We start from the raw sequence: 452,659 nt of genomic DNA on the forward strand, positions 1-452,659 counted from the left end.
GAGCCTCATGCCCGCGGTCAAGCGCAAGCTCGTCGCCTTCAGCGCCTACGAGGCGTACATGGACTGGTTCGTCTCGGAGGTCGTGAGCGAGGACCCGCAGGCCCTCGTGACCCTCGTCAGCGGGGAGTAGCGCTCCCGCGCCACGTGTCGGTGGCGGCACGTACGGTGAGGGCATGCGTCCAGTCACCGACCTGCAGCGGACCGTGGCACCTTTCGAGGTCGTCTCGGAGTTCTCCCCGTCAGGCGACCAGCCGACCGCGATCGCGGACCTCACCCAGCGCCTGCGCGCCGGCGAGAAGGACGTGGTCCTGCTCGGCGCCACCGGGACGGGCAAGTCGGCCACGACGGCGTGGCTGATCGAGCAGGTGCAGCGCCCCACCCTGGTGATGGCGCCCAACAAGACCCTCGCGGCGCAGCTGGCCACGGAGTTCCGGGAGCTGCTGCCCAACAACGCGGTCGAGTACTTCGTGTCGTACTACGACTACTACCAGCCCGAGGCGTACATCGCGCAGACGGACACCTACATCGAGAAGGACTCGTCCATCAACGACGAGGTCGAGCGGCTGCGGCACTCGGCGACCAGCTCGCTGCTCACGCGTCGGGACGTGGTGGTGGTCGCGTCGGTGTCGTGCATCTACGGCCTCGGCACCCCGCAGGAGTACGTCGACCGCATGGTCACCCTCAGCGTGGGCGACCAGCTCGACCGCGACCAGCTGTTGCGCCGCTTCGTGCAGATGCAGTACACCCGCAACGACATGGCGTTCACGCGCGGGACGTTCCGCGTGCGGGGGGACACCGTCGAGATCATCCCGATGTACGAGGAGCTCGCCATCCGGATCGAGTTCTTCGGGGACGAGATCGAGGCGATCGCGACGCTGCACCCGCTGACCGGCGACGTGGTCCGGAGCGAGCAGCAGATGCACATCTTCCCGGCCACGCACTACGTCGCCGGCCCCGAGCGCATGGAGCGCGCCATCGGGGGGATCGAGGCCGAGCTCGAGAGCCGGCTCGCCGAGCTCGAGCGCCAGAACAAGCTGCTGGAGGCGCAGCGGCTGCGCATGCGGACCACGTACGACATCGAGATGATGCGCCAGATCGGGTCGTGCTCGGGGATCGAGAACTACTCGCGCCACATCGACGGGCGCGCGGCGGGCTCGGCCCCCAACACGCTCATCGACTACTTCCCCGAGGACTTCCTGCTCGTCATCGACGAGTCGCACGTCACGGTCCCGCAGATCGGCGCGATGTTCGAGGGCGACATGTCGCGCAAGCGCGCGCTCGTGGACCACGGCTTCCGGCTCCCGAGCGCCACCGACAACCGCCCCCTGCGGTGGGAGGAGTTCGTCGAGCGGATCGGCCAGACCGTCTACCTGTCGGCCACGCCCGGCGACTACGAGCTGTCCATGGCGGACGGGGTGGTCGAGCAGATCATCCGTCCCACCGGGCTCGTGGACCCCGAGGTCATCATCAAGCCGACCAAGGGCCAGATCGACGACCTGCTCGGCGAGATCAACGAGCGGGTCGCGAAGGACGAGCGCGTCCTGGTCACCACGCTGACCAAGAAGATGGCCGAGGACCTCACCGACTACTTCCTGGAGAAGGGTGTGCGCGTGCGCTACCTGCACTCCGAGGTCGACACCCTCCGCCGGGTGGAGCTCCTGCGCGAGCTGCGCATGGGCGAGTACGACGTGCTGGTCGGCATCAACCTGCTGCGTGAGGGCCTCGACCTGCCCGAGGTGTCGCTCGTGGCCATCCTCGACGCCGACAAGGAGGGCTTCCTGCGCTCCGGGAAGTCGCTGATCCAGACGATCGGGCGCGCGGCCCGTAACGTCTCCGGCCAGGTGCACATGTACGCCGACAAGGTGACGCCCGCCATGGCCCTCGCGATCGAGGAGACCGACCGCCGGCGCGAGAAGCAGATCGCGTACAACCTCGAGAACGGCATCGACCCCACGCCGCTGCGCAAGAAGATCGGCGACATCACCGACCTGCTCGCACGCGAGGACGCGGACACCGCCGAGCTGCTGGGAGGCGCCGGCCGTCAGGCCAGCCGCGGCAAGGCGCCGGTCCCGGGCTTCGGCTCCAAGGGCGCGCCGCGCGACGAGCGCACGCGCCTGACCGGCGCGGCGGCCGGTGAGCTCGCGGGCCTCATCCAGGACCTGACCGACCAGATGCACGCCGCGGCCGGTGAGCTGCAGTTCGAGCTCGCAGCCCGGCTCCGCGACGAGATCTCGGGGATGAAGAAGGAGCTCCGGCAGATGCAGGCCGCGACGGCCTGACGCTGCGGGAGCGCAGGAAGCGACGTGCGGGCGGCGGCGTCCCGCCGTGAGCCGCCGCGATGGACCACGAGCCAGTCCCGCGACGAAAGGTGAGACATGATGGGCGTCCCGATCCAGGTCACGTTCGATGCAGCGCACCCCCCGACGCTGGGGGCGTTCTGGGCCCAGGCGCTCGGGTACGTCGAGGACGCGCCACCGCCGGGCTTCGCCACCTGGGAGGAGGCGCTCGACGCCATGGGCGTGCCGCTCGACCAGCGTGACTCCGCCTACGCCGTGGTGGACCCCGACGGTGTGGGGCCGCGGCTGTGGTTCCAGAAGGTGCCCGAGGCGAAGAGCGCCAAGAATCGCGTGCACCTCGACGTGAACGCTGCCGCGGCGCTCCCGCGCGAGGAGCGCCCCGCGGCCGTCCGGGTGCGGGCCGCCGAGCTCGAGGCCCTCGGTGCGACGAGGGTGCGCGAGATGGAGGAGAACGGCGGGTTCTGGATCGTCATGCTCGACCCCGAGGGCAACGAGTTCTGCGTCCAGTAGGCCGCCGATCCGCGACACGCCCGAGTACGCGACACGCGGGGACCAGCGACAGCGGGCGATTCGTCACGTAGGGTCTGGCGTGTTGAAGGGGAGTACCCCACAAGTGAACGTTCCGTCAGCACGGGTCTCAACGGCGAGGTCCCGGAACGTTCGGCCGGCGACATGTCGCACGGTGGGGGAGACCTTCGGTACCGATGCATGTCTCGATACCGGAGGTTCACATGGATATCCCTACCTGGGTGTGGCTCGTCACCGCTGCTGGCGTGCTCGCGCTGGTGCTGTTCGACTTCTTCGCGCACGTCCGCACGCCGCACGCCCCGAGCTTCTCGGAGTCGGTGAAGTGGTCGACGTTCTACATCGTCCTGGCGCTCGTGTTCGGCGTCGTGGTCGGCGTGGTGTGGGGCTGGGGGAGCGGGACGGAGTACTTCGCCGGGTACGTGACCGAGAAGTCGCTGTCGGTGGACAACCTGTTCGTCTTCCTCATCATCATGACGAAGTTCGCTGTCCCGCGAGAGTTCCAGCAGAAGGTGCTGCTGGTCGGCGTCGCGATCGCGCTCGTGCTGCGGACCGTGTTCATCCTGGCCGGCGCCGCCGCGATCGAGCAGTTCTCCTGGGCGTTCTACCTGTTCGGCGCGTTCCTGGTCTACACGGCGGTCAAGCTGGCGCGTGAGTCGGGCGGGCACGACGACGAGCCGGAGGAGAAGGTGGGCGACGGCGCGGCCGTCCGGATGCTCAAGCGCTTCGTGCCGACGACCACGGAGTACCACGGGGACCGGCTCACGACGAAGATCGACGGCAAGCGCTTCCTCACGCCGATGCTCCTGGTCATGGTGGCGATCGGGTCGACCGACATCCTCTTCGCGCTCGACTCGATCCCGGCGATCTTCGGCCTGACGTCGGAGGCGTACATCGTGTTCACGGCCAACGCCTTCGCGCTGCTGGGCCTGCGCCAGCTCTACTTCCTGATCGGCGGCCTGCTCGAGCGCCTCGTCTACCTGTCGCAGGGCCTTGCGGTGATCCTGGGCTTCATCGGCGTGAAGCTGATGCTGCACGCCCTGCACGTCAACGAGCTGCCGTTCGTGAACGGCGGCGAGCCGGTGACGTGGGTGCCCGAGATCCCCATCTGGCTCTCGTTGACGGTCATCCTCGGCACCCTGGCGGTGGCCACCGTCGCGAGCCTGGCGAAGACCCGCCGGGACCGGGTCCTGGTCGAGAGCTGACCCGGCCGAGGGGCGTCGCCCGCCGTCCGACGCGCGACGTCCCTCAGGCGGCTTGCGTCGGGCGGCCGGCGTCCGTCAGGCGGGCGGCGCCCAGGGCCCGCGCACCACGGTCCACTCGCGCACCTCGACGCCCGCGATGATGCCCTCGCGGGCGAAGGGGTCGCCGGCCAGGGCGGTGTCGAGCGCCGCGGTGTCCTCGACACGGAACACCAGGAGCGCCTCCGGCTCGCCGTCGGCGAACGGGCCGGACGCGAGCAGCGTGCCCTCGTCCTCCAGGACGCGCAGGTAGTCGCGGTGCTCGGGTCGGACGCGGTCGCGGACGTCGGCCCGCTCGTCGTAGGTGTAACGCACGGCATAGATCGTCATACGGGCATCCTGCCGCACGGGCCCGGCGGCGGGGGGCACGGGGTGGCACAGTGGCGTGGTGACCACCATCCCGGCCCTCCCGCTGCGCGACGGCACCACCATCCCGGCACTGGGCCTGGGCGTCTACAAGGTCGACGACGCGACGGCTGAGCCCGCGGTCGCGACGGCGATCGACGCGGGCTACCGCCTGATCGACACCGCGACGCTCTACCGCAACGAGCGCGGCGTCGGCCGGGCGCTGCGGGCAGCACCCGTTCCCCGCGACGCCGTCTACCTGACGACGAAGCTGTGGAACGACGCGCACGGCCGGCCGGCGGCGCGGCGCGCCTTCGACGAGTCGGTCGAGCGCCTGGGGGGTCCGCCGGACCTGTACCTGATCCACTGGCCGTGCCCGGCGCGGGGGCTGTACGCCGAGACGTGGCGTGCGCTGCTCGAGCTGCGCGACGAGGGGCGCGTCCGCTCGGTCGGGGTGTCCAACTTCCAGCGCGACCACCTCGAGACGATCATCGCCGACTCGGGCGAGGTGCCGGTGCTCAACCAGATCGAGCTGCACCCGTACCTCCAGCAGCGCGAGCTACGGGCGGTCCACGCTGACCTCGGCATCGTCACGCAGGCATGGTCTCCGCTGGGGCGTGGCGCCGTCCTTGCGGACCCGACCATCGGGCAGATCGCCGCGGAGCACGGCGTGACACCGGCGCATGTGATCCTGCGCTGGCACCTCGACCTCGGCATCGCGGTGATCCCGAAGTCCGTCACGCCCGAGCGCATCCGCGCCAACCTCGACGTCTTCGCCCTCACGCTGACCGAGCGCGACCACGACCGGATCGCCGGCCTCGACCGCGGGGCGCGGTCTGGCTCCCACCCCGACGAGGTGAACTGACATGCCCCGTATCCTGCGCACACTGCTGACCGACGAGCTCCTCACGCGGATCCACGACCGCGCGGCGGCCCACGACCGGGACAACACGTTCCCGCACGACGACCTGCGCGAGCTGGCCGACGCCGGGTACCTGCGCGCGTTCGTCCCCGCCGACCTCGGAGGAGCGGGGCTCACGCTCGAGGAGGTGTCGCGGGAGCAGGCGCGGCTGGCGACGGCAGCGCCCGCCACCGCGCTGGCGGTCAACATGCACCTCGTTGTGACCGGGCTCGCCGCGCTGCTCGTCGGGCGCGGTGACGACACGACGGCCTTCATCCTGCGCGACGCCGCAGCGGGCGAGGTGTTCGCGTTCGGCAACTCCGAGGCCGGCAACGACCTCGTGATGTTCGGCTCCCGCACGCGGGCCGAGCGGCAGGCCGACGGCGGCTACCGGTTCTCCGGGACGAAGATCTTCACGTCCCTCTCGCCCGTGTGGACGCGCCTGGCGACGTTCGGGCTCGACGAGGAGCACCCCGACGGACCGCGCCTGGTGCACGGCGTCGTCGGCCGCGACGGCACGACCACGAAGGACGACTGGGACACCCTGGGCATGCGCGCGACGCAGTCGGCGACCACGGTGCTGGACGGCGCCCGCGCCGAGCCGGAGCACGTATACCGGTCGTTGCCGCCGGGGCCGAGCGGCGACTCGTTCGTGTTCGCGCTGTTCGCCACCTTCGAGGTGCTGCTCGCCGCCGTGTACACGGGCATCGGCCGGCGCGCGCTCGAGCTGGGAGCCGAGGCGACGCGTCGTCGCACGTCGTTCAAGTACGACGGCCGCCCGTACTCCCAGGACCCCGACATCCGGTGGAAGGTGGCCGAGGCGGCGCTCGCGCAGGACGGCGCCGAGCTCCAGGTGTTCGCCCTCGCGCGGGACGTGGACGAGCAGGCGGATCACGGGGCGCGGTGGTTCGCGCAGCTCGTCGGTCTGAAGGTCCGCGCCACCGAGACCGCGAGGACGGTGGTCGACCTCGCCCTGCGGGTGTCGGGCGGCGGGGCGTACTTCACGGGCAGCGAGCTCACGCGGCTCTACCGCGACGTGCTCGCGGGGATCTACCACCCGTCGGACGACGAGTCCGCGCACGGCACCGTGGCGACGTCGATCCTGGGGCCGCTGGAGGAGTGAGGCATTCCCGCGGGTGGCCACTGACGGGGCATGGCCGGCCTTACCAGCCGCGTGCACGCCATTCGTCGAGCGACGGTCGTTCCGCCCCGAGCGTCGTGTCGAGGCCGTGACCGGGATACACCCAGGTGCGATCGTCGAAGACAGCGAACACGCGTGAGGTCACGTCATCGATGAGTTGTGCGAAGTGGTCGGCGTTGCCGCGGGTGGCGCCCACACCGCCGGGGAAGAGCGAGTCACCGGTGAAGAGGTGCACGCGCCCGGGTACGGCCTCGGGCCCGGTGGCGTGCGCGGGCTCGGTGTAGGCGAGCGCGATGGAGCCGGGCGTGTGCCCGCGGAGCTCGATCACGTCGAGCGTCACGTGACCGAAGGTCACGACGTCGCCGTGCCGCAACCGCGTGCCGACGGGCACGTCGGTCGAGGCCTCGACGGCGTCGGCGTCGGCCGCCCCCACGGCGACCGTGGCCCCGGTCACGGCGACCAGCGACCGCAGTGCGCGCGTGTGGTCGGGGTGACGATGAGTGGTGACAACCACATCCAGGCGACCGGCGCCGGAGCCCTCGCGGACCAGCTCGACGAGTCCCTCCGCCTCGTCGGCGGCGTCGACGAGCAGCTGGGCGCCGTCGTGCCGGCAGGTCAGCAGGTAGGCGTTGTTCTCCATCGGACCGACCGCGAGCTTGCGGATCTCGACGTGGTCGAGCACGCGCAGATCGCTGCCTCCGCCCACGCGCACGTCACCGGTGTAGCTCATCGACCCTGCATCCTGCGGGCGTGGTCGTGGCTGTGCACGGCGCGGACGAGCGCGAGGTGCGACAGCGCCTGGGGCATGTTGCCGGCCATCCGCCGGCCGGCGGGGTCGTACTGCTCCGCGAGCAGGCCGACGTCGTTGGCAAGGGGGATCAGGATGTCGAGCACCTCCTCGGCGCCGTCGACGTCGCCCGTCCGTGCGAGGGCGTCGGCCAGCCAGAACGAGCACGCGAGAAAGGCGTGCTCGTCGCCGGCCACACCGTCGTCGGTCTCGGCGACCGGGTACCGGCGCAGCAGACCGGGGGCGATCTCGAGGTCCCTGCGGATGCGGGCGACCGTGGAGAGCAGCCGGGGGTCGTCCGAGGGCAGGAAGCCCACGGCGGCCATCGCCAGCAGGGACGCGTCGACGTGGGTGGCGCCGTAGGCCTGGACGAACGTCCCGGCGGCCTCGTCCCAGCCGTGCGCGAGCACGTCGGCGTGGATCGCGTCGCGCTCGCGCCGCCACTCGTCGAGGGGCCCGTCCAGTCCGTGCTTCTCGATGCCCTGGACCGCTCGATCGAGCGCCGCCCACGCCATGACCTTGGAGTGCGTGAAGTGCTGCGGGTCGCCCCGGACCTCCCAGATGCCGCGGTCCGGTTCACGCCAGTGGCCGACGAGGTCGTCGACGAGGTGGCGTTGCAGGCTCCACGAGTCGGCCGTGTCGGTCAGGCCGCAGTCGCGGGCGAGCGCCAGGGCGCACATCACCTCGCCCAGCACGTCGTTCTGCACCTGCCCGACGGCGGCGTTGCCGATCCGCACGGGCCGCGAGCCGGCATAGCCGGGCAGGTGGCCCAGCTCGCGCTCGGGGAGGTCGCGGCCGCCGCCGACCCGGTACATGATCTGCAGGTCGGCCGGGTCGCCCGCCACGGCCCGCAGCAGCCAGTCCCGCCACTCCGTCGCCTCGTCCCGGTAGCCGTGCTCGAGCAGCGCCTCGAGCGTCATCGCGGCGTCGCGCAACCAGCAGTACCGGTAGTCCCAGTTGCGGCTCCCGCCGAAGTCCTCGGGCAGCGAGGTCGTCGGGGCGGCGACGATGCCACCCGTCTCGATGTCGGTGAGCAGGCGCAGGACGAGCAGGGAGCGCACGGCGGCCTCCCGGTACGAGCCCTGGTACTCGCTCGAGCGCGCCCACAGGCCCCACGCGATGCGCGTCGCGTCGATCCGGTCCGGGATGGTGAGCCGCGGCGGCACCGGCACCCACGACGGGATCCACGTGAGGGCGAGCTCGGCCGACTCGCCGGCCTGCAGCGTGAAGGTGTCCTCGTGGTGGTGGTCCGACGGCCGGGGGAGCCGGTCACCGCGCAGCAGCAGCGCGTCGGGGCCCGCGATCGCGCGCAGCGCCACGTCGCGGTCCCCGTCGGTCACGTGGTTGATCCACGGCTCGATGTCGCCGTAGCCGAACCGGACGGTCCACACGTGCTGCACCTCGACCCGGCCCTCGGTGCACTCGATGCGCCGCACCAGGTCGGCGCGCCCGTCTCCCAGCGGCATGGTCTCCAGGACCACCGCGGTGCCCGTGGGCGAGCGGTAGGTGGTCTCGAGCACGAACGAGTCTTCGAGGTAGCGCCGGCTTACATCGGTGGCGTCCGGCACGGTCAAGAGCCAGCGGCCGTGCTCGGGCGTGCCCAGCAGCGCGGCGAAGCAGGCGGCGGAGTCGAACCCCGGCAGGCACAGCCAGTCGACCGAACCGCGCAGCGAGACGAGGGCGGCGGTGCGGCCGTCTCCGAGGACGGCATAGTCGGCGATCGGGGTGGCGGCGGGCGGGCTCTGCTCGGGCGGGGGCGTCGGCTCTGCTGGCATGGGCTCTCAGCATCGCGTGCCCGCGGTCGAGCGGCAACGGCGGTGCGCCGTGAGCGGAACCACGTCGAACAACTGTGCGACTGTCAGTGGTGGAACGTACACTCGCTGGCGTGAATGACCGTCTGGTGGTGCAGGGCGCCCGCGAGCACAATCTCCGCAATGTGGATCTCGATCTTCCGCGCGACAAGCTCATCGTGTTCACGGGGCTGTCGGGCTCCGGCAAGTCGTCCCTGGCGTTCGACACGATCTTCGCCGAGGGGCAGCGCCGCTACGTCGAGTCGCTGTCGGCGTACGCGCGCCAGTTCCTGGGTCAGATGGACAAGCCCGACGTCGACTTCATCGAGGGCCTGTCGCCGGCCGTGTCGATCGACCAGAAGTCGACGAACCGCAACCCGCGGTCGACGGTGGGCACCATCACCGAGGTGTACGACTACCTCCGCCTGCTCTTCGCCCGCGCCGGCACGCAGCACTGCCCCGTGTGCGGCGAGCGCGTCACCGCGCAGACCCCGCAGCAGATCGTCGACCGCCTGCTCGAGCTGCCCGAGGGCACCAAGTACCAGGTGCTCGCCCCCGTCGTCCGCGGACGCAAGGGCGAGTACGCGGACCTCTTCGCCGAGCTGCAGACCAAGGGCTTCGCGCGCGCGCGCGTCGACGGTGAGGTCATCCAGCTCACCGCGCCGCCCACGCTGGAGAAGAAGCTCAAGCACGACATCGAGGTCGTCGTCGACCGCCTCGTCGCGCGCGAGGGCGTGCAGCGGCGGCTCACCGACTCCGTCGAGACGGCGCTCAACCTGGCCGGCGGGCTGCTGGTCGTCGAGCTGGTCGACGCGGACATCGACGACCCGGCGCGCGAGCGGCGCTTCTCCGAGCACCGCGCCTGTCCCAACGACCACGTGCTGACGCTCGACGAGATCGAGCCGCGCACGTTCTCCTTCAACGCGCCGTACGGCGCCTGCCCCGAATGCACGGGCATCGGCTCGCGTCTCGAGGTCGACCCTGACCTGGTCATCCCGGACGACGAGCTCTCGCTCGAGGACGGCGCGGTCGCGCCGTGGTCGCAGACCTCGAGCGAGTACTTCCAGCGAGTGCTCTCCGCGCTCGCCCAGGAGATGGGCTTCTCGACGAGCGTTCCGTGGCGAGCGCTGCCGCAGCGCGCGAAGGACGCCGTGCTCTACGGCCAGAACCACGAGGTCAAGGTCCGCTACAAGAACCGCTGGGGTCGCGAGCGGCAGTACTCGACGGGCTTCGAGGGCGTCATGACGTTCCTCGAGCGGCGCCACAACGAGACGGACTCGGACTGGAGCAAGGAGAAGTACGAGGCCTACATGCGCGAGGTTCCGTGCCCGGTCTGCGAGGGTGCGCGGCTCAAGCCCGAGGTGCTCGCCGTGCGCGTGGGCGGTCGCTCGATCGCCGACGTCTGCCAGCTGCCGATCCGCGAGGCGCGCGAGTTCCTCGACGCGCTCGAGCTCGGCGAGCGTGAGCGTGCGATCGCCGCCCAGGTGCTCAAGGAGATCCAGGCGCGCCTCGGGTTCCTGCTCGACGTCGGGCTGGACTACCTGTCCCTCATGCGGCCCGCGGCGACGCTGTCGGGCGGCGAGGCGCAGCGCATCCGGCTCGCGACGCAGATCGGCTCCGGCCTGGTGGGTGTCCTCTACGTGCTCGACGAGCCGTCGATCGGGCTGCACCAGCGCGACAACCGGAGACTGATCGACACCCTGACGCGCTTGCGCGACCTGGGCAACACGCTCATCGTCGTCGAGCACGACGAGGACACCATCCGCACCGCCGACTGGATCGTCGACATCGGCCCCGGCGCGGGCGAGCACGGCGGGCACGTCGTGCACTCGGGCGACCTGCCGGGTCTGCTGTCGTCCGCCGAGTCCGTCACGGGCGCCTACCTGTCCGGCCGTCGGTCCATCCCGATGCCGGGGCAGCGCCGGCCCGTCGACAAGAAGCGCCAGCTCACGGTGGTCGGCGCCCACGAGCACAACCTGCGGGGGATCGACGTCTCGTTCCCGCTCGGCACGCTCACCGCGGTCACGGGCGTCTCGGGCTCGGGCAAGTCGACGCTGGTCAACGCGATCCTCTACACGGTGCTCGCCAACGAGCTCAACGGGGCGCGGCAGGTGGCCGGCCGGCACAAGCGGGTCACCGGCCTCGACCACCTGGACAAGGTCGTGCACGTGGATCAGGGCCCGATCGGGCGCACGCCGCGCTCCAACCCGGCCACGTACACGGGCGTGTGGGACCACGTGCGCCGACTTTTCGCGGAGACGACCGAGGCCAAGGTGCGTGGCTACACGCCCGGCCGGTTCTCGTTCAACGTCAAGGGCGGGCGCTGCGAGGCGTGCTCGGGTGACGGCACGCTGAAGATCGAGATGAACTTCCTGCCGGACGTCTACGTGCCCTGCGAGGTCTGCCACGGCGCGCGCTACAACCGCGAGACGCTCGAGGTGCACTTCAAGGGCAAGACCGTCGCCGACGTGCTCGCGATGCCGATCGAGGAGGCCGCGGAGTTCTTCGCGGCCGTGCCGGCCATCAGCCGCCACCTCAAGACGCTCACCGACGTCGGGCTCGGCTACGTCCGCCTCGGCCAGCCGGCGCCGACGCTGTCGGGCGGTGAGGCGCAGCGCGTCAAGCTGGCGGCGGAGCTCCAGCGGCGCTCGACGGGCCGCACCATCTACGTCCTCGACGAGCCCACCACGGGTCTGCACTTCGAGGACATCCGCAAGTTGCTGGGCGTGCTGCAGTCCCTGGTCGACAAGGGCAACTCGGTGATCGTGATCGAGCACAACCTCGACGTGATCAAGAACGCCGACTGGGTCATCGACATGGGTCCCGAGGGTGGTTCCGGGGGCGGGATGGTGATCGCCGAGGGCACTCCCGAGCACGTCGCGTCGGTGCCGGCCAGCCACACGGGCCGCTTCCTGGCAGAGGTGCTGGAGCCGGAGGGCGAGCGGGTCTCGGCCTGACGGCCGCGGCGGTGCACCCGCTCCCGCGATGCCCGTCGGGAGGAGCCGCTGGCGCGCCTCAACGCGGGTCCTGCGGACGCAGTGTCCCCGGAACTCGGGGGACGCCGTCTGCGCCCGTCAGCCGGCGAGCTCCTGTGCGACCCGCACGGGGGCCGGCTCATGGCGAACGGGGAAGTTCACCGACCGGGCGATGAAGCAGTGCTCGTGCGCCCGCTGGTGGAGCTCGGCGAGCGTGGCGTCGTCGAACGGGGCGCCCTCGCGGTCCACCGTGCCCGTGGCGATGGTCACGCGCGGCCGCAGCACGACGTCGGTGAACTGCCCGTGCCCGGCGGCCTCGACCCGCATGGTGCCCTTGGCCGAGTCCTCGTAGCCGACCACCGTGACGCCGGCCGTGGCGGCGACGTGCAGGAACCAGAGCATGTGGCACTGGGCGAGCGCCGCGACCAGCAGCTCCTCGGGGGAGTAGCGGTCGGGATCGCCGCGGAACGCCGGGTCGGAGGACCCGAGCAGCGGCGGCTTGGTGCCGATCTGCACCTCGTGATCGCGGCTGTAGGACGTGTAGGTGGCGGTGCCGCGCGATCCGGCTCCGGTCCACGTGATGTCGGCGGAGTACGTGTGCAGGGGACCCATCGCCCCACGCTAGCCGTCAGGCGGTGTCGGCGCCGCGAACTAGGCTCGATGTCATGGCACACCCGTCCACCTATCGCCCGGCGCCGGGTGAGATCCCGGACTCGCCCGGTGTGTACCGCTTCCGCGACGAGCACGGCCGGGTCGTCTACGTCGGCAAGGCCAAGAGCCTGCGGCAGCGCCTCAACAGCTACTTCCAGGACCCGGCGAACCTGCACCCGCGCACGTACACCATGGTCACGACGGCTGCGGCGGTCGAGTGGACCGTCGTTCCCACCGAGGTGGCGGCACTCGCGCTCGAGTACTCCTGGATCAAGGAGTTCGACCCGCGGTTCAACGTCAAGTACCGCGACGACAAGTCCTACCCGTACCTCGCCGTCACCATGGCAGACCAGTTCCCCCGGGTGCAGGTGATGCGCGGGGCCAAGCGCAAGGGCACGCGCTACTTCGGCCCGTACGCCCACGCGTGGGCGATCCGCGAGACCGTCGACCTGCTGCTGCGCGTGTTCCCCGTGCGCACCTGCTCGTCGGGTGTGTTCAAGCGCGCCGCGCAGCAGGGCCGCCCCTGCCTGCTCGGGTACATCGACAAGTGCTCGGCGCCCTGCGTGGGGCGCATCTCGCCGGAGGACCACCAGGCGCTCGCGCAGGACTTCTGCGACTTCATGGCCGGCGACGCGGCCCGGTTCACCAAGCGGCTCACCGCTCGCATGAAGGAGGCAGCGGCCGAGCTCGACTACGAGCGGGCGGCGCGCCTCCGGGACGACATCGCGACGCTCGAGCGCGCGACCGAGCGCAATGCGGTGGTGCTCGCGGACGGCACGGACGCCGACATCTTCGCGCTGTCGGGCGACGAGCTCGAGGCTGCCGTGCAGGTCTTCCACGTGCGCGACGGCCGCATCCGTGGCCAGCGCGGATGGGTCGTGGAGAAGGTCGAGGACCTCGACGACGCCGAGCTCGTCGAGCACCTGCTGCAGCAGGTCTACGGCTCGGAGACCGACGGCGGCGGCGCGAACGTGCCTCGCGAGGTGCTGGTTCCGGTGCTCCCGCCCGACGTCGAGCAGGTGCAGGCCTGGCTGACCGGGCTGCGCGGCTCGCGCGTGCAGGTGCGGGTGCCGCAGCGCGGCGACAAGCGCGAGCTCGCCGCGACCGTCCGGAAGAACGCCGAGCACGCGCTCATGCTGCACCGCACCCGACGGGCGGGGGACCTCACCACCCGCAGCCAGGCGCTCCAGGAGATCCAGGAGGCGCTCAACCTGCCGTCCGCGCCGCTGCGCATCGAGTGCTACGACGTCTCGCACAACCAGGGGACGTACCAGTCGGCGTCGATGGTCGTGTTCGAGGACGGCCTGGCGCGCAAGAGCGAGTACCGCTCGTTCATCATCCGCGGCCCCGAGGGGCAGGGCGCCCGGGACGACACGGCCGCCATGCACGAGGTCATCACGCGCCGGTTCCGGCGGTACCTCAGCGACCGCGCGGAGGCGCGGGACCTCGAGCTGGGTGCCGACGACTGGTCCGACGACGACGGCCGCCCTCGCTCGGGCCCCATCGACGAGCGCACCGGCAAGCCGACCCGCTTCGCCTACCCGCCCAACCTCGTGGTGGTCGACGGCGGTCCGCCCCAGGTCGCGGCGGCCGCCGCGGCGTTGGCCGAGCTCGGCATCGACGACGTCGCGCTGTGCGGTCTGGCCAAGCGGCTCGAGGAGGTGTGGGTGCCCGGCGACGACTACCCCGTGATCCTGCAGCGCAGCTCGGAGGGGCTCTACCTGCTCCAACGCGTGCGCGACGAGGCCCACCGGTTCGCCATCAACGCCCACCGCAACAGGCGGAGCAAGGGCATGACGGCGTCGGTGCTCGACGACGTGCCGGGCCTGGGCCCCGCACGCCAGGCCGCGCTGCTGCGGTACTTCGGATCGGTGAAGCGGCTCAAGGCCGCCTCGGTCGAGGAGATCGCGACCGTGCCGGGCATGGGCGAGCGCACCGCGGCGGCGGTCGTCGCCGCCCTTGCCGGCTCCGCGCCCGGCCCCGAGGCAGCGGACGTGGAGTCGGTGGGCACGGAGTCGGCGGTGGCGGCACCGGCCGGGGATGCGCCCGCGGGCGCCGCCGCGTCGGACGGTGACCGTCCGGTGAACTCCTCGTCCCCGGGGGACGTCGGCGCAGGCACGGCGGCTCCGGCTGGCATGCTGGACGCATGACTGACGAGCCGTCGCCGATCACGGTCCCGCAGGGCATCCCGGCGCTCGACGCCGAGACCGAGGCGCCGCGCCTGCACCCGGCTCAGGTGCTGATCATCACCGGCATGTCCGGAGCGGGCCGCTCCCGGGCCGCGGCGGTGCTCGAGGACCTCGACTGGTACGTGGTCGACAACCTCCCGGCCCAGATGCTCACGCACCTCGTGGGCATGCTGACGACAGGCCCCCACGAGACGCGTGCGCAGCGCGTCGCGGCCGTCATCGACGTGCGCGGCCGCGGCTTCTTCCGCGACCTGGCCCAGGTGCTCGGTGGACTCCGCGAGGCGGGGCTCGAGTACGGGATCCTGTTCCTCGACGCCTCGGACGAGGTCCTGGTGCGGCGCTTCGAGCAGGTGCGCAGGCCTCACCCGCTGCAGGGCAACGGGCGCATCCTCGACGGCATCGCCGAGGAGCGCGCGGTCCTCGCGGACATCCGCGAGCGGGCCGACACCGTCATCGACACCTCGGAGCTCAACGTCCATGACCTCGCGCGCGAGGTCCGCGCGGCGGTGGCGGGGGACACCGAGGACGTGCTGCGCATCAACGTGCTGTCCTTCGGCTTCAAGTACGGCATCCCGCTGGATGCCGACCACGTGGTCGACATGCGCTTCCTGGCCAACCCGTACTGGATCACCGAGCTGAGGCACCTGACGGGCCGGGACGCTCCCGTGCGCGACTACGTGCTGGGACTGCCGGGGGCGACCACGTTCATCGAGCGGTACGTGGACGCGCTCGAGCCGGTGCTCGCCGGCTACCTCAACGAGGAGAAGCGGTACGTGACCATCGCGGTCGGGTGCACCGGCGGCAAGCACCGCAGCGTCGCGGTCAGCGAGGCGATCGGCGCCCGGCTGCGGGCCGCCGGGCACCGCGTCACGGTCGCCGCCCGCGATCTCGGCAAGGAATGAGGGCGACCCCGGCGACGGGCCGGACGAGCGGAGGCGGTCCCGCGTTCGTCGCCCTCGGTGGCGGGCACGGCCTGTCCGCGAGCCTGTCGGCGCTGCGCCTCATGAGCGACCGCATCACGGCCGTCGTGACGGTGGCCGACGACGGCGGCTCGTCGGGGCGGCTGCGCGACGAGCTGGGCGTGCTGCCTCCGGGGGACCTGCGGATGGCGCTGGCCGCGTTGTGCGACGACTCCGACTGGGGCCGGACCTGGCGCGACGTGCTCCAGCACCGCTTCTCCTCCGCGGGAGACCTGGACCGGCACGCCGTCGGCAACCTGCTCATCGTGGCGCTGTGGGAGCTGCTGGGGGATCCCGTGGGCGGCTTGGACTGGGTCGGGCGGCTGCTCGGTGCACGGGGCCGGGTGCTGCCGATGGCCGACGTGCCGCTGTCGATCGAGGCCGACGTGCGCCGCGAGGACGGCTCGGTCGTGGTCGTCCGGGGGCAGACGTCGGTCGCGCAGACGGCCGACCTGATCGAGCAGGTGCGGCTGGTGCCCGCCGATCCACCCGCCTGCGCCGAGGCGGTGGCAGCGATCGATGCCGCCGACTGGGTGGTTCTGGGTCCGGGCTCCTGGTACACCTCCGTGCTGCCGCACCTGCTGGTGCCCGAGCTGCGCGCGGCGCTCGGCCGCACCTCGGCCAAGACCATCGTCACGCTCAACCTCGAGCCCGAGGAGCACGGCGAGACCGCGGGGATGAGGGCAGAGGATCACCTCGAGGTGCTGCACGCCCACGCCCCTGACCTGAGCATCCACGCCGTGGTGGCCGATCCGGGGGCGGTCGAGGACATCGAGACGCTGGCCGACTGGTGCCACGCGCGCGGCGCCCGGCTCCTGCTGCGGCAGGTCAGCCGCGGTGACGGATCCGCGCAGCACGACCCGCTGCGGCTCGCTGCCGCGTTCCGTGACGTGGTCGAGTCCACCTGGGGTGACGTCGGTCGTCGGCGCCCCTGACCGTCCCCAGTGCGACGGTCGTGATGGCAGGATGACGCCCATGGCGTTGACGGCACAGGTGAAGGACGAGCTCGCGCGTCTGAAGGTGGACAAGACGTCAGCACGCAAGGCGGAGGTCTCCGCGACCCTGAGGTTCGCCGGCGGTCTGCACATCATCTCGGGGCGCATCGTGGTCGAGGCCGAGCTCGACACGGCCATCGCGGCGCGGCGGCTCCGGCAGGCGATCTTCGAGGTCTACGGGCACGAGAGCGAGATCGTCGTCGTCTCCGGCGGCGGGCTGCGCCGCGGCAGCCACTACGTGGTGCGGGTGGTCAAGGACGGCGAGTCGCTCGCTCGCCAGACCGGCCTGCTCGACAACCGTGGGCGGCCTGTCCGTGGCCTGCCGCCCCAGGTGGTGTCCGGCGGGGTGGGGGAGGCCGAGGCCGCCTGGCGCGGCGCGTTCCTCGCGCACGGCTCGCTCACCGAGCCGGGGCGCTCGTCGTCGCTCGAGGTCACATGCCCGGGCCCCGAGGCCGCGCTCGCGCTCGTCGGCGCCGCACGCCGGATGGGCATCGCCACCAAGGCGCGCGAGGTGCGCGGCGTCGACCGCGTCGTCATCCGCGACGGCGACGCGATCAGCGCCATGCTGACCCGGCTGGGCGCCCACGACACCACGCTGGTGTGGGAGGAGCGCCGCGTGCGGCGCGAGGTGCGCGGCACCGCCAACCGGCTGGCCAACTTCGACGACGCCAACCTCCGGCGCTCCGCGCGCGCCGCCGTGGCGGCGGGCGCGCGCGTCGAGCGCGCGTTCGAGATCCTGGCCGACGAGCTCCCCGAGCACCTGCGCGAGGCGGGGGAGCTGCGCCTCGCGCACAAGGAGGCCTCGCTCGAGGAGCTGGGCAAGCTCGCCGACCCGCCGCTGACCAAGGACGCGGTCGCGGGCCGGATCCGTCGCCTGCTCGCCACCGCGGACAAGCGAGCCGCGGAGCTGGGCATCCCGGACACCGAGGCCGGGCTCAGCCCCGACCTGCTTGACCTCTGACGGACGAGCGCTTGCCCGCGGTGTCCCACCCACCGGACGGAGTGCCCGTGTAGGACCTCCGGTCCGCAGTGGTGTGGGTCACGGGTATAGGCTTGAGCCATCCGATCGCAACGAGACTGTCACGTGCTGGGCATGCCCCGGTGCGGGTGCAGGGTCGCTCGATCGGGACGCACACCGGCGTGCGAGTTCCCACCAACCATTGTGTGCGCCGACCTCGTCGGCGCTGCCGAGGAGGGCAAGTGACCATCAAGGTCGGCATCAACGGCTTCGGCCGCATCGGGCGCAACTTCTACCGTGCCATCGTGGCCTCGGGCGCTGACATCGAGATCGTCGGGGTCAACGACCTGACGGACAACAAGACGCTGGCGCACCTGCTCAAGTACGACACGGTCCTGGGCCGTTTCCCGCTGAGCGTGAGCTTCGACGACGAGAACATCATCGTCGACGGCAAGAAGATCCGTGCCCTCGAGGAGCGCAACCCGGCCGACCTGCCCTGGGCCGAGCTGGGCGCTGACATCGTCATCGAGTCGACCGGCTTCTTCACCGACGCCACCAAGGCCAAGGCGCACATCGAAGCCGGCGCCAAGAAGGTCATCATCTCGGCTCCCGCCAAGAACGAGGACGGCACGTTCGTCGTCGGCGTGAACCACGAGCAGTACGACGCAGCGACGCAGCACATCATCTCGAACGCGTCCTGCACCACGAACTGCCTGGCCCCCGTCGCCAAGGCCCTCAACGACGCCATCGGCATCGAGAAGGGCCTGATGACGACGATCCACGCGTACACGGGCGACCAGAACCTGCAGGACGGCCCCCACAAGGACCTCCGCCGCGCCCGCGCCGCCGCGCAGAACATCGTCCCGACCTCGACCGGCGCCGCCAAGGCCGTCGCGCTCGTGCTCCCGGAGCTCAAGGGCAAGCTCGACGGCTTCGCGCTGCGCGTGCCGACGATCACCGGTTCGGCCACCGACCTGACCTTCACCGCCTCGCGCGAGGTCACGGTCGAGGAGGTCAACGCCGCGGTCAAGGCCGCCTCGGAGGGCCCGCTCAAGGGCATCCTCGAGTACGTCGAGGACGAGATCGTGTCGAGCGACATCGTCACCAACCCGCACCAGAGCATCTTCGACTCCAAGCTCACCAAGGTGAGCGGCGACCTCGTCAAGATCATCGCCTGGTACGACAACGAGTGGGGCTACTCGAACAGCCTCGTCGCGCTGACCAAGTACGTGGGCGACCGTCTCTGACCTTCGCCTGATCAAGCACGGATATGCGTCCGCGTGCGCCCCGGCCACCGGCCCCGGCGCACGCGGACGCTGTCGTGTGAGCCCTCTTCGTCAGCTCGAGAACACCGGTAGGAGACCATGAAGACCATCGAGGACCTCGGCGACCTGCGCGGCAAGCGCGTGCTCGTCCGCTCCGACTTCAACGTGCCGCTGGACGGCACCACCATCACCGACGACGGCCGCGTCCGTGCGGCGCTGCCGACGCTGCAGGCTCTGCTCGCCGCCGGCGCCCGCGTCGTCGTGACCGCCCACCTCGGCCGTCCGAAGGGCGCGCCCGAGGACAAGTACTCGCTCGCGCCCGTCGCCGCGCGCCTGGGCGAGCTGCTGGGCCAGGACGTCGCGCTCGCGAAGGACACCGTCGGCGAGTCCGCCAAGGCCACCGTCGCCGCGCTGCAGGACGGCCAGATCGCCCTGCTCGAGAACATCCGGTTCGACCCGCGCGAGACGAGCAAGGACGACGCGGAGCGCGCGTCGCTCGCGGCGGACCTCGCCGAGCTCGCGGACGTCTTCGTCTCGGACGGGTTCGGTGTCGTGCACCGCAAGCAGGCGTCGGTCTACGACGCCGCGCTCGTGCTGCCCCACGCGGTCGGCAAGCTGGTGCTCAACGAGGTCGAGTCGCTGAAGAAGGCGACCGAGAACCCCGAGCGGCCGTACGTCGTGGTGCTGGGTGGCTCCAAGGTGTCCGACAAGCTGGGTGTCATCGCCAACCTGCTGACGAAGGCCGACCGCCTCGTCATCGGCGGCGGCATGCTGTTCACGTTCCTGGCCGCCAAGGGGTACTCGGTCGGCAACTCGCTGCTCGAGGCCGACCAGATCGAGACGGTCAAGGGCTACCTCGCGCAGGCGGAGGAGGCCGGCGTCGAGATCGTGCTGCCGGTCGACATCACGGTCGCCGACGAGTTCAAGGCCGACTCGCCCGCCTCCGTGGTGGCCGCGGACGCGATCCCCGACGGCAAGATCGGCCTCGACATCGGCCCCGAGTCGGCGCAGCTCTTCGCGAGCAAGATCACCGACGCCAAGACCGTCGTCTGGAACGGCCCCGCCGGCGTCTTCGAGTTCGACGCGTTCGCGGGCGGGACCAAGGCCGTCGCGCAGGCGCTCATCGACGCCGGCGCGAACGGTGGCTTCACCATCGTCGGCGGGGGCGACTCGGCAGCAGCCGTGCGCATCCTCGGTTTCGACGAGGCCAAGTTCGGCCACATCTCCACCGGCGGCGGCGCCAGCCTGGAGTTCCTCGAGGGCAAGACCCTGCCCGGCATCGCAGTTCTGGAGGACTGAACGTGAGCACCCGTACCCCGCTGATGGCGGGCAACTGGAAGATGAACCTGGATCACCAGCAGGCGATCCAGACCCTGCAGAAGCTGGCCTGGACGCTCAAGGACGCGAAGCACGACTTCTCGGCCGTCGAGGTCGCGGTGCTGCCGCCGTTCACGGACCTGCGCAGCGTGCAGACCCTCGTGGACGCCGACAAGCTCGAGATCGTCTACGGCGCGCAGGACGTGTCGGCGTTCACCTCGGGCGCGTACACGGGTGAGATCTCGCCCGTGTTCCTGGCCAAGCTGGGCGTCACGTACGTCGCGATCGGTCACTCCGAGCGCCGCGAGCACCACAACGAGTCGGACAGGCTGGTCAACGCGAAGATCAAGTCCGCGCTGGGCGCCGGCGTGATCCCGATCCTGTGCGTCGGCGAGGACATCGACACGCGCCGCGCGGCCGCGCACGTGCAGCACACGCTGCTCCAGCTGGAGGGCGCGCTCGAGGACATCTCGGCCGAGCAGGCCAAGACCATCGTCGTCGCCTACGAGCCCGTCTGGGCCATCGGCACCGGCGAGACCGCGACCCCGGAGGACGCGCAGGAGATGGCCGAGGCCATCCGCGGGCGGCTCGCCGAGCTGTACGACCGGGACACCGCCGACGCGGTCCGTGTCCTGTACGGCGGCTCGGTGAAGTCCTCGAACGTCGCGTCGATCATGGCGAAGCCGGACGTGGACGGCGCGCTGGTGGGCGGAGCGAGCCTCGACCCCGAGGAGTTCGCCAAGATCGCGCGCTACCAGTCGCACGCCGTGGGTCTCTGACCGACGAGCAGCGTCCGGCGCGGTCCGGCGTCACCCGAAGTGGGGGCGCCGGACCCGCCGGTGGTGGACGATGTGGATTCTTTGCCCTCTCGTCGCCTACCCTGAACCCGCTCCACCACATGCAGGGCCCTGCAACGCCGAAGCAAACGTCGCCGTCCCGTCGGACCGGTGACACCCGCACCAGTGAGGAACTGACCCGCCGTGACCGCCTTGAAGATCTCGCTGCAGGTGCTCCTGGTGCTGACCAGCCTGCTGCTCATCCCGCTCGTCCTGCTGCACAAGGGCAAGGGCGGCGGCCTCTCGGACATGTTCGGCGGTGGCATCTCCAGCAGCGCCGGCAGCTCGGGCGTCGCTGAGCGCAACCTCAACCGCATCACGGTCGGCACCGCGCTGGCCTGGGGCGCGGTCATCATCCTGCTCGGGCTCGTCGAGACCACGGTCTGAGGCCCGGCGATGGCGAGCGGGAGTGCGATCAGGGGATCTCGCGTCGGTGCTGGCCCCATGGGCGAGGCCGAGCGGGGCGACGCGGCCCCACGCATCTGGATCTCGTACTGGTGCGCCAACGGCCACGAGACGCGACCCAGCTTCGCGGAAGAGGCGGCCGACGAGGCGCCCACGACCTGGGACTGCCCGCGGTGCGGCTATCCCGCGGGGCAGGACCAGGCGAACCCGCCGTCGCCGTCGCGCAACGAGCCGTACAAGACGCACCTCGCCTACGTGAAGGAGCGCCGCTCGGAGGAGGACGGCCAGGCGATCCTCGACGAGGCCCTCGAGTCGCTTCGGGCGCGCCGCGGCCGCTGAGCGACCAACGAACGACGCGAGGGGCGGTCCCGATGACGGGACCGCCCCTCGTTCGTGCGTGCGGGGTCAGGGCAGGACGCGCAGCAGGGCGAACCCGTCGTGGCCCTTGGACCCGACCGTCTGCACGACCGTGGCGTCGAGGCGCGGATGGTCGACGAGGAGGTCGACCATGCGCCGAACGCCCTGCACGCGGGCGTCGGGGTGGTCGGCGTCGACGACCCCGCCGGCGCGCACCACGTTGTCGACGACGATGACCGTCCCCGGGCGCGACAGCGCGAGCGACTGCTCCGTGTACCGCGCGAGAGACTCCTTGTCGGCGTCGATGAACACCAGGTCGAACGGCTCGGTCCCGTCGCCGATCAGCCGGTCCAGCGTGTCGGCCGCGGGACCGACGACGACCTCGACCACGTCGCCGACGCCCGCCTGCTCGAGGCTGTCGCGCGCCACCGCGGCGTGCGCAGGGTCGATCTCGAGCGTCACGAGCCGGCCCTCCGGCGGCAGCGCGCGAGCGAGCCACAGGGTGCTGTAGCCGCCCAGCGTGCCGATCTCGAGGATCCGGTGGGCACCGGCGATCTGCGCGAGGAGATGGAGCAGCTTGCCTTGGTTCGGTGCGACCGCGATGTCCGGCAACCCGGCCTCGACGGCCGCGTGGCGCGTGCTGAGGAGTCCAGCGTCCTCGGGCACGAGCGCGCCGAAGTAGCCGTCGACCTCGTCGTAGAGCGTCATCGGGAGCCGTCGGCGTTGTCGGCACTGTCGGCGCTGCCGGCGCTGCCGGCGTTCCCCGCGGCGGCGGCGTCCAGGAGCCAGAGCGTCCTCTCGATGCCCACCGCGCCCGCGGCGGGCGTCGTCTCCACCGGGGCGGAGGCCAGGGCCGAGGCGACCGCCTCGGCCTTCTCGGCACCGGCGGCGACCACCCAGACCTCGCGCGCGCCGCGGATCGCCTCGAACGTGAGCGAGACGCGCAGCGGGGGAGGCTTGGGGGAGTCGTGCACCCCCGTCGTGGAGCGACCGGCCGCCTCGAGGGCCTCGTGGCCCGGGAAGAGCGAGGCGACGTGGCCGTCGGGGCCCATCCCGAGCATCAGCACGTCGAACGCGGGCGACGGGCCGGTGTTCCCGGTGGCGGCGGCGAGTGCCACCGCGTACTCGTCGGCCGCCGCCTCGGGGGTCGGGACGTAGTCGCTGAGCGCGGGCACGGCGTGCACGTTCTCGGGCGGGAGCGCGTCGCCGAGTGCGTCGAGCAGGGCGTCCCGGGCCTGCGTCTCGTTGCGGTCGGGGTGACCGTCGGGCAGGAAGCGCTCGTCGCCCCACCACAGGTGCACGCCGGACCAGTCGACCGCGTCGCGCACCGGGTTCGCCGCGACGGCGGCGAGCGTCTTGATGCCCACCGTCCCGCCCGTGAGCACCAGGTGGACGGGGGCGCGGTGCGACTGGACGTCCACCAGATGGGTGAGCAGACGCGCCGCCGTGGCCTCCGCCAGCAGCGTCGCATCGGGGTGGACGACGACGTCGCGCGCGCTCACTCGCCCACCTTGGCCAGGCCCTTGACGAGCACCTCGCCGTACACGTCGTCGGCGTCCAGGCGGCGCAACTCCTCCGCGAGGCACTCGCGCAGCTGGCGGATGGGCAGCGCGATGCGGTGCTCGGGCTGGTCGGGCTGGCGCAAGGCGGCGGTCTTGCCGTCCGGCCGGTCCAGGACGATGTCGCCCGAGGCGCGCTCGAGGCGCACCTGCGTGATGGCGGGAGCGTCCTTGAAACGCTGGATCTCGACCGGGCACTTGAGCGAGTACGCGAGCCACGCGGCCATGAGGTCGACCGACGAGTGCCTGCTCTCGCCCACCACGACCGCCTTGCGCACCGGCTCGTACGGAGGCTGGTCCAACGTGGCGGCGATCAGGCCGCGCCAGAGCGTCGCGCGGGCCCAGGCGAGGTCGGTGTCCCCGTCCTTGTAGGCGTCCCGCAGCCTCTGCAGGCCCGCGGTCGGTCGAGCGACCTGCGAGGTGTCCGTGATGCGCCGCTGCGCCATGCGTCCCAGCGGGTGCTCGGACGGGTTGTCCGGGAACTCGTAGGGCCACCAGGTCACGATGGGCGCGTCGGGCAGCATGAGCGGCATCACGAGCGTGTCCAGGTGCGAGTCGAGCGCGCCCGAGGGCCGCAGCACGATGACCTCGCTGGCCCCGGCGTCGCCGCCGAGCCGGATCTGCGCGTCGAGGTTGGACGAGCGCTGCTTGGTGTCCTTCGCGATCACGATGACGCGGCACGGGTGCTCGCGGCTCGCGTCGTTGGCCGCGTCGATCGACTCGTCCGGGTCGTGGCCGGCCGTGTCGATGATGAGCGTGAGCACCCGGCCCAGGGCGATGGCACCGCCCTCGTCGCGCTCCTTGAGCAGGCGACCGTTGATGGCCCGGGTGGTCGTCTCGGGCATGTCGATGATCAAGGTCGCCTCCAGGTGCGCCCGTCGCGCGCCATCATCTCGTCGGCCGAAGCGGGGCCCCAGGTCCCCGAGCGGTACTGGTCCGGCTTGCCCTTGGACGCCCAGTACTGGGTGATCGGGTCGAGCACCTTCCAGGACAGCTCGACCTCCTCGCTCTGCGGGAAGAGCGGCGGGTCGCCCAGCAGGACGTCGAGGATCAGGCGCTCGTACGCCTCGGGGGACGACTCGGTGAACGCGTGGCCGTAGCCGAAGTCCATCGTGACGTCCCGCACCTCCATCGCCGTCCCGGGGACCTTGGCGCCGAACCGCAGCGTCACGCCCTCGTCCGGCTGCACGCGGATGACGAGCGCGTTCTTGCCCAGCTCCTCGGTGGCCGTCGCCTCGAACGGCAGGTGCGGCGCCTTCTTGAACACGACCGCGATCTCGGTGACGCGGCGCCCGAGACGCTTGCCCGTGCGCAGGTAGAACGGCACGCCCGCCCAGCGCCGCGTGTCGATGTCGACGCGGATCGCGGCGAACGTCTCGGTGGTGGAGTTGGGGTTGAACCCCTCCTCTTCGAGGTAGCCGACCACCTTCTCGCCGCCCTGCCAGCCCGCAGCGTACTGCCCGCGCGCGGTGTGCCGGCCGATGTCTCGCGGCAGCCGGACGGCCGAGAGGACCTTGACCTTCTCGGCGCGCAGCCCGTCGGCGTCGAAGGAGACCGGCTCCTCCATCGCGGTCAGGGCGAGCAGCTGCAGCAGGTGGTTCTGGATGACGTCGCGTGCGGCGCCGATGCCGTCGTAGTACCCGGCGCGGCCGCCGATGCCGATGTCCTCGGCCATGGTGATCTGCACGTGGTCGACGTAGTTCGAGTTCCAGATGGGCTCGAACAGCTGGTTGGCGAAGCGCAGCGCCAGGAGGTTCTGGACCGTCTCCTTGCCCAGGTAGTGGTCGATCCGGAAGATGTCGTCCGGGTTGAAGACGCTCGAGACGATGTCCTGGAGCTCGCGCGCGCTGGCCAGGTCGTGGCCGAACGGCTTCTCGATGACCACGCGACGCCACGTGCCCTCGGCGGGCTGCGAGAGGCCGGACCGCGCGAGCTGCTTGCACACCACGGGGAACGCGCTGGGCGGGATCGACAGGTAGAACGCGTGGTTGCCGCCGGTGCCGCGGTTCACGTCGAGCTCCTCGACGGTGTCACGCAGGCGGTCGAACGCGTCGTCGTCGTCGAAGGTGCCCTGGACGAAGCGGATGCCCTCCGACATCTGGCGCCACGTCGCCTCCCGGAACGGGGTGCGTGCGTGCTCCCTGACCGCGTCGTGCACGATCTGCGCGAAGTCCTGGTCGGCCCAGTCGCGGCGGGCGAACCCGGTCAGCGCGAAGCCGGGGGGCAGCAGGCCGCGGTTGGTCAGGTCGTACACGGCGGGCATGAGCTTCTTGCGGGCGAGGTCTCCCGTCACCCCGAAGATCACCAGGCCGCACGGACCCGCGATGCGCGGCAGACGACGGTCGCGCGGGTCACGCAGCGGGTTGTTGCCCTCGGAGACCTTGGCGGGGCTCACCGGGCGTCCGATGCGGCCACCTGGTCGGCGGCGCCGCTCAGCTGCTCGTCGACCTGCTTCAGGAGCTGCTCCCAGCTGTCGGTGAACTTCTTCACGCCTTCCTCCTCCAGCTTGCGGGTGACGTCGTCGATGTCGATGCCCAGGCCGCGCAGGCGCTCGATCACGCGCTCCGCCTCGTCCTTGGTGCCCGTGACGGTGTCGCTCGCGTCGCCGCCGTGGTCGGCGACCGCGTCGAGCGTGGCCTCCGGCATCGTGTTGACGGTGCCCCGCACCACCAGCTCGTCGACGTAGAGCGTGTCGGGGTACGCCTTGTCCTTGACGCCCGTCGAGGCCCACAGGGGCCGCTGCGGGTGCGCGCCGGCGGCGGCGAGCGCCTTCCAGCGGTCGTCGGCGGTCACCTCCTGGAACAGGCCGTACGCGAGCCGGGCGTTCGCGATCGCCGCGGTGCCGCGCAGCGCGGCCGCCTCGGGCGAGCCGATCTCGTCGAGCTTCGGGTCGATGGCCGTGTCGACGCGCGAGACGAAGAACGACGCGACCGACGCGATGGGCGCCAGGTCGTGGCCGTTCGCCCGCGCCTGCTCCAGCCCGGCCTGGAACGCGTCCAGGACGGCGCCGTACCGCTCGATGGAGAAGATCAGCGTGACGTTGACGCTGATGCCCTCGGCGAGCACCGCCGTGATGGCGGGCAGGCCCTCGACGGTCGCGGGGATCTTGATGAAGACGTTGGGCCGGTCGACCGTCGCCCACAGCTTCTTGGCCGACTCGATGGTGGCGGCCGTGTCGCGGGCCATCCGCGGGTCGACCTCGATCGACACGCGGCCGTCCTGCGTGTCCGTCCGGTCGTACACGGGCCGGAGCACGTCGGCGGCGTCGCGCACGTCGTCGGTGGTGATGCGGAAGACGGCGTCCTCGGCGGTCGCGCCCTGCGCGGCCAGCTGCCGCAGCTGCTCGTCGTAGGCGTCGCCCTTGCTGATGGCCGCGGCGAAGATGCTCGGGTTGGTCGTCACTCCGACGACGCCGTGCTCGACGAGCTCGGCCAGGTTCCCCGTGCGGAGCCGCTCGCGGGACAGGTCGTCGAGCCAGACGGCGACTCCTGCGTCGGCGAGCCGTGCCAGGGGGTTGCTGCTCGTTGCCATGGTGCTGCCCTTCTCTCCTGCTGAACATGCGTTCTCTGGTCGAAGGTCGCACCGGCCCCGCCCGTCCAGGCGGGACCGGTGCGGCGTGAGTCAGCCCTGCTGGTCGCCCGTCCCCGACGCGGTCGGCGTGGCCTGGGCGCTGGACGGTGCGCCGTCGGAGGCGGCCGCGGCGATCGAGTCGTGCGCGGCGGCGACCACGGCCTCTGCCGTGATGCCGAACTCGCGGTAGAGCGTCTCGTAGTCCGCCGAGGCACCGAAGTGCTCGAGTGAGACCGTGCGACCCGCATCCCCGACGATCTTGTGCCAGGACAGGGCGATGCCGGCCTCGACCGAGACGCGCGCCCGCACCGAGGAGGGGAGGACCGACTCGCGGTAGGCGGCGTCCTGCTCGGCGAACCACTCGAGCGACGGCGCCGAGACGACGCGCGTCGCGATCCCGGCGGCCTCGAGCGTCTCGCGGGCGTCGACGGCCAGCTGCACCTCGGAGCCCGTGCCGATCAGGATGACGTCGGGCGTGCCGCTGCTCGCCTCGAGGAGGACGTAGGCGCCGCGGGCCACACCTTCGGCGGACGCGAAGCCCTCCTCGCCGCGGGGGTAGGTGGGCACGTTCTGCCGCGTGAGGATCAGGCCGACCGGGCCCGAGCGGTGCTCGAGCACGGCCTTCCACGCCTGCGCGGTCTCGTTGGCGTCGGCGGGCCGCACCACGGTGAGGCCCGGGATCGCGCGCAGGGCGGTCAGGTGCTCGACGGGCTGGTGCGTGGGGCCGTCCTCGCCGAGGCCGATGGAGTCGTGCGTCCACACGTAGATGGCCGGCGCGCCCATGAGCGAAGCGAGGCGGACCGAGCCGCGCATGTAGTCGGCGAACTGCAGGAACGTCCCGCCGTAGGGGCGGGTCAGGCCGTGCAGCACGATGCCGGACAGGATCGCGCCCATGCCGTGCTCGCGGATGCCGAAGTGCAGCGTGCGGCCGTTCTCGTCGCCCGCGAACTCGTGCGTCGAGCGCTTGGCGGGGATGAAGGACGTCGCGCCCTTCATCGTCGTGTTGTTCGATCCCGCGAGGTCGGCCGAGCCGCCCCACAGCTCCGGCAGCTCGTCGGCGATCGCGGAGAGCACCTCGCCGGAGGCCGCACGCGTCGCGACCGCCTTGCCGGCGGGGAACACGGGCAGCGCCTGCTCCCAGCCCTCGGGGAGCTCGTGCGCGACGAGGCGGTCGAGGAGCGCCGCCTTGTCGGGGTTGGCGGAGCGCCAGGCGTCGTAGCCCTTCTGCCACTCGACCCGGTCCGCGGCCGCACGGGAGGCGAGGGCGCGGGTGTGGGCGATCACGTCGGCGCCCACCTCGAACGTCTTGTCGGGGTCGAACCCGAGCAGCTCCTTCAGGCCCGTGATGGCCTCGGTGCCGAGCTTGGACCCGTGCGAGGAGTGCTCGTTGGTCTTGGTGGGCGTCGGCCACGCGATCAGCGTGCGGATGCCGATGAAGGACGGCTTGTCCGTGACGGCCTTCGCCGCCTCGATCGCTGCGGACAGGGCGTCGACGTCCTCGCGGTACTCGCCGCCCGCGGTCCAGTCGACGAACTGCACGTGCCAGCCGTACGCCTCGTAGCGAGCGAGCACGTCCTCCGTGAACGCGATCTCGGTGTCGCCCTCGATCGAGATGTGGTTGTCGTCCCACAGCACGATGAGGTTGCCGAGCTCCTGCGTGCCGGCGACGGACGAGGCTTCGCTCGTGACGCCCTCCTGGAGGTCGCCGTCCGAGCAGATCACGTAGGTGTAGTGGTCGAACGGGCTGGTGCCCGGTGCCGCCTCCGGGTCGAGCAGCGCACGCTCGCGGCGCTGCGCCATCGCGAAGCCGACCGCGGAGGCCAGGCCCTGACCGAGCGGTCCCGTGGTGATCTCGACGCCGGACGTGTGCTTGTACTCCGGATGCCCCGGGGTCTTCGAGCCCCAGGTGCGCAGCGCCTGCAGGTCCTCGAGCTCGAGCCCGAAGCCGCCCAGGTAGAGCTGGATGTACTGCGTCAGGCACGAGTGCCCTGCGGACAGCACGAACCGGTCGCGCCCGAGCCAGTGCGGGTCGCTCGGGTCGTGGCGCAGCACGTTCTGGTAGAGCAGGTAGGCCACAGGAGCCAGGCTGATGGCGGTGCCGGGGTGGCCGTTGCCGACCTTCTCCACCGCATCCGCCGCCAGGATCCGGACGGTGTCGACCGCCCGCACGTCCAGGTCAGTCCAGCCGACGGTCTGCGCCAGGGGAGCCTTCGCGTTCACCGCACCTCATTCCCACCCGCACCGATGGTCGGGTGTCGTGTCGGACGTGATCGGGCGCCCGCACGGGCGCCGGGCCGGTCCGGCACTCCTGTGCAGCATGCTGCGCGGGTGTCGTCGGACCGTGCCCGTCGAGCCTATAGCGCACCTGCCCAGGTGCGCCGGGCGTGACCATCCGCGGCGGCAGCGGCGGCGGAGCGATTCATGTCACACCCCCGAACCGGCCGAAGTCGGGCCGGCTGCGAGCCCGGGAGCGGGCGCAGGCCGTAGCATGGCAGCGCGACATTCCCCCCACCTCTGTCCTGCGCCGGGTCACCGGCCGGACGACGAACGGATCAGCTGCGCGTGCGCCTCACCAGCCCCCTGCCTGTCGACGACACCGGAGCGTCGGCCACGCCGACGTCGGTGGCGACCTCGCAGAGGCGCGGTGTCCGTGCGGTCGTGAGCCCCTACTTCGCGCTCACCAAGCCCCGCGTGATCGAGCTGCTGCTCGTCACCACGGTGCCGACCATGATCCTCGCGGCGGACGGGCTGCCGGGCTGGTGGCTGGTGCTGCTCACGCTCGTCGGCGGTGCCGCGGCGGCGGGGTCGGCCAACGTGCTGAACTGCTACCTCGACCGCGACATCGACAAGATCATGAACCGCACCAAGCGGCGTCCGATCGTCACGGGCGAGGTCAGCCCCCGCGCGGCGCTGCTGTTCGGGCTCGCGCTCGGTGTCGGCTCGCTGGCCTGGCTCTACCTGCTCGTGAACCCGGCCTCGGCCTGGCTCACGGCGGCCGCGATCCTCATCTACGTCGTCGGCTACACCATGATCCTCAAGCGCCGCACGCCGCAGAACATCGTCTGGGGTGGTGCTGCGGGCTGCATGCCGGTGCTCATCGGCTGGTCGGCCGTCACGGGCGGGGTCTCGTGGACCGCGGTGCTGCTGTTCGGCGTCATCTTCTTCTGGACCCCGCCGCACTACTGGCCGCTGTCGATGAAGTTCCGCAACGACTACGCGGCGGCCGGCGTGCCGATGCTGCCCGTGGTTGCGAAGGACACCAAGGTCGCGCGGGAGATGATCCTCTACACGCTCGCGATGATCTTGTGCTCGGTGCTGATCTGGCCTGTGCAGGGCATGACGTGGGTGTACGGAGTCGTCTCGATCGGGCTGGGCGCGTGGTTCCTGTGGTCGTGCATCGGGCTGCTCCGCCGCGCGGAGGACCCCAGCCGCGGCAAGCTACGCGCGATGAGCGTCTTCCACGCGTCGATCACGTACCTGACGCTGCTGTCTGTCGCACTCTCGGTCGACGTCTTCCTGCCCCTCTGACGTCGGCGGCGTGCCCGTGCAGTCGGCCGACGACGGCCCCCTGAGGCCGGCGCTCGACGCGTACCTGGCCCACCTCACGGTGGAGCGCGGTCTGTCACCCCACACGCTGTCGGCCTACCGCCGCGACCTCGAGCGCTACGTCGCGTTCCTGCACGAGCGCGGCGTCGGCGCCGCGCAGCAGGTGGGGGAGCAGGACGTCGAGGCCTTCGTGGTCGCCGTCCGCACCGGCTCGGACGGCCGCGCCGCGCTCTCGGCGGCCTCCGCGGCCCGGGCGGTGGTCGCCGTGCGGGGATGGCACCGGTTCCTCGTCCTGGACGGTGCGACCACCGACGACGCGGCGCGCGCCGTGCGCCCGCCCGCCCAGCCCAAGCGGCTGCCCAAGGCGATCTCCGTCGAGGACGTCGGGCGCATCCTCGACGCCGCGGGGCAGGGCGACGGACCGGTCCCGCTGCGCGACCGTGCGCTGCTCGAGCTCGTGTACGGCACGGGCGCCCGGATCTCGGAGGCCGTCGGTCTGGCTGTCGACGACCTCGACCTCACGCCGGACCGCGCCTCGGTGAGGCTGTTCGGCAAGGGCAGCAAGGAGCGCGTGGTCCCGGTGGGCGGCTTCGCGCGCGAGGCCGTCGAGGCGTACCTGGTGCGCGGCCGCCCCGCCCTGGCGGCCGGTGGGCGCGGGACGCCGGCCCTGTTCCTCAACACGCGGGGCGCGGTGCTGAGCCGCCAGAGCGCGTGGGCCGTGCTGCGGACGGCTGCCGAGAGGTCCGGGATCGAGGGCGCCGACCGCGTGTCACCGCACACGCTGCGGCACTCGTTCGCCACGCACCTGCTGGCCGGCGGGGCGGACGTCCGCGTGGTCCAGGAGCTGCTGGGGCACGCGTCGGTGACCACCACCCAGATCTACACGCTCGTCACCGTCGACAGCCTGCGTGAGGTCTATGCGCAGTCGCACCCGCGCGCCCTCTGAAGGTGGCGTCCGGCGCCGGTAGGGTGTGCGGCGTGGTGAGCCAGGTATCGACTGAGGAGCGCGACGCCGTCGGACGGCCGTTGCCCGTTTTCCCGGAGCCCGCTCCGCTGTCCTCGCACGGCCCGGCCCGGGTGATCGCGATGTGCAACCAGAAGGGTGGGGTCGGCAAGACGACGACCACCATCAACCTGGCCGCGGCGCTGGCCGAGTACGGCCGCCGCGTGCTGGTCGTGGACTTCGACCCGCAGGGCGCCGCGTCGGTCGGCCTCGGCGTCAGCCCGCACGAGCTCGACCGCACGGTCTACAACCTGCTCATGGAGCGCGACGCGTCCATCCACGAGCTCATCCGCGAGACGCCCGTGCCGGGACTGGACCTGCTCCCCGCGAACATCGACCTGTCCGCCGCCGAGGTGCAGCTGGTGGGCGAGGTGGCGCGCGAGTCGGTGCTCTCCCGCGTGCTGCGGCCCGTGCTGGACGACTACGACGTGATCTTCGTCGACTGCCAGCCGTCCCTCGGTCTGCTGACCGTCAACGCCCTGACGGCCGCCCACGGCGTCCTCATCCCGCTCGCGTGCGAGTTCTTCGCGCTGCGCGGCGTGGCGCTGCTGGTCGAGACGATCGAGAAGGTGCGCGACCGGCTGAACCCGCGTCTGCACGTCGACGGCATCCTCGCCACGATGTACGACCCGCGCACGCTGCACGCGCGGGAGGTCATCCACCGCGTCAACGAGGCGTTCGGCGACACGCTCCTGCACACCGTGATCGGCCGCACCGTGAAGTTCCCGGACGCGACCGTCGCGGCCGAGCCCATCACGACCTACGCACCCGCCCACGCCGGTGCGATCGCGTACCGGCAGCTGGCCCGTGAGCTCGTCGCCCGTGGCGACGCAGCCTGACGTCGAGGCGCCCACAGCTCCCTCGGCGGGCGCCCAGGCGCCCACCGGCTCCGCCGGCTTCGAGGTCCACCTCGACAACTTCAGCGGCCCGTTCGACCTGCTGCTCGGCCTGATCGCCAAGCACAAGCTGGACATCACCGAGGTGGCGCTCGCGCGCGTCACCGACGAGTTCATCGACTACATCCGCACGTCGGGCAAGGACTGGGACCTCAGCAGGGCCTCGGAGTTCCTGGTCATCGCGGCGACCCTGCTCGACCTGAAGGCCGCCCGCCTGCTCCCGTCCGCCGACGTGGAGGATGCCGAGGACCTCGAGCTGCTCGAGGCGCGCGACCTGCTGTTCGCCCGCCTCCTGCAGTACCGGGCGTACAAGGAGGTCGCGGCCGACCTCGCCGAGCGGTTCGCCGGCGAGGGGCGGCGGTTCCCGCGCGTGGTGCAGCTCGAGCCGCACCTCGCCGCGCTGCTGCCCGAGCTGGTCTGGCAGATCGGGCCGGACCAGCTGGCGGCGCTGGCCGCGAGGGCGGTCGCTCCCAAGGCGCCGCCCGCCGGCGTGGACATCAGCCACCTGCACGCGCCGCCGGTGAGCGTGCGCGAGCAGGCCGCGGTCCTCGTCGACCGGCTGCGGCACCAGGGGGCGACGTCGTTCCGTGCTCTCGTGGCGGACGCCGGCTCGACGATCGTCGTCGTCGCGCGGTTCCTGGCGCTGCTCGAGCTGTTCCGCGAGGGCGCGGTCGCGTTCGACCAAGTCTCGCCGCTGGGTGAGCTCAACGTGCGCTGGACGGGCGCGGAGGACGGCGAGGTGGAGGTGTCCGACGACTTCGACCAGCTGGACACGACCGCAGGGCCCGAGGACGGGGCCGCGGCCCCGAGCGAGGAGATCGACGCGTGAGCGAGCAGGACCAGACGGTTGAGGACGCGCCGCCACCGCCCACCCCGGCGGACGAGCTGGCCTTCGACGTCGACGACCTTCCTGGCGGGGCGCTCGGCGCGCTCGAGGCCGTCCTCATGGTGGCCGACGAGCCCATCCCGGTGATCAGGCTCGCGTCCGTGCTGGCCCTGCCCACGGAGCGGGTCGACGAGCTGCTCGGCGAGCTCGCGAGCGACTACCGCGGTGAGGGCGAGGGTCGCGCGCGCGGCTTCGAGCTGCGGCAGGTGGGCGACGGGTGGCGCATCTACTCCGCGCCCGTCTACGCGGACGTCGTGGGCCGCTTCGTGCTCGACGGGCAGAGCGCGCGGCTCACGCAGGCGGCGCTGGAGACGCTGGCCGTGATCGCCTACCGCCAGCCCGTGACGCGCGGCCAGGTCTCCGCGGTCCGCGGCGTCAACGTCGACGGCGTCGTGCGCACCCTGACGGCGCGCGGGCTGGTGGCCGAGACGGGCACCGATCCCAGCAGTGGTGCACTGCTGTACGAGACCACGGGATACTTCTTGGAGCGGATGGGCCTGTCCAGCCTGGACCAGCTGCCGCCGCTCGCGCCCTACCTGCCGGACATCGACGTGCTCGAGGGCGTGGACCAGACGATCGGGGAGTTCAGATGAGTCCGCAGGAACGACGCACCGGCGGCAAGCCTGCCCCGAAGGGTGGCCGTCCCGCAGGGTCGCGCGGCGGCAAGCCTGCGGGACGCGGCGGCGGCCCGAGCCGGAGCGGCGCGCCGCGTGGTGGCGCCCCGAGGGCGGCGAGCCCACCCGCTCCGGAGCCCCAGATCGACGTGCACGACCCGGACGGCGTGCGGCTGCAGAAGGTGCTCGCCACGGCGGGTCTGGGCTCGCGTCGTGCCTGCGAGGAGCTCATCGCCGCCGGCCGCGTGACCGTGGACGGCGCCGCGGTGCGCGAGCTGGGCGTCCGCGTGGACCCGACCACGGCGATCATCCACGTCGACGGCATCCGGGTGCAGCTGGACACCTCGATCATCACGATCGCGCTCAACAAGCCCAAGGGTGTCGTGTCGACCATGCACGACCCGGAGGGCCGGCCCACCATCGCGCAGTACGTCGCCAACCGCGAGGAGCGCCTCTTCCACGTCGGGCGCCTCGACGCGGAGACCGAGGGCCTCATCCTGCTCACCAACGACGGCGACCTCGCCAACCGCCTCTCGCACCCGTCGCACGGGGTCGTGAAGACCTACCTCGCCCACCTCGACGGGCGCGTGCCGCCGTCGCTGGGCGGCCGCCTGCTGCGCGGCATCGAGCTCGAGGACGGTCCCGTCAAGGTGGACCGCTTCAACATCGTCCAGGTGACGCCGCAGGCCAGCCTCGTCGAGGTGAGCCTGCACGAGGGCCGCAACCGCGTGGTCCGGCGCCTGTTCGACGAGGTGGGCTTCCCGGTGACGGCGCTGGTGCGGACGAGCATCGGTCCCATCCGCCTCGGCGACCTCAAGCCCGGCCGCACGCGCGTCCTGTCGAAGACGGAGGTCGGCTCGCTCATGACCCAGGCGGGGATGTGAGCGCAGCGACCATCGGGCCGGTCCGCGTGGTCGGCACCGGCCTGCTGGGGGCGTCGGTCGGGCTCGCGCTGCGGGCCCTGGACGTCGACGTCGTGCTCGCTGACCCCTCGCGCACGGCCCTCGCGCTCGCGCGGGACGTCGGCGCGGGACGTCCGGCCGGCCCCGACGACGACGAGCCCGCGCTCGTCGTGGTCGCCGCGCCGCCCGACGTCACCGCGGAGGTCGTGGCCGCCGAGCTCGCCGCACATCCCCACGCCGTGGTCACCGACCTGGCCAGCGTCAAGGGCCACGTGCTCGACGAGCTCCGCGACGCCGGCGTGGACCTCACGCGGTACGTCGGATCGCACCCCATGGCGGGGCGCGAGCGATCCGGCCCGTCTGCCGCGGTGCCCGACCTGTTCCTCGGGCGCCCCTGGGTCATCGCGGACTCGGGCTGCTCCGACCCCGGTGCCGTGCTGGCCGTGCGGTCCCTCGCCGTGGACCTCGGGGCGGTGCCCGTGAGCCTCGCCGCCGGCGCGCACGACGAGGCGGTCGCGCTGGTCTCCCACGTGCCCCAGGTCATCTCGTCCCTCGCCGCCGCGCGCCTCGCCGAGGCGGACGACGTCACGCTCGGGCTGGCCGGGCAGGGCCTGCGTGACGTGACCCGGATCGCGGCCTCCGACCCGGCGCTGTGGACCTCGATCCTGGCCGCGAACGCGCGCGCCGTGCGCGACGTGCTGCTGGCGGTCCGGGACGACCTCGACCAGGTCATCGACGCCCTCGCGCTGGCTGACGCCGCCATGGGTCCGGAAACGGTCGCCCCCGGCGCCCTCGCGACGATCGCCTCGACGGTCGCGCGCGGGAACACCGGGGTGTCCCGGATCCCGGGCAAGCACGGCGGGGCGCAGCGCATCTACGCGCTGGTCACCGTCCTGGTCCCCGATGCACCCGGCGAGCTGGCTCGCCTGCTGACCGAGGTGGGGGAGGCGGGGGTCAACCTCGAGGACCTCCAGCTCGAGCACGCGGCTGGCCGCCCGGTCGGCATGGCGCAGATCTCGGTGCTGCCCGGCAGCGCCGCACACCTCGAGGCGGAGCTGACAGCCCGCGGATGGAGACTGGTGAGTTGAGCACGTCCCCCCTCGTCATCGCGATCGACGGGCCATCGGGCTCGGGCAAGTCGAGCGTCTCCAAGGCGGTCGCGCGCTCGCTCGGCCTGTCCTACCTCGACACCGGTGCCATGTACCGGGCGGCCACGTGGTGGTGCCTGCAGTCGGGCGTCGAGCTGACGGACGCCGCCGCGGTGGCCGACGCGGTCCGCGCCATGCCCCTGGTCATGGGGGTGGACCCCGCGGCTCCCACCGTGACGGTCGGCGGCACGGACATCGGCGAGGCGATCCGCGAGACGTCCATCTCGGCCTCGGTGAGCGCCGTGGCGACCAACCTCGACGTGCGCGCCGAGCTGGGCCGGCTGCAGCGCGCGGCCATCGAGGAGGCCGGTCACGCCGACTCGTTCTCCGCAGGTCGCGGGATCGTGGCCGAGGGGCGCGACATCACCACCGTCGTGGCGCCCGACGCGGACGTGCGCGTGCTGCTCACCGCCTCCGAGGAGGCGCGGCTCGCGCGCCGCTCGCTCGAGGTGCACGGCACGGCCGACCCCGCGTCCGTCGAGGCCACGCGCGACCAGGTGCTGCGCCGCGACGCCGACGACTCGACCGTGGTCCAGTTCCACGTGGCGGCCGACGGCGTGGTGACGGTGGACTCCTCGCACCTCGACTTCGACCAGACGGTGCAGGCGGTGCTGGACGTCGTCGCGTCGCGATGAGCAGCGCTGACGTCCCCTCACCGTTCGGTCCCCGCTGGTCGCGGTGGATCGGGCGGTTCCTCGCGCGCGTCGTGTGGAACACCGAGGTGGTCGGCCGTGAGCACGTGCCGGCCAGCGGACCCGTGCTGCTCGCGGCCAACCACACGGGCATCGTCGACGGGCCGATCCTGCTGGGCGTCGCGCCCCGACCGGCGCACGTGCTGGTCAAGGAGGAGATGTTCGTCGGGCCCGTCGGCTGGGTGCTGCGCCGGGCGGGACAGATCTCCGTGGATCGCGACGGCGGGCGCGCGGCGCTCTCGGCCGCGCTCGGTGTGCTCCGCCGGGGCGGCGTCGTCGGGATCTTCCCCGAGGGCAACCGCGGCCGCGGCGACGCCAGCAACGCGCGGGCCGGCATCGCCTGGCTCGCCCTGAACGGGCACGCGCCTGTGGTGCCGGTCGCGGTGCTGGGCACGCGCAGGACGGGGGAGTCGGTCAACCGCCTGCCGGGGCTCCGTCGCCGCCTGACCGTCGAGTTCGGCGCCCCCATCGTCGTGGAGCGCACCGGGGCGGCTACCGGTCGTGAGGCGCTGGTCACAGCGAATGACGCGATCCGGACGGCGCTGGCGGACCTCGTCACGCATGCGTCGCGCCGCAGCGGCCTCGCGCTGCCCACCGACGAGCCCCTGCGCGAGCGGCTCGACTGACCCGGGGTCGTCTTTCGCCGTCGTGACGGGGGAGAATGGACCCATGACCGAGATCGACCCTGCCCTGGTGCTGCCCGACGAGGCCACCGACGCCGACCGCGAACGCGCGCTGCGCGCCGGTCTGGCGGAGTACGACCTCGCCGACGACGACCTGGCGCTGCTCGACGGCGTCGAGGGTGGCGAGGTCCTTGAGGCGGCCGAGCGCGCCCTTCCGGTCCTCGCCGTGATCGGCCGGCCGAACGTCGGCAAGTCGACCCTCGTCAACCGCATCCTCGGCCGCCGCGAGGCCGTCGTCGAGGACAAGCCGGGCGTCACTCGGGACCGCGTGAGCTACCCCGCCGAGTGGTCGGGCACGCGCTTCACCCTCGTCGACACGGGCGGCTGGGAGGTCGACGTCGCGGGCATCGAGGCACGCGTGGCCGAGCAGGCCGAGGTCGCCATCGCGCTGGCCGACGCCGTGCTGTTCGTCGTCGACGCGACCGTCGGCACCACCAACACCGACGAGCAGGTGGTGCGCCTGCTGCGCCGCGCGGGCAAGCCCGTGGTGCTGTGCGCCAACAAGGTGGACGGCCCCGCCGGCGAGGCCGACGCGTACGCGCTGTGGTCGCTCGGCCTGGGCGAGCCGTACCCGGTCTCGGCCCTGCACGGTCGCGGCACCGGCGACCTGCTGGACGCCGTCCTGGAGGCGCTGCCCGAGGAGTCCGAGCACGGCATCGTGCGTCCCGACGGGCCCCGCCGCGTCGCGCTCGTCGGCCGTCCGAACGTCGGCAAGTCCTCGCTGCTCAACAAGGTGGTGGGCGCCGACCGCGTGGTGGTGCATGAGATCGCCGGCACCACGCGTGACCCGGTGGACGAGCTCGTCGAGCTGCGCGGCAAGCCGTGGATCTTCGTCGACACCGCGGGTATCCGCCGCCGCGTGCACCAGACGTCGGGCGCCGACTTCTACGCCTCGCTGCGCACCGCGTCCGCGATCGACAAGGCCGAGGTCGCCGTCGTGCTGATCGACGCCTCGGTGAAGATGACCGAGCAGGACACGCGCGTGATCTCGCAGGTCGTCGACGCCGGACGTGCTCTGGTCATCGCGTACAACAAGTGGGACCTCATGGACGAGGACCGCCGGCCCTTCCTCGAGCGCGAGATCGAGCAGGACCTGGTGCAGGTGCAGTGGGCGCCGCGCGTCAACGTCTCGGCCCGCACGGGCTGGCACACCGACCGCCTGGTGCCCGCGCTCGAGCGGTCCCTCGAGTCGTGGGACACCCGCATCTCCACCGGGCGCCTGAACGCGTTCCTCGGCGAGCTGGTCGCCGCCCACCCGCACCCCGTGCGCGGCGGGAAGCAGCCGCGCATCCTGTTCGCGACGCAGGCCTCCACCCGCCCGCCCCGGTTCGTCATCTTCGCCACGGGCTTCCTGGACCCCGGCTACCGCCGGTACATCGAGCGCCGCCTGCGCGAGACGTTCGGCTTCGAGGGCACGCCCATCTCCATCTCCGTGCGCGTGCGGGAGAAGCGCCGCCGGTGAACCGTCTGCGCCGCTCACTGCTCCGGCGCGGGCTGCCACGAGACCCGGCGGCGACCCGCCACCTCACGGGCTTCCTGGTCAGCGCTGTCCTGACGGTGCTGGTGGTCCGGGCCCTGCTAGCCGCGACGGGCTATCCGCAGGTGGGCGGCGACGGGCTGCACCTGTCCCACGTGCTGTGGGGCGGCCTGCTCATGGCGCTGGCGTTCGTCCTGCTGTTCTCGTTCATCGGGCCGGTGGCGCGGCCGCTCGCCGCGGTGCTGGGCGGGGTCGGCTTCGGCCTCTTCGTCGACGAGATCGGCAAGTTCGTCACGTCTGACTACGACTACTTCTACGCGCCCACCCCGGCGCTCGTGTACCTCGTGATCGTCGGGCTGGCGCTGCTGGTCGAGGCCGTGAACGGTCGCCGGCCGCCCACCTCCTCGGAGCTGCTGGCCGCCGCGGTCGACGCGGCGGTCGCCGGCGTGGCGGGCGGCTTCAGCCCCCGAGCCCGCGCCCGGGCGCGGCTGCTGCTGCACCGCGCCGGCGACGTGCACGGGCGTGACGAGGTCGCTGCGCTGCTCGCCGTCATCGAGACCGACCACCGCGAGCTGCCCGACCCGACGACGGCGGTAGCCGACCTCGTCGTGCGCACCACCGAGCGGGTGGTGCAGGCTCGCTGGGTGCCAAGGCTCACGGTGGCCGTCCTGGTGGCGACCGCCGGGGGAGCCGTGTGGCGGGCGACGCAGCACGACACCGCATCGGCCTTCGTCCTCGCGGGCGTGCTCGCCGGGGCGTGCCTCACGGTGGCCCTGTGCACGGTGGGCCTCATCGTGGTCGGTGGCGACCGGGAGCGCGGCTTCCGGTGGTTCCGCCGGGCCGTGCTCGTCTCGCTGCTGGTGACGCAGGTGTTCTTGTTCCGGCTCGACGAGTGGGGCGCGTCGGTGGGCCTGGTGGTCGACCTGACCGTGCTGGGTCTGCTCGCGGCGGAGCTGGACGTGATCCGGCGCAACGCCCCGGACGCCGCCGCGGACGAGTCACCCGCATCCGTACGGTAGGCTTTCCGAGGCTCCTGCGGGGGCCATCGGGCTGTGGCGCAGCTTGGTAGCGCACTTGACTGGGGGTCAAGGGGTCGCAGGTTCAAATCCTGTCAGCCCGACCGATGAACGAGCAGGTCAGAGGCCGTTTCCGCTTTCGCGGAGGCGGCCTCAGTCTGTACCCGGCACGCTCGGGGAGTCATTCGGGGAGCCATTGGTCCGAGCACTTACAGGCCGAGGGACGACGCTACGGCCGCGACGGAGTCTCTCCTTGCCTGCCCCGACACGTGGCCGTAGCTGTCCACCGTGATGTTGATGGACTCGTGCCCGGCGACGCGGGAGACGACCGCCGGGGTCCTCGTGGCACGCGCGGGCGTGGCACGGGGGCGTCCGCCACTGGTCGTGGCCAACCCTCGCCACCCCCACCGGCCTACCGTTGTCTACCCGACCGATCGGGCCGGCGCGTGGTCACGGTCCATCTGATCCTCTCGGTCCCTAAGGGACATGTCCGGCGTTCCCTCGGGTAGACCGGTTCAGTTTGTCGTATCGGACAAGAGCGGGTCCGGCGGCCCTCGTGTCTCGTGACGGGTCTGACGGAGGCTCTCAATCCTGGGAAGTGCTCGCTGACGTACCCGTAGACGTCGATCGTGATGTTGATCGACTCGTGCCCAGCCACGCGGCTGATGACCGCCAGCGGACGTCCGTTCTGACCATCCCGGAGAGCGCCGTGTGTCTAGTGGCGTGCACCGGCGCCGATGTCCTGACGTCAGCTGCTCGACGCCGAGAGCGACCGCATCATGCAGCGGATGGCCGAGGAAGCTGCGCGAGCTGGTACGCGAGGCGATCGAGCGGCAGCGGCTGGCCGAAGCCAGCGCTGCCACCGAAGCGCTGAGACGCGACGCGCTGTGCGCCGATCAGTCGAAAGACGGACAGGCGGAGCGCCAGCATGCCCACGACGACCCCGGTCAGCCCCAGCAGGATGATCGCGCGGTCACGGTCTCGGGCAGACGCATCGGGACGCAGGTACATCCTCACCGCAGCGCCGATGACCACGACCGCCTGCACGACGGCGAAGCCGCTCACGGGCACAGCGCGGCGGACTCTGCGGGCTCACGCGACCTACCTGCCGAGTCCGCGCCGTTCGAGCTCTGCCTCTGCCAGGGCCGCGTTCTCGCGCCACATCCGGGCAGCTTTCGGGTTCCGCCCCATCCCGCGGGCCATCGACGATGCCTCCGACGCCCGCGCGAACCGCAGCCGCTGACGCACACCGTCGTCCGTCAGTCCGCGCAGGTCAGCCTCCCAATGCGACAGCATCCTGTTCTTCGGCATTCAATCAACCTCCGTGTCGGCGGCTCACGGTAATGGGTGGCCCGGGCTTCTTTCTGAGGCTGCACGATCACCCCGCGCTGGTCCAGTCGTTCACTCTGGGCCGATGGAGACGCACGCCGCCTCGATGAACTTGTCGTCGGAGACTGGCCGCAGGCGCGACTGGTAGACCGCCTGGTGCACCATCGGTGGAGGTCAGGACGGAATCCGGCTGCGGCCCGCTCCCGCCGTTGCGGCGCTGGCCCTGCTGCAGGTAAATGGGTCGTAGGTTCAAATCCCGTGAGCCCGCCCGATGAGGTAGCACGTCAGGGGCCGTTTCCGGAGCACCGGGCCAGCGACGGCGGCGTCCGGCTGTACGAGAAGGGCGGAGAAGGGGTCGGCAAGGACATCCGCACCTGGCAGATCAGCCCCGACGGCGTGGGTTTCATCGCCACCCCGCACTAGCTCGCGGAAGCCCGAAGGCGCGCGCGTCCGGTCCGTAGCACGACGCCCGGAGGTTTGATGGGTCCGTGCTGGCCACCTCGTGAGCACGCTGCCTCGCGGGCATCGACGATCTACGCGGGCGATGTCAACGCCTCGAGCCAGACCGTGCGCAGCCGGTATGTGTGCCCGGCCTTGACCTTCACGCGATGGCTCCGCCCGACGTACCAGGTTCTCGCCTCGTAGTGGTAGACCCGAAACCGCCAGGTGTACCCCGCGACGAGCTTCATCCGCAGGCATCCACGGGTGTTCGGCGTGGTGGCGGTCACTTTGTGCCAGTGGCGGTCCAGCACCACATCGACGTTCACGGCGCGGTTGTACGGACCCCAGTACGTGGTGCCCAAGGATCGGTAGGGGGCCTTGAAGCACACCCTGGCGATCCCGTACTTCGGCGTCGCTGCCGCCGCCGGGCGCGCGTCGATACCCGTGCTCAGTCCGACGAGCAGGGTCAGCGCGACCAAGGACGTGAGCAATCGGCGGCGCGCGGTGCGTGAGCTGACAGAGGTCGACATCGTCGTCCCATCGCCATGAGGTCGGTGCGGCCGCCTGACGCGGCCGCTGAGCACCAAGACCCGATGCGCCTCAAACGTAGCGACTTGCGCGTGACTGCCGCTAGATGGGTGATGGCACCGTCGACCGCGCTTCGGTACGGGCCTAGGCTGCTGGACGCCGACCGCGCGACGGTCGCGCGGCCCACTCTGGAGGAGCGATGCTCTCGGATCACGCCGCCCTGCCCACGCTCGCCGTCTCGGACCTCACCAGGGCCCGCCAGTTCTACGAGGACACGCTGAAGTTCGTCCGGCGCGACGGAGCGCCCGACGGCGTGCTGTACGCGACCGGGCCGGGCGCGTTCCTCGTGTACGAGTCCTCGTTCGCCGGGACCAACAAGGCGACCGCCATCTCGTTCCAGGTGGGCGACGCCTTCGACGCCGAGGTCGCCGACCTGCGGGCCGCCGGCATCGAGTTCCAGACCTTCGACGTCCCCGACGAGTACGGGCGGTGGAGCGACGGGATCCTGGAGTCGGAGTCGATGCGAGCCGTGTGGTTCGCCGACCCTGACGGCAACATCATCAACCTGGAGACCGGGACGGACTGACGACTCAGCGGGGGAGGACCCCGCCCGGCCGCCGCTGTGCCTAGGGTGCGGTATGCCCACCGTCCTGCTCGTCCGCCACGGCCGCACCACCGCCAACGCCCAGGGCGTCCTCGCCGGGAGGGCGCCCGGGACCCGGCTCGACGCCGTGGGGCGTCAGCAGGCCGAGCGCGCGGCCGAGCGCGTCGCAAGTGTCCCGCTCGTCGCCGTGGTCTCGAGCCCGCTGGAGCGCTGTCGGCAGACCGCACGGATCCTCGTCGAGCGGCAGGCGCAGCGGCCGCAGACGCTCATCGAGCGCGGTCTCACGGAGGCCGACTACGGGCAGTGGCAGGGGCTGACGCTGCGTGAGCTCGCCCGCGATCCCCTGTGGCCGCTCGTCCAGACGCAGCCGTCGGCCGTGACGTTCCCCGGCGGGGAGTCGATGTCGGCCATGCAGGCCCGCAGCGTCGCGGCGATCCGCCGCCACGACGCGGAGGTGGAGGCGCGGCACGGCGCGTCCGCCGTGTGGGCGGCCGTCGGGCACGGCGACATCATCAAGTCCGTCGTGGCGGACGCGCTGGGCATGCACCTCGACCTGTTCCAGCGGATCACGATCGGTCCCGCCTCGATCTCGGTGGTGCGCTACGGGCCGCAGCGGCCCGAGGTCGTCGCCACCAACACCGACTCGGGGGACCTGTCCTGGTTGCGCCAGGCCGCGCCGCCGGGAGACGCGCCGGTGGGGGGCGGAGCAGGTCCGGTGAGTCCTGACGAGGCGGCCGTCCCCTCGTAGAGTGAAGACATGCCCACCCTTGTGCACGAGTTCGACTGGCCCGACCGGGTGGTCGTCGGCACCGTCGGCCGACCCGGATCCCGCACGTTCTACCTGCAGGCGCGTGCGGGGTCGCGCACGACGAGCGTTGCTCTGGAGAAGGAGCAGTCGGCCGTGCTGGCCGAGACGATCGACCGCCTGCTCGACGAGCTGATGGCCGAGCCCGACAACCGGTTCAGCATCCCGGCCGAGGCGCCCGCCGAGCTGGTCGACGACCAGCCGCTGGACCAGCCGGTCGCCGAGGAGTTCCGCACCGGGTCGATGCGCCTGAGCTGGGAGCCGCGCACCCTGCAGGTGGTGGTGGAGGCCTTCCCGATCGCCGAGGACGACGACGACCTGGACGACCCGGACGACGCGGAGCCCGACGAGGTGCTGGTGGTCCGGATGCCCGTGGGCACGGCGCGCGCGTTCGTCCAGCGGACCCGCGCGGTGGTCGGGTCCGGCCGGCCGGCCTGCCCGCGCTGCGGTGCCCCGGTCGACGAGGACGGCCACCGGTGCGAGCAGCCTGACGTGCTGTGACGACGCAGGTCGACCTCGTCGGGGGAGACCTCGTCGTGCTCGGACGCATCCGGGTGGCGTCCAACGCCACCTTCCGCGCGACGATCGGAGAGGTTGACGTCGTCTACAAGCCGGTGGCGGGGGAGAAGCCGCTGTGGGACTTCCCGGACGGGACCCTGGCGGGCCGTGAGGTGGCCGCCTACGCGGTGTCCGAGGAGCTGGGATGGGGCATCGTGCCGCGCACGTGGCTGCGCGACGGGCCCATGGGCGTCGGCATGGTGCAGCTCTGGCAGGAGGAGGACCACTCGCAGGACCCGGTTGACGTGGTGCCCCGCAGCGATGTCCCGCGCCCGGGCTGGCGTGCCGTGCTGGAGGCCGTCGACCCCGAGAGCAGGCCGGTCACGCTCGTGCACGAGGACTCGGCCGCGCTGCGTCGCATAGCGGTGCTCGACGCCGTCATCAACAACGCGGACCGCAAGGGCGGCCATGTGCTGCCGATGGCTGACGGTCGCCGCCTGGGGGTCGACCACGGCGTCTCGTTCCACGTCGAGCCGAAGCTGCGCACCGTCCTGTGGGGGTGGCTCGGCGACGACCTCGCCGTCGAGGAGCTGGCGGGCGTCGCGCGCGTCCGCGACGCGCTCAGCGGCACGCTGGGGGAGCGGCTCGCCCCGCTCCTGGCCGACGACGAGATCGCCGCGCTGGAGGCCCGCTGCGAGCGGCTGCTCCGCACCGCGCGCTTCCCCGCGCCGCGGGGGGACATGCCGGCCGTGCCCTGGCCGTTGTTCTAGGAGCTGAGCTGTTCTAGGAGCTGAGCGCCTCACCGCAGCCAGTCGTCCGCCGTCCAGGCGCCGAGAGCGCCGTTCCGGCGCGAGTCGAGGTACGAGCCGATCACTGCCGCGCTCAGGTCGTCGACCTCGGGTGCCACGACGGTTCCGCCCACCCGCCGCGCCATCCCGTCGACGAACCGTGCGAGTCCGGGGTCGTCACCCAGCCGGAAGAACGTGGTGCGCGCGCCCAACCGGGCGGAGGCGTCGAGCTCGCGGACCGAGATCGCAATTGTCATCGGGTCGGGCGGGTAGTCGAAGTACACCTGGCCGTCCGGCTCGAGGTGGGACGTGGGCTCCCCGTCCGTGACGATCATCAGCACGGGCTGCGCGTTCGGGTGCTTGCGGAAGTGCCGGTTGGCCAGGAGCAGCGCGTGGTGCAGGTTGGTGCCCTTCTCCCACTTCGCGTCCAGCCCGACGAGCTCTTCGACGGGCATCACGGCCGCCGACCTGCCGAACCCGATCAGCTGTAGGTCGTCGCCCCGGAACCGGCTCGTGACCAGGGTGTGCAGTGCGAGCGTCGTGCGCTTCATCGGCACCCAGCGCCCCTCCATGGCCATCGAGAAGGACGTGTCCACGAGCAGCGCGACGCAGGCCTGCGTGCGGGCCTCGGTCTCCTGTACCTCGACGTCGCCGATCTCGATCGACACTGCCGGGCCCACGCCGCCGCCGGCAGCCGCACGCCGGGTCAGCGCGTTCGTCACGGTGCGGGTGACGTCCCACGGCTCGGTGTCGCCGAAGGCCCACTCGCGGGTGGCGCCCGAGAGCTCGCCCGCCGCACCGGACCGCCGTACCTCGTGGCCGCCCTGCCGGCCGGACATCGTCTCGGCGACGGCGCGCAGGATCTCCTTGCCGAGCTGTCGCATCGCCTTGGGGGTGAGCGCGAGCCGGCCGTCGGAGTCGCGCCGCAGCGCACCCGTGCTCCTGAGGTCGCGTTCGAGGCGTTGCAGCGTCCGCGCGTCGACGACCGCGTCGGCGCCCAGCTGGCGGGCGAGCTTGTCCAGGTCGAGGTCGTCGAGCTCCGAGCCCTGGTAGGACTGCGCAAGCTGGTCGGCGAGCGCGTCGAGGTCGGCGAGGTCCTGGAACACCCCGGTGCCGTCACCCAGGCCCAGCCCGTTCTCGCCGTCCATCCGCTCCGAACCCGACCAGTCCTCGCCCGGGCGCAGCGAGCGCAGGTGGTCGTCCATCTGCGCGAGAGCGTCCATCAGGTCGGGGGAACCGAACGCCTGCGAGGCCAGCTCGTCCAGCTCGCGGCGCTGCTCCGCCGTCATGGAGTTGCGCATGCGCTGGGCCGCGGCCGCGCGCTGGGCCAGCGAGTCGAGCAGCTCCTCCACGTTGCGCGGCTGCTCGGGGAAGTACTCGCCGTGCCGCGCCATGAAGTCGTCGAACTGCTGGTCGGTGTCCTCGCCGCGGCGGTGCGCGTCGAGCAGGGCGTTGAGGTCGCGCAGCATCTCCTGCAGGGCTGCTCGGTCCGTGTCGTCGGCATCGTGGAGCGCCTGCTTGATGCCCGCGAACCGCTGGTCGAGCAGCTCGCGGCCCAGCAGGTCCTTGATCTTCTCGAACTCGCGGCGCGCCTCGTCGCTGCGCCACGGGTACTGGTTGAGCTCGCTCACCGCGGCCGCCGGCGAGGCCGGCAGGTTGTCGAGCTGCATCTGCGCGAGGGCCCGGTCGCCCTCGTCCATCTGCACGTCGCGCGCGAGCTGCTTGCGTTCGGCCAGCACCGCGCGGTCGAGGAGCTCCTTGATCTCCTGCAGCGTCCCGTCGAGGTGGTGCCGGTTCGTCAGCTCGCGCCGGCGCTCGGCGACCCGCCGCGCCAGCTCGTCGAGCCCCGTCTGGTCCCTGCCGCCGCGGCGCAGGAACTCCCGCATGGCCGACTCGGCCGACGAGCCGGCCATCACGTCCTGACCGATGGCCTCGAGCGCCTCCGAGAGGTCGACGGGCGGCGCGAGAGGGTCCGGCCCGTCCACGTACGCGCTGTAGCGCGCGCGCCGGCTGAGGCGGCGGTTGGCTCTAGCCATCCGCGGTCCTAGCCATAGATCGTCTCGCCGTCGCCCGTCTCCTTGCTCAGCCGCCGCGACAGGTACAGGCCCTCGAGCGCGAGCTCGACGGCGCTGGCACGTTCGCCTTCGCTGCGGGCGCCGAGCCGCTCGGCGATCTGGTCGTAGAGCTCGGACTCGCCGAGGGGAGGCAGGGCGGCCAGCACGTCGCGCGCCGCGACCTGCTCACCGGTGCTGACCATGTGCCCGGCCGCGATGGCATCCACCAGCAGCCCCAGGTCGAGGCCGCCGAGGTGGGCACGCACGGTCTCGGCGGTCGCCAGCCGGAGCAGGTGCTCGAGGATCTCGTCCTCGCGGCCCTCCTCGCCGGACTCGAACTCGACCTTGCCGGCGAGCACGTCGACCGCGGTCTCGAGGTCCACCGGCCGTGCGACGGGCTCGGCCTCACCCTGCCGTGCAGCGCGGTGCAGAGCCGCCGCGGCGATGGTCTCGGCGCCCGCGATGCTGAACCGCGCACTCACGCCGCTGCGCTGGTCCACCGCGCTGGACTCGCGCAGGGCGCGCGTGAACCGCGCCAGGATCTCCACGAGGTGGTCGGGCACCTCGGCGACCAGCGCCGCCTCCTGGCGGACGACGGCGATCTCGTCGGCCAGCTCGACGGGGTAGTGCGTGCGGATCTCCGCGCCGAACCGGTCCTTGAGCGGCGTGATGATCCGACCGCGGTTGGTGTAGTCCTCGGGATTGGCGCTCGCGACGACGAGCACGTCGAGCGGCAGCCGCAGCACGTACCCGCGGATCTGGATGTCGCGCTCCTCCATCACGTTGAGCAGCGAGACCTGGATCCGCTCCGCGAGGTCGGGCAGCTCGTTGATCGCGACGATGCCTCGGTGGCTGCGGGGGACGAGGCCGAAGTGGATCGTCTCGGGGTCGCCCAGCGCGCGCCCCTCGGCGACCTTCATCGGGTCCACGTCGCCTACCAGGTCGGCGACGCTCGTGTCGGGCGTGGCCAGCTTCTCCACGTACCGCTCGTTGCGGTGCCGCCACACGACCGGCAGGTCGTCGCCCAGCTCTGCCGCCCGGCGGATGCTGGTGGACGTGATCGGCTCGTAGGGGTGCTCGCCGATCTCCGAGCCGTCGATCACGGGAGACCACTCGTCGAGCAGGCCGACGAGCGTGCGCAGCAGGCGCGTCTTGCCCTGCCCGCGCTCGCCCAGGAGCACGACGTCGTGCCCGGCCAGGAGCGCCCGCTCGAGCTGGGGGATCACCGTGGAGCCGAAGCCGTGCAGGCCTGGCCACGGATCGCGCCCCTCCCTCAGGGCGGCCAGGAGGTTGGTGCGGATCTCGGTACGGACGGTCGTGTGCACGTGCCCCGACTCGCGGAGCTCGCCGACGGTCGCGGCAGCTGGGTGCGTCATCCGTTCGAGCGTAACCCCGGGCCAGCGCGGATCACCCGGTCGGGATGGGCTACTTGTCCTTCTTCGGGCGCGGCGGGTGCTTCGCGCCGTGGCCCTTGCCGTTGTTGGCGCCCTTGCCCTTGGTGCTGGGCTGGGCTGGGGTGGGGGCCTTCACGGCGGGACCGGAGGTCTTGGTCGTCGTCGGAGGCGGTGCGGTGGCGGCGCCGGTGGCCTTCGCATTCGCTGAAGCCTTTGCCCTGGCCTGGGCCGTCGCCTCGGCCCTCGCGGTCGCCTTCGCCTTCGCGACGACGGCGGCCCGGGCCCGGGCGGTGGCGACCTCCGCCGCCACGCGGTCGAGCGCCGCGTCGATCCGGTGGTACCTGGCCGGCGAGACGTCGCCCGCGTCGAGAGCGGCGTCGAGCTCGGCCCGCGCGGCGGCGAGGCCCGCTCCGACCGCGTCCCACTTCTCGGCCGCGGCGGCCGTGGAGACCGCGAGGACATCCTGCTGCAGGGCGTGCGCACGGTCGCCCTCGAGGTCCGTCTGCCCGCCGCAGGCACCCAGCACCAGGACGCAGGCCACGAGGCCGCCGACCAGAGTGGGCCGCCTCACGGCGTCACGCTCTGCTGCAGGGTCGTGAGCGCGCGACCCAGGTCGCCCTCGACGGCAGGGTAGTGGGGGGCGGCCGGCGGCGTGCCGCCCGAACCACCGGCACCCAGAGCCGCCACGACGCCTCCCGCCAGCAGCACGGCCGCGGCACCCGCGGCCGCCCAGCGGCGCCGCATCGACCGGGGCACGCGGTGCGCGGCGGTGGCGGACTCGTCCGCAGTCGGCAGGTCGAGCCGCTCGGTGACGGCGGCCGGGACGGCAGCGGTCGGAGCCGACGAGCCGGGAGCGTCGAGCAGTCGGCTCAGCTCGCTCGCGACGACGGCGGCCGTGGGGCGGTCGTCGGGCTCGCGCGCGGTCATCTGCGACAGGAGCCGCGCGAGCTCCGGCGGGAGTCCGTCCGGGATCGTGGGAAGCGTGGTCAGCCGGGCGGCCGCCGACTCGGCGAGGGTGCCCGTGAACACGGACTGCCCCGACACGCACTCGATGAGGACCAGCCCGAGCGAGTAGATGTCCGTGGGCGGTCCGAGCGGGGCGCCGGTGACCTGCTCCGGGCTGAGGTAGCGCAGGGTGCCGAGCGTGACTCCCGTCATCGTCAGGCGCGTGGCGTCGGCGATCCGTGCGATCCCGAAGTCGGCGACCTTGACCACGAGCTCGCCGTCGAGCTCACTGGTCAGCATGTTGCCGGGCTTGATGTCGCGGTGGACGATCCGCTGCTCGTGCACGATCGCGAGCGCGTCGGCGATCTGCCGTCCCACGTCGACCATGCGGCCCACCGGCATCGGGTCTGCGGTGAGGCGCTCGGCGAGGGTGGGCCCGTCCACCAGCTCCATCACCAGGTAGAGCTCCTGGGTGCCGTCCCCGCGGGGCTCGGAGCCGGCGTCGTACAGCGTCACGAGCCCCGGATGGCTCAGGGTGGCCAGGGCGTGCACCTCGGCCGAGTGGCGGAGCAGCAGGTCGGCGTCGTCGGCGACCGACGGGAAGAGCTTGATCGCGACGTCGCGATCGAGCACCAGGTCGTGCGCGCGATGGACGGTGGCCATGCCGCCGCGCCCGATGACCCCGTCGAGCCGGTACCGCCCGGCAAGCACGCGCGCGCCCTCGACGGGGGCGTCGCTCGGGCGGATCGCCGGTGCACCGGACATGTCTGCCGACGCTAGGTCCTCGCTGGGAACCGCGCACGCCGAGGGCGGGTGATCCGGCTCCGCCGCGCGGTGGGCGCCCGCGGCGGGTACTAGTACCAAGGTCCGATGGTGCGGCAGACCGGCGGCGCGAGAGAAATGACTCGTCAGCACAACGACGATCGAGGAGTCATCATGAAGCGCCTGCTCATCTTCACCGGGGCCCTGCTCCTGGCGGTCGTTCCCGCGGCCGCCGGACTGTCCGGCAACCCGAGCCTGCGGCCGTCCGTCCCCGTGGTCGCGCCCAGCCAGGCGTCGCCGAGCGAGGACGCCGGCGGCGAGACCGACCGCGACCAGCGCACCGAACCCGGCGACGACCGGGACACGCCCGCGCCCACGTCGTCGCCCAGCGCGTCGGCCACTCCGAGGGCGACGCCCTCGCCCCGCGCGACGGCCGACGACCACGGCGGCCGGGCCGACCGGGACGACCGCACCGAGGCGGGCGACGACCGCGTCCGGAACGGAGGCTCGACGCCGACGTCGACCGCGACGCACCACGCGGACGACGACTCGGGTCACCACGGGACCCGGAGCGGGTCGGACGACGCCTCCGACCACAGGTCCGGCAGGGGCTCCGACGACGCGGCGAGCCACGACAGCGACGACGATCACAGCGGGCGCGGCGACGACGACGGCAGCGGCCACGACACCAACGACGACCACGGCGGGCGCGGCGACGACGACGGCAGCGGCCACGACAGCGGTGACGACCACGGCGGACATGGCAGCGACGACTGACGCCACACCCGACGGTCCATCGGCCGGGAGCACGCCGCCTGCACCTAGTGTGGGCGCCGTGCTCCCGGCCGACGACCGCAACGATCCCGCGTGGGTCGTCCTCGGGCGTGGCCCGGGTGGCATCGACGACGCGCAGGACGCACCACGGACATGGCGCGTGTTCGGCCAGCTCGTCGCGGCGGCGGTGATCGTGCTGGTGGTCGTCGCCTTCCTCGGGCTCGCGGCGAGCCGTCGGATCGCCGAGCAGGAGTCGGTCAACGACGCGGCGCGGCGCACGGACCTCGTGGCCGACGCCATCGTGGGGCCCGTGCTCCAGGACGGCCTGCTGTCGCAGGAGCCGCAGGCCGTCGCGGCGCTCGACTCCGCCGTCCGCGCCGGCGTGCTGGGGGACGCCATCGTCCGCGTCAAGGTGTGGGACGCCGACGGGACCATCGTCTACTCCGACGAGCCGCGCCTCGGCGGGCGACGGTTCCCGCTCGGGGCGGACGAGCGCGAGGCGCTCGAGCACCCCAGCACCGAGGCCGAGGTCAGCGACCTCAGCGCCCCGGAGAACGTGTACGAGCGCGGCCAGGGCAAGCTGCTCGAGGTCTACCGTCCGGTGTGGACCCCCGGCGGCACGCCCCTGCTGTTCGAGACCTACAGCCGCTACGACGTCGTGACCGACCGCTCCGGCGCCCTGTGGCGCGGCTTCGCCGGCATCACGCTGACCAGCCTCCTGCTGTTCGTCGTGCTCATGCTGCCCGTGCTGTGGACGCTCGTGGATCGCCTGCGCCGCGCGCAGCGGTCGCGCGAGATCCTGCTCCAGCGCGCGGTGGAGGCGTCCGACGAGGAGCGGCGCCGGATCGCGGCCACGCTGCACGACGGGGTCGTCCAGGAGCTCGCCGGCTCCTCCTTCGTCCTGGCGGGCGCGGCCGACCAGGCGGAGCGCTCGAGCGCTCCCGAGCTCGCCGTCCCGCTCCGCGAGGCTGCGGCGACGGTGCGCGCGAGCATCAAGGGCCTGCGCACGCTGCTGGTCGACATCTACCCCGCGAGCCTGGCGACGGCGGGCCTCGGCGCAGCGTTGACCGACCTGGTGGGCGGGCTCGCCGCCAGGGGGGTCGCGGTCCGGCTCGAGCTTCCTGACGGCGGCGTGCCGCACGCGTCCGACGAGCAGGACCGTCTCGTCTACCGCGTCGCGCAGGAGACCCTGCGCAATGCCGTCGCGCACGCCCACGCGTCCCTGGTGGTCGTGAGGCTGGACCACGTGGACGACGCTCTGGTGCTGACCGTCGAGGACGACGGTGTGGGCTTCGACGTCGCCGAGGCGCTGGCGGCCCCGCCCGAGGGACACTTCGGCCTACGGCTGCTGGGCGACCTCGCGGCGTCGTCGGGCGCGCGCCTCGAGGTGAGCTCGTCGCGTGGGCAGGGGTGCCGGTGGCGACTCACCGCGCGAGAGACGGAGGGGACGCGTGCCTGACGACGAGATCACCGTGCTGCTCGCCGACGACCACCACCTCGTCCGCTCCGGCCTGACCTCGCTGGTCGACAGCGCGAGCGGGCTGCGGGTGATCGGCCAGGCGGGCGACGGCGCCGAGGCCGTGGCCCTGGCGGCCGGGCTGCAGCCCGACGTCATCCTCATGGACCTCTCGATGCCGGTGCTCGACGGGGTCGAGGCGACGCGACGCATCGTGGCGGCCCAGCCGGACGTCGCCGTCGTGGTGCTCACCTCCTTCTCGGACACGGCGCGGGTCGACGAGGCGCTCTCGGCGGGGGCGATCGGCTACCTCCTCAAGGACTGCGAGCCCAGCGACCTCGTCGCCGCCGTCCGCTCGGCCGCGCGTGGTCACGCTCCGCTCGACCCGCGGGTGGCCAGAGCGCTCCTGCCCGCCCGCACCACGTCGCCCGTCGACGGTCTCAGCGCCCGCGAGCGCCAGGTGCTGGACCTGCTGGCGCAGGGGATGGCGAACAAGCAGATCGCCCGGTCGCTCGGCATCGCCGAGCGCACCGTCAAGGTGCACGTGGGCCACGTGTTCCGGCACCTCGGGGTCGCGGATCGCACCAGTGCCGCCCTGTGGGCCAAGGAGCACCTGGCGGCCGAGCTGCGGCCCGGATCGCGCACCCGTCCCGGGAGCGAGGGATGAGCACGGCTCGGTCGCGCGGCTGGTCCGGCCCCACGCCCGCGGAGGTCGTGGTGGTGGGGGTGCACGCCGGCCAGGACGCGCGCGTCGTCGACTCCGCGGCGGACCTCGCGGCCCGGCTGGGCGCCGGGCTGGTGGCCGTGTGGGTGGACCCGGGCCACATGGTCGTGGGGCGCGAGGCGGACGGCACGCTCGACCTGACGCCCGTCGATCCCGACGACGACGACGTCCTCGGCCAGATCGAGGCCGCCGACGAGCTCGCCGAGCGGATCGGCCGGCACCTGGCGGGCGCCGGCACCACGTGGCGGTTCGTGTACGCGGCCGGCGAGGTCGCGTCCGAGCTCGCGCGCGTGAGTGCGCAGCACCCGACCGTGTACGTCGTCGTCGGGTCGCGGCGTCCCGGCCTCACGGGCTGGGTGAACGAGGCGATCGGCGGCTCGGTGGCCGGGCGTCTCGCGCACACCCAGCCGGTCCCGGTGGTCGTCGTCCCCCTGGCGCCGAGCCGATGACGGCCCGGCACCACATGAACCCGGCGCTCGTCGCGATCGTCGCGGCCGGAGGAGCGGTGGGCAGCGCGGCCCGCTACGGGGTGAGCCACGCGCTGCCCGCCCAGCACGGCCTGCCCGTGGGCACGCTCGTCGAGAACCTGCTCGGTGCGTTCCTGCTGGGCGCCCTGCTCGAGGCGCTCCTGCGCAAGGGACCGGAGGACGACCGACGGCGCAGGCTCCGGCTCGGACTGGGCACCGGCGTGCTCGGCGGATTCACTACGTACTCGGCGCTCGCCCTCGAGGTCGAGCGGCTCTGGAGCGGCGGTGACGTCCCGCTCGCGGTCGGCTACGGGCTCGGCACTGTCGTGCTCGGGTTCGTGACGGCGACGCTGGGTGTCGTGGTGGGTGCGCGGCGTGCCGCGGGGCGCGCCGCTCCCGACGGAGGAGCCGAGTGATCGTCCTGCTGGTGAGCCTGCTGGGCGGGCTCGGCGCGGCGACCAGGTTCGTCGTCGACGGCTGGATCCGGAGCCGGACCACGGGCGGGCTGCCCGTCGCGACCATGGCGATCAACGTCACCGGCTCGCTGCTCATCGGCTTCCTCGCCGGCGGCCTCGCGTCCGGTGCGCTCGATCCCGACGCGTACGTCGTCGCGGCGACCGGCTTCTGCGGCGGCTACACCACCTTCTCCACGGCGAGCATGGAGACCGTCCGACTCGCACAGGAGGGCGCCTACCGCCGCGCCCTGGTGGCCGGGCTCGGCACCCTGCTGCTGACGGTGCTCGCGGCGGCGGCCGGCGTGGGCGTCGCGACCGCGCTCCTCTAACCTGCGGCAAGGGACCCGACGAACCGGAGGTGGGCCGATGGATGCGGCGCTCGTGCTGGCGATCGGCGTGGTCGCCGTCGTCGCGGTCAACGCCTGGGCCCGGCGCGTCGGGGTCGCGGCGCCGCTGATCCTCGTGGCGGTCGGCGTCGCGGTGAGCTTCCTGCCGTTCGTCGCGCCGGTCGAGATCGAGCCCGAGTGGATCCTCGCGGGCGTGCTGCCACCGCTGCTCTACTCGGCGGCCGTGTCCATGCCGACCATGGACTTCCGGCGGGACTTCGGCACGATCGGCGGCCTGTCGGTCACGCTCGTCGTCCTGACGTCCGTCGCGCTCGGCTACTTCTTCGCCTGGGTCATCCCCGACATCGGCCTCGCCACCGGCATCGCGCTCGGGGCGGTCGTCAGTCCCACCGACGCGGTCGCCACGTCGATCGTCAGACGTCTGGGCGTCCCGCCACGGGTGGTGACCGTGCTCGAGGGAGAGAGCCTGCTCAACGACGCGTCCGCGCTAGTGATCCTGCGCTCGGCCATCGCCGCGACGGCGGCGAGCGTGTCGCTCTGGGGAGTCGCCGGCGACTTCCTCGCGTCGATCGCGATCGCGGTGGTCGTCGGCGCGGTCGTCGGGGTGCTGAACCTGCGGATCCGCGCCGCCCTGCACGACGCCCCGGCATCGACGGCCATCTCGTTCATCACGCCGTTCGTCGCGTTCGCCCCCGCCGAGCACCTCGGCGCGAGCGGGTTGGTGGCGGCCGTCACGGCGGGCCTCATCACCGGGCAGGGGTCGGCGAGGTACCTGCGCGCGCAGGACAGGCTGTCGGAGCGCACCAACTGGGCGACGGTGGAGGTGCTGCTCGAGGGCGCCGTCTTCCTCACGATGGGCCTGCAGCTGTTCGGCTTCGTCGACGAGGTGCGGGCGGAGCACGACTCCGTCTGGAGCGCGGTCTGGCTCGGTGCCGCGGCCGTCGCGATCGCCCTGGTGCTGCGGACCGGCTACGTGGGCACCATCCTGTGGGCCGGCCGGCGCCGCTCCCGCCGGGATCCCGACGAGCTGCGGGCGCGCGTCGCTCAGGGCGAAGAGCTCTTCCGCCGCCAGGACGAGCATCCCGAGCTGCAGCGGGGCCGGTCCGACCCCGAGCGCCTCGCGCGGAGGCGGGAGACGTGGATGCGGCGGGTCACCGTGCGCCTCGCGGACCTCGACTACCTCTCCGCCCAGCCCTTGCGCCGGCGCGAGGGAGCGGTGCTGGTGTGGGCCGGGATGCGGGGGGCGGTCACCGTGGCCGCGGCCCAGTCGCTCCCGGTGGGCACGCCCCAGCGCTCCCTGCTCATCCTCGTCGCCTTCGTCGCCGCGGGTGGGAGCCTGCTCGTCCAGGGCGGCAGCCTCTCGTGGGTGGTGCGGCGCCTCGGGCTGGGCGGGCACGACCAGGGTGACGAGGAGGAGCGTGCGCGCCTGCTCGCGGCGATGGCAGAGGCATCGATCGCCGTCGTGGACGACCCGGGGCTGCGGCGGCCGGACGGCTCGGCCTACACCCCGCAGGTGCTGGCGTTGACGCGCAAACGGGCGGTGTTCGAGCAGGACGAGGACAAGCGCGAGCAGAGCCGCCAGTTCAGCGACGAGGTGCACGACCTGTCGCTGCAGATCATCGCGGCCCAGCGCGACGTCCTGCTGGAGGCGCGCGCGCTCGGCACGTTCAGCTCGGCGGCACTCACCTCGGCGCTCGGGGTGCTCGATGCGGACCAGATCCGCATCGAGCTCAAGGGCGGGGGAGGCGAGTAGCTCACGCCTGGTCGAGCGTCGCCCGGGGGCGTACCTCGAGCGTGACGGCGGCATCGGCGCCGAGCAGGGTGCGGGCGCCCACGGGCACCGGTACCCGGACGCGCCAGCTGCGCGGTGCGGGCTCCTCGTCGGACAGCGGCACGTCCCGCGCCGGGTCGGGCGCCCAGTCACGGATCGCGCTCGGCAGCGTCGAGCCCCACACGCCCCACGTGGCCGGCTTGCCGTCCGCTCCCTGGCCGATGTCCACGACCAGCACGTCCGCCCAGTCCGCGGTCTGCTCGAGGTGGTCCACGAACGACAGCAGCCCGCGCTTCTTGCGCAGCGACAGCAGGGACAGGCGCAGCACGTGCCGCATCGTCGCGGCGCGCGCGCCCGTGGCGTCGGTCGGCCGCGTGGCGTCCGACGCGAGGTAGGTGTGGACCAGCGGGACGGGGGTGCCCACCGAGTCCCCGACCGGGCGCCGCTCGATCTGGATGGGGCACAGGTGCGCGGCGCTCTGCTCGTGCAGGGTCACGGGCAGCCCGCGGATCGAGAGCGCCGCGTCGAGCTGCCAGATGGTGTCGTCGTCGGGCGCGCCCTGGATGTCGAGGCCCGTCAGGCTCGCCACCACCTCGAGGTCACCGAACAGGAACCGGCGCAGGTTCTGGTAGCCCTCCTCGGAGTTGACGATCCCGTACCGACCCGAGTGGCTGCGATGCACGAACGCTCGCGGGGTGTCGCGCACGTAGGCGTTGTCGATCTGCACCAGCCCGTCGCTCCGCGCGCCCACCGCCTTGGCGGACAGACCCTTCGCCACGTCGTAGTCGTCGGAGTCGGTGCCCACGAGGCAGAAGAGACGGTCGTGCGGGAAGCCACCCGCCGGCATGACGGTTGCGTCGAACGCACCGTCCGGCACCGCGACCGTGGTCGGTGTCAGGTACTCCTTCATCCGCGCGGGGCCGAAGATGTCCGCGCCCTGCAGCCCCGTCGCGTCCCGGAGCTTCTCCAGGAGCCCGAAGCCGATCGCGAACTCGATGCCACCGTGCGGCGTGGCGTACGTGAAGACGCGGTCGACGAGCGCCGAGGCTGAGTCGAGCGCACCGCCGATCGCCGGGTGGTCCGGGATCGCCTGTTGCAGCAGGGAACGCACCACGAGGCCGCCCATCGAGTGTGCGACGAGGAAGACGCGAGGCGCGCCCGTCTGCTTGCGCACCAGGAGCACGAGGTCGAGCAGCGACCGCGCGGCCGCCTCGATCGAGAACGCGTTCGGGTCCTTGGTGAGCAGCGGTGCGAACTCGTCGTAGAAGCGGTGCACCCAGATGGACGCCGCCGGGACCGACCCGGCGTCCTGGTCGGCGAGGTAGGCGGACTGGTTGCCATGCACCAGCAGCTGGTAGCCCTGGTCGCCCATGAGCCGTAGCAGCGGGCTCTCGAACTGGTGGAAGGCCGGGCGGTCGGCGCCGTCGACGCGGACCTGCACCGAGCCCTCGTTGAATCCGTAGAACGGGTCACCGACCGCGTTGTCGATGCCCGCTGGACCGCCGGCGAAGCCGCGCACGTAGATGACGGGAAGCCTGCCGTCGCCGGGATACGCCACCGTGGTCTCCTCGCGTCGCTGCGGGCGCCCGCGGGTGGCCGACGCCGTCGTGGACCAGGATCCTCGTCGGCGCCTTCAGATACCACGGTCGCGGCGCACGGGCCCGTGCGGCCCGTGCGCCGCACCGATCACCTGGCGCGGACCGCCACGGATGCCGAGGCCTGCCGCTGCAGGTGGCTCGTCGCCTGGGAGACCACGCGGTAGGAGCCCGACTTCTTGACCTTCACCGAGGTCGCCCAGCGGCCGTTCGTGCCGACCTTCGCCGCCTTGACGTCCTTCCAGCTGCTCGTGCCCTTGGCCTTGAACTGCACGACGACCTTGGTGCCCCGGGGTGCGGCGCGCCACTTGTACGCGACCTTCGCGGTCGCCTTCTGGTAGGTGACCGTGCCGTTGAGGCGAATCGCGTGGCCCTTGGCCACCGCGGTGGCCGACGCGTGCGGCGTGGTGGTGCGCACGTCGCTCTGGATGAACCCGGTGGCCCGCACGGTGAAGTCGGCGTCGACGTCCAGCGCGTCGTTGAGCGCGTAGCGGTAGGCGACGACCTGCGCGCTCACCTTGCACGCGCCGGAGGTCACGTAGTGGCCGATCGTCGTGGTGGTGGAGCGGTTGGTGGTGAACGACATCGGGATCGTGGTGGTGCCCGACCCCGCGCGCGCGGCGGACGTCTGCTGCCACGTGCAGCTGTTCGCACCCGTGATGCGGATGGTCGCGTACCACTTCACGGGCAGCACGCCGTAGTCGTGCCCGTTCAGCACGTCGTGGGCCGCGGCGGGAGTGTGCACCTTGAGCGTGATCCAGTGCTTGTCGCCCACCTTGCCGAGGCGGTTCTTCACGTCGTGGACGATGAGCTTGGCGCTCACGCCCTGCGAGGTCGCCCGCGTGGTGTGGGTGGTCGCGTCGGCGGTGGCAGCGGCCAGCCCGAGGCCGAGAGCTGCGGCGATCGAGGCGGCGACGATGCGTGCGGGTGTGCGCATGAGGTGGTATCTCCCCTGGTGACGTGCGTGGACAGAAGGGTGTCTACCAGGTCGAGCGCGACGAATGTGCCTCAGGCACGCGTGACGAGACGTTTCGGACGAAAGTCAGCCGCTGACCGGGTGAACGGAGCCACCCGTGATGCGCACCAGCTCGTCGAACGTGGTGGGGAACACCGTGTGGGGCGTGCCCGCCGCGGCCCAGATCCGTGCGTGCTCGGCCAGCGCCTCGTCGACCACCGTCTCCAGGGGGCTCGGGTGCCCGACGGGGGCGACGCCGCCGATCGCCTGCCCCGTGGACGCGCGCACCTGCTCGGGCGTCGCGCGATCGATCGACGTGCGGCCGAGCCGCCGCGCGAGGCCCAAGGTGTCCACCCGGTGCCGCCCGCTGGTCATGACCAGCAGCGGGCGCCCGTCCGACCAGAACACGAGGCTGTTGGCGATGGCCCCGACCTCGCAGCCGAGCGCGGCGGCGGCCATCGCGGCCGTCGCGGCCGACTCCGGCAGGCTCACCACCGCACCACGGACGCCTGCGCTGGTCAGCGCGTCGGCGACCAGCTGCGTGCGGGGCGGAAGGGGCGTGGTCTCGGTCACGAGCCGATCATGCCCGACCGCCCGCGCCTGCGGGGCTGAAGTCGCACGTTCGGCAGGTCGGGCGCGGGGATCCGCACGCCGTCGTGCCCCGCCACCTCCCCGAACCGGTCGGCGTGGTCCGCCGACGACCACGCCTCGCGTGCGGCGGCGATGTCGGCGTGCGTGCGACCGACGAAGTTCCACCACATCACGAGGTCGTGCTCGAACCGCGCGCCGCCGAGCAGCAGCACCCGGGCACCGGCCTGCGTGCCGACGTCGAGCTCGTCGCGGCCGTCGCCCAGGTACAGCACGGGGCCCGGGCCCACATCCACCCCCGCGACGCGCGCCGAGCCCTCGAGCACGAGCACGGCGTGCTCGAAGGTCGGGTCGAGCGGCACGCGACCCTCCGCCGCGGCCTCGAGCGCCAGGTCGGCGCCGACGAGCGCCGTGTGGACGCGTGCGGGGGAGCGCAGGCCGTCGATCTCGCCGATGAACACCGTGGCGGCGACGCCGGGCGCGCGCCACACCGGCAGGTCGGTCACCTGCTCGAAGGCGGGAGGGCCGTCGGCCGCGCCGTCGGGGAGCGCGAGCCACAGCTGAACGGCGTGCAGGAGCGGCTCCGACCCGACCGAGAACTCCGAGTGCGAGACGCTGTGGCCCGCCGTCATGAGGTTGAGCTGGCCAGGGCGCACGAGCACGTCCGAGCCGAGGCTGTCGCGATGGCGGATCTCGCCGGCCACGGGCCACGTGACGGTCTGCAGCCCGGTGTGCGGGTGCGGCAGGACCCGCATGTCCACGTGCTGCGGGCCGAACTCGTCGAGGAAGCACCACGCCCCCACCATGGGCAGCTCCCGCTGCGGGAGCGTGCGGCGCACCTGCATGGCGCGCAGCCCACCGAGCGGGACCTCGCGCGGCTCGTACAGCTCCGTGACGGGGCCGGTGACCCCGTGCGCCCCGCACAGCTCCGGGGCCGGCCGTGCCTCGAGGTTCGTCATGGGACCACTCTGCCTGACGTCCGCCGTCGTGGGGCCCACCGGCGGACCTCACGCACCGGGCGGCCCGCGCGTCTGCACACTGTGAGGGTGGATCAGCCGTTCGAGCGCGTGGTGCAGCAGCACGGGGCGACCGTCCTTCGCGTGTGCCGTGCTGTCCTGGGCCCGGCCGACGCGGACGACGCCTGGCAGGAGACGTTCCTGGCGGCGCTGCGCGCGTGGCCCGACCTGGACCCGCGCGCGAACGTGCAGGCGTGGCTCGTGACGATCGCGCACCGCAAGGCGGTGGACGTGGTGCGTCGCGCGCAGCGGCACGCGGTCCCCGTCGCGGAGGTGCCCGACGTGGTCGCCGCGCCGGACGGCCGGGACCTGGACCTGTGGGCGGCGCTGGCCGGGCTGCCGCACAAGCAGCGGCACGCCGTGGCGCTGCACCATCTCGGGGGACTGCCCTACGACGAGGTCGCTGGGGTGCTCGGCGGGACGGCCGCGGCCGCGCGTCGGGCGGGTGCCGACGGGGTGGCCGCGCTGCGACGCACCTACGGCGCAACCAGCCCGGGCTCGACGGCAGCGCCGGAGCTCGCCGCGCCCCGCACGGCAGTGCCCCGAGCTGCTGTGCCCCGAGCTGCTGTGCCCCGAGCTGAGGTGCCCCGAGCCGCGAGGGCCGCCACGACGAACGAGGGAGTGGGCGCATGAGCACGCTGGCCGCACCGATCGATGAGAGCGACCTGGCCCGCCTGCACGCCGGCCTCGTGGCCCGCGCGGCCGCCGCCGACCTGGTGGACGTCGCCTACCGCACGCACGACGGCCCGCTGGGACCGCTGCTGCTGGCCGCCACCCCCGCGGGGCTGGTCCGCGTCGCCTTCACCGTGCAGGACCACGACCGGGTGCTGGCCGACCTGTCCGCCCGGATCAGCCCGCGCGTGCTCGCGGCGCCGGCGCGGCTCGACGAGGTGGCGCGGCAGCTGGACGAGTACTTCGCCGGGCGGCGGCGAACGTTCGACGTGCCCGTCGACCTGAGGCTGCTCGGCGGCTTCCGGCGCAGCGTGGTGGAGCACCTGAGCGCGATCGGGTACGGCCGCACCGCGAGCTACGCGGAGATGGCGCAGGCCGCGGGCAGTCCGCGCGCGGTGCGGGCGGTGGGCACGGCGTGCGCCCTCAACCCGGTGCCGGTGGTGCTGCCGTGCCACCGTGTGGTGCGTTCCGACGGCTCTCCCGGGCAGTACGCCGGGGGAGCAGACGCGAAGCTGGCTCTCCTCGACCTCGAGACACGTGTGGGAGCGGCGGCGTAGCGTCGTCGGCATGTGCCGGAACATCACCACGCTGCGCGGCCTGGAGCCGCACGCCACCGATGAGGAGATCACGGCCGCCGCGCGCCAGTACGTGCGCAAGGTGACCGGGGTCCAGCAGCTCACCGACCGGACGAGGGAGCCCTTCGAGGCCGCCGTCGCCCAGATCGCCGAGATCACGGCGCGCCTGCTCGACGAGCTCCCCGAGCGTCGTCAGCCGCCCACCACCGAGCCGCCGCTGCGCCGTCTGGCCCGGACGCGTGACGACGAGCACGACCGCCCGCACGATCACGAGCATGACCACCACGATCACGAGCATGACCACGACCACCCGCACAGCCACGAGCACCCCCACACCCACGAGCACCCGCACACGCACGAGCACGAGCCGGTGCGCGTCTGACGCCCTCGGTGTCAGGACTCGGTCAGCGGCCAGCCGACCAGCCGCGGGATCCCGGCGGGCGCGACGGCGGCCAGCGCCAGGAACCGAGCCTCGGCGCGGTGCAGCCGGATGTGCTCGTCGAGAGACCACGTGGGCCCGTTGGTGAGCTCCATGCCGCAGGCGCAGGCGATCGTCACCCGACCGTCGGCCGTCGTCTCCACGCGCCCGACGGTGGTGTGGTCGGTCGCGGCACGCACCTTGGCGTGTCGCATCTCGGCACTGACCGCGGGCTGCCCCTCGTGCCCGTCGTCGGGCGCGTCCGGCTGCCGGGTCTGATCGCTCACCACGGCATTCTCGTCCATCCGGAGCCGCCCGGTCGCAGGCCGCGCGGAGAGCCGGTCGGTAGCGCTCGGTGCTGGCTCAGCGCTCGGTGTTGACGGTCTCGTCGACCAGCTGGTCGAGCTCGAAGGACTCGTCCCACGTGCCGCCGCCGAGGCTGGGCATCATCTGACGCAGGCGCGGCTGCCACTCGGAGGCGCGCTCGGGGAAGCACCGCTCGAGCAGGTCCAGCATGGTCGCGACGGCCGTCGAGGCACCGGGCGAGGCGCCGAGCAGCCCGCTGATCGTGCCGTCCGCAGACGTGACGAGCTCGGTGCCGAACTCGAGCGCGCCACCCCTGCCCTTGACCTTCTTGATCACCTGCACGCGCTGGCCCGCCGTGATGAGCTCCCAGTCCCGCGGGTGGGCGGTGGGCATGAACGCGCGCAGCGTGCGCAGGCGGTCCGTCTCCGACGCCGTGACCTCACCGATCAGGTACTTCACCAGGCTGGTGTTCTTCAGGCCGACCGCGATCATCGGCACGATGTTGCCGGGTCGGATGGACCGGACGAGGTCGAACCACGAGCCGTGCTTGAGGAACTTCATGCTCCAGCCGGCGTAGGGACCGAACAGCAGCGCCGTCTCGCCGTCGACCACGCGGGTGTCGAGGTGCGGCACCGACATGGGCGGCGCACCGATGTCGGCCTTGCCGTACACCTTGGCCTGGTGCTGCGCGACGACCTCCGGGTTGGTGGTGCGCAGGAACTGCCCGCTGATGGGGAACCCGCCGAAGCCCTTGGCCTCGGGGATCCCGGAGCGCTGGAGCAGACGCAGCGCGCCCCCGCCGGCGCCGATGAAGACGAACCGCGCCGTCAGGGTGCGCGCGCGCCGGTGGCCGTTCCAGCGCCGGTCACGCACCGTGACGCGCCAGGTGCCGTCCTTGCGCTGCTTGAGCTTGGTGACCTCGCTCTCGAGGCGCAGGCGCGCGCCGCGCGCAACGCTGTCGGCCACCATGGAGGACGCGAGCGCCCCGAAGTCGACGTCGGTGCCGGCGGCAGCACGCGTCGCGGCGATGGGCTGCTCGGGGTCACGGTCGGCGACGAGCAGCGGTGCCCACTCGGCGATCTGCTCCGGGTCGGTGCTGAACTCGAGGTCGGAGAAGAGGGGGTGCTTGCGCAGGGTCTCGAAGCGGCGGCGCAGGTAGTCGACGTTCTCCTCGCCGCGCACGAACGTCATGTGCGGGGTGGTCGACAGGAAGCCGGTGCCGCCGGGCAGGCGGTCGTGCGTGGCGAGGTGGTGCCACAGCTCGCGCGACAGCTCGAACTGCTCGTTGATCGTCACGGCCTTGGTGATGTCGATCGAGCCGTCCGGGCGCTCGGGCGTGTAGTTGAGCTCGCAGAGCGCGGCGTGACCCGTTCCCGCGTTGTTCCACGCGTTCGAGCTCTCCTGCGCCAGCCCGTCACGGACCTCGAGGATCTCGATCGACCAGGTCGGCTCGAGCTCGGTGATGAGCGACGCCAGGGTGGCGCTCATGATGCCGCCCCCCACGAGGAGGACGTCCACGTCTGCTGACACCTGCTCTGCGCGCTCGGCCACGTCTCGATCGTATGTTGACGTCGAGAATCTCTACGACGAGGCAAGTGTGAGATTCGTCTCGTCGTCATCCGGACGAGGGTGCGGCGCCGGCGTGGCGACGGTAGAACGGGCTCATGAGCCGTGACCTGACGTCCGACCCCGCTGCCGAGCACCTCGCGCAGGCCATCCCGAGCGAGCCGGAGCTGGAGGCCGCGGACGCCCGTGCCGGGGGAGACGCCACGCGCGCGCCGCGCTCCCTCACCGCGACCGAGCTCGAGGCGGACGACGAGGCCATCGCCAGCAGCGACGACTGGGACGACCCGGACCGCCTCTGAGCTCAGGCCGCCGGCACGGGCCCTGGACCGCGCCGGGCTCGGTGGTTGCCAGGCTCAGTGCAGGTTGCGCGCGCGCAGGCTCCGGAGCAGCTCGAACCCGTCTTCGCCCTGCACCACGGCGATGCCGCCGCGCATGGCGGCCCGCTCAGCTGCGACGGACTCGTGGGTCGGCGCGGTCAGGCCGTGCGCCAGGACGTGCTCGCCGTAGGTGAGCTGGCGCAGCAGGATCGAGCGCACGTGGTCGGGGAACTGTCGCGCCGCTCCCGCGTAGATCTCGGGGTCGTGCTGCCCGTCGTCGCCGACGAGGACCCACTGGATGTCGGGGAGCTCGGTCATGAGGCGCCGCAGCTGCGTGACCTTGTGCCGGGGCCCGGAGCGGAACCATCCCGTGTTCGTCGGACCCCAGTCGGTGAGCAGCATGGGACCTGCGGGGAAGCCGTGACGGCGCAGGAAGCGCCCGATCGCCGGGGCAGCGTTCCACGCGCCCGTGGACAGGTAGACCACCGGGATCCGGGGGTCCTGCGCCCGCAGCGCTGCGTACAGGTCCGCCATGCCGGGCACGGGCTCACGGGCGGCCTCGTGCCGCACGAACACGTTCCACGCGGCGACGAACAGGCGAGGCAGGCGCGTGACCATCACGGTGTCGTCGATGTCGCTCACCAGCCCGATGCGCACGTCGGGGTCGATGACGTGCACGGGCGCGACGACGGTGCTCCCGTCGGCCCCGGCGAGCGTGATCTCGTGCCAGCCCGGCGGGAGGTCCGCCTCCAGCAGGACGTCGAGGTAGCCGCCGCGGTCGGTGACCACGTGGTGCGTCCGGTCGCCCACGCGCACCTCGAGGGGCGCGCCGGCCACCTGCGCCGTCGCGAAGCTGCGCCAGCCGCGCACCGCGCTGGCCGCGGCCGAGCCCGCCTGCGCGCTGCCGCCCGCGCCGGGAAGGTCTGCGGCGCGGACGGTCGGCGCCGCGAGCAGTGTCCGCGCCAGGACGCGGACCCAGCCCGGCGCGCCGTACCCGGCGTAGGGCTCGATGCGGACGGTCCACCCTCGCCGCCGGAGCCGCGCGGCGAGCCGGCGGTCGAACGCGTCCTCAAGCCGGGCACCGACGTGCAGCTGGGGCGCCGCGCCGGGGTGCGACGAGCCCGGGCGGACCACGCCGGGCCGCGCGGCCCGCAGCACGGGACGACCATGCTGCGGGCCGGCGGGGGAGCTGCCGGCGGGGAAGGTCACTCCTTGCGGGCAGCCGCGCGGGCGGCACCCTTCTCCGTGGTCGCGTTCTCCGTGCTCAGGGAGCCGCCGGCCGACTCCAGGTGCGCGCGCACGAACCAGTGGAACAGCTCGAGCTCGTGCAGGTGCCCGATGAGCAGGTCGTTCGTGACGTCGTCCAGCTCCTCGACGTCCTTGGCAGCCTTGCGGTGGTCCTCGATGACGCCCACGTACACCTCGTCGAGCGCACCCAGGTGCGCGATCGCGCTCGCGCGGCCGATCGAGTAGTCGTCCCACGTCCGGGTCGCGACGAGCGCGCCGGGCGTGCCCACCGGGGCGACGCCGAGGGTGGCGATCCGCTCGGCGATCGCGTCGACCATGAGCCGTACCGCGTCGACCTGCGGGTCGATCATCTCGTGCACCGCGATGAAGTGCGGGCCGACCACGTTCCAGTGGATGTGCTTGAGGGTCAGTGCGAGGTCGTTGAGCGCGACCAGCCGGGTCTGCAGGACGGCAGCGACCTGGGCGCCGTCTTCGGGGGTGAGCGACGGGACGGTGAACGTGGGCAGGTCCTTGCGTGCCATGGTGACTCCTCCGTGCTGGTGTCCGGGCATGCTCCCGGTCGAGCGAGATGCGAGGTCAACGCTGCCTCACCTGCACGGTCGCCGCCATCGGAACGGCACGCGGGTCCCGGGAGCTCGGTCGAGAAACTCGGTCCGAAGATCTCAGGCGAAGGGGTCGCCGCGGTCGGCGAAGCGCTGTGCCACCTCGGACGCCGTCAGGTGCTTCATGCCCGGTCCCACCTCGTCCCACCAGCGGGGCGCCGCGACCCACGGCCGGTCGCGCCCGCGCAGCGAGTAGGGCGTGATGGTCGTCTTTGCCGGGTGGTTCTGAGACCAGTCGAGGAGCACCTTGCCGCCGCGCACGTCCTTGCGCATGACCGCGACCAGCAGCTTCGGGTGCGCGGCGGCCAGCTCGTGCGCGATGTCGCGCGCGTACTGGCGCACCCCCATCACGGCCTCCGTCCCGGGCAGGTCGGCGTAGAGCTGCATGCCCTTGCTCCCGGACGTGACCGGCACGATCGTCGTCAGGCCATCCGCGCGCAGCCTGTCGGCGACCAGGTGAGCCACCTCGGCGCACTCGTCGAGACCCGCGGGCGGGCCAGGGTCCAGGTCCACGACGAGCCGGTCGGGCGGACGCACCCCGCCTCGCGGCCCCACCCGCCACTGAGGCGTGTGCAGCTCGAGTGCGCCCTGGTTGGCGGCCCAGACCAGGCCGGCGAGGTCGTCGATGAACGGGAGGTCCAGCTCGGCGCCCTCGTCGTCGGACCCCGGCGCGGCGCGCAGCTTCTGGCGGCGCAACCAGTCGGGTGCCCCTCGGGGGGTGTTCTTCTCGAAGAACTTCTCGCCCGCGACGCCGTCGGGCCAGCGGATCCGCGTCACGGGGCGACCGGCCAGCTGCGGCAGCAGTGCGTCCGCGACGCGCACCAGGTAGTCCATGATCTCGGCCTTGGTGGTGCCGGTCTGCGGGTACATCACCTTGTCGAGATGACTGACGCGCACGGACCGGCCGCCGACGTCGACCATCTGGCGTTCCGGACTCATCGCTGCTCCCAGGGGTCGGCCTCGGCGTCGGTGCGCACGCCGCGGATCACCGGCTGCCTGAGGCGGCCGCCCGGCGTGCGGGTGAGATACCGGCAGTCCACCACGAGCACCGGCTCGCACCAGTGCGCCCCGCGGCCGTCCTGGTCGGGCACCTCGTCGGCGAAGGGGGAGGAGGTGGCCGCGACCTCGGCGAGGAGCGTCGTCAGCGTGGTCGCGAGCGGACCCGTCAGGCCGCTGCCCGCGCGTCCCAGGTAACGGAGATCTCCCGCCTCGTCGGGCGCGCCGAGCAGGAGCGCGCCCAACCGACCGGTCCCGGTCGACTCGCCCCGCCAGCCGCCCACCAGGGCGGCACGCGTGCGGTGGTGGGCCGCCTTGATCCAGTCGGGGGAGCGCTGCCCGGCCCGGTAGACGGAGCTGCGACGCTTGGCGACCACTCCCTCGAGCCCGTGCTCGCCGGTCACCTGCCACAGGTCGCCGCCGTCGCCGTAGACGGGGGAGAGCTGGACGTGCTCGGGCAGCTCCAGGGAGGAGAGCACCGCGCGGCGCTCGTCGTACCGCCGGCCCATCAGGTCGACGCCTTCCCGGCTCAGCACGTCGAAGACGAGGTAGGTCACGGGCGAGCGCTGCGCGAGTGCCTGCGCGCGGCGCGGGTCGCGCACGTGCATGCGCTCGGCGAGCGCCGCGAACGAGGGGATGCCGGCGGACATGAGCACGATCTCGCCGTCCAGGACGACGTCCTTCAGCTGCGCCAGGCCGCCGAGCTCGGGGTACGCGGCGGAGATCTCGCGCTCGTTGCGGCTGGTGAGGCGCAGGGTCTCTCCGGTGGTGTCGGCGAGCGCCCGCACGCCGTCCCACTTCACCTCGAAAGCCCAGGTGGGACCGCTGGGCAACACGCCCGGAGTGGCGGCAGGGGTGGCGAGCATGGGCAGCACGGGTCCATCCTGCCCAGGACAGCAGTCGCAGGACAGACGAGAGGCACGGACATGCGGGCGATCTGGAAGGGCGCGGTGGCCTTCGGGCTCGTCAACGTGCCCGTGCGGCTCTACTCGGCGACGGGGGAGCACGAGGTGTCGCTGCACCAGGTGCACCGCGAGGACGGCGGACGCATCCGGTACCGCAAGGTGTGCAGCCTGGACGGCGAGCCCGTCGAGATGTCGGAGATCTCCAAGGGGTACGAGACCGCGGACGGAGAGCTCGTGGTGCTCACCGACGAGGACTTCGCCAACCTGCCGCTCGCCACCGAGCGCGAGATCGAGGTCATGGAGTTCGTGCCCGTGGACCAGGTGGACCCCATCATGCTGGGCAAGACCTACTACCTCGAGCCCGACAAGGCCGCCGCCAAGCCGTACGCCCTGCTGCGCGGTGCGCTGGAGGCGGCGGACCGGGTCGCGGTGGTGAAGGTCGCGCTGCGCCAGCGGGAGTCGATGGCCGTGCTGCGCGTGCGTGACAAGGTGATCTGCCTGCAGACGCTGCTGTGGCCCGACGAGGTACGGGAGGCGGACTTCCCCATCCTCGACGCCGACGTCTCGGTGCGCCCGCAGGAGCTCGCGATGGCCAGCTCGCTGGTGGACTCGCTCGCCGCCGACTTCGACCCCTCGCAGTACGAGGACCGGTACGCGTCCGCCCTGGAGCAGCTCATCGAGCAGAAGGTGTCCTCCGGTCACACCCAGGCGCTCCCCGTGCCCCCCGGCGAGAAGGAGGAAGGTGCCGGCGAGGTCGTCGACCTGCTCGCCGCGCTCCAGCGCAGCGTCGAGAAGGCGCGCACCGCCCGCGGGGAGGAGCCCGCTGAGGAGAGCGCCCCGAAGAAGGCCAAGAAGCCCAAGAAGTCCGGCGGCGACGACGACACGCCGGCCCGCCGGACCCGGCGCAAGGCGTCGTGAGCCCGGACGACGGCACGCGGCGGGACGAGGCGGTCGCGACACTGCGGCGAGTGGCGTTCCTGCTGGAGCGCGCGCAGGCGAGCTCCTACCGCAGCGAGGCGTTCCGTGCGGCCGCGACCGCCGTCGAGCAGGTCCCCCCCGCCCGCGTCGCGACCATGGTCGCGTCCGGGTCCCTCACGGACCTGACAGGCGTGGGCGCCCGGACGGCGGAGGTGGTGGCGCTCGCCTGGCGGGGCCACGACGTGCCGTACCTCGTGGAGCTCGAGAAGCAGCTGGCCGACCAGCCGTCGGCGGACGACGCCGCGACGGCGCTGCGCGCGGCGCTGCGGGGCGACCTGCACGCGCACACCGAGGCGTCGGACGGCTCCACGCCGATCCAGGAGATGGTGCTCGCTGCGCTCGAGCTGGGCCACGAGTACCTGGCGATCACGGACCACTCGCCGCGGCTGACCGTGGCCAACGGGCTGTCCGCGCCGCGGCTGCGTGCGCAGATGGCCCAGATCGCGGCCCTCAACGCCGCCGTCGGGCCGTTCGTGGTCCTGACCGGCATCGAGTGCGACATCCTCGACGACGGCTCGCTCGACCAGGACCCCGAGCTGCTCGACGAGCTCGACGTGGTGGTGGCCTCGGTGCACTCCAAGCTCAGGATGGACCGTGCGGCGATGACGCGCCGGATGATCGCGGCGGTGAGCAACCCGCGCACCGACGTCCTCGGGCACTGCACGGGACGCCGGCTGCTGGGCAGGCAGCGCCCGCAGAGCGAGTTCGACGCGCGCGCCGTGTTCGAGGCGTGCGCCGAGCACGGCGTGGCCGTCGAGATCAACTGCCGCCCGGACCGGCTCGACCCGCCGCACGCGCTGCTCGACGTCGCGCTGGCCGCAGGCTGCGACTTCAGCATCGACACCGACTCGCACGCACCGGGGCAGCTCGACTGGCAGCTCACCGGCGCGGCCCGTGCCGCGGCGCACGGAATCGGTGCAGAACGGGTCATCAACACCTGGCCCGTGGCCGACCTGCTGGCGCGCACGCACGAAAACACGCCGAACAGGCGTTAGGGTCGTCGCGGCAGCAGGGAACCCGCGGCATCCGCGGTCGTCCCGCAGCCCGGCCCGGCCCCCGGGTCCGCATTCCCACAGTGAAACAAGGAGCATCTTTCGTGAGCGTGAACCGCACCGAGCTCGTCCAGGCCGTCGCCGCCAAGGCGGGCCTCTCCAACGCCGAGACCGACAAGGCCCTCAAGGCCTTCCAGGAGGTCCTGGTCGAGCAGCTCGCCGCGGGCGAGAGCGTGACGATCCCCGGCTTCCTTGCCGTGGCCCGGGCCGACCGTGCCGCGCGCACCGGCATCAACCCGCAGACCGGCGAGAAGCTGGAGATCCCGGCGGGCTACCGCGTCAAGATCACCGCGGGCAGCGCGCTCAAGCGCGCCGCGCAGGGCTGAGCCCCGACGTACCCGGACCGGGCCTGACCCTGCGGGGTCAGGCCCGGTCGTCGTCTCCGGCTCGTCGGCCGACGAGCTTCGGCAGCAGCCACCAGAAGGCTCCCAGCACGACGAGCGTCGCACCGCCCACCCAGCGGCCCGCCTCGCGCGAGAGCACCACGTCGAACAGCAGCATCGCGCCGCCGGCCATCACCAGGGCCAGCGTGACCAGCCCCGCCTTGGCGAAGAGGCTGCCCACCACCACCAGCTCCTGCTTGAGCCGGCGCCGGAAGAGCGCCCGGTGCATGGCCACGGGCGCGACCATGAGCGCCGTCGCGAGCACCGCGATGACCACGAGGACGAGGTACAGGTTGCGCTGGTAGCCGTCGAGCTCCTCGAACCGCGCCTGGAACGGGATCGTCAGCAGGAACCCGGTGAGGATCTGCGTGCCGGTCTGCGTGACCCGCAGCTCCTGCAGCAGCTCGTCCCAGTTGCGGTCGGCACGCTCGTTGTGCGTCTCGCTGCGGCCGTCGTCGAGGGCGGCGTCGCGTTCGGACATGGGACCCTCCTGCGCCGTTCCGGGGGCCCATCTTGCCCGACGCCCGGCACCGTCGCTCCCTGGGAGAGACTGGGCGCGTGACCCGACTCCACGACGCCGCCCGCCGCGACTTCGCCTCCGACAACTACGCCGGCGCCCACCCCCAGGTGCTGCACGCGCTCGCCGAGGCGAACGGCGGCCACCAGCGCGCGTACGGCGGGGACGTGTACACCGAGCGCCTGCAACGGGTCGTCGCCCAGCACTTCGGCGAGCAGGCGCGTGCGTGGCCGGTCTTCAACGGGACCGGCGCGAACGTGCTGGCGCTCCAGGCCGCAGTGCCGCGCTGGGGCGCGGTGATCTGCACGACGAGCGCGCACGTCCACACCGACGAGAACGGCGCCCCCGAGCGGGTCGCGGGGCTCAAGCTGCTGCCCGTCCCGACGCCCGACGGCAAGCTCACGCCCGAGCTCGTGGACCGGGAGGCGTGGGGATTCGGCGACGAGCACCGAGCGCAGCCGGGCGTCGTCACGATCACGCAGTCGACCGAGCTCGGCACGCTCTACACGCCGGCCGAGATCGCGGCGATCACCGAGCACGCCCACGCGCTGGGCCTCCGGGTCCACGTGGACGGGTCGCGCCTCTCAAACGCCGCGGCGGCGCTCGACCTCCCGCTGCGCGCGCTGACCACCGACGTGGGCGTGGACCTGCTCTCCTGGGGCGGCACCAAGAACGGGCTGCTCTACGGCGAGGCGGTCGTCGCGCTCTCGCCGGACGCGGCTCCAGGGCTGGACTACCTGCGCAAGATGGACATGCAGCTCACGTCCAAGATGCGCTTCGTCTCCGCGCAGCTGGTGGCCTTGTACGAGGGCGACCTGTGGCTCACGTCGGCGCGACGCGCCAACGCCATGGCCGCGCGGCTGCGGGACGGCCTGTCGAGGATCGAGGGGATCCGGATCGTGCAGCCGGTGCAGGCGAACGCGCTGTTCGTGGCCATGCCGGCGCGCGTGGCGGCATCGCTGCGCGAGACGTGGAGCTTCTACGACTGGGCGCCGGGCGAGGTGCGCCTCATGTGCGCGTTCGACACCACGGAGGCTGACGTCGACGCGTTCGTCGCCGCTGCCGGCGAGGCGATGGCGAGGTCCTGAGACGCCGATGCCCCCGGCGCGAGGCGCCAGGGGCATCGTGGAGGGCGTCCGTCTGCGGCGTCCGTCAGCTGCGGCCGCGGGTGGGGCCGTGCGCCGGGCGCGAGGCTCCGTAGCTGGAGCGCCCGCCCTCGTGCCGCGGGCCGGAGTCGTGCCGCGGGCCGTCGTTGCGCGGACCGCTGTCGATGCGGATGCGCAGCGGACGGCCGGCCACGCGCGTGCGCGACAGACGGTCCATCGCCTCGGGGGACAGGCCCCCGGGGATGTCGACCAGCGAGAAGCTGCCGAAGATGTCGATCTTGCCGAGGTCCTTGCCGGTGAGCCCGCCCTCGCCCGTCAGCGCGCCGACGAGGGCGCCCGGCTGGACGCCGTCGCGGTGCCCCACGGCGACGCGCCAGCGCGCCGGGCCACCCGCGATGTGGGTGCTCGCGCGCCGACGCTCGCCCCGCTCGCCCCGCTCGCCGGTCTCGTGCCGCGCGGGCGCCAGGCGCGCACGGTCGAGCTCCTCGTCCATGTCGTCCTTGACGCCCGGACCCTCGTCGCCGACGGCGAGCGCGGTGAGGACCGCGAGCAGGTCGACCGGGTCGGTCTCCGGGTTCTGCGCCAGGTAGACGGCGATCGACTCGCGGTACAGGTCGAGGCGCCCGGCGGCGGCGCGCTCCTGCGCGCGGCCGAGCATCGCCTGCACGCGGTGCGCCGAGACGTCGGCCGGCGTCGGGATGGTGATCTGCTCGAGGTTGACGCGCGTGGTGCGCTCGATCTGCCGCAGACGGCTCTGCTCGGACGGCGTGACGAACGAGAGCGCCTCGCCCTCGCGGCCGGCGCGACCGGTACGCCCGATGCGGTGCACGTAGGTCTCCGGCTCGCGCGGGACGTCGAAGTTCACGACGAGCCCGATCCGGTCGACGTCGAGCCCGCGCGCGGCCACGTCGGTGGCGACGAGCACGTCGAGCGCGCCCGAACGGAGCCGGTCGACGATCTTCTCGCGCTCGCCCTGGGCGACGTCACCGGAGATGTAGGCCGCGGAGATGCCCTTCTCGACGAGCGCCGAGCCCACCTCCTCGGCTGCGCCACGGGTGCGCACGAAGACGATGGCCGCATCCGCGTCGCTCACCGCGAGCACGCGGGACAGCGCGCCCACCTTGTGGCGGAAGGGCACGACGGCGTAGGTCTGACGCACCGACGTCACGGTGGAGGACTGGCGGGCCACCGTGATCTCGAGCGGGTCGCGCAGGTGCTTCTCGGCGACCCGGCGGATCTGCGCGGGCATCGTGGCGGAGAACAGGGCCACCTGGCGCTGCTGCGGCGCGCGCGAGAGCACCTTGTCGACGTCCTCCGCGAAGCCCATGCGGAGCATCTCGTCGGCCTCGTCGAGCACGAGGAAGCGGACCTGGTCCATCACGAGCGTGCGCCGCTCGAGGTGGTCGATGACACGGCCGGGCGTGCCGACCACCACCTGCGCACCGCGCTGCAGCGCACGCTGCTGGGGCAGGAAGGGCGAACCGCCGTACACCGGCACGACCGTGAGGCCGGGCAGGTGCGCGGCGAAGGACTGGATGGCGTCGGCGACCTGCATCGCGAGCTCGCGCGTCGGGGTCAGCACGACGGCCTGGACGGCGCCGAGCGACGGGTCGACGGCGGCGAGCAGCGGCAGGCCGAACGCGGCGGTCTTGCCGGTGCCTGTCTGGGCGACGCCGACGATGTCCCGGCCGTCGAGCAGGGCCGGGATCGCCTGGGCCTGGATGGCGGAGGGGGTCTCGAAGCCGAGGTCGGCGACGGCGCGCATCAGCGCGGACGGCATGCCGAGGTCGGAGAAGGATGCGGGCAGGACAGAGCTCATGGCAGGAGAGAACCGATCATCGCGGGGCGGAGCCCTGACCGGCATCGGTGTGATGCGCGGCGGGTCGCAACCCCAGACCACCCATCGGCTACCGGACGGACCGGTGCCTCGACCACACGACATCCCGGGCCCGAGTGAGGGCCGGTGTCTCGACGGGGGACGCGACGAACTCCAAGTTCGTGGACGAGTCTACGCGGAGCGGGCCGCGCGCCGGGGATCTCGCGGGGGTGACGTCCGGCACAGGCGTCCCTAGCACGCGCCCCCGCGCGCTAGGCGATGCCGAGGCGCGGTGCCTCGATGGCGGGACACGCGTCCATGACGACGTCCAGGCCGGCCGCCCGCGCGCGCTGGGCCGCGGCCTCGTCGACCACGCCGAGCTGCAACCACACCGCGCGCGCACCGATCGCGATGGCCTCGTCGACCACCGCACCCGCGAGCGCCGAGTTGACGAACACGTCGACCACGTCGACGTGGCCCGGTACCTCGCCGAGCGAGGCGTAGCCCTCGGCGCCGTGCACGGTCGGCGCCGCCGGGTGCACGGGGACGATCTCGTGGCCCAGGCTCTGCACGAACCGCGCGACGCCGTAGGCGGCGCGGTCCGCGTTGGTGGACAGGCCGACGACGGCCCAGCGGCCCGGGCTCGTGAGCAGGCGGCGGACGGTGGCGGTGTCGTTCTCGTGTGCCATTCGTGCAGCCTCGCACGTGAGCGCGTCCGACACGCGCGGGGACGGCGGAGCGGCGCCGTAGTATCGACCCGCCGGATCAGGGGGCCTATCGGGAGGACGCGCGGGTGAGCAACGACGTGGTGAGCGACCGCGTGCTGACGATCCCCAACGCGATCAGCCTGGCGAGGCTGCTGCTCGTCCCCGTCTTCGCCGTCCTCATCGCCACGCACCACGACGGCTGGGCGTTCCTCGTCCTCGCGGTCTCGAGCGCGAGCGACTGGCTCGACGGCGTGCTCGCGCGCCGGCTCAACCAGGTGTCGCGCATCGGCCAGCTGCTGGACCCCGCGGCGGACCGGCTGTTCATCCTCGTCACGCTCGTCGGGCTCGCGTGGCGTGACATCGTGCCGCTCTGGCTTCTGGTGGTCCTGGTGGCCCGCGACGTCGTGCTCGGCGTCATGCTCCTGGTCCTGCGGCGGCACGGCTACCCGCCGCTTCCCGTGCACCTGGCCGGCAAGGCAGGCACGTTCGCGCTGCTGTACGCCTTCCCGCTGCTCCTGCTCTCGGAGTGGGACTCCTGGGTCGGCACTTTCGCACAGGTCGTCGGGTGGGCGTTCGCGCTGTGGGGCGTGGGGCTGTACTGGTTCGCGGGCGCGCTGTACCTGGAGCAGGCGCGGCGACTGGTGCGCCGTGCACCGCAGGTCGCATGACGAGCCGGCACGGCGACGGCCACCCGCAGCGCCGCCCCGACGCGTCCATGACGCTCATCACCGAGTTCTACCGCCGCCCGCTCGACCCGGGTTACGCCCTCGCGGCGCGCCGGCGCGCCGAGGGTGAGCTGCCGGCGAGGCGGCGTGCCGGGGCGGCGGGCCTCGTCGTGCTGGCGGTCGCCCTCGGGCTGGGAACCGCGGCGGCGACGACCGCGCTGCGCCAGCCGGTCGGGGTGAGCGAGGCACGACGCGTGCTGGAGTCGCAGATCACCGAGCGCGGCGACGAGGCCAGTGCGCTCCAGGAGCAGGCCGCGTCGCTCAGCGCCGAGATCGCGACGATGCAGAGCCAGGTGCTCGGCTCGGCCGACGAACCGCTGCAGGCCGCACTGGCGGCTGGCGCGGTCGAGGCGGGCTCGGCACCCGCGGAGGGCAGCGGGCTGCGCGTCGTGCTGACGGACGGCCAGCCCGAGGATCCCGACGCCGCCAACCCGGACCAGCGCGTGCAGGACATCGACCTGCAGATGCTCGTGAACGGCCTCTGGGCCGCGGGCGCGGAGGCGATCGCCATCAACGGGCAGCGGCTGACGGCCACGACCGCGATCCGCAGCGCCGGGAGCGCGGTGCTGGTGGACCTCGTCGCACTCAGCAGCCCGTACACCGTCGAGGCCATCGGCGACTCCGTGGCGATCCAGACCGACCTGGCGCGCTCCACCACGGGCCAGATGCTCGCGACGCTGAGCGCGACGTACGGCATCGGGGTGGACACGTCCTCGCAACGCCGCCTCGAGCTCCCGGGGGCCGGCCCGACGACGTTGCGCTCCGCGCGGGTGCCGGCGGACGCGCAGCTGGCGGGCCCCGCGCAGGACGCGCCGGCACGCTCGGTTTCGCCGCAGGGCAGCGGCATGGCAGGGTCGGCCCTCCGACCGGACGAGGGGGAACAGTGATCGCGGTCATCGGCCTGGTTGTCGGCGTCGTCGCGGGGCTGCTGCTGCAGCCGACGGTCCCGCTCGAGCTCCAGCCCTATCTGCCCATCGCCGTCGTGGCGGCGCTGGATGCGTTGTTCGGCGGCCTGCGGGCCATGCTCGACGGGATCTTCGACGACCGGGTGTTCCTCACCTCGTTCCTCTCGAACGTGGTGGTCGCCGCCCTGATCGTCTTCCTGGGCGACCAGCTCGGTGTCGGCACGCAGCTGTCGACCGCGGTCGTCGTCGTGCTCGGCATCCGGATCTTCTCGAACGCGGCCTCGATCCGCCGGCACCTCTTCAAGGCCTGACGTGACGACACCGTCCGACGCGCACGACGAGCTCGCGGGGCCCGCTGACGGCCCCGAGCCGCAACAGCCTGTCGCGGAGCCCGACGCTCACCCCGCTGGGGGGGACCACGAGGACGCCGCCGGGTCGGCCACGGCGCCCGAGCTCCACGAGGAGGAGGCCACGGCGCCCGAGCCGCCCGCCACACCTCAGCCGTCGCCGAGCGGGTGGGCCGCGCTCGCGCGTGCCCTGCGCTTCCGCGCGTCGCGCGGCCAGCTCCTGGCGGGCGTGCTGTGCGCCGTGCTGGGCTTCGCCCTCGTGGTGCAGGTGCGCCAGAACAACGAGACCAGCCTGTCGGGCCTGAGCCAGGCCGACCTGGTGCGGATCCTGGACGAGACCACCACCCGGGGCGACGCGCTCGCCACCGAGGTGAACGACCTGCGCAGCGAGCGCGACCAGCTCCTGTCGGGTTCGGACAAGCGGCAGGCGGCGCTCGACGCGCTGCGCCGCAGCGCCGAGACCCAGGGCATCCTGACCGGCCGGCTCCCCGCCGAGGGTCCGGGCGTGGTGGTGACGCTCACCGAGCCGAACGGGCAGATCAAGCCGGTCACGATGCTCAACATGCTCGAGGAGCTGCGCAACGCGGGCGCCGAGGCTATCGACCTGAACGGGAACCGCGTCACCGCCAGCAGCGCGTTCGCGGGCGTGCCCGGCGCGGTCACCCTGGACGGTGTCACGCTCGAGAAGCCATACGTCTGGACCGCGATCGGCGACCCGGACACGATCTCCACGGCGCTGCAGATCCCGGGCGGAGCCATGGCCGCGGTCCGGAGCAACGGCGGCGAAGGCGTTCTGCAGCGTCGTGACCTGGTCGAGGTCACCTCGATCCGCACCCTCCCGGATCCGCAGTACGCCACGCCGGTCCCGGCGGCCGCCGGTTGATGCCGGTCTGTCCGGAACGCCGGACCCGGCACGCGCGTGCCGGCGGGCGCGTGGGCTGCACACACCCGGCAGGTCCGCATAGGGTGTGCGGGACGCCGGCGACACCGGTGGTCGAGGACACGGCTGGCGACTGGCGGGAGGCTCGATGAGCGACGACGGACAGGGTCTGGGTCCGGGCGCGCGCGAGCCCGAGGAGTTCCAGACGCAGCGTCCGCCGGCACCCCGACCCGGCGGGTCGGACACGACGATGACGTTCGGTCAGGTCGAGCCCGTCGAGATCGAGCTCGGGGCCCCGGTGGGCCTGACGGCCGACGAGGTGGCCGCCGTGCACGCCCTGCCGCCCACCTCGGCCCTGCTGGTCATGCAGCGTGGCCCGAGCGCCGGCGCACGCTTCCTGCTCGACGCCGAGCGCACCACCGCGGGCCGCTCCACGCGCGCCGACATCTTCCTCGACGACGTGACCGTCTCGCGCAAGCACGCCGAGTTCGTCCGCGAGGGCCGCAGCTTCGTGGTGCGTGACATCGGCTCGCTCAACGGCACCTACGTGAACCGCTCGCGCATCGACGAGGCCGTCCTGCGGACAGGCGACGAGGTGCAGATCGGCAAGTACCGGATGACCTTCCACCCGAGCCCGCACCGCGATTCCCCGGACGCATGACGCGCTCCTCCGGCACGACCAGGGGGAGGGGTCCGTGGTGAGCGCTCGGGCGCAGCGCGCCGCGCAGGAGCCGACGCCGGCGGTCGACACGCCGGCCGCCGAGCAGCCCGAGGCCGAGCCGTGGCCACGCGGGATCTCCCGGCGCGCCACGATGCGCATCTCCGACGTGCTCGCGGCGCTGGAGATCGAGTTCCCCGCGGTGACCACGTCCAAGCTGCGGTTCCTCGAGGAGCAGGGACTGGTCGAGCCGGTGCGGACCCCCTCCGGCTACCGGCAGTACTCGCCGGCAGACATCGAGCGCCTCCGGTTCGTGCTGCGCCAGCAGCGGGACCGGTACATGCCGCTCAAGGTGATCGGCGAGCGACTGGCTGCCCTGGACGCCGGCGAGGACGAGGAGCCGACCACACCCGCCAGGCTGGCAACCCGCGACGGCGTGCGGCAGTCCTCCCACGGCCGGTGGACGGCGGCCGCGCTGGCCGCCGAGGCGAGCGTCACGGAGGACTTCGTCGCGGAGCTCGTGTCCGCGGGCGTGCTGCGCCCGCACGACAACGGCTCCTTCGACCCGTGGACGCGCGAGGTGGTCGCCTCGGCCGCCGCGCTCGCCGAGCACGGGATCGACGTGCGCCACCTGCGGCAGTTCCGCGCCGCCGCGGACCGCCAGGTGGACCTCGTCGACCAGCTCGTGGCGCCGTTGCGGGGACAGCGCAGCGCGTCGTCGCGTGCTCACGCGGGCACGTTGGCCGCCGAGGTCGGCGAGCTGTGCGCACGCATGCACACCGCCCTGGTCCGGGCCGCGGTCGCTGATCTGGCCCCCTGACGCATCGGGCCGTAGGTTGGCCCGATGGGGGAGGATCCGGACCTTGTCGCCGTCGAGGTCGTCGGCGTGAGGCAGCACCTGAGCGCCGACGAGATCGTCGTGCTGCTGCTCGACGCGGACTCCGAGCTGCTGGTGCCCATCGTCATCGGCCCGACCGAGGCCTCTGCCATCGCCTCGGCGCAGGCGGGCATCGTCCCGCCGCGCCCGATGACGCACGACCTGCTGCGTGACGTCATCGTCGCCACCGGGGACAGGCTGGACCACGTCGAGATCACACGGCTCGACGACGGCATCTTCTACGCCGACCTCGTGCTGCGCCGGGCGCGCCGCGTCGACTCGCGCGCCTCCGACGCCATCGCGATGGCGCTGCGCTTCGGTGTGCCGGTGCTGTGCTCGGCGGAGGTCGTGGCCGTCGCCGGGATCGAGGTGCACACCGTGACCTCGGAGGCCGACCTGGAGCGCTTCCGGACCTTCCTCGACCGGGTCACGCCGGAGGACTTCGAGACCGGCGCCGAACCGGACGAGCCGTAAACCTTCGCCTTCAGGTTGAAGGTGAGACACGCGGGCGCGACACGCCCGCGAGCCTCATTGCGGAAGCACCCCGGCGGGCCTAGCGTTGCGGAAGGTCAGGGGACTGGCCGCGCGCAACCACCCAGGGCGCGCGCGACGACTGGAGGATCCGTGAGCAGCATCGAGAACGCCGAGACCACCACCGGCGTCCCGCAGCGGGCACAGGGCCTCCTGTTCGACGACGACCTTCCCGACCTGGACACGTCCAGCGGCTACCGCGGGCCCACGGCCTGCCGGGCTGCCGGCATCACCTACCGCCAGCTCGACTACTGGGCCCGCACCGGCCTGGTCGAGGCGTCGATCCGACCGGCCACCGGCTCGGGCACGCAGCGGCTGTACAGCTTCAGGGACATCTTGGTCCTCAAGGTGGTCAAGCGTCTGCTCGACACGGGTGTGTCGCTGCAGCAGATCCGCACCGCCGTGAGCCACCTGCGCGAGCGCGGCGTGGACGACCTGGCGCAGATCACCCTGATGTCGGACGGAGCCTCGGTCTACGAGTGCACGTCGGCCGACGAGGTCATCGACCTGGTCCAGGGCGGTCAGGGCGTGTTCGGCATCGCGGTCGGACGCGTCTGGCGCGAGGTGGAGGGTTCGCTCGCCGAGCTGCCCACCGAGCGTGCCGAGGACGACGAGGCTCCCGTCGCGACGGCGCACGACGAGCTCGCGCTGCGTCGGCAGGCCCGCTCGGCCGGCTGACCCGCGACATCGCGAAGGCCCCGACCGGATGGTCGGGGCCTTGGTCGTGCGGCGGGGCCGCGGGTGTCAGCGCACCTCGCGCCGGGGGGCCCGCAGCGCGCGGTCGAGCAGGCCGTCGAACGTCTTCGCGAGCTCGACAGCGGCCGCCCCGGGCCAAGCGTGCACGGGCTGGGCCGCGCCCTGCGCCTGCTGCAGCGCGGCGCGCTCGGGGACGAAGGGGCGCAGGATCAGCGGGCCGTACAGGTTCTCGAGCTCCTCCAGGCGGAACGCCTGCTCGATGGACCTCGTGCGCACGCGGTTGACCACGATCCCGAGCGGCTGCAGGCCCGGGGCGGCCTCGCGCCGCAGCTCGTCGATGGTGCGCATGGCCCGACCGACGGCCATGACGGAGAACAGCCCGGGCTCGGTCACGACGATCGCGCGGTCGCACGCCGTCAGGCCGGTGCGGGTGAGGCTGCCGAGCGACGGCGGGCAGTCCACCAGGACCAGGTCGTAGCCGCGGATCCACGGCAGCGCGAAACGCAGGCGGTCGACGTCCGTGGACTGGAGCCGGTCGTGCGTCGCGGAGCGCTCGGAGCCGGCCAGCACGTCGAGGCCCTCGTCGGCCCAGGTGCTCAGCGCGGTGGCCGCCGCGATCGTGTACTCGTTCGCGTCGCTGAGGACGTCCGCGACGTCGCCGCCGTCCGGGCGGGCACCGAGAGCCATGGTGCTGTCGCCCTGGGGGTCGAGGTCGATCACGAGCGTGCGGAGGCCGCGTTCGAGTGCGGCCGAGGCGAGCCCCAGCGTCACCGACGTCTTGCCTACGCCACCCTTGAGGCTGCAGATCCCGAGCACGAGCACGAGCGTCACCGTACCGTTTCGTCCACCCGGCCGCGTCACGCCGACGACAGGCGAGTCGAGGGGTCGCGCGGCAGACTGGCGCCATGACGACGACACTGAGCCGCTGGTCGCACGCCTGCATCCGCCTGGAGCGCGGCGAGGACCGGCTGGTCATCGACCCCGGGATGTTCACCGACCTGGACGCGGCGCTCGACGGCGTGACGGCGATCCTCGTGACGCACGAGCACGGCGACCACCTCGAGGTCGACGGCGTCGCGGCCGCGATCCGGCGTGGAGCGCAGGTCTGGGGGCCGGGCCCGGCTCTCGCCCTCCTGGCCGAGGCCGGCGCACCCGCCGATGCCCTGCACGAGGTGGCCGGCGGGGACCACATCACGGCGGGCGGGTTCGAGGTCGACGTGGTGGGGGAGTGGCACGCCCGCATCCACCCCGACGTCCCCCTGGTCCCCAACGTCGGCTACCTCGTCGAGCGCGTGCTGCATCCCGGTGACTCTGTGGTCGCGGTCGAGCCGGACGCCGTCGACGTGCTCATGCTCCCGCTGGCCGGGCCCTGGCTCAGCAGCGCGGAGGCCATCGACTTCGTGCGCGCCGTCGCCCCGCGCCAGGTCGTCGTGATCCACGACGCCCACCTGTCCGAGCCGGGCCAGCAGCTGTACTCGATGCTGGTGGCGCGCCTCGGCGGGGCCGGACAACCTGTGCGGCTCGCCCCCGGCGAGTCCATCGAGCTGTGAGGAGAGCACCCATGAGCGAGCACGATCACCCCCACGAGGTCCCCGAGCTGGAGTTCGACGAGACCGTCCCGCCCCGGCCCGAGGAGGAGATCGCCGACGTGGCTCGTTCCGTGCCCGACCCGGAGGGACACGGCGAGCCCTCCTGACCCGCGCACGCCCCGGGATGGCATCCTGTCCTGGTGCAGATCAGACGCGTGGGCGAGGACGACTGGGCGCTGGTCCGCGACGTGCGGCTGCGTGCCCTGCGCGAGGATCCGGGCGCGTTCGGGTCGTCCCTGACCCGCGAGGAGATGTTCAAGGAGTCGCACTGGCGCATGCGCGTGCGCACGGTGACGACGTGGCTCGCGATCGATGGCGCGGGCGTCGGCCGAGGCATCGTCTCGATGCTCCTCGAGCCGGGCTCGCCGGCCGACGACCGGCATGTGGTCGCGCTCTGGGTGGCGCCCGAGGTCCGGCGGCAGGGAATCGCGTGGCGCCTGCTGGACACCGTCCGCGACGCCGCCGCCGCCGACGACGCCCGCACGGTCTCGCTCTGGGTGGTCGACGACAACCACGCCGCGGGCGACCTGTACGTCCGCGCCGGGTTCACGCGCACGGGGGAGCGGCACGAGCTGCAGCGCGAGCCTGAGCGGACCGAGGAGCGCTACGTCCTGACGCTGCGCTGACGCGTCAGCCGAAGTCCATGCCCTCGAGCGAGGACGACGGCTTCACGTCCGGGAGGCGCAGCATCCGGAACGAGTTCGCCAGCCCGGCGAGCGCCGCGAGCAACGGCACGAGCAGTGCGACCTGCAGCGAGCGGTTCCGCGCATCGCTGTTGATGGCCACGATCTCGGCCTCGACCTCGGGCGGCTGACCCGTGATCTGCTCCGCGAGCTGCGTGTCGCTCATGATCTCTGCATCGCGCTCGAGCGCCGCCGCGATCTGCTGCTGTTCCGCCGCGGGGATCACGGAGCTGTTCTGGGTCATCTGGGTGAAGCCGAAGGACAGCGCGGCGAGCATGAGCCCGCCCGCCATCGCCAGCCCGAACGACAGCCCGAAGGACCCGGCGGCCGAGTTCACGCCGGCTGCCTCGCTCACCCGCTCCTCCTCGACGGGGGCGAGCGTGTAGTTGTTGAGCTGGGAGACCAGCAGGCCGAGGCCGCAGCCCGTGACCGCGAGGGGCAGCACCAGGTACCACCCGCTGTCGACGCGTGGCACGAACGGGACGATGACCGCGATCCCGATGCTCGCCAGCAGGAATCCCGCCCGGATGATCGACGCCGGCCGCCGGTCGCCCGCACGCTTCCCTGCCACGAGCGCCGCGGCGAACATGGTCAGCGACAGCGGCGCGAGCGAGAGACCGGCCTCGAGCGCGTTGTACTCCAGGCTCATCTGCAGGAACAGGGGCAGGGCGATCATGGCGCCGCCCAGCGTGATCTGCTGGAGCGCCTGTCCCGATATCCCCGCGGTGAAGTTGGGGTGCCGGAACAGGTCCGGGTCCAGCAGGGTGAGCTTGCCGGCGCGCTTGCGCCCGACGAGCCAGCGAGCCAGGAGCACCAGCGCCACGACGCCGACGAGCATGAGGAGCCTGACGTACGCGCCGCCCTCCTGCCACACCAGGATGCCGAGCACCACACCACCCATGCCGATGACCGACAGGACGGCGCCCACGGCGTCGATCTTGCGCGTGCCGGTGTACGCGACGTCGCGCACCAGGTGGATCTGGCTCAGCACCACCAGGATGATGACGACCTCGAGGCCGAAGCCGACGCGCCAGGACAGGTAGGTGGTGACGAAGCCGCCGAGCAGGGGGCCGATCGCAGCGGCGATCGCGGCCGCGGCGCCGACCAGCGCGTACGCCTTCTTCTGCGCGGACCCGGCGAAGTTGCCGTGGATGAGCGACTGCATGGCGGGCAGCAGCAGCGACGCCCCGAGGCCGCCGACGATGGCCCAGAAGATGACGATCGCCGTGAGGCTCTGGGCGAGCGTCATGGCCAGGGCGCCGATCGCGTACGCCGACAGCCCGAGCACGTACGCGCGCTTGCGGCCGATCAGGTCGCCGACCTTGCTGTTGATGAGGATGAAGGCTGCGGAGACCAGGGCCTCGAGCGCGATGGCGGACTGCACGCCGCTCGCGGTGGTGTCGAGGTCCCTGACGACCGCGGAGATCGACACGTTCATCAGCGAGGTGTCTACGACCAGCACGAACATCGCCATGGCGAGAAGGACCATCAGGCGTCGGCTGCCGGCGTCCGGCCGTGTCTCCTCTGCGTCGCTGCTCATGTCGCCCTCCGCTCGCGCCCGTGGCCGGCACGCATGCCGGTCGCCGGACCGGAGCCTATCGTGGGCGGGCATTTCGGACATCCATCCGGGCCGCCGGCGGACCCCCGCCGATCGCGCCCGGGTTGTGTGGGTGCGCACAACTCCGTCGGGTTGTGGCTCACACTCGCAGAACGAGGCGGGATGCTCAGACCGGCACGGCGGGGACTGTCGCCGTCAACCTGGTGACCGGCCTGGGGCAGTCGGGGTGAACCATGGGCGGGATCGGGGGCGGTCCGCTGTGGCTAAATGTCATAATGTGCATTATCGGCGTTCGCTGATGACGCTCGGTGCTGCGATCCAGCCGGCATCGCTCGTCAGCTCTCCACCGGACATCCCGCGCGCTCAGGGCGAGACAGTCAGGAGTGCTGCGGTCGTGCCGTCGTAGATCACGCGCGCCGGACCGGGAGTTGCCCCACTGGGCACTGTGAGCGGGAGCGTGACGACCTCGCCCTGGTCGTACGGGACGGACGTGAGCTGCCGGACGGCAGAGCCAGCCTGCTGCCAGGTGAGGACGCCCGCAGCGCCCGGCGACGACGTCTCGCCCCGGTCGTGGCACTCGCCGACGTTCTCGATCGTCACCTCGAGAGTCTCGCCGGCCCTCGCGTGGGACCGGCTGAGCGAGACGACCGGGGCTGCGCAGGCTCCGTCCGAGCCCATGCCGGTCGTCTGAGTCGACGAAGACCCGCCCGAGCTGCAGCCGGCAAGGACGAGCAACCCGACCGGGACCGCGTACCACGCACGCATAGTCGCCTCCTTCGATGAGAGAAGCTGCGGACACCACCGTCGCCGAGCGGTGCGCACGGCAGAGTATGGCGTGTGGATCCCGCGGAGCTGACTGACGCCTCGCGGTTGCGCAGCCGGGCGACGATCCTGCACGCGGACGCCGACTCCTTCTTCGCGGCGGTCGAGCAGCGCGACAAGCCGTCGCTGCGCGGCAAGCCGGTGCTCGTGGGCGGTCTCGGCCCGCGCGGCGTGGTCGCCACGGCGTCCTACGAGGCTCGGCGAGCCGGGGCCCGCTCGGCCATGCCGATGAGCCGCGCTCGGCGGCTCAGTCCGGGCGCGGCGGTCCTGTACCCGAGGTTCGAGGCGTACTCGGCGTACTCGCGGGTGATCATGGAGACGCTCGGGACGCTCTCGGGGCTCGTGGAGCCGCTGAGCATCGACGAGGCGTTCGTCGACCTGGAGGCGGGTTCCTTCGGTGACGACCCCGGCGGCGCGGCTGCGGGCGCGCGGGCGCGCATCCGCGAGCTGACCGGGCTCGCGGTGTCCGTCGGCATCGGTCGCACGAAGCTCGTAGCCAAGCTCGCCTCGGATGCCGGCAAGCCCGACGGCCTGCTCGTCGTCGAACCGTCCGACGAGGACGCGTTCCTCCTGCCGCTCCCCGTGCGGGCGATCCCGGGCATCGGCCCCGCCACGGCCGGCGCGCTGGAGCGACTCGACGTCCGGACGGTCGCGGACCTGCGCCGGCAGGACCTCGACGTCCTGACGATGACCCTCGGCGTGTCCGCCGGGACCAACCTGTTCCGCCTCGCGCGCGGCATCGACCTGCGCGCCGTGGGACCGGGCGGCGAGCGGAAGTCCGTCGGTGCCGAACGCACGTTCGCCGAGGACATCTACGGCGCCGAGCGCATCGCGGCCGCCATCGACCAGGTCACCGACGAGGCGCTGCGACGCCTGGTCGCGCACGGCGGTGGGGCCCGGACGGTCGTCGCGAAGGTGCGGTTCGCCGACTTCACCACGTTGACGCGCTCCGTCACGCTCCCTCAGCCGTCAGCGGAGCGGGCAGAGCTGCGCGCGGCAGCCCACCTCGCGGCCCGCGCCGCGGGGATCAGCGACTCGGTGCGACTCCTGGGCGTCTCGTTCCACAACCTGTCTGCGCACGCGCAGCTGACCCTGGCCTGGGCCGACGAGGACGCCGCTCCCCCGCCCTCCGTCGACGAGCCGGACGCGACTCCGGAGCCCGCTCGCGGACCCCGACTGCTCACCGAGGCAACCGCGCGGGCGGGCGTGGACATCGAGCACCCCACGCTCGGGCGCGGCTGGCTGGTCCACCTGCGCGGCAGCCACGCCACGGTGCGGTTCGAGACCGTGACCACTCCCCCGGCTCGTTCGCAGGTGATCGACCTCGACACCGATCCGCTCGTCCTCGTGCCACCGCTGCCCCCTACGCTCGGGAGATGACCGCAGCCGCGCGCAACATCGGCACCGCCCTGGCCTCCCTGCCCGGGCACTGGCAGCCCCACCGGCTGGCCAGCGTGAACGACTACGACGTCAAGGTGGTCACGCTGCTCGGCGAGTTCGTCTGGCACAGCCACCCGGACACGGACGAGCTCTTCCTGGTCCTGTCGGGCTCGCTGACCATCCAGCTCCGGGACGGGGACGTCGTCCTGGGCCCGCAGGACTTGTTCGTGGTGCCCCGGGGCGTCGAGCACTGCCCCAGGGCCGACGAGGAGGTCGCGGCGCTGCTGTTCGAGCCGAAGGGGACCGTGAACACCGGTGACGTCGGCGGGGACCGCACAGCCGAGCTGCGCGAGCTTCCCGACTAGCCGGCGGCCCGCGCCACCAGTGCGCTGATCCGCTCCTCGTCGGCGGACGTCAACGTGGTGAGCGCGAATGCCGTCGGCCACATCGTCCCGTCGTCGAGCTGGGCGACGTCGTTGAACCCGAGCGTCGCGTACCGGGTCTTGAACTTGGCCGCGCTCTGGAAGAAGCAGAGCACCTTGCCGTCCTTGGCGTAGGCGGGCATGCCGTACCAGGTCTTGGGTTGGAGGGCGGGCGCCGCGGCCCTGACGAGCGCGTGGATGCGCTCGGCCAGCGCCCGGTCCTCGTCCCCGAGCTCGGCGATCTTGGCGAGCACCTCGCTCTCGCCGTCGGCCTTGCCGGCTCCCCGCCGGGCCGCCGCCTTGACCTCCTTCGCGCGCTCCTTCATCGCGGCACGCTCCTCGTCGGTGAAGGCGACCGAAGGCTCGCTCTTCGCGGCAGTGGGCTTGATGCTGGGCATGTCGGGCTCCCGTCCTGGTCGATGCTGCGAGCGTATCGATGCAGGTCAGACGTGGCTTCTCGATTCCTGCTCGATGCATCGCTCTGAGCCAGGCATCGCGGGCGGTGCACGACCCCGTCTGGCAAGGAACGCCTGCCGCCACCAGGGTGTTGACGCAGGCAGGATCGATCGACGGAGGACCAGGTGCCCGACTACGGCCACGCACTGACGTTCGGCACCTTCGTGACGCCGCAGGCCGCCGACCCCCAGGCCGTCGTCGGCCTCGCCCGCGCGAGCGAGCGGCACGGGCTCGACCTGGTCACGTTCCAGGACCACCCCTACCAGCCGGCGTTCTTGGACACCTGGACGCTGCTCTCCTGGGTCGCCGCGTCGACGACACGCATCCAGGTCGCGGGCAACGTCCTAAACGTGCCGCTCCGGCCGCCGGCCGTGCTCGCCAAGGCCGCCGCGAGCCTTGACCTGCTCTCGGGCGGGCGCGTCGCCCTGGGCCTGGGCTCGGGCGCGTTCTGGGACGCGATCGTCGCCATGGGCGCGCCACGCATGACGCCCGGCCAGGCCGTCACGGCACTCGACGAGGCGATCGACGTCATCCGCGGCCTCTGGGACACCGACACCCGGGGCGTGCTGCGCGCCGGAGGCCAGTTCCACGCGGTCGACGGGGCGAAGCGGGGGCCGTCGCCGGCGCACGACATCCCCATCTGGCTCGGCGCGTACAAGCCGCGCATGCTCGGCCTCGTCGGGCGCAAGGCCGACGGCTGGCTGCCGAGCCTGAGCTACCTGCAGCCGGGACAGCTCGCCGAGGGCAACGCGCGCATCGACGAAGCCGCGCGCGAGGCCGGCCGTGACCCGCGCGAGATCCGGCGCCTGCTCAACCTTGGCGGGATCACGGCGTCCAGCATCGACGCTTGGGTCGACGAGCTCCTGCCGTTGGCCCTCGAGGACGGCGTGTCGACCTTCATCCTCGCCGGGGACGACGAGCGGGCGATCGCACTGTTCGGCGAGGAGCTCGCGCCGGCGCTGCGCGAGGCGGTCGCCGTGGAGCGTCGTGCCGCCGGGACGGCGGCCGGCTCCGTCAGGTCCGCTGCAGCGCTGGCCAAGCGTGCGGCGGGCATCGACTACGAGGCGGTGCCCGCGTCCCTGGCGGACGTCGTCGTCGAACCCGGTGATCGCGGGTACGGCGCCGTGCGCTCCACCTACGTCTGGGCCGGCTCCCCCGGCCTGGTCGTCCAGGCCCGGGACGCGGCGGACGTCGCCGAGGCCGTGCGGTTCGCACGCACGCAGCACGTGCCGTTCGCGGTCCGGTCGGGCGGGCACGGCATCGCGGGCCGGGCGACGAACGACGGCGGCATCGTCATCGACCTGGGCGCGCTCGACGCGGTGGAGGTCCTCGACGCCGACCGCAGGCTGGTCCGCCTGGGAGCCGGTGCGCACTGGGGCGACGTCGCCGCGACGCTCTCCCCGCTGGGCATGGCGATCAGCTCGGGCGACTACGGCGACGTCGGTGTCGGCGGACTCGTGGTCGCGGGCGGCCAAGGGCTGCTCGGACGCTCCTACGGGCTCACGCTGGACCACGTGGTCGCGGCCGACGTGGTGCTCGCGGACGGATCGATCGTCCGGGCCGACGCCGAGCAGCACACCGACCTGCTCTGGGCGGTCCGCGGAGCGGGTGCTGCCGTCGGGATCGTGACCGCGGTCGAGATCGAGGCTGCACCCGTGGGCGACGTCGTGCTCGCAACCGTCGTCTACGACGCGACCGACACCGCCGACCTGCTGGTCGGGTGGGCGGCCCAGGTCGAGGGCTCGCCGCTCGAGCTGACCAGCTTCCTCACGCTGGTCCCGGCCAGCCGCGACCAGCCGGCGATCGCTCATGCCATGACGGTCTGGGCGGGCGATGACACGGACGCCGCGATCGCGGCGCTCGAGCCGTTCCTGGCGATCGGGCCGGTCCTGCAGCAGCGCGCGAGCGTGCTGCCGTACTCCGGCGTCCTGCAGGCCCACCACTCCCGGCACGAGGGCGGCGCGCCCGCCACCGTGCGTGGTGGTCTCGTCGTCCACGTGACGCCCGCGGTCGCACGGGTGCTGGCGGACCTCGTCGCGGCCGGGGAGGCGCAGATGGTGCAGGTGCGTGCCGTGGGCGGCGCCGTGAACCGGACGCCCGCCGACGCCACGGCGTACGCCCACCGGACGCAGAACTTCTCCCTCTCGGCCATCACCGGCGAACGCGCCCGCGCCGCGCTCGACCGCCGCTGGAGACTCCTGTCGGACGAGATCACGGGCGTCTACCGCAGCTTCGACCTCGGTGACGACCGGCTCGCGCGCGCCTACCCGCCGGCCACCCTGGATCGGCTCCGGGCCGTCGCCGCGGTGTACGACCCGGAAGGTGTCTTCGGGCACGACCTGCCCCTGGACGTGCCACGATGACCGGATGAGCACCGACGACGTCACCCAGGCCATCGCCCGCATCGAGGCGGAGGAGCGCGAGCTCGAGTTCACGACGTTCACCAACGACGACGCCTGGCAGCTGGGTTGCGTGCTGGTCGAGCTCGCGATCGCCCGAGATCTGCCGATCACCGTCGACATCCGGCGCGGGACGCAGCAGCTGTTCCACGCGGCGCGGCCCGGCACCGTCGCCGACAACGACTCCTGGATCGAGCGGAAGGTGCGCGTCGTCGAGCGGTTCGCGGCCCCGTCCTACCTGGTGGGTCTGCGCTCGAAGGCCCGCGGGACCACGTTCAACGAGCAGCACGGGCTGCCGCTGCAGCAGTTCGCGGCGCACGGTGGGTCGTTCCCCGTGCGGGTCCGCGGCGTGGGAGTCGTCGGTGCGGTGACGGTGTCCGGCCTGCCGCAGGCCGACGACCACGCGCTCGTCGTCGAGGCCCTGCGCTCGTTCCTCGGCTGACGCCGAGGCGTCCACAGCACCGCGGGCACGCCCGGTCCTCCCCCGGTGGGGACCGCCGGCGGTCCGGGGGCCGCACGCGACGGGCACGCTGCATGCATGACGAGCGCACATGCTGAGGCGGACGCCCAGGCCGGCGGCGAATCGTGGCGAGGACCGTGGGAGGACAGCGGGCCCGACGACGACCTGGCGGTGTCCCCGGGTGGCCCACTACGCGGGCCTGACGACGTCCTCGACTTCCTGCTCCGTCTGATCGGCCCCGAGCGCGCCGGGCGCATGGCGCTGTGGTGCGCGCTCGTGGACGACGACGACCGGACGCTGCCGATCGTCCTTCCCGTCAGCGACATCCCGGTGCGGCCCGACACCGAGATGCTGGCGATCCTGGTCGCCCAGCTCGGCGAGCTGCTGCGCGAGCACGTCCACGCGGACGACGGAGGGCTGGTCTTCGGGCTGGTCCGCCGGACGGGGGGCGACCGCGGCGAGGTGGAGCTGAGCTGGTCGGCCGCGCTGCGGCACGCCGCCGACCGTGCCGGCGTGCGCCTGCGTGCGGTCGCGGTCATCGGTCGCGATCGGGCCAGGGTCCTGCAGTGGTGAGCCCCGCTCAGGCCGGTGCGACCTCGTCGAGCTCGGCGAGCTGGTCCAGGTCGGGCTCCCACAGCGTGGCCGCGACGTTCGCGCGCACCTGGTCCGGCGTGCGTGCGCCGGCGATGACGGAGCCGACGGCCGGTTGCGCGGCCAGTGCCCCGAGTGCGAGCGTCGGCAGGTCCACGCCCCACGCGGTGGCCAGGTCGGCGAGGCGCTCGATGCGGTCGAAGTCGGCCGTCGCGAGCCGCTGCGGCAGCACCGTCAGGCGCGTCCCCTCCGGCGCCGGCGCGCCACGGCGGTACTTGCCGGTGAGCAGGCCCGACGCGAGCGGGACGTACGGCAGGATCCCCACGCCGGCGCTCTCCGCCGCGGGCACCAGCTCACGCTCGGCGTCGCGGTCGAGCAGGTTGTACCGGTTCTGGGCCGAGACGAACGGGGTGAGGCCGCCGGCGCGGGCGGTCCAGTCCGCGTCGGTGAGCTGCCACGCGGCGAAGTTCGACGAGCCGAGGTAACGGACCTTGCCCTCGGCCACCAGCTCGTGGAGCGCGGCCAGCGTCTCCTCGATGGGCGTCAGCGGGTCCGGCACGTGCAGCTGGTAGAGGTCGATGTGGTCGGTGCCCAGGCGACGCAAGGAGCCCTCGACGGCACGGCGCACGTAGCGGCGCGAGCCGCGCGCACCCCAGTCCGGCCCGTTCAGCCCCTGCGTGTCCGCGCCGAACTTGGTGGCGACGAGCACGTCGTCGCGGCGCGCTCCGAGCGCCGCGCCCAGGAGCTCCTCGCTCTAGCCCGGGGTGGAGCCGTACACGTCCGCGGTGTCGAAGAACGTCACGCCCGAGTCGAGCGCGGCCGCGACGACGTCCGCGACGCCGTCGGGCGCCAGCGTGTGGCCGAACGTGTTGCACCCCAGACCGGCGGTCGATACCGTCAGGCCGCTGTCGCCGAGGCGCCGGAAGGTCATTGTGGGGAGCATCACCCTCGAACCTTAAGCCTGCGCCGGTCTCCCGACGTGCGTTCACGAAGCCTTCACGTCAGGCTGGAACACTAGGACGGCGGTCACCGTTGACATCGGTGGCAGTAACTCACTCTCGACGGCCGAGATCCGGCACGGAGGTCCCCAAGATGGCAAACAGGTCCCTGCGCGGCATGCGCATCGGGTCCCAGAGCATGGAGTCGGAGGATGGCGTCGACTTCGCCCCCCGTCTCCAGGCCCACTACGACTGCCCCAACGGGCACACGATCATCCTGCCGTTCTCGGTCGAGGCCGACGTCCCGGTGGTGTGGGAGTGCCGTTGCGGCGCCGAGGCGCTGCTCCGCGACGCCTCGCGCCCCGAGGCGAAGGCCGGCAAGCCGCCGCGCACGCACTGGGACATGCTGCTCGAGCGCCGCACGATCGGCGAGCTCCAGGAGCTTCTCGACGAGCGGCTCGACCTGCTCCGCTCGGGCAAGCTGCGCCGCAGCGCCTGACCGGGCCCTAGGCCCGACGTAGAACCCCACGGAACGCTCCCGCCAGCTGGCGGGAGCGTTCTGCTATTCCCCACCGGGTGACGGACACCAGGGCCTCGACGACGATGGCCCGGCTCATCTTGGAGGCGCCCGCGGCGCGCTCGACGAACGTGATCGGCACCTCCACCACGCGCGCACCGGCGCGGACAGCGCGCCACGACATGTCGACCTGGAAGCAGTAGCCCTGCGACTGCACCTCGCCCAGCGGTAGCGCGCGCAGCAGGTCGGCGCGGTAGGCCCGGAACCCTCCGGTCGCGTCATGCAGCGGGATGCCGAGCATGAGCCGCGTGTAGGTGTTGGCGCCTCGGGAGAGGATCTCGCGGTTCTTCGGCCAGTTCACCACGGATCCACCCGGCACCCAGCGGGAGCCGAGCACCAGGTCGGCGCCGTCGAGCGCTGCCAGGAGCAGCGGGAGGTCCTCGGCGCGGTGCGAGCCGTCCGCGTCCATCTCGCAGACGACGTCGTAGCCACGCTCGAGCGCCCACCGGAACCCGGCGACGTAGGCGGTGCCGAGGCCGAGCTTGCCGGTGCGGTGCAGGACGTGGACCGCACGCGGCCCGGTCTGCTCGGCCGCGATCCGCTCGACGAGGGCGCCCGTCCCGTCCGGAGACCCGTCGTCGACGACGAGCACGTCCGCCTCCGGTGCGTGCTGCGCGAGTCGCTCCAACGCGCCCGGGATCGACTCGAGCTCGTTGTACGTCGGGACGACGACCAGCGTGCGCCCGCTCATGCCGCGACCGCGCTGTCCCGGAGACGGTCGGCGCGGCGGATGCGGGACGCGCCCGCAGCGCCGGCCGCGACCGCCGCGATCGCGAGGCCGTCGACGATCCACGCCGGCCAGCTGCCCAGCCGGGTCGCCGGGGTCAGCGTGTCGCGCAGCGGCAGCGTGGCGACCATCTGCTCGGCGGTGAACAGCCCGGTCTGCTGCACGACCGCACCGTTGGGCGCGATCACCGCGCTCACGCCCACCGTGGAGATCTGCACGGTCGCTCGGCCGTGCTCGATCGCACGGATCCGCGACATCGCCAGCTGCTGCGTGGACTCGTCGGACATGCCGAACGTGGCGTTGTTCGTCTGGACCACCAGCACCTCTCCCCCGGCACGGACCGTGTCCCGCACCAGCGCGTCGTAGGCGACCTCGAAGCAGATGACGTCGCCGATGCCGACAGTGCGTCCGAGCCGCGCCGACTCCAGCGGGATGTAGCCGGGTCGGTCACCGGGGATCATGTCACGCGTCACGAGGTCCACGGCCGAGGAGAACACGCGTGCGATCGAGCGCATCGGGATGTACTCCGCGAACGGGGCGGGATGCTGCTTGGAGTACGTGGCGGTCACGCCCTTGCCCGGCACCCAGAGCACGGCCGTGTTGTACCGGCCGCCGGTCGGGGGGTACTGGACGGTGCCGACGAGCATGGGCGCGTCGACCGCCGTCGCGGCGTCGTCGATCGCCTTCGCGGCGTCCCGGTCGACCTGAGGATCGATGTCCGTGCCGTTCTCCGGCCAGAGCACGACGTCGAGCTCGCCGGGCTCGACCTGGTCGAGCAGCGCGTACGTCCCCGTGAGGTGGTTGTCCAGGACCGCCGCACGCTCCCCGAAGGCGTCGAGCCCCTGGCCCGGCACGTTCCCCTGGACCGCGCCGACGCGCAGCGTGCCGGTCTCCGCCTGGGTGTCGAGCGGCACCGCGACGCCCAGGACGACGATCGCCACGGCGCAGCCGAGGGCGGCGGCCGTGCTCAGGAAGCGCACGCGCCGCGCGGCCAGCACGGCCTGGGCCAGCAGGACGCCCGCCGCCGCGACCAGCCCGCTGACGAGCGGGACACCGCCCCACGAGGCGAAGGCGGCAATCGGCGAGTCCGCCTGCGAGAACGCGAGGCGGCCCCACGGGAACCCCCCGAACGGCCAGTAGGTGCGCAGCTCCTCGGTCGCGACCCACAGGATCGTGAACACGACCACCTGCCACGGGGCCGATCGCCACACGACGGCTCCCCGCCGGGCCCAGCTCCATCCTGCCCCGAAGAGCGCCAGGTACAGCGACTCGGTGATGCTCAGCGCCAGCCACGGCACGAGGCCGACAGCCTCGTCGGTCCAGGTGATGAGGGGCAGGAACAGCGTCAGCCCGAACGTGACGCCGACCAGGGCGTTCCAACGCGCGCTGTCGCGCCGCATGGCCAGGAAGAGCAGCGCGATGCCGACGAGCGCGGCGCCCCACCAGCCCGGGTCGGGGAACGCGAGACGCGTGACTCCCCCACCGACGGCCGCCAGCACGAGGGTCCACCAACGGGCGGGTTCAGCGGCGGGCACCGCGTCAGCGTACGGCAGCACGCTGGGCTCTCTGTCCACGGCTCAGGCGGGACCATCGCGCCCACGATCTCGACCGACCGGCCCGCGCGTCCTTCGTACCGGTGCCGCCGAGGCGGACCGTTGTCTACTGAACGCGCGGGCCCGGTCGGAGCCCCGAGATCCACCGCCCGGCTCCCTGCGGGAGCCCCCGGGACATCGTCGTCGACGGGTCCGCGGTGGTGGGTCATGGGGAAACCTACCGGGATCCCCAACGCTGTCAAGGCCGCATCTGTGCAGGTGACAGGCCTCTGTGCAGGTCATGACGCCCGGTTCGTCCGCTTCGTCGGCGGCCCGTTCGGCGTGTCGCCGCGCGTGTCGCCGGAGGGGGTCGTCACGGCGGGTGCGGCGCGCGCCAGGATCACCCGTTCAGCCCAGGGCGTCGAAGATGACGACCCCGTCCCGGACGGTGCGCAGGCAGCGCGGCGGGACGGCCTCGGGCGACAGGTCGGGCAGCAGCGGGATGCCGGCCTGCGCGTCCGGGCTCCACGCGGACAGCCGTCCGTCCGGCGCCTGGACCACCAGCGACTCGGTCTCCCACACGGCGAGGTGCGCGGGCGAGCCGACGCGCAGCTCGCCCACCTGGTCGTGGCCCGCGAGGCGCCAGCCGCCGCGCGAGGCCGCACGGAACGCCGCCCGCGCGCTGATCCGTTGCTCGGGCTCGTGGTGGAACGCCGCGGCCCGGACCGCGGCCCAGGGATCGAGCGAGGTCACCGGCGAGTCGGACCCGAAGGCCAACGGGACCCCGGCGCCGGCCAGGTCGGCGAACGGGTTGAGCGCGGCCGCGCGGCCGGCGCCGAGCCGCGTGGCGTACATGCCTTCGGTCCCGCCCCAGGCGGCGTCGAACGCGGGCTGCACGCTGAGCCGCACCCCGAGCAGCACCAGGGCCGCCAGCGTGGGCGCATCGACCATCTCGGCGTGCTCGAGGCGCAGCCCGGTGCGGGCCAGCGCGGGGGCCCCCTCGACGTCGGCAGCCGCCCGCAGGCCCAGGAGCACCTCGTCCATCGCGGCGTCCCCGATGACGTGGAAGCCGGACTGCAGCCTCGCGCGCGATACGGCGGTGATGTGGTTCGCGATCTGCTCCGCCGCCAGGTACAGGGTTCCGCGCGTCCCGGGGGCGTCGGTGTAGGCCGAGCGCAGCGCCGCGGTGCGCGAGCCGATGGACCCGTCCACGTTGAGGTCTCCCCCGATCCCCGTGAGGCCGGGGATCGTCGCCATCAGCTGACGGGCGTCGTCGACCGTGACGCACAGCTCGCCGCGGTAGGCGGCCAGGTGGGGGAACCCCGCGGCGGCGTCCGCGGTGAGCTCGAGCAGCTCGACGAGGCCCGCGCGCGTGTCGATCGACGGCGCGCTGTGCTCGTGCACGGAGACGACGCCGCGCGCGGCGGCGTGCGCGAGCGCGCGCTCGTACAGCGCCGTGCGCCGCTCGGGCTGCACCGCGCGGGCGGCCTCGCGCGCGACGTGGTGGGCGTCGCGCTCGACGCGCCCGTCGGCCGACCAGCCGTCCGCGCGGTCGGCGCCCGACGCCGCGGCGAGGGAGCTCGACACGACGGCCGAGTGCACGTCCACGCGGGCGAGGTACACCGGTGCGCCCCCCGCGGCGGCGTCGACCTCGTCCCGCGTGGGCGGTCGGCCCTCCGGCCAGGCCAGCTCGTCCCAGCCGAAGCCGAGCACGGGCCCCGCGCCGTCGGACCGGCTCGCGGCTGCGCGCGCGACCGCCGCCAGGGCGTCGGCGAGGCAGTGCACGCCACCGGCCGGGCTCAGGTCGACGCTCTCCAGCGCCAGGCCTGTCTCCAGCACGTGCACGTGCGCATCGACGAAGCCCGGGGTCACGAGCGCACCGTCGAGATCGACGACGTGGTCGGCCCGGGCGGCGAACCCGTCCGCGGTGTCGTCGGCGCCCAGCCAGGCGACGACGCCGTCCTCGACGAGCACGGCCTCGGCGAACGGGTCGGCGGAGGTGTGCACGACTCCGTGCCGGTACAGGGTGGAGCTCACACCGGCACACGATAGGGGCTCAGACCGAGGAGTACGCGACCACTCCGCGCCGCAGCGCCTCGACGGCCCGGTCCGCCGTGCCGCGCATGCGCGCCGTGGGTGCCGACTGGCTGAGCTGGCCGAGCACGTCGATGACCTGCTTGCACCACCGCACGAAGTCACCCGCACTGAGCTCGCTGCCGCGCAGCACGGCGTCCAGGCTCCGCCCCGATGCCCACCGGTGCACGGACTCGACGAGTCCCATGTCGAGCGGGGTCGTCGCCTCGATGTGGTGCGCCGACTCGAGGTCGTCGAGCTCCGACCACGCGCGCACGGTGGCCTCCAGGGCCCGTCCGAGCCGCCCCTCGGGGCCACCCGGCACGCGCGGCTCGGCGTTCTCGTCGCGGCGGGACCGGAAGACGAGCGTCGAGACCGCCGCAGCGAGCCCGGCGGCGTCGAGCTCGTCCCATGCGCCGCTGCGGACGCACTGGGCCAGCAGCAGGTCGTTCTCGGCGTACAGCCGACGCAGCCAGCGCCCGTCGTCCGTGACCTGCAGCGAGCCGTCGTCGGCGCTCAGGTAGCCGAGCCGCACCAGGATGTCGCAGATCCGGTCGAACACGGCCGCGATGGAACCGGTCCGCCCGGTGATGCGCCCGACGAGCGCCTCGTGCTCGGCCTTGAGGCGCGACCAGCGCTCGGCCCAGCGCGCGTGCTCGTCGCGGTCGGGACAGCTGTGGCACGGGTGCTGGCGCAGGCGGCGCCGCAGCCGGGCGATCTCCTCGTCGTCGTGCGACGCCTGCTGCTTGCGCGCGCCCCGCGCCGGCCCACGCCGCGGCGGCTCGAGATCCTCGACGGCCAGGCGGAGGATCGCGGCGAGGTCCCGGCGCGCGGCCGGCACGCGCGCGTTGAAGCCCTTGGGCAGCCGCACGGAGCCGACCGTGCGCGCGCCCGTGCCGATGTCCGCGACCGTGAGCTTGCGCACCTGCCGGTCGAGCGTGAGCACCATGGGCTTGGGACCGTCGAAGCCCGCCTTGCCGCCCGGGTCGATCACCACGACGTGGCTGGCGCGGCGGCCGAACGGCACCTCGAGGACGTCGCCGGGGCGCAGCCCTTCGATGGTTCGCGCCACCTCGGCACGACGAGCCGCCGCGCCCGCCCGGGACACGTCGCGCTCCCGCGCGCCGATCTCGCGCCGGATCTCCATGTACTCGGCGAAGTCGCCCAGGTGGCACTGCATGGCCTGCGCGTAGCCCTCGAGCGCCTCGGCGTGCGACTGGGCCTGGCGCGCGAGCCCGACGACCCCGCGGTCCGCCTGGAACTGCGCGAACGACGTCTCGAGCACCTCGCGCGACCGCTCACGGCCCACCTGGGCCACCAGGTTCGCGGCCATGTTGTACGTGGGCCGGAAGCTCGAGCGCAGCGGGTACAGGCGCTTGGACGCGAGTCCGGCGAGCTGTACCGGGTCGAGGCCCGGGTGGGCGACGACCACCGCGTGCCCCTCGGTGTCGATGCCGCGACGCCCTGCACGGCCGGTGAGCTGCGTGTACTCCCCCGGCGTGACGTCGACGTGGCTCGATCCGTCCCACTTGACCAGCTTCTCGAGCACCACCGACCGGGCCGGCATGTTGATGCCCAGCGCAAGGGTCTCGGTGGCGAAGACCACCTTCACGAGCCCCCGCGAGAACAGGTCCTCGACGGTCTCCTTGAACAGCGGCAGCATGCCCGCGTGGTGGGCGGCCACTCCCCTGCTCAGGGACTCGACGATGTCCCAGTACCCCAGCACGTCGAGGTCTTCGGGCGGGATGGCGGCCGACCGCTCCTCCACGATCATGCGGATCTGCGCCTGCTCCGCCGGGGTGGTGAGTCGGACGCCCGCGGCGAGGCACTGCTGGACGGCGCTCTCGCACCCGGCGCGCGAGAAGATGAAGACGATCGCCGGCAGCAGCCCCTCCCGATCGAGCACGTCGACCACCGCGAACCTCGGCGTGGGCCGTCCGACCGGTCGCTGCGGCCGGCCCGCGCCCGGTCGGGAGCCGCCCCGGCCTCGGTAGCCGCGGTCACCCGGCCCGCGCTGGTCGTCGGGCATCCTGCGGCGCAGCAGCGCCTGCAGGTCCGGGTTGATGGGCGGGTCGACGCCCGGGTCCGTGGGGTCGACGTGGCCGGCGTAGAGCTCGAGCAGGTCGTCACGGACCAGCACGTGCTGCCCCAGCGGCACGGGGCGGTGCTCGCTGACGACCACCGTGGTGTCGCCGCGCACGGTGGCGAGCCAGTCACCGAACTCCTCGGCGTTGGACACCGTCGCTGACAGGGAGACCAGCTGCACGTCGTCGGGCAGGTGGATGATCACCTCTTCCCACACCGGGCCGCGGAAGCGGTCCGCGAGGTAGTGCACCTCGTCCATCACCACGTAGCCCAGGCCGTCCAGCGCGGGCGAGCTCGCGTAGAGCATGTTGCGCAGCACCTCGGTGGTCATGACCACCACGGCCGCGTCGCCGTTGATCGTCGTGTCCCCCGTCAGGAGGCCGACGCGCTCCGGCCCGTAGCGGCGCACCAGGTCGCCGTACTTCTGGTTGGACAGGGCCTTGATCGGGGTCGTGTAGAACGCCTTGCGCCCGCCGGCGAGCGCCAGGTGGACGGCGAACTCCCCCACCACCGTCTTGCCGGCCCCGGTGGGCGCGGCGACGAGCACCCCGCTGCCGCGCTCCAGCGCCTCGCAGGCGTCCAGCTGGAACTCGTCGAGCGGGAACGCCATGAGCTCGCGGAAGCGGCCCAGCTCGCTGCGCTCGATCGCGGCGCGTCGCCGGGCTGCCGCGTACCGCTCGGCGGGCGAGGGTTCGCCGCGGTCGGCGGGGACGACGGCCGGCGAGGGACGGGACCGACGGGAACGGGACGGCACGCGACCACCCTAGGCATGACCGGCCGGGAATCTCAGCAGAGGACGGACAGCGCGCCGGGATCGACCTGCGCGTGCAGAGGCAGCGGCCCGATGCGCTCGCCGTCGGCGAACGCCACGGGAGGGTGCGGACCCTCCGACTCGAGGGGTTCGATGAGCAGAGAGCGGCTGCGTCGCACCTCGACCGCCGGGTGGCCGATGTGCCTGCCCCGGTAGATGCCAGGGAAGATCCTCACCACGCCGCCGCGGGTGAACGGGCCGGCGAGGACCACGTCCAGCAGGCCGTCGTCGACCGCCGCGTCGGGCGCGATCTTCAGACCCCCGCCGATCCACGGCACGTTCGCGGCGGCCACCAGGGTTCCCGGCTCCTCCCAGACGCCCTCGTCGAGCGTCACGCGGTAGCCGTAGGGGCGGAAGCCGGCGAGCTCGGAGGCCAGCGCGCGCACGTACCGCGCCGATCCCTTGGGCCAGCTCATCTCGTTGGCGCGCGCGTTGATCGCGGCGTCGAAGCCGCACGACAGCACCCCGGCGAACCACTCGCGCGCGGCCCGCCCGGGCTCGCCCACCCGCACCGCGTCGACGCGGCGCGGGCCCTCGCCGAGGCCGTGCTCGAGCGCCGCGACGGCGGCGTCCACGTCGCCCCGCGGCAGGCCGAGCGAGCGGGCGATGTCGTTGCCCGTGCCCGCCGCGACGATGCCGAGCGGCAGGCCCGTCCCCGCGACGACGTTGACCCCGAGGTGCACGACACCGTCCCCGCCGACGACGACGAGCCCGTCGAGCCCCTCGAGCGCCGCGGCGCGCGCGCGGTCGGTGGCCTGCTCGAGCGTGGGCCCCGAGAGGTCCTCCACCCGGTGCCCTCGCGCGCGCAGGAGCTCGTGCACGCGGCGGCCCGCGGTCGTCCCGCGGCCCTTGCCCGCCGTCGGGTTGACGACCAGACCCAGATGGCTCATGCACTCTCCTCGGTCGATGGCGTGGTGCCGTCGATCCGCGGGAGCCCGGCCGCGACACGCCGCCTGTCCTCGCGACGGTCGTGCACGGTGCCGATCGCCAGGGCCAGGAAGTACAGGCCGCACACCGGCAGCGCCAGCATGATCATCGACAGGACGTCGGGCGTGGGCGTCATGACGGCCGCGAACGTGAACGACAGCAGCACCGCCCACCGCCACCCGCGTGCCCACGTGCGCGCCCGCACCACTCCGAGCAGCGTCAGGGACACCATCACCACGGGCAGCAGGAACGCGATGCCGAACGCGAGCACGAAGCGCATGACGAAGCTGAGGTAGGTCTGCGCGTCGATGAGGTTGGTGGCGCCGTCGGGCGTGAACTCCGTGAGCACGCGCACCGCGTTGGGCAGCATGAGCGCCGCGAAGGCCGCCCCCGCCAGGAACATCGGGATCGCGGCACCCAGGAAGCCGTACGTGCGGATGCGCTCGGTGCGGTTCAGGCCGGGGTTGATGAACGCCCACAGCTGGTAGAGCCACCACGGGCTCGAGATGAGGACGCCGAGGAACACCGACACCTTGACCTGCATGTCGATGGCGGTGGCCAGGCCGCCGAAATTGATCGAGACGACCGCGTCCCGGCTGGCCGCCGCCTGCAGGATCGGTCGCTGCAGGGCCTCGAACACCGGCTCGTAGAAGAACCAGCCGAGCACGGCGCCCGCCAGGATGCCGAGCGCGGAGAGCACCACGCGCCGGCGCAGCTCGACCAGATGGCCGCGCAACGGCATCCGGCCGTCGCGCGGACGGCGGTCAGTGGTCACGCGGGACTCGGCGGGCGGCGCTTCGCGCTGGCGGTGCGCGGGTCAGGCCGAGGGCGCGACGGGGCCCGAGGGCTTCTCGACCACGACGGGGGGAACGACGGCAGGCGCCGCGGGCGTGCCGTTGAGAGGCGCCGTGGCGTCGTGGCTCGTCGTGTTCTGGGCCGTCACGTCCGGGGCGACGGGAGTCTGCGGCGTGGCGGGCGCGTCCTCGTTGAGCGTCTTGATCTCGCTCTTGAAGATCTTCATCGACTGGCCGACGCTCTTGGCCACGTCCGGGAGGCGCTTGTACCCGAAGAGCACGACCACGAGGAGCAGCAGGAACACCAGGGTGGCCGGGTGGCTCAGGATTCGCACGGTCGTACTCCCTCAGTTCGGTGGCCGCGAGACACCACGGCCACCGTCGATCGTATCTCTGGTTGGGACCGTCGGTGTCGCACGGAGCGCGTCAGCTCCAGTACGCGCGCCAGCCCGCCGCCGTCCGCGCTGCTCGTCCCGCGCGATCCACGCGCCGGTCGTGAGCGGCGTACCGCAGCTCGATGACGCGGCCCAGGAGCGGACCGGGATCGTCGAACACGGTGGGCGCCGTCGACCGGGGATCGCGCTCGGCGGCCGCCTGCAGCGCATCGACCTGCTCGGCGAGCCGGGCGAGCACCTCGGACGCCTCGGCGAGCTGCCGGCCGAGCGCCACCGCCTGGCGCCACAGCCGCAGCAGCAGCCTGCCGATCACCAGGACAGCGCCGATCACCAGCACCGTCCACACCACGAACCAGATCATCGGCCGGCCAGCTCGCCGTACGCCTCGAGCGCCGAACGAGCGGCGCCTGCCGCCTCCGCGGCGACCTGGGGCGGGTCGATGCTGAGCACCGATCCCGCAACCTGGAGCAGGAGATGCTGCAGCCAGTCGCGGTTGACCACGCGCACGTCCACCTCGAACGAGCCGTCGTCGTGGTTGCGCACCGCCTCGACGGGCGTGACCTCGGCGACCCAGCGTGCGCGGCTGGCCAGGCGGAGCGTCACGAGCTCGGCAGACGGGGACGGCGCGAAGGTGTCGGCGTCCGGCGCGACGTCGTGCTCCTCGGCGGACTCGTCGAGCACCGTGGCGTCGAGCACCCTGTCCACGCGGAACAGCCGCTCGCCGTCGACCGCGCGGCACCAGCCCAGCAGGTAGGAGCGCTCGTCGTCCGTCACCAGCCGGATGGGGTCGACGTCCCGCTCGGTGGCCACGTCGGACGCGTTCACGTAGCGAATGTGCAGGCGCCGGCGGTCGCGCAGCGCGGTGGCGATCGCGGCGGTCGCGCCCGGGCTGCCCGACGCGGCCAGCGCGACGTCGACGGCCGCGGCGGCGTCCCCGGTGGCCGCCGTGAGCTTGGCGAGGGCGGACCGCAGCACGGCGGCCCGCTCGTCGTCGAGCGCGGGGCCGAGCGCACCGTCGAGCGCGCGGAGCGCGGCGACCAGGGAGACGGCCTCGCGCGCGCCGAGCCGCAGCGGCCGCGTCATGCCGCGCCCCTCCGTGAGGCGGACGACGCCCTGCTCGTACGACGACGCGTCGAAATCGATCAGGTCGTACGGCAGGTAGCCGGGGGTGCCAGTGACCCACAGCAGCTCGACGTCCTGCATCACCTGGGCGGGGCTCACACCGAACTGCTCGGCGATCTCCCCCACCGGCACGCCCTCGTGGCGGTCCAGGTACGCGATCATGCCGAGCATCCGCAGCAGGCGGTCACTCGCGCGGTCAGCCACGGGCGGGCTCCTTCGCGTCCAGGGCGGCCGCGGTGCGCAGCAGCGAGATGACGACGTCGCGCAACGACGCGGGCGCGAGCACGAGCACGGCGTCGCCGTAGCCCACGATCTCCTCGGCGAGCTCCCACTGCGCGCGGTAGGGCACGCGGACCACCTCGCGGCCCGGCACGGGCCCGTGCGACTCGTCCGGGGCCTCGTCGTCGCGGACGTGGCGCATCCGCAGGGCGCTGGCCCGCTCGGGCAGTACGGCGAGCGTGGCCACGCCGCGCGTGCCGCTGTCCCACGAGGCCAGGGCGGTCGCGAGCTCGTTGTCGGTGGGGGCCTCGAACGCTCCTGCGGCTCCGACGGGTCGCACGGGACCCTCGATCCGGCTCAGCCGGAAGGAGCGACTGGCCGCGCGGTCGCGGTCGCGGCCCACCAGCACCCAGCCGCCGCGTCGGGCCAGCAGCTTCCAGGGCTCGACGACGCGCGCGCGCACCTCGCCGGACGTCGCGGCGCGGTAGGTGAACCGCACGGCCTGGCGAGCCTGGACGGCGTCGACCAGCGGCGCGAACGCTCCGCCGCCGTCGCGCACGCGAGGGGTCAGGCCGGCGACCAGGTCGGTGGAACCGGGTGCCTGCCCGACCGCGCGAAGCTTGGTGAGCGCGCGCGAGGAGTCCGCGCGCAGCGAGCGGTCCTGCCACAGCTCGGCCGCCATCGTGAGCACGCCGAGCTCGGCTGCCGTCAGGTCGATGGGAGGCAGCGCGTAGGTGTCGAGGTCGATGCGGTAGCCGAAGTCGTCGCCGTGGCTCGCGTCGGTGACCGTCAGCACGGGCACGCCCAGCTCGCGCAGGGTGTCCTTGTCCCGCTCGAACATGCGCTCGAAGGCGTCGTCCGACGGCGCGTCGCCGTACCCGGCGACGGTGGTGCGCACCTGCTCCTTGGTCATCCTGCCCGGGGTGTTGACCAGGGCGATGACGAGATTGAGCAGGCGCTCGGCTGCAGCGGGTGTCGTGGCCATCGGGTCCACCGTAGTGGCCGGTAGCGTGGAGCGGTGATCACGTGGCGTGCGGGTGTCGTGGAGTCTGTGGCGGCCACGTGGCCCGGCGCGACGGAGCTGCGCGTGGCGCTCGACGAGCCGTGGGCCGACCCGTTGCTCCCGGCCCGGGTCAAGGGGCTCGCCTACTCCGAGCTCGTCGGCACGATCGCGGTCGGCGACCGCGTGCTGCTCAACGTCACGGCCCTTGCCCGGGGGCTGGGCACTGGTGGCTACGCGTTGGTCGTGGCGCTCGACGGGCGCCTGCCGGACGACCGCCCCGCGGGACCTGGCCACCTCGTCAAGGCGCGCTACACGCCGCTGCAGGCCATGGTGCTGGGTGTCGACGACCAGGAGTCGGAGCACCACGACCTGCTGCGCGACGCGGACGACCTGCGCGGCATGCCCGTCGTCGTGGCAGACCTGCACTCCGCCCTGCCGGCCATCATCGCCGGTGCGCGCCTCGCCGCCGGCCGCCCGCTGCGCGTCGCGTACGTCATGACCGACGGCGGCGCCCTGCCCGCGTGGTTCTCCCGCTCTGTCGCGGGGCTCCGCGAGGCCGGGTGGCTCGAGTCCTGCATCACGACGGGTCAGGCGTTCGGCGGCGACCTCGAGGCGGTCACCGTGCACACCGGCCTCCTCGCGGCCAAGCACGTCGTCGGCGCGGACCTGGCGGTGGTCGCGCAGGGCCCGGGCAACCTTGGCACGGGCACCCAGTTCGGGTTCTCGGGCGTGGCGGCGGGCGAGGCCGTCAACGCGGCGGTGGTGCTGCGCGGCCGGCCCGTCGCCTCGTTGCGCGTGTCCGGCGCCGACGAGCGCGCCCGCCACCACGGTGTGTCCCACCACTCGCTCACCGCCTACGGGCGGGTCGCGATGCGCCCGGCCGACGTGCCCGTCCCCGTGCTCGAGGGCGAGGTCGCCGCGCTCAACGACGTCATCGCCGAGCAGGTGTCCTACCTCGCCGTCATGCACCGGCTCGTCGAGGTCCCCGCGGGGGCGGACGTGCGCGCGGCGCTCGAGGAGAGCCCCGTGCGGCTGTCCACCATGGGCCGCGGCCTCGACCAGGACCCGGCGGCGTTCCTCGCCGCGGCCGTGGCCGGCGTCCACGCCGCGCACCTGCTGGGCTGAGCCCTCAGTCGTCCCGCGGGGTCGCCGTGTGCACGGCGACGAGGGTGGCCAGCCGCTGCGCCTCGGCGGACGCGCGCTCGCCGTCCGCGCGCTGCACGCCCATGACCGCGAGCGTGTCGCCGTCGGCCAGGTCCAGCTGCACCCACGGGCGGCCGGAGCCGAACCGCACCGAGACCACCTCGGCCCACTCCAGCCGCGTGGTGATCATGAGGTTGCGCACCACGAGGCCGTCGGGCGACGGCAGCGCGGCCACCGAGCCCTCGCGCCAGCAGAACCAGACGATGAGCGCACCCAGGAGGGCGAAGCCGATCTGGTCCCCCGGACCCAGCTCGGGGATGGCCACGATCACGGCCACGGTGCCGAGCACCACCACGACGGCCATGACGGCGGTGACGATCCGGGCCAGCCGCGGCCGGAACGGTGCGTACCGCGCGTCCCCCGTCGGCTCCACCACGGTCCGGCTCCTCAGAGCCGGCACGCGTGGATGGACGTCACCAGGATGGCGCGCGCGCCGACGCCGTACAGGGCGTCCATGACGCGGTTGGTCTCTTCGCGGCGCACCATGGCGCGCACGGCGGACCAGTCGCGGTTGTGCAGCGGGCTCACCGTCGGGGACTCCAGCCCCGGCGTGATGGCCACGGCCTGCTCCACCAGGGTGGTCGGCACGTCGTAGTCCATGAGCACGTACTGCTGGGCGGTCAGGACACCCTGCAGCCGGCGGGTGAGCACGTCGAGGCCCGCGGGTGCGTCCACGTCGGAGCGGCGCACCAGCACCGCCTCGGAGCGCAGGATCGGGTCGCCGAAGATCTCCAGCCCGGCGGCACGCAGCGTCGTGCCGGTCTCGACGACGTCGGCGATCACGTCGGCCACGCCGAGGCGGATCGCGGTCTCGACGGCACCGTCGAGGCGCACGACCCCGGCAGGCGTGACACCCAGGCCGCGCAGGTACTCCGCGACGAGCACGGGGTAGCTGGTCGCGACGCGGTGGCCGTCCACCTGCTGCACGGTCGAGATGCCGCCCGCGTTCGCCGCGAAGCGGAACGTCGAGCGCCCGAAGCCGAGCGGCAGGTGCTCGACCGCGTCGGACTCGGAGTCGAGCATGAGGTCACGACCGGTGATGCCGACGTCGACCGTGCCGGCTCCGACGTAGACCGCGATGTCGCGCGGACGCAGGAAGAAGAACTCGACGTCGTTGTCCGGGTCCGGCAGCACCAGCTCACGGCTGTCGCGGCGCTGGCGGTAGCCCGCCTCCTTGAGCATGGCGGCGGCGGGCTCCGACAGGGAGCCCTTGTTGGGAACGGCGATCCTCAGCACGCAGCGAGGTCCTTTCTACAGGTGGGTGTAGACGTCGGCGAGGGTCAGGCCGCGCGCGAGCATGAGGACCTGGAGGTGGTAGAGGAGCTGCGAAATCTCCTCGGCCGTGCGCTCCTCGCCCTCGAACTCGGCGGCCATCCACACCTCGGCGGCCTCCTCGACGATCTTCTTGCCGATCGCATGGACGCCGGCGTCCAGCTCGGCAACCGTGCCCGAGCCCTCGGGGCGGGTCGCGGCCTTCTCGGCGAGCTCGGCGAACAAGGAGTCGAAGGTCTTCACTCGGCCAACACTAGGGGCTGCTCCGGCCGGCCCTCGCCGCCGTCCGAGGGCCGGTCGCGCTGGCGCCACCAGACCACGAAGCCCCACAGGACCACGGCCGCGTACACCGTGTAGAGCAGTGCGGACGGGTAGTAGCCGGCGCTGAACAGCAGCGGCACCCCCACCGCGTCCACCGCGATCCAGATGAGCCAGAACTCGATCCAGCCCCGCGCCATCCCGTACGTGGCCAGGAACGAGCCCGTGAAGATCCACGCGTCCGCCCACGGCCCGTAGGAGTCGAGCGCGCGGAAGATCTGCGCGAACACGACGGTGCCGACGACGGCCACCGTGCCGATGATCATCCAGCCCCTGCGCCCCGCCCAGTGCGGCACGACGGGCGGCGCGTCCTGGTCGCCGCGCGCCCGGCCCGCCGCGCGAGCGTCGCGCCACCGCATCCAGCCCCACACCGACACGACGATGAAGAACACCTGGCGGCCGGCCTGCCCGTACAGGTCACGGTTCTGCGGCGTGTGGAACACGCCGCCAAGGAACACCGTGAAGAGCAGCACGTTGCCCACGATGCCCACGGGCCACGCCCAGACCCGGCGCCGCATGCCACCGATGGCGGACGCGAGCCCGAACCCGTTGCCGACGATCTCCCGCCAGAGGATGGGGTGGCCCGCGATGGTCCACGTCGCGTCGAAGAGCCAGTTGTGCACTAGAGCCCCCGCAGCGCGACGACGGTGGCGACGGCCGCCTCGGCGGCCTCCGCGCCCTTGTCTTCGTGCGATCCGGGCAGGCCGGCCCGGTCGACGGCCTGGGCCTCGTCGTCGCACGTGAGCACGCCGAAGCCGACGGGGACACCGGTCTGCACGGCCACGTCGGTCAGGCCGAGGGTCGCCGCCTGGCACACGTACTCGAAGTGCGGCGTGCCTCCCCGGATGACGACGCCGAGGGCCACCACCGCGTCGGCGCTCGCCGCCGCCGCGCGGGCGGCGACGGGCAGCTCGAACGTCCCCGGGACGCGGATCTCGGTGACCTCGGTGACGTTCGCCGCGGCGAGCGCGCGGCGCGCGCCGGCCAGCAGGCCGTCCATCACCTGCGTGTGCCAGCTCGCGGCGACGACGACGACGCGCAGGCCCGTCCCGTCGACCGACAGCGTGGGTGCGCCTGCACCGCTCATACCAGGTCCTCCAGGTTCTCGAAAGCGTGGTCACCGGTGTCGGTGCCGGCCGCGGCGGGCGCCGCCCGCGTGGGCATGACGGGGATGGGTTCGCGGGCGTCGAGGTCCAGGACGTGGCCCATCGACGTCGCCTTGGTCCGCAGGTAGGCCTCGTTGTGCGGCGTCCGCCCGACGAGCAGACCGTGCACGTCGCTGACCTCGATGCCATGCGCACGCAGCCCGGCCACCTTCGCGGGGTTGTTGGTCAGCAGGCTCACGCTGCGCACGCCCAGGTCGGCCAGGATGGCGGCGGCCGCGCCGTACTCGCGGCGGTCGGCGGGCCACCCGAGGTCGAGGTTGGCCTGCACCGTGTCGCGCCCGTCGTCCTGCAGGGCGTACGCCGCGACCTTGGCCAGCAGCCCGATCCCCCGCCCCTCGTGCCCGCGCAGGTACACGACGGCGCCGCCCTGCTCGGCCGCCAGCTGCAGCGCGGCGTCGAGCTGCGGCCCGCAGTCGCAGCGGGCCGACCCGAACGCGTCGCCCGTGAGGCACTCGGAGTGCACGCGGACCACCGGGTGCGCGGAGAGGCCCGTCGTCGGAACCAGCGCGACGTGCTCGTCACCCGTGCGCAGGTCGCGGTAGCCGTGGATGCGGAAGTCGCCGTGCTTGGTGGGCAGGTAGGCGGTGTGGGTCGCATGGACCCGCTGCATGGTGGCCGGGGCCTCCGTGACGACCTCGTCGTCGTGCTCGCGCCGCCACGCGACGAGGTCCTCGATGGTGATGAGCACCAGACCCTCGTCCGCGGCGAGCCGCGCCGCCGCGGGCAACCGCGTCATGGTGCCGTCGTCGTTCACCAGCTCGGCGATCGCACCCACCGGCTCCAGCCCGGCCAGGCGGCACAGGTCGACCGCGGCCTCGGTGTGACCGGCCCGGTGGAGCACGCCCCCGGGGACCGCGCGCAGCGGCAGCACGTGACCGGGGCGGATGAGGTCTCCGCGGCCCGACGACGGGTCGGCGAGCACGTGAAGCGTGCGCGCGCGGTCTGCCGCAGAGATGCCGGTGGTCACGCCCGTCGCCGCGTCGACGGTCACGGTGTACGCCGTGCGCCGCGGGTCCTGGCTCTTGGGCACCATCAGCGGCAGGTCCAGCGCGTCGGCGCGCGCGGCCGGCATCGGGGCGCACAGGTAGCCCGAGGAGTGTCGGATGGTCCAGGCGATCCACTCCGTGGTCGCCGACTGCGCGGCGAGGATCACGTCGGCCTCGTTCTCCCGGTCCGGGGAGTCGGCGACCAGCACGGGCCGCCCCTGCCGCAGCGCGTCGAGCGCCTGCTCGATCGTGCCCGTGGTCATCGCAGGACCCCCGCCGTGGTCAGCAGCCGTTCGGTGTACTTGGCGAGCACGTCGACCTCCAGGTTCACGCGGTCCCCCGCGCCGAGGCGCCCGAGCGTCGTGGCCTCGAGCGTGGTGGGGATCAGGGAGACCCCGAACGAGTCGTCGCCGACGTGGGTCACGGTCAGCGAGATCCCGGAGACGGCGATCGACCCCTTCTCCGCGACGTACCGTGCGAGCTCGGGGTCGAGTGCGATCTCGACCTCGTCCCACCGCGGGCCGGGGGTCCGGCGCAGGATCGAGCCGACGCCGTCGACGTGTCCCTGCACCACGTGGCCGCCGTACCGGCCGCCCACGGCCAGGGCGCGCTCCAGGTTCACGGGGCTCCCGGGCTCGAGGTCGCCGAGCGCCGTGCGGCGCAACGACTCCGGCATCACGTCCGCACCGAACGTCCCGTCTCCGGGCAGGTCGGTCACGGTGAGGCAGACGCCCGAGACGGCGATGGAGTCGCCGGGCCGCGCGTCGCTGACGACGAGGGGCCCGCGCACGGTCAGGCGTGCGTCGCCGTCGCCGTGCTCGATGCTCTCGACCACGCCGATCTCTTCGATGATGCCGGTGAACATCAGGGCTCCTGGTCTGTGCTGGGACGGGCCGCGGTCTGGGCGGCGGCTTCGGCGGCGGGGGTGGCGACGACGAGCACGTCGGGGCCGAGCGGGAGGACCGACCGTGTCACGAGGCGCACGGCGTCGTCGATCGTGGCGACGCCGAGGTCGTCGACAGCCGACCGTCCCGCGCCGAGCAGCACCGGCGCGACGTAGGCGTGCACCTCGTCGACCACGCCGGCGCGCAGGAACGCGGTCGCCAGGGTGGGTCCGCCCTCCACGAGCACGTGCCGGACGCCGCGAGACGCGAGCTCGGCGAGCACGGCGTGCGGGTCGTGAGTGCGCACGTGCACCAGCTCGCCCCCCGGGCCACGCAGCGCCGCGTCGGCTGGCAGGTCGCGCAGCCCGACGACGACGCGCACCGGCTGGTGCTCGTGCAGCGACCCGTCCGCCGACCGCGCGGTCAGGCTCGGGTCGTCCGCCAGCGCGGTGCCCGTGCCGACCGCGATGGCGTCGACCTCGCCGCGCAGGTCGTGCGCGTGCTGGCGCGCCACGGGGCCGGTGATCCACCGGCTCGACCCGTCGGCGGCGGCGATCCTGCCGTCGAGCGACGACGCGATCTTGAGCGTGACGAACGGCCGGTCGCGCTCGACCGCGTGCACCCACGCTCCGAGGACCTGCCGGCCCTCGTCGGCGAGCACGCCGGCGAGCACGTCGACGCCCTCGGCACGCAGGCGTGCGGCTCCCCCCGCGGCGAGCGGGTTCGGGTCGCTGACCGAGACCACGACGCGCGCGACGCCCGCGGCCAGGAGCGCCTCGCTGCACGGACCCGTGCGGCCGGTGTGGTTGCACGGCTCCAAGGTCACGACGGCGGTCGCACCCCGCGTGTCGTGCCGCTGCGCCGCGGCGTCCGCGAGGGCCGCGACCTCGGCGTGCGGCGTGCCCGCTCCGCGGTGCCAGCCCTCGCCGATCGTCTGCCCGTCGGGTGCCAGCAGCACGCACCCGACCCGGGGGTTGGGGTCGACCGCCGGTCCGCGGCGCGCGAGCTCGAAGGCACGCCGCATGGCCGCGGACTCCTGGGGGGTCGCGGAGTCGACACGCGAGCTCGTCGTGCTGGTCATCGCCACCTCCCGAACGCCCATGACGGCTCCGGGGTCGGCGCAGCCGGAACGGTCCGGCCAGCCACGGCGCACGGCTGTGCCGCGCGTCGCCACGTACTTCTCCCATCCGGACTTTCACCGTCGGTCCTGGAGTTCCACCAGGTCAACCGCACCGCCCCGAAGGACGAGCGGGTCGCGGACTGTCACCGCCGGCTCGGAATTGCACCGACCCCGGAGCACGTGTTGCTCTTGAGCCAACGATGATGCCACACGGCGCATTCCCGCTGGTCGCGGGGCGCGCGCATCTCAGGATGCGAGCCGGCGCAGCTCCTCGATCTCGGCGGCCGGGTCCTCGGCACCGTAGACGGCCGAGCCCGCGACGAAGACGTTGGCGCCGGCCTGCGCGATCCGCGCGATGGTCCCGCGCGCGACCCCGCCATCCACCTGGATCCACGTGTCCGCGCCGGCCTCGTCGATCGCTGCGCGGGTCCGCCGGATCTTGGGCAGCGTGCCCTCGATGAAGGACTGCCCACCGAACCCGGGCTCGACCGTCATGACCAGGATCATGTCGATCTCGTCGAGCAGGTCGAGCAACGGCTCGACGGGCGTCGCCGGTCGCAGGGCGACCCCCACGCGCGCTCCCCCGGCTCGCAGCTCGCGCGCGAGCCGCACGGGCGCCTGCGCGGCCTCGAGATGGAACGTGACGGACGCCGCACCCGCCTCGGCGTAGGCGGGTGCCCAGCGGTCGGCGTCCTCGATCATCAGGTGCAGGTCGAGCGGGACCGGGGACACCTCGGCCAGCCGCGTCACCACCGGGGCGCCGATCGTGAGGTTGGGCACGAAGTGGTTGTCCATGACGTCGACGTGGGCGAAGTCCGCGTTCGCGATCCGCCCGAGGTCGCGCTCGAGGTTGGCGAAGTCGGCGGACAGGATGCTGGGGTTGATCAGCGCGGGCACGCCGTCAGCCTAGCCGCGCACTCCTCAGGAGGTGCGGCGCAGCAGCGTCAGGTGCATCGCGTCCGTGCCGTGCACGTGCGGCCAGAGCTGCACGTCCGTCCGGTCACCGGGGAGATCGAGCGGCGCGGCGGCGAGGTCGGCGACCACCGCGCGCGCGTCGACGGGCTCGACGCCGATGCCGGACCGCGCCGCGGCACGCAGCGCGTCCTTGACCACGAGCTGCGTCTCGGCCAGGTGCGGGGAGCACGTCACGTAGGCGACGACGCCCCCCACCCGGACCGCGGCGAGCGCCGAGCCGAGCAGCTCGCGCTGCAGCGCGGACAGTGCCGCGAGGTCGCTGGGCTGGCGGCGCCAGCGCGACTCGGGCCGGCGGCGCAGCGCGCCCAGCCCCGTGCACGGCGCGTCGACCATCACGCGGTCGAAGGCGCCGGGCTCGTCGGTACCGACCAGGCGACCGTCCCCGGTGCGCACGTCCTCGATCGCGTCGGCCGGCAGAGCGCGCAGCGCCTGCTCGACGAGCCGCGCGCGGTGGGGCTGCACCTCGTTGGCCACAAGGCGCCCGCGGCGCTCGTCGACCAGGGACGCGAGCAGCGCGGCCTTGCCGCCCGGACCGGCGCACAGGTCCAACCAGCGCTCGTCCGGTCCCTCCAGGGGCGCTGCGGCCAGGGCCAGCGCCACGAGCTGGCTCCCCTCGTCCTGGACACCCGCGCGACCGTCCCGGACCGCCGGGACGGAGGCCGGGTCCCCTCCGTCCAGCACATGCGCCGTGGGGGCGACCCGTCCGGGCCGGCCGCCGAGCTCGTCGTCGTCGACCAGGCCGGGCCGCGCGACGAGCGTCACCCGCGGCGCCGCGTTGTCGGCGACCAGCAGCGCCTCGAGCTCGTCGGACGAGCGACCGTTGCCGACGAGGGCCTCGCGCAAGCCGCGCACGACCCACTCGGGATGGCTCTCCACGGCGGCGAGCCGGGCCACCGCGTCGTCCTGGTGCGGGTCGGCGGCGTCGCCGATCAGGGTGAGCCACTCGTCGAGCGTCGAGCGGCCGACGGCGCGCAGCACTGCGTTGACGAACTGCGCCGCCCCCGCGCCCACGCGCTGGCGGGCCAGGCCGACGGTCTCGGAGACCGCGGCGTGCGGAGGGACGCGCATGCCGAGCAGCTGGTGGCTGCCGAGGCGGAGCAGGTCCAGCACCGGCGGGTCGATCGTGGCGAGGTCGCGCCCCGCCGCCTGCTCGACGATCGCGTCGTACCGGCCGCGCAGACGCAGCGCGCCGTAGGCCAGCTCGGTGGCGAAGCCCGCGTCACGTCCGCGGATCGCGCGCTCGCGCAGCAGCGGCGGCAGTACCAGGTTCGCGTACGAGTCCGTCTCTGCGACCGCGCGGAGCACGTCGAACGCGACCGTGCGCGCCGGGTCGGTGCCGCGCCTGCGTTCGCCGGGGGCCTGCGCGCTGCGCTCGGTGCGCCCCTCGGAGCGGGCGGCACCACGCTGCCGGCCGGCGCTGTCCCGGCGGTCGGTCCGACCGTCGCCGCTCATGCGCCGAGCACCATGCCGTCGGCGAGCGGTTCGCCCGTCCCGAGGCGCGCGCCGCGGGCCCAGTCGGCCGCATCCATTGCACGCTTGCCCGCAGGAGTCACCTGCCCGAGCCGGACCGCCTGGGTGGCCGTCCCGACGAGGACGTCCTTGCGACCCACCTGGACCGCTCCGGGCGGCAGCTCCTCAGTCGTCAGCGTCACCGGGCCCAGCCCGAGACGGGCGCCGTCGGAGGTCGTGGTCCAGGCGCCCGGTGCGGGCGTGCACGCACGGATGCGTCGGTCGACCGCGTACGCCGGGTGCGCCCAGCGCACGCGCGCGTCCTCGACCTCGAGCTTGGGAGCGTGGCTGACGCCCTCGTCGGGCTGCTCGACCGGGCTGAGGATCCCGTCCTCCAACGCGTCGAGCGTGCGGACCAGCAGGCCGGCGCCCACGGCGGCGAGCCTGTCCAGCAGGTCCCCCGACGTGTCGCGCGGGCGGACGGTCTCCGTCAGCGTGCCGTAGACCGGCCCGGTGTCGAGCCCCTTCTCGATCCGGAAGGTCGTCGCACCGGTCACCTCGTCGCCCGCCAGCAGCGCGCGCTGGACAGGTGCCGCGCCGCGCCAGGCGGGCAGGACCGAGAAGTGCAGGTTGACCCAGCCGTGCCGCGGCACGTCGAGCAGCGCCGGGGGCACCAGCGCGCCGTAGGCGACCACGGGCGCCGCGTCCACCTGGAGGGCGGAGATCTGCTCGACCGCCTCGTCGTCGCGCAGCGTCGCGGGGGTGAGCACGGGGATGCCCGCCTCCAGGGCGCGGACCTTGACCGGGCTCGGCGCGAGCGCCCTGCCGCGACCGGTGCGCGCATCCGGCCGGGTCAGCACGGCGACCACCTCGTGCCGGGAGGCGATCAGAGCCTCGAGCGACGGCACCGCTGCCGTGGGGGTACCGGCGAAGAGCAGTCGCATGCCCCGATCCTAGGCGGAGTCCGCCGGGCCGTGATCGGGCCGGCGCTCAGGACTGAAGGTCCGCGAAGGCCAGCGCCGCTGCATGCCCGGCGTCGTGCGGCGACGAGCACGCACGTGCCGAGGGCGACCGAGGCCGCGGCTAGCGCCGCCAGCGGCGCGAGGGAGCCGGCTCCGGTCTGGGGCAGCGAGCCGGGCCCCGCGGGCGGCTCGCTGACCGGATCCGCGGGTGCCGAGCCCGCGGGGTCGGGCGCCGGGTCGGTGGACGGGTCGGTGCCGGGATCGGGCGCCGGGTCCGAGCCGGGGTCCGGCGCGGGGTCCGAGCCCGGGTTCGGCACCGGGTCAGAGCCAGGGTCCGGCACCGGGTCGGAACCAGGGTCCGGCACGGGGTCCGAGCCAGGGTCCGGCGCGGGGTCCGGCACCGGGTCCGAGCCCGGGTCCGGCGTCGGGTCTGTGGGCGGCTGCGAGGTCGACCCAGCCTCCACCGCGACGGACGCGGTGCTCGGCAGCGTCGTCACGGTCGCGCCGTCGGGGTCGAGCCCGGCCGCCCACGCGGTGTTCGACACGACGCCCGCGAGGATGTCATCGGCGTCGATGGCGCTCACCAGCGTCGGGTCGTCGCACACGTGCGTCGCTCCGGCGGCCAGGTCGAAGCTGCCGCACACGGTCGTGTCGAGCGTCGGGTCGACGACGTGCACGTCGGCCAGGTCCAGCTGCGCGTCGCCCGTGACCGCGAACTCCCAGCGGACCGTCTCGCCCAGGTCGGCGCGGCCGTTCCCATCGGCGTCCTGGAGGACGGCCGACTTGACGATCGAGCCGGCCGGGGCCTTGAGGCGCACGGGGGCGGCCGACGGAGGGGACGTGAGGGCCTGGGCGCCGGCACGGACGTGGGCGGTCGCGGTCGGGGCGTACACCAGGGGCTGACCGGCAGCGGTGCTCCCGGTGAGGTCGGCGAGGTCCTGCGCCGTGATGGTGTGGACGCCCGTGCACACCGTGGAGCCGCCCGGCTCGAGGTCGTCCCGGGGGCACGTAGCGGGCGCGTCGAGCGACGCGTCCTCGATCGTGAGATCCGTGGTGGGCAGCGTGCCGGTGTTGTAGACGACGAACTGGTACCGGATCGTCTCCCCCACCGCATACCCACCCTGGCGGACGCCGTCGGCGACCTGCTTCGTCAGGGCGATCTCCGGAAGCTGGTCGACCGTGGCGACGCTCACGTTCCGGATGAGGTGGACGTCCCGCGAGCCGCCGGTCGACGCCGTGAACCCGAATGTGTACGTGGGCGGGGCCGCCTCAGGCATCGTCTCGCGCAGCACCTCGACGAAGCCCCGGCCGTCGCGGAAGTCCATCTCCACGAGCACCTCGGGACCGCGGTCCTGGTCGGCGGGCTGCGGGGCGACGGTGACGCGCGCGCGGCGCACCCACGCGTCGAGCTGTCCCTCGACCGGAGGGGTGGTCGCCGTGCTGCGCACGGAGACACCCGGCAGCGGGTTCGAGGCGAGCAGGCAGTAGCCCTCGATCCAGTCCTCGGCGCCGACGCTCGAGGCAGGCTGGACGCCGAGCCGTCCAGGACCGCGCAGCGCGATCGAGTCCGGCGTCCGACCGGACTGCCTCAGGTCCACGCGCGGCGGGCAGCCGCGGCCACGGCCCTGCTCGTCGTTCGAGAAGTTGCCGTAGGCGTCGAGCCCGACGCCGAGGTAGCCACCGACGACCCCCGGCTGGATGACCTGCTCGGGCGTGCCCGCCCGCGGCGCATAGCCGAGGGATCCGCCGTACGCGCCCGGGAGGCGCATGGTGTAGCTGCCGTCCGCGAGGAAGAACGCGATGCCGTCGGCGCCGTCGCCGCCGTACTGGGCCTGGTCGAACGTGGCGACCAGACCGGCCGACGCGGGCAGCGGCGTGTCGTACAGCAGACCGCCCGAGACCCCGGCCCAGCTCACGCCGGTCGAGGCGTTGGTCAGCTGCAGCCAGCCCGGGGTGGTGCCGGGGGTCGGCACCGGCCCGGTGGTGGCGTCGTCGCGCGGCGGGCAGCCGACGGCCGACGACGGGTCGGCCCCGGTGAGGCACGCCTGGCCGAGGAACGACACGCCGGCCGGCGCGGTCGCCGCCTGGAACGTCCAGTCGATGAGGGGCGTGCCCTCGTCGGCGGCGGCCGGCAGCGATGCTCCGGCTCCGACGAAGACCGAGGATGCGACGACTGCGGCCACCGTGACCAGCAGGCGCTGGCCTCGCGTCAGTCGTCGAGCTGTCGTCCTCATGGCTGCTACCTTCGTCGCCCCTGCGATGTCGTGGCATTGAAACCTACGCAGCGGTAGCTTCTCGACGGCCGTTCGGGCCGGTCCGGCGGCCAGACCGGCACGAGGCAGGGCAGACCCGGCGCGTGGAGGGCCGCGGCGGCGTGTGAGATCCGTCACGCCCGCGCGTCACAACCGTTCGTTACGCGGCAAACCCGGTCTATCGGTCGCCCGGCCCGTGGCGCCGCGGGACGGCCACGCCTCGCGCCACGAGCTCGTCGCGCAGCTCCCCCGCCGAGACGAAGAGGACGGCATCGAGCCCGGCGCTCGCGGCCGCATCGACGTTGACCGACGAGTCGTCGGTGAACACCGTCCGAGCCGGGTCCAGACCGAACCGCTCCACGAGGAGCGCGTAGATCGCCGGATCGGGCTTGGCGAGCCCTTCCCGCCCGGACACGAGGACGTCCTCCAGCAGGCCGATGGCCGGGGCCGCCGGTTCCGCGAGGTGGAACGTCTCCGCCGACCAGTTCGTCAGCCCGAGCAGCCGGACACCCGCGTCCGCGAGCTCCTGCACGAGCTCGGCTGTGCCGGGCACGGGACCGAGGAGCGAGTCGGCGAAGTGCTCGACGTACAGGTCCATCGCCGCGAGGTGCTGGGGAGCGGTGCGTTCGAGCTCGAGCCGCGCGTCGGCCCACGAGCGTCCCGCGTCCTGCTGCAGGTTGAACGTGCGGAAGTCGAAGTCGACGAGGAACGCCTGGGCGTCCGCGTCGGGCAGACGTCCGAGGTACGGGCCCGTCGGGTCCCATCGCACCAGGACGTTCCCGAGGTCGAACACGACGGTGTCGATCATCCGAGATCCGCCGGGTCCAGCTGCGCGCGCACGGTGCCGCCCTCGCGGCGGGCGCTGCGCACCGCCATCGAGGCGGCCACCGAGCGGGCGAGGGCGGCGCCCGAGCCGCGCGGCACGCGCAGGATCGCCCGGACGTCTCCCTCCAGGGCGCCCACGGGGGCGGGCTGCTCCACGGGCACGGGCCCGAGCACGTCCAGGCCGGGTACGTCGACCCGGCGGACCACGGCGAGCACCGCGTCACGCCGGCCCACCAGGGCGGCCATCCGGACGGCGGGCGGGAGCGCCAGCTCGGCGCGCTCGGCGAGCTCGCGCGAGGCGAGCCCGCTCGGGTCCCAGCGCACGAGGGCCTGCGTGGCCCGTTCCTCCGCGTCCCCGACGAGCAGCACGCTGCCGCCCTCGCTGGACGGGCGCACCAGGGCCGCGGCGGCGAGCCACCGACGGAGCGCATCGGGCAGCAGGCCCAGCGCCGAGCCTGCGGTGCTCACCGCGGCGTCCAGCAGGATCGCGGCCGCGTACCCGCCTGGCGCGACGGGCTCGGCACCTGGCGTCGCGACCACGAGCGCCGGGGCGTCGCGCACCGTCGCCAGCACCCCACCCGCGGCCCGGGCACCGGACACGCGGACGGGGACGCCGGGAAAGGCCCGTCCCAGCTCCTCGGCGGTCCGCTCGGAACCCACGCGGACCGACCGCAGGGCCGCTCCCCCGCATTCGAGGCAGCGCCAGTCGGCTGCCAGGCGGCCGCACCAGCCGCACGTCGGCACACCGTCCGCGCGCGAGAGTCCCAGCGGCCCGTGGCAGGTGCCGCACCGGGCGGAGGCGCGGCAGCGTCCGCAGGCCACCGCCGGCACGTATCCCGCTCGGGGCACCTGCACCAGCACGGGCCCCTCCACCAGCCTGTCGCGCAGGGTCCGCCACGCCGGCGTCGGCAGGCGGGCGGCAGCCGCTGCCCCTTCCCGGGCCAGCTCGGTCGACGTCAGGGCGAGCACGCGCGGGGTCAGCCGCCGCACGGTCGGGCGATCGGCGCTCACGTCGTGCGCCCAGCCGGACTCGACGAGCGCCTGGGCCTCGACCGTCCGGCCGTGACCGCCCACGAGCAGCGCGGCGCCCTCGAGCTCGGAGCGCAGGGCCAGCACCTCGCGCACGTGCGGGTAGGGCGCCCGCGGCTCCGCGTGCAGCGAGTCGCCGTCGTCCCAGCACACCACGAGGCCCAGCTCCCGCACGGGAGCGAAGGCCGACGCCCGCGTGCCGACCACGACGTCAGCCTGACCGCGCAGCGCGGCCAGGAACGCGCGGTACCGCACGGCCGGACCGTCGTCGGCGGCCAGCCGGACGGCACCGCCGCGCCCGCCCGCGCGCCGGGCGGGGATCCCCGCGTCGACGAGCGCCGCGAGCACGCGGTCGATGTCGCGGGCGTCGGGCACCACCACGAGCGCACCTCGACCCCCGAGCACGCAGGCCGCGACGGCCTGGGCGATCGCGTCGGGCCACCGCAGCCCTGCCGCGCCGGGCAACGCCGTCCAGACCGCCCGTGGCGCTCCGCCGGCGAGGACGTGCTGGAGGAAGGCCGCCCCGCCCCGGTAGGGCGCCCACGCGGTGCCGCCCGCCGCGGGAACCACGGCCGGTGCGTCGTCGGTCTCGACCTCCGCCTCGACGCGCGCGTGCCGGGCGGGGACCGCGAGCCGCAGGACGTCCGTGAGCGTCCCCGCCCACCGGTCGGCGACCGCGCGTGCGAGCCGCGCGACGGCCGGGGTGAGGACGGGTTCGGCGGACACGAGCCTGCGGATGGGCAGGAGCTCGCCGTCGTGCTCGGCGTCCTCGGTCCGCTCGATGACGTACGCGTCGACGTCCTGCGCGCCGAACCGCACCTTGACCCGGACGCCTGGCACGGCCGTCTCGGCCATCGCGGCGGGCACGGCGTACTCGAACAGGCGGTCGAGGTGCTGCGGCGGGAGGTCGATGCAGACCCGCGCCACGGGCGCCCGCTCCGCCAGGGCCACCGTCCGCGCGCGACGACGGGCCTGGAGGACGGGCAGGCCGTCGAGCTCCAGCTGCACGCCCGTCCGCTCCACGTCAGACATCACACCATCCGCCGCCGACGTCCGTCGGCCGTTCAGGCGTCGACCGGGCGCGCGTCGCTCACACCACCGACTGCAGGTCGGCCACGCGGTCGGTCCGCTCCCACGTGAAGTCGGGCAGCTCGCGGCCGAAGTGACCGTACGCCGCGGTGGCGCGGTAGATGGGCCGCAGCAGGTCGAGGTCGCGGATGATGGCCGCGGGCCGCAGGTCGAACACCTCGCGGATCGCCGCCGTGACGCGCTCGACGGGCACGGTCTCGGTGCCGAACGTCTCGACGTACAGGCCCACGGGGTGCGCCTTGCCGATCGCGTACGCCACCTGCACCTCGCAGCGCCGGGCGAGACCCGCGGCGACGACGTTCTTCGCCACCCACCGCATCGCGTACGCGGCGGACCGGTCCACCTTCGACGGGTCCTTGCCGGAGAAGGCCCCGCCGCCGTGGCGCGCGTAGCCCCCGTACGTGTCGACGATGATCTTGCGGCCCGTCAGGCCGGCGTCGCCCTGCGGCCCACCGACCACGAACTGCCCGGTCGGGTTCACGAAGCGCTGGTAGTCGCGCGTGTCGAGGTCCACCTGCGCCAGCACCGGCTCGATGACGTGCTCGCGGATCGCCGGCTCGAGCTGCGTGGCCAGGTTCAGGTCCGGCTCGTGCTGGGTCGAGAGCACCACGGCGTCGAGGCGCACCGGCCGGTCGCCCTCGTAGCCGATGGTCACCTGCGTCTTGCCGTCCGGTCGCAGCCCGCCCACCTCGCCGGACTTGCGCACCGCGGCCAGGCGCTCGGACAGCCGGTGCGCGAGCCAGATGGGCAGGGGCAGCAGCGAGGGGGTCTCGTCGCACGCGTAGCCGAACATCAGCCCCTGGTCGCCCGCGCCCTGCATGTCGAGCGGGTCCATGTCGCCCGAGTCCTGCCGCGCCTCGAGCGCCTTGTCGACGCCCTGCGCGATGTCGGGCGACTGCTGCCCGATCGAGACGGACACGCCGCACGACTCGCCGTCGAAGCCGATGTGCGAGGAGGTGTAGCCGATCTCGCGGACCACCTGGCGCACCACGGCGGGGATCTCGACGTACGCCTCGGTCGTGACCTCGCCGGCCACGTGCACCAGGCCCGTGGTGACCATGGTCTCCACGGCGACCCGGGCGTGCGGGTCCTGCTCGAGCATCGCGTCGAGGATGGCGTCGGAGATCTGGTCGCAGATCTTGTCCGGATGGCCTTCCGTCACCGACTCGGACGTGAAGAGGCGCATCGCGGGGTCAGTCATGGGTCGAAGGATAGTCGCGTGCGCGACCAGGTCCGTCGTCAGCCCAGGGCGCGGACCGCATCCCACACGGCGTCCGCGACGACGTCCTTGGACCCGGAGGCCTCCGCGACCACCGCCCCGGTGCCGTCGAGGATGGTGACCGCGTTGTCGGGCGTGCCGAAGCCCTGACCCTCGCCCACCGCGTTGACGACCAGCAGGTCGGCGCCCTTGCGCCGGGCCTTCGCACGGCCGTGCTCGAGCACCGACGCGGTCTCGTCGCCCGTCTCGGCCGCGAACCCGACGACCACCTGGCCGTCGCGCAGCCGGTCGTGCGCGAGCTCGGCGAGGATGTCGACCGTCTCGACAAGCTCGAGCACGGGGGGCGCGCCGGTCTTCTTCAGCTTGGTGCCGGCCGGGCTCACCGGGCGGTAGTCGGCGACCGCGGCGGCCATGACCACCACGTCGGCGTCCTTCGCGGCGACGCGCACCGCCTCGCGCAGCTCCGCCGCGCTGCCGACGGGCACCAGCTCGACGCCCGGAGGTACGGGCACGGCGAGGTTGGCGCCCACCAGGGTCACCTGGGCGCCGCGCGCGACGGCGGCACGCGCGAGGGCGACGCCCTGCCGCCCGGAGGAGCGGTTGCCGAGGTAGCGCACCGGGTCCAGCGGCTCGCGGGTGCCGCCGGCCGAGATGACCACGCGGCGACCCACCAGGTCGCCGCCGGCGACCAGTCCCAGGGCCGCGGCAGTGATGTCCTCGGGCTCCGGGAGTCGTCCGGGTCCCGTGTCCGCCCCCGTCAGCCGGCCCGAGGCAGGGTCCAGCACGTGGATCCCCCGCTCACGCAGCGTCGCCACGTTGGCGACCGTCGCGGGGTGCAGCCACATCTCCGTGTGCATGGCCGGGGCCATCAGCACCGGTGCGCGCGTCACCAGCAGGGTGGCCGTGAGCAGGTCGTCGGCCCGCCCGGTCGCGGCCCGCGCGAGCAGGTCGGCTGTGGCGGGAGCGACCACGACGAGGTCGGCGTCCTGCCCGATGGCGACGTGGGCCACCTGGTCCACGTCCTCGAAGACGTCCGTCGTGACCGGCTGACCGGACAACGCCTCCCAGGTGGGGCGCCCGACGAACTCCAGCGCGGCGCGGGTGGGCACGACGCGCACGTCGTGCCCCGCCTCGCGGAGCAGGCGCAGCAGCAGGACGGCCTTGTAGGCGGCGATCCCGCCGGCCACGCCGAGGACGATCCGCATGAGCGGGGTCTTACTCCTCCGTGGCCTGCGACGTCAGCAGACCGCGGTCGATCTCGCGCATGGCGATCGACAGCGGCTTCTCCTGCGGGCGGGTCTCGACGAGCGGGCCGACGTACTCGAGCAGGCCCTCGTTGAGCTGCGAGTAGTACGCGTTGATCTGGCGCGCGCGCTTGGCCGAGTACAGGACGAGCGCGTACTTGGAGTCCGCGCGCTCGAGCAGCTGGTCGATGGGCGGGTCGGTGATGCCCGTGGGGGCGGCGACGGTTCCGGACACGGTGGGACTCCCGAACGTTGGGGGTGGCTTGGAGAACTGCGAGCGATTCTACCTGCTCGTGATGCCCATGATCGAAATGAGCTCGTCCGTGGCGCGGTGCACGTCGTCGTTCACCACCACGTGGTCGAACTCCGACTCGGCCGCCAGCTCTACGCGAGCGGTGGCGAGCCGCCGCTCGCGCTCCTCGGCGTCCTCCGTGCCACGTCCGACGAGCCGACGCTCCAGCTCCGCGAACGACGGCGGCGCCAGGAACACGAAGCGCGCGTCCGGCATGGTCGCGCGCACCTGGCGGGCGCCCTGCAGGTCGATCTCGAGCAGCGCCGGCTCTCCCGCGGCCAGCCGCTCCTCGACAGGCTTGCGGGGCGTGCCGTACCGGTTGCGACCGTGCACCACGGCCCACTCGAGCAGGTCCCCCGCGGCCACCATTGCGTCGAACTCGTCGGACGAGACGAAGTGGTAGTGGACCCCGTCGGTCTCTCCCGGTCTCGGCGAGCGCGTGGTCGCCGAGACCGAGAGCCAGACCTCGGGGAAGCGGGCGCGGACGTCGGCCGACACGGTCCCCTTGCCGACGGCAGTCGGTCCGGCGAGAACGGTCAGCCGGGCGGGCGTCGTCGTCATGGGTGGTGCAGCACTCCTCGTGCGTCAGGGTGGACCGCGGTGATCACCCGAAGCGTGCGACGAGCGCCTCCACCTGGTGAGGGCCGAGACCACGGACACGCCGGGTCTCCGAGATCCCGATCTCGGACATGATCGCACGGGCCTTGACCTTGCCGACGCCGGGCAGCGACTCGAGCAGCGAGACGACCTTCAGCTTGCCGATGGTCTCGTCGGCCTGGCCCTGCTTGATCACGTCCGACAACGTGCCCTGCGAGTACTTCAGCCGGTTCTTGACCTCGGCGCGAGCCTGCCGCGCGACGGCGGCCTTCTGCAGCGCCGCGGCGCGTTGTTCTGGAGTCAGCGGAGGAAGAGCCACGCGCGTCACCTTCCGTCGGTGGTCGGGCGATCCACGGGGCGCGGGACCGTGCTTCCGAACCTAGCGAGCAGTACCCGGGAGGGCAACGCGTACGGGACGATCTGCACACACCCGACCTGCACAGACGATGCCCGAGGCGCCTCAGCGCAGCGCGGCGGCCGCCTCGCTGGAGGCGTCGAGAGCCGCCTTGCGGAGCCCGGCGACGTCTGGTCCCGCCCGCAGCACCCCGCGCGAGGACGAGGCGAGGACCTGGCGTCTGGCGGGCCCGAACACCGCAGCCAGCTCGTCCGCTCCCGCGCCCTGCGCACCGACCCCGGGCGCCAGCAACGGACCGTTGACGGCGCTCAGGTCGGTGCCCGTCCGCGCAGCCGCGTCGCCCACCGTCGCGCCGACCACCAGACCGATCGAGCCCATGACGGCGGCATCCGCGTTGAGCGCGGCCGCCCGCGCGGCCATGACGGCGGCCACGGACGCGCCCTCCGCCGTGCGCGCGTGCTGCACCTGCGCGCCCTCGGCGTTCGACGTGAGGCACAGCACGAACAACCCTCGCCCGGAGGAGAGCGCGAGGTCCACCGCGGGGTCGAGCGAGCCGAAGCCCAGGTACGGCGACACCGTGAGGGCGTCCCCGGCCAGGGGCGACCCGTCGCGCAGGAACGCGTCGGCGTAGGCGCCCATGGTCGAGCCGATGTCGCCGCGCTTGGCGTCGACGACGACGAGCGTGCCGGTCTCGCGTCCCGCCGCGACGACCTCCTCGAGCACCGCGACGCCGGCGGAGCCGTGCCGCTCGAAGAAAGCGGCCTGCGGCTTCACGGCCGCGACGCGGCCGCCGACCGCCTCCATGACCGTGCGGGCGAAGCTGCGCAGCCCCGACGCGTCGTCCGGCAGCCCCCAGTCCGCCAGCAGGCTCGCGTGCGGGTCGATGCCGACGCAGAGCGGGCCGTGCTCGTCCATGGCCGCGGCGAGGCGCTCGCCGAACGTCACGCGGTCACCGCCTCGCGGCGGGCGCGGGCCGCCCCGTCGTGCTCCTGCAGGCTCGTCACCGCGAACGGCCCCGCCAGGGCCGCCTCGATGGCCTGCACGGCCGCACCCAGCTGCTGCACGGTGGTGATCATCGCCTTGTCCGCGGCGACCGTGGCGGCGCGGATCTCGTAGCCGTCCGCGCGCGCGCCCTGCCCGGAGGGCGTGTTGACCACGAGGTCGACCGAGCCCTCGGTGATGAGGTCGACGATGGTGGGCTCCCCCGCCTCCCCGCGGCCCGAGGAGTGCTTGCGCACCACCGTCGAGCGGATGCCGGAGCGGTGCAGCACGGTCGCCGTGCCCTCCGTCGCGAGGATCTCGAAGCCGAGCTCCGCCAAGCGCTTGACCGGGAAGACGATCGAGCGCTTGTCCCGGTCGGCGACCGAGATGAACGCCCGGCCGCCCGACGGGAGCCCGCCGAACGCCGCGTCCTGCGACTTGGCGAACGCCGTCGGGAAGTCCACGTCGAAGCCCATGACCTCGCCCGTCGAGCGCATCTCCGGGCCGAGCACGGTGTCGACCACCTGGCCCTCGGCGGTGCGGAACCGCTTGAACGGCAGCACGGCCTCCTTGACCGCGATGGGCGCGTCGAGGTCCAGCACGCTGGCGTCGTGCTGCGGCAGGATGCCCGACGCACGCAGCTCGGCGATCGTGTGGCCGGCCATCACCAGCGCGGCGGCCTTGGCGAGCGAGACGCCCGTAGCCTTGGACACGAACGGCACGGTCCGCGACGCGCGCGGGTTCGCCTCCAGGACGTAGAGCACGTCGGAGACCAGCGCGAACTGGATGTTGAGCAGCCCGTGGACGCCGACGCCGCGCGCGATCGCCTCGGTCGACAGGCGGATGCGCTCGAGCTCGCTCGTCGAGAGCGTCACGGGCGGCAGCACGCACGCCGAGTCGCCCGAGTGGATGCCGGCCTCCTCGATGTGCTCCATCACGCCGCCGAGGAACATCTCGCTGCCGTCGAACAGCGCGTCGACGTCGATCTCGATCGCGTCGTCGAGGAACCGGTCGATGAGCAGCGGCGGCAGCGTCCCGGTGTTGTGGGTCCGTCCGGACGACTCCGCGCTCTCGAGCGCGCGCTGCACGTACTCGGCCAGCTGCGGCTCGTCGTAGACGATCTCCATGCCGCGGCCGCCCAGCACGTAGGACGGGCGCACCAGCACGGGGAAGCCGATCCGGCGCGCGGTGTCGCGGGCGCCGGCCAGGGTGGTGGCCGTGCCGAACGCGGGCGCGGGCAGCCCCGCGGCCTCGAGCACCTTGCCGAACTCGCCGCGGTCCTCGGCGAGGTCGATCGCGGTGGGCGACGTGCCCAGGATCGGCAGGCCGGCGTCCGCGAGGCGCTGCGCGAGCGCGAGCGGGGTCTGGCCGCCGAGCGTCACGATGAGCCCCGCGATGGGACCCGCGGCGAGTTCCGCCTGGTACACCTCGAGCACGTCCTCGAACGTCAGCGGCTCGAAGTAGAGCCGGTCGCTCGTGTCGTAGTCGGTGGACACCGTCTCCGGGTTGCAGTTGACCATGACGGTCTCGAACTCGCCCTTGAGCGCGAGCGCCGCGTGCACGCACGAGTAGTCGAACTCGATGCCCTGGCCGATGCGGTTGGGCCCCGAGCCGAGGATGAGGATGGCCGGGCGGGTGCGCGGCGCCACCTCGCTCTCCTCGTCGTAGGACGAGTAGTGGTACGGCGTCGAGGCCTGGAACTCGGCCGCGCACGTGTCCACGGTCTTGTACACCGGCCGCAGTCCCACCGCGTGCCGGGCGCCGCGGACCGCGTCCTCCGACGTGCGGCGCAGCGACGCGATCTGCACGTCGGACAGCCCGTGCCGCTTGGCGTGCGCGAGCACGTCGCGCGTCAGCGCGTCGGCGGTGCGCGTGGCCTCGGCGACCTCGTTGATGAGCTGGATCTGGTCGAGGAACCAGGGGTCGATGCCCGTGAGCTCGTACACGCGCTCCAGGCTCACGCCCGCGCGCAGCACCTGCTGCACGTTGACGAGCCGCTGCTCGGTGGGCCGGCTGATCGTGGCGACCAGCGCCTCGAGCGCGTCACCCGTGAGAGCCTCGCCGTCCCAGTGGAACGTCGAGCCCTTCTTGTCGATCGAGCGCATGGCCTTGCCGAGCGCCTCGGTGAAGTTGCGGCCCAGGGCCATCGCCTCGCCGACCGACTTCATGGTCGTGGTGAGCGTGTCGTCGGCCGCGGGGAACTTCTCGAACGCGAACCGCGGCACCTTGACGACCACGTAGTCGAGCGTGGGCTCGAACGACGCCGGCGTGGACCCGCCGGTGATGTCGTTGGGGATCTCGTCGAGCGTGTAGCCGACCGCGAGCTTGGCCGCGATCTTGGCGATCGGGAACCCGGTCGCCTTGGAGGCCAGGGCCGACGACCGGGACACGCGCGGGTTCATCTCGATGACGACGATCCGGCCCGTGGTGGGCTCGACCGCGAACTGGATGTTGCAGCCGCCGGTGTCGACGCCGACCTCGCGGATGACGGCGATGCCGATGTCCCGCATGTTCTGGTACTCGCGGTCCGTCAGCGTCAGCGCCGGAGCGACCGTCACGGAGTCGCCCGTGTGGACGCCCACCGGGTCCACGTTCTCGATCGAGCAGACCACCACGACGTTGTCGTGCTTGTCACGCATGAGCTCGAGCTCGTACTCCTTCCAGCCCAGGATGGACTCCTCGAGGAGCACCTCCGTGGTCGGGGAGTAGTGCAGGCCCTGGCCGACGATCCGGCGCAGGTCCGCCTCGTCGTAGGCGATGCCCGAGCCGAGGCCGCCCATCGTGAAGGACGGGCGCACCACCACCGGGTAGCCGAGGTCCTCGACCGCGCCGAGCGCCTCGTCGATCGTGTGGATGATGGCCGAGCGAGCCGACTCGCCGCCGCACTTGTCGACCACGTGCTTGAACTGCTCGCGGTCCTCGCCCTTCTGGATGGCGGGGATGTTGGCGCCGATGAGCTCGACGTCGTACTTCTCGAGCACGCCGGCCTCGTCGAGCGCGATCGCCGCGTTGAGCGCGGTCTGGCCGCCCAGCGTCGGCAGGATCGCGTCGGGACGCTCCTTGGCGATGATCGACGTGAGCACGTCGGTGGTGATCGGCTCGACGTAGGTCGCGTCGGCGAACTCCGGGTCCGTCATGATCGTGGCCGGGTTCGAGTTCACGAGGATGACCCGCAGGCCCTCCTCCTTGAGCACGCGGCAGGCCTGCGTCCCCGAGTAGTCGAACTCGCACGCCTGGCCGATGACGATCGGGCCGGACCCGATGACCAGGACGCTGGAGATGTCAGTGCGGCGGGGCATCAGGCGGCACCCTTCTGGGTCATGAGGTCGAGGAAGCGGTCGAAGAGATAGGCGGCGTCGTGCGGGCCTGCCGCGGCCTCGGGGTGGTACTGGACGGAGAACGCCGGCAGGTCGAGCGCCCGCAGGCCCTCGACCACGTCGTCGTTGAGGTCGACGTGGCTCACCACCACGCGGCCGTAGCGGCCCCCGTCGTGCGGAGCCGTCGACTCGCCCTCCAGCGGGGCGTCGACCGCGAAGCCGTGGTTGTGGGCCGTGATCTCGACCTTGCCGGTGAGCCGGTCCATGACGGGCTGGTTGACTCCGCGGTGCCCGTAGCCGAGCTTGTAGGTGCCGTAGCCGAGGGCCCGGCCCAGCAGCTGGTTGCCGTAGCAGATGCCGAAGAACGGGATCTTGCGGTCCAGCACGTCGCGCAGCAGCTCGATCTCGTGCGTGGCCGCGCTCGGGTCGCCCGGGCCGTTGGAGAAGAAGACCCCGTCCGGCTGGGTGGCCAGCACGTCGTCGATCGTCGCGCTCGACGGCAGCACGTGGACGCGCACCCCGCGCTCCGCGAGCCGCTGCGGCGTCATGGCCTTGATGCCCAGGTCGATCGCGGCGACCACGGCGACGGGCGGCTCCAGCGGCGCACCGTCGGCGCCGAGCGCGTCGACCACGTAGGCCGCGTCGGTCGAGACCTCGCCCGCCAGGTCCGCGCCCACCATCTGCGGGGCGGCCAGCACCTCGGCGACCAGCTCGTGCGTGCCGCGCCGCTCGCCGTCGCTCCGGACGAGGGCGTCACCGGAGAAGACGCCCGCGCGCATGACCCCGCGCTCGCGCAGGTGACGGGTCAGCGCTCGGGTGTCGATGCCGCTGATGCCGACGACGCCCTGCGCGCGCAGGTCGTCGTCGAGCGTGCGGGTGCTGCGCCAGTTCGAGGCGCGGCGCGCGGGGTCGCGCACCACGTACCCGGCGACCCAGATCCGGGCGGACTCCTGGTCGTCGTCGTTCACGCCCGTGTTGCCGATGTGCGGCGCGGTCATGACCACGATCTGCCGGTGGTACGACGGGTCGGTCAGCGTCTCCTGGTAGCCCGTCATGCCGGTGTTGAAGACGATCTCGCCGAGGGTGGTTCCGGTGGCGCCGTACGCCTGCCCGGCAAACGTGCGCCCGTCCTCGAGGACCAGGACTGCGTCGGTCATGACTTCTCCTTCGTGCCGTCGTTCGTGCGGCCGTCCGCGGCTGTGCCGTCGGGCTCCGTGAGACTCGTGCGGTTGATGAGGGCCGTCGCCGCAGCGACCAGGGCCGGGCCGTCGGCCGCGTGCTTCGGGCGCAGGCCGGTGTCCAGCCCGCGGTCGTCCGTGGGGACCGGTCGCCAGGTCAGCACGACGAGCCCGTCGTTGCCGACCACCTTGCCCGCGATGCCAGGCGCGTTGCCGACCCCGCGCAGCGCAGCGGCGGGGATGAACACGTCCCTCGTGCCGGAACGGGCGACCAGCACCCCCGACTCGTGGACGCTCACGCGTGCCTGGCTGCGCACACCCAGGTCCTGCGCCACCACGCGGTCGAGCCAGTCCCCCGCGCGGGTCGTCGAGACGTACACGGCGTCGAACGGGCCCGCGAGGGCACCGCCCAGGTCCGCGGGGACGGGCGGGAGCTCGCCGACGAGGCCCTCGGTCCGACGACGTCGGTGGTTCCACCCGGCCCGCATCGCCCAGAGCACCAGCACGACGAGCGCGAGGAGGACGACCACCGAGACTGCCTCGCGGGCGGTCACCAGCGCACCACCACGTCCTCGTCGCACGACGTGCCGTCGAGCACGGTCGCGCGGCCGCGCAGGAAGGTCGCGACGATGCACCCGGACAGGTCCCGACCGCGGAATGGCGAGTTGCCCGACTTGGTCGCCTGCTCCTCGGGGTTGATCACCCGCCGCGCGGCGGGGTCCACCAGCACCAGGTTGGCGGGCTCACCGACGGCGATCGGCCGGCCGTGGTCCGAGACCCGCCCGATCCGTGCGGGCGCTTCCGAGAGGACGCGGGCCACGTCGGTCCAGGTCATCCGGCCGGTGTCGACCATCGTCTCCTGGACCACGGACAGGGCCGTCTCAAGACCGGTCATGCCGAACGCCGCCGCGGCCCACTCGCAGTCCTTGTCCTCGCGCGTGTGCGGCGCGTGGTCGGTCGCGACGATGTCGATGGTGCCGTCCGCGAGCCCGGCCCGGACCGCCTCGACGTCGCGCTGCGTCCGCAGCGGCGGGTTCACCTTGAACGTGGGGTCGTAGCCCCGCGCGAGCTCGTCGGTGAGGATCAGGTGGTGCGGCGTCACCTCGGCGGTGACGTCGATGCCCCGCGACTTGGCCCAGCGGATGATCTCCACGGACCCCGCGGTGGACAGGTGGCACACGTGCAGGCGCGAGCCCACGTGCTCGGCGAGGAGCACGTCGCGGGCGATGATCGCCTCCTCGGCGACCGCGGGCCAGCCGGCCAGCCCCAGCTCGGCCGACACCACGCCCTCGTGCATCTGCGCGTTCTCGGTGAGCCGCGGCTCCTGCGCGTGCTGTGCGACCACGCCGTCGAACGCCTTGACGTACTCGAGCGCGCGGCGCATGAGGACCGGGTCGTGCACGCACTTGCCGTCGTCGGAGAACACCCGCACCTGCGCGCGCGACTCCGCCATGGCGCCGAGCTCCGCGAGCCGCTCGCCCTCGAGACCCACCGTCACGGCACCCACCGGGTGGACGTCGACCCAGCCGGCGTCGCGACCCAGCCGCCACACCTGCTCGACGACGCCCGCGGTGTCCTGCGTGGGCGTCGTGTTCGCCATCGCGTGCACGGCGGTGAACCCGCCGAGGGCCGCCGCGCGGGTCCCCGTGCGGATGGTCTCGGCGTCCTCGCGACCCGGCTCGCGCAGGTGCGTGTGCAGGTCGACGAGCCCGGGCAGCAGCACCAGGCCGCGGCCGTCGATCACCGTCGCGTCGTCGTCGGACACCTCGGGACCGATCGCCGCGACGACGCCGTCCGCCAGCAGGACGGTGGTGCGGTCGCCACCGTAGGGCGCCACGTCGCGCAGCAGATACTTCCGGCCGGTGCTCACGCGTCCACCTTCGTCTCGTTCTTCGTCGTCTGGTCGTTCGGCTGGTCGTTCGTCTGGTCGTGCCGGGTCTCGTCCTGCGTCCCCTCGCTCCCGGCGAGCAGCAGGTACAGCACGGCCATCCGGACAGCCACGCCGTTGGCCACCTGCTCGACGATCACCGCACGCGGCGAGTCGGCCGCGTCGGCAGAGATCTCGAGGCCACGGTTCATCGGCCCGGGGTGCAGGACGATCGCGTGCTCGGGCATCGCCGCCAGCCGGCGGGCGTCGAGGCCGTAGCCGCGGGTGTACTCGAGCGGGCTCGGGAAGAACCCGCCGCCCGCGCTCGACATCCGCTCCCGCTGGACCCGGAGCATCATGATCGCGTCGGGCTTGGTGTCGATGACCTCGTCCAGGTGGTAGGACACCGCGGCCGGCCAGGCGTCGACCCCCACGGGCAGCAGCGTGGGCGGCGCGACCAGGGTCACGTCCGCCCCGAGCGTGTGCAGCAGCTGCACGTTGGAGCGCGCGACGCGGCTGTGCAGCACGTCGCCGACGATCGCGACGCGCAGCCCCGCGAGGTCGCGGCCCGTGACGTCGCCGGGGCCGCTGAGGTGGCGCCGCAGCGTGAAGGCGTCGAGCAGCGCCTGCGTCGGGTGCTGGTGCGTGCCGTCCCCCGCGTTGATGACCGCGCCGTGCGTCCAGCCGGAGTGCGCGAGGGTGTGCGGCGCGCCGCTGGCGTGGTGGCGGATCACCACCGCGTCCGCACCCATGGCCTGCAGCGTCAGCGCGGTGTCCTTGAGCGACTCCCCCTTCGAGACGCTCGAGCCCTTCGCCGAGAAGTTGATGACGTCGGCCGACAGTCGCTTGGCGGCCGTCTCGAACGAGATGCGGGTGCGCGTGGAGTCCTCGAAGAAGAGGTTCACGACGGTGCGGCCGCGCAGCGTGGGCAGCTTCTTGATCTCGCGGGCCTGCGTCGCGGCCATCTGGCCGGCGGTGTCGAGGATCCGCACCGCCTGCTTGTGGGACAGGCTCCCGGTCGACAGCAGGTGCTTCATCGGGTTCCCTCGATCAGGACGGCGTCACGCTCGTCGGTCTCCTCGAGCAGCACGCGCACGCGCTCGGTGGTGGACGTGGGCAGGTTCTTGCCGACGAAGTCGGCGCGGATGGGCAGCTCGCGGTGCCCGCGGTCGACGAGCGCAGCGAGCTGCACCGCGCGGGGCCGGCCCAGGTCGGAGATCGCGTCGAGCGCGGCGCGGATGGTGCGGCCCGAGAACAGGACGTCGTCCACCAGCACGACGACCTTGCCGTCGATCCCGGCGCCCGGCAGGTGGGTCTCGCCGATGGTGCGCGTGGGGTGCTGCGCGAGGTCGTCCCGGTACATCGTGACGTCGATGCTGCCCACCAGGGCGGCGGGGTCGAGCGTGGGCTCGACCGCGACCAGTCGCGCGGCGAGGCGGCGGGCCAGCGGGAGGCCGCGTGTGGGGATGCCCAGCAGGACGACGTCGGCGCCGCCCTTGTTGCGCTCGAGGATCTCGTGCGCGATCCGGGTCAACGCGCGGGCGATCTCGGGGCCGCCGAGGACGACGGTGGCGTCGGCGGATGCCTCGGGTGAGGGCAGGGCACTGCTCATGGAGCGACTCCTTCCCCGCCTCACAGGACGGGAGTTAAAGGACTGCTGTCAGCCGCTCACCTTACCGTGCTGGGCACGGGTGGCCCCTGCCGTCTCAGGTGCGACGTCGCTCACGTCGACCGACCACGGCGGTGCCGTCGACCTCCTCGTCGCGTACGACCGTCGCGAGGAGCCCGGCGGCCTCGACGAGCGCCACCGTCACGGGCGCCTGCCGCTCGCTCGTCTCGATCACGAGCACTCCCCCGGGCGCGAGCCACGCGGGCACCGCGGCGGTGATCCGCCGGTGCAGCTCCAGGCCGTCGGCGCCGCCGTCGAGCGCGATCCGGTGCTCGTGGTCGCGCGCCTCAGGCGGCATGAGCGCGATCGCGCCGGTCGGGACGTACGGCGCGTTGACCACGACGACGTCGATCCGGCCGCGCAACGCGTCCGGCACCGCGTCGAACAGGTCGCCGTGGTGCACGCGCTCGGCCGGGAGGTTGCGACGCGCGCACGCCACCGCGTCGGGGTCGAGGTCGGCGGCGTGCACCTCGGCGGCCGGCACGCGCCGAGCGATCGCGGCACCCAGCGCTCCCGACCCGCAGCACAGGTCGAGGACCACCGCCCCGTCGCGCACCAGCGCGGCCGCCGCGGTGACGAGAACCTGCGAACGTCGTCGCGGGACGAAGACGCCCGGCGCGACGCGGACGCGCATCCCGTCGAAGGCGGCCCAGCCGAGCACCTGCTCGAGGGGCTCGCCCGCGACGCGGCGCTCGACCAGGCGGTCCAGTGCCGCACCGGTGAGCCCGGTGTCGAGCAGGAGCGCCGCCTCGTCCTCCGCGAACACGCATCCGGCACGCCTCAGCCGCGCGGCGAGCGAGCCCGTGTCGAGATCCACTCCACGACGCTACCCGTGGACGCGTGTCACCCGGATGCCACGTCAGGTTGTCCACGATGCGTGCCGATGTCCCGTTCGTGCTCGGGACTGTGCCCATGTGGGTCACGATGGTGCAGCTGTTGACTGCTGGCCTCGTGGGCGGCTTCTGCCTGCTCCAGTGGATCTGGTGGCGCGGTGAGCGTCGCCGTGCCGGCGCCGAGTGGGCCCTGGTGTGGTCGGCCGACATCGCGCTGCTGCTCCTCGCGGGCGGCCTCTTCGCGTTCACGGACCCGGGTCCGCTGCAGGACGCCCTGCAGTTCGCGCACACCCAGCTCGTCGGTGCCTTCATGCTCCTGGCGATCCCCGCGACGCGCGCGTTCGCCGACGGCCCCGCGACGCGGTGGTGGGTGGCGCTGTCCAGCACCCTGCTGCTGGCGGGCGCCGCGGCGTGGTGGTGGCACCCCACGTCGCCGCGCGCCGGCGAGGACGCGGTCGTGACCAGCGTCCTCGTCGCCGTCGCCCTGATCTCCGTGGCCTACGTGGTGGCGTGCATCGGCCCGCAGAAGGTCAGCCGACTGGGCACGCTGCTGGTGCTCGCGGGAGCCGAGTCCCTCGCCATGCTCACCGCCGGCGGGGTGGTGCAGGACGAGTCCATCAGCGCGATGCTCGTCGCCCTGTGGTCGATCCCGCTCGGCTTCGCGCTCGGCACCCTGGCCCTCGTGCGCCTGCGCCAGGCGCAGCGGGTCGCGCGCCAGCGCCACCTCATGCGGGACGCCACCGCGCGGCTGGCCAACGCGGCGTGGTTCGCCCGCGACGCCGACAGCCTGCTCCACCGGGCGCGCGAAGAGGCCCGCGCGGTCCTCGCGGACCCGCAGATCGAGGGCTCCCTGCGCCCCATCTCGCACGACCGGTTCGTCACCGAGCTCTACTCCCCCCGCGAGCACACCGCGCTCGAGCGCACCTTCCTGGTCGACCTCGCGCAGATCGTCTCCGCGGCCGCCGAGAGGTACGGCCTGACGTCACGCCTCGAGCGCACGGCGTACGCCGACCCGCTGACCCGCCTGCCCAACCGCCGCGCGGTCGACAAGCACCTCCTCGACGTCCTGGAGCGCGCGAACGTGGAGCGCACGCGCGTGTCGCTCGTGTACTGCGACCTGGACGGCTTCAAGCGGTTCAACGACCTGCACGGCCACGAGGGCGGCGACGCCGTGCTCGTCCGCGTCGCCGACCACCTGCGCGGGCTCGTGCAGGGCGACGCCGACCGGTTCGTGGGCCGGCTCGGCGGCGACGAGTTCGTCGTCGTGATCTCCCGCGCGCCGCAGGACGTCGACCTCGTCGCCCTCGCGCGCAGCCTGCGCGACGGGTTCGTCGACTGCAGCGTCGGCGCCCGGGCCGCACGCCTGTCCGTCGGCGTCGCCACGTGGGTGCCGGGCGACGTGGTCGACCCCGACGCGCTCATGCGCCACGCGGACACCGCGATGATGGAGGCCAAGCGCTCGCGCAGCGGCTTCCGCGTCTACGACCGCGCGCTGCGGCGGCGGGTCGACGCCGCCCGACACCACCGCGCCGCGCTCGAGGCGGCCGTCGCCGAGGACCACTTCACGGCGTACTTCCAGCCGATCGTCGACGCGCGCACGCTCGAGGTCCTCCAGGTCGAGGCCCTCGCGCGCTGGGACGACCACGGCCAGCTGCTGCTGCCGTCGGACTGGCTCGACGTCGCCGAGGAGACGGGCCTGATCGTGCCGATCGGCGCCTCGATGCTCACGCAGTCGCGCCGGGCCTTGGACAGGTTCCAGATCCCCGTCGCCGTGAACCTCTCCGCGCGCCAGCTGGCCGAGCCCGACGCGCTCGAGCAGATCGAGGCCGCGTGGGGCGACACCTACTGGGAGCACCTGACGCTCGAGATCACGGAGAGCGCCCTGGTGCGGACGGGCCCGGCCGTGCCGCTGCTCTCCGAGCTGCGCGCGCGGGGCGCACGGATCGCGGTCGACGACTTCGGCACGGGCTACTCCTCGCTCGCGCGACTGTCACGGCTGCCCGTCGACGTCCTCAAGATCGACCGCTCGTTCGTCCGCGAGATCGGCACTGACCGCGGGGCCTCCGTGGTGCGCACGATCCTCGACCTGGCGGCCGTGCACGGGCTCGACGTCGTCGCGGAGGGCGTCGAGCGCTCGTCGGACCTGGCCACGCTGGTGGACCTGGGCGTCCGCCGGGTCCAGGGCAACTTCCTGGGCCGGGCCGCGGCCACCCTCCCGATCCGCGGCCCGCGGCCCGGAACGGGCGCGTGGCACGCGCAGCGGCCCCTGCGCGCGGTGCCCACGCAGGCTCGCGGGCCCCAGACCGGTCCCCTCACGGTGGTGCACCACCTGGCGTGACCCGGTCCCCGGCGCTGTCCGGACATGACGAAGCCCCCGCCGCGGCGGGGGCTTCGTCGTTGCGGCTCAGGCGAGCAGCGTCGGCTTCAGGTCGACGATCCGGCCCAGCAGGCCGTTGACGAACGCGGGCGACTCGTCGGTCGACAGCGAGCGGGCCAGCTCCACGGCCTCGTCCACCGCGACTGCGTCGGGCACGTCGTCGTTGAACAGGATCTCCCACGTGCCGAGGCGCAGCAGCGCGCGGTCCACGGCGGGCATCCGCTCGATGGTCCAGCCGTGCGCGTGCGTGGCGAGCAGCTCGTCGATCCGCTCCTGCTCCGCGACCACACCCTCGACCAGCTCGACCGAGTACTCGGGCAGGGCGGTCTCGGCGCCGGGCTGCGCGATGCGCTGCGCGAGCAGGTCCACGGGCGCGAGGCCGCGCTGGTCCGCCTCGAACAGCACGTCGAGCGCCCGCTTGCGGGCCTTGGTCCGTGCCGCCACGTCAGTCGTTCACGCGGCCGAGGTAGCTCCCGTCGCGGGTGTCCACCTTGACCTTGGTGTTCGACTCGAGGAACAGCGGCACTTGGATCTCGTAGCCGGTCTCGAGCGTGGCCGGCTTGGTCCCGGCCGACGACCGGTCACCCTGCAGGCCGGGCTCGGTGTAGGTGACCTCGAGGATCACCGACGGCGGCAGCTCGACGTACAGCGGCGCGCCCTCGTTGGTGGCGACCATGGCGTTCTGGTTCTCCAGGAGGAAGTGGGCGACGTCGCCGACCGTGGCCTCCGGGATGTGCATCTGGTCGTACGTGTCCGTGTCCATGAACACGAAGTCGGTGCCGTCCTTGTACAGGTACTGCATGTCGCGCTTGTCGACGTTGGCCGTCTCGACCTTCAGGCCGGCGTTGAACGTGCGGTCGACGACCTTGCCGGACAGGACGTTCTTGAGCTTGGTGCGGACGAACGCGCCACCCTTGCCGGGCTTGACGTGCTGGAACTCGATGACGGTCCAGAGCTGGCCGTCGATCTTCAGCACGGTGCCGTTCTTCAGGTCGTTGGTGGTCGCCACGATCCGTCGCTTCCTGTCGGGGAGTGTGTTGTCCTCTGCGCCGGCGCACGCGCGCCGGTCCGCAGACCGCCGACCATCGTACCCGCCCGCTCTGGCCCCGGGCGCCGGACCGGTTTGCCCGTCAGGAGAGCAGCGCGCGGGCGCCGACGCCGACCGCGGCGCTGAACACCAGGGAGGCGAGCGTGCCGATGACGAACCGCTCCGACGCGCCGGGGTTCTCGCGCAGCTCGGGGAAGCGACCCAGGCCCTTGACCGCGACGACCACGGCGATGCCGGCGGACTCGTCGAGCAGGACGCACATGGTCACCGCGAGACGCTCGAGGATGCCGATCCAGGTCCCGCCGCGCAGCGAGGCGATGGCCTGCGTCCCCTCGGGGCCGTCCCCCGCGGGCTCCCCCGCGTCGTCGGACCGCGACGCGAGCCGCAGCACGCCGCGCACCACGAGCCAGCCCCCCGCCGCGGAGACGAGCAGGGCGACGATCACGATGAGCGCGGGCACGGCACTCCTTCCGGGCAGGGCGGTCTCGGGTCCGGCACGCGGTCGCCCGCGGCCCGGCCTCGATCGTGGCCGAAGGCCGGCGCCCCGTCCATCCGACGTGCCGTCACGCGGGACGCTCTCCCGCGGCGAGAGCCAGCAGCCGCACGGCGGCCGAGCGTGCCGCGATCTCCTCGGCCCACAGCGCCGTGCGCAGCCGCTTGCTCACGGCCTGCTGCGAGATGCCGAGGCGCTCGGCGACGTCCTCCTGCCGCAGCCCGGCCTCGGCCATGGCGTCCACCACCTGCCACCCCTGCTCCGAGCGTCGTGCGGCCGTCGCCGCCGCGAGCACCAGCACGGCCTCCGCGTCGCGGCCGGCGCCGTCGTCGACCGCGCGCACCGCCAGCGCCACGGACCGGCTGCGGCTCTTCGCGGCCTCGACCGCCGTGCGCGCGAGGATGAACGCCGCACCGGAACCCGCGCGTGCCGACTCGGGCAAGGGTTCGTCGACCGGTCCGGCGCCGATCCCCACGGACCACCCGCCGTCCCTGGCGACGCTCAGGGCGAGGTCCACGACGACCCGGGGGTCGTCGAGCACGGCCTGGACCTCGTCGCCCACGGTGCGCTCGAACGGGCGCACCACGGCCGCGCCCGTCGGGTCGGCGCGCTCGAGGAGCGCGGCCAGGCGGGCGAGGAAGTCCTCGACCCGGTCGCCGTGGATGCGGGAGCCGCGCTGGTCGATGGTGAGGGCGTAGGGCATCGCACAATCATGCACGGTTGTCTTCACGACAACAAGCCCTGCGGGTTGTTCGTCCGCAGCGACGTTCAGAGTGCGGCCAGGGCCAACCGGTAGGAGTCGAGGCCGAAGCCCGCCACGGTGCCCGTCGCGACGGGGCCGATGACCGACAGGTGCCGGAACGACTCGCGGGCGTACGGGTTCGTGAGGTGCACCTCGACGAGCCGCAGGCCGGCCGAGGTGACCTGGGCTGCGGCGTCGCGGAGGGCGTAGGAGTAGTGCGTGAACGCCGCGGGGTTGAGCACCACGTCGCTCCGGGTGTCGACGGCCTCGTGCAGCCAGCCCACCAGCTGCGACTCGTCGTCGGTCTGGCGCACCTCGGCCTCGAGTCCGCGCTCGGCGGCCCAGTCGGCCACGGCCGCGACGAGGTCCGCGTGGGTGGCGGAGCCGTACACCTCGGGCTCGCGGGATCCGAGCCGGCCCAGGTTGGGTCCGTTGAGCACCAGCACGCGCGTCATGGCGGTCACCCTAGGCCCCTAGAGCGCGATCGCGGTGGACGTCTCCTCGCGGCTGACCTCCGCGTAGGCCGCGACCAGCAGCGTCGGGTCGGGACCCTCCAGGCGAGCCGGTTTGCCCACGTCCTCGAGCACCACGAACCGCAGCAGGTCCCCGCGCGTCTTCTTGTCCCGCCGCATGGCGGTCAGCAGCCGCTCCCAGCGGTCGCCGCGGTACGACACCGGCAGGCCTAGTGAGCCGAGGATCGACCGGTGCCGGTCCACCACGTCGTCGGACAGCCGCCCGGCGAGGCGCGCGAGCTCGGCGACGTAGACCATGCCGACGGACACGGCGGCACCGTGCCGCCACTGGTAGCGCTCGACGTTCTCGATCGCGTGCGCGAACGTGTGGCCGTAGTTGAGGATCTCGCGCAGGCCGGCCTCCTTGAGGTCCTCCCCCACCACGCGCGCCTTGACGGCGACCGCCCGCTCGACGAGCTCGGCCAGCACGGCGCTGCCCGAGGCGGCGACGGGGTCGGTGAGGAGCTCGACGTTCGCCTCCACCAGCTCCAGGATGCGCGGGTCGGCGATGAAGCCGCACTTGACCACCTCGGCCAGGCCCGCGACGAAGTCGTGCTTCGACATCGACGCCAGCGCCGCCAGGTCGCACAGCACACCCGCGGGCGGGTGGAACGCGCCCACCAGGTTCTTGCCCTCGGCGGTGTTGATCCCGGTCTTGCCCCCCACGGCCGCGTCGACCATCGCGAGCAGTGTCGTCGGCACCTGGACCACCCGGATCCCGCGCAGCCAGGTCGCCGCGACGAACCCGCCGAGATCCGTGGTGGCGCCGCCGCCGACCGCCACCACCGCGTCGGTCCGCGTGAAGTCTGCCTGCCCCAGCACGCCCCACAGGAACGCGGCGACCTGGGCCGTCTTGGCCTCCTCGGCGTCCGGCACCTCGGCGCCGAACACCTCGTACCCCGCCCCGCGCAGGTCCTCGATCACCGCGTCGGCGGTGGTCGCCAGCGCGGCGGGGTGCACGACGAGCACCCGTCGGACGTCCGTCCCCAGCAGCCCGGGCAGCGCGCCCAGCAGGTGGTGGCCGATGACCACGTCGTAGGGCTGCGCCCCGTCCACCTTGACCGTCGTCGTCATGCCTCGTCCTCCACGGCGGCCCGGCGAAGCGCGGCCAGCTCGGTCTCGATGCGCTCCGCCACCTCGGTGGGGCGCAGGTCGTCTGTCAGCACGGTGATGGTGGCGAGCCGCTCGTAGATCGGACGCCTCGCCTCCATGAGCGCCGCCCACTGCGCGCGCGGGTTGCCGAGCAGCAGGGGGCGCGACTGGTTGAAGCCCACGCGCGGGGCGGCGTGGGTCAGCGTCACGTCGAGAAAGACGACCACGCCGCCGCCGCTCGCGTAGTCGTCGAGTGCCTGCTGGGTCCCGAGGTCCAGCACCGCACCGCCACCCAGCGCGAGCACGCCGTCGTGCTCGGCGAGCGCCGCGAGCACTGCCGCGCTCTCGAGCGCACGGAAGTGCGGCTCACCGTCGTCGACGAACAGCTCGGGAATCGACTTGCCCGCCGTGGCCTCGACATCCGCATCCGTGTCACGCACCGCGAGCTGCCAGCGTTCGCCCAGAGCGGCCGCCACGGTGGACTTGCCGGAGCCCGGAGGTCCGACGAGGACGACGCGGGGGGCGGTGAGCGGCTCTGGCACGGACCGAGACTAGCCGCCGCGATGCGCGCGACGGCAGCGGCGTCCACGGCCGGGCGCCGCAGCCTGCGAGGCACCGCGGACGGCGACGCGGACGTGCCGAACGAGTGAACGCACGAACTCGCACCACGCCCGACCTCAGGTTCACCCTCCGATGTGCCGAACTACGCCCGAGTCGTTTCTGTGGTTGCCAGGAGGCATCTGTGTTCAATCGTCGTGGTGTCGCCCTTCTGACAGGAATCGCCCTGGCACTGACAGGGGCCGTCGGCCTCGCAGCGCCGGTCGTCGCGGCGGAGAGCACGCTCGTCGCCGCACCCTCCGGCCTGGCGGTCGCGAACCTGGGCGGCGACCCCGTCTTCTCCTGGTCGGCCGTGGACGGAGCCGCGGCGTACTCCATCCAGATCGCGACCGACGACTCGTTCAGCAGCGGCAACATCATCGCGCGTGCGAGCACCTTCGGCCGCTCGTGGGTTCCCACGAGCACTCTCGACGTCGCCGTCCCGCGAACCCTCTTCTGGCGCGTGGCGGCCTTCGGCGACAGCATCAACGAGAGCTCGCTCGGGTCGTACTCGGCCGTGGCCACGCTCGACCGTCCCGCGGCAGCGGCACCCACCCCGTCGGCGCCCGTCTCGGGGTCCGTGATCACGTACCCGACGCCCGTAACCTTCTCCTGGGCAACGGTGCAGGGCGCGGTCTCGTACACGCTGAGCTATTCGTCGGACCCGAGCTTCCCCACCGCGACCACGACCACCGTGCCCGCCGTGGTCGGAACGTCCTACTCGCCCTCGGCATCGTTGGGCCGCGGCACCGACCCGGACGACGAGGCTGGAGCGCGCTGGTACTGGCGGGTCCGGGCCAACTTCTCCACGGCGACTGGCCCGACGAGCGGGCCGTACGCACCGACCTCGTTCTTCAACGTCAACTGGCCCCGGGCGGCCTCGGCGCCCGAGCTCATCTCGCCGGCCGACGGCGCAACGACCTACTCCGACCTGCGCTTCACCTGGAAGCCCGTGCCGGGCGCCTCGGGCTACTCGATCGTCATCGGCGCAGCGAAGGACTCGCACGGGGACGTCATCACCGTGAAGGACTCCGCCAGCACGACGAGCACGACGTACGTGCCCAAGATCCAGTTCTCCGACACGAACTACTGGTGGCAGGTCCGTGCCCGCGATGCCGCCGGCAACCTCGGGGCTCGTTCTGAGGCGCAGGGCTTCGTCAAGGCGTGGGGCGCGCAGTCGGGCGAGTCCGTCGCGACGACCAGCTTCGTGCTCGGTACCCCGGTGACGATGGCGGGATCGAACTCGTCGGCCGCTCCGACCGAGATCCCCCTGGACCAGTTCGAGCTGTCGTGGGAGCCGCTGCCGCGAGCCACCGCGTACGAGGTCGAGCTGCGGGAGGTCGGTGGCAGCCTCGCCACGCTGACCTGCCGTACTGCCAGCACGTCCGCGACCATCATCGGGCGCATCGACAGCGCGCAGGGCGACGACAAGTCCCTCCTCGCGGGTGATGCACCGTGCCTGTGGACCTCGAACGCCGTGCAGCGTGTGCAGCCGGGCAAGAAGTACTTGTGGCACGTCCGCGCCCTGGACTACCCCGCCGGCTCCCAGGCGTCCTACAGCACCACGAACGACGAGACGCTCGTCTCGCCGTGGTCCGACCAGTTCACGGTCAACCGTCGCTTCATCACGGTCACCGACCCGTCTCCGGTGGCCACCGACCAGGTCCAGCCGGACCTCGACGCCTGGGCCGCGGAGTCCGCGACCCACCTCGGCAAGCCCGCGCCGCGGCTGACGTGGCAGCCCGTCCAGGGCGTGAACGCCTACCGGGTCACCATCGCCCGCAACCTCGGCATGAACTCGGTCGTCCGCACGTTCTACACGCCCTCGGCAGTGCTGCGCGTGGACGGCGTCTTCGCCGACGTGGACGCCGGCAGCTACTACTGGCAGGTCCAGGGCATCAACATGGACGAGCAGTGGCAGAACTACACCGAGTCCGTGCTGCTCTCGCCCTCGGACCCGCTGGTCTGGCAGAAGCAGAGCACCCCGAGCGACTTCACGGGCGTCGAGCCCACCACGGTGTCCTCCGACGGGTCCCTCCTGCTGCGCTGGCGACCGCAGTCGTTGAGCGCTCCCGACGACGGCGGCTCGCGGGGCTACAAGGTGACGATCTACAAGGGCCTGACGTCGACGACGCCCATGGGAAGCACCACCGCCGAGTTCCCCTACTACCTGGCCAAGGACCCGACCACCGGCGTCGCCCTCGCGCCGGGGAAGTACCGGTTCTCCGTCGCGCCGCTGGACGCGCTCGGCGTCGCGGGCCGCGCCTCGGTGCTGCAGGGCTTCACCATCGCGGCACCCGCTCCGACGGGCCTGTCCGCGCAGGTCGACGGCACCACCGTCACCCTGGGCTGGCACAGTGACGCGCCGGTCAAGCGCTTCTCCGGCGAGCTCTGGCCCGAGGGGAACGACAACCTCGCCATCCCGCTCTCCCCCGAGGTCCTGCGCCAGTCGACCGCGACGGTCGACTCACTGGCGCCCGGCGTCTACGCGTGGCGGGTCCGGTCCTTCGACGACGCGGACAACGCCACCGACCCGAGCGCGACCGGGACGTTCACCGTGGCCAAGGCGACCGTCGGACTCAGCACGCCGGACGACAGCGTGCTGACGACGGCGAACCGCGTCCTGGACTGGTCGCCGGTGCCCGGCGCCTCGCGGTACGTGGTCCGCATCGCGACGTCGCCGGGCACTCTGCCGGCCGCGACGCCCTTCGAGACGGTGGCCACGGCCTTCTCCCCCACGGTCCCGCTCCCGTTCGGCACGCAGTACTACTGGCAGGTGACTGCCGTGCCCGAGCGGCTCGGCGGGACCACCGCGGTCGGCACGTCGGCCGTCCGCGCGTTCACCGCGTCGACCACGCCGGCTGCGCCGTACTTCGGCACCGTGCGCTCGGTCGGGACGTCCGTCGAGCTGGTGTGGGCTGATCTGAGCGGCCCGAGCCGTGGCGCCGTCGCGGCACCCGCATACGCCGTGCGATACCGCGTGGTGGACCCCACGGGAGCACCCACGGAGTGGAGCACCCCCACAGCGCTCGGCAGCGGCGTCACCGCGTACACCGTCGGTGGGCTCCTCAAGGCGACGGTCTACGAGTTCGAGATCCGGGCGGCCAACTCCGAGGGCGTGGGCCCGTGGTCGGCACCGCAGCGCGTGCAGACGGCCACCTACCCCGGGGCGGTGACCTACTTCCAGGTCACGCCGTCGCTCGGCGGTCTCACGGCGGCGTGGTCGCTCCCCTACGACCAGGGCGGCGACCCCGTGACGTCCTACGTCGTGCAGTACCGGGCAGCAGGCGCCGCATCCTGGGTCACCAAGACGACCGTCGCGCCTACCATCGCGCTGACGGGCTTGCTCCGTGGGGCGTCCTACGAGGTGAAGGTGGCCGCGCGGAACTCGGTGGGCACCGGGGACTACGCGGTGGCGACCAAGGCGACGCTCACCACTCCGTCGGCCCCGCGCTCACTCGCCCTCAAGCGCGGCGACATGATCGCGACGGCCACCTGGTCCGCACCGGCGTCCAGCGGCGGCGCGATCGTCACGGGCTACACGCTGCAGTACCGCTCGTACAGCACGTCGCTGAAGAAGTGGTCCGCCTGGAAGCGCGGGCCCCAGGCGTCGTACTCCCCTCGCACGGCCGTCGTGGCATCCCTCACCAACGGCGTCAGCTACGAGGTCCAGGTGCGCGCCGAGAGCACCGTAGGCCCCGGCCCGTGGTCGGCGGCGGTGGCCGTGAAGCCGGCAGGCCGGCCGCTCGACCCCAAGCGGGTCACGGCCACGGCATACACGGGCAAGATCAAGGTTGCCTGGACGACGGCCTCCGCCAACGGCTCCAAGCTCTCGGGCTACAAGGTGCAGGTGTCCAAGAACATGTCCACCTGGACGACGGTCAAGTCGGCCTCCGTGAGCGCGAGGTCGTACACCTGGACGGGTCCGAAGAAGGGCACGACCTACTACGTGCGGGTCCGGAGCACGAGCGACACGGGGCTGAGTGCCGGTGCCGTGGTGACCTCGGTCGTCGCGAAGTAGCCGAAGCCGTCGGGCCCGGCGCCGCCACGCGGGCGGCTGCCGGGCCCGACGTGCGTCCGGCGCGGGCTCAGCGCAGACGCTCGGGCACGGCGTCGGCGTAGGCGTGCAGGTTGCGCCGCACCTCGTCCAGCGAGTCGCCGCCCGACTTCTCGAGCAGAGCGTCCGCGAGCACCAAGGCCACCATCGCCTCGGCGACCACGGCGGCCGGCGGCACCGCGCACACGTCAGACCGCTGGTGCTGCGCGCGGGCGACCTCCCCGGTCGACACGTCGACGGTCGCCAGAGCCCGCGGCACGGTGGAGATCGGCTTCATCGCCGCGCGCACCCGGAGCACCTCGCCGTTGCTCATGCCACCCTCGACACCGCCGGCGCGGTTCGTCGTCCGGGTCAGCGTGCCGTCCTCCGACCGCACGATCTCGTCGTGCGCCGCCGAGCCGCGGCGAGCTGCCGTGCGGAAGCCGTCGCCGACCTCGACGCCCTTGATGGCCTGGATACCCATGAGAGCTCCCGCGAGGCGCGCATCCAGCCGCCGGTCCGCGTGCACGTACGAGCCCAGCCCGGAGGGGAGCCCGTACGCGAGCACCTCGACGACGCCCCCCAGCGTGTCGCCGTCCTTGTGGCACTCGTCGATCTCGGCCACCATCGCCGCCGACGTGGCGCCGTCGAAGCACCGGACGGGGTCGTCGTCGAGCTGCTGCACGTCTGCTGGCGTCGGTAGCGGGGCGTCGTCCGGCACCGCGACGGTACCGATCGAGACCACGTGGGAGACGAGTCGGATGCCGTACGCGTGCTCCAGCAGCGACGCCGCGGCCACTCCCAGGGCCACGCGCGTCGCGGTCTCCCGCGCGGACGCGCGCTCCAGGACGGGCCGGGCGTCGTCAAATCCGTACTTGCGCATGCCAATCAGGTCCGCGTGCCCCGGGCGCGGCCGCGTCAGCGGGGCGTTGCGGGCCCGTTCCAGCACGGACGGGTCCTCGAGCGGGTCGGCGGACATCACGTCGACCCACTTCGGCCACTCGGTGTTGCCGACCTCGATCGCGAGCGGGCCGCCCTGGGTGAGCCCGTGGCGCACACCACCGACGAGGCGCACCTGGTCCTGCTCGAACTTCATCCGAGCACCGCGTCCGTAGCCGAGCCGACGGCGCGCGAGGGCCGCCTGGACGTCCGCCGTCGTCAGGGGTACGCCGGCGGGGAGGCCTTCCAGGATGCCGACGAGCGCCGGTCCGTGCGACTCACCCGAGGTCAACCAACGCAGCATGCGCGCATCCTTTCACGACGAAGTCCACCCCCCGGGCGCAGTGCCCGGAGGGTGGACGGGTCGTCCGGCTCAGTGACCCTTGATGGGGTCGAGCGGGTTCTTGTCGTCGTGCGTGCCCGGAAGCGGTGCGGGCTTCGCACCGGGGTCGGCCGCAACGACCGGACCTGCCGGAAGGGCGTAGATGAAGCCCGTGATGACGAGCTCGGCGTCACCCTCCTTCGTCGCCGGGCGACCGCCGGTGGCGCCCGCCTCCTTCTGCGACGTGAGCATCATCGTGCCAATGAGCAGGATCCGCTGTTCACCGCTCTGCATGTCCTTGAGGAACGCTTGGGCGTTCTCGAACGTGCCGACCACGGTGACCGAGACCGGGATCGCGACCATGCCGGCCGGCACGCCGCTGTCGACCACGGGTGCCGGGGTCGGCGTGGCGTTCGGGTCCGTCGTCTGCTCGCCCTCGGCCGCGGGGGCCGGTGCAGGGGCGGCAGCGACGGGCACCGTGAACGGCACGGCCGGGCTCGGGCTCAGCGAGGTGACCACGACGCCGTGCGACTCGGCGATCGTGTCGATCTGGCGCAGGTACGCGGACAGCTTCGCCGTGGTCGGGATCTGCACCTGGAGCGCGGCGAGCTCCTTCTTGTACTCGGGCAGCTTGGCGGACTGCGCCTTCAGCAGCGCGACGCTCTGCTCGAGCAGCTCGTTCGCATCGCGAGTCTCAGACGCCTGGGTCCGCGTCTCCTGCGCGCTCGCGAGCGTCGGGCTGATGGCGAGGAACCACGCCGCGGCCCCGAGCACCAGGGCGACGACGACTGTGCCGCCGATCCACGTGGACCTCTTGCTGCCAGCCATCACTTCACCCCTTCGGTGACGTCGAACCGGTGCGAGTACGCCGCGAGCGTCACCTGGACGGTGGACGTGACGGTGTAGTAGATGCCGTGCTCGTCCTCGGTGGCGACGGCGGCGGAGACCCAGGAGTCGCTGAAGCCGGGGATCTTGTTGAGCTTGTCCATCATCTGCGCGGAGTCCGGGATGAAGTTCGCGCGCAGCGTGAAGGTGAGCTGGCTGACGCTGGGCGCCTGCAGCGGGTCGCCGGGCGGCAGCGGCGCAATCATGGGCGTCGCTCCCGACATGCCGAGCACGTCGATGCTGACCCCCTTGGGGAGGATGGCCGAGATCGCGTCGATGTACTTGCCCCACTCGACGTCGGTCGACATCCCCATCTCGATCGCCTTGCTGGTGCTGCTCAGCGCGGCCAGCACCTGCGGGACCTCCTTGTACTTGGCCTGCTCGCTCTGCAGGCGCGCCGTCTCGGTCTGCGCCTCCGTGAGCTCGTCGTCGGCGCTGGAGGAGACCAGCGTCGCGCCGACGTAGCCGCCGGCGAGCAGGATCAGCACGGCCACCAGACCCAGGCCCAGGAGCCGCTTGAGCGCCTTGAGGCCGCGCGCCGCGCGCACCTCGGGCGGCAGCAGGTTGACCTGCGGGAGCGTCCCGGAGAGCGCGGTGCCCTTCGGCGCCTTGGTGCTCGACTTGGTCAGGGTGAGGTTCATGCCGCCACTCCGTAAGCCAGGCCCACCGAGAGGGCGATCAGGGACTCATGCCCGTTCAGAGCGGCGCGGTCGGCCGTCTTGGAGGTGCGGAGGCCGCTCAACGGATCGCCGAGCGTGACCGGCAGCCGGCTGGTGCTCGACAGGTACTGGCCGAGACCCGGAAGGTGAGCCCCGCCACCGATCAGCGCCACGACGTCGATGGCCGCTCCGCCGTTCTGCGTGTAGTAGACGAGCGTGTTGCGGATCGACTCGACGAGGGTCCGCACCACGCCGTTGACGGCCTCGGAGGCGACCGCGCGGTCGGGCGTCACGGCGTAGCCGATGCCGACCTCACGCTTGACCACCTCGGCCTCGGGGTTCGAGATGCCCGCTGCGGCTGCGACGGCGGCCGTCACGTTCTGGCCACCGCTCGGCAGCGACCGCACGAGTCGGGGGACGCCCTGGTCCGCGATGACGATCGTGGTGACCGAGGCGCCGATGTCGACGAACGCCGTGGTCCCCCGCGCGAGGTCGCCTCGCGCGAGCGAGCGCACGAGGGCGAACGCGTTGAGGTCGACCATCGTCGGGTGCAGACCGGCGGCCTCCACGGCGATCACGTTCGTGCTCACCGTGTCTCGCTGGGCGGCGACCAGCATGCCGTGGACCATCCGACCCTGGGGACCGTCGGACTGCGACGTGGGGTAGAAGTCGAGCAGCGCGTCCTCGATGGACATCGGCAGCGAGTCGCTCACCTGGAACGCGAGCGACTCCTTGATCTGTGCGTAGGGCATCCACGGCAGGTCGAGCTCACGCACGACCACCCGCTGGTTGCCGACGCCGATGACGACGTCCTTCGACTCGAACTTGGCCTGCGACCACAGCTGACGAAGGGCGCGGGCGACGATGTCCTGCTGGACGACCTCGCCGTCGCGGACTGCACCGAGCGGAAGCCCGACCTCACCGAAGCGGACTAACGAGGGCGGGTTCTTCCCCGTCCGGTTGCCACCCGGGAATTCGAGCTCGGCGGCACGGACGCAGGTCGAGCCGATGTCGAGCCCGATGACACGTGTGCTGGCCACGAGGGTCCTTCCGACAGACGGGACGATTTCCTTCGTCCTATCGGGCGACTCGCGCCTCGACTTGAGCGTCTTGGACCCACCATTTGGGCGTATGTCGCACCGCGGGGTGCTGCGACCTCACATGCTGCCGAGGTACGCCGACCAGATCTCGTTCCCGGCCCCGATGCCGACAGCGGCACCGAGGATCATCCACGGCCCGAACGGGATACCGGACTTCCTTCCGGCCTTGCGACGCGCCAGGAGCACCACGGAGTACAGGCCGCCCAGGAGGAAGGCAGAGAACCACCCGACCACCAGGGCTCCCCACCCGAACCACCCCAGGTAGAGGCCCAGCACGCCGGCCAGCTTGACGTCACCGAAGCCCATGCCGCGCGGGTAGGCGAGCAGCATGAGGAAGTAGACGACGAACATGAGGACTCCCCCGATCGCCATCCGCACCAGGGCCGACCAGTCCGGCTCCCCCGCCGGGTTGGCGCTCGCGAGCACGAGCAGCGCGACGGCGATCGGGTACGACGGCAGCACGATCCGGTCAGGGAGACGGTGGGTCTCGATGTCGATCAGCGCGAGCGCGATGGAGATCGCCGCCAGGTACAGCAGCGCCGGCAGCGTCCAGCTCAGCCCCGTCCACCACGCCACGAGCCCGAACACGACGGCCGTGCCGGCCTCGACCGTCGGGTACCGCGCGGAGATCGGCTCACCGCAGTCGCGGCACCGCCCGTGCAGGAGCAGCCACGAGACGACGGGGACGTTGTCGCGAGCCCGGATGGCGTGGCCGCACCGTGGGCAGGCGCTGGGCGGGTGGGAGACCGACTCCCCTCGAGGCACGCGCCACACGACGACGTTGAGGAACGACCCGACGGCGAGCCCCAGCACGACGGCGAGGGTGACGGCGAGGCCTGTCACGTGTCATCAGTCCTTCGGTCGACGGCGGGGTGGCGCGAGCGCCGCCCCACCGTATCTGCAGCGAGCCGGTCCTCAGCCCCTGATGGCGCTCGGTGTCTTGACCTCACCGAAGTACCGCTGCGACCACTGTGCGTTCACCCAGCGAGGGAAATACGGCGGGGCGGAGTACTGCAACCGCGTGTCGTAGTTGTAGCTCTTCAGGTAGCCGGTCGAGCAGTTGCCCGTCCCGACCGCACCACGCCAGCGCTGAGCGATCGAGCCGTTGACCTGGAGGGTGTCCCGGCAGCCGCCCTGGTTGTACTGCTGCACGTAGAACGAGTGCTGCAGGGTCTGGATCGAACCCATGATCTGCACGCCGGTGACAGCGGTGCCCCCGGTCGGGTCGGCGTAGTTCTTCGGCCAGCTCAGGTTCTCCGTGGTCCCGGACTCCGGGTTGGTGTTCCACCTCGTCGACGTCGCTGCCTTCACGGTGGCGATGCGCGGGTTGAAGACCTCGACCGCGTTGGTCGCCACCAGACCCAGCATGTCGCCGCCGTTCAGGCCGCCCGCGAGGACGACGTCGCCCGTGGTGATCACCGACTGCTCCGCGGCGAGCGTCACCCGCCCCTTGAGCGTGCCCTCGACGTAGAGGTTGCCTTCCTGGCAGTACTTCGTCGAGTCGGCCATCGACACGTCATAGGTGTACGTGGAGGTGCTGGTCGGCGGCCGCGCGGCCACCAGTGCCTTCGTGAACGTACCGAGGGGAAGGGTCTGGCCCGAGACGCCGCCCAGCTGGCCGGCGTCGCACTGGGACCGCGGAAGTCCCGTGACGTCGCCGGCGGCGTAGATGACCATGTTGTCGGGAACGCTGACGGACGCGCCGGCGGGCGAGTTGAGGTCGGTGACCGAGCCGCAGCTCGGCGCCGAGCCCGCGGGGGGCGCGATCGCGAGCGGCGCCTTGTTGCCGTTGTTCAGCTTGCTGTTCCAGACCTGCATGGAGCCGTCCGCGCGGAACTGGATGCGCGTGGAGCCGTAGTAGTGGCACCCCGGGTAGCCTGCGAAGGCCGCCGACGTGTCATCGAGGTAGAGCGCCGTGGAGTACTGCGGCTGCACTCCGTTGAAGTTCGCCGTGCTGTACGTGCCGTTCGTGGCCTTGCGCAGGCACTTGTTCCACGTCGACGTCGACGACGTGACGTTGCGGCAGTCGGGGTTCGCGCTCGTGAAGCCGTTGGTGAACGACGGTCCGTCGGCGAGCACCGAGTCGTTGCTGAAGACCGCGCCACGGAGCGTGTCACGCGAGACGAACGTGATCTCGCTGCACTGCGGGTTCGCGGCCGAGCGGCCCTCCCACCAGTACTGCGCGGCGTCGTAGCCGGCGCCGCCACAGATGGCCGCCGGCGTCGACGAGTACGCGACCTTGTTCGAGGGGTCGCCCGACTCGAAGTCGGTGTAGTACACGTAGTCCGTCGAGCCGCCCTTGCCGACGGCCGCCTCGATGGTGCGGTACTCACCGTTGACCCGGCCGGTGGATGTGACCGTGATGGTCCCCTCGGTGCCGGCGCGAGTCGCGTCGAACTTGTAGTGGAAGTAGGCGTCGCGCGGGCCGGTGCGCTCCCCGTCGACGGGAAGCCAGCCGACGGGCGTCGCCGAGTTCCAGCTGCACGGGTTCGTCGTCGTCATGGGTGTCTTGAGCGCCTTGTTGGTGCAGTCGAGCGACTGGTAGTAGCCGTCGTCGCGGTTCATCCGCGAGATGTAGTCGTCGATGCCGGCCTGCGCGGCTGCCATCGCACCCGTGAAGTCTTGGTCGTAGCGCGCGAACTTCGTGCTCGACAGCGTGTACGCGAGCGCACTCATCGAGAGCATCATCAGCACGAGCATGGTGCCGACCACGAAGACGAGGGCGGACCCCGCCTCGCCGTCAGCAGTCCTCGAGCGAACCCAGCGCATCATCAGTTCTCCGCCTCCTGCCTCAGGACCGCCTGCGCGTTCGGGAGGGTCACGCGCTGGACGTAGGTCGTCGGGTCGACGGTGTAGGACTTGCCGCTCTGGACGGAGACCGTGAGCTCCACGGCCAGCACCTTCGAGAGGTCGTCCGTCGTGAGGGAGCCCGCCGTCGGCGTCATCCGCTGCCCGTTCTTCCGGTAGTACGTGAACACGGGCGCTCCGGCGGCTACCTGCACTCCCTTGGCGACGGTCCGCGTGCGGAGCCGTGCCTTGCACGCGGGGCTCGCGGTGCCGGCCTCCGCGTTGCAGTAGATGTACCCCGTGCTCGTGGGGACGTTCGAGTCCGGGATCTGCACCTTCTCGACCAGATCACCGGCCGAGGCACCCGACTGCACCACGGTGTAGGTGACCTGGCTCGGGCCGACGCTGTTTCCCGGGTTGTCGATGTTCGCGTAGAACTGGACCGCGAAGTCCTGACCGAGCACGAACGCGTCCTGGCAGTTCGTGCACGCGGAAGTCAGCTGGCTCGGCATCACCGCGGTGCGCAGGTACTTGCTCATCGTCTCCGAGGCCATGCGGGCACTCTCCACCTGGGTCTGCCGCGAGACGTTCTGGCTGTTCGACCGCGTGAAACCCATGGTCAGCGTGCCCACCGCCGCGAGGATGACGCCGAAGATCAGCATCACGATGAGCATCTCCGTGAGGGAGTTGCCGCGGTCGCCGCGGGCGTGGTCGAGGCGCATCACGGGCCCACCTGTCCGGTCGAGGTCGGCAGCTTCGAGAGCGGGCTCCCCGTCGCAGGACCGACGACGAAGGTGCCGAGGTTGGTGCACGTGCCGGACACCTTGTTCCACACGTACGCGTTGTAGGTAACCGTTCCCGAGGCCGGTCGCGGTGCACTGACCTGGAGCGTCGCGCCGCTGGTGGCCGTCGGGCCCTGGATGGGCAGCGTGGGGGCGGGCGACACCGCGGTCGTCGAGCACGTCGTCGCCGAGGTGCTGACCACCATGTAGAGGGCCGCGTTCAGGTTCGTCACGCGCAGCGTGACCGGGGAGGCGCTCCACCCCTTCACGTTCGGCTGCCCGTACAGCAGCGTGGCGGGATTGATCAGGTCTGGGTACGACTGGCAGCTGCCATTCACGGCGCCGTTCGTCTGCCACACGTACCAGTCGCCCGCGGCGAGCGCGAAGGGTCCCGACCGCGCGTTGCTGATGTCGATCGCCGTGCCCGAGAAGGACGTGGGGCACGTCGTGGGGCCCGTGAGGCCGGACGCCTTGCGCTCGATCGCCCACACCTTGCCACCCGTGGGGGCACCGGTGAGCTGCAGCGTGGTCGCCGCCCAGGCGAAGTCCTCGTTGTCCCCCGCGTCGAACGCCACGGCCGGCGCTCCGGGAGAGCAGGTGTAGGCGTCTCCCGTGACGTACAGGTCGTACGAGCCGGGGATCAGCGTGACGTCCGCGCTCCCACCGGCGCTGAACGTGGTCGCTCGGGAGTCGGTGCAGCCGTTCGCCGTCCCGGCGGGAGCCGCGATGAGCGACCGAGCCCCGACGGGCAGGTTGGTGATCTTGCCGGTCGCCATGGCGAACGGCACGTCGATGGTCAGGGCGGAACCCGGGGCGAGCGTCGCGACGGGGTAGCCGCCGGGCGGCGCGCTGGTGCCGAAGTAGGCCCCGTACGTGGTGGGCCACAGCCCGCTGAACGTCGTGCTCAGCCCGGTGACGGTGCGCACGGTCGCGCCGGTCGAACCGGAGTACTGCGAGGCGACGAGAGTGATCGAGGAGCCGGCCACCTGCGCGTTCGAGAGAGGTCCACCGTCCTCGCGCACGATGCGCACCGTGATCGCGCCCGGCTTGGCCACCGAGAAGCTCGCGCCGCTGTAGATGGACCCGCGCAACATCACGCCCGTGTTGCGGCTGGGGTTCACGGTGCCGGAGAGGTCGATGTAGGTCGGGTCGTTGACGGAGACCGTGTAGGCCGTGCCCGTGGTCGCCGGGTTGACCCGGATCACGGCGCAGCCCGTCTCGTCGGTGAACCCGAGAGCAGACGTCGCACCGGACGCGGCCTTCACCGAGATGCCGGCGAGCGGCGCGGCGGCCTGGTCGAGGACCTTGGCGGCGACGAACGAGTCCGTCGACTGGATACCCGTGTCCTTGTCCGGTGCCAGCGCCGTGGTGCTCTCGACGGGCTTGACGTTCCCCATGTTGGGCCACGTCACGCTCACGGTGATGCCCAACGTCGGGTACGAGACGAGCGATCCACCCTCGCACGCGGAGGCGCCTGTGCCGGTCACGTTCCACTGGGCCGAGCGCGTCACGGTGTAGGGGGTGCCGTCGATCATGATCGGCTGTCCGGCCGTCCCACCGGCGAGCGGGTGCTGGTTGACCATCGTGCCGCCGTTGGCGATGTCCAGCGGGCCGGTGTCGGAGGCCGCGAACTGCTCGCGCGTGAGGTCGATCTCGCGGCTGGCGAGGTTCGCGGCGGCGACGCGGCTGCGGTTGCCCTCGGTCGCCGACTGGGTGTTGAGGATCACGCCGATGACGGCCAGCGAGAGCGCGCCGAGGACGATCATGGCGATGACGAGCTCGATGAGGCTGAAGCCTTCATCGTGCTGCTGCGCCTCGCGCTGCTGGTGGACGACCATGCGGACCCCTATGCGGAACGATCGCGGTGCACCACCGCGAGGAGGACTGCTGCTCCAACGAGCGAAGCAGGTGGGCGGGAGAACACTCCCGCCCACCTGCTGTCGGTTACTCAGATCAGGCGGGGCAAGCGGCGGTCGCGGACTTGTCCAGACCGTTCTTGGCCGAGTACACGACGGCCGTCTTCGTGCCGCCGGTGTACGTGACCTTGACGCACCAGTTCTGCGACTTGGAGACGACGTCGGTCGCGGTGGCCGGGTAGGACAGGTCAGCGGCGGTGACGCCGTTGCTCTGCTTGCCCGCGTCGCTCGTGCCGACGGTGTAGCGACCCGAGGCCATGAGCGTGCCGGCGGCGAGCGCGGTGTCGGCGTCCACGTAGTACGTGGCCACCTCCTTGCCCAGCGTCGAGACGTCCGAGACGGCCGCGGTGTCCTGGGCCTTCTTGCGCTGGCTCAGGAACACGGGGATCGCGATGGCCGCGAGGATCCCGATGATGATCATGACGACGAGGAGCTCGATAAGGGTGAAGCCCTTGTCCTTCTCCTCGATGGACTTACGAACGCGAGCGATCATTGTCAGCTCCCCTGTGAGTCGGGATGGTCGGTTTCAATTTCAAGCCGGCCGGAGCCGGATCAGTTGTGCAAACCCTCCATCGACCGCGAGCGGGCGGATCTTGAGGAAACGGGCAATGCGCGTCCCGATTCACTCGGACGGCCGAACGGCACCTGCACCCGAGCATGAAGAAGGCCCGGCGGGCCGCGCTCGAGGAGCACGGCCCGCCGGGCCACGAGGACGCTCAGGTCACTCGATGAGCTTGAAGATGCCGAAGATCGGCATGTACATCGCGATCACCATCGAGCCCACGATCGCGCCGATGACGACGATCATGAGCGGCTCGATGAGGCTGGTCAGCTGCTCGGTGGTGGCCTCGACCTCGGCGTCGTAGAAGTCCGCGACCTTGCCCAGCATCGTGTCCAGTGCCCCCGTGTCCTCACCGACCGCCATCATCTGGACGACCATGGGCGGGAACACCGGGTGCTGCGCGAGCGGACCCGCGAGCGACTCCCCGCGGCGTACCGACTCCTGCACCGAGCGAGCAGCCTTCTCGATCACCAGGTTGCCGCTCGTCTCGCCGACGATATCGAGCGCCTGGAGCAAGGGGACGCCAGCGTGAATCATGGTGCCGAAATTCCTTGTGAACCGCGAGACGGCGATCTTGCGGAAAAGGCCGCCGAAAACCGGGAGCTTGAGCTTCCACGGATCGACCCGCTCGCGGATGGCGCGGTCGTTCTTGTGCTTGCCCCACCACACGGCGAACGCGATGAGCCCGACGATGATCGGCAGGATCGCGATCTTGAGACCCTTGGACATCATCACCAGGATCTTGGTCGGCAGCGGCAGATCACCACCCAGGCTCGAGAACATGCCCGCGAAGACGGGAACGATGAACAGCAACATGCCCGTCGTGGCGAGGATCGCGATGACGAACACCACGACCGGGTACGTCATCGCGGACTTGATCTTCCCGCGGAGCTTGACCTCGGCCTCGAAGTTGTCGGCGATGGAGACGAGCGTCTGGTCGAGGAAACCGCCGACCTCGCCGGCCTTGACCATGTTGATCATCAGCGGCGGGAAGACGTCCGGGTGCTTGGCCAGCGACACGGAGAAGGCCGAGCCCACCTCGACGTCGTTGCGCACCTGGCCGAGGACCTTGGCCAGCGGCTTGGACTCGGTCTGCTCCGCGAGGATCGCCAGGGCGCGCAGCAGAGACAGACCCGAGTCGATCATCGTCGCGAGCTGGCGCGACATGATCGCCAGGTCCTTCAGCGAGATCTTGTTGGAGAACCCCGGGATGTTGATCTCGGCGTTCAGGCCGCCCGTGCTGACCTCGGAGATCGAGATCGCGGCCATGCCCATCTCGCGCAGGCGGTTGGCGACCGCCGCCTGGTTCGTCGCGTCGACGCGGCCCTTGACGACCTTGCCCGCGCGGTCACGGACGGCGTACTCGAACGTCTTCGTGGTTCCCGACATCACAGCACCTGACCGAAGGAGTTGGTGGAGCCACCCATCGACATCGGGTCGTTCATCGCCGACGCACCCTGGGCTGCACCGGAGAACCGCCCGGTCAGGCGGTTGAAGTCCTCGACGTGGTGGCACTTCTCGAGCCCGACCTCGTAGGAGATCTTGCCCGTCTTGACGAGGTCGGCGAGGTGCTGGTCCATGGTGTGCATGCCCTGCTTGGCACCCGCCTGCATCGCGGAGTAGATCTGATGGGTCTTGCCCTCACGGATCAGGTTGCGGATGGCGGGAGTCGCCACCAGCACCTCGGTCGCGACCGCCCGCCCGGGGGTGTCCGCCCGCTTGCACAGCGTCTGGCACACCACGCCCTGCAGCGCGCCGGCCAGCTGTGTGCGCACCTGGTCCTGCTGGTGGGCGGGGAAGACGTCGATCACGCGGTCGATGGTCTGCGCGGCGTCCGACGTGTGCAGCGTCGCGAAGACCAGGTGACCCGTCTCGGCCGCCGTGAGCGCGACCGAGATCGTCTCGAGGTCGCGCATCTCACCGACGAGGATGATGTCCGGGTCCTGCCGCAGCACGTGCTTGAGCGCGTTCGCGAAAGAGTGCGTGTCCTGCCCGACCTCGCGCTGGTTCACCAGCGACTTCTTGTGGCGGTGGAGGAACTCGATGGGGTCCTCGACCGTCATGATGTGGTCCTCGCGCGTCCGGTTGGCGAGGTCGACGATCGACGCGAGCGTCGTGGACTTGCCCGAGCCCGTCGGACCGGTGACGAGGACCAGGCCGCGCGGAAGCCCGGCGAAGTTGCCGACGACCGCGGGCACGCCCAGCGCCTCGAGGGGCTTGATCTCGTAGGGGATCACGCGGAACGCGGCGCCGATGGACTCGCGCTGCTGGTAGATGTTCACGCGGAAGCGGGCCAGCCCGCGCACGGCGTAGGAGATGTCGAGCTCGAGGTTGGCCTCGAACTTCTCGCGCTGCTTCTGCGTGAGGATCGCGAACAGCGTCCGGCGCAGCGGCTCCGGCATCAGGGCCGGGAAGCCCTCGAGCGGGCGCAGCGAGCCGCTCACGCGCACCATGGGCGGCGAGCCCGTGGTCAGGTGCGCGTCCGAGGCGCCGAGGCGGACCATCTCGGTCAGCACCTCGTCGATCGCGATGTCGCCCTCCTCCGCGTCGCGGCTTCCCGTGGAGCGGCTCGGTCCAGCCGCGCGACGCGAACCGGGTGCGGGTGCTGCCGCGGCCGGTGCCTCCGGACGCTCGGGCGGCGCGGCGGGCGCGGGCGCGGCCGCTGCCGGGGCCGGCTGCTCCTGCGGGAGGAACGTCCCCGGCTGGGGATGCACGTACGGCCGGGTGGGCGTCTGGGGCGTCGGCAGGAAGGCCGACGGCGGCGCGCCCGGCACCGCCTCCTCGATGGAGCGCGCCGGCCGCACGGCAGCGGCCTGCGCCTCCGCCTCCGCGCGAGCCGCGGCGACCGAGAGCACGGGCGCGTTCTGCGACGGGATCGGCGAGAACATCGCGACGGGCGCACGAGGGGCTTCGGGCTCGGCCGCAGCACCGAGCGGACCCGCGGGCCGGTACGGGGGCAGCGGCCGCGTCGGCTCGCTCGGCGGGTAGTGCTCGCTCACGTCAGTCCTCCACGTCGACAGTTGCCACGATCTAGCCGGTTCATCGGTCCCCCCGGTGCCCGACTTGAGGGCAATGGGCCGGTCATGCGACGACGCGCAGGATCTCCTCGATCGACGTCTGCCCCAGAACCACCTTGTGCCAGCCGTCGTCGCGAAGCGGGACCATGCCCTGCCGCACCGCGGTGGCGTTGATCTCGGCGCTCGAAGAGTGCGCCACGGCGTGGCGCTCGATGTCCTCGGTGACGCGCATGACCTCGTGCAGCGCGAGACGTCCGCGGTACCCGGTCTTCGAGCACGTGACGCAGCCACCGGGACGGTAGAGCTCCGGGATCTCCTCCCCCGGCGCCCACGGGAAGCGGGCCGCGAGCATCTCGCTCTCGGTCGGCTGGTACGGGACCTTGCACTTCTCGCACAGCCGGCGCGCGAGGCGCTGGGCGACCACTGCGTCGAGCGCGGAGCCGACCAGGAACGGCTCGATGCCCATCTCCGTCAACCGGGTGACCGCCGAGGGCGCGTCGTTGGTGTGCAGCGTCGAGAGCACGAGGTGACCCGTCAGGGCCGCCTCGATGGCGATCTGCGCGGTCTCGTGGTCGCGGATCTCACCGAGCAGCACGACGTCAGGGTCGGAACGCAGGATGGAGCGCAGCGCGCCGGCGAACGTCAGGCCCGCCTTCGGGTTGACCTGCACCTGGTTGATCCCCGGGAGGCGGTACTCGACCGGGTCCTCGACGGTGATGACGTTGATCTCCGGCTTGGAGACGGCGTTGAGCGTCGCGTAGAGCGTCGTCGACTTGCCCGACCCCGTGGGCCCGGTGACCAGGATCATCCCGTACGGCTTGGTGTACGAGTCGCGGTACGTCGCGTAGTTGTGCTCGAGGAACGACAGGTCGCGCAGGTCGAGGCTCGCCGTCGAGTTGTCGAGGATACGCATGACGATCTTCTCGCCCCACACGGTCGGCAGCGTCGCGACGCGGAGGTCGATCTTGCGACCGTTGTGCACCACGGACATGCGGCCGTCCTGCGGCTTGCGCCGCTCGGCGATGTCGATGTCGCTCATGATCTTGACGCGGCTCACGACGCCGCCCGTGATCTGCTTGGGCGCGCGCTGGGTCTCGTGCAGCACGCCGTCGATGCGGTAGCGGACGCGCAGGTCGTGCTCGCTCGGCTCGATGTGGATGTCGGAGGCGCGGTCGGTGATCGCCTGCGTCACCAGGAGGTTGACGAACCGGACGATGGGCGCGTCGTCGTCGACGACCTCGCCCATCTTCGACAGGTCCTGGTCGGGCTCGGCGGCGGCCTCCTCGAACGCCGAGGAGAGGTTCTCCATCTCGTCGTCCGCGCGGACGAAGCGGTCGATCGCGCGCAGCACGTTGTCGTGCGTCGCGATGACCGAGATCACCTGGCGCCCGGTGACCGTGCGGATGTCGTCGACGGCGATGACGTTGCCCGGGTCCGACGTCGCGAGCACGAGCGACGAGCCCTCGATGCTGATGGGCAGCACGGTGTACTTGCGGCACAGCGAGCCCGGCACCATCGAGACGGCCATGCGGTCGACCGCGAAGTCGTCGAGGTCGACGTACCGCATGCCCACCTGGGCGGCGAGCGCCTGGACCAGCTGTCCCTCGCTCAGGACGCCGATCTCCACCAGCGTGCGCCCCAGCGAGTTTCCGGAGGTCATCGTCTCGTCGAGCGCTGCGAGCAGCTGCGCCTCAGAGACGAGGCCCTCCTCGAGCAGGACTTCTCCCAGCTGCTTCACGGCGCTCCTCCCGAACAGGGTGCGCGGAGCACACCTCTGCTCCGCTCATCGGCAGCACCGCACGCGGACCTGAGGGAATCAGGCGGACTCGGCCAACCTCTCGGCGAGGGCCGCGTCCATCGCGTCGACCGGCCCGGGACGACCGGTCATGAGCCGCACCTGCTCGACGGCCTGGTGCAGGAGCATCCGCTCGCCGCCCACTGCCACGCCGCCGGCCGCGACCCAGGCGGAGTGCAGCGCCGTGGGACGCGGCTCGTACGCCACGTCGAGCAGCACGCCCGTGACCGCGCCGGGCAGCGCCTCGGCGATCGGGTCCGCCGCGTGGTGCGGCAGGGTGGAGACCACGACGGACGCGCGGCCCAGCTGGGCGGCCGCGCCGTCGAGGGGCCGGAAGACCGGCTCGACACCCATTCGGTGCGCCGCGCGCATGAGCCCCCCGGCGCGCTGCATCGAGCGCACGTAGACGACAGGCGAGGTGCACCCCAGCTCGCCGAGCGCGGCGAGCGTCGACGCCGCGGTGGCACCGGCACCCAGCACGGCCGCGGTGGTGACCGGCTCCCCGCCGAGTCCCTCGCGCAGCGCGGCCACGAGCCCGTGCACGTCGGTGTTCGCCCCCACGAGCGTGCGTCCCGCTCCCGAACCGGTGAAGAGCACGGTGTTCACGGCGCCCACCACCTGGGCGAGCGGCTCGACGTGGTCGAGCAGCGGCAGCACGATCTGCTTGTGCGGCATGGTCAGCGACAGGCCCGCCCAGGAGTCGTCCGCACCCGCGACGAAGGCCGCGAGGTCGTCCGCCGGGACGTCGATCGCGTCGTACGACCACTCGCGCAGCCCCAGGGCCGCGTACGCGGCCCGGTGGAGCGTCGGGGACAGCGAGTGCGCGACCGGGTGGCCGAGCACGGCGGCCCGGCGCTGTGACGACGCGGTCATCAGCCGTCGTGCGCGTCGAGCCAGGCGTTGAGCTTCGCCTGAGCGGCATCCTGCTCGGCCTGCGTGTGGGAGAAGACCGTCTCCCCCGTCTCCGGGTCGACCGTGCACCAGTACATCCAGGTGCCGTCCGCGGGCTTGAGCACGGCCTTGATCGAGGCCTCGCCGGGCGACGCGATCGGGGTCGGCGGCAGGCCGGGGAGCACCCGCAGGTTGTACGGGTTGTCCTTGTCCTGGAGCTGCTTGGTGGTCAGCTGCGTGCCGTTGATCCCGGCGCCGTACGCGACCGCCGCGTCGATGCCGAGCGTCCAGCCCTGCTCGAGGCGGTTCTCGATGACCCGGGCCATCTTGGGCCGGTCCTCGTCCAGCTTGCCCTCACGCTCGACGAGCGAGGCCTTGTTCAGGACGGTCTCCCAGTCCTCCTTGTCGACCTTGTTCTCCTTGAGGACGTCGACGGTCTTGGTCGTCATCATCTTCAGCACGTCCGCGGCCGACGAGCCGGGCTCGACCTCGTACGTCGCGGGGAACAGCCAGCCCTCGGCGTCGCCGTCGGCTGCAGCGGGCAGGCCGATCGCCTTCGCGTCCTTGAGGGCGGCCTTGAGGTCCTTGGCGGGGATCAGCGTCTTCTCGCTGATGCGCGCGACGATCTGGTCCTTGGTCAGTCCCTCAGGGATGGTGACCCGGAACGACTGCTTGGAGGCCGGGTTGAGCAGCGCCTCGACCGCGTCGGACGCGCTCATCTCCTGCAGCAGCGTGTAGGTGCCGGGCTGGATGGAACCGGCGTCGGCGTTCGCGTCGTACGCGTCGGCGAAGGCGCCCACCGAGGCCACCACGCCGGCGTCGGCGAGGGTCGCGCCCATGTCGGCACCGGTGTCGCCGGTCTTGATGGTCACCGTCGCGGAGCCGAAGCCCGGGCCCGGGTAGTCGGTCGTCTTCGACGCCTGCTTGTCGTTGCCGTCGAACATGCCGCCCAGCAGCGACACCACCACGTAGCCCGAGCCGATGACGAGCATCACCGCGACGATCACGACGAGGAGGCTGCGCCGGCGACGCTGCTTGCGCCGCCGGACCTCGCGCTGCCGGCCGGCGTTGCGGGCGCGACGCGGCTGCGAAGACGCGGCAGTGCCACCGAAGAGGTCGGCGTCCTGGCCGTTGCCCTCCGCGGGTGCCCACCACTCAGTCTGGCTGTTGCTCACGTGCGTGTCACTCCACCGTCGTCCCGTGACCTGCAGCCCCCGACGCGTCGCCGTCCCCCGCGGCGCGCCTGACGACGACCGGTTCCCCCGGGCGCCGCCCCGTCGCGCGCTCTGCGTCCAACGCGTACTGCAGGATGACCACCGCGGCCGCCTGATCGACGACCTGCCGCTGGCGGCGCCCGGATCGGCCGGACGCCTGCAGCGCCTGATGCGCGGACACCGTGCTCATCCGCTCATCCACCATACGCACCGAGACCGGTGCGACGGCCTGCGCCAACCAGACAGCGTACGCGCGTGCAGCCTCCGACGAGGCACCTTCGGCGCCCGACAGGTGGCGAGGCAGCCCGACGTACACACACTGTGCACCTCGTTCGTGCACCGCGTCCACGATCTGCGCGACATCCCTGGGCAGCTGTCCAGCTGCCGGCTTCCGCGTGTCGCGCGCGAGCGTCTGCACCGGGGTCGCGATCAGGCCGTCCGGATCGCTGGCGGCGAGCCCCACGCGCACCGTCCCGACGTCCACGCCGAGACGCGCACCGCGCGGGATCGCGTCGCCCTCGCCCACGTCAGCCGCGCACCGCGCCGACGACGGCCTCGAGCGCCTCGCCGAGCTTCGCCACGTCCGTGCCGCCGCCCTGAGCCAGGTCGTCCTTGCCGCCGCCGCCGCCGCCGAGCACGCCCGACGCCAGCTTGACGAGCGCCCCCGCCCGCACGCCGGCGCCCCGTGCGGCCGCGTTGGTCGCGACGACCACCACCGGCCGGCCCTTGGCGGCGCCGCCGATCGCGACGACCGCGGGCTCCGCCTCACCGAGTCGGGAGCGGACGTCGAGCACGAGCGTGCGGATGTCGTCGCCCGACACCTCCCCCAGGTCGGCCGTCACCACGCGGGCGGCGCCCACCTGCTGCGCGTTCGCGGCCAGCGTCCCGGCGCCGGCGAGCACCTGCGCCTGGCGCAGCGCCGCGAGCTCCTTCTCGGAGTCCTTCAGCCGGCCCAGCAGCGAGGAGACGCGCTCCGCGAGCTCGTCCGGGCGCGCACCCAGCAAGCCGGAGATCTGACCGACGAGCGCGCGCTCCTTGGCCTGGTATCCGTAGGCGCCCGCACCGACCAGCGCGTCGACGCGTCGCACGCCCGACCCGATCGCCGACTCGGAGAGCAGCGTCACGAGGCCCAGCTCCCCCGAGCGGCGGACGTGGGTGCCCGCGCAGAGCTCGAGCGACCAGTCGCCGCCGATCGAGACGACGCGCACCTGGTCGCCGTACTTCTCGCCGAAGAGCGCCATCGCGCCCTTGGCACGGGCCTCGTCGATGTTCATCGTCTGGTCGGTGACCTCGAGGTCGTCCTGCAGCCGCTCGTTCACCCGGGCCTCGATCTCGGCCACGACCCCCTGAGGCGTGGCCGACGGGGACCGGAAGTCGAAGCGCAGGCGGCTCGGCGCGTTGAGCGAACCCGCCTGCGTGGCCGTCTCGCCGATCGACTCGTGCAGCGCCTTGTGGACGAAGTGCGTCGCGGTGTGCGCACGCGCGATCGCTCGGCGGCGGTCGGTGTCGATCCTTGCCGTGCCGCGGTCACCGAGCGCGACCGAGCCGTCGACGAGCCGGCCGTGGTGCACTGACAGCCCCTTGACCGGTGCCTGCACGTCGTCGACCTCGATGCGCGCCCCGTTGTCGAGCACGATCGTCCCGGTGTCGGCCTGCTGGCCACCGGACTCGGCGTAGAACGGCGTGACGTCGAGCACGAGCTCCACGTCGGCCGGAGCGGTCGCCGCGGGCGCGGGGACGCCGTCCACGAGCAGGCCGACCACCTGGGAGGTCGCCTCGTGGTCCGTGTAGCCGACGAACTGGACCGGCTTGCCCTGCTCGACGCTCAGCGTCTTGTGCAGGTCCTGGTACGCACCCGTGTCGGCGCGGCCCGCGCGCTTGGACATCGCGTCGGCGCGCGCCCGCTCGCGCTGCGCCTGCATGAGCGTGCGGAACGCCTCCCGGTCGACGTCGACGCCCTGCTCAGCCGCCATCTCGAGCGTGAGGTCGATCGGGAAGCCGTACGTGTCGTGCAGCGCGAACGCGTCGGAGCCCGACAGCAGCGGCGTGCCGCTCGGCGCGACGGACGTCTTCGCCGACGCGACCGCGGTGTCCAGGATGGTCGTGCCGGCGACGAGGGTGCGACGGAACGCGTCCTCCTCGGCGTAGGCGACCTGGCTGATCCGGTCGAAGTTGGTGGCCAGCTCCGGGTACGACGGGCTCATCGCGTCGCGGCTGAGCGGCAGCAGCGACGGCAGCGCGTGGTCCTCCACGCCCAGCAGGCGCATGGCGCGGATCGAACGGCGCAGCAGGCGGCGCAGCACGTAGCCGCGGCCCTCGTTGGACGGGGTGACGCCGTCGCCCATGAGCATGAGCGCCGAGCGGACGTGGTCCGCGACGACCCGCATGCGGACGTCGTCCTCGTGCACCGCGCCGTATCGCCGACCCGAGAGCTCCTGGGCACCGCCGATCACGGGGTACACCTCGTCGATCTCGTACATGTTGTTGACGCCCTGCAGCAGGAACGCGACGCGCTCGAGGCCCATGCCGGTGTCGATGTTGCGCTGCTTGAGCGGCCCCGTGACGCGGAAGTCCTCCTTGCTGCGCACGTCGTCCAGCGCGTACTGCATGAAGACGAGGTTCCAGATCTCGACGTACCGGTCCTCGTCGGCGACGGGGCCGCCCTCGACGCCGAACTCGGGCCCGCGGTCCACGTAGATCTCCGAGCAGGGGCCACCGGGGCCCGCGCTGCCCGTGTGCCAGTAGTTGTCCTTCTTGCCGCGACGCTGGATGCGCTCGTCGGGCAGGCCGGCCACCTGCTTCCACAGGTCGCGCGCCTCGTCGTCGTCCTCGTAGACCGTGACCCAGATCTTGTCGGGGTCGAAGCCGTAGCCACCGCTGCCCTGCGCGCCCGTGACGAGCTCCCAGGCGTAGGTGATCGCGCCTTCCTTGAAGTAGTCGCCGAACGAGAAGTTGCCGTTCATCTGGAAGAACGTGCCGTGCCGCGTGGTCTTGCCGACCTCTTCGATGTCGAGCGTGCGCACGCACTTCTGGACGCTCGTCGCGCGCTGCCAGGGCGGCGTCTGCTCGCCGAGCATGTACGGGATGAAGGGCACCATGCCGGCGATGACGAACAGCGTCGAGGGGTCGGGCGAGATCAGCGGGGCCGAGGGCACCACGGTGTGACCGTTGCCCTCGAAGTAGTCGAGCCAACGCTGGCGGATCTCGGCGGTACGCATGGTGTCCTTCTTCGCGAGGTGCGGGGTCGAAAGTGGTGCGTGGGGGCGATCGGAGACCGCTCAGAAGAACGCGGCGTCGCCGTCGTCGTCCGGGTCCTCGGTGGGGCCGGCCCAGCTGGCCGGCACCTTGGGGCCGTCCTGCGGGCGGAACCGGTGGCGCAGGTCGTCCATGTGCTGGGGGCGCTGCGCGCGCAGCTCGTCGAGGTCGGCGTCGCCCACCAGGTCGCGCGTGAGCTCGGCCGTGCGCTCGGAGACCCCCGCCGCGAACTCGGCGCGCGCGGTGTTCCAGGCCCGCGAGACGCGGGTGGCGCCGTCGACGACCTCCGTGGCGCCGGCCGGGAGGTACTGCTCGGCGAGCGCCCGCCCCTTGCGGATCACGACGACCGTGACCGCGACGCCGACCCCGACCCAGAACAGCCGGCGCATCAGCGGGCCTTGCGGGCGCCCGCGGCGAAACCGCCGAAGGCGCGTCGCACGCCGTAGGAGAAGGCCGCGACCTTGACCAGCGGGCCGCCGAGGGTCGCCGCGAACAGCGCCGTGAGCGCCGAGACGTTCTGCGAGACCTGGGCCGCGGCCGTCGTCACGGTGTCGATGTTCTCGAGCTGGGTGTTGCTCGACGCGACCAGGGTGGCGGTCTCGTCGAGGACCGGCACGGTGTGGTCGGTGAGCTCCTTGACCGACGTGGTGGCCTCGTCGAAGACCTTGCCGAGCTTGAGCAGAGGCACCGCGAGCAGGCCGACGAGCAGCACGAACGCGATCGCGGCGATCATGCCTGCGACGTCACCCAACACCTAGATCGACCTCCCTGACGGGACCGGGACCGGCCCGCCCGAAACCCTACCTGCCCTGACCCTGCTCACCAGCCTGCTGATCGAGCCCCGGAACCGCGAGGGGAAAAGCGAACGCCCCGCCGGCGCAGTGCGCGGGCGGGGCGTCCGGAACGCCTCAGGTCAGCGGGCGTAGTACTCGACGACCAGCTGGACCTCGCACGTCACGGGGATCTCGGCGCGCTTGGGGGCGCGGACCAGGATCGCCGAGAGCTTCTCGAGCTGCACGTCCAGGTAGCCCGGGACGGCGGGCAGCACGTCGCGGTGCGCACCGGCGGCGGCGACCTGGAACGGCGTGGTGGCCTGGCTCTTCGGCTTGACCTGCAGCGTCTGGCCCGGCTTCACGCGGAAGGAGGGGCGGTCGACGATCTTGCCGTCCACGAGGATGTGACGGTGCGTCACGGCCTGGCGGGCCTGCAGGATGGTGCGGGCGAAGCCGGAGCGCAGCACGAGCGCGTCGAGGCGGACCTCGAGGTTCTCGACGAGCGCCTCACCCGTCAGGCCGGGGGCCTTGCGGGCGTCCTCGTACGCACGGGCCATCTGCTTCTCGCGGAGCGCGTACTGCGCGCGCAGCCGCTGCTTCTCGCGCAGACGCACGGCGTAGTCCGACTCGGTGCGGCGACGGGCGCGGCCGTGCTCACCGGGCGGGTAGGGACGCTTCTCGAAGTGCTTGACGGCCTTGGGCGTCAGCGCCAGGCCGAGGGCGCGGCTCAGGCGGACCTGGCGGCGCGAACGGGTCACACTGCTCACTTCAGATACTTCCTGTCGTTTGATGGACGTCACACCCTGCGACGGAGCTCCGAGGCGGGCGTGGGACCGACCGTGGATGCGCGATGACACACCGCGCTGGCTAGGGCCCCAGGTGGCCGTCCGGTGGACGTGCGTCAGCACATCGCCCCGGGCGACCGGTCCACTCTACCGGCAACACGGCCGGAGACCGAATCACTCGCCGCCGAGGATGCCGCGGATGCGCTCGAGCCGCTCCCCCACGGCACGCTCGTACCCGCGGTCGCTCGGCTCGTAGTAGCGCGCGCCGGCGAGCTCGTCGGGAAGGTACTGCTGCGCCGCGACACCGTGCGGCTCGTCGTGCGAGTACACGTACCCCTTGCCGTGACCGAGCTGCCCGGCACCCGCGTAGTGCGCGTCGCGCAGGTGCGAGGGCACCGAGCCGATGCGGCCCGCCCGCACGTCGGCCAGCGCGGCGTTGATGCCGTTGTACGAGCGGTTCGACTTGGGGGCGGTCGCGACGTGCACGACGGCCTCCGCGAGGATGATCCGCCCCTCCGGCATGCCGATCAGCTGCACCGCCTGCGCCGCGGCCACCGCCGTTTGCAGCGCGCTCGGGTCCGCCATGCCCACGTCCTCGGCCGCCGCGATGACTACGCGTCGCGCGATGAAGCGGGGGTCCTCCCCCGCGGCGATCATGCGGGCGAGGTAGTGCAGCGCCGCGTCGACGTCCGAGCCGCGCATCGACTTGATGAACGCGCTGATCACGTCGTAGTGCTGGTCGCCGTCGCGGTCGTACCGCACGGCGGCCACGTCGATCGCGCGCTCGACCGTCTCGAGGTCGACGACCGCCGGGCCGTCCGCTCCACGCTCGTCGGCCGCCGACAGCGCGGCACCGGCCGCCGCCTCGAGGATCGTCAGCGCCTTGCGCGCGTCGCCGCCGGCCAGGCGCAGCAGGTGGTCCTGCGCCTCGTCGCTCAGCTCGACGGCGCCCGCCAGGCCGCGCTCGTCCTGCACCGCGCGCCGCACGAGCGTCGCGACGTCCTCGGTGGACAGCGGCTGCAGGGTCAGGAGCAGCGAGCGCGACAGCAGCGGCGAGTTGACCGAGAAGGACGGGTTCTCCGTGGTGGCCGCCACGAGCGTGACCCACCGGTTCTCGACGCTGGGTAGCAGCGCGTCCTGCTGCGCCTTGGTGAACCGGTGCACCTCGTCGATGAACAGCACCGTCTCGCCCGCCGCGGTGGCCAGGGCGCGGCGGGCGCCGTCGATCACGGCCCGCACGTCCTTGACCCCGGCCGTGACCGCCGAGAGCTCGACGAACCTGCGGCCCGACGACGACGCGATGAGGTACGCGAGGGTCGTCTTGCCCGTCCCCGGCGGCCCCCACAGCACCACGGACGACGGCGCGGCGCGGCGCCCCGCCTCCCCCGCGGGCTCGACGAGCCGACGCAACGGGGACCCGGGGACCAGCAGGTGAGCCTGGCCCGCGACCTCGTCGAGGGAGCGCGGGCGCATCCGCACCGCCAGCGGCGCGCCCGCGCTCACCTCGGGGAGCCCCGCGGTCGTCGAGGTCGCCGAGTCGAACAGGTCCATGGCCGCAGGGTACGTCCGTCGACCCACACCCCGACGCCGCTCGTGTGCGCGTAGCCGGTTCGACCTGCGACGATGTCCGCGTGTTCGCCCGCCTCGGTCGCGTCGTCGCCCACCACCCCCGCCTGACGGTCGCCGTCTGGCTCGTCCTGGCCGTCCTCGGCTACGCCACGGCAGCGGTGGGAGTGCACGGCGAGAGCCTCTTCGAGCGGCTCACCACCGGCGAGCCCACCGCGCCCGGCTCCGAGAGCCAGGAGGGCCGGGACATCCTGGCCCAGGCGGACGAGGCGGGGGCGTCGCTCACGCTCATCCTGTCGGACGTCGATCCCAGCACGCCCGGTCTCGACGACGCGCTCGATCCCGCGCGCACCGACCTGGCCGCGATCCCGGGCGTCGCCTCCGTCGTCGACCCGCTCGCACTGCCGGACGGCGTCGACAACCCGGCGGCGGCCCCGCTGGTCGCCAAGGACGGCGATGGCTTCCTCGTCGTGGTCGAGCTCGAGCCGGGGCTGAGCGACTCGGCCGAGGGCCACGCGCTGGCCGAGGTCGAGGAGCGGCTCGGCGCGGTGCCCGACGACCTGGAAGACCTCGCGCCCGACGTCACCGGGGTCGTCGGCGGCACGTCGCTCATCTACTCGGCCATCACCGAGCAGGTGGAGACCGACCTGCGCACCGGCGAGGCGATCGCCCTGCCCGTCGCGCTGCTCATCATGGTCGTGGTGTTCGGCGGCTTCCTCGCCGCGTCGATGCCCATGGCGGGCGCATTCGCCTCGATCGCCGGTGGGCTCGCGGCGCTGCTGGGCCTGTCGTACGTGATGACGCTCGACTCGTCCGTGGTCAACGTCGTGACCGTGCTCGGACTCGGCCTGTCGATCGACTACGGGCTGCTCATCGTGTCGCGCTTCCGCGAAGAGCTGCACCGCCTCATCGACGCCGACGGCGGTCGGGCGTCGCGACGCAGGCGCGGTGACGGGTCCGTCGTGACGGCCATCGAGAACACCATGGCGACCGCCGGTCGCACCGTGACGTTCTCCGCGTTGACGGTGGCGATCTCGATCGCCTCCCTCCTGGTGTTCACGCCCGAGATCCTGCGCGCGATCGGGGCAGCCGGCGTCGCCGTCGTGCTCGTGGCCGTGCTCACCGCCCTCACGCTCGTCCCGGCGCTGCTGGTCATGACCGGGCGCCGGCTCGCGCGCCCGGGGCTGCTCTCGCGCGTCCCGGTGATCGCGAACATCTTCTCGGGTGCCTCCGACGTCGTGACCGAGGAGGGCCGGTTCTCGGCACTCGCCGAGCGCGTGCAGCGGCACCCCTGGTGGGTCATGCTCGGCGCGCTCGTCGTGCTGGGCACCCTCGCCATCCCGCTGACCCATCTCGAGCTGCGCAGCTCCACCACGCAGCTGCTGCCCGCCGGCAGCACGCAGCGCGAGTTCGTCGAGACCCTGGCCGCCCAGTACCCGGCCTCCACGTCACCCGCGATCACCGTGGTGGCAGAGACGTCGCTCGAGGAGGCCACGGCCTGGGCCGACGACATCGCCGACCTCGACCACGTGGCGAGCGTGGACCCGCCGACCCCGGTCGGCTCGTACGTCGCCATCGGCGTGCGCCCCGCGACCACGGACGGCGGCGATGCCGTCGCGCGCGCGGCGGTCGAGGAGATCCGCGCGCTCGACCCCGGCTTCCCCACCTGGGTGACCGGGCAGGCGGCCGCCCAGATCGACTTCAGCGCGGCACTGCGCTCCGGGGCGCTGTGGGCCGCCCTCATCGTCGGGCTCGCCACGTTCGTCCTGCTCTTCCTCATGACCGGCTCCGTCGTGCTGCCCGTCAAGGCGCTGCTGACCAACCTGCTCTCGCTCGCGGCGTCGCTCGGGGTGCTCGTCTGGGCGTTCCAGGACGGCCACCTGGAAGGGCTGCTGGGCTTCACCTCGACCGGCGGCATCGAGACGTTCGTCATCGCGCTCGTCATCGCGTTCGGCTTCGGGCTCGCAATGGACTACGAGGTCTTCCTGCTCTCGCGCATCAAGGAGCTGCACGACCAGGGGGCGTCCGACAACGACGCGGTGCGGCTGGGGCTGCAGCGCTCGGGCCGCATCATCACGTCCGCCGCGGCGATCATCATCGTGGTGTTCGCGGGCTTCGTCGCCGGTCAGCTGCTGGTCATCAAGGAGGTCGGCTTCGCACTGGCCGTCGCGGTGCTGATCGACGCCACGATCGTGCGACTGCTGCTCGTCCCGGCCACCATGACGGTCCTCGGGCACCTCAACTGGTGGTCGCCGCGCTGGATGCAGCGCATCTACGAGCGCCTCGCGATCACCCACTGAGTCGCCCGCGATCTCCGGTACCGGCGCACGAGGCGCCGGTACCGGAGGCGGTCACTCCGCGGCGGTCTTCGCCTTCGGCCTGGCGTCCACGCCGGCCTCGCGACGCTGCTCGGGCGTGATGGGCGCGGGAGCCTGCGTCAGCGGGTCGTAGCCGCCACCCGACTTGGGGAAGGCGATGACGTCGCGGATGGACTCGGCGCCGGTGAGCAGCGCGACGATGCGGTCCCAGCCGAACGCGATCCCGCCGTGCGGGGGCGCACCGAACTGGAACGCGTCGAGCAGGAAGCCGAACTTCTCCTGCGCGTCGTCGGGGCCGATGCCCATGATCTCGAAGACCCGCTCCTGCACGTCGCGGCGGTGGATACGGATAGACCCGCCGCCGATCTCGTTGCCGTTGCAGACGATGTCGTACGCGTAGGCGAGGGCCGCGCCCGGGTCCTGCTCGAACGTGTCGATCCACTCCGGGGTGGGGGACGTGAACGCGTGGTGCACGGCCGTCCAGGCGCCGCCGCCGACGGCCACGTCGTCGTCCTCGCCGGTCGGCTTGAACAGCGGCGCGTCGACCACCCACACGAACGACCACTCCGACTCGTCGATCAGGCCGCCGCGGCGACCGATCTCGAGCCGTGCGGCGCCCAGCAGGCCCCGCGCGTCGTTCACCGAGCCGGCCGCGAAGAAGATCGCGTCGCCTGGGCTCGCGCCGACGGCGGCCATCAGGCCGGCCCGCTCGTCATCGGTGATGTTCTTGGCGACCGGGCCGCCGAGCTCACCGTCCTCACCGACGGTGACGTACGCGAGGCCCTTGGCGCCGCGCTGCTTGGCCCACTCCTGCCAGGCGTCGAAGCCGCGGCGCGGGGTGGACGCGCCACCCGGCTGGACCACGGCACCCACGTAGGGCGCCTGGAACACCCGGAACGGGGTGTTCTTGAAGTACTCCGTGAGCTCGACGAGCTCGAGGCCGAACCGCAGGTCGGGCTTGTCCGACCCGTAGCGGGCCATCGCCTCGTGGAACGTCATGCGGCGGATCGGCGTGGGGATCTCGACGTCGATCAGCTGCCAGAGCGCCACCAGGATCTGCTCGCCGAGCGCGATGACGTCGTCCTGCTCGACGAAGCTCATCTCCACGTCCAGCTGCGTGAACTCCGGCTGACGGTCCGCGCGGAAGTCCTCGTCGCGGTAGCAACGGGCGATCTGGTAGTACCGCTCGAGGCCGGCCACCATGAGCAGCTGCTTGAACAGCTGCGGCGACTGCGGCAGGGCGTACCAGCTGCCCGGGGCCAGCCGCGCCGGCACCAGGAAGTCGCGCGCACCCTCGGGGGTGCTGCGCGTGAGCGTGGGCGTCTCGACCTCGACGAAGTCCTGCGCGTCGAGCACGGCACGGGCGGCGGCGTTCGCCCGCGCGCGCAGGCGGATGGCGCGAGCGGGCGCCGGCCGGCGCAGGTCGAGGTAGCGGTGCTTGAGGCGCGCCTCCTCGCCCACGGGCTCGTCCAGGGACGACGAGACCTGGAACGGCAGCGGAGCGGCCTCGTTCAGGACGACCACGTCGGTGGCCACGAGCTCGACCTCGCCGGTGGCGAGGTTGGCGTTCTCGTTGCCGGCGGGACGACGGCCGATCTCGCCGGTGACCTGCAGCACGTACTCGGCCCGCAGGCCGTGGGCCACCGCCTCGTCGCGGATGACCACCTGAGCGATGCCCGAGGCGTCCCGCAGGTCCACGAACGCCACGCCGCCGTGATCGCGCCGACGGTCCACCCAGCCCGTGAGGGTGACGGTGGTGCCGATGTGCTCGGCTCGCAGCGAGCCGGCGGTGTGGGTGCGGAGCACAGCAGATTCCTTCGGTCAGAGGCGTGGGGCAGCCCTGATCCTAGTCGGCGACCAGGGCCGGCTCAGGACCCGGACGTCACGAGCGACTGGATCTCCGCGACCGGGACCTCGGAGGTCGTCGTCACCGTCTGGTCGGCGAGCGCGGTGGGAGCGGCGTTCGCGCTCGACACCCACGACGCGTGCCAGACCTCGCGCGCCGTGAGGGTCGACCTCAGGCCCGGCTGGTTGGCGCTGGAACGCTGGAAGACGACCGAGCAGTCCGTGCTCGCGCCGCTCGACCACGGGGTGCCGCCGTCCGCGCAGTGGCGCGATGTGCCGCCCTCGGCGCTCACGTCCATGCCGCCCAGCGTGGCGGTGACCCGGGCCCAGACCGCGCCCCCGTAGACCGAGGCGGTGACGTCCAGGGTGTGCGGCGCACCCTCCACCCACACCCACGTGTCGACGCCGACGAACGTGGCCGCGTCACCACGCCTGGTCGGGTTCCAGGCGACGGTGCCCGGCTCGATCGACAGCTCGGAGCTGGCGATCTCGGCGAGCATCTCGGGCGTCACCAGCGGGTCGGGCGGCGCGTCGCCCGCGTCGACCCAGACCGTGTCGTGGTCGGCGAACCAGGCGGTCGTCGCCTCGGCCCAGCCGTCGAGCGTGTCGCCCGGCCAGTACTCGCTCGAGCACATGCCGCCGTACCAGTGCCCCTTGTCGTCGTCGGCGTGCTTCTCCCAGCCGGGGATCTCGTCGAAGCCGCCCAGGCCGTGCTCGATCCTCGCGCGGTCGGGATCCGCAAGCATCTCGGCGTACGCCTTGCCGGTCATGAACTCGAAGTACCAGCAGACCGGGTGGACCGCGATGGTGGTGGTGTCGACGTCGACCGAGCCCCCGCCGCCGCGCACGCCGGTGCCGGAGACCGTGACCTTGATCGTCCCGCCACCCGCGCTCCCGCTCGACGACCCTCCGCACCCGCTCACGCACGGCCCGTCGGCCGCGGACCCCGGCGTCGAGGCGACCAGGGCGCCGCCCGCCACCAGCACGGCGACCGCCGTCAGCCGCGCGACGAGGCGGCCTGCGGAACGGACCGGGGTCAGCACGGGTCCCCCGTCAGGTAGGCCTGGACCGCCCACGCGCCCGTCGGCTGCTTCGCGACCTCGGCACGGATCTTCTGCCGCGCCTCCGGGAGGTCCGCTCCTGAGGTCACCTTGCCGCCCTTCGTGAACGTCGCCTTGCGGGAGTCGGTGCACAGGTCGACGACGACCAGCCGGCCGTCGCCCACCACGTCCTTGTACGTGATCGTCTCGCGGCCCCCGGTGGTCCAGCCGCTCTTGTTGTTCGTGTCGACGACCTCCTTGACCTGGGCCAGCGCCGCGCCGGTGGCGAGCGTGCGCAGCTGCGGGTCGACCTTGCCCTCGGTCCGGGACCGCCAGAACGCGACGTCGAACTTGCTGAGGGTGTCCAGCGCGTCGACCTGGGCCGCGGTGATCGTCGGCATGGCGCCGAAGGTGATGCCCAGCGCGGGGTCGGAGCGGTCCGTCACGGCCGGGGCGGCGGTGGTCGCCGACGCCTGCGGTGTCGGCTCCGCCGACGCCGATGCCGAGGCGGTCGCATGAGCCGGGGTCGCCGACTCGGTCGACCGCTGGAGGCTGACCGCGTCGCCCTGCTGCGCCGAGCAACCGGCGACCACGAGGACTCCGCCGGCGACGAGCCCCGCGAGGGTCCGCCGCACTGCCCGTCGACCTCGAAGACTCGTCGGTCTCACCCCGTACCCCCTGCTCTCGACTCCAACGACCCGCCGTCCCGGACCGAGCGCGAGGCGTCGGACCGGTGCGTGCTTCGTCCCAGAATTCCACAGCCCTCGGCTGCTCGCCGTCGCTGCCCGTCCCTCGATCGGGTCGATCGCGACGCGGCATCGCCGACGGCGCGCTACCTCGGCCGCCTGATCGTCGTGCGCACGCGCGTCACGGACGGCCGCGCCGGGACCGACGAGAAGCCGAAACCGACCGGGGGTTCGACGGCCGCGAGTGCCCCGCACGGCTCCCCGGCCCACGACGCGTCGGCGGCCACGATCTCGTGCTGGTCCGAGGCGGCGTAGGTCTCGGTGCGCCCGCCGCCGGCCGACCCGCGCGTCCGCACCCCGGTGAGCACGACGCGAGCGACGGGGTCCGCGGCGGCGGCGAACCACTCGGCCGAGGCCAGCGCGGCGGGCACCGCGGCCAGCAGTCTGCCCACCCCCGTGCGCGCTCCGATCCGCAGCGCGGCATCGAGCGGCCCCGCGGTGACGCGCCACGTCCTCGACCGTGCGTCGCTCGAGACGCGCACGTCCACCACGTGCACCGCGTCGAACGCGTAGGTCGCGGAGATCTCGTCGGCGACGTCCGCACGCGGCGCGAGGAGGGTGCGGTGGCCCGACGCGTCCTCGACCATCACGTCGGCGAACGACCCGTACGGCGAGTCGAGCCACCGTCCGACGACGAGGCGGCGTCCGCTCGCCGTGCCGAGACCCGCGATGTGCCCGCGGTAGACGTCGACGCGGTCGGGCATCCCGTCACGGTAGGCGGCCCTGCCCCGGCACGCACCACGCGGGCATCAGAACAGAGCCGGTTGCAGCACGCTCGCCGCCGCCGGGCTCTCCGGCGCCACCGGCATGCTGCCCTCCGGGTACGACCCCTCCGCATCGAGGCGGTGACCACCGCCGGGAGTCAGCCCGTGCCTGGTGAGCAGCGGTCGGACGCGCTGGTCCAGCCACCTGGCGTACTCGCGCGGTGCGTAGGCGCCGGAGCCGTACAGCGAGCGGTACCGGGTCACGATCTCCGGGCGGTGCTCGGCCAGCCAGGCGTAGAAGAGCGGCTTCACGGGCCCGCGCAGGTGCAACGGGAGGATGGTCACGCCCGTCGCACCTGCCTCGGCGAGCTGGCCCAGCAGCGAGTCGAGCTCGTCGCGCCCGTCCGTGAGCCACGGCATGACGGGGGCCACCATGACGCCGCACGGCAGGCCCGCGTCGCGCACCGCGCGGATCAGGTCGAGCCGCGCGCGTGGGGTCGGCGTGCCGGGCTCCATCGCCTGCTGGAGGCCCTCGTCGCCGATCGCGAGCGAGACGCCGATGCCGACGGGCACCCTCTCGGCCGCGGAGGCGAGCAGCGCCAGGTCGCGCCGCAGCAGCGTGCCCTTGGTGAGGATCGACAGCGGCGTGCGTGCGTCGGCGAGGGCCTCGATGATGCCGGGCATGAACGCGTACCGGCCTTCGGCCCGCTGGTACGGGTCGGTGTTGGTCCCGAGAGCCACGGCCTGCCGCCCCCACGTCCGGCGGGACAGCTCCGCGCGGAGGACCTCCACGACGTTGGTCTTGACCACCACCTGCGTCTCGAAGTCGCGGCCCGCGTCGAGGTCGAGGTACTCGTGGGTCGGTCGGGCGAAGCAGTAGGCGCAGGCGTGCGTGCAGCCGCGGAACGGGTTGACCGTCCACCGGAACGGCATCGAGGAGGCCTCGGGCACCTTGTTCAGCGCGCTGCGGGCCAGCACCTCGTGGAACGTGATGCCGGCGAACTCGGGCGTGCGCACGCTGCGGACGAGGCCCCGCAGGCCCAGGCCCGGCAGCGCCGCGTCCTCGTCACCCCGCTGGTCATCCCATCGCATCGACCCATGCGAACACGTGTTCGAACGCGTGTCAAGCAGCCGCGCTCACGCCTGCGTCGAGACCACCTGCGCCGAGAGCGCGGGCAGGTCGTGCAGGGGATCGCGCCCCTCGCCCTTCCAGCTGCTCGTGAGCTCCACCACCTGGTCGCCCGCGAAGACGACCGAGCTCGCCCCCACCGCGCCCGTCCATGCCGCGCCGTCCTGGTCCGTGTAGCGGACCGACGGCTCGACCACCCCGGGCGCGTCGCCGTCCACCTGCGCGCGGAGGTCCTTGCCCTCGGCGGACGACGCCGGCTGGACGGTCACGAACAGCATGGCCCCGTCCACCAGGCTCGTGTCGGTGGGCCAGATCTCGCACTCGCGCACCCCGTCGGCGCCCGCCGACTCGAGGCTGCCCTCGACGCGCCCGACCTTCAGGCCCAGGGCCGTCTCGACGTCGGCGCGGTCCATGCCGCACACGAGGTCGGCCGTGCTGGCGGGGCGCGACGGGATCTCGGTCGGCATCGGTTCCTCCTTCGTGGACGACGTGCAGCCGGCGACCGCGGCACCGAGCGCGGCCGCGGCGAGCAGGCCGAGGATCGGGCGCGCCCTCACAGCGGCAGGCCCCACTGGTCGCGGTACGTGCCGATGACGCGCTCGGCGACGATCGTCTTCATCGCCGACTTGTTGTACCAGTCCTGGTAAGCGCGCGAGCCGGTGTCGAAGTGCGGCGGCGGCCCGGGCTGGATCGTCCCCGCGGGCGGCGGCGTGAAGTCGTAGCCGCGCTCGGCGGCCCCCCGGACGGCCGCGTCGTCGAAGTAGCCACTCTGCAGGAGCTGGTTCATGGTCGCGTCGGCGAGCTGCGTCTGGACCTTCTGGCTGAGCTCGGTGTACGTCGCTCCCGAGTCCGTGGACGCGCTGTCCTTGATCTGGTCGAGGGTCGCGTCCTTGAGCTGGTCGACGCCGAAATTGAGCCACTTGGGCTTGATCTCGGGGATGTACGGGATCGCCGAGGCCAGGCTGAGGGCGTCGGCGATGGCCTCGGCGCGCTTCTTCTGGAACTCCTCGTCCGACTTGTCGCCGCCGTAGGCCGTGTCCAGCGTCCAGCCGATCACCTGCGACGCGTTGGTGATCGCGGGGTTGGAGTCGTCGCTGACGCCGCCGGTGATGAAGTTGGCCGCCGCGTTGGGCTGCTGCACCTTCGCGTCCGTCAACCCCTTGTTGACCGCGAGGTTCTGGGCCTGGAACAACCCGGTCATGAAGGGGGTCAGGTCGTTCTGGTTCTCCCCCAGCGTGCCGACGATCTTGGCCAGCAGCGCCTTGTCGAGCACGGCGCCGTACGGCATGTCGGGGTCGAAGAGATCCCCGCTGCCGGGCTGCGACCAGCCCTGCGTGAGGTCGTCGTGGTCGTCCAGGATCACGCGGTAGGCGTCGGCACCGTAGGAGGCGAGCATCTGCGCGACGTGCGCGCGCAGCCCGTCCGACATCTTCCAGCCCTCGTGCTGGCCGAACACGAGCCACCCGTCCGACTGGCCCTCGCCGGTCTTGTCGCCGATGAGCGCGAACGTCTGCGACGCGAGGTCGGCCGAGAGCCGTCCGGACGCCTCGCTGTTGCGCAGCCGCGTCGTCGCGGCCTCCAGCGCGGTTCCCAGGGCGCCGCCGTTGGTGGCGTCGACGTCCCAACGCCGGTCGAGCACCAGGTACGCCAGCCGCTCGGAGACGCTCACCTCGTGGCCGTCGATGGTGACCTTGCGGTCGTCGCCGCCACCGAAGAAGTGCTGCGCGGCCTCCGGGTTGTTCCCGAGCGCCGCCATGATCCCGGCCAGCGGGTCGCGGAACCGCCGACCGTCCGCGTCGTAGACGCCCGCGTTCGTCGTGCCGTCGCTGCCGCGCGGCTGCCAGACGGCTCCGCGCGCGTCGCCGAGCTCACGCTCGTGGTCGTAGACGCCCTCGGCCACCTGGTTCAGGAACGGGGTGCCGTACCGGCCGGCGTTCAGGAGCACCGTCAGCGCGTTGGCGCGGTCCACCCGCCCGTCCCCGCCGTCGTAGTAGGGGGACGTCGGCACCTCCGCCTCGATCGTCTCGAGCCAGCTCTGCGCGTAGTCGGACGGGAGCGCCAGGTCACCGGTGTTGCGGGTCGCCGTGGCGACCGTCGTCGACATGCCGTTCAGCAGCTTGCCGTACCAGGCGTTCTTGGCGTCGAGCTCGGCCTGCGTCGAGCTGCCGTCCTGGTAGGAGCGCTGGTACCCCAGGGTGATGACGACGTCCGCGAGCTCGTCGGCGCTCAGCGCCCTCGCGAACCCCGCGGCGTAGTACGGGTCGTCCTGCATCTCGATGATCTGCTCGATGAGGTCGTCGTCCGGGCGACCTCCGTCGCGCAGCGCCTCGGCCGCCTCCTGGCCCGCCTGCTCCGCCTTGTCCGGGGCCATCGAGGAGATCTCGGTGACGTCGTCGAACTGGACGGTCCCCGTGGGCCACGTCGGGCTCGACCCCTCGAGGGCCTGCGCCTTCGCGAGCCGCCTGCGCGCGTCGGGCAGGACGTCACGGGCCCAGTCGGCCGCGGTCTGCATCCCGTGGGTGTCCGACGTCGCGAGGTTGTAGCGCGACAGCGTGGTGCGCAGGGAGCTGCGGGCAGAGTCGAGCGTGTCGATGCCGCTGATCAGACCGTTGACGAGCTGCTGCATGCCCGCCACGTCGATGATCGCCTTCGCCATGTCAGTACCACGTCGCTCGGTAGTCGGTCGGCTCCACCTTCGCGGGCTCGCGCGAGTAGCGCGACGTCATCTCCCCGACGCAGTCGCCGCCCGCACCGGCCGCCTTCGTCTGCATGTCGGTGCACTGCTGGGAGAACGCGTCAGCGGTCGTGCTCACCCACGCCTCGTGGGCCAGGGCGCTGAGCACCGACGTGAACGCGGACCCCGCCCACGACGCCTGCGTCTGCGCCCCGGGCGTCGCCGCGTGCAGCGCGCTGCGATAGCGGTTCTCGACCTTGTCGGGATCAGTCATCGCGCTCCCTCGCTCGCCACCTGCTCGGATGTCCTTTTTGACTCTAACGACCTGCGCGCCCGGGCACTCACGGGACCGGCACCTGGACGCTCTGCCACGCCCCGGCCAGCGACAGGATGCCGCGACCCGGCGCCGCGGCGCCGATCACCGAGCGCGGGAGCCGGAGGCCGAAGACATCGCCGTCGTTCGGCGACGCCGGCGCGAGCAGCAGGCCGCTCCGAGACTTCTTGAGCGCCGGGGCGGGGCCGCGGTAGGAGCCGGACAGCTCGTCGGTGGTCCCGCCCGCGACGACGAGGCCCGGTCGGTCGCGCAAGGCGCCCAGGTGCTCGACCACCGCGTCCGCCAGCGCGCCGTCCGTGCCGAGCAGCTCGAGGTCGTCGACGAGCAGCAGCGTCGGTGGTCCGTCGCCCGGGACCAGGCGAGCCAGCAGCTCCTTGATCTCGTCGCGCGTCGACTCGAGCGTGAGCGCGCCCACCACGCCGGGCAGGTCGCGCAGCGGGCTCCGGCGCGGCGTGACGATCCCGACCGACCACCCGCGCTCGATCGCCGAGGTGCCCATGGTCACGAGCGACGTGCTGCGCCCGGACCGGCGCGGCCCGACCACGAGCACACCCGGGCCGTGGTCCTCGGCCTCGAAGCCGAACAGCGTCAGGCTGTCGCCACCGACGCCCGCCGGCACCGCCGCGGGCGGCAGGTCGGCACCACCGAGCCGCTGGGCCTCCGCGAGCGTGATCCGCGTCGGCAGGTCGTCCACCCGGAACGGCACCTGGGCGGCGGGTGTCGGTCCGCGGTCGGCCGCGCGCGCCGTGGCGTCGCGCGCGATCCGCTGCAGCGCGGCGACCTGCTCCGCGCCGCCCACGGCGGCGTCCAGCACGCACAAATGGACCTCCTGGCTGCCCACCGACCGGAACGCCCGGCCGTCCGCCATGTCACCGGGGACCTGGCGCGGGCTGAGGCCGACGGCCGAGTAGTCGCCGGCGTCCGGCATGCGCAGCATCACCCGGTTCTCGGTGAGGGCCGCGATCCGCCCGACGAGCATGCTGCGGTCACCGCTGAGCACCACCTTGACCCCCGCGCCGGGTCCCTCCTGGAGGATCTGGGTCCAGAGGTCCACCAGCACGCCCGAGTCGTAGTCCTCGAACGCCTGGATGAAGCCCTCCCAGCGGTCCAGGAGCACCACCAGGTACGGCAGGCGCTCGTCGGGCGCGACGTTCGCTCGCTGCTCGGTCACGTCCGCGAACGACTGCTCGGCCAGCAGCCGCTGGCGCCGCGAGATCTCCGCCCGCAGGCGGCGCGTGAGGCGCGCGAGGCGGTCGGGCTGGTCGCGACCGACCACCGCACCGGTGTGCGGCAGGGCGACGAGCGGGAGCAGCGCGTTGTTGCCGCAGTCGACGCCGTACAGGTGCACGTCCCGCGGCGAGGTCCGCGTCCCGATCGCGGCGGCGAAGGTCCGCAGCGCGGTGGAACGCCCCGAGCGCGGCGCGCCGACGACCGCGAGGTGACCCCCGACGGCGATGTCGTGCACCGCGACGTCCCGGCGCTGCTGGGACGGCAGGTCGACCAGGCCGTACGGGAGCGCGAACGGCGATTCCGGCAGCGCGGTCCCGGCCTGCTGAGCGAGGTCGTCGAGGGTCACCGTGGCGGGCAGTGCGGGGAGCCACGGCGGATGCGGGGCGGCCACCCCGGCCAAGTCGGCCGCTCCCCGCACCGCGCTGACGAGCGCAGCGAGGTCGGTGGGTACCTCGATGTCGTCGTCCGCCGCCGCGGCGCCCGGCGACTGCAGGGCGCGCCCGAGCCCGGGCCAGCCCAGGGGTGCGACGGCCACCGCACCGCCCGCCGAGGCGCTCGGCGGCCGCCCCCCGACGCGAGAGGCCTGGAACGCGACGAGGCTCGAGTGCCCCAGCCGCGCGTACGCCCGGCCCGGCAGGCTCTGCGCGATCTCCGCCGCCTCCGGCCCCTCGATGACGTCCTGGCTATCGTTGCGGTCGGTCACGCGCAGCGCGATGCGCAGGTTGGTGTTCGACTTGATCTCGGCGCTGACCACACCGGCGGGGCGCTGGGTCGCGAGCAGCAGGTGCACGCCCAGCGACCGACCGCGCCGGGCGATGTCCACCAGGCCGGTGACGAAGTCGGGCAGCTCGGCGACCAGCGCCGCGAACTCGTCGATGACGATGAGCAGCCGCGGCATGGGCTCGTCGTCCGGACCACGCGCGGCGAGGTAGTCCTCGATGTCCTTGGCGCCCGCACCGGCCAGCTGGTGCTCGCGCCGCCGCAGCTCGGCGGCGAGGCTCTCGAGCGCGCGCGTGGTCAGGTGCGTGTCCAGGTCGGTCACCATGCCGACCGTGTGCGGCAGGTTGTTGCAGTCCTTGAACGCCGCGCCGCCCTTGTAGTCGACGAGCACGAACGTCATCTCGTCGGGACGGTTGCCGACGGCGAGCGACGCGATGAGCGTCTGCAGCAGCTCGGACTTGCCCGAGCCCGTGGTGCCCGCCACGAGGCCGTGCGGGCCGTCGGCGCTGATGTCGACCGTGAACAGGCCGTCACCGGTCTCGCCGATCACCGCCCTCGTGGTGCGGCCACCGCCGGCCCAGCCCCGGGCGACGGCCTGCGCCTGCGGCGGGTCGAGCTGCAGGACGTCGAGCAGCCGCGACGACGACGGGAGCGTCGACGCCAGGTCCTCGGTGCTGATGTCCCGGATCGGGGACAGGGCCCGCGCCAGGCGCTCGAGCCACGGTCGGTCCACGACGTCGGCGCGCACGCCCTCCACCGGGTCCCGACCCGTGACGGACACGGAGGCGCCCTCGGGGTGGAGCCGCACGACGGCCTGGCACTCCTCGGGGAGCTGTCGCTCCTGCTCGTCGAGGCACAGGAAGATCACACCGACCGCGGGTCCCTCGCGCAGCAGCGTGACGAGGCCGGGCAGCAGCCGGATGCGCCGTGCCCCGTCGAGCACCACCAGGACGGGCGGCGGGAGCAGCGTCGTCATGGTGGAGAACCCACCACCGTCGCCCCGCGCCGCCTCGCGGCGCCGCTCCACGAGGTCGAGGAGCTCCGCGATCCGCCGTGCCGTCGTCTCGTCGTCGTTGCCGACCGAGACCAGCGGCCCGGCGTCGCGTCGCAGGTGCGGCAGCCACCGCACCCAGCGCCAGTCGGCCTCCGCCTCGGGCTCGGACAGCAGCACCACCGTGACGTCGGCCGGCGAGTGGGAGGCGGCCACCTGCGCCACCATCCAGCCCGCCACCCGGCGCCGGTCGTCGTCGGTGCCGGCGACGCCGGTGACCCCGACGCGCGCGAGCGGCACCGCGACGGGCACGTCCGCCGCCGTCCAGTGCTGGACACGCTCGTGGTCCTCCCCGGCGGGGTCGCGCAGCGACACCTCGCTCGGCACGTCCGCCGTGCCGACCCGCGCGAGCATCCAGTCGGGGTCGGTGCGCCGCCGCTCCCACAGGCGCGAGCGCGGGCCCGTGGCGAACAGCAGCACCGTGGCCGGGTCGGGGAGGTCACGGCGCCGCGCAGCGCTCTCGCTGGTCAGGGCGGCGTAGGCGTCGGCCTCGACCCGCGCCGTGCGCTCCGTGAACGAGCGCACGGCATCCACGTGCTGGCCGCGCCGGGACTTGCGGGACGACACCCAGTTGGAGATCGCCATGGCCGGCGACAGCGCCATGATGATGAGCGAGTAGGGCGACCTGGTGAAGTAGAACATCGCCCCGCCCATGATCACCGGGAGCAGCATCATCGCCAGGGGGAACGCCTGCTTGTCGGGCGAGCGGGGCTCGGCGGGCAGCCGGAACTCGTGCGTGCGCACCGGCGGCAGGAGGCGGGGCGGGCGGTTGAAGTCGAGGGTCGCTCCCTCGGCGCTGGGCGACAGGCTCGCGTCGGGCGGCTCGTGCTCGGCGAGCTCCAGCACGGTGTCGCCCACCACCAGCGGCGCCCCGGTCTCCCACGGGCGCGCCGTGGTCAGCGGCAGCCGGCCCAGGTGGACGAACGGCCGGTCCTGCTCCGGGTCGATCTCCTCGACGCCGGCCGTCGCGGCGCGTGCCTGCTCGAGCCGGGCGGCGTAGCGCCGGCCCTTGCGCGCGGCGCCGGCCGGCGCCCCCGGGCTGCGCACGACGATGGGCCCGTCGAGCGGCCGCATGCGCCGCGGCGCGGGGAACGTCCGGGCGGCCAGCGCCGGGTCCGGCGTGACGACGACCGATCCGTCGACGCCGACCTCGAGAATCACGGCCCTGTCGGGCACGTCGTCGAGCCGGACGGAGGCCGTCGATCCGGCGCCGATCTCGTGGTGGCCCGGCGCCAGGCGGTGCACGGTCCCCGCCCCGCGCCCGGACACGACGCGGATCTCGCACGCGCCGTAGGGCTCGTCCCACGGGTCGTCGACGGCACGCCCCAGGCCGACCAGGTGCCCGTGGCGCAACGGGCACGCCTCCACCGCCTGACCGAGGTCGAGCTCCCGCCCCCGCCACCACAGCGGCACCGCCGCGTTCGCGTCGGACGCGGTCACCTGGACGACGCCCAGGTGGCCGGACCCGCGCGGCACGACGCTCTGCTGCTCGTAGCGGACGGCACCGGCCAGCGCGGCAGCGAGGTCGCCCACCCGCGCGCCCGGGGCGCACTCGGCGACGACGTCGACGAGCGCGTCGGCGCCGGGCACGGCAACGCTCAAGATGAGACGCACGGGATCCTTCCGGGGCAACGGTCAGCGGCCCGCCCCCGCAGGGGCGGGCCGCCGTGAGCGGGACTCAGATGCGGTCGCCCTCGCCGGTCGCCGCGGCGATGTTGTTGTGGTTGGTCTTGACGTCCTTGGCAGCACCCTCGAGCGCCTCGTTCAGCTTGTCGAGGTTGGTGCGGTACTCCTGCCAGGCGCTGCGGAAGTCCTCGGAGTACTTGCCGGTCCAGACAGCACTCTCGAGCGCCGAATCGACGCGCGTCTTGATGTCGTGCGCCTCCTGGGCCTTCTCCACGAACGTCTTGTGGAGGGACTGAAGGGTACTGAGCTCTGCACCAACCGCCACGGAAATCTCCTTCGACTCGAGCGGCGCCCCCATGACGCCACCGCTTTCGGTCACGTTATCGTGCAATGACAATCCGGGCAGACCAGGCCCGGACCTCGGGCTCAGTCGCCCGCTGCACGACCCACACCCCCGGTGGGGGCGAGCTCTTCGACCAGCGCCGCGGTGGGTGCCGAGATCTCGCGGACCCCCGCATCACGCAGCTCGCGCTCCATCTCGGCCGCCGCGGCGCGGACACCGTCGGGGCCCGACTCGAGCCACACCGCGCGGAGCAGGTCCCGCCACAGCAGCTCGTCGGTCGGCGCCACGCCGAGGCCGGTCGCCACCGCCGCCCGCGCGCCCGCGGGGTCGTCGTCGTCGAGGCTCAGCACCGCCAGCCGGTGCGCCGCGTCGACCAGCAGCGCACGGGAGTCCCGTTCCAGCCGCGCGCGCGCGAGCCACGAGTAGCGTCCGGCGGGGACGTCCTCGACGGCCGCACCGCGCACCAGCCCGAGCGCCTCGCGCAGCAGCGCGGCCTCCTGCGCCCGGGTCCTCTCGGTGCGGGACGCGGCGAGCAGCGAGCGCGCGACGTCCCAGTCGAGCACCGCACGAGCGCCGAGCACGAGGTTGCCGTCCATGGTGTGCCGCAGGTGCGGCGCGCCGTGGGCGTCCTTGCCGAGCCACTCGCGCGCACGCGCGACAGTCGCGTTGAGCACGGCGGTCGTCACCCCGCGGGGCCACACGGCCGCGCCCAGCACGGTCGGGTGCACGCCTTCGGGGTGCAGGGCCAGGTGCACCACCAGCTCGGTGCACAGCTCGCGGCGCTCGTCGTCGATCGGTCCGTCGGCCTCGACCACCGGCGTGCCGAGCACGAGCACCCGGACCGGTGCCGCCCACAGGTCCGCGGTCCCGAGCGCGCGGCCGCTCGCGGCCAGGTCGGGACGCTCGAGGTGGCCCTCCACCTCGACACCGCCCACCTGCTCCTCCACCTCCTGGGGTGCGAGCAGCCGTCCGAGCGAGGCGATCCGACGAGCCGAGAGCCGGTTGGCGGTCACGCTCAGGCCGAGCACGCCCACCCGCAGCGACCCTTCCGCGTCCACCTCGATGCGCCACCGGGCGCCGGGCACGTCGCCCACGACGATCGCCCCCCACGGCGCGCGGCCACCGTCGGCAGCCACCTCCGCGATCCGCCGGGCCTCCTCGGGCGAGGGCGTGCGCCCCGCGACCAGGTACTCCGGCGTCCCGGTTCCGCCGGAGCCGCCACGCACGCGCCCGGCCAGCACGCTCGTGCCGAGCACGTCCGCCTGCCGCGCGCTCAGCGCCGGGAGGGCGTCGGCGACGCCCGGCACCGCGCGGTACCGCTCTCCCCCGACCTCGGCGAGCTCCTGCGGCAGGTCCACCCCGCTGACGCGCAGGCCGTCCGACCAGGAGTTGGTGACGAGCTCCGCGGCGATCGCGGTCGCCACCTCGGCCGCCACGGCCTCGTCGCCCACGATGCTGATCGTGCCCTGAGCCGCCTCGAGGTCGACCAGCACGTCGGCCTCCTCCGGGCTGCGGCCCAAAGAGACGAGCCCCGGGTACGGGGCCGCACCGAGCCGGCCGGCGGGGACCGGGGCGTCCGCGGCGAGGTGCCACTGCCGCCCGCCCTCGGCCACGGTCCACGGGGACGGCGCGTGCGCGTCGGCGGGCGCGAGGAAGAGCGTGAGCCGCGTGTCGTCGATCTGCGCGGCGTACACGGGCGGCAGGTCGCGCCCCGCCGCGGCGCACAGCGCGGCGAGCTGGCGCAGCGAGGTGTCGAGGCGACGCGCGCGAGCGGGGTCGGCGCCGAGGCGCAGGGCCACCTCCATCTCCACGGCGTCGTCGCCAGGCTCGGGCGTCCGGCGCCGGCGCCGGACGGCCACCATGGCAGCGAGCAGGCCCGCGGCGAGCAGGCCCGAGCCGACCAGGCTCTGCACGTCGTCGGCCGTGCTCGCCTCGTCGGCGACCGATGCCCCGGGCTGCACCGTGTCCGCGGCGCCGCTCGTCTGCGTGGGAGCCTCGACGGGCGCATGGAGCGGCGGCGTCACCGTGCTGGCCGGAGCCACCTCGGTGACCGTCACGCGGGCGACGCCCGCGGCGTCCTCGGGCATGACGAGGAGCCAGCCGGGCTGGATGAGCCGCGCCAGCGTGAGCTCCTGCCCGTCGGGCTGCGGGCGGCCCTTGTTGAGCTCGTAGATGTCGTGGTATCGGCGTCCGTCGCCCATGTGCCGCTCGGCGATGTCCCAGAGGTTGTCGTGGTAGCGCCCCTCCGGCGGGGTCACCACGGCGACCTTCTTGCCCACGAGCTCACGGCCCTCGTCCTCGTCGAGCACGATGTCGCCCAGGTGGTAAGTCTTCTCGCCCTCCGCCGACGCCTCCTGCTCGGCGTGCGCCTGGTCGGGTGCGGCCTGCGTCGTACCGGGCACGGCAGAGGCCACGGCCGCGACGTTCGACGCCGCCACGTGCTCGATCGTCGCTGTCGTCACGGCGTTGGCCTGCCCCGCGGCGGTGACCAGCAGCAGCACGGCCGCCACGAGCGTGCGCGCCGCGCGCTGGCTCGGACCCGCCAGCGGCACGCGCGCGGGCATGCCCACGCCGCGGATGGCCGACCGCAGCTCGACGAGGACGCAGACCGTGAACTGCAGCCACGCGAGCCACACGACCCACGTGAGGATGGTGACGATCTGCTGAGCGCCGATCGATCCGGTGAGGTCCTCGCGAGAGGGCAACGACGGCATGCTCAGCCCGCCGCCGAGCAGCAGCAGCGCGACGGGCACGCCGACCACGAGGAGCAGCAGGACCAGGGCGGCACCCGCGCCGCTCCACCGGGACCGGGTGGCCTCGATGTCCCCGTCGACCTGCTGGAACCGCTGCGGTCCGCGCTCGGGCACCGGACGCTCGGTCGGCGACGCCGCGTGGCGGGTTCGTGCGCTCACGGCGCACCTCCGATCTCGTTGATGATCCCGACCGTGGCACGCGCGGTGGCGGAACCGGTCACGTGGAACGTGTCGATGTTGACGAGCGACAGCAACGTGGTGGGGACGTCGTCGCTCACGCTCACGTCGACGGAGTCGGCGCGGACCGCGACGCGCACGTCGCCTCGGTCGTAGCCCTGGTGGGACAGGAAGCTCAGCGCGGCCTCGCGCGCGGCCGCCTCGTCGACCACCACGGTCCCGCGCCCGCGCAGGGCGACGTCGTCCACCTGGTTCGCGCCGGCCCGGGCCGCCTGCTCGGCGTCGTCCGCGGCGGTCGCGCGCGCGTTGATCGCGCGCCCACCGTCCACCACCAGGCCGGCCAGTGCCATGAGCACGACGATCAGGCCGATGACGAACACCGACATCGTGCCGGTGTCCTCCGCGCGCAGCCGCCGCGTCAGGGTGCTCACAGTGCTCACGGCGCCTCCCCCACGCGGCGGAACTCGTCCAGCGGGGCCGAGCTCGAGGCTGTCACGGACGTCGACCCGGGCAGGCCGAGGCTCGACAGGTCGGCCCAGGACACCGTGCAGCTGAGCTCGACGGTGAGGGTCTCGCCGCGCGCGAACGCACCCGTGAGGGTCGCCGGTCGGCACCGGGCGCTCGAGGGCAGGGCGGCGGCCGCGGACGTCCGTGCGGCCGCGCGGGCCGATGCGACGTCACGCTCGAGCGTCGCCGCGCGGACGGACTCGCGGGCCGCGGCCTGCACCTGTCCCTCGACGCTCACCAGCCGCCCGGCGGCGACCACCAGCATCACGACGAGCAGCATGATCGGGACGAGCACCACGACCTCCACCGCCATCGAGCCGCGATCGTCGACGCGGCGCACCGGCTCCCGGGCTCCCGTCACCGGTCCTCCCGGAACTTCTCGACCGGACCCTCGACGCTCTGCGAGACGCGCGGCGCCAGGCCCGGGATGATCTCCTGCGACCGGCCTGTCACCGTGGCGCGGACGCGATCCCCCGGCAGGCGGATGACAGTGACCGTGACGTCGTGCAGGTTCTTCTCGCCCACGGCCGCGGCATAGGTCTCGCCGCGCGCAGTCGCGGCAGCAAGCGCCGCGTCCGACCCGCCGCCCGTGCGCGCGACGCGGGCGGCCTCCCGCGCCGTGGCGCCGGCGACCTCCTGGCCGAACCAGCTCAGCGCGAACTGCACGATCAGGAAGGTCACGAGCATGAGGACAGGCGTGTACAGCACGAGCTCGATCGCGGTGGTGCCGCGATCACGCTGCTCGCGCCGGACCCGGCGTTGCCACCAGCTCACGGACCACCCGGCGCGGCGGGGTCGGTGTCGAGGTTGTTGGCGGAGGCCACGACCTTGTCGTAGATGATCTTGCCGACGAAGGCGGTCAGCAGCACCAGGATCCCGGTGATGATGACCCACTCGATCGCCGACGCCCCGAGGTCCTCGGTGCTGCGCGCCCGCGCGAAGCGCCGGCGCAGCTCCATGAGCATGAACCCCTGCGGCGTGAGGGGAGACAGACTGAACATGTGGTGCCTTTCTGGTTGAGCCGTCGGACGACTGCGGCTGACCCGACTACCCGCTGGTGAACACGTTGGTCATGGCGGGGTACAGCAGGAACACGAGGAACCCGACGCAGAGCAGCAGCTGGGCCACGAGCATCGACTGGGAGCTCTCGCCCGCCTTGCCCTCGGACTCGGCGAGCTCGCGCCGGCGCAGGGAGCCGGCCCGGGCGGCGAGCGAGTCGCGCACCTTCGCGCCGTCCTCGGCGACGAGGGCGAGGGCGGCGGCCAGGTCCCGGAGCTCGTCGATGCGCAGCTCCTCACCGAGCAGGCCGAGCGCCGACCACGGCGTGCGGCCGTGCAGGCGCGCGGACCCGAGCGCGTTGCGGATGCGGACCATGCCCCAGCTGTCGCTGAGCTCCGACGCGCTCTGGAGCGCCTCCGGCACGCCGCGCCCGCCGGCGAGGCTCATGGCGACGAGGTCGAGGAACGACCCGACCACGTGCCGGAAGTCGCGGCGCCGCGCAGACGCCTGCCCTCGCACCATGAGGCTCGGCAGCCAGGCGCCGACGAGGGCGGCGAGCAGGCTGAGGGCGAGCGGCGCGGCGAACGACACCGAGCCGCCGACCACGGCCGCGACGCTCGCGAGCACGATGGGCACGAAGAAGCCGGCCACCGCGCTCAGCACCGAGGTGGCCAGGTGCGCCTCGAGCGTGCGGCCCACGACGGCGAGGTCCGAGCGCAGCTGGCCCAGCTCGACCCCCACGCGCGAGAGCGCGTCCGCGGTCGACCTGCCCAGCGTGCGCTTCCACGCGGCGTCGGAGGCCCGTCCGGGGTCGGCCGCGACGGTCTGAGCGCGCTCGCGCACCTCGGCCCGGCGCACGTCCAGACGCGCCAGGGCGCTCGCCGGCTGGGTCCGCGGCGGTGCCACGACCAGCACGAGGAGCAGCACACCGAGCCCGACGACGGCACCGGCCAGCAGGACGACGATCATCGGCCGTCCTCCTCGACGAGGAAGCGCGCGGGCATGTCGACGCCGGAGAGCCGCTTCATCCACCAGAAGCCGGCGGCGAACAGTGCCCCGATGACCAGCAGCACCACCTGGCCGGTCGCCGAGTCGTACGGCTCGACGTAGTCCGGGTTCGCGAGCGTGATGCCCGCCATGACCGCGAGCGAGAAGATCGTCACGATCTGTGCCGAGCGTCGCGTGGAGCTACGTCCGGCCGTGACGCGCTGGCGCATCTCGAGCTCGGCGCGCGCGGCCTCCGACAGCGAGGTGAGGACCTGGCGCAGGCCCGGGCCGCGCAGCTTCGCGTTGAGCACGAGCGCGGCGACCACGAGGTCGGCGCTGGGGTCGTCGAGGTCGTCGGCGAGCCCGCGCAGCGCGACGGCCAGCGGGACCCGGACGCGCAGCCGGTCCACCAGGAGGCGCAGCTGGGGCTGGATGGCCGGTGACGCGGCGTAGACCGTGGCCGGGATCGCCTGCTCGAGGCCAACCGCCCCCGCGATCGTGTCGCGCAGCGACTCGGTCCACGACGCGAGCCCCTCGAGCCGCGCGGTCTGCCGCTTCTCGGCCTTCGCACCGCCGAGCAGCGACGGCGCCGCGAGGGCGAACGCACCGGCGCCCACGGCCGCCACCGGCCACTGCGTGACCACGAGCGTCACGAGGCCGACCGCGGCCGCGACCAGGCCGCGCTTGCGCGCTCGGCCCATCGAGCTGGGGCCGCCGCGGCGCACCTTCGGCGGGGCCGGCGTGGTGCCCATGATCGCCACCACGAGCAGCAGGATCCCGGCGCCGACCACGGCACCGGCGGCGATGACCAGGAGCGTGGACGCGGGGATCATCGCGCACCACCCAGCGCGTAGGACGGCTGGTAGCCCACCGCGACGAGGTCGTCGAGCGAGGCGATCGGGGCCGCGGCCGCCGCGACGCCGTCCGAGCCCGCCGCGAAGATCTCGCTCGACAGCACGCGCCCGTCGACGCCGTTGACCTCGCGGATGCTGGCCACGTAGCGGCGCAACCGCCCGCCCGTCGAGTAGTCGTTCTGCTTCTGCACGAAGACGACGAAGTCGATCGCGCCAGCGATGAGCATCATCGTGGCCTCGACCGGCAGCCGCTCGACCGACTGGATGGCGTAGGTGGAGATGCGGTTGAACACCTCGATCGAGCTGTTGGCGTGGATCGTCGAGAGCGAGCCGTCGTTGCCCTGGCTCATCGCGTTGAGCATCGTGACGATCTCGTCGCCCAGCACCTCGCCCACGATCACGCGGCTCGGGTTCATGCGCAGGCTGCGCCGCACGAGCTCGGACATCGGGATCGCACCGTTGCCCTCGGAGTTGGGCAGCCGCTCCTCGAAGGACACGACGTTGGGGTGCAGGTCGGGGAACTCGCCGAGGCCGAGCTCCAGCGCGCGCTCCACGGTGATGAGGCGCTCGTGGGGACCGATCTCGTTGGCGAGGGCCCGCAGCATGGTGGTCTTCCCGGCGTTGGTGGCGCCCGCGATCATGATGTTCTTGCGCGCGGCCACGGCTGCCGACAGGAATGCGGCGACGTCGGGCGTCACGGAGCCGAACCGGACCAGGTCGTCGAGGTGCACGCGGGACAGCCGCGACCGGCGGATGGAGATCGCGGGCCGCGAGCACACGTCCATGACGGCCGACAGGCGGCTGCCGTCCGGGAGCCGCAGGTCGAGCTGCGGGTTGGCCGCGTCGAACGGGCGGCTGGTCAGCCCGGAGTAGGCACCCAGGATCTGCACCAGCTCGACGAGCTCGTCGTCCGACTCGGCGACCGGACCCCACCGCTCCTCGCGCCCGTCGCCGTACTGCACGAACACGTTGTCGAACCCGTTGATGTCGACGTTCTCCACGTCGGGGTCGTCCAGCAGCGGCTGCAGGCGGCCGACGCCGTACAGCGCGGCGTGGATGCCGGCGGAGATCTCCTCCTCGTCCTGCGGCGTGGGCGGCGTGCGCCCGCTGGCCATCTCGCCGCGGGCGTGCGCGTCGAGCACGCGCGCGATGACGGCACGGGCGAACTGTCGCTCGTCCTCGCTCGACATCGCGGGCAGTCCCGCGGCCGCGTCGTCGCGCCGCTGCCGGGCGAGGACGTCCGCGACCTCCTCGCGCAGCCGGCGGACGAGCGTCTGGTCCAGGCTCATGCGCGTCCCCGCCCCAGGCCTGCGCGGGCGTAGTGCCGCGACTCGGCGAGCTCGTGCACCGGCGCCACCAGCTGGCGGGCCGAGCGGACCAGCAGCGACCGGTCGATGCCGCGTGCCACCCGGGCGGCGATGACGTCGGCCGACTTCTGGTCGATGCCGACCGCGCCCAGCACGGGGATCGACAGGCCCGCGTGGCCCAGCAGCAGCTCGAGGTCGCGGACCGCGCCGGTCTCGCGCGGCTCCGTGACGGCGATGACGCCGATCGCGGGCATCGGGCGCATGCCCGAGTCCATGGTGGACAGCCAGCGCAGCCGCTCGCGCAGGTGCGCGTAGCCCTCGATGGTCGGCCGCACGACGAACACGAGCGCGTCCGAGTCGAGCACGAGCGGCAGGACCGGGCTGTCGGGCGTCAGGCGGCCCACGTCGGCCAGCACGGTGCCGGGGTGCTGGCGCAGCACCGCGCCGAGCGAGGGCCACACGGGACCCATGCCGGCCACCTGCCCGGGCGACTGCACGCCGCACACCACCTGCAGGCCGCCGTCGATCGTCTGCAGGTGCGGCTCGAGCGAGGTGACGCCGCGGCGCGCCTCCACGGCGAGCGTGAGCAGGCCGACGTCGGGGTCGAGCGGGCTGCCGTCGGGCGCCGGCGACCACAGCGAGACGTCGCCGCCCGCCGGGTCGCCGTCCACCAGGACCACGTCCTGGGGCCAGACCGAGGCGAGGACGCGCGTCGTCGTCGTGACGCCGGGCGAGCCCTTGGCCGAGGCGATCGAGACGAGCACGTCAGTCGTCCTCACCGACGGGAGCGCCGCGCGACACGAGCGTCGCCGCGAGCGAGCCGTCCGCGGCGACCGCGGCGACCTTGGGGCCGGCGGACGCGTCGACGATGAAGGTGGCGACCGTGCCGCCGGACGACGAGTCACCCTCGCGCACCGAGCTGACCCGGGCGTCGGGGACCAGCACCGTGCCCTCGCCGTCGACGACCTGGACCAGCTGGACGACGTCGCCCGCCTCCAGCCCGCTCGCGGGCACGCGCCCGTCCGCGAGCGAGGCGCCGACGGCGACGGACCCGGGCTGCAGTGGGGCGCTCTCGACGAGCATCGTCGTGTCGAGCAGCTGACCGCCGACGAGCGACACGCGCGCGTACTGCCCCACGACCGCGTCCTTGGAGTCGGCCGAGATGAGCGAGGTGCCCTCCGACGCGACCGACGTGGTCACGAGGTCGCCCGAGGTGATCTGCGCGCCCGCGGAGACGTCGCGCGCGAGGGCGAGCACGGGCACCCGCGAGTCCTGGCGAAGAGCGACGAGCCCGGCGATCGCCGCGCCGCCCACGATCAGCAGGACAGCGAGCACCGCCAGCAGCGGACGCCGCTCACGCGGCGCCTTCGGGAGCCGGTCCCCCGTGCCGACACCCGCAGCCGGGGCGAGCCCGCGAGCCTCCCGCGTCCGACGACGGTCGGTGACCCCGTCCTGCGGCGTCGTGCCCGTGTTCGTCGTCATGCATCCCCCTGGTTCCGCGCTGCTCGGCCACTACGACCGGTTGGCACTATAAACAGCGCCTTTCGGACACGCCTGCCCAGTCCGCGTTCCGACGCGCTTGTCACCCGATCGGAGGGCCGCCCCCGCGCGCGTGCTCACGGGGTCGTCGCGACCACCCGAGGCCATCGGTCCTCGGCCGGCGGCGCCCACACCTGCGGGTCCGCCTCGACCTGGTCGCCCGAGCGGATGTCCTTGACCTGGCCGAGCGCGTCGGCCCCGTCGGCGGGGAACCAGACGAACGGGATGCCGCGACGATCGGCGTGCCGGATCTGCTTGCCGAACTTCGCCGCCGCGGGAGCGACCTCCACCGGGATGCCGCGGGCCCGCAGGGTCGCCGCGACGGCGTCGGACCGGTGCCGCTGGTCCTCGGCGTTGACCGCGACGAGCACCGCGCTGGGCACCGACCGGGTGGCGCGCACGAGGCCCGCGCTCAGCAGCCGCGAGACGAGCCGGGAGACGCCGATCGACAACCCGACGCCGGGGTAGCTGTTCGCTCCGTCGGACGCCAGCGTGTCGTACCGACCGCCCGAGCAGATGGACCCGAGCTGCTCGTGGCCTACGAGCACCGTCTCGTAGACCGAGCCCGTGTAGTAGTCGAGCCCGCGCGCGATCTTGAGGTCGGCGACGACGACGCCCGGCGCGCGCTCGGCCGCGGCCCGCACCAGCGCGCCGAGCTCCTCGAGGCCCGCGTCGAGCAGCGCGTGCCCGGCGCCGTGCACGTCGGCGAGCGCGCGCACGCGCTCCACCACCGTGGCGTCGGAACCGCTGATGGCAGCGAGCTCGAGGCACGCTGCGGCCTGCTCGGTGCTCGCGCCCGTCTCGGCGACGAGCAGCGCGGCAACGGCGTCCGGGCCGATCTTGTCGAGCTTGTCGATGGAACGCAGCACGCCCTCGACGTCGTCGAGCCCGAGGCCTCGGTAGAAGCCCTCCGCGACCTTGCGGTTGTTGACCAGGATCCGCACCGGCGGCACCCCGATGGCCTGGAGCTCCCCGAGCGCCTCGGCGATCACCAGGGGCAGCTCCACCTCGACGTGGTACGGCAGCGCACCCGCCCCGACCACGTCGATGTCGGCCTGCACGAACTCCCGGAACCGACCGTCCTGGGGGCGCTCGCCACGCCAGACCTTCTGGATCTGGTAGCGGCGGAACGGGAACGCGAGGTGACCGGCGTTCTCGAGCACGTAGCGCGCGAACGGGACGGTGAGGTCGAAGTGCAGCCCCAGCTGGCCACCACGCTCGGGGGGCGCGTCCGGGTCCTCCTGCAGCCGGCGCAGGACGTACACCTCCTTGGAGGTCTCACCCTTGCGCAGCAGCTGGTCGAGCGGCTCGACCGCCCGCGTCTCGATCCCGGCGAACCCGTGGAGCTCGAACGTGCGGCGCAGCACGTCGAGGACGTGCTGCTCGACGATGCGGCCCTCGGGCAGCCACTCGGGGAATCCGGACAAGGGGGTCGGTCGCGCCATGGCCCCGATCCTTCCAGACGTCGCGCGGCGGGCGAGCACGGTGCCCGCTCGTCGGCCCGATCAGTCGGCCCGGTCACAGGTACGGGTTGCGCCCCAGCTCGGTCGCGATGTCGCTCGTCGGGCCGTGGCCGGGGACGACCAGCGTCGCCGGGGGCAGCGCGGCGACGACGTCGCGCAACGTCGTCGCCATCCGCTCGCCGTCGCCGCCCGGCAGGTCGGTGCGGCCGATGGTGCCGGCGAACAGCACGTCGCCGGTGAACGCGACGGGCTCGCCGTCCACGTCGAGCAGGTAGAGCGACGAACCCTCCGTGTGCCCGGGCGCGTGGCGCGCGACGACCCGCAGACCGCCGAGCTCCAGCACCGTGTCCTCGTCGCGACCCCGGGTGGCGTCCGACCCGAACGTCCGCACGTCCGCCGGCGGTCGGTACGCGGCGGGGTCGACGCCGACCGCGGCGATCGCCTGGGCCAGGGGGCCGCCGCGGTCGTGCGGGGCCGCCCCGCCGAGCAGGCCGAGCGTGCCGAAGGGGTCGTCGAGGCGGTAGGCGTCGGCGGCGTGCAGGTGCAGCGGAACGCCCAGCGCCTCGCACAGCGCGCCCGTGTCCCACGTGTGGTCGACGTGCCCATGCGTCGCGAGGACCGCGACCGGGCGCAGGTCGTGCTCCCGCACGTACGCGACGACGTCCTCGGTGACGCCGACGCCCGCGTCGACGACCACGCACGAGCGGTCGTCCGCGACGACGACCGTGCACCGAGCCCCGAACACCGGCGAGACGACCGCGAAGACCTCCATGGCGCGACCGTACCGGTCCAGACCCGCCGCCGTTGCCGGACTGTGACCTGGGTGCGCGCCCTGCTGGTGGTGGCGGCCCGCGCCTTGCCTAGACTGTCCCGGGTTCCCCTGTGCGATGCGGCATGACCCGTGTCGTCGCACCGACAGGGCCGTCGACGGCAGACGACACATCGAGGAGAGTGCGTGTCCAGCAAGCGCGAGCGCGAGTACGAGCAGCGCCGGTACGAGAAGTGGCAGCAGCGCCAGGCGGAGCACCGCGCCGCCCGTCGCCGCCAGCGCATCGTCGCCGGCTCCGTGCTCGGCGGGCTCCTGCTGGTGATCGCCATCGTGGCCGTCGTGGGGGCCACCAAGGACGACGACACCCCGACCGCCTTCGCGACCGACACCCCCCCGGCGTCCGCCAGCGCCGAGCCGACCGCCAGCGGCGAGCCCACGGCGAGTCCCGGGCCCTCGGCCACGCGCGACCCGCTGACGCCCGACCCGGCCCTCGCCGAGGCGCGCACGTGGACCGGAAGCCTCGACCTCAGCCAGGGCGACATCGGCATCAGCCTCGACGGCGCCGCCGCGCCGCAGGCCGTCGCGAACTTCGTGACGCTCGCGGACAAGGGGTTCTTCGACGGCACCAAGTGCCACCGGCTCACCACCTCCGGCATCTACGTCCTGCAGTGCGGCTCGCCGGACGGCACGGGGACCGACGGCCCGGGATACTCGTGGGGACCCATCGAGAACGCCCCGGCTGACGGCGTCTACCCCGCGGGGACGATCGCCATGGCGCGCGTCGGCAACGACGGCAGCTCCATGGGCAGCCAGTTCTTCCTTGTCTACAAGGACAGCACCATCCCGGCAGACGCTGCGGGCGGTTACACCGTGTTCGGCCACATCACGTCCGGCCAGGACGTGCTGACGGCCATCGCCGACGCGGGCACCACGGAGGGGACCGAGTCCCCGGTGCACGACGTCATCATCGAGGGAGTGAAGGTCAAGTGACGCAGACCCCGGACCAGCCGAGCGTGCCCGACGAGGCACCCGCGGCGTACGCGCCGCAGGAGCCGACCACCGTGGAGGAGGCCGTCGCGGCCGAGCCCGAGGCCATCCCCGAGGCACCGGTCGCCGACCTGCCCGCCGAGGACGCTCCCGCGGCACCTGCCGAGGCCGACGACGCTCTCGCGGCACCTGCCGAGGCCGACGAGGCTCCCGCCGCCCCGGCGACCGATGGGCCTCCCGCTGCCCCGGCGACCGACGAGGCCGCAGCCACCGACGAGGCCGCGGCCACCGCCCCGGAGGCCGACGCCCCGGCGGCTGCCGACGAGGCCGCAGCCACCGACGAGGCTCCGGCGGAGGAGGCCCCTGCTGCGGAGGCCCCCGCCGAGAAGGCGCCCGCCGCCTCCGCACCCGCCCCGGTGCCGACGCCCCGGCCCGTGCCGCGTCCCCGCCCGGGCGGTCCCATCCCGGTCCCCCACCCGCCCACGGCGCCCGTCGCGGCGGTCGCGGCACCCGTGCCGCCGCCCGCCGACGCCGCCGAGGCCGCGCTGGCCGCGACGTTCGGCAGCGTGGACGACGAGGGCAACGTCTCGGTCCGCGAGGCCGCGGGCGAGCGCGTGGTCGGTCAGTTCCCCGGCGCGAGCCGCGACGAGGCCCTCGGCCTGTACGTGCGCCGGTTCCTGGACCTGCAGGCCAAGGTGGCGCTCTTCGAGGCCCGGCTCTCGGCGACGGACCTGTCCGTCAAGGAGATCGACCAGACGCTGGCCCGTCTCACCACCGAGCTCGCCGAGCCCGCCGCGGTGGGCGACCTCGACGGGCTCCGCGCCCGGCTGGACTCCCTGCGCTCGGTCGCCGCCGAGCGCCGCGTCGCCGCCGAGGCCGAGCGGCTCGCCGCGCGCGCCGCCGCGGTGGAGTCACGCACCGCGATCGTCGAGGCCGCCGAGAAGATCGCCGAGACGGAGCCCAGCCGCATCCAGTGGCGCCCCGCAGGGGAGCAGCTGCGCCTGCTGCTGGACCAGTGGAAGGACGCTCAGCGCAACGGACCGCGGCTGGACCGGCCCACCGAGGAGTCGCTCTGGAAGCGGTTCAGCCACGCGCGCACCACGTTCGACCGTGAGCGCCGGCACTTCTTCGCCGAGCTCGAGCAGCGCAACTCGTCGGCGAAGCAGGCCAAGGAGAAGCTCGTCGCCGAAGCCGAGCGGCTGCAGAACAGCACCGACTGGGGTGCGACAGCCGGCGCCTTCCGCGACCTCATGGCGCAGTGGAAGCTGGCAGGCCGTGCGAGCCGTGCCGACGACGACGCGCTGTGGGCCCGGTTCCGCGCCGCGCAGGACGCGTTCTTCGCGTCGCGCGACGCCCAGAACGCGGCGACCGACGAGGAGTACCGAGCGAACCTCGTGGTGAAGGAGGCGCTGCTGGCGGAGGCCGAGGCGCTGCTGCCCATCCGTGACCTCAACGCGGCGAAGCAGGCCATCCGCGGCATCCAGGACCGCTGGGAGGCAGCCGGGAAGGTGCCGCGTGCCGACGTGCAGCGGGTCGAGGGGCGCCTGCGCGCCGTCGAGACCGGCATCCGCGACGCCGAGCAGGCGCAGTGGACGCGCAGCAACCCGGAGACACGTGCCCGTGCCGAGGGCGCGGCCGCCCAGCTCGAGCAGGCGATCGCCGGGCTCGAGGCCGACCTGGAGAAGGCGAAGGCGGCCGGCGACAAGCGCAAGATCGCCGACGCGCAGGCCGCCCTCGACGCCCGGCGGGCCTGGCTCGAGCAGGTCCAGCGCGCAGCGAGCGACGCCCGCGGCTGAGCCCGTCGCCCGACGGCCCGTCCCGGTTTTCCCGGGGCGGGCCGTCGGCTTTTCCACAGGGCGTCGGCGGGCGCCGCCCCGCGTCGCGCGCGGACGGCATGCTGGCGCCATGGGATCTGCCCTCGCTCCCTTCCGCCCTCCGCCCGACCCAGGTGTCGTGGGCGTTGTGCGCCGGTCCGAGGTGCCGTCGAGCGCCTGGCACGGGCAGCTCAGGGACGGTGCGCTGAGGCTCGTCTGGGGCGGGCTCGCGGTCGCCTCCGACGTGCGCGTGACGCCGGAGCTACGCGCGCTCGCGCTGGCCGACCTCGTCCCGCCGCGCACCGTGGTCGGGCGCTGCTCGGCCGTGTGGGTCCACACGGGGGTCCGCGAGCCGGTGCGTCTCGAGGTGCTCGTCGGGCGACGCGCGCGTCACGCTCCCCCGCACCCGTGGCGCACGTCGGCGGAGGCCGACCTGGCCCCCGACGACGTGGTCCGCCTCGCGGGCGTCGGCGTGACCTCGGTGCAGCGCACCGGCACGGACCTCGCGCGCGTCCTACCCGTCGACGAGGCGGTGCCGCTGATCGTGCGGCTGCTGCCGCTGGGGTTCGACCTCGACGCGGCGGCGGGGACGCTCTCGGCGCTGCGCGGGCACCGCAACGTCCGCACGGCGATGCGTGCCCTCTGCGCCGTGGATCGGGCTCAGGCGCGGATCGTCGGCTCCTCGGCGCCCTTGGCACCCGTGATGCGGTAGACGTCGAACACGCCCTCGACCTTGCGCACCGCGGACAGCACCGACGCGAGGTGCGACGGCTCGGCCATCTCGAACACGAACCGCGAGAGCGCCACGCGGTCCCGGGACGTCGAGACAGAGGCGGACAGGATGTTCACGTGGCTGTCGGACAGCACCCGGGTCACGTCGGACAGCAGCCGCGACCGGTCGAGGGCCTCGACCTGGATCTGCACCAGGAAGAGGGCGGACGACGACTGGCTCCACTCGACGTCGACGATGCGCTCGGGCTGCGCTCGCAGCGAGTCGACGTTGATGCAGTCCGTGCGGTGCACGCTGACCCCTGCGCCGCGCGTGACGAAGCCCATGATCGAGTCGCCGGGCACCGGCGTGCAGCACTTGGCCAGCTTGACCCAGATGTCGTCGATGCCCTTGACCACGATCCCCGGGTCGCCCGCACGCTGGCGGCGCCGGCCCTGCCCCGGGCGCGTCGCCTCGGCGATGTCCTCCTCGGCGGCCGGCTCGCCGCCCATCGAGTGCACGAGACGCTGCACGACGGTGGCCGCCGAGACCTGCCCCTCGCCCACGGCCGCGTAGAGCGCCGACACGTCGGCGTAGCGCATGTCGTTGGCCAGGGCCACGAGCGACTCGTGCGAGAGCAGCCGCTGGATCGGCAGGTTCTGCTTGCGCATCGCCTTGGCGATGGCGTCCTTGCCGTGCTCGATCGCCTCCTCGCGACGCTCCTTGGAGAACCACTGGCGGATCTTGTTGCGGGCACGCGGGCTCTTGACGAAGCCGAGCCAGTCGCGCGACGGGCCCGCGGTCTCCGACTTCGACGTGAAGACGTCGACGACGTCGCCGTTCTCCAGCGTCGAGTCGAGCGGCACCAGCCGCCCGTTGACGCGCGCGCCCATGGTGCGGTGCCCCACCTCCGTGTGCACGGCGTAGGCGAAGTCGACCGGCGTCGAGCCCGACGGCAGGCCCATCACGTCGCCCTTGGGCGTGAACACGTAGACCTCGGAGCCCGCGATCTCGAACCGCAGCGAGTCGAGGAACTCGGTGGGGTCGGCGGTCTCCTTCTGCCAGTCCACCAGCTGCCGCAGCCAGGTCATGTCGTTGCCGGCGGCGTCGGTCGTGCCCGCAGCGCCCTGGTTCTTGGCGCTCTCCTTGTACTTCCAGTGCGCCGCGACACCGTACTCCGCACGGCGGTGCATGTCGTGCGTGCGGATCTGGATCTCGACGGGCTTGCCGCCCGGGCCGATCACGGTGGTGTGCAGCGACTGGTACAGGTTGAACTTGGGCATCGCGATGTAGTCCTTGAACCGGCCGGGCACCGGGTTCCATCGCGCGTGCAGCGCACCGAGCGCCGCGTAGCAGTCCCGCACGGAATCCACCAGCACCCGCACGCCGACCAGGTCGTAGATGTCGGCGAAGTCGCGGCCGCGCACGATCATCTTCTGGTAGATCGAGTAGTAGTGCTTGGGCCGCCCCGTGACGGTGGCCTTGATCTTCGCGGTGCGCAGGTCGGAGCCCACCTGCTCGCGGACCACGGCGAGGTACTCCTCGCGGGCCGGCGCGCGTTCGGCGACCAGGTGGACGATCTCGTCGTACACCTTGGGGTACAGGGTCGCGAAGGACAGGTCCTCGAGCTCCCACTTGATGGTGTTCATGCCGAGCCGGTGCGCCAGGGGCGCGTAGATCTCGAGCGTCTCGCGGGCCTTCTTCTCGGCCGAGGTCGCCGCCACGAACTTCCACGTGCGCGCGTTGTGCAGCCGGTCCGCGAGCTTGATCACCAGCACGCGGATGTCGCGCGACATCGCCACGACCATCTTGCGGACGGTCTCGGCCTGCGCCGCGTCGCCGTAGGTCACCTTGTCCAGCTTGGTGACGCCGTCGACGAGCATCGCGACCTCGGGGCCGAACTCGCGGCGCAGCTGGTCGAGCGAGTAGTCGGTGTCCTCGACCGTGTCGTGCAGCAGGGCCGCCACGAGCGTGGACGGCGTCATGCCCAGCTCGGCGAGGATCGTCGCCACCGCCACCGGGTGTGTGATGTAGGGGTCGCCGCTCTTGCGCAGTTGGCCACGGTGCGCCTTCTCGGCCACCACGTACGCCTGCTCCACCACGGCCAGATCGGCCTTGGGGTGGTTGGTGCGGGCGGCCTGCAGCACGGGCTCCAGCGCGGGGAACGCGGGGCCGCTGCGGCCGCCGAACCTGGACAGGCGCGAGCGCACGCGACCGGACGAGGTCCCGTAGGGATCCGTCAGGGCGGCAACCTGAGAACCGGTCGCTGCCGAGTCGACGTCGTCGCTCAAGCCCTACCCCCTCGCGCTCGGGTGGTCCCCTCACGGATGAGCCGGCGGGGGAACCGATTCGCAGAGTCTACGGCCGCCGACGGGCAGTCACGCCCGCCGTGCAGGTCACGGCACCGAGACCAGCGCGTGGACCGCGTGCCCCGCCAGCTGCGCGCGGCCGGCCAGGGCCTCGATCTCGACCAGGAACGACAGCCCGACGACGGTCGCACCGCACCGCTCGACGAGCCTGATCGTCGCCGCCGCGGTGCCTCCCGTGGCCAGCACGTCGTCGACCACGAGCACCCGGGCACCCGCCGGGATGGTCGAGGGGTGGAGCTCGATGGTGGCGTCCCCGTACTCGAGCGAGTAGCTCTCGGACGCCAGGGGCCCGGGCAGCTTGCCGGCCTTGCGCACCGGGATGAGACCCGCGCCCAGGTGCACGGCGATCGGTGCCGCGAGGAGAAACCCGCGCGCCTCCATCCCCGCCACCAGGTCGACGGGGCCGCCGGCCTGCACCGCGAGGGCGGCGCAGACCTGGGCGAACGCGTCGCCGTCGGCGAGCAGCGGCGTGATGTCACGGAACAGGACCCCCGGCTCGGGGAAGTCCGGCACCAGCCGGACCAGCTCCTCGACGCGGCGCGCGGCGGCCTCGAGCTCGGGGGTCCGTCCGCTCATCGGGTGGGCTTGCGCTTCTTGGGCTGGGCCGCGACGCCCTGGTGGGACCCCGGGCGCAGCTGGCCGGCCGCGTTGACGGAGCCCGCGTGCACCGTCGCGTCGTCGGCGCCACCTGCACGCCGGCCGGCGAGCACGCGGGCCGTGTGGTCCTTGATGGCGGCCTCGCGCTCGCGCAGCGAGACCTCGAGCGGCGTGGCCAGGAAGACCGAGGAGAACGTGCCGATCAGCATGCCGACGAACAGCGCGAGTGCGATGTCACGCAGCGTGCCTGCCCCGAGGATGAACGCGCCCACGAACAGGATGCCGGCGACCGGGAGCAGCGCGACGACCGAGGTGTTGATCGAGCGGACCAGCGTCTGGTTGATCGCGAGGTTCGCCTTCTCGGCGTACGTGAACCGCGTCTGGTCCAGCGTGTCCGCGGTGTTCTCGCGCACCTTGTCGAACACCACGACCGTGTCGTAGATCGAGTACCCGAGGATGGTCAAGAAGCCGATGACCGTCGCCGGCGTGACCTCCCAGCCGATCGCGGCGTAGACGCCCACGGTGACCAGCAGGTCGTGGAACAGGGCGACGAGACCCGCGACCGCCATGCGCCAGTTGCGGAAGTAGATCGTCATGACGATGGTCACGAAGATCAGGAACACGATGATGCCGGTGATGGCCTTCTTCGAGATGTCCTTGCCCCACGACGGGCCGATGAACGAGCTGCCGATGTCGTCCTCGGTCACGTCGAACGCCGTCATCAGGGCGTCCTTGACCTCCTCGACCTCGGCGTTCGAGAGCGTCGCCGTCTGGATGCGCAGCGAGCTGGAACCGATCGCCGTCACCTGGGGCGACTCACCGGGTGCCACCGACTGCACCGTGTCGATGGCCAGCTGCTCGTCGTCGGTGTCCACGTTGGACACGACGAACTGCGAGCCGCCGCTGAACTCGATGCCCGGGTTCAGGCCGGGCTTGACGAGCAGCAGTGCCGACAGCACCACCAGCACCGCCGAGATCGTGAACCAGATGCGACGGCGACCGACGATGTCGTACGACCGACGCCCCGTGTAGAGGTCGTTGCCCCACTGGGCGAAACCGGCGGCCATCAGACCTCACTCCCGTCGGTGCGCCCAGGGGCGTCGTCCTCGTCCGTCGCAGCCGCCTTGCTGGCGGCCGCCTTCTGCGCGGCGCGCCGCTCGGCGATGGTCATGCCCGCCGTCTCCGGCGTCACGCTCGTGGTGCTGGTCGTGCTCGCGGTTCCCGCGGTGCCCACCGTGGCGGGGACGCGGGGCTCGGCCGCGGCGTCATCCGCGGTCGCGTCGTCCTTCGCGGCGGCCGGACGCGGGGTCGAGACCTTGCCACGACCCACGTACCGGGGCGCGTCGATGACGCCGAGGCGGCGCGGGTCCAGGCCCGAGGCCCGGTGGCCCTCGGAGAAGAACTTCGTCCGGGCCAACAGCTCCATGACCGGGTGCGTGAACATGAACACGACGAGGATGTCGACGAGGGTCGTCAGACCGAGCGTGAAGGCGAAGCCACGCACGCCACCGACCGCGAGCACGTAGAGCACGACGGCCGCGAGGAAGTTGACCGCGTCGGACGCCAGGATCGTGCGGCGTGCGCGCGACCAACCACGCTCGACTGCGGCGCCGAGGGTCCTGCCCTCGCGCAGCTCGTCGCGGATGCGCTCGAAGTACACGATGAAGGAGTCGGCGGTGATACCGATCGCGACGATCAGACCGGCGACACCGGGCAGCGAGAGCCGGTATCCCTGCGTCCAGGACATCAGCGTGATCATCCCGTAGGTGACCACGCCGGCGACGACGAGCGACGCGACCGTCACGAGGCCGAGGGCGCGGTACTGGAAGAGCGAGTACACGACGACCAGCGCGAGACCGATGAGGCCCGCGAGGATGCCCTTCTGCAGCTGGTCGGCGCCGAGCGTCGCGGAGATCTGCTCCTCGCTCTGCACCTCGAAGGACATGGGCAGGGAGCCGAAGTTCAGCTGCTGCGCCAGGCTCGCGGCGGACTCGCGGGTGAACGAGCCCGAGATCGTCGCCTCACCGTTGGGGATGACGCCGTTGACGGACGGGGCCGAGACCACCAGGCCGTCGAGCACGATGCCGAACTGGTTGAGCGGCGGCTGCTGCGGGAACAGGCGCTCGGTGGTGTCCGCGAACTGGCTCGCGCCCTTGGAGTCGAACTTGAGCGTGACGACCCAGTCGCTGCCGACGCCGCCCGACGGCAGGGTCTCGAGGCCCGAGCTGGCGCTCGAGATCCGGTCGCCGTCGATCTCGACCGGCCCCAGGATGTACTTCGCCGTGCCGACCACCTGGCCGCCGATCGTCTGCGACTCGCAGGTGACGAAGGCCTTCTCCGGGTCGCCGTTGACGCCACCGGTGAGGTTCTTCGGGTCGGAGCAGTCGAGGTTGTCGTACTCCTCCTGCACCGCGGGCGTGACGTAGTAGGCGACGTCGCTCGGATTGTCCGGAGCCGCCTTCGACGGCTCCGTCGAGGCGGGGGTCGGCTCGGCCTTCGGCGTCGCCGACGGGGTGGCCGCCGGCTTGCTCGCTCCCGCGGTCGCCGTCGCGGTGGGCGCGGGCGTCGCCGCGTCGGTGGCACCGGCAGTCGGCGTCGCGGAGGGGTCCTCGCTCGCCGTCGGGCCGGGCGCACCCTGCGCCAGCACGGGACGGAACTCCATCTGGGCGGAGGTCCGCACCAACTTGAGCGTCTCCTCGCTGGGCTTTCCCGGCAGGCCGACGACGATCGTGGTGCCGGACCCGCTGCCCTGGCTCGTGATCTCGGCCTCGGACACGCCCGACGCGTCCACGCGCTGGCGGATCACGTTGATGGCCTGGTTGATCTGGCCGCTCGTGGGCGCCGTCTCCGAGACGGGCTTGAGCACGACCTGCGTGCCGCCCTCGAGGTCGAGCGCGAGCTTGGGCGTCCAGGTCGCGTCAGACCACTTGGTGCCCGCCCAGATCGTCCCGAACAGCGCCAGGATGATGACGCCCAGGAAGATGAGCGTGCGGACGGGCCTGCTACGGCGTGTGGGAGGAGCCAACGGAGTTTCTCTCTCGTGCGCGCACCGGCTGGTCGGCCAGCCGGTGGGGTGGGGGCCCGCGGGGTACCTCCGCGGACGCCTGCGGTTACTTGGTGTCGGGCTCGTCCTTGTCGGCGGCGCCCCGGGCGTCCTTCGGCTCGTCCTTGGTCAGCGACGGCAGGGACGACAGGTCGTCCGGCACGCTGATCGCGTCGTCGTCGGCGTCGTCGCGCCACTCGTCGGCCGGCTCGTCCACGGGCGGCTCGATCTTCTTGGCGATCGCCGCGCGGATCCAGCGCGTGCGGCCGCCACCGGGCTCGGACTCGAGGGTGATCGCCTCGTCGTCGACAGCGACGACCGTGCCGAAAAGACCCGAACCCGTCATGACCTCGTCGCCCGGCTGGAGCGTGTTGCGGAACTCCTGCTGGGCCTTCTGCTGCTTGCGCGTCCGGCGGGACATCAGCCAGAAGGCTCCGACCGCGAGGGCGAGGATCAGCAGGAACGAGTAGTTGCTGCCGCCACCGCTGCCACTCGTACCTGCGGCGATCACTTCGGCGTGGTTGGTCACAAGAATTCCTTCGGGTCGGGCGTGTCGGCCGCAGTCTAGGCGCAGCGGCCCGCCGCTCCAACGCGCAGTCGGTGCACGGGGTTCCCGCCTCCCCGACGAGCCGCCTGCGGCCACCAGGAGTCGCGGCCCCGGTGGGCCTCCGGGAGGAACTGTAGTCGCCCGCCTGCGCGGATCGCGTCAGCTGGTGGGTGTTCGCTGCTCAGTGTGCCGGTCGGTGTCTGCTCGTCGGCGTCAGCCGAACAGCGCGCCCTGGTCCCGCGGCACGGACATCCCGAGGTGCGTCCACGCGGGCGGCATCGCGATCCGACCCCTCGGGGTCCGGCCGACGAACCCCTCGCGGAACAGGAAGGGCTCCGCGACGGTCTCCACCGTCTCTGGTTCTTCCCCCACGGCGACCGCGAGGGTTGTCAGGCCCACCGGCCCCCCGCCGAACCGCGTGCAGAGAGCGGTCAGGACGGCCCGGTCGAGTCGGTCGAGACCGCGCTCGTCGACCTCGTAGACCGTCAGCGCCGCGCGCGCCGCCTCAAGCGTCAGGTTGCCGTCGCCGCGGACCTCCGCCCAGTCGCGCACGCGACGCAGGAGGCGGTTGGCGATGCGGGGCGTGCCTCGGGAGCGCGAGGCGATCTCCGCCGCGGCGTCGTGAGACAGGGGGACGCCCAGCAACCCGGCGGAGCGCACCAGCACGCGCTCGAGCTCGTCGGCGTCGTAGAAGTCGAGATGCCCGGTGAACCCGAACCTGTCACGCAGCGGCGCCGGGAGCAGCCCGGCACGCGTGGTGGCACCCACCACGGTGAACGGCGGCAGCGCGAGCGGGATGGCGCTCGCTCCCGCGCCCTTGCCCACGACGACGTCGACGCGGAAGTCCTCCATGGCGACGTACAGCAGCTCTTCGGCCGGCCTCGCCAGCCGGTGGATCTCGTCGATGAACAGCACCTCGCCCTCCTCGAGCGAGGACAGCACCGCCGCGAGGTCACCCGCGTGCTGGATGGCGGGGCCGCTGGTCACGCGCAACGACGCGCCCATCTCGGCGGCAATGATCATGGCGAGCGTGGTCTTGCCCAGCCCCGGCGGACCCGACAGCAGGACGTGGTCAGGCGCCCTGCCACGGTTGCGCGCGGCCTCGAGGACCAACGAGAGCTGCTCGCGAACCACGCGCTGCCCGACGAACTCCTCGAGCCGCCGAGGGCGGAGCGCCGCCTCGGCCGCGCGCTCGACGTCGTCGGCGCCGGTCCGCACCAGCGACTCCGCGGCGAACCGCTCGGTCACCAGCTCGTCCTCGTCGAAGTCAGGCACGCCCGCCCCCGAGCGTGCGCAGTGCCGCGCGCAGCACGCCGGCCACCTCGTCAGGGCCGACGGGGCCTTCGACGCCGTCGAGCACGGTGGTCACCGCGTCGTCGGCGACGCGCGCGCTCCACCCGAGCCCGACCAGCGCCTCGACCACCTGGTCGCGACGGTCACCGGCGACGACCACCGGCGGGATCCCCGAGACGGACACCGGAGCGGGCGCTCCGATGCGGTCCTTGAGCTCCAGCACGATGCGCTGCGCACCCTTGCGGCCGATTCCGGGGACGCGCTCGAGCGCCTTGAGGTCCTCGTCGACCACCGCACGCCTCAGCCCGTCCGGCGTGTGCACGGCGAGCATGGCCAGCGCGAGGCGAGGCCCGACCCCGCTCACCGTCTGGACGATCTCGAAGACCTCCCGCTCGTCGTCGTCCGCGAAGCCGAACAAGGTCAAGGAGTCCTCGCGCACCACCAGAGAGGTGTGCAGCGTGGCGCTGGCGCCGACGCGCAGGCCTGCGAGTGTCGCCGGAGTGGCCTGCACGAGCATGCCGACGCCGCCCACCTCGATGACCGCGGCGTCGAGCCGCACCTTCTGCACCGTGCCATGCACCGACGCGATCACGCGCGCCTCCCCGTTCTCGCGACCCCGAGCGCACGTACCGCGCGCAGCGACCACTGTGCCACAGGCATCCGAACGTCTGTACGAGGACACGCCTATCGGGGGTCCGTGTGCCCCGTCGCTCGCTCCGGCCGGTTTCACCCCCGATCGACGAGCACCGAGCGCCGCTCGACCACCTCGAACGCAGGGCTCACGGTCGTCGTCGTGGCCGTGCCCACCACGTCCCGCCAGCGCGCGCTGCCGTCCACCCGATACCGACCCGACCATGTGGTGGTGAGCGTGATCGTTGCCTCGCCCAGTCGCTTGAACACGCGCGAGACGTACTGCTGCGGATATGCGCGGCCCGGCCCGTCGGTCGTGAACGGCTTGCCATCGCCGAACGTCCACGTGAACGACTCCGGCTTGACGACGACGTCCACGCCGACACCGAGCACCTGCGTCCGCAGCGACTGCTCGTCGTCGTCGGAGTACGCGATCGTCTCCTTGTTCACCAGCACCCAGCCTCGATCCGGCTGGATGGTGAGCGACGACGGCGCGATCGGGAGACGGCGGAAGTCCTCTTGCGTGAGCGTCGGCAGCAGGTCGACCGGGCAGTACCAGTCGGTCCGCTGCTGCCACTCGCCCCACGGTGCGGCCGGATCGGTCCGCGTACGGCTCCACCACGGCTGTTGCGGCTCGTCTCCGTCGCAGTCGATCTGGACGGCCGGCGACGGAATCAGGTCACATGGGTAGGTCGAGGAGAAGTTCAGGGCAGTCGTGTACGTGCCATCTCCCGCGCAGGAAGGCGACTGCATCCAGTCAGTGAGGCGCTTCTTGGGATCGGGCTCGCTCGAATCGTCGACGATCCGCTGCCGATTGGCTGCCTGCGCGGTCAACTCCACGACGTCGTCATCTGACTTCGCTTCAATATCGCCCGCGAAGGAAGGCCCAGCGATCGTCACGAGAGCGAGTGCGAGCAGTGCGCCGATCAACGCTCGCTTCATGACTTCAGAGGGTCGACTTGAACACCCCGAATCAGCCACCCGCCATCCCAGTTGATGACGAGCGTGACACGAAGCGACTTTGGCCCTGGGTAGCTCTTGACCGTCACGCCACCGGCATCAACTGACCGTGACGCACTCTGTTCAACATCGAGCCGAACCGAGTAGGTCTGGTCCTTGACCACCTCTCGCGAAGCCGATCGGAGCACGCGAAGCGCGCCACCTACATCGTGGAGACCTGCGTCGCCGTTCGCCTTCACACCAGCACGAGTACTGGCACAGAACTCGCATGCTTCATCGCTGAGGGAGTTCCAAAGGTCCAAGTCTCCGGTCGCACTGGCGTATGGAAAGAGCTGCATGAAGTACGAGCCGACTGCGACAGAACCAGTTCTCGACGGCTTCTCGTCCAACGCCGCCGGACGCTCCGGCGCCACCGTCACATCCGCCACCGGCTCCACGGACGGCATAGCACTCGCCGACGGCACAGGAGTCACAGTCGGCGCAGCGCTCACCTGCGACGGGCTCCCAGTCGGCTGAGCAACCGGCGCATCATCGGGCGAGCACGCCGCGAGCGTTCCGGCCAGCACCAGGGCCGTGAGGAGGATGCGCACGTCGCGAAGCATGGGCGCGAACCTATCCAAAGCGGACACTCCCCCGCAGGCGTTCGCCGAGATCTGTGGACAACCGGGCAGATCAGCCCCGGGCGCGCGCCGCCTGCTCGGCAGCCGCCCACGCACGCTGCGCGGCGGTGAGCGAACCGGGCGCGCGCTGCGGCGCCCCGAGCGCCCCGGCGGGCCGCCACAGGTGGCAGATGGCCAGCGCGAGGGCGTCGGCGGCGTCGGCGGGCTTGGGCAGCGCGTCGAGCGAGAGGAGCCGGGCCACCATGGTCTGGACCTGGAGCTTGTCGGCGCGGCCGGAACCGGTGACGGCCGCCTTCACCTCCGACGGCGTGTGCAGCGCGACCGGGATGCGTCGCCGCGCGGCAGCGACCATCGCGAGGCCGGCCACCTGGGCCGTGCCCATCACGGTGCTGACGTTGTGCTGCGCGAACACGCGCTCCACCGCCACGGTGTCGGGCGCGTAGGTCTCGAGCCACTCCTCGATCTGGGACTCGATCGCGAACAGTCGCTGATCCACCTCGAGCGCGGGGTCGGACCGCGCCACTCCGACGGCGACAAGGGACGCGCGCCGGCTGGCCAGCCCGTCGACGACCCCGAGGCCGCAGCGGGTCAGTCCGGGGTCCACTCCGAGCACGCGCACGTCGGCATCGTCGCAAACGGTCGTCGTCCCACGGCCCAGCACACGCCGCGGGCCCGTGATCTGTCCGGATCACGGGCCCGCGGGCGATGGATCAGTCCTCTTCGAGCTGCGCCATGACCTCGTCGGAGGCGTCGAAGTTCGCGTAGACGTTCTGCACGTCGTCCGAGTCCTCGAGCGCGTCGATCAGTCGCAGGATCTTGCGCGCGCCCTCCACGTCCACCTGGATCTGCGTGGCGGGCCAGAACACGACGTCGGCCGAGTCGTACTCGATGCCCGCGTCCTGCAGGGCCGTGCGGACGGGCACCAGGTCGGTCGCCTCCGAGAGCACCTCGAACGCCTCACCGAGGTCGGTGACCTCCTCGCCACCGGCCTCGAGCACGGCCTCCATGACGGCGTCTTCGTCGGTCCCCTCCTTGGGCACGATGACGACACCCTTGCGCGAGAAGAGGTAGGACACGGAGCCGGGATCGGCCATCTGGCCGCCGTTGCGCGTGAACGCGACGCGCACGTCGGACGCGGCACGGTTCCGGTTGTCCGTGAGGCATTCCACGAGCACGGCGACACCGCCGGCGCCGTAGCCCTCGTACATGATGGTCGTGTAGTCGGCGCCGCCGGCCTCCTGGCCGGAGCCGCGCTTGACCGCACGGTTGATGTTGTCGATCGGGACCGAGCTCTTCTTCGCCTTCTGCACGGCGTCGAAGAGCGTGGGGTTGCCCGCGAGGTCACCGCCGCCGGTACGCGCGGCTACCTCGACGTTCTTGATGAGCTTCGCGAAGAGCTTGCTCCGCTTGGCGTCGACCACGGCCTTCTTGTGCTTGGTGGTGGCCCACTTGGAGTGACCCGACATCGCCTCTGCTACCCCTTTGCTCCCCGCCGACGAGCCCGCTGCGCGGCCCGGACGGGCCGCGTGCTCACAGGCTCTCGCGGACGATCTGCACGAACGACTGGTGCACCCGGGTGTCCCCGGTGACCTCCGGATGGAACGAGGTCACGAGCAGGGGCCCCTGACGGACCGCCACGATCCTACCGGCGGCGGGCCCCGTTTCCACGCGGCCGACGACGCGCGCGGCCGGACCCACCTCCTCGACCCACGGCGCGCGGATGAACACCGCGTGCAGCGGGCCCTCGACGCCCTCGATCGCGAGGTCCGTCTCGAACGAGTCGACCTGGCGCCCGAAGGCGTTGCGCCGCACGGTGACGTCGACGCCGCCGAGCGTCCGCTGGCCCTCGATCCCGCCGATCACGCGGTCGGCCAGGAGGATCATCCCGGCGCAGGACCCGTAGGCGGGCATCCCGTCGCGCAGCCTCTGCTGGATCGGCTCGAACAGCTCGAACGCGCGCAGCAGCTTGTCGATCGTCGTGGACTCGCCGCCGGGGATGACCAGCGCGTCGACCGCGTCCAGCTCCGAGACGCGCCGCACCCCGACGGCCGTGGCCCCCACCGACTCGAGCGCGTGGACGTGCTCGCGCACGTCTCCCTGCAGGGCCAGAACTCCGATGGTGGGTGTCACGGTCGGCCATCCTAGGTCGGCTCAGCGCGCGTGGGCCGCGGCCGCCCTCAGGCTGGATGCGCCCGCCCTGGGCGCGGTCGACGTGCTCGCCACCTCGTCGGCCAGTCGCCCGAGCCCTTCGACGAGCAAGTCGCGCGGCGCGGCGAGACTCACGCGCACCATCCCCGCACCGCGGTCGCCGAACGTCGCGCCGGGAGCGACCGCGACGTGTCGCCGGGCGAGCAGGTCCAGCGCAAACGCCTCGGTGTCCGCGGCGCCGACCCCCACCATGAGGTAGAAGGCGCCGTCGGGCTCGACGTGCGAGATCCCGCGCTCGCGCAGCAGCGCGACCGCCAGGTCGCGCCGGTCCCAGTACGACTCGACCGCCGCGTGGACGTGGTCCTGCGGACCGGTCAGGGCCGCGATCGCGCCGTACTGGCCCGGCGTGGAGGGGCACGCGACGCTCGCCTCGGCCAGGTGGCCGATGCGCTCGACGACGGACGCGTCCGGCACGACCGCGTAACCCACGCGCCACCCCGTCATCGCATGGGCCTTCGAGAGGCTGAAGAAGGTCAGCACCCGCCCGTCGGTGTCGAACGTCGCGGTGCTCACGTGCGGGACCCCGAAGGTGATGGCCTCGTAGCACTCGTCGGACAGGACCCACAGGTCGTGCTTGCGGGCGAGCTCGACGATCCCTTCGAGGATCGCCGCCGGGTACACGGCGCCCGTCGGGTTGTTGGGCGAGCAGACGATGAGGGCACGCGTGCGCGGCGTGATCGAGGCCTCGAGCTCGTCCAACCGTGGCACGAACCCGTCGGCGGCCCGGGTGGGATAGGTGACCACGCGGGCGCCGGCGGCCGCCGCGGCCATCGCCCAGTTGGGGAACGTCGGGTCCGGGACCAGGACGTCGTCTCCCGGGCCCAGCAGCGTCGCCATGGTCATTGCCAGGCCGTGCATCGCCCCGTGCGTCACGACGACCTGATGCGGCTGGGCCTCGAAGCCGTGCCGCCGGGTCACGCGGTCCGCGGCGGCCTCCCGCAAGGCGTCCAGACCGAGGCTCGACGTGTAGCCCGTGAGCCCGTCGTACGCCGCCCGGGCCGCCGCGGCGACGACGTGCTCCGCCGGCCGAGCGTCGGGTTCGCCGATCTCGAGGTGGATCGCCTCTGGGTCGCGCAGCGCGACCTCCATCAGGGTGCGGATCCCGCTGAGCGGTATGCGGGCGCTGGGCGCTGACGATGAGACGGTGGCCATCGAGCGACGGTACCGCTCCCAGGTCACGCCGAGGTTACCGACCAGTACGCCGCGTAAACTCGCACGTCGTGAGCACCGACGCCCTGCGTACCCGAGCCGCCGCGCTCGACGAGCGACACCAGGCCACCGACCTGCGCGAGCGGTTCGCCCTGCCGGACGGCGTCGTGTACCTCGACGGCAACTCGCTCGGTGCGCTCCCCCGTGCCGTCGTGGGCGCGGTCAGCGACGCCGTCGAGGTCCAGTGGGGCCGGGACCTCATCACCTCGTGGAACACGCACGGCTGGTGGGACACTCCGCGCCGCGTAGGCGACCGGCTCGGCCGCCTCGTCGGGGCTGCCGCCGGCCAGGTGGTGGTCGGCGACTCGACCAGCGTGCGCCTGCACCAGGCGCTGCATGCCGCCGCCGCGCTGCGCAGCGACCGTCGCGTGGTGCTCGCGGATCCCGCGACCTTCCCGACCGACCTCTACGTGCTCGACGGCGTCGCGCGTCAGGTCGGCTGGATCGTCGAGCACGTGACGCCCGACGAGGCTCCGGCCAGGCTCGCCGGCAGCCAGGACGTCGCGGCGGTCGTGTACTCGCACGTCGACTACCGCACGGGCCGGCTCTGGGACCTGCCGACGGTGACCCGCGCGGCGCACGACGCCGGGGCGCTTGCCGTGTGGGACCTGTGCCACTCCGCGGGCGCCGTCCCGATCGGGCTCGACGAGCACCGCGTCGACCTCGCGATGGGCTGCGGCTACAAGTACCTCAACGGGGGTCCCGGCGCGCCGGCCTTCCTGTACGTCGCCGCCGAGCACCACGACGGCTTCGCCAACATCGTGCCGGGTTGGCACGGTCATGCGGAGCCCTTCGCCATGAGCGGCGGGTACCGCCCCGCCGCCGGGATCGACCGCGCCCGCATCGGGACGCCGCCCATGCTCTCGATGATCGCCCTCGAGGCCGCGCTGTCCGCGTTCGACGGCGTCGACATCGCTGCCGTCCGTGAGCGGTCTCTGTCCCTGACGGCGTTCCTGCGTGAGTGCATCGACGTCCTCGTGCCCGGCACGGCGTACGCGTCACCCGACGACGAGAGCCGCGGGTCGCAGGTCGCGGTGCGCCACCCTGACGCCTACGGCGTGGTGCAGGCGCTCATCGCACGCGGCGTCGTCGGCGACTTCCGCACGCCGGACATCGTGCGGCTGGGCGTCGCGGCGCCCTACCTGACGCACGCCGACATGCTGACCGCCGCCGACCACCTGGCGCACGTCCTCGCGGCCGACGAGCACCTCGACCCGGCGTTCACCACGCGCAACGCGGTCACCTGAGCTGCGACGCCGCAGGCCTAGAACGGTGGGTCACCGGCGTACGTCGGTGGGGGCCGACGGTGACCGGTCGGCTCGAAGAGCTTCGGGCTCACGTGCACCGGCACGGGTGACCGGTAGTAGGTGATCCCCAGCGGGCTGGTCCAGACGGTGTTCCCCGTGGCCCGGTCCCGTCTGACGTTCCAGACCTTCGCGGTCTTGGCCTGGTGGTGGCGCTTGCACAAGGCGTGCAGGTTCGCCTCGATCGTCTGCTCGCTCGCCGCTCGCGACCGGTCGAAGGGGACCACGTGGTCGAGCTCGGTGCGCGTCGCTGGCTGGCGGCAGCCGGGGTAGGTGCACGTCACGTCTCGTGCCTGAACCGTGCGGGTCAGGTCGGCCCCAGGGCGGTAGGTGCGCGTCCCGCAGCCCAGGAACGCGCCCGTCGCCGGATCGGTGAAGATCCGCCGCCAGGTCGCGTCCTGCGCCAGGGCGCGCACCACCGAGGCGGGGATGGGCCCGTACCCGGCCAGCTCACCCGGCAGCTCGTCCAGGCCGAGGAGGGTGGTCGCGGCTGCCGTCACGTGCAGGTTTGCGCGCTGGCCGTGGCGTCGCGGCACGAGGTCCCCGCCCGGGGTCCGCTGGGTGTCGATGATCGACCCGAAGACGTCCGCGAACGCGTCCGCACGCCGCTGGTGGACGCTGCGGCCCGCGCAGGTGTCGTCCGACGTGCCGGCGAGGGCGTCGAGGACGGTGAACGCCGCGACGGCATCCTCGGCCGGCAGGAAGGCGATCAGGCGGGCCATCGAGTCGTTCGCCCACTGCAGCTCGACGCCGCGGTCCGCGCGGGCCGCCTTCGACCGCTTCGCGGCGATCTGCGGGTCGATCATCAGCACGTGCCGGCGCAGCCACCGCACGAGCTGGGGAGGCGTGAGCCCGGCTGCCACCTCGGTGGCCTCGACGACGAGGTGGTCGCGTGCGGCGCCCAGCCCGAGGGCGAGCGTCCCGTCGAGGATCGTGTCGACCTTGCGGACGTCGATGGTCCCGGCCCGGAGCGCGTCGGCGAGGCACGGGTGGGCGTGGATCCCGGCCGCCCGGCCGGCCAGGACCTCGACCGACGCGGCCGTGGTCACCATCGCGCACGCGAGCTCGTCGGTCACGAAGTCACCCATCGGGGTGCGTCGCGCCATCAGCTCCGAGATTGCTGCGGCCTGGTGCGCGGCGACCATCGAAGCCGCCTGCTGCCAGCCCGTCACCACCTCGACGAGCTCCGCGGCGGTCAGGGACGAGACGTCGACGGACTCCAGGTGGGCCGCGACCTGGGTCAGCGTGGCTGCCACGGGAAACGTCGGCACACCGTGGTCCGACGCCGCAGGCAGCGGCTGGCTCTCGACAGCCACGGCGGGCAGCGGGCCACCCGCAGTCGCGTGGCGGCTGGACCGCACGAATCCGCCGGGCAGAGTCACCGCGCCCCCCGTCGTCGTCCGAACCTGACTCGAACAACTGTACGACCGACCACCGACACGACCCCGCCAACGGGAAGCGGAGCGGCCGAAGCGGGCCCGATCTACTCGCGCGCCAGCCCCAGGTGCGTGGTCGTGCCGTCCCACGCAGGCAGCAGGCCACGGACCAGACCCACGAGCCCCTCGGGGAACACCTCGAGGGACACCTCGGCGAGCTCGTCGAGCGACCACCAGCGCAGCTCGTCGATGACGTCCTGCTCGAGCGCCGTCCAGCCCGAGCGGTCGGTGCCGACGAACGACGCCGCCGGCACGCGTGCGAGGTAGATGACCTCGTCCTGGCGGCAGTGCTCGGAGAAGAAGTCGAAGATCGCCGACCGCGTGAACACGGGCCCGACGAGCTGCTCGCGCGCGAGCACCAGACCGGTCTCCTCGCGTACCTCGCGCAGGGCCGCGTCGGCCGACGACTCCCCCGCGTCGATCCCGCCCCCGATGGTGAACCACCACGAGCGCTCCGGCTGGTCCTGGTCGTGCCCGCGGATGAGCAGCACGCGGTCGGCCTCGTCGAGCAGGATCACGCGCGCGGCGCGGCGGAACAGCAGCCCGTCCTCGCCGCGCACCCACTCGGGCGGCAAGCCGGAGGCCGAGGGCGCACCCTCGGCCTCCGGAGTCACGTCCTGCGAGGTCACCAACCGCGCTCGGCGAGGCGGTGCGGCTCCGGGACGTCCTCGACGTTGATGCCGACCATCGCCTCGCCGAGACCGCGCGAGACCTTGGCGATGACGTCCGGGTCGTCGTAGAACGTCGTCGCCTTGACGATGGCGGCGGCGCGCTCGGCCGGGTTGCCCGACTTGAAGATGCCCGAGCCGACGAACACGCCCTCGGCACCCAGCTGCATCATCATGGCTGCGTCGGACGGGGTCGCGATGCCACCGGCCGTGAAGAGCACGACGGGCAGCTTGCCCGCGGCCGCGACCTCCTTGACCAGCTCGTACGGCGCCTGCAGCTCCTTGGCCGCGACGAACAGCTCGTCCTCCGGCAGCGACGTCAGGCGACGGATCTGGTCGCGCAGCGTGCGCATGTGGGTGGTGGCGTTGGAGACGTCGCCCGTGCCGGCCTCGCCCTTGGAGCGGATCATGGCCGCGCCCTCGGTGATCCGGCGCAGGGCCTCGCCCAGGTTGGTGGCACCGCAGACGAAGGGAACCGTGAAGGCCCACTTGTCGATGTGGTGCTCGTAGTCGGCCGGGGTCAGCACCTCGGACTCGTCGATGTAGTCGACGCCGAGGGACTGCAGCACCTGCGCCTCGACGAAGTGGCCGATGCGCGCCTTCGCCATCACGGGGATCGAGACGGCCTCGATGATGCCGTCGATCAGGTCGGGGTCGCTCATGCGCGCGACGCCGCCTTGGGCGCGGATGTCGGCGGGGACCCGCTCGAGCGCCATGACGGCGACCGCGCCGGCGTCCTCGGCGATCTTGGCCTGCTCGGCGTTGACGACGTCCATGATGACGCCGCCCTTGAGCATCTCGGCCATGCCGCGCTTGACGCGCGCGGTGCCGGTGGTGGGCTGGGTGTTCTCGCTGCTCACGTCAAGCCTCACAGATCATGGTGCGGTGTGGGAGGAGCCGCCGCGGAGGGCGGCTCGAACATTCATCGTAATGCGTGGCCACCGGCGCCCGGTGCGTGTCTCAGCCGCCGTTCACGGCCTCCGACGAGCGCACTCCGGGCCGCCCCAGCGCGTCCGGCCACTCGTCGTCGAGCTCGAGCGTGCGCGGTTCCGGGGCGTGCCCCGCGAGCCGGAGGGCGCGGACCAGCACGCCCCGGCGCATCCGCCGGGTCTGCGCGACGGCCTCGTTGTGGAAGCGTCGGGACAGCTGCACCCGGTACCAGGCGGAACCCAGGTCGTCGAGCAGCTCGTCGCCACCCGGCTCCGCCCGCAGAGCCGCCACCTCGGCAGGGTCGGACAGCACCTCGCGGAGCGTGGCGGACAGCTCGCTCTCGATCCGGCCCCGCTCGGAGATCTGCTCGGCGAGCGAGGACGGCGCGACGGGACCTCGGGGGTCGACCGCGAGCAGCGCCCGCAGCTCGGTCGGCAGCCCGGGCGTCGTCTCGGCGTCGCTCCCCCCGGCCGACAGCGCGGTCCAGGCGGCCTGGCCGACCAGGACGGAGCTCACCGGGTCGAGCAGGCTCGAGGTGGCCAGCTCGGCGGCCGCCGTCGCGCGCCGGATCAGCTGCGTGTCGACGACCGCGCGTGCGGCACCCACCTTGCGGTGCAGCCGGTCGAGGCGCGAGGCGGTGACCCACAGCCACCACACCACGAGCGCGACGATCGCCAGCACGACGACCGCGTTGTCCGACCAGCTCATCGGCCCTCCCCTCGCCCACGCCGCAGCTCCAGCAGCCGTGCGCCACGCAGCGACGACGGGTCCTCGCCCACGGGCGCGTCGCGGCCCGCCACGGCCATCTCGTAGACGGCGAGCACCTGGTCCGTCACGGCCGACCAGTCGTAGCGGCGCACCACCTCGCGCGCGCGGGCCACCACGTCGGCCCGGCGGGCCGGGTCGGCGAGCACCTCGACGAGCGTGCGTGCCAGGTCGGCCGAGTCGCCCGTGCGGAACAGCACGCCGGCGGCCCCGTCGTCGAGCACGCGCGAGAACGCGCCCAGGTCGCTCGCCACCACCGCGGCACCGGCGCTCATCGCCTCCACGAGCACGATCCCGAAGCTCTCGCCACCGGTCTGCGGCGCGATGTAGACGTCGACCGACGACAGGAGCCGGGCCTTGTCCTCGTCGGAGACCCCGCCCAGGAACTCCACGGCGCCCGCCCGGTCGCCGAGGATCTCGCGTGCCTGCTGCTCACCGGTCTCGCCACGACCGGCGACCAGGAAGCGCGCACCGGGCACGTGGTCCAGCACGTGGCCGACCGCGCCGAGCATGACGGACAGGCCCTTGCGGCTCTCGTCGAGCCGGCCGAGGAACGCGAGCGTCGGGCGCTCGGGCGTGCCCGTCCAGCGCGGGTCGGGCTGCGCCTCGGCGAACGCGTCCACGTACACGCCGTTGGGAATGACGACCGCGTCGCCCCCGAGGTGCTCGACGAGCGTGCGCCGCGCGTCCTCGGACACCGCGATGCGCGCGACGATCTTCTCCATCGACTGCCGCACCAGGGGGAAGGCGACCTGCAGAGGGCGCGAGCGTGCCATCGACGTGTGGAACGTCGCGACGACCGGGCCGTCAGCGATCCACAGCGCGAGCATCGACAGGCTCGGCGTCACGGGCTCGTGCAGGTGCAGCACGTCGAACTGGCCCGCCGAGAGCCACTTGCGCGCTCGTGCGGCGGTCACGGGGCCGAAGGAGAGGCGCGCGACCGAGCCGTTGTATCGCACCGGGACCGCGCGGCCGGCGGCCGTGAGGTACGGGGGCACGGGCGTCTCGTCGTCCGCGGGCGCCAGCACCGAGACGTCGTGCCCGCGGGCGAGCAGGGCCTCCGCAAGGTCGCGGACGTGGAACTGCACACCGCCCGGGACGTCGAAGGAGTACGGGCAGACGATGCCCACGCGCAGCGGCCGGGCCGCGGACGTGCTCATGCCGAGGCCTCCTGCGCGAGCGTCTCGGCGTAGCGCTGGGGGTCGAGGTCCTCGATGAAGACCTTCTGCAGCATGTGCCAGTCCTCGGGGCGCTGACGGATCCCGGCGGCGAGCTCGTGCGCCCATGCCTGCGTGAGCGCACGCACCTGGTCCGCGCGTGCCAGCTCCGGGTCGGGCACCTGCGGCTCGCCGAAGGCGATGTGGATCCCCCAGGGAGATCCCGCCGCGCGGCGCCGCGCACCGTGCAGCCGCTCGTACGTGATCACGGTCGTGGACAGCGCGGCCTTGGCGGCGACCGCCAGCGCCGCGGGCCCCGCGGCGACGCGGGCGCGGTGCCCGGCGAAGTCCACCTCGATGCCCTTCGCGGTCAGGTCGCGATCGGCGAGCAGCGGGATGAGCCCCGCCCCCGCCCGGCCGGTGCGGACCAGCTCGCGGAACACGTCCCCGTCACCCAGCGCGAGGATGCGCAGGCCGATGCTCTCGCGGAACGCGAGGAACTCCTGGAAGAGCTGCTCGGGCTTGAGCCGCTCGGCCACCGTGGTCACCGGGCCGAGGTTGCGGGTGGCCCAGGCACCGGCCAGGTCCCAGTTGCCCAGGTGCCCGAGCGCCAGCACCACGGCGCGGTCGTCGTCCAGGTACCGGCGGATGCCGTCGACCCCGGACGCGCGCACACGCGCGTCCACGCGCTCGGGCGTGAGGGAGGTCAGGGTGAACGCCTCGCCGAAGTAGCGCATGTAGGAGCGCATGCCGGCGCGGCTCAGACGACGCAGCTCGCGAGGGTCGAGCTCGGGGCGCATCCGCGCGTAGTTGGCCTCCAGCTGCCGCACCCCGCCGCGTCGGGTCGCCCAGGACGCGTCGGCCGCGGCCGCGCACAAGCCGCGCACCACGGCACCGGGAAGCCGACCTGCGACGCGCCAGGCGAACGCGTACAGGCGGGCGACGTCGAGCCTCACTCGGCTGCTCGCACGGCCTGCCGGTGCACCATCGTCATCCGCTGCACCACCGTGACGGCGGACGCCAGGGCCAGCAGGACGAGGATCACGCCCAGCACCACGTCCGGCGCACCGACCCCCACGGCCGCCGCGGCGATGAGCACCGCGAACAGGCGGTCGGCGCGCTCCGCGATGCCGCCCGACGCGACCATCCCGAGCCCCTCGGCCCGCGCCCGCGCGTACGGCACGATGGAGCCGAGGACGAGGCAGAGCAGTGCGAGGACGACGAGCGGGAACGAGTCCCCGTCGCCGACGTACCAGAGCACCAGTCCTGCGAAGATCGCGCCGTCGGCCACCCGGTCGAGGGTCGAGTCCAGGAACGCGCCCCACGGGCCGGCGCGGCCCGCCCGGCGCGCCATCACGCCGTCGAGGGAGTCCGTCAGCGTGAAGAGCGCGATGATCAGCGCGCCCGGCAGCAGGTTCCCCGTCGGGAACGCCCACAGGGCCGTGACCACGACGACGAGCGTGCCCGTGACGGTGACCGCGTCCGGCGAGACACCCGCCTTGAGCAGCCGGTCGGCGACCGGCGTGAAGATGCGCGTCATGGCACCGCGGAGTCGGTTCAGCACGGCTCGATCATCCCTTCGCGGAGGTGTCCAGGTCCGCCCACGCTGCGGCGAGCCGCACCCGCGTGTCGGCCAGCAGCTCAGGCAGCGCGCGCGTCCGGGCGACGATCGGCAGGAAGTTGGAGTCGCCACCCCACCGCGGCACCACGTGCTGGTGCAGGTGCGCGTCGATTCCCGCTCCCGCCACCTCGCCCTGGTTCATGCCGAGGTTGAACCCCCGGGGATCCGAGACGGCTCGCAGCACCCGCATCGCCCGGCGCGTGAGCTCCGCGACCTCGGCGACCTCGGCGGGCGTGAGGTCGGTGTAGTCGGCGACGTGGCGGTACGGGCACACCATCAGATGACCTGCGTTGTACGGGTAGAGGTTGAGCACGACGAACGCCACGTCGCCGCGCGCGACGACGAGCCCCTCCTCGTCCGAGACGTCGGCCACCCGGCAGAACGGGCAGCCGGGGCCGGCGTCCTTGTGCGCGGGCTTGCCCTCGCCCCGGATGTACGCCATGCGGTGCGGGGTCCACAGCCGCTCGAAGCCGTCGGGCTCGCCGGCCAGGTGGTCAGCCGGCTCGTTGCTCGTCACAGCCTCGTCCCCGCTCAGACCTGCACGCGGTCGCGCACCGCGCTCACGATGCGCTCGATCGCCTCGGCGACCGGCACCCCGTTGTCCTGGCGGCCGTCGCGGTAGCGGAACGAGACCGCGCCCGCGTCCGCGTCCTCGCCCCCGGCGATGAGGACGAACGGGATCTTCTGCGTGCTCGCGTTGCGGATCTTCTTGCCGAACCTGTCGTCGCTGCGGTCGAGCTCGGCACGGATGCCCTGCGCGCGCAGCTGCCCGACGACCTCGTCGAGGTAGCCCTCGAAGGGCTCCGCGACCGGGACCGCGAGCACCTGGACGGGCGCGAGCCAGGCCGGGAACGCGCCCGCATAGTGCTCCGTGAGCACCGCGAAGAACCGCTCGATCGAGCCGAACAGCGCGCGGTGGATCATGACCGGCCGCTGGCGCGAGCCGTCGGACGCGGTGTACTCGAGGTCGAAGCGCTCGGGCAGGTTGAAGTCGAGCTGGATGGTCGACATCTGCCAGGTGCGGCCCAGCGCGTCCTTGGCCTGCACGGAGATCTTGGGACCGTAGAACGCGGCGCCGCCCGGGTCCGGCACCAGGTCGAGGCCCGACTCGGTGGCGACCTGCCGCAGCGTCTCGGTGGCCTCCTCCCAGGTCGCGTCGTCGCCGACCGACTTCTCCGGGTTCTTCGTCGACAGCTCGAGGTAGAAGTCGTCGAGCCCGTAGTCCTTGAGCAGGTCGAGGACGAAGGTGAGCAGGCTGGTCAGCTCCTCCTTCATCTGCTCGCGCGTGGTGTAGATGTGCGCGTCGTCCTGCGTGAAGCCGCGCGCACGGGTCATCCCGTGCACCACGCCGGACTTCTCGTACCGGTACACGGTGCCGAACTCGAACAGCCGCAGCGGCAGCTCACGGTAGGAACGCCCGCGCGCCGCGAAGATGAGGTTGTGCATGGGGCAGTTCATGGGCTTGAGGTAGTAGTTCTGCCCCTGCTTGCGGATGTTGCCCTCGGCGTCGCGCTCCTCGTCGAGCGTCATCGGCGGGTACATGCCGTCGGCGTACCAGTCGAGGTGCCCGGAGATCTGGAAGAGCTGCTCCTTGGTGATGTGCGGGGTGTTCACGAAGGAGTAGCCGGCCTCGACGTGCCTCCGACGCGAGTAGTGCTCCATCTCCATGCGGATCACGCCGCCCTTGGGGTGGAAGACCGCCAGCCCCGACCCGATCTCCTCGGGGAAGGAGAACAGGTCGAGCTCGTTGCCGAGCTTGCGGTGGTCACGGCGCTCGGCCTCGGCGATCCGCTCGAGGTGCGCGCGCAGCTCCTCCTTGGTGGGCCAGGCGGTGCCGTAGACGCGCTGCAGCTGGGGGTTCTTCTCGCTCCCGCGCCAGTAGGCGGCCGCGCTGCGGGTCAGCTGGAAGCCGTTGCCGAGCACCCGGGTGGACGGCACGTGCGGGCCGCGGCACAGGTCCTGCCACACCACGGCCTCGGTCTCCCGGCCGGCGCCGCGCACGTTCTGGTAGATCGAGAGCCCGCCGAGACCGACCTCGACGGATGCGCCGTCGGCCGCCGCGGGGTCGCCCTTGAGCCCGATCAGCTCCAGCTTGTAAGGCTCCTCGCGCAGCTCCTCGCGCGCCTGCGCCTCGGTCACGTCCCAGCGCCGGAAGGTCTGGCCCTCCTTGACGATGCGCCCCATGACCTTCTCGATGGCCTTGAGGTCCTCCGGGGTGAACGGGGTGTCGACGTCGAAGTCGTAGTAGAAGCCGTCCGTGATGGGCGGCCCGATGCCGAGCTTCGCGGTCGGGTTGATCTCCTGGACCGCCTGCGCGAGCACGTGCGCCGCCGAGTGCCGCAGCACGGCGAGGCCGTCGGGCTCGTCGATGGTCACGGGCTCGACGACCTTCGCGTCGTCCAGCGGCAGGTGCAGGTCGCGCAGCTCGCCGTCCACGCGGACGACGAGGACCTCGCGGCGGTTGCCGAACAGGTCGGCGCCTGTCGTCCCCGGCTCCACCGTGGTCGCTGCTCCGTCGACGGTGAGGGTGATGAGCTGGGGCACCGGGTCTGTCTCCGTTCGTGGCCGTCCACCCGTGCGGTGGACCGCTGACGATGCTACCGGCGGGCGCACCTGGCCCCGTCGACATGTCGGCCGGCCGCCTGGCCCGGACGCACGAGAGGCCCCCTCGGGCGAGGGGGCCTCTCGTTATCTGTGGGCGATACCGGACTCGAACCGATGACCTCCTCGGTGTGAACGAGGCGCTCTACCAACTGAGCCAATCGCCCGTCACCGCCCTGCGGCGGTCACGGTCACCCGCGGGTGACGTCGAGGAAGGATGCTACCCACAACCGGCCCAGAATCCGAACCCGGGCCGTGAGAGCGCTCCACTTGCGGCGGGATGGGTGGTTGCACCCCACTATGCGGGCGTACGTCTGGGTGAACATCCGGCGCTCACCGCACCAATCCGGCATCTCGCTGCCATGATGGGACCTCAAGCCCTTGCCAACAGTCCGATCGTTCGAGACAGGAGGACCCGATGACGCAACCGTATGACGTCGTCGAGGTCGTCGCCATGCAGCTGATCGGATCTGACGCGAGCGTCATCCCGGTCAGCGCTGAGCTGTCGTTCCGGACGTCTGACCCGTACACGGTGCGCGCCGTCTTCACGGGGCCGCACACGATGTCGACGTGGCTCATCGGCCGCGAGCTCCTCGCGCTGGGGATGCACGCGACGTCCGAGGCCCCCGCCGGCACGGGAGACGTCCAGGTGTGGCGCGACGAAGACCCCGACTACACGCTCGTGTCGCTCAGCGGCGTCGAGGGCAGCGCGCTCCTCGCCGCCCCGAGCGAGCCCATCGTCCGGTTCCTCGCCGGCACCGAGGCACTCGTGCCGATCGGTACCGAGAGCGACCGCATGGAGTCCGAGATCACCGCGCTCATCGCAGCGCTCCTGACCGCCTGAGGTCACACTTCCTCGACCGGTTCCGTCCTCGGCGGGACCGGTCGTCGCATGTCAGGGGTCGATCTGGTCGGCTGCCCGCTCCTGGAACACCCGCTGCAGCTCGAGCGACAGCGGCCCAGGCTTGACGTCCGTGCCGTCGAGGGCGACCACGGGCGAGACGTTGCGGATGGAGCCGCTGAGGGTGAGGTGCGCGGTCCCCGCGAGGACGTCGTCGAGCGCGGAGTAGGGCAGCGTCTCCTCGCGAGCCTCGATGCCCGCGTCCGCCGCCCACTCCAGCACCAGCTCGCGCGTGATGCCCGCGAGGCACCCGCTGCTCAGCGGCGGCGTGAGCAGCGCGCCGTCACGCTCCACGAGCACGTTCGACCCCGTGCCCTCGCAGAGCTCGCCGACGGTGTTGGCCAGCATCGCCTCGTCGGCCCCCTGCCGGTAGGCCTCGGCGAGCGCGACGACGTTCTCGGCGTAGGAGATCGTCTTCAGGCCCGCGACGCCCGAGCGCTCGTTGCGCACCCACGGCACGCGGACGGCCCGGGACGCCTCAGCGCGCGTCGCCGGCCCCGCCAGCACGATGAGCGTGGGCCGCTGCTCGTCCGCCGGCAGGCGGTTCGAGCCGAGCGGACCCGGCCCGCCCGTGTACGTGATGCGCAACCGACCTGCGCCGGGCGCGGCCGCGAGGACGGCGTCGACGGCGGCGCGCACCTCGTCCGCGTCGGGGCTCGGGAGCCCGAGGCCGGTGGCCGACCGGTCGAGACGGCGCAGGTGGCGGGTCAGCGCGAACGCCCGACCGTCGTACACGGCACAGGTCTCGAACACCCCGTCGCCGACGGTGAGCCCGTGGTCGACACCAGTCGCGATCGCCTCGTCCTGCTCGCGCAGCCGCCCTGCCGCCCAGATCACCACGCTCATCGCGTCAGTCTGTCACCCGCCGCGCGATCCGCGCCCGAGGCCAGGCCCACCAGCCGCGCCGCCTTGAGCTCGGTCTCCGCCCACTCCGCCTCGGCGTCGCTCCCCCACGTGATCCCCGCGCCCGTCCCGAAACTCAGCACGCCGTCGGCCCACCAGAACGTGCGGATCGCCACCGCGAGCTCGGCGGTGGTGCGTCCGTCGTCGGCCACGTGCACCCAACCGAACGCGCCGCAGTACGGGCCGCGCTCCACGGGCTCCAGCTCGTCGATGATCCGCAGCGCGGACGACTTCGGGGCGCCGGACACCGACCCGGGCGGGTAGGTGGCGCCCAGCAGCCGCGCCCACAGGTCGTCCGACGCGACCGTCCCGGGCGTCAGCGTGCCCTGGACCGTCGAGACGAGGTGCACCAGCCCGGGATGCTCCTCGACGCCCAGCAGCGTCGTGACCTCGACCGTGCCCGGCACGCAGACGTGCTGGAGGTCGTTGCGGACCAGATCCGTGATCATGACGTTCTCGGCGCGATCCTTCCCCGTGAGGCCCTCGGCCGTCGCCGCGGTGCCCTTGATGGGCGCGGAGGTCACCACGTCGCCCTCGACCCTCAGGAAGAGCTCGGGCGAGGCGCAGACCACCCACGCACCGTCCACCTGGATCCCGCCCGCGAACGGGGCCGGGTTGCCGCGCTCGAGCACTCCGGCGAGGGCGCGCGCGTCGGGCTCGTCCGGCAGCTCGACGCTCATCACGCGGCAGAGGTTGGCCTGGTACACCTCCCCCTCGACGATCCGCGCGCGGATGTCGTCGACCGCCGCGACGTACTGCTCCCGGGAGAGTGACGAGCGCCACTCCCCCCGCACGGGCACGTGCTCCCCGACCTCGGGCACCTCCGCCGCCTCGTCGAACCGCCAGGCACGCACGCGGCCGTCGAACTCCCCCACCACGACCCACCAACCAGGCTCGCGCAGGCGTTGTGGCTGGTCACGGACGTCGACGACGTCCGTGACGCCGCTCAGCTCGACGCCGGCGAACCAGGCGCGGCCCGGTGCGCGGCGGGGCTGATCGAGCATGTCCCCACGGTAGCGAGGGTCCGCCGGACCCCGTGACGGGTGCTCGTCCCGCGTGATCCTCGGGGTCGCGGGAGCCAGTTGGACTCATCCCGCGAAACTCAGTTAGAGTCTGGGACGCACACGGAACGCCGGTGAGAACCGGGGGACGTGCGTGCGGACGTGGCTCAGTGGTAGAGCATCACCTTGCCAAGGTGAGGGTCGCGGGTTCGAATCCCGTCGTCCGCTCGGAGACATTCCTTCTCGGCCCTGGCCGCTGAGGACTGCGGTCTCAGGGTGGAGTGGCCGAGAGGCGAGGCAGCGGCCTGCAAAGCCGTATACGTGGGTTCGAATCCCATCTCCACCTCGCAGTAATGACGCATGGGCGATTGGCGCAGCGGTAGCGCGCTTCCCTGACACGGAAGAGGTCACTGGTTCGATCCCAGTATCGCCCACCAGAATTTACGCAGGTCAGGCCACCCTTCGGGGTGGCCTTTCTTGTGCCACCGGGCGCCACGCGTCCGCTCAGTGGCTCCCGTCGAACCGGAGCAGCGTGTCACCGGCGTCGGACTCCCAGACGTGCCCGACCCACTGGACGTCGCGCAGGGCAGGGCGACGCCCCGTCACGAGGGCGGGCTCGATCTCACCCCAGGCGTCGTGCGCCTCGGCGGGGCGAAGTACGCCAGCCCCTCGGGATAGACATCCGTGACAACTGCCGCCCCGGCCGTGACGAGCTCACGCCCCAGCCTGCGGGACACCCGCCGCGGAGTACGGCGGAAGAGCACACCGTCAGGGTCACGCAGCGAGCCGTCGGGTGTCTCCTGCAGCGAACCGGGCGTCGACACGACGAAGACTCTAGGTCGGCGTATCAGGAGGCGGCGGGAGGAACCGACTACGCGGCCGCGAGCCGGTCGCCGAGCTGCTGTCCTACCCACAGCGTTGCGACCGCCGTGGCGAGCACCGCGAACAGACCCGGCACGATCGCGTAGTCGAAGATCGACCGCGTCAGCACCGCGCGCAGGTCGCCGACCGTCGAGGACCACCGCGCGTCCCGACGAGTGATCAGACCGAGCTGCTTCTTGACCCCGGGATCCACCACGCAGGTCATCGTGTACAGCACGCCCGCGCGCACGACGGCGGACCAGAGCCGCGTCGAGGCGACGGCGAGCCGCTGCCCCGCGGGTGCGCGCAGGGTCCGCTGCCACGGAGCCGGTTCGATCGCGTACGCCACGCGGTACCTATCGGCCGCGACGCCCCGGAACTTCAGGTTCTGCCCCGCCCGAGTGCGCGGACCCCGGCCCTCGTATCGTGGGTGGATGCCACGCACCGTCGCCACCACCCGCGCCGTCGCCCTGCCCGAGCTGCTCGAGTTCGTCCGCGAGCGCCACCACTTCATCCTGGTGACCACGAGGCTCGACGGACGTCCCCAGGTCTCCCCCGTCAGCGGGGGCGTCGACGACGAGGGCCGCCTGGTGATCTCGACCTACCCCGGCCGGGCGAAGGCGCTGAACGCCGAGCGCGATCCCCGGGTGAGCGTGTGCGTGCTGTCCGACGACTTCGGCGGCGCGTGGGTGCAGGTGGACGGCGAGGCCGAGGTGCTGCACATGCCCGAGGCCGAGGACGCGCTGGTCGACTACTACCGGTGCATCGCGGGCGAGCACCCGGACTGGGACGAGTACCGGGCGGCCATGCGCATCCAGGGCAAGTCGCTGATCCGCGTCACGCCGACCCGCTGGGGACCCATCGCGACCGGCGGCTTCCCGGCGGACGTCGCGGCCCGCCTCGAGGGCTGACCTCAGACGGACGCCACGTACACCGTGTTGGTCGCCTGCCGGTCCTGGAGCGGGTTGTCGAAGGCGACGACCCGGGCGTCGACGTCGGAGAAGACGCCGGCGAGGACCGCGACGAACTCGTCGTCCGGCGGGTCGTTCGACCACAGCGCGAAGACGCCGCCGTCGGCGATCTGGGACCGGAGGGCGGCCAGGCCCTCCGCGGTGTAGAACGGCGCGTTCTGCGGGGCGAGCAGATGACTCGGCGAGTGATCGATGTCCACGAGCACGGCGTCCACGGGTCCCGGCGAGCCGTCGCGATCGAATCCCCTCCCCGCGGCGGCGAGCGCGAAGAAGTCGCCGTGCACCAGCCGGCTCCGCGGGTCGCCGACGATCCCCGCTCCCAGCGGCACCAGTCCGCGGCGGTGCCAGTCGATGACCGGCTGGAGGGCGTCCACCACGACGAGGCTCCCGACCTCGTGGTGCGCCAGCACCGCCGCGGCGGTGTAGCCGAGGCCCAGGCCACCCACGACGACGCGCACGCCCTGCCTCCCGGCCAGCCGATCGAGTCCGATGTCGGCCAGCGCGACCTCCGCCTCGACGAACAGGCTGGACATGAGGAAGTCGTCGTCGAGCTTGACCTCGTGCACCTCGCGGCCCGTGGTCGGCTCGACCCGGCGCCGCAGGCTGATGGCGCCGATGGGCGTGCGCTGCCAGTCCAGCTCCTCCAGCCGGCGACGAGGCGCGGCGTCCTGCGAGTCCGGCACGAGCCACTCCTCTCGCCCGGCGGCGCCGCCGGTCGTCGCTCACCCTAGCGACGCCCGGCGGGCATCCCGCGCGCACACCCGCGGGTGCGGATCGCGTGGGATCGCCGCGCGCCGGACTAGCGTGAGCGCCAAGAAGATCCGGCCCGCTCGCCGTCGACGTCGACCCGGGCCGCGCGCACCGAGGAGGCACGGTCCCCGGCATGGAATCGCCCCGACGCCAGCCCACGCTCGACGAGGTCGCTGTCCTGGCGGGGGTCTCCCGCTCCGCCGCCTCCCGCGCCGTGAACAACGGCCCGCACGTGTCCCGATCCAAGCGGGACGCGGTCATGAAGGCTGTCCGTCAGCTCGGCTACGTGCCCAACGCCACCGCTCGGGCGCTGGCCACCAACCAGGCAGGAGCGGTGGTGCTCGCCGTGGCCAACGACGACCCGGCGCTGTTCACCGACCCGTTCTACGCCCAGATCATCATCGGCGTGGCGACCGAGCTGGACCGGGCGGACCTCGACCTCACGCTCATGCTGGCCGCCTCCGCGCAGGGCCGTGACAGGCTCAAGCGGATGCTGCGCTCGAGGCGCTCCGACGGCTTCATGGTGATCGCACCCGCGGGCGACGACTGGCTGGCAGCGGTCGCGCACATGACCGAGCTCCCCGTGGTGTTCTGCGGTCGCCCGCTGGGCGCGGAGCCGTCCTGGTACGTCGACGCCGACAACCGCGGCGGCGCACGGCTGGCCACCGAGCACCTCGTCGCGCTCGGCCGGCGCCGCATCGCGATGATCGCCGGGCCCATGGACCTGCAGGCGACCGTCGACCGTCATCGGGGCTTCACCGACGCGATGGCGGTCGCGGGCCTCGAGGCCCACCGGTTCGCGACCGCGGACTTCAGCCCGCGCGGCGGCACGCTGGCCATGGAGCGGCTGCTCGACAAGCACCCGGACATCGACGGGGTGTTCGCCGCGTCGGACAACGTCGCGGCCGGCGCCCTGCGCACCCTGCGGAGCCGCGAGCGCACCGTGCCGGGCGACGTGGCCGTCGTCGGGTTCGACGACCTCACGATCGCGGCGCAGACGGAGCCCGACCTCACGACGGTGCACCAGCCCATCGACGCGCTCGGTCAGGAGATGGCCAAGATGATGGTGCGGCTGATCGCGGGCGAGCGGCCGAGCCCGCTCATCGTCCCGACCCACCTGGTGGTCCGCGGATCCGCACCGGCCGCGCCGTGACGAAGGAGACTGCCGTGGACGTGCACCACATCACCGGCGAGGGCGTGCGCGAGGCGCGGCCCGACGAGATCCCCGCGCTGCTCGCGGCCGGCGAGGGGGTCGTCTGGGTGGACGTGCCGCACTGGGACGCGCACGCGGCGGCCGCCGTCACGGACGTGCTGGGCCTGCACCCGCTGGCGATCCACGACTTCGAGGTGCGCAACCGGCTGCCCAAGGTGCACGCCTACCCGGACGCGCTCCTGCTGGTGCTGCACGCCCCGGAGCGCGGGAAGGCCGGGCACGTCCACCACGTCGAGCTCGATCGCGTCGTCGGCCCCGGCTACCTGCTCACGGTGCACGGCCCCGTGAACCCGGCCGTCGCCGAGGGGGTCGCCCTCCGGGACACCCAGGAGGTGCTCGAGCGCATCCGCGCCGGACGTCTGCGCCCTCGGACGGCCTTCGACATCTCGCACGCGATCGTCTCGGCCCTGACCCGCCGCATGGAGGCGTTCGTCGAGGAGCTCACCGCGGACGTCTGGGAGCTGGAGCGGCGCGTCACCGAGGGCGCGTACGACGACCCGGAGAGGTTCCTCGACGAGATGTTCCGCACGCGGCACGGGCTGCTCGCGGTGCGCACCATCGCCGCGCAGACCGCGGAGATCTACCGACGCGTCGCCTCGATCCCCCGGGCGGTCCCCGACGAGAGCCGTCACCTGGTGCTCGACCTCATCGACCAGTTCGAGCGGATCGTCGGGCTCGCCGGCGAGGAACGTGACTACCTGCAGGGCGTGATCGAGTTCTACCGCGCGCGCACCGAGACGAAGATGACGATCGCCGCCGAACGGCTCGCCGTGATCGCGGTGGTCACGCTGCCCATCACCGCGCTCGCCTCCGTGCTCGGCATGAACCTCATCGTCAACCAGCACACCACGGGAGCGGCTCTCGCGGTGGCGCTCGTCGTCATGGTGGCCATGTCGGGATGCCTGCTCTGGTGGGCGCGGCGGCAAGGCTGGTGGTGACCCAGCGGTTGTCCGGCATGTGAGATCTCGGTTCGAACCCCTTGATCCGCGCCGCCACGCGTGCTGGCCTGTGGCGCGTCGCACCGTGCGACCCAGGACGAGGAAGGAGCAGTCGATGGCTCTCGTCGCGCTCCCCCGCCCGTCCGCCCGGACCCGTTCCTGTCCGGCCTGCTGTCAGCGCTGAGCTGACCCCGCCCCGGCGACGTCCCGTCGCCCGCAGGCCCGTCGACCACCCCGCGGCTCCACGCCGCGGTGCGCGTGGTCGGACCCGAACGCATCCGAGAGGCACGACCATGAGCACCACCCTGACCACCCGGCCCGCCGCCCCGGCCGCACCCGAGCGCACCCTCGACGTCGACGAGCTGAGCGCGCTGACGCGCGACATCGCGGCGCACCCGGAGCGCTGGCGCCCGCTGGTGCAGTTCCAGACCGAAGGCCGCTGGTGGACGCGCCTGGACGGGCCCGCAGGCGTCGACGTCTGGCTCCTGACGTGGCTTCCGTCGCAGGGCACCGAGCTGCACGACCACGGCGCCTCGGCAGCAGCCTTCACCGTCGTCGCCGGGTCGCTCACCGAGATCCGGCCCGACGACGGCCGGCTCGTGCCGCGCGACTTCGCGACCGACCGCACCCAGACGGTCGACCCCGGCGACCTGCACGACGTGCTCAACACGGGCACCGAGCCCGCGGTGAGCATCCACGCGTACTCCCCGCCGCTCACCCGGATGACCTACTGGGCGCGCACGCCCGAGGAGCGGCTGGTGCCGGCCCGCACGGTCGACACCGACGAGCCGGAGACGGACAAGTGACCGGCCGCCGACGCACCATCGAGGACGTCCTCGCCGAGGCACGCGCGGGGCTGGACCGGCTGACCCCGCTCGACGCGTGGGAAGCCGTCCAGAACGGCGCCCTGCTGGTGGACATCCGGCCCGCGGCGCAGCGCGCCGCCGAGGGCGAAGTGCCGCAGGCGCTGGTCATCGAGCGCAACGTGCTCGAGTGGCGGCTCGACCCCGCCGGCAGCCACCGCATCCCTGCGGCCACCGGGTACGACATCCAGGTGATCGTGCTCTGCTCCGAGGGCTACACGTCCAGCCTCGCAGCGGCGGCTCTCGCGGAGCTCGGCCTGGACCGGGCCACCGACGTCGTCGGCGGGTTCCACGCCTGGGTCGCGGCCGGCCTGCCCGCCACCGGTGGTGCGCTGCCGGCGCTCGCCCGGCTGCACGAGGCCGCGCTCGTCGTCTGACGCCGCCCGCCCGGTGCGCGGCGGGCGCGACCCCTCGAGATGCCGCCGCGACGTCCTCGCGGCACGGTAGGTGCAAGGCCGGGCGACTGGCCCGCACACCTTCCGAGGAGGCCGCATGCCGGGAACCGTTCCAGGACCGAGCGTCAAGGACCCCAAGCTCTACGAGGACCTGCGCAAGCAGGGCGCCTCGAAGGAGAAGGCGGCGCGGGTGGCCAACGCGAGCACCGCCGACGGTCGCTCCGAGGTCGCCGCTGCGGGCGGGCGGTCGGGCTCGTACGACGACTGGACGGTGAAGGACCTGCGGGCGCGGGCCGCCGAGATCGGGATCTCCGGCCGCTCCACGATGACCAAGGCCCAGCTGGTCCGGGCACTGCGGGAGCACTGACGTGGCCTCGAGGACGACCTCGGGAACGGGGCGCTGAGCCGTGCACGTCGTCGTCGTCGGAGCCAGCGGCAACGCGGGCACCGCCCTGCTCAGGCGGTTCGAGCGGGACGAGACGATCACGTCGGTCACCGCCGTCGCGCGTCGCGTGCCCGCCGGGCGACCGCCCGCGCCCTACTCCGTGGCCCGGTGGGTGGCGTGCGACATCGGCACGCCAGGACCCGACGAACCCGTCGTCGCCGACCTCGCGCGCGCCATGGCCGGCGCGGACGCCGTCGTGCACCTGGCCTGGGCCATCCAGCCCAGCCACGACCGCAGGCGCCTGGCCCGGGTGAACGTGGACGGCACGCGTCGCGTGATCGCTGCCGTGGCTCGAGCGGGCGTGCCGCACCTGGTGGCCGCGTCGTCGGTCGGGGCCTACTCCCCCGCGCCCGACGACGTGCCGCGCGCCGAGGGATGGCCCACCGACGGCGTGCACTCCTCGTCCTACAGCGTCGACAAGGCCGCGTGCGAGCGCCTGCTCGACGGCGCCCAGGCGACGTTCCCCGACCTGGTGGTGGCCCGCCTGCGGCCGGCGCTGATCTTCCAGCGAGCTGCCGGGAGCGAGGTGGCGCGCCTGTTCCTCGGTCCCCTGGTGCCGCGTCGGATCCTCGACGGGCACCTGCCCGTCCTGCCGTGGCCCGACGGTCTGCGGCTGCAGGCCGTGCACGCCGACGACGCCGCCGACGCCTTCCGCGAGGTGGTGGTGCGGCGCGCGCGGGGGGCGTTCAACGTCGCGGCGCCGCAGGTGCTCCGGGTCGACGACGTCGCCGCGCTCGTGTCCGGCGGGCGTTCGCGCGTGGTCTCGCCCCGTGCGCTGCGCGCCGCGGTGACGCTCGGGTGGCGTGCCCACGCCGTGGCCGCCGGTCCGGGCTGGCTCGACATGGCGATGGCGGCTCCCCTGCTCGACACGACGCGCGCGGAGCGCGAGCTGGACCTGCGTCCGCGGTGGACCGCGGCCGAGGCGCTGCGCGACCTGCTCGGTGGCCTCGGCGAGCAGGCGGGCACCGCGAGCCCGCCCCTGAAGCCCGGGCGGACGGGCCGGCCCTAGCGCGCACCGGTCACCTGCTCGCCATGCCGCTGTCACCCGTGGGGGTTACCGTGCCACGGCACCGCAATCCGGTGCATCACCGACAGCACGGGAGGACTCCGACATGGGCATGAACGTCCGACGAACCAGCCGACGCGGCGCCGTCGCCGCGGGTGGCGTGGCGGTCGCCACGGCTCTGCTGGCTGGGCTGGCGACGCCCGCGACCGCCGGCGGTGGTCAGGGCCACGGCCACGGCCACGGCGGTCAGCCGAGCACGTACGAGCTGACCGTGATGGGTACCACCGACCTGCACGGCAGCGCCCTGAACTGGGACTACTTCAAGAACGCGGAGTACGACGACAGCGCCCACAACGACGTGGGCCTGGCCAAGGTCTCCACGCTGGTGGACCAGGTGCGTGCCGACAAGGGCCGGCGCAACACGCTGCTCGTCGACGCGGGTGACACGATCCAGGGCACCTCGCTGGCCTACTACTTCGCCAAGATCCAGCCCATCTCCAAGACCGTCATCCACCCGATGGCGGCCGCGATGAACGCGATCGGCTACGACGCCGCCGCGGTGGGGAACCACGAGTTCAACTACGGCATCCCGTACCTGCGCACGTTCCAGAAGCAGCTCGACTTCCCGCTGCTCGCGGCCAACGCCCTCGACGACGCCAGCGGACGGCCGGCCTTCAAGCCGTACGTCATCAAGACGGTCCGCCCCGCGCACGGCAAGCCGATCCGCGTCGGCATCCTCGGCCTGACCAACCCGGGCATCGCGATCTGGGACAAGGCGAACGTCGAGGGCAAGATGCGCTTCGACGGTCTGGTCGAGCAGGCCAAGAAGTACGTGCCGCAGATGAAGCGAGCCGGTGCGGACGTGGTCCTCGTGGCGGCGCACTCCGGCGCCGACACGTCCTCCTCCTACGGCGACACCCTGCCCTTCCCGGAGAACGCCGCGACGCTGGTCGCCCAGCAGGTGCGCGACATCGACGCGATCCTCGTGGGCCACGCCCACCAGGAGATCCCCGAGCGCGTGGTCAAGAACACCGCGACCGGCAAGGACGTGGTGCTCTCGGAGCCCCTCAAGTGGGGCGAGCGGCTGAGCGTGTTCGACATCGACCTCACGTACGCGCACCACAGGTGGGCCGTCAGCTCCGTGCACTCGAAGGTGCTCAACGCCAACACCGTCCCGGAGAACCCGCGGATCGTGAAGCTGCTGGCTGCGGACCAGAAGAAGGTCGTGGACTACGTCAACGGCGTGATCGGCACGGCCACCGAGGCGATGTCGGCGGCGACCGCCCGGTACGAGGACACCGCGGCGCTCGACTTCATCAACTACGTCCAGGCGGAGGCGGTCAAGGCCGACCTGACCGGCGCGGACGCCGCGCTGCCGGTGCTCTCCATCGCGGCACCGTTCAACAAGGACGCCGCGATCCCCGCCGGGGACGTCTCCGTGCGGGACATCGCCGGGCTGTACATCTACGACAACACGCTGCTGGGCATCAAGCTCACCGGTGCCCAGGTCAAGGCGTACCTGGAGAAGTCGGCGGAGTACTTCAAGCAGGTGGCCGGCCCGGGCACGTACCCGGCCGACCAGCTCACCAACGCGGTGACGCCGACCGCTCCCTCGGGGACCCCGGACTACAACTACGACGTCATGGCGGGCCTCGACAAGCCGCTGACCTATGACATCGACGTGTCCAAGGCCGCCGGGAGCCGCATCACCGGTCTGGCGTACGGCGGGGTCCCCGTCGCGGACGACCAGGTGTTCGTCGTGGCCATCAACAACTACCGGCAGTCCGGCGGCGGGAACTTCCCCGGTGTCGTCGGGGCGCCCGTCGTCTACAACCGCCAGCTCGAGATCCGCCAGCTGCTGATCGACTGGGTGACGGCTCACCAGGTGGTCGACCCGGCGCTGTTCTCGTCCACCAACCCGGACTGGCGCCTGACCGCCGGCACGACCCCGCTCACGGTCACGCCGTAGTCCGTCCGTGGTGCCGCGACTCGCGTGCGGGTCGCGGCACCACGGCTCCGGCGCGCCTCAGGGCGTGCCGGCGAGCGTCCGGGCCGCCGCCAGACGGCGCCGGGTGATGCGGGCCTGGAACCGACGCGCGACGCCCGGCGCGAGGCGCGATGCCAGGAGCACCGGACGGCTCACGGCGCCCAACAGCGAGGGTCCCTCGTCGTTCACGCGCAGCCCCGCGGCCCGGTGCACGCGCCAGCCGAGCAGGGCCTCGAGCGCCCGTGGGACGCCGGCCTCCGCACTGCGCGACGAGACCAGCACCCGGTCACCTCCGCGATCCACCCGGTCGCAGCGAGTGTTGCAGGTGCGCTAGACCGTCACGCCCGCCAGCGGCGCGTCGGAGCCCACCACACCGATCTCCAGGCGGGCGATCCGGTCCGTCGGCACGCTGGTGGAAGCGGTCAGGCCCTTCGCGGTCCCCGCGCCGGCCGACCACGTCGCGGCCACGGTGCGTGCGCCCGAGGAGTCGACCACCACGAGCGTGTAGACCACGGGCGTCGCCCACGACTCGTGCGGGGGGTAGGAGCAGTGCCAGCTCAGCGTGGTGCCCCAGCCGCGTGCCGTCATCGTCAGGCTCGCCTCGACGGCCGAGCCGCCGACCGGCGCGAGCTCGACCGTGCGTCCTGCGACGACCACCACGGGCGCCGCGTCGCGCTGGGCGAGCGCGACCCCGCCGCCGACCCCGGCCACGAGCAGCAGGACCGCCGCGGCCGCGAGCACCAGGCGGCTGCGGGTGCGGCGTCGCTCCGCCGCCCGCGCGACGGCGGCGAGCTCGACGACCGGAGCCGACGCCGAGAGCTCGTCCTGGCGTCGTGACTCCTCCTGCCGGGCGGACTCGTCGAGCCGGATCGCCTCGTCGGCCGGGAGCAGCCCCAGCAGGCCCGGCATGCCGGCCAGGTCGGCCACGGCCTCGCGGCACGCCGCGCACGTCGCCAGGTGCTGCTCGTACTCGCGGCGGTCCTGAGGGCTGAGCGCGCCCAGCACGTACGACGCGTCCCACTCGCGGAACCGGTCGGGCTCGAACATGTCGCCGTCGCCGGTCATGGCGTGACTCCCTTCTCCTGCAGCGCGAGGCGCATGGCCCGCAACGCGTAGTGCAGCCGCGACTTGACCGTGCCCGCGGGCACATCCTGCTCGTCGGCGATCTCGGCCACCGACAGGCCGCGGTAGTACGCGCCGACGACCACGGCCCGGTGCTCCGCCGACAGCCCGACGAGCGCGTCGGAGACGAGCCACGCGTCGAGGATCGCCTGCGTCTCGTCGCCCGCGGCGCGCTCGGGCAGCGCGTCCGTGGGGCGTTCGCGCCGGCGCTGCGCGCTGCGGGCGTCGTCGACGACCAGGTTGCGGGCCACGGTGAACAGCCAGGCGCGCACCGAGTCCTCCGAGCGCACCATGACCTCGGGGTGCCGCCACGCGCGCACCAGCGTCTCCTGCACCACGTCCTGCGCGAGCCCCTCGTTGCGCGTCAGGCGCAGCACGTAGCGCTGCAGCGACGCGGCGTGCGCGACGTGCAACGAGCGCAGCAGCTCGTCGGGCTCGGTGCTCACGGGGACTCCGGGACGAGGTGGAGCGAGAACTCGACCGCGCCGCGACTGTCGACCTTCACGAAGCCGAGATCGGGCGCCTTGACACCGTAGTCCGCGAAGACGACGGGCACGCTGCCGACGACGTCGACGCCGCGGCTGCCTCCGGCGGCCTGTGCGTCGACGCGCACGGCGCGGGTGACCCCGTGGATGGTCAGCTCACCGTCCAGCACGGCGTCGCCTCCGTCCGTGAGCCGCGCGGCACGGGTGAGCGCGAACGTGGCCGTCGGGAACCGGGACGTGTGCAGGGCCGAGCTGCGGAAGTACGCGTCGCGCGGCGGCTCGTCGGTGTGGATGCTCGCCATGTCGACGCTCAGCAGCGCAGCCGTCAGCTCCCCATCGTCGACCGTCACCGTGCCCTCGACCTGCGGGGTCCGGCCCGTGACCCGGACGTCGATCCCGCGCAGCACCTCGTGCACGCGGTACCCCGCCACCGACCCGCTGCCGATCGACCAGGTGCCGTCCAGGTCGCCCTCGAGGCCGGGCGACGCCGTGAGGCTCGGCACCGGCGCAGCCGCACGGTTGGCGTGGGCGGCGTACAGCTGCGGGCCGACCAGCACTCCCGCGCCCAGCAGCAGCACGCCCGCGCCGGCCACCATCCCTAGCACCTTCGTCCGCCGTCGCACGGTCATCAGCTCCTCGTCGTCCGGTCCGTCTCCCCACCAGACGAGACGCCGGCCCCCGAGGTTCACCGCGGGCCGACGAGCACCCGGGTGAACCGATCCGCGCTCTCTCCCGTCGTGCAGATGGGGGCCCCGACGAGGTGTCGGAACCACGGCCCGGACTCGAGGAGCGAGAACATGCGACGCATCGTCGGCATCACCCTGACCGGCCTGACCGTTGCGGCGGCCCTGGCGGCGTGCTCGTCGTCGGACGACGCGGGCGGCACACCGGAGGCCAGCAACGAACCCACGCAGGACCAGTCCTCGGCGGCGACCGGTGGCGCGGAGGTGGCCACGGCCAAGACCTCCCTCGGCACGATCGTCGTGGACGGCAAGGGCATGACCGCGTACTACTACGACAAGGACGAGCCGAACTCGGGCTCGAGCGTGTGCACCGCCGACTGCGCCGCGGCCTGGCCCGCGATCGAAGCGGCCAGCGCGACGCCCACGGTGGACGGGATCACCGGCAAGGTCGGCACCATCACCGGCACGGACGGCAACCTGCAGGTCACGATCGAGGGCCGACCCATCTACACGTACGCGGGCGACTCGAAGGCGGGCGACGTGACCGGCCAGGGCGTCGGCGGCATCTGGTACGTCGTCGCACCGGACGGCAAGGAGCTGACCAGCGGCGGCGACACCGGCGGCTACTGACGCCGTCTCGACCTGCGGACCGTCCCGGGATCGCCCTGGACGGCCGCGCAGGTCGGTGCCACCCTGCGCCGTGTGAGCACACCGACCACCGTCCACGTCCTCGACAACCCGGCCTGGGAGTCCCTGACCGGCGCACACGCCCAGTTCGCCGAGGGCACGGAGCGGGCGCTGCGCTACCGCGCGGCGGTGTCCCCGATCCTCGCGCTCAGCGATGCCGACGACCCGCGGGCCTGGGACGAGCTGGCCGCGCTCGTGGGGCCGGGCAGCCGCGTGGTGCTCGCGACGTCGGGCAGCGCACCGGCCTCCTGGGGGCGTCTGGGGGAGTTCGCCGGCGTGCAGATGGTGGCCACGGACGCGCTGCAGGATGCGCCCGACGCGGAGGCCGTCGTCCTGGGCGCGGCGGACGTCGACGACATGCTTGCCCTCGTCGCCCGCAACCAGCCGGGGCCCTTCGAGCCGGAGACATACCGCCTGGGCACTTACCTGGGCATCCGTCGTGACGGCGCGCTGGTCGCCATGGCCGGCGAGCGGCAGCACCCGCCCGGCTACACGGAGATCAGTGCCGTGTGCACCGACGCGGCCTACCGCGGGCAGGGGCTCGCCGCCCGCCTCGTCAGGGCCGTCGCCGCGGGCATCCGGGCGCGCGGCGAAACGCCGTTCCTGCATGCCTCGGCGGAGAACACGAACGCGATCCGGCTCTACGAGGCGCTCGGCTTCGAGCTGCGTCGCCAGGTCACCTTCCTCGCGCTGCTGGCACCGGAGCGCTGACGCTCAGATGCCGCGTGCCTGGCGCACGGCCTTCTTGACCAGGATCAACGGCAGCAGCAGCGTGGCGAGCATCGTCACGAGCCAGACCACGACCGCGCCGAGCAGCCACGCCGTCGTCCCGTCGATCGACAGGCCGTCGCTCACGAGCGTCGCGACCCAGAGCCCGAGGAACGTCGAGATGAGGCCCACGCCGCCGGTGAGGGCCGTGGCGTAGCGTCGGGTCATCGTCAGGATCCACGGCGACAAGATGCTCTGGAGCACCGCGAACACCACGACCGCGACGATGAACCCCGACGGGGACACGTCGAAGCCGTCGATCAGGAGCGAGGCCACCCACAGGCCGAGCGCGGAGGAGGCCAGGAAGATGCCTGCACGGATGAGGAAGGCGATCATGTCGATCCGATCTTCTCGAGGCCACGGCGTGCCCTTCACCCTAGGGAGCCGGAAGGCCGCAGCGGAAGGACGACCCGCCACGCCCCGCGTCCTCCCGGCCGGGGAGACGGCATGACGGCGGACCCGTCGGTGCCACCCAGCGGGACCGGCTGCCTCGAGTGCGAGCGCACCGGGGGGTGGTGGTTCCACCTGCGCAGGTGCGCCACGTGCGGTCACGTGGGCTGCTGCGACTCGAGCCCGTCCCAGCACGCGACCGCGCACTGGCACGAGACCGGGCACGCGCTGATGCGCTCCTTCGAGCCCGGCGAGGACTGGTGGTGGGACTACGCCGCCGGGAGCGGGACCACCGGGCCCACGCTCGCCGACCCGCAGCACCGCCCCGTCGAGCAGGGCGCGCCGGGACCCCGGGGGCGCGTGCCCGACGACTGGCGGGTACACCTGCACTGAGGCCCGGAAGGCCGAGGGGCCGAGGTCCCCGGGGCGTTCCGCCGGGCATGGGATCATGGGGTGCCGTCGGGTCGTCGTGCGGCGCGAGTCTCGCGCCCTCGGCTCGCCGGCCACCCCTGACGACCCGTAGGCGGAACCACCATGACTGCGCTCACCACCACCGAGCCCCCGAGCGAGGCGCTGACCGATCCCGGCGTCGACGCCGCCGACCTCGCGACCTTCCTGGAGGTCGCGGACCGGATCAGCCGGCTCCCGTCGGACCACCCGCAGCTCGCCGTGGCCCGCCGCGCGACGTCGGCGCTGTTCAAGGCGGCGAAGAAGCAGCGTCGCGCGGAGCGCCGCGACGCGATCGGCGCGGCCGACCGTGAGGTCGTCGCCGCCACCGCGACCGGCAGCCCCGGTCGGATCGACGACGAGACGCGTGGGATCCCGCTGGTCAGCACCGCGCGCGGTGCCACCGCCGGCACGCTGCGTCGGGCGCGTGCGTGCTACATCTGCAAGCAGCCGTACGTGCAGGTGGACGCGTTCTACCACCAGCTGTGCCCCGAGTGCGCGCTGCTCAACCACGCCAAGCGGGACGCGCGCACCGACCTGACGGGCCGCACCGCGCTGCTCACCGGCGGCCGCGCGAAGATCGGCATGTACATCGCCCTGCGCCTGCTGCGCGACGGCGCCCGCACCACGATCACCACGCGCTTCCCGCGCGACGCCGCCCGCCGGTTCGCCGCGATGGAGGACAGCGCCGAGTGGCTCGACCGGCTCACGATCGTCGGCATCGACCTGCGCGACCCTGCCCAGGTGGTCGCCTTGGCCGACGACGTCGCCGCGCGCGGACCTCTCGACATCCTCATCAACAACGCCGCGCAGACCGTGCGCCGCTCCCCCGGCTCGTACTCGCGCCTCGTGGACGCCGAGCTCGAGCCGCTGCCCGACGGCCCTCTCCCTGAGCTCGTGACCTTTGGTCGCACCAGCAGCGCCCACCCGCAGCAGCTGGCGGGCGCGGTCACCGAGCTCAGCAGCCCTGCGCTGCCGCTCGCCCGGCAGGCCGGTGTCGCGGAGCTGGCGCTCACTGCCGAGGCCGCGTCGCTCGAGCGGCTCGTCGCCGGCACCGGGATCGACGCCGGCGGCCTCGTCCCGGACGTCGTCGACACCAACAGCTGGGTCGCGACGGTGGACCAGGTCGACCCGATGGAGCTGCTCGAGGTCCAGCTGTGCAACCAGACGGCGCCCTTCATCCTCGTGAGCCGCCTGCGTCCGGCCATGCGGCAGTCCGGCGGTCGCTACTCCTACGTGGTCAACGTCTCGGCGATGGAGGGCGTGTTCTCGCGCGGGTACAAGGGCCCCGGCCACCCGCACACCAACATGTCCAAGGCCGCCCTGAACATGCTGACGCGCACGAGCGCCACCGAGCTCGCCGAGGACGGCATCCTCATGACGAGCGTCGACACCGGGTGGATCACCGACGAGCGCCCGCACACCACCAAGGTGCGGCTCGCCGAGGAGGGCTTCCACGCCCCCCTCGACCTCGTCGACGGGGCTGCGCGCGTGTACGACCCCATCGTGCGCGGCGAGGCGGGCGAGGCGCTGTTCGGCTGCTTCCTCAAGGACTACACGCGATCGGCCTGGTGACCTCTCGTCGGCACTGCCGGTCGGTCCGTCCCTTTGGTCCGAGACGGGTCACCCGTTCGGCGCAGACCCCGCGCAACGTCACCCGCTAGACCTTGCGGACGCCCGGCGTGGACGCCGTAGCGTCAGCCCAGCAGGCTCGAGAAGCGGGCGTGTGGCGCTAGGAGACGGACGTGAGTGCAGCGGGGCGCGACCCGCAGTGGCGTGAGGCTGAGCGCTTCGCCGAGCGCCACGCGCGCATGGTGCTCGCGCTCGTCGACGTCCGCGTCACGCCCGACGACGGCAGCCCGGTGGACCTGCTCGGCCAGGACTTCGCCGCCATGGTCGACCGCAGCCGCGCGCCCGTCGGCACCATGCCGCTCGAACGGCTGCGCCTCGCCGCGGGCTCCCGCACGGCCGCCTTCTACTCGCGCTCCGGCTACGCCAAGACCGCGCTGCTGTGGGCCGACCGGCACGCCGTCGCCCTTTTCGCCTACACCGACGACGGCTACGCGGCGCCGGTGAACGAGGCCGCGCGCGAGCTGATCGAGCGCGGGCACGCGGACAGCGAGCGCAAGGTGCTCGTGGAGATCGCTCAGGTCTCCCGGCTCGCGAACGAGCAGCGCGCCGCGCTCGAGCGGCGCGAGCGCGAGGCCTATGCCGCGGCCCTACGCGAGACCGAGCGCGAGCAGGCGGCCGAACGCGCACGCCGCGCCGCGCGCGAGCGCGCGGAGGCCGTCCTGGGGCGCACGGTCGCGCTGCTGCTGCGCGTGCGGCTCGACACCCACGCGCTGAGCACGACGGTCAAGACGCTGGCCGAGTCCCCGGTGGCGGACGCCGTGGCCGACGCGTCGCGGCGCCTGACGATGTTCGAGCGCCCCGCGGCCCTCGCGCGCGTCCGCGCGCAGTTCATCGACGCCGCCGCCGCGCTCGACGTGATCACGCCGCCCTCGGGACGCGACGCCTCGAGCTATCGAGCCGCCCGGCGCGCCGTGGACGACGGCCTCGACGCCCTGGACGAGGCCTCTGGCGAGCACACCTCCGGGCACGTGGCGCCGGACGTCGTCGGCGCGGCGCTGCGACGAGCCGCACGGTCGTGGCAGATCGTGGTGGCCGAGGTCGTCCGGGCCGCGCCCGCTCCGCCGCCACCGACGGTCCCCACCCAGCGGGCCGCGCAGCACCGGGCCGAGCCCGTCGCCTCCTGAGGGCCGGCCGACGCTAGCGGCGCTCGTACAGCCCGCGCACGTACCCGGCCTGGCCCAGGTGCTGAAGACCGTCACCCACGACGCTCACCAGCCGCACGCCGAGGGTCACCGGCGGGTCCCAGCTCGTGTCGACCACCCGGTCGAGGTCGGCATCGGTCAGCGTGCCGAGATAGCGACGGGTCGCCGCGGCCACGTCGTCGAGGTAGCCGAGCAGCAGCGCGCCTGAGACCTTGACCGCCGCGACGCTGTCGGCGTCCTGGCCGTAGCCGCTCTCGGCGTCGTCGAACGGCAGCGCGAACCGTCGCGCCCAGCCGCCCGCCGTCCACACCTGCTCCGTGCCGGCGAGCGGCGCGACCTGCGCGTCCTCGCCGCGCGCGATGTGCCACGCGAGCCACCCGAGGGTGTTGGCGCGCGGGTCGGGCCGCCACTCCAAGGCCGCGTCGTCCAGCCCGTCGACGACCCGGTGCACGCCGGGAGCGACCCGGCCGAAGGCCTCGAGGAGCGTCTCCAGGGCGTCCATCAGGCCACCTTGGTGTGCGCCGACCGCACGAGCACCGCCGCGCTGCCGACGACGAGGGAGTCCTCGACGAGGGCCGCGCGCGCGTCGGGCCGGAGCCACGACGGTCCACCGTCCGCGGCCCACGCGCGCCACGCGGCTCCGGCGTGCGCGCCGAGGAACGCACCGATGGCGCCCACGGGGGCGGCGACCACCACCGCGCGCAGCGGCCGCCGCTCCGCGACGGCCAGACCCGCGGCGCCGAGGGCACCGGCGAGCACGCGGGCGTCGAGCATCGGCCGGCCGAGCCTGCTCGGCGTGACCGGCAGCTTGTCGGCGACCAGCTCGCCGATCGCGGCGAGCCGCCCGACCGAGCGCAGCAGCACCGCGCCGGCCCCGGTACGACCTCGGGCCGCGACGGCCAGCGGCACGGTCAGGGACACCGACGACCGACCGCCGGTCGCGAGGCCCAGGGCGAAGGAGCGCGTGAGAGAACCCATGCCTCGTGTGTACCTCGTGGTCCGTCTGGCGGCACCTCGAGCGATCAGGCGGGCGTGAGCGGCTCCACGCCGGACTCGGAGTCCAGGTGGTCGGACATCGCGTCGAGGAACGTGCGCAGCGCGGGTCGCGCCTCGGGTGGCACCGCGGCGGCGATGGCCGCCATCGCCTGGTGCATCGCCTGAAGGCGTGAGCGGATCTGCTGGTGGGCGTGCGGCGTGCTCGTCACCACCACCGAGCGCCGGTCGGTGGGGTGCGTGGCGCGCTCCAGGTGCCCGGACGCGGCGAGGCGGTCCAGGAGCTTGGTGGTCGAGGCCGTCGAGATGTTGAGGTATGCGCTGATGTCCCGGGGGTGCGCGTGCCCGCCCGCGGCCTCAGTTGCCATGACGAACTGCAGAGCCTGCATGTCGGTGCCGTTCATGGACATCCCCGCGCTCATGCGCCGGCGCATGTCGACGTCCGCGCGGCGGAACCGTCGGACGGCTTGCAGCAGGTCGGCGACCGACGGATCGTCGGCGTACCAGTAGTGCGGGACATCGGTCATGGTTGGATCCTAGTCTGGTTAACTACTAGCCTGGCTAGTCATCGACGAACGTCGACCCGTCCGAGCAGGAGGACACCGCATGGACCACCCGCCCTACGGCGACCTCGTCGTCCTGCTCGACCCCGACGGACGCCCGGCCGGCACGGCTCCGCGCGCCTCGGTGCACGGCGTGAGCACGCCCCTGCACCTGGCGTTCTCGTGCTACCTGCTCGACTCCGCGGGGCGACTCCTGGTCACGCGGCGCGCGCTGAGCAAGCGGACCTGGCCCGGGGTGTGGACCAACGCGTTCTGCGGCCACCCGCGGCCCGGCGAGCCGATGCAGGCGGCGGTCCACCGGCATGCGCGCCACGAGCTCGGCATCACGGTCGACGCCCTCGAGGTGGTCCTGCCGGACTTCCGCTACACGGCACGGGACGCGGCGGGGGTGATGGAGAACGAGGTCTGCCCCGTCTTCGTCGCCACCACGCGCGACGACGTCGCGCCGCACGCCGACGAGGTCGCGGACCTGGCCTGGACCACGCCCGACGAGCTCGCGTCCGCGGTCGCCGCCACGCCCTGGGCGTTCAGCCCGTGGATGGTCGAGCAGGTGCCCCAGCTGGTCGGCCTGCTGGGCGGCGCCTCGCGCGTCCCCAGGGCGGCGGTGGTCTGAGTGCAGCGCTTCTTCGACGACGCGCAGGCGCACGCGGCACCGCTGGGTGCCGAGTACGTCGCGCTCTGGACCGCCATGCGCTCGGCGAGCGACGGGGGGCGGCGCCTGAGGCCTGCGCTCGCCGTCGAGGCCTACCGGGCGCACGGTGGCAGCGACGCGCACGCGGCCCAGCGGCTCGGCGACGGCATCGAGCTGCTGCACACGGCGTTCGTCATGCACGACGACGTCATCGACCACGACCTGCGCCGCCGGGGCCGGCCGAACGTCAGCGGCGAGTTCGGCAGCCGCGCCCGCGCCGAGGGTGCCGACCGGACGGCGGCGGCCGGCTACGGCCAGGCCGCGGGGATCCTGGCCGGTGACCTCGCCCTGGTGGGTGCGCTCGTCGAGATCGCATCGGTCGCGGTGGACACGACGACACGCGACCGCCTGCTGGCACTGGTGCACGCCGCGGTGCGGGTGTCGGCCGCGGGCGAGCTCGACGACGTCTATCTCGGTCTCGGCACGCGCGTCGCCTCGGTGGACGAGACGCTCGCCGTGGCCGAGCACAAGACGGCCGCGTACTCCTTCGCCCTCCCGTTGCAGGCGGGCGCGCTGCTGGCCGGCGCCTCGCCCGACCAGCTCGACCGGCTGGGCGAGCTGGGCAGGCTGCTGGGCATCGCCTTCCAGCTCTGCGACGATCTACTCGGGGTGTTCGGCGACGAGGCCGAGACCGGCAAGAGCACGCTGTCCGACCTGCGGGAGGGCAAGATGACGGCGCTGGTGGCGTACGCCGCGCGGACCCCGGCGTGGGACTCCATCCGCGCGCAGCTGGGCGACCCGAAGCTGACCGCGGCCGACGCCGGCACGCTCCGCGCGCGGCTCGAGGCCTGCGGCGCGCGGTCCTTCGTCGAGTCGCTCGTCGAGAGCCACCTGCAGTCCGCGCGGGCCCTCGCGGCCGCCGCCGGGCTGGACTCGGTGATCGAGCGCGTGTCCGCCCTCGCCGCCCGCGACACCGGGAGGGCCGCGTGAGAGGCACCGGACGGGCGGTGCCCGACGCGGCGGCCCTCTACGACATCGCCGCCGAGCACGCGACCGCCCAGATCGTCGAGGAGTACTCGACGTCGTTCGCGCGCGCGTGCCGGCTGCTGGCCGAACCCGTCCGCACGCACGTGCGCAGCATCTACGGCCTCGTGCGGCTCGCGGACGAGATCGTGGACGCCGAGTCCCTCGACCTGTCCCCCGCCGAGCGCGCGGCGCTGCTCGACGACCTCGAGCAGCAGACGTCCCAGGCGATGGCGCGCGGCTTCTCGACGAACCTCGTGGTGCACGCCTTCGCGCGCACCGCCCGCACATGCGGCATCGACGGTACGCTCGTCGCACCGTTCTTCGCGTCGATGCGCACTGATCTCGAGCGCACGGAGCACGACGCCGCGTCGCTCGACACCTACGTCTACGGCTCCGCCGAGGTCGTGGGCCTGATGTGCTTGAAGGCGTTCCTCGCCGACGAGCCCCACCCGCAGGAGCAGTACGTCCTCCTGGAGCCGGGCGCGCGACGGCTGGGTGCGGCGTTCCAGAAGGTCAACTTCCTGCGCGACATCGCCGCGGACCACGACACGCTCGGTCGCACGTACTTCCCCGGGGTCGTGCCGCAGGACCTCACGGAGGCGCAGCGCGACCTGCTCCTCGACGACATCGACGCGGACCTCGCCGCCGCGGCCGAGGCGATCGCGCTCCTGCCGGCGTCGTCGCGCCGCGCGGTCCGCTGCGCCCACAACCTGTTCGCCGCGCTCTCGCACCGGCTGCGGGCCACGCCCGCCGCGCAGATCGGCCGCCGCCGGGTCAGCGTGAGCACGCCGGCCAAGGCTCGCATCGTGCTGCGCGCCATGCTGTCGGGTGCACGATGAGCCAGGCGACGACCGGGAGGCGCGCGGTCGTCATCGGCGCCGGCATCGCGGGGCTCGCCACCGCGGCACTGCTCGCCCGGGACGGGTACGACGTCGAGGTGCTCGAGCAGCGCGACGAGATCGGCGGGCGGGCCGGCGTCTGGGAGGCCGGCGGCTTCCGGTTCGACACCGGTCCGTCGTGGTACCTGATGCCCGAGGTCTTCGACCACTTCTTCGCGTTGTTCGGCACCACCGTCGCGGACGAGCTCGACCTGGTCACCCTGGACCCGGCCTACCGGGTCTTCTTCGAAGGGGAGGCCGGGCCGCTGGAGCTGGCCACCGGGCGCGCACCCGAGCAGTTCGAGCGGCTGGAGCCGGGTGCGGGCGCTGCCCTGTCGTCGTACCTCGAGTCCGCCCGCGAGGCGTACGGGCTCGCGCTCGACGAGTTCCTCTACACCACGTTCACGTCGCCGCGGAGTCTCGCGTCGAGGTCGGTGCTGCGCCGGGCACCGCGGCTCGCCCGGCTGCTGACCACGTCCCTGGAGACGCACGTCGCGCGGCGGTTCACGGATCGCCGGCTGCGGCAGGTGCTCGGGTACCCGGCCGTCTTCCTCGGAACCTCCCCCGAGCGCGCGCCGAGCCTGTACCACCTCATGAGCCACTGCGACCTGACCGACGGCGTGCGCTATCCCATGGGCGGCTTCGGGCAGCTCATCGACGCCGTCGCACGCGTGGGCGAGCGTGCGGGCGTCCGGGTGCGGACCGGCGCACGCGTCACCGGCATCGAGGTCGACGAGCATCGCGCCGCGCGCGGCGTGACGTGCGTCGTCGACGGAGTCAGCCGCACCGTGGATGCCGACGTGGTCGTCGGCGCCGGGGACCTGCACGATCTCGAGACCCGTCTGCTGCCCGCCCACCTGCGCACGTACCCCGAGACCTGGTGGGCCAAGCGCGATCCCGGACCCGGTGCCGTGCTGGTGTACCTGGGCGTGCGCGGCCGGCTCCCCCAGCTCGCGCACCACTCGATGTTCTTCACCGCGGACTGGCGCGCCAACTTCGGCGCCGTGCTCGGTCCGGACCGGCGGGTCCCCGAGAACGCGTCGCTCTACGTGTGCGCGCCGTCGCGCACCGACGCCTCCGTGGCCCCGGCAGGGATGGAGAACGTGTTCGTCCTGGTGCCCGTGCCGGCCGACGTGTCGGTGGGCGCCGGTGGCGTGGACGGCCGCGGCGACGCCGCCGTGGAGCGGGTGGCCGACGCCGCCATCGCGCGCATCGCGGCCTGGGCCGGCATCCCCGACCTGGCCGAGCGTGTCGTCGTGCGCCGCACGGTCGGGCCCGCCGACTTCGCGCGCGACCTGTCGTCGTGGTCCGGGGGCGCGCTCGGCCCCGCACACACGTTGCGGCAGTCCGCCTTCCTGCGGGGACGCAACGCCTCGGCCAAGGTCAGCGGCCTGCTCTACGCCGGCGGGTCGACGCTGCCCGGCATCGGCCTGCCGATGTGCCTGATCAGCGCGGAGAACGTGGCCAAACGGCTGCGCGGCGACCGCAGCTCCCGACCCCTGCCCGAGCCAGTGCCGAGCGTGGTGCCGTGAGAGGGGCCTACCTGCTGACCGAGCTCGCGTTCCTGGCGTGCATCGTCGGTCTGGACGCACGCCTGCGGCTCTTCTTCTGGGCGGACGCGCGACGGGCGAGCGTGGTGCTGGCGGTGGGCCTGGCGTTCTTCCTCGTCTGGGACCTGGTCGCCATCGCGGCGGGCTTCTACGGGCGCGGCGGCAGCAGCGCCATGCTGGGCATCGAGGTCGCCCCGCACCTGCCCGTGGAGGAGCTGGTCTTCGTCACGTTCCTGAGCTACGTCACCATGGTGGTGCTCGCGCTCGTCCGGCGGGCACTGACCGCGCGGGGGACGGCGCGATGACCTACCTGACGCTGGCCGTGCTCTTCGTCGGGGCGTGCCTGGTCCTGGCCGTCGTGGTGGGCGTGCGCCGACGCGAGCCCCACTTCGCAGCGTCCATCGCGATCACAGCCGCGGTGCTCGTGGGGCTGACGATCGTGTTCGACAGCCTCATGGTGATCGCCGACCTGTTCCGCTACGACACGAACCTGCTGGTGGGGCTGCGCATCTGGCGGACGCCCGTCGAGGACCTCGCATGGCCGGTCGCCGCTGCGCTGCTGCTGCCGTCGGTCTGGGCGCTGACCGGACCGGCGCGCCGCCCGGCCGACGAGGAGCGCGAGGTGAACCGTGTCGGTTGACGCCCATCCCGTGCGTGCGGGGCTCGCGCAGGTCGTGGGATCGTCGCGCCCGCTGTCGTGGATCAACACGGCCTACCCGTTCGCCGCCGCGTTCCTGCTGGCGGGCGGCGACGACATCCTGACGCTCGTGGTGGGCACGCTCTACTTCCTGATCCCCTACAACCTGCTGATGTACGGGATCAACGACGTGTTCGACTACGAGTCGGACCTGCGCAACCCGCGCAAGGGTGGCGTCGAGGGCGTGGTGCTCGACGACCGGTGGCACCGCACGACGCTGTGGGCCGCCGTCCTGAGCAACGTGCCGTTCCTGGTCGCCCTGGTGTGGCTCGGCAACGGCTGGTCGGACCTGGTGCTCGCCATCAGCGTGTTCGCCGTCGTGGCCTACTCGGCGCCCGGCCTGCGGTTCAAGGAACGGCCCGTCGTGGACTCCCTCACGTCGAGCACGCACTTCGTGAGCCCGGCCGTCTTCGGGGTGACCCTGGCCGGCGGGAGCTTCACCCGCCCCGTCCTGGCCGTGCTCGCGGCCTACTTCCTGTGGGGAGCCGCCTCGCAGGCGTTCGGCGCGGTGCAGGACATCGGCGCCGACCGCGCCGCGGGCATCGGCTCGATCGCGACCGTGTTCGGCGCCCGGCGCACCGTCCGGCTCGCCATGGCGGGCTACGGCGCGGCGGCGGTGCTCATGCTCGGAGCGGGCTGGCCGGGCATGCTCGCCGCCGTGGTGCCGGTCGTCTACCTCGTGTCGATCTCGCCCTACCGCAACCTCACCGACGAGTCGTGCGAGGACGCCAACCGCGGCTGGCGCTGGTTCCTGGTGCTCAACCTCGTGATGGGCTTCCTCGTGACGCAGCTGCTCATCGTCATGGCCCTGACGTCCAGCGACTGAGACGGACCGCCCTACCCCCTGGCGTCGGCTCGAATCGTTGTTATACCTCCGCGCAAGGTCACGAGCACCAGCACGCAGCCCCGGCTCGCTGGTCAGCAACCCCCGTCACCGGGGTGCTCCGGGAGATGACCTGGCCCCGTGGTCGTCACGGGGCAAGCGTGAGAGGAGACCCATGTCTGAGCACGTCATCGCCCTGTCGGGCAACCCGCGCGCCGGTTCGCGCACCACCGCCGCGGCGACCGCCGTCGCCGACCGGCTCGCGGCCTCCGTCCTGGACGGGGAGGCGGTCCGCACGATCGACCTGTCCGCCCTGGCGGGCGAGATCTTCGCCGCCGAGCACCCGGCGGCCGACGAGGCGCTGGCGGCGCTGCGGTCCGCGCGGCTGCTCGTCGTCGCCACGCCGGTCTACAAGGCGTCCTACACGGGCCTGCTCAAGGCCTTCCTGGACCTGTACGGACCGAACGGCCTCGCGGGCGTGGTGGCCGTGCCCCTGGTGGTGTCCGGCAACCCCGCGCACGCCCTGGCCGGCGAGGTGCACCTGCGGCCGCTGCTCGTCGAGCTCGGCGCGGTGGTGCCGACGCGGTCGATCACCGTACTCGACTCGCAGCTGGCGCAGCTCGACGAGGCGCTCGACGGCTGGCTCGCGGGCGGTGCGCTCGAGTCGCTGACCGCAGCGCTGCAGCCCGTCGCGGCCGGCGTCGCCCGATGACCGCCGAGGCGTTGCGCCCGCTCGAGCGGCTCCTGCACGAGCAGGACGAGCCGCAGCTGACCCCCGACGAGTACAAGGCCGTGTTCCGCCGGCATGCGGCGGGCGTCGCCGTGGTCACCCTCCGGGACGGCGACCGCCCGGTCGGCTTCACGGCCACGTCGGTGATCTCGGTGTCCGCCGCTCCCCCGATCCTGGCGTTCTCGTTGGCGTCCTCGTCCTCGTCCTGGCCGGCGATCTCCCGCGCGGAGACGCTCGCGATCAGCCTGCTGACGGCGAACCAGGGTGACGTCTCGGCTCGGTTCGCCACCAGTGGGATCGACCGGTTCGCCGACGGCGGCTGGCGCGCGCTCGACACCGGCGAGCCCGTCATCGAGGACGCGGGCGCGTGGGTCCGCGGCCGCGTGCTGCAGCGCGTGCCGGTCGGTGACAGCTACCTGGTCACGGTGCGTGCGCTCGAGCACGGCACGAGCGAGTCGGCCGGGCCACTCGTCTACCTCGACCGGCACTACCACCCGGTCGGCGACTACGAGATCTGATCGACCAGGGGCCGCCGGCATGCCGTCGGCGGCCCCCATGGGTCAGCGTCCCGCCAAGGCCCGAGCCCCCGGCATCAAGGAACCGTCAAGGTCAGGCTGACGGCGTCCACGGCGACGTAGACCTGAGACGTGCCCGGTCCTCGAGCACCGGCCCCCGGGGCCGTCGCTCGTCGAAAGCCGTGAGACCCGTGACCGACCTGGCCCTCCTCGCGCTGACCGTGGCGTTCTTCGCCGCGATCGCGCTCCTCGCGCACCGAGCGGACCGCTCATGAGCGGGTACGACCTCGCGGGCCTCCTGGTGGCAGCCGCGCTGCTCGTGTACCTCGTGACGGCGTTGCTGCACGCCGACCGGTCCCGGTGAGCGCCGTGCAGGTCCTCACCGCCGTGGCCCAGGTGCTGATCGTCGTCGCCGTGCTGGCGGCGACGCACCGGCCCCTCGGCGACCACGTCGCGCGCGTGCTGTCCTCGCCGCGCCACCTTCGCCTCGAGCGCGCCGGCTACCGGCTCATGCGGGTGGACCCGGACGCGGACCAGCGGTGGAGCACGTACCTGCTCTCCCTGCTCGGCTTCTCGCTCGCGTCCGTGCTCCTCCTGTTCGGTCTCGCGCGACTGCAGGACCGCCTCCCGCTCGACGTCGGTGCGCCGTCCATGGACCCTGCCGGTGCGTGGAACGTCGCGGTCTCCTTCGTCACCAACACCAACTGGCAGTGGTACTCGGGCGAGACCGCAGCGGGTCACCTGCTGCAGATGACCGGCCTCACGGTCCAGAACTTCGTCTCCGCGGCGGTCGGCATCGCGGTGATGGCGGCCCTGGCGCGCGGCTTCGCCAGGAGCGGCGAGCGCGGACGCGTCGGGAACTTCTGGAGCGACCTCGTGCGCTCGACCGTGCGCGTGCTGCTCCCCCTCGCGGTCCTTGCCGCGATCGCGCTCATCGCCGGTGGCGTCATCCAGAACCTGCACGCCCACACGGACGTCACCACGCTCACGGGTGGCACGCAGGCGGCGCTCGGCGGGCCCGTCGCCTCCCAGGAGGCGATCAAGGAGCTGGGCACCAACGGGGGCGGCTTCTTCAACGCCAACTCGGCGCACCCGTTCGAGAACCCCACGCCCTGGACCAACGTGCTCGAGGTCGTCCTGCTGCTGCTGGTCCCGTTCGCACTGCCCCGCACGTTCGGCGTCCTCGTGGGCGACAAGCGTCAGGGCACCGCGATCGCCGCCACCATGGGCGGGCTGTGGGCGACGTCGGTGGCCCTGCTCACCTGGGCCGAGATGGCGGGGCCGGGCCTGGTCCCCCAGGCCGCGGGCGGCGCGATGGAGGGCAAGGAGGTCCGCTTCGGCGAGGCCGCGTCCGCGCTGTTCGCCGCCTCGACGACGGGCACCTCGACGGGCGCCGTCAACGCCATGCACGACTCTCTGACCGCGCCGGGCGGCGGCGCGGCGCTGGTGAACATGCTCCTGGGCGAGGTCGCGCCGGGCGGCGTCGGCTCCGGCGTGTACGGCATGGTGGTGCTCGCCATCGTGGCGGTGTTCCTCGCGGGGCTCATGGTGGGCCGCACCCCCGAGTACCTGGGCAAGAAGCTGGCGCGGCCCGAGATCACGCTCGTCGCGCTGTCCGTGCTCACCATGCCGGCGGTGGTGCTCGTCGGCGGCGCCCTCGCCATCACGCTGCCCGCCGGCCTGGCCGGGATCCAGGAGCCGGGAGCGCACGGGCTGAGCGAGGTGATGTACGCGCTGGCGTCGGCGGGCAACAACAACGGGTCGGCCTTCGGCGGCCTGAGCACCGGCACCCCGTTCTACGAGACGTTGCTCGGCATGGCGATGCTGATCGGCCGGTTCGTGCCGATCGCGCTGGTCCTCGCGCTCGCGGGCCGGCTCGCGAGCGCACGCCGGGTGCCCGCGACGGCCGGCACCCTGCCCACCCACACGCCGGTGTTCGTGGGCCTCCTGGTCACCGTGACCCTCGTGGTCGTCGGCCTGACGTTCGTCCCCGTCCTCTCGCTCGGTCCCGTCGTGGAGTCGCTGTCATGAGTACCGCCCTCGCTTCCCCTCCCACCACCGTCCGCGCCCAGCCCATGGGATCGGCCCTGTCGGGACGCCAGCTCGCCGCCGCGCTGCCCTCGGCCCTGCGGGGCATGAGCCCGCGAGCGCTCTGGGACTCGCCGGTGCTGTTCGTCGTCGAGGTGGGTGCCGCCTTCACCACGGTGCTGGCCGTCGCCGAGCCCAGCAGGTTCGCCTGGGCGATCACCGCGTGGCTCTGGCTCACGGTGCTGTGCGCGACCCTCGCCGAGGCCGTCGCCGAGGGTCGCGGCAAGGCACAGGCGGCGAGCCTGCGCGCGACCTTGCGCGAGACGACGGCCCGCCGCAGGTCCCCCGGAGGCGAGACCGTCCAGGTCCCCTCCTCCACGCTGGTCGTGGGGGACGTGGTGCTCGTGTCCGCCGGCGAGACGATCCCGGGCGACGGGGATGTCGTCGAGGGCGTCGCGAGCGTCGACGAGTCGGCGATCACGGGTGAGTCCGCCCCGGTCATCCGCGAGTCCGGCGGGGACCGGTCCGCCGTCACGGGTGGGACCGTGGTGCTGTCCGACGAAATCGTCGTCCGCATCACCGCGCCGGCAGGTCAGACGTTCGTGGACCGGATGATCGCGCTCGTCGAGGGATCGGAGCGCCAGCGCACCCCCAACGAGGTGGCGCTCAACGTGCTGCTCACGTCGCTCACGATCGTCTTCCTGCTCGCCGTCGTGACGCTGCAGCCTTTCGCGAGCTACTCCGGCGCTGCGCAGTCGCTCGTGGTGCTCGTCGCGCTGCTCGTGTGCCTCATCCCCACCACGATCGGCGCCCTGCTCTCCGCGATCGGCATCGCGGGGATGGACCGGCTGGTCCGGCGCAACGTGCTCGCGATGAGCGGCCGCGCGGTCGAGGCGGCGGGCGACGTGGACGTGCTGCTCCTCGACAAGACGGGCACCATCACGTTCGGCAACCGGCAGGCCGCGGAGCTGCTCCCGGCCGCGGGCGTCGACGCCGCGGAGCTCGCGGACGGGGCCCAGCTGTCGTCGATGGCCGACGAGACGCCCGAGGGCCGCTCGGTGCTCGTCCTCGTCAAGGAGCGCTTCGGGCTGCGGGAACGAGCCGACGGCGAGCTGGTCGGCGCGGAGCTGGTGCCGTTCACGGCCCGCACCCGGATGAGCGGCGTGGACCTGAGCGATCGACGCGTGCGCAAGGGCGCGACGTCCGCCGTGACCACCTGGGTGCTCACCTCGGGCGGCGTCGTCGGCGCCGACGTCGGTGCGACCGTCGACGCCATCTCGGCCTCCGGCGGCACGCCGCTCGTCGTCGCAGAGCAGCGCGGGCAGGCGCCGGCCCGGGTGCTCGGGGTGATCCATCTCAAGGACGTGGTCAAGGACGGGATGCGGGAGAGGTTCGACGCGCTGCGCGCCATGGGCATCCGCACCGTCATGGTGACCGGCGACAACCCGCTGACGGCGCGCGCGATCGCGGCCGAGGCGGGCGTGGACGACGTCCTCGCCGAGGCGACCCCGGAGGACAAGCTCGCGCTCATCCGTCGGGAGCAGGAAGGCGGCCGGCTGGTCGCCATGTGCGGGGACGGCACGAACGACGCCCCGGCGCTCGCGCAGGCCGACGTGGGCGTCGCCATGAACACGGGCACGTCGGCCGCGAAGGAGGCGGGCAACATGGTGGACCTCGACTCGAACCCCACCAAGGTCATCGAGGTGGTCGAGATCGGCAAGCAGCTGCTCATCACGCGCGGCGCGCTCACCACGTTCTCGGTGGCCAACGACGTCGCCAAGTACTTCGCCATCCTTCCCGCGATGTTCGCGGTGGCGATCCCGCAGCTCTCGGTGCTCAACGTCATGCGCCTGCACAGCCCCGAGTCCGCGATCCTCTCGGCCGTGGTCTTCAACGCCCTCGTCATCGTCGGGCTGCTGCCGCTCGCACTGCGCGGCGTGCGGTACACGCCGTCGTCGGCGTCCGCACTCCTACGACGCAACCTGCTGCTGTACGGGCTGGGCGGGGTCATCGCCCCGTTCGTCGGCATCAAGCTCATCGACCTGCTCGTCACGCTCGTGGGGATCATCTGATGGCCGCCACCGGCACGCTCCCGACCGCACGACCCGTGGGAGGCCTGGTGCTCGCGTTCTGGCGGCAGGGCTGGGCAGGGCTGCGCGTCCTGCTCGTGCTCAGCGTGCTGCTGGGCGTCGCCTACCCGCTCGCGATGACCGGCGTGGGTCAGGCGTTGTTCGCCTGGCAGGCGAACGGCTCGTTGCTCACGGCGGCCGGTGCACGAACCTCCGACCGTTCGCAGGCCGTCGGCTCCGCACTGATCGGTCAGCAGTTCGAGGGCGACGCCTGGTTCTACCCGCGCCCGTCCGTCGCGGGTGACGGGTACGACACGCTCGCCTCGGCGGGCTCCAACCTCGGACCGCTCAGCACCGACCTGCTCGCCACGGTCGAGGAGCGTCGCGCGCAGGTGGCGGCCGAGGACGGGGTCGCCCCTGGCCGCGTCCCGCCCGACGCCGTCACGGCATCGGGCTCGGGCCTCGACCCGGACATCTCCCCCGCGTACGCGCGGCTCCAGGTCGCTCGGGTCGCCGCCGCGCGCGGGGTGCCGGCCGCCGACGTCGCGACGATCGTGGACCGCCTGGTCGTGGGCCGTGACCTGGGAGTCCTCGGCGAGCCTCGCGTCAACGTGCTGCGTCTCAACCTGGCGCTGCGGACAATGGGCTCGTGAGCAGCGACGGCACCGAGGTGGACGAGGAGCGCCCTCGCCGAGGGCGCCTCACCGTCTACCTCGGTGCCGCGCCCGGTGTCGGCAAGACCTACGCGATGCTCGACGAGGCGCACCGGCGGTCGGCCCGCGGGACGGACGTCGTCGTGGGCCTGATCGAGACGCACGGCCGCGCAGCCACCGCCGCGCAGGTGGACGGTCTCGAGGTGATCCCGCGCCGCTCGCTGACCCATCGCGGCGTGACGCTCACCGAGCTGGACACCACGGCCGTGCTCGCCCGGGCCCCCCAGGTGGTGCTCGTGGACGAGCTCGCCCACACCAACGTCCCCGGGTCTACGCACGCCAAGCGTTGGCAGGACGTGCACGACCTCCTGGCCGCCGGGATCGACGTCGTGACCACGGTCAACGTGCAGCACCTCGAGTCGCTGAACGCCGACGTCGAGGCGATCACGGGCGTGCGCCAGCAGGAGACGGTCCCCGACCACGTCGTGCGGGACGCGGACCAGATCCAGCTCGTCGACCTGCCGCCCGAGGCCCTGCGCCGCCGGCTCGCGCACGGCAACGTGTACCGCTCGGAGCAGATCGACGCCTCGATGTCCGCGTTCTTCCGCGTGGGCAACCTGACGGCGTTGCGCGAGCTCGCCCTGCTGTGGCTCGCCGACCGGGTCGACGACGCTCTCGCGTCCTACCGGCGCGACCACCGGATCGACACCCCCTGGCCGGCCCGGGAGCGCGTGGTGGTGGCGGTGACCGGTGGCCCCGAGAGCGACACGCTGCTGCGGCGCGGAGCCCGGATCGCGCAACGGGCCGCGGGCTCGGAGCTGCTCGCCGTCCACGTGCTCGCCAGCGACGGCCTGCCGAGCGCGGCCCCGACGGTGCTCGACGCACAGCGACGGCTCGTCGAGTCGCTCGGCGGCACGTTCCACACCGTCGTCGCGGAGGACGTGGGCGGCGGCGTGGTCGACTTCGCGCGCGGGGTCAACGCCACGATGATCGTCGTCGGCGTCTCGCGCCGCAGCCGCTGGCGCGAGGCGCTCTCGGAGAGCAACGGCACCGAGGTCGCACGGCTGGCCGGCTCCATCGACGTGCACCTCGTGACGCACGAGCACGCGCGCGGCGGTGAGTCGCGGCACCGCTCGCGCTCTCCCCTGTCGCCGCGCAGGCACGCGGTGGGCTGGGTCTTGGCCGTGGCCGGCCCGTTCGCCCTGACGGTCGTGCTCGCCGCGCTGCGCGACAACCTCGGGCTGCCCACCGACCTGCTCCTGTTCCTCGCCCTCACGGTGCTGGTTGCGCTGGTCGGCGGTCGATGGCCGGCCGTCGTGAGCGCGGTGGTGGGATTCGTGCTGCTGAACTGGTTCTTCACCGAGCCGCGCGGGCGACTCACCGTGGAGCAGCCTGAGAACGCGCTCGCGCTGGTCGTCTTCGTCCTGGTCGCGGCGGGCGTGGCGTCGGTCGTCGACCTGGCCGCGCGCCGCACCACGGAGGCCTTCCGCGCCCGCGCCGAGGCCTCGGCCCTCGCGGCCGTCTCCCGGTCCGTGCTCTCGGGCGAGGACACCGCGGCGGCGCTCGTGGCGCGCCTGCGCGAGACGTTCACGCTCGAGTCCGCCGCCCTCCTCGAGCGCAGCGGCGACGGCTGGGTCGCGCTCGCCACAGACGGGGCCGACCCGTCGCGTGACCCCGCCGCGGCGCAGACCGTGCTGGTCGTCGACGACCGGCGCGTGATCGCCCTGACCGGGCGACCGCTGCCCGCGGGCGACCGACGAGTGCTCGAGGCCTTCGCCTCGCAGGTCGGGATCCTGCTCGAGCAGGAGCACCTGCGCGCCCAGGCCGAGCAGGCGCGCGTGCTGGAGCAGGCCGACGCCACGAGGACCGCCCTGCTCGCGGCCGTCTCGCACGACCTCCGGACCCCGCTGGCGACGATCCGCGCCTCGGTGGACGGCCTGACGGCCTCTGACCTGCACCTGAGCGGCGCCGACCGTGCTGCGCTCGTCGGCACGCTCGCCACGTCGACGGCACGGCTGGAGCGGCTGATCGACAACCTGCTCGACCTGTCGCGCCTGCAGACGGGTAGCGTCCGGCCCATGCTGCGGGCCACGAGCCTCGACGAGATCGTCCCCCTGGCCGTGGAAGGCTACGCGCCGGGGCAGGTCCGCATGGACGTCCCGGAGTCGCTCCCCCTGGTGCTGACCGACCCGGGGCTCCTCGAGCGGGTGGTGGCCAACCTGGTCTCCAACGCCGTGCGGTACTCCCCGCACGGCTCGCCCGTCGCCGTCTCGGCCGCCCTGCTCGGGGACGCGATCACCCTGCGGGTGATCGACCGCGGTCCCGGCATCGCGGATGGGCTCAAGGGGCAGGTGTTCAGGCCGTTCCAACGTCTCGACGACTCGTCGGGCCCCGGCCTCGGGCTGGGGCTCGCCGTCGCCGAGGGCCTCGCGACGGCCGTCGGCGCCGACATCGCGGTCGACGACACCCCGGGTGGCGGCCTCACCATGACGGTGACCGTGCCCCTCGCGGAAGCGGGGACGCCGTGACGGCCGGCGGCAACCGCGTCCTCGTGGTGGACGACGAGCCCGGACTGGCCCGTGCGCTCGCGATCACCCTGCGGGCATCGGGCTGGGACGTGACCACCGCCGCGGATGGCACCTCGGCACTGGCCGCCGCCGCGGAGCACCTGCCGGACGTCGTGCTCCTCGACCTGGGCCTGCCCGACATGAGCGGGCTCGACGTGCTCGCCGCCCTCCGAGGCTGGACCCGCGTGCCGGTCGTGGTGCTCTCGGCCCGCCAGCACGGTGAGGACAAGGTGGAGGCCCTCGACGCCGGGGCCGACGACTACGTCACCAAGCCGTTCGCCATGAACGAGCTGCTGGCCCGGCTGCGCGCGGCCGTGCGCCGGTCGGTGGTCCCTTCGGACGGCGAGGCGGCCGTGGTGGAGGCCGGGGCCCTCGTCGTCGAGCTGGCTCGACGGCGCGTGCTGCGCGACGGCGTCGAGGTGCGCCTGACGCCGACCGAGTGGTCCATGCTCGAGGTCCTGGTGCGCAACAGGGGCAAGGTCGTCCCGCGTCGCCAGCTCCTGCAGGAGGTGTGGGGCCCGTCCTACGGCGACGAGACCAACTACCTGCGGGTCTACTCGGCACAGCTGCGGCGCAAGCTCGAGGACGACCCTGCCGCGCCGCGGCACATCATCACCGCGCCGGGCATGGGCTACGTGTTCGAGCCCTGACGACTCCCACGGGTGGCCGACTGGTACGTTCCGGACACGGACCGAGCACCGGAGGTGGGGATGACCGCCCGCGACCGCATGCGCTTGCGCACGGAGCCGGACCACTTCGGCCTGGTCCTGCTGCTGCTGGTCACGACGTACGTGCTGTTCGTGCTCGGCGACGGCGTCGTCGTGCGGCTCGCCGTCGGGGCGATGTACCTGGTGGCTCTCGTGATCGCGGTGCGCGCGTCGGCGCCCGGTCCGCGGCTGCGTCGCTTCGTCCAGGTGGTCGTGGTGGGAGCCGCGGTCGCGATCGTCGTCGCCGAGGTCGCGCTGCCGCGGGAGGCGGCCGCGGGGGTGACCGACTGCGCCCTCGCCGTGGTGCTCATCAGCACGCTCGTGTGCATCCTCGACCGGCTGCTGGTCGCGCGGGAGGTGACGCTGCGGCTGATCGCCGGCGCGCTGTCGGCGTATCTCATCGTCGGCATGATGTTCGCGAACTTCTTCGGCATCATCGCCTGGCTGCAGCCCGGACCGTTCTTCGTGAGCGACCAGGCGCCCGACGCGGAGGCGCTGCAGTACTTCTCCTTCGTCACGCTCACCACGCTCGGCTACGGCGACCTCACGGCCACCGGCAATGCCGGCCGTGGCCTGGCCGCGCTCGAGGCGCTCGTCGGTCAGGTGTTCCTGGCGACGCTCATCGCGCGGATGGTGAGCTCGTTCCGGCGCAAGGAGCGGGACGTCACGCCATCCGAGGAGGCCGAGGACCGGACGTGATCCGGGGGCGGCCGACGGTGAGGAGCGTGATGCCCTCGACGAGCACCTGGACGCCCAGCAGCACACCCAGCACCGTGAGCGTGGCCGCGACCGGGTTGACCAGGATCCAGCCGCCCAGCAGCACCGAGAGCACGCCGCCGATGACGAACAGCCACCGGCCGATCTGCACGGAGAACGCCATCACGACGCGCGTCACGCCCCCGGCCACGAAGACCGCACCGATGAACACCGTGATCCACAGCGCGCCGCGACCGGGGTTCTGCAGCACCAGCACGCCGAGCCCGGCCAGCACGATCCCACCGAGCAGCGCCCACCAGAAACCGTCCGACCGCAGCCTGGTGAACGACCACACCGCGAGCACGATGCCTGCGACCACGGCCGTCCAGCCGATCAGGAACACCGACACGGTGGTGGCCACCACCGTGTCGCCGAGGATCACGAGCCCGGCGATCAGCATGAGGATGCCGAAGACGATGTCCCAGCCGCTGCGGCGGCGCGCCACGGTCGCGTTCGTTGTGTCGCTCATGCCCTGATGATGGCGTATGCCCCGGCATGTCCTGGGGGCGCCGCGCCGGGTCGCGCGCCGGGGGCCCTCCGGCCACACTTTGGCGATGCGCACCATGGGAGTCGAGGAGGAGTTCCTCCTGGTCACGCCGGAGGGCAGGCCCACTGCGGTCGCCCCGACGGTTCTTCGTCACGCGGCCCTGGACGAGGAGGCGACGTCGGCCGAACCGGGTGGAGACCTGGAGAAGGAGTTCAAGCGGGAGCAGGTGGAGACCTCCACGCACCCGCGCACCGACGTGCGCGAGCTGCTCGACGAGATCCGGGCGGGGCGCGCTCGTACGTCGGAGTACGCGCGCCTGGCGGGGGCGGAGATCGCCGCGCTCGCCACGGCTCCGCAGGAGGTGGAGTCGACGGTGGTCCCGGACCGGCGCGCGCAGGAGATCCGCGCCCGGTTCGCGATGACCGCGCGCGACCAGCTCACGTGCGGGTGCCACGTGCACGTCGAGGTGGGCGACGACGACGAGGGCGTGCGGATCCTCGACCACCTGCGGCGCTGGACGCCCGTGCTCCTCGCGCTGAGCGCCAACAGCCCCGCCTGGCAGGGGTCACACTCGGGCTACGCGAGCTATCGCTCCCAGGTGTGGGGACGATGGCCGACCGCGGGACCGACGGCGCCGTTCGGCGATGCCGCGGGGTACCGCCGGGTCATCGAGGAGCTGCTCGCGTCGGGCACGATCCTCGACGACGGGATGGTCTACTTCGACGCGCGCCTCTCCGCGCGCTACCCCACGGTCGAGGTCCGGGTGGCCGACGTCTGCCTCGACGCCGCGGACGCCGCGCTGCAGGCGGTCCTGGTGCGCGGGCTCGCCGAGACCGCGCTGGCCGGTGGAGCCGAGCCGCCTCAGCCGCGCACGGAGCTGCTGCGCGCGGCCACGTGGCGTGCGGCGCACTCGGGCCTCTCCGGCGACCTGGTCAGCCCCACGACGGGCCGTCCGTCGCCCGCCGCCGACGTCGTGGCCGAGCTGCTGGCGCACGTCCGCCCCGCGCTCGAGGCGACGGGCGACCTCGAGTGGGCCGAGCGCCAGACGGCCACGGTCCTGCTCCGCGGCAACGGCGCGATCCAGCAGCAGGCCTGGCGCGCCGAGGGTGCCGACGACGACGAGGTGGTCCGCCGGGCGATCGCGCGCACCATCTCGCCGCACTGACGCCGGGCGCCTGCCGTCGGGCCGGGCGCGACCCGCGTTCGGCGGCAGGACCCCGCGTCAGACGAGGTCTGCGAGCGCCGCCCCCGGGTCCGCGAGCGCCGCGAGGTCCACGGTCGCCCGGGAGCGGATGAGCGCGGTGATGTCGTCCACGACGTCCCACACGTTGACGTTCATGCCCGCCACCACGCGCCCGTCCCGCAACCAGAACGAGACGAGCTCGAGGGTGCTCTCGTCGCCGCGCACGACGACCTCGTCGAAGCCGGCCGGCCCCACCCAGCCGACGTACTCCATGCCCAGGTCGAACTGGTCCGTGAAGAAGTAGGGGAGCTCGTCGTAGGGCGCGTCCCGGCCGAGGATCGTGGCCGCGGCGGTGGCCGGCTGGTTCAGGGCGGTCGCCCAGTGCTCGACGCGCACGTGCGTGCCCAGGAACGGGTGGGCGGCGCGCGCGATGTCGCCGACCGCGAGGACGCGCGGGTCGGCGGTGCGCAGCGAGGCGTCGACGAGCACCCCGTCGTCGACCGCGAGCCCCGCCGCGCGCGCGAGCTCCACCCGCGGCGCGGCGCCGATGCCGACGACCACCAGGTCCGCCTCGATCCGGGAGCCGTCAGTCAGCTCGACCGCGGCCACGCGCGCCCCGTCGGCGGAGGCGAGCAGGCGCGCGACGTCCACCTGGACGCGCATGTCCACGCCGTGCGCGCGGTGCAGGTCGGCGAAGTGCTGCGCCATCCGGGCTCCCAGCACTCCCCGCAACGGCAGGGCGTCCCTGACCAGCACGGTGGTGCTGCACCCCGCGGTCCGGGCGGCCGCGGCGACCTCGAGCCCTATCCAGCCGCCCCCGATCACGACCACCCGGCGTCCGGCCGCGAGCTCGGCGCGCAGCGCGTCGGAGTCGCCCAGCGTCCGCAGGTACACGACGCCGTGCAGCTCGGCGCCGGGCACGTCCAGGGTCCGCGGGGCGCTTCCCGTGGCGAGCACCAGGTGCTCGAAGCCGTGCCGCTCCCCCGACGCGTCGACGACGTCGCGCCCGGCCAGGTCCAGCGCGCTCGCCCGCACGCCGAGCCGCAGGTCGACGTCGTGCTCGCGGTACCAGTCCTCGTCGTGCACGAACACCGACGACCGCTCCTCCGTGCCCTGCAGGTAGCCCTTGGACAGGGGCGGTCGCTCGTACGGCAGCTCCGCACCGGCCTCGAGCAGCACGATGCCGCCGTCGTGGCCGGACTCCCGCAACGCCTCAGCCGTCTTGGCGCCGGCGAGCCCTCCGCCGACCACCACCACGCGTCCAGCCACGGGCCACCTCCACGCCGGGCACCGACGGACGGGCGCCGCTCCTGGCAGCGCACCAGCCGGTGCGGCAAAGCGCAAGCGCTCCCACCGTGAGCCCCGTCACCCAGCCATGCCGTGGTCTGGACGTGCCGTCGAAACATCGGGCTGGCACCCTGAGGCCATGTTGATCTGGCCCGGAACCCCCTACCCCCTCGGCGCCACCTACAGCGGGAGCGGCACCAACTTCGCGCTGTTCTCGGAGGTGGCCGAGCGCGTCGAGCTCTGCCTCTTCGACGAGGACGGGACCGAGACGCGCGTGGACCTTCCGGAGGTGGACGCCTTCGTGTGGCACGGGTACCTGCCCGCCGTCCAGCCCGGGCAGCGGTACGGCTACCGGGTGCACGGGCCCTTCGACCCCGCCCAGGGCCACCGCTGCAACCCCAACAAGCTGCTGCTCGACCCGTACGCCAAGGCGATCGACGGCCAGATCGACGGCGACCCGTCGCTGTTCTCCTACCAGTTCGACGACAACGACGCACGCAACGACGACGACTCCGCGGGCCACACCATGACGTCGGTCGTCATCAACCCGTACTTCGACTGGGGCCGTGACCGCGCGCCCGAGCACCCGTACCACGAGACGGTGATCTACGAGGCGCACGTCAAGGGCCTGACCAACCTGCACCCGGCCGTCCCCGAGGAGCTGCGGGGCACGTACGCCGGCATCGCGCACCCCGCGGTCATCGCGCACCTCAAGGCGCTCGGCGTCACGGCCATCGAGCTCATGCCGGTGCACCAGTTCGTCGACGACACCTCGCTGCGCGAGCAGGGGCTCTCGAACTACTGGGGCTACAACACCATCGGGTTCTTCGCCCCGCACAACGCCTATGCCGCGTTCAAGGAGCCGGGCCAGCAGGTGCAGGAGTTCAAGGCGATGGTGCGCGACCTGCACGAGGCCGACATCGAGGTGATCCTCGACGTGGTCTACAACCACACGGCCGAGGGCAACCACATGGGCCCCACGCTGAGCTTCCGCGGCATCGACAACGCCAACTACTACCGCCTCGTCGACGAGGACCAGGCGCACTACTTCGACACCACCGGCACGGGGAACTCGCTGCTCATGCGCTCGCCGCACGTGCTGCAGCTGATCATGGACTCGCTGCGCTACTGGGTGACCGAGATGCACGTCGACGGCTTCCGGTTCGACCTGGCCGCCACCCTGGCGCGCCAGTTCCACGAGGTCGACCGCCTCTCCGCGTTCTTCGACCTGGTGCACCAGGACCCGATCGTGTCGCAGGTCAAGCTCATCGCCGAGCCGTGGGACATCGGTGACGGCGGCTACCAGGTGGGCGGGTTCCCTCCGCTGTGGTCGGAGTGGAACGGCAAGTACCGCGACACCGTGCGCGACTTCTGGCGCGGGGAGCCGTCGACGCTCGGCGAGTTCGCCAGCCGCCTGTCGGGCTCGTCGGACCTGTACGAGCACACCGGGCGGCGCCCGATCGCGAGCGTCAACTTCGTCACGGCCCACGACGGGTTCACGCTCGCCGACCTGGTGAGCTACAACGAGAAGCACAACGAGGCCAACGGCGAGGACAACCGCGACGGCGAGAGCTTTAACCGGTCGTGGAACTGCGGGGCCGAGGGCCCGACCGACGACCCGGAGATCCTCGACCTGCGCGGCCGCCAGCAGCGCAACTTCATGGCGACGCTGCTGCTGTCGCAGGGCATCCCGATGATCGCCCACGGCGACGAGATCGGGCGGACCCAGCAGGGGAACAACAACGTGTACTGCCAGGACAGCGAGCTGTCGTGGATGAACTGGGACCTGGGGGCTCGCGAGACCCGCATGCTCGAGTTCACGCGCGAGCTGGTGCGGCTGCGGCGTGACCACCCGGTGTTCCGCCGTCGCCGCTTCTTCGCCGGCTCGCCCGAGCACGGCGGCGAGTCCGAGCTGCGCGACATCGCGTGGCTCAACCCCGAGGGTGACCACATGCAGGACGACGCCTGGCACAACAGCCAGGCTCGCGCGGTGCAGGTGTTCCTCAACGGCGACGCCATCGCGGAGCCCGACCTGCGCGGGGAGGAGATCACGGACGACTCGTTCCTCGTGCTCTTCAACGGCGCTCCCGACCAGGTGGCGTTCACGCTGCCCGAGGACGAGTACGGCGAGGTCTGGACGGCCGTGCTCGACACCGACGGCCAGGTGGCCGTGGGCGACACGGCGCGGGCGCGCGAGACCCTCACCCTGGCGCGCAACTCCGTCGTCGTGCTGACCCGTCCGCCCATGGAGGAGGTCCCGTCGTACGCGTCGGGCGCCCTGGCCGCCGCGGCGCGCGAGTCCGAGCGGGCCGCCCGGCAGAACGCGCAGCAGATCCTCGACAAGGCCGCCGAGCGCGAGGCGCAGGCGTCGGCCGAGGACGAGGCCGCGCGCGCCAGCACCGCCCGACAGGCGGGACTCGGCGGAACCAAGCGCAAGCCCCGCCCCCGCAACCCCAAGAGCACATGAGCGAGAACCACCCCGTCCCCGCGCGGCGCGTCCCGACCGCCGACAGGCCGCTGCCCGTCAGCACGTACCGCGTGCAGCTGGGCGCCGACCTGACGTTCGACGACGTCGCCGCGCGGGTGCCGTACCTGTCCTCCCTCGGTGTCACGCACGTGTACCTCTCGCCGATCCTCACCGCGGCGCCGGGCTCGACCCACGGCTACGACGTCGTCGACCACGACGAGGTCTCGCCCGTTCTCGGCGGCCTGCAGGGCCTGCGCCGCCTCGCCCGCGCGGCGCACGACGAGGGCCTGGGACTGGTCCTCGACATCGTGCCCAACCACATGGCCGTGCCGACGCCGGTGTGGCACAACCGCCAGCTCTGGTCGGTCATGGCCCAGGGGCCCGAGTCGCCCTACGCGCACTGGTTCGACGTCGACTGGTCGGCGGGCGACGGCGCGCTGCTCGCGCCCGTGCTGGGCGACCGCATCGGCGCCGTGCTAGCGCGCGACGAGCTGGTCCGCGACGAGGTCGACATCCCGGGCCTCGGCCCCACACCCGTGCTGCGCTACCACGACCACGTGTTCCCGATCCGGCCCGGCACCGAGTCGCTGGGGCTGGCCGAGCTCGTCGAGCGCCAGCACTACCGGCTCGCCTACTGGCGCGTGGCAGACGAGGAGCTCAACTACCGCCGCTTCTTCGACGTCGGCACGCTCGTCGCCATCCGCGTCGAGGACCCCGACGTCTTCCACGCGACCCACCGCCTGGTGCTCGACCTGCTCGCCGATGGCACCCTGGACGGCCTGCGCATTGACCACCCGGACGGCCTGGCAGACCCTGCCGGGTATCTGACCCGGCTGCGGGAGGCCAGCGAAGGCGCCTGGGTGGTCGTCGAGAAGATCCTCGAGGGCGACGAGGAGCTCCCCGCCGACTGGGACACCGCGGGCACGACCGGCTACGAGGCGCTGTGGCGCATCCAGCAGGCGTTCGTCGACCCGGGCGGCGCGGCCGACCTCGCGGGGCTCATGCACAGCGTGACCGGCGACCCGTCCGACGGCTTCGCGGCGATGGCCGAGCAGGCCAAGCGCGAGATCGTCGACGGCCCGCTGTACGCCGAGGTCTACCGGCTGACCTCGCTGGCCGCCGACATCTGCCGCGAGGACCCGCGACTGCGGGACCACACCTTCCGCTCGCTCGAGGACTGCCTCATCGAGCTCCTCGTCGCGTTCGACCGGTACCGCGCGTACGTCGTGCCTGGACAGACCCCCGGACCCGAGGCCATCGAGGTCGTCACGGCCGCCGCGACGGTGGCCCGCCGGCGCCTGAGCGTCGAGCGCGGCGCGACGATGGACGTGCTCGTCGACCTGCTGCTGGGGCGTGAGGTGGGCAGCGCCGGTCGCACCCGCGGGCACCGGCGCGACGAGCTCGTGGTGCGGTTCCAGCAGACCTGCGGAGCGGTCATGGCCAAGGGCGTCGAGGACACGACGTTCTACCGCTGGACGCACCTCACCGCGCTGTGCGAGGTGGGCGGTGCGCCCGAGCGTTTCGCGCTGACCCCCACCGAGCTCCTGGCGTGGGCGAGCCGCGCCCAGCAGGTGGCGCCCTACGGCATGACCACGCTGTCGACGCACGACACCAAGCGCAGCGAGGACACCCGCACCCGGATCGGCGTCCTGAGCGAGCTGCCGCGGGAGTGGTCGGCCCTCGTGCACGGCCTCCGGGCCGCCTCCGCCCGGTACCGCGGTGGTCTCGTCGACGGGCGCACCGAGTACCTGCTCTGGCAGACCCTCGCGGGCACGTGGGACGCCGACGGACCGATCGCCACCGACCGCGTGCTCGCCTACCTCACCAAGGCGATGCGCGAGGCGAAGGACCGCACCACCTGGACGGCACCCGACGAGCCGTACGAGACGGCCGTCCTCGACCTCGCGCGTCACGCGCTGGACGACCCGGCCGTGCGCGAGCTGCTCACCGACTGGGAGCTGCGCACACGCAGCGCGGTGCGCGCCGCGACCCTGGGAACCAAGCTCGTGCAGCTCACGCTCCCCGGCATCGCCGACGTGTACCAAGGCACCGAGGTCCCCGCCCCCGCCCTGGTCGACCCCGACAACCGTCGCCCGGTGGACGCCGAGGCGCTCGCCGCACGCCTGGCACGGCTCGACGACGGCGCCGGACCGCGGGACCTCGCCGACGAGAAGCTGCTGGTCTCCTCGCGGGCGCTCCGCGTGCGTCGTGACCTGCCCGAGGCGTTCGTCGGCCCGTCCGCCGGCTTCCTTCCGCTGCCGCACTCGGCGGGCAACGCGCTCACCTACGCGCGGACCGTCGACGGCGCACCCCGCGTCGCCGTCGTGGCCACGCGGCTGGCCGCGGCGCTCGAGCGCCTGGGCGGGTGGGCCGACCACAGCGTCGCGCTGCCCGAGGGCACGTGGCACGACGTGCTGCAGGACCGCGAGGTCCGCGGCGGTGTCGTGCCGGTCGCCGAGGTGCTGGACCGGCTTCCAGTGGCCCTGCTCGTGCGGAGCGAGGTATGAGGGTCTCGGTGTGGGCACCGCGCGCGACGAGCGTGGACGTCCTCGTCGGGCAGGAGCGGCGCCCGCTCGAGGCCGCGGCCGGCGGCTGGTGGGTCGATGCGGTCGACTCGCCGCACGGGACGGACTACGCGCTGAGCGTGGACGGCGGACCCGCGCGGCCTGACCCGCGCAGCGCGTGGCAGCCCGCCGGCGTGCACGGCCCCAGCCGGGTCTTCGACGCCGAGCAGCATCAGTGGCGCAGCGACTGGGCCGGCCTCGACGTGCGCGGTCGCGTGTTCTACGAGCTGCACGTCGGGACGTTCACCTCCGCCGGCACGCTCGACGCCGCCGTGGAGCACCTCGACGAGCTGGTCTCGCTCGGCGTGGACGTCGTCGAGCTCCTGCCCGTCGCGCCCTTCAACGGCCGGCACGGCTGGGGCTACGACGGGGTCGCGCTGTACGCCGTGCACGAGCCGTACGGCGGCCCGGCGGCCCTGCAGCGGTTCGTGGACGAGGCGCACGCGCGGGGGCTGGCCGTGTGCCTCGACGTGGTCCACAACCACCTGGGACCGTCCGGCAACTACCTGGCGACGTTCGGGCCGTACTTCACCGCCGCGCACCACACGCCGTGGGGCGACGCCGTCAACCTCGACGACGAGGGGTCGGACGAGGTGCGACGGTGGATCTGCGACTCGGCGCTGCGCTGGCTGCGGGACTTCCGCGTCGACGCGCTGCGCCTGGACGCGGTGCACGAGCTGCGCGACGACTCCGAGCGGCACCTGCTCGCCCAGCTGTCCGACGAGGTCGCCGCGCTGGCCGCGACGGCCGGGCGGCCGCTGTCGCTCGTGGCGGAGACCGACCTCAACGACCCGTCGAGCGTCGCCCCGACCTCCGAGGGCGGGTGGGGCATGACGGCCCAGTGGGCGGACGACGTCCACCACGCGATCCACGCCCTGGTCACCGGGGAGCGGCACGGCTACTACGTCGACTTCGGCTCGCCCGCGGCGCTGCGTACCGTGATGCGCGGCGCATTCCTGCACGACGGGCGGTACTCGACGTTCCGGGGCGTGGACTGGGGGCGTCCCGTCCCGCCGGGGACCGACGGGCACCGGTTCGTCGTGTGCGCGCAGAACCACGACCAGGTGGGCAACCGCGGGCTCGGCGACCGGCCCTCGGAGCGACTGCCGGTCGGCCTGCTGGCCGTCGAGGCGGCGCTCGTCCTGCTCTCCCCCTTCACGCCGCTGCTGTTCATGGGCGAGGAGTGGGGGGCCCGGACCCCGTGGCAGTTCTTCACCGACCATCCGGAGCCCGAGCTGGCCGCGGCGGTGCGCGAGGGACGAGCCGCCGAGTTCGGCGGCCACGGCTGGACCGAGGTCTACGGCGGGGACGTCGACGTCCCGGATCCCGGCGCCGCCTCGACCTTCGAGGGCAGCGTCCTGGACCGGTCCGAGCGGGACGACCCCGAGCGCGCCGCGCTGCTGGAGTGGTACCGGACGCTCGTGGCCCTGCGGCGCTCCGTGCCCGACCTCGCCGTCGGTGACCTCGCAGCGACCGACCTGACCTGGCACGGGCCCGACGACGCGGACGGACCGTGGAGCGGCGTGCTCGTGCTGCACCGAGGCCGGGCGCGCGTCGTCGCCAACCTCTCCGCGGTCGCCGCGCACGTGCCCGTCGACGGCGCCCTCGACGTGGTGGCCGCGTCGGCGGCGTACGAGCCGGCGCCCGACGGCGTGACGGTGCCGCCGCGGGCGGTCGTCGTGCTCGCCCCGCCTGCCTAGCGGGCGGACGAGCGGGGCGTCAGAGCAGGGCGCTGCCGTCCGCGGCCAGCGATCCGAGCCGGGACAGCGCGCGGTAGTACTTCTTGCGGTAGCCGCCGGCCAGCATCTCGGCCGAGAAGAGCCCGCGCTCCCCCGCGCCCCCGAGCAGCACGGGCACGTCGCGGTCGTACAGCCGGTCGACGAGCACCACGACCCGTAGCGCGACGTCCTGGGTGGGAACCGCGTGCACGCCGGACAGCGCAACGAGGCCGACGCCGTCAAGCAGTGCCCCGTAGCGGCTGGGGTGGACGTGGGCGAGGTGGTCGAGCAGCGCGCCGAAGTCGTCGAGCGTGGCGTCCGGGCGACCGGCGACCGCGTCGATCACCACCTGCTCGGGAAGGCCCTCGGCGTCGGTCACCACCGAGCGGTGGCGGTAGTCGTCGCCGTCCACCCGCAGCACCTCGAAACGCGCGGCGAGCGCCTGGATCTCCCGCAGGAAGTCGTCGGCGGCGAAGCGTCCCTCGCCGAGCGAGCCGGGCAGCGTGTTGGACGTCGCCGCGAGCGCGACCCCGCGGTCGGCGAGCTCGCGCAGCAGCCGCGACATCAGCACGGTGTCGCCCGGGTCGTCCAGCTCGAACTCGTCGATGCAGACCAGCCTGCGCGTAGCGAGCGCCTCCACGGTGGGCAGGAAGCCGAGGGCGCCCACCAGGTTGGTGTACTCCACGAACGTGCCGTAGGCGGCGTCACCGACGGCGTGCGCGAGGGCGGTCAGCAGGTGCGTCTTGCCGACGCCGAACCCGCCGTCGAGGTAGACGGCCACGGGCTCCTTCCGTCGCTTGAACAGGCCGCCGCGGCGGTCCGCGATCTGCCCCGCGGCAGCGCGCAGCCGGGCCACGGTCGCGGCCTGCGAGGGGTGCGACGCGTCGGGCACGTAGGAGTCGAACGAGGCCTGCGCGAAGTGCCGCGGCGGGACCAGCTCGGCCAGGAGGCGCTCGGCGGGCACCGACGGGAAGCGGCCGACGAGGGACTCGTGGGGTGCTCGCGCCGGTGCGTCTGCGCCCGCGAGGGGCTCGCGCGTGGAGGTCACGGTCGACCAGCCTACGGCGCGGGCGACGCGGAGCCGTGCCCGCGCGAGCGACGTCACATCGTCCGCCGATGCACACCCGCGGGTGTCAAGTCCACAGTGCGACCTCGACGTCTCATCATGCGGGAGCACGTTCCCCGACCGCTGTCCGGCATGTCACCCTCATCCGGTGATCTCGTCCGGGTTCGTCAGCGCGCAGCGGCAGTGTTGCGCCCCGCGCTGCGCCATGACCCGTGGTGGCATGGCCGCCGGCCCCGCCCTGACGAGCATGCAGATGTGCTGCTGTCAGCGGAGCAACTGACCCCGCCCTCGTTCCCCCATCGGGCGCGCGGTCCGCGCCCGACACAGGTCCTCCCGCTCGCCGAGGACCGGGTGCAGCCGCACGTCCACGAGTCACCTCGGAGGTAGCGCCACATGGCGCAGACCCGGATCGCCCCGCCCGCAGCACGCAACGAAGGCCAGTGGGCCTTCGACGACGCGCGCGAGCCCCTCAACGGCAACGAGCAGTTCAAGCAGGACGACGACGGCCTCAACGTGCGCGCACGCATCGAGGAGGTCTACTCCAAGCAGGGCTTCGCCTCGATCGCACCCGAGGACCTGCGCGGACGCATGCGCTGGTGGGGGCTGTACACCCAGCGCAAGCCCGGCATCGACGGCGGCAAGACGGCCACGCTCGAGCCCCACGAGCTGGACGACGAGTACTTCATGCTGCGCGTCCGCTGCGACGGCGGCGCCCTCACGCTCGAGCAGCTGCGCGTCATCGGCGAGATCTCGGTCGAGTTCGGTCGCAGCACCGCGGACATCACGGACCGCCAGAACATCCAGCTGCACTGGATCCGCGTGGAGGACGTGCCCGAGATCTGGCGCCGCCTCGAGGCCGTCGGCCTGAGCACCCAGGAGGCCTGCGGCGACACCCCGCGCGTCATCCTCGGCTCCCCCGTGGCGGGCGTCGCGGCCGACGAGATCATCGACGGGACGCCCGCGATCCGCGCGATCGCCGAGCGGTACATCGGCGACCCCGCGTTCTCCAACCTCCCGCGCAAGTTCAAGACCGCGATCAGCGGCTCGCCGCACCAGGACGTCGCGCACGAGATCAACGACGTGGCGTTCGTCGGCGTCGAGCACCCCGAGTTCGGCCCGGGCTTCGACCTGTGGGTGGGCGGGGCGCTGTCCACCAACCCCAAGCTGGGTGTCCGCCTGGGCGCGTTCGTGACGCTCGAGCAGGTGCCCGAGGTGTGGACGGGCGTCGTCGGCATCTTCCGTGACTACGGCTACCGCCGCCTGCGCACCCGCGCCCGCCTGAAGTTCCTCGTGGCCGACTGGGGCGCCGAGCTGTTCCGGCAGGTGCTGGAGGGTGAGTACCTGGGCTGGACGCTCGCGGACGGACCGGCGCCCCCGCCGCCGCCCACCGGCCGCCGCGACCACGTGGGCGTGCACCCGCAGCGGGACGGCAACTTCTACGTCGGTGCCGCGCCGACGGTCGGCCGCACGCCGGGCGACCTGCTGCTGCGTATCGCCGACCTCGTCGAGGCGGCCGGCTCCACTCGCATCCGCCTGACGGTCGAGCAGAAGCTCGTGGTGCTCGACGTCGCGCCCGACAAGGTCGACGCGCTCGTCGAGGGGCTCGAGGCCAACGGCCTGGGCGTGCGCACGGCGAGCACGTTCCGCCGCGGCACCATGGCCTGCACCGGGATCGAGTTCTGCAAGCTCGCGATCGTCGAGACCAAGGCGCGCGCCACGCACCTCGTCGGCGAGCTCGAGAGCCGGCTGCCGACGTTCGACCAGCCCATCACCATCAACCTCAACGGCTGCCCCAACTCGTGCGCCCGCATCCAGACCGCCGACATCGGCCTCAAGGGTGCGCTCGCGGGCGGCGAGGACGGCTACCAGGTGCACCTGGGCGGCGGCCTGGGCCTGACCAGCGGGCTCGGGAAGACCCTGCGCGGCCTGCGTGTTCCTGCCGAGGAGCTGCCCGACTACATCGAGCGCGTCACGCGCCGGTTCGACGAGCAGCGCACCGAGGGCGAGCTGTTCGCCCAGTGGACGCAGCGCGCTGCCGAGGAGGACCTGCGATGAGCGAGTCCGCCCAGCGCGCGGTGCCGTACTACTGCCCGTTCTGCGCGAGCGAGGACCTGTTCCCCGCGAGCGACAAGCACGGCGAGTGGGAGTGCCGCTCGTGCACACGGGTGTTCGGTCTGCGATTCGTGGGAACGAGGGGTGCATCATGACGACCACCGCGACGGAGCTCAGCACGCAGGACCTGCGCGACCTGGCCGAGCAGGCGGGCCGCGACCTGGAGGGCGCGCACCCGGTCGAGATCCTGGCGTGGGCCGCGCGCACGTTCGGGTCCGACCTGGTGGTGGCGTCGTCGATGGGCGACGAGATCCTGGTGCACATGGCGGCGGAGGCCGCCCCGGGCGTCGACGTGATCTTCCTCGACACCGGCTACCACTTCGCCGAGACGCTGGGCACGCGCGACTACTACGCGGAGTTCACCAACGTCTCGCTGCGCACCATCCTGCCGCTGACCACGGTCGAGCAGCAGGACGCCGAGCACGGACCGCGGCTGCACGACCGCGACCCCAACCTGTGCTGCGCGATGCGCAAGGTCGAGCCGCTCGAGCGCGGCCTCGCGCCGTACACGGCGTGGGTCACCGGCATGCGTCGCGAGGACGCGCCCACCCGCACCGACATCGCCGTGGTGGGCTGGGACGAGAAGCGCGGCAAGGTCAAGCTCAACCCGCTGGCGGCCTGGACGCAGGCGGACGTGGACGCCTACGTGGAGGCGAACCACGTGGTGCTCAACCCCCTGCGCCAGATCGGCTACGCCTCGATCGGCTGCGGCCCGTGCACGCGCGCGGTCGCGCCGGGCGAGGACCCGCGCGCCGGACGCTGGTCGGGCACCTCCAAGACGGAATGCGGTCTGCACACATGACGACGACCATTTCGAGCAGCACCACCCTGACCCAGCTGGACGTGCTGGAGTCCGAGGCCATCCACGTGATGCGGGAGGTCGCGGGCGAGTTCGAGCGCCCCGTGCTGCTGTTCAGCGGCGGCAAGGACTCCATCGTCATGCTGCACCTGGCGCGCAAGGCGTTCTGGCCGTCGCCGGTCCCCTTCACGCTCATGCACGTGGACACGGGCCACAACTTCCCCGAGGTCATCGCGTACCGCGACGCGGTGGTCGAGCGGTACGGGCTGCGGCTCGTGGTCGCCTCCGTGCAGGACGCGATCGACGACGGGCGCGTCGTCGAGCGGGCCGACGGCTCGCGCAACGCGCTGCAGACCGTGCCCCTGCTCGACGGCATCACGAGCCACCGGTTCGACGCGGTGTTCGGCGGCGGCCGGCGCGACGAGGAGAAGGCCCGCGCGAAGGAGCGGATGTTCTCCCTGCGCGACGAGTTCGGCCAGTGGGACCCGCGTCGGCAGCGGCCCGAGCTGTGGGACCTGTACAACGGCCGCCACAAGCCGGGCGAGCACGTGCGCGTCTTCCCGCTGTCGAACTGGACCGAGCTCGACGTGTGGCGCTACATCGAGCGTGAGGGCATCGCGCTCCCGGAGATCTACTACTCCCACCAGCGTGAGGTGTTCCTCCGCGACGGCATGTGGCTGGCCCCCGGGGGCTGGGGCGGGCCGCGGGGCGACGAGACGCTCGAGACGAGGACCGTGCGCTACCGCACCGTGGGCGACATGAGCTGCACCGGTGCGGTGGAGTCCGACGCCACGACGGTCGCCGACGTGATCGCCGAGGTGGGCGCGAGCCGACTGACCGAGCGCGGCGCCACGCGCGCAGACGACCGGGCCTCCGAGGCCGCCATGGAGGACCGCAAGCGTGAGGGCTACTTCTGATGACTGAACCGACGCACCACTCGCAGCGCGACCTGCTGCGCCTGGCCACGGCGGGATCGGTCGACGACGGGAAGTCCACGCTGATCGGCCGCCTGCTCTACGACACGAAGTCGGTGCTGGCGGACCAGCTCTCCGCGGTCGAGGCCGCCACCGCGGCGCGCGGCGGGGGCCAGGTGGACCTGGCGCTGCTCACGGACGGCCTGCGGGCCGAGCGCGAGCAGGGCATCACCATCGACGTCGCCTACCGGTACTTCTCGACGGCGACGCGCGCCTTCGTCCTCGCCGACACGCCCGGCCACGTGCAGTACACGCGCAACATGGTGACCGGCGCGTCGACGGCCGAGCTCGCGATCGTGCTGGTCGACGCGCGCAAGGGCGTGCTCGAGCAGACGCGTCGGCACGCGACCATCACCGCCCTGCTCGGCGTCCCGCACGTGGTGCTCGCCGTCAACAAGATGGACCTGGTCGACTTCGATCGGGCGACCTTCGACGCCATCGCGCGGGACTTCACCGAGTACGCGACCGGCCTGGGCCTGAGCGACGTGGTGGCCGTGCCCCTGTCGGCGCTCGACGGCGACAACGTGGTGGACCGCTCCGCCCGCACGCCCTGGTACGCGGGGCCGACGCTGCTGGAGCACCTCGAGGCCGTGCCCGTGCTGCGCGACCCGCACACCGAGGACTTCCGCTTCCCGGTCCAGGTGGTCATCCGCCCGCGCACCGCGGAGCACCCGGACTACCGGGGCTATGCGGGTCGCATCGCCTCGGGCGTCGTGCGCGTGGGCGACGAGCTGACGGTGCTGCCGTCGGGCAAGACGAGCCACGTGGTCGGGATCGACACCTTCGACGGGCCGCTCGACGAGGCCCACGCGCCGCTGTCGGTGACGCTGCGGCTCGCGGACGACGTCGACATCTCGCGCGGCGACGTCCTGCTGCCCACGGGCGGCGACACCGTGGTGGGCCAGGACCTCGAGGGCACGGTGTGCTGGCTCGCCGAGCGTCGCTCGGTGCTCGGGCAGCGCCTGCTGGTGCGCATCGGCACGCGCACCGTGCGCGCGCTGCTGCGCGAGGTCAACGCGCGCCTGGACGTCGAGAGCCTCACGGTCGAGCAGTGGCGCGGGGTCGACACCCTGCACGCCGTGGACGCGACCGACACGTCGTCGGACGCGTCTCCGCAGGCACTGACCCTGAACTCGATCGGCCGCGTCCGGGTGCGCCTGGCCGAGCCCGTGCCGCTCGACGACTACGCGACCCACCGTCGCACGGGCGGCTTCCTGCTGGTCGATCCCGCCGACGGCTCCACGCTCGCGGCGGGCATGGTGGGCCGGACGCTGCTGGACCGCCTGGTGGTGGAGGCACCGGCCGACGAGGACGACTGGATGGCCGGGGCCGGCATATGACCGGACGCCACCCGCTGTGGCTCGACCTCACGGGTCGGCTCGTGGTCGTGGTGGGCGGTGGACCCGTGGCCACCCGCCGCGCCGGAAGGCTGGTGGAGGACGGCGCGCACGTGACGGTGGTCGCCCCGGCGATCACCGAGGAGCTGGCTGCGCTCGTCGCCAGCGGCGACCTGCGCTGGGAGCCGCGCGAGTACCGCGCCGGTGACCTCGAGGACGCGTGGCTGGTGCACACCGCGACCGGCGTGCGGGCGGTCGACGACGCGGTCGCGGCCGACGCTCAGCGCGCCCGGCTGTGGTGCGTCCGGGCCGACGATGCGGCAATCTCCCCCGCCTGGAGCGCGGCGGTCGCCCGCTCGGGCGACGTCGCGGTCTCGGTCTCGGCGGGCGGCGACCCGCGCCGTGCGTCGGCCCTCCGGGCGGCGATCGGCCTGCTCCTCGACACCGGTGCGCTGCCGGTGCGTCGCCACCGGGCCGGCACCGGGCACGTGACGCTGGTCGGCGGCGGCCCGGGCGATCCGGGGCTGATCACCACGCGCGGGCGTCGGGCGCTCGCCGAGGCCGACGTGGTCGTCGTCGACCGGCTCGCCCCGCGGTCGCTGCTCGCGGAGCTGGACCCCGAGGTGGAGGTCGTCGAGGCGGGCAAGTCCCCGCACGTGCACACGCTCACGCAGGACGAGATCAACGCGGTCCTGGTCGAGCGCGCGCAGGCCGGCCTGCGCGTGGTCCGCCTCAAGGGCGGTGACCCGTTCGTGCTGGGCCGCGGCGGCGAGGAGCTCGCCGCCTGCCTCGAGGCCGGCGTGCCCGTCGAGGTGGTGCCCGGCGTGACCAGCGCGATCGCCGTCCCCGGCGCCGCGGGCATCCCGGTGACGCACCGCGGCGTGGCGCGGCAGTTCACCGTCCTCACCGCACACGACGCGGCTCCGGACTGGCCGACGCTCGCACGGCTCGAGGGCACGCTCGTGCTGCTCATGGGTGTCGCGCAGCTGTCCGGCCACGCAGCCGCCCTCGTCGAGCACGGCCGCGACCCGCAGACGCCGGTCGCGGTCGTCGAGAACGGGACCCTGCCCACCCAGCGCACGACGACCGGCACGCTGGCCACGATCGGGCAGGTCGCGGCCGAGCGCGGCGTGGGCAACCCCGCGGTCGTCGTCGTCGGTGAGGTCGCGGCCCTGGCAGAGGTGCTCGGGCCGCGCTGAACCCTGCGACGCGCGCCCGGCCCGTCTGCTGACGGCAGAACGGCACGTCGGCACGTCGCGGCCCGGCCCGCGCTAGCGTGGCGGACACGGGCCGCCGTCGCTGTCCGCACCACGCAGGAGGTCACCATGACGATCGAGCTCACCCGTGTCGAGCCGCTGCTGCGCCGCTTGGTGGGCGCCATCCTGCGCACCCACCGCGAGGAGCAGGGCCGGACGCTGCGCGATGTCGCGGTGCAGGCCCGCGTGTCGGTCGCCTACCTGTCCGAGGTGGAGCGTGGCCGCAAGGAGGCCTCGTCGGAGGTGCTCGTCGCCATCTGCCGGGCCCTGGGCATGCGTCTGGTCGACCTCGTGGGCGCGGCCCACGCCCAGCTGGCGGAGGCGGACGGGCGGATCGTCGTCGACCTCACCGCCGCGCCCGCCCCGCAGCTCGCCCGTCCGGCACGCGAGCCCGGCGCCGCGCTCCTGCTGGCCGCCTGACGCTCACCCCACCGGCTTGAGGGTCGAGACCACCGCGTCCGCGACACCGTAGGCGACCGCCTCGGCCGCGGTGAGGATCAGGTCCCGGTCGGTGTCCCGACGCAGCTTGTCCACGGGCTGGCCCGTGTGCCGGCTGAGCACCTGCTCCACCTGCTCGCGCAGCCGCAGGATCTCGCGCGCCTGGATCTCGAGGTCCGCCGCGGTCCCCTCCCCGCCGCCGGACGGCTGGTGCAGCAGCACGCGCGAGTGCTCGAGCACGTGCCGGTTCCCGGGTGCACCGGAGGCGAGCAGCACCGCCGCGGCGGACGCGGCCTGGCCGAGGCAGAACGTCGCGACCGGCGGCTTGATGTACTGGATCGTGTCGTACACGGCGAGCAGGGCGGTGATCGAGCCGCCCGGTGAGTTGATGTACAGGTGGATGGGCGACTCCTGGCTCTCCGAGGCCAGGTGCAGCAGCTGCGCGATCACCACGTTGGCCACGCCGTCGTCGATCTCGGTGCCCAGGAAGATGATGCGGTCGGTGAGCAGGCGGGAGTAGACGTCCGAGGCGCGCTCCCCCTGCGGACGCTGCTCGACGACCACAGGGATCGTGTACTGGCCGCTCATCACAGGCCCGCCCGGCGCGTGCCGTCGGGACGCACGTCGTCGAGGTGCTCGACCACCTTGTCGACGAACCCGTAGGCCAGCGCCTCGTCGGCCGTGAACCATCGGTCGCGGTCCGCGTCGCGCTCGATCGCCTCGACGGGCTGGCCCGTGTGCTCGGCGGTCAGCGCGAACATGGTCCGCTTCACGTGGGCCAGGTTCTGCGCCTGGATCGCGATGTCGACGGCGGTCCCGCCGATGCCGCCCGACGGCTGGTGCATGAGGACGCGCGCGTGCCTCATGGCGTAGCGCTTGCCGGGCGTCCCCGCGCTGAGCAGGAACTGTCCCGCGCTGGCCGCGAGACCCATGGCCAGGGTCGAGACGTCGTTGGGGATCAGGCGCATGGTGTCGTACATCGCGAGCGCCGCGCTGATCGAGCCGCCCGGGGAGTTGATGTAGAGCGCGATGTCGCGGCGCGGGTCCTCGGCGGACAGGAGCAGCAGCTGCGCGCAGATGCGGTTGGCCACGGGGTCGTCGACCTCCTGGCCCAGCACCACGATGCGCTGGTGCAGGAGTCGGGTGGACAGGTCGTCGTCGAACGGCCTGATGGTGGGTGGTGCAGAGGTACGGGCGGACATCGGGGCCTCCGTGTGGGTCGGACAGTGCGTCGGACACCTCGACGTTCGCACCTGCCCGCCGTGCGCGACCCCGCGGTCTGCCTGCAGCGGATCTGCCGACGGCAGACGCACGCACTACGGTGGCGCGGTGACCGGTTCTCCCCCGCTCGACGTGCTGCTCCCCCTGGACCGCGCGGGTCAGCGGCTCGAGCCGCGCGACGACGAGGACGAGCTGCTCGCGCTGTTCGGCGACGACCCCGCCCGTCTCGTGCGGGCCAACATGATCACGACCCTCGACGGCGGCGGCACCGGCCCGGACGCCGTGACCGGCTCGATCAACGGCCCGGCGGACCTGCGCGTCTTCCAGGTGCTGCGGTCCCTGGCCGAGGTCGTGCTCGTCGGCGGCGGGACTGTCCGTCAGGAGCGGTACCGCGCCCTCGACGTCCCCAAGCACCTGGCCGGTCAGCGCGCGCGCCGGGGCCTGCCCGAGCACATCGAGCTGGCCGTCGTCTCGCGGTCCGGCGCGCTGCCCGACGAGCTGCTCGACGCCGGCCGTCCGCCGTTCGTCGTGACCGCGCCGGGGTGCCCCGTGCTCGACCCCCTGCGCGAGCGGCTCGGGGCCGACCACGTCGTCGTCAGCGGCGGCCCGGAGGGTGTCGACCTGGCCGCGGCCCTCGACGCGCTCGCCGCCCTCGGGCTCGGCCGCGTGCTCACCGAGGGCGGCCCGAGTCTGCTCGGTCAGCTCGTCGACGCCGGGCTGGTCGACGAGCTGTGCCTGACCTGGAGCCCCGTGCTCGTGGGCGGTCCGGCGCCGCGGATCCTCGAGCATCCCGCCTGGCTGTCGCCCGCCCGCCGGCTGCGGCCGGCCCATCTGCTGCACGCGGACGGCGTGCTGCTCGGCAGGTGGCGAGCGTCCTGAGCCGCAGTGGCTAGGCTCGACGCGTGACCGACACGATCCTGGTCCTCATCGAGGACACGCTCGCCCCTGTCGACATCGAGCACCTGCTCGCGCTGCACGAGGGCGAGGTGCTCGACTACCACGTCCTGGTCCCGGCCGACTCCGACCGCCCCCTGCTCGCGACCGTGATCGACAACCTCGGCCTGGGCGAGCTCGGCGACGCCTTCGACCGCCTGCGCGGCAAGGAGCCGAGCGTCCGGGAGGCCAAGGCCACGGCCGACGAGCAGCTCGCCGCGACCCTCGCCGAGTTCGCGGCCGCCGGTCGCGAGGCGAGCGGGGAGGTCGTCGACGACGACCCGCTCCCCGCGCTGCGCGCCGCCGCTGAGAACGGTGACGTGCGCGAGATCGCGGTGGTCACCTACCCGCACGCCTACCTCGACACGCTGCACCGGGACTGGGCCAGCCGCGCGCGCGAGGAGCTCGAGCTCCCGGTCCTGCACCTGTACTCGGGCACGTCCGAGCTGGGCTGACCCGCCCGGTTCAGCGGAGCCGGCGCCCGGCGCGCTCGATGGTGCGCCGGGCCAGGACGTCGAGCGAGTCGACGTACAGGGGGTCCGCGAGCAGGTCGGCGTCGTCCGCGACCACCGACAGCTCGGTGCAGCCGAGCACGATGGTCTGGGCGCCGCGCGCGACCAGCGCCTGCGCCACTCCGCGCAGCGCGGCGAGGTCGGCCGGCTGACCGGCCTTGACCTGGTCGTAGATCACGCGCATCACCACCGCCTGCTCGTCGTCCGTGGGGACCACCCAGGACAGGCCGCGCGCCTCCGCGGCGTGCTGGTACACCTGCGCCGCGAGCGTGCCGGACGTGGCGAGCACCCCCACCGTGCGGGTGCCCGGCCGCTGCTCGACCACCTCGGCGATGGTCTCCTCGACGATGCTCAGCACCGGCACGGACGTGGCCGCGACGACCTCGGCCGTGAAGTGGTGGGCGGTGTTGCACGGCACCACGATGAACGACACGCCCACCCGCTCGAGCGTGCGCGCGTCGGCCGCCATCACCGGCCCCGGGTCGTCGCTGGACACACCGAGGATGTACTCGGTGCGGTCCGGGATGGTGGCGTGCTGCATGACCACCATGTCGACGTGGTCCTGGTCGCGTGCCGCCTGCGTCAGCCGCACCACCTTGTCCATGAAGTACACGGTCGCCAGCGGGCCCACGCCGCCGATCACCCCGACGGGCTCGCTCATGCGCTCTCCTGGACCGATCGCTCGTAGTAGGTCCGGTACTTGCGCACCTGGTTGGCCTGCGCGATCGCCACGTAGAGCCACCGCCGCGGGTTGGTCTCCGCGCGGTACCACAGCGGGTTGGTGGCCCGACGCGACCGACCCAGCGACCGCACCCGGGCGCGGAGCACGGGGTCGGCGACGTAGCGGCGCAGCAGCCAGCGCGGCAGCACCGTGTACAGGTGCGGCTCGGTGATCGCGGCGGGGGCACCGTCGGGCAGCGGCGGCAGACCCTGCACGTACTCGCGGACGTACAGCTCGGCCGTGTTGCGCCCGCCCGCGGTGATGTAGAAGTTCGAGCGCCCCAGCCGCGGGTTGAGCTCGAAGAACACCGTCCCGCCGTCGCGCGGGTCGTACTTCAGGTCGAAGTTGGCGTAGCCGGTCCAGCCCAGGTGCTCGAGCAGCCGCGTGGCCTGCGCGACGAGCGCCTCGTCGTGCCGCGTGATGATGCCCGCGGGGTTGCCCAGCGCGCCGGGCGTGTGCTCCTCCAGGAGCACGTGCCCGAACGCCGCGAACCGGACCGCGCCCGACCGGTCGCTGTAGCAGGTGAGGATGCGCATGCCCGAGTCGTCGCCCGGGATGAGGTCCTGGATGATGAACGTGCCCGCGTAGCCGCTGGCCTGCACGCGACCCAGCAGCTCGGCCAGCTCGGCGGGCGAGTCGACCGTGAAGACCTTCTTCTTCCCGGCGAACTCCACGAGGTGGTACGCCGCGGTGTCGGCCGCCTTCGCGATCACCGGGAAGCGCAGCGCCGAGGTGTCGGGGACGCCGCCCGCGGCCACGTCGTGCACCACCGTGGTGGGGTGGCCCAGCCCGAGCTCGCGGCACAGGTCTCCGAAGAGCTCCTTGTCGGTCACCCGGTCGAGCGTCGCCAGCGGCACGTACGGGATCGTGTACAGGTCCTCGAGCCGGTCACGGTTCTCGACGATGGTCCGCACGAGCCAGTCGGCGCTCCCGACGAGGATCAGGCGCTTGCCCGCGTGCTCGGCGGCGATCCGTCGCAGCGTCGCCACCGTGGTGTCGGCGTCGTCGATCCCGGGCTCCACCACGTTGGTCAGGATGCGCGAGTGGCGGACCAGACCCGTCGAGACCGACGAGACCACGACCGACCGCACGCCGTACGCCTCGTGGAACGTGCGAGCGATGCTGTAGGCGCCGATGTCGCCGCCCAGGACGACGGGCTGCAGGTCGTCCTGGGCGACGGCGGCGCGCGGCGCGCGCCGGCTCACGCGGGCTGCTCGCTGCGGTCGAGCGACCACTCGGTGTGGAACGTCCCGTCCCGGTCGGTGCGGCGGTAGGTGTGCGCACCGAAGAAGTCGCGCTGGGCCTGGATCAGCGCGGCCGGGAGGCGCTCCGCGCGCACGCCGTCGTAGTACGCCAGCGAGGAGGAGAACGCGGGGGTCGGCACGCCGTGCAGGGCGGCGCCCGCCACGATCCGACGCCATGCCTGCACGCCGTTGCCGACCGCCCCCGTGAAGTACTCGTCGGCCAGCAGCAGGGGCAGCTGGGCGTCGCGCTCGTAGGCCTCGGTGATCCGGTTGAGGAACCGCGCCCGGATGATGCAGCCGCCGCGCCAGATCCGCGCCATGGCACCGCGGTCGATGTTCCAGCCGAACTGCTCGGAGGCCGCCGCGATCTGGTCGAAGCCCTGCGAGTACGCGACCACCTTGGACGCGTAGAGCGCGAGCCGGACGTCCTCGATGAACGCGTCACGGTCGGTCACGTCCCACGGCTCGGCGTGCGCCTGGAGGGTGCCGACGGCCGCCTTGCGCTGCGGAACACTGCCGGACAGCGCCCGCGCGAAGGTCGCCTCGGCGATTCCGGTGATCGGCACTCCCAGGTCGAGGCCGTTCTGGACCGTCCAGCGACCGGTGCCCTTCTGCTCGGCCTGGTCGAGCACGATGTCGACGAACGCCGCCCCGGTCTCGGCGTCGACGTGCTGCAGCACGTCGGCCGTGATCTCGATGAGGAACGACTCCAGGTCTCCCGTGTTCCACTCGGCGAAGATCTGGCCGATCTCCGCGGCGGAGGCACCCAGCCCCTGCTTGAGCAGGTCGTACGCCTCGGCGATGAGCTGCATGTCGGCGTACTCGATGCCGTTGTGCACCATCTTGACGAAGTGACCCGCGCCGTCCGGGCCGACGTACGTGCAGCACGGCACGCCGTCGACCGTGGCCGAGATCTTCTCCAGGATGGGGCCCAGGCTCTCGTAGGACTTGGCGGTGCCGCCGGGCATGATCGACGGGCCGAGCAGCGCGCCCTCCTCGCCGCCCGAGACGCCGGAGCCGACGAAGTGCAGGCCCTTCTCACGCAGCGCGTTCTCGCGGCGGATGGTGTCGGGGAAGTGCGCGTTGCCGGCATCGACCACGATGTCGCCCTCCTCGAGGTACGGCACCAGCTCGTCGATCACGGCGTCGGTCGGGGCGCCGGCCTTGACCATGATGACGACCTTGCGGGGCCGCTCGAGCGACGCGACGAAGTCGGCGACCGACTCCGACGGCACGAACGTGCCCTCGTCGCCGTGGTCGTCCACGAGCGAGGCGGTCTTGGCGTAGGAGCGGTTGTGGATCGCGACCGTGAAGCCGTTGCGCGCGAAGTTGCGGGCGAGGTTGCGGCCCATGACCGCCAGCCCCGTGACGCCGATCTGCGCGGTACCTACCGAGGTACCCGCCGCGTTACCCGCCGAGCTTCCGGCTGCTGAGTCGACCATGCGAGAGGTGCTCCTTCGATTCGTCGGCCGCGCGCGCACGTCCCGCGCGAGACGCGAGGGGGCGCAGCGGCCGGGTGCTGGGTGCCCGTCCAGCGTAGTGCTCCGGCACGTCGCGCGACGCGGCGTGCCGGACCGCAAGACGACACCACGCCGCCCGTACGCTCCAGTGCGTGACCCCTGCCGGCCCACAGGACGTGCCCGCCGAGTTCGTCCGTTCCCTGCGATCGCTGCGCGCCGTGACGCTGCGCCCCGAGGTGATCCTCGACGAGGTCCCGGGCCCGGCGCGGATCGCCCCGTACTCGGCGGCACTGACCGCCGAGGTGCGCTCGGAGCGGCGCTCGGTCTCCGCGGCCGAGCTCGCGTCCGGCCGGTTCGTGGTGCTCTTCGACCCTGCGGGCCACGAGGCGTGGGAGGGCAGCTTCCGCCTCGTCACCCTGGTGCGTGCGACGCTCGAGCCCGAGGTGGGCGCCGACCCGATGCTCGCCGACGTCGCCTGGTCGTGGTTCACGGACGCGCTCGCGGCCCACGACCTGGACCCGCTCGCCGCGGGCGGCACCGTCACCCGGGTCCTGTCCCAGAGCTACGGCTCGCTGGACGTGCGCGCCGAGCAGACCGAGCTCGAGATCCGCGCCTCGTGGACGGCGGCCGACGAGGACCTCGCGCCGCACCTGCGGGCCTGGGCCACGCTGCTGTGCACGGCCGCGGGGCTGCCCCCGCTCCCCGAGGGCGTCGTCTCGCTCAGTCCCCGCCACTAGGACGCGCGCGGGCGTCGGTCCGGACCTCGTCGGGTTCGCCTCAAGTCGGCGCGGTGCGCTGCCGATGACGGGGTTGTGAGCATCGAGCCCCTTCGTCGCGAGGCCGTCCGTCGGCCGACCGCGTTGCGCGCCGGCCCGCCGGCACGACCGGCGGGCCACCAGATGTGCGTCGTGGTCTCCGAGGTGGCCGACGGCGACGGGTCGACGCTCGTGAGCAACCTGCGCCGCCGCGGCAGCCACCGCGTCGTCGTGCTCACCCGCCGCGCGAGCCGGGCCGAGCTGGGCGTCCTGCTCGCGGGCGGCCTGCGGGGCGCGGTCGCCAGCACGACGACGACGAGCCTGGTGCGCCTGCCCGCTCCTCCGCCTCCGCCCGCCGAGCTCCCGGAGCTGACGGCGCGCGAGGTGAGCGTCCTCAAGCTGGTCGCGGACGGCCGCAGCAACCGCCTCATCGGCGACGACCTGGGCCTGTCGGCGCTCACGGTCAAGAGCCACCTCGCTCGGATCTCGCGCAAGTTCGGCACGGGCGACCGGGCCGAGCTCGTCGCCATCTCCATCCGCGGCGGCATCCTGTCCTGAGGTCGTGCCCCCCGGCAGTCGGCACGACGCAGTGAGACGAAGACCTCACGGATTGCCTGCGCCACCACGCCCCGAGCCTCCGCGGACCAGCGCGTGATCTCGCCTACCGTTGACGTCATGCGACCAGAGGCACTCGACGCCCCCTCCGGCGACGACGTGACCCCGGTGAACGTCGCGCCGAGCGAGCCGGTCGTCACACCCCTGACCGAGCCGGCCGACGGCGTCCCGCCCGTCGTCGACACGCAGGAGGCGCTGGACGCCGTCATCGAGGCGTTCGGCGCAGGCACCGGCCCCGTCGCCGTCGACGCGGAGCGCGCCTCCGGCTACCGGTACGGCCAGCGGACCTACCTGGTGCAGCTGCGCCGCGAGGGCGCCGGCACCGCCCTCATCGACCCGATCGCGGTCCCCGACCTCTCCGGCCTGTCCGCCGCGCTCGTCGGCGTCGAGTGGGTGCTGCACGCGGCCTCCCAGGACCTGCCCGGCCTGGCCGAGCAGGGGATGCACCCGAGCCGGGTCTTCGACACGGAGCTGGGCGCGCGGCTGCTCGGCCTCGACCGGGTGGGACTGGCCGCCGTCGTGGCCGACACCCTCGGGCTCGGGCTGGCCAAGGAGCACTCCGCGGTCGACTGGTCCACCCGCCCCCTGCCCGCCGAGTGGCTGCGCTACGCGGCCCTCGACGTCGAGGTGCTGGTCGAGGTGCGCGAGGTGCTCGCCGAGCGCCTCGCCGTCGCCGGCAAGGCCGAGTGGGCCGCGCAGGAGTTCGAGGCCGTCCGCACCGCTCCCCCCGCGGCCCCGCGCCTCGAGCCGTGGCGCCGGGTCTCCGGCCTGCACACCATCCGTGACGCGCGCCGGCTGGCCGTGGTGCGCGAGCTGTGGCTCACGCGCGACCAGAACGCCCGCCAGCGCGACATCTCCCCCGGGCGCGTGCTGCCCGACGCGGCGATCGTCGCGGCGGCCCAGGCGCTGCCGCGCTCGGTCCCCCAGCTCACCGAGCTGCCGGCGTTCTCCGGCAAGGGCACCAAGCGCCGCGCACCGCTGTGGCAGGCGGCGATCGAACGCGGACTGGCGGTGCCCGACGCCGACCTGCCGTCGGTGCGGGGACCCAAGAGCGACGCGCCGCCCCCGCCCCGGGCGTGGGCCGACCGCGACCCGGCGGCCGCCGACCGCCTGACCGCGGCGCGCGAGGTGCTCGCCGCACTGTCCGAGGCGCACCACGTGCCGACCGAGAACATCCTCCAGCCCGACCTGCTGCGGCGGCTGTGCTGGAGCCCGCCGTCGCCCCTGGGCGCCGCATCGATCGCGGCCGCGCTGACCGCCGGCGGTGCCCGCCCGTGGCAGGTGGAGCTGGTGACCCCGCCGCTCGCTGCGGCCTTTTCCTAGGACTTCCCAGTACTCCCGAAAGCCGTTGTTACTCCGGAGTAACTTTCGCTGGCGTAGGACCTTCGTCCCGGGTAGCGTCGGCCGTCGCGGTCCCGTAGTCGCGGGGCCGCAGGACACTGCTGTCCCGCTCTGGAGGCTCCGATGCCCACCGCATCTTCCGCGCAGCCCGCTGCGTCATCGCCCGCACCCGTAGCCGCGCTGCACGGCCGCCGCGTCGTCTTCGTCGACGGCGTCCGCACGCCGTTCGGCCGGGCGCGCAAGGACGGCCTGTACGCGCACACACGCGCCGACGACCTGTCCGTCAAGACCGTGCGCGAGCTCCTGCGCCGGCACCCGAACCTGGACCCCGCGCGGGTCGACGAGGTCGCCATCGCCGCCACGACGCAGCAGGGCGACCAGGGCCTCACGCTGGGGCGGACGGTGGGCGTGCTCGCCGGGCTCCCCCGCACCGTGCCGGGCTACGCCATCGACCGGATGTGCGCGGGCGCGATGACCGCCGTGACGAGCACCGCCGCCACGATCGGCGTGGGCGCCGCCGACGTCGCGCTCGCGGGCGGGGTCGAGCACATGGGCCACCACCCGATGGGCTTCGACGCGGACCCGAACCCCCGGTTCGTGTCGGAGCAGCTGGTCGCCGCCGACGCCCTCAACATGGGCGTCACCGCCGAGAACCTGCACGACCGGTTCCCCGCGCTGACGCGTGAGCGGGCGGACGCGTACGGTGCCGCGAGCCAGGCCAAGTTCGCCGCCGCGCTCGCCGCGGGCAAGATCGACCCCGACCTCGTGCCCGTCGCGCTGCGCGACCCGGAGCACGGCTGGGGCCTGGCCACCGCCGACGAGCCGCCGCGGCCGGGCACCACGGTCGAGGCCATCGCCGCACTCCCCACTCCGTTCCGTCCGGGCGGTCGCGTGACGGCCGGCACCGCCGCGCCCCTGACCGACGGCGCGGCCTCGTGCCTGCTCGCCGCGGAGGAGACCGCCGCCGAGCTGGGCCTGCCCGCGCGCATGCGCCTGGTGTCCTTCGCCTACGCGGGCGTCGAGCCGGAGATCATGGGCATCGGCCCGGTCCCCGCCACCGAGCGCGCACTGGCGCGAGCGGGCCTGACGATCGACGACATCGGCCTCTTCGAGATCAACGAGGCGTTCGCCGTGCAGGTGCTGGCCTTCCTCGACGCCTACGGCATCGCGGACGACGACCCGCGCGTCAACCCGTACGGCGGGGCGATCGCCGTCGGCCACCCGCTCGCCTCCTCCGGCGTGCGGCTCATGACGCAGCTCGCGCGCCAGTTCGAGGAGCACCCCGAGGTCCGCTACGGCCTGACGACCATGTGTGTCGGCCTCGGCCAGGGCGGCACCGTCATCTGGGAGAACCCGAACCACGCCGACTACCGGCCCGCCACGCAGGATGGAGCGGCACTGTGACGACGACCGAGACGACCACCGGAACCAGCACCGACGCCCGGGCCGAGCGGGTCTCGCGCGCCCTCGTGCGCGACGTCGCGCTGCCGGGCGGCGCGGGCATCCTCGCGCTGGTGACGATCGACAACGGCCTGGACCACACCAAGCCGAACACCTTCGGCCCGCTCGGCATCGCGTCGCTGCACGACGCCCTGACCGGCGTGCGCGAGCGGGTGGCCGCGGGCGAGGTGCAGGCCGTGGCGGTCACCGGCAAGCCGTACTACCTCGCGGCCGGCGCGGACCTCACGCAGATCGCCACGGTGACGGGCCGCGACGCCGCGCTCCAGCTGGGTCGCGGCGGTCACCAGGCCTACGAGCTGCTGCACACCATGGGCGTGCCCACGTTCGCGTTCGTCAACGGCGTCGCGCTCGGCGGCGGGCTCGAGCTCGCGCTCAACTGCGACTACCGCACCGTCGCGTCCGACGTCCGTGCGCTCGCGCTCCCGGAGACCGGGCTCGGGCTGGTCCCCGGCTGGGGCGGTGCCTACGTGGTGCCCCGCCTGGTGGGCATCGAGAAGGCGCTCGACGTCATCCTCACCCGACCGGCCACCAACAAGCCGTTCAACGCCACGCAGGCCGCCGAGGTCGGTCTCGTGGACGTGGTCCTCGACCCGGCTGACTTCCTCGAGGAGTCGATCCGGTGGGCGGCGCGCGTGCTGTCCGGCGAGACCGTCGTGGCGCGCCGCGACCTGGACGACCAGGGCACCTGGGACGCGTACGTGGCCGGCGCGCGGCAGCGTCTTGACGCCGTCGTCCACGGCTCGCGGCCGGCGCCGTACCGGGCCCTGGACCTCGTGGCCGCGGCCAGGACCGCCTCACGCGAGGAGGCGTTCGCGGCCGAGGACGAGGCCCTGGCCGACCTCATCATGAGCGACGAGATGCGCGCGTCGGTCTACGCGTTCGGCCTCGTCTCCGGGGGCAAGAAGCCGGTGGGTGCGCCCGACCGCTCGCTCGCCCAGCCCGTGACCCGCGTGGGCATCGTCGGCGCGGGGCTCATGGCCGCGCAGATCGCGCTGCTGTTCGCGCAGCGCCTCGGCGTGCCCGTCGTCATGCGGGACCTGGACGAGGATCGCGTGGCCGCGGGCCTCACGGCGGTGCGCTCCACCGTGGAGCGGCTCACGTCGAGCGGCCGCATGAGCCCGGGCACCGCGGCGCGCCTCGTGGGCTCCATCCACGGCACCACCGACATCACCGAGTTCGCGTCGTGCGACCTGGTGATCGAGGCGGTGACCGAGATCCTCGACCTCAAGAAGCGGGTGTTCGCGGAGCTCGAGGGGATCGTCTCCCCCACCACCATCCTCGCGACCAACACCTCGGCGCTGTCCGTGACGAAGATGGCCGCCGACCTGCAGCACCCGGAGCGGGTGGTGGGTCTGCACTTCTTCAACCCGGTCGCGGCCATGCCGTTGGTCGAGGTGGTCCAGGCGGAGCACACCTCGGCGGAGGCGCTGGCCACCGGCTTCGCGGTCGCCGCCAAGCTGCGCAAGACCGCGGTCCTCGTGGCCGACCGGCCGGGGTTCGTGGTCAACCGCCTGCTGGTGCTGCTGCTCGGCGTGATCGTCGACGCCGTCGAGCACGGCACGCCGGTCGAGGTCGCGGACCGTGCCCTGCGCCCGCTCGGCCTGCCGATGCCGCCGTTCGAGCTGTTCGACCTGGTCGGACCGGCGGTCGGGTTGCACGTGCTCACCTCGCTGCGCGAGGACCTCGGCGACCGCTTCCCGCGCTCGCCCGGGCTCGAGAAGCTCGTGGCGGACGGCACGCGCGTCGTGCTGCCCGCCCCCGCCAAGGGGCTGCCCAAGCCCGTCGACCCCGCCATCCAGGCGGTCTTCGACGGCGCGCGCGACGGCGAGGCCGCACCGACCCCACTCGACGAGGCCGGCGTGCTGGACTCCGTGCTCACGGCACTGACGGTCGAGATCGGCCACATGCTCGAGGAGGGCGTGGTCGCCCGCCCCGAGCAGATCGACCTCTGCATGATCCTCGGCGCCGGGTGGGGCTTCCACCTGGGGGGCATCACGCCGTATCTCGACCGCACCGGGTACTCCGAGCGCGTCCTGGGGCGTCGACTGCTGCCGGACGGCGTCGCGAACGTCCCTGCCTGACGTCCACCCGGGCCCCGGAGGCAGCGGCGCACCCGCCGCTGCCTCCGGGCTCGGGTGAGGTCGGGCTCAGCCCGACGCGAGCTCCCTGCGACGGGCTCGCCGACGGACCACCAGCAGCACGAGCGCCACGTCAGCCGCGGCGACGGCCGCGAACACCACGGCGTAGACCAAGGACACCACCCACTGCGGGCCGCCGGAGTCGGCGCCCGACAGGTTCCACGCCACCGTGCCGGCGACGTACACCACCGGGAGCCCCACCACGATCGCGGGCATGGTCAGCAGGAGCAGAAGGCCCTCGCGCGACCAGGAGAACGTGTCGTGGCCGGGGAACGTCGCGGCCGCGAGGACCGCGATGCCGACGACGTAGACCACGGCGAGCAGCTTCGCGCGAACGCTCATGCCGCCAACCTAGACCCGCGACGGGTCGGCGGGATCAGAAGGTGGTCAGTCCTCGGGAGCGGAACTGCTCACGGACGCGTTCCACCAGTTCCGGGGTGGGCGGCTGGGTGTCCTCGAGCTGGTACTCCAGCCCCAGGTCGGCCCACTTGTCGCGCCCCATCTGGTGGAACGGGAGCACCTCGACGCGCGTGACCGAGGACAGCGTCGCGACGTAGGACGCGACCGCCTCCACGTTCGCGACGTCGTCCGTGAGTCCGGGCACCAGCACGAACCGGACCCAGATCTCCGTGCCGCGCGCGGCGAGCCGCCGACCGAACTCCAGCGTGGGAGCGAGCTCGCGGCCCGTGACCTTCTTGTAGGTGTCCGGGTCGCCGGACTTCACGTCGAGCAGCACCATGTCGACGTGGTCGAGCATCTCGTCGGAGAGGTGCGAGCCCAGGTAGCCCGACGTGTCGAGGGCGGTGTGGATGCCCATCGCGCGCGCACCGTGCAGCAGGCGCCGCACGAACGCCGGCTGCATGAGTGGCTCCCCGCCGGAGATGGTCAGGCCACCGCCGGTCGCCTGCATGACGCCGCGGTAGCGGGCGATACGGGCCAGGAGCTCGTCGGCGGGGACGTCCGTGCCGCGCCGCATCTCCATGGTGTCGGGGTTGTGGCAGTACAGGCAGCGCAGGGGGCAGCCCGAGAGGAACACGGTCATGCGCGTGCCCGGTCCGTCCACGGCCGTGACCAGCTCCCAGGAGTGCACGGAGCCGATGTCCCCGGCCCGCACGGCCGCGAGGCGCGCGGAGCGGTCGTCGGTCTCCGAGGTCTCCAGCCCGGACGTGCCGTGGCCGTGCGCGCGACCCAGTGCGCCACCGACGAGCGGCATCCCGAGGGACACCACTGGTGCGCCGGGCTGCCGCTCGTCGGTGGTGGTCATCGCGTCAGACCGCGCCGTGGAAGGTGCGCGACAGGACGTCGAGCTGCTGCTCGCGCGTGAGCCGCACGAAGTTCACGGCGTAGCCGGAGACCCGGATGGTCAGCTGCGGGTAGTTCTCCGGGTGCTCCATGGCGTCCAGCAGCGTCTCGCGGTTCAGCACGTTGACGTTCATGTGGTAGCCGTTGGACAGCGTGTACGCGTCGAGGAGACCCACGAGGTTCGTCACCTGCTCGTCGCGCGTGCGGCCCAGGCCCGTGGGGACCACCGACGACGTGAGCGAGATCCCGTCCTGCGCCTCCGCGTACGGCAGCTTCGCCACCGACAGGGCCGAGGCGAGCATGCCGTGCGTGTCGCGCCCGTTCATCGGGTTGGCGCCGGGCGCGAACGGCTCGCCGGCCCGGCGGCCGTCGGGCGTCGAGCCCGTGGCCTTGCCGTAGACGACGTTCGAGGTGATGGTCAGCACCGACTGCGTGTGCGTCGCGTCCCGGTAGGTGGGGAACCGGCGGATCTTCTCCATGAACGTCTGCACGATCCACACCGCGATGTCGTCGGCGCGGTCGTCGTCGTTGCCGTAGGTGGGGAAGTCGCCCTCCACCGAGTACTCCGTGACCAGCCCGTCGGCCGTGCGCAGCGCCCGGACCGTGCCGTACTTGATCGCGGACAGCGAGTCGACCACCACGGACAGGCCCGCGATGCCGCACGCCATGGTGCGCAGGATGGTGCGGTCGTGCAGCGCCATCTCGATGCGCTCGTACGCGTACTTGTCGTGCATGTAGTGCACGCAGTTCAGCGCGTCGACGTACGTCTGGGCGAGCCAGTCCATCATGACGTCGAACTTCGCCACGACCTCGTCGTAGTCGAGGATCTCGCCGTCCACGGGGGCGCCGACCGGGGCGATCTGCTTGCCCGTGACCTCGTCGCGACCGCCGTTGATGGCGTACAGGAGAGTCTTGGCGAGGTTGACCCGCGCGCCGAAGAACTGCATCTGCTTGCCCACCCGCATGGGGGACACGCAGCATGCGATCGCCGCGTCGTCGCCCCACGAGTCGCGGATCAGGTCGTCCGACTCGTACTGGACGGCGGAGGTGTCGATCGACACCTGGGCGCAGTAGTCCTTGAAGCCCTGGGGCAGCTTGTCGCTCCAGAAGACGGTCATGTTCGGCTCGGGCGCCGGGCCCAGGTTGTAGAGCGTCTGGAGGTACCGGAACGAGGTCCGCGTCACGAGCGGCCGGCCGTCCTCCCCCATGCCGGCGATCGACTCGGTCACCCAGGTGGGGTCGCCCGAGAAGAGGTTGTCGTACTCGGGGGTGCGCAGGAAGCGGACGATGCGGAGCTTGATGACGAAGTCGTCGATGATCTCCTGCGCCTGCTCCTCGGTCAGCACGCCCGCGTCGATGTCGCGCTGCAGGAAGATGTCGAGGAACGTGGAGGTGCGGCCCAGCGACATGGCGGCACCGTTCTGCTCCTTCACGGCCGCCAGGTACCCGAAGTACAGCCACTGCACGGCCTCGCGGCCGGTCGTCGCAGGCAGCGAGATGTCGTAGCCGTACGAGGCCGCCATCGCCTTGAGCTCGCCCAGGGCACGCGTCTGCTCGGCGAGCTCCTCGCGGTCCCGGATGACGTTCTCGGTCGACCGCTCCATGTCGAGCTCCGCGCGCTCGAGCTTCTTCGCCGCGATGAGCGCGTCGACGCCGTACAGGGCCACCCGGCGGTAGTCGCCGATGATGCGTCCACGGCCGTAGGCGTCCGGGAGCCCCGTGATGATGTGGCTGCTGCGCGCCGCGCGCACCGCGGGCGGGTACACGTCGAAGACCCCGTCGTTGTGGGTCTTGCGGTACTTGGTGAAGATCTCGGTGACGATCGGGTCGGCCTCGTAGCCGTAGGTGTCGAGCGAGTTGAGCACCATCCGGTAGCCGCCGTTGGGCATGATCGCTCGCTTGAGGGGTGCGTCGGTCTGCAGCCCGACGACCACCTCGTTGTCCTGGTCGATGTAGCCGGGGGCGTGCGACGTGATGGTCGACGGCGTCGTCGCGTCGATGTCGTACACGCCCTTCTCGCGCTCGGCGGGGAACATGGCCGCCAGGCGGTCCCACATCGCCGTGGTGCGGGCCGTCGGGCCGGCCAGGAACGAGGCGTCACCGAGATACGGGGTGTAGTTGCGCTGGATGAAGTCACGCACGTCGACGTGGTCGACCCACGGACCTGCGACGAAACCGTCCCACGCGTCGGGCAGGGTGGCGGTCTCGGTAGACGGAACGGCAGTGGTGGACATCTGTGTGCTCCTTGGTTCGACCCGTTACCTCGAACTTACGGACGCGCTCGCTCGATCTCCTGGGACCTGGGTCCCGATTCATCCCATGACGGCCGGCGTCAGAGCGGCTCGCGCGCGGCACCAGTGCCGTTCGTCACGATACTCCTGAGCCGCGGACCGGGATCCGGGCCGAGGCGAGATGCTCGCCGGTGCTCGGCGAGGGGCCTCAGCGCTCTCCGAGCGCGCGCAGCACGTCGCGCGTGATGTCCGCCGGGCCCAGCCGCAGGGTCCCCACGAGCTGCTCGCGGGTGGCGTGGTCGAGGAACGCGCGCGGGATGCCGAAGGCCTGGACGGGCGTGCTGATCCCCGCCTCGCGGGCCCGCTGCGCGACCGCGGAGCCGACGCCGCCGTCGACCACCCCGTCCTCGATCGTCACGACGTGGTCGTGCTCGCCCACGAGCTTGACCAGCCCCGGGGCGACCGGCAGCACCCAGCGTGGGTCGACGACCGTGGCGCGCAACCCGTGCGCGGCGAGCATGTCCGCCGTCTCGAGCGCCGTCGTCGCCATGGCGCCGACCGCGACGAGGAGCACGGACCGCTCCCCCGCACCGGTGCGCGTGAGCACGTCGACGCCGTCGACCTCGTCGACCGCGTCGATCGCCTCGCCCATCGCGCCCTTGGGATAGCGGACCACCGTCGGGGCGTCGTCCACGTCGACCGCCTCGCGCAGCGCGGTGCGCAGCGTGGCCTCGTCGCGCGGCGCCGCGAGGCGCAGGCCCGGCACGACGCCGAGCATCGCCATGTCCCACATGCCGTTGTGGCTCGCGCCGTCAGCGCCGGTGAGCCCCGCCCGGTCGAGCACGAAGGTCACGCCCGCGCGGTGCAGCGCGACATCCATGAGGACCTGGTCGAAGGCCCGGTTGAGGAACGTCGCGTACAGGGCGACCACGGGGTGCAGACCGCCGAAGGCCATGCCGGCCGCGGACGTCGCCGCGTGCTGCTCGGCGATGCCGACGTCGAACACCCGCCCGGGGAACTCGGCGGCGAACGGCGCGAGGCCCACGGGCTGCAGCATCGCGGCGGTGATCGCCACCACGTCGGGACGACGCCGCCCGATGCGGACGATCTCGTCGGCGAACACGCTCGTCCACTCGAACCGCGACGGCGCCAGCGGCAACCCGGTCTCGGGGTGGATCTGGCCGACCGCGTGGAACCGGTCGGCGATGTCCTGCTCGGCGGGCGTGTAGCCGCGGCCCTTCTCGGTGATGACGTGCACGATCACCGGCCCGCCGTACGCCCGCGCGCGGCGCATCGCGCGCTCGACGGCGGGCTCGTCGTGCCCGTCCACCGGGCCTACGTACTTGATGCCGAGGTCCTCGAACATGCCCTGCGGCGCGACGACGTCCTTGATGCCCTTCTTGAGCCCGTGCAGCGCGTCGTACGCCGCGCGGCCCGGCAGGCCCGAGCGCCGCAGCGTGCGCTTGCCCCAGGAGAGGACGCTCTCGTAGCCCTGCGTGGTGCGCAGGGTGTCGAGGTGGTGGGCGAGGCCACCGATCGTCGGGTCGTACGAGCGGCCGTTGTCGTTGACGACGATCACCAGGCGCCGGTCCTGGCCGTCCGCGATGTTGTTGAGGGCCTCCCACGCCATGCCGCCCGTGAGCGCGCCGTCGCCGATCACCGCGACCACGGACCGGTCCCCGCGTCCCTGCAGCTCGTTGGCCTTCGCGATGCCGTCCGCCCACGACAGCGCCGTCGAGGCGTGGGAGTTCTCGACGACGTCGTGCTCCGACTCGCCACGGCTCGGGTAGCCGGAGATGCCCCCGCGCCGGCGCAGCTGGCTGAAGTCCTGGCGCCCGGTGAGCAGCTTGTGCACGTAGGACTGGTGCCCGGTGTCGAACACGAAGGTGTCGGCCGGCGACTCGAAGACCCGGTGCATCGCGATGGTCAGCTCGACCACGCCGAGGTTGGGCCCCAGGTGGCCACCCGTCCGGGAGACCGACTCGACCAGGAAGGCGCGGATCTCGCGCGCGAGCTGCTCGACGTCGGCGGGCGTGAGCGCGCGGACGTCGGCCGGCGAGCCGATCCTCTCGAGCAGTCCCATCGCGTCTCCGTCCGTCGTCGTGCCCGGGCGGCGGGCAGCAGCGCGGGCGACGCTGCCACACGGGGGTCCCAGGATCTCTCCCGGACACTCTAGGCGCCCAGGGTCCCCGCGGCCCGGGATGTGCACGTGGGCTGCACCACCTGCACAGGACTTCCCCGCACTCCGCCGCCGGAGAACCGCCTACAATCGATCGGAAAGGGGAACACCCATGCGCTTCCTGCCCGGCCACCAGGCCACCTCCGACCTCACCTACGGCGACGTCTTCCTCGTCCCGTCGCGTTCCGAGGTCGCCTCCCGCTTCGACGTCGACCTCGCGGCACCCGACGGGACCGGCACGACCGTCCCGCTCGTCGTCGCCAACATGACCGCCGTCGCCGGCCGTCGGATGGCGGAGACCGTCGCCCGACGCGGCGGCATCGCCGTGATCCCCCAGGACATCCCCACCGACGTGGTGGCCGACGTCGTGGCCTCGGTCAAGGCCAAGCACAAGGTCGTGGAGAGCGCGGTCGTCGTCTCCCCGCACGACACGGTGCACACCGCGATCACGCTCATCGGCAAGCGGTCGCACGGCGCCGCCGTGGTGGTCAGCGAGGGCCGCCCGGTCGGCGTCGTGACCGAGGCCGACTGCCAGGGCGTCGACCGCTTCACGCAGGTCGCGGACGTCATGACCGCCAACCCCAGCACCATCGACCTCGCCGTGCTCGAGGACGGGGGCCCGCGCGGTCTCGAGGTGGCCTTCGAGCAGCTGCACGCCTCGCGCCGGCGGTTCTCCCCGGTGACGCGCGACGGAGGGCTGGTCGGCGTCCTGACGCGCGTCGGCGCGCTGCGCTCCTCCATCTACGAGCCCGCGCTCGACGACCAGGGCCGGCTGCGCGTCGCCGCTGCCGTCGGCATCAACGGCGACGTGAAGGCGAAGGCGGCCGAGCTGCTCGACGCCGGGATCGACGTGATCGTCGTCGACACCGCGCACGGGCACCAGCGCAAGATGCTCGACGCGCTGGGAGCGGTGCGCTCGCTCGACCCGCAGGTCCCGGTCGTCGCCGGCAACGTCGTGACCGCCGAGGGAACCCGGGACCTCATCGAGGCCGGTGCCGACATCGTCAAGGTGGGCGTCGGTCCGGGCGCCATGTGCACCACGCGCATGATGACCGCCGTGGGTCGCCCGCAGTTCTCGGCCGTGCTCGAGTGCGCCACCGAGGCGCGCCGCCTCGGCAAGCACGTGTGGGCCGACGGCGGCGTCCGGCACCCGCGCGACGTCGCGCTCGCCCTCGCGGCGGGCGCCTCGCAGGTCATGGTCGGGTCGTGGTTCGCCGGGACGCACGAGTCGCCGGGCGACCTGCACGACGACGGGAACGGTCGCCTGTACAAGGAGTCGTTCGGCATGGCGTCGGCGCGTGCCGTCGCCGCCCGCACCCGCGGGGGCTCGGCCTTCGACCGTGCCCGCAAGGCCCTGTACGAGGAGGGCATCTCCTCCTCGCGCATGTACCTGGACCCGCGCCGGCCCGGCGTCGAGGACCTGATCGACCACATCACGGCGGGTGTCCGCTCGGCGGCCACCTACGTGGGCGCGGCGAGCATCGACGAGCTGCACGAGCGCGCCGCGGTGGGCATCCAGTCCGCCGCCGGCTACGAAGAGGGCCGCCCGCTGCCCGACGGTTGGTGACCGGGATGCGTCCCGTCCTGGTGCTCACGCACGCCGCGCACGAGGGCCCCGGGCTCATCGCCCCGGCGCTCGACGCGCCCGTGCGGGTGCGCACGGTGGTGTCGTCGGACAGCCCCGTCCTGCCCGCGCTCGACGAGGTGTCCGGCATCGTCGTGATGGGCGGCGCGATGGACGCCGACGACGACCGCTTCCCCGGGCTCGACGCCGAGAAGCGGCTCCTCGCCGAGGCGGTCGCGGCAGACGTCCCCGTGCTGGGCGTGTGCCTCGGCATGCAGCTCCTCGCCCTCGCGCTGGGCGGCGAGCTGCACCGCCGGCACGGCACCGAGATCGGGTTCGCCCCGGTCGACGTGGTCGCCGACGACCCGGTGCACGGCCGCCTGGGTCCGCAGCCGACGGTGCTGCACTGGCACCACGACGCCGTCTCGCTCCCGCCAGAAGCCACCCTGCTGGCGTCGACCACCGTCACGCCCGTGCAGGCGTTCCGCGCCGGGTCGGCGCTCGCCGTCCAGTACCACCCCGAGCTCGAGCCGCGGATGCTGGACCTGTGGCTCGCGACGCCGGAGATGGTGGACGGGCTGTCCGACGACGAGATCGGGTCCATCCGCTCCGACGGCGCCAAATACCTCCCGGACCTGGCGCCCGCGGCGCGGGCCATGGTGGCCGGCTTCGCCGAGCAGGTGCGGGCGCGCGGTTGAGCCCAGCACCGGCCGTCAGCAGCGCGGACGCGCGCGCGGAGCTCGCCGCGCTGTGCGCGCGCGGCATCGACTGGCGGCTGGATCCCTCCCGCACGATCACGCTCGGCAGCGCGACGCGGCCCGCGGCGGTGCTCGTGCTCTTCGGGCGCCTCGACGCCACGAGCGCCGACACCGCCCGGCCGGCGGTCGCCGCGGACCTGGACGTGCTGCTGCAGCGGCGGGCCGGCACGCTCGGCCACCACGCGGGCCAGGTCGCGTTCCCGGGCGGGCGGCTGGAGCCGACCGACGACGGCCCGGTGGCGGCCGCACTGCGAGAGGCCGGCGAGGAGGTGGGGCTCGACGCAGCGGGCGTCGAGGTGCTCGGAACGCTCGGCTCGCTCCCCGTCCCGGTGAGCAACCACCTCGTCACGCCCGTGCCGGCCTGGTGGACCACCCCGTCGCGCGTCGCTGCGGTGGACCACGCCGAGACCGTGGACGTGTTCCGGCTCCCCGTCGCCGACCTGCTCGACCCGGCGAACCGCGCGAGCGTCGCGCACACGCGCGCCGGCGTCACGTTCCGTACACCCGCGTTCGTCGTCGACGGCGTGCTGGTGTGGGGGTTCACCGCCATCGTCCTGTCCCGGATGTTCGACGCGCTGGGCTGGGCCGTGCCGTGGGACGACCGGCGCCTCGTCACCCCGGAGGTCTGACGCGTGGCGCACCCGAAGATCGAGGTCATGGTCGACGAGGCCCTGGCCCGCACCCTGCTCGCGCAGCAGCACCCGGACCTCGCCGACCTCCCGCTCACCTGGGTCGGCACGGGCTGGGACAACGCCATGTGGCGGCTCGGCGACCACCTGCTGCTGCGCTTCCCCGTGCGCGAGGCGGCCGCGCACCTGGTCGAGCACGAGCAGGCCTGGCTCCCCGTGCTCGCCGACCGGCTCCCCGTCGCCGTGCCGGTCCCCGTCCGGAACGGGCTGCCCGCCCACGGCTTCCCCTGGGCGTGGAGCGTCGTGCCCTGGTTCGACGCGGTCACGGCGGCGACGACGCCGGTCGACGAGCGCGGTGCGTGGGCGCCGCGGCTCGCGGACTTCTTCGTCGCGCTGCACGTGCCCGCGCCGCAGGATGCCCCCGACAACCCGGTGCGTGGCGGCGACGTCGCCGCACGGCGCCAGCCGCTCCACGAGCGCCTCGCCACCCTGGCACTGCCGGACGCCGACCGGATCGCCTCCCGGTTCGACGAGCTCGCCGCGGCTCCCGCGTGGCGGGGGCCGGCGCTCTGGGTGCACGGAGACCCGCACCCGGCCAACCTGCTCGTGCACGACGGCGACCTGCGCGCGGTGATCGACTTCGGCGACGTCACGTCGGGAGACCCGGCGTGCGACCTGGCGACCGCGTGGCTGACGTTCGACGCTCCCGCCCGCGCACGGTTGCGCGCCCGCGTCGACGCCGCGTGCGGATGGGACGAGGCGATGTGGCGTCGCGCGCAGGCATGGGCGTTGCACCTCGCGGTCGCGATGCAGATGCACCCGGTCGAGTACCCGCACCTGGCCGCCGTGGGCCGGCACGGCGTCGAGCAGGCGCTCGCGACCTGAGCACGCTCGGGTCGGGCCGCGCGCGTGTCGGCGGCCGGCCCTAGCGTCGGGGCATGAGCACCCCGGACAGTCCGAGCACGGCACGGATGCTGGGGGTGCTCGGCGTCCCCTCGAGCGCGGCGGCCCACGCGCCGGGGCTGGAACGCGGACCCGCCGCGCTGCGCGAGGCCGGGCTGCTGCCTGCGCTGCGAGCCGCCGGCCGCGACGCGGTCGACCACGGCGACACCTCCTCGGCGCGGTGGCGGCACGACTCGCCGGCGCGCACGTGCCCGCACGACGTCGAGCGCGTGGCCGGTGTGCTCGGTGAGGCGCGGGCGGCGCTCTCAGCACTGCTCGCCGCGGGCCATGCGCCGCTGGTGCTGGGCGGCGAGTGCACCGTCACGATCGCCCTCATGGCCGCCCTGGCCGACGCCGGGAAGGACGTGGCGCTGCTGTACGTCGACGGCGGCCAGGACCTGCAGCTCCCCGAGGACCACCCCGACGAGCCGATCGCCGACTCGATGGGTGTCGCGCACCTGCTCGACCTGCCCGGCGCGCACGACGCCCTCGCGGGCATCGGCCCCCGCCGCCCGCTGCTGGTCGCCGACCGGCTGTGCTTCGTGGGGTACGCCGACGACGAGGAGGACGTGCACGGGCTGGTCCCGTCCACGCGGATCCCCGCGGCGGTCGTCGCGGCGGACCCCGCCGCGGCCGGGCTGGAAGCCCTGCGGGTCGCCGACCGAGCGCGCGACGGCTTCGTCGTGCACCTCGACGTCGACGTCCTCGACGTGTTCGCCCTGCCGCTCGCCGACGTCCCGCAGTACGGCCGCGGGCTCACCCTCACCCAGCTGCGGGAGCTGCTCGCCGTGCTGCTGCGCGCGCCCGGCTGCCTGGGTCTCGTGCTCGCCGAGGCCAACCCGGATCGCGACGACGCGGCCGGCACGCACATGCGCGCCCTCGTCGACCTGGTCGCGTCCGCGCTCGCACCGGCCTGAGACGGCACCGAGCCCGGCTCCTCGCGAACGTGGAGCCGGGCTCGGTGCCGTGGATCAGGTGTGCCGCTGACTCAGCCCGCCGCGACCTGACGCAGGACGTACTGCAGGATGCCGCCGTTGCGGTAGTAGTCCGCCTCGCCGGGGGTGTCGATGCGCAGCACCGCGTCGAACTCGACGACGGAGCCGTCCTCCTTGGTGGCCTTCACCGCGAGGGTTCGGGGCGTCGTGCCCTCGTTGAGCGCCGTGACGCCTGTGATGTCGAACGTCTCCGTGCCGTCCAGCCCCAGGGTGTCGGCCGACTCGCCGTCGGGGAACTGCAGCGGCAGCACGCCCATGCCGATCAGGTTGGACCGGTGGATGCGCTCGAAGCTCTCGGTGATGACGGCCTTGACGCCCAGCAGGCTGGTGCCCTTGGCGGCCCAGTCGCGCGACGAGCCCGAGCCGTACTCCTTGCCGCCGAGCACGACCAGCGGGATGCCGGCCGCCTGGTAGGCCTGCGCGGCGTCGTAGATCGACGTCTGCTCGCCCGTGAGGAGGTTCTTGGTGTACCCACCCTCGACGCCGGGCACCAGCTGGTTGCGCAGGCGGATGTTCGCGAACGTGCCGCGGATCATCACCTCGTGGTTGCCGCGACGCGAGCCGTAGGAGTTGTAGTCCCGGCGCTCGACGCCGTGCTCGGCCAGGTACAGGCCGGCCGGGCTGTCTGCCTTGATCGAGCCCGCGGGGCTGATGTGGTCGGTGGTCACCGAGTCGCCGAGCTTGGCGAGCACCCGGGCGCCGTGGAAGTCCACCACCGGGGACGGCTCGGCCGCCATGCCCTCGAAGTACGGGGGCTTGCGGACGTACGTCGACTCCGCGTCCCACTCGAAGGTGTCGCCCTCGGGCGTGGGCAGCGCGCGCCAGCGCTCGTCGCCCGTGAACACGTCCGCGTAGTCGGCCGTGAACATCGCGCGGTCGATCGACGCGTCGATGACCGCCTGCACCTCGTCCGGCGTGGGCCAGATGTCGCGCAGGAAGATCGGGCTGCCGGACTCGTCGCGGCCCAGCGGGTCGGCCTCGAAGTCGAAGTCCATGGTGCCGGCGAGCGCGTACGCGATCACCAGCGGCGGCGAGGCGAGGTAGTTCATCTTGATGTCGGGGTTGATCCGACCCTCGAAGTTGCGGTTGCCGGAGAGCACGGCGGCGACGGCCAGGTCGTGCTCCTGCACGGCTGCTGAGACCTTCTCGTCGAGCGGACCCGAGTTGCCGATGCAGGTGGCGCAGCCGTAGCCGACCAGGTGGAAGCCCAGCTTCTCGAGGTAGGGCCACAGACCGGCCTTCTCGTAGTAGTTGGTCACCACCTGCGAGCCCGGCGCCATCGACGTCTTGACCCAGGGCTTCGCGACGAGGCCCTTCTCGACGGCCTTCTTCGCGACGAGGGCCGCGGCCATCATCACCGACGGGTTCGACGTGTTGGTGCAGCTGGTGATCGACGCGATCGCGACGGCGCCGTGGAACAGGTCGAACTCGTGACCCTCGCTGTCTGTCACCGGGTAGGTGCGTGCGGCCGACGACGTGATCGCGGGGGCGTCCGAGGCGGGGAACGACTCGCGCTCGGCCTCGTCCACGCCGTTGGTCACCTCGGGCGCGTAGGTGGGCAGGTCGCGCTGGAACTGCTCCTTGGCGCGAGAGAGCTCGATGCGGTCCTGCGGGCGCTTGGGGCCGGCGATGGACGGCACGACGGTCGACAGGTCCAGCTCGAGGTACTCGGAGAACACCGGCTCGACGTAGGAGTCCGAGCTGGGGTCGAGCCACATGCCCTGCTCCTTGGCGTACGCCTCGACGAGCGCGAGCTGCTCCTCGGAACGACCGGTCAGGCGCAGGTAGTCCAGCGTGACGCCGTCGATCGGGAACATCGCGGCCGTCGAGCCGAACTCGGGGCTCATGTTGCCGATCGTCGCGCGGTTCGCCAGCGGCACCGCCGCGACGCCCTCGCCGTAGAACTCGACGAACTTGCCGACCACGCCGTGCTGACGCAGCTTCTGCGTGATGGTCAGCACGATGTCCGTGGCCGTGACGCCCAGCGGGATCGAGCCCGTCAGCTTGAAGCCGACGACGCGCGGGATGAGCATCGAGACGGGCTGACCGAGCATGGCCGCCTCGGCCTCGATGCCGCCGACGCCCCAGCCGAGCACGCCCAGGCCGTTGACCATCGTGGTGTGCGAGTCGGTGCCGACGCACGTGTCGGGGTACGCCTTGCCGTCGCGGACCATGACGCCGCGGGCCAGGTACTCGATGTTGACCTGGTGGACGATGCCGGTGCCCGGCGGGACCACCTTGAAGTCGTCGAACGCCGTCTGACCCCAGCGCAGGAACTGGTAGCGCTCACGGTTGCGCTCGTACTCGAGCTCGACGTTGCGCTCGAAGGCGTCGGCGCGGCCGGCCACGTCGATCTGGACCGAGTGGTCGATGACCAGCTCGGCGGGCGCGAGAGGGTTGATGCGCGTCGGGTCGCCGCCCAGCTCGACGACCGCCTCGCGCATCGTGGCCAGGTCGACCACGCACGGCACGCCCGTGAAGTCCTGCATGATCACACGAGCGGGCGTGAACTGGATCTCGGTGTCCGGCTGGGCGTCCGGGTCCCACGTGGCGAGGGCGTTGATGTGGTCGGCGGTGATGTTCGCGCCGTCCTCGGTGCGCAGCAGGTTCTCCGCCAGCACCTTGAGGCTGAACGGCAGGCGCTCGAGCCCGGGCACGGCCGCGAGGCGGTAGACCTCGTACGAGGCGTCACCGACCTCCAGCGTCCCCTTGGATCCGAAGCTGTCGACAGTGCTCACGAGGGCTCCTCTTCATCGGGCGAGTCGCCGGGGAATGGGGGCCCCGACCGTGGGCGATGCACAGCCACCCTAGTGGCTCCATCGAAGTATCTTGATGTCAAGATACATCACGAACCACCCCGTGCGCGACTTGGGCGCCCGGCGCGTCAGCCCTTGCCGTGCTCCTCGTCGTAGGCCCGCTGAGCCTTGCGCTCGGCTTCGACCGCGCGCTCGTGGGACCGCAGGTCGTACTCCGGGGTCCCGCTCTTGAACAGCTCCTGCGTGGCCACCTTCTTGGCCTGCGCCAGCTGGCTGGCCGTCGTGTCGTCGCTCACGGCTCTCCCCTCCTCACGCCCGGGCGCCTCTGCCCGCTAGCTCTCACCGTAGGACGCGCGCGTCGTCGTCGCGACAGGTCGGGCCGACCCGGTGCTACCGCGTCAGCACCGCCACGGACTCGAGATGGTGGGTCATCGGGAACAGGTCGTAGCCCTGGAGCGTCTCGACGCCGTAGCCGCCGTCGGCGAACAGCGCGATGTCCCGCGCGAGCGCGGCAGGGTCGCACGCCACGTAGACCACGCGCTCGGGGCGCAGCTCGAGGATGCCGTTCACCACCGGCCGGCCGGCGCCGGTCCGAGGCGGGTCGAGCACGACGACGTCGGCGTGGACCACGTCCGAGTCGGCGTCGTCCTGCCCGCGGAGCACCCGCGCGACGTCCCCGGTGTGCAGCTCCACGTTCGACCGGTCGTACAGGTTGCGACGGGCGTCCTTGACGGCACGGTCGTCGCCCTCGACGGACACGACCTCGCCGGTCGGCCCCACCGCGTCGGCCAGGGGCGCCGTGAAGAGCCCGGCGCCCGAGTAGAGATCGAGCACGGCCGCGCCCTCGACGTCGCCGACGCCCGCGAGCACGGCGTCGACGAGGACGCCCGGCGCCTCGCGGTGCACCTGCCAGAAGCCGGCCGCCGCGACGCGGAACACACGGTCACCGACGCGCTCACGCACGGACGTGCGCGCGTTGTCGCGCTTGTCGACCCGTCCCTTGCGCAGGTCGTAGGGCGCTCCGTCGAGCAGCACGACGGGCTCGTCGCCGCTGGCCGGCGCGATGGCCTCGATGTGCGCGCCGGCCGGCCACGTCCGCTCGAACAGCCCGAGCTCGGCGATGGTCGGCGAGGCGAGCGGCATCGAGTCGAGCGCGTGCACGTCGTGCGAGCGGTGGCCGCGCATGCCCGCGCGGCCCTGCGCGTCGGCCACCAGGTCGATGCGGGTGCGCCAGCCGAGCCCGCCGAGCTCGTCGTCGCCGGGCGCCGCGAGCACGGTCACGTCGCGCTCCAGCTTCGCGAGCCGCCGCAGCTGCTCGTCGAGCACGGCGGCCTTCCACGCGCGCTGCGCGGGGAGGGCCACGTGGGCCAGCTCTCCGCCGCCCACGCCGCCGGGGCCAGCCGCGGGCCAGGCGGACTCGACGCGGTCCGGCGAGGCGGACAGGATCTCGACCGCGTCGGCCCGCCAGAACTTGGCGTCGGGGGCGGCGTCGGTCAGGCGCGCGAGGACGCGCTCGCCGGGCAGGGTGTGCCGGACGAACACGACCCGCCCCTCGAAGCGGGCCACGCAGTGGCCGCCGTGGGCGACGGGCCCGACCTCGAGCTCGACGAGGTCGGACAGACGATCAGAAGCCACGGTTCACCGGTCCACGAGGAGGGTCCTCGAGGCCCGTCTGGCCCTCGGAGGAGGCGAGCTGCCACGGGACGGAGGCCACCACGACCCCGGGCGTGAAGAGCAGACGGCCCTTGAGTCGCAGGGCGCTCTGGTTGTGGAGCAGCTGCTCCCACCAGTGTCCCACCACGTACTCGGGGATGTAGACGACCACGAGGTCCCGCGGGCTCTCGCGCCGGATCGAGCGCACGTACGTGAGCACGGGCCGGGTGATCTCGCGGAACGGCGAGTCCAGCACCCGCAGCGGTACCGGCAGGTCCATCGACTCCCACCGCTCGCGCAGCGCGGTGACGTCCTCCGGGTCCACCGCGACCGTCACGGCCTCCAGGACGCTGGGGCGCGACGCCCGCGCGTAGGACAGTGCCCGCATGGTCGGCCGGTGCAGGTGCGACACGAGCACGATGGCGTGCACCCGGCTGGGCAGGGCGCGCGCCGCCTCCGCGTCCACGCCGAGCGCGAGCTCGGCCCGCACGGTCGCGTAGTGCTTGTGGATCGCGCGCATGGTGACGAACACGACCACCATCGCCAGGATCGCGATGTATGCGCCGTGCGTGAACTTGGTGAGGAGCACGACGACGAGCACCGTACCCGTCATGACGAAGCCGATGGAGTTCACGACGCGCGCGCGCTGCATCTGCGCGCGGCGCTCGGGCTCGGGCTCGGTGCGCAGCCCGCGCGTCCAGTGCCGCACCATGCCGAGCTGGCTGAGCGTGAAGGACACGAAGACGCCCACGATGTACAGCTGGATCAGGCGCGTGACCTCGGCGTCGAAAGCCCAGATCAGCACGATCGCGACCGCCGCCAGCGTCACGATGCCGTTCGAGTACGCCAGCCGGTCGCCTCGCGTGTGCAGCTGGCGCGGGAGATAGCCGTCGCGCGCCAGGATCGAGCCCAGCACGGGGAAGCCGTTGAACGCCGTGTTGGCGGCGAGCACCAGGATCAGCCCCGTGACGACGGCGACGAGCACGAACAGGATCGGGATGCCGTCGAACACCGCGCCGGCAAGCTGGCTGATGACCGGGTGCTGGACGTAGGAGTCGCCCACGGGGACGCCGTCGCGGGTGAGCTGGTGGGCCGGGTCGTCCGCGAACGTCACGCCCGTGGCTCGGGCCAGCAGCAGGATGACCATGATCATGGTGATCGAGAGCCCGCCGAGCAGCGCCAGGGTGGTCGCGGCGTTCTTCGACTTGGGCTTCTTGAACGCGGGCACGCCGTTGCTGATCGCCTCGACACCCGTCAGGGCCGCACAGCCCGACGCGAACGCGCGCAGGATCAGGAAGAAGCCGGCCAGGCCCACCAGACCCTGCTCGTACCCGGCCTCGGGCGTGACCCCGAGCCCGGCGCTCTCCGCCATCGGCAGCGTGCCCATGACGTAGCGCACGGAGCCGAACACGCCGATCAGCCCGATCGCGAGCATGAACAGGTACACCGGGATCGCGAACGCGCGGCCGGACTCCTTGACGCCGCGCAGGTTCGCCACCGTGAGGAGCACCACCAGGGCGATCGCGAACGCCGCCTCGTGGCCGCGCAGCGGCGGGAAGGCCGTGGCGGCGTACTGCGCACCTGAGGAGATCGAGACGGCGACCGTGAGCACGTAGTCGACCAGGAGGGCGCTCGCCACCGTGACGCCCGCGTTCGGCCCCAGGTTGACCGTGGCGACCTCGTAGTCGCCGCCGCCCGACGGGTAGGCCCGCACGTTCTGCCGGTACGACGCGACCACGGTGACCATGACGATGGCGACGGCGAGCCCGACCCACGGCGAGATGACCAGGGCGCTCAGACCCGCCATCGACAGCGTGAGCAGGATCTCGTCGGGGGCGTACGCCACGGACGACAGCGCGTCCGAGGCGAACACGGGCAGCGCGATCCGCTTGGGCAGAAGGGTGTGGCCGACGTCCTCGCTGCGGACCGGTCGTCCGATCAGCAAGCGCTTGGCGGCATCCGAGAGGTCCGACACGTCGCCGATCGTACGCACGCCGTGCCCGGCGCACGTACACACCCGCGGGGGTATAGCGTGACCGGCTGTGCACTTCGTGATCATGGGCTGCGGCCGTGTCGGCGCGTCCCTCGCGCAGAACCTTGAGGAACACGGCCACTCCGTGGCCGTCATCGACCAGAACCCGGACGCCTTCCGGCGTCTCCCGGGCGACTTCGGCGGCAACAAGGTCACGGGTCTCGGGTTCGACCGTGACACGCTCACCAAGGCCGGGATCGAGGACGCGTACGGGTTCGCGGCCGTCGCCGACGGCGACAACTCCAACATCCTGGCGGCCCGCGTGGCACGCGAGACGTACGGCATCGAGAACGTCGTCGCCCGCATCTACGACCCCCACCGGGCCGAGATCTACCAGCGCCTGGGCATCCCCACGGTCGCCACCGTGCGGTGGACCGCGCACCAGGTGCTGCGGCGCCTGCTCCCGCTGGGCACGAGCGACGAGTTCCGCGACGCGTCGGGCCAGATCCAGCTGGTGCAGATGGACGTGCACGAGGCGTGGGTGGGCCGACCGCTGCGCAAGCTCGAGGAGGCCAGCGGCGCGCGCGTCGCCTACGTCACGCGGTACGGCGACGGCGTCCTGCCGGGCGTCGACACCGTGCTGCAGGAGAACGACACCGTGCACCTGATCGTCAAGGTCTCCGAGTCCGCCCACGTCGAACGCGTGCTGTCGCGCGCACCGGAGGTGTCCGAGTGAGGGTCGTCATCGCAGGTGCCGGTTCGGTGGGCCGGTCCATCGCCCGCGAGCTGCTCGCGCACGACCACGAGATCACCATCATCGACCGGCAGCCGAGCGCCATGCGGATCGCCCAGGTGGCGGACGCCGACTGGTTGCTCGCCGACGCGTGCGAGCTGCCCACCCTGCGCGAGGCCAGGGCCGACGAGTGCGACGTCATGGTGGCCGCCACGGGCGACGACAAGGCGAACCTGGTCATCTCGCTGCTCGCCAAGACCGAGTTCGGCGTGCCACGCACCGTGGCGCGCGTCAACAACCCCAAGAACGAGTGGATGTTCGACGAGGCGTGGGGCGTGGACGTCGCCGTCTCGACGCCGCGCATCATGACGGCCATGGTCGAGGAGGCCGTGTCGGTCGGCGACCTGGTGCGGATCTTCACGTTCCACCAGTCGCGCGCGGGGATCCTCGAGCTCACCCTGCCGGACGGCTCGCCGCTCGCGGGCGTCCGGGTGGGTCAGATCGAGTGGCCCCAGGACACCGTGCTCGCGTGCATCGTGCGCGACGCCCGACCGCTGCCCCCCAGCCCGGACGACACGCTCGAGGGCCGCGACGAGCTGCTCTTCGTCACCGGCCGCGACGCCGACGAGGCCGCGCTGCAGGCGGTGCTCAGGGCTGGGCTCGACGGGGCGAGCGCACCAGCACCCAGCTGATCCACAGGGCGAGCGCGGTGAGCGGGATGCCCATCGCGAGCTTCGCCGTGCCGAGCCAGCCGATGTCGTCGGAGTAGTAGAGCGGGACCTGGACGGCGAGCCGCACCGCGAACATGGCCACCCACGGCCAGGTGGCCAGCGAGTACCGGCGGCGCAGCTCGGGGTCCGCACGCCAGGCGACGGCCTCCGACCACGGACCGCCGCTCAGCGGGCCGCCCTTGGAGAACAGGCCCATGACGAGGCCCACCAGCGGCCAGCCCACGAGGATCGTGATCAGGGTGCCCACCAGGTACAGGCCGTTCACCCAGAGTCCGTACGCGAAGTAGTCCGACGCGTCGCCCGTGCGCCAGGCCCAGACGACGCCGATGCCGACGCCCAGCAGGCCCGAGATGGCCTGGGTGACGGGGGTCCGCTGCACCAGCCGCACGATCACGGCGAGCACGGCGGCCCCGGCCGCGGCGAACAGCGCGGGCTTGAGCTGCTGACCCGTCGCCAGGTAGACGACCACGAACAGCAGGCCCGGCGCGACCGACTCGACGACGCCGCGGGCACCACCGATCGCGTCGGTGGCCGAGAACTCCTTCGCGGTCAGCGCGCGCATGCCGCGCAGGCCGCCCTCCTCGGGGGGGACGACGTCGTCGATCGCGTCGAGCGGCCCGTCGGAGGCGCCGCGCGGCGCCGGGGACTCACTCACCGGGACGCGGGCGCAGCTCGTAGCCCGGGTTGAAGACCGTGCGCCGGCCGTCGACGAGGCAGACGAGACCCTCGGCCTTGAGGCGGCGACCGGGCACGACGCCCGCGATCTCGCGGCGACCGAGCCAGACGAGCACGAGCGTGCCGCTGCCGTCGTACAGCTCGGCCTCGAGCGCAGGGACACCCTCGCGAGGACGGAACGTGACCGAGCGGATCACCCCGGAGACGCGCGCACGCGAGCGCACCGGCAGCTGGTCCACCGGGGTGCACCCGACGGCGCGCACCTGGTCCGCGCGCTCCTCGTCGGCCTCGATCTCCGCCTGCGACGCGGCGAGGTGCTTGAGACGCTCGGCGAGGCTCATCGGATCTCCGTGATCTCGGGGCCACGCTCGAGCGGGTTGAAGTCCTCGCGGACCCCGTCGGCCTCGCCGTCCGTCGCCTCGCCCGCGGCCCCAGCGGGCGCGGCCACCGGGCCCGGAAGCCGGAGCCCCAGCAGGTCGCGCGGCGCGTGCGCCTCCGTGCCGCGCACCACCACGACGCCCGCGAAGACGCCCTCCAGCACGGCCGCCGCCTCGGGCTCCACGGCCGCCTTGCCGGTGATCACCCCGCGCACGAACCAGCGAGGCCCGTCCACGCCGAGGAATCGTGCCGGCCGGTGCCCCGTGCGCCCCTCCGCCGTACGGACCGGGAGCCGCGCGAGCAGCTCGCGACCGAACGGGCCGGGCAGGTCGTCCACCGAGCCGCCCTGCTGCACGACGGACGCGGCGATCTCCTCGCGGATCTCGTCCCAGATCCCGTCGGTGCGCGGCGCGGCGTACGCCTGCAGCTGCAGCTGCGAGCCGTCGACCGAGACGCTCGCGGCCGAGACCACGTCCGTCGCCTTGTCGATCTCCATCCGCAGCTCCATGCCGGTGACGCCGGGCACGCGCAGCGCACCCAGGTCGATGCGCGCGACGTCGTCGTCGACCGCATCCACGTCCCACGGCCCCTGCGTCCGCTCGATCACGTCTTCGACGCCCTGGTCGGGCGTCCCCACCTCGGCCGCGACCTCGGCGACCTCGGCGATCTCGTCGGGCGCCTCGTCCTTCGCGCCACGCCGGAACAGACCCACGCGCTCACTCCTTCGACCGACGCGCGATCGCGCGTCATCACCCTCGACAGTAGTCCGCCGAGGAACGCCTACCTAGTCGGGCCGTCCCCGCCCGTCGGGGCAGGGTCGCCCCTACTCCTGACCCGTCGCCTGACGTGTCGTCTGGCCCCAGCCGCCGGACGACCCGAACCCCCCGGTGCCGCGGTGGGACCCCGGCAGCGTCTCCACCTCGACGAAGCGCACGCGCTCGACGCGCTGGATGACCAGCTGCGCGATGCGGTCGCCGCGGCGCAGCTCGAGCGCGTGCGCGACGTCCGTGTTGAGCAGCGTCACGGCGATCTCGCCGCGGTAGCCCGCGTCGACCGTGCCGGGCGCGTTGACGATCGTGAGCCCGTGCTTGGCCGCGAGGCCGGAACGCGGGTGCACGAAGGCGGCGAAGCCGTCGGGCAGCGCGATGGCCACCCCGGTCGGGACGGTCACCCGCCCCTGCGGAGGGATCACGACGTCGATGCGCGCGAGCAGGTCGGCCCCGGCGTCACCGGGGTGCGCGTAGGCCGGGGCGTCGAGCGTGGGGTCGAGGCGTTGCAGCAGGACCTCGGTGCGGTGGTCGTCCATCACGGTGCCAGACCCTACCGCCCGGGCTGCGCGCCAGGACGTGGGGACCAGCCCGGCGCGGCGGCGGGCGCGCGGCAGGTGCGATCCTTGTGCCCATGGCCAGCCGTGCACCCGTGACCCCGACCTACTCCGAGAAGCTCTGGCTGGGACCGCTGGGCTGGGCGGGGGTCGTCGGCCTGGCGGCCTGCCTCGGCGTCGCGGTGCTCCCGGTCGACGCGCTGCTCTCGCTCGTGGTCGGGGTGGTGGCCGTCGCGGCGCTCGTGTTCCTCGGCATGGCCACCACCACGCGCGTGACCGTCGACGGCGGCGAGCTTCATGCGGGCGACGCGCACATCCCGCTGGAGCTCCTGGGTGCGGTGCGCGTGCTCGACGCCCGGGAGCTGCGCGCGGAGCTGGGTCCGCGTCTCGATGCGCGCGCGCACCTGTGCCTGCGCGGCTGGATCCACTCGGGCGTCCGGGTCGAGCTGGTGGACCCGGCCGACCCGACGCCGTACTGGATCGTCTCCAGCCGCCGGCCGGAGCAGCTGGCGGCCGCCCTGACCGCGGGGTCGCCCCGCTGAGTTCCCGGGACAGCACGACGGCCGACGCCCCGGGATTCCCAGGGCGCCGGCCGTCGGCGTCAGATGTGCGGGTCGCTCAGGCAGCGCACTCCGAGCAGACGGGCTGGCCGTCGCGCTCGTAGGCGAGCTGGCTGCGGTGGTGCACCAGGAAGCAGTGCGAGCACGTGAACTCGTCTGCCTGGCGCGGCAGGACACGGACGGACAGCTCCTCGCCGGACAGGTCCGCGCCGGGCAGCTCGAACCCTTCCGCCGCCTCGGTCTCGTCCTCGTCCACCACGCCCGAGTTCTTGTCGGAGCGCCGGGCCTGGAGCTCCTGCAGCGAGTCTTCGCTGAGGTCCTCCTCGGTCTTGCGCGGGGCGTCGTAGTCGGTAGCCATGTGTGGCGTCACACTCCGTCTTCTGCGTGGACTGTTTGGTACGCGTGCTCAATGCTCCGGGCACAGGTTTTGTTCCCACGTGCGGTGGGATTGTGCACCAGTTCCGGCGTCGGCGCGAACACGGACACGTGCCCAGGTCGGAGCGGCCGATTCACTCGTCCGTGTCAGCGCGGTGCGCAGCGAGAAGCGCGGCCAGCTCGGCATGCCGGTCGGGGTGCCCGGCCACCGTCATCTCGGTCCCCGCAGGACGTCCCTCCAGCCCGGTGACCAGGGCTCCCGCCTCCATCGCGACCAGCTGTCCGGCGGCCAGGTCCCACGGCGACAGGCCACGCTCGTAGTACAGGTCGAGGCCGCCCGAGGCAACCGTGCACAGGTCGAGCGCGGCCGACCCGATGCGACGGATGTCACGCACGCGGGGCAGCACCTCCGCCAGGACGCGCGCCTGCGCGCGGCGCCGCTCGACGCGATATCCGAACCCCGTCCCGACGAGGCTGTCGATCAACGACGGGGCCCGGCGCACGCGGATCGGCTCGCCGTCCAGCGTGGCTCCGCGACCCCGCGCGGCGAGGAAGGTCCTCCCGTCCGAGGGCGCGTGCACGCAGCCCACGAGCACCGTCCAGCCCGACGGGTCGGGCGGCCCGACGACCGCCGCCACGGACACCGAGTACGACGGCAGGCCGTACAGGTAGTTCACGGTGCCGTCCACGGGGTCGACCACCCAGGTCACCCCCGAGGAGCCCGAGCTCGAGCCACCCTCCTCGCCGAGCACCCCGTCCTGGGGCCGCAGCTCGGTGAGGCGCGCACGCAGGTGCCCCTCGACGGCCAGGTCCATCGCGGTGACGACGTCCTGGGCGCTCGACTTCGTGGCGGCGACCTCGACCTCGCGCGGCCGGCCGGTGCGGATCATCACCCCCGCCTCGAGGGCGATGGTGCGAGCCACCTCCAGGAGCTCGTCGAGCAGGGCGTCGTCCACGGTGGTCTCCATGGCAGCCATCCTGGCGTCAGCGGCCGTCGCGCCGCAGCCCGGGCCACGGGCCGGGCGCCTGCACCTGGAACCGCAGCGCGAGGACGCGGAGGGCGAAGATGCCCGCGACCACGGCCAGCGCAGCCGTGGGCGACGCGACGCCGGCCTCCCACAGCACCGCGATCACGATGGCGCCGATGAGCGCCGGGATGGCGTAGAGCTGCCGGTGGTGCAGCACCACCGGCACCTCACCGGTCAGCAGGTCGCGCAGCACTCCCCCGCCCACGCCCGTCAGGACGCCCACGAAAACCGCGGCCATGAGCGTGGTGCCGTGCTCCAGCCCCTTGACGGCGCCGACGACGGTGAACAGCGCGAGCGCTCCGGCGTCGAGCAGCACGACGACGCGGCGCGCGCGCTCCAGCCGCGGGTGGAAGAAGTACATGACCAGGCCGCCCAGCAGCGCGGTCGCCACCAGCCGCCAGTCGGAGATGCCCACGGGCGGCACCGCCCCGATGAGCACGTCGCGCAGCATGCCGCCGCCCAGCCCGGCGGCCCAGCCCAGCGACAGGATCCCGAAGACGTCGAACTGCTTGCGCACGCCCGCGAGAGCCCCGGACAGCGCCCCGACGAACACCCCGATCACCTCGAGGAACGGCTCCATCGGGAGGTCGGCGATCACCGCCGCATCATCGCAGGCCGACCGATCGGACGCGCGGCACACCGCCGGGGGTCCGCGTCATCGGGCGGAGCAGGTGGCAGGCTCATGCCGAGGTACGGGAGGTCGGATGGAAGAGCTCGAGCTGGTTGGTCTGCACGAGGACGGGGAGCACCTGGTCCTGGCACGACCCGACGGCGGACGGTTCCGCGTCCGCATCGACGAGCCGCTGCGCGCGGCCGTCCGCCGCGACCGTCCGCAGCTGGAGCAGCTGCGGGCCGAGGGCGCGGGCACGCTGAGCCCGCGGGAGATCCAGGCCCGCATCCGCGCCGGTGCGACCACGCAGGAGGTCGCCGACCAGTCGGGCCTCTCCGTCGAGCACGTGCGCCGCTACGAGGGTCCCGTGCTGGCCGAGCGCGAGTACGTGGCCGAGCAGGCCCGGGGCACGCGCATCGGGAAGGACTCCGGAGCACCCACGCTGGGCGACCTGGTCACCGACCGGCTCGCGGCACGCGGCGTGGACGTCGGGTCACTCGCCTGGGACGCCGCGCGCGACGCGGCGGGCCCGTGGGTGGTCCTGGCGCGCTTCTCCACCGGCGACGCCCAGCACGAGGCCCGCTGGATCTTCGACCAGAGCGCACGGTCGGTCACCGCCGACGAGGACGAGGCCCGCTGGCTCTCGGAGACCGAGATCGCCGACGAGCCCGTGGCGCGGCGCCACCTGGCCGCGGTGCGCGACGTCGTCTTCGACTTCCAGACCACCGTCGACGCCGCCGCTCCCCCGCCGCCCGCCGAGCCCGAGCCCGAGCCGGCGGCGGACACCCACGCGCTGCTCGACGACCTGCGATCGCGCCGAGGCGTGCGCCAGGCGCTGGACGTCGAGGACGACGGCGAGGCCGATGAGTTCGAGGGCTTCGGCCCCCAGCACGCGTTCGACTTCTCGCGGCTGGAGGCCTCCGTCCCCGGCGCGCACCCGGCGGACGCGGACGACGACGCCGAGGCGGTCGTCGTGGAGCCGCCGGTGCGGCCGACCTACATCTCCGCGCTGCCCGCCGCGCCTGCCGGCGATCCCGAGGCGCAGCCCGCGCTCGCTCCCGCTCCCGCGGCCGAGGCCGACGCGCCCGCAGCCGTGGGCGACGACACCGACCGTCCGCGCACGCGCAGGGGGCGTGCCAAGGTGCCCAGCTGGGACGAGATCGTGTTCGGGGCCCGCCCCGAGTAGTCGCGCCCGCGGGTCACGCCCGCAGGGGCAGCGTCTCGCTCTGCGCGAGGGACAGCGTCTGCGCGGTGGGCGAGGCGGCCCGAGCGGTGGCGGCGGTCATCCTGCGCATGTGGTGGCGCCGGCACAGCACCTCGTAGCCCACCTCGTCGGCGCCGGCCTCGACGTCTCCCACCACCACCTGCGCGCCCTCGACGACCATGACCCCCGCGACCGTGCGCGCGTTGTGCGTGGCCCGGGCGCCGCACCAGCACAGGGCGCGCACCTGCAGCACCTCGACGCGGTCGGCCAGCTCCACCAGGCGCGCCGCGCCCGGGAACAGGCGCGCGCGGAAGTCGGTCGAAATGCCGAACGCGAAGACGTCGACGCCCAGCTCGTCGACCGCTCTCGCGAGCTGGTCCACCTGGGCCGCGGTGTAGAACTGCGCCTCGTCCCCGATGACGTAGTCCACCGGCCGACCCTGCGTGCGACGGGTGATGATCTCGTCCCAGAAGTCGGTGCCGTCGTCGACCTCGCACGCCTGGCGCGCCAGGCCCAGGCGCGAGGAGATCGTGGCCGTCCCGGCGCGGTCGTGCCGCGTGAACAGCACGCCGTCGCGTCCGCGCGCGGCGTGGTTGTGGTGCATCTGCAGCGCGAGCGTGGACTTGCCGCAGTCCATCGTGCCGGAGAAGAAGACGAGCTCGGCCATGGCTCAGCGGCCCTTCGACGTGGGGGTCATGCGGTCAGACGATGACGAGGCAGGGAACGAGCATCTCGTGCGGTGTGAGCGACCCGTGGACGCCCACCAGGTCGAGCGACGCCGGGCTCTGGGTGCGGGAGTCCACCACCGTGGCACGCCCGCTCATCGCGACCACGACGTCACCGATGACGGGCTGCACCCAGGCTTCCACCTCGCCGAACAGGCCGTGCGCGACCGCCTCGTCCCGGGACGTGACCAGCGCATGCTCCCCGAGCACGTCCGCCCACCTGGCGCGCACCTGCTCGGCGTCCGCGTGCGGCTCGAGGTGCAGGTGCATGGCGCGCGGCTCCCCCGCGACCAGGGCGACGCCGTCCGCGAGGGCGGGCGTGGTGGCGACGTCCCAGCGCGCCGAGAGGTCGACGTCCACCATGCCGTGGTCGGCCGTCACGACGATCACCGTGCCGGCGGGCACGGACCGGGCAAGACGGCCGAGCTCGAAGTCGAGCTCGGCGAGCGCGTCGCCCCACTGCCACGAGCCCCAGCCGTGATGGTGCCCCGCCTTGTCGACGTCACCCCAGTACAGGTACGCGACGCCGGGCGCCCGCAGGGCGGAGACCGTCGCGTCGACGCGCGCCGCCAGCGTCTCCGCGGCGCGGTACGTCGCTCCTCGCAGGGCGGCCTGCGTGAGCCCCGAGCCGGCGAACCGGGCGGGACCGACGCTCGTGACGGCCACACCGGCCCCGATCAGGCGCTCGAACGCCGTGGGGCGGCGCTGCCACTGCTCGGCCGGAGGCATGTCCGTCCACGAGACCAGGTTGCCGAGGCGGCCCGTCCCCGGGTCGCGCACGGTGTAGCCCAGCATCCCGGTCCCGCCGGGCGGGACAGCGACGCCGAACGTCCCCATCGCGGTCGCCGTCGTCGAGGGGAACGTGCTGGTCAGCGGCGTGGCGTCGGCCAGCCGCGGGCGCAGGAAGCGCGCGTGGCCCGCCCGCTCGACGAGGTTGGACCAGCCGAGCCCGTCGACCAGCACCACGCATACGCGGGCGGCGTCGGGCATCCCGATCCTGCGCCGCGCGTCGGCGCCGCCCAGGTCCACCCCGAGCGCGTCAGCCACCGCGGGCAGGACCGTGCCCAGGCACTGACCTCCCGTGCCGGGGAGCAGCAGCCCAGCGGCGTCTGCCTGCGCACCCAGGTCCCGCTCGCGCGGCGCGGCAGTCTGCCTCATGCCCGGCTCATCGTGGGCCGGCGCTCGCCGCGGACAGCACGCGCGCGAACGCGGTCGCCGCCCGGACGGAGTCGATGCCCTCGGCCGCGGCGCTCACGCGCACGACGACGTCGTCCGGCGTGAGGGTGCCGGTGAACCCGTGGTCGGCGTCGCAGGCGGGATCGCCGCACGTCGCGGGCTCGAGGTCGACGCGCGAGACAGCACCCCAGCCGATCGCGAGCGTGAGCTCCAGCGCCGGGTGCCCCGACTTGTGCTTGGCGGGCTCCGGCACGACGTGCGTCACGGCGACCGACCGCAGCTCGGCCAGCGGCACCGACTCGGTGGTGGCGGACGCGCTGGCCGATGGGTGCTCGAGGTCGGCCGGGTGGTCGTCCACGTGCGCGCAGACCAGGCGCGTCGGTGTCAGGACCAGCACGGTGACGTGGCGTCGGACCTCGGCCGCGTCGAAGGTCGTCTCGGGGTGGACCAGGTGGGCCACGACGGGCTCGTCGGCGAGAGCGACATCCAGCACGTCGGCGACCAGCTCGGGGTAGTAGCCGGCTCGGTGCAGATCCTGGCGCAGGGCGGTGAAGGCGGGCACCGGCCCATCCTTCCACCCCCGCGCACCGGGCGTCCCCGCGAGCTCACACCCGCTGCAGCCGCCGGGTGGTGTCGGCGCGGTCCGCCGGGGCGACCGCGGCCCGGGCGCCCAGCACGACGGCCCCGCTCTCGGCGACCACCACCGGGTTCAGCTCGAGCGACCGCAGCTCGGGCAGGTCGTCGCACAGGACGGAGACGCGGGCGATGACGTCCTCGAGCGCGGCCACGTCGAGCGCGGGCAAACCGCGGTAGCCGAACAGCCGCGGCGCGGCGCGCGGCGAGCGGACCAGGTCGGCGACGTCGACGTCGGTGAGCGGCGGCACGCCGAAGCTGACGTCTCCCAGCAGGTCGGACGCGTCGCCCGAGAGACCGAAGCTGACGAGCGGCCCGAACAGCGGGTCCTCCGCGGTACGGATCACGCAGGCCGACCCTCGCGGCGCCATCGCCTGGACCTCCAGCGGGGCCCGCCCGCCGTCCTGCGCGTGCGGGGTCGCGAGCGCGAGCACCTGCGCGACGTCGGAGCGCAGCGCGGCCTCGTCGCCGATGTCGAGCCGGACGCCGCCGAGGTCCGCGCGGTGCCGCAGCGCGGGTGCGGTGGTCTTGAGCGCCACCGGCCAGCCGAGCCGTTGCGCCACCGCCACGGCCTCGTCCGCGTCGTGCACCTCGTACGAGGGCAGCACGGCGACCCCCGCTGTCGCGAGCAGCGTCGCCGTCTGCTCGGCGTCGAGGGTCAGACCGTCCGGTCCCGCCTCGGCGAGCCAGCCGGCCACGAGCCGCCGGCCGGCCTGCGTGTCGACGCCCTCGGGGTGCAGCGTCCGGCCGCGGTCCCGCGCCCGGCGCGTCGCGTAGCGCGCGGCGCGCCCCAGGGCGAGCGCGGCGTCCTCGGGCGCGCTGTAGGCGGGCACCGTGCGTGACCGGCCGTCCGGGTCGGTCGCGGTCAGCTCGGGAGTGATGCCGTGCAGGCCGAGCACGCACGCCACGGTGGTCCGGCCCGTGCGGGCCGCGGCCTGCGCGACCGTGGCCGCGAGCGCAGGGTCCGGCCGGCCGACGGTCGGGATGAGCACGACGATCACCACGTCGCAGTCAGGGTCCGCGTACAGCGCGTCCACCTGGCGGCGAGCCTCCTCGGCGTCGGCCCCCGCGGCCAGGATCGTCACGGCGCCGGGCACCACGAGCCCGGCGGCCGCCGCGGCCTCGGCCACCAGCGCGGCCACCGACGCCGAGCTGGCCAGGATCGCCACCCGCCGGCCCGCCGGGAGGGGCTGGTGGGCGAAGACCTCGATGACGTCGAGCATCTGGTGGGTGTTGTCGACGCGGATGACGTCGACCTGCCGGAGCATCTCGTCCAGCGCCCGCGGGCTCGCGTGCGTGGGCCGCACGGCGTGCCCCGGAGGCACCACCTGTCCCGAGCGTCCCGTGGTGACGACCACCACGGGCTTGGACAGCGACAGGCGGCGGGCCACGCGCGAGAACTTGCGCGGGTTGCCGATCGACTCCAGGTACAGGCCCACGACGTCGGTGCCGGCGTCGTCGGCCCAGAACTGCATGAGGTCGTTGCCGGAGACGTCGGCGCGGTGCCCAGACGAGACGAACTCGGCCAGGCCGAGGCCCCGCCGTCGCACGGCACCGAGCAGCGAGACCGCCAAGGGGGCTGACTGGCAGAACAGGCCGACGCGCCCGCGCGCCGGCGGCTGCTCCGCGAGCGAGGCGTTGAGCCAGCCGTCCTCGCGTGCGACCACGACGCCGTACGACGCCGGCCCGACCACCCGCATGCCCGCCGCGTGCGCGACGCGCAGCAGGGCCCGCTGCCGGTCCAGGCCCTCGGGCCCGAGCTCGGCATAGCCCGCCGAGAGCAGAACCACGGCCCGCACCCCCATGCGAGCGAGCCCGCGGACCACCTCGACCGCCACCTCGGAGTCCACGGCGACCACGGCGAGCTCGACGGGCCCCGCGACGAGCTCCAGGGCCGCGAAGACGTGCACGCCCTCGGGCACCTCGTCCACACCCACCGCGTGCACCTCGGCCACCACGTCGCCCGCGCGCAGGTTGGCCAGTGCGACCGCGGCGGTGCGCGCGAGCGCCGCGCGGCCCTCGTCGGGCCCCGACGCGCCCGGCCCGATCACCAGAACGGAGCGGGCGCGCAGGAACGCCCGCACCGAGCGGGCCTCAGCGCGGTGCTCGCGGTCGGCCATCACTGCGAGCGAGCGGTCGGTCGGGTCGATGTCGAAGCCGACGGCCACGATCCCGTCCTCGGTCCGCTGCCGCACCACGTAGCCCGCATCCTTGAACACGCCGATCATGCGGCCGTTCTGCGGCAGCACCTCGGCGACGAACCGCCGCATCCCCCGCTCCCGGGCGGCCGCCGCGAGGTGCTCGAGCAGCACGGAACCGAGCCCACGACCCTGGTGGGCGTCGGCGATGTTGAACGCCACCTCCGCCTCGTCGTCCTCGGTGCGGTCGTAGCGCGCGACCCCGATGATCTGCTCGCCCCCGTCCGGTCCGGCGGCGACGGCCACCAGGGCCACGCGGTCGACGTGGTCGACGGTGACCAACCGGGTGAGGTCACGCTCGGAGAGCCGCTCGAGCGGAGCGAAGAACCGTAGGTAGGTGGAGCGCTCCGACTGACCGACGTGGAACGCCTGCAGCGCGTCCGCGTCGCTGGGCCGGATGGGCCGCACGTGCGTGGTGGACCCGTCCTGCAGCACCACATCGGCCTCCCACGCCGCCGGGTACGCGGCGCGTGCTGCGTCGTCGGTGACGTCTGCCATGCTCGCCAGGCTAGTGCGCCGGAGCCCGCGTGCCGCGACGCCGGACGCGGCGCGCACGGGCGACAATGGTCGGCGCACCACAGCCCGGCCCCGAGGAGCACTCCGCATGGCGCGTCGCCCCGCGACCCCCGACCTGCCGCCCGACGACCTCGTCGAGCGGATCGTCGACATCGACGTCGCGACCGAGATGGAGGGCTCGTTCCTCGAGTACGCCTACTCGGTCATCTACTCGCGCGCCCTGCCCGATGCGCGCGACGGCCTCAAGCCGGTGCAGCGGCGCATCCTGTTCCAGATGTCCGACATGGGCCTGCGCCCGGACCGGCCGTACGTGAAGTCGGCGCGCGTGGTCGGCGACGTCATGGGCAAGCTGCACCCGCACGGCGACACCGCGATCTACGACGCGATGGTGCGTCTGGCGCAGCCGTTCTCGCTGCGCCTGCCGCTCATCGACGGGCACGGGAACTTCGGCTCCCTGGACGACGGTCCCGCCGCGCCCCGGTACACCGAGGCGCGCATGGCGCCCGCTGCGATGGCCATGACGACCGGGCTCGACGAGGACGTCGTCGACTTCGTCCCGAACTACGACAACAAGCTCACGCAGCCCGACGTGCTGCCGGCGGCCATCCCCAACCTGCTGGTCAACGGCGCTGCGGGCATCGCGGTCGGCATGGCAACCAACATGGCGCCGCACAACCTCGTCGAGGTGATCGCGGCCGCGCGGCACCTGGTGCAGAACCCGGGCGCGACGCTCGAGGAGCTCATGCGCTTCGTGCCCGGCCCGGACCTGCCCGGCGGAGGCAAGATCGTCGGGCTGGACGGCGTGCGCGACGCCTACCGCACGGGTCGCGGCGCGTTCCGTACGCGCGCCACGGCACGCATCGAGAACGTCACGCCCAAGCGCAAGGGCATCGTCATCACCGAGCTGCCGTACGGCGTGGGCCCGGAGAAGGTGATCGAGAAGATCAAGGAGGGCGTGCAGTCCAAGAAGCTCTCCGGCATCTCGGACGCCATGGACCTCACGGACCGCCAGCACGGCCTGCGCCTGGTCGTCGAGGTGAAGACCGGCTTCAACCCGGATGCCGTGCTCGAGCAGCTCTACCGCTACACGCCGCTCGAGGACTCGTTCTCGATCAACAACGTCGCGCTCGTCGAGGGCCAGCCGCGCACGCTGGGGCTGCGCGAGCTGCTCGTGGTGTGGGTCGACCATCGCCTCGTCGTGGTCCGGCGCCGCTCGGAGCACCGGCTCGCGAAGCGGCTCGAGCGGCTGCACCTCGTCGAGGGCCTGCTCGTCGCGATCGTCGACATCGACGAGGTCATCCAGGTGATCCGGGCGTCGGACGACGCCGAGACCGCCCGCGCGCGGCTGCGCAGCGTGTTCGACCTCTCGGAGGCCCAGGCCGAGTACATCCTCGAGCTGCGCCTGCGGCGCCTGACGAAGTTCTCCCGCATCGAGCTCGAGCGCGAGCAGGAGCAGCTGACCACCGAGATCGCCGAGCTCCGCGAGATCCTCGGGGACGACGCACGCCTGCGCAGCCTCGTCGCCGACGAGATGGCCGAGGTGGCCGCCACCTACGGCACGCCGCGCCGCACCATCCTGCTGGACTCGGCTGGTGGCGCCAGCGTGACGGGCGCCCCCGCCGCCGGTCGCTCGGCCGCCACGCCGCTCGAGATCGCGGACACGCCCACGTGGGCGCTCCTGTCAGGGACGGCGCTGCTCGCCCGAACGGCCTCCGACGAGCCCGTGCACCGCTCCCCCGACGCGCGCCGCGGCAAGCACGACGTGCTGGGCGGCACGGTGCTGACCACCGCGCGCGCCGAGATCGGCGCGGTCACGTCGCACGGCCGGGTGGTCCGGGTCTCGGTGCTCGACCTGCCGGCCCTGCCGCCCACGGACGGCACCCCGTCGCTGTCGGGCGGCGTCCCGGTGAGCGAGGTGGTCGCGCTGGAGCCGCACGAGCGCGTCGTCGCGCTCGCGTCCCTCGCGGCAGATGCCCCGACCCTCGCCCTGGCGACCGCGCAGGGCGTGATCAAGCGCGTCATCGCAGGAGACGTGCCGGGCAACCGGGACGCGTGGGAGGTCATCGCTCTCAAGCCCGGTGACGAGGTGGTGGGCGCGGCGGCCGTGACGGACGAGGACGAGCTCGTGCTCGTCAGCTCCGACACCTCCCTGCTGCACTTCGGGGCCTCTGCGGTGCGTCCCCAGGGACGAGCGGCTGGCGGCATGGCGGGCATCAAGCTGGCCGCCGGTCAGCGGGTCGTGGCCTTCGGCGCCGTTCCGGCGGGCCGCGCGGCCGAGGCCGTCGTGGTGACGGTGGCGGGTTCCTCGACGGCGCTGCCCGGCACGCAGTCCGGGTCGGCGAAGGTCTCCCCGTTCGAGGTGTATCCCGGTAAGGGACGCGCCACGGGCGGCGTGCGCGCCCACCGGCTGCTCAAGGGCGAGGACGCGCTCATCCTGGCGTGGGTGGGTGTCGGTCCCGCATGGGCCAGCGGGTCCGCCGGTCAGCCGATCGACCTGCCTCCCGTCGACCAGCGGCGCGACATGTCCGGCGTCCCGCTGCCGGCACCGGTGCACGCGGTCGGCTGATCGGTCAGGGCTGAACGGTCAGGGCTGCACGGTCAGGGCTGAACGGTCAGGGCTGAACGGTCAGGGCCGAACGGTCAGGGCAGGGCGACCAGGTCGCCCGCGCCCGCGCCCGCGGCCGCGGGCCGGCGCGCTGCCGGGATGCCCGCGCGGTGCCGCGCCACCACGCCGGCGACGATCAGCGCCTGGCCCGCGCAATAGGTGAGCATGACCCAGGCGTCCTGCCCGGGCAGGTCCCACGCGGGCACGAACCGCTCGAGCGCGATGAGGGCGTCGGAGACGAGGAAGACGGCGCCCCCGACGGCGACCAGCGGGCCGACGCCCGTGGCCAGCACGGCCATCGCCGTCAGCACGCCGCCGTAGACGGCGACCGGCACCAGGAGGCCGCCCGCGTGGGGCGCACAGGCCGCGACCAGACCCACCAGCACGAGCACGTACGGCGCGAGCAGCACCGGTCGGCGGTGCAGCACCGAGCGCCGGACGTCGGGGGCGAAGGCTACGACGTACGCGACCTGTGCGACGAGGAAGCAGCCGATCATCGCCAGGAAGGCGGCGTCCGACTCGAGCAGCGACGGCAGCGAGTCTCCGAGCCAGGACGCCGCCAGGGCGACCAGCGCCCACCGCGCCAGGTGCCCACGCGGCCACCGTGTCGCGGTCACCAGCACCGCGGCGAGCAGCGGCATGAGCAGCCACTGGCTGGCGTCCGCCAGCCCGTCGGCGCCCGTCAGCAGGGCGCCGAGGTGCACGACGACCGCGAGCGCGTAGGCCGCGGCCCAGACGCGAGCGGCGAGGGGCGAGCGACGGACCACCGTGACCTCCTGACGCGGGACGACGTCGTCCGGCGAAGCGACACGACCGGGCCTCGTCGCCCGGCGCAGCAGTGATGCTAGCCGTCGGTCCGGTGCCCGGGGCGCGGGTCGCTCACAGCTCGATCGTGCGCAACGTCGCCTGGTGGTAGACGACATAGCCGAGCCGCGCGTACAGCCCGTGCGCGCCCGACTCGTTCTCGGTGTCGACGCCCAGCTCCGCGTACTCCATCCCGTCCGCCCGGTAGGCGAGCATCGCCGCGACCAGCAGGTCCACGGCGACGCCCCGCCCCCGCCAGGCCGGCCGCACCCCGAGCAGCTCGGTGTAGCCCGAGCGGTAGCCGTTCACCGGCCAGTCCTGCTCGTAGCGGCCCGAGAGCAGGTACCCGGCCACCTCGCCCGACGCCTCGTCGACGGCCGCGAAGCTCCAGGTCGGCGCGAACATCGCCCGGCCCTCGGCCCACTGGGTCGCCGTCCGGGGCTCGCTCCCCCAGTGGTCGGCGAAAGCCTCGTTGTGCGCCAGGCGCATCTGCTCGTCGAGCTCGGTCGACCACGGCACCACCCGGATCCCGGCGGCGCCGCGCGGCACCGGCAGCTCGCCGTCGAGGGGCCTGCGCATCTCGGCGTAGTACCGGATCGGTGTGAGCCCCGCCGCGTCGAGAAGCGCGACGGTGGCGGTCGCGTTGTCGTCGACGAAGACGCCGATGCGCGCCGGGACCTGCTTGCCGGTGGCGACGATGCGCTGGCGACCGCGGGCCACCGACCACTCCAGCACCTGGCGCCCGATGCCCCGGCGACGCCAGGCGGGGTCGACGCCGCCCGAGAGGAACGCGCGAACCACGCGCGTGTCACCCGCAGGCTGGTCCACCAGCGCCCAGGCACGCAGCACCCCCTGGCCGTCCACGCCCGCCAGCGTGTCGAGCCGCACGTCGATCCCGTCCTCGGCCAGGCGCTCCTGGAGCTCCTCCTTCGAGGTGCGCAGCGGGGCGCGGTCCGCCGTCTCGATCGCCTGGACGAGGACCGTGAGGCCCTCGACGTCGTCGGCCGCCAGCGGCCGCCACGTGAGTCCGGTGCTCGGGTCGGGGACGGGGGCGACGGCGGGTGCGGCGACGCGCTCGGGCAGGGGAGGCAGATCGGTGGTCACCGTGCCAGCCTCGCGGAGCGCGTCCTGCCAGGGCAACCGGATTGCGCCGGCGTCAGGCGTCGATGCGGCTGCGGTCGAGCCCGTCGGCGCCGGCCACGATGAAGTCCTTGCGGGGTGCGACGTCGGAGCCCATGAGCAGCTCGAAGATCTCGTCGGCGCGCGCGGCACCCTCCACCGTCACGCGACGCAGCGTGCGGTGACGCGGGTCCATCGTCGTCTCGGCCAGCTGGTCGGCGTCCATCTCACCGAGGCCCTTGTAGCGCTGGATGTCCTCCTTGTACCGCTTGCCCGAGCGGTCCAGCTTCTTCAGCGTCGCGGCGAGCTCCGCCTCCGAGTACGTGTAGACGTACTCGTTCTTGCGCCCGCCGCCGCCGATCACCTCGATGCGGTGCAGCGGCGGGACGGCGGCGTAGACCCTGCCCGCCTCCACCAGCGGCCGCATGTAACGGAACAGGAGCGTCAGCAGCAGCGTGCGGATGTGCGCGCCGTCCACGTCGGCGTCGGTCATCAGCACGACCTTGCCGTAGCGCGCGGCCTCGAGGTCGAACGAGCGACCGGACCCGGCCCCGACAACCTGGATGATCGCGGCGCACTCGGCGTTCTTCAGCATGTCCGTGATGGACGCCTTCTGGACGTTGAGGATCTTGCCGCGGATGGGCAGCAGGGCCTGGAAGTCCGAGCTGCGCGCCAGCTTGGCGGTGCCGAGCGCGCTGTCGCCCTCGACGATGAACAGCTCGCTGCGGTCCACGTCGTCGATCCGGCAGTCCGCGAGCTTGGCCGGCAGCGAGGAGGACTCGAGCGCGTTCTTGCGGCGGGAGATCTCCTTCTGCTTGCGCGCGGACAGTCGCGCGCGCATCTCGCCGACGATCTTGTCGAGCAGCAGGCTGGACTGCGCCTTGTGGTCGCGCTTGGGCGAGGAGAAGATCGCGGCCAGCTGCGTGTCGACCACGCGACTGACGATCGCCCGCACCGGGCCCGTGCCCAGCACCTCCTTGGTCTGCCCCTCGAACTGCGGCTCGGCGAGGCGGACGGTCACGACCGCCGTGAGGCCCGCGAGCACGTCCTCCTTCTCGATCTTCTCCGTCAGCGCGTCCTTGGCGCTGATCTTGAGCCGGCGGGCGTTGAGCTCGACCTGCTTGCGCAGCACCTTGAGGAGCCCCGCCTCGAAGCCCGCCTGGTGCGTCCCCCCCTTGGGGGTGGAGATGATGTTGACGAAGCTGCGCATCTCGGTGTCGTAGCCCGTGCCCCAGCGCAGGGCGATGTCCACCTCGCACGTGCGCTGGACCTCCTGGGGGGTCATGTGCCCACGCTCGTCGAGCACCGGCACCGTCTCGGTGAACGAGCCCGAGCCGGTCAGGCTCCACGTGTCCGTGACGGCGACGTCGGGCGCCAGGTGGTCGACGAAGTCGATGACGCCGCCGCTGTGGAAGAACGTCTCCTCGTGCGGCCCGCTCTCGCCGGGCGTGCCCACGATGCCGCGCTCGTCGCGCACGCTCAGCGTCAGGCCGGGCACCAGGAAGCTGGTCTGCCGCGCGCGCGTGACCAGCTCGTCGTAGGAGAAGACGGCCGTCTTCGGGAAGATCTGCCGGTCGGCCCAGTACCGCACGCGGGTACCCTCGCGGGCGCGGGCCACCTTGCCCACCACGGCCAGCTCCGAGCCTGAGACGAACGGCTCGAAGGGCGAGTCGGGGCTGCGACCCGCGCTGTCGTCGAACACGCCCGGCTCGCCGCGGTGGAACGTCATGCGGTGCGTCTTGCCGCCGCGGTCCACCTCGACGTCGAGGCGCGAGGAGAGCGCGTTGACCACCGAGGCACCGACGCCGTGCAGGCCGCCCGACGCGCCGTAGGAGCCACCGCCGAACTTGCCGCCCGCGTGCAGCTTGGTGAACACTACCTCGACGCCGGTCAGGCCGGTCTTCGGCTCGATGTCCACCGGGATGCCACGACCGTCGTCACGCACCTCCACCGACGAGTCGGCGTGCAGGATGATGTCGATGCGCCGGCAGTGGCCCGCCAGCGCCTCGTCGACGGAGTTGTCGATGATCTCCCACATGCAGTGCATGAGGCCGCGGCTGTCGGTGGTGCCGATGTACATGCCCGGGCGCTTGCGGACTGCTTCGAGCCCCTCCAGGACGGAGAGGTGCCGGGCCGTGTAGCCGGACTGCGAGGAGGTCGTCGTCACGCCCCGATGGTAGTCGCGCCCACCCACGCATCCCGGGAAGCGCAGCGCCGCGGTGTCCCACGATGGCGGGTCTGTCACGATCAGGTGACGGTTGAGTACGCGGTCAGCGAACCACCCCCTCCCGGTGCCATGGATCTTGGGACCAGATGGTTGTATGGAGACGTGACAGGGACCATGACTGAACCGCTGACCGCAGCCGACCGCTGCGACCGCTGCAACGCGCAGGCGTACGTTCGCGTCGTCCTGCCCGTCGGAGAGCTCCTGTTCTGCGCGCACCACGCGCGCGAGCACGCCCCCAAGTTCGCCGAGCTCGCCACGCACGTCCAGGACGAGACCGACCGCCTCCTCGCCGAGCACGGCGCGGGTGCGGGTGCGGCCACGCCCTCCTGACGGGCGAGTTCGACCGGTCCACGCAGCGGATCGCACCTCGACGACGAAGGCCCCGAGACTTCACGGTCCGGGGCCTTCGCTCTGCCCTGGGGCGAGCTGCACCCGCCCCTGCGCCGCGTGTGTTCTCGCTCCTGCGACCCCTCGTCAGACGTCGACGAGATGGGTGCGGCCGGGCTGGGTGGCGTCGGGCTGGGTGGCGTCGCTCGTCGGCTCGGCAACCTCCGCCTCGTCGTCGTCGCTCTCGTCGTCCTCGCGCTCATCGCCCGTGGCAACCTCGTCCCGCACCGGGATGCTATCGACGAACGCGAGGTGCGGGACGGCGATCACCGCGCCGACCAGCGCGAGCGCACCACCGACCAGCAGGGGCAGGCGCAGGTCGACGCGTGAGACGAGGCCCCCCAGCAGCGCTGCGCACGGAGCCAGGCCCCACACCAGCGTCCTGGTGGCGCCGTTGACGCGTCCGAGCATCGCTCCCGGGACGATCATCTGGCGCACCGTCGAGGACTGCACGTTCCACGCCGTCCCCGCCATCGCCGCGACGGCCATCGCCACGGCGGCCACCACCGCGCCACCGGTGCCGCCGGGGGCGAGGCCCAGCACCACGAACGCCGCGCCGGCCAGCACCGTGGCCGCCACCATGGCCGTCCGCCGACCGAACCGCCGCGACAGCGCCGGGGAGCAGATCGCGCCCGCGACACCGCCCAGCGCCATCCCGGCGGTGAGGATGCCGATCGCCGCCTCCGGGACGCCGACACCCCGCACGAGGTAGAACATCAGCGAGCCCTGGGCGAACTGCAGGGTCATCGCCACCATCGTCGTGACCAGCACCAGCGCGCGCAGGTGCCGGTGACCGAACGTGTAGCGGAGCCCGCTGACCGTCGCGGCCCAGATGCTCTCGTGCGGAGCGGGCTTCGCCGCGTCGGCCTCGTCGGCCGCCGAGGCCGCGCCTCCCGCGCGCTCCGGCTCGAGCGCGTCGACCGGCTCGGGCCCGGGACGGCCGGCGCGGCGGGGCAGCGTGAGCACGAGTGCCGCGGCCCCGGCGTACGCGACGGCGCCGACGACGAGCGGGAGCGGCACCGCCACCGCGAACAGCGCCGCGCCCAGAGGCAGCGCCACCATCCCCTGCATCACCAGCTCGCCGGCCTGGAACCGTGAGTTGGCCGTGTCGAGCCGGGCGGTCGGCACCAGGGTCGGCACCATGGCCTGGGCCGCACCGTCGGCGAGCGTCTCGATGCAGGCCGCGAGCAGCACCGTGGCGAACAGCAGCCACAGCGGGATCCCGACCGTCGCGGCGATGACCGCGAGGGCCACGTAGGCGGCGGCCCTGGTCAGGGCACCGAAGCCCATGATGCGCCGGCGGTCGGCGCGGTCCACGACCGCCCCGGAGAGCACGCCGAGCACCAGCCACGGCAGGAACGTCAGGGCGCTGACCACGGAGACGACGAACGGGTCGTCGCTCAGCCGCATCGCGAGCAGCGGCATGACCACCATGCCGACGCCGTCGGCGAGGTTGCTGGCCAGGCTTGCGGACCAGAGGCGCTGGAAGGTCCCGGGAAGGCGGGGGCCGGTGGTGCTCATGCGAGGTTCCCTTCGTCGTCGGCGGAGTGGGACCGAGCCCCGTCCCCGGCGGCCTCCCGCCGGGGGAAGGCGCGCAGCTGCACCTCCACCACCCGTGCGCCGTCGGGGCGCTCCGTCTCGCGGCCGCGCGTGCGTGCGGCCCACGACTCGAGGACGCCCATGAGCTCCTCGGACATCTGCGACAGCTCGTCGGGCGTGAGGATCGCCAGGTCCGTGATGTCCTCGGCGTGCCCGTCCCACTCGCTCTCCTCGCCGGCCGCGACGCGCGCGCGGAAGTCCGCAGCCGCCTCGAACCGCAGGCGCAGCCACTCGTCGGCGAACACCTGCAACGACTCCCGCGCCGCGGGACCCGTGAGGTTCGCGCTGCTCAGCACCTGACGCGTGGGCGGGATCTGCCACCACCGCTCCCGGCCGGTGCCCCGCCCCACCACCTCCTCGACGAACCCGTGGGCCGCGAGCTGGCGCAGGTGGTAGCTCGTCGCACCCGACGACTCGCCGAGCAGCTGCGCCAGGCCGCTGGCGGTCGCCGCGCCGGCGCTGAGCGCGTCGAACATCCGGATGCGCAACGGGTGCGCGAGCGCCTTGAGCCGGGTGACGTCGACGATCGCCTCGGCGCGGTCGGCGGCCTGGGGGGTGGGTGCCTCGGAGGTCATGCAGCCGAACGTACGCGTGCAAAGACTTCTTTGCAAGACTTTCTTTGCAAGGACTTCTTTGCACACACGGACCAGCGGCCGCGGCCGCTTATAGCCCCCCGCTCTTGGACAGCAGAAAGGGCCCCTCGCCTAGCGGCGAGGGGCCCTTTTCATGCAACGCCCGACAGACCGGGCGGTCGATCAGTCCTGATGATCAGTCCAGGTAATCCCGCAGCACCTGAGAGCGCGACGGGTGGCGCAGCTTGCTCATCGTCTTCGACTCGATCTGCCGGATCCGCTCGCGCGTGACGCCGTAGACCTTGCCGATCTCGTCCAGCGTCTTGGGCTGGCCGTCCGTGAGCCCGAAGCGCATCGAGACGACGCCCGCCTCACGCTCGGAGAGCGTGTCGAGCACCTGGTGCAGCTGCTCCTGCAGGAGCGTGAAGCTGACCGCATCGGCCGGGACGACGGCCTCGGAGTCCTCGATGAGGTCACCGAACTCGCTGTCGCCGTCCTCGCCCAGGGGCGTGTGCAGCGAGATGGGCTCGCGGCCGTACTTCTGGACCTCGACGACCTTCTCAGGCGTCATGTCGAGCTCCTTGGCGAGCTCCTCGGGCGTGGGCTCGCGGCCCAGGTCCTGGAGCATCTGCCGCTGGACGCGCGCTAGCTTGTTGATGACCTCGACCATGTGCACCGGGATGCGGATGGTGCGCGCCTGGTCGGCCATGGCACGCGTGATCGCCTGGCGGATCCACCACGTCGCGTAGGTCGAGAACTTGTAGCCCTTGGTGTAGTCGAACTTCTCGACCGCACGGATCAGGCCGAGGTTGCCCTCCTGGATCAGGTCGAGGAACAGCATGCCGCGGCCCGTGTAGCGCTTGGCCAGCGAGACGACGAGACGCAGGTTCGCCTCGAGCAGGTGGTTCTTGGCGCGGCGGCCGTCCTGCGCGATCCACTCGAGCTCGCGGCGGGCCTTGGGCTCCATCGCGGTGCCCGAGTTCAGGCGCTCCTCGGCGAACAGTCCGGCCTCGATGCGCTTGGCGAGCTCGACCTCCTGCTCGGCGTTCAGCAGCGCGACCTTGCCGATCTGCTTGAGGTAGTCCTTGACCGGGTCCGCAGTGGCCCCGGCCGTGATGACCTGCTGGGCGGGTGCGTCGTCGTCGTCCGCGTCGGAGTAGACGAAGCCCTTGTCCTCGGACTCCTCGTCGCCGGCCGGCTTCTTGTCGCCGTCCTCCGACTCCTCGGACTCGGCGTCGCTGGTGGCGACGACCTCGGCGTCGGGCGCGTCCGTCTCGACGTCCTCGATCTCGATCTCGACGTCCTCGAGGGCGTCGGGGGCCGGCTCGTCGGCGTCGTCACCCTTGGGCGCGGCCGGGCCGGCGGTCTTGGTGGCAGCCGTCTTCGCCGGCGCCTTGGCGCGCGAGGCACGGGCGGGCGCGGCGGCGTCGGCACCGTCGACGACGGTGGCCTTGGCGGTGGCGCGACGACGGACCGGCTTCGCAGCCGCCTCGTCGGAGTCGGCGACGGTCGCCTTCGCGGCGGGCCGCGCCTTGGCGCTGGTCGCGGCGACGGCGCGGGCCGGGACAGGCTCGCTCACGGTGATGCCAGCGGTGGCGAGGCCGCGGACGACGGCGCGCAGGCGCTTGGCGTCCTGGACGTCAGCCACTTCGCACGCGGTGCGCAGCTCGGCGGCGGCGACGGAGCCGTGGGTCCTGCCACGCACGATGAGGTCCTGGAGCGCAGGGTGCTCGAACTCACGCGGAAGTGCGGGATGCGGGGTCTGGGACGACACGAACGACCTTTCGGCAGCGCGACTCCTGGGAAGGAGTCGGTGGTGAGACTCATATTGTACCGAGCCAATTCCCGCGCGGCGGCCCATCGGGCATGCCACAGGCACGGAAGTGTGCGGGGACTCACGGCTTCAACGTGCCGACGAGGCCGATGATTCCCGGCCTGCTGCGCTGCGGCGGGGCCCGCGAGGCGCGGTCTGTCAGCCCGCGGGCTTGACCGTGAGGACGGGGCACGGCGCGTCGAACAGGACGCGCTGGGCGTTGGCGCCGAGGATCAGCTTGCCCACGGGGCTGCGCCGGCGCAGGCCGATGACCACGAGCTCCGCGTCGACCTCCTCGGCGGTGCTGATCAGGTCGTCCGCGACGTCTCCCCCGTCCAGCAGCCTGATCTCGTGCGACGTGCCCGCACCCGTCAGATCGGCGTCCACCCTCGCGAGCTCGGCCTCGACGGCGGCGCGCTCGTCCGCGGGCTCATCGGGACGGGAGCTGACAACCACCACGACGTTCGTGCCTCGCAGATCGGCCTCGGCGACCGCCGCAGCGAGCGCCGCCCGGCCCTCAGGTGTGGCGAGGTATCCGACCACGATGCCCATGACGCGCTCCCGTCTCCCTGCAGACCACCGATCCACCGCTCGGCGGGTCGACCCGGGCGCATGCGGTCCCTGGCTGGCCACCGCGGCGTACGACCGTGCGGGCGTGACGCTACCGGAGCACGGGCTCCCCCACGACCCCGCGCGACGCTCGCCGAGCGAGATCGCGCTCACGCCGCCGTGCGCCGCGCCCATCCTGGCGGGACCGCCGCCCGCAGCAGGTCCTGCACCATGCGGCCGAGGCGGTAGCCGGGGTCGTGCTCCAGGGCGCGCTCCAGCAGGATCTGTGCGCGCGCGCCGTCTCCCTCCCACCAGGACAGCATCCCGAGCAGCGTGAGCGCGGGCGCCTGGTGCCCGGCCCGCCCGTGCGCGACCACCGCCTCGAGCGTGCGCGCGTGCAGGGCGCCGAGCTCGCGCGGCGGTTCGACGCCCTCGTCGCCGTCCATGATGAGGCGCAGGGCGGCCGCCATCGCAGCATCGTCGGCCGGAGCGGGCATCGCCCCCACCACGCACCGCTCGGCGAGGTCACCGGTCCCCGGCACCAGCGCCACCAGCACGGCGTCGCGCACCCGTCGGTCGGCGAGGCCGGCCTCGAGGCGACCCCACGGCGCGGCGCGGGCGGTCCCGGTGCCGTCGACCCGCGCCACGGCGGCCCGCCACGCCCGGACCGAGTCGAGCCGCCAGCGGGAGACGGCGTCGGGCCCCGCGAGCCGCGCCTGGGCGCCGCGCACCTCCCACCGACGGCGGACGCGCCCGACGGACCGGCGCAGCTGGTCGTCCGCACGCCCGATGCGCACCAGGTCCTCGCGCGAGCCGGCGACCGTCGAGCCGGCGAGCACCATGTGGGCGCCCACCTGGGTGGACTCCAGGTCGCGCAGCGGGCGCCCGCCGCGGGGGCAGCAGCGCTCGTCGTCGCAGTCGAGGTCGAGGTAGCCGGTCGGCGTGCTCACGAGCACCTCGACGTCGCCGAACGGCCCACCGGCCGCCTCGCGCACGTGGTGGGCCGCGTCGTGCAACGGCGAGGTCCGACCCCGCGGGTCCGTGCCGTCGCTGTAGAGGACGCAGATGATCCGGCGGGCGCCGTCACGGTCCATCGTGGCGATCGCCGAGCGCGCGAGCTGAGGACCGCGCTCGTGGTCGACGACGTCCTGCAGGTCCATGCGCATGATCAGCCCGAGCCGCCCTCGGGGCGGCCGCAGGCTCACGAGCACCACGCTGTCGCGCGGACGAAAGCCCAATCGGTGCGGGATGTAGGCCAGCACCTCGCGCGGCTCGCTGACGCGGATGGTCTCGATCTCGGTCTCCATGGCCCCAGCCCAGCCGAGACGGTCCGGGCCGCGGGGCCGTCCGCCCACATCTGTGCACGCGCGCTCCGGCGATCGGTGGCTGTGGTCGCGTCGGCGGGCGGCCGGTCTGCGCGGCTACCCTGGCCCGATGCTCCGACGTCGGCCGGTTCTCGTGGTGCTCGCGTGCACCCTGACCTCGACGGTTCTCGTCGGCTGCAGCTCGAGCGCACCCGCGCAGCTCGAGCCCAGCCGGTCCGCCGCCGTCGTCGCCCCCGAGCCGTCGCCGGCCGAGACGCTCCTGCCCGACACGACGCCCACGGGCTCGCAGGTGGGAGGCCTCGCCGCGGGCTTCCCCTCGGCGCTCCTGCCCGTCCCGGCCGGGGCGACGGTGCTGCTGTCGGCAGCCGCGCCCGTGCCCGACTCGGACCTGGTCGACGTGAGCCTCAACCTGCGGACCACGCAGTCCGCGTCCGACCTGCTCGAGGCCGTCAGCGGACCGCTGGAGAAGGCGGGCTTCACGCGTTCCGAGTCACCCGAGCGCGAGCCGGACCTGGCGGCCCAGGCGGCGTTCACACGCGACCACGGCAAGGAGCGCGTGATCCTGGGCATCCTCGATGCGGACGGCGTGCGGACGCTGACGCTCAGCGGACAGGTCGACCCCTCGGTCACCTAGGCTGCCCGCGTGAGCACCACGTCTGCCGCCCTGACCGATGCCGACGGCGTGCGCGCGAGGGTGGACGGCCACATCGCCGACCACCTGTCGCAACTGCGGGCCGAGCTCGCGGGCATCGGCGCCGACGCCGCTCCCCTGGCCGACGCGGTCGAGCAGATGCTCTCGGGCGGCAAGCGGCTGCGAGCGGCCTTCTGCTACTGGTCGTGGCGCGCCCACGGGGGCGTCCCGGGCACGGCCGCCGAGGTGAGCGTGCTGCGCGTGGGTGCGGCGCTCGAGCTGTTCCAGGCCGCCGCGCTCTTCCACGACGATGTCATGGACGACTCCGACACCCGTCGCGGGTTCCCCGCGGCGCACCGCAGCTTCGCCGACCGGCACCGCCGCAGCGGCCTGGAGGGCGACGCCAGGCACTTCGGCCAGTCCGCCGCGATCCTGCTCGGGGACCTCGCCCTCGTGGCCAGCGAGCGCGAGTTCGCGGAATCGCTCGCCGGCATCCCCGAGCCGGCCGCGCGCCGGGCCAGGGGCGTCTTCGATCTCATGCGGACCGAGGTCACGGTCGGGCAGTACCTCGACGTGCTGGGCCAGTCGCTGCCGTGGGGCGACGACACCGTCGCCGACGAGGCGCGCGCTCGTGAGGTGATCCGCGCCAAGTCGGCGCGCTACAGCGTGGAGCACCCCGTGGTCCTGGGCGCCGCGCTCGCGGGCGCGTCGGACGCCGAGCTCGCGACGTGCCGGTCGCTCGGCCTGCCGCTGGGTGAGGCGTTCCAGCTGCGCGACGACCTCCTGGGCGTGTTCGGGGATCCCGCGTCGACGGGCAAGCCCGCCGGCGACGACCTTCGCGAGGGCAAGCGCACGGTCCTCGTGGCCCGGACCGTGGCGCGCGCCCAGGAGGACGGGGACGCACGCACCCTGGACCTGCTCCGCCGCACCCTCGGGGACCGGCACGCCTCGGCCGAGGCGATCACCACGTTGGCACGTGCCGTCCGCGCCTCCGGCGCCGTCGAAGACCTCGAGGTGCTGATTGCCAGCCTGAGCGCGGAGGCCTTCGCGGTGATCGACGCCCAGGACTGGCTCGATCCCGCGCGCAGCATGCTCGTCGCGCTCGCGCACGCGGCCGTCGACCGCGCTGCCTGAGTCCGAGAGCCCGGCCTGAGTCCGAGAGCTCGGCCTGAGTCCTAGAGCTCGGCCTGAGCGAGCCGCCGCACCTCGGTCTTGCGGCCCTCGCGCAGCGCGGCGATGGGCGAGCCGCGCAGACCCTCGAGCTCGCTGAACAGCCAGACGACGGCCTCCTCGTCGCTGAACCCGGCGTCGCGCAGCAGCGTGAGGGTGCCCTGCAGCGCCGCCAGCACGGTCCACTGCGGCAGACCCTCCGCCCGCGAGGGCGCCGAGGGGTTCGCCAGGTGGCCGGGCACAAGGAAGGCAGCCGGCACCGAGAAGACCTTCGGGTCCCCGCGGCGGACGCCGACGAGGCGGCCCTCCTGCACGAGGCGGCGCACCTTGCCGGCATCCAGCTCGAGCCGTTCAGCGACGTCGGGAACGGTCAGCCATTCGTCGACGAGCGCGTCGGGGGTCGTGGTGTCAGTCACGCCGTCAGCCTACGCAACGCGCACGAGGCTCCACGCGATCACCCCGTGCAATTCGGACTCGGGGTTTTCAGGCACCAGTTCGTGGACTACGTTCACATTCTGTCACTCCAGTAACAGTGGTGACATCCTGTCACTCGCGCACCAGGGGATCCGACCATGACGCAGCCCACCGCCACCCGCCCGGACGTCCGCAAGCTCGCGACGACGAGCACGGGTGCGATCGCGCTCGCCGCCATCGCGGTCGGCGTCTCTGCCACGGCGGCCGACGCGAACGAGCGCTACACCGTGCGCGCGGGCGACACCGTGAGCCACATCGCCCTGCGGACCGGCACCACAGTGGCCTCCATCGCGCGCGCGAACTCGCTCGCAGACGCCTCGCGGATCCACGTCGGGCAGGTGCTGTCCATCCCCACGTCGGGACCGACTGCGAGCACCACGCACGCCAAGCCCGCGAAGCCCCGTGTCACGCACACCGTGCGCGCAGGAGACACCGTCAGCGCGATCGCGCACCGGTACGGCACCACCGTCGCCTCGGTCGTGGCCAAGAACCACCTCGATGCGCGGGCGATGATCCGCGTCGGCCAGGTGCTCACCATCTCCGGCGGCTCGAAGGCCACGGTCGCGCCGTCACGCTCGACCCACGCGACCCCGGCCAAGGTGCGCTACACCGTGCGGTCCGGTGACACGGTCGGCGCGATCGCCGCCAAGCACGGCATCAGCGTCGCCGCGATCGTCAAGGCGAACGGCCTCGGCGCCAACGCGCTCATCCGCATCGGGCAGGTCCTCACGCTCCCGGGATCGACGAGCACGAAGAGCGCGACCCCGTCGGGCGGCAAGGTCCCGAGCACGTTCGCCGGCCGCACCTACTCGCAGGCGGTCGTGGGCGCCGCGAACGCCAACAAGGCGACGCTCGAGCGCATCGGGGTGCCCAGCAAGGCCGAGATGCAGCGCAAGGTCGTCAGCACCGCCCGCAAGATGGGCCTCGACCCCGCGCTCGCGCAGGCGATCGCCTACCAGGAGTCGGGCTTCAACCACACGGCGGTCTCCCCCGCCAACGCCATCGGCGTCATGCAGGTCATCCCGTCGTCGGGCGAGTGGGCCTCGGACCTCGTCGGCCGGCACCTCAACCTCCTGGACCCCCAGGACAACGTCACGGCGGGTGTCGCGATCCTCCGCTCGCTGGTGCGCACGTCTCCGGACCTGCCCCGGGCCATCGCCGGCTACTACCAGGGGGCGAGCTCGGTGCGGAAGTACGGCATGTTCGCGGACACGCGTCGGTACGTGGCGAACGTGCAGACGCTCATGACCCGCTTCGGCTGACCCGAGCGCCTCCACCGCATGCACACACCTCGCCCGTAGACTCTCGCGCGTGGGAGCAACCGTCACAGATCCACTCGTCGGCCGCATGGTCGACGGGCGGTACGAGGTCGTCTCCCGCATCGCCCGGGGCGGCATGGCGACGGTGTACCTCGCGGTCGACCGGCGCCTGGACCGCGACGTCGCCCTCAAGGTCATGCACCCGCACCTGGCGGAGGGCTCGTCCGGCGCCGACTTCGTCGCCCGCTTCCGCCGCGAGGCCCGCACGGCGGCCCGGCTCACGCACCCGGGGCTCGTCGGCGTGTACGACCAAGGGGTCGACGGCGAGACCAGCTACCTCACCATGGAGTACGTCGACGGCGTGAACCTGCGCCGGCGCATCGGCGAGGTGGGCGCCCTGACCGTCGGCGAGGCGCTGACCGTCGCCGCGGCCGTCCTCGACGCGCTGGCCGCCGCGCACCGCGCCGGCCTCGTCCATCGCGACGTCAAGCCCGAGAACGTCCTGCTCGCGTCCGACGACAGGGTCAAGCTGGCCGACTTCGGCCTGGCCCGCGCGGTCACCGAGGTCACCGCCACCACCACGGGCACCGTGCTCGGCACGGTCGCCTACCTGGCCCCCGAGCTGGTGGTCCGCGGCGCGAGCGACGCGCGCACGGACGTGTACGCGTGCGGCGTCCTCATCTTCGAGATGCTCACCGGCCACCAGCCCTTCGTCGGCGACACGCCCATCCAGGTCGCGTTCCAGCACGTCAACACCGACATCCCCGCGCCGTCGGACCAGGTGGACTGGCTCCCCATCGAGATCGACGACCTGGTGCGCGCCCTCGCGGCTCGCGACCCCGAGGACCGCCCGATCGACGCCGCGGCCGCGGCCGTGCTCCTGCGGCGCACGCGGGACGCGCTCGACGCCGAGACGCTCGACCGTCGCGCGGACGTCGCGCCGTCCATCGTGCTGCCGGCGGCGACGGACCCCGACGAGACCGATCTGGGCGAGTCGCTCGACACCGAGGACGAGGACGCCGACGCCACCGCCCGCCTCGAGCTGCACGAAGGTCCCGGGTCGACCGTGGCCCTGCCCATCGGGCTCGCCGGCGCGCTCGAGCCCGCGAAGGTCGCACCCGCGCGCCGGCGCCGTCACCTGGTGCGCTGGCTCGTCGTGCTGCTGGTCGCCGTCGCGGCGGTTGTCGGCGGCATCTGGTGGTACGGATCGGCCGGCCCCGGGGCCTGGACCGACATGCCGAAGGTCGTCGGCCAGACGCAGGACGCGGCCGAGAAGGTGCTCGTGTCCACCGGCCTCGAGGCGCGCACGGTCGAGGAGTACGACGGCGAGACGCCCAAGGGCGAGGTCGTCTCGACCGTCCCGGTGGCCGGCGAGTCCGTGCGCAAGGGATCGACCGTCGAGCTCACCGTCTCGAAGGGGCCCGACTACGTGCAGGTCCCCTCGGGTGTCATCGGGCAGATGCAGGACAAGGCGGACGCCAAGCTCCAGGAAGCCGGCCTCAAACCGGTGTACGCGCCCGACGAGTACGACCCGAAGGCCTCGATCGGCGAGGTGCTGAGCGCCACCCTCCCGAACGGCGAGTCGGCCGACCCGGGCACGCGCACCACCCGCGGCACGGAGGTGACGCTGACCCTCTCGAAGGGGCCGCAGCCCGTCACCGTGTCCAGCGTCGTCGGCGCGACGCTCGACGTCGCGAAGAAGCAGCTCAACGGCGACGGCCTCAAGGTGAAGTCCACCAAGGCCTACAGCGACACGGTGCCCGAGGGCCGCGTGGTCAGCCAGGACCCGAAGTCGGGCACGGGCGTGCACGAGGGCGACACCGTCAAGCTCGTCGTGTCCAAGGGCCACGCACCCGTGGTCGTGCCCCCCGTGGAGCGCATGAGCTTCGGCGAGGCCAAGGCCGCGCTCGAGGCGCTCGGCTTCGTGGTCAACCGCCAGAACTCGTGGGGCGGCTTCCTCGGGCAGGTCGTCGACCAGAGCGTCGACGCCGGCACCAAGGCCGACTGGGGCAGCACCATCACGCTCACGGTGGTCTGAGGACCCCCGGGGACGCGGCCCGCCGACGGCGCGAGGTCTCCCCCGCGCCGTCGGTGGTGCAGCCGCCGGCGACTACGCCGCGCGGAGCAGCTCGACGACCTGGAAGGCCAGCTCGAGCGACTGCTGGTGGTTCAGGCGCGGGTCCACGAGCGTCTCGTAGCGGCGCGCGAGCCCCTCGTCGTCGATCTCCTCGGAGCCGCCGAGCACCTCGGTGACGTCGTCGCCCGTGAGCTCGATGTGCAGGCCACCGGGCACGGTGCCCAGCCCGCGGTGCACCTCGAAGAAGCCGGCGACCTCGTCCATGACGTCCGAGAAACGCCGCGTCTTGTAGCCCGATGCCGAGGTGATGCCGTTGCCGTGCATGGGGTCGCAGACCCAGGTCACCGGCCGTCCGTCCGCCGTGACCTTCTCGACGAGCGACGGCAGCAGGTCGCGCACCTTGCCCGCGCCCATGCGCGTGATGAACGTGATGCGGCCGGCCTCACCCTGCGGGTTGAGCTTGTCGATGAGCGCGAGCGCGTCGTCCCCGGTCGTGGTGGGCCCGAGCTTGATGCCGATCGGGTTCTGCACCCGGGAGAAGTAGTCGACGTGGGCGCCGTCGAGCTGCCGGGTGCGCTCGCCGATCCACACGAAGTGGCCCGAGCAGTCGTAGGGCAGGCCCGTGCGCGAGTCGATCCGGGTCAGCGGACGCTCGTAGTCCAGGAGCAGCCCCTCGTGGCTCGAGAAGAAGTCCACCGAGCGGAGCGCGTCGAAATCGGCACCGCACGCGGCCATGAACCGGATGGCCCGGTCGATCTCGGCGGCGATCTCCTCGTAGCGCGAGTAGGCCGGGTTGGCCGTGAAGCCACGGTTCCACTCGTGCACGCGCAGGAGCGACGCGAAGCCGCCGGTCGTGAAGGCGCGGATGAGGTTCAGCGTCGAGGCGGACGTGTGGTACGCCTCGAGAAGCCGCTGGGGGTCCGGGGTGCGGGCCTCGGGCGTGAACTCGTACCCGTTGATGATGTCGCCACGGAAGGCGGGCAGCGTGACGCCGTCACGCGTCTCGCTGTCGGACGAGCGGGGCTTGGCGTACTGGCCCGCCATGCGACCCATCTTGATGACCGGCAGGCTCGCGCCGTAGGTCAGCACGACGGCCATCTGCAGGATCGTCTTGATCTTGTTGCGGATGTTGTCTGCGGTGGCCTCGCCGAACGTCTCCGCGCAGTCGCCGCCCTGGAGCAGGAACGCCTCGCCGCGGCCGGCCGCGGCGAGCTGCGCACGCAGGTGGTCGGCCTCGCCCGCGAACACGAGCGGGGGCAGGTTCGACAGCCGCGCGGTGACCGCCTCGAGCGCCGAGGCGTCCGGCCACTGAGGCTGCTGCACCGGCGACAGCGAGCGCCAGGCGTCGAGGCCCTCGAGGACCCCGGGGTCGGGCGCGATCGTCATGCGTGGCTCGCCGGGACCAGGTCCTGCCCGATGTCGGACAGGAGCGCGCCGAACCAGGGCTGGGACACGTCGAACGCCTTGCCGCCCGCGATGCGCGGGAACTCGATGGCGCGCAGCACGTCGCCCTGCTCCTCGTCGTGCCCGATGACGCCGGACTCGCCGCGCAGCGCGGACTCGACCGCGAGGTCGGTCATGGACTTGATCAGGCGCAGGTCCTCGGCGTTCGCCGCGGCCGCACGGGAGTAGTAGCCCGACTTCTGCACCATCGTCTTCTCCGCGCCCAGCTTCTCGCCGAACTGCTTGGCGAACCACTGTCCCGGGTTGACGGTGTCGAGCTTCACGTGGCCGAACGGGTCGCGCTCCACGGGCGTGCCGGCGGCCTCGAGCTGCTCGACGATCTCGTGCATGCCGGCGCCCTCGGACAGGAAGATGTTGACGTTGCCCTGGCTGTCCATGATCGCCTTGAGCCGCTCGGCCTCGGCGTCGATGTCGAGCGCGAGCTCCGGCACGAAGACGGCGTGGATGTCCCAGCGCTCCCGCGTGAGGCCGATGCCCGGGACCCACTGCTGCTGGTCGAGCCACTTGCGGTACTCGACGGCGGCCGCGGCCGTGAGCCATCCGCAGTGCCGGCCCATGACCTCGTGGACGATGAGCATGCGCGGGCCCGAGCGGTGCTCGCCGATGATGTTCGCGGCGAAGCCGGCGGCCTCCTCGGCCGCGGTCCAGGCGCCCAGCGACTGACGGATCGGGATGACGTCGTTGTCGATCGTCTTGGGCAGGCCCACCACCGTGAGCTCGTAGCCGTTGTCGTGCAGGTACGCGGCGAGGTCGGCGGCCGTCGTGTTGGTGTCGTCACCGCCGATGGTGTGCAGCACGTCGACGCCGTCGGCCTTGAGCCGCTCCGCGGCGACCTTCAGCGGGTCCTCGCCCTCCTGCACCAGGCCGCGCTTGACGCAGTCCTTGGCGTTGGTGAGCTTCACGCGGGAGTTGCCGATGGGCGAGCCGCCGAAGCGGTGCAGGATGCCGGCGTTCTTGCGCACCTCGTCGTCGATGACGACCTTGTCCCCGCGCAGCAGGCCGTAGTAGCCGTGCTCGTAGGCGATGATCTCGACGTCCGGCGCGATCTCGGTGTAGCGCTCGATGAGGCCCCCGACGGCGGAGGACAGGCACGGAGCGAAGCCACCCGCGGTCAGGAGGGCGACGCGACGAACCGACATGAGACACACCTCTCGTAGAACTGCACTGGTTGCACCTGCTGGAGCAGGTCTCGAACGTAGGCGGCGCGCGTGCGCGACGACCGGGACCGAGGTCCGGTCAGCGGCACAGGGCCGACGGGGTCATCCTACTGACGCCGCGTCGTCGTCCTTCGGGGGGACCGGAACCTGGACGTCCGGCACCGGGCGGCCCCCGGGCGCGGTCGGCGCCTGGTCGTCCGCGCCGCCCGCGGCGGCCGGATGGCCCGTGGCGATCCGGGCCTTCTGGGTGGCCGCGTAGACGTCCACGTACTCCTGGCCGGACAGGCTCATGATCGCGTACATGATCTCGTCGGTGACCGAGCGCAGGATGAACCGGTCGTTCTCCATGCCGCGGTACCGGCTGAAGTCGAGCGGCTCACCCACCACCATGCCGATGCGCATGACCTTGGGGATGGTGCGCCCGAGAGGCTGGGCGACGTTGGTGTCCACCATCGCGACGGGGATCACCGGGGCGCCGGACTCGATGGCGAGCCGTGCGATGCCGGTCTTGCCACGGTAGAGCCGCCCGTCCGGGCTGCGGGTCCCCTCGGGATAGATCCCGAACAACCCGCCCTCCTCGAGCCGCCGGAGCCCGGTGCGCAGTGCCGCCTCGCTGGCCTTGCCGCCGCCACGGTCCACGGGGATGGTGCCGACGCCGCGGAAGAAGCCCGCCTGCAGCCGGCCCTTGAGCCCGTGACCCGTGAAGTACTCCTGCTTGCCGATGAACACGAGCTCGCGGTCGAGCATGAGCGGCAGGAAGAACGAGTCGATCACCGCGAGGTGGTTGCTCGCGAGGATCGCGGCACCCTCGGCCGGGATGTTCTGGGCACCACGGATCCACGGTCGGTAGACCAGGTGCAGGAGCGGACCCACGAAGACCCGCTTCATCAACCAGTAGAACAAGTGCTCACCTCTCCAGCCGGCATGCCCCGCAGCCCGTAGCGCGGGCCGGACACCGTTGCCGCACCGTCCGACTCTAGAGTGCTCCTATGGCTCCTCGCCCCGACGACCCGGACGAGCCGGCCCTCGGTCCGGACGCCGACGTCCCCGGACCCGAGGACATCGGCTCCTCGGCGCACGCCGACGACCCCGCCACCCCGGCGCCCGACGGACCTCCTGAGCGTGCCCCGGAGGTCGTCGACGACGAGCAGTGGGCCGCCATCGTGGCGCAGCTGGGCGAGGTCGACAGCACCGACGCGCCGAGCAGACCCGCGCTCGACTTCCCCGTCGCGCCGTGGGTCGAGGGCGCTCACGTCGTCCGTCCCGCCGAGCAGGCCCCCGCCGGTCGCGACTGGGACGGCACGTCGCAGTACGACGACGCCGAGGCGGCCGTCGACGAGGCCGACTCGTTCGTCCCGCCGGACCCCGGTCCCGTGCTCGGCGGTGACCCGCTGCTCACGATGGCCTGGTTCGCGGCGGCCGGCATGCCGCTGTTCCTGCTCGTCGTGCTCGTCGCGTGGCGCGACGCCCCCGCGGCGCTCGTCCAGGCCGCCTGCGCGGTGTTCGTGCTCGGCGTCGCGGCGCTCGTGTGGCGCATGCCTCACCGGCGCGACCCCGACGACGACGACACGGGCGCCGTGGTCTGACGTCAGAGCCGCGCCAGGTCTGCGGCGCCGACCATGCCGGCGTCGTTGCCCATGGCCGCGACGACGAACGTCGCCTCGGGACGGTGCCCCCGGCCCGAGAGCTGGTCGCTGAACGCCTTGCGTGCGGGCGCCAGCAGCAGGTCACCCGCGGCAGCGACGCCGCCGCCGACGACGATCAGGGCGGGGTCGAGCAGCGCGGTCGCCGAGGCAGCGCCCTCGCCCAACCAGCGGCCCAGCTCGGAGAGCAGCTCGACGGCCAGCGGGTCACCCTCCCCGGCGGCCTGGGTCACGTGCGGTCCGGTGATCGCGTCCACCGACCCTCCCGCGAGCTCGAGTATGCGCCCCGCGCGGTCCTTCTGCGTGTGGGCGGCCGCCTGCGCGTCGCGCACCAGCGCACGGCCCGACGTGTACTGCTCCCAGCAGCCCTCGTGGCCGCAGCCGCAGTAGTGCCCACCGGGGACCACGCGCATGTGGCCGATCTCGGACGCGACGCCCCACGCCCCGCGGACCAGCTCGCCGTTGGACACGATCGCGCCCCCCAGGCCGGTCCCGACCGTGAGCGTGAGCATGTCGTCGACGTCCTGCGCGGCCCCGAACCGGAACTCGGCCCAGCCGGCGGCGTTGGCGTCGTTCTCGACGACGATCGTGACCTTGTCCTCGATGAGGGCCGCGACGTTGTCACGCAGCGGGTAGTCGCGCCACGCGATGTTCGGCGCGAACAGGACGCCCGAGCGGTCGGCTGCGACGAACCCCGCCGCCGCGAGGCCGATCGCGGAGATCTGGTACGACGCACTCAGCTCGGCGTACACGTCCGCGATCGCGCGGTCGATGCTCGCCGCGTCGTCCGGGGCGGTGTCGCGGCGCGTCTGGGCCACGATCGTGCCTTCGTCGTCCACGACGCCCGCCGCGATCTTGGTCCCGCCGATGTCCACACCGATGGCGTGCATGTGTGAGTGCTCCTACGCGATCGTCTCCGTTGGTACCGCGACCACGCGGCACGGGTGCCCACGCTAGCGGTCTGCGAGGGGTGCGAGGGACGACCAGGGTCCCACCGCCGCGCAGATGACCCGGTCGGGGGCTGGCGTACTGGCGAGTAACGTCCCGTATCCTCATGCTCACTTCGCCACCTGCCACTGGAGTCAGCATGGACGAGTTCCGTACGCCCCTGCTCATCGAGGTCGATCCGTCGAGCAACCTCAACACGCTGTTCGCTGCACGCGTCGAGTCCGCCCCGGACGCGCCCGTCGTCGAGCACAAGACCGAGCCCGAAGGACCCTGGATCCCGATCACCGGGCGCGAGCTCGACGCCGAGGTGGTCGCCGTGGCGAAGGGCCTCGTGGCGCGCGGCGTGCAGCCCGGCGACCGCGTCGGGATCATGTCGCGCACCCGCTACGAGTGGTCGCTGCTCGACTGGGCGGCCTGGGCGGCCGGCGCCATCCCCGTCCCGCTGTACGAGACGTCCTCGGCGGAGCAGGTGTCGTGGATCCTCACCGACGCCGACGTCTCGCTGCTCGTCGTCGAGACCGCCGAGCATGCGGTGACGGTCGCCGAGGTGCGCCCCGACGCCCCCAACCTCCGCGACGTCCTCGTGCTGGACGAGGGCGCCGTCGAGGAGCTCGTCACGGCCGGCGCGCAGGTCGCGGACGAGGAGATCGCCCGGCGGCGCTCGCTCGCCGTCCTGGCCGACACGGCCACCGTCATCTACACGTCGGGCACCACCGGGCGCCCCAAGGGCGTCGAGCTGACCCACGGCAACTTCTACGAGCTCACGGTCAACACCGTCGCGGACCTCAACGAGGTGGTCTCCGAGCCTGGGGCCCGGACGCTGCTCTTCATGCCCCTGGCCCACGTGTTCGCGCGGTTCATCCACGTGCTCTGCATGCCCGCCGGTGCGGTGCTCGGCCACACCCCGGACACGCGCACGCTGCTCGAGGACCTCGCGTCGTTCAAGCCGACGTTCATCCTCGCCGTGCCCCGCGTGTTCGAGAAGGTCTACAACTCGGCCGAGCAGAAGGCGGTCGCGGGCGGCAAGGGCGCGATCTTCCAGCGCGCCGCGAAGACGTCGATCGTCTACTCGCGCGCGCTCGACACGCCCCGCGGGCCGAGCCCCTGGCTGCGGCTGCAGCACCGCGTGGCGGACGCGCTGGTGCTCAAGCGCCTGCGCAACGCGCTGGGCGGGCACGCCCGGTGGGCGATCTCCGGCGGCGCCCCGCTGGGCGAGCGGCTCGGCCACTTCTACCGCGGCCTCGGGCTCGTGGTGCTCGAGGGCTACGGCCTGACCGAGACGACGGCCCCGGCCACTGTGAACCGGCCCTCGCGGTCCAAGATCGGCAGCGTCGGCCTGCCCCTGCCGGGCACGTCCGTGCGCATCGCGGAGGACGGCGAGGTCGAGGTCAAGGGCATCCAGGTGTTCCGCGGCTACCACGCCAACGACCACGCCACCGCGGAGGCCCTGAGCGACGGCTGGTTCCGCACCGGTGACCTCGGCGCGATCGACGAGGACGGCTACCTGTCGATCACGGGCCGCAAGAAGGAGATCATCGTCACCGCGGGCGGCAAGAACGTCGCCCCCGCCGTCCTCGAGGACCGGCTGCGCGGCCACCCGCTCATCAGCCAGGTGGTCGTGGTCGGCGACGCGCAGCCCTTCATCGCGGCGCTCGTCACGCTCGACCCCGAGGGCGTGCCGGGCTGGCTCGCCGCGCACGGCAAGCCGGCGCTCAGCATGGCGGAGGCCGCGACCGATCCCGACGTGCTCGCCTCCATCGACAAGGCCGTCGAGCGCGCCAACAAGGCCGTCTCGCGCGCGGAGTCGATCCGCAAGTACCGGATCCTCGACACGGACCTCACCATCGCGAACGGCTACCTCACGCCCAAGCTCAGCGTGAAGCGCTCGCTGGTGCTCAAGGACTTCGCCACCGAGGTCGACGCGCTCTACGCGGGCAAGCGCGAGGACTGACGCCCGGGGATGGGCCCCGCTTCACACGGCGGGGTCCATCCGCAGCGGCGGGACGAGCCCGGACGCGGCCAGCACGCCGATGGCGCGCTGCTCGGCACCGTCGAGGTCGACGCCGTCGGCTGCGACCAGCGGCGCGTCCGGCCGCCCGATCGCGAGGAACGTCACCACGCAGTCGCCGCACGCCGCCGGGCGTGCGGTGCAGCTCTCGCAGTCGATGATCATGCCCCGGACGCTAGCGACGGCCACCGACACGGACCGGCGCGACGGGCTACACGCGGCTCAGCCGGGCGATGAGCGTCGTCGCGGGAACCACCCACGCGCCCCACGCCTCGACGTCCCGAGCGACCGCGCGGTCGCTCGTGACCACCACGACCACGCGACCCTGGGGCTCGGCACGGACCAGGCGCCGGATGAGGTCGTCGGCGATCTCCCCGACGGAGAAGCGCACGCGGACGCCGCCGCGGCCGGGCACCCCCGGGGGCGCCACGCCCTCCTGGCCGTCGAAGCAGCACGTCACCTCGGCGCCCGTGCGGGCAGCCACCACGGCCAGGCCGTCGACGACCCGGCGGCGCTGCTCGTCGAGCGGCAGCGCGCCGAAGCCCGTCTTGGAGACGTTGTAGCCGTCGACGACCAGGTGCGCCCACGGCTGGCGCAGCACCTCGTCCAGCAGCGCGGGGTCGTCGAGCGACCTGCCGCGCGAGCCGGGCCGCTGCCCCGCCGACCTCTCCTGCGCGGGAGCGACGAGGTCGGCCGGCAGGTCGGTCGCCGGTGCGAGCGCGAGCTCGGCGCGCAGGCCGGTCGCGGCGTCGACCACGGTGTCGAGGAGGAGGCGGACGCGCGCGTCGGCGAGCTTGCGCGCCACGCGGACCTCGGCGCGCGCCGCGGTCCTCACCGCCTCCGCCTCACGCCGGTCCTCGGCGGCCAGCTCGCGGTCCGCCGAGGCGGCCCGCCGCATCGTCTCCGCGGCCTCGAGCGCCTCCTGGGCCTCCTGCGTGGCCCGCCGGGCCTCGCTCCGCGCACGGTCGGCGTCCGACCGCAACCGGCGCATCTCGCGCTGGTCTGCGGCGAGCGCGGCCCGCGCCACGGCCGCGTCCTCCTCGGCTCGCTCCGCACGGGTGCGCGCGCGCTCCAGCTCCGCCTGGAGGCGCGCCAGCCGGGGGTCGGCAACGACCACCGGCTCGTCCGCGGGAAGCCGCTCGACCTGCGTGCGCCACTCGTCGGAACCGCGCAGCCACGACCCCACCGCGGCGTCGAGCGGCGCGCGCTCCCCGTCGTCGGCGTGGGCCGACGCCCACTCGCGCGCGACCCTCGCCCGGAACTGCTCGTCCCGCAGCGCCAGCCACAGAGGCCCGGCACCCGCGGTCGCGCGCTTGCGGGGCGCGAACTTGGCCACGGCCCGCAGCAAGGCCGGCACCTCGACGGGCTCCATCCGACCCAGCACCTCGGCGGCCTGGTCCACGAGGGCGGTGCGCAGGGCGTCGGGGACGTCGGCGGGCGCGCTCATCAGCCCACATTAGGGGCCCCGGGCGCGCCTGCCAGCCGTGTCGGAGCTCGTGGGTAGCGTCCGCGGTATGTCGAACGTCCGCCGCCTGCGCCCCGTGTGGGCGGGCACGTCACCGGACGTCACCGGCACTCCCGTCCAGCCCAGCCTCGACGAGGTCGGGACCCCCTTGTCGGACGTGACGTTCGTCGTCGTCGACCTCGAGACCACCGGCGGAACGCCGGTGGACTGCGCCATCACCGAGATCGGCGCGGTGAAGGTCCGGGGCGGCGAGGTGCTGGGCGAGTTCCAGACGCTCGTGGACCCGGGCGGCCCGGTCCCCCCGTTCATCCAGGTGCTGACCGGCATCACCACGACGATGCTCATGGGCGCACCGCCCATCGACGAGGTCCTCCCCGCCTTCCTCGAGTTCTCGCGCGACGCGGTGCTCGTGGCCCACAACGCCCCATTCGACATCGGCTTCCTCAAGGCGGCCGCCGCCCGGACCGCGCACCCGTGGCCCGGCAACCGGGTGGTCGACACCGTGCGCCTGGCCCGCCGGGTCGTCACGCGCGACGAGGCGCCCAACCACAAGCTGTCGAGCCTGGCGGCGCTGTTCGGCGCCACGGTGACCCCCAACCACCGTGCGTTGTCCGACGCACGCGCGACCGTCGACGTGCTGCACGCGCTGTTGGGGCGCATGGCACCTCTCGGCATCACCCACCTCGAGGACCTCGCCACCGCGACCGACCCGGTGCCGGGCGAGGTCCGCCGCAAGCGGAGCCTGGCGGACCACCTGCCCGACTGCCCGGGCGTCTACCTGTTCCGCGGCCCGGGCGACGAGGTGCTGTACGTCGGCACGTCGACGACGTCCCTGCGGCGTCGGGTGCGCTCCTACTTCACGTCCGCCGAGAAGCGCGGCCGCATCCAGGAGATGGTGCGGATCGCGGAGCGCGTCGACCCCGTCCCGTGCGCGACGCCGCTCGAGGCGCGGGTGCGCGAGCTGCGCCTCATCGCCGAGCACGCGCCGCGGTACAACCGCCGCTCGCGCAACCCCGAGCGGATGCCGTGGGTGCGCATCACGTCCGAGCCGTACCCGCGGCTCTCCGTGGTGCGCGAGGTTCGCGACGACGATGGGGCCGCGTACCTCGGCCCGTTCTCCTCGGCGGGCGCGGCGGCACTCGCCGTCGAGGCGCTGCACGAGGCATTCGACATCCGGCAGTGCACCCGGCGGCTCCCCGTGGTCGCCCCCGCGGGCGCCTCGGCGTGCGTGCTGGCCGACATGGGCCGGTGCGGCGCTCCGTGCGTCGGCGGCCAGGACGTCGCCGCGTACGCCGAGGTCGTCGCGCGCGTGCGGCACGCGATGGTCGCGGACCCCGCGCCCGTGATCGCCGCGCACGCGGCCCGCCTCGGGGCGCTGGTGGACCAGCAGCGCTACGAGGAGGCAGGCACGGTGCGCGACCGCCTCGGGGCGTACCTGCGGGGCGCGTCGCGCGCGCAGCGGATGGACCCGCTCGCGCGCTGCTCCGAGCTGGTCGCGGCGGGTCGCCTGCCCGACGGCGGCTGGGAGCTCGTCCTCGTCCGGCACGGGCGGCTCGCGGCGACGGCCCGCGTCGACCGCCGCACGGACCCCCGGCCCGTCATCGCGACGCTCCGCGCGACCGCGGAGCACGTCCCGGCGCCGGTGGCACCGGCCCCCGCCGCGCACCCCGAGGAGACGGACCTCGTCCTCGCGTGGCTCGAGCAGCCCGGAGTCCGGCTCGTCGAGGTGGTGGGAACGTTCGCGTACCCGGTCCGTTCCGCGCTGGCCGACACCGACCCCGCGTCGGCCGTCGCCGCACACACGCGGCTGCTGACCGGCGACGCTGCACCGGCTCGCGCTGCCGATCCCGGCGTGGTGGTCCCGCGCACGGCATGATGACGACATGCTGACTGCGATCGTGCTCATCGACACCGACGCCGCGCGCATCCCCGAGGTCGCCGCCGCCATCGCGGAGATCCCCGGCGTGAGCGAGGTCTACTCAGTGACCGGCGAGGTGGACCTCATCGCGGTGGTCCGCGTCCGCGAGCACGACGGCCTCGCCGACGTCATCGCCGACAAGGTGAGCAAGGTCGAGGGCGTCCAGCGGACGCAGACCTACATCGCCTTCCGCACCTACTCGCAGCACGACCTGGAGCAGGCGTTCGCCCTCGGGCTCGAGGACTGAGCCGGAGCGCAGGGATCGGTGAGGGCGCCGCCAGGCGCACTCGCTGATCCCGGAGCGGAGGCTCAGTCCGAGTGTCAGATCCGAGGACTGAGCCGGAGCGCAGGGATCGGTGAGGGCGCCGCCAGGCGCACTCGCTGATCCCGGAGCGGAGGCTCAGTCCGACCATCAGATCCGAGGACTGAGCCGGAGCGTTGGGAGCGGTGAGGGCGCCGCCAGGCGCACTCGCCGATCCCGGAGCGGGTCCTAGGCGCTGGCCGTCTGCCATCGCTCGAGCGCCCCTGCCGCCGCGCCCGTGTCGAGCGACGCCCGCGCGTGGCCGGCGCCCGCCGTCAGGCGGTCGACCAGCGACCCGTCCGCCGTACCGGGCAGGGTCCCGTCCGCGACCAGCGCTGCCGCGACGTTGAGCACCACGGTCTCCCGCACCGGCCCGGGCTCCCCCGCCAGCAACCGGCGCGCGACGTCCGCGTTGTAGGCGGCGTCGGCTCCGCGCAGGTCGTCGAGCCCGACCCGAGCGACACCGAGGTCCGCCCAGTCGACGACGCTCTCGACGACCGCGCCGTCACGCACCTCCCAGATGCGGGTGGGCCCGGTCGGCGCGATCTCGTCGAGCCCGTCCTCACCGCGGAACACCACGGCGCTCTTGCCCCGCGCCGCGAGCACACCGGCCACGAGCGGCGCCATGCGCGCGTCCGCGACACCGATCGCCGCGGAGTCGGGCTGGGCCGGGTTGGTCAGCGGCCCCAGGAAGTTGAAGGCGGTGGCGATGCCGAGCCCGGCGCGTGCGGCGGCGGTGTGCCGGAACGAGGGGTGGAACACCTGGGCGAAGCAGAAGGTGATGCCCGCCTCGGTCGCGATGGCGGCGACGCGCTCGGGCGTGTGGTCGAGCCGGATCCCGAGCTGCTCGAGCACGTCCGCGCTGCCCGACGACGACGACGCGGCGCGGTTGCCGTGCTTGACGACGCGGATCCCGGCACCGGCGATCACGAGCGCCGACATGGTGGAGATGTTCACCGTGTGCGCGCGGTCGCCGCCGGTGCCGACGATGTCGAGGGTCCGTCCCGGCACCGTGATGCGCTTGGCATGGCTGAGCATCGTGTCCGCGAGGCCGGTGAGCTCGTCCACCGTCTCGCCCTTGGCGCGCAGGGCGACCAGGAAACCGGCGATCCGGATGGGCGACGCCTCGCCGCTCATGATCTCGTCCATCGCCCAGGACGCCTGGGACGTGGTGAGGTCCCGGCGCGCGACGAGCGAGGTGAGCAGGTCGGGCCAGGTGGGCGCCTCGGTCATCCGGCGACGGCCCGCGTCTCGATCACGGCGGCGACCGCGGCCTGCAGCTCGATCGGGTCCAGCGGACGGCTGACCACCGCGTCCGCCTGCGACCACGACGCCAGCCACGCGTCCTGCGGACGTCCCGTGAGCACCAGCGTCGGCGGGCACCGGTAGATCTCGTCCTTGACCTGGCGCGCGAGCCCGAGCCCGCCCACCTTGTCGGCCTCGCCGTCGAGGATCAGCAGGTCCAGCCCGCCCGCCTCCGTCGTCGCGATGACAGCGGGAGCTGTGGCGACCTCGACCCACTCGATCTCGGGCGCGTCGTGCCGCAACCGGCGACCCACGGCGAGGCGCACCTGCGCGCGGGCATCCACGTCGTCGCTGTACAGCAGGATCCGCGGTCCACGTGCCTGCTCGTTGCCGTGCGCCGTGCTCATGGGTCGTCCTCACTCGTCGTCGACGTGGCGTCCGAACGCATCTTGGCACGACCCGCGCAGCGGTTGTGCGGAAGTCCTGCGGACGCATAGCACGGACGGGCAGGTGGGCCCGGCGTGTCGCCTCGCGGGACGGGGCGCCGACACGGCGCCGAGAGCCGAAATCTCGCGCCATTTCGGGGCTCTGCGGCGGCAGATCCTGACGGTGTGACATTTACCGCGCGCCACGGCCTGGGTCCAAGGGCCCACGCGCGCCGGAGTTCAGCCATAATGGCGAACGTGTCGACCGCAACGGCTGCCCCTCGCACCGCCCCCCACGTGAGCGTCAACCGACCCAACCCGGTGTCGGTGGGAACCATCGTGTGGCTGGCCAGCGAGCTCATGTTCTTCGCTGGACTCTTCGCCATGTACTTCACCCTGCGCGCTGCGGTGCCGGATGAGTGGGCGGAGCAGACGGCCAAGCTCAACATCACGTTCGCCACGATCAACACCACGGTGCTGGTGCTGTCGTCCGTGACCTGCCAGATGGGCGTGTGGGCCGCGGAGCGCTTCCAGCCCGTGCGCTCCGGCTCGCTCCTGCAGGTCAACCGCTGGGGCATGAACGAGTGGATGACCATGACGTACGTCATGGGCGCGTTCTTCATCGGTGGCCAGGTCTTCGAGTACGCCGCGCTGGTGCACGAGGGGCTGACCATCTCCTCGAGCCCGTACGGCTCGGTCTTCTACCTCACGACGGGCTTCCACGGCCTGCACGTCATCGGCGGTCTGATCGCCTTCCTGTTCCTGCTCGGCCGGTCGTTCTCGGCCAAGCGCTTCGGTCACCACGAGGCCACGACCGCCATCGTCACGTCGTACTACTGGCACTTCGTCGACGTGGTCTGGATCGCGCTGTTCGCGGTCATCTACCTGCTCAAGTAGCCGGTCGTCGCGCGAAGTCGCGCACCGACCACTGCCCCCACCCCCCATGTGCGAGACGAGGATCGATCCGTGAAGGCACTCGCAGCCCGCAGGCACGATCGGCGAGCGCCGATCGTCCTGCTCCTGCTGGCGCTGCTGCTCACCGGCGGCCTGTACGCCGTGCTGGCGCCGACGTCCGCTGACGCCGCGCCCGCCGCGGCCAGCGCCGACGACGTGAAGACCGGCGAGAAGCTGTTCCAGGCCAACTGCGCGACGTGCCACGGCCCGTCGGCCGCCGGTACCGAGAGCGCCCCGTCGCTCATCGGCGTCGGCGCAGCCGCGGTGGACTTCCAGGTCGGCACGGGCCGCATGCCCATGCAGATGAACGGCCCGCAGGCTCCCGCCAAGCCGGTGCAGTTCGACCAGGAGCAGATCAACCAGCTGGCCGCGTACGTCGCGAGCCTGGGCGCAGGCCCCGCGATCCCCACCGCCGACCAGGTCGACCCGGCCAAGGGTGACTCGGCGAACGGCATGGCCCTGTTCCGCACCAACTGCGCGATGTGCCACAACGCCGTCGGCGCGGGCGGCGCGCTCTCCCGGGGCAAGTTCGCCCCGAGCCTGTGGGACACCACCCCCACGCACCTCTACGAGGCCATGCTGACGGGCCCGCAGTCGATGCCGGTGTTCAGCGACACCAACCTCGACCCGACCGAGAAGCGCGACATCATCGCGTTCATCGACCAGCAGGGCAACGCCTCCCCGGGCGGCCTCGACCTCGGCGCCCTGGGCCCCGTGAGCGAGGGCCTGTGGGCCTGGGTGATCGGCATGGGCCTCCTCATCGGTGCCGCAGTCTGGATCGGAGCGAAGTCCTCGTGAGCACGCACGACAACTCCCACGAGCTCGAGGCGCGCGACGGGCACGCCGTGCTCGACCGCTTCGAGGACCCAGGCCACCCGGAGCACCACCCGCGCCTGGGCGACCTGGACCCGAAGGCCAACAAGAAGGCCGAGCGGCAGGTCCTGTTCCTGTTCGGCATCTCGGTGCTGGGCACCATCGGCTTCGTCGTCGCGTACTTCGCGCTGCCCCCGGGCGAGGACGCCGAGTCGATGCGGGCCTCCAACTTCGCCCTCGGTGCCGCGCTCGCGTTCGCGCTGCTGGGCATCGGCACGGGCGCCATCCACTGGGCCAAGGCCCTCATGAACGACCACGAGAAGTCCGAGGAGCGCCACCTCCAGGCCAGCGACGCGGAGACGCGTGAGGCCGCGGTCCAGGCGCTCAAGGACGGCGCGGACGACTCCGGCATCAGCCGGCGCGGCGCGCTCAAGGGCGCGGTCGTCACCGCTGTCGCGCTCTTCCCCCTCACCATCGCGCTGCCGCTGGTCGGCAACATCGGCGAGGACTGGAACGTGGGCAAGCTCAAGCACACGCTCTGGAAGAAGGGCACCAAGCTGGCGCGCGACCCCTCCGGTCGCCCCATCAAGGCCTCCGACGTCACCATCGGCTCGGTGTTCCACGTCATCCCCGAGACGCTCGAGGATGCCGAGCACCCCCTCGACGAGAAGGCCAAGGCCGTCGTGCTGCTGGTCCGCCTGGACCCGCGCGACATCAAGTCGGAGCAGGGCGAGGGCTGGTCGTACGACGGCATCGTCGCGTTCTCCAAGATCTGCACCCACGTGGGCTGCCCCGTGGCGCTGTACGAGCAGCAGACGCACCACCTGCTGTGCCCGTGCCACCAGTCCACCTTCGACGTGTCCGACGGCGCCCGCGTCGTGTTCGGGCCCGCCAAGCGCCCACTGCCCCAGCTGCCGATCACGGTCGACGACGAGGGCTACCTCATCGCGCAGAGCGACTTTCACGAGCCGGTCGGCCCGAGCTTCTGGGAGCGTGAGAAGTGAGTACCACCACCAAGGCACCCAACACCACGTCGGCCCCGACACCCCTCGGTCGGGCGGCCGCCGGCACCGCGGACTACCTCGACCAGCGCACCGGCCTCGGCGTCGCGGTCAAGACGTTCGCTCGCAAGATCTTCCCCGACCACTGGTCGTTCCTGCTCGGTGAGATCGCGCTGTTCAGCTTCGTCACGATCCTGATCTCCGGCGTGTTCCTCACGATGTTCTTCGTCCCGAGCATGGCGGAGACGCACTACTCCGGCCCGTGGGACTCCCTCAACGGCGTGGAGATGTCCGAGGCGTTCTCCTCGACGCTCCGCCTCTCGTTCGAGGTCCGTGGCGGTCTGCTGATGCGGCAGATCCACCACTGGGCGGCGCTGATCTTCATGGCCTCGATCGTCACGCACATGATGCGCGTCTTCTTCACCGGCGCGTTCCGCAAGCCTCGCGAGCTCAACTGGGTGGTCGGCTTCACGCTGCTGATCCTGGGCCTGCTCGCCGGCTTCTCCGGCTACTCGCTCCCCGACGACGTGCTGTCCGGCAACGGTCTGCGGATCACCGACGGCGTCATCAAGGCCGTCCCGATCATCGGCTCGTACGCCTCGTACTTCGTGTTCGGCGGCGAGTTCCCGGGTCAGGACCTGATCCCGCGCCTGTTCACGGTGCACGTGCTGCTCGTCCCCGCGCTGATCCTCGCGCTCATCGGCCTGCACCTGCTGTTCGTCGTGCTGCACAAGCACACGCAGTACCCGGGCTCGGGACGCAAGGACACCAACGTCGTCGGCTTCCCGCTCTTCCCCATCTACGTGGCGAAGGCCGGTGGCTACTTCTTCACCGTGTTCGGCGTGATCGCGCTCATGGCCGCGACCATGTCGATCAACCCCGTGTGGAACTACGGGCCGTACGACCCCTCCCCCGTCTCGGCCGGCGCGCAGCCGGACTGGTACATGCTGTTCCTCGAGGGCTCGCTGCGACTCATGCCGGGCGGCGCGGAGTTCGTGACGTGGGGCGGCTACACCGTCAGTCTCAACGTGATCATCCCGGCGATGATCGTGCCGGGCATCCTGTTCACGCTGCTCGCGATCTACCCGTTCGTCGAGGCCGCCGTCACCGGCGACAAGCGCGAGCACCACGTGCTCGACCGACCCCGCAACCGGCCCTTCCGGACCGCGTTCGGCGTCTCGCTCCTGGTGGCGTTCTTCATCCTGGTGCTCGCGGGGTCCAACGACCTGATCGCGACGCACTTCCACCTGTCGATCAACGACATCACGTGGGCGTTCCGGGTGCTCCTCTTCGTGGGCCCCTGGCTCGCGTTCGTCATCACCAAGCGCATCTGCCTCGGCCTGCAGCGCAAGGACCGCGAGCTTGTGCTGCACGGCCACGAGACGGGCCGCATCGTGCGGTTCGCCAGCGGTGAGTACATCGAGGTGCACAAGCCGCTGGACGCCCACGAGCGCTGGCTGCGGGTGCAGCACGACAACATCCGGCCTCTGGAGATCGAGCCCGCGGAGGACGCCCGTGGCGTGCGCCGCAAGGGCTACCAGCTCGACCGGATGCGGCAGCGCATCTCGCAGGTCTTCTACGAGGACCGGGTCGAGCCCGTGACGCCCGCCGAGCTGGCGGCGTCGCACTCGCACGGCGAGCACGACGCGATCGAGTCCCACGCGGCCGAGCCCGCCCAGGTGGGCGGTGGCCACCACCTCGTCGAACCAGAGGGTGAGACGACGGCCGACGGGCGGAACAGCCCGGCCTGAGCAAGAGTTGGATGAGTCGGGCGGCTCGCCGTAGCGGCGGGCCGCCCGAACTCGTCAGTGGATGTCCCGCGGGCCCTGTCCAGGGGCCCGCAACCAACCGCAGGAGAGGTATTCACGCATGGCTGACTACACGCTTCCGGACCTGGCCTACGACTACGCCGCCCTGGAGCCGCACATCTCCGGCCGGATCATGGAGCTGCACCACGACAAGCACCATGCGGCGTACGTGACCGGCGCGAACACCGCCTTGGAGAAGCTCGCCGAGGCGCGCGAGAAGGACGACTTCGCCGCCGTCAACCTGCACGAGAAGAACCTCGCCTTCAACCTCGGCGGCCACGTGAACCACTCGGCGTTCTGGGCCAACCTCTCCCCCGAGGGCGGCGACCGCCCCGAGGGCGAGCTCGCGGCCGCGATCGACGAGAACTTCGGCTCCTTCGAGGCGTTCCAGAAGCACTTCGCCGCCAACGCGCTCGGCATCCAGGGCTCGGGCTGGTCGATCCTCGCGTGGGACTCGATCGGCTCCAAGCTCGTGATCGTCCAGCTCTACGACCAGCAGAGCAACATCGCGCTCGGCCTCGTGCCGATCGTGCTGCTGGACATGTGGGAGCACGCGTTCTACCTCGACTACGTCAACGTCAAGGCGGACTACGTCAAGGCGTGGTGGAACATCGTCAACTGGTCGGACGCCGCCGCGCGCTTCGACCGCGCGCGGACGCAGACGTCCGGCCTCATCGTCGCCGCGCTCTGACACGGCACTGACGGCCCCGAGGGCCGGCGCGCGGGACACCCCGCGAGCCGGCCCTCTGCTGTCTCCTCACACACACGCCACCGTCGGTCTTGCTCTGCCCCACGGTCAGCCCGCACGCGCGGCGGCCTGACCCAGCGCACAAGCGCACCCTCGCCGGCCGCGGGTCGCGCGCTCCGAGCGCGCGTGGAGTGCGGCCCGCGCTCGTGCCGCGCCACCCGCGGTCGGCTCAGGGGCGAGTGCGCGGCCGACGCCCGACGACTGCGGGTCGCGCGGTCCGAGCGCGCGTGGCGCGCGGCCCGCGCTCGCGCCGCACCACCCGCGGTCGGCGCAGGGGCGAGTGCGCGGCCGACGCCCGACGACTGCGGGTCGCGCGGTCCGAGCGCGCGTGGCGCGCGGCCCGCGCTCGCGCCGCACCGCCCGCGGTCGGCGCAGAATGAGGGTGCGCGGCCGGCGCCAGTCGGCCGCTGGTCGCGGGTCCGGGCGCGCTGCCCGCGTGCCGGCGGACCGCGGTCGGCGCGCGGCCGGTTGCTCGGCTCACGCCAGCCGACCGCTAATCGCGCGGCGTACGGCCGCCGACCGCTAATCGCGCGGCGTACGGCAGCCGACCGCTAATCGCGCGACGTACGCCGGCCGACCGCTAGTCGCGCGGTCCGAGCGCGCGTCGCGCGCGGCCCGCGCTGGTGCCGCATGACGCGCGGTCGGCGCCGAGCAGTGCACGACAGACGCCAGTCGACCGCCGGTTGCACGTCGGCGCAGGGCGCGGCAGGCCCGCCGAGCGCCAGTCGACCGCTGGTCGCGCGGCCCGAGCGCGGGTGGCGCGCGGCCCGCGCTCGGGCCGGATGACCCGCGCTCGACCCAGAGGGTGGGTGCGCGCAGACGACGATCGGCCGCGGGCCGTCCCGTCCGAGCGGGCGCGGCGCGCAGCTGGCGCTCGTGCCCGATGACGCGCGGTCGGCTCACGGATGGGTGCGCGGCGCATGCCCGTCGACCGCGGGTCGCGCGGTCCGAGCGCGCGTGGCGCGCAGCCCGCGGTCGTGCCGTGTGACCCGCGGTCGGCGCAGGGCGTGGGTGCCCGCGCCTCACAAGGGAGCCGACGGCTGCGAGGGCCGGGCGCCGCGAGGGCGAGGTGCATCGGGACCAGCTTGGCCGCGGAGCGTGCGCAGACGCACGAAGGCCCTCACCGCGTGCGGTGAGGGCCTTCGGGAGCGCGGGTCAGTGCGCGTGCTGTCCGCGGGAGAACTCGAACACCCAGCCGACCAGGGCGATCAGGCCGAGCACCACGCCGATGCCGGTGAGCCAGAAGCCGACGGCCATGCCGAGGAACGCGACAGCGGCCGCGACACCGATCGCCAGCGGCCACCAGCTCCAGGGTGCGTACACGCCCTGGTCGCCGGCGCCCTGCTCGATCTCGCCATGCTCGTCGTCCTCGGGACGGGCGTCGATCCGCCGCGACAGCAGCGCGAAGTAGGCACCGATCATGCCCACCATGCCGCCGACCAGCGGGATCCCGAGCATGCCGACGGGCTCACCGTCGCTCCAGACGGCGTAGATCAGCCCGACCGGGATGAAGAACAGCACGCCGTAGAGGAAGAGCTTGGTCTCGAGCTTCACTTGTCGCCCTCCTCGTCGGACTGCGCGGCCGGGCGGTCAGACGGTCGGTCCTCGATGATCGTCGTGCTCGACTGCTCCGACTCGCCGGTGCCGTTGATCACGCGCTCCTGGGCCACCTCGGTCTCACCGACGCGGTCGGCCTCCCAGTCCAGCGGACCGGGGTTCGGCTCGACGAAGTCCATGGCGGCGACCTCGGGGTGGTGCAGGTCGAACGCCGGACGCTCCGAGCGGATGCGCGGCAGCGACACAAAGTTGTGCCGCGGCGGCGGGCAGCTCGTGGCCCACTCGAGCGAGGCGCCGTAGCCCCACGGGTCGTCCACCTGGACCAGCGGCGCGTTGCGCCACGTGGTGTAGACGTTCCACAGGAACGGCAGCGTCGAGGCCGCCAGGATGAAGGCGCCCACCGTGGAGAGCTGGTTCATCCAGGTGAAACCCTCGGCCGGCGAGTAGTCCGCGTAGCGGCGCGGGAAGCCGATGACACCCAGCCAGTGCTGGATGAGGAACGTGGTGTGGAAGCCGATGAACAGCAGCCAGAAGTGCCACTTGCCGAGCCGCTCGTCGAGCATCCGGCCGGTCATCTTGGGCCACCAGAAGTAGAAGCCCGCGAACATCGCGAACACGACGGTGCCGAACACCACGTAGTGGAAGTGCGCCACCACGAAGTAGGAGTCCGAGAGCTGGAAGTCGAGCGCCGGGCTGGACAGGATGATCCCGGTCAGGCCGCCGAACAGGAACGTGACCAGGAAGCCGATCGTCCACAGCATCGGCGTCTCGAACGTGAGCTTGCCGCGCCACATCGTGCCGATCCAGTTGAAGAACTTCACACCGGTCGGCACCGCGATGAGCATCGTCATGAAGGCGAAGAACGGCAGCAGCACCGAGCCCGTGACGTACATGTGGTGCGCCCACACCGTGACGGACAGCGCGGCGATCGCGATGGTCGCGTACACCAGACCCTTGTAGCCGAAGATCGGCTTGCGGCTGAACACCGGCAGGATCTCGGTGATGATGCCGAAGAACGGCAGGGCGATGATGTAGACCTCGGGGTGCCCGAAGAACCAGAACAGGTGCTGCCAGAGGATGGCGCCCCCGTTCTCCGGGTTGAACACCTGGGCGCCGAGCCTGCGGTCGGCGCCGAGCGCGAACAGTGCGGCGGCCAGGGGCGGGAACGCCATGAGCACCAGCAGCGACGTCACCAGGGTGTTCCAGGTGAAGATCGGCATGCGGAACATCGTCATGCCGGGCGCGCGCATCGTCACGATCGTGGTGATGAAGTTGACCGCACCCAGGATGGTGCCGAAGCCGGCGAGCGCGAGACCGAACACCCAGAGGTCACCGCCGAGTCCCGGCGAGTACACGGTGTTGGACAGCGGCGCGTACGCGAACCAGCCGAACGAGGCGGCGCCCTGCGGCGTCAGGAACCCGGCCGCGGCGATCAGGCCGCCGAAGAAGAACAGCCAGTACGCGAACATGTTCAGTCGCGGGAACGCCACGTCGGGCGCACCGATCTGCAGCGGCATGATCACGTTGGCGAAGCCGGCGAACAGGGGCGTCGCGAACAGCAGCAGCATGATCGTGCCGTGCATGGTGAACGCCTGGTTGTACTGCTCCTTGGACTGGAACACGTCCATGCCGGGCGTGAACAGCTCGGCGCGGATCAGCAGCGCGAGGATGCCTCCCACGGCGAACCACACGAACGACGTGATCAGGTACATGTACCCGATGGTCTTGTGGTCGGTGGAGGTGATCCACTTGATGACCGTGCGACCCAACCGCTGGCGCGAGGGCGCCAGCCCGGGGATCGTCTCGGCGGCGTACGCCATCACTCGTTGCCTTCCTGCGTGGCGCTCTCAAGGTCCTGCTGGCGGCTGTACTCGAGTCCGAGCGAGCCCTCCTGCCCCTTCGCCTTGAGCTCCGCGATGTGCTTGTCGTAGTCGGCACGCGAGACGACGTTGACGTTGAACAGCATCGACGAGTGGTACTCGCCGCACAGCTCCGCGCACTTGCCCTCGTAGTTGCCGATGACCTTGGGCGTGAGCTGGAACGTGTTGGTCTTGCCCGGGATCATGTCCATCTTGTAGAGGAAGGACGGGATCCAGAACGAGTGGATGACGTCACGCGACTCGAGCGTGAAGCGCGTGCTCTCGTCGACCGGCAACCACAGCGTCACCTGGTCCTTGAGCTGGCCGGTGCCGGCGCTGCCCACGTCTTGCGCGTGCTGGCCCGTCTCGTACGCGTCGTCGTCGAGGTAGTTGAAGTCCCAGCTCCACTGCTTGCCGATGACCTCGACGTGGTTCTGGGCCTCCGTGGAGGTGTCCTGGATCGCCGTCACGTCGCGGTTCGTGTAGTAGAAGAGCACGCCGACCATGACGATCGGCAGCACCACGTACATGAACTCGAGCGGCACGTGGTAGCGCAGCTGCACCGGCAGGACGTTGTCGTCCTTGCGCTTGCGGTAGACCGCGACGCACCAGAGCATCAGGCCCCACGTGATGAGGCCGACGATGAGGGCGGCGATCCACGAGCCGACCCAGAGGTTGACGATGCGACCCGTCTGGTCCGTGATCTCGTTGTCGGAGTTGCCAGGCAGCCAGCCGCGCTGCACCTCGGCGGAGCATCCGCTGAGGGCGACCGCGACGACGGCTGCCAGACCGGCCAACTTCCAGGCCGGGCGCCGCTTCCGGCGTGGCTGTTCCGGGTGCTTTTCCGGGCGCACTGGGGACCTCTCACTCGCGTCCCGTGGACCGACCGCCTAGGGCAGGCAGCCGTCACCCGGGACCTACGTCCTCGACCCGTGCAGCCTAGCGCGCCGACCACGCGGTTTCGCTCCGGCGACACCAGATGGCGACGCGGTGTCAGCACCATCACACGGGCCCGCGGGCGGCTGGCGGACGCTCGCGGCGGGCGCTCGGGCGTCGTGGTGCGGCCCGGCGGGCTAGCGTGCCTTCGTGAGCATCCCGACCGGCGGCCCGGCGATCCGGCCCGATGTGACCGACGCCACTGCGGGCGACGCGCCCGCGGCCCGCGTCTTCCTCGACGCGGGCGGTCGCGCTCCCCTGCTTCCCGAGGCGCGAGCGGCCTTCGTCGAGGCTCTCGACCAGGGCTGGGCGGACCCCAGGCGCCTGCACTCCGAGGGCCGCCGGGCACGCATGCTGCTCGACGGCGCCCGCGAGGCGATCGCCGCCGTCGTCGGCGCCCGGACCGAGGAGGTCGACCTGGCGCCCTCGCACGTGGCCGCTCTGCACGGCGCCGTGCGGACGGTCGCGCGGGGCCGGCGGCGTGCCGGGTCCGGCATCGTGGTCGGAGCCGTGGAGCGCGCCGCCGTCCTCAATGCGGCGCAGTTCGTGGCCGGGGAGGCCCGCGTCGTCGTCCCCGTGGACGCCCAGGGCCGGGTGGACCTCGACGGGTTCCGCTCCGCGGTCGCGGCGCCCGGCGTGGCGGTCGCCGCGCTGCAGCACGCCAACGGCGAGGTGGGCACCCTCCAACCGGTGGACGAGGTCCACGACGCCGCGCGCGCCGCGGGTGTCCCCCTGCTCGTCGACGCCGGCTCCAGCCTCGGCCACGTCGCGGTCGGGCCGAGCTGGGACCTGCTCGCGGGCGACGCCGGCGACTGGGGCGGCCCCGGCGGCATCGGCCTGCTGGTCACGCGGCGGGGCGTGCGCCGGTCGCCCGACGGGCCCGAGGACGAGGACCGGTGGTTCCCGGGTGGCGTCAGCGTCCCGGCCGCGCTCGCCGCGGCGGTCGCCCTCCAGGTGAGCGAGCAGCGGCGCACGACCGAGGCGGCGAGCCTCGCGGCTCTCGTCGACGGGATCCGAGCGCGCGTCGCCGCCGACGTGCCGGACGTCGACGTGGTGGGCGATCCCCAGCTGCGCCTGCCGCACGTCGTGACGTTCTCGTGCCTGTACGTGGACGGCGAGGCGCTCGTGACGGCGCTCGACGCGGAGGGCTTCGCCGTCGGCTCCGGCTCGGCCTGCACCTCGAGCGCGCTCGAGCCGAGCCACGTGCTGGCCGCGATGGGCGTGCTCACACACGGGAACGTGCGCCTCGCGCTTCCTCCCGGCACCACGGAGGCCGGTGTGGACGCGTTCCTGTCCGCCCTCCCCCGGCTGGTCGCCGGCGTGCGCTCCGCCCTCGGGGTCCAGGGGCTGTGAGCGATCCCGTCGTCGTCGATGCCCGCGGCCTGCGCTGCCCGGCGCCGGTGATCCGGCTCGCGCGCGCGGCTCGCGCCGCGTCGGCGGGGACACGCATCACCGTGCTCGCCACCGACCCGGCCGCCGTGCACGACGTCCCCGCCTGGGCACGGATGCGCGGCCACGCGATGGTGTCCAGCACTGCCGAAGATGGCGAGTACGCCCTCACCGTCGAGGTCGCGGAGACGGACGAAGGCCCGGTCCCCTGAGGGGAACCGGGCCTTCGAGGTCCAGACGCGTCAGCTGAAGGAGCCGCCGCACGCGCAGGCGCTGCCCGCGTTCGGGTTGTCGATCGTGAAGCCCTGCTTCTCGATCGTGTCCGCGAAGTCGATGGTGGCGCCCTCGAGGTACGGCACGCTCATGCGGTCGACGATGACCTCGACGCCGCCGAAGTCCTTGGTGACGTCGCCGTCCAGGTACCGCTCGTCGAAGTAGAGCTGGTAGATCAGGCCCGAGCAGCCACCGGGCTGCACGGCGACGCGGAGACGAAGGTCGTCGCGACCCTCCTGCTCGAGGAGGCTGCGCACCTTGTCCGCGGCGAAGTCGGTGAGCAGGACGCCGTGCGTCGCAGTCTCGGTGGTCTCGCTCATGGGTCTCTCCTGGGTGCTGGCGGTCGGTGCTCGGACGACTTCGGCGATGCGTCGATCGCCGACCCGTCCGTGGCGGCAACAGTCGGCAACACACGTCCTTGCGTGATTGTTCCCGACCGTTCTTCCTCGACCAGCGTACGACTCCCACGTCACGTTGACGCATGACGTGCGCCACACACGCCGGACGGCGTCAGCGCGACCACGTCCGTGCCACCCGCTGGGCGCGCCGCTCGAGGGAGCCGCCCGCGTCGGCGAGCGCCTCCGCCACCTGGTCGGCACCCTCGGCCACCGCGTACGCGGCCGTGATCCCGGCCGCCGACAGCTCGCGGCGTCCCACAAGCACCTCTCCCGCCAGGACCACCGCGGGGACGGCGTGCGCGAGCGCGCGCGCGGCGACCGCGGTGGTGACCTTGCCGTGCAGCGACTGCCAGTCGAACCGGCCCTCGCCCGTCACCACCACGTCGCTCGCGGCCAGCCTGCCGTCGAGGTCGACGGCGTCGGCCACCAGGGTCGCCCCGGGGACCAGGCGGGCACCGAGCAGCGCGAGCCCGAACCCCAGGCCGCCTGCCGCGCCGGCTCCCGGTGCGGCCAGCAGCCGACGACCTGCTGCGGCCTGTCCCGCCAGCAGGTCGGGCCGCAGCGCGTCGCCCAGCGCCTCGACCGCCGCGTGCGCGAACGTCGCCACGGCGCGCTCCAGGTCCTGGGCCTGCTCGGGCGTCGCTCCCTTCTGCGACGCGAAGCCGGCGGAGGCCCCCTGCAGGCCCAGCAGCGGCACGTCGACGTCGGTCGCCGCGAGGAGCTCGACGGAGCCGAGCCGGTCCCGCAGGTCGCGCAGGCCGCCGAGGTCGTCCACCGCGACACCGGAGAGCGCGCCGCCCCCGCGCGCAAGCCGGGGCGCGTCGAGGCCGAGCCCGACGAGCGCGCCGGCGCCCGCGTCGTTGGTCGCCGACCCGCCCAGCCCCACGACCACACGGGTCGCACCCGCCGCGATCGCGGCCACGACGAGCTCCCCCACACCGCGGCTGGTGGTGACGGTCGGGTCGCGCCGGTCGGCCGGCACCAGCGACAGGCCCAGCGCGTGCGCAGACTCGACGTAGGCCGTGCTGCCCACGAGGAGGAACGCCGCGGGGGTGGGCGCTCCGAGCGGTCCCGTGACCGTCGCCGCGACGAGCGCTCCGCCCAGGCTCGCGTGCAGCGTCTCGACGAAGCCCGGTCCGCCGTCGGACAGCGGGCACAGGGCGACGTCGTCGTCCGGGGCGGCGCGACGCCACCCCGCCGCGATGCGCTCCGCGGCCTCGCGGGCCGTCAGGGCGGTGCCGAAGGAGTCCGGCGCGATGAGCACGTCCACGCCGCGCATCGTGACATGCGCCACCCTCGCCGCGCGCCCCTGGCGGACGACTCGCCATGTGGGAAGATCGCGCCGTGAGCATCGCGACCTCAGCTCTCTCGCCCCTGGGCTTCGCCGAGCCTGCACCGTCGGCGCTCCTGCTGCTGGGCCGGGGCGTGGACCTCGCCTCCGAGCGAGGTGTCGAGTGCGTCGGCGACCTGCCGTCGCCCAGCGACCCGGACCTGGTCGCGCGAGCGCGTGCGGCACGAGCGGCCCTCGGCGAGCGCGCGTTCATCCTGGGCCACCACTACCAGCGCGACGAGGTCATCGACTTCGCCGACGTCACGGGCGACTCCTTCAAGCTCGCCCGCGAGGCCGCCGCCCGGCCGGAGGCCGAGTTCGTCATCTTCTGCGGTGTGCACTTCATGGCGGAGTCCGCCGACATCCTCACGTCCGACACCCAGCAGGTGATCCTCCCCGACCTTGCCGCGGGCTGCTCCATGGCGGACATGGCCGCGATCGACCAGGTCGAGGACGCGTGGGACGTGCTCGTCGACGCCGGCATCGCCGAGTCGACCGTCCCCGTGACGTACATGAACTCGACCGCGGCCATCAAGGCCTTCACCGGCCGCCACGGCGGGACCATCTGCACGTCGTCGAACGCGCACGTCGCGCTGCGGTGGGCGTTCGACCAGGTGGGCGGCGTGAACGGCACCGGCAAGGTGCTGTTCATGCCCGACCAGCACCTGGGCCGCAACACGGCGGTGCTCGAGCTGGGGCTCTCGCTCGACGACTGCGTCGTGTTCGACCCGCGCAAGCCGAACGGCGGCCTCACCACCGAGCAGCTCAAGGCCGCGCGGATGATCCTGTGGCGCGGGCACTGCTCGGTGCACGGGCGATTCTCCGAGCGCAACGTCACCGACATCCGCGCTGCGGCGCCTGGCGTCACGGTGCTCGTGCACCCCGAGTGCAAGCACGAGGTCGTCACCGCGGCCGACATGGTGGGTTCGACCGAGTACATCATCAAGGCGGTAGACGCGGCGCCCGCGGGATCCAGCTGGGCGGTCGGCACCGAGCTCAACCTGGTGCGCCGGCTGGCCGCGGCGCACCCCGACAAGCAGGTGCACTACCTCGACTCGACCGTCTGCTTCTGCTCGACCATGAACCGGATCGACCTGCCCCACCTCGTGTGGGCGATGGAGTCGCTCGTGGCCGGTCGCGCGGTGAACCGGATCGTCGTGGACGCCGACGACGCCCACTGGGCCCGCGTGGCGCTCGACCAGATGCTCGCGCTGCCGGGCTACTGACGACGTGAGCACGGGCAGCAGCCTGCGCGTCGGCATCTTCGTCTTCGACGGTGCCGAGGAGCTCGACGTCGTCGGGCCCTACGAGGTGCTGGCGGCGTGGGCCCGGGTCTCGCCGCTGCACCCGGAGGTCGTCACGTTCTCCCGGGACGGTGGCGGGGTCCGCTGCGCCAAGGGACTGTGCGTGGTGCCCGACCTGGCGGCGGCCGACGTCGGGCCCCTGCACGTGCTCGTCTACCCGGGCGGCCACGGGACGCGGGCCCTCGCCGCCGACCCGGACCACCTCGCGTGGGTGCGCGAGATGCGCGAGCGGACGCCGCTCATGGCCAGCGTCTGCACGGGGGCCCTCGTCTACGCGGCGGCCGGGCTGCTCACGGGACGCACCGCGACGACGCACTGGAGCGCGTTCGACGAGCTGGTCGCGCTCGACCCGAGCGTCCTGGCCGACGACGAGGCGCGGTACGTCGACGACGGCGACGTCGTCACCTCCGCCGGGGTGTCCGCTGGCATCGACATGGCCCTGCACCTCGTCGCGCGCCTCGACTCGGTGGACGTCGCGCGTGCCGTCCGTCGGGAGATCCAGTACGACCCCGCGCCGCCCGTCTGATGGTGCACCTCCTCGACGCTCCCGTGCTCGAGCACGCGCTGCTCGACGTCCGACCCGGGCAGGCCGCGCAGTTCGAGGCGGCCATGACCGAGGCGCTGCCGATCATCCAGGCCGTGCCGGGCTGTCGGGGCGCGCGCGTGACCCGCTGCCTGGAGCGTCCGGACGGCTACCTGCTGCTCGTCGGCTGGGACTCGGTGGAGGCCCACACCGAGGGCTTCCGCGGCTCGCCCGCGTACGAGAGGTGGCGGGCGCTGCTGCACCATTTCTACGACCCGTTCCCGGTCGTGGAGCACTTCGTCCGGACCGGCATAGCTACTCCCGAGTAACATCGCAGCCGTGACCCGCACCCTGCAGCTGGCGCTCGCCACCTTCCGGCCCCGACCGGCCGTTCCCGGTCAGGGCCTGTTCGACCCGTCGGTGACCCGCATGCGGGTGTGGCCCACGGACCTCGACCTGTACCGACACGTGAACAACGGCGTGTACCTGCAGTGCATGGACGTGGGCCGGAGCAACTTCCTGGCCGACCTCGGCTCGTTCGCCAAGCTCAGCGAGAAGCGGTGGTACCCGGTGGTCGCCGCGCAGACCATCAAGTACCGCCGGTCCCTGACGCTGGGCCAGCGCTTCGAGCTCAGCACCGTCACGGTCGGCTGGGACGAGCGGGTGGTGTACCTCGAGCAGACCTTCTCCCGCGGGGGCGAGCATGTCGCCCGGGGCATCGTCGCCGGCCGCTTCCTCAGTCGCGACGGCTCCCGCGTCCCCGCTCCCGACGTCGTCGCGCTCATCGCGGGCGAGCAGATCGAGAGCCCCCCACTCCCGGCCGACGTGGCGACCTGGGCACGGGCCGTCGACGTCGCCGCCCGCGGGCAGGCCCCGGACTGACGCGTCAGCCGCGCGCGGCCAGCCGCTCGAGGAGCAGCGCCTCCGCGAGCACCACCTTCTCGAGCTCCCCCAGGTGCACGGACTCGTCGGCGCCGTGCGCCCGGCTGTCCGGGTCCTCGACACCCGTCACCAGGATGGACGCGGACGGGTAGACCTCCAGCAGGTCCGCGATGAACGGGATCGAGCCGCCGACGCCGATGTCCACCGGCTCGGTCCCCCACGACTGCCCGAACGCCCACCGCGCCGCCTGCATCGCTGCCGAGTCGAGCGGGGCCTGGAAGGCCTTGCCGGCCTCGCCGTCCCGCACGGTGACCTGCGCGCCCAGCGGCGCGTGCGCGAGCAGGTGCTCGCGCACGGCGTCCATCGCGGCCGCGGGGTCCTGCCCGGGCGCCAGGCGCACCGAGAGCTTGGCCGTGGCTCGGGGCGTGAGGGTGTTCGAGGCCGTGGCGACGCGCGGGGCATCGAAGCCGATCACGCTGATGGCCGGGCGGGTCCACAGCCGCGCGGTGAGCGGTCCGGTCCCGGCGAGGCGGACGCCCTCGAGCACGCCGGCGTCGGCGCGGAAGGCGGCCTCGTCGTAGTCCACGCTCGGATCGGGCGCCCGCACGAGGCCCACGACGGCCACGTCGCCCGCCTCGTCGTGCAGGGTGGCGATGAGCCGCGACAGCAGGGTCGGGGCGTCGAGGACCGCGCCCCCGAACATGCCGGAGTGCACCGCGTGGTCCAGGACCGCCACCTCGACCTCGCAGTCCACGAGGCCACGCAGGGACGTGGTGAGCGCGGGCGTGCCGACGGCCCAGTTGGTCGAGTCGGCGACCACGATCACGTCGGCGGCCAGCTCGTCGCGGTGGGCGTGCAGGAACTCGACGAAGGTGGGCGAGCCGATCTCCTCCTCGCCCTCGACGAACACCGTGACACCCACCGGCAGGTCGTCGGCCAGCACGCGCAGGGCGCCCACGTGCGCGATGACGCCCGCCTTGTCGTCGGCCGCGCCGCGGCCGTAGAGCCGGCCGTCGCGCTCGGTGGGCTCGAACGGCGCCGAGTGCCAGTGCTCCTCGTCGCCCGGTGGCTGCACGTCGTGGTGGGCGTACAGCAAGACCGTCGGCGCGCCGGGCGGCCCGGGACGTCGCGCGATGACGGCGGGGCGCCCGGCGCCGACGCTCGTGACGCGGACGTCGTCCATGCCGGCCCCCCGCAGCAGGTCCGCGACGGCCTCGGCGCTGGCGGCGACGTGCGCTTGGTCGAACTCGCTGTTGGACACGCTCGGGATGCGCACGAGGCGCTCGAGGTCGGAGCGCAGCGACCCGAACGCCGCGGCGGTCCTCGCCCGGAGCTCGTCGGTGCGCGCGTCGCCAGTGTTTCCAGGAGCAGCAGTGGTCACGATCCGCCACGGTACTCGACTACCCTGGCGGGGTGTTCGGACGTGAGAAGGATCCCGTGACCGCGCTCGCGACGCCCGCGGGCGACGAGTCGAACCCGACCGAGGTCGCGGGCAAGGGCCGCCCCACGCCCAAGCGCAAGGAGGCCGAGGCGGCGAACAAGCGTCCGCTCGTCCCGACCGACCGCAAGGCGGCAGGCAAGACGGGCAAGAACGCGGCTCGCGAGGCCCGCAACCGCGAGTACCAGGCGATGCAGAGCGGCGACGAGCGCTCGATGCCCGCGCAGCACCGGGGCCCGGTGCGCCGCTACATCCGCGACTACGTGGACGCGCGCTGGAACCTCGGCGAGTTCTTCCTGCCGATCGCCGCGGTGTTCCTGGTGCTGCAGATCAGCCTGGCCAAGGCCGCGCCCGGTCTCGCCAGCCTCGCCGTCCTGGTCCTCTACATCTATGTGATCTTCGCCATCGTCGACGGCTACATCATGTGGCGCGGGCTGCGGAAGCGGTTGCGCGCGAAGTTCGGCGAGGACAAGCTCGGCCGCGGTCTGGTGATGTACTCGCTGATGCGCGCGTTCCAGCTCCGCCCCACGCGGCTCCCCAAGGCCCAGGTCAGGCGCGGGCACAAGCCCGAGTAGCCCGACGTAGGGTCGAGGCATGGTCAACTACCGCAACCTCGGCCGCTCGGGCCTGAAGGTCACCGAGATCACCTACGGCAACTGGCTCACGCACGGCTCCCAGGTGGAGAACGACGCCGCGACGGCATGCGTGCGCGCCGCCCTCGACGCCGGCATCACCACGTTCGACACCGCCGACGTGTACGCGAACACGAAGGCCGAGTCCGTCCTCGGCGAAGCCCTCAAGGGCGAGCGCCGGGCCTCGATCGAGCTCGCCACGAAGGTGTTCTGGCCCACGGGCCCCAAGGGCGCCAACGACTCGGGCCTCTCGCGCAAGCACATCATGGAGTCGATCCACGGCTCGCTGGAGCGTCTGCAGACCGACTACGTCGACCTGTACCAGGCGCACCGCTACGACCACTCGACCCCGCTCGAGGAGACGATGCAGGCCTTCGCCGACATCGTCCGGCAGGGCAAGGCGCACTACATCGGCGTCTCGGAGTGGACCGCCGAGCAGATCCGCGCCGGCCACGCCCTCGCGTCGGAGCTGGGCTTCCAGCTCGTCTCGAGCCAGCCGCAGTACTCGATGCTGTGGCGTGTGATCGAGGCCGAGGTTGTCCCGACGTCGGCCGAGCTGGGCCTGTCGCAGATCGTCTGGTCGCCCGTCGCCCAGGGCGTGCTGACGGGCAAGTACCTGCCCGGCCAGCCCGCACCGGCCGGCTCGCGGGGTACGGACGAGAAGGGCGGCGCGCAGATGATCAGCCGCTTCCTGCAGCAGGAGGAGACGCTGCGCCGGGTGCAGGAGCTGCGTCCGATCGCCGACGAGCTGGGCCTGACCATGGCGCAGCTGGCCGTGGCGTGGGTGCTGCAGAACCCGAACGTGGCCTCCGCGATCATCGGCGCCTCGCGTCCCGAGCAGGTGGCGGAGAACGTCAAGGCGTCGGGCGTGGAGATCCCCGCCGAGCTGCTGGCCCGGATCGACGCGGTGCTCGCCGACTCCGTGGTCACCGATCCGCGCGAGACCGAGAAGAGCTCGCCGCGCCTCTGAGGTGTCGCTTCCGAGGTGTCGCCTCTGAGGAGTCAGTCGGTCCCGGCGGCCCGTTCCACCAGGAACTCGCGGCCGTCGGGACCGGTCACCCGCTCGAACCCCGCCACCAGCTCCGCATCCCGTTCGCGCTGCTCGGGCGTGGTCGGTCGCCGGGCCGAGCGCACGTTGCCCACCTGGGCCGGGCCCATGTACGTCAGCAGGAATTCCGTCAGGCCGCGCTTCGCCATCCTCGCTCCTCGGTAGTTCGTGCCCTCACTATATGCCCGCTAAACTTCCGTCGTGACCTCGACCCCTGACCCGCTCGCCGTCGAGGCGCAGGTCTGCCTCACGGTCTCCGCAGCCGCCCGCAGCCTCGTCGCGTTCTACCGTCCCCTGCTCGAGCCCCTGGGCCTCACGCACCCGCAGTACCTCGCGATGCTGGCGCTCTGGCAGTACGGCGCGTTGTCCCTGAAGGACCTCGCCGCCCTTCTCCACCTCGAGCCCGCCACCGCTTCGCCACTCGTGAAGCGGCTCGAGGCGATGGAGCTGGTGCGGCGCGAGCGCGACCCGCACGACGACCGCGCGCTGCTCATCGCCCTCACCGAGTCGGGGCGCAACCTGCGGGCCCGGGCGGTCGCCATCCCGCAGTCGATGCTCGACGGACTGGGCCTGGACCGCGCGGAGGTCGAGCAGATCCGCGCGGCCGCCGCCCTCCTCTACGACGCGGCGACGAGGTCCTCGCGCGGGGCCTGAGCCCGGATCGTGAACCGGGGCAGGACCACGTGGACGAGCGGCCCGACGAGCAGGGCGTACGCCAGTGTGGCGAATCCGACGGTGCCGCCCAGCGCCCACCCCACGAGCACCACCGTCACCTCGATGGACGTGCGCACCAGGGCGACCGGCCTGCCGGTGCGGGCCACGAGCCCCGTCATGAGTCCGTCGCGAGGACCCGGGCCCAGCTGCGCGCCGACGTAGAGGCCCGTGGCCAGCGCGTTGACGACGATGCCGGCGACCGCCAGCCCGATGCGGGCGGCGAGGGGCAGCGGGTCGGGCAGCTGGTCGAGCGCCGCCAGGAACGGGTCCACGAGCAGGCCGATCACGAGCACGTTGGCCACGGTGCCCACGCCGGGGCGCTGACGCAGCGGGATCCAACACAGCAGCACCAGCACGCTGATGGCGAGCGTGATGGTGCCGAACGAGGCACCCGTGTGGCGGGCGATCCCCTGCGTGAGCACGTCCCAGGGCATGTTGCCGAGGCCCGAGTGCACCAGCAGGGCCATCGAGGCCGCGTAGAGGACGAGGCCGACGAAGAGCTGCGTGGTGCGTCGACCCACCGGGGCGGGGATGCGCAAGGACGCCAATACGGAAGTCATGGCCCCAGTCTTCCCGGATTGGCTATGCAATCCATAGCCAGTTCTGAGAAGGTGGCCACATGACGCTGCACGAGCTCCCGACGGACCGCCGCATCGGGGGTGCGCGTCTGCGCACCGTGCTCGGCGCGTGGCATCGGCCCGGCTCGTCCTACGTCGCCCTCGCGGACGCCCTGCGAGCGGCAGTCCTGTCCGGGGCGATCCCGCTGAGCACACGTCTGCCCAGCGAGCGGGAGCTCGCCGAGTCGGTGAACGTCTCGCGGACCACGACCACCGCCGCCTACGGCCTGCTGCGCGACGAGGGCTACCTGGTCAGCCGCCGCGGCTCCGGCACGGTCACGACGCTGCCCGACGGACCCGGCCGGCGCCCGGCGCTTCCGACGGCGGGCAGCGACCACGACCTGGTCGACCTCTCCATCGCGGCTCCGTCGGCCCCGTCGTGCCTGCATGCCGCCTACCTTGCCGCACTCGACTGCCTGCCGCGCCACCTCGAGTCCTCCGGCTACGCCCCCCTGGGCCTGGCGACGCTGCGCGAGGCGATCGCCGACTGGTATGTCCGCCGGGGGACGCCGACCACGCCCGACCAGATCCTCGTGACGACCGGTGCCCAGCACGCCATCCACCTGCTCGTGTCCGCGCAGGCCGGGCCCGGAGACCGAGTGGTCGTCGAGCACCCCACCTACCCGCACGCGATCGAGGCGGTCCGGGCCGTGGGCGCCAGACCCGTGCCCGTGCCGGCCGGCATCGGTGGGCTCGACCTCGACCTGCTCGAGTCGACCCTGCGGCAGACGGCGCCGCGCCTGGTCTACCTGATCCCCGACCACCGGAACCCGACCGGGACCAGCCTGTCGTCCGACGAGCGCGAGCGGGTGCGCTCGATGGCGCGCCGGTACCGCACCATGATCGTCGGCGACGAGGTGCTGACGGAGCTGACGATGGACGGGCCCGCGCCCGAGTCCTTCGCAGGCGACGGCTCCTCGAGCGGGCACGTGGTCTCGATCGGCTCCGCGTCCAAGTCGTTCTGGGGCGGGCTGCGCGTGGGGTGGGTCCGAGCGCACCCGGACGTCGTCGCGCGTCTGGCGGCGACCCGTGGCCACATCGACATCGCGACCGCCACGCTGGAGCAGCTCGTGACCACCCAGCTGCTCCTCGACGAGGACGGCACGCTCCAGCGCCGGCGCGCCGAGCTGCGGGAGCGCCGCGACCACCTGGTCGGCCTGCTGCGCGACCGGCTGCCCACGTGGGAGACCCCGGTGCCACGCGGCGGTCTGGCGCTGTGGGTCGACCTCGGCGTACCCGCCTCCTCTGCCCTGGCCGCGCTCGCGCCGCGGTTCGGCGTGCGGGTCGCGCCGGGGCCCGCGTTCGCCGTGGACGGCAGCTTCGAGCGCAACCTGCGCATCCCGTTCAGCGAAGCCCCCGACACCCTGGCGCGCGCCGTGGACGGCCTCGCGCAGGCCTGGGACGCACTGGGCGTGTCGGCTCCGGGGCAGGCCCCGGCGAGCCGGATGGTGGTCTAGGCGTCAGCCCTGCGGCAGGTCGATCGGCGCGGTCGCCGGCTCGCCCTGGTGCAGGAGGGTCGCACGCGTCACGCCACGCGCGGCCAGCGCGCGCCAGCTCTCGCCCACCCACTGCTCCGCGTCGTACTGCGTGGAGAAGACCGGGCTCACCGGCTGGTCTGTCCCACCCTCGAGGAGCCATTCCCACTGCGGCCGGAGCGCCATCAGGCCACCTGCTCCCGTGCCGCGGCATCGCGCGCGAGCGCCCGCCCGATGCGGGAGGCCCAGAGCGGACCGCCGTAGATGAACCCGGTGTACCCCTGCACGAGCGTGGCGCCGACGGCCAGGTACTCACGCGCGTCGGCCGCCGTGCTGATGCCGCCGACGCCGATGATCACGGCGTCGGGCCCGAGCCGGTTGCGCAGCCGGGCGACGACGTCCAGACCGCGCTCCAGCACGGGCGGGCCGGACAGGCCGCCCGGGCCCAGGTCGTGGGCGATCGTGGTGTTGACCGCGACCACGCCGTCGAGGCCGAGCTCGGCGGCCAGCTCGGCCACCGCGTCGACGTCCTCGTCGGTCAGGTCCGGCGCGATCTTGACCAGGAGCGGGACGGGGGGTCGGCCGACGACCGTGGTCGCCTCGTCGGCCGCGACGCGCGTCGCTTGCAGGATCGGCCGCAGCGCCTCGACGGACTGCAGGTCGCGCAGGCCGGGGGTGTTCGGCGAGGACACGTTGACCACGAGGTAGTCGGCGAAGGGGGCCAGGCGTGCCGCGCTCGTCGCGTAGTCGTCGGCGGCCCGCTCGGGCGGCGTGACCTTCGTCTTGCCGATGTTCACGCCGATCACCAGCCGGCGTCCGTGGCGCGTCGCGCGTAGCGCGCGGAGCCGTTCGGCGACCGCGGCCGAGCCCTCGTTGTTGAAGCCCATCCGGTTGCGCAGCGCCCGCTGGTCGAGCACGCGCCACAGCCGGGGCTGCTCGTTGCCGGGCTGTCCCTGCGCCGTGACCGTGCCGACCTCCACGAAGCCGAACCCCAGCATCGTGAGTCCCGCGATGCCGCGCGCGTCCTTGTCGAACCCCGCGGCCACGCCGAACGGCGACGCGAACCCGCGGCCGAACACCCGAACGCCTCCGACGGCGGGAGGCTTCAGCACGCCCTCGACCACGTCGCGGAGCAGCGGGACCCGGCTCACGCCACGGATCAGGCCGAAGGCGACCTCGTGGGCCCGTTCGGGGTCCATGCGGCGGAACACGACGTCGAACAGGAGGCGGTACACGGATTCACCCTACGGTGGGCGCGTCCTCGTCCGGGGAGCTGTCCGCGGACGACGACCCGGACTCCTCGCGACCAGTGCGGCGGAGCCACCAGATGCCCAGGAACGGCAGGACGAGCGGGATGTAGCCGTAGCCCGCGCCGAAGCCGGACCAGACGGTCTCGTCGGGGAACTCCCCCACGTCGACGAGGGACAGCGTGCCCACGGTGATCACCCCGACCAGCTCGACGAGCACCGCGGCCCACGCGAGCGAGCGCCGGTTGGTCGCGAGCGCGATCGTCGCGACCAGGTAGACGACGCCCGCCAGCAGGGAGAGCAGGTAGGCGAGGGGCGCGTCGGAGAGCTTGGTCGCCACCTGGTAGATGCCGCGGGCCGTCGCGGCCAGCGCGAGGATGCCGTAGATCGCGACGAGCAGGCGGCCGGGGCCGGTGCCGGTGGGGCGCGTGGTGGTCACAGGTTCTCCCAGATCTGCCAGAGCCGGAACTCCAGGAAGCCGACGGTGACGGCCGCGACGAGCAGCACCACCGAGCTCCACCTCGTCCGCTCGGCGAAGGCCCACGCGGCGGCGATGGGCAGGACGATCAGCTGCGTGACGACGTAGCCCCAGAAGAGCGCGGCATCGACGTCGTGGTCGCCGACGACGAGCATCACGGCCGCAATCACCGCTTGCACCAGCAGCACGGCCTCGATCACGGCGCCGCCCCACAGCTGGCGCAGGACGACCGCGCGGTCGGCGACGACGAACCACGCCGCCCAGCCGGCGAGCGCGAGGCACAGGACGCCGACCAGCAGCGCGACGGGCACGATCACGAGGCCCCACCGTACCGGGGCACCGCGGGCCCCGGACTACCATCGACGCGTGATCTCGCTGACGTCGAAGAACCCCGCCCGCCTGTCCGTCGATGCCGTCGTGCTCGCCGTCTCCGCGTCCGGCGACACGGTCACGCCGCTCGCGGCCGAGTGGCTCCCCGCCGAGCTCTCGCGCCTGCTGAGCAAGGATGCCGCCGCGCTCGGCATCACGGGCGCGGTCGACGAGGTGCGCCGCGTCCCGGGCCTCGGGCTCAACGCCCCCGTGCTGGTCGTCACCGGTGTGGGCGCGGGCGCGGTCACACCCGAGGCGCTGCGGCGCGCGGCGGGGGCGGCCACGCGCGAGCTGGCCGGCTCCTCCTCGGTCGCGCTCGCGCTGCCCGCCTCCGACGCGGTCGAGGTGGCCGCCGTCGCCGAGGGCGCCCTGCTCGGTGCCTACGCCTACACGCGCTACAGCGAGGGCAAGCCCGCCGTCGCCACCGTCGAGCTGGTCACCGACCGCGTCCGCGACCGGGCCGCCAAGGACGCCGTCGCGCGGGCGGAGATCGTCGCGGCCGCCGTCCACGCCACCCGCGACCTCGTGAACACCGCTCCCAACGACCTGTACCCGGCGGCGTTCGCCGACCTGGCCAAGGCCGCCGCGAAGGACGCCAAGGGCGTCAAGGTCTCGGTCCTCGACGAGAAGGCGCTCGCCTCGGGCGGCTACGGCGGCCTCATCGGCGTCGGCCAGGGCTCCGCGCGCGGACCTCGCCTGGTCAAGGTGTCCTACTCCCCCTCGCGTCCGACGGCCACCGTGGCGCTCGTCGGCAAGGGCATCACCTTCGACTCGGGCGGGATCAGCATCAAGCCCGCTGCCGGCATGGAGGCGATGAAGTCCGACATGGCCGGCGCTGCCGCGGTGCTGCACACGGTCGTCGCGGCTGCTCGCCTCGAGCTGCCGGTCGCCGTCACCGGCTGGCTCTGCCTCGCCGAGAACATGCCGTCCGGGACGGCCCAGCGTCCGTCGGACGTCATCACGATCCGCGGCGGCAAGACGGTCGAGGTCCTCAACACGGACGCCGAGGGACGCCTGGTGATGGCCGACGGCCTCGTCGCCGCCGTCGAGGAGAAGCCCGACGTGGTTCTCGACATCGCGACGCTCACCGGCGCGCAGATGGTCGCGCTCGGCTACCGCGTGTCGGCGGTCATGGGCTCCGACGACGTCCGCGACGAGGTCGTCGACGCCGCCGAGGCCACGGGTGAGCAGTTCTGGCCGATGCCGCTGCCCGCCGAGCTTCTCGCCGGCCTGAAGTCGAAGGTGGCCGACCTGGCCAACATCGGCGACCGGTTCGGCGGCATGCTGACCGCGGGCGTGTTCCTGCGTGAGTTCGTGGGCTCGACGCCGTGGGCACACCTCGACATCGCCGGTCCGTCGTTCAACGAGAAGGGCGCGCACGGGTACACGCCCGTCGGCGGCACCGGCGTGGGCGTGCGGACGCTGCTGGGCTTCATCGAGGCGCGCGCCGGGCGCTGACGCCCCGGCCCCGGGCGCGTCACGCTGCCCGGCCTAGACGATGTTGCGCCGGCGCTCGATCTTCTGCCGCGCGTTGTAGTCCCGGACGCGCTGGGGATAGCCCGTGCGCTGCACGTCGTAGGCCGGGATGCCCAGCTTCTGCGCCAGCTGGGCGGCCGTCCGCGCGTCGGGCACCCGCCGGCGCGTCCACTCCCCGTCCGTGGCGACGAGCATCACGGTGGTCTGGGTGACGTTCGTGACGGGCTCGATGTACGCCTCGACGCCCACGCGTGTCTGCACGAAGTCGGTCAGGTGGGCCAGCGTCGCGTCGCGCGCGGCGGAGTCGCTCGGCTCGGTGTCGGCGGCCGGCTTCGAACGACGGCGGGAGAACAGGCCCATGGGTCCCGAGGTTAGCCGCGTCGTGCCCGGCCATGGGGCGGATCGGCAACCTCGACCTTGGTCATGGGATGACTGTTCCGAGAGTCACACACTCCGACGTGCGCTCCAGTTAGTGACCCGGGTGCTGTGATGACAAGATGGCAGGCGAACTCCAGACCACACGTCTGTTCGCCTGCGCATGAGGAGCCTGCACGTGGCCGACACCAACGGCACCGCTTTCGACATCGTCGTCCTGGGAGCGGGGAGCGGCGGTTACGCCGCCGCCCTGCGAGCCGCCCAGCTCGGGAAGAACGTCGCCCTGATCGAGGCCGGGAAGGTGGGCGGCACCTGCTTGCACAGCGGCTGCATCCCCACCAAGGCCCTGCTGCACGCGGCCGAGCTGGCCGACAACGCCCGCGAGGGTGAGCACTTCGGTGTGCACACCACGCTCGAGCGCATCGACATGGCCGGCGTGAACCAGTACAAGGACACCGTGATCGGCGGCCTCTACAAGGGGCTGCAGGGACTGATCAAGTCGCGCAAGATCACCGTCGTCGAGGGCTACGGCAAGCTCGTCGGCCCCAACGCCGTCGAGGTGGACGGCCAGACGTACACGGGCGAGCACATCGTCCTCGCGACCGGCTCGTACGCCCGTTCGCTGCCCGGCCTCGAGATCGGCGGCCGCGTGATCACGTCCGACCAGGCGCTCCAGCTCGACTGGGTCCCCCAGTCGGTGATCGTCCTGGGCGGCGGGGTCATCGGGTCGGAGTTCGCGAGCGTCTGGAAGTCGTTCGGCGCGGACGTCACGATCATCGAGGCCCTCCCGCACCTGGTCCCGAACGAGGACGAGGCGCTGTCCAAGGCGTTCGAGCGCGCGTTCCGCAAGCGCGGCATCAAGTTCAACCTGGGCGTGCGGTTCTCCGGCGTCACGCAGGACGACAACGGCGTGCACGTCTCGCTCGAGGACGGCAAGACCTTCGACGCCGACCTCATGCTGGTCGCCGTCGGCCGCGGCCCGAGCACCAGCGGCATCGGGTACGAGGAGCAGGGCATCACGCTCGACCGCGGGTTCGTCATCACGGACGAGAAGCTGCACACGGGCGTCGCGAACATCTGGGCCGTCGGCGACATCGTCCCCGGCCTGCAGCTCGCGCACCGCGGCTTCGCGCAGGGCATCTTCGTCGCCGAGCAGATCGCCGGCCTCAACCCGGCGCCCATCGTCGAGTCCGGCATCCCGCGCGTGACGTACTCCGAGCCCGAGGTCGCCTCGGTGGGTCTCACGGAGGCTCGCGCCAAGGAGGTTCATGGCGAGGACGGCATCGAGACGCTCGAGTACAACCTCGGCGGCAACGGCAAGTCCAAGATCCTGGGCACGCAGGGCTTCGTGAAGCTCGTGCGCCAGAAGGACGGACCCGTCGTCGGCGTCCACATGATCGGCGCGCGCGTCGGCGAGCTCATCGGAGAGGGCCAGCTCATCGTGAACTGGGAGGCCTACCCCGAGGACGTCGCCGCGCTCGTGCACGCCCACCCCACGCAGAACGAGGCTCTCGGCGAGGCGCACCTGGCGCTCGCCGGCAAGCCGCTGCACGCCCACAACTGACCCAGGATCAAAGGAGACGACGCGGTCATGTCCGACAACGTGCAGCTTCCCGCACTCGGTGAGTCCGTCACCGAGGGCACCGTCACCCGCTGGCTGAAGAACGTCGGTGACACCATCGAGGTCGACGAGCCCCTGCTCGAGATCTCGACCGACAAGGTCGACACCGAGATCCCCTCGCCCTTCGCGGGTGTGCTCGAGCAGATCCTGGTCCAGGAGGACGAGACCGTCGAGGTCGGCGCCACCCTGGCCGTGATCGGCTCGGGCGAGGGCGCTGGCTCCGCCGAGTCCGCGCCGGCCGCCGAGCAGGCCGAGCAGCAGGCGCCGGCCGAGCAGGAGGCGCCCGCCGAGCAGGCTCCCGTCGAGGAGTCCGCGGCCGAGGCGACGCCCGCGCAGCAGTCCCCCGAGCAGCACGAGGAGGCCGCGCCGGCCGCCTCGAGCTCGTCGGGTGCGGAGGCGGGTTCCGACTCGGGCGCCGGTTCGGGCGGGACGGGCGAGAACGTCACGCTCCCCGCGCTGGGTGAGTCGGTCACCGAGGGCACGGTCACGCGCTGGCTCAAGGCCGTCGGCGACTCCGTCGAGGTCGACGAGCCCTTGCTCGAGATCTCCACCGACAAGGTCGACACCGAGATCCCGTCGCCGTTCGCCGGCACGCTGCAGCAGATCCTCGTGCAGGAGGACGAGACGGTCGAGGTCGGTGCGGTGCTGGCCGTCATCGGCTCCGGCAGCGGGGCCCCCGCGGCCTCCGCTCCGGCCGCGGAGCCCGCGGCGCAGGAGGCGCCCGAGCAGCCCGCGCCCGCCGCCGCTCCGCAGGCGACGCCCGAGCCGCAGACCACGCCCGAGCCGCAGACCGCGCCCGAGCCCGCCGCCGAGCAGGAGTCCGCCCAGGCGGCTCCCGCCCCGGTGTCGGCAACCCCGGCGCCCGTCCCCGCGTCCCCGGCGCCCGCTCCGGCTGCCGCACCCGCAGCGCCCGCGGCGAGCGGTTCCTACCTGACACCCCTCGTGCGCAAGCTGGCCAGCGAGAAGGGCGTGGACGTCGCGACCCTGACCGGCACCGGCGTCGGCGGCCGGATCCGCAAGGAGGACGTGCTGGAGGCAGCCGCCAAGGCCGAGGCCGCCGCCAAGGCGAAGGAGGCCGCCGCGGCCACGCCTGCAGCGGCGCCCGCCGCTGCGAAGCCGGCGGCCGTCCCGTCGGTCTCGCCCCTGCGGGGCACCACCGAGAAGGCCAGCCGGCTGCGCCAGATCATCGCCGAGCGGATGGTCGACGCCCTGCACTCGCAGGCGCAGCTCACCACGGTCGTCGAGGTGGACGTCACCAAGGTGGCCCGCCTGCGCGCCCGCGCCAAGAACGACTTCAAGGCTCGCGAGAGCGTCAACCTGACGTTCCTGCCGTTCTTCGTGCTGGCCGCGATCGAGGGCCTCAAGGCCTACCCCAAGATCAACGGGGTGCTCGAGGGCAACCAGATCACGTACCACGGCCAGGAGAACGTGGGCATCGCGGTCGACACCGAGCGCGGTCTGCTCGTGCCCGTCATCCGTGACGCCGGTGACCTGAACCTGGCCGGTCTGTCGCGCAAGATCGTGGACCTCGCCGGTCGCACGCGCGACAACAAGGTCACGCCCGACGAGCTGAGCGGCGCCACGTTCACGGTGACCAACACCGGCTCGGGCGGCGCGATCATCGACACGCCCATCGTCCCCGGTGGCACGTCCGCCATCCTGGGCACCGGGGCGATCGTCAAGCGCCCCGTGGTCATCACGGACGCGGACGGTGCCGAGGTCATCGCCATCCGCTCCATGTGCTACCTCTCGCTGTCCTACGACCACCGGCTCGTGGACGGGGCAGACGCCTCGCGCTACCTGTCCGCGGTCAAGGCCCGCATCGAGGAAGGTGCGTTCGAGTCCGAGCTCGGGCTCTGACGTCTCACGCTCCGCGCCCCCGGACCGCTCGTCGGTCCGGGGGCGCCGTGCGTCCGACGCCCGTAGGGTGACTCGATGCGCGTGGTGGTCGGTGGTTCGCACGGGTTCGTCGGTGGGGCGCTGCTGCCCCTGCTGCGACAGGAGGGGCACGAGGTCCTCCGCCTGGTGCGCACAGCGCCGCGGTCGCACGACGAGATCGCGTGGGACCCGGACGCCGGGACGCTGGACCCACGAGCCCTCGAGGGCGCCGACGCGGTCATCAACCTCGCCGGCGTGAACCCCGGCTCTCGGCCCCTCACGACGGCGCGCAAGCGGCTGGTGCTCTCCTCGCGGGTCCGGTCCGCGGGGCTGCTGGCCCTCCGGCTCGCGGAGGTCGCCGACGGACCACGCGTGTTCCTGCAGGCCTCCGGGATCGGGGCGTACGGGTCGCGCGGCGACGACGTGCTCGACGAGTCCGAGCCGCTCGGCGACACCTTCTTCGCCCACGTGGTGCGCGAGTGGGAGGCGGCCACCGCGCCGGCCGAGGCCGCCGGCGTCCGCGTGGTGCACCTGCGCACGGGCATCGTGCTCGGGCCCGGCGGCGGCGCGCTCGGACGCCTGCTGCCCGTCCTGCGGCTGGGGCTCGGCGGCCGCCTCGGTTCTGGGCAGCAGTTCTGGCCATGGATCAGCCTGCTCGACGAGGCCCGCGCCATCACGCACCTGCTCTCCGCCGACGTGCGCGGGCCCGTCAACCTCGTCACGGAGCCCCGGCGCAACATCGAGGTGGTCCGTGCGCTGGCCAGCGCGATGCACCGGCCCGCCGTCGTGCCCGTGCCCGCGGTCGCCCTGCGGATCGCCCTCGGTGACTTCTCCTCGGAGGTCCTCGGGTCGATCCGGGCGGTCCCCGCCGCGCTCGACGCCGCGGGGTTCACCCCCGTGCACGCGGACCTGGACGACGCCGCACGGTGGGTCGTCAACCGGGCCTGACCTCCCACACGCGCCAACCCCCGGGCGTCCAGCGCAGGTCGAGCACCACGTCCCGCTCCGGTCCGGCCGCCACCCGCCGCCGCGCGCCGTCTTCGGCCACGACGACGTGCGCCGTGACCGCGGACCGCAGCGCGACCCGGGCCGCGTCGCCACCGCCCGACACCGCCGCCGCCGACACGACGTCGATGCCGAGCCCGTCGACCTTCTGCCCGTCCAGGGCGTCGAGCAGCGCGAGGTCCGCCCGGTGGGCCGGCCCTCCCGGCACCTCCACCGCGGCCAAACCGCGGGCGTCACCGTCCGCGACCGCCCGAGCCCGTGCCGCGCTCAGCGACACCGCGGCAGCAACGGGGTCGGGACGCTCCGCAGCGGCCGCAGACCCGTCCGTGCGGTGCACCAGCGTCCCGATCCCCGCCGCCAGGACCACCGCGCCGACCAGCGCGAGCAGCCACGCCCGCGGCGCATGCGGGAGTCGGCGCTGCGGTCGCACGGGGTGCCGCCGGCTGGCGCGCACGAGGTCGGCGCCGGCCAGCACGCCAGGGTCCGGCAGGCGCAGGGGCTCCGGCTCCGCGACCGCGAAGCACCGACGGACGAGCTCGTCGACATCGAGGTCCGCGCGCAGCGCCGCCTCGAGCAGCGCCCGCAAGGGTCTGGGTCCCGGCCGAGCCGGCGGGCGTCGCGCCTCTGCCGGCGGGAGCTGCGCGACCACGGTGGCGAGCCAGCGCCTGAGGTCACCGTCCGCGGTCCCCGCGCCGAGCACCGCGCCCCGCAGGTCCACGAGCACCGGCCGACCGTCGGGACGCACCACCACCGACGAGGCCGTGACGGGCCCGTGCACGAGCCCGGCACGGTGCAGCGCCGCCAGCGCCTCGAGCACCGGGACCACGAGCGTGACGCCCTCCCCGTCCGAGAGCGGCGCGCGCGAGGAACGCATCTCCGCGACGGTCAGCCCCGGCACGTGCTCGACGAGCAGCCCGATCTGCCCCGAGCCGATCGCGACGGCGTCGAGGAGGCGGACCAGGTGCGGGTGCCGCACGGTGCGCAGGACGTCGAGCCGCCGCGCGAGCTCGTCGTCGAGGGACCCGGGCAGCACGTGCAGCTCCACGTACCGAGAGGGCTCCTGCCGTGCAGCGGCGAGCCAGCCGCCACCCTCCGGCCCCGCGGGTGCGACCGGCACCAGGTCGAGCCCGTCGAGGGCGCGGGCCACGTCGGGCGGCACGGGCAGGACATCCATGCCCCCATCGAATCCCCCGCGCGCCCGAGGCGTCGGCCGTCGTCCACAGGGCCCGCGGGGGTGGTCAGTCGAGCGCGACCGCGCGCCCCTCGGCGGCCGAGACGCGCGCCGCGTCGAGGGTCCGGGCCGTCGCCACGGCGTCCGCCGGGTCGACGGGCACGGGCGCGTCGCCGGCCACCCAGCGCGCGAGCGTCGGGTAGATGTCGCCGTGCCCACCGGCGGGGCGCGGCACGGGCGTGCGGTCGGAGCCGCGCACCAGCCACCCCTCGTGCTCGGGCTCGCCCGGGCGCCGGCTCTCCTCGTACGCGTCGTCGAGGGCCGCGAAGGGCGTCGGCTCGCCCTCGTAGCTCGTCACCAGGTAGGCGCCCCCCGAGCCGAGCACGCGCGTGCGGGGCCCCGGCGCGCCGGTCAGCGCTCCGGCCTGCAGGTGGCTGATGACACCGCCGTCGTGGGTCACGGCGAGGAACACGTCGTCGACCGCCGGCGTCGTGAGCGAGCGCAGCTCCGCGTACACGCTGCGCACGGGGCCGAAGAGCTGCACGGCCGAGTCGACCAGGTGCGCGCCGAGGTCGAGCAGGAGCCCGCCCGCCTCGACGTCGTTCTCCTTCCACCGGTTCTGGGGTTGCGGTCGGTACCGCTCCCAGCGCCGCTCGAACCGGTGCACCGTGCCCAGCTCACCGGACGTGAGCAGGTTCACCAGGGCCAGCTGCTCGGGGTCCCACCGCCGGTTCTGGAAGACGGTCAGCCGACCGTCGGCAGCCGCCGCGAGGCGCTCCGCGTCGGCGGTTGTCGTGGCCAGCGGCTTGTCCACCAGCACGTGGGCACCGGCGGCGAGCGCGGCGAGCGCGTGCTCCGCGTGATCGCCGCTCGGGCTCGCCACCACCACCAGGTCGAGGTCGTCGACGTGCGCGAGCAGCGCGTCCACGTCGGGGACCGTCACCGCGTCCGGCCAGTCCTCCGCCACCTGATCGGCGCGGCGACCCGTGACCACGTGGGTCACCTGCTGCCCCGCCGCACGCGCCAGACGCGCGTGGATCCCTCGACCTGCCCCGCCGTACCCGATCAGTCCGATCCGCATGGCGCCCACTCTAGGAGGCGACGTGGGTGTGGGCGTCGTCGCGTGCCCTGCCGAGCCGGCTCGGCCACCACGTGCGCCGGTCCAGGTCGTGCACGAGCGCGGGCACCAGCAGGCTGCGCACGACGAGCGTGTCGAGAAGCACCCCGAACGCGACGATGAAGGCGATCTGCGCCAGGAACAGCAGCGGGATGATGCCGAGGGCCGCGAACGTGGTCGCGAGCACCACACCGGCGGATGTGATGACGCCCCCGGTGACGGCGAGCCCACGCACCACCCCCAGCCGCGTCCCGGACACGATCGCCTCCTCCCGCACGCGGGTCATGAGGAAGATCGAGTAGTCGACGCCGAGCGCGACGAGGAACACGAACGCGAACAGCGGCACCGTGGGGTCGGCGCCCGGGTAGTCGAGCACGTGATTGAACACCACCGCGGAGACGCCCATCGCGGCCGCGAACGACAGGACGTTCGCCACGAGCAGCAGCACGGCGGCGGCGATCGAGCGCAGCAGCAGCATGAGGATCACGCCGATCACCAGGAGCACCACCGGCACGATGACCCGCAGGTCCCGCTCCCCCGCGGCCTGCGTGTCGAGCTGCTCGCCCGCGGCTCCACCGACGAGCGCGTCGGGAGCGACCTCGTGAACCGCGTCGCGCAGGTCCTCGACGGTGGCGACCGCCTCCTGCGAGTCCGAGACCGCGGTGGTCGCGACGTCCAGGCGCACGTTCCCGTCGACGACCTTCGGCTCGGCCTGCTCCGCGCCGGGAGCTCCCGCGGGCGCGCCGGTGTACGGCGTCACCGACGCGACGCCGTCGACGGCGTCGGCCGCCGCGGCGACCTCGTCGGCCTGCTCCTGCGACACGATGACGGTGGCCGGCTGGACCGACCCGGCCGGGAAGTGCTCGGTGAGCACCTCCTCGCCGGCGACGGCGTCGACGTCGGTGCGGAACACGTCGGCCTGGCTCGTACCCGAGGCCTGGAAGGTGGTCGCGAAGACCGCGCCGATCACGAGGAGCACCGAGGTCACGATCCAGACCACGCGCGCGTGCGCGCCGACGAACCGCGCGAGGCGAGCCCACAGGCCCGTGCCCTCGGCGGGGTCGAGCGCTCCCCCGTGCGCGCCGTGGCTCTCCACCGGGGCGGGCGTGCGCGGCCAGAAGAACACCCGCGAGCGCGAGCCCGCGACCAGCAGGATGGCCGGCAGCAGCGTGAGCGCACCGAGGAACGCCGACGCGATGCCGATCGCCGCGACAGGACCGAGGCCGCGGTTCGACGCGAGGTCCGACAGCAGCAGGCACAGGACGCCCGCGATGACCGTCCCCGCGCTGGCCGCGATCGGCTCGAGGCACGCGAGCCAGGCACGCCGCATCGCGACGAACGGGTCCGCGGCCGAGCGCAGCTCCTCGCGGTAGCGCGCCACCAGCAGCAGCGCGTAGTCGACGGATGCCCCCACCACGAGGATCGACAGGATGCCCTGCGCCTGCCCGTTGAGCTTGATGACGTCGTTCTTCGCCAGGAGGTAGACGGCGAGCCCCGCCAGGCACAGCGCGAAGACGGCGGTCAGCAGCACCGCGATCGGCAGCAGCGGCGACCGGTAGACGAGCACGAGGATCAGCAGCACGGCGCCCAGCGCGACCAGCAGCAGCACGCCGTCGATCCCGGCGAAGGCCGTGACCAGGTCGGCGACGAAACCGGCCGGGCCCGTGACCCAGGCGTGGAGACCGAGCTCGCCGCTCGTCGTGGCGGTCGCGCCCAGCTCGTCGGCGAGGCCCGCGCGCAGGTCGGCCACGAACGCCTCCGTGACGGACTCCTCGGTGGGCAGCAGCTCGTCGGCGGCGTCCGCGTCGAGCTGGTAGACCACGAGCAGCGCCTCGCCGTCCTCGGACGGCACGACCACGGGCTCGCCCACCAGGTGGTCCGACCAGGTGCCGCCGCCCGGGACCGCGCGCTCGGGCACCGACTGCGCGAACGCGGTGACGGCCTGCAGCTGCTGTTCGCTGACAGCGGCGCCGTCGCTGGGCCGCAGCACCACCAGGGCGGGCAGCGTAGGCGCGTCCACGAACTCTCGGCTGGCCTCGGCGGCGAGCGTCGACTCGGCCGACGACGGCAGGAATGCCCCTGCCTCGTTGGTCTGGACCTGGGAGAGCTTGCCCTGCGCCTGACCACCGACGGAGGCGATGGCGAGCCAGACGAGCAGGGCGAGCGCGACGCCGAGGGCGCGGACGATCGCGGAGCGACGGGTGCGGGACATGGCTGAATCTTGCGGTACCGGCGGCCGATCCGCGCACCAGCGCGCGCTGCGGCGGGCGTTAACCTGGCCACATGCGGTTCGACGAGCTGGACCTCGGCACCCGACTCCTGCCCTACGAGCCGACGTGGCAGCGGCAACGTGAGGTGCACGAGGCCGTCGTCGCCGGTGACCTGCCGGACACGGTGCTGCTGTGCGAGCACGAGGACGTCTACACGGCGGGTCGACGGACCGCGTCCTGGGACCGGCCGGTCGACGGCACGCCGGTGGTCGACGTCGATCGGGGCGGCCGGATCACCTGGCACGGGCCCGGTCAGCTCGTCGGCTACCCCATCGTGCGGCTCGCGCAGCCCATCGACGTGGTGCGCTACGTCCGCGCCCTCGAGGAGGCGCTGATCCGCACGTGCGCCGACCTGGGCCTGACGGCGATCCGCGTCGACGGCCGCAGCGGTGTGTGGTTCGCCGCCGACGAGGTCGACGGCGTCGCTCGCCGTGAGCGCAAGGTCGCCGCGATCGGCGTCCGCGTGAGCCGCGGCGTGACGATGCACGGCTTCGCCCTCAACTGCGAGCCCGACCTCGGCGCCTTCGAGCGCATCGTGCCCTGCGGCATCTCCGACGCCGACGTCACGTCGCTCACCGTCGAGACGGGGCGGCGCGTCACGATCGCCGAGGTCACGCCCCTGGTCCGCGGGCACCTGACCGCCGCGTTGCGGCAGGTGCTCGCGGCCCCCGAGCCGGCCGGCGTCTCGTGACGACACCGCGGCCCGAGCGTGGCGATCCCGGGACCGCCCTCGTCGCCGTACCCGGGATCACCACGCGTCTGAACGCCGGCTAGGCAGCCAGCTCGGCGGCGATCGTCGCGGCCCACGCCCGCACGTCGTCGAAGTCGCGGAAGTCGCCCGTCTGCGCCTGGGTCAGCGCGACGAGCGCCCGCTCGCTCAGGTTGAGCCCTCCGCGGTCCAGGCGTCCCACGAAGCACCGCTCGCCGCGCGCCTCGACCGACCGCGCGATCGACGCGACGTCGTCGGGAGCCGTCACCGGCATGGGCGGGTCGCCGACCGGACCCGACCAGAACAGCCACACGGGCTTCTTGCGCAGCTGGCCGGACTCGCGCTGCACCAGCGCGCGCAGGGCCACGGCCAGGCGTCCCACGTAGACGGCCGACCCGAGGATCACCGCGTCGAAGTCGGAGACGCTCTCGACGTCATCGGGGGGCACCACGTCGACGAAGTGCCCGGCACGAGCCAGCTCGAGCGCGAGCACCTCACCGATCTCGGCGGTCGCGCCGTGGCGCGACGCCACACTCACCAGCACGTGCATCGCACCGCTCCCCTCGCCATCGCCTTTCGCCCACTCTCGTCCGGTCGCACGCCGCACACCCGGGACCGAGGTCCCGGCCGGCTGCCTGTGACGTCCACCTCGCGCCGGTCCGAATCGCGGCGCGGCGGTTAAGGTGACGAGGTGACCACCGCACCCGAGGGGCGCAAGATGCTCCGCGTCGAGGCCCGCAACGCCGCCACCCCCATCGAGAAGAAGCCGGAGTGGATCCGCACCCGCGCCACGATGGGCCCGGAGTACACGGAGCTGAAGGGCCTCGTGAAGCGCGAGGGCCTCAACACGGTGTGCGAGGAGGCGGGCTGCCCCAACATCTTCGAGTGCTGGGAGGACCGCGAGGCGACGTTCCTCATCGGCGGCGACCAGTGCACCCGGCGCTGCGACTTCTGCCAGATCGACACGGGCAAGCCCGCGGACTTCGACGCGGACGAGCCGAGGCGCGTCGCCGCGTCGGTGCAGGCGATGGGTCTGAAGTACTCGACCGTCACCGGTGTGGCGCGCGACGACCTGGCCGACGGCGGCGCGTGGCTGTACGCGGAGACCGTCCGCCAGATCCACGCCGTCAACCCCGGCACGGGCGTCGAGCTGCTCATCCCCGACTTCAACGCCGTCCCCGAGCTGCTCGACGAGGTCTTCTCGTCGCGGCCCGAGGTGCTCGCGCACAACCTGGAGACCGTGCCGCGCATCTTCAAGCAGATCCGCCCGGGCTTCCGCTACGACCGGTCGCTGTCGGTCATCACGCGGGCCCGTGACGCCGGGCTGGTCACCAAGTCGAACCTGATCCTCGGCATGGGCGAGACCACCGAGGAGATCGTCGAGGCGCTCGGCCAGCTGCGCGAGGCCGGGTGCGACCTCATCACGATCACCCAGTACCTGCGCCCCTCGGTGCGGCACCACCCCGTCGACCGCTGGGTGCGTCCCGAGGAGTTCGTGGAGCTCTCGGACGAGGCCAACCGCCTCGGCTTCCTGGGCGTCATGTCCGGCCCGCTGGTGCGCTCGTCGTACCGCGCCGGGCGCCTGTGGGGTCAGGCGATGCGCCGCCGCGGGCTGCCGATCCCCGACGCGCTGGCGCACCTGGCCGAGCCCACCACCGCGCGGCAGGAGGCGGCCAGCCTGCTGGCCCGCTGATCGTCCGCCCTCAGCGGACGCGGTCCGCGAGGGGCCAGGCCCTCGGTAGACTCCCGACCCATGGCCCGTAACTCCTCCGCCTCTGCTGCGCCCGCCGGCTCCTCCACCCCCAAGGTGAAGAAGACCCGCTGGTACCACCAGATCTGGCAGGCGTACCAGATGACCCGCCAGAACGACCCCGCGGTCACCTGGGTGGTGCTCGGCGTCTTCTTCGGCATCATCGCGCTCGGCGTGCTCGTGGGCCTGCTCATCCACGCGACCATCTACATGACGCTGCTGAGCATCCCGTTCGCGGTGATCGGTGGCATGTTCGTGCTCGCGCGCCGGGCCGAGAAGTCGGCCTACGCCAACATCGAGGGTCAGCCCGGAGCCTCCCGCGCGGCGCTCGGCACCATCCGCCGCGGCTGGACCTTTGGCGAGGAGCCCGTGGCCGTCGACCCCCGCACCCAGGACCTCGTGTTCCGCGGCATCGGCCGTGCCGGCGTGGTGCTGGTGAGCGAGGGCCCGGCCAACCGCGTCGGCAAGCTGCTCGAGTCGGAGCGCAAGCGCACCGCGCGGGTCATCTCCGGCGCGCCCATCACGCTCATCCAGTGCGGGAACGAGGACGGGCAGGTCGCGCTGCGCTCGCTCCCCCGCGCGGTGCAGAAGCTCAAGCCGAAGCTGACCAAGCAGGAGGTCGCCGAGGTCAGCAAGCGCCTCACCGCGCTCGGTGGCGTGCGCCTGCCCGTGCCGAAGGGCGTCGACCCCATGCGTGCGCGTCCCGACCGCAAGGGCATGCGCGGCCGCTGAGACGCCTCGGCGCCCTCGCAGCGCCTCAGCGGCGGACGATCGCCGTCCCCGCCGCGCGGTCGTGGAGGCCACGGCCATCGGGGTCCCACACCACCGCCGGGATCACCAGGCAGAGCAGCAGCGTCCGCAGCAGCGCCGCGATGAACCCCGGTGCGCCGACCGCGAGCCGCTCCTGGTCCGCGGCGGGCGCCGTCGGGATCACCCGGCGCACCCGCAGGCCCACCAGTCGGTGCCCCAAGGTGTGACCGATCGAGCCGACCAGCAGCACGTTCTCGAGGGCGAAGATGCCCAGCGTGGCGGTGGTGCTGCCGCGCGTGAGGAAGAAGGCCTCGCGGTCCACCGGGAAGAACGCCCCCGCGATGAGCAGGCAGGCCACCCAGTCGATCGCCAGCGCAGCGAACCTGCGTCCGAGGGACGCGAGGGAGCCGGAGCCGGAGGCGGGCAGGCCGAGCCGCTGGCCGCGAGCCTGGCTCTCGGCCGGCCTGCGCGACGGGTCCGGGTCGGATGCTCCGCCGTCGAGCCATGAGCTGAGGTCCCGACGATCTGCCACGCGAGCAGCCTAGGCGACGCTCCGCGGTTCGCGGACGTCGGCGCCGACAGCGGCGGCAACGCCGCGGAAACCTGCTGGTCACAGCGTCCACGTAGCGTGGGCCCGCGGCCGCAGCCCGAGCGTCGAGACGCCCCGCGGGCGTCCGTCACGCGGGTCTAGTGTCGAGGATCGTTACACCGGGCCGGTGGTCGTAACACCGTGGAAACACTCGGAACACGACAGAGAAACGGCCCGCTCGTAGCCTCGCCTTGCCCGACCCCACGGGCACCACCAACCGAGGAGCAGCGGATGTTCAACAAGCCAGAGGAAGTCCTGGCATTCATCAAGAGCGAGGACGTCAAGTTCGTCGACGTCCGCTTCTGTGACCTGCCGGGCACGATGCAGCACTTCAACGTCCCTGCCCCGACGCTGGACGCCTCGTTCTTCACCGACGGCCAGATGTTCGACGGGTCATCGATCCGCGGCTTCCAGGCGATCCACGAGTCGGACATGAAGCTCATCCCCGACGTCACCTCGGCGTACGTGGACCCCTTCCGCGTCGAGAAGACGCTGAACATCAACATGCACATCGTCGACCCGTACACCGACGAGCCCTACAGCCGCGACCCGCGTCAGGTCGCCGCCAAGGCGGAGGCGTACCTGCAGTCGACCGGCATCGCGGACACCGCGTTCTTCGCGCCCGAGGCCGAGTTCTACATCTTCGACGACGTCCGCTTCCACACGAAGCAGAACGAGTCGTTCTACAAGATCGACTCCTTCGAGGCGGCCTGGAACTCGGGCCGCGAGGAGGAGGGTGGCAACCTCGGCCACAAGATCCCCTACAAGGGTGGCTACTTCCCCGTTCCCCCGGTGGACGGCTTCTCGGACATCCGCGACGAGATCAGCCTCCAGCTGGACGCGCTCGGGCTCGGCGTCGAGCGCGCGCACCACGAGGTCGGCACGGCCGGTCAGCAGGAGATCAACTACCGCTTCGACAAGCTGGCGATCTCCGGCGACAAGGTCATGCTCTTCAAGTACGTCGTGAAGAACGTGGCGCACAACAACGGCAAGACGGCGACCTTCATGCCGAAGCCGCTGTTCGGCGACAACGGCTCGGGCATGCACGTGCACCAGTCCCTGTGGAAGGACGGCGAGCCGCTGTTCTTCGACGAGAAGGGCTACGGCGGCCTGTCCGACATCGCGCGCTGGTACATCGGCGGCCTGCTCAAGCACGCGCCCTCGCTGCTGGCGTTCACCAACCCGACGGTGAACTCCTACCACCGCCTGGTCCCGGGCTACGAGGCTCCGGTCAACCTGGTCTACTCGGCCCGCAACCGCTCCGCGTGCATCCGCATCCCGGTCACCGGTTCGAACCCCAAGGCCAAGCGCATCGAGTTCCGCGTGCCGGACCCGTCGTCGAACCCCTACCTGGCGTTCGCGGCCATGCTGATGGCCGGCATCGACGGCATCCAGAACCGCATCGAGCCGCCCGAGCCGGTCGACAAGGACCTGTACGAGCTGCCCCCCGAGGAGCACGCCCTCATCCAGCAGGTGCCGGGCTCGCTCGGCGAGGTGCTGGACAGCCTCGAGGCCGACCACGACTTCCTCACGGCGGGCAACGTCTTCACGCCCGACCTGATCGAGACGTGGATCGACTACAAGCGCTCCGCCGAGGTGGACCCGATCCGTCTGCGGCCACACCCGCACGAGTTCGAGCTCTACTACGACGTGTGATCGTCCCGCCTCGCGGCTGCTCCCGTGAGGCGGTGACCTGCAGTAAGCGGCACCCCCGTCACCCTCGCGGTGGCGGGGGTGCTGTGTGTCTGCCACAAGCTTCGTGCGGCGCCGGGCAGTCCGGCGCGTGCCAGGGGGTAGAACAGGTCAGAGGCCGTCGCTACGGTTGCGATGCAGCTCACTCCCTCGAGACGGGTCCACGGGCATGGACACACGAACGGGTACGCAGATCGCCGACGCGGACAGGAGCACGGGAGTCACGTGCGTCGCCGAGCCGCCCGCGTCGCAGGACCGACCGTGAGCAGCGAGCTCGTCGTCGACGGCTTCCGGATCGAGCCGCTCGGGCCGGCGACGTGGGACGCGTTCGCCGATCTCGCCGAGCGCCACAACGGCGTCTGGGGCGGGTGCTGGTGCGTCTACTTCCACGTGTACCCCGACCCGGTGGAGGAGCGGCGCGCGCTCGGGAACCGCGAGTTCAAGCACCAGCTCGTGCTCGCCGGCCGGGCACACGCCGCGCTCGTGATGGACGGTGACGAGGCGGTCGCCTGGGCCGAGTTCGGGCCGCCCGAGGAGCTGCCGAACATCCACCACCGCAAGGAGTGGGAGCAGGGCCTCGAGCAACGCCCCGACTACCGGATCACGTGCCTGTTCGTCGACCGCCGCTACCGACGCAAGGGGATGGCGTCCGTGGCCGTCCGGGGCGCGCTCGCCCTGATCGCCGCCGAGGGCGGTGGTCTTGTCGAGTCCTACCCGCACGACCTGCCGCCGGGGAAGAAGACGTCGGCATCGTTCCTCTACAACGCCACCCGGTCCATGTACGAGCAGCTCGGGTTCACGTACCAGCGCCCGAAAGGCAAGGGAAACTGCGTGATGACGGCGCAGGTTCCGGGCCGGTGACCACGGGCGGAGCCGGTCGGAAGACTCCACACACCGCCACGCCACTGGCCGACTCCCGCCCTACGGACCGGCACGCGTCTCGGCAGCAGAGCAGCAGGGCAGCATGAAACGATGACACCTCCCTCGGACAGCCCACCGGACTTCTACGGCCGGCTGATCAGCTCCACCGTGCGAGTCGTCACGTGGAACGTGTGGGGGCGGCACTCGAACTGGCGGGGCCGCGAGCCTGCCATCATCGCCACGTTGCGGGGCGCACGTCCGGACGTCCTCGTCCTTGCCGAGTCGTGGGCCACGAACGACGACAGCCAGCGTGCCCGGCTGGCGGGCGTGCTGAGGATGCCCCATCACACGTACAGCGGGGTGCAAGCAGAGGAGGACGACACCGCACTCTCAGGCGTTGCCGTGATGTCGCGATGGCCGATCGCACGGACCGACAGCCTCACGTTCGGTGGCGCACGCGTGGAGCTCGCGGAGATCACTGGTCCGCGAGGGTTGGTCCAGGTCGCGGGGGTCGTCATGGACGCGTGGTGGTTCGACGAGAGCCAGGCACGACAGGACGCCGTGCGCGGGTTGCTCGAGCACCTCGCCGAGCTGGTGGACGACGCGGTCCCGCTGGTCGTGTGCGGAGACTTCAACTGTGACCCGGACAGTGACGAGATCCGGATGCTCACCGGTCGGTGCGCCGTTCCCGTCCCGGGGATGTCGTTCTACGACGCATGGGAGGTCGCCGGGGGCCGTGACGGCACGGATCCGACCGGCGCCACCTGGTCGCGTGCCAACCCGTGCACCGCGCCGCTGCTCTGGCCGGACCGGCGCATCGACTACGTGTTCTCCGCGACGAGGCGGCGCGGCGGAGCGGGGCACCCCGTGCGCGCGCAGCTGCTCGGGACAGAGCCCGTCGACGGCGTGTGGCCGTCAGACCACAGCGCCGTGCTCGCGGACCTTCGGTACTAGGTCAGCAACCCGCACGCGGACACCCGGTCCCACTGCGTCGGCGGACCGGCGATCCTCAGATGTCGCTGCAGGTGGCGGTGGCGGCGGCATCGTCGTGACCACGTCGAGCGCCATCAGCGCCACCAACACCTCCTCCGCCGGACCGACTGACGCAGTGATCGCCGGACGCACCACCGTCACGCCGAGGACGTCGCGGTCCGCTTCCGGGCGCGAGCGCGGGCCACGACGTGTTCAATCGAGGACCGAGCGCCAACGTCCCGAACGATGGAAGGGGGTACGCGGTGACCCTGCGCCTGTTGATGCTCGCCGACACGCACGTGCCGGCGCGAGCACGCGCCCTTCCGCCGGACGTGTGGGCCGCGGTCGACGATGCGGACGTGGTGCTGCACGCCGGCGACTGGGTCGACGTCGGGCTGCTGGACGCGCTGTCGTCGCGCGCGCGGCGGCTCGTCGGCTGCTTCGGCAACAACGACGGCGCTGCCTTGAGGTCCCGCCTGCCTCTCGTCGCCCACGTCGACCTCGACGGCCTGCGCGTGGGCGTGGTGCACGAGACGGGCGCCGCGTCCGGCCGCGAGCGCCGGTGCGACGAGGCCTACCCCGATCTCGACCTGCTCGTCTTCGGCCACAGCCACATCCCCTGGGACACCGTGACCCCTCGCGGCCTGCGGCTGCTCAACCCGGGTTCGCCGACGGACCGCCGCCGGCAGCCTGCCGCCACGTACGTCACCGCCACGGTGCAGGACGGGCGGCTGGACGACGTCACGCTCCACGCGCTGCCGGTGCGGCGCTGACGACGCGCGGGTGGGGGCACCCTCCCGCTGCGACTTCCCCGCCGTCATCGGACGATGGAGGAGTGACGAGGACGGGCACGAGCTCAGCTCCGTGGCGGGCGACAGCGTCGGGGGCGGGCCCCGTGGCGGTCGCCGCCGACGTCGTCCGGCTCCTCGCCGTGGTGAGCGTGGTCGCCGGGACCTGGCGCTCGGGTGTGGTCGGCGCGGCGCTCTTCCTGCTGGTGCTCGGGGGCTGTGTGCTCCCGCTCGCTCTCCGGCTGCCGGCAGGGCTGGACGCCGCGTACTGCGCGACGCTCCTGTTCGCGGCGTGGGCGGCGCAGCTGGACTGGTACGTGGCGATCCCGGGGCTCGACGTCGTCGTGCACGCGGTGGCGACCGGGCTGATCGCGGTCGTCGCGACGGTGGCGCTCGCGCGCTGGGGGGCCGTCGTCGCGCCGACCGGGCGAGCACGGGTCGGGGTGGCGGTGGTCGTCGTCGGGATCGGCGCCGTCGCCTCGGTCCTGTGGGAGCTCGGCGAGTGGGCCGGGCACACGTTCCTCGACGACCGGATCCAGGTCGGCTACTCCGACACCCTGGGCGACCTCGCCGCCGGTGTCGCCGGCAGCGTGATTGCTGCGGCGCTGGCCACCCGGTCCCTCGACCTCGACGCCGCGGGCGAGTCATGAGGACCCTCCCCCGCATATCGGTCGTGATCCCCGTGCGCGACGACGCACAGGCGCTCGACGCCTGCCTCCGCAAACTCTCCCGGCAGACGGTGCGCCCGTTCGAGGTCCTCGTGGTCGACAACGGGTCGACCGACGCGTCCGCCCGGGTGGCGGCGGCGCACGGCGCGCGCGTGGTCACGGAAGGCCGCCCCGGCATCCCGGCCGCTGCCGCCACCGGCTACGACGCCGCGACCGGAGACGTCATCGCCCGGCTGGACGCCGACTCCCTGCCGGAGCCGCAGTGGGTCGAGCGCATCGCGACGCGGATCGCCGACGACCCGGACCTCGACGCCGTCAGTGGCACCGGCCGGTTCACCGACCTCCACCCGATCGCCGGGGCGGTCGCGAGCACCGTCTACCTGGGCGCGTACTACCTCATGGGCCACCTCGCGCTCGGCCACCCTCCGCTGTGGGGCTCGTCGATGGCCGTCCGCCGCAGCACGTGGTGCAAGGTCCGCACCAGCGTGGCCCGCGACGACGCCGAGATCCACGACGACCTGGACCTCGCGTTCGCGCTCGGCCCGGAGCGGCGGATCATCGTGGACCGCCACCTGCGGGTCGGTGTCTCCGCGCGCTCCATTCGTGGAGGGGCGCAGCTGATCCGGCGCTTCGACCGCGCGTGGCGGACCCTCCGGCGCAACTGGCGGCGGCTCCCGCCGTGGGAGCGCTGGCGGCGGCGTCTGACGCGCTGACCCGGCGCGGCATGGACTCACCCGAACAGGGGAACCGGGGCTCGCCGTCGCGCGAATGTGCTCGGCACCCCAACCGATCCGGCACGCTCGGCGTTGTCTGTGCATCGGAGGTTACGACGAGTCCTGAGGGGGTTTCGTGCGGGGGGACTGGGAGCCGCTGCTCGAGCAGCTGGTCCGCGAGCGCTACACGCGCCTGCTGGCCAGGGCGATGCTCCTCGTCGGGGCGCGTGGCGATGCCGACGACCTCGTCCAGGAGGCCCTGCTGTCGACATTCAGCGGGCGAGCGCGGCTGACGTCGGTCGAGGCCGCGGAGCAGTACGTGCGCCGCGCGATCGTCTCTCGCTTCATCGACCGGCTGCGGCGCGACGGGCGGGAGGCCATCGCGCACGACGAGGCGTCGCGGCTCGACGCGCCACCAGCGCAGCAAGACGTTTCCACCGAGCTCGAGGCAGCACTCGCGCTGCTCGCGCCGCGCGAGCGGGCGTGCGTCGTCCTGCGGCACCTCGAGCAGATGTCTGTCGCCGAGACCGCGGAGCATCTCCACCTGAGCGATGGTGCCGTGAAGAGGTACACGTTCGACGGCCTGCGCACGCTCAGCTCCGCGCTGGGCACGCGCCCACCGTCCGACGACGTGCCGGTGCGGCTGGTGCCGCACCAGTCAGCTGCCAGGCCCACCGACGGGTCGACGCACCAGGAGGCCTCCCATGGAGCGTGATCTCGACGATGTCGTCCGCCGATCGCTCGACGAGCGCGTCGAGCGACTGGGGCCCGCGGCACCCGCGCCTTCCTCCCTTGCCACGACGGTGGCTCGGGTGCGACTGCGACGTCGGCGGCGCATGGTCGGAGAGGTGTTCGCGGGTGTGGGCGTCGCCGCCTCGCTGCTGGTCGCGCTGGCGCTCGGCACCGCGCACGAGCCCCCCGCGCCGGCCCAGACCCCGTCCCCCGCGCCGACGCTGAGCGCGCCCCCGTCGCCCAGCGCGACGCCCGGTCCCACCACGTCGGCGACCGCGACGGCACTCCCGTCCCAGGCGCAGATCGATGCCGGCCTGGGCCTGCCCGCGACGACCCCGGCGCCGAGCGACGTCTGGAAGGACGTCGGCCCGGGCTGGGCGCTGGGGATCTACCGGCCCCGCTGGGTCACGGGCACGGGCGACGACCCCGTGTTCCGCTCCTCGGTGGTGCTGGCCTCCCCCGACGGCACCGCCTACCACCTGCGCGAGCTGCCCGTGGACAAGGACGTGACGCTGGCGCACTGGGAGCCAGGCGCCACCACGGCACTCGTGACCGTCGCGCCGGTCCATGACGGGTTTACCGAGGCCGGGGTGCGCGGCTGGCTCGACCTGCGCTCGGGCAGATTGACGCGCGAGCCCGGCGCCGTCGGCGAACCGGTGGACGACATCGCCCCCGAGATCTCCTTCCGGGGGGTCGACCACCACGGGGACGAGATCTGGTTCGCGACCTATGGGCTCACGGGCGGCGGCGGCCCCGTCACTTTGGTCGTGCAGAAGCACGACGGGACGCTCGTGAGGCGCGTCGACCTCGATGGTGACGTCATGTACCTCGGCTCGAGCCTGCTCGACCCGGACGGGCGCCTTCTCGTCGCTCCCGGCCACGACGAGAACGAGGCGACGTTCGACGTCGTCGACCTCGACACCGGCCGGCAGACGGCACATCCCTACGGCGTGCCAGGTCAGTACTGCCAGGTGGTGGGCTGGCAGTCCGCCGTCGAGCTGCTCACGCGGTGCCGCACGGCGCCGTGGTCGTCCACGGGGTACGAGTCGCACCTGACCACAGCGGCCGACCCGCTCTACGTGATCCGCCTCGACGGCGGCGCCCCACGCAAGATCCGCACCCTCGCGACCCCCGACCCCGCCGTGCCGCTGTGGCACGGGCTGACTCTCGCCGACGGGTCGGTGGTCGTCGGCGCGCTCCCCCTCGGGTCCCACGACGACGGCTCCTGCGAGGCGGGTCTGTACTCGCTCGACTCCGTTGCCCGCCCGACGCCCCTGGGCATCGACCACGTCGTCGCAGCGACGCCCGTCGGGACGCTCGGGTCGCGCCTCTACGCGGTCACGCGCACCGGATGCGAGCCGACCACGGCGGACACCACCCAGCTGGAGTCGCTCGACGGCAGCACCCGCACCGCCCTGCTGCGCCCGCCGTCCCCTACTTCCGGGCGGATCGAGGGCGGCCTCGGCTCATGGGCCGTCGCAGGTGGACCGGCGGCGCGGGCCTGGGGCTGAACCTGGAGTCCGGGGTCCAGGTGCTGCGGCGGGCGAGGAACGTATCGACCCCGCGCCCGCCCCCGTCCTGGCTACGATCGCACCCGACCGCTCGTCCACCGGTTCCGGGAGCCGACATGCGCGTGACACGAATCGGAGGGCCGACGGTCCTCGTCGAGCTCGACGACTGGCGGATCCTGATCGATCCGACGTTCGACCCACCCGGGCGCCGCTACACGTTCGGGCTCGGCACCTCGAGCACCAAGACGCGGGGACCCGCGATCGAGGCCGCCGACGTCGGACCGATCGACGTGGTGCTCGTGAGCCACGACCAGCACGCCGACAACCTCGACACCGCCGGCCGCGCGCTGCTTCCCGCGGCGACGTACGTCGTCACGACGCTCGCCGGCTCGCGCAGGCTCGCGGCCGCCAACGTCCACGGCCTCACCGCCGGCCAGTCCGTCGGGCTGACGGCGGCGGGCAAGGCGCCGCTCCGCGTGACCGCGACGCCCGGCCGGCACGGCCCCGCCCTGACGCGAGCCATCGTGGGAGACGTCATCGGCTTCGCCGTCCGCCGCGAGGACCAGGAGACCGTCGCCTTGTGGGTGACGGGCGACACGGTCGTGTACCCGGAGCTGCTCGACGCGGCTCGCTCGTTGGACGTGGACGTGGTCGTCGTGAACGTGGGGGGCGTGCGCTTCCCCGTCAGCGGCCCGCTCACCTACACGATGACCGGCTCGGAGGCCGTCCGCCTGCTCACCACGCTCGAGCCACGGGTCGCGATCCCCGCCCACTACGACGGCTGGTCGCACTTCCGCGACGGCGAGGCGGGCCTGCGGGCGGCGCTCCGGACCGCGCCCGGCCGCGTCCAGGACGCGGTCCGCTGGGTTCCCGACGGTCAGCCCGTCGACACGGACGCGCCGGCGGAGTAGCCGCGGGCGGCACCGGCCGGCCGCCGAGCCCGCACCGTCGACCCGCCGGCGATGCCCTCTCAGGCGAGGGCGTCGATGCGCGCCATCTCCTCATCGGTGAGCTCGAACCCGAACACGTCGAGGTTGCTCGCGAGCCGGTCCGGGTCCGTCGACTTGGGGATGACGACGACGTCGTGCTGCACGTGCCAGCGCAGCACCACCTGGGCGGGTGTCACGTCATGCGCACGGGCTGCCTCCACGAGGGCCGTCGCGCGCATGTCCGAGCGCTTCAACGGGCTGTACCCCTCGACTTGGACTCCCCGCTCCCGGTGCTGCGCAAGCAGCCGCGGGTCGTGGTCGGTCGGGCTGTAGGGAATCTGGTTCACCGCGGGCGCCTCGCCCGTCGCGGCGATCAGCTCGTCGATCTGCGCGATCGAGTAGTTGGAGACACCGATCGCGCGCACCAGCCCCTCGTCGCGCGCCGCGCGGAACGCCTCCCACGTCTCCGGTGCCGCGCCGGCGCTGGGCGGCCAGTGGATCAGCCACAGGTCGACGTGGTCCACGTGCAGTGCGACGAGCGACTCGGTCAGCGTCCGACGCTCCTGCCCGATCCGTTGTGGCGGGAGCTTGGTGGTGACGAAGACGTCGTCCCGGTCGATCCCGACCGTGGCGAGGGCGCGCCCGACCTCCGGCTCGTTGCCGTACATCGTGGCGGTGTCGACGTGCCGGTAGCCCAGCTGGAGCGCAGTGCTCACGGCTCTCTCTGCGACGCTCCCCGTCGCCTGCCAGGTGCCGAGGCCGAGCACCGGGATCTGTCCACCGTTCACCGGCCGGGTCGGAACGTTCGCGTCGATCATCGGGCCATCATGCGCGCCGGGCCCGCGGGTGGCATCCGGTCGGTTCCGGCTGACCGAGCCCGGCGGCTCGGATGTCGAGCCGCCTGGCGGTGCGGTCGGTCAGCTCGCGAGGAACGACCGCAGCGCGGCGTTGACCTCTTCGGCGTGCGTCCACAGCAGGCCGTGCGGGGCGCCCTCGACCTCGACGTACTGCGCGTGGGGGACCGCCTGACGGAACCGGCGGGCGGTCACGTCGATCGGCAGGATGTTGTCCTTGGTGCCGTGCAGGATCAGCACCGGCTTGCCGGTCGCGCGCACCGCCTCGACGTCGGCGCGGAAGTCCTCGATCCACGCGGGCACGACGGCGTAGGCCGCGGCCGGCGCGCTGCCGATCGCGACGCTCCAGCTCGCGTCGACCGCCTCCTTGCTGATGCGGCTCCCGAGGTTCTCGTCCAGGTTGTAGAAGTCGTTGTAGAACTGCGTGAACCAGGCGAAGCGGTCGCCCTTGGCCGCGGCGGCGATGCCGTCGAAGACGTCCTGCGGGACGCCGTCCGGGTTGTCGTCCCGTGCGACGAGGAAGGGCTCGAGCGAGGCGAGGAACGCGAGCTTCGCGACGCGCTCGTGGCCGTACGTCGCGACGTAGCGCGCGAGCTCGCCCGTGCCCATGGAGAAGCCGACCAGGATCACGTCCCGCAGGTCGAGCTTCGTCAGCACCGCGTCGAGGTCGGCGGCGAACGTGTCGTAGTCGTAGCCCGTCGTCACCTTGGACGACTGGCCGAAGCCGCGACGATCGTAGGTGATGACGCGGTAGCCGTCGGCGAGCAGCTCTCGCGTCTGCCGCTCCCAGCTGTGGCCGTCGAGCGGGTAGCCATGGATGAGGACGACCGCCTGGCCGGCGCCGTGGTCCTCGTAGTAGAGCTCGATCGGCGCGCTGTTCTCGGTCCCGACGGTGATGAAGCCCATGACCAGTCCCCTTCCGGTGCGATGAGAACGTTCGTTCTCACCTGAGGACTCCGACACTAGAGAACGCGCGTTCTCGCGTCAAGTACAGTGGGGCGCATGACCACGGACAGCGCCCGCGAGCAGATCCTCGCCACGGCCGAGGAGCTCTACTACACCAAGGGCTACGCGGCGGTCGGCATGGACGAGCTGCGGACCAAGGCCGGCGTCTCGTTGCGCCGCCTCTACGCGGCGTTCCCGTCCAAGGACGACGTGGTCCAGGCCGTGCTCGCACGCCGGCACGCGCAGTGGGAGGCCGGGCTGAACGGCGCCGTCGAGGCGGCCGGCGAGGACCCCCGCGACCGCCTGCTCGCCGTCTACGGATACCTGGAGAGCTGGTTCTGCTCGGACGGCTTCCGCGGCTGCGCGTTCATCAACGCCTTCGGGGAGCTGGGCGGCACCAACCCGGAGGTCGCGGCGATCGTCCGCGAGCACAAGGCCGCGTTCCAGCGGTACATGGCCGGTCTCGTGGCTGCGACGGGCGCGCCCGCGCTGCTCGCCGCGCAGCTGTCCATCCTGGCCGAGGGGGCCCAGAGCACCGCGGCGATCTCGGCGGACCCGCAGGCGGCGGCGCAGGCGCGCGCCGCCGCCGAGACGCTGATCGACGCGGCGATCGGCTGAGCGGGCGCCTCAGCCGACCGCCACCTCCCGACGCGCAGCGGCGAGGTCGCTGACCACGCGCGCGACGCCGGCAATGCCGTCGTACTGCGCGTACTCGGCCTCGAGCTCGCGCGCACGCGCACGGAACGACGGGGTCGTCAGAAGCCGTCGCACGGACTCGCGGACGGCTCGCGGGCTCGTCACGTCGTCCCGGTCCACACGGGCTCGCACGCCGGCCCCGGACCACTCGACCCGCGCCCCGACCTCGGCCTTGTCCTCCGTGCGGCCCGCCACCACGAGCGGGACCCCGTGCGAGAGGGCCAGCTGCACCCCGCCGAACCCGCCGTTCGTCACCATGACGTCGACGAACGGCAGCAGCCGGTCGAAGGGCACGAACGGCGTCACGCGGGCGTTGGGCGGCACGGCGACGCTGTCGTCGTCGGTGGTCGCCACCACGAGCACGTCCTCGTCCGCCAGACCTTCGAGCGCGGGTCGCACGAGCCTGCGCGAGTCCGTGGCGATGGTCCCCTGCGTCACCAGGACGACGGGACGACCGGCCGCACGCGCGGCACGCACGTCTCCCCACCACGTGGGCTCCTCGAAGGACTCGACGCCCCGCGGGAGCAGGGCACCGACCGTCTCGACCTTCTCCGGCAGGTCGGAGCGCGGGTACTCCAGGCCCGGGACGGACGTCTGCAGCACGCGCGTGGCCATGGTCTGCGACCAGTCGAAGAAGAAGCCGCGCTGCGGCGGCATCCCGGCCGCGACGACGAGCTCGTGCGCGCGCCGCTGGACGGACCGGAACACGACCTTCTCGATGAGGACGCGCAGCCCGCGCGCCACCAGACGTCCGCCCGCCGTCGTCGGAGGCATCAGCCCGGTCCCGAAGGGCATGGTGTCGCGGCTGGTGAGCGGGAGCGGCGACACCGAGAACACCACCGACGGGATGCCGTGACGACGGCCGGCGATGGACCCGGCGATGAAGGCGTTGTCGGAGACGATGACGTCCGGGCGGTGGCGGGCGACGATCGCGTCGACGTCCTCCAGGAACCCGGGCACGGTCTCGACGAAGTGGTGACGCGCGTCGAACTGGAGCCTGCGCACGCCCGGCTTGGGTGCGCCGTGCGCGAGCGCCCACTCGTCGATCAAGGAGTCGTCCAGGTCTCGCCCGGCGACCATCGGCTCCACGCCGGCGCCGGTGGCCAGCACGGCCGACGCGAACTTGCTGCCGGTGTACACGCGCACGTCGTGGCCCGCCGCGACGAGCTCGCGGACCACGGGCAACGCGGGTCGCACGTGACCCGTGATCGGCGACAGGGTGAACAGGATGGTGCTCATCGAGACTCCTCGGTGCGACGGGATGCGGCCGGGATCTCCGGCCGGGCAACCAGGAGTCCGCACCCGTCCCCCTGATACGCCGCACGGGCGGGTGAACCGTTCGTCCGCCCGTCTCGTGTTCGTCGTATCGGGCCCACCGTGGGCTCGCGACGAGAGGGTTGACGATGAAGACGATCCTGAGACGTACCTCGCTGGCCGCCGCGGTGGTGCTGACCGCCGGGCTGATCGGCGCCCCGGCGGCGCTCGCCGGTGGCGACCACGGCAGCAGCCACTCCCACGGTCATGACGGCCGGACCATCCTGCACGCCACGATCGCGGGAAGCCTGACCAGCGACCCGGTGCTCTTCGCGGGGACCACCCCGGTGGCCCCGGGCGGCGCCGACTGGGTGATCGGCAAGGGCGATGCGCGCCTGCGCCACGACGGCCGCCTCGTCGTCCGGGTCGACCGCCTGGTGCTCACGTCGACCGGCGCCAACCCGGTCACGCAGGTGGCGGCGAGCGTCGCGTGCAACGGCGCGGTGGTCGCGACGACGGCCGTCGTGCCCTTCTCGACGACGGGCGACGCCCGGATCACGGCGCACGTCGCGCTCCCGGACCGCTGCATCGCGCCCGTGGTGCTGCTCAACCCGCGCGGCAACCCCGCGGTCTTCATCGGGATCACCGGCGTCGAGGAGTGACGCGAGGACCGGCGCCTCGCCGCCCGGACGGGCGTCGAGGAGCCGGTCGCTCCCACACGGAGCGATCTGGGCCTCAGAGGGACGTTCCGGCGAGGCGCTCAGCAGCTCGAGGATCCCCATCACGACGAGCACGCCCACGGTCGTCCACACGACGAGCCCGACCGTCGGCTCGTCGGCGGCGATGATCACCAGCACGCCCAGGGCGATGACGACCCAGCGCAGGAGCGTGCGGCGCGCGCCCAGCCACACCCCGAAGCCGCCGGTGTCGACGCCTCGGCCGCGCCCCCACGACCTGATCGTCTCGAAGCCGCTGCCCGCCGACCGCCGGGTCGCGATCGCGGCAGCCGATCCGCCGGCGATGAAGCTGAAGAACGCGACGACGAGGCCGATGATTGCGACCACGCGGATGGTCACCTTCATGAAGTGCACGATCGTCTCGTACAGCACCGTCACCGCGCCGCCCGACGCCGTCGCGGGGATCGAGCCGAGGATGGCCTCCTTGCCGACGGCGAGACCGACCGCGAGCAGAGCCATGCCGCCGACGAGGGCCAGGGCGGCGGCGGCGGTGGTGCGCAGCCGGGTGGTCGAGACCGCAACACCGGCGACCAGGAACATGAGCGCGATCCACGGCAGCCAGTCGCCCAGCGTGTCCAGCACATTGTACGCCGTGCGCAGCTGCACCAGGCTGTCCGCCTGCGCGATCGGGATGACCGGGTTGGCGTCCGGGATCAACGACGCGACCCCCAGGCCGGCCTCGACGAGCTGCTGCTTGACGATCTCGATCACGGGGCCGAGCTGCAGGCTGAGCTCCCCCTCGTCGTCGAGCTGAACCACCGTGTTCGGATCGCCGTTCAGCACCGCGACGATCTGCGTCTGCGCGGTGCGGTTGATCTGTGTCCACATGGTGCTGAACGCGTCCGACTGGACGAACCTCGTCACCGTCTTGGTCACCAGCGTCTCGATGCCGCTGGTCAGCGGCGCATCCAGAAGCTCGATCCGCTCGGTCAGGGCCGGGGGCGCGCCCTGCTGGACGAGGAACTGCTGGAGCTCGTCGGTGACGGTGCTGACGTCGATCCGGTCCATCACGGTGTTCACCGTGCGGTTGATGATCGCCTGCTGCACCTGCGGGTCGTCCGCGAGCGGGGCCACCGTCTCCAGGTAGCGGTCGGTGTCCGTGAGCGTGCGCTCGGCCCAGCTGGCCACGAGCCCGAGCGGCGCCAGGAGCGCTCCGATCGCCACCAGCACGACGGCCGTCCACTGCCGGACGCGGTGGCGCGGTGCGCGCACCACCGCCACCGGTGCGGTCGTCGCCGGCACCTCGCTCAGCCGGCGCCGCAGGGCCGCGTTCTCGGCCTCGAGCTTCGCCAGCCGGGCGGCGACGTCCTCGTCTGCCGCCGCACTCGCGGCGGGGACGTCGATCACGAGGGTGTCCGCCTCGGTCGGGTGGGCGTCGGCCACGTCCGCCGCCCGCTCGTCGGCGGGCGTCTCCGTGCCCGGCTCGTCGGGCTCGCCGTCCGCCGCGGTGCCCGCCCCGGACGGCGCCTCGGGAGGAACCCTGTCCCCGGCGACCGCCTCGTCGGCCCGCCGCTCCGCAGCGGGGCCCGTACCACCCGGTGCTCGCCTCGGCTTGCGCTCGCTGGGTGGTGTCATGGCTGCCTCCTGCGTCGTGTGACCTGGGCGAACACGTCGATCTTGGCAGGATCGGCGGCGCAGGGACAGCGTTTCGTCCGTATGTGTCCGCTTCGTGCTCCGGGCGGCGAACAGCCGCCCGACAAGGCCGTCCTCAGCCGTAGAAGACGCGCTCCACGACGGCGCGCGCGCGGCGAGCCGTGCGCAGGTAGTCCTCCTCGAGCTCTCCGCCCGACCCCGCGGGGTACCCGACGACCCGCGCAAGACCGGCGAGGGCCTGCCGGTCGTGCGGCAGCACGTCCACCTGGCCGCCGTCGGCCCGCCCGGTCCACAGCACGTTCGCGTCCCGCAGGCGCGACGCAAGGTTCCACGCCTCGACGAGGGCGCGGCGGTCGTCGGCCTCGAGCAGGTCCGCGGCCTCCGCGGCCGCGATTGCCTCGGTGGTCGAGGTGGTGCGCAGCCCGGGCACCTGGGCCGCGTGCTGGAGCTGCAGGAGCTGGGCCGTCCACTCGACGTCGGAGATCCCGCCGCGCCCGAGCTTGAGGTGCCGGGCCGGGTCCACGCCGCGCGGCAGGCGCTCAGCCTCCACGCGCGCCTTGATGCGCCGCACCTCGCGTTCCGCCGACGCGTCGAGGCCGCCCGGCGGGTAGCGCAGCGGGGCGATCAGCTCGACGAAGCGCTCCCCCAGCCCGGCATCGCCCGCCACGGGACGCGCCCGCAGCAGGGCCTGGCTCTCCCACGGCGCGGACCAGCGGTCGTAGTACTCGGCGTAGGCGTCGAACGAGCGGACCAGCGGCCCGTTGCGCCCCTCAGGGCGCAGGTCGGCATCGACCACCAGCGGCGGCTCCGGGCCGACGCTGCCGAGCAGCTGGCGGATCATCGTCGCGACCGAGAGCGCGAACTCCTGCGCCTGCACCGGGTCCACGCCGGGCCGCGGGTCGTGCACGAACAGCACGTCGGCGTCCGACGAGTACCCCATCTCCGCGCCGCCGAGGCGGCCCATCGCGACGACGAGCAGGCGGGTCGGCGTCTCGTCGAGCCCACGCTCGGCGCGTGCCTCCCAGGCCGCGATGCGCAGGGCACCGACGATGACGGCGTCGGCCGCCCGCGTCAGGCTCGCGGCTGCGCGCGTCCCGGTCACGACTCCGAGCACGTCGGCCGCGGCGGTCCGCGCCAGCTCGCGGCGACGCAGCCCGCGCATGAGGCCGATGGCGACGTCGGGCTGGTCCGCCCGCGTGAGGATCGCGTCCGCCTCGGCCCAGATCCGCTCGTAGCTGCGCGGCTCCAGCTCCTCGTCCTCCGCGAGCCAGCCGACGGACTCGGGCGAGCGCATGAGGGCGTCCGCGACGTACCGGCTCGTCGAGAGCACGCGCGCGAGCCGCTGCGCCGCCGCCGCGGAGTCGCGCAGCAGCTTGAGGTACCAGTGCGTGGTGCCCAGCGTCTCGGACAGTCGCCGGAAGGCCAGCAGGCCGCCGTCGGGGTCGGGCCCGTCAGCGAACCAGCCGAGCATCACGGGCAGCAGCTGGCGCTGGATGGCGGCGCGCCGGGAGATGCCCTCGGTGAGGGCCGCGATGTGCCGCAGCGCGCCCGCGGGGTCGAGGTATCCGATGGCCGCGAGCCGGGCCCGAGCCGCCTCGGGCGCGAGGCTGGCCTCCTCCGTCGACAGCTGGGCGGTCGCCGGCAGCAGGGGCCGGTAGAACAGCTCCTCGTGCAGGCTGCGCACCTCGCGCTTGACCGCGCGCCAGCGCTCGAGCAGGCCCGCGACCCCCTCGGCGCGCATCCCCACCGACCGCGCCAGGCGGCGCAGGTCCGCGTCCGCCGTGGGCATGAGGTGCGTGCGGCGCAGCCCGTAGAGCTGGATCCGGTGCTCGAGCAGGCGCAGGAACCGGTAGCAGACGGCCAGGCGTGCCGCGTCGTCCCGGCCGACGTAGCCCGCCGCGGCGAGGGCGGCGAGCGCCGTCAGCGTGCTCGGGCTGCGGATGTCCTCGTCGGAGCGGCCGTGCACCAGCTGCAGCAGCTGGACGGTGAACTCCACGTCTCGGAGCCCGCCCACGCCGAGCTTGAGCTGGCGGTCCGCCTCCGCGGCCGGCACGTGCGACTCGACTCGACGACGCATCGCCTGCGAGTCCTCGACGAAGTTCTCGCGCTGCACCGCCGCCCACACGAACGGCTGGGTCATCTCGACGTACGCGGCGCCGAGCGCGCGGTCACCCGCGAGGGGCCGCGCCTTGAGCAGCGCCTGGAACTCCCACGTCTTGGCCCAACGCTCGTAGTAGGCGCGGTGGCTCGCGAGGGTGCGCACGAGCGGGCCGTCCTTGCCCTCGGGGCGCAGAGCGGCGTCCACGGGCCACAGCGCGGGCTCCCCCGCGGTGGACGAGCACGCGCGGGCGAGCCCGGCGGCCAGCTTGGCGCCGGCGGCGAGCGCGGTGGCCTCGTCGGCGCCGTCCACCGGCTCGACGACGTAGATGACGTCCACGTCCGAGACGTAGTTGAGCTCGCGGCCGCCGCACTTGCCCATGCCGATCACGGCGATCCGTGCGTCACGCCCGTGGTCGGGCAGGGAGGCCCGCGCGAGCGCGAGAGCGGCCTCGAGCGCGGCCGCGGCGAGGTCCGCGAGGGCGGCGGCGACCGCGGGGAGCCTGGTCAGCGGGTCGGACGCGGTCAGGTCCGCCGCCGCGATCCGGAGCAGTCTGGTGCGGTAGGCGCGGCGCATGGCGTCGATGCCGGGCGCGCCGACCAGGGCCGCCACGGGGACGTCGGCAGCGGCGTCGGCACCGACCGCGCCCAGCAGCTCGGCACGCACGTCCCCGGCCGGCACGCCGACGCCCGGTGCGTCGTCGACGAGCACCCGCAGGTTGTCCGGGTGGGCGACGAGCGTGTCGCCCAGCGCGACCGACGCGCCCACGACGGCCAGCAGACGCGCCCGCTCGGGTCCGTCGCTGGTCAGCACGTCACGCAGCAGTGGACCGAGCACGCCGTGCGCGCGGACGGCGCCGGCCAGCTTGGCCAGCGTGAGCAGGGCGGCGTCGGGATCGCCGACGTCGGCGAGCGGCGCGACCAGCACGTCGGCGGCCTCTGGCAGGACGGCGGCGAGCGCCTCGTCGGCGATCAGCCGCTCGGCCCGGGGCACGTCCTCCACACCCACCCGGGTGAGGCGGGTCGCCAGGCTCGCGCCCCGTGCGTCGGTCATGCCGCGCGTCCCGTCACCGCGTGCGTGCCAGCTCTCGTCACGGCGCCGGTCACAGGACCGGCAGGAACCGCTTCAGCTCGTACGGCGTCACCTGCGAGCGGTACTCCTCCCACTCCCGGCGCTTGTTGCGCAGGAAGAAGTCGAAGACGTGCTCGCCCAACGTCTCGGCGACGAGCTCGGAGCGCTCCATGACGGAGATGGCGGCGTCCAGCGACTGGGGCAGCGGCTCGATGCCGAGCGCGCGGCGCTCCGCGTCGGTCAGCTCCCACACGTCGTCCTCGGCGCCCTCGGGGAGCTCGTAGCCCTCCTCGATGCCCTTGAGGCCCGCGGCCAGCACCACCGCGAACGCCAGGTACGGGTTGGTGGCCGAGTCCACGGAGCGGTACTCGATGCGGCTCGAGTTGCCCTTGCCCGGCTTGTACATGGGCACGCGGACCAGGGCGGAGCGGTTGTTGTGGCCCCAGCAGATGTAGCTGGGCGCCTCGGCGCCGCCCCAGAGGCGCTTGTAGGAGTTCACGAACTGGTTGGTCACGGCGGTGATCTCCGCCGCGTGCGTGAGCAGCCCGGCGATGAACGAGCGCGCTACCTTCGACAGCTCGAGCGGTGCGCCCGGCTCGTGGAAGGCGTTGCGGTCGCCCTCGAACAGCGACAGGTGCGTGTGCATGCCCGAGCCGGGCTGGTCGGCCAGCGGCTTGGGCATGAAGCTCGCGAAGACGCCCTGCTCGAGAGCGACCTCCTTGACCACCGTGCGGAAGGTCATGATGTTGTCGGCCGTGGTGAGCGCGTCGGCGTAGCGTAGGTCGATCTCGTTCTGCCCCGGACCGGCCTCGTGGTGGGAGAACTCCACCGAGATGCCCATCGACTCGAGCATGGTGATCGCCGCGCGCCGGAAGTCGTGCGCGGTGCCGCGCGGCACGTGGTCGAAGTAGCCGCCCTGGTCGACCGGCACCAGAGGGACGGCCGGGTCCGCCGGGGCGTCGAACAGGTAGAACTCGACCTCGGGGTGCGTGTAGAAGGTGAAGCCCTTGTCGCTCGCGCGGCTGAGCGCACGCTTGAGCACGTTGCGGCTGTCGGCCAGGCTCGGCTCGCCGTCGGGCGTGAGCAGGTCGCAGAACATGCGGGCCGTGCCGTGCCGCTCGCCGCGCCAGGGCAGCACCTGGAACGTGGTGGGGTCGGGCTTGGCGATCATGTCCGCCTCGTAGACCCGGGTCAGGCCCTCGATCGAGCTCCCGTCGAAGCCGATCCCCTCCGCGAACGCGGCCTCCAGCTCGGCCGGCGCGACCGCCACCGACTTGAGGATCCCGAGCACGTCGGTGAACCAGAGACGGATGAAGCGGATGTCCCGCTCCTCGACCGTGCGGAGCACGAACTCCTGCTGCCTGTCCATGCGGTACATCCTGCCCGACATCCGCGCTGCGCAGGCCGCATGTCCGCCGCGCGTCCGCCGACGACCTCCTCAGGGGCACCCCTCGGCATCCGCCCTCCCTCGGCTGCCCCGAGGTGGGTTGCGTCACAGCGGGCGGGAGGGCCGCGGGCAGGGCGGGTGGATAGGGTCGGGGGATGGTTCGGCCGCGGATTGCGCTCGCTCAGATCGACACCTGCGTCGGGGACGTGACGCAGAACTCCGCCGCGGTCCGCGCATGGGCCCGCCGGGCCGCCGACGCGGGTGCGGACCTCGTCGTCTTCCCCGAGATGACGCTCACCGGCTACCCCATCGAGGACCTCGCGCTGCGCGCGTCGTTCCGTCGCGGGGCCGAGGCCGCGCTGCTGGAGACCGCCACGGCGCTGGCCGACGACGGCCTCGGCGGGCTCGCGGTGCTCGTCGGCACGATCGGCGAGCGCGACGGCCGGCCGACGAACCAGGCGGTGCTGCTGCGCGGTGGTGTCGTCGAGGCCCGCTACGACAAGCACCACCTGCCCAACTACGGCGTGTTCGACGAGTTCCGCATCTTCTCCCCCGGCCAGGACCCGCTCGAGATCGAGGTGGCCGGCGCCCGGCTCGGCGTGGTGATCTGCGAGGACATCTGGCAGGACGGCGGCCCCGTGTCGCAGCTGCGGGACGTCGACGCCCTCGTCGTGCTCAACGGCTCCCCCTTCGAGGAGGGCAAGGGGCACGTCCGCACGGAGCTGGCCGCCCGCCGCGCGCACGAGACCGGCGCGCCGGTGGTGTACGTCAACCTCGTCGGCGGGCAGGACGACCTGGTGTTCGACGGCGGCTCGTTCGTCGTCGGCGCGGACGGGACGGTGCTCGCGACCGCCCCCCAGTTCGTCGAGCACCTGCTGGTGTGGGACCTGGGCGAGCCCGGCCCGCAGGTCCCGCCGCTGGATCCCGACGAGGAGATCTACCGCGCGCTCGTCACGGGCCTGGCCGGCTACGTGCGCAAGAACGGCTTCCGCTCGGTGGCGCTCGGGCTGTCCGGCGGCATCGACTCGGCGCTGACCGCGGCCATCGCGGCGGACGCGATCGGCGGCACCAACGTCGTGGGCGTCTCGATGCCGTCCGTGCACTCCTCGGAGCACAGCAAGGACGACGCCGCCGACCTGGCCAAGCGGATCGGCGCCGACTACCGCGTGCAGCCCATCAAGCCGATGGTCGACGCGTTCGAGGCCCAGCTCGACCTCGACGGCGTGGCCGCGGAGAACCTGCAGGCGCGCGTGCGCGCCGTGATCCTCATGGCGATCTCCAACCGCGAGGGTCACCTGGTGATCGCGCCCGGCAACAAGTCGGAGCTCGCCACCGGGTACGCCACCATCTACGACGCGGGCAGCATCGGCGGGTTCGCCCCGCTCAAGGACGTCGACAAGTCGCGCGTGTGGGCCCTGGCCCGCTGGCGCAACAACCACGCGGTCGACCGCGGCGAGCTGCCTCCCATCCCCGAGTCCTCCATCACCAAGCCGCCGAGCGCCGAGCTGCGGCCCGGCCAGGTGGACCAGGACTCGCTGCCTCCCTACGCGCTGCTCGACGAGGTGCTGGACGCCTACGTCGAGCACGCCGAGGGGAGGGCCGAGCTCCTCGCGCGCGGCTTCGACCCGGCGGTGGTCGACCAGGTCCTCGCCCTCGTCGACCGCGCGGAGTGGAAGCGCCGCCAGTACCCGCTGGGACCCAAGGTCACGGCGCTGGCGTTCGGACGCGACCGCCGCCTGCCCGTCACCTCCCGCTGGCGAGAGCCCTGAGCACCGCGCACCGAACGCTGAGCGTCCCACCGACCTGATCACCCGAGGAGCCCGCACCATGACCACCAAGCGCGTCCGCGTGCACCACCTGCGCGAGGCCAAGGAGCGCGGCGAGCGCCTCACCATGCTCACCGCCTACGACGCCGTCACGGCGAGCATCTTCGACGCCGCGGGCATCGACATGCTGCTGGTCGGCGACTCGATCGGGAACACCATGCACGGGTACCGCACCACGCTGCCCGTCACCGTCGAGGAGATCATCGTCGCGGCCCGCGCGGTGGCGGGCGCCGCGCAGCGCGCCTTCGTGGTGGCGGACCTGCCGTTCGGCTCCTACGAGGCGGGGCCGGAGCAGGCGCTCGCGACCGCCGTCCGCGTCATGAAGGAGACGGGCGTGTCTGCGGTGAAGTTCGAGGGCGGCAAGCGCGTCGCGGCCCAGGTGCGCGCCCTCACGGAGGCAGGCATCCCGGTGGTGGGTCACCTCGGCTACACCCCGCAGTCGGAGAACCTGCTGGGCGGTCCGCGCGTGCAGGGTCGCGGCGACGAGGCCGCCGAGCGGCTCAGCGCCGACGCCGTCGCGCTCGCCGAGGCCGGTGCCGTCGCCGTGGTGCTCGAGATGGTCCCCGCGCCCGTCGCGGAGCGCATCACCGAGATCCTCATGATCCCGACGATCGGCATCGGCGCGGGGACTGCGGTCGACGGCCAGGTGCTCGTGTGGGTCGACATGGCGGGCATGGGCGACTGGTCACCCCGGTTCGCCAAGCGGTTCGGTGAGGTGGGCGCCGCGCTCAAGGCCGCCGCGAGCGCCTACGCCGACGAGGTGCGCAGCGGATCCTTCCCGGACGCGGACCACCAGTTCGACGCGTGAGACCACTGGCGCGGGCGCTGTCCTGGGGCATCGCCGCCGTCGCCGCGGTCGCGTGCGTGGTGCTGGGCGTGCCCCTGGCCGCGGGCTCGTTCGGGGTCGCGCAGCTCGTCTCGTTCCGCGCGGTCCTGGCCGTGGCGCTGGCCGCCGCCGCGGTGCTCGTCGCGGCCGTCGGGCTGCTGCTCCCGCGACGTGCACGACGGGCCGCCGTGCCCCTCGTGCTCGTCCTCGCGCTCGGCGCGGGCGCCCAGGTCGGCGTCCTCGCCTGGCGCGCGACCGGAGATCCGCCGGACCGCCGCGAGGCGGCGGGCGCGCCCCTCGTCGTCCTGTCGTTCAACACCCTCGGCGTGGTCCCGCCCCAGACGCTCGCGCGCCTGGCCCAGCAGCAGGACGCCGACGTCGTCGTGCTGCCCGAGACGTCGGACGCCACCGCGGCGGCGACGCAGGAGATCCTTGCCGACGCGGGGATCCCCATGCGTCGCTACGCGGGGCCGAGCGCGGACCCGCACGTGGACGGCGTGGCCCTGCTGGTCCGCACCGCTCTCGGGGAGTACCCGGACGCCGTCGAGGTGCCCATGCGGCACGGCGCCCTGCGCGTCGAGGGGGCGGGAACGCGCCCGACGATCGTCGCGGTGCACCCCGTCTCCCCCACCGCGGCCGGCTCCATGCCGACGTGGCGCGAGGAGACCCGTGCCTCGGTCGACGAGTGCACCGACCACCCCGGCGCGATCGTCGCGGGCGACTTCAACGCGACCCTGGACCATCCCGCGCTGCGCCGCCTGGGGACGTGCGTCGACGCGGCGCGCGAGGTCGGCGAGGCCGCCACCGGCACGTGGCCGGCCGCCGCGCCGGGCTGGTTGGCCACGCCGATCGACCACGTGCTCGTCGATGCCCGTGCCTGGCGGGTGCTCGATTTCCGTGTGCTCCCCGCGGCAGGCGGCAGCGATCACCGCCCGGTCGTCGCCACGCTCGAGGCTCGTCGGTAGCCCACCTCAGTAGCCCAGGTCAGTAGCCCAGGTACCGCCCGGGCCGGTGGTTCATGGCCAGGATGAGGTTGAGGAGCACGGCGCCGGCGGCGGAGAGCAGCACCGTGCTCGCCGGCACGACCAGGAATGAGGCGAGCACCACAGCGCAGTCGAGCGCCATCTGCACGTAGCCGGCGCGCCAGCCCAGCCGCTCCTGCGCGATCAGCGCGACGATGTTGAAGCCGCCCAGGCTCGACCGGTGGCGGAACAGGATGAGCAGCCCGACGCCCGCCAGCGTGTTCCCCGCCAGGACGGCGTAGGCCGCGGGCAGCGTGACGTCGCCGCCGAACATCGCGGGGTGGAGGGCGCTCAGCAGCGACACCAGCCCGATGCACAGCGCCGTGCGCAGGCTGAAGTCCCAGCCCTTCTTCGCGATCGCCAGGACCAGGAAGGGCAGGTTGACCAGGGCGAACAGGACGCCGAACGGCACCTGGGCCACGTGCGCCAGGAGCAGCGCCAGACCGGCGGTCCCTCCTGTGACGGCATCCGCCGATCGCAGCAGGAACAGGCCGAGGGACACGACGAAGGTGCCGATCAGGATGCCGAGAGCGTCCTCGGCGAAGGAGTGCTTGGCACCGACGATCGGGGCGTCGGCGACGGACGTGGTCATGCGGGATGGTCCTCCGGGGCGGCTCACGCCGGGCGGGAAGCTGCGCGGCGGCGGACCATCGTCACACGATCGTCAGTCCTCCTCGGCCTCCCAGGCCTTGTTGCGCGCCTTGGCCTTCTCGATCGCGTGGGCCGCCTCGTCCCGCGTCGGGTACGGACCCATGAGCTTGCTCCAGTCGCTCTTGCGCCCCTCCTCGACCTCGTGGGTCTCGGTGTTGAACCAGAAGTCGCCTGCCATCGTCGTGCTCCTCACGGTGTCCCTGTTCCAGGCCGATGTTCCCGGGTCGAGCCCGGGACCTGCTCGTAGACTGCCAGGCATGGCCCCCGTTCACAGCCGCAGCGCCCTGAAGCCGGGCACCGTCAGCCCCCGCCGACCCGTCCCCGCCAACATCGCGCGTCCGGAGTACGTCGGCAAGCCGGGCCCTCAGCCGTGGCGCGGGCCGAACGTCTTCGACGAGGCGACGATCGCCGGCATCCGGGTCGCTGCCCGCATCGCCGCGCAGGCGCTCGAGGAGGTGGGCCGGCACGTCGCGCCCGGCGTCACCACCGACGAGCTGGACGCGATCGGCCACGAGTTCCTGCTGGACCACGGCGCCTACCCCTCGACGCTCGGCTACCGCGGGTTCGCCAAGTCGCTGTGCACGTCGGTCAACGAGGTGATCTGCCACGGCATCCCGGACTCGACGGTCATCGAGGACGGCGACATCGTCAACATCGACATCACGGCGTTCATCCACGGGGTGCACGGCGACAACAACGCGACGTTCCTGGCGGGCGACGTGGACGAGGAGTCCCGCCTGCTCGTCGAACGGACCCGGGAGGCGCTCGCCCGCGCCATCAAGGCCGTCAAGCCGGGCCGCGAGGTCAACGTGATCGGCCGCGTGATCGAGAAGTACGCCGACCGCTTCGGGTACGGCGTGGTGCGGGACTACACGGGTCACGGCGTCGGGCCCGCGTTCCACACCGGTCTGGTCATCCCGCACTACGACGCCGCGCCGCTCTACGAGACGGTCATCGAGCCCGGCATGGTCTTCACCATCGAGCCCATGCTCAACCTCGGAACACCTGATTGGATCATGTGGGACGACGACTGGACCGTGCTGACAGCCGACGGCCGTCGCAGCGCGCAGTTCGAGCACACCCTGCTGGTCACCGATGACGGAGCGGAGATCCTGACACTGCCATGAGCCACCACAAGCACTCCTCCCAGCACGACCTCGCGTTCGGCATCGACATCGGCGGCAGCGGCATCAAGGGCGCGCCGGTGGACCTGAAGAAGGGCGAGTTCGCCAAGGACCGGCTGCGCATCCCCACGCCGCAGCCCGCGACCCCGGAGGCGGTCGCCAAGACGGTCGGCGAGATCGTCGACTCGTTCGACCTCGACAAGCACGTCCCCATCGGCGTGACGTTCCCCGCAGTCATGCTGCACGGCGTCGCGCAGTCGGCCGCCAACGTGGACGCCTCGTGGATCGGCACGGACGCGCAGAAGCTGTTCAGCGACGCGACCGGGCGACGCGTGGTCGCCGTCAACGACGCCGACGCGGCCGGTTTCGCCGAGGTCGCGTACGGTGCCGCGGCGGGCGTCAAGGGCGTGGTGCTCATCGCCACGCTCGGCACGGGCATCGGCTCGGCCCTGGTGGTCAACGGGCAGCTGGTCCCCAACACCGAGCTGGGTCACCTCGAGATCGACGGGCACGACGCGGAGTCACGCGCGGCCGAGTCGGTCAGGGATCGCGAGGGGCTCGACTGGGCGCAGTGGGCCCAGCGGCTGCAGCGCTACTTCACGGTCGTCGAGAACCTGTTCTGGCCCGACTTGATCGTGGTGGGCGGGGGCGTGAGCAAGCACCACAAAGACTTCCTGCCGCTGCTGGACCTGCGCAGCCCGATCGTCCCGGCCAAGCTGTTCAACGCCGCCGGCATCGTGGGCGCGGCCGCGCTGGCGGCCGAGGAGCACGGCAGCTGACGTGACGTGGCGGCAGGTCGCGCCCGGCGTGCTGGTCACGACGAGCGCGGTCTACGCGACGAGCACGGTCGCGATCCTCGGGAACGCGGGCTACCTGCTCGTCGATCCCGGGGTGACCGCCGACGAGATCGCCGCGTTGGTCAGCGCGCTCCCCCAGCCCCCGGTCGCCGTCTGGTCCACCCACCCGCACTGGGACCACCTGCTCGACGGCCCGGCGCTGGCTCACCTGCCGCGGTGGGGTGCTCCGGCGGCCGCTCCGGTGTTCGACGGCGACGCCGAGCTCGCGGCGGTGCTCGCGACCCGACCGGACGACCACGCCGCACCCCTGGCCGCGCCGCCCCGCGGCTACCCCGGAGAGGGTGAGGTGCGCTGGGACGGGCCGCGCGTGGTGGTGCTCGCGCACCGCGCGCACGCCCCGGCCCACACCGCGCTGCACCTGCCCGAGGCGCGCCTGCTCGTCGCGGGCGACATGCTCTCGGACGTCGAGATCCCGCTGCTCGACCTCGACGCCTCGGACCCCGTCGCCGACTACCGCGCCGGGCTGTCGCTGCTGGAGTCCACGGGCGCCGAGCTCGTGGTTCCCGGGCACGGCGGCCTGGGCACGCTCTCGGCCCGCGTCGAGGCGGATCGCGCGTACCTGGACTCGCTCGACGAGCCGGCACGGGACCCTCGCCTCAGCGTCCCGTGGCTGCGCGAGATCGACGCACGGCAGCGTGCGCTCGTCACCTGAGGACCCTGGACCGGCGTCCGACCGCGGGTGAACCCGGGCGATCGCCCTGCCTCTCGCAACCGCGCGGTGCCACCATGGGCCGATGGGCCTGGTCGTCTCGCACATCACGTTCGACTGCGCCGACCCCAACGCGCTCGCGGGCTGGTGGGCCCAGGTCCTCGGCTGGGAGCGGGTCTGGGAGCTCGACCCCGCCGACGAAGAGGTTGCGCTGCGCTCCCCCGACGCCATGGGCACCTGGCTGTTCATCAAGGTGCCGGACCGCAAGTCGTCCAAGAACCGCGTGCACCCGGACCTCCGGCCGCCCAACGGGTCGGACCAGGCGACCGAGCTGGCGCGGCTCCTCGAGCTGGGTGCCACACCCGTCGACATCGGCCAGGGCGACGTCCAGTGGCACGTGCTGGCCGACCCCGAGGGCAACGAGTTCTGCCTCCTGGTCCGCACCCCGGCCCAGGTCGCCGACGACGGGGACTGAATCTGCGGCCGGGTGTATCTCCAGCGGGCCCGACCTGCACCTCATCGTCAGCAGGCAGGCGACCACCCGCTCCAGGAGCAAGCCATGAGCGATCCGAAACCCCGCCCCCAGGACGACGACGACGAGCTCGACGAGTCCGAGGCCGTCGCACACAACGCGCCGGAGGACCATGTCCCGGTCCCGGACGGCGTCGACGAGCAGACGGACGACGGTGAGCGGTGATGGTGCGCTCCCCCGCCGCCGCCATCGCCGAGTCCAAGCACATCACGGTCGGGTACGGCGGCATGTGCCTGAAGTTTGTGCGCACCTGCTACGGGGTGCCACCCCGCTACGAGTCGGCCATCAAGGCGTGGGAGAACGCGAAGCACAAGCACCCCACGCACAACCCGGGCTCGATGCCGGCGGGCGTCCCGGGCTTCATGACGCACCCGCGATCGGTCTACCAGCACGTGTTCGTCACGCTCGGCGACGGCATGATGCGCACCACCAACAGCGTCACGGGGCGGATCCACACGGTCGCCATCCAGTCGTGGCTCAACAGCGGCTGGACGCTGCTGGGCTGGACGGAGGACCTGAACGGGGTGCGCGTGTTCGCGGCCCCGCGGGGCAACGGCGTGAACGCCTGGTGGCACGTCGCGGTGGACCCGGGGCACCACCTCAACGCGCGCACGACGCCCAACGGCCCGATCGCCACGATGCGCAACCCGGGCTTCAACATCTACGCGACGGCCCGCAAGCGGGTGGACGGGCGGTGGTGGATCAAGGGCAAGCGGTACTGGTACGCCGAGTCCTACCTGCAGCGCGGCAAGTCCTGAGGTTGGATCGAGGCATGGGCCTCGTCGTCTCGGAGATCGGCATCGACTGCACCGACCCGCACGCCCTCGCCGCCTGGTGGGCACAGGTGCTGAGCTGGGTCCCCTCGGGCGAGGACGCGCCCGACGACGACTACGTGAGCATCCGCGACCCCGACGGTTCGTTGGAGTGGGGCTTCTCGCGCGTGCCGGAGCCGAAGTCGGTCAAGAACCGCTGGCACGTGGACCTGCGCCCGCCGGACGGGTCGGACCAGGCCACGGAGCTGGCCCGCCTGCTCGCACTCGGCGCCACGCTGGTGGACGTCGGCCAGGGCGATGTGACGTGGCACGTGCTTGCGGACCCGGAGGGCAACGAGTTCTGCCTGCTGCGGCGCACCCCGGCGCAAGCCCGCTGAACCGACTTGCCGGTCGGTGCCGGACCCCCCAGGCTCGAGGCATGCCCATCGAAGACGAAGACAAGGCCATCGGCGAGGTCGTCGACCGCATCGCGGAGAAGTTCCCCGCCGTCGAGCGCGAGCGCGTCCAGGAGGCCGTCGAGACGCACAAGAGCCAGTTCGACGAGGCCGCGGTGCGCGACTTCGTGCCCGTCCTGGTGGAGCACCAGGTGACCGACGAGCTCAGCACGCAGGACGGCGACTGAGGACTCGCCAGAGCGCGGACGCGATGCTGCCGGCTGTCAGGCCAGGACCCGGGCGTCGCGCGGGTGCGTGGGCAGGGCGGTCTGAAGTCCCAGCACGCCGATGAGCGCGGCGGCCGGGCCGGGGACGTCGCGGAGCCCGAAGTCGATCCCCGCCTGTCTGCACATGCCGCTGCACTGCAGCAGGAACCCGATCCCGGCGCCGTCGATGAACGTCACGGCCCCCAGGTCGACCTCGACGGGAAGGTCGGCCACCGCTCCGAGCGCTTCCAGCGCCCGATCGGCCTCGTCGCGGAGTGCGAAGTCGATGTCGCCGCGCAGCCTGACGAGGAGCAGCGAGCAGGACCGCTCGACCGTGATGGAGCCGTGGGATGCGAGGGTGAACGAGTCTGTGGTGCGCATGCGCGCCGCCTCACCTTGACGTGGTCCGGCCGGTGGGAACGCGGCTCGGTTGGTGCACGCCAAGGTGGAACACTCGGTGCGACGACGCCCCGCACCGCGTCCAGTCTCTCACCCGATCGCCGGCTTTGACCCGGCCGGGACCGAGCAGTTTCTCCCTGGTCAACCGGTCGCAGGTCAGCGGCCCGGACGTCACCCGTTCGTGGTGGCACTGATCGGGACAGGGCGCTGCGCAGACGCCGGACCGTCGAACGTCCTTGCTGCGCCGACCGGGCGACCCCTACCCAGGGTGGTGGCTGGCTCGCGCATACTCCATCACTTGTCGCCCCATCCTCAGCGAGGTCGCAAAGAACAAGACAAGAAGTGCAGAAGGGCCGACGATCCACCAGATCGCACCTGGGGGTCTCGTCTCCCAGTCCCATACCTTCGCCCACCAGAGCATCGAGCAGCAGTACGAGGCGACCGCGCCGCCAGCGAAGAGTGCGGCCGTTCCGAGGTAGGGAGTAGTCCGCTTTCTGGCCAGCGACCGATGCCGGCTCTCGACGCGGAGGTGCGACTCCCAGCCGATCGGTGGGCTCCCCGCCAACGCAGTCGACAGTCGAGGGTCCGCCGCGACTCGGCGTTCGAGTTCGAACACGTACGCACCCGCGCGCTCGGCCCGGTTGAGTTCCCCTATCCAGGTCCAGCACGCGACGCACATCAATGCTGGAAGCGCGAGGCCGAAGACAACGAACACCGCGAACTGCGTGAAGTGATCGAACTCGGCGGCAGGAGTCGCGTTTGATCGTGACGCTAGCAGGCCGGCTGTGAAGATGGCGCCGTATGCCGCGAGCGCGAAGCGCACGATGCCCTGAGCAGCTTCGTACGAGTGGTAGATCTCGTCGCTCATGCGGCGGTACTCAGCCACCATCAGTTCGCGGGCCCAGTCCGCGTCGATCTTCGCCGGTGCACGTCCGGGCCTCATGCCGCAACGGTAGAGGCGTCGGCGTGCGCGTGTCCCGTATTGACAGCGATGTCAGACGCTTCTTGCTCCACGTTGACGGCGCTCGGGATGGGCTTCGCCGTGACCGGACCTTGAAAGCGGATGAGTCAGTCGATACGCCGGGTTCTGTCCCCGCGCGCGGTTGCCCCCGCACGGGTGACGGCCATCCATCTACGACGTACGTTGCCGCACGCCTCCAGCGGCCTACCCGGGAGCTCGGGCGAGCAGCCCTCGAACACTCCCTGTCTGGCCTTGCTCCGGGTGGGGTTTACCTAGCCGCACCGGTCACCCGGCACGCTGGTGGTCTCTTACACCACCGTTTCACCCTTACCCCTCCGGCGAGCCGGTGGGGCGGTCTGTTCTCTGTGGCACTGTCCCGCGGGTCACCCCGGGTGGGCGTTACCCACCACCCTGCTCTGCGGAGCCCGGACGTTCCTCGGCAGGCCCGGGGGCCTGACGCGGCCGCCTGACTGACTCATCCGCGTGCAGGAGCCTAGCCGCATTTCGCGCCGACCCATCCGCGCGCCATCCGGCTCCGAACACCGGACATGGATGCTTCGAGGTACCTCTCCCGACGTGAGCGCGTGATCCTCGCGCACCTGGCCCTGCCCGTGACGCTCAACCAGATCGCGATGTCCCTGTTCGTCACGCGCAACACCGTCAAGACCCAGGTGCGCTCGATCTACCGCAAGCTGGAGGTCAACGACCGCGAGTCTGCCGTACGGCTCGGTCGCGAGCTCGGCCTGGTGGCCGTCGAGCCGATCGAGGACGAGGACGACGACGAGGTGGTGCAGCAGCGCGGTCACACGTCGACGCGGTAGCCCAGCGTCAGCTCGTCGCCGGCCTGCCCGCGGATGCCCCAGTTCTGCGGCGGGCTCTCCAGGATGACGGTCTCGAGGTCCTCTTCCGCGAGGCCCAGGCCGCGCGCCGCGTCGAAGAGCGCGGCGATGAGCGCCCGACGAGCCTGCGCCGACCGGCCCGTGAAGCACACGATCTCCACCACGAGGTACTGCGCGCTGCGCGGGGCGACGAGATCCTCGGCGTCGAGCAGCAGGAAGCGGTGGAACCGCTTGTCGTCCGGAAGCCCCCAGGCGCCGACGAGCGCCCCGTGGATCGCGTCGGACAGCTCCGCGCGGCGCGAGGCCCAGACGTCGCGGCGTCCGTAGATCTTCACCTGGGCCATGGCATCCCTCGAGTCGAGCGGCAACGCGCGGCAGCCTACAGTCAGGGCGTGCTCGTGCTTCTGCCCCCCTCCGAGGCCAAGGCCCCGCCGCGCCGCGGCCGGCCGGTCGAGGTCGACCAGCTGTCCTCCCCCGCCCTGACGGCCATGCGACGCAAGGTCGCCGACGCGCTCGCCGAGGTCAGTGCACGCGAGGACGCGCTCGAGGTGCTGGGCGTCGGCGCGTCGTTGGCCGACGACGTGGCGCGGAACGTCTCTCTCAGCCGGAGCCCGGCCGCCGCAGCCCGGCACGTCTACACGGGCGTGCTCTACGGCGCGGCCGGCCTCGACCGGCTGACGCCGACCGGTCGGACCCGCGCGGCCCAGCACGTCCGGATCTTCTCGGGGCTGTGGGGCGTTCTCACGCCGGAGGACGTGGTGCCCGCGTACCGGCTCTCCATGGGCGTGGACCTGCCCGGCATCGGCCCGCTCGCCCCGGCGTGGCGCGAGCCGCTCGCCGACGCCCTCGACGCCCAGGCGGACGGCGCCCTCGTCGTCGACTGCCGCTCCGCCGCCTACCTGGCCGCGTGGACGCCGCCGGCCAGCGCCGACTGGGTCGCGGTCCGGGTGGAGCGGGAGCAGGACGGCGTCCGGGCGGTGGTCTCGCACAACGCGAAGCACACCCGCGGGGTGCTCACGCGCCACCTGCTCAGCCGGCGCGGCCGCGTGCCCCGCGACGCCGAGGACCTCGCGCGGGTCGCGCGCGAGCTGGTGGGCACGGAGCTGACCGCGGTCGAGCTCGCGCCGCGGCGCGGTCGCGGCGCCCGGGTCCTGACGCTCGTCGTCGCGTGAGCCGCTCCCGCCAAGCGGTGCCCTGGTGGGCCGTCGGCGTCGTCGTGACGGCGGTCGTGGTGCTCACGGGCTGGCTGCCCGCCGACGACGCCCGCGAGCTCGCGACGCGTACCGTCCCGATCCTGCTGTTCGTGGCGGCCCTGACCGTCACCGCGGAGATGTGCGCAGGAGCGGGCCTGTTCGACGCGGGCGCCCGGCTCGCCGCGCGGGTCGGGGGCGGCCGACGACCGGTGCTCTGGCTGCTCGTCATCCTGCTGGCCACCGCGAGCACGGCCGTCCTGTCGCTCGACACCACGGCCGTGCTGCTCACGCCCGTCGTGATCGCCCTGGCCCGACAGACCAAGAGCCACCCCCTGCCGTGGGCGCTGGCGGTCCTCGCGCTCGCCAACACGGCGTCGCTGGTGCTGCCGGTCTCGAACCTCACGAACCTCCTGGCGGACCACACGCTGCGCGCGCAGGGCGTCGACTACCTGTCGCTGATGTGGGCGCCCGCGCTGGCGGCGATCGTCGTGACCGTCGTCGTGCTCGCCCTCCGGGACCGCAAGGCCCTCGCGGGCCGCTACGACCCGCCGCCGCCCCGCGCCACCCGGGACCGCACCCTGCTGGTGCTCACGGCGGTGGTGGTCGCCATCATGGCCGTCGCGTTCGTGGTCGGGCTGCCGCCCGCGCCCACAGCCCTGGTCGCCGCGGCGATCCTCACGGTCGCGACGCTCGTGCGGCGCCGCGGCCTGCCCGTGCCGGCCAAGGACCTGGTGCCGTGGCGCACGCTGCTGGTCGTCGGCGCGCTCTTCGCGGTGGTCGCCGCGGCGCATGCGCACGGGCTCGGCGAGCTCCTGGCCAGCGCCTCGGGGGACGGCCACGGCTTCGGCGACCTGCTCCGGCTCGCGGCCGTCGGCGCGGGCGCGTCGAACGCGGTCAACAACCTGCCCGCCTACCTCGCGCTCGAGCCGGCGGCGGGCACCGACCCGCTGCGCGTGGGCGCGCTGCTCATCGGCACCGGCGTGGGCCCGCTGGTGACGCCGTGGGGGTCGCTCGCGACGGTGCTGTGGTGGCACCGCTGCCGGCAGGTGCTGCTCCCCGTCGCACCGAAGACGATCGTGCTGCAGGGCCTGCTGCTCGCGCCGCTCACGGTCCTCGCGGCAACCGCCGCGCTCGTGGCGTTCTAGGACCAGCCCTCGCTGGGCACGCCGACGACCGCGATCTCGTGACGACGGTCGTGGAACAGTCGCACGATGCTCACCGATGCGGGCGCGACCCGCAGCTGGCTCCACGACGACGGCTGGGCCCCCATGGCGACGCCGAGGGCCGCGCGGATCGCGACGGCGTGGCTGACCACGACCACCGTGCGGTCGGTCCCGGCCTCGAGCAGCGAGTCCAGGCCGCGGCGCAGGCGCTCACCCACCTGCTCGATCGACTCGCCGCCCGGCGGCTCCACGTCGGCGCGCGTGTGCCACGGCTCGAGCTGACCTGGCCAGCGCGCCTCGATCTCCTCCGCGGTCAGGCCCTGCCACTCGCCGAAGTCGGCCTCCTGGAACGCCGCGTCCGTGCGCACGGGCAGGCCGAGGCGCTCGGCGATGACACCCGCCGTCATCTGCGTGCGGACCATGGGCGAGGCGACCACCTCGCTCGGGTAGTGGATGTCGCCCCACAGGTCACGGCCGACCCGGTCGACGAGCGCCGCCGCCGCGCGCGCCTGCCCCAGCCCGTGCTCGTCGAGCGGAGGACCGGGCTCGCCCGAGCCGGAGTAGCCGCGTGCCACGGTCATGGTGGTCTGCCCGTGCCGGACCAGCACCACCGTCACCGGCTGCGCGTCGTCGAACCGCACGCCCGCACCGGACGGCTTGGGGGCGCGGCCGGTGCCGGGCTCGGGTGCTGCCGCTCGCTCGCTCATGGGACCCACCTTGGTGGCGGCACGCGAGGACCGCCAGTCGCGGCTCAGGCCTCAGGCAGCCGCACCAGGATCCGGCCGCACTCCTCGCAGCGCACCACGGTGTCCTCCGACGCCTTCTTGATGACGTCCAGGTCCAGCGGGTTGAGCTCCAGGCGGCATCCCTCGCAGCGGCGTCCCCGCAGTGCGGCGGCGCCCGATCCGCCCAGCTGCCCGCGCAGCCGCTCGTAGAGGCTCACCAGGCCGGCGTCGAGCCCCTGGGCCGCCGCAGCGCGCTCGGCGCCGAGGGTCCCGATCTCCGCGTCGATCTGCGCGAAGGCGGCGTCGCGCTCCACGACGACCTCGGACCTGCGGTCGGCCAGCGCCGCGTGCGCCCTGGACACCTCGGCCAGCGCGCTCTCGTGCGCCTCGAGCCGCTCCATCACCTCGAGCTCGACCTCCTCGAGGTCGCTCTGCCGACGGCCCAAGGACTCGAGCTCGTGCTGGATGGCCTGCAGGTCCTTGGCGCTGCCCTGGCCGGAGTCCAGCCGCGCCTGGTCGCGCGCCGCGCGCGAGCGCACCTGCTCGACGTCCGCCTCCGCCTTCGCCACCTCGCGCCGCAGGTCACCGACCGCGGTCTGCGACGTGACGAGCGCCGTGTGCAGGTCACTCAGCTGGGCGTCCAGCTCGGCCAGCCGCGCGAGCTCGGGCAGCGTGCGGCGCTTGTGCGCCAGCTGGTCGAGGCGGGTGTCCAGGGCCTGGACGTCGAGGAGTCGGCGCTGGTCGGCGGCGGGGGCTGTGGTCACGAGGATCCTTCCGGAGGGGCGGCTCGCCCCGTCCAGGGGTCGGTGCGCAGGGTGCTGACGCGTGTCTCCACCGTAGTGCCCGCGGCGGCCAGGTCCGCCTCCAGGTCGCGCGCCGCGTGCGCGAGCCACGGCCACTCCGACGCGAAGTGCGCCAGGTCGACCAGGTAGGGGGTGCTCGGACCCGTGGGCGCCTCGAACACCGCCCGCTCCCGCAGCTCCGAGGCCGGGTGGTGGCGCAGGTCCGCGGTCACGTACGCGTCCACGCCGGCGGCGCGTACGGCGTCGAAAAGCGAGTCGCCGGACCCGCCGACGACGGCCACGCGCGCGACGACGCCGTCGGGGTCGCCGGCGAACCGCACGCCCTGCGCCGTCGCCGGGACGGCGCCGGCCACGCGGGTCGCGAACTCCCGCAGCGGCACCGGCTCGCGCAGCGTCCCGACCCGACCGATGCCGGTCTCGGCGCCCTCGGAGGCCGCCACCAGCGGCGAGGTGTCGACCAGGCCGATCGCCGCGGCGAGCGCGTCCGCGACGCCGCCGACGGCCGCGTCCGCGTTGGTGTGCGCGGCGTACAGCGCGATGCCGTTGCGCGCCATCCGGTGTACCAGGGCGCCCTTGTAGGTGGTCGCGGCCACGGAGTGCACGCCGCGCAGCAGCAAGGGGTGGTGCGTCACGACGAGGTCGGCGCCCCACTCGGCCGCCTCGTCGATCACGGCCACGACGGGGTCCACGGCGAACAGCACGCGCCGCACGGGCTCGGCGGGATCGCCGACCACGAGCCCCACCGCGTCCCACGACTCGGCGGTGCCGGGCGGGTAGCGCCGCTCGAGCGCGCGGACGACGTCGGCCAGCAGCGGAGAGCTCACACCCGCACGCTACCGGCCCGCGGGCGGGGTCAGGGCAGCCGGGGAGCAGCGGTGACGGCGTCGCCCAGGGCGATGCGACCCGCGCCGAGCGGCACGGCCTGGATGCCGAACCAGACCTCGCCGTCCCACCGACGGTGCCGCGCCAGCGAGCGCAACGGCTCTCGCCCCTTGGCGTAGGTGTCGGGGTCGACGGTCGTCATGACGCACCGGCCGCAGTGGTCCGCGAAACGCAGCTCGACGCCGCCCACCACGATGTGCCCCCAGCCGTCCTCCTCGAACGCCGTGAGGTCGCCGTCGACGACGATGTTGGGGCGGAACCGCCGCACGTCGAGCGGCTGGAAGGCCGCGGGCGAGGATGCGTCGGACGCCAGGGCGGAGGCGACCACCTCGTCGTGGGCCTGCGCGGCCCACAGGTTCAGCTGGTGCAAAGACGCCGTGGTGAACACGTGCAGCGGCGCCGTGTCGGTGAGGGCCAGCGGGTCGTCCAGCGTGCCGCCGTGCTTGTCGGACATGCCGCGGCGCGCCGGGTCGTCGAGCCACGTCAGGCGTGCCGGCCGGCCCACGAGCTCCGAGCACCAGGCCGCGGCGTCGTCCCCCGCGTCGTGCACCGTGCCCACGCGGGACATCGAGACCTCGAGCACGCGGCCGCCGACCGGCTCGGCGACGTCGAGCGAGCCCAGCTCCGCCGACGTCAGCCGCACGCCGCCCGGGAGCGGCTCGGCGGTCGCGGACAGCATGCGGGGGAACTTGCGGGCGGTGAGCGTCACCCCGGCCTCGTCGACCACCATCCAGCGCCGGTCGGCGACGGGGCCGGCGACCTCGAGGTCGAGCGCGTCGACGACGTGGCCGCCGAACGACTTCACCGGGTAGACGGTCAGGCGGCTGACGTGGGCACTCACCAAGGAACTCCGCATCACGTGGACGGCACGCGCGGCTTCGCACGTCTTCGGTGGGCCCGGCCGGTTTCGAACCGGCGACCTCCGCGGTGTAAGCGCGGCGCTCTGACCAGCTGAGCTACAGGCCCTTCGTCGATGCGCTGACCGCGGCGTCGACGGGCGCACAGCCTACCGGCCGCCGCACCCGTCTCCGCGGACGCGGGCAAGCGCCGCGGCGTCAGACCAGGGCGGCGAGCGCCTCGCGGTAGGCGGACAGCGGCCGGGCCTGGCCGCCCTCGTTGACCACCGACCACACCACGACGCCGTCGGCGTCGATGAGGAAGGAGCCGCGCCGCGCGAACCCGCGCGACTCGTCGAACACCCCGTACGCCTTGGCCGTCTCGCCGTGCGGCCAGAAGTCCGAGAGCAGGTCGAAGCCGTAGCCCTCATGCTCGGCCCAGGCGCGCAGCGCGTGCGACGGGTCGCAGGAGATGACGAGCAGGTGGGCGCCGGCGTCCTCGAACGCGGCGATGTTGTCCCGCAGCTCGCACAGCTCGCCCGTGCACGTGCCGGAGAAGGCGAACGGCACGAAGACGATGGCGACGGGGCCACCACGCAGCCCGCTGAGCGTGACCGGCGTCCCGTGCGTGTCGGTGAGCGAGAAGTCCGGGGCGGCCTCGCCGACGACGACGCTCACTTGCCGCGCCCGCGGGTGGCCAGGCGCGTGGCCGACCAGTCGGCGGCGATGGAGAACGTGGTCATCGCGTGCAGGCCCGACGTGGTCGCCGCCTCCTCGATGTCGCTGTGGGAGACGTGCCCGGCCCGGCCGGACTTGGGCGTGAACACCCAGATGGGGCCGTTGTCGTCGAGCACGGTCAGCGCGTCGACCAGGTAGTCGGTCAGGTCGCCGTCGTCCTCGCGGAACCAGATCACGGCGCCGTCGGTGACGTCGTCGTAGTCCTCGTCGACCAGGTCGGTGGTGGTGACGGCCTCGATCGCCGCGCGCAGGTCGTCGTCGACGTCGTCGTCGTACCCGAACTCCTGGATCACCTGTCCTGCGGTGAGCTCCAGACGACGTGCCGCCTGTGAGGCGGCGCCGTCCGCACTGTCTGCCACGTCCTGACCGGTCCCTTCGTCACGACGACCGGTGTCTGCGACGGCCGCCTCTGATGTCCGCACACCGTAGCCCACCGCATCGCAGCGGCCCTGGCAAGCGGACGCACCGCCCGTCCCACGAGCGGGTGTCATGCACGTCACGGTCGTGTATGCGGTACCCAAAGTGACTTTCCGGCCCCGGGGGTCCGACAATGGGTCGACTACCCGATCCCCTGCCGGAGCGACACAGGCTCCTGCGCGCTGGGCCCGGGCTGACGATGTGCGCCGATGCCAACCCGGCTCGCGCGCGGACGAGAGGCGAGGGAGCACTGGTGGCTTCGATCGACGAGACAGGACCGCTGATCGGCGGCCTGCTCAGCCAGGTACCGGACATCGACCCGGGCGAGACGGGTGAGTGGGTCGAGTCGCTCGACGGACTCATCGACGACAGGGGCGGCCCCCGCGCGCGGTACGTGCTGCTGAGCCTGCTGCGGCACGCCGCTCAGCGCAACGTCGCGATGCCGACGTCCGTGAACACGCCCTACGTGAACACCATCGGCGTGCACGACGAGCCGTACTTCCCCGGCGACGAGGTCATGGAGCGGCGCTACCGCTCCTGGAACCGCTGGAACGCGGCCGTCATGGTCACGCGCGCCCAGCGCCCGGGCATCGGCGTGGGCGGTCACATCTCGTCGTACGCGTCCGTCGCGACGCTCACCGAGGTGGGCCTGAACCACTTCTTCCGCGGCAAGGACCACCCGGGCGGCGGCGACCAGGTCTACTTCCAGGGCCACGCCTCCCCCGGCGTGTACGCCCGCGCGTTCCTCGAGGGGCGCCTGTCCGAGCACCAGCTCGACGGCTTCCGGCAGGAGCTGTCGCACCCCGGCGGCGGCCTGCCGTCCTACCCGCACCCGCGCCTCGCGCCGGACCTGTGGGAGTTCCCGACGGTCTCGATGGGCCTCGGCCCCTCGTCGGCCATCTACCAGGCGTGGACCAACCGCTACCTGCACCTGCGGGGCATCAAGGACACCAGCGAGCAGGACGTGTGGGCCTTCCTCGGCGACGGCGAGATGGACGAGCCGGAGTCCCGCGGGATGCTGCAGCTGGCCGGCCAGCAGGGCCTGGACAACCTGACGTTCGTCGTGAACTGCAACCTGCAGCGCCTCGACGGGCCGGTGCGCGGCAACGGCAAGATCATCCAGGAGCTCGAGGCGCAGTTCCGCGGCGCGGGCTGGAACGTCATCAAGGTCATCTGGGGCCGCGAGTGGGACGTCCTGCTCAACGCCGACAAGGACCGCGCGCTGGTCAACCTCATGAACACCACGCCCGACGGTGACTTCCAGACCTACCGGGCCGAGAACGGCGCCTTCATCCGCGAGCACTTCTTCGGGCGCGACCCGCGCACCAAGCAGCTCGTCGAGAAGATGACCGACGACGAGATCTGGGCGCTCAAGCGCGGCGGGCACGACTACCGCAAGATCTACGCGGCCTACAAGGCGGCGCGCGAGCACACGGGGCAGCCGACCGTGATCCTCGCCCACACCATCAAGGGCTACGGCCTGGGCTCCGGCTTCGCCGGGCGCAACGCCACGCACCAGATGAAGAAGCTCAAGGCCGACGACCTCAAGGCCCTGCGCGACTCCCTGCGCATCCCGATCACGGACGAGCAGATCGACGCCAACCCGTACGTCCCGCCGTACTACCACCCGGGTCCGCAGGACGAGGCGATCCAGTACATGCTCGAGCGCCGCCGCCAGCTCGGCGGGTTCGTGCCGGAGCGTCGCAGCACGCACAGGCCGGTCACGCTGCCGGCGGACAAGGCCTACGAGGGCCTGGCCAAGGGCTCGGGGCACCAGGAGGTCGCCACGACGATGGCGCTGGTGCGCCTGTTCAAGGACCTCGTGAAGGACAAGGAGTTCGGCCACCGCATCGTGCCGATCATCCCGGACGAGGCCCGCACGTTCGGACTGGACTCGATCTTCCCGAGCGCCAAGATCTTCAACACCCTGGGCCAGAACTACCTGGCCGTGGACCGCGAGCTCATGCTGAGCTACAAGGAGTCCGAGCAGGGCCAGATCATGCACACGGGCATCAACGAGGCCGGGTCGGCGTCGGCGTTCCAGGCCGTCGCGACGTCCTACGCCACGCACGGCGAGCCGCTGATCCCGTTCTACTTCTACTACTCGATGTTCGGGTTCCAGCGCACCGGCGACCAGTTCTGGGCCGCCGGCGACCAGATGGCGCGCGGGTTCCTCATCGGCGCCACCGCGGGCCGCACCACGCTGACCGGCGAGGGCCTCCAGCACGCGGACGGCCACTCGCCGCTGCTGGCCGGGACCATGTCGCACGTCGTGCACTACGACCCGGCGTACGGGTACGAGATCCGGCACATCGTGCGCGACGGCATCAACCGCATGTACGGCGAGGACAACGGCGGCCGCGACCGCGACGTCATCTACTACCTCACCGTCTACAACGAGCCCATGGTCCAGCCGGCCGAGCCGGAGGACGTGGACGTCGAGGGCATCCTGCGAGGCATCCATCTCGTCGCTCCCGCCGAGGGCGACGGGCCGCGCGCCCAGATCCTCGCGTCGGGCGTCGCGGTGCCGTGGGCGCTCGAGGCGCAGCAGCTGCTGGCCGACGACTGGGGCGTCCGCGCCGCCGTCTGGTCGGTGACGAGCTGGAACGAGCTGCGCCGCGACGGTCTGGACGCCGACCGCCAGGCCTTCCTGCACCCGGGCGAGGAGCCGCGCCAGGCGTACCTGACCAGCAAGCTGGCCGGCGCCGAGGGCCCCTTCGTCGCCACCACGGACTACGACCACCTCGTGGCCGACCAGGTCCGCCAGTGGATCCCGGGCACCTACGCGACGCTCGGCGCCGACGGCTTCGGCTTCTCGGACACCCGCGCCGCCGCGCGCCGTCACTTCAAGATCGACGGCCCGTCCACCGTGGTGCGCGTCCTGCAGCAGCTCGCGCGCAGCGGGGAGGTCGCCCCCGAGGTGGTCTCGCAGGCGATCGAGCGGTACCGCCTGCACGACGTCACCGCCGGCACGTCCGGCAACGCGGGCGGCGAGAGCTGACCGGCCGCTGAACGCACGAGAGGGGCGCCCCCGCGCGGGGGCGCCCCTATCGTCTGTCTCCGGTCAGGTGCCGGGAATCGTCTGCTCCGCCTGGGCGGCCAGCCGCACCAGCTCCTCGCGCAGCTCGGCGACGTCCTTCTGCGAGCGGTACAGGTCGAGCGCGCCGATGTGCTGCTTGGCCTCGAGCGGGCGGCCCGCCTCGATGGCGGCGAGCACCAGGTGGCGTGCCACCTCCGGGTCGTGGTCCTTGGGGTGCCAGTAGCCGACGCCCAGCCCGAGGGCGTCGACGGGGGCGTCGGCCCCGCGCAGCAGCGCGAGCGCCTCGACCAGCGCGCGGCCGGACGGGTCACGCTCGGCGGCGGTCCGCAGGCGGCGCAGCGTCCCCTCGTGGTCGTCGCGCACGGACAGCCGTGCGACCTCGATCAGGGGGTACCAGGCCCGCGGGTTGCCGGCGAGCTCCTCCCCCAGCGCCCAGACGGCCAGGTCGGCGGCGTGCTCGCGCTCGCTCGTCTCGGCCCCCTCCGCGGTCAGCGGGTCGTCGTCCTGGCTCGAGTCCGCGGCGCGTCGCCGCACGATCTCCGCCAGTGCCGCGAACGCCCGCTCGTTGTTCGGGTCGTCGCTGAGCATGGAGCGCAGGGCGTCCTCGTGGAGCGTGTCGCCGCGGCGCGCGGCGCTCGTCGGCCGACGCGCGCCCACGGTGGAGGCGGACGACGGACGGCGCATGAGCTGTCGCAACCGGGGCATGAGTGCCATGCAACGACCCTAGCCGCTGGGCGCTCACCTCACCCGCTGCAGGCTCGGCACCCTCGATGGGTGACGCGGGCACCTTTGTCGACTTCCCACAATCAGCGGTCCTATGCTCGGCCCATGCCCAGCTCCACACCCCCGGCCCAGAGGTCGGCCGCGGCCACCCCGGTCGCCGGCTCGACGCGCCGGCCGGCGCCCGTCCGCAGGGTCGCGATCCCCGCCCACGGCGGGCCCGAGACGCAGCGCCGCGTGCGGGACGGGGCGGGACTTCTGGCCGCCGCGGCCATGCGCCGGCTCGACGACGACCTGGACTGGTACCGCACGCTGCCCGCCGAGGACCGCTCCTGGGTGGGGCTCGTGGCCCAGGCCGGTATCACCGCATTCGTCACCTGGTACGCGGACCCGACGCGCCCTCCGCACGGCGTGGGTGACATCTTCGGCGCGGCGCCCCCTGAGCTGACCCGGTCCATCTCGCTGCAGCACACGCTGCAGCTGGTCCGCGTGGTCGTCGACGTCGTCGAGACGCACAGCGACCGGCTCGCCGCGCCCGGCGAGGAGCGCGAGCTGCGCGAGGCGGTGCTGCGCTACTCCCGCGAGGTCGCGTTTTCCGCCGCCGAGGTCTACGCGCGCGCCGCCGAGGTCCGTGGCGCGTGGGACGCCCGGCTCGAGGCGCTCGTCGTCGACGCCCTGGTGCGCGGCGACGTGGACGACTCCATGCGCTCGCGCGTGGCGGCACTGGGATGGAGCGGACGAGGATCCACGCTGGTCATGGTCGGGACCACGGCCTCCACGCTCGACGAGGTGCGCGCCTCCGACCTGCGCCGGGCGACGCGCCGAGCGGCCGACGACGCCCTGGTCGGCATCCAGGGGGACCGCCTCGTGGTGTTCCTGGGCGGCGTGGGCGACCTGCGCGCGGCTGCCGTGTCCCTGCTCCCGCGATTCGGCCCGGGGCCGGTGGTGCTGGGGCCCGTGGTGCAGGACCTCACCGACAGCGCGCGCTCGGCGCGCGCTGCGCTGGCCGGGCTCGCGGCGGCGGCAGCCTGGGAGCAGGCACCGCGGCCCGTCATGGCCGACGACCTGCTGCCCGAGCGGGTGCTCGTGGGCGACGCGGCCGCGCGGCGCACCCTGATCGCTCAGGCGTTCACGCCGCTGGCCGCCTCCCAGGGCTCGCTGCTGGAGACGCTCTCGGCCTACCTCGGCACGGGCCGGTCGCTCGAGGCGGCGGCCCGGACCCTCTACGTGCACCCGAACACCGTGCGCTACCGTCTCAAGCGCGTGGCCGACGTCACGGGCTGGGACCCCCTGGACGCGCGCGAGTCGTACGTGCTGCAGACCGCGCTGGCGGTCGGTCGGCTCGATGCCGACCTCACGGAGCCTTTGTAGGAGACGCACAAGGGCATCGGCGAAGGTTGGTGCGTGCCGTGACCGGGTGAGCGCCCGACGGACGGGCAGAGTTGTCGGGTGCTCGTCGTCGCCTGCCCCGGTCAGGGTGCCCAGTCCCCCGGCATGCTCGCTCCCTGGCTGGAGCTTCCCGCGTTCGCGGACGCGATCGGCCGGGCCGCGCAGGTCACCGGCCTCGACCTGGTCGCCCACGGCACCACGTCGGACGCCGACACCATCCGCGACACGGCCGTGGCCCAGCCGCTGCTTGTCGCCTCGGCGCTCGCGAGCCTGCGCGCGGTGCTCGACCTGACCGCCGACGCGCCCCTGGGTGCCGCGATCGCGGGCTCGGTCGACGTCGCCGCCGGGCACTCGGTCGGCGAGCTCGCCGCTGCCGCCGTCGCGGGCGTGCTCACGGACGACGAGGCCCTCGCGCTCGTCACCGTCCGCGGCGCCGCCATGGCCCGCGCCGCGGCGGTCACGCCCACCGGGATGGCCGCCGTCCTCGGCGGCGACCCGGCCGAGGTGCTCGCCGCGCTCGACGCGCACGGCCTGGTGCCCGCCAACGTCAACGGCGGCGGACAGGTGGTGGCCGCCGGCACGCTCGACGCGATCGCCGCCTTCGCCGCTGCGCCGCCCACGCGCGCCCGCGTCATCGCCCTGCAGGTGGCCGGCGCCTTCCACACCGAGCACATGGCACCCGCGGTCGCCGAGCTGCGCGACGCGGCGGCCGGCCTCGCGCCCCGGCAGCCCGCGCTCCGCCTGCTCACCAACCGCGACGGCTCGGTGGTGCCGGACGGCGCCGCGGCGCTGGACCTCATCGTCGCCCAGGTGGCCAACCCCGTGCGCTGGGACCTGTGCCAGGAGCAGCTCCTGTCGCTCGGCGTCACGGGCCTGCTGGAGGTGGCGCCCGGTGGCGTGCTCACCGGACTCGCCCGGCGTACGCTGCCCGGGATCGAGACGGTCGCCGTCAAGACCCCTGCCGACCTGGACGCCGCGCGTGACCTGGTCCGTCGGCACGCCGGCACGTCCACCCTCGCAAGCACCCAGGAGCAGTCGTCGTGACGCGTCCCACCCTCACCCAGGCCACCGGCCCCGCCCACACCCGGATCCTCGGGCTCGGCGGCGTCCGCGGCGAGAACCTGGTGCCCAACGACGACCTGGTGGGCCCCATCGACTCGTCCGACGAGTGGATCCGCCAGCGCACCGGGATCGTCACACGCAGCCGCGCCGGCGCGGGCACGGACGTGCTGGACCTGGCCGAGGCCGCCGCACGCCAGGCACTCGACCACGCGGGCCTGACCGGCGCCGACATCGACGCCGTCATCGTCTCCACCGTCACCTACTTCCACCAGACGCCCGCGGCGGCGGCGATCATCGCCGACCGCATCGGCGCGACCCCCGCGGCCGCCTTCGACATCTCGGCCGCGTGCGCCGGCTACTGCTACGGCATCGGGCAGGCAGACGCGCTGGTCCGCTCGGGCGCCGCCCGCAACGTGCTGGTCATCGGCGCGGAGAAGATGAGCGAGTTCGTCGACCCGGCCGACCGCACCATCTCCTTCCTGCTGGGTGACGGCGCCGGCGCCGTGGTGATCGGCCCGTCCGACACGCCGGGCATCGGCCCCACCGTGTGGGGCTCGGACGGCTCGCAGGCCCAGGCGATCCGGCAGACGCACTCCTGGATCGCGACGCGCGACGAGGCCGCCGGCTGGCCGACGCTGCGTCAGGAGGGCCAGTCGGTCTTCAAGTGGGCGGTGTGGCAGATGGCTCCCGTCGCGCAGAAGGCGCTCGACGCCGCGGGCATCACGGCCGACGAGCTCGACGCGTTCATCCCGCACCAGGCCAACAACCGGATCATCGACCAGATGGTCAAGACGCTGAAGCTGCCCGACTCGGTGGTCGTCGCTCGCGACATCGTCGACACCGGCAACACCTCGGCCGCCTCGATCCCCCTGGCCACGGAGCGCCTGCTGCGCGAGGGCCAGGTCAGCAGCGGCGCGCTCGCGCTGCAGATCGGCTTCGGCGCGGGACTGGTCTACGCCGCACAGGTCGTCGTCCTGCCGTAGCACCGCTGTACCGTTCGTCCCGACACGTCCCAAGCACGTTCACGCATCAACCGACACGAGGAGATAACCCCATGGCGTACAGCGAGCAGGAGATCCTGGCCGGCCTGGCCGAGATCGTCAGCGAGGAGACCGGTCTGCCCACGGACTCCGTCCTGCCCGAGAAGTCGTTCACGGACGACCTGGACATCGACTCCCTGTCGATGATGACGATCGTCACCCTCGCCGAGGAGAAGTTCGACGTGCGCATCCCCGACGACGAGGTCAAGAACCTCGCCACCGTGGGCGACGCCGTCTCGTTCATCGCGGGCGCGCAGGGCAAGGCCTGACGCAGCCCCACCGGGAACGCCCCCGGGACCCCCGTCCCGGGGGCGTCTCCCCCGCACCACCCCCCGCCGACCAGGAGCATCCATGAGCCACCCGATCGACGTCGTCGTCACAGGACTGGGCGCCACCACGCCGCTGGGCGGTGACGTGCCCACCACCTGGGCCGCCGCACTCGCCGGCGAGTCCGGCGCCCGCCCGTTCGACCCCGAGTGGGTGGAGACGTTCGGCCTGCCCGTCACGTTCGCGGCGACCATCAAGGTCACGCCGGACGAGGTGCTCACCCGTCCCGAGATCAAGCGCATGGACCCCTCCGCGCAGTACGCGATCATCGCGGCGCGCGAGGCGTGGGCCGACGCGGGTGCCCCGGAGATCGACGGCGAGCGCCTCGGTGCCGTGGTGTCCTCCGGCATCGGCGGCATCTGGACCACGCTCGAGGCCTGGGACACGCTGCGCGAGAAGGGCTCGCGCCGTGTGCTGCCCATGACCGTGCCCATGATGATGCCCAACTCCCCCACGGCGTACGTCTCGCTGGAGTTCGGGGCCAAGGCCGGCGCGCACGCGGTCGTCTCCGCCTGCGCGACGGGCGCCGAGGCGATCGGCTACGGCGTCGACATGATCCGGTCCGGTCGCGCCGACATCGTCATCGCCGGCGGCACCGAGGCGACCATCCACCCGATGCCCATCGCAGCCTTCGCCGCCTCGCGCACGCTGTCGCTGCGCAACGACGACCCGCAGGCCGCGTCGCGTCCGTACGACGTCGACCGCGACGGCTTCGTCATCGGCGAGGGCGCGGGCGTGGTCGTGCTCGAGAGCGCCGCGCACGCCGCCGCTCGTGGCGCGCGCGTCTACGGCCGCATCGCCGGTGTCGGGCTCTCGGCCGACGGGTACCACATCACCTCTCCCGAGCCCTCGGGCGACGGGCAGATCCGCGCCATGAAGGCCGCCCTGGCCGAGTCCGACGTGACCGCCGCAGACGTGGTGCACGTCAACGCGCACGCCACCTCGACCGTGGTCGGCGACCTCATCGAGGCCCGCTCCGTGCGCGGCGCGCTCGGCGAGGACTCCGACCACGTCGCCCTGTCGGCCACCAAGTCGATGACCGGTCACCTGCTGGGCGGCGCCGGAGCACTCGAGACGATCTTCACGGTGCTGGCCGTGCGCGACCGTCAGGCCCCGCCGACCATCAACGTCGAGACGCCCGACCCCGAGCTCGTGCTCGACCTGGTGCGGGACAAGCCGCGGCAGCTGCGCGACGGCGACGTCGCGGCGCTCAACAACTCCTTCGGCTTCGGCGGCCACAACGTGGCGCTGGTGGTCACCTCCGTCTGAGCCACGCCCCGCAGCATGGCGAGAGCCCCGCCCCTGGGAGAACAGGGAGCGGGGCTCTCGTCCGTCGCCGGCCCCTCCGCCGGCGCAGTCGTCAGCCCACGCGGTGCAGCCACCGGACGGGCGCGCCTGCGCCCGCGTAGCGGAACGGCTCGAGCTCGTCGTCCCACGCCTGACCCAGCGCCAGGTCCAGCTCGGTCCGCAGGCGCTCCGGATCGGCGGCATGCTGCAGCGCGGCACGGATGCGGTCCTCCGGCACCACGACGTTGCCGTGCACGTCCGTCGCGGCGTGGAAGATGCCCAGCTCCGGCGTGTGGCTCCAGCGCGAGCCGTCGACGCCGCGGCTGGCCTCCTCCGTCACCTCGTAGCGCAGGTGAGCCCAGCCGCGCAGCGCCGACGCCAGGCGCGCGCCCGTGCCGGCCTCGCCCTGCCAGGAGTGCTCAGCGCGGAAGAACGAGGGCCCGGCGGGCTGCTCGGTCCAGTCGAACGCGACGCGTCCGCCCAGCACGTTTCCCGCCGCCCACTCGATGTGAGGGCACAGCGCACGGGGTGCAGAGTGCACGAAAAGAACACCGCGGGTGATCGCACCTGCCATGTCGTCCTCCTGAAGCGGCTCGAGGTTCGTCTTCCCCAACGACCTCGTCCCGAACTGCGGGAGTACGCACGGTCTCGCGGCGTGCAGGAGCCACTATGCCCGATGAATCCTTCCCGGGGCCAGTCACACGCCGACGGCGCTCAGAGCTGGTCGCGGATGGCCCTCATCGCCTTCTTGCGCACCGAGCGCTCGAGGCGGTCCACGTAGAGCATGCCGTCCAGGTGGTCGACCTCGTGCTGCAGGCAGCGGGCCATGAGCTCGGTCCCCTCGACGACGACCTCCTTGCCGTCCAGGTCGGTGCCCACCACGCGGGCGTACCAGGCGCGGTGCGTGGGGTACCAGAGGCCCGGCACGGAGAGGCAGCCCTCGTCGCCGTCCTGGTACTCGTCCTCGGACATGTCCACGATGACGGGGTTCAGCACGTAGCCGATCTCGTCGTCGATGTTCCACGAGAAAGCGCGCAGGCCCACGCCGATCTGGTTCGCCGCCAGTCCCGCGCGCCCGTCGTGGTCGACGGTCTCGAGCAGGTCCTCGACGAGCGAGCGCACGCGGTCGTCGATCGTGGTGATGGGGTCACAAGGGGTACGCAGGACGGGGTCGCCCACTGTCCTGATCTCACGCATGGCCATGCGTCGATCCTCCCATGACGCGGCCGCTGCACAGGTACCGGACGCACGGAGGGCCGGTGACGTCTACGTCACCGGCCCTCGCGTCCTGCGAGCGGGGTCACTCCCCGGCGCGCTGCTGCGGGACACCGGTGAGGAGCTGACGCACCTCGGCCTCGTGGAAGCGGCGGTGGCCACCGAGCGTGCGGACGGCGGACAGCTTGCCGGCCTGGGCCCAGCGGGTGACCGTCTTGGGGTCCACGCGGAAGAGGACTGCAACCTCGCCCGGCGTGAGCAGTGCGCCCTGCGAGAGGGGGGATTCGGTGTTGATCGCCATGATCGTTCTCCTGTCGTTCGGTAGCTCGGCTGACCCTGTAGGCCCCGTGGCTTTGCGTCCCCTCCTTGCAGAGGGTTTGCCGTTGTCGCTGACAATCAGAACTATGCCCGAAACTGGACACGTGTGCAACAACGTTGTCCGCCCGATTCGCGCGCAAACGGGTGAAAAAAACTCACCACGTACCGGACGGACCGGACAGTGGCATGCCTCGGGAAACTAGCCAAGCGAACGCATGTTCATGCACGCGTGGCGCTGACCTGGACGGACGTCCGACTGTCGGTGCTTTTGGCGTCGATCCGAGGGGTGGCGGCGGTGTCTCAGGCCTTGGACCCCTAGGATCGTCCGTGCGGTCACGGCGTGACCAAGATCGCACGGGCAGATGGTCACCAAGGCGACAAAACGCCGGTCGACCACGCCAGGGGCAGTAGCTCAGCCGGTCAGAGCAGCGGACTCATAATCCGTAGGTCGTGGGTTCAAGCCCCACCTGCCCCACCGATGTCACCTGCGGCCACACGGCTGCGGACGCGGACGCGGGATTCTCACGGCGAGCGCACGGCCCCACCCGCGCCGCCGGCACCGAACGCGACTCCACGGGCCATGCCGACCTGGACTGCGCGAACTACTCGGCAGGGCTCGGGGCGCGTGGTCCCAGCTGTACTGCGATGAGCGCGACGTCGTCGACCGGGGCACCGTCGGGGACGAATCGCTGCAGCAGTCCGTCGACGAGCCGATCGAGGTCCAGCTCCCCGGCTCCGTCCGTTCGACATTCGAGCGCCAGCTCAGCGACGTGCGCCGTCAACCGTTCGAGGCTCTCGTGCAGAGGTTCGCCGCGCCGCTCGATGAGACCGTCGGTGTACAGGATGATCGTCGAGCCGACCGGCACCTCCGCGAGATGATCGGTGCGAACCGCGTCGCGGCGAAGACCGAGCACCAGCTCGGAGCGCTGCGCCGAGAGCTGTCGAGTGGTGCCGCCCGGGGTGACCAGCAACGGCGGAAGGTGACCAGCGTTCGCCCATCGCAGCGTCTTGCCGACGGAAGAGTCGTGGTCGACGGAAGGCTCGAGGCGAAGCACCACGGCCGTCGCGAGCGCGTCGACGCCCACGGCGTCGGCGGCTGTCTCCAGGCGGCTGAGGATGTCCGCCGGCGTTCCGCCGCTGCTGTGAGCGATGCCCCGCAGCAGGGTGCGTAGCTGGCTCATGGCCGCAGCCGCAGGGGTGTCGTGCCCCATGACGTCACCGATCACGACGATCGTGTCGCCGGACGGCTGCATGAACGCGTCGTACCAGTCCCCGCCCACCTGTGCGCTGTCGGCGGCCGCGACGTAGCGCACCACCACGCGAAGGTCCTCCGACGGCGACGGAGAGGACAGCAAGGAGCGTTGGAGGGCGAGAGCGATCTCGCGCTGCCTCTCGAACAGTCGGGCGTTCTCGAGAGCCATGCCCGCGCGGTCGGCGAGCTGCACGAGAAGTGCGACGTCCTCGTCGGCGAGCGGTGATCGCCCTTCGTCGTGGAAGACCGTGATCGCGCCGACCGTCCGCTCACGCGCCCGCATCGGGATGGCGTACGCGATGCCGGGAGCCAGCTGTCGGAGGATCCCGCGTGCCGGCCCGGACAGCACCCGGGAGATGGCCTCGGTCGCATCACGGACGACGATCGGCTCTCCGGTCCGCATGGCGCGAAAGAGGTAGGAATCCGGCGCCAGGCCACCGATGCGATCCGCCGCGTACGTGCGGACGGTCTCCCGCATGGCGGGCTCGGTGTGCCACGCGGCGATGTCGCGGAGCTGATGGTGGTCTTCGGACACGGTCACGAGGCACCACGTGCCGAAGGTCGGCACGATGTTCGTCGCCAGGCGCCGCACGGCCTCATCGGTCTCCAACGTCGAGCCGAGGTCGTTGCTCACCTGCGCGAGCAGAGCCAGACGACGTGCGGAGTCTTCGGCGGCACCGGAAGCCGCCCGCACCTCGTCCTGGGCCTGACGGCGCTCGGATATGTCGTCCAGGTAGACGGACAGACCGTCCGGTCCGGGCCAGACCCGCAGGTCGCACCACCGGGGGGTCGGCTCGGCGAAGAACACCTCGAAGGTGCGCGGCACCCCCTCGCGGACCGCCTCGCGCAGGTGGCACTCCAACACAGTTCCGAGCCATTGCGGATAGGCGTCCCACGCAGTCGTCCAGAGAAGCGACTCGCGAGAGCGCTCGAGCAGCCGCTCCGCTGCCCCGTTGACGTAGATGAACCTCCACTCGTCGTCGAGCAGGAAGAAGGCGACCGGCATGGTCTCGAGCACGCGGTCGACCCGCGCCTCGGCGTCGTGCTCGGACGTCGTGTCCCACGCCGCGCCCAGGAGCCGAGCGGCTGTTCGGTCGGGTGCCGCGAGCGCCACGCCGCGCGCCTTCACCCACCGCACCTTGCCGTCGCCACGGACGATCCGATACTCGGCGACATAGTCCGAGCACGTCGCGATCGCGCGATCGATGGCCTCGGTGACCCGCGAGAGATCGTCGGGGTGCACCGCGTCGTTGAACGCGTCGATCGTCGCCCCGAAATCGGCTCGGGCGATACCGAAGAGGGCGAGCAGCTGATCGTCCCAGTCGAGCTTGCCGGACGTCAGATCCCAGTCGAAGCTCCCGACCCCGCCTGCAGTGGCCGCCAGGTACCAGCGCAGTCGCTCGACCTCGTGCGCGGCGGCCGGCGCCGAGAGCGCCGCCTCGGGATCGATCCCGTGCTGTGTCGAGCGGTCTGATCCATCCAGCTCGGCCATCCGCGTCCCTCTCTGGTGCTCGACCGAAGGATGTGCGCGGACCGTCTGGGTCGAGGTAACGATGGCCTGTGTCACATTGAACCAGCGATGCGGACGTGAGAGCACCTTCGTCGGCGGTGTCGGCCCAGCCAGGGACGAGAACACCACGTCGGCACCGCGGTGCTCCTCGGCGGCGTCGGCCGATGCTTTCGACGTCGGCCCACGCCGGCACCACGGAATCCACGCAGGCCGCGACGATCGGACGCCCTCTCCGCCCGTGCAGAGGTCGGAGACGATCGGCTGGTCGGGCCGGGCACGCGCCGTAGCCGGAAATCCATGACGCCGACGAGCTCGGCACGTGCGAGAGTCCCCCACCATGACCCGCCAGCATCTCTCCAAGCACCTCATCAGCTGGGCCAGCATCCTCGAGGACAGCACCCGCGAGCAGGCCGTCCGCACGTCCTCGATGCCGTTCGTCTACCCGCACCTCGCCCTGATGCCCGACGCCCACCTGGGCAAGGGCGCCACGGTCGGGTCCGTCATCCCCACCCTCGGCGCGATCATCCCGGCCGCGGTGGGCGTGGACATCGGCTGCGGCATGATCGCGCTGCGCACGCAATGGACCTCCGAGCAGCTCCGCGCCGCCGGTTCGCTCACGGCGCTGCGCGAGGCGATCGAGGCAGCCGTCCCGCTGTCGGCGGGCGTGTACAACCGCACGCTGACCGCGACGGCGACCGCGCGCGTGCAGGAGCTCGATGCGCAGGCTGCGAGCGCGGGCTTCGACCCCGGCGCGTACGCCGGCAACTGGCGGCTGCAGCTCGGGACGCTCGGGTCGGGCAACCACTTTATCGAGGTGACCGCCGACGAGTCCGACACCGTGTGGCTCTTCCTGCACTCGGGGTCGCGCGGCATCGGCAACAAGATCGCGCTGCACCACATCGCGATCGCGGCCGACCTGTGCAAGCGGTGGTGGATCTCCCTGCCGGACCCTGACCTGGCGTACCTGGTCGAGGGCACCGACGAGTTCTGGGCGTACATCCGCGAGTTGCGGTGGGCCCAGCACTTCGCGCTGCTCAACCGCGAGGAGATGATGGATCGGGTGGTCGACGTCGTCGCCGGGCACATGGGCGCGGCGGTCGACGAGCGCGAGCGCATCAACTGCCACCACAACTTCACCGAGCAGGAGAAGCACTTCGGCAAGCCCGTCTGGGTGTCCCGCAAGGGCGCGATCCTGGCCGACGAGGGACGCCCCGGGCTCATCCCGGGGTCGATGGGCACGGCGTCGTACGTGGTGACCGGCAAGGGCGATCGCCTCTCGCTGAACTCCTCGCCGCACGGCGCGGGGCGCAACCACTCGCGGTCCGCTGCGCGTCGCCTCTTCACGCGCGACCAGCTGCGCGAGGCGATGGCCGGCATCGAGTACCGCGACACCGACGCGTTCATCGACGAGATCCCGCAGGCGTACAAGGACATCGACCAGGTGATGGCCGATGCGGCCGACCTCGTCGAGGTCCGGCACACGCTGCGCCAGATCGTGAACGTCAAGGGCGACTAGCCCTACGCCTGACCGATCGGTCGATTGCTGGCCGATCGGTCAGGTTATGCTGGCCCCATGGCCACCGTCCCCGTGCGCGAGCGAACCCGTCGAGAGATCCTCGACCGCGCGCTCGAGCTGTTCGTGGAGCGCGGCTACCACGACACCTCGCTCGCCGACATCGCGTCCGCCGTCGGGTGCTCCAAGGCGACGCTGCTCTACCACTTCGCCAACAAGGCGGCGATCGTGTCCGAGGTGCTCGAGCCGGCCGCGCTGCGGCTCGACGGCCTGGTGAAGGCCCGGCTCGCCGCTCCTGACGCGCCCGAAGCGCAGGAGCGGACCCTCGAGGAGTTCGTCGACCTCGTGGTGCAGTACCGCAGCCTGTCGGTGGTGCTGGACGGCGCCGAGATCCTCGCGGAGGTCCCGTCGTTCATGGCCGTCGCCGACTCCTGCCTGTCGCTCCCGGGCCTGCTCGCGGGCGGGACGGAACCCGAGCGCCTGCGCATCGCCCACTTCGCCCTCAACGGCGCCGTCGCGGAGTGCCGCGACCACACGCACACCGACGACAGCCTGCGCGCCGTGCTGCTGACCTGCCTCAGGCGGCTCCTGCTCTAGGAGCCGCCTCCCCTCGTGCCCCGACGATGCGGCGCGCCACACCACCATCCGCCACACCGATCGAAACGGACGACCCGACATGGCACAGCTCCTCTACCGACTGGGACGGCTCTCGTTCCGCAGACGCGGCCGCGTGGTCGCCGTGTGGGGCGTGATCCTCGTCCTGCTGGGCATCGGCGTGGCCACCATCGCCGGCACCACGGACGACAAGCTCTCCATCCCCGGCACGGAGGCGCAGCAGGCGCTCGACGACCTGCGCACCGACCTGCCTGCCGCGTCGGGCGCGACCGCGACCCTCATCGTGCAGGCACCCGAGGGCGAGCAGCTCAGCTCCGAGGCGCTCGCGCCGGTCATCGCGGAGGCCCAGAAGCTTCCCGAGGTGGTCGCCGTCGTCGATCCGACGACGGCGAAGGCCGTGAGCCCTGACGGCCGCACCGGTCTGATGACGGTCGCGTACGGGACCCCGCTCGACGGCATCTCCCAGGAGGCCAAGGACGCGTTCGACGAGTTCGGCGAGTCCGCGACCACGCCGGAGCTGCGGGTCGTCTCGGGCGGCGAGCTGTCGCAGGCCCCGCCCGAGGTGGGCGCGACCGAGGGCATCGGCGTGGTGATCGCGGCGATCGTCCTGGTCGTCACGTTCGGCTCGCTGGTCGCGGCGGGCATGACCCTGCTCACCGCGATCATCGGCCTGGGCGTCGGGATGAGCGGTCTGCTGATCCTCACGGCATTCGTCGACATCACGTCCACCGCGCCCATCCTCGCCCTCATGCTCGGCCTTGCCGTCGGCATCGACTACGCGCTGTTCATCAGCTCGCGGCACCGCAACAACCTGGCCGACGGGCTGGATCCCGAGGAGTCGGTGGCCCGTGCCGTCGCGACCGCGGGGTCGGCCGTGACGTTCGCCGGTGCCACGGTCGTCATCGCCCTCGCGGGCCTGGCCATCGCCGGCATCCCGTTCCTCACCGCGATGGGTCTCGCCGCCGCTGGCACCGTGCTCACGGCCGTGTTCGTCGCGCTCACGCTCCTGCCCGCCCTGCTCGGTTTCGTCGGCAAGCGCATCCTGCCCCGCAAGCAGCGCACCGGGACCATCGCGCCGAACGCCGAGGACGGCGCCGGCTTCCGGTGGGCGCGCCTGGTGATCCGGTTCCGGCTGCCCGTCGTGGTGGTCGGGGTGCTCGGCCTCGGGGCGCTCGCCATCCCGATGATGAACATGCACCTGGCCCTGCCCGACGGGGGCACGGCGCCCGCCGGCAGCCACCAGCGGGTCGCCTACGACCTCACCGCCGAAGCGTTCGGCCCTGGCGTCAACGGCCCTCTGGTCGTCGTCGTCAAGGGCGACACCGCAGAGTCGACCGCGGCGCTGGCTGCGAACGTCACCGCGACCGTCCAGAAGCTCGACGACGTCGTCGCCGTGCAGCCCGGCGCGGTCAGCGAGTCGGGCCAGACGCAGCTCCTCACGGTGATTCCCCAGAGCGCACCCAGCTCGGAGGAGACCGCGCAGCTGGTCCAGCACATCCGCGACACCGTGCAGCCGCAGACCGAGGGCACCACCGAGAGCGTCGCGATCACCGGCACCACAGCCATCGGAGTCGACGTCTCCGCCAAGCTCGCGGCCGCTCTGCCGATCTACCTCGCCGTCGTGATCGGCCTGTCGTTCGTCCTGCTGCTCATCGCGTTCCGCTCGTGGATGGTGCCCCTCAAGGCCGCGCTCGGCTTCCTGCTCACTGTGGGTGCCACGTTCGGCCTCGTCGTCGGCGTGTTCCAGTGGGGCTGGGCGAGCTCGCTGTTCGGCATCGACAACCCCGGACCGCTCGTCAGCTTCCTGCCGATCATCATGATCGGCATCCTGTTCGGGCTCGCCATGGACTACGAGGTGTTCATCGTGTCCCGCGTGCGCGAGGAGTTCGTGCACGGCAGCCACGCGACCGAGGCGACGATCGCGGGGGTCGGGCACGGCGCGCGCGTCGTGACCGCCGCGGCGCTCATCATGGCGTCCGTGTTCGCCGGCTTCACGCTGGTCGACGACCCGACCATCAAGGCGATCGGCTTCGGCCTGGCCGCGGGCGTCCTCATCGACGCCTTCCTGGTCCGCATGACCATCGTGCCCGCCGTGCTGGCCCTGCTCGGCGACCGTGCGTGGCACCTGCCGCGCTGGCTCGGCACGATCACGCCGAAGGTCGACATCGAGGGTGCGAACCTGCGCCTCGGCGACGCGCGGCCCGAGCAGGCGCAGCCCGTCCAGGCGTCCTGACCGCGACCGGCCGCCCGCTCCCCCCTTGGGGATGAGCGGGCGGCCGGGGCGTCAGAGCTTGCCGTACCGCGAGCGCACGAACGAGTAGATGCCGTACGCGATGAAGCCCAGGCCCACCACGGCCAGGAGCCACACGCCGGCGGGCTGGTCGCGCAGGGTGTGCAGGGCGCCGTCGAGCCCCTTGGCCTTGTCGGGGTCCGCCTTCGCCGCGGCGAGCACGAACAGCCCGCCGACGACGGCCAAGGCGACGCCCTTGGCGGCGTAGCCGAGCACGCCGAGCCGCGTCACCGTGCGAGCCGTGCCCGGCGGCAGCGGGTTCAGGTCCTCGAGGAACTTCTTGCGCAGCCCCTTGAGGGCGTAGATGACGCCCCCGACGACGATGCCGACGCCGACGGCGCCGACGAGGATCCGGCCTCCCGGCGCGGACATGAGCGACTTCGTGGCGTCGGTGGTCTGCTTCGAGCTCGACGTCCCGCCGCCGTTGGCGAACGCGAACGCCGTGACGGCCAGCGCCAGGTAGATGAGCGCGCGCAGGGCCGCCTCCAGCCGGTCCCCCGTGCCGGAGCCCTGGCTCGTGGGGTGCTTGCGCAGGGCCACCGCGAGCTGCCACAGGCCCAGCGCGGCGAACGCCACGACGGACGCCCACAGCACCACGCCTCCGAAGGGCGTCTCGGCGATGGTGCCGAGTGCGCCCGACTGGTCGGCGTTCTTCTCCGAGCTGCCGAAGGCGATCTGCAGGGCCAGCACCCCGATGAGGATGTGCAGCACGCCGCTGATGACGTATCCCAGCCGCGCAGCCAGCTCCCAGCCGCGCTGGGCCGTCCGTGTCGCCGAGTCCTCGGTCATGACCTCACCTCTCGTCGTCTCGGCGCTGATCGTGGCAGGCCTTGCGCCCGACGGCGACCGGAGCGCGTCATGGCGCAAGGGCTACCCCGCCCCCGAGTACCGTGGGCGGGTGCCCGACTCGCCCCTGCGCCGCCGTCTCCCGGCCGCCGACCGCACCCGGCTGGAGCTGCGCACGGGCGATCGCGTGCTCGTCGCGGTCGGTCTCGCCGACGGCCGCCAGGCCGTGGCCACCCGGTTGGCCCTGCACGTGCTGTCCCCCGACTCGGTGACCCGCACACCCTGGGCGGACGTCGACAGTGGCACGCTCGACCCCGCCACGCGCACGCTCGCGGTGCGGTGGGTGTGGGGCGCCAGCACGCGACTGACGTTCGCCGAGGACCGGGCCTCGGTGCGGTTCAACCAGGCGTTCCGTGAGCGCGTGCAACAGTCCGTGGTGCACACGACGAGCGTCGCTCTGCCCGGCGGCCGACGAGCGCGCGTGGCGCTGCGGCGCGACGAGGACGGCGAGCTGTTCAGCCAGGTGCTGGCGGACGCCGACGTCGACCTGGCCGACCCCGAGGTCGCCGCGCTCGTGGATGCCGCGGAGGACGCCGTGCGCGACGCCGCCGGCCTGCCGCGGTGATCCGCGCGTCCGGGGCACCCCCGCGGGGCTGATAGTGTTTTCCCGCTGCGATCCCCCGTAGCTCAATTGGCAGAGCATTCGACTGTTAATCGAAGGGTTACTGGTTCGAGTCCAGTCGGGGGAGCATCTGAGGGCCTCGACCGTCTGGAACGGTCGGGGCCCTCACCTCATCCGAGCCAGGCGCGCGCCTTGCGAGCCCTCGCCCTGCGGATCGGCTCCGCGGCCCGCCTCACCAGCTCCTCCCCCGCGACCTGCTCGAGTGCGTGCAGTCGCCCGAGCGTGAACGCGTTGCCCCCACCCAGATAGGCCTCGACGCCGAGCCGGCGCAGCGTCGCGCGCCGCACCACGGTGTCGTGCTGACGTCCGAGCGCGTCTTGCACGTCGCGGGCGCGCCGGGCGCTGCGGCGCGCCGGCCTGCCGACGACGGGCACCACCACCTCGGCCGCGTAGCGCGCACGTCGGGCCGCCTTGCGCGCGGCGTGCAGCGCGGCGTCGCGCTCGGGCCCGTCCGGCAGGTCCGCGGCCGCGTCGAGCGCCGCGTCCATGCGGCGCCACGTCTTGCGGACGCGGCGCACAAGCCGGAGGCCGTCCGCATCGGCGTCGGGACCGCGCAGGCGCGCGCCGGCGAGGTCGTCGAGCGCGTCCAGCATCCTCGGCGTCGCGGGGTCGTCGAGATGGTCCCGGAGCACCCCGAGGGCCGCGGAGCGGGCGCTCGAGCGGTCGTCGGCGATCCTGCGTGCGACGTCGCCCAGCACCAGCTCGACCGGCTCCTGAGCGAGCGTGCGTCCCAGTGCGGCGGACTCCACCACCGGGTCGCGTGCGGCCCCGAGGAGGTGGCCGAGCGCGCGCAGCTGCTCTCGCAGCGCGCGGGTGGTCGCGCCGGGATCACCGTCGGGCGGGTCGTTCACGGTACGGAACACCGCGAGCGCCGTCCGGAGCCGGCGGGTGGCCACGCGCGCGTCGTGGACGGCGTCGTCGTCGCCCGCGCGGACGCCCGCATCGGCGGCCACCAGCCGCTCCAGGTGGGTGGCCAGGTAGCTGCGCACGAGCTCGCCGGCGCTGCCGTCCGCGGGGGCGAGCTGGACGGCGGCCGGAGCCCGCTCGCCCAGCACCCTGGCCAGCTTGGCCTCGCCTCGCGCACGGACGCCGTCCACCCGGGACAGCGCGTCGACGACGGGCCCCAGGGCCGCGGCATCACCGCCCGTGACCTCGACCTCCCACTCGCGCCAGGTGGTCGCCACGCCGTCCGGCGGCCCGGCGCTCACGTGGTCGTCGGAGACCTCGACGACCGCGGCGGGGGGCACGGGCACGTGCAGCGTGGAACGCCGGGTGCGGACGCGCGCCACCGGGGCGAGCGGCCGGTCGCGCACCCGGGCACGCACCAGGTCGAGCAGCTCGCGCGGCGGCTCGTCGGGGTCGCCGACGGGCGCGTGGTGCTCGATCCGTCGCCGCTCGCCGTCCTGGCGACCGTCGGGCAGCTTGAGGTGCCACCCCTCGTCGCCCCCTCCCGTGCGCCGCCGCAGCGTCGCTCCCGCCCGCAGCAGGTCGAAGCGCGGCGTGTCCCAGTAGGTCGCGTCGAGCTCGACGACGCTCGGGCCGGTCGCACCCGGCCAGGTCGGCATCACTGCCTCCGCCGGGACCTCGAAGGCGCGCTCGATCTCGACGAAGCTGGCCATGCCTCACGCTGGCACGGGCGCTCGGTCGGCACCACCCCCGGGCATCGCGGCGCCGACCCACCCGGGCCTACGCGGCCGCCGGCACCTGCTCGACGGGATCTCGCATCGAGACCCGTCTCGACACCCGAACCGCCGCGAACGCGATGCCGTAGGCCGCGGCGCCCGCGACCGCGTCCAGCAGGAAGTGGTTGCCGGTGGCGATGATGACGAACAGGGTCACCACGGGGAAGGAGATGGCCAGCACGCGCTTCCAGGTCACGACCGTCGCCTGGAAGAACGCGAGGCCGCACCACAGCGCCCAGCCGAAGTGCATCGAGGGCATCGCGGCGTACTCGTTGGACACCCCGTGGCCGCTCTCGGTGGCGGGCTTGCCCCACGTCTCGAAGAACCGCACGGTGTCCACGTACGTCGCGCCCGGCAGCAGGCGCGGCGGCGCCGCCGGGAACCACCAGTAGCTGGCCAGCGCGAGCAGCGTCATCACCGCGAGCGTCGACCGGTGCACCACGTACAGCCGCGGCGCGCGTCGCCACAGGTAGATCAGCACGAAGATCGCCGAGGGCAGGAACAGGGTCGCGTACATGTAGTTGGCGACCGTGATGAGCGCGGTGTGCTGCGCGGCGAAGTGGTTGATGCCGTGCTCGATGTCGAGGCTGACGTACTTCTCGATCGCCAGGATGTCCCGGGAGTGGCTGACCGCCGCCCCCACCCGGTTGGGCGCGTGGTTGCGGATCAGCGAGTAGACGACGTAGAGGCCGACCATGATCACGGCCTCGCGCGCCAGCAGCGCGGAGCGCGCACGCGAGGCGCGGGACGGCTCCTTCAGGGCGACGTCCGGGGCGGTGGTCACGGTCACCGCTCCCCCAGGTTCGTGGCGCGCTCGGCCGCGCGAGCGCGGTCCAGCGTGCGACGGACGGGTGGCATTCGTCGATTGTGGCACTCCGCGCCAACGAATATGTGCAGGTTGCGCGGCGAATACGGGCAACTTGCCGGTGACGTTGGGCACGGCAGGGACGCGCGAAGTCGCGCGCGGGCGCCCCGCTGGACGAACGAAGCGCGGGACCGCACACTTGCGCTGCCCCTCTTGATGGTCCGGCCGCCGACGGCCGGGGAAGGAATCCCGCGGCCGTGTTGCGCACCGTGAGCTCTCATCTGTCCCTCGACGTGCGCGCCCCGCTCGAGATGCACCTTGCCGTCGCCGTGGCCGACGGCGCGTACGACCGCTCCGAGGTGCTGACCGTCCGGCACGAGGACGGCCCGCTCGATGTCCTGGAGATCAAGACGGGGCACGGCGGCCGCATGCACCGCGTGCACGCGCCCGCCGGCCGCGTGGTGGTCGACTACCAGGCGACGGTGCACGGGCTGGCCGACCCGGCCCCGGTCGACGACCTCGACCTGGTCGAGTACCGCCGCCCCAGCCGCTACGCGGACTCGGACCGCCTGCTCGCCTTCGCCCGGGACCAGTTCGGCGGGCTGACGGGGCACGAGCTGCTCGACGCGGTCGTTGCCTGGGTGCACGGCCACGTGACCTACGCGAGCGGGTCGAGCCTGCCGACGGACGGCGCCACCGACACGCTGCTCAAGCGCAGGGGCGTGTGCCGCGACTTCGCCCATCTCGTGGTGGCGCTCATGCGGGCCTCCGACGTGCCCGCGCGGCTGGTCTCGGTGTACGCGCCGGGACTCAAGCCGATGGATTTCCACGCGGTCGCCGAGGCGTACGTGGACAGCGGGTGGCGCGTGGTGGACGCGACAGGGCTCGCCCCGCTGGGCACCCTGCTGCGCATCGCGACCGGGCGCGACGCGACCGACACCGCGTTCCTCTCGTCGTACGGAGGCACGCTGAGCCTGCGCTCGCTCACGGTCACGGCGTCGGTCGACGCGGTGCCGGCGCCGCCCGACGGGCCGGCGCTGCTGCGCTGAACTCACCCTTGCGTCGCCGACACGTCGATCCGGTCGGCCGAGGATGACCGCCCCTTGGTGGCGTCTTGCACGATGCGGGCCTTGCTCTCCAGCAGGCGCGTGACCAGCTCCTGCGAGAAGCCGAACAGCAGGGCGAAGACGGCGACCTGCGAGGCGTTGGCCAGGTTGATGCCCGGCACCTCCCCGCTCTGCACCAGCATCACGCCGACCACTGCCGTCAGTCCGCCGAGCGGCACGCGCACCAGGCTCAGCGCGGGCGTGATCCGGTAGGGCGACGAGCCAGGGCTCGCGCGCCGCATGGCGATGATCGCCGCGAGCGCCCCACCCAGAGCGCCCAGGAAGGCGACCACCCCGGCGTCGCGGGACGTCGCGGTCGCCGCGCCCCCGGGGCACAGGGAGGAGCCGTCGGGGTTGGTGGGCGCGCACAGCGGCAGGTACTCGGGGCGCAGGGCGGCCGCCGCCACCGTGAGCGCGAGCGCGACGAGCGCCAGCAGGGCCACCCGGAGCAGGCGGTTGCGCCAGTCGCGCAGGTTGCGGTGCTCGTCGTCGGCGAGCTCGAGCGAGGCCTGCAGCGCCGCCGCGATGGCCTGCCTGTCCTCGGCGGTGGCCGTGCGGCTCTCAACCCGCTCGCCGAGCGCCACGTCCTCGACCGCCAGGCGCATGGGATCGCCCTTCGACAGCCGCATGATGGAGCGACGCCGGGCGTCGACGAGCTGGCGGACGAGCGCCGAGTCGTCGACCACGAGCGGGAGCGTGGCCTGTGCCAGGTGGGTGGCGTTCCAGGCGGTCTCGATGCTGGTCCCGTTCCACCACTGCAGGCGCGGGAAGGGGCGCACGGCCGCGTGGTGCGCGGCGTCCAGATGGCGCTCGACGACGGCCCGACGAGCCGGCGGCACGCCCGCGACCTGCGCGGCGAGGTCCTCGACGCGGTGCCGGACCTCGACCTGCCAGGGAGCGACCTTCGCCCCGTCCGACCACCACTGCATCACGGGGAGCTGGCTGCCGGTCGGCGCCTGGCGCGCCGCGCCCGGCGTCGTGGTGCGGGTGCGTTGCGGCCGGGTCTTGCCCGCCGGTCGGGCGGAGGCTCGGGGCACCCCGGCGGTGGAGGCGAGCCCCGCGGGCGGCTTCGTCCTGACGACCACGACGGGCTTCCGTCCGGGTGCTGGTGTCTGCGCGGCCATCGCGCACTCCTGACCCCTCAGGTCGGCCTCGCGAGAGGCCCTGTCACTCGAAAGGATGACGACGCGCGGAGCGAGATACCAGGGTGGAGGAACCCGTTCAGGCGCTCTCGCGCAGCATCCGGCGACGCCCCTCCATCGCGACGAGCTCGGCGAAGGCCGCCGAGTACGCCGCGGGGTCGGCCGCGCTGTCCATGCGCTGCAGCGCACCGCGCAGCTCCGCGATGTGCCGGGTGAAGCCCAGCTCGACGAGCCGCAGCACCACGCCGCGCACGTAGTCGGCCAGCGCCTCGGGCCGGTCCTCGGGGAGCGGCGCCACGGCCAGCTCGGTGACCAGGGGCTGCACCGCGCCGGCGGCCTGCTCGATCACCGCGCCCACCCACGCGGTCGCATCACCCGCCGCGCTCAGCGGCTGGGCCACGGCGAGCCCGCCGGCCGCGCGGATCGCCTCGTGCACCGCGCGGTACGCCGGCGCGGAGAACGCATCCCCGGCGAGCTCGTCGAACTCGTTCGGCACCAGGTGCGGCGCCTGCAGGACCACCTCGAGCGTGGTGCGCTCGGTCTGCGCCACCGGGTCACGCCGGTCGGGCACGGGCATGCGCGCGGGCTGCTGGGCGCGCTCGTCGGGACCCGCCGGGCTCCCGCCGGCGCGCGCCGCCTGTCCCCGACCGCGGTCGTCGGGTCCGCCCGGCCGGCGCTCGTCGGCGCGGCCCTGCGGGCGCCGGTCTTCGGGCCGCCCCGCCTGGCGGCGCTCGTCGGGCCGTGCCGGGCCGCGCGAGGCGCCCGAGACGGCGCGCCGCACGCTGTCGAGGTCCTCGATGCCGAGCCAGCCCGCCAGCAGGCGGGTGTACTCCGGGCGCAGGGCGGCGTCGCGGATGCCCGCGACCACGGGGGCCGCGGCCCGCAGCGCGCCGACGCGCCCCTCGGCGGTCGCCAGGTCGTACGAGGCCAGCGTGGAGCGGATCACGAACTCGTACAGCGGCTGGCGTCCGGCCACGAGCGCGCGCACCGCGTCCGGACCCTTGGCCTGACGCAGCTCGCACGGGTCCATGCCGGACGGCTCGACCGCGACGAACGTCTGGGCCGAGAAGCTCTGGTCCTCGCCGAACGCGCGCAGCGCAGCCTTCTGGCCGGCCGCGTCGCCGTCGAACGTGAAGATGATCTCCCCGCCCACGGAGGTGCCGGACGCGAGCTGCACGCCGCTGCTGCTGCCGCTGTCACCCACGAGGCGACGCACGATGCGCGCGTGGTCGGGTCCGAACGCGGTGCCGCACGTGGCCACCGCCGAGCCGATGCCGGACAGCTGCATCGCCATGACGTCGGTGTACCCCTCGACCACCACGACGCGCTTGTCCCGCTGCATGTCGCGCTTGGCCAGGTCGAGGCCGTAGAGCACGTGGGACTTGCGGTAGAGCGGCGTCTCCGGGGTGTTGAGGTACTTCGGGCCCTGGTCCTCCTCGAACAGGCGACGAGCGCCGAACCCGATGGTCTCCCCGGTCACCTCCCGGATGGGCCACACGAGGCGGCCGCGGAACCGGTCGTAGATGCCGCGCTGCCCTTGGCTGACCAGCCCCGACGCGGTCACCTCCGCCTCGGTGAACCCCCGGCCGCGCAGGTGGCGCAGCAGCGAGTCCCAGCCCTGGGGCGCGAACCCGACACCGAAGTGCTCGGCCGCGGCCCGGTCGAACCCGCGCTCGGCCAGGAACATGCGGCCCGCGGCCGCGGCGGGCGAGGCGAGCTGCTCGCGGAAGTAGGTCTCGGCCACGGCGTGCGCCTCGATGAGGCGGCGACGCCGTCCCGGCTCGTCGCCCGGCCGCGCCGCGCCGCCCTCCTCATAGCGCAGCTGGACGCCGACGCGCGAGGCCAGGTACTCCACGGCCTCCGTGAAACCGAGCCCGTCGACCTGCTGCACGAACGCGATGACGTCGCCGCCCTCGCCGCACCCGAAGCAGTGGTACCGGCCCACCTGGGGGCGCACGTGGAAGGAGGGAGACCGCTCGTCGTGGAAGGGGCACAGGCCCTTGAGGGAGCCCACGCCGGCCGGCTTGAGGGTGACGTGCGCGCCGACGATCTCCTCGATGCGCGCACGCTCGCGGACCGCCTCCACGTCCTCCCGTCGGATGCGTCCCGCCACGGCCCGAAGTCTAGGCGCGCGTGGCCGGTTTCGTGGCCACACGATGCGTCCGGGCCAGGCGGCCCGGCGGGTGTCAGTGGCGGGGCGGGTGGACCAGCCGGGCGTGCAGCTCGGCGGCCGAGACGTCGGTGAGCGAGGCGACCTGGTCGATGACGACACGGAGGCGGGCGGCGTCGTCAGGCGCGGCCTGCCAGTCGGCGGCGAACGGCGGCTCGAGCGCGAGCGGTGCCCGGTCGGACAGCACGCGCACCAGGTCCGTGAGCATCTCGCGCTGCCGGTGGTAGAGCGGCTCGAGCTCGCGCGGCGCCATCACGTAGGCGACCGCGAGCCCCTTGAGCACGAGGATCTCGGCGAGCGTCTCGTGCGGCACCACGAGCTCCGCGGCGTAGCGCGTGAGCGGGCCGGGCCCGTACCGCTCGCGGGTCGCCACCTGCGACGCCTTGGCGAACCGGCCGATGAGCTGGCTCGTCGCGTCCTTGAGCATGGCCAGCGCGCGCCGCGAGCCGTCGAAGCCGGGCGCCCACAGGTGCGAGCGCACCAGGCGGTCCATCGCCTCGCGCAGCTCGTCGCCGCTCACCGTGTCGCCGTACCAGGTGCTCACCGCCTCGACGACGCGGTCGCGCTCGGCGGGCTGGGTCAGCACCTCGAGCTCGAGCCGGGCGCCCACCACGGCGTCCTCGACGTCGTGCACCGAGTAGGAGATGTCGTCGGCCAGGTCCATGACCTGCGCCTCGAGGCACTTGCGACCGACGGGCGCGTCGCGACGCAGCCACTCGAACACCGGCAGGTCGTCCTCGTACACGCCGAACTTGTGCGTGGGTCGCCCGCTGGCCGGGCTCACGGGGCCCTGCAGGTGCCGCCACGGGTACTTCACCGATGCGTCGAGCGACGCGCGCGTGAGGTTGAGGCCCACGGCCGTGCCGTCCGGCGCGACGACCTTGGGCTCCAGCCGGGTCAGCAGCCGCAGCGTCTGCGCGTTCCCCTCGAAGCCGCCGATCCCGCGCGCCAGCTCCGCGAGCGCCCGCTCACCGTTGTGGCCGAACGGCGGGTGCCCCAGGTCGTGCGCGAGGCACGCGGTGTCGACCACGTCGGGGTCGCAGCCCAGCGCCTTGCCGATCTCCCGGCCCACCTGCGCGACCTCGAGCGTGTGCGTCAGGCGCGTGCGCACGAAGTCGTCCGACGACGGCCCGAGCACCTGGGTCTTCGCCCCGAGCCTGCGCAGCGCCGAGGAGTGCACCAGCCGCGCGCGGTCCCGCTCGAACGCCGTGCGGGCGCGCGACTTCGAGCCCTCGGTGACCCACCGTTCGCGGTCGGCGTCGACGTAGCCGTCCAGGTCGAGGGTCTCGTCGAGCGCGGTCACGCGGCCCAGCCTAACGACGCCGTCCCACCCGCGACGTCACGACAGCCGCCACACCTGCGCGGTGGGCCCCGAGGCGGGGAGCACGAGGTCCTCGCCCAGGTCCGCACCGCCGTACAGGTTGCTCGCCACGGTGCCCAGCGACGAGGGCAGGGCGGCGCCCGACCACGGCGCGCGAGCGAGCAGCACGAGCACGCGCTCGTCGGCCGTCTCGCGCAGGTACGCGACCGCGTCGTCCTCGACCACCACCCAGCGCAACCCGCCGTCGCGCA

At 72.9% G+C, this 452,659-nt stretch carries 440 protein-coding genes, 8 tRNA genes, 1 other RNA gene, 1 pseudogene and 3 riboswitches (2 of these 453 cut by a window edge); of the genes and pseudogenes, 202 read left to right on the forward strand and 248 right to left on the reverse strand.

The window, feature by feature from the left end:
• The 4 genes from QRT05_RS07000 to QRT05_RS07015 all read left to right on the forward strand — a co-directional run.
• Positions 1–130, forward strand: the end of a protein-coding gene (locus tag QRT05_RS07000) for a hypothetical protein (RefSeq protein WP_289446326.1). 278 nt of this gene lie to the left of the window's left edge; the window shows 130 of its 408 coding nt (coding positions 279–408); its start codon lies beyond the left edge, outside the window; the stop codon is at positions 128–130.
• 43 nt (positions 131–173) lie between these two features.
• Positions 174–2,279: an excinuclease ABC subunit UvrB gene (uvrB, locus tag QRT05_RS07005; RefSeq protein ID WP_289446327.1), complete on the forward strand. Its 2,106-nt coding sequence runs from the start codon at positions 174–176 to the stop codon at positions 2,277–2,279.
• A gap of 99 nt (positions 2,280–2,378) precedes the next feature.
• Entirely contained in the window at positions 2,379–2,807 is a 429-nt protein-coding gene (locus QRT05_RS07010; RefSeq protein WP_289446328.1) for a VOC family protein, read from the forward strand.
• A 221-nt stretch (positions 2,808–3,028) separates the two neighbouring features.
• Complete coding sequence (locus tag QRT05_RS07015; protein WP_289446330.1) at positions 3,029–4,027, forward strand: TerC family protein; 999 nt, start codon at positions 3,029–3,031, stop codon at positions 4,025–4,027.
• Between the two features lie 75 nt (positions 4,028–4,102).
• On the opposite strand, the gene QRT05_RS07020 is transcribed toward QRT05_RS07015, so the two are convergent.
• Positions 4,103–4,393, reverse strand: coding sequence for a YciI family protein (locus QRT05_RS07020; protein ID WP_289446331.1), 291 nt, complete (start codon positions 4,391–4,393; stop codon positions 4,103–4,105).
• Positions 4,394–4,451: 58 nt separating this feature from the next.
• Between QRT05_RS07020 and QRT05_RS07025 the strand changes: the two genes are divergently transcribed.
• Both QRT05_RS07025 and QRT05_RS07030 read left to right on the forward strand, forming a co-directional pair.
• The gene (locus tag QRT05_RS07025) at positions 4,452–5,273 is read left to right on the forward strand and encodes an aldo/keto reductase (RefSeq protein WP_289446333.1); all 822 of its coding nucleotides are present in this window, start codon (positions 4,452–4,454) and stop codon (positions 5,271–5,273) included.
• Between the two features lies 1 nt (position 5,274).
• On the forward strand, positions 5,275–6,432 hold the full coding sequence (locus QRT05_RS07030) for an acyl-CoA dehydrogenase family protein (RefSeq protein ID WP_289446335.1): 1,158 nt from the start codon (positions 5,275–5,277) through the stop codon (positions 6,430–6,432).
• A 40-nt stretch (positions 6,433–6,472) separates the two neighbouring features.
• Here the strand turns inward: QRT05_RS07030 and QRT05_RS07035 are convergent, their stop codons facing one another.
• Together QRT05_RS07035 and QRT05_RS07040 are read right to left on the reverse strand one after the other, a co-directional pair.
• Positions 6,473–7,180 (reverse strand): MBL fold metallo-hydrolase, encoded by a 708-nt coding sequence (locus tag QRT05_RS07035; RefSeq protein WP_289446336.1) that lies wholly within the window; start codon positions 7,178–7,180, stop codon positions 6,473–6,475.
• Positions 7,177–9,012 carry a glycoside hydrolase family 15 protein gene (locus QRT05_RS07040; RefSeq protein WP_289446337.1) on the reverse strand — a complete coding sequence of 612 codons (1,836 nt, stop codon included), beginning with the start codon at positions 9,010–9,012 and terminating at the stop codon, positions 7,177–7,179. The genes QRT05_RS07035 and QRT05_RS07040 overlap by 4 nt, the downstream gene beginning before the upstream one ends.
• A 110-nt stretch (positions 9,013–9,122) precedes the next feature.
• Between QRT05_RS07040 and uvrA the strand changes: the two genes are divergently transcribed.
• Entirely contained in the window at positions 9,123–11,984 is a 2,862-nt protein-coding gene (gene uvrA, locus QRT05_RS07045) for an excinuclease ABC subunit UvrA (protein WP_289446338.1), read from the forward strand.
• 117 nt (positions 11,985–12,101) lie between these two features.
• Here the strand turns inward: uvrA and QRT05_RS07050 are convergent, their stop codons facing one another.
• Positions 12,102–12,614: an OsmC family protein gene (locus tag QRT05_RS07050; protein WP_289446339.1), complete on the reverse strand. Its 513-nt coding sequence runs from the start codon at positions 12,612–12,614 to the stop codon at positions 12,102–12,104.
• Positions 12,615–12,667: 53 nt separating this feature from the next.
• On the opposite strand from QRT05_RS07050, the gene uvrC reads away from it, so the two are divergent.
• The 9 genes from uvrC to QRT05_RS07095 all read left to right on the forward strand — a co-directional run bounded on the left by uvrC (position 12,668) and on the right by QRT05_RS07095 (position 21,916).
• Positions 12,668–14,803, forward strand: coding sequence for an excinuclease ABC subunit UvrC (gene uvrC, locus QRT05_RS07055; RefSeq protein ID WP_289446340.1), 2,136 nt, complete (start codon positions 12,668–12,670; stop codon positions 14,801–14,803).
• A complete protein-coding gene (gene rapZ / locus QRT05_RS07060) occupies positions 14,800–15,744 on the forward strand; it encodes an RNase adapter RapZ (protein ID WP_289446341.1) in 945 nt (314 codons plus the stop codon). Before uvrC ends, rapZ begins: the two co-directional genes overlap by 4 nt.
• Positions 15,741–16,736 carry a gluconeogenesis factor YvcK family protein gene (locus QRT05_RS07065; protein WP_289446342.1) on the forward strand — a complete coding sequence of 332 codons (996 nt, stop codon included), beginning with the start codon at positions 15,741–15,743 and terminating at the stop codon, positions 16,734–16,736. The genes rapZ and QRT05_RS07065 overlap by 4 nt, the downstream gene beginning before the upstream one ends.
• Positions 16,737–16,776: 40 nt before the next feature.
• The gene (whiA, locus tag QRT05_RS07070; protein WP_289446343.1) at positions 16,777–17,757 is read left to right on the forward strand and encodes a DNA-binding protein WhiA; all 981 of its coding nucleotides are present in this window, start codon (positions 16,777–16,779) and stop codon (positions 17,755–17,757) included.
• A gap of 239 nt (positions 17,758–17,996) precedes the next feature.
• Positions 17,997–19,001, forward strand: a complete 1,005-nt coding sequence (gene gap / locus QRT05_RS07075) for a type I glyceraldehyde-3-phosphate dehydrogenase (protein ID WP_289446344.1) — start codon at positions 17,997–17,999, stop codon at positions 18,999–19,001.
• A gap of 117 nt (positions 19,002–19,118) precedes the next feature.
• The gene (locus tag QRT05_RS07080; RefSeq protein ID WP_289446345.1) at positions 19,119–20,318 is read left to right on the forward strand and encodes a phosphoglycerate kinase; all 1,200 of its coding nucleotides are present in this window, start codon (positions 19,119–19,121) and stop codon (positions 20,316–20,318) included.
• 2 nt (positions 20,319–20,320) lie between these two features.
• A complete protein-coding gene (gene tpiA / locus QRT05_RS07085) occupies positions 20,321–21,115 on the forward strand; it encodes a triose-phosphate isomerase (protein ID WP_289446346.1) in 795 nt (264 codons plus the stop codon).
• Between the two features lie 201 nt (positions 21,116–21,316).
• Positions 21,317–21,559 carry a preprotein translocase subunit SecG gene (gene secG / locus QRT05_RS07090; RefSeq protein WP_289446347.1) on the forward strand — a complete coding sequence of 81 codons (243 nt, stop codon included), beginning with the start codon at positions 21,317–21,319 and terminating at the stop codon, positions 21,557–21,559.
• Positions 21,560–21,568: 9 nt separating this feature from the next.
• Complete coding sequence (locus QRT05_RS07095) at positions 21,569–21,916, forward strand: RNA polymerase-binding protein RbpA (RefSeq protein ID WP_289446349.1); 348 nt, start codon at positions 21,569–21,571, stop codon at positions 21,914–21,916.
• Positions 21,917–21,982: 66 nt separating this feature from the next.
• Here QRT05_RS07095 and QRT05_RS07100 read toward each other — a convergent pair whose 3' ends face one another.
• The 6 genes from QRT05_RS07100 to tkt form a co-directional block, all read right to left on the reverse strand.
• Positions 21,983–22,642: an O-methyltransferase gene (locus tag QRT05_RS07100; protein ID WP_289446351.1), complete on the reverse strand. Its 660-nt coding sequence runs from the start codon at positions 22,640–22,642 to the stop codon at positions 21,983–21,985.
• Positions 22,639–23,436 carry a 6-phosphogluconolactonase gene (gene pgl / locus QRT05_RS07105; RefSeq protein WP_289446353.1) on the reverse strand — a complete coding sequence of 266 codons (798 nt, stop codon included), beginning with the start codon at positions 23,434–23,436 and terminating at the stop codon, positions 22,639–22,641. Before pgl ends, QRT05_RS07100 begins: the two co-directional genes overlap by 4 nt.
• On the reverse strand, positions 23,433–24,350 hold the full coding sequence (locus tag QRT05_RS07110) for a glucose-6-phosphate dehydrogenase assembly protein OpcA (protein ID WP_289446354.1): 918 nt from the start codon (positions 24,348–24,350) through the stop codon (positions 23,433–23,435). Before QRT05_RS07110 ends, pgl begins: the two co-directional genes overlap by 4 nt.
• A complete protein-coding gene (zwf, locus tag QRT05_RS07115) occupies positions 24,347–25,888 on the reverse strand; it encodes a glucose-6-phosphate dehydrogenase (protein WP_289446355.1) in 1,542 nt (513 codons plus the stop codon). Before zwf ends, QRT05_RS07110 begins: the two co-directional genes overlap by 4 nt.
• Positions 25,885–27,024 (reverse strand): transaldolase, encoded by a 1,140-nt coding sequence (tal, locus tag QRT05_RS07120; RefSeq protein ID WP_289446358.1) that lies wholly within the window; start codon positions 27,022–27,024, stop codon positions 25,885–25,887. Before tal ends, zwf begins: the two co-directional genes overlap by 4 nt.
• Before the next feature lie 90 nt (positions 27,025–27,114).
• Positions 27,115–29,283, reverse strand: a complete 2,169-nt coding sequence (gene tkt, locus QRT05_RS07125) for a transketolase (protein ID WP_289446360.1) — start codon at positions 29,281–29,283, stop codon at positions 27,115–27,117.
• 402 nt (positions 29,284–29,685) lie between these two features.
• On the opposite strand from tkt, the gene QRT05_RS07130 reads away from it, so the two are divergent.
• From QRT05_RS07130 to QRT05_RS07185, 12 genes are all read left to right on the forward strand, one after another.
• Positions 29,686–30,591 carry a heme o synthase gene (locus tag QRT05_RS07130; protein ID WP_289447376.1) on the forward strand — a complete coding sequence of 302 codons (906 nt, stop codon included), beginning with the start codon at positions 29,686–29,688 and terminating at the stop codon, positions 30,589–30,591.
• Positions 30,592–30,601: 10 nt separating this feature from the next.
• Positions 30,602–31,555, forward strand: a complete 954-nt coding sequence (locus tag QRT05_RS07135; protein ID WP_289446362.1) for a site-specific tyrosine recombinase XerD — start codon at positions 30,602–30,604, stop codon at positions 31,553–31,555.
• 32 nt (positions 31,556–31,587) lie between these two features.
• A complete protein-coding gene (locus tag QRT05_RS07140) occupies positions 31,588–32,451 on the forward strand; it encodes a ParA family protein (RefSeq protein ID WP_289446364.1) in 864 nt (287 codons plus the stop codon).
• The gene (locus QRT05_RS07145; protein WP_289446366.1) at positions 32,435–33,337 is read left to right on the forward strand and encodes a segregation and condensation protein A; all 903 of its coding nucleotides are present in this window, start codon (positions 32,435–32,437) and stop codon (positions 33,335–33,337) included. Before QRT05_RS07140 ends, QRT05_RS07145 begins: the two co-directional genes overlap by 17 nt.
• The gene (scpB, locus tag QRT05_RS07150; RefSeq protein ID WP_289446368.1) at positions 33,334–33,987 is read left to right on the forward strand and encodes an SMC-Scp complex subunit ScpB; all 654 of its coding nucleotides are present in this window, start codon (positions 33,334–33,336) and stop codon (positions 33,985–33,987) included. Before QRT05_RS07145 ends, scpB begins: the two co-directional genes overlap by 4 nt.
• Positions 33,984–34,892: a pseudouridine synthase gene (locus QRT05_RS07155; protein ID WP_289446370.1), complete on the forward strand. Its 909-nt coding sequence runs from the start codon at positions 33,984–33,986 to the stop codon at positions 34,890–34,892. The genes scpB and QRT05_RS07155 overlap by 4 nt, the downstream gene beginning before the upstream one ends.
• A complete protein-coding gene (locus QRT05_RS07160; RefSeq protein WP_289446372.1) occupies positions 34,889–35,998 on the forward strand; it encodes a prephenate dehydrogenase in 1,110 nt (369 codons plus the stop codon). The genes QRT05_RS07155 and QRT05_RS07160 overlap by 4 nt, the downstream gene beginning before the upstream one ends.
• On the forward strand, positions 35,980–36,693 hold the full coding sequence (gene cmk, locus QRT05_RS07165; RefSeq protein WP_289446373.1) for a (d)CMP kinase: 714 nt from the start codon (positions 35,980–35,982) through the stop codon (positions 36,691–36,693). The genes QRT05_RS07160 and cmk overlap by 19 nt, the downstream gene beginning before the upstream one ends.
• On the forward strand, positions 36,690–37,376 hold the full coding sequence (locus QRT05_RS07170) for a lysophospholipid acyltransferase family protein (RefSeq protein WP_289446374.1): 687 nt from the start codon (positions 36,690–36,692) through the stop codon (positions 37,374–37,376). Before cmk ends, QRT05_RS07170 begins: the two co-directional genes overlap by 4 nt.
• A gap of 43 nt (positions 37,377–37,419) precedes the next feature.
• Positions 37,420–38,895 carry a ribosome biogenesis GTPase Der gene (der, locus tag QRT05_RS07175; RefSeq protein ID WP_289446375.1) on the forward strand — a complete coding sequence of 492 codons (1,476 nt, stop codon included), beginning with the start codon at positions 37,420–37,422 and terminating at the stop codon, positions 38,893–38,895.
• The gene (locus QRT05_RS07180; RefSeq protein ID WP_289446377.1) at positions 38,892–39,929 is read left to right on the forward strand and encodes a hypothetical protein; all 1,038 of its coding nucleotides are present in this window, start codon (positions 38,892–38,894) and stop codon (positions 39,927–39,929) included. The genes der and QRT05_RS07180 overlap by 4 nt, the downstream gene beginning before the upstream one ends.
• A gap of 27 nt (positions 39,930–39,956) precedes the next feature.
• Positions 39,957–40,030: transfer RNA gene (locus QRT05_RS07185), tRNA-Pro, on the forward strand.
• A 673-nt stretch (positions 40,031–40,703) separates the two neighbouring features.
• On the opposite strand, the gene QRT05_RS07190 is transcribed toward QRT05_RS07185, so the two are convergent.
• Complete coding sequence (locus QRT05_RS07190) at positions 40,704–40,991, reverse strand: hypothetical protein (RefSeq protein WP_289446379.1); 288 nt, start codon at positions 40,989–40,991, stop codon at positions 40,704–40,706.
• 522 nt (positions 40,992–41,513) lie between these two features.
• On the opposite strand from QRT05_RS07190, the gene QRT05_RS07195 reads away from it, so the two are divergent.
• Entirely contained in the window at positions 41,514–41,678 is a 165-nt protein-coding gene (locus QRT05_RS07195) for a hypothetical protein (RefSeq protein ID WP_289446382.1), read from the forward strand.
• Positions 41,679–41,788: 110 nt separating this feature from the next.
• On the opposite strand, the gene QRT05_RS07200 is transcribed toward QRT05_RS07195, so the two are convergent.
• On the reverse strand, positions 41,789–42,226 hold the full coding sequence (locus tag QRT05_RS07200; RefSeq protein WP_289446383.1) for a hypothetical protein: 438 nt from the start codon (positions 42,224–42,226) through the stop codon (positions 41,789–41,791).
• Between the two features lie 197 nt (positions 42,227–42,423).
• Between QRT05_RS07200 and QRT05_RS07205 the strand changes: the two genes are divergently transcribed.
• From QRT05_RS07205 to QRT05_RS07220, 4 genes are read left to right on the forward strand one after another with little or no spacing between them, the layout of a single operon-like run.
• The gene (locus QRT05_RS07205; protein WP_289446384.1) at positions 42,424–42,810 is read left to right on the forward strand and encodes a VOC family protein; all 387 of its coding nucleotides are present in this window, start codon (positions 42,424–42,426) and stop codon (positions 42,808–42,810) included.
• Between the two features lie 52 nt (positions 42,811–42,862).
• A complete protein-coding gene (locus tag QRT05_RS07210; protein ID WP_289446385.1) occupies positions 42,863–43,576 on the forward strand; it encodes an MSMEG_4193 family putative phosphomutase in 714 nt (237 codons plus the stop codon).
• Between the two features lie 9 nt (positions 43,577–43,585).
• Positions 43,586–44,134 (forward strand): DUF3090 domain-containing protein, encoded by a 549-nt coding sequence (locus QRT05_RS07215; protein ID WP_289446386.1) that lies wholly within the window; start codon positions 43,586–43,588, stop codon positions 44,132–44,134.
• Positions 44,131–44,901, forward strand: a complete 771-nt coding sequence (locus QRT05_RS07220) for an SCO1664 family protein (protein ID WP_289446387.1) — start codon at positions 44,131–44,133, stop codon at positions 44,899–44,901. The genes QRT05_RS07215 and QRT05_RS07220 overlap by 4 nt, the downstream gene beginning before the upstream one ends.
• Before the next feature lie 29 nt (positions 44,902–44,930).
• Here the strand turns inward: QRT05_RS07220 and QRT05_RS07225 are convergent, their stop codons facing one another.
• Genes QRT05_RS07225 through QRT05_RS07240 form a run of 4 tightly spaced genes read right to left on the reverse strand, consistent with a single transcriptional unit; the run spans position 44,931 to position 50,077 of the window.
• Entirely contained in the window at positions 44,931–46,955 is a 2,025-nt protein-coding gene (locus QRT05_RS07225; RefSeq protein ID WP_289446388.1) for a vWA domain-containing protein, read from the reverse strand.
• Positions 46,956–46,963: 8 nt separating this feature from the next.
• Complete coding sequence (locus QRT05_RS07230; protein ID WP_289446389.1) at positions 46,964–48,349, reverse strand: sigma 54-interacting transcriptional regulator; 1,386 nt, start codon at positions 48,347–48,349, stop codon at positions 46,964–46,966.
• A gap of 49 nt (positions 48,350–48,398) precedes the next feature.
• Positions 48,399–48,938, reverse strand: coding sequence for a hypothetical protein (locus tag QRT05_RS07235; protein WP_289446391.1), 540 nt, complete (start codon positions 48,936–48,938; stop codon positions 48,399–48,401).
• Positions 48,935–50,077, reverse strand: coding sequence for a serine/threonine-protein kinase (locus QRT05_RS07240; protein ID WP_289446393.1), 1,143 nt, complete (start codon positions 50,075–50,077; stop codon positions 48,935–48,937). Before QRT05_RS07240 ends, QRT05_RS07235 begins: the two co-directional genes overlap by 4 nt.
• A 171-nt stretch (positions 50,078–50,248) precedes the next feature.
• Between QRT05_RS07240 and QRT05_RS07245 the strand changes: the two genes are divergently transcribed.
• Genes QRT05_RS07245 through QRT05_RS07275 form a run of 7 tightly spaced genes read left to right on the forward strand, consistent with a single transcriptional unit; the run spans position 50,249 to position 56,050 of the window.
• Positions 50,249–50,851 (forward strand): hypothetical protein, encoded by a 603-nt coding sequence (locus QRT05_RS07245; RefSeq protein ID WP_289446395.1) that lies wholly within the window; start codon positions 50,249–50,251, stop codon positions 50,849–50,851.
• 58 nt (positions 50,852–50,909) lie between these two features.
• Positions 50,910–52,307, forward strand: a complete 1,398-nt coding sequence (locus tag QRT05_RS07250) for a sensor histidine kinase (RefSeq protein WP_289446396.1) — start codon at positions 50,910–50,912, stop codon at positions 52,305–52,307.
• Positions 52,300–52,971, forward strand: a complete 672-nt coding sequence (locus tag QRT05_RS07255) for a response regulator (RefSeq protein ID WP_289446397.1) — start codon at positions 52,300–52,302, stop codon at positions 52,969–52,971. Before QRT05_RS07250 ends, QRT05_RS07255 begins: the two co-directional genes overlap by 8 nt.
• On the forward strand, positions 52,968–53,477 hold the full coding sequence (locus tag QRT05_RS07260) for a universal stress protein (protein ID WP_289446399.1): 510 nt from the start codon (positions 52,968–52,970) through the stop codon (positions 53,475–53,477). Before QRT05_RS07255 ends, QRT05_RS07260 begins: the two co-directional genes overlap by 4 nt.
• A complete protein-coding gene (locus QRT05_RS07265) occupies positions 53,474–53,911 on the forward strand; it encodes a FluC/FEX family fluoride channel (protein ID WP_289446400.1) in 438 nt (145 codons plus the stop codon). Before QRT05_RS07260 ends, QRT05_RS07265 begins: the two co-directional genes overlap by 4 nt.
• Positions 53,908–54,279, forward strand: a complete 372-nt coding sequence (gene crcB / locus QRT05_RS07270; protein WP_289446401.1) for a fluoride efflux transporter CrcB — start codon at positions 53,908–53,910, stop codon at positions 54,277–54,279. The genes QRT05_RS07265 and crcB overlap by 4 nt, the downstream gene beginning before the upstream one ends.
• Positions 54,280–54,316: 37 nt before the next feature.
• Positions 54,317–56,050 carry a cation:proton antiporter gene (locus tag QRT05_RS07275; protein WP_289446402.1) on the forward strand — a complete coding sequence of 578 codons (1,734 nt, stop codon included), beginning with the start codon at positions 54,317–54,319 and terminating at the stop codon, positions 56,048–56,050.
• Position 56,051: 1 nt separating this feature from the next.
• Here the strand turns inward: QRT05_RS07275 and QRT05_RS07280 are convergent, their stop codons facing one another.
• The 4 genes from QRT05_RS07280 to QRT05_RS07295 all read right to left on the reverse strand — a co-directional run bounded on the left by QRT05_RS07280 (position 56,052) and on the right by QRT05_RS07295 (position 60,165).
• Complete coding sequence (locus QRT05_RS07280) at positions 56,052–57,626, reverse strand: lipase family protein (protein ID WP_289446404.1); 1,575 nt, start codon at positions 57,624–57,626, stop codon at positions 56,052–56,054.
• A 128-nt stretch (positions 57,627–57,754) separates the two neighbouring features.
• Positions 57,755–58,600, reverse strand: a complete 846-nt coding sequence (locus QRT05_RS07285) for a hypothetical protein (protein ID WP_289446406.1) — start codon at positions 58,598–58,600, stop codon at positions 57,755–57,757.
• A gap of 105 nt (positions 58,601–58,705) precedes the next feature.
• Positions 58,706–59,191, reverse strand: coding sequence for a YbaK/EbsC family protein (locus tag QRT05_RS07290; RefSeq protein WP_289446408.1), 486 nt, complete (start codon positions 59,189–59,191; stop codon positions 58,706–58,708).
• Positions 59,188–60,165 carry a pirin family protein gene (locus QRT05_RS07295; RefSeq protein WP_289446409.1) on the reverse strand — a complete coding sequence of 326 codons (978 nt, stop codon included), beginning with the start codon at positions 60,163–60,165 and terminating at the stop codon, positions 59,188–59,190. The genes QRT05_RS07290 and QRT05_RS07295 overlap by 4 nt, the downstream gene beginning before the upstream one ends.
• A gap of 87 nt (positions 60,166–60,252) precedes the next feature.
• Here QRT05_RS07295 and QRT05_RS07300 point away from each other — a divergent pair, with 87 nt between their 5' ends.
• The 3 genes from QRT05_RS07300 to QRT05_RS07310 are packed head-to-tail and all read left to right on the forward strand — an operon-like array spanning position 60,253 to position 61,851.
• The gene (locus QRT05_RS07300) at positions 60,253–60,855 is read left to right on the forward strand and encodes an RNA polymerase sigma factor (RefSeq protein ID WP_289446410.1); all 603 of its coding nucleotides are present in this window, start codon (positions 60,253–60,255) and stop codon (positions 60,853–60,855) included.
• Positions 60,852–61,451 (forward strand): methylated-DNA--[protein]-cysteine S-methyltransferase, encoded by a 600-nt coding sequence (locus QRT05_RS07305; RefSeq protein ID WP_289446412.1) that lies wholly within the window; start codon positions 60,852–60,854, stop codon positions 61,449–61,451. The genes QRT05_RS07300 and QRT05_RS07305 overlap by 4 nt, the downstream gene beginning before the upstream one ends.
• A 10-nt stretch (positions 61,452–61,461) precedes the next feature.
• A complete protein-coding gene (locus QRT05_RS07310) occupies positions 61,462–61,851 on the forward strand; it encodes a DUF2277 domain-containing protein (RefSeq protein WP_289446413.1) in 390 nt (129 codons plus the stop codon).
• Positions 61,852–61,862: 11 nt separating this feature from the next.
• On the opposite strand, the gene QRT05_RS07315 is transcribed toward QRT05_RS07310, so the two are convergent.
• Positions 61,863–62,102: a hypothetical protein gene (locus QRT05_RS07315; RefSeq protein WP_289447377.1), complete on the reverse strand. Its 240-nt coding sequence runs from the start codon at positions 62,100–62,102 to the stop codon at positions 61,863–61,865.
• 148 nt (positions 62,103–62,250) lie between these two features.
• Positions 62,251–63,744, reverse strand: a complete 1,494-nt coding sequence (gene mqo / locus QRT05_RS07320; protein ID WP_289446415.1) for a malate dehydrogenase (quinone) — start codon at positions 63,742–63,744, stop codon at positions 62,251–62,253.
• Between the two features lie 113 nt (positions 63,745–63,857).
• On the opposite strand from mqo, the gene QRT05_RS07325 reads away from it, so the two are divergent.
• Complete coding sequence (locus QRT05_RS07325) at positions 63,858–64,058, forward strand: hypothetical protein (protein ID WP_289446416.1); 201 nt, start codon at positions 63,858–63,860, stop codon at positions 64,056–64,058.
• Positions 64,059–64,112: 54 nt separating this feature from the next.
• Here QRT05_RS07325 and QRT05_RS07330 read toward each other — a convergent pair whose 3' ends face one another.
• From QRT05_RS07330 to QRT05_RS07345, 4 genes are all read right to left on the reverse strand, one after another.
• On the reverse strand, positions 64,113–65,234 hold the full coding sequence (locus QRT05_RS07330; protein ID WP_326522636.1) for an App1 family protein: 1,122 nt from the start codon (positions 65,232–65,234) through the stop codon (positions 64,113–64,115).
• 47 nt (positions 65,235–65,281) lie between these two features.
• The gene (locus QRT05_RS07335) at positions 65,282–65,845 is read right to left on the reverse strand and encodes a Dps family protein (RefSeq protein ID WP_289446418.1); all 564 of its coding nucleotides are present in this window, start codon (positions 65,843–65,845) and stop codon (positions 65,282–65,284) included.
• 141 nt (positions 65,846–65,986) lie between these two features.
• On the reverse strand, positions 65,987–66,865 hold the full coding sequence (ligD, locus tag QRT05_RS07340; RefSeq protein WP_289446420.1) for a non-homologous end-joining DNA ligase: 879 nt from the start codon (positions 66,863–66,865) through the stop codon (positions 65,987–65,989).
• Complete coding sequence (locus tag QRT05_RS07345; protein WP_326522646.1) at positions 66,862–67,788, reverse strand: ATP-dependent DNA ligase; 927 nt, start codon at positions 67,786–67,788, stop codon at positions 66,862–66,864. The genes ligD and QRT05_RS07345 overlap by 4 nt, the downstream gene beginning before the upstream one ends.
• Before the next feature lie 60 nt (positions 67,789–67,848).
• Here QRT05_RS07345 and ku point away from each other — a divergent pair, with 60 nt between their 5' ends.
• The 3 genes from ku to QRT05_RS07360 all read left to right on the forward strand — a co-directional run bounded on the left by ku (position 67,849) and on the right by QRT05_RS07360 (position 70,183).
• Entirely contained in the window at positions 67,849–68,745 is an 897-nt protein-coding gene (gene ku, locus QRT05_RS07350) for a non-homologous end joining protein Ku (RefSeq protein WP_289446422.1), read from the forward strand.
• Complete coding sequence (locus QRT05_RS07355; RefSeq protein ID WP_289446423.1) at positions 68,742–69,800, forward strand: PHP domain-containing protein; 1,059 nt, start codon at positions 68,742–68,744, stop codon at positions 69,798–69,800. Before ku ends, QRT05_RS07355 begins: the two co-directional genes overlap by 4 nt.
• A gap of 101 nt (positions 69,801–69,901) precedes the next feature.
• Positions 69,902–70,183: an HU family DNA-binding protein gene (locus QRT05_RS07360; protein WP_289446424.1), complete on the forward strand. Its 282-nt coding sequence runs from the start codon at positions 69,902–69,904 to the stop codon at positions 70,181–70,183.
• Positions 70,184–70,220: 37 nt separating this feature from the next.
• Here the strand turns inward: QRT05_RS07360 and QRT05_RS07365 are convergent, their stop codons facing one another.
• The gene (locus QRT05_RS07365; RefSeq protein WP_289446425.1) at positions 70,221–70,721 is read right to left on the reverse strand and encodes a DUF6328 family protein; all 501 of its coding nucleotides are present in this window, start codon (positions 70,719–70,721) and stop codon (positions 70,221–70,223) included.
• Positions 70,722–70,798: 77 nt separating this feature from the next.
• Here QRT05_RS07365 and QRT05_RS07370 point away from each other — a divergent pair, with 77 nt between their 5' ends.
• Positions 70,799–71,845 carry a threonine aldolase family protein gene (locus QRT05_RS07370; protein WP_289446426.1) on the forward strand — a complete coding sequence of 349 codons (1,047 nt, stop codon included), beginning with the start codon at positions 70,799–70,801 and terminating at the stop codon, positions 71,843–71,845.
• Between the two features lie 64 nt (positions 71,846–71,909).
• Here the strand turns inward: QRT05_RS07370 and QRT05_RS07375 are convergent, their stop codons facing one another.
• Together QRT05_RS07375 and QRT05_RS07380 are read right to left on the reverse strand one after the other, a co-directional pair.
• Positions 71,910–73,682, reverse strand: coding sequence for a DEAD/DEAH box helicase (locus QRT05_RS07375; protein ID WP_289446427.1), 1,773 nt, complete (start codon positions 73,680–73,682; stop codon positions 71,910–71,912).
• Between the two features lie 269 nt (positions 73,683–73,951).
• Positions 73,952–74,368 (reverse strand): CoA-binding protein, encoded by a 417-nt coding sequence (locus tag QRT05_RS07380; protein WP_289446428.1) that lies wholly within the window; start codon positions 74,366–74,368, stop codon positions 73,952–73,954.
• Between the two features lie 104 nt (positions 74,369–74,472).
• On the opposite strand from QRT05_RS07380, the gene QRT05_RS07385 reads away from it, so the two are divergent.
• The 8 genes from QRT05_RS07385 (at position 74,473) to QRT05_RS07420 (ending at position 79,987) form a co-directional block, all read left to right on the forward strand.
• Entirely contained in the window at positions 74,473–75,054 is a 582-nt protein-coding gene (locus QRT05_RS07385) for a CDP-alcohol phosphatidyltransferase family protein (RefSeq protein ID WP_289446429.1), read from the forward strand.
• Complete coding sequence (locus QRT05_RS07390) at positions 75,051–75,998, forward strand: DUF881 domain-containing protein (protein ID WP_289446430.1); 948 nt, start codon at positions 75,051–75,053, stop codon at positions 75,996–75,998. The genes QRT05_RS07385 and QRT05_RS07390 overlap by 4 nt, the downstream gene beginning before the upstream one ends.
• Positions 75,995–76,327 (forward strand): small basic family protein, encoded by a 333-nt coding sequence (locus QRT05_RS07395; protein WP_118767257.1) that lies wholly within the window; start codon positions 75,995–75,997, stop codon positions 76,325–76,327. The genes QRT05_RS07390 and QRT05_RS07395 overlap by 4 nt, the downstream gene beginning before the upstream one ends.
• Position 76,328: 1 nt before the next feature.
• Positions 76,329–77,246 (forward strand): DUF881 domain-containing protein, encoded by a 918-nt coding sequence (locus tag QRT05_RS07400; RefSeq protein ID WP_289446432.1) that lies wholly within the window; start codon positions 76,329–76,331, stop codon positions 77,244–77,246.
• 145 nt (positions 77,247–77,391) lie between these two features.
• Positions 77,392–77,904: an FHA domain-containing protein gene (locus QRT05_RS07405; RefSeq protein ID WP_456064482.1), complete on the forward strand. Its 513-nt coding sequence runs from the start codon at positions 77,392–77,394 to the stop codon at positions 77,902–77,904.
• A 34-nt stretch (positions 77,905–77,938) separates the two neighbouring features.
• Complete coding sequence (gene ftsR / locus QRT05_RS07410) at positions 77,939–78,721, forward strand: transcriptional regulator FtsR (RefSeq protein ID WP_289446434.1); 783 nt, start codon at positions 77,939–77,941, stop codon at positions 78,719–78,721.
• Between the two features lie 24 nt (positions 78,722–78,745).
• Positions 78,746–79,252: a bifunctional nuclease family protein gene (locus QRT05_RS07415; RefSeq protein ID WP_289446435.1), complete on the forward strand. Its 507-nt coding sequence runs from the start codon at positions 78,746–78,748 to the stop codon at positions 79,250–79,252.
• 150 nt (positions 79,253–79,402) lie between these two features.
• Complete coding sequence (locus QRT05_RS07420) at positions 79,403–79,987, forward strand: MerR family transcriptional regulator (protein WP_289446436.1); 585 nt, start codon at positions 79,403–79,405, stop codon at positions 79,985–79,987.
• Positions 79,988–80,053: 66 nt separating this feature from the next.
• On the opposite strand, the gene QRT05_RS07425 is transcribed toward QRT05_RS07420, so the two are convergent.
• A complete protein-coding gene (locus tag QRT05_RS07425) occupies positions 80,054–80,836 on the reverse strand; it encodes a ParA family protein (protein ID WP_407650316.1) in 783 nt (260 codons plus the stop codon).
• 74 nt (positions 80,837–80,910) lie between these two features.
• Between QRT05_RS07425 and QRT05_RS07430 the strand changes: the two genes are divergently transcribed.
• The 3 genes from QRT05_RS07430 to QRT05_RS07440 are packed head-to-tail and all read left to right on the forward strand — an operon-like array spanning position 80,911 to position 82,220.
• Positions 80,911–81,555 (forward strand): MBL fold metallo-hydrolase, encoded by a 645-nt coding sequence (locus QRT05_RS07430; RefSeq protein WP_289446438.1) that lies wholly within the window; start codon positions 80,911–80,913, stop codon positions 81,553–81,555.
• Between the two features lie 11 nt (positions 81,556–81,566).
• Positions 81,567–81,701 carry a hypothetical protein gene (locus tag QRT05_RS07435; protein WP_289446439.1) on the forward strand — a complete coding sequence of 45 codons (135 nt, stop codon included), beginning with the start codon at positions 81,567–81,569 and terminating at the stop codon, positions 81,699–81,701.
• Positions 81,702–81,734: 33 nt separating this feature from the next.
• A complete protein-coding gene (locus tag QRT05_RS07440; protein WP_289446440.1) occupies positions 81,735–82,220 on the forward strand; it encodes a GNAT family N-acetyltransferase in 486 nt (161 codons plus the stop codon).
• A 4-nt stretch (positions 82,221–82,224) separates the two neighbouring features.
• On the opposite strand, the gene QRT05_RS07445 is transcribed toward QRT05_RS07440, so the two are convergent.
• Both QRT05_RS07445 and QRT05_RS07450 read right to left on the reverse strand, forming a co-directional pair.
• Positions 82,225–83,817 carry an MFS transporter gene (locus tag QRT05_RS07445; RefSeq protein ID WP_289446441.1) on the reverse strand — a complete coding sequence of 531 codons (1,593 nt, stop codon included), beginning with the start codon at positions 83,815–83,817 and terminating at the stop codon, positions 82,225–82,227.
• Positions 83,818–84,198: 381 nt separating this feature from the next.
• Positions 84,199–84,435 carry a hypothetical protein gene (locus QRT05_RS07450; protein ID WP_289446443.1) on the reverse strand — a complete coding sequence of 79 codons (237 nt, stop codon included), beginning with the start codon at positions 84,433–84,435 and terminating at the stop codon, positions 84,199–84,201.
• Positions 84,436–84,672: 237 nt separating this feature from the next.
• Between QRT05_RS07450 and QRT05_RS07455 the strand changes: the two genes are divergently transcribed.
• Together QRT05_RS07455 and QRT05_RS07460 are read left to right on the forward strand one after the other, a co-directional pair.
• Entirely contained in the window at positions 84,673–86,037 is a 1,365-nt protein-coding gene (locus QRT05_RS07455; protein ID WP_289446444.1) for a DNA polymerase IV, read from the forward strand.
• Positions 86,034–86,402 carry a cupin domain-containing protein gene (locus QRT05_RS07460; RefSeq protein WP_289446445.1) on the forward strand — a complete coding sequence of 123 codons (369 nt, stop codon included), beginning with the start codon at positions 86,034–86,036 and terminating at the stop codon, positions 86,400–86,402. The genes QRT05_RS07455 and QRT05_RS07460 overlap by 4 nt, the downstream gene beginning before the upstream one ends.
• Here QRT05_RS07460 and QRT05_RS07465 read toward each other — a convergent pair.
• Positions 86,399–86,857, reverse strand: coding sequence for an iron chaperone (locus QRT05_RS07465; RefSeq protein WP_289446446.1), 459 nt, complete (start codon positions 86,855–86,857; stop codon positions 86,399–86,401). The genes QRT05_RS07460 and QRT05_RS07465 overlap by 4 nt on opposite strands.
• A gap of 183 nt (positions 86,858–87,040) precedes the next feature.
• On the opposite strand from QRT05_RS07465, the gene QRT05_RS07470 reads away from it, so the two are divergent.
• The 3 genes from QRT05_RS07470 (at position 87,041) to QRT05_RS07480 (ending at position 90,347) form a co-directional block, all read left to right on the forward strand.
• Positions 87,041–89,278 carry an LLM class flavin-dependent oxidoreductase gene (locus QRT05_RS07470; RefSeq protein WP_289446447.1) on the forward strand — a complete coding sequence of 746 codons (2,238 nt, stop codon included), beginning with the start codon at positions 87,041–87,043 and terminating at the stop codon, positions 89,276–89,278.
• A gap of 4 nt (positions 89,279–89,282) precedes the next feature.
• Positions 89,283–89,756, forward strand: a complete 474-nt coding sequence (locus QRT05_RS07475) for a heme-degrading domain-containing protein (RefSeq protein WP_289446448.1) — start codon at positions 89,283–89,285, stop codon at positions 89,754–89,756.
• Between the two features lie 96 nt (positions 89,757–89,852).
• Complete coding sequence (locus tag QRT05_RS07480) at positions 89,853–90,347, forward strand: hypothetical protein (RefSeq protein WP_289446449.1); 495 nt, start codon at positions 89,853–89,855, stop codon at positions 90,345–90,347.
• A gap of 7 nt (positions 90,348–90,354) precedes the next feature.
• Here QRT05_RS07480 and QRT05_RS07485 read toward each other — a convergent pair.
• Positions 90,355–91,296 (reverse strand): annotated as a pseudogene (locus tag QRT05_RS07485) (aldo/keto reductase).
• A gap of 161 nt (positions 91,297–91,457) precedes the next feature.
• On the opposite strand from QRT05_RS07485, the gene QRT05_RS07490 reads away from it, so the two are divergent.
• On the forward strand, positions 91,458–91,802 hold the full coding sequence (locus tag QRT05_RS07490; protein ID WP_289446450.1) for an RNA polymerase-binding protein RbpA: 345 nt from the start codon (positions 91,458–91,460) through the stop codon (positions 91,800–91,802).
• A gap of 7 nt (positions 91,803–91,809) precedes the next feature.
• Here QRT05_RS07490 and QRT05_RS07495 read toward each other — a convergent pair whose 3' ends face one another.
• From QRT05_RS07495 to QRT05_RS07540, 10 genes are all read right to left on the reverse strand, one after another.
• Positions 91,810–92,571 carry a polyprenol monophosphomannose synthase gene (locus QRT05_RS07495; RefSeq protein ID WP_289446452.1) on the reverse strand — a complete coding sequence of 254 codons (762 nt, stop codon included), beginning with the start codon at positions 92,569–92,571 and terminating at the stop codon, positions 91,810–91,812.
• Positions 92,568–94,142 (reverse strand): apolipoprotein N-acyltransferase, encoded by a 1,575-nt coding sequence (lnt, locus tag QRT05_RS07500; RefSeq protein ID WP_289446453.1) that lies wholly within the window; start codon positions 94,140–94,142, stop codon positions 92,568–92,570. Before lnt ends, QRT05_RS07495 begins: the two co-directional genes overlap by 4 nt.
• A gap of 405 nt (positions 94,143–94,547) precedes the next feature.
• Complete coding sequence (locus tag QRT05_RS07505; protein ID WP_289446454.1) at positions 94,548–96,176, reverse strand: amidohydrolase; 1,629 nt, start codon at positions 96,174–96,176, stop codon at positions 94,548–94,550.
• Between the two features lie 19 nt (positions 96,177–96,195).
• Complete coding sequence (locus QRT05_RS07510; protein WP_289446455.1) at positions 96,196–99,051, reverse strand: DEAD/DEAH box helicase; 2,856 nt, start codon at positions 99,049–99,051, stop codon at positions 96,196–96,198.
• A gap of 32 nt (positions 99,052–99,083) precedes the next feature.
• Positions 99,084–99,998: a diacylglycerol/lipid kinase family protein gene (locus QRT05_RS07515; RefSeq protein WP_289446456.1), complete on the reverse strand. Its 915-nt coding sequence runs from the start codon at positions 99,996–99,998 to the stop codon at positions 99,084–99,086.
• The gene (gene tatC, locus QRT05_RS07520) at positions 99,995–100,810 is read right to left on the reverse strand and encodes a twin-arginine translocase subunit TatC (RefSeq protein WP_326522637.1); all 816 of its coding nucleotides are present in this window, start codon (positions 100,808–100,810) and stop codon (positions 99,995–99,997) included. The genes QRT05_RS07515 and tatC overlap by 4 nt, the downstream gene beginning before the upstream one ends.
• A 42-nt stretch (positions 100,811–100,852) precedes the next feature.
• Entirely contained in the window at positions 100,853–101,164 is a 312-nt protein-coding gene (locus tag QRT05_RS07525) for a twin-arginine translocase TatA/TatE family subunit (RefSeq protein ID WP_289446457.1), read from the reverse strand.
• Positions 101,165–101,255: 91 nt separating this feature from the next.
• Positions 101,256–101,585 (reverse strand): hypothetical protein, encoded by a 330-nt coding sequence (locus QRT05_RS07530; RefSeq protein WP_289446458.1) that lies wholly within the window; start codon positions 101,583–101,585, stop codon positions 101,256–101,258.
• A complete protein-coding gene (locus QRT05_RS07535) occupies positions 101,582–102,550 on the reverse strand; it encodes a helix-turn-helix transcriptional regulator (RefSeq protein ID WP_289446459.1) in 969 nt (322 codons plus the stop codon). Before QRT05_RS07535 ends, QRT05_RS07530 begins: the two co-directional genes overlap by 4 nt.
• The gene (locus QRT05_RS07540) at positions 102,543–103,550 is read right to left on the reverse strand and encodes a helix-turn-helix transcriptional regulator (protein WP_289446460.1); all 1,008 of its coding nucleotides are present in this window, start codon (positions 103,548–103,550) and stop codon (positions 102,543–102,545) included. The genes QRT05_RS07535 and QRT05_RS07540 overlap by 8 nt, the downstream gene beginning before the upstream one ends.
• 33 nt (positions 103,551–103,583) lie before the next feature.
• Here QRT05_RS07540 and QRT05_RS07545 point away from each other — a divergent pair, with 33 nt between their 5' ends.
• Positions 103,584–104,693, forward strand: a complete 1,110-nt coding sequence (locus QRT05_RS07545) for a DUF3866 family protein (protein ID WP_289446461.1) — start codon at positions 103,584–103,586, stop codon at positions 104,691–104,693.
• 4 nt (positions 104,694–104,697) lie between these two features.
• On the opposite strand, the gene QRT05_RS07550 is transcribed toward QRT05_RS07545, so the two are convergent.
• The 27 genes from QRT05_RS07550 to QRT05_RS07680 all read right to left on the reverse strand — a co-directional run bounded on the left by QRT05_RS07550 (position 104,698) and on the right by QRT05_RS07680 (position 132,634).
• A complete protein-coding gene (locus QRT05_RS07550) occupies positions 104,698–105,147 on the reverse strand; it encodes a PH domain-containing protein (RefSeq protein WP_326522638.1) in 450 nt (149 codons plus the stop codon).
• An 11-nt stretch (positions 105,148–105,158) separates the two neighbouring features.
• Positions 105,159–106,007: an ATP phosphoribosyltransferase gene (gene hisG / locus QRT05_RS07555; protein ID WP_289446462.1), complete on the reverse strand. Its 849-nt coding sequence runs from the start codon at positions 106,005–106,007 to the stop codon at positions 105,159–105,161.
• Positions 106,008–106,022: 15 nt separating this feature from the next.
• Complete coding sequence (locus QRT05_RS07560; protein ID WP_289446463.1) at positions 106,023–106,286, reverse strand: phosphoribosyl-ATP diphosphatase; 264 nt, start codon at positions 106,284–106,286, stop codon at positions 106,023–106,025.
• Positions 106,283–106,984 (reverse strand): nicotinamide riboside transporter PnuC, encoded by a 702-nt coding sequence (gene pnuC, locus QRT05_RS07565; protein ID WP_289446464.1) that lies wholly within the window; start codon positions 106,982–106,984, stop codon positions 106,283–106,285. The genes QRT05_RS07560 and pnuC overlap by 4 nt, the downstream gene beginning before the upstream one ends.
• Complete coding sequence (ribH, locus tag QRT05_RS07570; RefSeq protein WP_289446465.1) at positions 106,984–107,448, reverse strand: 6,7-dimethyl-8-ribityllumazine synthase; 465 nt, start codon at positions 107,446–107,448, stop codon at positions 106,984–106,986. Before ribH ends, pnuC begins: the two co-directional genes overlap by 1 nt.
• Positions 107,445–108,776 carry a 3,4-dihydroxy-2-butanone-4-phosphate synthase gene (gene ribB / locus QRT05_RS07575; protein WP_289446467.1) on the reverse strand — a complete coding sequence of 444 codons (1,332 nt, stop codon included), beginning with the start codon at positions 108,774–108,776 and terminating at the stop codon, positions 107,445–107,447. Before ribB ends, ribH begins: the two co-directional genes overlap by 4 nt.
• Positions 108,773–109,378: a riboflavin synthase gene (locus tag QRT05_RS07580; protein ID WP_289446469.1), complete on the reverse strand. Its 606-nt coding sequence runs from the start codon at positions 109,376–109,378 to the stop codon at positions 108,773–108,775. The genes ribB and QRT05_RS07580 overlap by 4 nt, the downstream gene beginning before the upstream one ends.
• Positions 109,378–110,478: a bifunctional diaminohydroxyphosphoribosylaminopyrimidine deaminase/5-amino-6-(5-phosphoribosylamino)uracil reductase RibD gene (gene ribD, locus QRT05_RS07585; protein WP_289446470.1), complete on the reverse strand. Its 1,101-nt coding sequence runs from the start codon at positions 110,476–110,478 to the stop codon at positions 109,378–109,380. Before ribD ends, QRT05_RS07580 begins: the two co-directional genes overlap by 1 nt.
• A gap of 89 nt (positions 110,479–110,567) precedes the next feature.
• Positions 110,568–110,701, reverse strand: a riboswitch (FMN riboswitch).
• 62 nt (positions 110,702–110,763) lie between these two features.
• Complete coding sequence (gene rpe, locus QRT05_RS07590) at positions 110,764–111,414, reverse strand: ribulose-phosphate 3-epimerase (RefSeq protein WP_289446471.1); 651 nt, start codon at positions 111,412–111,414, stop codon at positions 110,764–110,766.
• A 24-nt stretch (positions 111,415–111,438) separates the two neighbouring features.
• A complete protein-coding gene (locus tag QRT05_RS07595) occupies positions 111,439–112,944 on the reverse strand; it encodes an RsmB/NOP family class I SAM-dependent RNA methyltransferase (RefSeq protein WP_289446472.1) in 1,506 nt (501 codons plus the stop codon).
• Positions 112,941–113,885, reverse strand: coding sequence for a methionyl-tRNA formyltransferase (fmt, locus tag QRT05_RS07600; RefSeq protein ID WP_289446473.1), 945 nt, complete (start codon positions 113,883–113,885; stop codon positions 112,941–112,943). The genes QRT05_RS07595 and fmt overlap by 4 nt, the downstream gene beginning before the upstream one ends.
• On the reverse strand, positions 113,828–116,137 hold the full coding sequence (locus QRT05_RS07605; protein ID WP_289446474.1) for a DUF7507 domain-containing protein: 2,310 nt from the start codon (positions 116,135–116,137) through the stop codon (positions 113,828–113,830). Before QRT05_RS07605 ends, fmt begins: the two co-directional genes overlap by 58 nt.
• Positions 116,138–116,333: 196 nt before the next feature.
• Positions 116,334–116,963 carry an HAD family hydrolase gene (locus QRT05_RS07610; protein ID WP_289446475.1) on the reverse strand — a complete coding sequence of 210 codons (630 nt, stop codon included), beginning with the start codon at positions 116,961–116,963 and terminating at the stop codon, positions 116,334–116,336.
• On the reverse strand, positions 116,960–119,041 hold the full coding sequence (locus QRT05_RS07615; protein WP_289446476.1) for a primosomal protein N': 2,082 nt from the start codon (positions 119,039–119,041) through the stop codon (positions 116,960–116,962). Before QRT05_RS07615 ends, QRT05_RS07610 begins: the two co-directional genes overlap by 4 nt.
• A 58-nt stretch (positions 119,042–119,099) precedes the next feature.
• The gene (metK, locus tag QRT05_RS07620) at positions 119,100–120,299 is read right to left on the reverse strand and encodes a methionine adenosyltransferase (protein WP_289446477.1); all 1,200 of its coding nucleotides are present in this window, start codon (positions 120,297–120,299) and stop codon (positions 119,100–119,102) included.
• A gap of 38 nt (positions 120,300–120,337) precedes the next feature.
• The gene (gene coaBC / locus QRT05_RS07625) at positions 120,338–121,522 is read right to left on the reverse strand and encodes a bifunctional phosphopantothenoylcysteine decarboxylase/phosphopantothenate--cysteine ligase CoaBC (RefSeq protein WP_289446478.1); all 1,185 of its coding nucleotides are present in this window, start codon (positions 121,520–121,522) and stop codon (positions 120,338–120,340) included.
• A 10-nt stretch (positions 121,523–121,532) separates the two neighbouring features.
• The gene (gene rpoZ, locus QRT05_RS07630) at positions 121,533–121,796 is read right to left on the reverse strand and encodes a DNA-directed RNA polymerase subunit omega (protein ID WP_289446479.1); all 264 of its coding nucleotides are present in this window, start codon (positions 121,794–121,796) and stop codon (positions 121,533–121,535) included.
• A gap of 48 nt (positions 121,797–121,844) precedes the next feature.
• Complete coding sequence (gene gmk, locus QRT05_RS07635; protein ID WP_289446480.1) at positions 121,845–122,414, reverse strand: guanylate kinase; 570 nt, start codon at positions 122,412–122,414, stop codon at positions 121,845–121,847.
• 43 nt (positions 122,415–122,457) lie between these two features.
• Positions 122,458–122,769, reverse strand: a complete 312-nt coding sequence (gene mihF / locus QRT05_RS07640) for an integration host factor, actinobacterial type (protein ID WP_289446481.1) — start codon at positions 122,767–122,769, stop codon at positions 122,458–122,460.
• Between the two features lie 141 nt (positions 122,770–122,910).
• On the reverse strand, positions 122,911–123,750 hold the full coding sequence (gene pyrF / locus QRT05_RS07645) for an orotidine-5'-phosphate decarboxylase (RefSeq protein ID WP_289446482.1): 840 nt from the start codon (positions 123,748–123,750) through the stop codon (positions 122,911–122,913).
• A complete protein-coding gene (carB, locus tag QRT05_RS07650; protein ID WP_289446483.1) occupies positions 123,747–127,085 on the reverse strand; it encodes a carbamoyl-phosphate synthase large subunit in 3,339 nt (1,112 codons plus the stop codon). Before carB ends, pyrF begins: the two co-directional genes overlap by 4 nt.
• Positions 127,085–128,260: a glutamine-hydrolyzing carbamoyl-phosphate synthase small subunit gene (gene carA, locus QRT05_RS07655; protein ID WP_289446484.1), complete on the reverse strand. Its 1,176-nt coding sequence runs from the start codon at positions 128,258–128,260 to the stop codon at positions 127,085–127,087. Before carA ends, carB begins: the two co-directional genes overlap by 1 nt.
• Positions 128,257–128,835 (reverse strand): PH-like domain-containing protein, encoded by a 579-nt coding sequence (locus tag QRT05_RS07660; RefSeq protein WP_289446485.1) that lies wholly within the window; start codon positions 128,833–128,835, stop codon positions 128,257–128,259. The genes carA and QRT05_RS07660 overlap by 4 nt, the downstream gene beginning before the upstream one ends.
• Entirely contained in the window at positions 128,832–130,151 is a 1,320-nt protein-coding gene (locus tag QRT05_RS07665; protein WP_289446486.1) for a dihydroorotase, read from the reverse strand. Before QRT05_RS07665 ends, QRT05_RS07660 begins: the two co-directional genes overlap by 4 nt.
• The gene (locus QRT05_RS07670; RefSeq protein ID WP_289446487.1) at positions 130,148–131,185 is read right to left on the reverse strand and encodes an aspartate carbamoyltransferase catalytic subunit; all 1,038 of its coding nucleotides are present in this window, start codon (positions 131,183–131,185) and stop codon (positions 130,148–130,150) included. The genes QRT05_RS07665 and QRT05_RS07670 overlap by 4 nt, the downstream gene beginning before the upstream one ends.
• A complete protein-coding gene (pyrR, locus tag QRT05_RS07675; protein ID WP_289446488.1) occupies positions 131,182–131,760 on the reverse strand; it encodes a bifunctional pyr operon transcriptional regulator/uracil phosphoribosyltransferase PyrR in 579 nt (192 codons plus the stop codon). Before pyrR ends, QRT05_RS07670 begins: the two co-directional genes overlap by 4 nt.
• A 94-nt stretch (positions 131,761–131,854) precedes the next feature.
• Positions 131,855–132,634 carry a putative protein N(5)-glutamine methyltransferase gene (locus QRT05_RS07680; RefSeq protein ID WP_289446489.1) on the reverse strand — a complete coding sequence of 260 codons (780 nt, stop codon included), beginning with the start codon at positions 132,632–132,634 and terminating at the stop codon, positions 131,855–131,857.
• Between the two features lie 56 nt (positions 132,635–132,690).
• On the opposite strand from QRT05_RS07680, the gene QRT05_RS07685 reads away from it, so the two are divergent.
• Positions 132,691–134,988: a putative bifunctional diguanylate cyclase/phosphodiesterase gene (locus QRT05_RS07685; protein WP_289446490.1), complete on the forward strand. Its 2,298-nt coding sequence runs from the start codon at positions 132,691–132,693 to the stop codon at positions 134,986–134,988.
• Positions 134,989–135,054: 66 nt separating this feature from the next.
• Here the strand turns inward: QRT05_RS07685 and nusB are convergent, their stop codons facing one another.
• The 7 genes from nusB to QRT05_RS07720 all read right to left on the reverse strand — a co-directional run bounded on the left by nusB (position 135,055) and on the right by QRT05_RS07720 (position 139,456).
• The gene (gene nusB, locus QRT05_RS07690) at positions 135,055–135,471 is read right to left on the reverse strand and encodes a transcription antitermination factor NusB (RefSeq protein ID WP_289446491.1); all 417 of its coding nucleotides are present in this window, start codon (positions 135,469–135,471) and stop codon (positions 135,055–135,057) included.
• Position 135,472: 1 nt separating this feature from the next.
• Positions 135,473–136,036 (reverse strand): elongation factor P, encoded by a 564-nt coding sequence (gene efp / locus QRT05_RS07695; protein ID WP_289446492.1) that lies wholly within the window; start codon positions 136,034–136,036, stop codon positions 135,473–135,475.
• A 121-nt stretch (positions 136,037–136,157) separates the two neighbouring features.
• Positions 136,158–136,535: a hypothetical protein gene (locus tag QRT05_RS07700; RefSeq protein WP_289446493.1), complete on the reverse strand. Its 378-nt coding sequence runs from the start codon at positions 136,533–136,535 to the stop codon at positions 136,158–136,160.
• 103 nt (positions 136,536–136,638) lie between these two features.
• Positions 136,639–137,271 carry a helix-turn-helix domain-containing protein gene (locus tag QRT05_RS07705; RefSeq protein ID WP_289446494.1) on the reverse strand — a complete coding sequence of 211 codons (633 nt, stop codon included), beginning with the start codon at positions 137,269–137,271 and terminating at the stop codon, positions 136,639–136,641.
• Positions 137,272–137,336: 65 nt separating this feature from the next.
• Positions 137,337–137,765, reverse strand: coding sequence for a type II 3-dehydroquinate dehydratase (locus QRT05_RS07710; RefSeq protein ID WP_289446495.1), 429 nt, complete (start codon positions 137,763–137,765; stop codon positions 137,337–137,339).
• A gap of 18 nt (positions 137,766–137,783) precedes the next feature.
• On the reverse strand, positions 137,784–138,896 hold the full coding sequence (gene aroB / locus QRT05_RS07715; RefSeq protein ID WP_289446497.1) for a 3-dehydroquinate synthase: 1,113 nt from the start codon (positions 138,894–138,896) through the stop codon (positions 137,784–137,786).
• Positions 138,893–139,456 carry a shikimate kinase gene (locus QRT05_RS07720; protein ID WP_289446498.1) on the reverse strand — a complete coding sequence of 188 codons (564 nt, stop codon included), beginning with the start codon at positions 139,454–139,456 and terminating at the stop codon, positions 138,893–138,895. The genes aroB and QRT05_RS07720 overlap by 4 nt, the downstream gene beginning before the upstream one ends.
• Positions 139,457–139,656: 200 nt before the next feature.
• Between QRT05_RS07720 and QRT05_RS07725 the strand changes: the two genes are divergently transcribed.
• Positions 139,657–143,532, forward strand: a complete 3,876-nt coding sequence (locus QRT05_RS07725) for a fibronectin type III domain-containing protein (protein WP_289446499.1) — start codon at positions 139,657–139,659, stop codon at positions 143,530–143,532.
• A gap of 67 nt (positions 143,533–143,599) precedes the next feature.
• On the opposite strand, the gene aroC is transcribed toward QRT05_RS07725, so the two are convergent.
• From aroC to QRT05_RS07825, 20 genes are all read right to left on the reverse strand, one after another.
• Positions 143,600–144,790 carry a chorismate synthase gene (gene aroC / locus QRT05_RS07730; RefSeq protein WP_289446500.1) on the reverse strand — a complete coding sequence of 397 codons (1,191 nt, stop codon included), beginning with the start codon at positions 144,788–144,790 and terminating at the stop codon, positions 143,600–143,602.
• A gap of 69 nt (positions 144,791–144,859) precedes the next feature.
• A complete protein-coding gene (locus QRT05_RS07735; protein ID WP_289446501.1) occupies positions 144,860–145,636 on the reverse strand; it encodes a hypothetical protein in 777 nt (258 codons plus the stop codon).
• Positions 145,636–146,334 (reverse strand): PilN domain-containing protein, encoded by a 699-nt coding sequence (locus QRT05_RS07740; protein WP_289446502.1) that lies wholly within the window; start codon positions 146,332–146,334, stop codon positions 145,636–145,638. The genes QRT05_RS07735 and QRT05_RS07740 overlap by 1 nt, the downstream gene beginning before the upstream one ends.
• Positions 146,331–147,392, reverse strand: coding sequence for a type IV pilus assembly protein PilM (gene pilM / locus QRT05_RS07745; protein ID WP_289446503.1), 1,062 nt, complete (start codon positions 147,390–147,392; stop codon positions 146,331–146,333). The genes QRT05_RS07740 and pilM overlap by 4 nt, the downstream gene beginning before the upstream one ends.
• A gap of 117 nt (positions 147,393–147,509) precedes the next feature.
• Positions 147,510–148,295, reverse strand: a complete 786-nt coding sequence (locus tag QRT05_RS07750) for a prepilin peptidase (RefSeq protein WP_289446504.1) — start codon at positions 148,293–148,295, stop codon at positions 147,510–147,512.
• A gap of 72 nt (positions 148,296–148,367) precedes the next feature.
• A complete protein-coding gene (locus QRT05_RS07755) occupies positions 148,368–150,224 on the reverse strand; it encodes a pilus assembly PilX family protein (protein ID WP_289446505.1) in 1,857 nt (618 codons plus the stop codon).
• Entirely contained in the window at positions 150,224–150,961 is a 738-nt protein-coding gene (locus QRT05_RS07760; protein ID WP_289447383.1) for a PulJ/GspJ family protein, read from the reverse strand. The genes QRT05_RS07755 and QRT05_RS07760 overlap by 1 nt, the downstream gene beginning before the upstream one ends.
• Positions 150,961–152,859 carry a type IV pilus modification PilV family protein gene (locus tag QRT05_RS07765; protein WP_289446506.1) on the reverse strand — a complete coding sequence of 633 codons (1,899 nt, stop codon included), beginning with the start codon at positions 152,857–152,859 and terminating at the stop codon, positions 150,961–150,963. The genes QRT05_RS07760 and QRT05_RS07765 overlap by 1 nt, the downstream gene beginning before the upstream one ends.
• Before the next feature lie 115 nt (positions 152,860–152,974).
• Entirely contained in the window at positions 152,975–153,430 is a 456-nt protein-coding gene (locus tag QRT05_RS07770) for a type II secretion system protein (protein WP_289446507.1), read from the reverse strand.
• 228 nt (positions 153,431–153,658) lie between these two features.
• A complete protein-coding gene (locus QRT05_RS07775; RefSeq protein WP_289446508.1) occupies positions 153,659–154,888 on the reverse strand; it encodes a type II secretion system F family protein in 1,230 nt (409 codons plus the stop codon).
• Positions 154,888–156,498, reverse strand: coding sequence for a type IV pilus twitching motility protein PilT (locus tag QRT05_RS07780; protein ID WP_289446510.1), 1,611 nt, complete (start codon positions 156,496–156,498; stop codon positions 154,888–154,890). The genes QRT05_RS07775 and QRT05_RS07780 overlap by 1 nt, the downstream gene beginning before the upstream one ends.
• A gap of 82 nt (positions 156,499–156,580) precedes the next feature.
• Entirely contained in the window at positions 156,581–158,254 is a 1,674-nt protein-coding gene (locus QRT05_RS07785; RefSeq protein WP_289446511.1) for a GspE/PulE family protein, read from the reverse strand.
• A 78-nt stretch (positions 158,255–158,332) separates the two neighbouring features.
• Entirely contained in the window at positions 158,333–159,184 is an 852-nt protein-coding gene (locus QRT05_RS07790) for a shikimate dehydrogenase (protein WP_289446512.1), read from the reverse strand.
• On the reverse strand, positions 159,184–160,377 hold the full coding sequence (gene mltG, locus QRT05_RS07795; RefSeq protein ID WP_289446513.1) for an endolytic transglycosylase MltG: 1,194 nt from the start codon (positions 160,375–160,377) through the stop codon (positions 159,184–159,186). The genes QRT05_RS07790 and mltG overlap by 1 nt, the downstream gene beginning before the upstream one ends.
• Positions 160,378–160,384: 7 nt before the next feature.
• Entirely contained in the window at positions 160,385–160,942 is a 558-nt protein-coding gene (gene ruvX / locus QRT05_RS07800) for a Holliday junction resolvase RuvX (protein WP_289446514.1), read from the reverse strand.
• A gap of 1 nt (position 160,943) precedes the next feature.
• On the reverse strand, positions 160,944–163,634 hold the full coding sequence (gene alaS / locus QRT05_RS07805) for an alanine--tRNA ligase (RefSeq protein WP_289446515.1): 2,691 nt from the start codon (positions 163,632–163,634) through the stop codon (positions 160,944–160,946).
• A 60-nt stretch (positions 163,635–163,694) separates the two neighbouring features.
• Positions 163,695–164,060 (reverse strand): hypothetical protein, encoded by a 366-nt coding sequence (locus QRT05_RS07810; protein WP_289446517.1) that lies wholly within the window; start codon positions 164,058–164,060, stop codon positions 163,695–163,697.
• Positions 164,060–164,404 (reverse strand): DUF948 domain-containing protein, encoded by a 345-nt coding sequence (locus QRT05_RS07815; protein ID WP_289446518.1) that lies wholly within the window; start codon positions 164,402–164,404, stop codon positions 164,060–164,062. The genes QRT05_RS07810 and QRT05_RS07815 overlap by 1 nt, the downstream gene beginning before the upstream one ends.
• 180 nt (positions 164,405–164,584) lie before the next feature.
• Positions 164,585–165,211 carry a 30S ribosomal protein S4 gene (gene rpsD / locus QRT05_RS07820; RefSeq protein ID WP_289446519.1) on the reverse strand — a complete coding sequence of 209 codons (627 nt, stop codon included), beginning with the start codon at positions 165,209–165,211 and terminating at the stop codon, positions 164,585–164,587.
• 192 nt (positions 165,212–165,403) lie between these two features.
• Entirely contained in the window at positions 165,404–166,780 is a 1,377-nt protein-coding gene (locus QRT05_RS07825) for a replication-associated recombination protein A (RefSeq protein WP_289446520.1), read from the reverse strand.
• Positions 166,781–166,860: 80 nt separating this feature from the next.
• Between QRT05_RS07825 and QRT05_RS07830 the strand changes: the two genes are divergently transcribed.
• Complete coding sequence (locus tag QRT05_RS07830) at positions 166,861–169,095, forward strand: MMPL family transporter (protein ID WP_289446521.1); 2,235 nt, start codon at positions 166,861–166,863, stop codon at positions 169,093–169,095.
• Positions 169,096–169,146: 51 nt separating this feature from the next.
• Here QRT05_RS07830 and aspS read toward each other — a convergent pair whose 3' ends face one another.
• From aspS to QRT05_RS07940, 22 genes are all read right to left on the reverse strand, one after another.
• Positions 169,147–170,919 carry an aspartate--tRNA ligase gene (aspS, locus tag QRT05_RS07835; protein ID WP_289446522.1) on the reverse strand — a complete coding sequence of 591 codons (1,773 nt, stop codon included), beginning with the start codon at positions 170,917–170,919 and terminating at the stop codon, positions 169,147–169,149.
• A gap of 62 nt (positions 170,920–170,981) precedes the next feature.
• The gene (locus QRT05_RS07840) at positions 170,982–172,001 is read right to left on the reverse strand and encodes a hypothetical protein (protein ID WP_289446523.1); all 1,020 of its coding nucleotides are present in this window, start codon (positions 171,999–172,001) and stop codon (positions 170,982–170,984) included.
• Positions 171,995–172,633 (reverse strand): hypothetical protein, encoded by a 639-nt coding sequence (locus QRT05_RS07845; RefSeq protein ID WP_289446524.1) that lies wholly within the window; start codon positions 172,631–172,633, stop codon positions 171,995–171,997. The genes QRT05_RS07840 and QRT05_RS07845 overlap by 7 nt, the downstream gene beginning before the upstream one ends.
• 197 nt (positions 172,634–172,830) lie before the next feature.
• Positions 172,831–173,448 (reverse strand): hypothetical protein, encoded by a 618-nt coding sequence (locus QRT05_RS07850; protein WP_289446525.1) that lies wholly within the window; start codon positions 173,446–173,448, stop codon positions 172,831–172,833.
• Positions 173,449–173,493: 45 nt separating this feature from the next.
• The gene (locus tag QRT05_RS07855) at positions 173,494–174,540 is read right to left on the reverse strand and encodes an Rv2578c family radical SAM protein (RefSeq protein WP_289446526.1); all 1,047 of its coding nucleotides are present in this window, start codon (positions 174,538–174,540) and stop codon (positions 173,494–173,496) included.
• Positions 174,541–174,585: 45 nt separating this feature from the next.
• Entirely contained in the window at positions 174,586–175,134 is a 549-nt protein-coding gene (locus tag QRT05_RS07860; protein WP_289446527.1) for a hypothetical protein, read from the reverse strand.
• Positions 175,131–177,233: a DUF6571 family protein gene (locus QRT05_RS07865; protein WP_289446528.1), complete on the reverse strand. Its 2,103-nt coding sequence runs from the start codon at positions 177,231–177,233 to the stop codon at positions 175,131–175,133. Before QRT05_RS07865 ends, QRT05_RS07860 begins: the two co-directional genes overlap by 4 nt.
• A 1-nt stretch (position 177,234) precedes the next feature.
• Positions 177,235–177,525 (reverse strand): hypothetical protein, encoded by a 291-nt coding sequence (locus tag QRT05_RS07870; protein WP_289446529.1) that lies wholly within the window; start codon positions 177,523–177,525, stop codon positions 177,235–177,237.
• A gap of 67 nt (positions 177,526–177,592) precedes the next feature.
• Positions 177,593–182,200 carry an FtsK/SpoIIIE domain-containing protein gene (locus QRT05_RS07875; RefSeq protein WP_289446530.1) on the reverse strand — a complete coding sequence of 1,536 codons (4,608 nt, stop codon included), beginning with the start codon at positions 182,198–182,200 and terminating at the stop codon, positions 177,593–177,595.
• A 64-nt stretch (positions 182,201–182,264) separates the two neighbouring features.
• Positions 182,265–182,537, reverse strand: a complete 273-nt coding sequence (locus QRT05_RS07880; protein ID WP_289446531.1) for a WXG100 family type VII secretion target — start codon at positions 182,535–182,537, stop codon at positions 182,265–182,267.
• 101 nt (positions 182,538–182,638) lie between these two features.
• A complete protein-coding gene (locus QRT05_RS07885) occupies positions 182,639–185,467 on the reverse strand; it encodes a hypothetical protein (protein ID WP_289446532.1) in 2,829 nt (942 codons plus the stop codon).
• Entirely contained in the window at positions 185,464–185,925 is a 462-nt protein-coding gene (locus QRT05_RS07890; protein WP_289446533.1) for a TadE/TadG family type IV pilus assembly protein, read from the reverse strand. The genes QRT05_RS07885 and QRT05_RS07890 overlap by 4 nt, the downstream gene beginning before the upstream one ends.
• On the reverse strand, positions 185,922–186,353 hold the full coding sequence (locus QRT05_RS07895; protein WP_289446534.1) for a TadE/TadG family type IV pilus assembly protein: 432 nt from the start codon (positions 186,351–186,353) through the stop codon (positions 185,922–185,924). Before QRT05_RS07895 ends, QRT05_RS07890 begins: the two co-directional genes overlap by 4 nt.
• Positions 186,350–186,766, reverse strand: coding sequence for a TadE family protein (locus tag QRT05_RS07900; RefSeq protein WP_289446535.1), 417 nt, complete (start codon positions 186,764–186,766; stop codon positions 186,350–186,352). Before QRT05_RS07900 ends, QRT05_RS07895 begins: the two co-directional genes overlap by 4 nt.
• Positions 186,763–186,993 carry a hypothetical protein gene (locus QRT05_RS07905; RefSeq protein WP_289446536.1) on the reverse strand — a complete coding sequence of 77 codons (231 nt, stop codon included), beginning with the start codon at positions 186,991–186,993 and terminating at the stop codon, positions 186,763–186,765. The genes QRT05_RS07900 and QRT05_RS07905 overlap by 4 nt, the downstream gene beginning before the upstream one ends.
• Positions 186,994–187,039: 46 nt before the next feature.
• Positions 187,040–187,960: a type II secretion system F family protein gene (locus tag QRT05_RS07910; RefSeq protein ID WP_289446537.1), complete on the reverse strand. Its 921-nt coding sequence runs from the start codon at positions 187,958–187,960 to the stop codon at positions 187,040–187,042.
• Positions 187,957–188,811, reverse strand: coding sequence for a type II secretion system F family protein (locus QRT05_RS07915; RefSeq protein ID WP_289446538.1), 855 nt, complete (start codon positions 188,809–188,811; stop codon positions 187,957–187,959). Before QRT05_RS07915 ends, QRT05_RS07910 begins: the two co-directional genes overlap by 4 nt.
• A complete protein-coding gene (locus tag QRT05_RS07920; RefSeq protein WP_289446539.1) occupies positions 188,808–190,121 on the reverse strand; it encodes a CpaF family protein in 1,314 nt (437 codons plus the stop codon). Before QRT05_RS07920 ends, QRT05_RS07915 begins: the two co-directional genes overlap by 4 nt.
• Positions 190,118–190,918: a hypothetical protein gene (locus QRT05_RS07925; protein ID WP_289446541.1), complete on the reverse strand. Its 801-nt coding sequence runs from the start codon at positions 190,916–190,918 to the stop codon at positions 190,118–190,120. Before QRT05_RS07925 ends, QRT05_RS07920 begins: the two co-directional genes overlap by 4 nt.
• The gene (locus QRT05_RS07930) at positions 190,905–191,621 is read right to left on the reverse strand and encodes an SAF domain-containing protein (protein ID WP_289446542.1); all 717 of its coding nucleotides are present in this window, start codon (positions 191,619–191,621) and stop codon (positions 190,905–190,907) included. The genes QRT05_RS07925 and QRT05_RS07930 overlap by 14 nt, the downstream gene beginning before the upstream one ends.
• A 134-nt stretch (positions 191,622–191,755) precedes the next feature.
• Positions 191,756–193,123, reverse strand: a complete 1,368-nt coding sequence (gene hisS, locus QRT05_RS07935) for a histidine--tRNA ligase (protein WP_289446543.1) — start codon at positions 193,121–193,123, stop codon at positions 191,756–191,758.
• A 73-nt stretch (positions 193,124–193,196) separates the two neighbouring features.
• The gene (locus QRT05_RS07940; RefSeq protein ID WP_289446545.1) at positions 193,197–193,913 is read right to left on the reverse strand and encodes an MBL fold metallo-hydrolase; all 717 of its coding nucleotides are present in this window, start codon (positions 193,911–193,913) and stop codon (positions 193,197–193,199) included.
• Positions 193,914–194,096: 183 nt separating this feature from the next.
• On the opposite strand from QRT05_RS07940, the gene QRT05_RS07945 reads away from it, so the two are divergent.
• The 3 genes from QRT05_RS07945 to QRT05_RS07955 all read left to right on the forward strand — a co-directional run bounded on the left by QRT05_RS07945 (position 194,097) and on the right by QRT05_RS07955 (position 197,423).
• Positions 194,097–194,900 carry a peptidylprolyl isomerase gene (locus tag QRT05_RS07945; RefSeq protein WP_289446546.1) on the forward strand — a complete coding sequence of 268 codons (804 nt, stop codon included), beginning with the start codon at positions 194,097–194,099 and terminating at the stop codon, positions 194,898–194,900.
• Positions 194,897–196,693, forward strand: coding sequence for a DUF349 domain-containing protein (locus QRT05_RS07950; RefSeq protein ID WP_289446547.1), 1,797 nt, complete (start codon positions 194,897–194,899; stop codon positions 196,691–196,693). The genes QRT05_RS07945 and QRT05_RS07950 overlap by 4 nt, the downstream gene beginning before the upstream one ends.
• A gap of 157 nt (positions 196,694–196,850) precedes the next feature.
• Positions 196,851–197,423 carry a hypothetical protein gene (locus tag QRT05_RS07955; RefSeq protein WP_289446548.1) on the forward strand — a complete coding sequence of 191 codons (573 nt, stop codon included), beginning with the start codon at positions 196,851–196,853 and terminating at the stop codon, positions 197,421–197,423.
• Here QRT05_RS07955 and QRT05_RS07960 read toward each other — a convergent pair.
• The 13 genes from QRT05_RS07960 to QRT05_RS08020 all read right to left on the reverse strand — a co-directional run bounded on the left by QRT05_RS07960 (position 197,372) and on the right by QRT05_RS08020 (position 210,839).
• A complete protein-coding gene (locus QRT05_RS07960) occupies positions 197,372–199,711 on the reverse strand; it encodes a RelA/SpoT family protein (protein WP_407650317.1) in 2,340 nt (779 codons plus the stop codon). The two genes, QRT05_RS07955 and QRT05_RS07960, sit on opposite strands and share 52 nt — an antisense overlap.
• Before the next feature lie 105 nt (positions 199,712–199,816).
• Positions 199,817–200,365, reverse strand: a complete 549-nt coding sequence (locus QRT05_RS07965; RefSeq protein WP_289446549.1) for an adenine phosphoribosyltransferase — start codon at positions 200,363–200,365, stop codon at positions 199,817–199,819.
• Positions 200,362–201,453, reverse strand: coding sequence for a protein translocase subunit SecF (secF, locus tag QRT05_RS07970; RefSeq protein WP_289446550.1), 1,092 nt, complete (start codon positions 201,451–201,453; stop codon positions 200,362–200,364). Before secF ends, QRT05_RS07965 begins: the two co-directional genes overlap by 4 nt.
• Positions 201,453–203,411, reverse strand: coding sequence for a protein translocase subunit SecD (gene secD, locus QRT05_RS07975; RefSeq protein ID WP_289446551.1), 1,959 nt, complete (start codon positions 203,409–203,411; stop codon positions 201,453–201,455). Before secD ends, secF begins: the two co-directional genes overlap by 1 nt.
• Positions 203,412–203,496: 85 nt before the next feature.
• On the reverse strand, positions 203,497–203,958 hold the full coding sequence (yajC, locus tag QRT05_RS07980) for a preprotein translocase subunit YajC (protein WP_289446552.1): 462 nt from the start codon (positions 203,956–203,958) through the stop codon (positions 203,497–203,499).
• 231 nt (positions 203,959–204,189) lie between these two features.
• Complete coding sequence (gene ruvB / locus QRT05_RS07985; protein WP_289446553.1) at positions 204,190–205,251, reverse strand: Holliday junction branch migration DNA helicase RuvB; 1,062 nt, start codon at positions 205,249–205,251, stop codon at positions 204,190–204,192.
• A complete protein-coding gene (gene ruvA / locus QRT05_RS07990; protein ID WP_289446554.1) occupies positions 205,244–205,861 on the reverse strand; it encodes a Holliday junction branch migration protein RuvA in 618 nt (205 codons plus the stop codon). The genes ruvB and ruvA overlap by 8 nt, the downstream gene beginning before the upstream one ends.
• Before the next feature lie 134 nt (positions 205,862–205,995).
• Positions 205,996–206,829, reverse strand: a complete 834-nt coding sequence (locus QRT05_RS07995; protein ID WP_289446555.1) for a hypothetical protein — start codon at positions 206,827–206,829, stop codon at positions 205,996–205,998.
• Positions 206,830–206,837: 8 nt separating this feature from the next.
• Positions 206,838–207,461, reverse strand: a complete 624-nt coding sequence (locus QRT05_RS08000; protein WP_289446556.1) for a DUF6318 family protein — start codon at positions 207,459–207,461, stop codon at positions 206,838–206,840.
• Positions 207,462–207,531: 70 nt separating this feature from the next.
• A complete protein-coding gene (gene ruvC, locus QRT05_RS08005) occupies positions 207,532–208,098 on the reverse strand; it encodes a crossover junction endodeoxyribonuclease RuvC (RefSeq protein ID WP_289446557.1) in 567 nt (188 codons plus the stop codon).
• A gap of 91 nt (positions 208,099–208,189) precedes the next feature.
• Positions 208,190–208,945 (reverse strand): YebC/PmpR family DNA-binding transcriptional regulator, encoded by a 756-nt coding sequence (locus QRT05_RS08010; RefSeq protein WP_289446559.1) that lies wholly within the window; start codon positions 208,943–208,945, stop codon positions 208,190–208,192.
• Positions 208,946–209,009: 64 nt separating this feature from the next.
• A complete protein-coding gene (pdxT, locus tag QRT05_RS08015) occupies positions 209,010–209,609 on the reverse strand; it encodes a pyridoxal 5'-phosphate synthase glutaminase subunit PdxT (RefSeq protein WP_289446560.1) in 600 nt (199 codons plus the stop codon).
• A gap of 21 nt (positions 209,610–209,630) precedes the next feature.
• Positions 209,631–210,839, reverse strand: coding sequence for a pyridoxal phosphate-dependent aminotransferase (locus tag QRT05_RS08020; protein WP_289446562.1), 1,209 nt, complete (start codon positions 210,837–210,839; stop codon positions 209,631–209,633).
• 68 nt (positions 210,840–210,907) lie between these two features.
• Here QRT05_RS08020 and kynU point away from each other — a divergent pair, with 68 nt between their 5' ends.
• Positions 210,908–212,143, forward strand: coding sequence for a kynureninase (gene kynU / locus QRT05_RS08025; RefSeq protein WP_289446563.1), 1,236 nt, complete (start codon positions 210,908–210,910; stop codon positions 212,141–212,143).
• A 17-nt stretch (positions 212,144–212,160) separates the two neighbouring features.
• Here the strand turns inward: kynU and QRT05_RS08030 are convergent, their stop codons facing one another.
• The 10 genes from QRT05_RS08030 to QRT05_RS08075 all read right to left on the reverse strand — a co-directional run bounded on the left by QRT05_RS08030 (position 212,161) and on the right by QRT05_RS08075 (position 221,545).
• A complete protein-coding gene (locus tag QRT05_RS08030; RefSeq protein WP_289446564.1) occupies positions 212,161–213,456 on the reverse strand; it encodes an HNH endonuclease signature motif containing protein in 1,296 nt (431 codons plus the stop codon).
• Between the two features lie 227 nt (positions 213,457–213,683).
• Positions 213,684–214,265 carry an NUDIX hydrolase gene (locus QRT05_RS08035; RefSeq protein WP_289446565.1) on the reverse strand — a complete coding sequence of 194 codons (582 nt, stop codon included), beginning with the start codon at positions 214,263–214,265 and terminating at the stop codon, positions 213,684–213,686.
• Entirely contained in the window at positions 214,262–215,164 is a 903-nt protein-coding gene (pdxS, locus tag QRT05_RS08040) for a pyridoxal 5'-phosphate synthase lyase subunit PdxS (RefSeq protein WP_289446566.1), read from the reverse strand. The genes QRT05_RS08035 and pdxS overlap by 4 nt, the downstream gene beginning before the upstream one ends.
• Before the next feature lie 100 nt (positions 215,165–215,264).
• Entirely contained in the window at positions 215,265–215,942 is a 678-nt protein-coding gene (locus QRT05_RS08045) for a hypothetical protein (RefSeq protein ID WP_289446567.1), read from the reverse strand.
• Positions 215,939–217,135 carry a glycosyltransferase family 4 protein gene (locus QRT05_RS08050; protein WP_289447385.1) on the reverse strand — a complete coding sequence of 399 codons (1,197 nt, stop codon included), beginning with the start codon at positions 217,133–217,135 and terminating at the stop codon, positions 215,939–215,941. The genes QRT05_RS08045 and QRT05_RS08050 overlap by 4 nt, the downstream gene beginning before the upstream one ends.
• Positions 217,136–217,155: 20 nt before the next feature.
• A complete protein-coding gene (locus QRT05_RS08055) occupies positions 217,156–218,112 on the reverse strand; it encodes a phosphatidylinositol mannoside acyltransferase (protein ID WP_289446568.1) in 957 nt (318 codons plus the stop codon).
• The gene (gene pgsA / locus QRT05_RS08060) at positions 218,109–218,720 is read right to left on the reverse strand and encodes a phosphatidylinositol phosphate synthase (protein ID WP_289446569.1); all 612 of its coding nucleotides are present in this window, start codon (positions 218,718–218,720) and stop codon (positions 218,109–218,111) included. The genes QRT05_RS08055 and pgsA overlap by 4 nt, the downstream gene beginning before the upstream one ends.
• 7 nt (positions 218,721–218,727) lie before the next feature.
• Positions 218,728–219,294, reverse strand: a complete 567-nt coding sequence (locus QRT05_RS08065; protein ID WP_289446570.1) for an HIT family protein — start codon at positions 219,292–219,294, stop codon at positions 218,728–218,730.
• A gap of 14 nt (positions 219,295–219,308) precedes the next feature.
• The gene (gene thrS, locus QRT05_RS08070) at positions 219,309–221,321 is read right to left on the reverse strand and encodes a threonine--tRNA ligase (protein WP_289446571.1); all 2,013 of its coding nucleotides are present in this window, start codon (positions 221,319–221,321) and stop codon (positions 219,309–219,311) included.
• A gap of 151 nt (positions 221,322–221,472) precedes the next feature.
• Positions 221,473–221,545: transfer RNA gene (locus QRT05_RS08075), tRNA-Val, on the reverse strand.
• Positions 221,546–221,796: 251 nt separating this feature from the next.
• Here QRT05_RS08075 and QRT05_RS08080 point away from each other — a divergent pair.
• On the forward strand, positions 221,797–222,222 hold the full coding sequence (locus QRT05_RS08080) for an SsgA family sporulation/cell division regulator (RefSeq protein WP_289446572.1): 426 nt from the start codon (positions 221,797–221,799) through the stop codon (positions 222,220–222,222).
• 51 nt (positions 222,223–222,273) lie between these two features.
• Here the strand turns inward: QRT05_RS08080 and QRT05_RS08085 are convergent, their stop codons facing one another.
• Positions 222,274–223,125: an aminotransferase class IV gene (locus QRT05_RS08085; protein ID WP_289446573.1), complete on the reverse strand. Its 852-nt coding sequence runs from the start codon at positions 223,123–223,125 to the stop codon at positions 222,274–222,276.
• Entirely contained in the window at positions 223,122–224,186 is a 1,065-nt protein-coding gene (locus tag QRT05_RS08090) for a chorismate-binding protein (RefSeq protein WP_289446574.1), read from the reverse strand. The genes QRT05_RS08085 and QRT05_RS08090 overlap by 4 nt, the downstream gene beginning before the upstream one ends.
• A 153-nt stretch (positions 224,187–224,339) precedes the next feature.
• Between QRT05_RS08090 and QRT05_RS08095 the strand changes: the two genes are divergently transcribed.
• From QRT05_RS08095 to QRT05_RS08105, 3 genes are all read left to right on the forward strand, one after another.
• Positions 224,340–224,411: transfer RNA gene (locus QRT05_RS08095), tRNA-Gly, on the forward strand.
• Positions 224,412–224,458: 47 nt separating this feature from the next.
• Positions 224,459–224,529, forward strand: a tRNA-Cys gene (locus QRT05_RS08100).
• A 16-nt stretch (positions 224,530–224,545) separates the two neighbouring features.
• Positions 224,546–224,620 (forward strand) — tRNA-Val (locus QRT05_RS08105).
• Between the two features lie 434 nt (positions 224,621–225,054).
• On the opposite strand, the gene QRT05_RS08110 is transcribed toward QRT05_RS08105, so the two are convergent.
• The gene (locus QRT05_RS08110; protein ID WP_289446575.1) at positions 225,055–225,393 is read right to left on the reverse strand and encodes a hypothetical protein; all 339 of its coding nucleotides are present in this window, start codon (positions 225,391–225,393) and stop codon (positions 225,055–225,057) included.
• 85 nt (positions 225,394–225,478) lie between these two features.
• Here QRT05_RS08110 and QRT05_RS08115 point away from each other — a divergent pair, with 85 nt between their 5' ends.
• Positions 225,479–225,955 (forward strand): PPOX class F420-dependent oxidoreductase, encoded by a 477-nt coding sequence (locus tag QRT05_RS08115; protein WP_289446576.1) that lies wholly within the window; start codon positions 225,479–225,481, stop codon positions 225,953–225,955.
• Between the two features lie 2 nt (positions 225,956–225,957).
• Here the strand turns inward: QRT05_RS08115 and QRT05_RS08120 are convergent, their stop codons facing one another.
• The gene (locus QRT05_RS08120) at positions 225,958–226,698 is read right to left on the reverse strand and encodes a polyamine aminopropyltransferase (RefSeq protein WP_289446578.1); all 741 of its coding nucleotides are present in this window, start codon (positions 226,696–226,698) and stop codon (positions 225,958–225,960) included.
• Positions 226,699–226,898: 200 nt separating this feature from the next.
• Here QRT05_RS08120 and QRT05_RS08125 point away from each other — a divergent pair, with 200 nt between their 5' ends.
• The 7 genes from QRT05_RS08125 (at position 226,899) to QRT05_RS08155 (ending at position 233,594) form a co-directional block, all read left to right on the forward strand.
• A complete protein-coding gene (locus tag QRT05_RS08125) occupies positions 226,899–227,918 on the forward strand; it encodes a LacI family DNA-binding transcriptional regulator (RefSeq protein WP_289446580.1) in 1,020 nt (339 codons plus the stop codon).
• Between the two features lie 14 nt (positions 227,919–227,932).
• On the forward strand, positions 227,933–228,916 hold the full coding sequence (locus QRT05_RS08130) for a magnesium transporter CorA family protein (RefSeq protein ID WP_289446582.1): 984 nt from the start codon (positions 227,933–227,935) through the stop codon (positions 228,914–228,916).
• A 293-nt stretch (positions 228,917–229,209) separates the two neighbouring features.
• A complete protein-coding gene (locus QRT05_RS08135) occupies positions 229,210–229,722 on the forward strand; it encodes a cysteine dioxygenase (RefSeq protein WP_289446583.1) in 513 nt (170 codons plus the stop codon).
• Positions 229,719–230,156, forward strand: coding sequence for a rhodanese-like domain-containing protein (locus tag QRT05_RS08140; protein WP_289446584.1), 438 nt, complete (start codon positions 229,719–229,721; stop codon positions 230,154–230,156). The genes QRT05_RS08135 and QRT05_RS08140 overlap by 4 nt, the downstream gene beginning before the upstream one ends.
• 115 nt (positions 230,157–230,271) lie before the next feature.
• Positions 230,272–230,541 (forward strand): DUF7218 family protein, encoded by a 270-nt coding sequence (locus QRT05_RS08145; protein ID WP_289446586.1) that lies wholly within the window; start codon positions 230,272–230,274, stop codon positions 230,539–230,541.
• A gap of 40 nt (positions 230,542–230,581) precedes the next feature.
• A complete protein-coding gene (locus tag QRT05_RS08150; protein WP_289446589.1) occupies positions 230,582–231,628 on the forward strand; it encodes an NAD-dependent epimerase/dehydratase family protein in 1,047 nt (348 codons plus the stop codon).
• Positions 231,629–231,731: 103 nt separating this feature from the next.
• Positions 231,732–233,594, forward strand: coding sequence for a bifunctional metallophosphatase/5'-nucleotidase (locus QRT05_RS08155; protein ID WP_289446590.1), 1,863 nt, complete (start codon positions 231,732–231,734; stop codon positions 233,592–233,594).
• A 57-nt stretch (positions 233,595–233,651) separates the two neighbouring features.
• Here the strand turns inward: QRT05_RS08155 and QRT05_RS08160 are convergent, their stop codons facing one another.
• Genes QRT05_RS08160 through QRT05_RS08175 form a run of 4 tightly spaced genes read right to left on the reverse strand, consistent with a single transcriptional unit; the run spans position 233,652 to position 235,815 of the window.
• Positions 233,652–233,894, reverse strand: a complete 243-nt coding sequence (locus QRT05_RS08160) for a hypothetical protein (RefSeq protein WP_289446591.1) — start codon at positions 233,892–233,894, stop codon at positions 233,652–233,654.
• Between the two features lie 48 nt (positions 233,895–233,942).
• Positions 233,943–234,677, reverse strand: coding sequence for an anti-sigma factor family protein (locus QRT05_RS08165; RefSeq protein WP_289446593.1), 735 nt, complete (start codon positions 234,675–234,677; stop codon positions 233,943–233,945).
• Positions 234,674–235,180 carry a sigma-70 family RNA polymerase sigma factor gene (locus QRT05_RS08170; RefSeq protein WP_289446595.1) on the reverse strand — a complete coding sequence of 169 codons (507 nt, stop codon included), beginning with the start codon at positions 235,178–235,180 and terminating at the stop codon, positions 234,674–234,676. The genes QRT05_RS08165 and QRT05_RS08170 overlap by 4 nt, the downstream gene beginning before the upstream one ends.
• On the reverse strand, positions 235,177–235,815 hold the full coding sequence (locus QRT05_RS08175) for a YceI family protein (RefSeq protein ID WP_289446596.1): 639 nt from the start codon (positions 235,813–235,815) through the stop codon (positions 235,177–235,179). Before QRT05_RS08175 ends, QRT05_RS08170 begins: the two co-directional genes overlap by 4 nt.
• A 201-nt stretch (positions 235,816–236,016) precedes the next feature.
• Between QRT05_RS08175 and QRT05_RS08180 the strand changes: the two genes are divergently transcribed.
• Positions 236,017–236,532 carry a COG4315 family predicted lipoprotein gene (locus QRT05_RS08180; protein WP_289446597.1) on the forward strand — a complete coding sequence of 172 codons (516 nt, stop codon included), beginning with the start codon at positions 236,017–236,019 and terminating at the stop codon, positions 236,530–236,532.
• A gap of 72 nt (positions 236,533–236,604) precedes the next feature.
• Positions 236,605–237,300, forward strand: coding sequence for a GNAT family N-acetyltransferase (locus QRT05_RS08185; protein ID WP_289446600.1), 696 nt, complete (start codon positions 236,605–236,607; stop codon positions 237,298–237,300).
• A 3-nt stretch (positions 237,301–237,303) separates the two neighbouring features.
• Here QRT05_RS08185 and QRT05_RS08190 read toward each other — a convergent pair whose 3' ends face one another.
• Positions 237,304–237,693, reverse strand: coding sequence for a phage holin family protein (locus tag QRT05_RS08190; RefSeq protein WP_289446601.1), 390 nt, complete (start codon positions 237,691–237,693; stop codon positions 237,304–237,306).
• A 111-nt stretch (positions 237,694–237,804) separates the two neighbouring features.
• Between QRT05_RS08190 and QRT05_RS08195 the strand changes: the two genes are divergently transcribed.
• The 3 genes from QRT05_RS08195 to QRT05_RS08205 all read left to right on the forward strand — a co-directional run bounded on the left by QRT05_RS08195 (position 237,805) and on the right by QRT05_RS08205 (position 240,950).
• The gene (locus QRT05_RS08195) at positions 237,805–238,140 is read left to right on the forward strand and encodes a UBP-type zinc finger domain-containing protein (protein ID WP_289446603.1); all 336 of its coding nucleotides are present in this window, start codon (positions 237,805–237,807) and stop codon (positions 238,138–238,140) included.
• A 141-nt stretch (positions 238,141–238,281) separates the two neighbouring features.
• Positions 238,282–239,769 carry an SDR family oxidoreductase gene (locus QRT05_RS08200; protein WP_289446604.1) on the forward strand — a complete coding sequence of 496 codons (1,488 nt, stop codon included), beginning with the start codon at positions 238,282–238,284 and terminating at the stop codon, positions 239,767–239,769.
• Positions 239,770–239,939: 170 nt separating this feature from the next.
• Complete coding sequence (locus QRT05_RS08205; RefSeq protein WP_289446605.1) at positions 239,940–240,950, forward strand: hypothetical protein; 1,011 nt, start codon at positions 239,940–239,942, stop codon at positions 240,948–240,950.
• Between the two features lie 13 nt (positions 240,951–240,963).
• On the opposite strand, the gene QRT05_RS08210 is transcribed toward QRT05_RS08205, so the two are convergent.
• From QRT05_RS08210 to QRT05_RS08220, 3 genes are read right to left on the reverse strand one after another with little or no spacing between them, the layout of a single operon-like run.
• Positions 240,964–241,470: a mycothiol transferase gene (locus QRT05_RS08210; protein WP_289446606.1), complete on the reverse strand. Its 507-nt coding sequence runs from the start codon at positions 241,468–241,470 to the stop codon at positions 240,964–240,966.
• Entirely contained in the window at positions 241,470–241,946 is a 477-nt protein-coding gene (locus QRT05_RS08215) for a hypothetical protein (RefSeq protein WP_289446607.1), read from the reverse strand. Before QRT05_RS08215 ends, QRT05_RS08210 begins: the two co-directional genes overlap by 1 nt.
• Positions 241,947–241,990: 44 nt before the next feature.
• Positions 241,991–242,488 carry a MarR family winged helix-turn-helix transcriptional regulator gene (locus QRT05_RS08220; RefSeq protein ID WP_289446608.1) on the reverse strand — a complete coding sequence of 166 codons (498 nt, stop codon included), beginning with the start codon at positions 242,486–242,488 and terminating at the stop codon, positions 241,991–241,993.
• Between the two features lie 79 nt (positions 242,489–242,567).
• Between QRT05_RS08220 and idi the strand changes: the two genes are divergently transcribed.
• From idi to QRT05_RS08300, 16 genes are all read left to right on the forward strand, one after another.
• Positions 242,568–243,137 carry an isopentenyl-diphosphate Delta-isomerase gene (gene idi / locus QRT05_RS08225; protein WP_289446609.1) on the forward strand — a complete coding sequence of 190 codons (570 nt, stop codon included), beginning with the start codon at positions 242,568–242,570 and terminating at the stop codon, positions 243,135–243,137.
• Complete coding sequence (locus tag QRT05_RS08230) at positions 243,138–244,145, forward strand: polyprenyl synthetase family protein (protein ID WP_289446611.1); 1,008 nt, start codon at positions 243,138–243,140, stop codon at positions 244,143–244,145.
• Entirely contained in the window at positions 244,142–245,020 is an 879-nt protein-coding gene (locus tag QRT05_RS08235) for a phytoene/squalene synthase family protein (RefSeq protein WP_289446612.1), read from the forward strand. The genes QRT05_RS08230 and QRT05_RS08235 overlap by 4 nt, the downstream gene beginning before the upstream one ends.
• On the forward strand, positions 245,017–246,591 hold the full coding sequence (crtI, locus tag QRT05_RS08240; protein WP_289446613.1) for a phytoene desaturase family protein: 1,575 nt from the start codon (positions 245,017–245,019) through the stop codon (positions 246,589–246,591). Before QRT05_RS08235 ends, crtI begins: the two co-directional genes overlap by 4 nt.
• The gene (locus QRT05_RS08245; protein WP_289446614.1) at positions 246,588–246,914 is read left to right on the forward strand and encodes a lycopene cyclase domain-containing protein; all 327 of its coding nucleotides are present in this window, start codon (positions 246,588–246,590) and stop codon (positions 246,912–246,914) included. The genes crtI and QRT05_RS08245 overlap by 4 nt, the downstream gene beginning before the upstream one ends.
• Complete coding sequence (locus QRT05_RS08250) at positions 246,911–247,249, forward strand: lycopene cyclase domain-containing protein (RefSeq protein WP_289446616.1); 339 nt, start codon at positions 246,911–246,913, stop codon at positions 247,247–247,249. Before QRT05_RS08245 ends, QRT05_RS08250 begins: the two co-directional genes overlap by 4 nt.
• Complete coding sequence (locus QRT05_RS08255; protein WP_289446617.1) at positions 247,239–248,132, forward strand: prenyltransferase; 894 nt, start codon at positions 247,239–247,241, stop codon at positions 248,130–248,132. Before QRT05_RS08250 ends, QRT05_RS08255 begins: the two co-directional genes overlap by 11 nt.
• A gap of 56 nt (positions 248,133–248,188) precedes the next feature.
• A riboswitch (SAM riboswitch) is annotated at positions 248,189–248,297 on the forward strand.
• Between the two features lie 7 nt (positions 248,298–248,304).
• Complete coding sequence (locus QRT05_RS08260; RefSeq protein ID WP_289446618.1) at positions 248,305–248,841, forward strand: NAD(P)H-dependent oxidoreductase; 537 nt, start codon at positions 248,305–248,307, stop codon at positions 248,839–248,841.
• Complete coding sequence (locus tag QRT05_RS08265; protein WP_289446619.1) at positions 248,838–249,377, forward strand: flavin reductase family protein; 540 nt, start codon at positions 248,838–248,840, stop codon at positions 249,375–249,377. Before QRT05_RS08260 ends, QRT05_RS08265 begins: the two co-directional genes overlap by 4 nt.
• Positions 249,378–249,645: 268 nt before the next feature.
• Positions 249,646–249,738: a K(+)-transporting ATPase subunit F gene (gene kdpF / locus QRT05_RS08270; protein ID WP_289446621.1), complete on the forward strand. Its 93-nt coding sequence runs from the start codon at positions 249,646–249,648 to the stop codon at positions 249,736–249,738.
• A gap of 5 nt (positions 249,739–249,743) precedes the next feature.
• Positions 249,744–251,405 (forward strand): potassium-transporting ATPase subunit KdpA, encoded by a 1,662-nt coding sequence (kdpA, locus tag QRT05_RS08275; RefSeq protein WP_289446623.1) that lies wholly within the window; start codon positions 249,744–249,746, stop codon positions 251,403–251,405.
• The gene (kdpB, locus tag QRT05_RS08280; RefSeq protein WP_289446624.1) at positions 251,402–253,474 is read left to right on the forward strand and encodes a potassium-transporting ATPase subunit KdpB; all 2,073 of its coding nucleotides are present in this window, start codon (positions 251,402–251,404) and stop codon (positions 253,472–253,474) included. The genes kdpA and kdpB overlap by 4 nt, the downstream gene beginning before the upstream one ends.
• Positions 253,474–254,124, forward strand: a complete 651-nt coding sequence (gene kdpC / locus QRT05_RS08285) for a potassium-transporting ATPase subunit KdpC (protein WP_289446626.1) — start codon at positions 253,474–253,476, stop codon at positions 254,122–254,124. The genes kdpB and kdpC overlap by 1 nt, the downstream gene beginning before the upstream one ends.
• Positions 254,121–256,652, forward strand: coding sequence for a sensor histidine kinase (locus QRT05_RS08290; RefSeq protein WP_289446627.1), 2,532 nt, complete (start codon positions 254,121–254,123; stop codon positions 256,650–256,652). Before kdpC ends, QRT05_RS08290 begins: the two co-directional genes overlap by 4 nt.
• Positions 256,649–257,341 carry a response regulator transcription factor gene (locus QRT05_RS08295; protein WP_289446628.1) on the forward strand — a complete coding sequence of 231 codons (693 nt, stop codon included), beginning with the start codon at positions 256,649–256,651 and terminating at the stop codon, positions 257,339–257,341. Before QRT05_RS08290 ends, QRT05_RS08295 begins: the two co-directional genes overlap by 4 nt.
• Before the next feature lie 60 nt (positions 257,342–257,401).
• Positions 257,402–258,097, forward strand: a complete 696-nt coding sequence (locus QRT05_RS08300; RefSeq protein WP_289446629.1) for a potassium channel family protein — start codon at positions 257,402–257,404, stop codon at positions 258,095–258,097.
• Here the strand turns inward: QRT05_RS08300 and QRT05_RS08305 are convergent.
• The gene (locus QRT05_RS08305; RefSeq protein ID WP_289446631.1) at positions 258,063–258,623 is read right to left on the reverse strand and encodes an HdeD family acid-resistance protein; all 561 of its coding nucleotides are present in this window, start codon (positions 258,621–258,623) and stop codon (positions 258,063–258,065) included. The two genes, QRT05_RS08300 and QRT05_RS08305, sit on opposite strands and share 35 nt — an antisense overlap.
• 85 nt (positions 258,624–258,708) lie before the next feature.
• Between QRT05_RS08305 and QRT05_RS08310 the strand changes: the two genes are divergently transcribed.
• Entirely contained in the window at positions 258,709–259,806 is a 1,098-nt protein-coding gene (locus QRT05_RS08310; RefSeq protein WP_326522639.1) for a carboxylate-amine ligase, read from the forward strand.
• A 57-nt stretch (positions 259,807–259,863) separates the two neighbouring features.
• Here QRT05_RS08310 and QRT05_RS08315 read toward each other — a convergent pair whose 3' ends face one another.
• A complete protein-coding gene (locus tag QRT05_RS08315; protein WP_289446632.1) occupies positions 259,864–261,093 on the reverse strand; it encodes an NAD(P)/FAD-dependent oxidoreductase in 1,230 nt (409 codons plus the stop codon).
• Between the two features lie 157 nt (positions 261,094–261,250).
• Between QRT05_RS08315 and glgX the strand changes: the two genes are divergently transcribed.
• From glgX to treZ, 3 genes are read left to right on the forward strand one after another with little or no spacing between them, the layout of a single operon-like run.
• Positions 261,251–263,578, forward strand: coding sequence for a glycogen debranching protein GlgX (gene glgX / locus QRT05_RS08320; RefSeq protein ID WP_289446633.1), 2,328 nt, complete (start codon positions 261,251–261,253; stop codon positions 263,576–263,578).
• Positions 263,575–266,085, forward strand: coding sequence for a malto-oligosyltrehalose synthase (gene treY / locus QRT05_RS08325; protein ID WP_289446634.1), 2,511 nt, complete (start codon positions 263,575–263,577; stop codon positions 266,083–266,085). Before glgX ends, treY begins: the two co-directional genes overlap by 4 nt.
• Complete coding sequence (treZ, locus tag QRT05_RS08330; RefSeq protein WP_289446636.1) at positions 266,082–267,842, forward strand: malto-oligosyltrehalose trehalohydrolase; 1,761 nt, start codon at positions 266,082–266,084, stop codon at positions 267,840–267,842. The genes treY and treZ overlap by 4 nt, the downstream gene beginning before the upstream one ends.
• Positions 267,843–267,861: 19 nt before the next feature.
• On the opposite strand, the gene zapE is transcribed toward treZ, so the two are convergent.
• Positions 267,862–268,908, reverse strand: a complete 1,047-nt coding sequence (gene zapE / locus QRT05_RS08335; RefSeq protein WP_407650319.1) for a cell division protein ZapE — start codon at positions 268,906–268,908, stop codon at positions 267,862–267,864.
• A 411-nt stretch (positions 268,909–269,319) separates the two neighbouring features.
• On the opposite strand from zapE, the gene QRT05_RS08340 reads away from it, so the two are divergent.
• From QRT05_RS08340 to QRT05_RS08370, 7 genes are all read left to right on the forward strand, one after another.
• Positions 269,320–270,981 carry a nitrite/sulfite reductase gene (locus tag QRT05_RS08340; RefSeq protein WP_289446637.1) on the forward strand — a complete coding sequence of 554 codons (1,662 nt, stop codon included), beginning with the start codon at positions 269,320–269,322 and terminating at the stop codon, positions 270,979–270,981.
• The gene (locus QRT05_RS08345; RefSeq protein ID WP_289446638.1) at positions 270,978–271,133 is read left to right on the forward strand and encodes a hypothetical protein; all 156 of its coding nucleotides are present in this window, start codon (positions 270,978–270,980) and stop codon (positions 271,131–271,133) included. The genes QRT05_RS08340 and QRT05_RS08345 overlap by 4 nt, the downstream gene beginning before the upstream one ends.
• On the forward strand, positions 271,130–271,840 hold the full coding sequence (locus QRT05_RS08350; RefSeq protein ID WP_289446640.1) for a phosphoadenylyl-sulfate reductase: 711 nt from the start codon (positions 271,130–271,132) through the stop codon (positions 271,838–271,840). The genes QRT05_RS08345 and QRT05_RS08350 overlap by 4 nt, the downstream gene beginning before the upstream one ends.
• On the forward strand, positions 271,837–272,754 hold the full coding sequence (gene cysD, locus QRT05_RS08355; protein ID WP_289446641.1) for a sulfate adenylyltransferase subunit CysD: 918 nt from the start codon (positions 271,837–271,839) through the stop codon (positions 272,752–272,754). The genes QRT05_RS08350 and cysD overlap by 4 nt, the downstream gene beginning before the upstream one ends.
• On the forward strand, positions 272,754–274,151 hold the full coding sequence (locus QRT05_RS08360; protein ID WP_289446642.1) for a sulfate adenylyltransferase subunit 1: 1,398 nt from the start codon (positions 272,754–272,756) through the stop codon (positions 274,149–274,151). Before cysD ends, QRT05_RS08360 begins: the two co-directional genes overlap by 1 nt.
• The gene (gene cobA / locus QRT05_RS08365) at positions 274,148–275,347 is read left to right on the forward strand and encodes a uroporphyrinogen-III C-methyltransferase (RefSeq protein WP_289446644.1); all 1,200 of its coding nucleotides are present in this window, start codon (positions 274,148–274,150) and stop codon (positions 275,345–275,347) included. The genes QRT05_RS08360 and cobA overlap by 4 nt, the downstream gene beginning before the upstream one ends.
• 126 nt (positions 275,348–275,473) lie before the next feature.
• Complete coding sequence (locus QRT05_RS08370; protein WP_289446645.1) at positions 275,474–275,824, forward strand: helix-turn-helix domain-containing protein; 351 nt, start codon at positions 275,474–275,476, stop codon at positions 275,822–275,824.
• Positions 275,825–275,827: 3 nt separating this feature from the next.
• Here the strand turns inward: QRT05_RS08370 and QRT05_RS08375 are convergent, their stop codons facing one another.
• Both QRT05_RS08375 and QRT05_RS08380 read right to left on the reverse strand, forming a co-directional pair.
• Positions 275,828–276,430, reverse strand: a complete 603-nt coding sequence (locus QRT05_RS08375; protein ID WP_289446646.1) for a ClpP family protease — start codon at positions 276,428–276,430, stop codon at positions 275,828–275,830.
• Positions 276,430–277,044, reverse strand: a complete 615-nt coding sequence (locus QRT05_RS08380) for an ATP-dependent Clp protease proteolytic subunit (protein WP_289446648.1) — start codon at positions 277,042–277,044, stop codon at positions 276,430–276,432. Before QRT05_RS08380 ends, QRT05_RS08375 begins: the two co-directional genes overlap by 1 nt.
• 127 nt (positions 277,045–277,171) lie before the next feature.
• Between QRT05_RS08380 and QRT05_RS08385 the strand changes: the two genes are divergently transcribed.
• Positions 277,172–277,942: a dihydrofolate reductase family protein gene (locus QRT05_RS08385; protein WP_289446649.1), complete on the forward strand. Its 771-nt coding sequence runs from the start codon at positions 277,172–277,174 to the stop codon at positions 277,940–277,942.
• Between the two features lie 23 nt (positions 277,943–277,965).
• A complete protein-coding gene (locus tag QRT05_RS08390) occupies positions 277,966–278,451 on the forward strand; it encodes a hypothetical protein (protein ID WP_289446650.1) in 486 nt (161 codons plus the stop codon).
• A 10-nt stretch (positions 278,452–278,461) separates the two neighbouring features.
• On the opposite strand, the gene cuyB is transcribed toward QRT05_RS08390, so the two are convergent.
• From cuyB to gndA, 3 genes are read right to left on the reverse strand one after another with little or no spacing between them, the layout of a single operon-like run.
• Positions 278,462–279,169, reverse strand: coding sequence for a cysteate racemase (gene cuyB / locus QRT05_RS08395; protein WP_289446652.1), 708 nt, complete (start codon positions 279,167–279,169; stop codon positions 278,462–278,464).
• Positions 279,166–280,434, reverse strand: coding sequence for a carboxylate--amine ligase (locus tag QRT05_RS08400; RefSeq protein WP_289446654.1), 1,269 nt, complete (start codon positions 280,432–280,434; stop codon positions 279,166–279,168). Before QRT05_RS08400 ends, cuyB begins: the two co-directional genes overlap by 4 nt.
• Positions 280,431–281,915: an NADP-dependent phosphogluconate dehydrogenase gene (gene gndA, locus QRT05_RS08405; protein ID WP_289446656.1), complete on the reverse strand. Its 1,485-nt coding sequence runs from the start codon at positions 281,913–281,915 to the stop codon at positions 280,431–280,433. The genes QRT05_RS08400 and gndA overlap by 4 nt, the downstream gene beginning before the upstream one ends.
• A gap of 170 nt (positions 281,916–282,085) precedes the next feature.
• Between gndA and QRT05_RS08410 the strand changes: the two genes are divergently transcribed.
• The 5 genes from QRT05_RS08410 (at position 282,086) to QRT05_RS08430 (ending at position 288,186) form a co-directional block, all read left to right on the forward strand.
• Positions 282,086–282,670, forward strand: coding sequence for a DUF3000 domain-containing protein (locus tag QRT05_RS08410; protein ID WP_289446657.1), 585 nt, complete (start codon positions 282,086–282,088; stop codon positions 282,668–282,670).
• A gap of 75 nt (positions 282,671–282,745) precedes the next feature.
• Positions 282,746–283,246 (forward strand): helix-turn-helix transcriptional regulator, encoded by a 501-nt coding sequence (locus tag QRT05_RS08415; RefSeq protein WP_289446658.1) that lies wholly within the window; start codon positions 282,746–282,748, stop codon positions 283,244–283,246.
• Positions 283,247–283,363: 117 nt separating this feature from the next.
• Positions 283,364–284,626, forward strand: coding sequence for an HRDC domain-containing protein (locus tag QRT05_RS08420; protein WP_289446660.1), 1,263 nt, complete (start codon positions 283,364–283,366; stop codon positions 284,624–284,626).
• A 141-nt stretch (positions 284,627–284,767) separates the two neighbouring features.
• Positions 284,768–286,048, forward strand: coding sequence for a thiolase family protein (locus tag QRT05_RS08425; RefSeq protein ID WP_289446661.1), 1,281 nt, complete (start codon positions 284,768–284,770; stop codon positions 286,046–286,048).
• Entirely contained in the window at positions 286,045–288,186 is a 2,142-nt protein-coding gene (locus tag QRT05_RS08430) for a 3-hydroxyacyl-CoA dehydrogenase NAD-binding domain-containing protein (protein ID WP_289446662.1), read from the forward strand. The genes QRT05_RS08425 and QRT05_RS08430 overlap by 4 nt, the downstream gene beginning before the upstream one ends.
• 66 nt (positions 288,187–288,252) lie before the next feature.
• On the opposite strand, the gene QRT05_RS08435 is transcribed toward QRT05_RS08430, so the two are convergent.
• The 4 genes from QRT05_RS08435 to dxs all read right to left on the reverse strand — a co-directional run bounded on the left by QRT05_RS08435 (position 288,253) and on the right by dxs (position 293,859).
• Entirely contained in the window at positions 288,253–288,585 is a 333-nt protein-coding gene (locus QRT05_RS08435; protein WP_289446663.1) for a hypothetical protein, read from the reverse strand.
• Between the two features lie 34 nt (positions 288,586–288,619).
• Complete coding sequence (pflA, locus tag QRT05_RS08440; RefSeq protein WP_289446665.1) at positions 288,620–289,507, reverse strand: pyruvate formate-lyase-activating protein; 888 nt, start codon at positions 289,505–289,507, stop codon at positions 288,620–288,622.
• A 4-nt stretch (positions 289,508–289,511) separates the two neighbouring features.
• Positions 289,512–291,779 (reverse strand): formate C-acetyltransferase, encoded by a 2,268-nt coding sequence (gene pflB / locus QRT05_RS08445; protein ID WP_289446666.1) that lies wholly within the window; start codon positions 291,777–291,779, stop codon positions 289,512–289,514.
• A 205-nt stretch (positions 291,780–291,984) separates the two neighbouring features.
• Positions 291,985–293,859, reverse strand: coding sequence for a 1-deoxy-D-xylulose-5-phosphate synthase (gene dxs / locus QRT05_RS08450; protein ID WP_289446668.1), 1,875 nt, complete (start codon positions 293,857–293,859; stop codon positions 291,985–291,987).
• 208 nt (positions 293,860–294,067) lie between these two features.
• On the opposite strand from dxs, the gene QRT05_RS08455 reads away from it, so the two are divergent.
• Genes QRT05_RS08455 through QRT05_RS08475 form a run of 5 tightly spaced genes read left to right on the forward strand, consistent with a single transcriptional unit; the run spans position 294,068 to position 298,765 of the window.
• Entirely contained in the window at positions 294,068–295,522 is a 1,455-nt protein-coding gene (locus QRT05_RS08455) for a GuaB1 family IMP dehydrogenase-related protein (RefSeq protein ID WP_289446669.1), read from the forward strand.
• Between the two features lie 5 nt (positions 295,523–295,527).
• A complete protein-coding gene (locus tag QRT05_RS08460) occupies positions 295,528–296,217 on the forward strand; it encodes a type 1 glutamine amidotransferase (RefSeq protein WP_289446670.1) in 690 nt (229 codons plus the stop codon).
• Positions 296,214–296,906 (forward strand): NUDIX hydrolase, encoded by a 693-nt coding sequence (locus QRT05_RS08465; protein ID WP_289446671.1) that lies wholly within the window; start codon positions 296,214–296,216, stop codon positions 296,904–296,906. Before QRT05_RS08460 ends, QRT05_RS08465 begins: the two co-directional genes overlap by 4 nt.
• A gap of 3 nt (positions 296,907–296,909) precedes the next feature.
• Positions 296,910–297,791 (forward strand): aminoglycoside phosphotransferase family protein, encoded by an 882-nt coding sequence (locus QRT05_RS08470; RefSeq protein WP_289446672.1) that lies wholly within the window; start codon positions 296,910–296,912, stop codon positions 297,789–297,791.
• Between the two features lie 53 nt (positions 297,792–297,844).
• On the forward strand, positions 297,845–298,765 hold the full coding sequence (locus tag QRT05_RS08475) for an arginase family protein (protein WP_289446673.1): 921 nt from the start codon (positions 297,845–297,847) through the stop codon (positions 298,763–298,765).
• Between the two features lie 71 nt (positions 298,766–298,836).
• Here the strand turns inward: QRT05_RS08475 and acnA are convergent, their stop codons facing one another.
• The 4 genes from acnA to QRT05_RS08495 all read right to left on the reverse strand — a co-directional run bounded on the left by acnA (position 298,837) and on the right by QRT05_RS08495 (position 305,227).
• Complete coding sequence (gene acnA, locus QRT05_RS08480) at positions 298,837–301,581, reverse strand: aconitate hydratase AcnA (RefSeq protein WP_289446675.1); 2,745 nt, start codon at positions 301,579–301,581, stop codon at positions 298,837–298,839.
• A 146-nt stretch (positions 301,582–301,727) separates the two neighbouring features.
• Complete coding sequence (locus tag QRT05_RS08485) at positions 301,728–301,895, reverse strand: translation initiation factor 2 (protein ID WP_289446676.1); 168 nt, start codon at positions 301,893–301,895, stop codon at positions 301,728–301,730.
• Positions 301,896–301,989: 94 nt separating this feature from the next.
• Positions 301,990–303,234, reverse strand: a complete 1,245-nt coding sequence (locus QRT05_RS08490; protein ID WP_289446678.1) for a class I SAM-dependent RNA methyltransferase — start codon at positions 303,232–303,234, stop codon at positions 301,990–301,992.
• Positions 303,224–305,227 (reverse strand): APC family permease, encoded by a 2,004-nt coding sequence (locus tag QRT05_RS08495; protein WP_289446679.1) that lies wholly within the window; start codon positions 305,225–305,227, stop codon positions 303,224–303,226. Before QRT05_RS08495 ends, QRT05_RS08490 begins: the two co-directional genes overlap by 11 nt.
• A gap of 82 nt (positions 305,228–305,309) precedes the next feature.
• Between QRT05_RS08495 and QRT05_RS08500 the strand changes: the two genes are divergently transcribed.
• Positions 305,310–305,960: a potassium channel family protein gene (locus tag QRT05_RS08500; RefSeq protein ID WP_289447388.1), complete on the forward strand. Its 651-nt coding sequence runs from the start codon at positions 305,310–305,312 to the stop codon at positions 305,958–305,960.
• Positions 305,957–306,649: a potassium channel family protein gene (locus QRT05_RS08505; RefSeq protein WP_289446681.1), complete on the forward strand. Its 693-nt coding sequence runs from the start codon at positions 305,957–305,959 to the stop codon at positions 306,647–306,649. The genes QRT05_RS08500 and QRT05_RS08505 overlap by 4 nt, the downstream gene beginning before the upstream one ends.
• Here the strand turns inward: QRT05_RS08505 and QRT05_RS08510 are convergent.
• The 4 genes from QRT05_RS08510 to dut form a co-directional block, all read right to left on the reverse strand.
• The gene (locus tag QRT05_RS08510; RefSeq protein ID WP_326522640.1) at positions 306,606–307,343 is read right to left on the reverse strand and encodes a DUF3159 domain-containing protein; all 738 of its coding nucleotides are present in this window, start codon (positions 307,341–307,343) and stop codon (positions 306,606–306,608) included. The two genes, QRT05_RS08505 and QRT05_RS08510, sit on opposite strands and share 44 nt — an antisense overlap.
• Complete coding sequence (locus QRT05_RS08515; protein ID WP_289446682.1) at positions 307,336–307,704, reverse strand: OB-fold nucleic acid binding domain-containing protein; 369 nt, start codon at positions 307,702–307,704, stop codon at positions 307,336–307,338. The genes QRT05_RS08510 and QRT05_RS08515 overlap by 8 nt, the downstream gene beginning before the upstream one ends.
• Positions 307,701–308,453 (reverse strand): DUF3710 domain-containing protein, encoded by a 753-nt coding sequence (locus tag QRT05_RS08520; RefSeq protein WP_289446684.1) that lies wholly within the window; start codon positions 308,451–308,453, stop codon positions 307,701–307,703. Before QRT05_RS08520 ends, QRT05_RS08515 begins: the two co-directional genes overlap by 4 nt.
• A gap of 111 nt (positions 308,454–308,564) precedes the next feature.
• Positions 308,565–309,047, reverse strand: a complete 483-nt coding sequence (gene dut / locus QRT05_RS08525) for a dUTP diphosphatase (protein WP_289447390.1) — start codon at positions 309,045–309,047, stop codon at positions 308,565–308,567.
• 95 nt (positions 309,048–309,142) lie between these two features.
• Between dut and QRT05_RS08530 the strand changes: the two genes are divergently transcribed.
• Entirely contained in the window at positions 309,143–309,607 is a 465-nt protein-coding gene (locus tag QRT05_RS08530; protein WP_289446686.1) for a DUF3093 domain-containing protein, read from the forward strand.
• Between the two features lie 76 nt (positions 309,608–309,683).
• On the opposite strand, the gene QRT05_RS08535 is transcribed toward QRT05_RS08530, so the two are convergent.
• The 3 genes from QRT05_RS08535 to QRT05_RS08545 all read right to left on the reverse strand — a co-directional run bounded on the left by QRT05_RS08535 (position 309,684) and on the right by QRT05_RS08545 (position 311,626).
• Positions 309,684–309,983 (reverse strand): DUF4193 domain-containing protein, encoded by a 300-nt coding sequence (locus QRT05_RS08535; protein ID WP_191786237.1) that lies wholly within the window; start codon positions 309,981–309,983, stop codon positions 309,684–309,686.
• A 151-nt stretch (positions 309,984–310,134) separates the two neighbouring features.
• Positions 310,135–310,968: an inositol monophosphatase family protein gene (locus tag QRT05_RS08540; protein ID WP_407650320.1), complete on the reverse strand. Its 834-nt coding sequence runs from the start codon at positions 310,966–310,968 to the stop codon at positions 310,135–310,137.
• A 16-nt stretch (positions 310,969–310,984) separates the two neighbouring features.
• Positions 310,985–311,626 (reverse strand): trimeric intracellular cation channel family protein, encoded by a 642-nt coding sequence (locus QRT05_RS08545; RefSeq protein ID WP_289446689.1) that lies wholly within the window; start codon positions 311,624–311,626, stop codon positions 310,985–310,987.
• Between the two features lie 106 nt (positions 311,627–311,732).
• Here QRT05_RS08545 and sepH point away from each other — a divergent pair, with 106 nt between their 5' ends.
• Positions 311,733–312,824, forward strand: coding sequence for a septation protein SepH (sepH, locus tag QRT05_RS08550; protein WP_289446690.1), 1,092 nt, complete (start codon positions 311,733–311,735; stop codon positions 312,822–312,824).
• A gap of 13 nt (positions 312,825–312,837) precedes the next feature.
• Here the strand turns inward: sepH and QRT05_RS08555 are convergent, their stop codons facing one another.
• The 4 genes from QRT05_RS08555 to QRT05_RS08570 are packed head-to-tail and all read right to left on the reverse strand — an operon-like array spanning position 312,838 to position 318,072.
• On the reverse strand, positions 312,838–313,509 hold the full coding sequence (locus QRT05_RS08555; protein ID WP_289446692.1) for a thymidine kinase: 672 nt from the start codon (positions 313,507–313,509) through the stop codon (positions 312,838–312,840).
• Positions 313,510–313,543: 34 nt separating this feature from the next.
• The gene (locus QRT05_RS08560; RefSeq protein ID WP_289446694.1) at positions 313,544–314,725 is read right to left on the reverse strand and encodes an alkaline phosphatase family protein; all 1,182 of its coding nucleotides are present in this window, start codon (positions 314,723–314,725) and stop codon (positions 313,544–313,546) included.
• Positions 314,726–314,732: 7 nt separating this feature from the next.
• On the reverse strand, positions 314,733–315,305 hold the full coding sequence (locus QRT05_RS08565; RefSeq protein ID WP_289446695.1) for a DUF5998 family protein: 573 nt from the start codon (positions 315,303–315,305) through the stop codon (positions 314,733–314,735).
• 43 nt (positions 315,306–315,348) lie between these two features.
• Positions 315,349–318,072, reverse strand: a complete 2,724-nt coding sequence (locus QRT05_RS08570) for a bifunctional acetate--CoA ligase family protein/GNAT family N-acetyltransferase (protein ID WP_289446696.1) — start codon at positions 318,070–318,072, stop codon at positions 315,349–315,351.
• A 106-nt stretch (positions 318,073–318,178) separates the two neighbouring features.
• Between QRT05_RS08570 and QRT05_RS08575 the strand changes: the two genes are divergently transcribed.
• Positions 318,179–320,656: a DNA gyrase/topoisomerase IV subunit A gene (locus tag QRT05_RS08575; RefSeq protein ID WP_289446697.1), complete on the forward strand. Its 2,478-nt coding sequence runs from the start codon at positions 318,179–318,181 to the stop codon at positions 320,654–320,656.
• Positions 320,657–320,730: 74 nt separating this feature from the next.
• Here the strand turns inward: QRT05_RS08575 and QRT05_RS08580 are convergent, their stop codons facing one another.
• The 3 genes from QRT05_RS08580 to QRT05_RS08590 all read right to left on the reverse strand — a co-directional run bounded on the left by QRT05_RS08580 (position 320,731) and on the right by QRT05_RS08590 (position 324,785).
• Positions 320,731–321,462: a lysoplasmalogenase gene (locus QRT05_RS08580; RefSeq protein WP_289446698.1), complete on the reverse strand. Its 732-nt coding sequence runs from the start codon at positions 321,460–321,462 to the stop codon at positions 320,731–320,733.
• A gap of 112 nt (positions 321,463–321,574) precedes the next feature.
• On the reverse strand, positions 321,575–322,603 hold the full coding sequence (locus QRT05_RS08585; protein ID WP_289446700.1) for a GNAT family N-acetyltransferase: 1,029 nt from the start codon (positions 322,601–322,603) through the stop codon (positions 321,575–321,577).
• Positions 322,604–322,655: 52 nt separating this feature from the next.
• The gene (locus QRT05_RS08590) at positions 322,656–324,785 is read right to left on the reverse strand and encodes a DNA gyrase/topoisomerase IV subunit B (RefSeq protein WP_289446701.1); all 2,130 of its coding nucleotides are present in this window, start codon (positions 324,783–324,785) and stop codon (positions 322,656–322,658) included.
• Positions 324,786–324,959: 174 nt separating this feature from the next.
• Between QRT05_RS08590 and QRT05_RS08595 the strand changes: the two genes are divergently transcribed.
• A complete protein-coding gene (locus tag QRT05_RS08595; protein ID WP_289446702.1) occupies positions 324,960–325,175 on the forward strand; it encodes a DUF7455 domain-containing protein in 216 nt (71 codons plus the stop codon).
• A gap of 144 nt (positions 325,176–325,319) precedes the next feature.
• On the opposite strand, the gene QRT05_RS08600 is transcribed toward QRT05_RS08595, so the two are convergent.
• From QRT05_RS08600 to QRT05_RS08620, 5 genes are all read right to left on the reverse strand, one after another.
• Positions 325,320–326,753 (reverse strand): MFS transporter, encoded by a 1,434-nt coding sequence (locus QRT05_RS08600; protein WP_289446703.1) that lies wholly within the window; start codon positions 326,751–326,753, stop codon positions 325,320–325,322.
• Positions 326,750–327,406 (reverse strand): ArsR/SmtB family transcription factor, encoded by a 657-nt coding sequence (locus tag QRT05_RS08605; protein ID WP_289446704.1) that lies wholly within the window; start codon positions 327,404–327,406, stop codon positions 326,750–326,752. Before QRT05_RS08605 ends, QRT05_RS08600 begins: the two co-directional genes overlap by 4 nt.
• 193 nt (positions 327,407–327,599) lie before the next feature.
• A complete protein-coding gene (locus QRT05_RS08610; RefSeq protein ID WP_289446706.1) occupies positions 327,600–329,177 on the reverse strand; it encodes an RNA polymerase sigma factor in 1,578 nt (525 codons plus the stop codon).
• 198 nt (positions 329,178–329,375) lie between these two features.
• Entirely contained in the window at positions 329,376–329,768 is a 393-nt protein-coding gene (locus tag QRT05_RS08615) for a universal stress protein (RefSeq protein ID WP_289446707.1), read from the reverse strand.
• A 167-nt stretch (positions 329,769–329,935) separates the two neighbouring features.
• On the reverse strand, positions 329,936–331,072 hold the full coding sequence (locus QRT05_RS08620) for a DUF4192 domain-containing protein (RefSeq protein ID WP_289446708.1): 1,137 nt from the start codon (positions 331,070–331,072) through the stop codon (positions 329,936–329,938).
• A 127-nt stretch (positions 331,073–331,199) separates the two neighbouring features.
• On the opposite strand from QRT05_RS08620, the gene QRT05_RS08625 reads away from it, so the two are divergent.
• Positions 331,200–331,724, forward strand: coding sequence for a hypothetical protein (locus QRT05_RS08625; protein ID WP_289446709.1), 525 nt, complete (start codon positions 331,200–331,202; stop codon positions 331,722–331,724).
• A gap of 9 nt (positions 331,725–331,733) precedes the next feature.
• Positions 331,734–332,855 carry a polyprenyl synthetase family protein gene (locus QRT05_RS08630; protein ID WP_289446710.1) on the forward strand — a complete coding sequence of 374 codons (1,122 nt, stop codon included), beginning with the start codon at positions 331,734–331,736 and terminating at the stop codon, positions 332,853–332,855.
• Positions 332,856–332,896: 41 nt separating this feature from the next.
• On the opposite strand, the gene QRT05_RS08635 is transcribed toward QRT05_RS08630, so the two are convergent.
• Entirely contained in the window at positions 332,897–333,307 is a 411-nt protein-coding gene (locus QRT05_RS08635; RefSeq protein WP_289446711.1) for an Rv2175c family DNA-binding protein, read from the reverse strand.
• Between the two features lie 156 nt (positions 333,308–333,463).
• Here QRT05_RS08635 and QRT05_RS08640 point away from each other — a divergent pair, with 156 nt between their 5' ends.
• A complete protein-coding gene (locus tag QRT05_RS08640) occupies positions 333,464–334,627 on the forward strand; it encodes a lytic transglycosylase domain-containing protein (protein WP_289446712.1) in 1,164 nt (387 codons plus the stop codon).
• Between the two features lie 49 nt (positions 334,628–334,676).
• Positions 334,677–336,662 carry a Stk1 family PASTA domain-containing Ser/Thr kinase gene (gene pknB / locus QRT05_RS08645; RefSeq protein ID WP_289446713.1) on the forward strand — a complete coding sequence of 662 codons (1,986 nt, stop codon included), beginning with the start codon at positions 334,677–334,679 and terminating at the stop codon, positions 336,660–336,662.
• A 72-nt stretch (positions 336,663–336,734) separates the two neighbouring features.
• On the opposite strand, the gene QRT05_RS08650 is transcribed toward pknB, so the two are convergent.
• From QRT05_RS08650 to QRT05_RS08660, 3 genes are all read right to left on the reverse strand, one after another.
• Complete coding sequence (locus QRT05_RS08650) at positions 336,735–338,087, reverse strand: class II 3-deoxy-7-phosphoheptulonate synthase (RefSeq protein WP_289446714.1); 1,353 nt, start codon at positions 338,085–338,087, stop codon at positions 336,735–336,737.
• A complete protein-coding gene (locus QRT05_RS08655; protein WP_289446715.1) occupies positions 338,084–339,304 on the reverse strand; it encodes a pyrophosphate--fructose-6-phosphate 1-phosphotransferase in 1,221 nt (406 codons plus the stop codon). Before QRT05_RS08655 ends, QRT05_RS08650 begins: the two co-directional genes overlap by 4 nt.
• 120 nt (positions 339,305–339,424) lie before the next feature.
• Positions 339,425–340,225, reverse strand: coding sequence for a lysophospholipid acyltransferase family protein (locus QRT05_RS08660; RefSeq protein ID WP_289446716.1), 801 nt, complete (start codon positions 340,223–340,225; stop codon positions 339,425–339,427).
• Between the two features lie 86 nt (positions 340,226–340,311).
• On the opposite strand from QRT05_RS08660, the gene QRT05_RS08665 reads away from it, so the two are divergent.
• Positions 340,312–340,908, forward strand: a complete 597-nt coding sequence (locus QRT05_RS08665) for a hypothetical protein (RefSeq protein ID WP_289446717.1) — start codon at positions 340,312–340,314, stop codon at positions 340,906–340,908.
• A 2-nt stretch (positions 340,909–340,910) separates the two neighbouring features.
• Here QRT05_RS08665 and QRT05_RS08670 read toward each other — a convergent pair whose 3' ends face one another.
• Positions 340,911–341,855 carry an ROK family glucokinase gene (locus QRT05_RS08670; RefSeq protein ID WP_289446718.1) on the reverse strand — a complete coding sequence of 315 codons (945 nt, stop codon included), beginning with the start codon at positions 341,853–341,855 and terminating at the stop codon, positions 340,911–340,913.
• Between the two features lie 197 nt (positions 341,856–342,052).
• On the opposite strand from QRT05_RS08670, the gene QRT05_RS08675 reads away from it, so the two are divergent.
• The gene (locus QRT05_RS08675; RefSeq protein ID WP_289446719.1) at positions 342,053–343,864 is read left to right on the forward strand and encodes an AMP-dependent synthetase/ligase; all 1,812 of its coding nucleotides are present in this window, start codon (positions 342,053–342,055) and stop codon (positions 343,862–343,864) included.
• Between the two features lie 21 nt (positions 343,865–343,885).
• Here QRT05_RS08675 and QRT05_RS08680 read toward each other — a convergent pair whose 3' ends face one another.
• Positions 343,886–344,086, reverse strand: coding sequence for a hypothetical protein (locus QRT05_RS08680; RefSeq protein ID WP_289446720.1), 201 nt, complete (start codon positions 344,084–344,086; stop codon positions 343,886–343,888).
• A gap of 46 nt (positions 344,087–344,132) precedes the next feature.
• A complete protein-coding gene (locus QRT05_RS08685; protein WP_289446721.1) occupies positions 344,133–345,368 on the reverse strand; it encodes an NYN domain-containing protein in 1,236 nt (411 codons plus the stop codon).
• Positions 345,369–345,435: 67 nt separating this feature from the next.
• Between QRT05_RS08685 and QRT05_RS08690 the strand changes: the two genes are divergently transcribed.
• Complete coding sequence (locus tag QRT05_RS08690; protein ID WP_289446722.1) at positions 345,436–347,262, forward strand: DEDD exonuclease domain-containing protein; 1,827 nt, start codon at positions 345,436–345,438, stop codon at positions 347,260–347,262.
• A gap of 7 nt (positions 347,263–347,269) precedes the next feature.
• Positions 347,270–347,551, forward strand: a complete 282-nt coding sequence (locus tag QRT05_RS08695) for an Lrp/AsnC family transcriptional regulator (RefSeq protein WP_289446724.1) — start codon at positions 347,270–347,272, stop codon at positions 347,549–347,551.
• Positions 347,552–347,794: 243 nt separating this feature from the next.
• On the opposite strand, the gene trpD is transcribed toward QRT05_RS08695, so the two are convergent.
• Entirely contained in the window at positions 347,795–348,838 is a 1,044-nt protein-coding gene (gene trpD, locus QRT05_RS08700; protein ID WP_289446725.1) for an anthranilate phosphoribosyltransferase, read from the reverse strand.
• Entirely contained in the window at positions 348,835–349,257 is a 423-nt protein-coding gene (locus tag QRT05_RS08705; RefSeq protein ID WP_289446726.1) for a response regulator, read from the reverse strand. The genes trpD and QRT05_RS08705 overlap by 4 nt, the downstream gene beginning before the upstream one ends.
• 267 nt (positions 349,258–349,524) lie before the next feature.
• On the opposite strand from QRT05_RS08705, the gene ctaE reads away from it, so the two are divergent.
• The 5 genes from ctaE (at position 349,525) to QRT05_RS08730 (ending at position 354,542) form a co-directional block, all read left to right on the forward strand.
• A complete protein-coding gene (gene ctaE, locus QRT05_RS08710; RefSeq protein WP_289446727.1) occupies positions 349,525–350,172 on the forward strand; it encodes an aa3-type cytochrome oxidase subunit III in 648 nt (215 codons plus the stop codon).
• 69 nt (positions 350,173–350,241) lie between these two features.
• Positions 350,242–351,027, forward strand: coding sequence for a cytochrome bc1 complex diheme cytochrome c subunit (gene qcrC / locus QRT05_RS08715; RefSeq protein WP_289446728.1), 786 nt, complete (start codon positions 350,242–350,244; stop codon positions 351,025–351,027).
• A complete protein-coding gene (qcrA, locus tag QRT05_RS08720; protein ID WP_289446729.1) occupies positions 351,024–352,046 on the forward strand; it encodes a cytochrome bc1 complex Rieske iron-sulfur subunit in 1,023 nt (340 codons plus the stop codon). Before qcrC ends, qcrA begins: the two co-directional genes overlap by 4 nt.
• Positions 352,043–353,794, forward strand: coding sequence for a cytochrome bc1 complex cytochrome b subunit (qcrB, locus tag QRT05_RS08725; protein ID WP_289446730.1), 1,752 nt, complete (start codon positions 352,043–352,045; stop codon positions 353,792–353,794). Before qcrA ends, qcrB begins: the two co-directional genes overlap by 4 nt.
• A gap of 118 nt (positions 353,795–353,912) precedes the next feature.
• Positions 353,913–354,542: a superoxide dismutase gene (locus QRT05_RS08730; protein ID WP_289446731.1), complete on the forward strand. Its 630-nt coding sequence runs from the start codon at positions 353,913–353,915 to the stop codon at positions 354,540–354,542.
• A 1,212-nt stretch (positions 354,543–355,754) separates the two neighbouring features.
• Here QRT05_RS08730 and QRT05_RS08735 read toward each other — a convergent pair.
• From QRT05_RS08735 to ctaC, 3 genes are read right to left on the reverse strand one after another with little or no spacing between them, the layout of a single operon-like run.
• The gene (locus tag QRT05_RS08735) at positions 355,755–356,153 is read right to left on the reverse strand and encodes a cytochrome c oxidase subunit 4 (protein WP_289446732.1); all 399 of its coding nucleotides are present in this window, start codon (positions 356,151–356,153) and stop codon (positions 355,755–355,757) included.
• Complete coding sequence (gene ctaD, locus QRT05_RS08740) at positions 356,150–357,976, reverse strand: aa3-type cytochrome oxidase subunit I (protein ID WP_289446733.1); 1,827 nt, start codon at positions 357,974–357,976, stop codon at positions 356,150–356,152. Before ctaD ends, QRT05_RS08735 begins: the two co-directional genes overlap by 4 nt.
• The gene (gene ctaC / locus QRT05_RS08745; protein WP_289446734.1) at positions 357,976–358,812 is read right to left on the reverse strand and encodes an aa3-type cytochrome oxidase subunit II; all 837 of its coding nucleotides are present in this window, start codon (positions 358,810–358,812) and stop codon (positions 357,976–357,978) included. Before ctaC ends, ctaD begins: the two co-directional genes overlap by 1 nt.
• Before the next feature lie 328 nt (positions 358,813–359,140).
• On the opposite strand from ctaC, the gene QRT05_RS08750 reads away from it, so the two are divergent.
• Positions 359,141–360,304, forward strand: coding sequence for a cysteine desulfurase family protein (locus QRT05_RS08750; RefSeq protein WP_289447391.1), 1,164 nt, complete (start codon positions 359,141–359,143; stop codon positions 360,302–360,304).
• Positions 360,301–360,552, forward strand: a complete 252-nt coding sequence (locus QRT05_RS08755) for a sulfurtransferase TusA family protein (protein WP_289446735.1) — start codon at positions 360,301–360,303, stop codon at positions 360,550–360,552. Before QRT05_RS08750 ends, QRT05_RS08755 begins: the two co-directional genes overlap by 4 nt.
• A gap of 30 nt (positions 360,553–360,582) precedes the next feature.
• Here the strand turns inward: QRT05_RS08755 and QRT05_RS08760 are convergent, their stop codons facing one another.
• Together QRT05_RS08760 and QRT05_RS08765 are read right to left on the reverse strand one after the other, a co-directional pair.
• Positions 360,583–360,933 (reverse strand): HesB/IscA family protein, encoded by a 351-nt coding sequence (locus QRT05_RS08760; RefSeq protein WP_289446737.1) that lies wholly within the window; start codon positions 360,931–360,933, stop codon positions 360,583–360,585.
• 190 nt (positions 360,934–361,123) lie between these two features.
• Positions 361,124–362,290, reverse strand: coding sequence for a glycerate kinase family protein (locus QRT05_RS08765; RefSeq protein ID WP_289446739.1), 1,167 nt, complete (start codon positions 362,288–362,290; stop codon positions 361,124–361,126).
• A gap of 47 nt (positions 362,291–362,337) precedes the next feature.
• Here QRT05_RS08765 and nadA point away from each other — a divergent pair, with 47 nt between their 5' ends.
• Genes nadA through QRT05_RS08785 form a run of 4 tightly spaced genes read left to right on the forward strand, consistent with a single transcriptional unit; the run spans position 362,338 to position 365,050 of the window.
• A complete protein-coding gene (gene nadA / locus QRT05_RS08770; protein ID WP_289446740.1) occupies positions 362,338–363,567 on the forward strand; it encodes a quinolinate synthase NadA in 1,230 nt (409 codons plus the stop codon).
• 4 nt (positions 363,568–363,571) lie between these two features.
• Positions 363,572–364,171, forward strand: coding sequence for a DJ-1/PfpI family protein (locus QRT05_RS08775; RefSeq protein WP_289446741.1), 600 nt, complete (start codon positions 363,572–363,574; stop codon positions 364,169–364,171).
• Positions 364,172–364,173: 2 nt separating this feature from the next.
• Positions 364,174–364,497, forward strand: coding sequence for an antibiotic biosynthesis monooxygenase family protein (locus QRT05_RS08780; protein ID WP_289446742.1), 324 nt, complete (start codon positions 364,174–364,176; stop codon positions 364,495–364,497).
• Between the two features lie 10 nt (positions 364,498–364,507).
• Positions 364,508–365,050 (forward strand): acyl-CoA thioesterase, encoded by a 543-nt coding sequence (locus QRT05_RS08785; RefSeq protein ID WP_289446743.1) that lies wholly within the window; start codon positions 364,508–364,510, stop codon positions 365,048–365,050.
• A gap of 4 nt (positions 365,051–365,054) precedes the next feature.
• Here the strand turns inward: QRT05_RS08785 and QRT05_RS08790 are convergent, their stop codons facing one another.
• On the reverse strand, positions 365,055–366,431 hold the full coding sequence (locus QRT05_RS08790) for a dipeptidase (protein ID WP_289446744.1): 1,377 nt from the start codon (positions 366,429–366,431) through the stop codon (positions 365,055–365,057).
• A 32-nt stretch (positions 366,432–366,463) separates the two neighbouring features.
• On the opposite strand from QRT05_RS08790, the gene QRT05_RS08795 reads away from it, so the two are divergent.
• Together QRT05_RS08795 and QRT05_RS08800 are read left to right on the forward strand one after the other, a co-directional pair.
• On the forward strand, positions 366,464–367,063 hold the full coding sequence (locus QRT05_RS08795; protein WP_289446745.1) for a DUF3043 domain-containing protein: 600 nt from the start codon (positions 366,464–366,466) through the stop codon (positions 367,061–367,063).
• 19 nt (positions 367,064–367,082) lie between these two features.
• Positions 367,083–368,090 carry an aldo/keto reductase family protein gene (locus tag QRT05_RS08800; RefSeq protein WP_289446746.1) on the forward strand — a complete coding sequence of 336 codons (1,008 nt, stop codon included), beginning with the start codon at positions 367,083–367,085 and terminating at the stop codon, positions 368,088–368,090.
• A gap of 32 nt (positions 368,091–368,122) precedes the next feature.
• Here the strand turns inward: QRT05_RS08800 and QRT05_RS08805 are convergent, their stop codons facing one another.
• Entirely contained in the window at positions 368,123–368,317 is a 195-nt protein-coding gene (locus tag QRT05_RS08805) for a hypothetical protein (protein ID WP_289446748.1), read from the reverse strand.
• 52 nt (positions 368,318–368,369) lie between these two features.
• Here QRT05_RS08805 and QRT05_RS08810 point away from each other — a divergent pair, with 52 nt between their 5' ends.
• The gene (locus QRT05_RS08810; protein ID WP_289446749.1) at positions 368,370–368,822 is read left to right on the forward strand and encodes a MarR family winged helix-turn-helix transcriptional regulator; all 453 of its coding nucleotides are present in this window, start codon (positions 368,370–368,372) and stop codon (positions 368,820–368,822) included.
• On the opposite strand, the gene yczE is transcribed toward QRT05_RS08810, so the two are convergent.
• Positions 368,786–369,442 carry a membrane protein YczE gene (gene yczE, locus QRT05_RS08815; RefSeq protein ID WP_289446751.1) on the reverse strand — a complete coding sequence of 219 codons (657 nt, stop codon included), beginning with the start codon at positions 369,440–369,442 and terminating at the stop codon, positions 368,786–368,788. The two genes, QRT05_RS08810 and yczE, sit on opposite strands and share 37 nt — an antisense overlap.
• Positions 369,443–369,501: 59 nt before the next feature.
• Here yczE and yczR point away from each other — a divergent pair, with 59 nt between their 5' ends.
• Positions 369,502–370,956, forward strand: coding sequence for a MocR-like transcription factor YczR (yczR, locus tag QRT05_RS08820; protein WP_289446752.1), 1,455 nt, complete (start codon positions 369,502–369,504; stop codon positions 370,954–370,956).
• Between the two features lie 3 nt (positions 370,957–370,959).
• On the opposite strand, the gene QRT05_RS08825 is transcribed toward yczR, so the two are convergent.
• Genes QRT05_RS08825 through QRT05_RS08840 form a run of 4 tightly spaced genes read right to left on the reverse strand, consistent with a single transcriptional unit; the run spans position 370,960 to position 373,016 of the window.
• Positions 370,960–371,160, reverse strand: a complete 201-nt coding sequence (locus QRT05_RS08825; RefSeq protein WP_289446753.1) for a hypothetical protein — start codon at positions 371,158–371,160, stop codon at positions 370,960–370,962.
• Positions 371,160–372,209 (reverse strand): quinone-dependent dihydroorotate dehydrogenase, encoded by a 1,050-nt coding sequence (locus QRT05_RS08830; RefSeq protein ID WP_289446754.1) that lies wholly within the window; start codon positions 372,207–372,209, stop codon positions 371,160–371,162. The genes QRT05_RS08825 and QRT05_RS08830 overlap by 1 nt, the downstream gene beginning before the upstream one ends.
• 4 nt (positions 372,210–372,213) lie before the next feature.
• Entirely contained in the window at positions 372,214–372,660 is a 447-nt protein-coding gene (locus QRT05_RS08835) for a hypothetical protein (protein WP_289446755.1), read from the reverse strand.
• On the reverse strand, positions 372,657–373,016 hold the full coding sequence (locus QRT05_RS08840; RefSeq protein ID WP_289446756.1) for a hypothetical protein: 360 nt from the start codon (positions 373,014–373,016) through the stop codon (positions 372,657–372,659). Before QRT05_RS08840 ends, QRT05_RS08835 begins: the two co-directional genes overlap by 4 nt.
• A 49-nt stretch (positions 373,017–373,065) precedes the next feature.
• Here QRT05_RS08840 and QRT05_RS08845 point away from each other — a divergent pair, with 49 nt between their 5' ends.
• Entirely contained in the window at positions 373,066–374,526 is a 1,461-nt protein-coding gene (locus tag QRT05_RS08845; protein ID WP_289446757.1) for a leucyl aminopeptidase, read from the forward strand.
• A 33-nt stretch (positions 374,527–374,559) separates the two neighbouring features.
• On the opposite strand, the gene QRT05_RS08850 is transcribed toward QRT05_RS08845, so the two are convergent.
• Positions 374,560–374,904 carry an oxidoreductase gene (locus QRT05_RS08850; protein WP_289446758.1) on the reverse strand — a complete coding sequence of 115 codons (345 nt, stop codon included), beginning with the start codon at positions 374,902–374,904 and terminating at the stop codon, positions 374,560–374,562.
• A gap of 193 nt (positions 374,905–375,097) precedes the next feature.
• On the opposite strand from QRT05_RS08850, the gene lpdA reads away from it, so the two are divergent.
• The 3 genes from lpdA (at position 375,098) to QRT05_RS08865 (ending at position 379,366) form a co-directional block, all read left to right on the forward strand.
• A complete protein-coding gene (gene lpdA / locus QRT05_RS08855) occupies positions 375,098–376,483 on the forward strand; it encodes a dihydrolipoyl dehydrogenase (protein WP_407650321.1) in 1,386 nt (461 codons plus the stop codon).
• A 27-nt stretch (positions 376,484–376,510) separates the two neighbouring features.
• On the forward strand, positions 376,511–378,400 hold the full coding sequence (gene sucB, locus QRT05_RS08860) for a 2-oxoglutarate dehydrogenase, E2 component, dihydrolipoamide succinyltransferase (RefSeq protein ID WP_289446760.1): 1,890 nt from the start codon (positions 376,511–376,513) through the stop codon (positions 378,398–378,400).
• Positions 378,401–378,475: 75 nt separating this feature from the next.
• Positions 378,476–379,366: a TIGR01777 family oxidoreductase gene (locus tag QRT05_RS08865; RefSeq protein WP_289446761.1), complete on the forward strand. Its 891-nt coding sequence runs from the start codon at positions 378,476–378,478 to the stop codon at positions 379,364–379,366.
• Here QRT05_RS08865 and QRT05_RS08870 read toward each other — a convergent pair.
• From QRT05_RS08870 to QRT05_RS08880, 3 genes are all read right to left on the reverse strand, one after another.
• A complete protein-coding gene (locus tag QRT05_RS08870) occupies positions 379,353–380,597 on the reverse strand; it encodes a protein kinase family protein (protein ID WP_289446762.1) in 1,245 nt (414 codons plus the stop codon). The two genes, QRT05_RS08865 and QRT05_RS08870, sit on opposite strands and share 14 nt — an antisense overlap.
• 64 nt (positions 380,598–380,661) lie before the next feature.
• Complete coding sequence (locus tag QRT05_RS08875; protein ID WP_407650323.1) at positions 380,662–381,675, reverse strand: Gfo/Idh/MocA family protein; 1,014 nt, start codon at positions 381,673–381,675, stop codon at positions 380,662–380,664.
• A gap of 10 nt (positions 381,676–381,685) precedes the next feature.
• Positions 381,686–383,923: an MMPL family transporter gene (locus QRT05_RS08880; RefSeq protein WP_289446766.1), complete on the reverse strand. Its 2,238-nt coding sequence runs from the start codon at positions 383,921–383,923 to the stop codon at positions 381,686–381,688.
• 71 nt (positions 383,924–383,994) lie between these two features.
• Between QRT05_RS08880 and lipB the strand changes: the two genes are divergently transcribed.
• On the forward strand, positions 383,995–384,672 hold the full coding sequence (gene lipB / locus QRT05_RS08885; RefSeq protein ID WP_289446767.1) for a lipoyl(octanoyl) transferase LipB: 678 nt from the start codon (positions 383,995–383,997) through the stop codon (positions 384,670–384,672).
• Positions 384,673–384,751: 79 nt separating this feature from the next.
• Here lipB and QRT05_RS08890 read toward each other — a convergent pair whose 3' ends face one another.
• Positions 384,752–385,240, reverse strand: coding sequence for a flavodoxin domain-containing protein (locus QRT05_RS08890; RefSeq protein ID WP_289446768.1), 489 nt, complete (start codon positions 385,238–385,240; stop codon positions 384,752–384,754).
• Between the two features lie 141 nt (positions 385,241–385,381).
• On the opposite strand from QRT05_RS08890, the gene lipA reads away from it, so the two are divergent.
• The gene (lipA, locus tag QRT05_RS08895; protein WP_289446770.1) at positions 385,382–386,383 is read left to right on the forward strand and encodes a lipoyl synthase; all 1,002 of its coding nucleotides are present in this window, start codon (positions 385,382–385,384) and stop codon (positions 386,381–386,383) included.
• A gap of 60 nt (positions 386,384–386,443) precedes the next feature.
• On the forward strand, positions 386,444–387,172 hold the full coding sequence (locus QRT05_RS08900; RefSeq protein ID WP_289446771.1) for a DUF4191 domain-containing protein: 729 nt from the start codon (positions 386,444–386,446) through the stop codon (positions 387,170–387,172).
• A gap of 25 nt (positions 387,173–387,197) precedes the next feature.
• Here QRT05_RS08900 and QRT05_RS08905 read toward each other — a convergent pair whose 3' ends face one another.
• Positions 387,198–387,722 carry an RDD family protein gene (locus tag QRT05_RS08905; RefSeq protein ID WP_289446772.1) on the reverse strand — a complete coding sequence of 175 codons (525 nt, stop codon included), beginning with the start codon at positions 387,720–387,722 and terminating at the stop codon, positions 387,198–387,200.
• Positions 387,723–388,010: 288 nt separating this feature from the next.
• On the opposite strand from QRT05_RS08905, the gene glnA reads away from it, so the two are divergent.
• From glnA to QRT05_RS08950, 9 genes are all read left to right on the forward strand, one after another.
• Positions 388,011–389,435 carry a type I glutamate--ammonia ligase gene (gene glnA, locus QRT05_RS08910; protein ID WP_289446774.1) on the forward strand — a complete coding sequence of 475 codons (1,425 nt, stop codon included), beginning with the start codon at positions 388,011–388,013 and terminating at the stop codon, positions 389,433–389,435.
• A 297-nt stretch (positions 389,436–389,732) separates the two neighbouring features.
• Positions 389,733–390,332, forward strand: a complete 600-nt coding sequence (locus QRT05_RS08915; protein WP_289446775.1) for a GNAT family N-acetyltransferase — start codon at positions 389,733–389,735, stop codon at positions 390,330–390,332.
• 111 nt (positions 390,333–390,443) lie between these two features.
• Entirely contained in the window at positions 390,444–391,286 is an 843-nt protein-coding gene (locus QRT05_RS08920; protein ID WP_289446777.1) for an endonuclease/exonuclease/phosphatase family protein, read from the forward strand.
• 281 nt (positions 391,287–391,567) lie between these two features.
• A complete protein-coding gene (locus tag QRT05_RS08925; RefSeq protein WP_289446779.1) occupies positions 391,568–392,077 on the forward strand; it encodes a YfcE family phosphodiesterase in 510 nt (169 codons plus the stop codon).
• 122 nt (positions 392,078–392,199) lie between these two features.
• Complete coding sequence (locus QRT05_RS08930) at positions 392,200–392,742, forward strand: hypothetical protein (RefSeq protein ID WP_289446780.1); 543 nt, start codon at positions 392,200–392,202, stop codon at positions 392,740–392,742.
• Positions 392,739–393,473, forward strand: coding sequence for a glycosyltransferase family A protein (locus QRT05_RS08935; RefSeq protein ID WP_289446781.1), 735 nt, complete (start codon positions 392,739–392,741; stop codon positions 393,471–393,473). The genes QRT05_RS08930 and QRT05_RS08935 overlap by 4 nt, the downstream gene beginning before the upstream one ends.
• A 136-nt stretch (positions 393,474–393,609) precedes the next feature.
• Positions 393,610–394,188: a sigma-70 family RNA polymerase sigma factor gene (locus QRT05_RS08940; RefSeq protein WP_289446782.1), complete on the forward strand. Its 579-nt coding sequence runs from the start codon at positions 393,610–393,612 to the stop codon at positions 394,186–394,188.
• Between the two features lie 97 nt (positions 394,189–394,285).
• Positions 394,286–395,716 (forward strand): hypothetical protein, encoded by a 1,431-nt coding sequence (locus tag QRT05_RS08945; RefSeq protein WP_289446783.1) that lies wholly within the window; start codon positions 394,286–394,288, stop codon positions 395,714–395,716.
• A 116-nt stretch (positions 395,717–395,832) separates the two neighbouring features.
• Positions 395,833–396,627 (forward strand): MBL fold metallo-hydrolase, encoded by a 795-nt coding sequence (locus tag QRT05_RS08950; protein WP_289446784.1) that lies wholly within the window; start codon positions 395,833–395,835, stop codon positions 396,625–396,627.
• 59 nt (positions 396,628–396,686) lie between these two features.
• Here the strand turns inward: QRT05_RS08950 and QRT05_RS08955 are convergent, their stop codons facing one another.
• Both QRT05_RS08955 and QRT05_RS08960 read right to left on the reverse strand, forming a co-directional pair.
• Positions 396,687–397,463, reverse strand: coding sequence for an aldo/keto reductase (locus QRT05_RS08955; RefSeq protein ID WP_289446785.1), 777 nt, complete (start codon positions 397,461–397,463; stop codon positions 396,687–396,689).
• 99 nt (positions 397,464–397,562) lie between these two features.
• A complete protein-coding gene (locus QRT05_RS08960) occupies positions 397,563–398,405 on the reverse strand; it encodes an alpha/beta fold hydrolase (protein ID WP_289446787.1) in 843 nt (280 codons plus the stop codon).
• Between the two features lie 96 nt (positions 398,406–398,501).
• Here QRT05_RS08960 and QRT05_RS08965 point away from each other — a divergent pair, with 96 nt between their 5' ends.
• Positions 398,502–399,062, forward strand: a complete 561-nt coding sequence (locus tag QRT05_RS08965) for a TetR/AcrR family transcriptional regulator (RefSeq protein WP_289446788.1) — start codon at positions 398,502–398,504, stop codon at positions 399,060–399,062.
• A 9-nt stretch (positions 399,063–399,071) separates the two neighbouring features.
• Here the strand turns inward: QRT05_RS08965 and QRT05_RS08970 are convergent, their stop codons facing one another.
• The 4 genes from QRT05_RS08970 to QRT05_RS08985 all read right to left on the reverse strand — a co-directional run bounded on the left by QRT05_RS08970 (position 399,072) and on the right by QRT05_RS08985 (position 407,262).
• On the reverse strand, positions 399,072–400,379 hold the full coding sequence (locus QRT05_RS08970; RefSeq protein WP_289446790.1) for a glycosyltransferase: 1,308 nt from the start codon (positions 400,377–400,379) through the stop codon (positions 399,072–399,074).
• Positions 400,376–402,706: a hypothetical protein gene (locus tag QRT05_RS08975; protein WP_289446792.1), complete on the reverse strand. Its 2,331-nt coding sequence runs from the start codon at positions 402,704–402,706 to the stop codon at positions 400,376–400,378. The genes QRT05_RS08970 and QRT05_RS08975 overlap by 4 nt, the downstream gene beginning before the upstream one ends.
• Before the next feature lie 133 nt (positions 402,707–402,839).
• Positions 402,840–405,875: a bifunctional [glutamine synthetase] adenylyltransferase/[glutamine synthetase]-adenylyl-L-tyrosine phosphorylase gene (locus QRT05_RS08980; RefSeq protein ID WP_289446794.1), complete on the reverse strand. Its 3,036-nt coding sequence runs from the start codon at positions 405,873–405,875 to the stop codon at positions 402,840–402,842.
• Positions 405,876–405,924: 49 nt separating this feature from the next.
• Complete coding sequence (locus QRT05_RS08985; RefSeq protein WP_289446796.1) at positions 405,925–407,262, reverse strand: glutamine synthetase family protein; 1,338 nt, start codon at positions 407,260–407,262, stop codon at positions 405,925–405,927.
• A 173-nt stretch (positions 407,263–407,435) separates the two neighbouring features.
• Here QRT05_RS08985 and QRT05_RS08990 point away from each other — a divergent pair, with 173 nt between their 5' ends.
• From QRT05_RS08990 to QRT05_RS09000, 3 genes are read left to right on the forward strand one after another with little or no spacing between them, the layout of a single operon-like run.
• Entirely contained in the window at positions 407,436–409,049 is a 1,614-nt protein-coding gene (locus tag QRT05_RS08990) for an NAD+ synthase (protein WP_289446799.1), read from the forward strand.
• 58 nt (positions 409,050–409,107) lie between these two features.
• Positions 409,108–409,914, forward strand: coding sequence for a 3-methyl-2-oxobutanoate hydroxymethyltransferase (gene panB / locus QRT05_RS08995; protein WP_289446801.1), 807 nt, complete (start codon positions 409,108–409,110; stop codon positions 409,912–409,914).
• Positions 409,911–410,897 (forward strand): endonuclease/exonuclease/phosphatase family protein, encoded by a 987-nt coding sequence (locus QRT05_RS09000; RefSeq protein ID WP_289446803.1) that lies wholly within the window; start codon positions 409,911–409,913, stop codon positions 410,895–410,897. Before panB ends, QRT05_RS09000 begins: the two co-directional genes overlap by 4 nt.
• A 19-nt stretch (positions 410,898–410,916) precedes the next feature.
• Here the strand turns inward: QRT05_RS09000 and QRT05_RS09005 are convergent, their stop codons facing one another.
• Both QRT05_RS09005 and QRT05_RS09010 read right to left on the reverse strand, forming a co-directional pair.
• Positions 410,917–411,546 carry a YitT family protein gene (locus QRT05_RS09005; RefSeq protein WP_289446805.1) on the reverse strand — a complete coding sequence of 210 codons (630 nt, stop codon included), beginning with the start codon at positions 411,544–411,546 and terminating at the stop codon, positions 410,917–410,919.
• A gap of 72 nt (positions 411,547–411,618) precedes the next feature.
• Positions 411,619–411,783 (reverse strand): SPOR domain-containing protein, encoded by a 165-nt coding sequence (locus tag QRT05_RS09010; RefSeq protein WP_289446807.1) that lies wholly within the window; start codon positions 411,781–411,783, stop codon positions 411,619–411,621.
• A gap of 79 nt (positions 411,784–411,862) precedes the next feature.
• Between QRT05_RS09010 and map the strand changes: the two genes are divergently transcribed.
• The 8 genes from map to QRT05_RS09050 all read left to right on the forward strand — a co-directional run bounded on the left by map (position 411,863) and on the right by QRT05_RS09050 (position 416,162).
• Complete coding sequence (gene map, locus QRT05_RS09015; RefSeq protein WP_289446808.1) at positions 411,863–412,732, forward strand: type I methionyl aminopeptidase; 870 nt, start codon at positions 411,863–411,865, stop codon at positions 412,730–412,732.
• Positions 412,729–413,508 carry a polyphosphate--glucose phosphotransferase gene (gene ppgK, locus QRT05_RS09020; protein WP_289446809.1) on the forward strand — a complete coding sequence of 260 codons (780 nt, stop codon included), beginning with the start codon at positions 412,729–412,731 and terminating at the stop codon, positions 413,506–413,508. Before map ends, ppgK begins: the two co-directional genes overlap by 4 nt.
• A 1-nt stretch (position 413,509) precedes the next feature.
• Positions 413,510–414,238 carry an MBL fold metallo-hydrolase gene (locus tag QRT05_RS09025; RefSeq protein WP_289446810.1) on the forward strand — a complete coding sequence of 243 codons (729 nt, stop codon included), beginning with the start codon at positions 413,510–413,512 and terminating at the stop codon, positions 414,236–414,238.
• 82 nt (positions 414,239–414,320) lie between these two features.
• Positions 414,321–414,710: a VOC family protein gene (locus QRT05_RS09030; RefSeq protein ID WP_289446812.1), complete on the forward strand. Its 390-nt coding sequence runs from the start codon at positions 414,321–414,323 to the stop codon at positions 414,708–414,710.
• An 84-nt stretch (positions 414,711–414,794) separates the two neighbouring features.
• Positions 414,795–414,932 carry a hypothetical protein gene (locus QRT05_RS09035; RefSeq protein ID WP_289446814.1) on the forward strand — a complete coding sequence of 46 codons (138 nt, stop codon included), beginning with the start codon at positions 414,795–414,797 and terminating at the stop codon, positions 414,930–414,932.
• Entirely contained in the window at positions 414,932–415,525 is a 594-nt protein-coding gene (locus tag QRT05_RS09040) for a hypothetical protein (RefSeq protein WP_289446815.1), read from the forward strand. Before QRT05_RS09035 ends, QRT05_RS09040 begins: the two co-directional genes overlap by 1 nt.
• A gap of 14 nt (positions 415,526–415,539) precedes the next feature.
• A complete protein-coding gene (locus QRT05_RS09045; RefSeq protein WP_289446816.1) occupies positions 415,540–415,917 on the forward strand; it encodes a VOC family protein in 378 nt (125 codons plus the stop codon).
• 41 nt (positions 415,918–415,958) lie between these two features.
• Positions 415,959–416,162, forward strand: a complete 204-nt coding sequence (locus QRT05_RS09050; protein ID WP_289446817.1) for a three-helix bundle dimerization domain-containing protein — start codon at positions 415,959–415,961, stop codon at positions 416,160–416,162.
• 36 nt (positions 416,163–416,198) lie between these two features.
• Here the strand turns inward: QRT05_RS09050 and QRT05_RS09055 are convergent, their stop codons facing one another.
• The 3 genes from QRT05_RS09055 to rnpB form a co-directional block, all read right to left on the reverse strand.
• The gene (locus QRT05_RS09055) at positions 416,199–416,561 is read right to left on the reverse strand and encodes an STAS domain-containing protein (protein ID WP_289446819.1); all 363 of its coding nucleotides are present in this window, start codon (positions 416,559–416,561) and stop codon (positions 416,199–416,201) included.
• A gap of 277 nt (positions 416,562–416,838) precedes the next feature.
• Positions 416,839–417,522 carry a hypothetical protein gene (locus tag QRT05_RS09060; RefSeq protein ID WP_289446820.1) on the reverse strand — a complete coding sequence of 228 codons (684 nt, stop codon included), beginning with the start codon at positions 417,520–417,522 and terminating at the stop codon, positions 416,839–416,841.
• Positions 417,523–417,639: 117 nt separating this feature from the next.
• Positions 417,640–418,018, reverse strand: an RNA gene (gene rnpB, locus QRT05_RS09065) — RNase P RNA component class A.
• 70 nt (positions 418,019–418,088) lie between these two features.
• Between rnpB and QRT05_RS09070 the strand changes: the two genes are divergently transcribed.
• Positions 418,089–418,361, forward strand: coding sequence for a LuxR C-terminal-related transcriptional regulator (locus tag QRT05_RS09070; RefSeq protein WP_289446821.1), 273 nt, complete (start codon positions 418,089–418,091; stop codon positions 418,359–418,361).
• Here the strand turns inward: QRT05_RS09070 and QRT05_RS09075 are convergent.
• Positions 418,343–418,723 carry a tautomerase family protein gene (locus QRT05_RS09075; RefSeq protein ID WP_289446822.1) on the reverse strand — a complete coding sequence of 127 codons (381 nt, stop codon included), beginning with the start codon at positions 418,721–418,723 and terminating at the stop codon, positions 418,343–418,345. The two genes, QRT05_RS09070 and QRT05_RS09075, sit on opposite strands and share 19 nt — an antisense overlap.
• Before the next feature lie 48 nt (positions 418,724–418,771).
• Here QRT05_RS09075 and QRT05_RS09080 point away from each other — a divergent pair, with 48 nt between their 5' ends.
• Together QRT05_RS09080 and QRT05_RS09085 are read left to right on the forward strand one after the other, a co-directional pair.
• Positions 418,772–419,551: a YaaA family protein gene (locus tag QRT05_RS09080; protein WP_289446824.1), complete on the forward strand. Its 780-nt coding sequence runs from the start codon at positions 418,772–418,774 to the stop codon at positions 419,549–419,551.
• Entirely contained in the window at positions 419,548–420,717 is a 1,170-nt protein-coding gene (locus QRT05_RS09085) for an SLC13 family permease (RefSeq protein WP_289446826.1), read from the forward strand. Before QRT05_RS09080 ends, QRT05_RS09085 begins: the two co-directional genes overlap by 4 nt.
• Here QRT05_RS09085 and QRT05_RS09090 read toward each other — a convergent pair.
• The 7 genes from QRT05_RS09090 to QRT05_RS09120 all read right to left on the reverse strand — a co-directional run bounded on the left by QRT05_RS09090 (position 420,714) and on the right by QRT05_RS09120 (position 425,078).
• On the reverse strand, positions 420,714–421,442 hold the full coding sequence (locus QRT05_RS09090; protein ID WP_289446827.1) for a histidine phosphatase family protein: 729 nt from the start codon (positions 421,440–421,442) through the stop codon (positions 420,714–420,716). The genes QRT05_RS09085 and QRT05_RS09090 overlap by 4 nt on opposite strands.
• Before the next feature lie 44 nt (positions 421,443–421,486).
• A complete protein-coding gene (locus tag QRT05_RS09095) occupies positions 421,487–422,224 on the reverse strand; it encodes a zinc ribbon domain-containing protein (RefSeq protein ID WP_289446828.1) in 738 nt (245 codons plus the stop codon).
• Entirely contained in the window at positions 422,221–423,087 is an 867-nt protein-coding gene (locus QRT05_RS09100) for a Nif3-like dinuclear metal center hexameric protein (RefSeq protein ID WP_289446830.1), read from the reverse strand. Before QRT05_RS09100 ends, QRT05_RS09095 begins: the two co-directional genes overlap by 4 nt.
• A 29-nt stretch (positions 423,088–423,116) precedes the next feature.
• On the reverse strand, positions 423,117–423,986 hold the full coding sequence (locus QRT05_RS09105; RefSeq protein WP_289446831.1) for an MOSC domain-containing protein: 870 nt from the start codon (positions 423,984–423,986) through the stop codon (positions 423,117–423,119).
• A 51-nt stretch (positions 423,987–424,037) separates the two neighbouring features.
• Positions 424,038–424,111 (reverse strand) — tRNA-Val (locus tag QRT05_RS09110).
• Positions 424,112–424,200: 89 nt separating this feature from the next.
• Positions 424,201–424,659 (reverse strand): peroxiredoxin, encoded by a 459-nt coding sequence (locus QRT05_RS09115; RefSeq protein WP_289446832.1) that lies wholly within the window; start codon positions 424,657–424,659, stop codon positions 424,201–424,203.
• The gene (locus QRT05_RS09120; RefSeq protein ID WP_289446833.1) at positions 424,656–425,078 is read right to left on the reverse strand and encodes a DUF3052 domain-containing protein; all 423 of its coding nucleotides are present in this window, start codon (positions 425,076–425,078) and stop codon (positions 424,656–424,658) included. Before QRT05_RS09120 ends, QRT05_RS09115 begins: the two co-directional genes overlap by 4 nt.
• Positions 425,079–425,389: 311 nt before the next feature.
• Here QRT05_RS09120 and aceE point away from each other — a divergent pair, with 311 nt between their 5' ends.
• Positions 425,390–428,137, forward strand: coding sequence for a pyruvate dehydrogenase (acetyl-transferring), homodimeric type (gene aceE, locus QRT05_RS09125; RefSeq protein WP_289446834.1), 2,748 nt, complete (start codon positions 425,390–425,392; stop codon positions 428,135–428,137).
• Between the two features lie 63 nt (positions 428,138–428,200).
• Here aceE and QRT05_RS09130 read toward each other — a convergent pair whose 3' ends face one another.
• Positions 428,201–428,890, reverse strand: a complete 690-nt coding sequence (locus tag QRT05_RS09130; RefSeq protein WP_289446835.1) for a hypothetical protein — start codon at positions 428,888–428,890, stop codon at positions 428,201–428,203.
• A 114-nt stretch (positions 428,891–429,004) separates the two neighbouring features.
• On the opposite strand from QRT05_RS09130, the gene QRT05_RS09135 reads away from it, so the two are divergent.
• The 5 genes from QRT05_RS09135 (at position 429,005) to QRT05_RS09155 (ending at position 433,983) form a co-directional block, all read left to right on the forward strand.
• Complete coding sequence (locus QRT05_RS09135; RefSeq protein WP_289446836.1) at positions 429,005–430,267, forward strand: PucR family transcriptional regulator; 1,263 nt, start codon at positions 429,005–429,007, stop codon at positions 430,265–430,267.
• Positions 430,268–430,345: 78 nt separating this feature from the next.
• Positions 430,346–431,329, forward strand: a complete 984-nt coding sequence (locus tag QRT05_RS09140) for an ACP S-malonyltransferase (protein WP_289446837.1) — start codon at positions 430,346–430,348, stop codon at positions 431,327–431,329.
• Positions 431,326–432,330: a beta-ketoacyl-ACP synthase III gene (locus tag QRT05_RS09145; RefSeq protein WP_289446839.1), complete on the forward strand. Its 1,005-nt coding sequence runs from the start codon at positions 431,326–431,328 to the stop codon at positions 432,328–432,330. The genes QRT05_RS09140 and QRT05_RS09145 overlap by 4 nt, the downstream gene beginning before the upstream one ends.
• A gap of 71 nt (positions 432,331–432,401) precedes the next feature.
• The gene (locus QRT05_RS09150) at positions 432,402–432,656 is read left to right on the forward strand and encodes an acyl carrier protein (protein WP_289446841.1); all 255 of its coding nucleotides are present in this window, start codon (positions 432,402–432,404) and stop codon (positions 432,654–432,656) included.
• An 82-nt stretch (positions 432,657–432,738) separates the two neighbouring features.
• Positions 432,739–433,983 carry a beta-ketoacyl-[acyl-carrier-protein] synthase family protein gene (locus tag QRT05_RS09155; RefSeq protein ID WP_289446842.1) on the forward strand — a complete coding sequence of 415 codons (1,245 nt, stop codon included), beginning with the start codon at positions 432,739–432,741 and terminating at the stop codon, positions 433,981–433,983.
• Between the two features lie 91 nt (positions 433,984–434,074).
• On the opposite strand, the gene QRT05_RS09160 is transcribed toward QRT05_RS09155, so the two are convergent.
• From QRT05_RS09160 to QRT05_RS09170, 3 genes are all read right to left on the reverse strand, one after another.
• Entirely contained in the window at positions 434,075–434,575 is a 501-nt protein-coding gene (locus QRT05_RS09160) for a DUF3145 domain-containing protein (protein ID WP_289446843.1), read from the reverse strand.
• 140 nt (positions 434,576–434,715) lie between these two features.
• The gene (gene def, locus QRT05_RS09165) at positions 434,716–435,204 is read right to left on the reverse strand and encodes a peptide deformylase (RefSeq protein ID WP_289446844.1); all 489 of its coding nucleotides are present in this window, start codon (positions 435,202–435,204) and stop codon (positions 434,716–434,718) included.
• 97 nt (positions 435,205–435,301) lie between these two features.
• The gene (locus tag QRT05_RS09170) at positions 435,302–435,517 is read right to left on the reverse strand and encodes a BldC family transcriptional regulator (protein WP_289446845.1); all 216 of its coding nucleotides are present in this window, start codon (positions 435,515–435,517) and stop codon (positions 435,302–435,304) included.
• A gap of 16 nt (positions 435,518–435,533) precedes the next feature.
• Positions 435,534–435,608, reverse strand: a riboswitch (cyclic di-GMP riboswitch).
• Positions 435,609–435,935: 327 nt separating this feature from the next.
• Between QRT05_RS09170 and QRT05_RS09175 the strand changes: the two genes are divergently transcribed.
• A tRNA-Ile gene (locus tag QRT05_RS09175) sits at positions 435,936–436,009 on the forward strand.
• Positions 436,010–436,136: 127 nt separating this feature from the next.
• On the opposite strand, the gene QRT05_RS09180 is transcribed toward QRT05_RS09175, so the two are convergent.
• Complete coding sequence (locus QRT05_RS09180) at positions 436,137–438,278, reverse strand: SpoIIE family protein phosphatase (RefSeq protein ID WP_289446846.1); 2,142 nt, start codon at positions 438,276–438,278, stop codon at positions 436,137–436,139.
• Between the two features lie 355 nt (positions 438,279–438,633).
• Between QRT05_RS09180 and QRT05_RS09185 the strand changes: the two genes are divergently transcribed.
• The 3 genes from QRT05_RS09185 (at position 438,634) to QRT05_RS09195 (ending at position 442,657) form a co-directional block, all read left to right on the forward strand.
• Positions 438,634–439,812: an RtcB family protein gene (locus tag QRT05_RS09185; RefSeq protein WP_289446847.1), complete on the forward strand. Its 1,179-nt coding sequence runs from the start codon at positions 438,634–438,636 to the stop codon at positions 439,810–439,812.
• 57 nt (positions 439,813–439,869) lie between these two features.
• Positions 439,870–440,406: a TetR/AcrR family transcriptional regulator gene (locus QRT05_RS09190; RefSeq protein WP_289446848.1), complete on the forward strand. Its 537-nt coding sequence runs from the start codon at positions 439,870–439,872 to the stop codon at positions 440,404–440,406.
• A 79-nt stretch (positions 440,407–440,485) separates the two neighbouring features.
• Positions 440,486–442,657, forward strand: coding sequence for an MMPL family transporter (locus tag QRT05_RS09195; protein ID WP_289446850.1), 2,172 nt, complete (start codon positions 440,486–440,488; stop codon positions 442,655–442,657).
• A 51-nt stretch (positions 442,658–442,708) separates the two neighbouring features.
• On the opposite strand, the gene QRT05_RS09200 is transcribed toward QRT05_RS09195, so the two are convergent.
• On the reverse strand, positions 442,709–443,503 hold the full coding sequence (locus QRT05_RS09200) for a DUF1206 domain-containing protein (RefSeq protein ID WP_289446851.1): 795 nt from the start codon (positions 443,501–443,503) through the stop codon (positions 442,709–442,711).
• On the opposite strand from QRT05_RS09200, the gene QRT05_RS09205 reads away from it, so the two are divergent.
• Together QRT05_RS09205 and QRT05_RS09210 are read left to right on the forward strand one after the other, a co-directional pair.
• Entirely contained in the window at positions 443,502–444,125 is a 624-nt protein-coding gene (locus QRT05_RS09205) for a hypothetical protein (protein WP_289446852.1), read from the forward strand. The two genes, QRT05_RS09200 and QRT05_RS09205, sit on opposite strands and share 2 nt — an antisense overlap.
• 51 nt (positions 444,126–444,176) lie before the next feature.
• Positions 444,177–444,249: transfer RNA gene (locus QRT05_RS09210), tRNA-Asn, on the forward strand.
• Positions 444,250–444,292: 43 nt separating this feature from the next.
• Here QRT05_RS09210 and QRT05_RS09215 read toward each other — a convergent pair.
• Both QRT05_RS09215 and QRT05_RS09220 read right to left on the reverse strand, forming a co-directional pair.
• Positions 444,293–445,801, reverse strand: a complete 1,509-nt coding sequence (locus tag QRT05_RS09215; protein ID WP_289446853.1) for a CYTH and CHAD domain-containing protein — start codon at positions 445,799–445,801, stop codon at positions 444,293–444,295.
• 67 nt (positions 445,802–445,868) lie between these two features.
• Positions 445,869–446,648, reverse strand: coding sequence for a phosphatase PAP2 family protein (locus QRT05_RS09220; RefSeq protein ID WP_289446854.1), 780 nt, complete (start codon positions 446,646–446,648; stop codon positions 445,869–445,871).
• 278 nt (positions 446,649–446,926) lie between these two features.
• On the opposite strand from QRT05_RS09220, the gene QRT05_RS09225 reads away from it, so the two are divergent.
• Complete coding sequence (locus tag QRT05_RS09225; RefSeq protein ID WP_289446855.1) at positions 446,927–447,718, forward strand: transglutaminase-like domain-containing protein; 792 nt, start codon at positions 446,927–446,929, stop codon at positions 447,716–447,718.
• 2 nt (positions 447,719–447,720) lie between these two features.
• Here the strand turns inward: QRT05_RS09225 and QRT05_RS09230 are convergent, their stop codons facing one another.
• From QRT05_RS09230 to QRT05_RS09245, 4 genes are all read right to left on the reverse strand, one after another.
• Positions 447,721–448,860, reverse strand: a complete 1,140-nt coding sequence (locus QRT05_RS09230; protein WP_289446857.1) for a hypothetical protein — start codon at positions 448,858–448,860, stop codon at positions 447,721–447,723.
• Positions 448,861–448,996: 136 nt separating this feature from the next.
• On the reverse strand, positions 448,997–451,030 hold the full coding sequence (gene dnaG / locus QRT05_RS09235) for a DNA primase (protein WP_289446859.1): 2,034 nt from the start codon (positions 451,028–451,030) through the stop codon (positions 448,997–448,999).
• Positions 451,031–451,103: 73 nt separating this feature from the next.
• The gene (locus QRT05_RS09240; RefSeq protein ID WP_289446861.1) at positions 451,104–452,390 is read right to left on the reverse strand and encodes a deoxyguanosinetriphosphate triphosphohydrolase; all 1,287 of its coding nucleotides are present in this window, start codon (positions 452,388–452,390) and stop codon (positions 451,104–451,106) included.
• A 36-nt stretch (positions 452,391–452,426) separates the two neighbouring features.
• A protein-coding gene (locus QRT05_RS09245; RefSeq protein WP_289446863.1) for a glycoside hydrolase family 13 protein crosses the window boundary here: on the reverse strand, positions 452,427–452,659 show its end. 1,591 nt of this gene lie beyond the right edge of the window; the window shows 233 of its 1,824 coding nt (coding positions 1,592–1,824); its start codon lies off the right edge, out of view — the gene reads right to left on this strand; its stop codon occupies positions 452,427–452,429.

Origin of the sequence: Cellulomonas edaphi, from assembly GCF_030362815.1 — a bacterium.
Taxonomy (GTDB): domain Bacteria; phylum Actinomycetota; class Actinomycetes; order Actinomycetales; family Cellulomonadaceae; genus Cellulomonas; species Cellulomonas edaphi.

Coding starts and splice junctions, on each gene's coding strand:
- uvrB (WP_289446327.1), top strand. CDS start 174: ATGCGTCCAGTCACCGACCTGCAGCGGACCGTGGCACCTTTCGAGGTC.
- QRT05_RS07010 (WP_289446328.1), top strand. CDS start 2,379: ATGGGCGTCCCGATCCAGGTCACGTTCGATGCAGCGCACCCCCCGACG.
- QRT05_RS07015 (WP_289446330.1), top strand. CDS start 3,029: ATGGATATCCCTACCTGGGTGTGGCTCGTCACCGCTGCTGGCGTGCTC.
- QRT05_RS07020 (WP_289446331.1), bottom strand. CDS start 4,393: ATGACGATCTATGCCGTGCGTTACACCTACGACGAGCGGGCCGACGTC.
- QRT05_RS07030 (WP_289446335.1), top strand. CDS start 5,275: ATGCCCCGTATCCTGCGCACACTGCTGACCGACGAGCTCCTCACGCGG.
- QRT05_RS07035 (WP_289446336.1), bottom strand. CDS start 7,180: ATGAGCTACACCGGTGACGTGCGCGTGGGCGGAGGCAGCGATCTGCGC.
- QRT05_RS07040 (WP_289446337.1), bottom strand. CDS start 9,012: ATGCCAGCAGAGCCGACGCCCCCGCCCGAGCAGAGCCCGCCCGCCGCC.
- QRT05_RS07050 (WP_289446339.1), bottom strand. CDS start 12,614: ATGGGTCCCCTGCACACGTACTCCGCCGACATCACGTGGACCGGAGCC.
- uvrC (WP_289446340.1), top strand. CDS start 12,668: ATGGCACACCCGTCCACCTATCGCCCGGCGCCGGGTGAGATCCCGGAC.
- rapZ (WP_289446341.1), top strand. CDS start 14,800: ATGACTGACGAGCCGTCGCCGATCACGGTCCCGCAGGGCATCCCGGCG.
- QRT05_RS07065 (WP_289446342.1), top strand. CDS start 15,741: ATGAGGGCGACCCCGGCGACGGGCCGGACGAGCGGAGGCGGTCCCGCG.
- whiA (WP_289446343.1), top strand. CDS start 16,777: ATGGCGTTGACGGCACAGGTGAAGGACGAGCTCGCGCGTCTGAAGGTG.
- QRT05_RS07080 (WP_289446345.1), top strand. CDS start 19,119: ATGAAGACCATCGAGGACCTCGGCGACCTGCGCGGCAAGCGCGTGCTC.
- QRT05_RS07095 (WP_289446349.1), top strand. CDS start 21,569: ATGGCGAGCGGGAGTGCGATCAGGGGATCTCGCGTCGGTGCTGGCCCC.
- QRT05_RS07100 (WP_289446351.1), bottom strand. CDS start 22,642: ATGACGCTCTACGACGAGGTCGACGGCTACTTCGGCGCGCTCGTGCCC.
- tal (WP_289446358.1), bottom strand. CDS start 27,024: ATGGCAACGAGCAGCAACCCCCTGGCACGGCTCGCCGACGCAGGAGTC.
- QRT05_RS07155 (WP_289446370.1), top strand. CDS start 33,984: ATGAGTCCGCAGGAACGACGCACCGGCGGCAAGCCTGCCCCGAAGGGT.
- cmk (WP_289446373.1), top strand. CDS start 35,980: ATGGAGACTGGTGAGTTGAGCACGTCCCCCCTCGTCATCGCGATCGAC.
- QRT05_RS07170 (WP_289446374.1), top strand. CDS start 36,690: ATGAGCAGCGCTGACGTCCCCTCACCGTTCGGTCCCCGCTGGTCGCGG.
- der (WP_289446375.1), top strand. CDS start 37,420: ATGACCGAGATCGACCCTGCCCTGGTGCTGCCCGACGAGGCCACCGAC.
- QRT05_RS07200 (WP_289446383.1), bottom strand. CDS start 42,226: ATGTCGACCTCTGTCAGCTCACGCACCGCGCGCCGCCGATTGCTCACG.
- QRT05_RS07205 (WP_289446384.1), top strand. CDS start 42,424: ATGCTCTCGGATCACGCCGCCCTGCCCACGCTCGCCGTCTCGGACCTC.
- QRT05_RS07210 (WP_289446385.1), top strand. CDS start 42,863: ATGCCCACCGTCCTGCTCGTCCGCCACGGCCGCACCACCGCCAACGCC.
- QRT05_RS07215 (WP_289446386.1), top strand. CDS start 43,586: ATGCCCACCCTTGTGCACGAGTTCGACTGGCCCGACCGGGTGGTCGTC.
- QRT05_RS07225 (WP_289446388.1), bottom strand. CDS start 46,955: ATGGCTAGAGCCAACCGCCGCCTCAGCCGGCGCGCGCGCTACAGCGCG.
- QRT05_RS07230 (WP_289446389.1), bottom strand. CDS start 48,349: ATGACGCACCCAGCTGCCGCGACCGTCGGCGAGCTCCGCGAGTCGGGG.
- QRT05_RS07240 (WP_289446393.1), bottom strand. CDS start 50,077: ATGTCCGGTGCACCGGCGATCCGCCCGAGCGACGCCCCCGTCGAGGGC.
- QRT05_RS07245 (WP_289446395.1), top strand. CDS start 50,249: ATGAAGCGCCTGCTCATCTTCACCGGGGCCCTGCTCCTGGCGGTCGTT.
- QRT05_RS07260 (WP_289446399.1), top strand. CDS start 52,968: ATGAGCACGGCTCGGTCGCGCGGCTGGTCCGGCCCCACGCCCGCGGAG.
- QRT05_RS07265 (WP_289446400.1), top strand. CDS start 53,474: ATGACGGCCCGGCACCACATGAACCCGGCGCTCGTCGCGATCGTCGCG.
- QRT05_RS07275 (WP_289446402.1), top strand. CDS start 54,317: ATGGATGCGGCGCTCGTGCTGGCGATCGGCGTGGTCGCCGTCGTCGCG.
- QRT05_RS07285 (WP_289446406.1), bottom strand. CDS start 58,600: ATGCGCACACCCGCACGCATCGTCGCCGCCTCGATCGCCGCAGCTCTC.
- QRT05_RS07295 (WP_289446409.1), bottom strand. CDS start 60,165: ATGACGAACCTCGAGGCACGGCCGGCCCCGGAGCTGTGCGGGGCGCAC.
- QRT05_RS07305 (WP_289446412.1), top strand. CDS start 60,852: ATGAGCACGCTGGCCGCACCGATCGATGAGAGCGACCTGGCCCGCCTG.
- QRT05_RS07310 (WP_289446413.1), top strand. CDS start 61,462: ATGTGCCGGAACATCACCACGCTGCGCGGCCTGGAGCCGCACGCCACC.
- QRT05_RS07315 (WP_289447377.1), bottom strand. CDS start 62,102: ATGCGACACGCCAAGGTGCGTGCCGCGACCGACCACACCACCGTCGGG.
- QRT05_RS07325 (WP_289446416.1), top strand. CDS start 63,858: ATGAGCCGTGACCTGACGTCCGACCCCGCTGCCGAGCACCTCGCGCAG.
- QRT05_RS07335 (WP_289446418.1), bottom strand. CDS start 65,845: ATGGCACGCAAGGACCTGCCCACGTTCACCGTCCCGTCGCTCACCCCC.
- ligD (WP_289446420.1), bottom strand. CDS start 66,865: ATGAGTCCGGAACGCCAGATGGTCGACGTCGGCGGCCGGTCCGTGCGC.
- QRT05_RS07345 (WP_326522646.1), bottom strand. CDS start 67,788: ATGCTCGCCACCCCTGCCGCCACTCCGGGCGTGTTGCCCAGCGGTCCC.
- ku (WP_289446422.1), top strand. CDS start 67,849: ATGCGGGCGATCTGGAAGGGCGCGGTGGCCTTCGGGCTCGTCAACGTG.
- QRT05_RS07365 (WP_289446425.1), bottom strand. CDS start 70,721: ATGTCCGAACGCGACGCCGCCCTCGACGACGGCCGCAGCGAGACGCAC.
- QRT05_RS07375 (WP_289446427.1), bottom strand. CDS start 73,682: ATGAGCTCTGTCCTGCCCGCATCCTTCTCCGACCTCGGCATGCCGTCC.
- QRT05_RS07380 (WP_289446428.1), bottom strand. CDS start 74,368: ATGGCACACGAGAACGACACCGCCACCGTCCGCCGCCTGCTCACGAGC.
- QRT05_RS07390 (WP_289446430.1), top strand. CDS start 75,051: ATGACGAGCCGGCACGGCGACGGCCACCCGCAGCGCCGCCCCGACGCG.
- QRT05_RS07405 (WP_456064482.1), top strand. CDS start 77,392: ATGAGCGACGACGGACAGGGTCTGGGTCCGGGCGCGCGCGAGCCCGAG.
- QRT05_RS07415 (WP_289446435.1), top strand. CDS start 78,746: ATGGGGGAGGATCCGGACCTTGTCGCCGTCGAGGTCGTCGGCGTGAGG.
- QRT05_RS07430 (WP_289446438.1), top strand. CDS start 80,911: ATGACGACGACACTGAGCCGCTGGTCGCACGCCTGCATCCGCCTGGAG.
- QRT05_RS07435 (WP_289446439.1), top strand. CDS start 81,567: ATGAGCGAGCACGATCACCCCCACGAGGTCCCCGAGCTGGAGTTCGAC.
- QRT05_RS07445 (WP_289446441.1), bottom strand. CDS start 83,817: ATGAGCAGCGACGCAGAGGAGACACGGCCGGACGCCGGCAGCCGACGC.
- QRT05_RS07460 (WP_289446445.1), top strand. CDS start 86,034: ATGACCGCAGCCGCGCGCAACATCGGCACCGCCCTGGCCTCCCTGCCC.
- QRT05_RS07465 (WP_289446446.1), bottom strand. CDS start 86,857: ATGCCCAGCATCAAGCCCACTGCCGCGAAGAGCGAGCCTTCGGTCGCC.
- QRT05_RS07475 (WP_289446448.1), top strand. CDS start 89,283: ATGAGCACCGACGACGTCACCCAGGCCATCGCCCGCATCGAGGCGGAG.
- QRT05_RS07480 (WP_289446449.1), top strand. CDS start 89,853: ATGACGAGCGCACATGCTGAGGCGGACGCCCAGGCCGGCGGCGAATCG.
- QRT05_RS07490 (WP_289446450.1), top strand. CDS start 91,458: ATGGCAAACAGGTCCCTGCGCGGCATGCGCATCGGGTCCCAGAGCATG.
- QRT05_RS07495 (WP_289446452.1), bottom strand. CDS start 92,571: ATGAGCGGGCGCACGCTGGTCGTCGTCCCGACGTACAACGAGCTCGAG.
- QRT05_RS07515 (WP_289446456.1), bottom strand. CDS start 99,998: ATGAGCCATCTGGGTCTGGTCGTCAACCCGACGGCGGGCAAGGGCCGC.
- QRT05_RS07530 (WP_289446458.1), bottom strand. CDS start 101,585: ATGATCTGGTTCGTGGTGTGGACGGTGCTGGTGATCGGCGCTGTCCTG.
- QRT05_RS07540 (WP_289446460.1), bottom strand. CDS start 103,550: ATGGCCACGACACCCGCTGCAGCCGAGCGCCTGCTCAATCTCGTCATC.
- ribH (WP_289446465.1), bottom strand. CDS start 107,448: ATGAGCGGTGCAGGCGCACCCACGCTGTCGGTCGACGGGACGGGCCTG.
- ribB (WP_289446467.1), bottom strand. CDS start 108,776: ATGACCACGGGCACGATCGAGCAGGCGCTCGACGCGCTGCGGCAGGGG.
- QRT05_RS07580 (WP_289446469.1), bottom strand. CDS start 109,378: ATGTTCACCGGCATCATCGAAGAGATCGGCGTGGTCGAGAGCATCGAG.
- ribD (WP_289446470.1), bottom strand. CDS start 110,478: ATGACCAGCACGACGAGCTCGCGTGTCGACTCCGCGACCCCCCAGGAG.
- QRT05_RS07595 (WP_289446472.1), bottom strand. CDS start 112,944: ATGAGCGGCGACGGTCGGACCGACCGCCGGGACAGCGCCGGCCGGCAG.
- fmt (WP_289446473.1), bottom strand. CDS start 113,885: ATGCGACTGCTCTTCGCCGGTACCCCCACGGCAGCGGTGCCGTCGCTC.
- QRT05_RS07605 (WP_289446474.1), bottom strand. CDS start 116,137: ATGAGGACGACAGCTCGACGACTGACGCGAGGCCAGCGCCTGCTGGTC.
- QRT05_RS07610 (WP_289446475.1), bottom strand. CDS start 116,963: ATGATCGACACCGTCGTGTTCGACCTCGGGAACGTCCTGGTGCGATGG.
- QRT05_RS07615 (WP_289446476.1), bottom strand. CDS start 119,041: ATGTCTGACGTGGAGCGGACGGGCGTGCAGCTGGAGCTCGACGGCCTG.
- metK (WP_289446477.1), bottom strand. CDS start 120,299: ATGACTGACCCCGCGATGCGCCTCTTCACGTCCGAGTCGGTGACGGAA.
- coaBC (WP_289446478.1), bottom strand. CDS start 121,522: ATGCGGATCGTCCTCGGCGTGGCCGGCGGGATCGCCGCCTACAAGGCC.
- gmk (WP_289446480.1), bottom strand. CDS start 122,414: ATGACGACGACGCCCGCCCGGCTGACCGTTCTCGCCGGACCGACTGCC.
- carB (WP_289446483.1), bottom strand. CDS start 127,085: ATGCCCCGCCGCACTGACATCTCCAGCGTCCTGGTCATCGGGTCCGGC.
- carA (WP_289446484.1), bottom strand. CDS start 128,260: ATGACCGACGCAGTCCTGGTCCTCGAGGACGGGCGCACGTTTGCCGGG.
- QRT05_RS07670 (WP_289446487.1), bottom strand. CDS start 131,185: ATGAAGCACCTGCTGTCGACCGGGAGCCTGTCCCACAAGCAGGCGGTG.
- pyrR (WP_289446488.1), bottom strand. CDS start 131,760: ATGAGCAGTGCCCTGCCCTCACCCGAGGCATCCGCCGACGCCACCGTC.
- QRT05_RS07685 (WP_289446490.1), top strand. CDS start 132,691: ATGCGTGCCGATGTCCCGTTCGTGCTCGGGACTGTGCCCATGTGGGTC.
- QRT05_RS07705 (WP_289446494.1), bottom strand. CDS start 137,271: ATGCCCTACGCCCTCACCATCGACCAGCGCGGCTCCCGCATCCACGGC.
- QRT05_RS07710 (WP_289446495.1), bottom strand. CDS start 137,765: ATGACGCGCGTGCTGGTGCTCAACGGACCCAACCTGGGCCGGCTCGGA.
- aroB (WP_289446497.1), bottom strand. CDS start 138,896: ATGACGACGACGGTCAAGGTGGACGGGGCGCAGCCCTACGACGTGGTC.
- aroC (WP_289446500.1), bottom strand. CDS start 144,790: ATGCTGCGTTGGTTGACCTCGGGTGAGTCGCACGGACCGGCGCTCGTC.
- QRT05_RS07735 (WP_289446501.1), bottom strand. CDS start 145,636: ATGGCTGGCAGCAAGAGGTCCACGTGGATCGGCGGCACAGTCGTCGTC.
- QRT05_RS07740 (WP_289446502.1), bottom strand. CDS start 146,334: ATGAACCTCACCCTGACCAAGTCGAGCACCAAGGCGCCGAAGGGCACC.
- QRT05_RS07755 (WP_289446505.1), bottom strand. CDS start 150,224: ATGATGCGCTGGGTTCGCTCGAGGACTGCTGACGGCGAGGCGGGGTCC.
- QRT05_RS07760 (WP_289447383.1), bottom strand. CDS start 150,961: ATGCGCCTCGACCACGCCCGCGGCGACCGCGGCAACTCCCTCACGGAG.
- QRT05_RS07765 (WP_289446506.1), bottom strand. CDS start 152,859: ATGGTCGTCCACCAGCAGCGCGAGGCGCAGCAGCACGATGAAGGCTTC.
- QRT05_RS07770 (WP_289446507.1), bottom strand. CDS start 153,430: ATGATCGCTCGCGTTCGTAAGTCCATCGAGGAGAAGGACAAGGGCTTC.
- QRT05_RS07775 (WP_289446508.1), bottom strand. CDS start 154,888: ATGTCGGGAACCACGAAGACGTTCGAGTACGCCGTCCGTGACCGCGCG.
- QRT05_RS07790 (WP_289446512.1), bottom strand. CDS start 159,184: ATGACCGCGTCGTCACAGCGCCGGGCCGCCGTGCTCGGCCACCCGGTC.
- alaS (WP_289446515.1), bottom strand. CDS start 163,634: ATGCGTACCGCCGAGATCCGCCAGCGTTGGCTCGACTACTTCGAGGGC.
- QRT05_RS07810 (WP_289446517.1), bottom strand. CDS start 164,060: ATGCGCCGGCTGTTCTGGGTCGGGGTCGGCGTCGCGGTCACGGTCGTC.
- QRT05_RS07815 (WP_289446518.1), bottom strand. CDS start 164,404: ATGATCGCCGCGATCGCGTTCGTGCTGCTCGTCGGCCTGCTCGCGGTG.
- QRT05_RS07825 (WP_289446520.1), bottom strand. CDS start 166,780: ATGGACCTGTTCGACTCGGCGACCTCGACGACCGCGGGGCTCCCCGAG.
- QRT05_RS07850 (WP_289446525.1), bottom strand. CDS start 173,448: ATGCCCGACCGCGTCGACGTCTACCGCGGGCACATCGCGGGTCTCGGC.
- QRT05_RS07855 (WP_289446526.1), bottom strand. CDS start 174,540: ATGCGATGGGATGACCAGCGGGGTGACGAGGACGCGGCGCTGCCGGGC.
- QRT05_RS07865 (WP_289446528.1), bottom strand. CDS start 177,233: ATGGCGAAGGCGATCATCGACGTGGCGGGCATGCAGCAGCTCGTCAAC.
- QRT05_RS07870 (WP_289446529.1), bottom strand. CDS start 177,525: ATGACTGATCCCGACAAGGTCGAGAACCGCTATCGCAGCGCGCTGCAC.
- QRT05_RS07905 (WP_289446536.1), bottom strand. CDS start 186,993: ATGTTCAGTCTGTCTCCCCTCACGCCGCAGGGGTTCATGCTCATGGAG.
- QRT05_RS07910 (WP_289446537.1), bottom strand. CDS start 187,960: ATGATCGTCGTCCTGCTGGCCGGTGCCGTCGTCGGGCTCGGTGTGCTG.
- QRT05_RS07915 (WP_289446538.1), bottom strand. CDS start 188,811: ATGATCCCCGCGTCCACGCTCCTGGTCATCGCCGCCGGTGCCGTGGTC.
- QRT05_RS07920 (WP_289446539.1), bottom strand. CDS start 190,121: ATGAGCCTGGACCAGACGCTCGTCCGCCGGCTGCGCGAGGAGGTCGCG.
- QRT05_RS07930 (WP_289446542.1), bottom strand. CDS start 191,621: ATGACGACGAACACGGGCACGACGCCGCAGGACGGGGTCACCGACCGT.
- hisS (WP_289446543.1), bottom strand. CDS start 193,123: ATGGCGCGACCGACCCCCTTGTCCGGATTCCCCGAGTGGCTGCCCGAG.
- QRT05_RS07940 (WP_289446545.1), bottom strand. CDS start 193,913: ATGGAGGTCTTCGCGGTCGTCTCGCCGGTGTTCGGGGCTCGGTGCACG.
- QRT05_RS07965 (WP_289446549.1), bottom strand. CDS start 200,365: ATGAGCGGACGGACCCCCGAGCTCGAGGCCGCCGCGCGCCGCGTCGAG.
- secF (WP_289446550.1), bottom strand. CDS start 201,453: ATGGCCGCCGGTTTCGCCCAGTGGGGCAACGACCTCTACACGGGGCGT.
- QRT05_RS08000 (WP_289446556.1), bottom strand. CDS start 207,461: ATGCTTCGCGACGTGCGCATCCTCCTCACGGCCCTGGTGCTGGCCGGA.
- QRT05_RS08010 (WP_289446559.1), bottom strand. CDS start 208,945: ATGTCGGGTCACTCCAAGTGGGCCACCACCAAGCACAAGAAGGCCGTG.
- QRT05_RS08020 (WP_289446562.1), bottom strand. CDS start 210,839: ATGGCCACCGTCTCATCGTCAGCGCCCAGCGCCCGCATACCGCTCAGC.
- QRT05_RS08045 (WP_289446567.1), bottom strand. CDS start 215,942: ATGAGCTGGTCGGACAACGCGGTCGTCGTGCTGGCGATCGTCGCGCTC.
- QRT05_RS08080 (WP_289446572.1), top strand. CDS start 221,797: ATGACGCAACCGTATGACGTCGTCGAGGTCGTCGCCATGCAGCTGATC.
- QRT05_RS08085 (WP_289446573.1), bottom strand. CDS start 223,125: ATGAGCGTGGTGATCTGGGCGGCAGGGCGGCTGCGCGAGCAGGACGAG.
- QRT05_RS08090 (WP_289446574.1), bottom strand. CDS start 224,186: ATGCTCGATCAGCCCCGCCGCGCACCGGGCCGCGCCTGGTTCGCCGGC.
- QRT05_RS08115 (WP_289446576.1), top strand. CDS start 225,479: ATGCCACGCACCGTCGCCACCACCCGCGCCGTCGCCCTGCCCGAGCTG.
- QRT05_RS08125 (WP_289446580.1), top strand. CDS start 226,899: ATGGAATCGCCCCGACGCCAGCCCACGCTCGACGAGGTCGCTGTCCTG.
- QRT05_RS08135 (WP_289446583.1), top strand. CDS start 229,210: ATGAGCACCACCCTGACCACCCGGCCCGCCGCCCCGGCCGCACCCGAG.
- QRT05_RS08145 (WP_289446586.1), top strand. CDS start 230,272: ATGCCGGGAACCGTTCCAGGACCGAGCGTCAAGGACCCCAAGCTCTAC.
- QRT05_RS08155 (WP_289446590.1), top strand. CDS start 231,732: ATGGGCATGAACGTCCGACGAACCAGCCGACGCGGCGCCGTCGCCGCG.
- QRT05_RS08165 (WP_289446593.1), bottom strand. CDS start 234,677: ATGACCGGCGACGGCGACATGTTCGAGCCCGACCGGTTCCGCGAGTGG.
- QRT05_RS08175 (WP_289446596.1), bottom strand. CDS start 235,815: ATGGTGGCCGGCGCGGGCGTGCTGCTGCTGGGCGCGGGAGTGCTGGTC.
- QRT05_RS08180 (WP_289446597.1), top strand. CDS start 236,017: ATGCGACGCATCGTCGGCATCACCCTGACCGGCCTGACCGTTGCGGCG.
- QRT05_RS08190 (WP_289446601.1), bottom strand. CDS start 237,693: ATGATCGCCTTCCTCATCCGTGCAGGCATCTTCCTGGCCTCCTCCGCG.
- QRT05_RS08195 (WP_289446603.1), top strand. CDS start 237,805: ATGACGGCGGACCCGTCGGTGCCACCCAGCGGGACCGGCTGCCTCGAG.
- QRT05_RS08200 (WP_289446604.1), top strand. CDS start 238,282: ATGACTGCGCTCACCACCACCGAGCCCCCGAGCGAGGCGCTGACCGAT.
- QRT05_RS08210 (WP_289446606.1), bottom strand. CDS start 241,470: ATGGACGCCCTGGAGACGCTCCTCGAGGCCTTCGGCCGGGTCGCTCCC.
- QRT05_RS08215 (WP_289446607.1), bottom strand. CDS start 241,946: ATGGGTTCTCTCACGCGCTCCTTCGCCCTGGGCCTCGCGACCGGCGGT.
- QRT05_RS08220 (WP_289446608.1), bottom strand. CDS start 242,488: ATGACCGATGTCCCGCACTACTGGTACGCCGACGATCCGTCGGTCGCC.
- idi (WP_289446609.1), top strand. CDS start 242,568: ATGGACCACCCGCCCTACGGCGACCTCGTCGTCCTGCTCGACCCCGAC.
- crtI (WP_289446613.1), top strand. CDS start 245,017: ATGAGCCAGGCGACGACCGGGAGGCGCGCGGTCGTCATCGGCGCCGGC.
- QRT05_RS08250 (WP_289446616.1), top strand. CDS start 246,911: ATGACCTACCTGACGCTGGCCGTGCTCTTCGTCGGGGCGTGCCTGGTC.
- QRT05_RS08260 (WP_289446618.1), top strand. CDS start 248,305: ATGTCTGAGCACGTCATCGCCCTGTCGGGCAACCCGCGCGCCGGTTCG.
- QRT05_RS08265 (WP_289446619.1), top strand. CDS start 248,838: ATGACCGCCGAGGCGTTGCGCCCGCTCGAGCGGCTCCTGCACGAGCAG.
- kdpF (WP_289446621.1), top strand. CDS start 249,646: ATGAGCGGGTACGACCTCGCGGGCCTCCTGGTGGCAGCCGCGCTGCTC.
- kdpB (WP_289446624.1), top strand. CDS start 251,402: ATGAGTACCGCCCTCGCTTCCCCTCCCACCACCGTCCGCGCCCAGCCC.
- kdpC (WP_289446626.1), top strand. CDS start 253,474: ATGGCCGCCACCGGCACGCTCCCGACCGCACGACCCGTGGGAGGCCTG.
- QRT05_RS08300 (WP_289446629.1), top strand. CDS start 257,402: ATGACCGCCCGCGACCGCATGCGCTTGCGCACGGAGCCGGACCACTTC.
- QRT05_RS08305 (WP_289446631.1), bottom strand. CDS start 258,623: ATGAGCGACACAACGAACGCGACCGTGGCGCGCCGCCGCAGCGGCTGG.
- QRT05_RS08310 (WP_326522639.1), top strand. CDS start 258,709: ATGCGCACCATGGGAGTCGAGGAGGAGTTCCTCCTGGTCACGCCGGAG.
- glgX (WP_289446633.1), top strand. CDS start 261,251: ATGTTGATCTGGCCCGGAACCCCCTACCCCCTCGGCGCCACCTACAGC.
- treY (WP_289446634.1), top strand. CDS start 263,575: ATGAGCGAGAACCACCCCGTCCCCGCGCGGCGCGTCCCGACCGCCGAC.
- treZ (WP_289446636.1), top strand. CDS start 266,082: ATGAGGGTCTCGGTGTGGGCACCGCGCGCGACGAGCGTGGACGTCCTC.
- QRT05_RS08340 (WP_289446637.1), top strand. CDS start 269,320: ATGGCGCAGACCCGGATCGCCCCGCCCGCAGCACGCAACGAAGGCCAG.
- QRT05_RS08345 (WP_289446638.1), top strand. CDS start 270,978: ATGAGCGAGTCCGCCCAGCGCGCGGTGCCGTACTACTGCCCGTTCTGC.
- QRT05_RS08350 (WP_289446640.1), top strand. CDS start 271,130: ATGACGACCACCGCGACGGAGCTCAGCACGCAGGACCTGCGCGACCTG.
- cysD (WP_289446641.1), top strand. CDS start 271,837: ATGACGACGACCATTTCGAGCAGCACCACCCTGACCCAGCTGGACGTG.
- QRT05_RS08360 (WP_289446642.1), top strand. CDS start 272,754: ATGACTGAACCGACGCACCACTCGCAGCGCGACCTGCTGCGCCTGGCC.
- cobA (WP_289446644.1), top strand. CDS start 274,148: ATGACCGGACGCCACCCGCTGTGGCTCGACCTCACGGGTCGGCTCGTG.
- QRT05_RS08370 (WP_289446645.1), top strand. CDS start 275,474: ATGACGATCGAGCTCACCCGTGTCGAGCCGCTGCTGCGCCGCTTGGTG.
- QRT05_RS08375 (WP_289446646.1), bottom strand. CDS start 276,430: ATGAGCGGCCAGTACACGATCCCTGTGGTCGTCGAGCAGCGTCCGCAG.
- QRT05_RS08380 (WP_289446648.1), bottom strand. CDS start 277,044: ATGTCCGCCCGTACCTCTGCACCACCCACCATCAGGCCGTTCGACGAC.
- cuyB (WP_289446652.1), bottom strand. CDS start 279,169: ATGAGCGAGCCCGTCGGGGTGATCGGCGGCGTGGGCCCGCTGGCGACC.
- gndA (WP_289446656.1), bottom strand. CDS start 281,915: ATGGTCGACTCAGCAGCCGGAAGCTCGGCGGGTAACGCGGCGGGTACC.
- QRT05_RS08420 (WP_289446660.1), top strand. CDS start 283,364: ATGCGACCAGAGGCACTCGACGCCCCCTCCGGCGACGACGTGACCCCG.
- QRT05_RS08425 (WP_289446661.1), top strand. CDS start 284,768: ATGCCCACCGCATCTTCCGCGCAGCCCGCTGCGTCATCGCCCGCACCC.
- QRT05_RS08435 (WP_289446663.1), bottom strand. CDS start 288,585: ATGAGCGTTCGCGCGAAGCTGCTCGCCGTGGTCTACGTCGTCGGCATC.
- pflA (WP_289446665.1), bottom strand. CDS start 289,507: ATGACCACCACCGACGAGCGGCAGCCCGGCGCACCAGTGGTGTCCCTC.
- pflB (WP_289446666.1), bottom strand. CDS start 291,779: ATGTCCACCACTGCCGTTCCGTCTACCGAGACCGCCACCCTGCCCGAC.
- dxs (WP_289446668.1), bottom strand. CDS start 293,859: ATGGGACTGCTCGAGAGGATCGGCTCGCCGGCCGACGTCCGCGCGCTC.
- QRT05_RS08455 (WP_289446669.1), top strand. CDS start 294,068: ATGCGCTTCCTGCCCGGCCACCAGGCCACCTCCGACCTCACCTACGGC.
- QRT05_RS08460 (WP_289446670.1), top strand. CDS start 295,528: ATGCGTCCCGTCCTGGTGCTCACGCACGCCGCGCACGAGGGCCCCGGG.
- QRT05_RS08475 (WP_289446673.1), top strand. CDS start 297,845: ATGAGCACCCCGGACAGTCCGAGCACGGCACGGATGCTGGGGGTGCTC.
- QRT05_RS08500 (WP_289447388.1), top strand. CDS start 305,310: ATGGGCTGCGGCCGTGTCGGCGCGTCCCTCGCGCAGAACCTTGAGGAA.
- QRT05_RS08515 (WP_289446682.1), bottom strand. CDS start 307,704: ATGAGCCTCGCCGAGCGTCTCAAGCACCTCGCCGCGTCGCAGGCGGAG.
- dut (WP_289447390.1), bottom strand. CDS start 309,047: ATGGACGACCACCGCACCGAGGTCCTGCTGCAACGCCTCGACCCCACG.
- QRT05_RS08530 (WP_289446686.1), top strand. CDS start 309,143: ATGGCCAGCCGTGCACCCGTGACCCCGACCTACTCCGAGAAGCTCTGG.
- QRT05_RS08535 (WP_191786237.1), bottom strand. CDS start 309,983: ATGGCTACCGACTACGACGCCCCGCGCAAGACCGAGGAGGACCTCAGC.
- QRT05_RS08540 (WP_407650320.1), bottom strand. CDS start 310,968: ATGGAGACCACCGTGGACGACGCCCTGCTCGACGAGCTCCTGGAGGTG.
- sepH (WP_289446690.1), top strand. CDS start 311,733: ATGGAAGAGCTCGAGCTGGTTGGTCTGCACGAGGACGGGGAGCACCTG.
- QRT05_RS08555 (WP_289446692.1), bottom strand. CDS start 313,509: ATGGCCGAGCTCGTCTTCTTCTCCGGCACGATGGACTGCGGCAAGTCC.
- QRT05_RS08560 (WP_289446694.1), bottom strand. CDS start 314,725: ATGAGGCAGACTGCCGCGCCGCGCGAGCGGGACCTGGGTGCGCAGGCA.
- QRT05_RS08570 (WP_289446696.1), bottom strand. CDS start 318,072: ATGGCAGACGTCACCGACGACGCAGCACGCGCCGCGTACCCGGCGGCG.
- QRT05_RS08575 (WP_289446697.1), top strand. CDS start 318,179: ATGGCGCGTCGCCCCGCGACCCCCGACCTGCCGCCCGACGACCTCGTC.
- QRT05_RS08595 (WP_289446702.1), top strand. CDS start 324,960: ATGACTGAACCGCTGACCGCAGCCGACCGCTGCGACCGCTGCAACGCG.
- QRT05_RS08600 (WP_289446703.1), bottom strand. CDS start 326,753: ATGAGCACCACCGGCCCCCGCCTTCCCGGGACCTTCCAGCGCCTCTGG.
- QRT05_RS08605 (WP_289446704.1), bottom strand. CDS start 327,406: ATGACCTCCGAGGCACCCACCCCCCAGGCCGCCGACCGCGCCGAGGCG.
- QRT05_RS08615 (WP_289446707.1), bottom strand. CDS start 329,768: ATGGGCATCGTGGTCGGATACCTCGCCACACCTGAGGGCCGGGCGGCG.
- QRT05_RS08620 (WP_289446708.1), bottom strand. CDS start 331,072: ATGGAGACCGAGATCGAGACCATCCGCGTCAGCGAGCCGCGCGAGGTG.
- QRT05_RS08625 (WP_289446709.1), top strand. CDS start 331,200: ATGCTCCGACGTCGGCCGGTTCTCGTGGTGCTCGCGTGCACCCTGACC.
- QRT05_RS08640 (WP_289446712.1), top strand. CDS start 333,464: ATGACGCAGCCCACCGCCACCCGCCCGGACGTCCGCAAGCTCGCGACG.
- QRT05_RS08650 (WP_289446714.1), bottom strand. CDS start 338,087: ATGACGATCGCGCCCGACCCCGGGGTCCTCGAGGGCCTCGACGCCTGG.
- QRT05_RS08655 (WP_289446715.1), bottom strand. CDS start 339,304: ATGTCGGTTCGTCGCGTCGCCCTCCTGACCGCGGGTGGCTTCGCTCCG.
- QRT05_RS08665 (WP_289446717.1), top strand. CDS start 340,312: ATGGCTCCTCGCCCCGACGACCCGGACGAGCCGGCCCTCGGTCCGGAC.
- QRT05_RS08670 (WP_289446718.1), bottom strand. CDS start 341,855: ATGCACGCCATCGGTGTGGACATCGGCGGGACCAAGATCGCGGCGGGC.
- QRT05_RS08675 (WP_289446719.1), top strand. CDS start 342,053: ATGGACGAGTTCCGTACGCCCCTGCTCATCGAGGTCGATCCGTCGAGC.
- QRT05_RS08680 (WP_289446720.1), bottom strand. CDS start 344,086: ATGATCATCGACTGCGAGAGCTGCACCGCACGCCCGGCGGCGTGCGGC.
- QRT05_RS08685 (WP_289446721.1), bottom strand. CDS start 345,368: ATGAGCGCGCCCGCCGACGTCCCCGACGCCCTGCGCACCGCCCTCGTG.
- QRT05_RS08690 (WP_289446722.1), top strand. CDS start 345,436: ATGTCGAACGTCCGCCGCCTGCGCCCCGTGTGGGCGGGCACGTCACCG.
- QRT05_RS08695 (WP_289446724.1), top strand. CDS start 347,270: ATGCTGACTGCGATCGTGCTCATCGACACCGACGCCGCGCGCATCCCC.
- trpD (WP_289446725.1), bottom strand. CDS start 348,838: ATGACCGAGGCGCCCACCTGGCCCGACCTGCTCACCTCGCTCGTCGCG.
- QRT05_RS08705 (WP_289446726.1), bottom strand. CDS start 349,257: ATGAGCACGGCGCACGGCAACGAGCAGGCACGTGGACCGCGGATCCTG.
- ctaE (WP_289446727.1), top strand. CDS start 349,525: ATGGCGAACGTGTCGACCGCAACGGCTGCCCCTCGCACCGCCCCCCAC.
- QRT05_RS08730 (WP_289446731.1), top strand. CDS start 353,913: ATGGCTGACTACACGCTTCCGGACCTGGCCTACGACTACGCCGCCCTG.
- ctaD (WP_289446733.1), bottom strand. CDS start 357,976: ATGGCGTACGCCGCCGAGACGATCCCCGGGCTGGCGCCCTCGCGCCAG.
- QRT05_RS08760 (WP_289446737.1), bottom strand. CDS start 360,933: ATGAGCGAGACCACCGAGACTGCGACGCACGGCGTCCTGCTCACCGAC.
- QRT05_RS08765 (WP_289446739.1), bottom strand. CDS start 362,290: ATGCGCGGCGTGGACGTGCTCATCGCGCCGGACTCCTTCGGCACCGCC.
- nadA (WP_289446740.1), top strand. CDS start 362,338: ATGTGGGAAGATCGCGCCGTGAGCATCGCGACCTCAGCTCTCTCGCCC.
- QRT05_RS08800 (WP_289446746.1), top strand. CDS start 367,083: ATGGTCAACTACCGCAACCTCGGCCGCTCGGGCCTGAAGGTCACCGAG.
- QRT05_RS08805 (WP_289446748.1), bottom strand. CDS start 368,317: ATGGCGAAGCGCGGCCTGACGGAATTCCTGCTGACGTACATGGGCCCG.
- yczE (WP_289446751.1), bottom strand. CDS start 369,442: ATGACTTCCGTATTGGCGTCCTTGCGCATCCCCGCCCCGGTGGGTCGA.
- yczR (WP_289446752.1), top strand. CDS start 369,502: ATGACGCTGCACGAGCTCCCGACGGACCGCCGCATCGGGGGTGCGCGT.
- QRT05_RS08825 (WP_289446753.1), bottom strand. CDS start 371,160: ATGGCGCTCCGGCCGCAGTGGGAATGGCTCCTCGAGGGTGGGACAGAC.
- QRT05_RS08850 (WP_289446758.1), bottom strand. CDS start 374,904: ATGGGCCTGTTCTCCCGCCGTCGTTCGAAGCCGGCCGCCGACACCGAG.
- sucB (WP_289446760.1), top strand. CDS start 376,511: ATGTCCGACAACGTGCAGCTTCCCGCACTCGGTGAGTCCGTCACCGAG.
- QRT05_RS08865 (WP_289446761.1), top strand. CDS start 378,476: ATGCGCGTGGTGGTCGGTGGTTCGCACGGGTTCGTCGGTGGGGCGCTG.
- QRT05_RS08870 (WP_289446762.1), bottom strand. CDS start 380,597: ATGGATGTCCTGCCCGTGCCGCCCGACGTGGCCCGCGCCCTCGACGGG.
- QRT05_RS08875 (WP_407650323.1), bottom strand. CDS start 381,675: ATGCGGATCGGACTGATCGGGTACGGCGGGGCAGGTCGAGGGATCCAC.
- QRT05_RS08880 (WP_289446766.1), bottom strand. CDS start 383,923: ATGTCCCGCACCCGTCGCTCCGCGATCGTCCGCGCCCTCGGCGTCGCG.
- lipB (WP_289446767.1), top strand. CDS start 383,995: ATGCGGTTCGACGAGCTGGACCTCGGCACCCGACTCCTGCCCTACGAG.
- QRT05_RS08890 (WP_289446768.1), bottom strand. CDS start 385,240: ATGCACGTGCTGGTGAGTGTGGCGTCGCGCCACGGCGCGACCGCCGAG.
- QRT05_RS08900 (WP_289446771.1), top strand. CDS start 386,444: ATGGCCCGTAACTCCTCCGCCTCTGCTGCGCCCGCCGGCTCCTCCACC.
- glnA (WP_289446774.1), top strand. CDS start 388,011: ATGTTCAACAAGCCAGAGGAAGTCCTGGCATTCATCAAGAGCGAGGAC.
- QRT05_RS08920 (WP_289446777.1), top strand. CDS start 390,444: ATGACACCTCCCTCGGACAGCCCACCGGACTTCTACGGCCGGCTGATC.
- QRT05_RS08935 (WP_289446781.1), top strand. CDS start 392,739: ATGAGGACCCTCCCCCGCATATCGGTCGTGATCCCCGTGCGCGACGAC.
- QRT05_RS08950 (WP_289446784.1), top strand. CDS start 395,833: ATGCGCGTGACACGAATCGGAGGGCCGACGGTCCTCGTCGAGCTCGAC.
- QRT05_RS08955 (WP_289446785.1), bottom strand. CDS start 397,463: ATGATCGACGCGAACGTTCCGACCCGGCCGGTGAACGGTGGACAGATC.
- QRT05_RS08960 (WP_289446787.1), bottom strand. CDS start 398,405: ATGGGCTTCATCACCGTCGGGACCGAGAACAGCGCGCCGATCGAGCTC.
- QRT05_RS08965 (WP_289446788.1), top strand. CDS start 398,502: ATGACCACGGACAGCGCCCGCGAGCAGATCCTCGCCACGGCCGAGGAG.
- QRT05_RS08970 (WP_289446790.1), bottom strand. CDS start 400,379: ATGAGCACCATCCTGTTCACCCTGTCGCCGATCACGGGTCACGTGCGA.
- QRT05_RS08975 (WP_289446792.1), bottom strand. CDS start 402,706: ATGACACCACCCAGCGAGCGCAAGCCGAGGCGAGCACCGGGTGGTACG.
- QRT05_RS08980 (WP_289446794.1), bottom strand. CDS start 405,875: ATGACCGACGCACGGGGCGCGAGCCTGGCGACCCGCCTCACCCGGGTG.
- QRT05_RS08985 (WP_289446796.1), bottom strand. CDS start 407,262: ATGGACAGGCAGCAGGAGTTCGTGCTCCGCACGGTCGAGGAGCGGGAC.
- QRT05_RS08990 (WP_289446799.1), top strand. CDS start 407,436: ATGGTTCGGCCGCGGATTGCGCTCGCTCAGATCGACACCTGCGTCGGG.
- panB (WP_289446801.1), top strand. CDS start 409,108: ATGACCACCAAGCGCGTCCGCGTGCACCACCTGCGCGAGGCCAAGGAG.
- QRT05_RS09005 (WP_289446805.1), bottom strand. CDS start 411,546: ATGACCACGTCCGTCGCCGACGCCCCGATCGTCGGTGCCAAGCACTCC.
- QRT05_RS09010 (WP_289446807.1), bottom strand. CDS start 411,783: ATGGCAGGCGACTTCTGGTTCAACACCGAGACCCACGAGGTCGAGGAG.
- map (WP_289446808.1), top strand. CDS start 411,863: ATGGCCCCCGTTCACAGCCGCAGCGCCCTGAAGCCGGGCACCGTCAGC.
- ppgK (WP_289446809.1), top strand. CDS start 412,729: ATGAGCCACCACAAGCACTCCTCCCAGCACGACCTCGCGTTCGGCATC.
- QRT05_RS09030 (WP_289446812.1), top strand. CDS start 414,321: ATGGGCCTGGTCGTCTCGCACATCACGTTCGACTGCGCCGACCCCAAC.
- QRT05_RS09035 (WP_289446814.1), top strand. CDS start 414,795: ATGAGCGATCCGAAACCCCGCCCCCAGGACGACGACGACGAGCTCGAC.
- QRT05_RS09040 (WP_289446815.1), top strand. CDS start 414,932: ATGGTGCGCTCCCCCGCCGCCGCCATCGCCGAGTCCAAGCACATCACG.
- QRT05_RS09045 (WP_289446816.1), top strand. CDS start 415,540: ATGGGCCTCGTCGTCTCGGAGATCGGCATCGACTGCACCGACCCGCAC.
- QRT05_RS09050 (WP_289446817.1), top strand. CDS start 415,959: ATGCCCATCGAAGACGAAGACAAGGCCATCGGCGAGGTCGTCGACCGC.
- QRT05_RS09055 (WP_289446819.1), bottom strand. CDS start 416,561: ATGCGCACCACAGACTCGTTCACCCTCGCATCCCACGGCTCCATCACG.
- QRT05_RS09060 (WP_289446820.1), bottom strand. CDS start 417,522: ATGAGGCCCGGACGTGCACCGGCGAAGATCGACGCGGACTGGGCCCGC.
- QRT05_RS09070 (WP_289446821.1), top strand. CDS start 418,089: ATGGATGCTTCGAGGTACCTCTCCCGACGTGAGCGCGTGATCCTCGCG.
- QRT05_RS09075 (WP_289446822.1), bottom strand. CDS start 418,723: ATGGCCCAGGTGAAGATCTACGGACGCCGCGACGTCTGGGCCTCGCGC.
- QRT05_RS09090 (WP_289446827.1), bottom strand. CDS start 421,442: ATGAGCGAGCGAGCGGCAGCACCCGAGCCCGGCACCGGCCGCGCCCCC.
- QRT05_RS09130 (WP_289446835.1), bottom strand. CDS start 428,890: ATGGCACTCATGCCCCGGTTGCGACAGCTCATGCGCCGTCCGTCGTCC.
- QRT05_RS09135 (WP_289446836.1), top strand. CDS start 429,005: ATGCCCAGCTCCACACCCCCGGCCCAGAGGTCGGCCGCGGCCACCCCG.
- QRT05_RS09150 (WP_289446841.1), top strand. CDS start 432,402: ATGGCGTACAGCGAGCAGGAGATCCTGGCCGGCCTGGCCGAGATCGTC.
- QRT05_RS09155 (WP_289446842.1), top strand. CDS start 432,739: ATGAGCCACCCGATCGACGTCGTCGTCACAGGACTGGGCGCCACCACG.
- QRT05_RS09160 (WP_289446843.1), bottom strand. CDS start 434,575: ATGGCAGGTGCGATCACCCGCGGTGTTCTTTTCGTGCACTCTGCACCC.
- def (WP_289446844.1), bottom strand. CDS start 435,204: ATGGCCATGCGTGAGATCAGGACAGTGGGCGACCCCGTCCTGCGTACC.
- QRT05_RS09170 (WP_289446845.1), bottom strand. CDS start 435,517: ATGGCGATCAACACCGAATCCCCCCTCTCGCAGGGCGCACTGCTCACG.
- QRT05_RS09180 (WP_289446846.1), bottom strand. CDS start 438,278: ATGGCCGAGCTGGATGGATCAGACCGCTCGACACAGCACGGGATCGAT.
- QRT05_RS09185 (WP_289446847.1), top strand. CDS start 438,634: ATGACCCGCCAGCATCTCTCCAAGCACCTCATCAGCTGGGCCAGCATC.
- QRT05_RS09190 (WP_289446848.1), top strand. CDS start 439,870: ATGGCCACCGTCCCCGTGCGCGAGCGAACCCGTCGAGAGATCCTCGAC.
- QRT05_RS09195 (WP_289446850.1), top strand. CDS start 440,486: ATGGCACAGCTCCTCTACCGACTGGGACGGCTCTCGTTCCGCAGACGC.
- QRT05_RS09205 (WP_289446852.1), top strand. CDS start 443,502: ATGACCTCACCTCTCGTCGTCTCGGCGCTGATCGTGGCAGGCCTTGCG.
- QRT05_RS09200 (WP_289446851.1), bottom strand. CDS start 443,503: ATGACCGAGGACTCGGCGACACGGACGGCCCAGCGCGGCTGGGAGCTG.
- QRT05_RS09215 (WP_289446853.1), bottom strand. CDS start 445,801: ATGGCCAGCTTCGTCGAGATCGAGCGCGCCTTCGAGGTCCCGGCGGAG.